This window comes from Kosakonia sp. MUSA4 (assembly GCF_013085925.1).
Taxonomy (GTDB): domain Bacteria; phylum Pseudomonadota; class Gammaproteobacteria; order Enterobacterales; family Enterobacteriaceae; genus Kosakonia; species Kosakonia sacchari_B.
Map to the genome: position 1 here is coordinate 1,964,397 of NZ_CP025697.1, position 461,373 is coordinate 2,425,769.

437 protein-coding genes, 2 tRNA genes, 1 other RNA gene, 17 pseudogenes, 1 riboswitch and 1 other annotated feature (1 of these 459 cut by a window edge) are annotated in these 461,373 nt (G+C 54.1%); of the genes and pseudogenes, 237 read left to right on the forward strand and 220 right to left on the reverse strand.

Annotation, left to right across the window (positions count from 1 at the left end; all coding sequences use genetic code 11):
• The 5 genes from C0557_RS09250 to C0557_RS09270 all read left to right on the forward strand — a co-directional run.
• Positions 1-1,368: transketolase (locus tag C0557_RS09250; RefSeq protein WP_208658237.1), on the forward strand; the 1,368-nt coding region annotated here is incomplete at its 5' end.
• A 139-nt stretch (positions 1,369-1,507) separates the two neighbouring features.
• A complete protein-coding gene (locus C0557_RS09255) occupies positions 1,508-2,266 on the forward strand; it encodes a MipA/OmpV family protein (protein WP_208658238.1) in 759 nt (252 codons plus the stop codon).
• Positions 2,266-2,949, forward strand: a complete 684-nt coding sequence (locus C0557_RS09260) for a response regulator transcription factor (RefSeq protein WP_208658239.1) — start codon at positions 2,266-2,268, stop codon at positions 2,947-2,949. The genes C0557_RS09255 and C0557_RS09260 overlap by 1 nt, the downstream gene beginning before the upstream one ends.
• Positions 2,921-4,282, forward strand: a complete 1,362-nt coding sequence (locus C0557_RS09265; RefSeq protein ID WP_208658240.1) for an ATP-binding protein — start codon at positions 2,921-2,923, stop codon at positions 4,280-4,282. The genes C0557_RS09260 and C0557_RS09265 overlap by 29 nt, the downstream gene beginning before the upstream one ends.
• A 250-nt stretch (positions 4,283-4,532) precedes the next feature.
• Positions 4,533-5,924: an NAD-dependent succinate-semialdehyde dehydrogenase gene (locus C0557_RS09270; protein WP_208658241.1), complete on the forward strand. Its 1,392-nt coding sequence runs from the start codon at positions 4,533-4,535 to the stop codon at positions 5,922-5,924.
• 80 nt (positions 5,925-6,004) lie between these two features.
• Here C0557_RS09270 and potD read toward each other — a convergent pair whose 3' ends face one another.
• The 4 genes from potD to potA all read right to left on the reverse strand — a co-directional run bounded on the left by potD (position 6,005) and on the right by potA (position 9,914).
• Positions 6,005-7,051, reverse strand: coding sequence for a spermidine/putrescine ABC transporter substrate-binding protein PotD (potD, locus tag C0557_RS09275; RefSeq protein ID WP_208658242.1), 1,047 nt, complete (start codon positions 7,049-7,051; stop codon positions 6,005-6,007).
• 82 nt (positions 7,052-7,133) lie between these two features.
• Positions 7,134-7,931: a spermidine/putrescine ABC transporter permease PotC gene (gene potC, locus C0557_RS09280; RefSeq protein ID WP_208658243.1), complete on the reverse strand. Its 798-nt coding sequence runs from the start codon at positions 7,929-7,931 to the stop codon at positions 7,134-7,136.
• Positions 7,928-8,785, reverse strand: coding sequence for a spermidine/putrescine ABC transporter permease PotB (gene potB / locus C0557_RS09285; RefSeq protein ID WP_208658244.1), 858 nt, complete (start codon positions 8,783-8,785; stop codon positions 7,928-7,930). The genes potC and potB overlap by 4 nt, the downstream gene beginning before the upstream one ends.
• Positions 8,769-9,914: a spermidine/putrescine ABC transporter ATP-binding protein PotA gene (gene potA / locus C0557_RS09290; protein WP_208662868.1), complete on the reverse strand. Its 1,146-nt coding sequence runs from the start codon at positions 9,912-9,914 to the stop codon at positions 8,769-8,771. The genes potB and potA overlap by 17 nt, the downstream gene beginning before the upstream one ends.
• Positions 9,915-10,170: 256 nt before the next feature.
• Between potA and pepT the strand changes: the two genes are divergently transcribed.
• Positions 10,171-11,397: a peptidase T gene (pepT, locus tag C0557_RS09295; protein ID WP_208658245.1), complete on the forward strand. Its 1,227-nt coding sequence runs from the start codon at positions 10,171-10,173 to the stop codon at positions 11,395-11,397.
• Positions 11,398-11,472: 75 nt separating this feature from the next.
• Here pepT and C0557_RS09300 read toward each other — a convergent pair whose 3' ends face one another.
• The 8 genes from C0557_RS09300 to rluE form a co-directional block, all read right to left on the reverse strand.
• On the reverse strand, positions 11,473-12,594 hold the full coding sequence (locus tag C0557_RS09300) for a cupin domain-containing protein (RefSeq protein WP_074777933.1): 1,122 nt from the start codon (positions 12,592-12,594) through the stop codon (positions 11,473-11,475).
• A 141-nt stretch (positions 12,595-12,735) separates the two neighbouring features.
• Positions 12,736-14,199, reverse strand: coding sequence for a two-component system sensor histidine kinase PhoQ (gene phoQ, locus C0557_RS09305; RefSeq protein ID WP_208658246.1), 1,464 nt, complete (start codon positions 14,197-14,199; stop codon positions 12,736-12,738).
• Positions 14,196-14,870, reverse strand: a complete 675-nt coding sequence (phoP, locus tag C0557_RS09310) for a two-component system response regulator PhoP (protein WP_043953843.1) — start codon at positions 14,868-14,870, stop codon at positions 14,196-14,198. Before phoP ends, phoQ begins: the two co-directional genes overlap by 4 nt.
• A 136-nt stretch (positions 14,871-15,006) precedes the next feature.
• A complete protein-coding gene (purB, locus tag C0557_RS09315; protein ID WP_208658247.1) occupies positions 15,007-16,377 on the reverse strand; it encodes an adenylosuccinate lyase in 1,371 nt (456 codons plus the stop codon).
• A 19-nt stretch (positions 16,378-16,396) separates the two neighbouring features.
• A complete protein-coding gene (gene hflD, locus C0557_RS09320) occupies positions 16,397-17,026 on the reverse strand; it encodes a high frequency lysogenization protein HflD (protein WP_208658248.1) in 630 nt (209 codons plus the stop codon).
• 72 nt (positions 17,027-17,098) lie between these two features.
• Positions 17,099-18,205, reverse strand: a complete 1,107-nt coding sequence (gene mnmA / locus C0557_RS09325; RefSeq protein ID WP_007374544.1) for a tRNA 2-thiouridine(34) synthase MnmA — start codon at positions 18,203-18,205, stop codon at positions 17,099-17,101.
• Positions 18,206-18,323: 118 nt separating this feature from the next.
• Entirely contained in the window at positions 18,324-18,776 is a 453-nt protein-coding gene (locus tag C0557_RS09330; protein ID WP_208658249.1) for an NUDIX hydrolase, read from the reverse strand.
• Complete coding sequence (gene rluE / locus C0557_RS09335; protein WP_072441017.1) at positions 18,769-19,437, reverse strand: 23S rRNA pseudouridine(2457) synthase RluE; 669 nt, start codon at positions 19,435-19,437, stop codon at positions 18,769-18,771. Before rluE ends, C0557_RS09330 begins: the two co-directional genes overlap by 8 nt.
• 186 nt (positions 19,438-19,623) lie before the next feature.
• Here rluE and icd point away from each other — a divergent pair, with 186 nt between their 5' ends.
• Positions 19,624-20,874, forward strand: a complete 1,251-nt coding sequence (gene icd, locus C0557_RS09340) for an NADP-dependent isocitrate dehydrogenase (RefSeq protein WP_043953837.1) — start codon at positions 19,624-19,626, stop codon at positions 20,872-20,874.
• A 100-nt stretch (positions 20,875-20,974) separates the two neighbouring features.
• Here icd and C0557_RS09345 read toward each other — a convergent pair.
• Positions 20,975-21,203: pseudogene (locus C0557_RS09345) on the reverse strand (integrase); the annotation flags it as partial.
• 85 nt (positions 21,204-21,288) lie between these two features.
• Here C0557_RS09345 and C0557_RS09350 point away from each other — a divergent pair.
• The 4 genes and pseudogenes from C0557_RS09350 (at position 21,289) to C0557_RS09365 (ending at position 23,336) form a co-directional block, all read left to right on the forward strand.
• The gene (locus tag C0557_RS09350; protein ID WP_074778049.1) at positions 21,289-21,489 is read left to right on the forward strand and encodes a tail fiber assembly protein; all 201 of its coding nucleotides are present in this window, start codon (positions 21,289-21,291) and stop codon (positions 21,487-21,489) included.
• 274 nt (positions 21,490-21,763) lie between these two features.
• Positions 21,764-22,621 (forward strand): acyltransferase family protein, encoded by an 858-nt coding sequence (locus C0557_RS09355; protein WP_208658250.1) that lies wholly within the window; start codon positions 21,764-21,766, stop codon positions 22,619-22,621.
• Between the two features lie 114 nt (positions 22,622-22,735).
• Positions 22,736-22,891, forward strand: a pseudogene (locus tag C0557_RS09360) (NADP-dependent isocitrate dehydrogenase); the annotation flags it as partial.
• 256 nt (positions 22,892-23,147) lie between these two features.
• The gene (locus C0557_RS09365) at positions 23,148-23,336 is read left to right on the forward strand and encodes a tail fiber assembly protein (RefSeq protein ID WP_208658252.1); all 189 of its coding nucleotides are present in this window, start codon (positions 23,148-23,150) and stop codon (positions 23,334-23,336) included.
• A gap of 109 nt (positions 23,337-23,445) precedes the next feature.
• Here the strand turns inward: C0557_RS09365 and C0557_RS09370 are convergent, their stop codons facing one another.
• The 5 genes from C0557_RS09370 to C0557_RS09390 all read right to left on the reverse strand — a co-directional run bounded on the left by C0557_RS09370 (position 23,446) and on the right by C0557_RS09390 (position 28,522).
• The gene (locus C0557_RS09370) at positions 23,446-24,549 is read right to left on the reverse strand and encodes an acyltransferase (protein WP_208658253.1); all 1,104 of its coding nucleotides are present in this window, start codon (positions 24,547-24,549) and stop codon (positions 23,446-23,448) included.
• Positions 24,550-25,304: 755 nt separating this feature from the next.
• Positions 25,305-25,688, reverse strand: coding sequence for a RidA family protein (locus tag C0557_RS09375; RefSeq protein ID WP_208658254.1), 384 nt, complete (start codon positions 25,686-25,688; stop codon positions 25,305-25,307).
• Between the two features lie 25 nt (positions 25,689-25,713).
• Positions 25,714-26,517 (reverse strand): pyrroline-5-carboxylate reductase, encoded by an 804-nt coding sequence (locus C0557_RS09380; protein WP_208658255.1) that lies wholly within the window; start codon positions 26,515-26,517, stop codon positions 25,714-25,716.
• Positions 26,514-27,698, reverse strand: a complete 1,185-nt coding sequence (locus C0557_RS09385; RefSeq protein ID WP_208658256.1) for a M20 aminoacylase family protein — start codon at positions 27,696-27,698, stop codon at positions 26,514-26,516. The genes C0557_RS09380 and C0557_RS09385 overlap by 4 nt, the downstream gene beginning before the upstream one ends.
• A gap of 122 nt (positions 27,699-27,820) precedes the next feature.
• Entirely contained in the window at positions 27,821-28,522 is a 702-nt protein-coding gene (locus C0557_RS09390; protein WP_064567124.1) for a GntR family transcriptional regulator, read from the reverse strand.
• A 543-nt stretch (positions 28,523-29,065) separates the two neighbouring features.
• Between C0557_RS09390 and C0557_RS09395 the strand changes: the two genes are divergently transcribed.
• The 6 genes from C0557_RS09395 to C0557_RS09420 are packed head-to-tail and all read left to right on the forward strand — an operon-like array spanning position 29,066 to position 34,383.
• The gene (locus C0557_RS09395; protein ID WP_074778067.1) at positions 29,066-30,193 is read left to right on the forward strand and encodes an ABC transporter substrate-binding protein; all 1,128 of its coding nucleotides are present in this window, start codon (positions 29,066-29,068) and stop codon (positions 30,191-30,193) included.
• 48 nt (positions 30,194-30,241) lie between these two features.
• Positions 30,242-31,135, forward strand: a complete 894-nt coding sequence (locus C0557_RS09400) for a branched-chain amino acid ABC transporter permease (protein ID WP_208658257.1) — start codon at positions 30,242-30,244, stop codon at positions 31,133-31,135.
• The gene (locus tag C0557_RS09405) at positions 31,128-32,015 is read left to right on the forward strand and encodes a branched-chain amino acid ABC transporter permease (protein ID WP_074778071.1); all 888 of its coding nucleotides are present in this window, start codon (positions 31,128-31,130) and stop codon (positions 32,013-32,015) included. The genes C0557_RS09400 and C0557_RS09405 overlap by 8 nt, the downstream gene beginning before the upstream one ends.
• On the forward strand, positions 32,012-32,791 hold the full coding sequence (locus C0557_RS09410) for an ABC transporter ATP-binding protein (protein WP_074778073.1): 780 nt from the start codon (positions 32,012-32,014) through the stop codon (positions 32,789-32,791). The genes C0557_RS09405 and C0557_RS09410 overlap by 4 nt, the downstream gene beginning before the upstream one ends.
• Positions 32,788-33,507 (forward strand): ABC transporter ATP-binding protein, encoded by a 720-nt coding sequence (locus C0557_RS09415; RefSeq protein WP_007374558.1) that lies wholly within the window; start codon positions 32,788-32,790, stop codon positions 33,505-33,507. Before C0557_RS09410 ends, C0557_RS09415 begins: the two co-directional genes overlap by 4 nt.
• A gap of 33 nt (positions 33,508-33,540) precedes the next feature.
• Positions 33,541-34,383 carry a VOC family protein gene (locus C0557_RS09420; RefSeq protein ID WP_208658258.1) on the forward strand — a complete coding sequence of 281 codons (843 nt, stop codon included), beginning with the start codon at positions 33,541-33,543 and terminating at the stop codon, positions 34,381-34,383.
• A gap of 153 nt (positions 34,384-34,536) precedes the next feature.
• Here the strand turns inward: C0557_RS09420 and C0557_RS09425 are convergent, their stop codons facing one another.
• Together C0557_RS09425 and C0557_RS27565 are read right to left on the reverse strand one after the other, a co-directional pair.
• Positions 34,537-34,776 (reverse strand): DinI family protein, encoded by a 240-nt coding sequence (locus C0557_RS09425; RefSeq protein ID WP_043953821.1) that lies wholly within the window; start codon positions 34,774-34,776, stop codon positions 34,537-34,539.
• Between the two features lie 672 nt (positions 34,777-35,448).
• Complete coding sequence (locus tag C0557_RS27565; protein WP_256371255.1) at positions 35,449-35,580, reverse strand: hypothetical protein; 132 nt, start codon at positions 35,578-35,580, stop codon at positions 35,449-35,451.
• A 22-nt stretch (positions 35,581-35,602) separates the two neighbouring features.
• Between C0557_RS27565 and dosP the strand changes: the two genes are divergently transcribed.
• Both dosP and leuE read left to right on the forward strand, forming a co-directional pair.
• Positions 35,603-38,038, forward strand: coding sequence for an oxygen-sensing cyclic-di-GMP phosphodiesterase DosP (gene dosP, locus C0557_RS09430; RefSeq protein ID WP_208662870.1), 2,436 nt, complete (start codon positions 35,603-35,605; stop codon positions 38,036-38,038).
• Positions 38,039-38,155: 117 nt separating this feature from the next.
• A complete protein-coding gene (gene leuE, locus C0557_RS09435) occupies positions 38,156-38,794 on the forward strand; it encodes a leucine efflux protein LeuE (protein ID WP_007374563.1) in 639 nt (212 codons plus the stop codon).
• A 46-nt stretch (positions 38,795-38,840) separates the two neighbouring features.
• On the opposite strand, the gene C0557_RS09440 is transcribed toward leuE, so the two are convergent.
• Positions 38,841-39,152 carry a PTS sugar transporter subunit IIB gene (locus C0557_RS09440; RefSeq protein WP_043953819.1) on the reverse strand — a complete coding sequence of 104 codons (312 nt, stop codon included), beginning with the start codon at positions 39,150-39,152 and terminating at the stop codon, positions 38,841-38,843.
• A gap of 88 nt (positions 39,153-39,240) precedes the next feature.
• A complete protein-coding gene (locus C0557_RS09445) occupies positions 39,241-40,785 on the reverse strand; it encodes a PAS domain-containing methyl-accepting chemotaxis protein (RefSeq protein WP_074778085.1) in 1,545 nt (514 codons plus the stop codon).
• Positions 40,786-41,221: 436 nt separating this feature from the next.
• Here C0557_RS09445 and C0557_RS09450 point away from each other — a divergent pair, with 436 nt between their 5' ends.
• Entirely contained in the window at positions 41,222-41,476 is a 255-nt protein-coding gene (locus tag C0557_RS09450) for a hypothetical protein (protein WP_007374566.1), read from the forward strand.
• 430 nt (positions 41,477-41,906) lie between these two features.
• Here the strand turns inward: C0557_RS09450 and C0557_RS09455 are convergent, their stop codons facing one another.
• Positions 41,907-43,736 carry a sensor domain-containing phosphodiesterase gene (locus C0557_RS09455; RefSeq protein WP_208658259.1) on the reverse strand — a complete coding sequence of 610 codons (1,830 nt, stop codon included), beginning with the start codon at positions 43,734-43,736 and terminating at the stop codon, positions 41,907-41,909.
• 604 nt (positions 43,737-44,340) lie between these two features.
• On the opposite strand from C0557_RS09455, the gene C0557_RS09460 reads away from it, so the two are divergent.
• Both C0557_RS09460 and C0557_RS09465 read left to right on the forward strand, forming a co-directional pair.
• Entirely contained in the window at positions 44,341-44,586 is a 246-nt protein-coding gene (locus C0557_RS09460) for a DUF333 domain-containing protein (RefSeq protein WP_208658260.1), read from the forward strand.
• A 75-nt stretch (positions 44,587-44,661) separates the two neighbouring features.
• A complete protein-coding gene (locus C0557_RS09465; protein ID WP_064567099.1) occupies positions 44,662-44,967 on the forward strand; it encodes a hypothetical protein in 306 nt (101 codons plus the stop codon).
• Here C0557_RS09465 and C0557_RS09470 read toward each other — a convergent pair.
• Positions 44,964-45,311, reverse strand: coding sequence for a DUF488 domain-containing protein (locus C0557_RS09470; RefSeq protein WP_208658261.1), 348 nt, complete (start codon positions 45,309-45,311; stop codon positions 44,964-44,966). The two genes, C0557_RS09465 and C0557_RS09470, sit on opposite strands and share 4 nt — an antisense overlap.
• A gap of 206 nt (positions 45,312-45,517) precedes the next feature.
• Between C0557_RS09470 and C0557_RS09475 the strand changes: the two genes are divergently transcribed.
• Positions 45,518-46,225, forward strand: coding sequence for a CTP synthase (locus C0557_RS09475; protein WP_074778091.1), 708 nt, complete (start codon positions 45,518-45,520; stop codon positions 46,223-46,225).
• A 50-nt stretch (positions 46,226-46,275) separates the two neighbouring features.
• Here C0557_RS09475 and C0557_RS09480 read toward each other — a convergent pair whose 3' ends face one another.
• Positions 46,276-47,463 carry a CynX/NimT family MFS transporter gene (locus C0557_RS09480; RefSeq protein WP_208658262.1) on the reverse strand — a complete coding sequence of 396 codons (1,188 nt, stop codon included), beginning with the start codon at positions 47,461-47,463 and terminating at the stop codon, positions 46,276-46,278.
• A 99-nt stretch (positions 47,464-47,562) separates the two neighbouring features.
• Between C0557_RS09480 and C0557_RS09485 the strand changes: the two genes are divergently transcribed.
• The 5 genes from C0557_RS09485 (at position 47,563) to C0557_RS09505 (ending at position 51,637) form a co-directional block, all read left to right on the forward strand.
• Positions 47,563-48,348 carry a helix-turn-helix domain-containing protein gene (locus C0557_RS09485; RefSeq protein WP_208658263.1) on the forward strand — a complete coding sequence of 262 codons (786 nt, stop codon included), beginning with the start codon at positions 47,563-47,565 and terminating at the stop codon, positions 48,346-48,348.
• Between the two features lie 204 nt (positions 48,349-48,552).
• Positions 48,553-49,374, forward strand: coding sequence for an ABC transporter substrate-binding protein (locus tag C0557_RS09490; RefSeq protein WP_208658264.1), 822 nt, complete (start codon positions 48,553-48,555; stop codon positions 49,372-49,374).
• A gap of 1 nt (position 49,375) precedes the next feature.
• Complete coding sequence (locus C0557_RS09495; protein WP_208658265.1) at positions 49,376-50,197, forward strand: amino acid ABC transporter ATP-binding protein; 822 nt, start codon at positions 49,376-49,378, stop codon at positions 50,195-50,197.
• Positions 50,197-50,955: an amino acid ABC transporter permease gene (locus C0557_RS09500; RefSeq protein WP_208658266.1), complete on the forward strand. Its 759-nt coding sequence runs from the start codon at positions 50,197-50,199 to the stop codon at positions 50,953-50,955. The genes C0557_RS09495 and C0557_RS09500 overlap by 1 nt, the downstream gene beginning before the upstream one ends.
• Positions 50,945-51,637 carry an amino acid ABC transporter permease gene (locus C0557_RS09505; protein ID WP_208658267.1) on the forward strand — a complete coding sequence of 231 codons (693 nt, stop codon included), beginning with the start codon at positions 50,945-50,947 and terminating at the stop codon, positions 51,635-51,637. The genes C0557_RS09500 and C0557_RS09505 overlap by 11 nt, the downstream gene beginning before the upstream one ends.
• Here C0557_RS09505 and C0557_RS09510 read toward each other — a convergent pair.
• The 9 genes from C0557_RS09510 to C0557_RS09550 form a co-directional block, all read right to left on the reverse strand.
• Positions 51,620-52,066, reverse strand: coding sequence for a DUF441 domain-containing protein (locus C0557_RS09510; RefSeq protein ID WP_007374583.1), 447 nt, complete (start codon positions 52,064-52,066; stop codon positions 51,620-51,622). The genes C0557_RS09505 and C0557_RS09510 overlap by 18 nt on opposite strands.
• 322 nt (positions 52,067-52,388) lie before the next feature.
• Positions 52,389-52,892, reverse strand: coding sequence for a YbaK/prolyl-tRNA synthetase associated domain-containing protein (locus C0557_RS09515; protein WP_208658268.1), 504 nt, complete (start codon positions 52,890-52,892; stop codon positions 52,389-52,391).
• A gap of 128 nt (positions 52,893-53,020) precedes the next feature.
• The gene (locus C0557_RS09520) at positions 53,021-53,695 is read right to left on the reverse strand and encodes a class I SAM-dependent methyltransferase (RefSeq protein WP_208658269.1); all 675 of its coding nucleotides are present in this window, start codon (positions 53,693-53,695) and stop codon (positions 53,021-53,023) included.
• Between the two features lie 224 nt (positions 53,696-53,919).
• Positions 53,920-55,203: a YeaH/YhbH family protein gene (locus C0557_RS09525; RefSeq protein WP_208658270.1), complete on the reverse strand. Its 1,284-nt coding sequence runs from the start codon at positions 55,201-55,203 to the stop codon at positions 53,920-53,922.
• Between the two features lie 65 nt (positions 55,204-55,268).
• Positions 55,269-57,203, reverse strand: coding sequence for a protein kinase YeaG (yeaG, locus tag C0557_RS09530; RefSeq protein ID WP_074778114.1), 1,935 nt, complete (start codon positions 57,201-57,203; stop codon positions 55,269-55,271).
• A gap of 493 nt (positions 57,204-57,696) precedes the next feature.
• A complete protein-coding gene (locus C0557_RS09535; protein ID WP_035886147.1) occupies positions 57,697-57,918 on the reverse strand; it encodes an acyl carrier protein in 222 nt (73 codons plus the stop codon).
• A gap of 17 nt (positions 57,919-57,935) precedes the next feature.
• On the reverse strand, positions 57,936-59,369 hold the full coding sequence (locus C0557_RS09540) for an AMP-binding protein (protein ID WP_208658271.1): 1,434 nt from the start codon (positions 59,367-59,369) through the stop codon (positions 57,936-57,938).
• Positions 59,366-60,484: an MBOAT family O-acyltransferase gene (locus C0557_RS09545; protein ID WP_208662872.1), complete on the reverse strand. Its 1,119-nt coding sequence runs from the start codon at positions 60,482-60,484 to the stop codon at positions 59,366-59,368. The genes C0557_RS09540 and C0557_RS09545 overlap by 4 nt, the downstream gene beginning before the upstream one ends.
• Positions 60,485-60,613: 129 nt before the next feature.
• Positions 60,614-61,750, reverse strand: coding sequence for a D-alanyl-lipoteichoic acid biosynthesis protein DltD (locus tag C0557_RS09550; protein WP_208658272.1), 1,137 nt, complete (start codon positions 61,748-61,750; stop codon positions 60,614-60,616).
• A gap of 352 nt (positions 61,751-62,102) precedes the next feature.
• On the opposite strand from C0557_RS09550, the gene C0557_RS09555 reads away from it, so the two are divergent.
• Together C0557_RS09555 and C0557_RS09560 are read left to right on the forward strand one after the other, a co-directional pair.
• The gene (locus tag C0557_RS09555; protein ID WP_035886141.1) at positions 62,103-62,849 is read left to right on the forward strand and encodes a MipA/OmpV family protein; all 747 of its coding nucleotides are present in this window, start codon (positions 62,103-62,105) and stop codon (positions 62,847-62,849) included.
• 91 nt (positions 62,850-62,940) lie between these two features.
• A complete protein-coding gene (locus tag C0557_RS09560; RefSeq protein WP_208658273.1) occupies positions 62,941-63,798 on the forward strand; it encodes an aldo/keto reductase in 858 nt (285 codons plus the stop codon).
• A 45-nt stretch (positions 63,799-63,843) separates the two neighbouring features.
• On the opposite strand, the gene C0557_RS09565 is transcribed toward C0557_RS09560, so the two are convergent.
• Both C0557_RS09565 and gapA read right to left on the reverse strand, forming a co-directional pair.
• A complete protein-coding gene (locus tag C0557_RS09565; protein ID WP_208658274.1) occupies positions 63,844-64,728 on the reverse strand; it encodes a D-hexose-6-phosphate mutarotase in 885 nt (294 codons plus the stop codon).
• Between the two features lie 76 nt (positions 64,729-64,804).
• Positions 64,805-65,800, reverse strand: a complete 996-nt coding sequence (gapA, locus tag C0557_RS09570) for a glyceraldehyde-3-phosphate dehydrogenase (RefSeq protein ID WP_074778128.1) — start codon at positions 65,798-65,800, stop codon at positions 64,805-64,807.
• A 343-nt stretch (positions 65,801-66,143) separates the two neighbouring features.
• On the opposite strand from gapA, the gene msrB reads away from it, so the two are divergent.
• Together msrB and C0557_RS09580 are read left to right on the forward strand one after the other, a co-directional pair.
• Positions 66,144-66,557: a peptide-methionine (R)-S-oxide reductase MsrB gene (msrB, locus tag C0557_RS09575; RefSeq protein ID WP_208658275.1), complete on the forward strand. Its 414-nt coding sequence runs from the start codon at positions 66,144-66,146 to the stop codon at positions 66,555-66,557.
• Positions 66,558-66,595: 38 nt separating this feature from the next.
• Positions 66,596-66,871: a YeaC family protein gene (locus C0557_RS09580; protein ID WP_208658276.1), complete on the forward strand. Its 276-nt coding sequence runs from the start codon at positions 66,596-66,598 to the stop codon at positions 66,869-66,871.
• An 88-nt stretch (positions 66,872-66,959) separates the two neighbouring features.
• Here the strand turns inward: C0557_RS09580 and pncA are convergent, their stop codons facing one another.
• From pncA to sppA, 3 genes are all read right to left on the reverse strand, one after another.
• Positions 66,960-67,601 carry a bifunctional nicotinamidase/pyrazinamidase gene (gene pncA / locus C0557_RS09585; RefSeq protein ID WP_208658277.1) on the reverse strand — a complete coding sequence of 214 codons (642 nt, stop codon included), beginning with the start codon at positions 67,599-67,601 and terminating at the stop codon, positions 66,960-66,962.
• A gap of 10 nt (positions 67,602-67,611) precedes the next feature.
• On the reverse strand, positions 67,612-68,628 hold the full coding sequence (gene ansA, locus C0557_RS09590; protein WP_074778134.1) for an asparaginase: 1,017 nt from the start codon (positions 68,626-68,628) through the stop codon (positions 67,612-67,614).
• Positions 68,629-68,689: 61 nt separating this feature from the next.
• Entirely contained in the window at positions 68,690-70,543 is a 1,854-nt protein-coding gene (sppA, locus tag C0557_RS09595; RefSeq protein ID WP_208658278.1) for a signal peptide peptidase SppA, read from the reverse strand.
• A gap of 162 nt (positions 70,544-70,705) precedes the next feature.
• Here sppA and C0557_RS09600 point away from each other — a divergent pair, with 162 nt between their 5' ends.
• Positions 70,706-71,257, forward strand: a complete 552-nt coding sequence (locus C0557_RS09600; RefSeq protein WP_074778138.1) for an NAD(P)H nitroreductase — start codon at positions 70,706-70,708, stop codon at positions 71,255-71,257.
• 116 nt (positions 71,258-71,373) lie between these two features.
• Here C0557_RS09600 and phoC read toward each other — a convergent pair whose 3' ends face one another.
• A complete protein-coding gene (gene phoC / locus C0557_RS09605; RefSeq protein ID WP_208658279.1) occupies positions 71,374-72,120 on the reverse strand; it encodes an acid phosphatase PhoC in 747 nt (248 codons plus the stop codon).
• A 279-nt stretch (positions 72,121-72,399) separates the two neighbouring features.
• Between phoC and selD the strand changes: the two genes are divergently transcribed.
• Positions 72,400-73,443, forward strand: coding sequence for a selenide, water dikinase SelD (gene selD / locus C0557_RS09610; protein WP_208658280.1), 1,044 nt, complete (start codon positions 72,400-72,402; stop codon positions 73,441-73,443).
• A gap of 3 nt (positions 73,444-73,446) precedes the next feature.
• Entirely contained in the window at positions 73,447-75,396 is a 1,950-nt protein-coding gene (locus tag C0557_RS09615; protein ID WP_208658281.1) for a DNA topoisomerase III, read from the forward strand.
• 68 nt (positions 75,397-75,464) lie between these two features.
• On the opposite strand, the gene gdhA is transcribed toward C0557_RS09615, so the two are convergent.
• The gene (gdhA, locus tag C0557_RS09620) at positions 75,465-76,808 is read right to left on the reverse strand and encodes an NADP-specific glutamate dehydrogenase (RefSeq protein ID WP_208658282.1); all 1,344 of its coding nucleotides are present in this window, start codon (positions 76,806-76,808) and stop codon (positions 75,465-75,467) included.
• A gap of 234 nt (positions 76,809-77,042) precedes the next feature.
• Between gdhA and C0557_RS09625 the strand changes: the two genes are divergently transcribed.
• Positions 77,043-77,330, forward strand: a complete 288-nt coding sequence (locus tag C0557_RS09625) for a DUF1496 domain-containing protein (protein WP_208658283.1) — start codon at positions 77,043-77,045, stop codon at positions 77,328-77,330.
• Here the strand turns inward: C0557_RS09625 and C0557_RS09630 are convergent.
• The 3 genes from C0557_RS09630 to xthA are packed head-to-tail and all read right to left on the reverse strand — an operon-like array spanning position 77,296 to position 79,370.
• Entirely contained in the window at positions 77,296-77,712 is a 417-nt protein-coding gene (locus C0557_RS09630; protein ID WP_305798051.1) for a pyrimidine (deoxy)nucleoside triphosphate diphosphatase, read from the reverse strand. The genes C0557_RS09625 and C0557_RS09630 overlap by 35 nt on opposite strands.
• A complete protein-coding gene (locus C0557_RS09635) occupies positions 77,690-78,559 on the reverse strand; it encodes a sulfurtransferase (RefSeq protein ID WP_208658284.1) in 870 nt (289 codons plus the stop codon). The genes C0557_RS09630 and C0557_RS09635 overlap by 23 nt, the downstream gene beginning before the upstream one ends.
• 4 nt (positions 78,560-78,563) lie before the next feature.
• Positions 78,564-79,370, reverse strand: a complete 807-nt coding sequence (gene xthA / locus C0557_RS09640) for an exodeoxyribonuclease III (RefSeq protein WP_208658285.1) — start codon at positions 79,368-79,370, stop codon at positions 78,564-78,566.
• Positions 79,371-79,803: 433 nt separating this feature from the next.
• Here xthA and C0557_RS09645 point away from each other — a divergent pair, with 433 nt between their 5' ends.
• From C0557_RS09645 to ves, 7 genes are all read left to right on the forward strand, one after another.
• Positions 79,804-81,024: an aspartate aminotransferase family protein gene (locus tag C0557_RS09645; protein WP_208658286.1), complete on the forward strand. Its 1,221-nt coding sequence runs from the start codon at positions 79,804-79,806 to the stop codon at positions 81,022-81,024.
• On the forward strand, positions 81,021-82,055 hold the full coding sequence (gene astA, locus C0557_RS09650; RefSeq protein ID WP_074780391.1) for an arginine N-succinyltransferase: 1,035 nt from the start codon (positions 81,021-81,023) through the stop codon (positions 82,053-82,055). Before C0557_RS09645 ends, astA begins: the two co-directional genes overlap by 4 nt.
• Entirely contained in the window at positions 82,052-83,530 is a 1,479-nt protein-coding gene (gene astD, locus C0557_RS09655) for a succinylglutamate-semialdehyde dehydrogenase (protein ID WP_208658287.1), read from the forward strand. The genes astA and astD overlap by 4 nt, the downstream gene beginning before the upstream one ends.
• Positions 83,527-84,852, forward strand: a complete 1,326-nt coding sequence (gene astB, locus C0557_RS09660) for an N-succinylarginine dihydrolase (protein ID WP_208658288.1) — start codon at positions 83,527-83,529, stop codon at positions 84,850-84,852. The genes astD and astB overlap by 4 nt, the downstream gene beginning before the upstream one ends.
• Positions 84,853-84,863: 11 nt before the next feature.
• Positions 84,864-85,829 (forward strand): succinylglutamate desuccinylase, encoded by a 966-nt coding sequence (astE, locus tag C0557_RS09665; protein ID WP_208658289.1) that lies wholly within the window; start codon positions 84,864-84,866, stop codon positions 85,827-85,829.
• Between the two features lie 314 nt (positions 85,830-86,143).
• On the forward strand, positions 86,144-86,623 hold the full coding sequence (gene spy / locus C0557_RS09670; RefSeq protein ID WP_208658290.1) for an ATP-independent periplasmic protein-refolding chaperone Spy: 480 nt from the start codon (positions 86,144-86,146) through the stop codon (positions 86,621-86,623).
• 300 nt (positions 86,624-86,923) lie between these two features.
• Positions 86,924-87,481: an environmental stress-induced protein Ves gene (ves, locus tag C0557_RS09675; RefSeq protein WP_208662876.1), complete on the forward strand. Its 558-nt coding sequence runs from the start codon at positions 86,924-86,926 to the stop codon at positions 87,479-87,481.
• Here ves and cho read toward each other — a convergent pair.
• Positions 87,478-88,341, reverse strand: a complete 864-nt coding sequence (cho, locus tag C0557_RS09680; protein WP_208658291.1) for an excinuclease Cho — start codon at positions 88,339-88,341, stop codon at positions 87,478-87,480. The two genes, ves and cho, sit on opposite strands and share 4 nt — an antisense overlap.
• Positions 88,342-88,525: 184 nt before the next feature.
• A complete protein-coding gene (nadE, locus tag C0557_RS09685) occupies positions 88,526-89,353 on the reverse strand; it encodes an ammonia-dependent NAD(+) synthetase (RefSeq protein ID WP_074780409.1) in 828 nt (275 codons plus the stop codon).
• A 255-nt stretch (positions 89,354-89,608) separates the two neighbouring features.
• Here nadE and osmE point away from each other — a divergent pair, with 255 nt between their 5' ends.
• On the forward strand, positions 89,609-89,947 hold the full coding sequence (gene osmE / locus C0557_RS09690; protein ID WP_074780411.1) for an osmotically-inducible lipoprotein OsmE: 339 nt from the start codon (positions 89,609-89,611) through the stop codon (positions 89,945-89,947).
• A gap of 55 nt (positions 89,948-90,002) precedes the next feature.
• Here osmE and katE read toward each other — a convergent pair whose 3' ends face one another.
• Positions 90,003-92,255 (reverse strand): catalase HPII, encoded by a 2,253-nt coding sequence (gene katE / locus C0557_RS09695; protein ID WP_208658292.1) that lies wholly within the window; start codon positions 92,253-92,255, stop codon positions 90,003-90,005.
• Between the two features lie 202 nt (positions 92,256-92,457).
• Here katE and cedA point away from each other — a divergent pair, with 202 nt between their 5' ends.
• On the forward strand, positions 92,458-92,715 hold the full coding sequence (cedA, locus tag C0557_RS09700; RefSeq protein ID WP_217273284.1) for a cell division activator CedA: 258 nt from the start codon (positions 92,458-92,460) through the stop codon (positions 92,713-92,715).
• An 8-nt stretch (positions 92,716-92,723) separates the two neighbouring features.
• Here the strand turns inward: cedA and C0557_RS09705 are convergent, their stop codons facing one another.
• Complete coding sequence (locus C0557_RS09705; RefSeq protein WP_208658294.1) at positions 92,724-93,641, reverse strand: LysR family transcriptional regulator; 918 nt, start codon at positions 93,639-93,641, stop codon at positions 92,724-92,726.
• Positions 93,642-93,740: 99 nt separating this feature from the next.
• Between C0557_RS09705 and C0557_RS09710 the strand changes: the two genes are divergently transcribed.
• The gene (locus C0557_RS09710; RefSeq protein WP_208658295.1) at positions 93,741-94,586 is read left to right on the forward strand and encodes a type 1 glutamine amidotransferase domain-containing protein; all 846 of its coding nucleotides are present in this window, start codon (positions 93,741-93,743) and stop codon (positions 94,584-94,586) included.
• 44 nt (positions 94,587-94,630) lie between these two features.
• On the opposite strand, the gene C0557_RS09715 is transcribed toward C0557_RS09710, so the two are convergent.
• From C0557_RS09715 to hxpB, 4 genes are all read right to left on the reverse strand, one after another.
• On the reverse strand, positions 94,631-96,022 hold the full coding sequence (locus tag C0557_RS09715) for an L-cystine transporter (RefSeq protein WP_208658296.1): 1,392 nt from the start codon (positions 96,020-96,022) through the stop codon (positions 94,631-94,633).
• Between the two features lie 130 nt (positions 96,023-96,152).
• On the reverse strand, positions 96,153-96,743 hold the full coding sequence (locus tag C0557_RS09720) for a metal-dependent hydrolase (RefSeq protein ID WP_208658297.1): 591 nt from the start codon (positions 96,741-96,743) through the stop codon (positions 96,153-96,155).
• Positions 96,744-96,840: 97 nt separating this feature from the next.
• Positions 96,841-97,602: a 2-dehydro-3-deoxy-D-gluconate 5-dehydrogenase KduD gene (gene kduD, locus C0557_RS09725; protein ID WP_208658298.1), complete on the reverse strand. Its 762-nt coding sequence runs from the start codon at positions 97,600-97,602 to the stop codon at positions 96,841-96,843.
• A 147-nt stretch (positions 97,603-97,749) separates the two neighbouring features.
• Positions 97,750-98,418, reverse strand: coding sequence for a hexitol phosphatase HxpB (hxpB, locus tag C0557_RS09730; RefSeq protein ID WP_208658299.1), 669 nt, complete (start codon positions 98,416-98,418; stop codon positions 97,750-97,752).
• 147 nt (positions 98,419-98,565) lie between these two features.
• Between hxpB and C0557_RS09735 the strand changes: the two genes are divergently transcribed.
• Positions 98,566-99,102 (forward strand): YniB family protein, encoded by a 537-nt coding sequence (locus tag C0557_RS09735; protein ID WP_208658300.1) that lies wholly within the window; start codon positions 98,566-98,568, stop codon positions 99,100-99,102.
• 45 nt (positions 99,103-99,147) lie between these two features.
• On the opposite strand, the gene C0557_RS09740 is transcribed toward C0557_RS09735, so the two are convergent.
• From C0557_RS09740 to pfkB, 3 genes are all read right to left on the reverse strand, one after another.
• Positions 99,148-100,008 carry a fructosamine kinase family protein gene (locus C0557_RS09740; RefSeq protein ID WP_208658301.1) on the reverse strand — a complete coding sequence of 287 codons (861 nt, stop codon included), beginning with the start codon at positions 100,006-100,008 and terminating at the stop codon, positions 99,148-99,150.
• Positions 100,009-100,113: 105 nt separating this feature from the next.
• On the reverse strand, positions 100,114-100,404 hold the full coding sequence (gene ghoS / locus C0557_RS09745) for a type V toxin-antitoxin system endoribonuclease antitoxin GhoS (RefSeq protein ID WP_208658302.1): 291 nt from the start codon (positions 100,402-100,404) through the stop codon (positions 100,114-100,116).
• 64 nt (positions 100,405-100,468) lie between these two features.
• Entirely contained in the window at positions 100,469-101,401 is a 933-nt protein-coding gene (gene pfkB, locus C0557_RS09750) for a 6-phosphofructokinase II (RefSeq protein WP_208658303.1), read from the reverse strand.
• 292 nt (positions 101,402-101,693) lie between these two features.
• Here pfkB and C0557_RS09755 point away from each other — a divergent pair, with 292 nt between their 5' ends.
• Together C0557_RS09755 and C0557_RS09760 are read left to right on the forward strand one after the other, a co-directional pair.
• Positions 101,694-102,449 (forward strand): YdiY family protein, encoded by a 756-nt coding sequence (locus C0557_RS09755; protein WP_208658304.1) that lies wholly within the window; start codon positions 101,694-101,696, stop codon positions 102,447-102,449.
• 259 nt (positions 102,450-102,708) lie between these two features.
• Positions 102,709-102,924 carry a hypothetical protein gene (locus C0557_RS09760; RefSeq protein ID WP_208662878.1) on the forward strand — a complete coding sequence of 72 codons (216 nt, stop codon included), beginning with the start codon at positions 102,709-102,711 and terminating at the stop codon, positions 102,922-102,924.
• Between the two features lie 162 nt (positions 102,925-103,086).
• Here the strand turns inward: C0557_RS09760 and C0557_RS09765 are convergent, their stop codons facing one another.
• On the reverse strand, positions 103,087-104,532 hold the full coding sequence (locus C0557_RS09765) for a flagellin (protein ID WP_208658305.1): 1,446 nt from the start codon (positions 104,530-104,532) through the stop codon (positions 103,087-103,089).
• 205 nt (positions 104,533-104,737) lie between these two features.
• On the opposite strand from C0557_RS09765, the gene fumD reads away from it, so the two are divergent.
• Positions 104,738-104,950, forward strand: a complete 213-nt coding sequence (gene fumD / locus C0557_RS09770; protein WP_208658306.1) for a fumarate hydratase FumD — start codon at positions 104,738-104,740, stop codon at positions 104,948-104,950.
• Positions 104,951-105,511: 561 nt separating this feature from the next.
• Here fumD and C0557_RS09775 read toward each other — a convergent pair.
• Positions 105,512-106,654 carry a glycosyltransferase family 9 protein gene (locus C0557_RS09775; protein ID WP_208658307.1) on the reverse strand — a complete coding sequence of 381 codons (1,143 nt, stop codon included), beginning with the start codon at positions 106,652-106,654 and terminating at the stop codon, positions 105,512-105,514.
• 531 nt (positions 106,655-107,185) lie between these two features.
• Between C0557_RS09775 and thrS the strand changes: the two genes are divergently transcribed.
• From thrS to selO, 14 genes are all read left to right on the forward strand, one after another.
• Complete coding sequence (thrS, locus tag C0557_RS09780; protein WP_007374644.1) at positions 107,186-109,114, forward strand: threonine--tRNA ligase; 1,929 nt, start codon at positions 107,186-107,188, stop codon at positions 109,112-109,114.
• Between the two features lie 3 nt (positions 109,115-109,117).
• Positions 109,118-109,660, forward strand: coding sequence for a translation initiation factor IF-3 (gene infC, locus C0557_RS09785; protein ID WP_074780452.1), 543 nt, complete (start codon positions 109,118-109,120; stop codon positions 109,658-109,660).
• Between the two features lie 92 nt (positions 109,661-109,752).
• Positions 109,753-109,950: a 50S ribosomal protein L35 gene (rpmI, locus tag C0557_RS09790; RefSeq protein WP_001124225.1), complete on the forward strand. Its 198-nt coding sequence runs from the start codon at positions 109,753-109,755 to the stop codon at positions 109,948-109,950.
• 50 nt (positions 109,951-110,000) lie between these two features.
• Entirely contained in the window at positions 110,001-110,357 is a 357-nt protein-coding gene (gene rplT / locus C0557_RS09795) for a 50S ribosomal protein L20 (protein ID WP_007374646.1), read from the forward strand.
• A gap of 119 nt (positions 110,358-110,476) precedes the next feature.
• Positions 110,477-110,601: a sequence feature (Phe leader region), on the forward strand.
• Positions 110,482-110,526 carry a pheST operon leader peptide PheM gene (gene pheM / locus C0557_RS09800; protein ID WP_001386830.1) on the forward strand — a complete coding sequence of 15 codons (45 nt, stop codon included), beginning with the start codon at positions 110,482-110,484 and terminating at the stop codon, positions 110,524-110,526. (Overlaps the previous feature by 45 nt.)
• A 40-nt stretch (positions 110,602-110,641) precedes the next feature.
• Positions 110,642-111,625: a phenylalanine--tRNA ligase subunit alpha gene (gene pheS / locus C0557_RS09805; protein WP_007374647.1), complete on the forward strand. Its 984-nt coding sequence runs from the start codon at positions 110,642-110,644 to the stop codon at positions 111,623-111,625.
• 14 nt (positions 111,626-111,639) lie between these two features.
• Positions 111,640-114,027 (forward strand): phenylalanine--tRNA ligase subunit beta, encoded by a 2,388-nt coding sequence (gene pheT, locus C0557_RS09810; RefSeq protein ID WP_208658308.1) that lies wholly within the window; start codon positions 111,640-111,642, stop codon positions 114,025-114,027.
• Positions 114,028-114,031: 4 nt separating this feature from the next.
• Positions 114,032-114,331 (forward strand): integration host factor subunit alpha, encoded by a 300-nt coding sequence (gene ihfA, locus C0557_RS09815; protein ID WP_006820203.1) that lies wholly within the window; start codon positions 114,032-114,034, stop codon positions 114,329-114,331.
• 99 nt (positions 114,332-114,430) lie between these two features.
• Positions 114,431-115,417 carry a vitamin B12 ABC transporter permease BtuC gene (gene btuC, locus C0557_RS09820; RefSeq protein WP_208658309.1) on the forward strand — a complete coding sequence of 329 codons (987 nt, stop codon included), beginning with the start codon at positions 114,431-114,433 and terminating at the stop codon, positions 115,415-115,417.
• A gap of 28 nt (positions 115,418-115,445) precedes the next feature.
• Positions 115,446-115,997, forward strand: coding sequence for a glutathione peroxidase (locus C0557_RS09825; protein WP_208658310.1), 552 nt, complete (start codon positions 115,446-115,448; stop codon positions 115,995-115,997).
• Positions 115,997-116,746, forward strand: coding sequence for a vitamin B12 ABC transporter ATP-binding protein BtuD (gene btuD / locus C0557_RS09830; protein WP_208658311.1), 750 nt, complete (start codon positions 115,997-115,999; stop codon positions 116,744-116,746). Before C0557_RS09825 ends, btuD begins: the two co-directional genes overlap by 1 nt.
• A 78-nt stretch (positions 116,747-116,824) precedes the next feature.
• Positions 116,825-117,289 carry a C40 family peptidase gene (locus C0557_RS09835; protein ID WP_074780464.1) on the forward strand — a complete coding sequence of 155 codons (465 nt, stop codon included), beginning with the start codon at positions 116,825-116,827 and terminating at the stop codon, positions 117,287-117,289.
• 245 nt (positions 117,290-117,534) lie between these two features.
• Positions 117,535-118,248 (forward strand): EAL domain-containing protein, encoded by a 714-nt coding sequence (locus C0557_RS09840; protein WP_208658312.1) that lies wholly within the window; start codon positions 117,535-117,537, stop codon positions 118,246-118,248.
• Positions 118,249-118,309: 61 nt separating this feature from the next.
• Complete coding sequence (gene selO, locus C0557_RS09845; protein WP_208658313.1) at positions 118,310-119,752, forward strand: protein adenylyltransferase SelO; 1,443 nt, start codon at positions 118,310-118,312, stop codon at positions 119,750-119,752.
• A gap of 6 nt (positions 119,753-119,758) precedes the next feature.
• On the opposite strand, the gene hemP is transcribed toward selO, so the two are convergent.
• Positions 119,759-119,950: a hemin uptake protein HemP gene (gene hemP / locus C0557_RS09850; RefSeq protein ID WP_208658314.1), complete on the reverse strand. Its 192-nt coding sequence runs from the start codon at positions 119,948-119,950 to the stop codon at positions 119,759-119,761.
• A gap of 146 nt (positions 119,951-120,096) precedes the next feature.
• Positions 120,097-121,143, reverse strand: a complete 1,047-nt coding sequence (gene aroH, locus C0557_RS09855; protein ID WP_208658315.1) for a 3-deoxy-7-phosphoheptulonate synthase — start codon at positions 121,141-121,143, stop codon at positions 120,097-120,099.
• Positions 121,144-121,756: 613 nt separating this feature from the next.
• On the opposite strand from aroH, the gene C0557_RS09860 reads away from it, so the two are divergent.
• Both C0557_RS09860 and C0557_RS09865 read left to right on the forward strand, forming a co-directional pair.
• Entirely contained in the window at positions 121,757-121,984 is a 228-nt protein-coding gene (locus tag C0557_RS09860) for a hypothetical protein (RefSeq protein WP_208658316.1), read from the forward strand.
• A gap of 302 nt (positions 121,985-122,286) precedes the next feature.
• Complete coding sequence (locus C0557_RS09865; RefSeq protein WP_208658317.1) at positions 122,287-122,574, forward strand: hypothetical protein; 288 nt, start codon at positions 122,287-122,289, stop codon at positions 122,572-122,574.
• Between the two features lie 160 nt (positions 122,575-122,734).
• Here the strand turns inward: C0557_RS09865 and C0557_RS09870 are convergent, their stop codons facing one another.
• On the reverse strand, positions 122,735-123,568 hold the full coding sequence (locus C0557_RS09870) for a pyruvate, water dikinase regulatory protein (protein WP_035886099.1): 834 nt from the start codon (positions 123,566-123,568) through the stop codon (positions 122,735-122,737).
• 330 nt (positions 123,569-123,898) lie between these two features.
• Between C0557_RS09870 and ppsA the strand changes: the two genes are divergently transcribed.
• Entirely contained in the window at positions 123,899-126,277 is a 2,379-nt protein-coding gene (ppsA, locus tag C0557_RS09875) for a phosphoenolpyruvate synthase (protein WP_208658318.1), read from the forward strand.
• A 157-nt stretch (positions 126,278-126,434) separates the two neighbouring features.
• Here the strand turns inward: ppsA and C0557_RS09880 are convergent, their stop codons facing one another.
• The 7 genes from C0557_RS09880 to C0557_RS27405 form a co-directional block, all read right to left on the reverse strand.
• Positions 126,435-126,689 (reverse strand): pyocin activator PrtN family protein, encoded by a 255-nt coding sequence (locus tag C0557_RS09880; RefSeq protein WP_007374662.1) that lies wholly within the window; start codon positions 126,687-126,689, stop codon positions 126,435-126,437.
• Positions 126,690-126,787: 98 nt separating this feature from the next.
• Positions 126,788-127,051, reverse strand: coding sequence for a DUF4060 family protein (locus tag C0557_RS09885; RefSeq protein ID WP_064566976.1), 264 nt, complete (start codon positions 127,049-127,051; stop codon positions 126,788-126,790).
• Complete coding sequence (locus C0557_RS09890; protein ID WP_208658319.1) at positions 127,038-127,217, reverse strand: hypothetical protein; 180 nt, start codon at positions 127,215-127,217, stop codon at positions 127,038-127,040. Before C0557_RS09890 ends, C0557_RS09885 begins: the two co-directional genes overlap by 14 nt.
• A 40-nt stretch (positions 127,218-127,257) precedes the next feature.
• On the reverse strand, positions 127,258-128,337 hold the full coding sequence (locus C0557_RS09895) for a RecT family recombinase (RefSeq protein ID WP_208658320.1): 1,080 nt from the start codon (positions 128,335-128,337) through the stop codon (positions 127,258-127,260).
• Positions 128,338-128,346: 9 nt separating this feature from the next.
• Entirely contained in the window at positions 128,347-131,271 is a 2,925-nt protein-coding gene (locus C0557_RS09900) for a RecE family exodeoxyribonuclease (protein ID WP_208658321.1), read from the reverse strand.
• A 132-nt stretch (positions 131,272-131,403) separates the two neighbouring features.
• Positions 131,404-131,691 carry a DNA breaking-rejoining protein gene (locus C0557_RS09905; RefSeq protein WP_208658322.1) on the reverse strand — a complete coding sequence of 96 codons (288 nt, stop codon included), beginning with the start codon at positions 131,689-131,691 and terminating at the stop codon, positions 131,404-131,406.
• Between the two features lie 29 nt (positions 131,692-131,720).
• On the reverse strand, positions 131,721-131,897 hold the full coding sequence (locus C0557_RS27405; RefSeq protein WP_035943613.1) for a YdaE family protein: 177 nt from the start codon (positions 131,895-131,897) through the stop codon (positions 131,721-131,723).
• 285 nt (positions 131,898-132,182) lie between these two features.
• Here C0557_RS27405 and C0557_RS09915 point away from each other — a divergent pair, with 285 nt between their 5' ends.
• Positions 132,183-132,476 (forward strand): hypothetical protein, encoded by a 294-nt coding sequence (locus C0557_RS09915; RefSeq protein ID WP_145954146.1) that lies wholly within the window; start codon positions 132,183-132,185, stop codon positions 132,474-132,476.
• Complete coding sequence (locus C0557_RS09920) at positions 132,460-132,930, forward strand: hypothetical protein (protein WP_208658323.1); 471 nt, start codon at positions 132,460-132,462, stop codon at positions 132,928-132,930. The genes C0557_RS09915 and C0557_RS09920 overlap by 17 nt, the downstream gene beginning before the upstream one ends.
• A 922-nt stretch (positions 132,931-133,852) precedes the next feature.
• Here C0557_RS09920 and C0557_RS27410 read toward each other — a convergent pair.
• Entirely contained in the window at positions 133,853-134,866 is a 1,014-nt protein-coding gene (locus tag C0557_RS27410; protein WP_253073802.1) for a hypothetical protein, read from the reverse strand.
• Between the two features lie 136 nt (positions 134,867-135,002).
• A complete protein-coding gene (locus C0557_RS09935) occupies positions 135,003-135,692 on the reverse strand; it encodes a helix-turn-helix transcriptional regulator (protein ID WP_208662882.1) in 690 nt (229 codons plus the stop codon).
• A gap of 104 nt (positions 135,693-135,796) precedes the next feature.
• On the opposite strand from C0557_RS09935, the gene C0557_RS09940 reads away from it, so the two are divergent.
• From C0557_RS09940 to C0557_RS10005, 14 genes and pseudogenes are all read left to right on the forward strand, one after another.
• A complete protein-coding gene (locus tag C0557_RS09940) occupies positions 135,797-136,018 on the forward strand; it encodes a helix-turn-helix domain-containing protein (RefSeq protein WP_085007440.1) in 222 nt (73 codons plus the stop codon).
• Positions 136,019-136,063: 45 nt separating this feature from the next.
• Positions 136,064-136,384 (forward strand): CII family transcriptional regulator, encoded by a 321-nt coding sequence (locus C0557_RS09945; RefSeq protein WP_035943368.1) that lies wholly within the window; start codon positions 136,064-136,066, stop codon positions 136,382-136,384.
• A gap of 186 nt (positions 136,385-136,570) precedes the next feature.
• Positions 136,571-137,545 (forward strand): replication protein, encoded by a 975-nt coding sequence (locus tag C0557_RS09950; protein ID WP_208662884.1) that lies wholly within the window; start codon positions 136,571-136,573, stop codon positions 137,543-137,545.
• Complete coding sequence (locus tag C0557_RS09955) at positions 137,542-138,276, forward strand: replication protein P (protein ID WP_208658324.1); 735 nt, start codon at positions 137,542-137,544, stop codon at positions 138,274-138,276. The genes C0557_RS09950 and C0557_RS09955 overlap by 4 nt, the downstream gene beginning before the upstream one ends.
• 2 nt (positions 138,277-138,278) lie before the next feature.
• Positions 138,279-138,728, forward strand: a complete 450-nt coding sequence (locus tag C0557_RS09960; protein WP_208658325.1) for a DUF977 family protein — start codon at positions 138,279-138,281, stop codon at positions 138,726-138,728.
• Between the two features lie 125 nt (positions 138,729-138,853).
• Positions 138,854-140,215 carry an ATP/GTP-binding protein gene (locus C0557_RS09965; protein ID WP_208658326.1) on the forward strand — a complete coding sequence of 454 codons (1,362 nt, stop codon included), beginning with the start codon at positions 138,854-138,856 and terminating at the stop codon, positions 140,213-140,215.
• 3 nt (positions 140,216-140,218) lie between these two features.
• A complete protein-coding gene (locus tag C0557_RS09970) occupies positions 140,219-140,848 on the forward strand; it encodes an RloB family protein (protein WP_208658327.1) in 630 nt (209 codons plus the stop codon).
• 332 nt (positions 140,849-141,180) lie between these two features.
• Positions 141,181-141,387, forward strand: a pseudogene (locus tag C0557_RS09975) (DUF1367 family protein); the annotation flags it as partial.
• A gap of 642 nt (positions 141,388-142,029) precedes the next feature.
• The gene (locus tag C0557_RS09980; RefSeq protein ID WP_208658328.1) at positions 142,030-142,566 is read left to right on the forward strand and encodes a hypothetical protein; all 537 of its coding nucleotides are present in this window, start codon (positions 142,030-142,032) and stop codon (positions 142,564-142,566) included.
• A 74-nt stretch (positions 142,567-142,640) separates the two neighbouring features.
• Positions 142,641-143,237 (forward strand): DUF1367 family protein, encoded by a 597-nt coding sequence (locus tag C0557_RS09985; protein ID WP_208662887.1) that lies wholly within the window; start codon positions 142,641-142,643, stop codon positions 143,235-143,237.
• Positions 143,238-143,239: 2 nt separating this feature from the next.
• Positions 143,240-143,446 (forward strand): hypothetical protein, encoded by a 207-nt coding sequence (locus tag C0557_RS09990; RefSeq protein WP_208662889.1) that lies wholly within the window; start codon positions 143,240-143,242, stop codon positions 143,444-143,446.
• A complete protein-coding gene (locus C0557_RS09995; RefSeq protein ID WP_208658329.1) occupies positions 143,439-143,732 on the forward strand; it encodes a DUF1364 domain-containing protein in 294 nt (97 codons plus the stop codon). The genes C0557_RS09990 and C0557_RS09995 overlap by 8 nt, the downstream gene beginning before the upstream one ends.
• 103 nt (positions 143,733-143,835) lie before the next feature.
• Entirely contained in the window at positions 143,836-144,666 is an 831-nt protein-coding gene (locus C0557_RS10000) for an antitermination protein (protein ID WP_208658330.1), read from the forward strand.
• A 133-nt stretch (positions 144,667-144,799) separates the two neighbouring features.
• Positions 144,800-145,828 carry a P63C domain-containing protein gene (locus C0557_RS10005; protein WP_208658331.1) on the forward strand — a complete coding sequence of 343 codons (1,029 nt, stop codon included), beginning with the start codon at positions 144,800-144,802 and terminating at the stop codon, positions 145,826-145,828.
• A gap of 216 nt (positions 145,829-146,044) precedes the next feature.
• On the opposite strand, the gene C0557_RS10010 is transcribed toward C0557_RS10005, so the two are convergent.
• A complete protein-coding gene (locus tag C0557_RS10010) occupies positions 146,045-146,455 on the reverse strand; it encodes a hypothetical protein (protein ID WP_208658332.1) in 411 nt (136 codons plus the stop codon).
• 237 nt (positions 146,456-146,692) lie between these two features.
• On the opposite strand from C0557_RS10010, the gene C0557_RS10015 reads away from it, so the two are divergent.
• From C0557_RS10015 to C0557_RS10025, 3 genes are read left to right on the forward strand one after another with little or no spacing between them, the layout of a single operon-like run.
• The gene (locus tag C0557_RS10015) at positions 146,693-146,908 is read left to right on the forward strand and encodes a class II holin family protein (protein WP_208658333.1); all 216 of its coding nucleotides are present in this window, start codon (positions 146,693-146,695) and stop codon (positions 146,906-146,908) included.
• Positions 146,908-147,420 (forward strand): lysozyme, encoded by a 513-nt coding sequence (locus C0557_RS10020; RefSeq protein WP_208658334.1) that lies wholly within the window; start codon positions 146,908-146,910, stop codon positions 147,418-147,420. The genes C0557_RS10015 and C0557_RS10020 overlap by 1 nt, the downstream gene beginning before the upstream one ends.
• On the forward strand, positions 147,420-147,881 hold the full coding sequence (locus tag C0557_RS10025) for a lysis protein (RefSeq protein WP_208658335.1): 462 nt from the start codon (positions 147,420-147,422) through the stop codon (positions 147,879-147,881). The genes C0557_RS10020 and C0557_RS10025 overlap by 1 nt, the downstream gene beginning before the upstream one ends.
• Positions 147,882-147,928: 47 nt before the next feature.
• Here the strand turns inward: C0557_RS10025 and C0557_RS10030 are convergent, their stop codons facing one another.
• Positions 147,929-148,216 (reverse strand): hypothetical protein, encoded by a 288-nt coding sequence (locus C0557_RS10030; RefSeq protein WP_208658336.1) that lies wholly within the window; start codon positions 148,214-148,216, stop codon positions 147,929-147,931.
• A 127-nt stretch (positions 148,217-148,343) separates the two neighbouring features.
• Here C0557_RS10030 and C0557_RS10035 point away from each other — a divergent pair, with 127 nt between their 5' ends.
• The 15 genes from C0557_RS10035 (at position 148,344) to C0557_RS10105 (ending at position 160,320) form a co-directional block, all read left to right on the forward strand.
• Positions 148,344-149,366 (forward strand): terminase small subunit, encoded by a 1,023-nt coding sequence (locus tag C0557_RS10035; RefSeq protein ID WP_208658337.1) that lies wholly within the window; start codon positions 148,344-148,346, stop codon positions 149,364-149,366.
• A 232-nt stretch (positions 149,367-149,598) separates the two neighbouring features.
• Complete coding sequence (gene terL, locus C0557_RS10040) at positions 149,599-151,239, forward strand: phage terminase large subunit (protein ID WP_161517885.1); 1,641 nt, start codon at positions 149,599-149,601, stop codon at positions 151,237-151,239.
• Positions 151,240-151,241: 2 nt separating this feature from the next.
• Entirely contained in the window at positions 151,242-152,633 is a 1,392-nt protein-coding gene (locus C0557_RS10045) for a DUF1073 domain-containing protein (protein ID WP_208658338.1), read from the forward strand.
• A complete protein-coding gene (locus tag C0557_RS10050; protein ID WP_253073803.1) occupies positions 152,563-153,432 on the forward strand; it encodes a phage minor head protein in 870 nt (289 codons plus the stop codon). Before C0557_RS10045 ends, C0557_RS10050 begins: the two co-directional genes overlap by 71 nt.
• A gap of 18 nt (positions 153,433-153,450) precedes the next feature.
• Positions 153,451-154,650: a DUF2213 domain-containing protein gene (locus C0557_RS10055; protein ID WP_208658339.1), complete on the forward strand. Its 1,200-nt coding sequence runs from the start codon at positions 153,451-153,453 to the stop codon at positions 154,648-154,650.
• Positions 154,650-155,177, forward strand: coding sequence for a hypothetical protein (locus tag C0557_RS10060; protein WP_208658340.1), 528 nt, complete (start codon positions 154,650-154,652; stop codon positions 155,175-155,177). The genes C0557_RS10055 and C0557_RS10060 overlap by 1 nt, the downstream gene beginning before the upstream one ends.
• Before the next feature lie 14 nt (positions 155,178-155,191).
• Entirely contained in the window at positions 155,192-156,142 is a 951-nt protein-coding gene (locus C0557_RS10065) for a DUF2184 domain-containing protein (protein ID WP_208658341.1), read from the forward strand.
• A gap of 2 nt (positions 156,143-156,144) precedes the next feature.
• A complete protein-coding gene (locus tag C0557_RS10070; RefSeq protein WP_208658342.1) occupies positions 156,145-156,498 on the forward strand; it encodes a hypothetical protein in 354 nt (117 codons plus the stop codon).
• A gap of 41 nt (positions 156,499-156,539) precedes the next feature.
• Positions 156,540-156,950 (forward strand): DUF4054 domain-containing protein, encoded by a 411-nt coding sequence (locus tag C0557_RS10075; RefSeq protein ID WP_253073804.1) that lies wholly within the window; start codon positions 156,540-156,542, stop codon positions 156,948-156,950.
• Positions 156,947-157,414 carry a hypothetical protein gene (locus C0557_RS10080; protein WP_208658344.1) on the forward strand — a complete coding sequence of 156 codons (468 nt, stop codon included), beginning with the start codon at positions 156,947-156,949 and terminating at the stop codon, positions 157,412-157,414. The genes C0557_RS10075 and C0557_RS10080 overlap by 4 nt, the downstream gene beginning before the upstream one ends.
• A 2-nt stretch (positions 157,415-157,416) precedes the next feature.
• Positions 157,417-157,836 carry a hypothetical protein gene (locus C0557_RS10085; RefSeq protein ID WP_208658345.1) on the forward strand — a complete coding sequence of 140 codons (420 nt, stop codon included), beginning with the start codon at positions 157,417-157,419 and terminating at the stop codon, positions 157,834-157,836.
• Positions 157,836-158,360: a hypothetical protein gene (locus tag C0557_RS10090; protein ID WP_208658346.1), complete on the forward strand. Its 525-nt coding sequence runs from the start codon at positions 157,836-157,838 to the stop codon at positions 158,358-158,360. Before C0557_RS10085 ends, C0557_RS10090 begins: the two co-directional genes overlap by 1 nt.
• Positions 158,361-158,368: 8 nt before the next feature.
• A complete protein-coding gene (locus tag C0557_RS10095; protein ID WP_208658347.1) occupies positions 158,369-159,523 on the forward strand; it encodes a DUF3383 family protein in 1,155 nt (384 codons plus the stop codon).
• A 6-nt stretch (positions 159,524-159,529) separates the two neighbouring features.
• Positions 159,530-159,934: a hypothetical protein gene (locus C0557_RS10100; RefSeq protein ID WP_007374705.1), complete on the forward strand. Its 405-nt coding sequence runs from the start codon at positions 159,530-159,532 to the stop codon at positions 159,932-159,934.
• Positions 159,934-160,320, forward strand: a complete 387-nt coding sequence (locus C0557_RS10105; protein WP_208658348.1) for a phage tail assembly chaperone — start codon at positions 159,934-159,936, stop codon at positions 160,318-160,320. The genes C0557_RS10100 and C0557_RS10105 overlap by 1 nt, the downstream gene beginning before the upstream one ends.
• A 197-nt stretch (positions 160,321-160,517) precedes the next feature.
• Here C0557_RS10105 and C0557_RS10110 read toward each other — a convergent pair whose 3' ends face one another.
• Positions 160,518-160,889 carry a helix-turn-helix domain-containing protein gene (locus C0557_RS10110; protein ID WP_035943390.1) on the reverse strand — a complete coding sequence of 124 codons (372 nt, stop codon included), beginning with the start codon at positions 160,887-160,889 and terminating at the stop codon, positions 160,518-160,520.
• A 72-nt stretch (positions 160,890-160,961) separates the two neighbouring features.
• On the reverse strand, positions 160,962-161,222 hold the full coding sequence (locus C0557_RS10115) for a type II toxin-antitoxin system RelE/ParE family toxin (RefSeq protein WP_161517874.1): 261 nt from the start codon (positions 161,220-161,222) through the stop codon (positions 160,962-160,964).
• A gap of 170 nt (positions 161,223-161,392) precedes the next feature.
• On the opposite strand from C0557_RS10115, the gene C0557_RS10120 reads away from it, so the two are divergent.
• The 13 genes from C0557_RS10120 to C0557_RS10180 all read left to right on the forward strand — a co-directional run bounded on the left by C0557_RS10120 (position 161,393) and on the right by C0557_RS10180 (position 174,253).
• A complete protein-coding gene (locus C0557_RS10120) occupies positions 161,393-163,090 on the forward strand; it encodes a glycoside hydrolase family protein (RefSeq protein WP_208658349.1) in 1,698 nt (565 codons plus the stop codon).
• A gap of 2 nt (positions 163,091-163,092) precedes the next feature.
• Positions 163,093-163,737: a phage baseplate protein gene (locus C0557_RS10125; RefSeq protein ID WP_208658350.1), complete on the forward strand. Its 645-nt coding sequence runs from the start codon at positions 163,093-163,095 to the stop codon at positions 163,735-163,737.
• Entirely contained in the window at positions 163,734-164,024 is a 291-nt protein-coding gene (locus C0557_RS10130; protein ID WP_007374712.1) for a hypothetical protein, read from the forward strand. The genes C0557_RS10125 and C0557_RS10130 overlap by 4 nt, the downstream gene beginning before the upstream one ends.
• Positions 164,017-164,907, forward strand: coding sequence for a hypothetical protein (locus tag C0557_RS10135; protein WP_208658351.1), 891 nt, complete (start codon positions 164,017-164,019; stop codon positions 164,905-164,907). Before C0557_RS10130 ends, C0557_RS10135 begins: the two co-directional genes overlap by 8 nt.
• The gene (locus tag C0557_RS10140) at positions 164,904-165,506 is read left to right on the forward strand and encodes a Gp138 family membrane-puncturing spike protein (RefSeq protein ID WP_208658352.1); all 603 of its coding nucleotides are present in this window, start codon (positions 164,904-164,906) and stop codon (positions 165,504-165,506) included. Before C0557_RS10135 ends, C0557_RS10140 begins: the two co-directional genes overlap by 4 nt.
• Positions 165,507-165,567: 61 nt before the next feature.
• Positions 165,568-165,918: a hypothetical protein gene (locus C0557_RS10145; RefSeq protein ID WP_208658353.1), complete on the forward strand. Its 351-nt coding sequence runs from the start codon at positions 165,568-165,570 to the stop codon at positions 165,916-165,918.
• Positions 165,918-167,132, forward strand: a complete 1,215-nt coding sequence (locus C0557_RS10150) for a baseplate J/gp47 family protein (protein WP_208658354.1) — start codon at positions 165,918-165,920, stop codon at positions 167,130-167,132. Before C0557_RS10145 ends, C0557_RS10150 begins: the two co-directional genes overlap by 1 nt.
• Complete coding sequence (locus C0557_RS10155) at positions 167,119-168,021, forward strand: DUF2612 domain-containing protein (RefSeq protein ID WP_208658355.1); 903 nt, start codon at positions 167,119-167,121, stop codon at positions 168,019-168,021. The genes C0557_RS10150 and C0557_RS10155 overlap by 14 nt, the downstream gene beginning before the upstream one ends.
• A gap of 1 nt (position 168,022) precedes the next feature.
• A complete protein-coding gene (locus C0557_RS10160) occupies positions 168,023-170,485 on the forward strand; it encodes a discoidin domain-containing protein (RefSeq protein WP_208658356.1) in 2,463 nt (820 codons plus the stop codon).
• A 72-nt stretch (positions 170,486-170,557) separates the two neighbouring features.
• Positions 170,558-172,621: a tail fiber protein gene (locus C0557_RS10165; protein WP_253073805.1), complete on the forward strand. Its 2,064-nt coding sequence runs from the start codon at positions 170,558-170,560 to the stop codon at positions 172,619-172,621.
• 3 nt (positions 172,622-172,624) lie between these two features.
• Positions 172,625-173,299: a hypothetical protein gene (locus C0557_RS10170; protein ID WP_208658357.1), complete on the forward strand. Its 675-nt coding sequence runs from the start codon at positions 172,625-172,627 to the stop codon at positions 173,297-173,299.
• Between the two features lie 169 nt (positions 173,300-173,468).
• Positions 173,469-173,927 (forward strand): STM2901 family protein, encoded by a 459-nt coding sequence (locus C0557_RS10175; protein ID WP_208658358.1) that lies wholly within the window; start codon positions 173,469-173,471, stop codon positions 173,925-173,927.
• The gene (locus C0557_RS10180) at positions 173,921-174,253 is read left to right on the forward strand and encodes a DUF1493 family protein (protein ID WP_208658359.1); all 333 of its coding nucleotides are present in this window, start codon (positions 173,921-173,923) and stop codon (positions 174,251-174,253) included. Before C0557_RS10175 ends, C0557_RS10180 begins: the two co-directional genes overlap by 7 nt.
• A gap of 200 nt (positions 174,254-174,453) precedes the next feature.
• Here C0557_RS10180 and C0557_RS10185 read toward each other — a convergent pair whose 3' ends face one another.
• Positions 174,454-175,545 (reverse strand): site-specific integrase, encoded by a 1,092-nt coding sequence (locus C0557_RS10185; protein WP_208658360.1) that lies wholly within the window; start codon positions 175,543-175,545, stop codon positions 174,454-174,456.
• Positions 175,546-175,913: 368 nt separating this feature from the next.
• Here C0557_RS10185 and C0557_RS10190 point away from each other — a divergent pair, with 368 nt between their 5' ends.
• The 4 genes from C0557_RS10190 to C0557_RS10205 all read left to right on the forward strand — a co-directional run bounded on the left by C0557_RS10190 (position 175,914) and on the right by C0557_RS10205 (position 180,472).
• The gene (locus C0557_RS10190; protein WP_208658361.1) at positions 175,914-177,323 is read left to right on the forward strand and encodes an MFS transporter; all 1,410 of its coding nucleotides are present in this window, start codon (positions 175,914-175,916) and stop codon (positions 177,321-177,323) included.
• Positions 177,320-179,692, forward strand: coding sequence for a glycoside hydrolase family 3 N-terminal domain-containing protein (locus C0557_RS10195; RefSeq protein WP_208658362.1), 2,373 nt, complete (start codon positions 177,320-177,322; stop codon positions 179,690-179,692). The genes C0557_RS10190 and C0557_RS10195 overlap by 4 nt, the downstream gene beginning before the upstream one ends.
• Positions 179,693-179,950: 258 nt before the next feature.
• The gene (locus tag C0557_RS10200) at positions 179,951-180,151 is read left to right on the forward strand and encodes a hypothetical protein (protein ID WP_208658363.1); all 201 of its coding nucleotides are present in this window, start codon (positions 179,951-179,953) and stop codon (positions 180,149-180,151) included.
• Between the two features lie 132 nt (positions 180,152-180,283).
• Entirely contained in the window at positions 180,284-180,472 is a 189-nt protein-coding gene (locus tag C0557_RS10205) for a hypothetical protein (protein WP_208658364.1), read from the forward strand.
• A gap of 10 nt (positions 180,473-180,482) precedes the next feature.
• Here C0557_RS10205 and rprA read toward each other — a convergent pair.
• Together rprA and ydiK are read right to left on the reverse strand one after the other, a co-directional pair.
• Positions 180,483-180,590, reverse strand: an RNA gene (gene rprA / locus C0557_RS10210) — antisense sRNA RprA.
• Between the two features lie 192 nt (positions 180,591-180,782).
• Positions 180,783-181,892 carry an AI-2E family transporter YdiK gene (ydiK, locus tag C0557_RS10215; protein WP_074779325.1) on the reverse strand — a complete coding sequence of 370 codons (1,110 nt, stop codon included), beginning with the start codon at positions 181,890-181,892 and terminating at the stop codon, positions 180,783-180,785.
• 208 nt (positions 181,893-182,100) lie between these two features.
• Between ydiK and C0557_RS10220 the strand changes: the two genes are divergently transcribed.
• From C0557_RS10220 to C0557_RS10235, 4 genes are all read left to right on the forward strand, one after another.
• On the forward strand, positions 182,101-185,157 hold the full coding sequence (locus C0557_RS10220) for an FAD-binding and (Fe-S)-binding domain-containing protein (RefSeq protein WP_208658365.1): 3,057 nt from the start codon (positions 182,101-182,103) through the stop codon (positions 185,155-185,157).
• The gene (menI, locus tag C0557_RS10225) at positions 185,154-185,564 is read left to right on the forward strand and encodes a 1,4-dihydroxy-2-naphthoyl-CoA hydrolase (protein ID WP_208658366.1); all 411 of its coding nucleotides are present in this window, start codon (positions 185,154-185,156) and stop codon (positions 185,562-185,564) included. Before C0557_RS10220 ends, menI begins: the two co-directional genes overlap by 4 nt.
• Positions 185,565-185,776: 212 nt before the next feature.
• Entirely contained in the window at positions 185,777-186,691 is a 915-nt protein-coding gene (gene lpxP / locus C0557_RS10230) for a kdo(2)-lipid IV(A) palmitoleoyltransferase (RefSeq protein WP_074779319.1), read from the forward strand.
• 70 nt (positions 186,692-186,761) lie between these two features.
• Positions 186,762-187,112 (forward strand): hypothetical protein, encoded by a 351-nt coding sequence (locus C0557_RS10235; protein WP_253073806.1) that lies wholly within the window; start codon positions 186,762-186,764, stop codon positions 187,110-187,112.
• Positions 187,113-187,114: 2 nt separating this feature from the next.
• Here C0557_RS10235 and C0557_RS10240 read toward each other — a convergent pair whose 3' ends face one another.
• Entirely contained in the window at positions 187,115-187,852 is a 738-nt protein-coding gene (locus C0557_RS10240) for an EAL domain-containing protein (RefSeq protein ID WP_074779315.1), read from the reverse strand.
• Positions 187,853-188,652: 800 nt separating this feature from the next.
• Positions 188,653-189,438, reverse strand: a complete 786-nt coding sequence (locus C0557_RS10245) for an alpha/beta fold hydrolase (protein WP_208658367.1) — start codon at positions 189,436-189,438, stop codon at positions 188,653-188,655.
• Between the two features lie 548 nt (positions 189,439-189,986).
• On the opposite strand from C0557_RS10245, the gene sufA reads away from it, so the two are divergent.
• From sufA to C0557_RS10280, 7 genes are all read left to right on the forward strand, one after another.
• Positions 189,987-190,343 (forward strand): Fe-S cluster assembly scaffold SufA, encoded by a 357-nt coding sequence (sufA, locus tag C0557_RS10250; RefSeq protein WP_007374739.1) that lies wholly within the window; start codon positions 189,987-189,989, stop codon positions 190,341-190,343.
• An 8-nt stretch (positions 190,344-190,351) separates the two neighbouring features.
• Positions 190,352-191,836, forward strand: a complete 1,485-nt coding sequence (gene sufB, locus C0557_RS10255; protein ID WP_043953738.1) for a Fe-S cluster assembly protein SufB — start codon at positions 190,352-190,354, stop codon at positions 191,834-191,836.
• Positions 191,837-191,853: 17 nt separating this feature from the next.
• The gene (gene sufC / locus C0557_RS10260; RefSeq protein WP_074779309.1) at positions 191,854-192,600 is read left to right on the forward strand and encodes a Fe-S cluster assembly ATPase SufC; all 747 of its coding nucleotides are present in this window, start codon (positions 191,854-191,856) and stop codon (positions 192,598-192,600) included.
• Positions 192,575-193,840 carry a Fe-S cluster assembly protein SufD gene (gene sufD, locus C0557_RS10265; protein WP_208658368.1) on the forward strand — a complete coding sequence of 422 codons (1,266 nt, stop codon included), beginning with the start codon at positions 192,575-192,577 and terminating at the stop codon, positions 193,838-193,840. Before sufC ends, sufD begins: the two co-directional genes overlap by 26 nt.
• Before the next feature lies 1 nt (position 193,841).
• Complete coding sequence (gene sufS, locus C0557_RS10270) at positions 193,842-195,062, forward strand: cysteine desulfurase SufS (protein WP_208658369.1); 1,221 nt, start codon at positions 193,842-193,844, stop codon at positions 195,060-195,062.
• 14 nt (positions 195,063-195,076) lie between these two features.
• The gene (sufE, locus tag C0557_RS10275; protein ID WP_043953735.1) at positions 195,077-195,493 is read left to right on the forward strand and encodes a cysteine desulfuration protein SufE; all 417 of its coding nucleotides are present in this window, start codon (positions 195,077-195,079) and stop codon (positions 195,491-195,493) included.
• 95 nt (positions 195,494-195,588) lie between these two features.
• Complete coding sequence (locus C0557_RS10280) at positions 195,589-196,599, forward strand: L,D-transpeptidase family protein (RefSeq protein ID WP_208658370.1); 1,011 nt, start codon at positions 195,589-195,591, stop codon at positions 196,597-196,599.
• Between the two features lie 76 nt (positions 196,600-196,675).
• Here C0557_RS10280 and C0557_RS10285 read toward each other — a convergent pair whose 3' ends face one another.
• The 4 genes and pseudogenes from C0557_RS10285 to C0557_RS10295 all read right to left on the reverse strand — a co-directional run bounded on the left by C0557_RS10285 (position 196,676) and on the right by C0557_RS10295 (position 199,933).
• Positions 196,676-196,912, reverse strand: coding sequence for a major outer membrane lipoprotein (locus C0557_RS10285; protein WP_007374746.1), 237 nt, complete (start codon positions 196,910-196,912; stop codon positions 196,676-196,678).
• A 309-nt stretch (positions 196,913-197,221) separates the two neighbouring features.
• Entirely contained in the window at positions 197,222-198,634 is a 1,413-nt protein-coding gene (gene pykF, locus C0557_RS10290) for a pyruvate kinase PykF (RefSeq protein WP_208658371.1), read from the reverse strand.
• Positions 198,635-198,717: 83 nt separating this feature from the next.
• Positions 198,718-198,846 (reverse strand): annotated as a pseudogene (locus C0557_RS27415) (hypothetical protein); the annotation flags it as partial.
• 295 nt (positions 198,847-199,141) lie between these two features.
• Positions 199,142-199,933 carry an inositol monophosphatase family protein gene (locus tag C0557_RS10295; protein ID WP_208658372.1) on the reverse strand — a complete coding sequence of 264 codons (792 nt, stop codon included), beginning with the start codon at positions 199,931-199,933 and terminating at the stop codon, positions 199,142-199,144.
• 172 nt (positions 199,934-200,105) lie between these two features.
• On the opposite strand from C0557_RS10295, the gene C0557_RS10300 reads away from it, so the two are divergent.
• The 4 genes from C0557_RS10300 to C0557_RS10315 all read left to right on the forward strand — a co-directional run bounded on the left by C0557_RS10300 (position 200,106) and on the right by C0557_RS10315 (position 203,653).
• Entirely contained in the window at positions 200,106-200,873 is a 768-nt protein-coding gene (locus C0557_RS10300) for a basic amino acid ABC transporter substrate-binding protein (RefSeq protein WP_074779299.1), read from the forward strand.
• Positions 200,874-200,942: 69 nt separating this feature from the next.
• Entirely contained in the window at positions 200,943-201,707 is a 765-nt protein-coding gene (locus C0557_RS10305) for an amino acid ABC transporter permease (protein ID WP_208658373.1), read from the forward strand.
• Positions 201,694-202,416, forward strand: a complete 723-nt coding sequence (locus C0557_RS10310) for an amino acid ABC transporter ATP-binding protein (protein ID WP_208662895.1) — start codon at positions 201,694-201,696, stop codon at positions 202,414-202,416. Before C0557_RS10305 ends, C0557_RS10310 begins: the two co-directional genes overlap by 14 nt.
• A 181-nt stretch (positions 202,417-202,597) precedes the next feature.
• Positions 202,598-203,653 (forward strand): NAD(P)-dependent alcohol dehydrogenase, encoded by a 1,056-nt coding sequence (locus tag C0557_RS10315; RefSeq protein WP_208658374.1) that lies wholly within the window; start codon positions 202,598-202,600, stop codon positions 203,651-203,653.
• Between the two features lie 82 nt (positions 203,654-203,735).
• On the opposite strand, the gene C0557_RS10320 is transcribed toward C0557_RS10315, so the two are convergent.
• The 3 genes from C0557_RS10320 to mdtK all read right to left on the reverse strand — a co-directional run bounded on the left by C0557_RS10320 (position 203,736) and on the right by mdtK (position 205,424).
• Positions 203,736-203,812, reverse strand: a tRNA-Val gene (locus C0557_RS10320).
• Positions 203,813-203,822: 10 nt separating this feature from the next.
• Positions 203,823-203,899, reverse strand: a tRNA-Val gene (locus C0557_RS10325).
• Positions 203,900-204,050: 151 nt separating this feature from the next.
• Entirely contained in the window at positions 204,051-205,424 is a 1,374-nt protein-coding gene (gene mdtK, locus C0557_RS10330; protein ID WP_074779295.1) for an MdtK family multidrug efflux MATE transporter, read from the reverse strand.
• A gap of 312 nt (positions 205,425-205,736) precedes the next feature.
• Between mdtK and C0557_RS10335 the strand changes: the two genes are divergently transcribed.
• Positions 205,737-206,372 (forward strand): riboflavin synthase subunit alpha, encoded by a 636-nt coding sequence (locus tag C0557_RS10335; RefSeq protein WP_074779293.1) that lies wholly within the window; start codon positions 205,737-205,739, stop codon positions 206,370-206,372.
• A gap of 30 nt (positions 206,373-206,402) precedes the next feature.
• Here the strand turns inward: C0557_RS10335 and cfa (C0557_RS10340) are convergent, their stop codons facing one another.
• Together cfa (C0557_RS10340) and punC are read right to left on the reverse strand one after the other, a co-directional pair.
• Positions 206,403-207,551, reverse strand: a complete 1,149-nt coding sequence (gene cfa / locus C0557_RS10340; protein ID WP_208658375.1) for a cyclopropane fatty acyl phospholipid synthase — start codon at positions 207,549-207,551, stop codon at positions 206,403-206,405.
• Between the two features lie 298 nt (positions 207,552-207,849).
• A complete protein-coding gene (gene punC, locus C0557_RS10345; RefSeq protein WP_208658376.1) occupies positions 207,850-209,049 on the reverse strand; it encodes a purine nucleoside transporter PunC in 1,200 nt (399 codons plus the stop codon).
• A gap of 110 nt (positions 209,050-209,159) precedes the next feature.
• On the opposite strand from punC, the gene punR reads away from it, so the two are divergent.
• Positions 209,160-210,071 (forward strand): DNA-binding transcriptional activator PunR, encoded by a 912-nt coding sequence (punR, locus tag C0557_RS10350; RefSeq protein WP_208658377.1) that lies wholly within the window; start codon positions 209,160-209,162, stop codon positions 210,069-210,071.
• Between the two features lie 19 nt (positions 210,072-210,090).
• Here the strand turns inward: punR and purR are convergent, their stop codons facing one another.
• Complete coding sequence (gene purR, locus C0557_RS10355) at positions 210,091-211,116, reverse strand: HTH-type transcriptional repressor PurR (protein ID WP_074779287.1); 1,026 nt, start codon at positions 211,114-211,116, stop codon at positions 210,091-210,093.
• A gap of 299 nt (positions 211,117-211,415) precedes the next feature.
• Between purR and C0557_RS10360 the strand changes: the two genes are divergently transcribed.
• Both C0557_RS10360 and C0557_RS10365 read left to right on the forward strand, forming a co-directional pair.
• Complete coding sequence (locus C0557_RS10360; RefSeq protein ID WP_090137008.1) at positions 211,416-211,505, forward strand: YnhF family membrane protein; 90 nt, start codon at positions 211,416-211,418, stop codon at positions 211,503-211,505.
• Positions 211,506-211,671: 166 nt separating this feature from the next.
• On the forward strand, positions 211,672-212,841 hold the full coding sequence (locus tag C0557_RS10365) for an MFS transporter (protein ID WP_208658378.1): 1,170 nt from the start codon (positions 211,672-211,674) through the stop codon (positions 212,839-212,841).
• A 47-nt stretch (positions 212,842-212,888) separates the two neighbouring features.
• Here the strand turns inward: C0557_RS10365 and sodB are convergent, their stop codons facing one another.
• Together sodB and C0557_RS10375 are read right to left on the reverse strand one after the other, a co-directional pair.
• On the reverse strand, positions 212,889-213,470 hold the full coding sequence (gene sodB, locus C0557_RS10370) for a superoxide dismutase [Fe] (protein WP_074779284.1): 582 nt from the start codon (positions 213,468-213,470) through the stop codon (positions 212,889-212,891).
• Between the two features lie 123 nt (positions 213,471-213,593).
• Positions 213,594-214,427 (reverse strand): C40 family peptidase, encoded by an 834-nt coding sequence (locus tag C0557_RS10375; protein WP_208662897.1) that lies wholly within the window; start codon positions 214,425-214,427, stop codon positions 213,594-213,596.
• A 330-nt stretch (positions 214,428-214,757) separates the two neighbouring features.
• On the opposite strand from C0557_RS10375, the gene C0557_RS10380 reads away from it, so the two are divergent.
• The gene (locus tag C0557_RS10380; protein WP_208658379.1) at positions 214,758-215,102 is read left to right on the forward strand and encodes a Grx4 family monothiol glutaredoxin; all 345 of its coding nucleotides are present in this window, start codon (positions 214,758-214,760) and stop codon (positions 215,100-215,102) included.
• Between the two features lie 40 nt (positions 215,103-215,142).
• Here C0557_RS10380 and rnt read toward each other — a convergent pair whose 3' ends face one another.
• The 4 genes from rnt to C0557_RS10400 all read right to left on the reverse strand — a co-directional run bounded on the left by rnt (position 215,143) and on the right by C0557_RS10400 (position 218,138).
• Entirely contained in the window at positions 215,143-215,796 is a 654-nt protein-coding gene (rnt, locus tag C0557_RS10385; RefSeq protein WP_208658380.1) for a ribonuclease T, read from the reverse strand.
• Positions 215,797-215,887: 91 nt separating this feature from the next.
• Positions 215,888-216,295, reverse strand: coding sequence for a lactoylglutathione lyase (gloA, locus tag C0557_RS10390; RefSeq protein ID WP_007374767.1), 408 nt, complete (start codon positions 216,293-216,295; stop codon positions 215,888-215,890).
• A 95-nt stretch (positions 216,296-216,390) separates the two neighbouring features.
• Positions 216,391-217,485, reverse strand: coding sequence for an alkene reductase (locus C0557_RS10395; protein WP_074779276.1), 1,095 nt, complete (start codon positions 217,483-217,485; stop codon positions 216,391-216,393).
• Between the two features lie 56 nt (positions 217,486-217,541).
• Entirely contained in the window at positions 217,542-218,138 is a 597-nt protein-coding gene (locus C0557_RS10400) for a TetR/AcrR family transcriptional regulator (RefSeq protein ID WP_208658381.1), read from the reverse strand.
• 119 nt (positions 218,139-218,257) lie between these two features.
• Here C0557_RS10400 and C0557_RS10405 point away from each other — a divergent pair, with 119 nt between their 5' ends.
• The 3 genes from C0557_RS10405 (at position 218,258) to sodC (ending at position 220,036) form a co-directional block, all read left to right on the forward strand.
• Positions 218,258-218,497 carry a DUF1289 domain-containing protein gene (locus tag C0557_RS10405; RefSeq protein ID WP_035889243.1) on the forward strand — a complete coding sequence of 80 codons (240 nt, stop codon included), beginning with the start codon at positions 218,258-218,260 and terminating at the stop codon, positions 218,495-218,497.
• 49 nt (positions 218,498-218,546) lie between these two features.
• Positions 218,547-219,443: an aldo/keto reductase family oxidoreductase gene (locus C0557_RS10410; RefSeq protein ID WP_074779272.1), complete on the forward strand. Its 897-nt coding sequence runs from the start codon at positions 218,547-218,549 to the stop codon at positions 219,441-219,443.
• 71 nt (positions 219,444-219,514) lie between these two features.
• Complete coding sequence (gene sodC, locus C0557_RS10415) at positions 219,515-220,036, forward strand: superoxide dismutase [Cu-Zn] SodC (RefSeq protein WP_208658382.1); 522 nt, start codon at positions 219,515-219,517, stop codon at positions 220,034-220,036.
• Here sodC and C0557_RS10420 read toward each other — a convergent pair.
• Genes C0557_RS10420 through C0557_RS10430 form a run of 3 tightly spaced genes read right to left on the reverse strand, consistent with a single transcriptional unit; the run spans position 220,029 to position 223,152 of the window.
• Positions 220,029-222,053, reverse strand: a complete 2,025-nt coding sequence (locus C0557_RS10420) for an FUSC family protein (RefSeq protein ID WP_208658383.1) — start codon at positions 222,051-222,053, stop codon at positions 220,029-220,031. The two genes, sodC and C0557_RS10420, sit on opposite strands and share 8 nt — an antisense overlap.
• Positions 222,050-222,913, reverse strand: coding sequence for an HlyD family secretion protein (locus C0557_RS10425; RefSeq protein ID WP_208658384.1), 864 nt, complete (start codon positions 222,911-222,913; stop codon positions 222,050-222,052). Before C0557_RS10425 ends, C0557_RS10420 begins: the two co-directional genes overlap by 4 nt.
• 2 nt (positions 222,914-222,915) lie before the next feature.
• Positions 222,916-223,152 carry a DUF1656 domain-containing protein gene (locus C0557_RS10430; protein WP_208658385.1) on the reverse strand — a complete coding sequence of 79 codons (237 nt, stop codon included), beginning with the start codon at positions 223,150-223,152 and terminating at the stop codon, positions 222,916-222,918.
• A gap of 196 nt (positions 223,153-223,348) precedes the next feature.
• Between C0557_RS10430 and slyA the strand changes: the two genes are divergently transcribed.
• Complete coding sequence (gene slyA, locus C0557_RS10435) at positions 223,349-223,789, forward strand: transcriptional regulator SlyA (RefSeq protein WP_043953713.1); 441 nt, start codon at positions 223,349-223,351, stop codon at positions 223,787-223,789.
• Between the two features lie 68 nt (positions 223,790-223,857).
• Here slyA and slyB read toward each other — a convergent pair whose 3' ends face one another.
• Positions 223,858-224,325, reverse strand: a complete 468-nt coding sequence (gene slyB / locus C0557_RS10440) for an outer membrane lipoprotein SlyB (RefSeq protein ID WP_043953712.1) — start codon at positions 224,323-224,325, stop codon at positions 223,858-223,860.
• Positions 224,326-224,609: 284 nt separating this feature from the next.
• Here slyB and anmK point away from each other — a divergent pair, with 284 nt between their 5' ends.
• From anmK to pdxY, 5 genes are all read left to right on the forward strand, one after another.
• On the forward strand, positions 224,610-225,734 hold the full coding sequence (gene anmK, locus C0557_RS10445; RefSeq protein ID WP_208658386.1) for an anhydro-N-acetylmuramic acid kinase: 1,125 nt from the start codon (positions 224,610-224,612) through the stop codon (positions 225,732-225,734).
• Between the two features lie 91 nt (positions 225,735-225,825).
• Complete coding sequence (mliC, locus tag C0557_RS10450) at positions 225,826-226,146, forward strand: C-type lysozyme inhibitor (protein WP_007374779.1); 321 nt, start codon at positions 225,826-225,828, stop codon at positions 226,144-226,146.
• A 57-nt stretch (positions 226,147-226,203) separates the two neighbouring features.
• The gene (pdxH, locus tag C0557_RS10455) at positions 226,204-226,860 is read left to right on the forward strand and encodes a pyridoxamine 5'-phosphate oxidase (RefSeq protein WP_074779260.1); all 657 of its coding nucleotides are present in this window, start codon (positions 226,204-226,206) and stop codon (positions 226,858-226,860) included.
• 142 nt (positions 226,861-227,002) lie between these two features.
• On the forward strand, positions 227,003-228,277 hold the full coding sequence (tyrS, locus tag C0557_RS10460) for a tyrosine--tRNA ligase (RefSeq protein WP_208658387.1): 1,275 nt from the start codon (positions 227,003-227,005) through the stop codon (positions 228,275-228,277).
• Between the two features lie 72 nt (positions 228,278-228,349).
• Positions 228,350-229,210: a pyridoxal kinase PdxY gene (gene pdxY, locus C0557_RS10465; RefSeq protein ID WP_208658388.1), complete on the forward strand. Its 861-nt coding sequence runs from the start codon at positions 228,350-228,352 to the stop codon at positions 229,208-229,210.
• 78 nt (positions 229,211-229,288) lie between these two features.
• Here pdxY and gstA read toward each other — a convergent pair whose 3' ends face one another.
• On the reverse strand, positions 229,289-229,894 hold the full coding sequence (gstA, locus tag C0557_RS10470) for a glutathione transferase GstA (protein ID WP_208658389.1): 606 nt from the start codon (positions 229,892-229,894) through the stop codon (positions 229,289-229,291).
• A gap of 108 nt (positions 229,895-230,002) precedes the next feature.
• A complete protein-coding gene (dtpA, locus tag C0557_RS10475; protein WP_208658390.1) occupies positions 230,003-231,505 on the reverse strand; it encodes a dipeptide/tripeptide permease DtpA in 1,503 nt (500 codons plus the stop codon).
• Between the two features lie 743 nt (positions 231,506-232,248).
• On the opposite strand from dtpA, the gene C0557_RS10480 reads away from it, so the two are divergent.
• Positions 232,249-232,674 (forward strand): CopD family protein, encoded by a 426-nt coding sequence (locus tag C0557_RS10480; protein WP_208658391.1) that lies wholly within the window; start codon positions 232,249-232,251, stop codon positions 232,672-232,674.
• Between the two features lie 6 nt (positions 232,675-232,680).
• Here the strand turns inward: C0557_RS10480 and nth are convergent, their stop codons facing one another.
• The 10 genes from nth to blr all read right to left on the reverse strand — a co-directional run bounded on the left by nth (position 232,681) and on the right by blr (position 240,226).
• Positions 232,681-233,316, reverse strand: a complete 636-nt coding sequence (nth, locus tag C0557_RS10485; protein ID WP_071920698.1) for an endonuclease III — start codon at positions 233,314-233,316, stop codon at positions 232,681-232,683.
• Complete coding sequence (locus C0557_RS10490; RefSeq protein WP_074779248.1) at positions 233,316-234,011, reverse strand: electron transport complex subunit E; 696 nt, start codon at positions 234,009-234,011, stop codon at positions 233,316-233,318. The genes nth and C0557_RS10490 overlap by 1 nt, the downstream gene beginning before the upstream one ends.
• A gap of 3 nt (positions 234,012-234,014) precedes the next feature.
• Complete coding sequence (gene rsxG / locus C0557_RS10495) at positions 234,015-234,635, reverse strand: electron transport complex subunit RsxG (protein ID WP_208658392.1); 621 nt, start codon at positions 234,633-234,635, stop codon at positions 234,015-234,017.
• A gap of 9 nt (positions 234,636-234,644) precedes the next feature.
• Positions 234,645-235,697, reverse strand: a complete 1,053-nt coding sequence (rsxD, locus tag C0557_RS10500) for an electron transport complex subunit RsxD (RefSeq protein ID WP_208658393.1) — start codon at positions 235,695-235,697, stop codon at positions 234,645-234,647.
• Positions 235,698-237,893, reverse strand: coding sequence for an electron transport complex subunit RsxC (gene rsxC / locus C0557_RS10505; RefSeq protein ID WP_208658394.1), 2,196 nt, complete (start codon positions 237,891-237,893; stop codon positions 235,698-235,700). It lies immediately after the preceding gene.
• Positions 237,886-238,464, reverse strand: a complete 579-nt coding sequence (gene rsxB / locus C0557_RS10510; protein ID WP_043953699.1) for an electron transport complex subunit RsxB — start codon at positions 238,462-238,464, stop codon at positions 237,886-237,888. The genes rsxC and rsxB overlap by 8 nt, the downstream gene beginning before the upstream one ends.
• Positions 238,464-239,045 carry an electron transport complex subunit RsxA gene (gene rsxA / locus C0557_RS10515; RefSeq protein WP_043953698.1) on the reverse strand — a complete coding sequence of 194 codons (582 nt, stop codon included), beginning with the start codon at positions 239,043-239,045 and terminating at the stop codon, positions 238,464-238,466. The genes rsxB and rsxA overlap by 1 nt, the downstream gene beginning before the upstream one ends.
• A gap of 77 nt (positions 239,046-239,122) precedes the next feature.
• The gene (locus C0557_RS10520; RefSeq protein ID WP_074779239.1) at positions 239,123-239,563 is read right to left on the reverse strand and encodes a DUF2569 domain-containing protein; all 441 of its coding nucleotides are present in this window, start codon (positions 239,561-239,563) and stop codon (positions 239,123-239,125) included.
• 87 nt (positions 239,564-239,650) lie between these two features.
• Positions 239,651-239,866: a transcription modulator YdgT gene (gene ydgT / locus C0557_RS10525; protein ID WP_007374794.1), complete on the reverse strand. Its 216-nt coding sequence runs from the start codon at positions 239,864-239,866 to the stop codon at positions 239,651-239,653.
• Positions 239,867-240,088: 222 nt separating this feature from the next.
• Positions 240,089-240,226 carry a division septum protein Blr gene (gene blr, locus C0557_RS10530; RefSeq protein WP_074779237.1) on the reverse strand — a complete coding sequence of 46 codons (138 nt, stop codon included), beginning with the start codon at positions 240,224-240,226 and terminating at the stop codon, positions 240,089-240,091.
• Between the two features lie 208 nt (positions 240,227-240,434).
• On the opposite strand from blr, the gene C0557_RS10535 reads away from it, so the two are divergent.
• Positions 240,435-241,475, forward strand: coding sequence for an oxidoreductase (locus C0557_RS10535; RefSeq protein ID WP_208658395.1), 1,041 nt, complete (start codon positions 240,435-240,437; stop codon positions 241,473-241,475).
• 36 nt (positions 241,476-241,511) lie between these two features.
• Here C0557_RS10535 and add read toward each other — a convergent pair whose 3' ends face one another.
• The 3 genes from add to malX form a co-directional block, all read right to left on the reverse strand.
• A complete protein-coding gene (add, locus tag C0557_RS10540) occupies positions 241,512-242,513 on the reverse strand; it encodes an adenosine deaminase (protein WP_208658396.1) in 1,002 nt (333 codons plus the stop codon).
• Between the two features lie 325 nt (positions 242,514-242,838).
• Positions 242,839-244,026: a MalY/PatB family protein gene (locus C0557_RS10545; RefSeq protein ID WP_208658397.1), complete on the reverse strand. Its 1,188-nt coding sequence runs from the start codon at positions 244,024-244,026 to the stop codon at positions 242,839-242,841.
• Position 244,027: 1 nt separating this feature from the next.
• A complete protein-coding gene (malX, locus tag C0557_RS10550; RefSeq protein WP_208658398.1) occupies positions 244,028-245,641 on the reverse strand; it encodes a maltose/glucose-specific PTS transporter subunit IIBC in 1,614 nt (537 codons plus the stop codon).
• 200 nt (positions 245,642-245,841) lie between these two features.
• Between malX and C0557_RS10555 the strand changes: the two are divergent.
• Positions 245,842-246,059: pseudogene (locus C0557_RS10555) on the forward strand (alpha-amylase family glycosyl hydrolase); the annotation flags it as partial.
• A 176-nt stretch (positions 246,060-246,235) separates the two neighbouring features.
• Positions 246,236-246,484, forward strand: a complete 249-nt coding sequence (locus tag C0557_RS10560) for a biofilm development regulator YmgB/AriR family protein (RefSeq protein WP_074779229.1) — start codon at positions 246,236-246,238, stop codon at positions 246,482-246,484.
• 41 nt (positions 246,485-246,525) lie between these two features.
• On the opposite strand, the gene C0557_RS10565 is transcribed toward C0557_RS10560, so the two are convergent.
• From C0557_RS10565 to manA, 3 genes are all read right to left on the reverse strand, one after another.
• Positions 246,526-246,792 carry a hypothetical protein gene (locus C0557_RS10565; protein ID WP_208658399.1) on the reverse strand — a complete coding sequence of 89 codons (267 nt, stop codon included), beginning with the start codon at positions 246,790-246,792 and terminating at the stop codon, positions 246,526-246,528.
• A 120-nt stretch (positions 246,793-246,912) separates the two neighbouring features.
• Positions 246,913-248,451 carry a YdgA family protein gene (locus C0557_RS10570; protein WP_208658400.1) on the reverse strand — a complete coding sequence of 513 codons (1,539 nt, stop codon included), beginning with the start codon at positions 248,449-248,451 and terminating at the stop codon, positions 246,913-246,915.
• Positions 248,452-248,552: 101 nt separating this feature from the next.
• Positions 248,553-249,731, reverse strand: coding sequence for a mannose-6-phosphate isomerase (gene manA, locus C0557_RS10575; RefSeq protein WP_208658401.1), 1,179 nt, complete (start codon positions 249,729-249,731; stop codon positions 248,553-248,555).
• A gap of 198 nt (positions 249,732-249,929) precedes the next feature.
• On the opposite strand from manA, the gene fumA reads away from it, so the two are divergent.
• Complete coding sequence (gene fumA, locus C0557_RS10580) at positions 249,930-251,576, forward strand: class I fumarate hydratase FumA (RefSeq protein ID WP_074779221.1); 1,647 nt, start codon at positions 249,930-249,932, stop codon at positions 251,574-251,576.
• Positions 251,577-251,740: 164 nt separating this feature from the next.
• Positions 251,741-253,141: a class II fumarate hydratase gene (fumC, locus tag C0557_RS10585; RefSeq protein WP_208658402.1), complete on the forward strand. Its 1,401-nt coding sequence runs from the start codon at positions 251,741-251,743 to the stop codon at positions 253,139-253,141.
• Here fumC and tus read toward each other — a convergent pair.
• The 3 genes from tus to rstA form a co-directional block, all read right to left on the reverse strand.
• Positions 253,138-254,067, reverse strand: coding sequence for a DNA replication terminus site-binding protein (gene tus, locus C0557_RS10590; protein WP_208658403.1), 930 nt, complete (start codon positions 254,065-254,067; stop codon positions 253,138-253,140). The two genes, fumC and tus, sit on opposite strands and share 4 nt — an antisense overlap.
• A gap of 79 nt (positions 254,068-254,146) precedes the next feature.
• Positions 254,147-255,442 carry a two-component system sensor histidine kinase RstB gene (rstB, locus tag C0557_RS10595; RefSeq protein ID WP_208658404.1) on the reverse strand — a complete coding sequence of 432 codons (1,296 nt, stop codon included), beginning with the start codon at positions 255,440-255,442 and terminating at the stop codon, positions 254,147-254,149.
• A gap of 21 nt (positions 255,443-255,463) precedes the next feature.
• Complete coding sequence (gene rstA / locus C0557_RS10600; RefSeq protein ID WP_074779213.1) at positions 255,464-256,177, reverse strand: two-component system response regulator RstA; 714 nt, start codon at positions 256,175-256,177, stop codon at positions 255,464-255,466.
• A 127-nt stretch (positions 256,178-256,304) separates the two neighbouring features.
• On the opposite strand from rstA, the gene C0557_RS10605 reads away from it, so the two are divergent.
• A complete protein-coding gene (locus C0557_RS10605) occupies positions 256,305-256,640 on the forward strand; it encodes a GlpM family protein (protein ID WP_074779211.1) in 336 nt (111 codons plus the stop codon).
• Here the strand turns inward: C0557_RS10605 and C0557_RS10610 are convergent.
• Both C0557_RS10610 and ydgH read right to left on the reverse strand, forming a co-directional pair.
• Complete coding sequence (locus tag C0557_RS10610) at positions 256,637-258,019, reverse strand: amino acid permease (protein ID WP_074779210.1); 1,383 nt, start codon at positions 258,017-258,019, stop codon at positions 256,637-256,639. The two genes, C0557_RS10605 and C0557_RS10610, sit on opposite strands and share 4 nt — an antisense overlap.
• A 196-nt stretch (positions 258,020-258,215) precedes the next feature.
• Complete coding sequence (gene ydgH, locus C0557_RS10615) at positions 258,216-259,160, reverse strand: DUF1471 family protein YdgH (protein ID WP_074779208.1); 945 nt, start codon at positions 259,158-259,160, stop codon at positions 258,216-258,218.
• Between the two features lie 510 nt (positions 259,161-259,670).
• Here ydgH and pntA point away from each other — a divergent pair.
• From pntA to C0557_RS10630, 3 genes are all read left to right on the forward strand, one after another.
• Complete coding sequence (gene pntA, locus C0557_RS10620; protein WP_208658405.1) at positions 259,671-261,200, forward strand: Re/Si-specific NAD(P)(+) transhydrogenase subunit alpha; 1,530 nt, start codon at positions 259,671-259,673, stop codon at positions 261,198-261,200.
• A gap of 10 nt (positions 261,201-261,210) precedes the next feature.
• Positions 261,211-262,599, forward strand: a complete 1,389-nt coding sequence (gene pntB / locus C0557_RS10625) for a Re/Si-specific NAD(P)(+) transhydrogenase subunit beta (protein WP_208658406.1) — start codon at positions 261,211-261,213, stop codon at positions 262,597-262,599.
• Between the two features lie 107 nt (positions 262,600-262,706).
• Positions 262,707-263,816 (forward strand): mechanosensitive ion channel family protein, encoded by a 1,110-nt coding sequence (locus C0557_RS10630; protein WP_208658407.1) that lies wholly within the window; start codon positions 262,707-262,709, stop codon positions 263,814-263,816.
• Between the two features lie 77 nt (positions 263,817-263,893).
• Here C0557_RS10630 and uspE read toward each other — a convergent pair whose 3' ends face one another.
• From uspE to ogt, 3 genes are all read right to left on the reverse strand, one after another.
• Positions 263,894-264,841 carry a universal stress protein UspE gene (gene uspE, locus C0557_RS10635; RefSeq protein WP_074779200.1) on the reverse strand — a complete coding sequence of 316 codons (948 nt, stop codon included), beginning with the start codon at positions 264,839-264,841 and terminating at the stop codon, positions 263,894-263,896.
• 146 nt (positions 264,842-264,987) lie between these two features.
• The gene (gene fnr / locus C0557_RS10640; protein ID WP_007374819.1) at positions 264,988-265,740 is read right to left on the reverse strand and encodes a fumarate/nitrate reduction transcriptional regulator Fnr; all 753 of its coding nucleotides are present in this window, start codon (positions 265,738-265,740) and stop codon (positions 264,988-264,990) included.
• Between the two features lie 208 nt (positions 265,741-265,948).
• Positions 265,949-266,464, reverse strand: coding sequence for a methylated-DNA--[protein]-cysteine S-methyltransferase (gene ogt, locus C0557_RS10645; RefSeq protein WP_208658408.1), 516 nt, complete (start codon positions 266,462-266,464; stop codon positions 265,949-265,951).
• Positions 266,465-266,974: 510 nt separating this feature from the next.
• Here ogt and smrA point away from each other — a divergent pair.
• Complete coding sequence (gene smrA / locus C0557_RS10650) at positions 266,975-267,538, forward strand: DNA endonuclease SmrA (RefSeq protein ID WP_208658409.1); 564 nt, start codon at positions 266,975-266,977, stop codon at positions 267,536-267,538.
• Between the two features lie 60 nt (positions 267,539-267,598).
• Here smrA and C0557_RS10655 read toward each other — a convergent pair whose 3' ends face one another.
• The 4 genes and pseudogenes from C0557_RS10655 to C0557_RS10670 form a co-directional block, all read right to left on the reverse strand.
• Entirely contained in the window at positions 267,599-268,144 is a 546-nt protein-coding gene (locus C0557_RS10655) for a hypothetical protein (RefSeq protein WP_208658410.1), read from the reverse strand.
• A 165-nt stretch (positions 268,145-268,309) separates the two neighbouring features.
• A pseudogene (locus C0557_RS10660) lies at positions 268,310-268,450 on the reverse strand (DUF4113 domain-containing protein); the annotation flags it as partial.
• A 254-nt stretch (positions 268,451-268,704) separates the two neighbouring features.
• Entirely contained in the window at positions 268,705-269,205 is a 501-nt protein-coding gene (locus C0557_RS10665) for a GrpB family protein (RefSeq protein ID WP_208658411.1), read from the reverse strand.
• Between the two features lie 203 nt (positions 269,206-269,408).
• Positions 269,409-269,948, reverse strand: a complete 540-nt coding sequence (locus tag C0557_RS10670; RefSeq protein ID WP_208658412.1) for a GNAT family N-acetyltransferase — start codon at positions 269,946-269,948, stop codon at positions 269,409-269,411.
• A 356-nt stretch (positions 269,949-270,304) separates the two neighbouring features.
• Here C0557_RS10670 and C0557_RS10675 point away from each other — a divergent pair, with 356 nt between their 5' ends.
• Genes C0557_RS10675 through C0557_RS10695 form a run of 5 tightly spaced genes read left to right on the forward strand, consistent with a single transcriptional unit; the run spans position 270,305 to position 274,784 of the window.
• Positions 270,305-271,312 carry an AraC family transcriptional regulator gene (locus C0557_RS10675; protein ID WP_208658413.1) on the forward strand — a complete coding sequence of 336 codons (1,008 nt, stop codon included), beginning with the start codon at positions 270,305-270,307 and terminating at the stop codon, positions 271,310-271,312.
• A gap of 11 nt (positions 271,313-271,323) precedes the next feature.
• Positions 271,324-271,998: an NAD(P)H-binding protein gene (locus C0557_RS10680; RefSeq protein WP_208658414.1), complete on the forward strand. Its 675-nt coding sequence runs from the start codon at positions 271,324-271,326 to the stop codon at positions 271,996-271,998.
• Between the two features lies 1 nt (position 271,999).
• Positions 272,000-273,034, forward strand: coding sequence for a patatin-like phospholipase family protein (locus C0557_RS10685; RefSeq protein WP_253073807.1), 1,035 nt, complete (start codon positions 272,000-272,002; stop codon positions 273,032-273,034).
• A gap of 25 nt (positions 273,035-273,059) precedes the next feature.
• Positions 273,060-273,890: an oxidoreductase gene (locus C0557_RS10690; RefSeq protein ID WP_208658415.1), complete on the forward strand. Its 831-nt coding sequence runs from the start codon at positions 273,060-273,062 to the stop codon at positions 273,888-273,890.
• 45 nt (positions 273,891-273,935) lie between these two features.
• Positions 273,936-274,784, forward strand: a complete 849-nt coding sequence (locus C0557_RS10695; RefSeq protein WP_208658416.1) for an SDR family oxidoreductase — start codon at positions 273,936-273,938, stop codon at positions 274,782-274,784.
• Positions 274,785-275,098: 314 nt separating this feature from the next.
• On the opposite strand, the gene C0557_RS10700 is transcribed toward C0557_RS10695, so the two are convergent.
• The 11 genes and pseudogenes from C0557_RS10700 to C0557_RS10750 form a co-directional block, all read right to left on the reverse strand.
• On the reverse strand, positions 275,099-275,776 hold the full coding sequence (locus tag C0557_RS10700) for an HAD family phosphatase (protein ID WP_208658417.1): 678 nt from the start codon (positions 275,774-275,776) through the stop codon (positions 275,099-275,101).
• A 12-nt stretch (positions 275,777-275,788) separates the two neighbouring features.
• Positions 275,789-276,628, reverse strand: coding sequence for a phosphodiesterase (locus C0557_RS10705; protein ID WP_208658418.1), 840 nt, complete (start codon positions 276,626-276,628; stop codon positions 275,789-275,791).
• A gap of 10 nt (positions 276,629-276,638) precedes the next feature.
• The gene (locus tag C0557_RS10710) at positions 276,639-277,919 is read right to left on the reverse strand and encodes an ABC transporter substrate-binding protein (protein ID WP_208658419.1); all 1,281 of its coding nucleotides are present in this window, start codon (positions 277,917-277,919) and stop codon (positions 276,639-276,641) included.
• Positions 277,920-277,967: 48 nt separating this feature from the next.
• On the reverse strand, positions 277,968-278,810 hold the full coding sequence (locus C0557_RS10715; protein WP_217273285.1) for a carbohydrate ABC transporter permease: 843 nt from the start codon (positions 278,808-278,810) through the stop codon (positions 277,968-277,970).
• A complete protein-coding gene (locus C0557_RS10720) occupies positions 278,810-279,706 on the reverse strand; it encodes a carbohydrate ABC transporter permease (protein ID WP_208662902.1) in 897 nt (298 codons plus the stop codon). Before C0557_RS10720 ends, C0557_RS10715 begins: the two co-directional genes overlap by 1 nt.
• 2 nt (positions 279,707-279,708) lie before the next feature.
• Entirely contained in the window at positions 279,709-280,917 is a 1,209-nt protein-coding gene (locus tag C0557_RS10725; RefSeq protein WP_208658420.1) for an ABC transporter ATP-binding protein, read from the reverse strand.
• Positions 280,918-281,078: 161 nt separating this feature from the next.
• Complete coding sequence (locus C0557_RS10730) at positions 281,079-281,864, reverse strand: MurR/RpiR family transcriptional regulator (protein ID WP_208658421.1); 786 nt, start codon at positions 281,862-281,864, stop codon at positions 281,079-281,081.
• Positions 281,865-281,877: 13 nt separating this feature from the next.
• A pseudogene (locus tag C0557_RS10735) lies at positions 281,878-282,889 on the reverse strand (IS630 family transposase).
• Between the two features lie 165 nt (positions 282,890-283,054).
• Positions 283,055-283,473 (reverse strand): annotated as a pseudogene (locus C0557_RS10740) (type II toxin-antitoxin system HigA family antitoxin).
• Positions 283,445-283,660: pseudogene (locus tag C0557_RS10745) on the reverse strand (type II toxin-antitoxin system HigB family toxin); the annotation flags it as partial. The pseudogenes C0557_RS10740 and C0557_RS10745, both read right to left, overlap by 29 nt.
• Before the next feature lie 59 nt (positions 283,661-283,719).
• Entirely contained in the window at positions 283,720-284,910 is a 1,191-nt protein-coding gene (locus C0557_RS10750) for a cytochrome P450 (protein ID WP_208658422.1), read from the reverse strand.
• 274 nt (positions 284,911-285,184) lie between these two features.
• Between C0557_RS10750 and C0557_RS10755 the strand changes: the two genes are divergently transcribed.
• On the forward strand, positions 285,185-285,640 hold the full coding sequence (locus C0557_RS10755; RefSeq protein WP_253073808.1) for a hypothetical protein: 456 nt from the start codon (positions 285,185-285,187) through the stop codon (positions 285,638-285,640).
• A gap of 589 nt (positions 285,641-286,229) precedes the next feature.
• A pseudogene (locus C0557_RS10760) lies at positions 286,230-286,451 on the forward strand (helix-turn-helix domain-containing protein); the annotation flags it as partial.
• A 34-nt stretch (positions 286,452-286,485) separates the two neighbouring features.
• On the opposite strand, the pseudogene C0557_RS10765 reads toward C0557_RS10760, so the two are convergent.
• Positions 286,486-286,957, reverse strand: a pseudogene (locus tag C0557_RS10765) (NAD(P)H-binding protein).
• 148 nt (positions 286,958-287,105) lie between these two features.
• On the opposite strand from C0557_RS10765, the gene C0557_RS10770 reads away from it, so the two are divergent.
• The gene (locus C0557_RS10770; RefSeq protein WP_208658423.1) at positions 287,106-287,999 is read left to right on the forward strand and encodes a LysR family transcriptional regulator; all 894 of its coding nucleotides are present in this window, start codon (positions 287,106-287,108) and stop codon (positions 287,997-287,999) included.
• 34 nt (positions 288,000-288,033) lie between these two features.
• Here C0557_RS10770 and C0557_RS10775 read toward each other — a convergent pair whose 3' ends face one another.
• The gene (locus C0557_RS10775; protein WP_208658424.1) at positions 288,034-289,023 is read right to left on the reverse strand and encodes an aldo/keto reductase; all 990 of its coding nucleotides are present in this window, start codon (positions 289,021-289,023) and stop codon (positions 288,034-288,036) included.
• A gap of 26 nt (positions 289,024-289,049) precedes the next feature.
• Positions 289,050-289,892: an aldo/keto reductase gene (locus tag C0557_RS10780; RefSeq protein WP_208658425.1), complete on the reverse strand. Its 843-nt coding sequence runs from the start codon at positions 289,890-289,892 to the stop codon at positions 289,050-289,052.
• Positions 289,893-290,173: 281 nt separating this feature from the next.
• Between C0557_RS10780 and C0557_RS10785 the strand changes: the two genes are divergently transcribed.
• Positions 290,174-290,452 carry a hypothetical protein gene (locus tag C0557_RS10785; RefSeq protein WP_208658426.1) on the forward strand — a complete coding sequence of 93 codons (279 nt, stop codon included), beginning with the start codon at positions 290,174-290,176 and terminating at the stop codon, positions 290,450-290,452.
• A 266-nt stretch (positions 290,453-290,718) separates the two neighbouring features.
• Here the strand turns inward: C0557_RS10785 and C0557_RS10790 are convergent, their stop codons facing one another.
• From C0557_RS10790 to C0557_RS10815, 7 genes and pseudogenes are all read right to left on the reverse strand, one after another.
• Positions 290,719-291,783, reverse strand: coding sequence for an alpha/beta fold hydrolase (locus C0557_RS10790; RefSeq protein WP_208658427.1), 1,065 nt, complete (start codon positions 291,781-291,783; stop codon positions 290,719-290,721).
• 107 nt (positions 291,784-291,890) lie between these two features.
• Positions 291,891-292,475 carry a flavodoxin gene (locus tag C0557_RS10795; RefSeq protein ID WP_208658428.1) on the reverse strand — a complete coding sequence of 195 codons (585 nt, stop codon included), beginning with the start codon at positions 292,473-292,475 and terminating at the stop codon, positions 291,891-291,893.
• A gap of 9 nt (positions 292,476-292,484) precedes the next feature.
• Positions 292,485-293,246 (reverse strand): carboxymuconolactone decarboxylase family protein, encoded by a 762-nt coding sequence (locus C0557_RS10800; protein ID WP_208658429.1) that lies wholly within the window; start codon positions 293,244-293,246, stop codon positions 292,485-292,487.
• Positions 293,224-293,703: a cupin domain-containing protein gene (locus C0557_RS10805; protein WP_208658430.1), complete on the reverse strand. Its 480-nt coding sequence runs from the start codon at positions 293,701-293,703 to the stop codon at positions 293,224-293,226. The genes C0557_RS10800 and C0557_RS10805 overlap by 23 nt, the downstream gene beginning before the upstream one ends.
• Before the next feature lie 65 nt (positions 293,704-293,768).
• Positions 293,769-294,026: pseudogene (locus C0557_RS27420) on the reverse strand (ATP-binding protein); the annotation flags it as partial.
• 82 nt (positions 294,027-294,108) lie between these two features.
• Positions 294,109-294,792: a heavy metal response regulator transcription factor gene (locus C0557_RS10810; protein ID WP_208658431.1), complete on the reverse strand. Its 684-nt coding sequence runs from the start codon at positions 294,790-294,792 to the stop codon at positions 294,109-294,111.
• 14 nt (positions 294,793-294,806) lie between these two features.
• Entirely contained in the window at positions 294,807-295,973 is a 1,167-nt protein-coding gene (locus tag C0557_RS10815; RefSeq protein WP_208658432.1) for an aldo/keto reductase, read from the reverse strand.
• Positions 295,974-296,225: 252 nt separating this feature from the next.
• On the opposite strand from C0557_RS10815, the gene C0557_RS10820 reads away from it, so the two are divergent.
• Positions 296,226-297,275, forward strand: coding sequence for an alpha/beta hydrolase (locus C0557_RS10820; RefSeq protein ID WP_208658433.1), 1,050 nt, complete (start codon positions 296,226-296,228; stop codon positions 297,273-297,275).
• A gap of 264 nt (positions 297,276-297,539) precedes the next feature.
• Positions 297,540-297,727: pseudogene (locus C0557_RS10825) on the forward strand (DDE-type integrase/transposase/recombinase); the annotation flags it as partial.
• A gap of 197 nt (positions 297,728-297,924) precedes the next feature.
• Here the strand turns inward: C0557_RS10825 and C0557_RS10830 are convergent.
• Complete coding sequence (locus C0557_RS10830; protein ID WP_208658434.1) at positions 297,925-298,359, reverse strand: hypothetical protein; 435 nt, start codon at positions 298,357-298,359, stop codon at positions 297,925-297,927.
• 396 nt (positions 298,360-298,755) lie between these two features.
• Here C0557_RS10830 and C0557_RS10835 point away from each other — a divergent pair, with 396 nt between their 5' ends.
• On the forward strand, positions 298,756-299,838 hold the full coding sequence (locus tag C0557_RS10835) for an AI-2E family transporter (protein WP_208658435.1): 1,083 nt from the start codon (positions 298,756-298,758) through the stop codon (positions 299,836-299,838).
• Here the strand turns inward: C0557_RS10835 and C0557_RS10840 are convergent.
• Positions 299,832-301,250, reverse strand: coding sequence for a trehalose-6-phosphate synthase (locus C0557_RS10840; protein WP_208658436.1), 1,419 nt, complete (start codon positions 301,248-301,250; stop codon positions 299,832-299,834). The genes C0557_RS10835 and C0557_RS10840 overlap by 7 nt on opposite strands.
• Before the next feature lie 441 nt (positions 301,251-301,691).
• Between C0557_RS10840 and mdtJ the strand changes: the two genes are divergently transcribed.
• The 3 genes from mdtJ to C0557_RS10855 all read left to right on the forward strand — a co-directional run bounded on the left by mdtJ (position 301,692) and on the right by C0557_RS10855 (position 304,630).
• The gene (gene mdtJ, locus C0557_RS10845; protein WP_208658437.1) at positions 301,692-302,045 is read left to right on the forward strand and encodes a multidrug/spermidine efflux SMR transporter subunit MdtJ; all 354 of its coding nucleotides are present in this window, start codon (positions 301,692-301,694) and stop codon (positions 302,043-302,045) included.
• Positions 302,032-302,361 (forward strand): multidrug/spermidine efflux SMR transporter subunit MdtI, encoded by a 330-nt coding sequence (gene mdtI, locus C0557_RS10850; RefSeq protein ID WP_208658438.1) that lies wholly within the window; start codon positions 302,032-302,034, stop codon positions 302,359-302,361. The genes mdtJ and mdtI overlap by 14 nt, the downstream gene beginning before the upstream one ends.
• 106 nt (positions 302,362-302,467) lie before the next feature.
• The gene (locus C0557_RS10855) at positions 302,468-304,630 is read left to right on the forward strand and encodes a bifunctional diguanylate cyclase/phosphodiesterase (protein WP_208658439.1); all 2,163 of its coding nucleotides are present in this window, start codon (positions 302,468-302,470) and stop codon (positions 304,628-304,630) included.
• A gap of 1 nt (position 304,631) precedes the next feature.
• On the opposite strand, the gene C0557_RS10860 is transcribed toward C0557_RS10855, so the two are convergent.
• The 3 genes from C0557_RS10860 to C0557_RS10870 all read right to left on the reverse strand — a co-directional run bounded on the left by C0557_RS10860 (position 304,632) and on the right by C0557_RS10870 (position 307,713).
• Positions 304,632-305,459 (reverse strand): serine protease, encoded by an 828-nt coding sequence (locus tag C0557_RS10860; protein ID WP_064566707.1) that lies wholly within the window; start codon positions 305,457-305,459, stop codon positions 304,632-304,634.
• A 272-nt stretch (positions 305,460-305,731) separates the two neighbouring features.
• On the reverse strand, positions 305,732-306,064 hold the full coding sequence (gene asr, locus C0557_RS10865) for an acid resistance repetitive basic protein Asr (RefSeq protein WP_043953664.1): 333 nt from the start codon (positions 306,062-306,064) through the stop codon (positions 305,732-305,734).
• Positions 306,065-306,228: 164 nt separating this feature from the next.
• Positions 306,229-307,713, reverse strand: a complete 1,485-nt coding sequence (locus C0557_RS10870) for a carboxypeptidase M32 (RefSeq protein WP_208658440.1) — start codon at positions 307,711-307,713, stop codon at positions 306,229-306,231.
• A gap of 123 nt (positions 307,714-307,836) precedes the next feature.
• Between C0557_RS10870 and C0557_RS27280 the strand changes: the two genes are divergently transcribed.
• Complete coding sequence (locus tag C0557_RS27280) at positions 307,837-307,938, forward strand: KPN_01571 family protein (protein WP_227135680.1); 102 nt, start codon at positions 307,837-307,839, stop codon at positions 307,936-307,938.
• A 63-nt stretch (positions 307,939-308,001) separates the two neighbouring features.
• On the opposite strand, the gene C0557_RS10875 is transcribed toward C0557_RS27280, so the two are convergent.
• On the reverse strand, positions 308,002-309,252 hold the full coding sequence (locus tag C0557_RS10875; RefSeq protein WP_208658441.1) for an MFS transporter: 1,251 nt from the start codon (positions 309,250-309,252) through the stop codon (positions 308,002-308,004).
• A gap of 119 nt (positions 309,253-309,371) precedes the next feature.
• Between C0557_RS10875 and C0557_RS10880 the strand changes: the two genes are divergently transcribed.
• The 3 genes from C0557_RS10880 (at position 309,372) to bioD (ending at position 312,439) form a co-directional block, all read left to right on the forward strand.
• Positions 309,372-310,268 carry a LysR family transcriptional regulator gene (locus tag C0557_RS10880; protein WP_074779175.1) on the forward strand — a complete coding sequence of 299 codons (897 nt, stop codon included), beginning with the start codon at positions 309,372-309,374 and terminating at the stop codon, positions 310,266-310,268.
• A gap of 129 nt (positions 310,269-310,397) precedes the next feature.
• The gene (gene mlc, locus C0557_RS10885) at positions 310,398-311,618 is read left to right on the forward strand and encodes a sugar metabolism global transcriptional regulator Mlc (protein ID WP_074779173.1); all 1,221 of its coding nucleotides are present in this window, start codon (positions 310,398-310,400) and stop codon (positions 311,616-311,618) included.
• A 125-nt stretch (positions 311,619-311,743) separates the two neighbouring features.
• Complete coding sequence (gene bioD, locus C0557_RS10890; protein WP_064566691.1) at positions 311,744-312,439, forward strand: dethiobiotin synthase; 696 nt, start codon at positions 311,744-311,746, stop codon at positions 312,437-312,439.
• A 28-nt stretch (positions 312,440-312,467) separates the two neighbouring features.
• Here bioD and osmV read toward each other — a convergent pair whose 3' ends face one another.
• The 9 genes from osmV to C0557_RS10935 form a co-directional block, all read right to left on the reverse strand.
• On the reverse strand, positions 312,468-313,616 hold the full coding sequence (gene osmV / locus C0557_RS10895; RefSeq protein ID WP_208658442.1) for a betaine/proline/choline family ABC transporter ATP-binding protein: 1,149 nt from the start codon (positions 313,614-313,616) through the stop codon (positions 312,468-312,470).
• A complete protein-coding gene (gene osmW / locus C0557_RS10900) occupies positions 313,616-314,263 on the reverse strand; it encodes an ABC transporter permease (protein ID WP_208658443.1) in 648 nt (215 codons plus the stop codon). The genes osmV and osmW overlap by 1 nt, the downstream gene beginning before the upstream one ends.
• Positions 314,264-314,272: 9 nt before the next feature.
• The gene (osmX, locus tag C0557_RS10905) at positions 314,273-315,175 is read right to left on the reverse strand and encodes a glycine betaine ABC transporter substrate-binding protein (RefSeq protein WP_208658444.1); all 903 of its coding nucleotides are present in this window, start codon (positions 315,173-315,175) and stop codon (positions 314,273-314,275) included.
• A 20-nt stretch (positions 315,176-315,195) separates the two neighbouring features.
• Positions 315,196-315,906: an ABC transporter permease gene (osmY, locus tag C0557_RS10910; protein ID WP_208658445.1), complete on the reverse strand. Its 711-nt coding sequence runs from the start codon at positions 315,904-315,906 to the stop codon at positions 315,196-315,198.
• A 285-nt stretch (positions 315,907-316,191) separates the two neighbouring features.
• Positions 316,192-316,803 (reverse strand): Tat proofreading chaperone DmsD, encoded by a 612-nt coding sequence (dmsD, locus tag C0557_RS10915; RefSeq protein WP_208658446.1) that lies wholly within the window; start codon positions 316,801-316,803, stop codon positions 316,192-316,194.
• 85 nt (positions 316,804-316,888) lie between these two features.
• Positions 316,889-317,746, reverse strand: coding sequence for a dimethyl sulfoxide reductase anchor subunit family protein (locus tag C0557_RS10920; RefSeq protein ID WP_074779163.1), 858 nt, complete (start codon positions 317,744-317,746; stop codon positions 316,889-316,891).
• Between the two features lies 1 nt (position 317,747).
• Positions 317,748-318,365: a DMSO/selenate family reductase complex B subunit gene (locus C0557_RS10925; protein WP_043953652.1), complete on the reverse strand. Its 618-nt coding sequence runs from the start codon at positions 318,363-318,365 to the stop codon at positions 317,748-317,750.
• Between the two features lie 10 nt (positions 318,366-318,375).
• Positions 318,376-320,814: a selenate/tellurate reductase subunit YnfE gene (gene ynfE / locus C0557_RS10930; RefSeq protein ID WP_208658447.1), complete on the reverse strand. Its 2,439-nt coding sequence runs from the start codon at positions 320,812-320,814 to the stop codon at positions 318,376-318,378.
• 153 nt (positions 320,815-320,967) lie between these two features.
• The gene (locus tag C0557_RS10935; protein WP_208658448.1) at positions 320,968-321,249 is read right to left on the reverse strand and encodes a DUF1161 domain-containing protein; all 282 of its coding nucleotides are present in this window, start codon (positions 321,247-321,249) and stop codon (positions 320,968-320,970) included.
• Positions 321,250-321,532: 283 nt separating this feature from the next.
• On the opposite strand from C0557_RS10935, the gene C0557_RS10940 reads away from it, so the two are divergent.
• Both C0557_RS10940 and C0557_RS10945 read left to right on the forward strand, forming a co-directional pair.
• Positions 321,533-322,243 (forward strand): YnfC family lipoprotein, encoded by a 711-nt coding sequence (locus tag C0557_RS10940; RefSeq protein ID WP_208662904.1) that lies wholly within the window; start codon positions 321,533-321,535, stop codon positions 322,241-322,243.
• 288 nt (positions 322,244-322,531) lie between these two features.
• A pseudogene (locus C0557_RS10945) lies at positions 322,532-323,342 on the forward strand (chromate transporter).
• A 109-nt stretch (positions 323,343-323,451) separates the two neighbouring features.
• Here C0557_RS10945 and C0557_RS10950 read toward each other — a convergent pair.
• Positions 323,452-323,790 (reverse strand): DUF1283 family protein, encoded by a 339-nt coding sequence (locus C0557_RS10950; protein WP_074779153.1) that lies wholly within the window; start codon positions 323,788-323,790, stop codon positions 323,452-323,454.
• A 148-nt stretch (positions 323,791-323,938) separates the two neighbouring features.
• Here C0557_RS10950 and C0557_RS10955 point away from each other — a divergent pair, with 148 nt between their 5' ends.
• The 5 genes from C0557_RS10955 (at position 323,939) to C0557_RS10975 (ending at position 329,702) form a co-directional block, all read left to right on the forward strand.
• Positions 323,939-324,265 (forward strand): YnfA family protein, encoded by a 327-nt coding sequence (locus tag C0557_RS10955; protein WP_043953648.1) that lies wholly within the window; start codon positions 323,939-323,941, stop codon positions 324,263-324,265.
• Positions 324,266-324,381: 116 nt separating this feature from the next.
• Positions 324,382-325,596, forward strand: a complete 1,215-nt coding sequence (gene manD / locus C0557_RS10960) for a D-mannonate dehydratase ManD (RefSeq protein ID WP_208658449.1) — start codon at positions 324,382-324,384, stop codon at positions 325,594-325,596.
• 14 nt (positions 325,597-325,610) lie between these two features.
• Positions 325,611-326,627 (forward strand): Zn-dependent oxidoreductase, encoded by a 1,017-nt coding sequence (locus C0557_RS10965; RefSeq protein WP_208658450.1) that lies wholly within the window; start codon positions 325,611-325,613, stop codon positions 326,625-326,627.
• Between the two features lie 57 nt (positions 326,628-326,684).
• A complete protein-coding gene (locus tag C0557_RS10970; protein ID WP_208658451.1) occupies positions 326,685-328,058 on the forward strand; it encodes an MFS transporter in 1,374 nt (457 codons plus the stop codon).
• A 180-nt stretch (positions 328,059-328,238) separates the two neighbouring features.
• The gene (locus C0557_RS10975; RefSeq protein WP_208658452.1) at positions 328,239-329,702 is read left to right on the forward strand and encodes a mannitol dehydrogenase family protein; all 1,464 of its coding nucleotides are present in this window, start codon (positions 328,239-328,241) and stop codon (positions 329,700-329,702) included.
• 62 nt (positions 329,703-329,764) lie between these two features.
• On the opposite strand, the gene ydfZ is transcribed toward C0557_RS10975, so the two are convergent.
• A complete protein-coding gene (gene ydfZ, locus C0557_RS10980; protein ID WP_007374899.1) occupies positions 329,765-329,968 on the reverse strand; it encodes a putative selenium delivery protein YdfZ in 204 nt (67 codons plus the stop codon).
• 711 nt (positions 329,969-330,679) lie between these two features.
• Here ydfZ and C0557_RS10985 point away from each other — a divergent pair.
• A complete protein-coding gene (locus C0557_RS10985; protein ID WP_208658453.1) occupies positions 330,680-331,516 on the forward strand; it encodes a DUF1796 family putative cysteine peptidase in 837 nt (278 codons plus the stop codon).
• Between the two features lie 81 nt (positions 331,517-331,597).
• Here the strand turns inward: C0557_RS10985 and C0557_RS10990 are convergent, their stop codons facing one another.
• Together C0557_RS10990 and ydfG are read right to left on the reverse strand one after the other, a co-directional pair.
• Positions 331,598-332,284, reverse strand: a complete 687-nt coding sequence (locus C0557_RS10990) for a GntR family transcriptional regulator (protein ID WP_208658454.1) — start codon at positions 332,282-332,284, stop codon at positions 331,598-331,600.
• A gap of 89 nt (positions 332,285-332,373) precedes the next feature.
• Complete coding sequence (gene ydfG, locus C0557_RS10995) at positions 332,374-333,123, reverse strand: bifunctional NADP-dependent 3-hydroxy acid dehydrogenase/3-hydroxypropionate dehydrogenase YdfG (protein WP_007374903.1); 750 nt, start codon at positions 333,121-333,123, stop codon at positions 332,374-332,376.
• A 178-nt stretch (positions 333,124-333,301) separates the two neighbouring features.
• On the opposite strand from ydfG, the gene dcp reads away from it, so the two are divergent.
• Both dcp and C0557_RS11005 read left to right on the forward strand, forming a co-directional pair.
• Positions 333,302-335,347 carry a peptidyl-dipeptidase Dcp gene (gene dcp, locus C0557_RS11000; protein ID WP_208658455.1) on the forward strand — a complete coding sequence of 682 codons (2,046 nt, stop codon included), beginning with the start codon at positions 333,302-333,304 and terminating at the stop codon, positions 335,345-335,347.
• 446 nt (positions 335,348-335,793) lie between these two features.
• Positions 335,794-336,012 carry a hypothetical protein gene (locus tag C0557_RS11005; protein WP_007374905.1) on the forward strand — a complete coding sequence of 73 codons (219 nt, stop codon included), beginning with the start codon at positions 335,794-335,796 and terminating at the stop codon, positions 336,010-336,012.
• 674 nt (positions 336,013-336,686) lie between these two features.
• Here the strand turns inward: C0557_RS11005 and mgtS are convergent.
• Entirely contained in the window at positions 336,687-336,782 is a 96-nt protein-coding gene (gene mgtS, locus C0557_RS11010) for a protein MgtS (protein WP_035885781.1), read from the reverse strand.
• Positions 336,783-336,889: 107 nt separating this feature from the next.
• Complete coding sequence (gene ftrA / locus C0557_RS11015; protein WP_208658456.1) at positions 336,890-337,894, reverse strand: transcriptional regulator FtrA; 1,005 nt, start codon at positions 337,892-337,894, stop codon at positions 336,890-336,892.
• 67 nt (positions 337,895-337,961) lie between these two features.
• On the opposite strand from ftrA, the gene C0557_RS11020 reads away from it, so the two are divergent.
• Positions 337,962-338,375 carry a rhodanese-like domain-containing protein gene (locus C0557_RS11020; RefSeq protein ID WP_208658457.1) on the forward strand — a complete coding sequence of 138 codons (414 nt, stop codon included), beginning with the start codon at positions 337,962-337,964 and terminating at the stop codon, positions 338,373-338,375.
• Positions 338,376-338,562: 187 nt separating this feature from the next.
• Positions 338,563-339,666 (forward strand): cobalamin-independent methionine synthase II family protein, encoded by a 1,104-nt coding sequence (locus C0557_RS11025; RefSeq protein ID WP_208658458.1) that lies wholly within the window; start codon positions 338,563-338,565, stop codon positions 339,664-339,666.
• A 55-nt stretch (positions 339,667-339,721) separates the two neighbouring features.
• Here the strand turns inward: C0557_RS11025 and ydeE are convergent, their stop codons facing one another.
• A complete protein-coding gene (ydeE, locus tag C0557_RS11030; RefSeq protein ID WP_208658459.1) occupies positions 339,722-340,909 on the reverse strand; it encodes an efflux MFS transporter YdeE in 1,188 nt (395 codons plus the stop codon).
• Between the two features lie 190 nt (positions 340,910-341,099).
• On the opposite strand from ydeE, the gene eamA reads away from it, so the two are divergent.
• A complete protein-coding gene (eamA, locus tag C0557_RS11035) occupies positions 341,100-341,996 on the forward strand; it encodes an O-acetylserine/cysteine exporter (RefSeq protein ID WP_074779131.1) in 897 nt (298 codons plus the stop codon).
• A 72-nt stretch (positions 341,997-342,068) separates the two neighbouring features.
• Here eamA and marB read toward each other — a convergent pair whose 3' ends face one another.
• From marB to marR, 3 genes are read right to left on the reverse strand one after another with little or no spacing between them, the layout of a single operon-like run.
• On the reverse strand, positions 342,069-342,284 hold the full coding sequence (gene marB / locus C0557_RS11040) for a multiple antibiotic resistance protein MarB (protein WP_074779129.1): 216 nt from the start codon (positions 342,282-342,284) through the stop codon (positions 342,069-342,071).
• Positions 342,285-342,318: 34 nt separating this feature from the next.
• Complete coding sequence (gene marA / locus C0557_RS11045) at positions 342,319-342,699, reverse strand: MDR efflux pump AcrAB transcriptional activator MarA (RefSeq protein WP_007374914.1); 381 nt, start codon at positions 342,697-342,699, stop codon at positions 342,319-342,321.
• Positions 342,700-342,718: 19 nt separating this feature from the next.
• On the reverse strand, positions 342,719-343,153 hold the full coding sequence (marR, locus tag C0557_RS11050) for a multiple antibiotic resistance transcriptional regulator MarR (RefSeq protein WP_007374915.1): 435 nt from the start codon (positions 343,151-343,153) through the stop codon (positions 342,719-342,721).
• A gap of 244 nt (positions 343,154-343,397) precedes the next feature.
• On the opposite strand from marR, the gene C0557_RS11055 reads away from it, so the two are divergent.
• Positions 343,398-344,072, forward strand: coding sequence for a MarC family NAAT transporter (locus tag C0557_RS11055; RefSeq protein ID WP_208658460.1), 675 nt, complete (start codon positions 343,398-343,400; stop codon positions 344,070-344,072).
• A complete protein-coding gene (locus C0557_RS11060) occupies positions 344,072-345,226 on the forward strand; it encodes a carboxylesterase (RefSeq protein WP_208658461.1) in 1,155 nt (384 codons plus the stop codon). Before C0557_RS11055 ends, C0557_RS11060 begins: the two co-directional genes overlap by 1 nt.
• Positions 345,227-345,239: 13 nt before the next feature.
• Here the strand turns inward: C0557_RS11060 and C0557_RS11065 are convergent, their stop codons facing one another.
• On the reverse strand, positions 345,240-346,442 hold the full coding sequence (locus C0557_RS11065; RefSeq protein WP_208658462.1) for a sugar transporter: 1,203 nt from the start codon (positions 346,440-346,442) through the stop codon (positions 345,240-345,242).
• Positions 346,443-346,614: 172 nt separating this feature from the next.
• Here C0557_RS11065 and C0557_RS11070 point away from each other — a divergent pair, with 172 nt between their 5' ends.
• A complete protein-coding gene (locus C0557_RS11070) occupies positions 346,615-347,406 on the forward strand; it encodes a PhzF family phenazine biosynthesis protein (protein ID WP_208658463.1) in 792 nt (263 codons plus the stop codon).
• Between the two features lie 660 nt (positions 347,407-348,066).
• Here the strand turns inward: C0557_RS11070 and C0557_RS11075 are convergent.
• From C0557_RS11075 to C0557_RS11100, 6 genes are all read right to left on the reverse strand, one after another.
• A complete protein-coding gene (locus C0557_RS11075; protein WP_208658464.1) occupies positions 348,067-348,744 on the reverse strand; it encodes an SDR family NAD(P)-dependent oxidoreductase in 678 nt (225 codons plus the stop codon).
• Between the two features lie 4 nt (positions 348,745-348,748).
• Positions 348,749-349,219: a YhcH/YjgK/YiaL family protein gene (locus C0557_RS11080; protein WP_208658465.1), complete on the reverse strand. Its 471-nt coding sequence runs from the start codon at positions 349,217-349,219 to the stop codon at positions 348,749-348,751.
• Positions 349,220-349,222: 3 nt separating this feature from the next.
• Positions 349,223-350,383 (reverse strand): exo-alpha-sialidase, encoded by a 1,161-nt coding sequence (locus C0557_RS11085; RefSeq protein ID WP_208658466.1) that lies wholly within the window; start codon positions 350,381-350,383, stop codon positions 349,223-349,225.
• A gap of 1 nt (position 350,384) precedes the next feature.
• Positions 350,385-351,809, reverse strand: coding sequence for a sodium:solute symporter family protein (locus tag C0557_RS11090; protein WP_208658467.1), 1,425 nt, complete (start codon positions 351,807-351,809; stop codon positions 350,385-350,387).
• Positions 351,810-351,884: 75 nt separating this feature from the next.
• The gene (locus tag C0557_RS11095) at positions 351,885-352,769 is read right to left on the reverse strand and encodes a dihydrodipicolinate synthase family protein (protein WP_208658468.1); all 885 of its coding nucleotides are present in this window, start codon (positions 352,767-352,769) and stop codon (positions 351,885-351,887) included.
• A 57-nt stretch (positions 352,770-352,826) separates the two neighbouring features.
• Positions 352,827-353,963, reverse strand: a complete 1,137-nt coding sequence (locus tag C0557_RS11100) for an iron-containing alcohol dehydrogenase (RefSeq protein ID WP_208658469.1) — start codon at positions 353,961-353,963, stop codon at positions 352,827-352,829.
• A gap of 174 nt (positions 353,964-354,137) precedes the next feature.
• Between C0557_RS11100 and C0557_RS11105 the strand changes: the two genes are divergently transcribed.
• Genes C0557_RS11105 through C0557_RS11115 form a run of 3 tightly spaced genes read left to right on the forward strand, consistent with a single transcriptional unit; the run spans position 354,138 to position 357,127 of the window.
• Positions 354,138-355,385, forward strand: coding sequence for a four-carbon acid sugar kinase family protein (locus tag C0557_RS11105; protein WP_208658470.1), 1,248 nt, complete (start codon positions 354,138-354,140; stop codon positions 355,383-355,385).
• On the forward strand, positions 355,378-356,364 hold the full coding sequence (locus tag C0557_RS11110; RefSeq protein ID WP_208658471.1) for a D-threonate 4-phosphate dehydrogenase: 987 nt from the start codon (positions 355,378-355,380) through the stop codon (positions 356,362-356,364). Before C0557_RS11105 ends, C0557_RS11110 begins: the two co-directional genes overlap by 8 nt.
• Before the next feature lies 1 nt (position 356,365).
• Complete coding sequence (locus C0557_RS11115; protein ID WP_208658472.1) at positions 356,366-357,127, forward strand: DeoR/GlpR family DNA-binding transcription regulator; 762 nt, start codon at positions 356,366-356,368, stop codon at positions 357,125-357,127.
• A gap of 11 nt (positions 357,128-357,138) precedes the next feature.
• Here the strand turns inward: C0557_RS11115 and C0557_RS11120 are convergent, their stop codons facing one another.
• Positions 357,139-358,083, reverse strand: coding sequence for an L-lactate dehydrogenase (locus C0557_RS11120; RefSeq protein ID WP_208658473.1), 945 nt, complete (start codon positions 358,081-358,083; stop codon positions 357,139-357,141).
• Between the two features lie 151 nt (positions 358,084-358,234).
• Here C0557_RS11120 and C0557_RS11125 point away from each other — a divergent pair, with 151 nt between their 5' ends.
• Positions 358,235-358,690 carry a GNAT family N-acetyltransferase gene (locus C0557_RS11125; protein ID WP_208658474.1) on the forward strand — a complete coding sequence of 152 codons (456 nt, stop codon included), beginning with the start codon at positions 358,235-358,237 and terminating at the stop codon, positions 358,688-358,690.
• 67 nt (positions 358,691-358,757) lie between these two features.
• Here C0557_RS11125 and C0557_RS11130 read toward each other — a convergent pair whose 3' ends face one another.
• Positions 358,758-359,555, reverse strand: a complete 798-nt coding sequence (locus tag C0557_RS11130; RefSeq protein ID WP_208658475.1) for an AraC family transcriptional regulator — start codon at positions 359,553-359,555, stop codon at positions 358,758-358,760.
• Positions 359,556-359,758: 203 nt separating this feature from the next.
• Between C0557_RS11130 and cfa (C0557_RS11135) the strand changes: the two genes are divergently transcribed.
• The 5 genes from cfa (C0557_RS11135) to C0557_RS11155 all read left to right on the forward strand — a co-directional run bounded on the left by cfa (C0557_RS11135) (position 359,759) and on the right by C0557_RS11155 (position 364,335).
• Entirely contained in the window at positions 359,759-360,907 is a 1,149-nt protein-coding gene (cfa, locus tag C0557_RS11135) for a cyclopropane fatty acyl phospholipid synthase (protein WP_208662906.1), read from the forward strand.
• 92 nt (positions 360,908-360,999) lie between these two features.
• Positions 361,000-361,719 (forward strand): (Fe-S)-binding protein, encoded by a 720-nt coding sequence (locus tag C0557_RS11140; RefSeq protein ID WP_208658476.1) that lies wholly within the window; start codon positions 361,000-361,002, stop codon positions 361,717-361,719.
• A gap of 9 nt (positions 361,720-361,728) precedes the next feature.
• Complete coding sequence (locus C0557_RS11145; protein ID WP_208658477.1) at positions 361,729-363,162, forward strand: LutB/LldF family L-lactate oxidation iron-sulfur protein; 1,434 nt, start codon at positions 361,729-361,731, stop codon at positions 363,160-363,162.
• Positions 363,162-363,857, forward strand: coding sequence for a lactate utilization protein C (locus C0557_RS11150; protein ID WP_208658478.1), 696 nt, complete (start codon positions 363,162-363,164; stop codon positions 363,855-363,857). The genes C0557_RS11145 and C0557_RS11150 overlap by 1 nt, the downstream gene beginning before the upstream one ends.
• Positions 363,858-363,963: 106 nt before the next feature.
• A complete protein-coding gene (locus tag C0557_RS11155) occupies positions 363,964-364,335 on the forward strand; it encodes a helix-turn-helix transcriptional regulator (protein ID WP_208658479.1) in 372 nt (123 codons plus the stop codon).
• 93 nt (positions 364,336-364,428) lie between these two features.
• Here the strand turns inward: C0557_RS11155 and C0557_RS11160 are convergent, their stop codons facing one another.
• Both C0557_RS11160 and C0557_RS11165 read right to left on the reverse strand, forming a co-directional pair.
• Positions 364,429-365,466, reverse strand: a complete 1,038-nt coding sequence (locus C0557_RS11160; protein ID WP_208658480.1) for a hypothetical protein — start codon at positions 365,464-365,466, stop codon at positions 364,429-364,431.
• A gap of 204 nt (positions 365,467-365,670) precedes the next feature.
• A complete protein-coding gene (locus C0557_RS11165) occupies positions 365,671-366,213 on the reverse strand; it encodes a GNAT family N-acetyltransferase (RefSeq protein ID WP_208658481.1) in 543 nt (180 codons plus the stop codon).
• A gap of 131 nt (positions 366,214-366,344) precedes the next feature.
• Here C0557_RS11165 and C0557_RS11170 point away from each other — a divergent pair.
• From C0557_RS11170 to crcB, 8 genes and pseudogenes are all read left to right on the forward strand, one after another.
• Positions 366,345-366,539, forward strand: a pseudogene (locus C0557_RS11170) (helix-turn-helix domain-containing protein); the annotation flags it as partial.
• Positions 366,540-366,787: 248 nt separating this feature from the next.
• Complete coding sequence (locus tag C0557_RS11175; protein ID WP_208658482.1) at positions 366,788-368,164, forward strand: peptidase S41; 1,377 nt, start codon at positions 366,788-366,790, stop codon at positions 368,162-368,164.
• A gap of 378 nt (positions 368,165-368,542) precedes the next feature.
• Positions 368,543-368,977 (forward strand): universal stress protein UspF, encoded by a 435-nt coding sequence (uspF, locus tag C0557_RS11180; protein WP_074779387.1) that lies wholly within the window; start codon positions 368,543-368,545, stop codon positions 368,975-368,977.
• 447 nt (positions 368,978-369,424) lie between these two features.
• Positions 369,425-371,056: an EAL domain-containing protein gene (locus tag C0557_RS11185; RefSeq protein ID WP_253073809.1), complete on the forward strand. Its 1,632-nt coding sequence runs from the start codon at positions 369,425-369,427 to the stop codon at positions 371,054-371,056.
• Positions 371,057-371,174: 118 nt separating this feature from the next.
• A riboswitch (Fluoride riboswitch) is annotated at positions 371,175-371,243 on the forward strand.
• Between the two features lie 77 nt (positions 371,244-371,320).
• On the forward strand, positions 371,321-372,229 hold the full coding sequence (locus tag C0557_RS11190) for a DHHA2 domain-containing protein (protein WP_208658483.1): 909 nt from the start codon (positions 371,321-371,323) through the stop codon (positions 372,227-372,229).
• On the forward strand, positions 372,226-372,651 hold the full coding sequence (locus C0557_RS11195; protein ID WP_074779391.1) for a universal stress protein: 426 nt from the start codon (positions 372,226-372,228) through the stop codon (positions 372,649-372,651). The genes C0557_RS11190 and C0557_RS11195 overlap by 4 nt, the downstream gene beginning before the upstream one ends.
• A gap of 16 nt (positions 372,652-372,667) precedes the next feature.
• On the forward strand, positions 372,668-373,957 hold the full coding sequence (gene eno / locus C0557_RS11200) for a phosphopyruvate hydratase (RefSeq protein ID WP_208658484.1): 1,290 nt from the start codon (positions 372,668-372,670) through the stop codon (positions 373,955-373,957).
• A gap of 5 nt (positions 373,958-373,962) precedes the next feature.
• Positions 373,963-374,259: pseudogene (gene crcB / locus C0557_RS11205) on the forward strand (fluoride efflux transporter CrcB); the annotation flags it as partial.
• Positions 374,260-374,352: 93 nt separating this feature from the next.
• Here the strand turns inward: crcB and C0557_RS11210 are convergent.
• From C0557_RS11210 to C0557_RS11220, 3 genes are all read right to left on the reverse strand, one after another.
• Positions 374,353-375,225 carry a LysR family transcriptional regulator gene (locus C0557_RS11210; protein ID WP_208658485.1) on the reverse strand — a complete coding sequence of 291 codons (873 nt, stop codon included), beginning with the start codon at positions 375,223-375,225 and terminating at the stop codon, positions 374,353-374,355.
• Between the two features lie 248 nt (positions 375,226-375,473).
• A complete protein-coding gene (locus C0557_RS11215; protein WP_208658486.1) occupies positions 375,474-376,127 on the reverse strand; it encodes a hydrolase in 654 nt (217 codons plus the stop codon).
• Between the two features lie 241 nt (positions 376,128-376,368).
• Positions 376,369-377,238: a LysR family transcriptional regulator gene (locus tag C0557_RS11220; protein WP_074779400.1), complete on the reverse strand. Its 870-nt coding sequence runs from the start codon at positions 377,236-377,238 to the stop codon at positions 376,369-376,371.
• Between the two features lie 104 nt (positions 377,239-377,342).
• Between C0557_RS11220 and sad the strand changes: the two genes are divergently transcribed.
• From sad to C0557_RS11265, 10 genes and pseudogenes are all read left to right on the forward strand, one after another.
• Positions 377,343-378,731 (forward strand): succinate-semialdehyde dehydrogenase, encoded by a 1,389-nt coding sequence (gene sad, locus C0557_RS11225; protein ID WP_208658487.1) that lies wholly within the window; start codon positions 377,343-377,345, stop codon positions 378,729-378,731.
• A 100-nt stretch (positions 378,732-378,831) separates the two neighbouring features.
• Positions 378,832-380,421, forward strand: a complete 1,590-nt coding sequence (locus tag C0557_RS11230; protein WP_208658488.1) for a methyl-accepting chemotaxis protein — start codon at positions 378,832-378,834, stop codon at positions 380,419-380,421.
• 73 nt (positions 380,422-380,494) lie between these two features.
• Positions 380,495-381,409: a glutaminase B gene (gene glsB / locus C0557_RS11235; protein WP_371813265.1), complete on the forward strand. Its 915-nt coding sequence runs from the start codon at positions 380,495-380,497 to the stop codon at positions 381,407-381,409.
• Complete coding sequence (locus C0557_RS11240; RefSeq protein WP_208658490.1) at positions 381,409-381,771, forward strand: DUF4186 domain-containing protein; 363 nt, start codon at positions 381,409-381,411, stop codon at positions 381,769-381,771. The genes glsB and C0557_RS11240 overlap by 1 nt, the downstream gene beginning before the upstream one ends.
• A 73-nt stretch (positions 381,772-381,844) precedes the next feature.
• The gene (locus C0557_RS11245) at positions 381,845-383,293 is read left to right on the forward strand and encodes a GGDEF domain-containing protein (RefSeq protein WP_208658491.1); all 1,449 of its coding nucleotides are present in this window, start codon (positions 381,845-381,847) and stop codon (positions 383,291-383,293) included.
• Between the two features lie 174 nt (positions 383,294-383,467).
• Complete coding sequence (locus C0557_RS11250; RefSeq protein WP_074779412.1) at positions 383,468-384,460, forward strand: sensor domain-containing diguanylate cyclase; 993 nt, start codon at positions 383,468-383,470, stop codon at positions 384,458-384,460.
• Between the two features lie 104 nt (positions 384,461-384,564).
• The gene (locus C0557_RS11255; RefSeq protein ID WP_208658492.1) at positions 384,565-385,533 is read left to right on the forward strand and encodes a sensor domain-containing diguanylate cyclase; all 969 of its coding nucleotides are present in this window, start codon (positions 384,565-384,567) and stop codon (positions 385,531-385,533) included.
• 153 nt (positions 385,534-385,686) lie between these two features.
• Positions 385,687-385,818: pseudogene (locus tag C0557_RS27430) on the forward strand (GNAT family N-acetyltransferase); the annotation flags it as partial.
• A 116-nt stretch (positions 385,819-385,934) separates the two neighbouring features.
• On the forward strand, positions 385,935-387,386 hold the full coding sequence (locus C0557_RS11260) for a tagaturonate reductase (protein WP_208658493.1): 1,452 nt from the start codon (positions 385,935-385,937) through the stop codon (positions 387,384-387,386).
• Between the two features lie 234 nt (positions 387,387-387,620).
• Positions 387,621-388,535: a bestrophin family protein gene (locus C0557_RS11265; RefSeq protein ID WP_208658494.1), complete on the forward strand. Its 915-nt coding sequence runs from the start codon at positions 387,621-387,623 to the stop codon at positions 388,533-388,535.
• A 186-nt stretch (positions 388,536-388,721) separates the two neighbouring features.
• Here the strand turns inward: C0557_RS11265 and C0557_RS11270 are convergent, their stop codons facing one another.
• Entirely contained in the window at positions 388,722-390,122 is a 1,401-nt protein-coding gene (locus C0557_RS11270) for a PLP-dependent aminotransferase family protein (protein ID WP_208658495.1), read from the reverse strand.
• A gap of 91 nt (positions 390,123-390,213) precedes the next feature.
• Here C0557_RS11270 and C0557_RS11275 point away from each other — a divergent pair, with 91 nt between their 5' ends.
• Positions 390,214-390,693 (forward strand): carboxymuconolactone decarboxylase family protein, encoded by a 480-nt coding sequence (locus tag C0557_RS11275; protein ID WP_208658496.1) that lies wholly within the window; start codon positions 390,214-390,216, stop codon positions 390,691-390,693.
• On the opposite strand, the gene C0557_RS11280 is transcribed toward C0557_RS11275, so the two are convergent.
• Positions 390,694-391,581, reverse strand: coding sequence for a LysR family transcriptional regulator (locus C0557_RS11280; RefSeq protein WP_208658497.1), 888 nt, complete (start codon positions 391,579-391,581; stop codon positions 390,694-390,696). It lies immediately after the preceding gene.
• A gap of 100 nt (positions 391,582-391,681) precedes the next feature.
• Here C0557_RS11280 and C0557_RS11285 point away from each other — a divergent pair, with 100 nt between their 5' ends.
• A complete protein-coding gene (locus C0557_RS11285; RefSeq protein ID WP_208658498.1) occupies positions 391,682-393,100 on the forward strand; it encodes an aldehyde dehydrogenase family protein in 1,419 nt (472 codons plus the stop codon).
• Between the two features lie 30 nt (positions 393,101-393,130).
• Here the strand turns inward: C0557_RS11285 and C0557_RS11290 are convergent, their stop codons facing one another.
• The 6 genes from C0557_RS11290 to nifL all read right to left on the reverse strand — a co-directional run bounded on the left by C0557_RS11290 (position 393,131) and on the right by nifL (position 401,532).
• On the reverse strand, positions 393,131-394,696 hold the full coding sequence (locus C0557_RS11290; protein ID WP_208658499.1) for a methyl-accepting chemotaxis protein: 1,566 nt from the start codon (positions 394,694-394,696) through the stop codon (positions 393,131-393,133).
• A gap of 258 nt (positions 394,697-394,954) precedes the next feature.
• A complete protein-coding gene (locus tag C0557_RS11295) occupies positions 394,955-396,193 on the reverse strand; it encodes an EAL and HDOD domain-containing protein (protein WP_208658500.1) in 1,239 nt (412 codons plus the stop codon).
• Positions 396,194-396,391: 198 nt separating this feature from the next.
• The gene (locus C0557_RS11300) at positions 396,392-396,904 is read right to left on the reverse strand and encodes a nitrogen fixation protein NifQ (protein WP_371813248.1); all 513 of its coding nucleotides are present in this window, start codon (positions 396,902-396,904) and stop codon (positions 396,392-396,394) included.
• On the reverse strand, positions 396,901-398,307 hold the full coding sequence (gene nifB / locus C0557_RS11305) for a nitrogenase cofactor biosynthesis protein NifB (protein ID WP_208658501.1): 1,407 nt from the start codon (positions 398,305-398,307) through the stop codon (positions 396,901-396,903). The genes C0557_RS11300 and nifB overlap by 4 nt, the downstream gene beginning before the upstream one ends.
• A 166-nt stretch (positions 398,308-398,473) precedes the next feature.
• Positions 398,474-400,048, reverse strand: coding sequence for a nif-specific transcriptional activator NifA (gene nifA, locus C0557_RS11310; RefSeq protein ID WP_074779432.1), 1,575 nt, complete (start codon positions 400,046-400,048; stop codon positions 398,474-398,476).
• Positions 400,045-401,532, reverse strand: a complete 1,488-nt coding sequence (nifL, locus tag C0557_RS11315; protein WP_208658502.1) for a nitrogen fixation negative regulator NifL — start codon at positions 401,530-401,532, stop codon at positions 400,045-400,047. The genes nifA and nifL overlap by 4 nt, the downstream gene beginning before the upstream one ends.
• A 357-nt stretch (positions 401,533-401,889) precedes the next feature.
• Here nifL and C0557_RS11320 point away from each other — a divergent pair, with 357 nt between their 5' ends.
• Positions 401,890-402,420, forward strand: coding sequence for a flavodoxin (locus C0557_RS11320; RefSeq protein ID WP_208658503.1), 531 nt, complete (start codon positions 401,890-401,892; stop codon positions 402,418-402,420).
• A gap of 243 nt (positions 402,421-402,663) precedes the next feature.
• Here C0557_RS11320 and nifM read toward each other — a convergent pair whose 3' ends face one another.
• The 14 genes from nifM to nifH all read right to left on the reverse strand — a co-directional run bounded on the left by nifM (position 402,664) and on the right by nifH (position 415,854).
• Positions 402,664-403,458 carry a nitrogen fixation protein NifM gene (gene nifM, locus C0557_RS11325; protein ID WP_074779439.1) on the reverse strand — a complete coding sequence of 265 codons (795 nt, stop codon included), beginning with the start codon at positions 403,456-403,458 and terminating at the stop codon, positions 402,664-402,666.
• On the reverse strand, positions 403,455-403,898 hold the full coding sequence (locus tag C0557_RS11330; protein WP_208658504.1) for a nitrogen fixation protein NifZ: 444 nt from the start codon (positions 403,896-403,898) through the stop codon (positions 403,455-403,457). Before C0557_RS11330 ends, nifM begins: the two co-directional genes overlap by 4 nt.
• Positions 403,895-404,152 carry a nitrogenase-stabilizing/protective protein NifW gene (locus tag C0557_RS11335; RefSeq protein ID WP_074779443.1) on the reverse strand — a complete coding sequence of 86 codons (258 nt, stop codon included), beginning with the start codon at positions 404,150-404,152 and terminating at the stop codon, positions 403,895-403,897. The genes C0557_RS11330 and C0557_RS11335 overlap by 4 nt, the downstream gene beginning before the upstream one ends.
• 2 nt (positions 404,153-404,154) lie before the next feature.
• On the reverse strand, positions 404,155-405,294 hold the full coding sequence (nifV, locus tag C0557_RS11340; RefSeq protein WP_208658505.1) for a homocitrate synthase: 1,140 nt from the start codon (positions 405,292-405,294) through the stop codon (positions 404,155-404,157).
• A 10-nt stretch (positions 405,295-405,304) separates the two neighbouring features.
• Entirely contained in the window at positions 405,305-406,507 is a 1,203-nt protein-coding gene (nifS, locus tag C0557_RS11345; protein ID WP_074779447.1) for a cysteine desulfurase NifS, read from the reverse strand.
• Between the two features lie 14 nt (positions 406,508-406,521).
• Positions 406,522-407,361, reverse strand: coding sequence for a Fe-S cluster assembly protein NifU (gene nifU / locus C0557_RS11350; RefSeq protein WP_074779449.1), 840 nt, complete (start codon positions 407,359-407,361; stop codon positions 406,522-406,524).
• Positions 407,362-407,568: 207 nt separating this feature from the next.
• Positions 407,569-408,033 carry a NifB/NifX family molybdenum-iron cluster-binding protein gene (locus tag C0557_RS11355; protein ID WP_074779453.1) on the reverse strand — a complete coding sequence of 155 codons (465 nt, stop codon included), beginning with the start codon at positions 408,031-408,033 and terminating at the stop codon, positions 407,569-407,571.
• Entirely contained in the window at positions 408,020-409,405 is a 1,386-nt protein-coding gene (nifN, locus tag C0557_RS11360) for a nitrogenase iron-molybdenum cofactor biosynthesis protein NifN (RefSeq protein WP_208658506.1), read from the reverse strand. The genes C0557_RS11355 and nifN overlap by 14 nt, the downstream gene beginning before the upstream one ends.
• A gap of 10 nt (positions 409,406-409,415) precedes the next feature.
• Complete coding sequence (nifE, locus tag C0557_RS11365) at positions 409,416-410,789, reverse strand: nitrogenase iron-molybdenum cofactor biosynthesis protein NifE (protein WP_208658507.1); 1,374 nt, start codon at positions 410,787-410,789, stop codon at positions 409,416-409,418.
• A gap of 156 nt (positions 410,790-410,945) precedes the next feature.
• Positions 410,946-411,608: a NifB/NifX family molybdenum-iron cluster-binding protein gene (locus C0557_RS11370; protein ID WP_208658508.1), complete on the reverse strand. Its 663-nt coding sequence runs from the start codon at positions 411,606-411,608 to the stop codon at positions 410,946-410,948.
• Positions 411,609-411,619: 11 nt separating this feature from the next.
• A complete protein-coding gene (gene nifT, locus C0557_RS11375) occupies positions 411,620-411,838 on the reverse strand; it encodes a putative nitrogen fixation protein NifT (RefSeq protein ID WP_043953580.1) in 219 nt (72 codons plus the stop codon).
• A 40-nt stretch (positions 411,839-411,878) separates the two neighbouring features.
• Complete coding sequence (nifK, locus tag C0557_RS11380; protein ID WP_134350318.1) at positions 411,879-413,441, reverse strand: nitrogenase molybdenum-iron protein subunit beta; 1,563 nt, start codon at positions 413,439-413,441, stop codon at positions 411,879-411,881.
• Between the two features lie 55 nt (positions 413,442-413,496).
• Entirely contained in the window at positions 413,497-414,945 is a 1,449-nt protein-coding gene (gene nifD, locus C0557_RS11385; RefSeq protein WP_074779463.1) for a nitrogenase molybdenum-iron protein alpha chain, read from the reverse strand.
• A 27-nt stretch (positions 414,946-414,972) separates the two neighbouring features.
• On the reverse strand, positions 414,973-415,854 hold the full coding sequence (gene nifH / locus C0557_RS11390) for a nitrogenase iron protein (RefSeq protein ID WP_208658509.1): 882 nt from the start codon (positions 415,852-415,854) through the stop codon (positions 414,973-414,975).
• A gap of 323 nt (positions 415,855-416,177) precedes the next feature.
• Between nifH and C0557_RS27655 the strand changes: the two genes are divergently transcribed.
• Together C0557_RS27655 and nifJ are read left to right on the forward strand one after the other, a co-directional pair.
• On the forward strand, positions 416,178-416,309 hold the full coding sequence (locus C0557_RS27655; RefSeq protein WP_371813250.1) for a hypothetical protein: 132 nt from the start codon (positions 416,178-416,180) through the stop codon (positions 416,307-416,309).
• Positions 416,254-419,754 (forward strand): pyruvate:ferredoxin (flavodoxin) oxidoreductase, encoded by a 3,501-nt coding sequence (gene nifJ / locus C0557_RS11395; RefSeq protein WP_371813251.1) that lies wholly within the window; start codon positions 416,254-416,256, stop codon positions 419,752-419,754. Before C0557_RS27655 ends, nifJ begins: the two co-directional genes overlap by 56 nt.
• An 80-nt stretch (positions 419,755-419,834) precedes the next feature.
• Here the strand turns inward: nifJ and C0557_RS11400 are convergent, their stop codons facing one another.
• Complete coding sequence (locus tag C0557_RS11400) at positions 419,835-420,182, reverse strand: hypothetical protein (protein ID WP_253073833.1); 348 nt, start codon at positions 420,180-420,182, stop codon at positions 419,835-419,837.
• 261 nt (positions 420,183-420,443) lie between these two features.
• Between C0557_RS11400 and C0557_RS11405 the strand changes: the two genes are divergently transcribed.
• Positions 420,444-421,286, forward strand: coding sequence for a haloacid dehalogenase-like hydrolase (locus C0557_RS11405; RefSeq protein ID WP_208658512.1), 843 nt, complete (start codon positions 420,444-420,446; stop codon positions 421,284-421,286).
• Between the two features lie 155 nt (positions 421,287-421,441).
• Here C0557_RS11405 and C0557_RS11410 read toward each other — a convergent pair whose 3' ends face one another.
• A complete protein-coding gene (locus tag C0557_RS11410; protein ID WP_208658513.1) occupies positions 421,442-422,914 on the reverse strand; it encodes an amidase in 1,473 nt (490 codons plus the stop codon).
• Positions 422,915-422,928: 14 nt separating this feature from the next.
• Positions 422,929-424,248, reverse strand: a complete 1,320-nt coding sequence (locus C0557_RS11415; protein ID WP_208658514.1) for an MFS transporter — start codon at positions 424,246-424,248, stop codon at positions 422,929-422,931.
• 499 nt (positions 424,249-424,747) lie between these two features.
• Here C0557_RS11415 and C0557_RS11420 point away from each other — a divergent pair, with 499 nt between their 5' ends.
• Positions 424,748-425,659, forward strand: a complete 912-nt coding sequence (locus C0557_RS11420) for a LysR family transcriptional regulator (protein WP_208658515.1) — start codon at positions 424,748-424,750, stop codon at positions 425,657-425,659.
• Between the two features lie 27 nt (positions 425,660-425,686).
• Positions 425,687-426,184, forward strand: a complete 498-nt coding sequence (locus tag C0557_RS11425; RefSeq protein WP_208658516.1) for a cupin domain-containing protein — start codon at positions 425,687-425,689, stop codon at positions 426,182-426,184.
• Positions 426,185-426,243: 59 nt separating this feature from the next.
• Here C0557_RS11425 and C0557_RS11430 read toward each other — a convergent pair whose 3' ends face one another.
• Both C0557_RS11430 and C0557_RS11435 read right to left on the reverse strand, forming a co-directional pair.
• Positions 426,244-427,185 (reverse strand): 3-oxoacyl-ACP synthase III family protein, encoded by a 942-nt coding sequence (locus C0557_RS11430; RefSeq protein WP_217273287.1) that lies wholly within the window; start codon positions 427,183-427,185, stop codon positions 426,244-426,246.
• A 500-nt stretch (positions 427,186-427,685) separates the two neighbouring features.
• A complete protein-coding gene (locus C0557_RS11435) occupies positions 427,686-428,414 on the reverse strand; it encodes a metallophosphoesterase (RefSeq protein WP_208658518.1) in 729 nt (242 codons plus the stop codon).
• 276 nt (positions 428,415-428,690) lie between these two features.
• Between C0557_RS11435 and C0557_RS11440 the strand changes: the two genes are divergently transcribed.
• A complete protein-coding gene (locus C0557_RS11440; RefSeq protein ID WP_208658519.1) occupies positions 428,691-429,227 on the forward strand; it encodes a hypothetical protein in 537 nt (178 codons plus the stop codon).
• Between the two features lie 13 nt (positions 429,228-429,240).
• Here C0557_RS11440 and C0557_RS11445 read toward each other — a convergent pair whose 3' ends face one another.
• On the reverse strand, positions 429,241-430,131 hold the full coding sequence (locus tag C0557_RS11445) for a LysR family transcriptional regulator (protein WP_208658520.1): 891 nt from the start codon (positions 430,129-430,131) through the stop codon (positions 429,241-429,243).
• Positions 430,132-430,228: 97 nt separating this feature from the next.
• Here C0557_RS11445 and C0557_RS11450 point away from each other — a divergent pair, with 97 nt between their 5' ends.
• Positions 430,229-431,053 carry an SDR family oxidoreductase gene (locus C0557_RS11450; RefSeq protein ID WP_208658521.1) on the forward strand — a complete coding sequence of 275 codons (825 nt, stop codon included), beginning with the start codon at positions 430,229-430,231 and terminating at the stop codon, positions 431,051-431,053.
• 1 nt (position 431,054) lies between these two features.
• On the opposite strand, the gene C0557_RS11455 is transcribed toward C0557_RS11450, so the two are convergent.
• Positions 431,055-431,999: a zinc-dependent alcohol dehydrogenase family protein gene (locus tag C0557_RS11455; protein ID WP_208658522.1), complete on the reverse strand. Its 945-nt coding sequence runs from the start codon at positions 431,997-431,999 to the stop codon at positions 431,055-431,057.
• A 44-nt stretch (positions 432,000-432,043) separates the two neighbouring features.
• Between C0557_RS11455 and bla the strand changes: the two genes are divergently transcribed.
• The 7 genes from bla to glgX all read left to right on the forward strand — a co-directional run bounded on the left by bla (position 432,044) and on the right by glgX (position 444,173).
• The gene (bla, locus tag C0557_RS11460) at positions 432,044-432,913 is read left to right on the forward strand and encodes a class A beta-lactamase (RefSeq protein WP_208658523.1); all 870 of its coding nucleotides are present in this window, start codon (positions 432,044-432,046) and stop codon (positions 432,911-432,913) included.
• Positions 432,914-433,075: 162 nt separating this feature from the next.
• Positions 433,076-436,126 carry a formate dehydrogenase-N subunit alpha gene (fdnG, locus tag C0557_RS11465; protein WP_208658524.1) on the forward strand — a complete coding sequence of 1,017 codons (3,051 nt, stop codon included), beginning with the start codon at positions 433,076-433,078 and terminating at the stop codon, positions 436,124-436,126.
• Between the two features lie 12 nt (positions 436,127-436,138).
• Positions 436,139-437,020: a formate dehydrogenase subunit beta gene (gene fdxH, locus C0557_RS11470; protein WP_208658525.1), complete on the forward strand. Its 882-nt coding sequence runs from the start codon at positions 436,139-436,141 to the stop codon at positions 437,018-437,020.
• Entirely contained in the window at positions 437,013-437,645 is a 633-nt protein-coding gene (fdnI, locus tag C0557_RS11475) for a formate dehydrogenase-N subunit gamma (protein WP_208662909.1), read from the forward strand. Before fdxH ends, fdnI begins: the two co-directional genes overlap by 8 nt.
• A gap of 118 nt (positions 437,646-437,763) precedes the next feature.
• Positions 437,764-439,545: a malto-oligosyltrehalose trehalohydrolase gene (gene treZ, locus C0557_RS11480; protein ID WP_208658526.1), complete on the forward strand. Its 1,782-nt coding sequence runs from the start codon at positions 437,764-437,766 to the stop codon at positions 439,543-439,545.
• Complete coding sequence (gene treY, locus C0557_RS11485) at positions 439,542-442,052, forward strand: malto-oligosyltrehalose synthase (protein ID WP_208658527.1); 2,511 nt, start codon at positions 439,542-439,544, stop codon at positions 442,050-442,052. Before treZ ends, treY begins: the two co-directional genes overlap by 4 nt.
• A 54-nt stretch (positions 442,053-442,106) precedes the next feature.
• A complete protein-coding gene (gene glgX / locus C0557_RS11490; RefSeq protein ID WP_208658528.1) occupies positions 442,107-444,173 on the forward strand; it encodes a glycogen debranching protein GlgX in 2,067 nt (688 codons plus the stop codon).
• A gap of 42 nt (positions 444,174-444,215) precedes the next feature.
• Here the strand turns inward: glgX and tehA are convergent, their stop codons facing one another.
• The 3 genes from tehA to C0557_RS11505 form a co-directional block, all read right to left on the reverse strand.
• On the reverse strand, positions 444,216-445,169 hold the full coding sequence (gene tehA, locus C0557_RS11495; protein ID WP_208658529.1) for a dicarboxylate transporter/tellurite-resistance protein TehA: 954 nt from the start codon (positions 445,167-445,169) through the stop codon (positions 444,216-444,218).
• A gap of 250 nt (positions 445,170-445,419) precedes the next feature.
• On the reverse strand, positions 445,420-458,424 hold the full coding sequence (locus tag C0557_RS11500; protein ID WP_208658530.1) for a LysM domain-containing protein: 13,005 nt from the start codon (positions 458,422-458,424) through the stop codon (positions 445,420-445,422).
• On the reverse strand, positions 458,424-461,373 hold the 3' portion of the coding sequence (locus tag C0557_RS11505; protein WP_208658531.1) for a hemagglutinin. It continues 623 nt past the right edge of the window; 2,950 of the gene's 3,573 nt are visible here — the last part of the coding sequence; the start codon falls outside the window, past its right edge — the gene reads right to left on this strand; its stop codon occupies positions 458,424-458,426. Before C0557_RS11505 ends, C0557_RS11500 begins: the two co-directional genes overlap by 1 nt.

Consider the following 461,373-nt stretch of genomic DNA (forward strand, 5'->3'; position numbering starts at 1 on the left):
GGCTGGCACGTGGTACGCGGCATTGACGGCCACGACGCGGACGCCATCAAACGTGCGGTGGAAGAAGCGCGTGCTGTTACTGATAAACCGTCGCTGCTGATGTGCAAAACCATCATCGGTTTCGGTTCGCCGAACAAAGCCGGTACCCACGATTCCCACGGCGCGCCGCTGGGCGATGCTGAAATCGCGCTGACCCGCGAAGCGCTCGGCTGGAAATACGCGCCGTTTGAAATCCCGTCTGAAATCTATGCGCAGTGGGATGCGAAAGAAGCCGGTCAGGCCAAAGAAGCGGCGTGGAACGACAAATTTGCCGCTTACGCCAAAGCCTTCCCGCAGGAGGCCGCGGAGTTCACCCGCCGTATGAAGGGCGAACTGCCGTCTGATTTCGATGCCAGAGCGCAGGCGTTCGTCGGGAAGCTTCAGGCTAACCCGGCGAAAATCGCCAGCCGTAAAGCGTCGCAGAATGCCATTGAAGCTTTCGGTCCGCTGTTGCCTGAATTCCTCGGCGGCTCCGCTGACCTGGCGCCATCCAACCTGACTCTCTGGTCCGGTTCGAAAGCGATTAACGAAGACCCTGCCGGTAACTACATTCACTACGGCGTGCGCGAGTTCGGTATGACGGCAATTGCCAACGGTATCTCGCTGCATGGCGGTTTCCTGCCGTACACATCAACCTTCCTGATGTTCGTTGAATATGCCCGTAATGCGGTGCGTATGGCGGCGCTGATGAAACAGCGTCAGGTGCTGGTTTACACCCACGACTCCATCGGTCTGGGCGAAGACGGCCCGACGCACCAGCCGGTCGAGCAGGTGGCTTCCCTGCGCCTGACCCCGAACGTCAGCACCTGGCGTCCGTGTGACCAGGTGGAATCTGCAGTGGCGTGGAAATATGGCGTTGAACGTGCAGATGGTCCGACGGCGCTGATCCTCTCCCGCCAGAATCTGGCGCAGCAGGAGCGTACGACACAGCAACTGGCCGATGTCGCCCGTGGCGCCTACGTGCTGAAAGAGAGTGCCGATCAGCCGGAACTGATCCTGATCGCTACCGGCTCCGAAGTGGAACTGGCCGTTGCTGCTTATGAAAAACTGACCGCCGAAGGCGTGAAGGCGCGCGTGGTTTCCATGCCATCGACCGACACCTTCGACAAACAGGATGCGGCATACCGTGAATCCGTGCTGCCGAAAGCGGTTTCTGCCCGCGTGGCTATCGAAGCCGGTATTGCGGACTTCTGGTACAAATACGTCGGCCTGAACGGCGCGGTGGTGGGCATGACCACCTTCGGTGAGTCGGCTCCGGCAGAGCTGCTGTTTGAAGAGTTTGGTTTCACCGTAGACAATGTGGTGGCAAAAGCGAAAGCGCTGCTGTAATCACTCCTGCCCGGCGGCGTTTTGCTTGCCGGGCGTTTCGTTTCTCCCCGACAAATAAGTTACAACTCGCTTTCCGGTAAGTTCCCCGTAAGTTATCACCGCTGATGATAGCGCTTCCATTGCCAACAGGAGCGCCATTATGGTTGTTGAGCCGCACCGCATTATTGCTGCCAGTTTGCTGTTTCTCTCCTTTTCCGCCCTTGCCGATGACGCCACCACCTGGGGGCTGGGCGTCGGCGTTGCCAGTACGCAAAAACCCTATACCGGGATTGACCGCGAATATACGCCTTTGCCGGTACTGCATATCGAAAACCGTTATTTCCGCTTTTTAGGCACCACCGCCGAAGTGAAATTACCCGCATGGCAGTGGAGTGAAACCCAACGGCTAAATGCCGGTCTAATAGCCCGCTATGATGGCGCAGGCTACGCTTCTGACGATGCCGACATTCTGCATGGGATGGATAAGCGCAAAGGCGGCGTGTGGGCTGGCGTCAAAGTGGAGTGGCAGAACCCGCTGGTGAATATTTTCACCGACTGGTCGCACGATATCTCCGGTGACAGCAACGGGCAACGCCTGCGTCTTGGCGCGGAGCGTCGCTGGCAATGGGGCGATGTGACCCTGACGCCGCGCGTTGTGGCGAGCCGTTACGACAGCAATTATGTGAATTATTACTATGGCGTGCGCAGCGATGAAGCCCGCGCCTGGCGACCTGCCTGGCAGGGGGACGCCGCGCTGAACACGGAAATTGGCCTCAATGGCCGCTGGCAGTTCAGCACTCACCAGATGTTAATGGTGGATGTGCAGACGACGCTGCTGGCCTCAGAGATTAAGGATAGCCCGCTGGTGGACAGGACCAACGAAAACCGATTTTTTGTGAGTTATCTCTACAACTTCTGATGAGCCGAATACTGTTAATAGAAGATCATGACCATCTGGCGCGCCTGATTGGTAAAGGGCTGGCCGCCGCCGGGATCGCCACGGATATTGTCGGTCGCGGCGATGCCGCCTGGCACGCCATACAGCAAGTGGCTTACCAGGGGCTGGTGCTCGATCGGGGATTGCCGGATGGCGACGGTTTGCAGTTATTGCAGCGCCTGCGCCAGGCGCAGGTTGTCACGCCATGCCTGATCCTGACCGCCCGCGATGCATTGCACGATCGTGTCGAAGGGCTGGAGGCCGGAGCCGATGACTATCTGGCCAAACCCTTTGTCATGGAGGAACTGGTAGCCCGCGTGCGGGCATTATTACGTCGTCCCGCCGAAAGCCAGACCCTGAAGCCGGAGTGGGGGGATATCACGTTATTGCCGGAATCAGCGGTAATGTGCTGCGGGCAGCAGAGTGTTCCGCTGGCTCCCGCCGAGCTACAGATCATGCTGGCATTGATCCGTAAGCAGGGCGGTATTGTGCGACGCAACCGTATGGAAGCGGCCGGGTGGGGGCTGAGCGATGCCGTCACGCCGAACGCCCTCGATGTTGTTTTGTATCGCCTGCGCCGCAAACTGCTGGCGATTGGCTCCCGTTTGCAGATTGTGAATATCAGGGGGCTGGGCTATGCCATCCGGGAAAACAAGCCGCTTTAACAGTCTGTCGTTCAAGATTTTACTGGCCTTTATCACCGGCGTGCTGCTCAGCATTGCGCTGTTGATCCTGCTCGGTATGGTGGTGAAAGAGCGTTTGCCGGGAATGGATCTGACCGATTACACCAGCGCGTTAGCCCGTCAGTTGCAATTTGATGCTCATGGTCAGCCGATCGGTTTTCGTGAAGGGGTTGATTATCCGCTGTGGATCTACAGCAGTCTCGAAGAGGAGCTGGCGTACCGGGTGCTGGATGCCGACGGGAAAGTGGTATTAATGTCGCCGGGCGCGCAGCGCTGGCCGCCGCTACCACAACTGACTGCGCCGGTTGCCGGCGACTTCAAGTTTCAGTTGCAGGGCGCGGATTATGACGGTACCAGCGATCTCTATCTCAGGGACGGGAAGCGCTGGTTTATCCAGGTGAGCGCCAGTTCGCGGATTATCGATTTCTTGCACCGTGGATTTGCCCTGCCGTTTATTCGTTTCGGTATTGAGCTGTTCAGTCTGGTGCTGTTGGTGGTGTTCGGCTTGTGTGCCTGGGTGACGCTGGCCTGGTCGCTGCGACCGCTGCGACAGGCATCCGCCGGAGCCGCCACCATCTCGCCGCGTTCGCTGGATGCCCGTTTGCCAACGGCGGGCGTTCCCACGGAGATTTTGCCGCTGATCGACAGTTTTAACCAGGCGCTGGCCCGGCTGGAGACGGGGTTTCGCAATCAGCAGGATTTTCTGGCGAAGGCTGCTCATGAGCTGAAGACGCCGCTGACGCTGATTCGCGCTGAAGTGGAGTTGATGAGCGACTGCGCCGAGGCCCGTGAACTGCTGTTGGCGCGCGTGGAACATCTTTCCCGCCAGGTACAGCAACTGCTGATCCTCGCGGAGGCCAGCGAGCCGCTCAGTTACCACTTCGCGCCGGTTGATGTGGCGGACGTCGCCCGCGATAGCGCGCGGTTTCTGCAACGCATTGCCGAAGAGGCGCGCGTCAACCTGACGCTGAGCTTCAGGAATGTTGCCGTGGTGTGGAATGCCGATCGCGGCGCGTTGTTCACCCTGCTGAAAAACCTGATGGAAAATGCGATCCAGCATGCACCTGCGGGGAGCGACGTGCATATAGAAATTCATGCGCAAGCCATCACGCTTCGCGATTGGGGGCCGGGCGTGGCCGGGGACGAACTGCCTTTATTGTTCACGCGCTTCTGGCGCGGCGCGCACCGGCGCGATAGCGGCGCCGGGCTGGGGCTGGCGATCTGCCAGGAAATTGCCGTGGCTCATGGCTGGTCGCTGACGGCGGAAAATGTGCAACCCGGTCTGCGGCTGAGGTTGTGTGTGACGGAGGAGTGAGTGTCACTTTCTGCATTGCGCATCCGGCGTGCATGATGTTCAGATATTCTGAGGGTTGCCAACAAATCTCCTGGCTTTCTCTGCTGGCGTGACAAACTTAGTATTTCTCTGTTGATACCCGTGATACACCGATCATGGCGAACAACCGGATCGGCCCGGATTTCGATCTGCGCAGTATCACCAGAGAAGAAAGGGCCGAGCTAAAACCGGGAGCCGTACGCGGATTCCCGGCCCATAAAGGAGATTTAGCATGGCATATGTCACAACAAACCCGTATACCGGCGAAGTCGTTAAGACGTTCCCGGATGCCACCGATACTGAAGTTAACGGCGCGATAGAACGATCCCACCGTGCTTTTGGCGAGTGGAGAAATGTTTCATTTGCACAGCGCGGCGCGATTTTACAGAACGCAGCCAACCTGTTACGCCAGCAAAAAGATGAATTTGCGCAGTTGCTTACGCTTGAAATGGGCAAGCTGATTTCAGAAGCGCGAGCGGAAGTCGAGTTGTCGGCACAAATTTTTGAATACTACGTGCATAATGCCGAAAAACTTCTGGCGCCGGAGATCCTGCCGGTGGCAAACCCGCAAGAAGCCACAGCGAAAATTGTGCATGAACCGCTGGGTGTGCTGCTGGCGATCGAGCCGTGGAATTTCCCGTACTATCAAATCGCCCGCATCATTGCTCCTCAACTCTCCGCCGGTAACACCATCCTGTTAAAACATGCATCGAATGTTCCGCAAAGTGCCGCGCGGTTTGAACGCCTGATGAAAGAGGCTGGTCTGCCGGATGGCGGATTTATTAACCTTTACGCAGCCCGTCACCATATCGAACTGATCCTTAATGACCCACGGGTACAGGGTGTGGCGTTAACCGGTTCTGAGGGCGCGGGCGCAACCGTTGCTCAGCAAGCGGCGAAAGCGCTGAAAAAATCCACGCTGGAACTTGGCGGGGCCGATGCGTTTATCGTGCTGGCCGATGCCGATATCGAAAAAGCGGCGAAGTGGGGCGTATTTGGTCGCCACTGGAATGGCGGGCAAGTTTGCGTCTCATCGAAACGCATGATCGTTGTTGATGAGGTGTATGACCAGTTTGTTGACCATTACATCAAAGGTGTTGCCGCGTTGCGGGCGGGCGATCCGCTGGATGAAAACACAACGCTGGCACCGCTCTCATCGCAACAGGCCGCTGACGAAGTGAAAGAGAAAATCAGCCAGGCCATTGCGCATGGTGCACAGGCGCTGGAAGTTGGACCGAAAGTCCCGGAACGCGGGGCATTTGTACAGCCGACGATCCTGACCAATGTGACGCCAGACAATCCGGCCTACCATATGGAGTTCTTCGGCCCCGTGTCGATGATCTTCAGAGCCAAAAACGAAGACGACGCGGTGCGGATTGCCAATGACTCGCCGTTTGGCCTTGGCGGTTCTGTCTTTACCCGCGACACCGCGCACGGTGAAGCGCTGGCCAGCCGCATCTCTACTGGCATGGTGTATATCAACCATCCAACGCGTGTTAAAGCCGATCTCCCGTTTGGCGGGGTCCGCCGTTCCGGCTATGGCCGCGAATTAACCGGGCTGGGGATTAAAGAGTTCGTCAACCATAAGCTGATTTCGGTTGTCGATATTGATGCCGATTTTTAACTGCGTGAGGAGCCGGACCCTGTCGGTTCGGCTCCCCCGGTAACGCGACGCGGCCCATATTCCGGGCCGCGGTTTGCGGCTTAACGTCCGGCTTTTAACTTCTGGTAATACTCTTCATAAAGGGTGCTGGCGCTGCCGACATCATTTTGCCATTCGCCTTTGCTGAGGGTTTCCGCATCCGGGTAAAGCGATTTGTCGTTCGCCACCTCCGGCTTCAGCAGCTTACGCGCGGCAAGGTTCGGCGTTGGGTAACCGATGGTTTCCGCCACCTGTCTGGCAATCTCCGGGCGCAGCAGGAAGTTGATCAGCTTCAGCGCGCCATCGACGTTTTTCGCATTGGCCGGAATCGACAGGCTGTCCATCCAGAAAATACCGCCTTCCTGCGGCCATACCACTTCCAGCGGCGTACCGGCCTGACGGGCAACATACGCCGAGCCGTTCCATACCATGCCGAGATTCACTTCCCCTTCCATATACGGGTTTGCCGGGTTGTCGGAGTTGAAGGCGGCCACATTCGGCATCAGTTTTTGTAGCTCTTTATACGCCGCTTCAATCTCTTTCGGATCGGTGGTGTTACCGGAATAGCCGAGCTTGCGCAGCGCCATCTGGAACACTTCGCGCGCATCGTCGGTCAGCAGCAGGCTGCCTTTGTATTCCGGTTTCCACAGATCGGCCCAGCGGGTAACGCTCTTCGGATCGATAGCGTCGCTGTTAACACCAATGGCGGTTGCGCCCCAGATATACGGGATCGAGTAATCATTGTTCGGATCGAACGGTTTGTTGAGCATTTGCGGATCGAGGTTATGGAAGTTGGTCAGCTTCGTTTTATCGATCTTCTGAATCATGCCCTCTTTGCGCATTTTATCGACGAAGTAAGTGGACGGCACCACCAGATCGTAGGCGCCGTCTTTATAGGTTTTGAGCTTGGCGTACATGGTTTCATTCGATTCATAAGTCGAATAAATAACCTTGATGCCGGTCTCTTTGGTGAACTGTTCCAGCAGGCCTGGCGGCACATACTCGGTCCAGTTGTAGAAGTAGAGCGTTTTGTTGTCGTCCGCGTGCGCAGCGCTCATGCCGAGGGCGAGAGCGCCCGCTGCGAGCAGGTGGCGTGACCATTTTTTCATATTACGTCCCCTGAGATTGAGCCTCTGTTTCAGGCTATTGTATTGGCCATTCTCCCTGTTGCATCCGGGATGGCGGTATTCGTTACGCCTGGCGCGGCAGGCTTCTGGCTTTGGTGGTATCGCGGGCAATCAACTGGCTGGCAATGACCAGCACCAGCGACAGAACCAGCAGAACCGTTGCCAGCGCGTTCACTTCCGGCGACACGCCGACTTTGATCATCGAGTAGATCTTCAGCGGCAGAATTTCATACCCCGGCCCGGTCACGAAGGAAGAGACCACCACATCATCCATCGACAGCGTGAAACTCAATAACCAGCCAGCGGCCACGGCGGGCATCGCCAGCGGCAGAATGATTTTGCGCAGAGTGGTGATTTCGCTGGCGCCGAGATCTTTGGCCGCTTCCAGCATCCGCACATCAAAACCCTTCAGGCGTGAAAACACCGTCACCACGACAAACGGCAGGCAGAAGGTGATATGCGAAAACAGCAGCGACCAGAAACCGAGCTGAATGCCCAGCAGCATAAACAGCACCAGCAGGGAGATAGCCATCACGATATCCGGCGACATCATCACCACGAACAGCATGCCGCTGACGAACGGCTTGCCGCGAAAACGGTAGCGATAAAGCGCGACAGCGGTCAGCGAACCGATAAGCGTGGCGAATGTTGCCGACAGCACCGCCATGGTCAGCGAGTGTTGCGCCGCCTGCAACAGACTGTCATTGTTTATCAGCAGGCTGTACCACTGCGAGGTGAAGCCCTGCCAGTTAATGCCGAAGCGCGAACTGTTAAAGGAATTGACGATCAAAATAATGATCGGGATATAGAGGTAAGCATAAATGGCGGTCATAAAGCCGCCGCGCAGCAGTCGACCGATCATTCGAGTTCCCCCTTTTTATTCAGCCATCGCGCGGCGCGCCAGTAAACCAGCAGCATCAACCCCATTACGATTGTCAGGGTGATACTGGTTGCCGCACCAAATGGCCAGTCGCGGATATTCAGGAACTGGCTCTTAATGACGTTGCCGACCAGCAGGTTTTTCGCGCCACCCATCAGATCCGCGACGTAGAACAGCCCCATTGCCGGCAGCATTACCAGCAAACATCCGGCGATAATCCCCGGCATGGTCAGCGGAATGATAATGCGCGTAAAGGTTTGTAGCTTACTGGCGCCCAGATCTTTCGCCGCTTCCAGCAAGGGTTTATCGAGCTTTTCGATGCTGGAGTAGAGCGGCATCACCATAAACGGCAGCAGAATATAGACCAGACCAATAATCACCGCGCCAGGGGTGAACATAATGCGTATCGGCGTATCGATAACGCCGAGCCACAGCAGGAACGCATTCAGATAGCCTTTGGTGCTGAGGAAAATCTTCAGCCCGTAGATGCGAATCAGCGAGTTGGTCCAGAAGGGGACAATCAGCAAGAACAGCAGCAGCGGACGCACGTTGGCAGGCAGCTTCGCCAGAAACCAGGCAAACGGATAGCCGAGCACCAGGCAAGCGAGCGTGGCGATCAGCGCCATATTCAACGAGTGCAGCAGTACCTCTAAATAGAGCGGATCGAACAGGCGCGTGTAGTTGTCCAGCGTAAAGACCAGCGCAACGAAATGGGCGTCATCGCGGGTTAAAAAGCTGGTGGCGATGATCATCAGATTGGGCAGGAAGACAAACAGTACAAGCCAACCGACAATGGTGATGATCGCCGCGTTCTGGAATTTACTGGTACTCTTCATCAGCCAGTACGACCTCCCAGCTTTCCACCCAGTTAATGGCCATTTTTTGGTCCAGCGAGTGGTCAAAATCGGGATCGTCTTCGTTGAAGAATTCGCTGACCATCACCATCTTGCCGTTCTCCAGCTCGACCATCGATTCCAGCGTCATGCCTTTGTAATTGCGTTCGCGCACATAGCCGATCAGACCTGCCACGTCGGCAACATCATGAACCTCTTCCACGCGCAGATCTTCCGGACGCAGCAGCACATTGAGCCGCTGACCTTTTTCGACGGCGAAATTGACATGAATATTACATTCGCGGCCTTCTACGCTTGCGCGTACGCGCGTCTCATCCAGACGTTCGAGCACCGTGGCGTTAAAAATATTGATCTCGCCAATAAAGCTGGCGACAAACAGATTTTTCGGCTCTTCGTAGATTTCGCGCGGCGTGCCGTCCTGCTCAATACGGCCATCGCGCATCACCACGATACGATCGGACATGGTCAGCGCTTCTTCCTGATCGTGGGTGACGAAAACAAAGGTAATACCGAGCTTGCGCTGCAGCGCTTTCAGTTCGTTCTGCATCTGCTTGCGCAGCTTGTAGTCGAGCGCAGAGAGGGATTCATCCAGCAGTAGCAGGCGCGGTTTGTTAACCACCGCCCGGGCGATTGCGACGCGCTGCTGCTGGCCACCGGAGAGCTGATGCGGTTTACGCTGGGCGAACTCATCAAGCTGCACCATGCGCAGCGCTTCGGTGACGCGCGGGGTGATTTCGCTGGCCGGGGTTTTTTGCATTCGCAGACCGAATGCCACGTTTTCGAAAACGGTCATGTGCGGGAAGAGGGCGTAGCTTTGAAAAACGGTATTCACATGGCGGTGTTCTGCCGGAACGTTCGTTATCTCCTGGTCATCGAGACGGATATAACCGACATCGACGTTTTCCAGCCCGGCAATCAGGCGCAAAACGGTGGTTTTACCGCAGCCGGAGGGGCCAAGCAGGGTGAGAAATTCGCCGTTATTGATGGTGAGATTAAAATCGGTAATGACATTTTTGCCATCAAAGCTTTTGCCAATACCGGCCAGTTGCACCAGCGGCGAACGCGATTGTGTGTTCAATTTTTTACTCTGTCCCGTGTTTGCGCATCGAATGGCGTATTGGATGCGGGGTTTGTGATTAACCGCCTTGAAGGTTGTGCACGATTTAAGGGCTGGCATTCTACGGCAAAGCCATGAAATCGCCAATCATTGTGAGTTTTTTGCTCATCAAGCAGGCGCTTTCTCAACGACATTTCCTGTGCGAGAGCAATTTTGAAAATATACTCGTTTACGGGGTAAAGGTGACTTGACGCAATATTTATCTTTTCATGCTTACTGATAATGTTGTGACATTTTGTTGGGGGGCTTCATGGACAAATTATTAGAGCGTTTTTTACAGTACGTTTCACTGGATACTCAATCTAAGCCCGGCGTCCGCCAGGTACCAAGTACGGACGGTCAGTGGAAGCTCCTGCGTTTACTTCAGGCCCAACTGGAAGAGCTGGGGCTGGAAAATGTGACGTTAAGCGACAAAGGCACGGTGATGGCGAAGCTGCCTGCGAACGTGCAGACGCCGGTTCCGGCGATCGGTTTTATTTCCCATGTCGATACGTCCCCGGATTGCAGCGGGAAAAACGTCAACCCGCAAATTCTTGAAAACTATCGCGGCGGCGATATCGCGCTCGGCATCGGCGATGAAATTCTCTCGCCGGTGATGTTCCCGGTGCTGCATCAGTTGCTGGGGCAGACGCTGATTACCACCGACGGCAAAACGCTGCTCGGCGCGGATGATAAAGCGGGCGTCGCGGAAATCATGACCGCACTGGCGGTGCTGAAAAAGGAAAATATTCCGCACGGCGACATCTGCGTGGCCTTCACCCCGGACGAGGAAGTCGGCAAAGGGGCGAAACATTTTGACGTTGAAGCGTTTGGCGCGAAATGGGCCTATACCGTCGATGGCGGCGGCGTAGGCGAGCTGGAGTATGAGAACTTCAACGCCGCGTCGGTGGATATCAAAATTGTCGGCAACAACGTGCATCCTGGCACGGCGAAAGGGGTGATGGTCAACGCCCTGACGCTCGCCAGCAAGATCCATGCGCTGGTGCCGGAAGAGGAGAGCCCGGAACAGACCGAAGGCTATGAGGGTTTCTATCATCTGACCAGCATCAAGGGCACGGTTGAACGCGCCGAGATGCACTACATCATCCGTGATTTTGATCGTAAAGCCTTCGAAGCGCGTAAACGTAAGATGATGGAAATCGCCAAAAAAGTGGGTAAAGGCCTGCATCCGGATTGCTATATCGAGCTGGCGATTGAAGACAGCTACTACAACATGCGCGATAAAGTGATGGAATTCCCGCATATTCTGGAAGTCGCCCAGCAGGCGATGCGCGACTGCGACATCGAACCGGACATGAAACCGATTCGCGGCGGTACCGACGGCGCGCAGCTCTCCTTTATGGGCTTGCTGTGTCCGAACCTGTTTACTGGCGGCTATAACTACCACGGCAAGCATGAATTTGTGACGCTGGAAGGGATGGAAAAAGCGGTGCGGGTGATTGTCCGTATCGCCGAGTTGACCGCAAAAGGGCAGTAACACAGTAACTGCCCGGTAGCGGGATATTGACGGATTTTCCAGGCCGGATAAGGCGCAACCGCCCTCCGGCTTTTATTAATCCTCGAAGAACCAGTAACCGCTGTTGACCAGCGCGGCGAGCATGGCGAGGAATGATGGGTCTTCCAGCGCATCGCCAAAGTTCTCTCCGGTTAATACGACATCGCCCGCCAGCGCATTCAGCGCCGGGCGGTGCGGCGTATCCACTTTCTCACCGTTAACGAAGACATCTTCGCCAATACGCAGCACGCGCAGGCCGCCCAGACGCACCAGCTTGTCGCCCTGTTGCAGCGCATCATAGATTTCATCCGGCTGATACGGCGGTTCCGGCGGCGCGACATCCAGCTCATGGCGCGACTGGGAGATAAACTCGCCCAGCCAGTCGTTGAACTGTGCGGGCTGGTTGATCAGGTTCAGCATCATCTCTCGCAGTTTATCCACTTCTTCCGGCAGAATATCCGCCGGATGCGCACGCTGCGGCACGTCCGGATCGCTGTAACGCTGGCTGCCTAATTCACGCTGTAAAACGTAATCGGCAAAACCGCTGATCAATTCGCGGCCGCTTGGCGCGCGAAAACCGACCGAATAGTTCAGCGAGTTTTCCAGCGAATAACCTTCATGCGGGAATCCCGGCGGAATGTAGAGAATATCGCCCGGCTCCAGCTCTTCATCGATAATCGCCTCGAATGGATCGACCTGAAGCAAATCCGGGTGCGGGCAGTGCTGCTTGAGCGACGTCTTTTCGCCCACGCGCCAGCGGCGACGGCCAGTGCCCTGAATAATAAACACATCATACTGGTCGAGGTGCGGGCCTACGCCGCCGCCCGGCACGGAGAAAGAGATCATCAGATCGTCGGTACGCCAGTCGGGCAGGGCGCGGAACGGACGCATCAATGCGGCGGCAGGCTGATGCCAGTGGTTAACCGCCTGCACCAGCAGCGACCAGTTGTTTTCGCTCAGATGATCATAGCTCTGGAACGGCCCATGTCCGACCTGCCATTTGCCATCAAGATGGCTGACCAGCCGGCTGTCCACTTCATTTTCCATTGCCAGCCCGGCCAGTTCATCAGGGCTGATGGGATCGACGAAATTTTTAATTCCACGTTTCAGCACTACCGGGCGTTTTTGCCAGTAGCGTTGAATAAAGTCTGGCCAGTTTATCTCTACGTGATATTCCATATGCGTTTCCGGCAAATAATCAGTGGCTGAATAAAGGATTATAGTAATGCTGATGCGCTATTTTGTCTGCGTAACAGGGTGAGATAACAAGAAAAAGGGGACGAATTCGTCCCCTTTTTACAAATCGGTAAGGGATGGCGATCAGTCACTGGTGGCGATGGTGTGTTGGCGGCCAAAAATCACTTCCATTCTGGCCCCGCCAAGCAGGCTCTCGCCAGTCAGAATTTGCCCTTCATACTGGTCAACGATCTCCCGCGCCACGGAAAGCCCGACGCCCTGACCAGGACGCAGCGTATCGGCGCGCTGCCCGCGATCGAAAACCACTTCGCGTTTAGCGATAGGGATCCCCGGGCCATCGTCTTCAACCACAATATGCAGCGTATCGTCGGTTTGCCGGGCGGAAACTTCAACAAATTCAAGGCAATATTTGCAGGCGTTATCCAGCAAATTACCCATCACTTCCATAAAATCATTCTGCTCGCCGACAAAGCTGATTTCCGGCGAGATGTCGAGCGTGATATTCACCCCTTTGCGTTGGTAAACCTTGTTCAGCGCCGAGGTGAGGTTATCAAGCAACGGTGCAATGGGATGCAGTTCGCGGCTCAACAAGCCGCTGCTGCCGCGCATTGTCGCCCGATGCAGATAGTAGCCAATTTGCTGCGAAATACGGCTGATCTGCTCCAGCATTAAGGGTTCTGCTTCACTAAGGCTCATCTTCTCGCCGCGCAGCGATCGTAATGTGCTCTGCAACACCGCCAGCGGTGTTTTCAGGCTGTGGGTGAGGTCGGTCAGCGTCGTGCGGTATTTGTCGTAGCGATCGCGCTCACTTTTCAATAGCCGGTTCAGGTTGCTCACCAGGCTGGTCAGCTCGCGGGTGGTTTCCGGGTTGAGTTGCTCGCGGTGATGCTCTTCCAGCTCGCGCACTTCCCGCGCCAGATCTTCAATCGGCCGCAGGCTCCACCATGCCGCCATCCACAGCAATGGCACCACCAGCAGCAGGTTGGCGGCCAGTACATAGATAAACCAGTTCCAGACCATATTGGAACGTTTAAGCTCGATAGGAATGGTATCGACAACCACAATGGTCAGTTGCGGCATGCGCGCCGTGGCGGGGTAAATATTCACTGCCACGGAGTGGGTCATTTCCGAGTTGCTGTCGTCGTTGCGGATCTCTTTCAGCTCTTCCGCGATGGAATGGTCGTCATCCACCAGCGAGCTGCTGGCATCGACATCGGCTTCAATTTCGTGGAAACCGTTGGCCGTTAGCCAGTCCGGCTCGATCATTTTCTGCAACCATGGCACATCTTTCTGCGACCAGATCAGGTTGTTGTTCTTATCATAGATAAGCGCCACTGTCGGGCTTTGCAGGTTAAGATTTTCCGGCAACTCAACCCTGAGCTGGTTATTTTCCCACTTCGCCAGGGTGTAAAAGAGGTTACTTTCGCCACGCAGCAGACGGAAGGTGGTTTTATCAAAACTGACGCTGTAACCCACCAGCGCCACCACGCCATACGCCAGCGAGAGCACCATCACTACCGCTGCTGTGGCGAGTAAAAAGCGAACCCGCAATGACAGCGGCATGATGTGTCGCAACAGGCGCCTCATTTCGGCAATTCAAATAAATAACCCTGACCGCGTACCGTGGTGATGACGTCACTGGGATACTGCGCCTGGATTTTTTTACGTAACCGGCCCATCAACACGTCGATGGTGTGGCTTTCGCGCAGTTCTGCATCGGGATAAAGCTGCAACATCAACGAATCTTTGCTGACCACTTTGCCGCTGTTGCGGATCAGCGTTTCCATAATGGTGTATTCAAAGGCGGTGAGTTTCACCACTTCATCATTCACGGATAATTCCCGGCGTGAAAGATCGACCTGGAAAGGCGGCATCGAGATCAGTTGCGAGGCCAGGCCGCTGTTACGGCGCATCAGCGCCTGAATGCGCGCGACCACTTCTTCAATATGGAAGGGTTTGGTGACGTAGTCGTCGGCGCCCGCGCTCAGCACTTCGACTTTATCCTGCCAGCCTTCGCGGGCGGTCAGAACCAACACCGGCAGCGAAACGTCATGGCTGCGCCAGCGGCGGATCAGTGACAGGCCATCTTCATCCGGTAGACCGAGATCGACAATGGCGATGTCCGGCAGATGTTCGTTCAGAAAGTAATCCGCTTCCTTTGCATCTTCCGCCGCGTCAACCTGATGTCCCAGTTCCTGTAACTGAACTTTTAAGTGGTGGCGCAGCAGAGCATTATCTTCCACAACGAGAACGCGCATCGTCAGAACTCTCCATATATTTTTGATACAAATAGTTTAACGCTGATTGTCAGGCGGTGGGGATAAACATTTATTAAACCAGGAGGGAAGAAACCCTCTTTTCAGGGAAAAGAGGGTTGGCAGGTAGAACAGCGGATTACTTTAATTCATCAACCATGGTGATGGCACGACCGATATAGTTGGCCGGCGTCATCGCTTTCAGACGCGCTTTTTCGTCGTCCGGCAGCGCCAGGCTATCGATAAACTGCTTCATCCCTTCGGCGTCAACGCGTTTGCCGCGGGTCAGTTCTTTTAACTTCTCGTACGGTTTTTCGATGCCGTAACGGCGCATCACGGTCTGGATCGGCTCGGCCAGCACTTCCCAGTTGTGATCGAGTTCGTCGAGCAGACGATCGCGGTTCACTTCCAGTTTACTCACGCCTTTCAGCGTTGACTGGTAAGCGATCAGCGCGTAGCCAACGCCAACGCCGAGATTACGCAGTACCGTTGAGTCGGTCAGATCGCGCTGCCAGCGGGAAACCGGCAGTTTGCTTGCCAGATGCTGCAACACCGCGTTTGACAGGCCGAGGTTACCTTCGGAGTTCTCAAAGTCGATCGGGTTAACTTTGTGCGGCATGGTGGAGGAACCAATTTCACCGGCAATGGTTTTCTGCTTGAAGTGGTTCAGCGCAACGTAGCCCCAGATATCACGGTCGAAGTCGATCAGGATGGTGTTGAAGCGCGCCATGCAGTCAAACAGCTCAGCGATATAATCATGCGGCTCAATCTGCGTGGTGTACGGGTTCCACTGGATCCCGAGCGAGGTCACGAACTCTTCGCTGAACTGATGCCAGTCCACTTCCGGATAGGCGGCGATGTGTGCGTTGTAGTTACCTACCGCGCCGTTGATTTTGCCGAGAATTTCCACCTGGTTCAGCTGGCGGAATTGACGCTCCATACGGTAAGCGACGTTGGCCATCTCTTTACCCATGGTGGACGGCGTTGCCGGCTGGCCGTGGGTGCGCGAGAGCAGCGGAATATCACGGTACTGCACCGCCAGATCTTTTACCGCGTCGATGATCTTGCGCCAGTAAGGCAGGATCACTTCGTCACGGGCGGTTTTCAGCATCAGCGCGTGGGAGAGGTTGTTGATATCTTCCGAGGTACAGGCAAAGTGGATAAATTCAGATACCGCGTGCAGTTCGGCGATATCGGCCACTTTCTCTTTCAGAAAATATTCGACCGCTTTGACATCGTGGTTGGTGGTGCGCTCGATAGTTTTAATGCGGGCAGCATCTTCTTCACTGAAGTCTTCGACGATTTTATCGAGGTAACCGTTTGCGTGGGCAGCAAAAGCAGGAACTTCCTTGATCGCCGCGTGCGCCGCCAGTTTTTGCAGCCAGCGTACTTCAACCTGAACACGAAATTTCAGCAAACCGAATTCGCTGAAGATCTCGCGCAGTGCGCTGACTTTATCGCCGTAGCGTCCATCGACAGGGGAAACGGCGGTCAGTGAGGATAATTCCATAAGTCACAACTCCGGGAGGTTAACAATGAGCGAGAATTTGTTTGGCCTGTGTCGACAGGCGATTTCGGGAAAACATCAATTGCAGGCGGCCCCCGCCGACCTGATGCCACAGCACGGCGGCGCGGATCCCGGCGAGCAGCGTGGCGCGTACTTTTGCCTGCACCTGCGGGCTTTGCAGCACGGCGGGCGAGCCGGTGACCTGAATGCGCGGCCCCAACGGGCTGATAACGTCAACATAAATACCGGCCATCGCGCTGAGCAGCGTCTCCGATTGCAGATCGAAGTGCTCAAGCTGGCGCTGTAACCCGGCGATGCGGTTACCGAGCGTCTCCATTGCCCCTTTGCTGCCAGCAAGTTTACGCTCCAGCACCATCATAGAAAGAGTGTAGCGGGTTAATTCACCATTCAGGCCCTGGCGACTGCTGGCGTTCAGCACGCCAAGCAGCGTTTCCAGCCCGGTACGCAGGTTGGTTTCACTGCCGCCGAACACGCTGAGCGTGGAGTCCGGGTTGAGATCGATAACGCTATTGAGCGAAACGTGCAGCGCGTCGGCGTCACAATGCCCCTGGTGCGCCAGTTGCTGCACCAGCCGTGCGGACTGGCAAATGCCTGCCAGCGCGAGGGTAATATCGTAATAGTTCTTCGCCACACTCACTCCTTCCACTGCCCGCATCGTTAACTGCTGCGCGGGCTTTCGCCAGTCCAGTATTTCGCTAATTCGTTAAAGGGGCAGCGGCAGGCGCTGCTCAATAATGCCGCCGCCGAGGCAGACTTCGCCGAGATAAAAGACAGCGGATTGCCCCGGTGTGACGGCCGCAACCGGCGCATCAAAACGCACTTCAATGCGCTCGTCGTCCAGCACGGTGACGGTGCAGGGAATATCTTCCTGACGGTAGCGGGTTTTCACCGTGCAGCGCAGCGTCCCTTGCAGCGGTTCGCGATTGACCCAGTGCAACTGCTGGGCAATCAGCCCAACGGACATCAGACGCGGATGTTCGTGACCCTGCGCGACGATGAGGATATTGTTTTCCACGTCTTTATCAACCACGTACCACGGCTCTTCGCTACCTTCTTTGGTGCCGCCGATCCCCAAGCCTTTGCGCTGGCCGAGGGTGTGGTACATCAGCCCCTGATGCTCGCCAATCTCTTCACCGTCAACGGTGAGGATTTTGCCCGGCTGGGCAGGCAGGTAACGGCCGAGGAATTCGCGGAATTTACGCTCGCCGATAAAGCAGATGCCGGTAGAGTCTTTTTTCTTCGCGGTGGCCAGACCGAGCTCTTCGGCGATTTTACGCACCTGCGGTTTTTCCAGCTCGCCGACCGGGAACAGACTCTGGGCGATTTGCTCATGGCCCAGCGTATACAGGAAGTAGCTCTGATCCTTGTTGCCATCAAGGCCGCGCAGCAGGCGACTTTTGCCGTCAACGTCGGCGCGGCGCACATAGTGGCCGGTGGCAATGTAGTCTGCACCCAGATCTTCGGCGGCAAACTCCAGGAAGGCTTTAAATTTGATCTCTTTATTGCAGAGAATATCCGGGTTCGGCGTGCGTCCGGCTTTGTATTCAGCCAGAAAATGTTCGAACACGTTGTCCCAGTATTCTGCGGCAAAGTTAACGGTGTGAAGCTCAATGCCGAGCTTGTCGCAAACGGCCTGCGCGTCGGCCAGATCCGCCGCCGCGGTGCAGTATTCCTCGCCGTCATCCTCTTCCCAGTTCTTCATGAACAGGCCTTCCACCTTATAACCTTGTTGCTGCAACAGGTAAGCGGAAACGGAAGAGTCGACACCGCCGGACATGCCGACGATCACTTTTTTTGGGCTATCAGACATAGAATACTCACGACTAAGAACTTCAGGGCGGCGTATTCTATCACGGGCTGACAGCGCAGGCATCCCTTTGTGCCCATTCATGTTGTGAATGTGTTGCGATAAGGCACACAACGGCCATTTACACGGTGAACGGCCAGTTAAATTCGCCGACTAACGCCAGCGGATAGCGCTCCCCGCGCTGCCAGCTACGAATGCTTTCCGCGACCAGCGGCGAGCGCAAATTGGGCGCCTGCAAAATCTCTTCGGCAGTCACCCACAGGCAGCGATCGATATCGTTGTCGTGCGGCTCGGTGGCGCACATTTCGTCAAGCTCTATGGCAAACAGAAAACGCAGAAACGGGGTTTTGTCCGGGGCGATCCAGTGGTGCATGCGGATAAACTGCTGCGGTTCGGCGCGGATCCCGGTCTCTTCCCACAGCTCGCGTTTTGCCGCCTGCACGAGGGTTTCATCGGCTTCAAGATGGCCAGCAGGCTGGTTCCATAATGCTTTGCCGTTGATGGTCTCTTCTACAACGAGGAATTTGCCGGAGGCGTGAACCACGCTGGCGACGGTAACATGCGGTTTAAACATGGCTGGCTCCCTGGTAAGCGTCACGCCACTCGCCGTTGGCGAGGTTATCCAGCGTGTAATTCCCCATAGCGTAGCGGATGAGACGCAGGGTGGGAAACCCAACATGGGCAGTCATGCGGCGTACCTGGCGATTGCGGCCTTCGTACAGCGTGATTTTTAGCCATGCGGTGGGGATCGATTTGCGCTCGCGGATCGGCGGATTGCGCGGCCATAACCAGTCTGGCTCATTGACCCGCTCAATACCTGCGGGCAGGGTTGGGCCGTCATTGAGAGTGACGCCGCTGCGCAGCGCGGTGATGGCTTCGTCAGTCGGTTCGCCTTCCACCTGCACGTAATAAATTTTGCCGGTACGTTTGCCGGGCTGGGTAAGGCTCGCCTGCAGCGCGCCATCGTTGGTCAGCACCAGCAGCCCTTCGCTGTCGCGGTCAAGACGACCGGCGGCATACACGCCCTGCACTGGAATAAAATCTTTCAGCGTGCTGCGTCCGGCTTCGTCGGTAAACTGTGGCAAAACATCGTAGGGTTTATTGAACAAAATGACGCGTTTTGGTTGGCTTTGCCCGGAAGGTTTAGACGCTTGTCGCGAGCTGAATCGCTCAACCCGGTGATTTCTAAAAGAAGTTTTCTTCATGGTATTTTCAGTAGTTATCAATTGCCGCATTATAGCGGAATAACGATTGCCTTTCATGGAGCCTGAGTATCGGTTAGTATTGATGGGCTCATTACAATTCATTAACAAAAAACGGTTTGCTCTGTGTGATTCAGATAACAGGTGAACGGACGAAGTCTGAGCGCCCCGGCATGAAGTCAGCGAGCAAACAACCAGAAGCGCTCGAAGGAGAGGTGAATGGAAAGCAAAGTAGTTGTTCCGGCGGAAGGTAAAAAGATCACCCTGCAAAATGGCAAGCTCAACGTTCCGAATAACCCGATTATCCCGTTCATTGAAGGTGACGGTATCGGTGTTGACGTGACCCCGCCGATGCTGAAAGTGGTGGATGCCGCCGTGGAGAAAGCCTACAAAGGCGAGCGTAAAATTTCCTGGATGGAAATTTATACCGGTGAGAAATCGACCCACATTTATGGCCAGGACGTCTGGCTGCCGCCTGAAACGCTTGATCTGATTCGTGAATACCGCGTTGCGATTAAAGGCCCTCTGACCACGCCAGTTGGCGGCGGCATCCGTTCCCTGAACGTTGCGCTGCGCCAGGAGCTGGATCTTTACATCTGCCTGCGCCCGGTTCGTTACTACCAGGGCACCCCAAGCCCGGTTAAACACCCGGAACTGACTGATATGGTCATCTTCCGCGAAAACTCTGAAGACATTTACGCCGGTATCGAATGGAAAGCGGACTCTGCTGATGCAGAAAAAGTGATCAAATTCCTGCGCGAAGAGATGGGCGTGAAGAAAATTCGCTTCCCGGAACATTGCGGTATTGGCATCAAGCCGTGCTCCGAAGAAGGCACCAAGCGTCTGGTGCGCGCTGCGATTGAATACGCGATCGCCAACGACCGAGATTCCGTGACGCTGGTTCACAAAGGTAACATCATGAAGTTCACCGAAGGCGCGTTCAAAGACTGGGGTTACCAGCTGGCTCGCGAAGAGTTCGGTGGCGAACTGATCGACGGCGGCCCGTGGCAGAAAATCAAGAACCCGAAAACCGGCAAAGAGATCATCGTGAAAGATGTGATCGCGGATGCGTTCCTGCAACAGATCCTGCTGCGTCCGGCTGAATATGACGTTATCGCCTGTATGAACCTGAACGGTGACTACATCTCTGACGCCCTGGCTGCTCAGGTTGGTGGTATCGGTATCGCGCCTGGCGCGAACATCGGTGACGAATGCGCACTGTTCGAAGCGACTCACGGCACGGCACCGAAATATGCCGGCCAGGACAAAGTGAACCCGGGTTCGGTGATCCTTTCCGCTGAGATGATGCTGCGCCACATGGGCTGGGTTGAAGCGGCTGACCTGATCGTGAAAGGCATGAGCGGCGCGATTAACGCCAAAACCGTGACCTATGATTTTGAACGTCTGATGGAAGGCGCTAAGCTGCTGAAATGTTCAGAGTTTGGCGACGCGATTATCGCGAACATGTAATCCAGTTTCTGGGTTAAATAAAAACGGGAGCCTGAGGGTTCCCGTTTTTTTCTGCCCGCAAAAATTCTTCCCCAAAACTTTCCCCAAAACCGGATGAAAATTAACCTGTTTTTGAGCTGACAATTGCCCAGTCTTTGCCGCGATCATCGTTATATTTATCGGTCATTTTCCTGGATTTATGTCCCAACAATTTCTGCGTATCCAGACCTTGGTCTCTATATAACCTTTCGGAAAGAGAACGCTACTCATGAAATGTTGGGGCTGACCCTTTATTCCATGCAGCCCGCACTTATCTCGTGCCTTTTAAAAGTTGTTGTCAATGAATTTGAATCGCCACAGGTTTAACAGACACCTCAGAGTCATTTATGGACTGACCCCACCCCGGTAGACGGCTCGGAAGTGTCTGGATTATCCGTGGCGATTCAAAAAAGTATCAAAATAAATACCGTGAACACCGATATAAGCGACAAGCAATGGTCATCAAAGCTAGCGCTTGGGAGACTTAGCGAAACTGATAAAGCGCGATTTATTGAGTGGCTGGATTATCTTGATGCTCTTGAGCGTGTCGATGCAACTGATATAAAAGGTATCAGTTGGCTGGAAATACCACGTTGAAAAATTAAGCATCTATAATTGTCAGACTACTTAGAATTAGTGACTTAACTGAAATTAAATAGTAGTTAACCAAACCAGAACAACGTATTGGTAGATAACCAGCACGATGGCGTGGTATTCTTTAATGATGCGAAAAGTTGGGCTTATTACTCATGAGAAATAATACATTAGATTTGGCAAGGTTGGTTGCTAGTTTTTTTATTATTGCTGTTCATTCAGGAAACTTTCCAGAAATGACTCTTGCGCATGCAGATATGTTTCAGGCGTCTTCACGATGGGCTGTTCCATTCTTTTTTTAGTGTCAGGCTATTTAATGGGACACGGAGGCGAATTAAATATATCACACAAGATAAACAGGTTGTTTGGGATTCTTTTTTATTCGTCCCTGATCTACATTCCAGTAATTTTTATTTCAAATGGATACAGTTTTTATAAATCAATTGCGCTCCTGGCCTCTTTCACAACTTTGAGATCTGGAACATTCTTCCATTTGTGGTTTTTGCCATCCCTCATGCTTGGTGTTTTAATAACTAATTATTTTGTTAAAAATACTAAAATGTCAACAGGGCTAACAATTTCTGTTGCTATCTTAATAGCGTACTGGATGAGTGACATAGGTCAGGCGTTTGGTTTGCTGAAGAACAAAAACGAAGCATTTTACTTTTTAAGGACGCTTCACGGTATTTCTCTTGTATATATCGGATACTTATTATCGATTAATAATCCGCTAAAAATTATCGGTAAAAAATATTCATGGATTGCGTTAATTATGGGGGTGTCTCTCATGGTTATAGAGGTTCCTGTTCTTAAGTTATTTTCTGAAGCTCAAACCCTACCGCGTCAGTTCCCATTTTTTAGTGTCTTCTCCGCAATTGCTCTCCTTTCAATCTGTATAAACACCAATAGCCATGAAGGGGTTCTTTCTAAATCAGGGAGAGATTATTCTCTTGGCATCTATCTTATACATCCATTTGTTCTTTTCTTTATGGTTCCGTATTTAAATAGGCATGGCATCAATATCTCATTGGTTAATCTGATATTTGCTTTCATAATTTCATTATTCGTTATGCATGCGATGAAGAAAACATTACCTATTGCATACAATAAACTTAATGGTATTGGTGTGAAGTAATAGTTAACGGGCAAAGCATGCGTTGTCATACTTTGCTTCCGTTGATCTATTTGACTTTACAATAAAGTCTCTCGTTTCGCTTGATCGAAGCTACCGTGTATCTAAATTATCTATGTACTGCTACACCATATGGGCTGGGTTGAAGTAGTTAATCTGTTCGTGAAAGTCATGAGCGGCGCGATCGACGCCAAAACCGTGACCTACGATTTCGAACGTCTGAATATGCTGAAATGCTCAGAGTTTGGCGACGCGATTATCGCGAACATGTAATCCGCGTTGTGGGTTAAGCAAGAACGGGAGCCAGTTGGTTTCCGTTTTTTATGGTAATTTCGCTACTGGTTATCAAAACTTGTATGCCTGTGTCTTACAGAGCGACTTGGTCATAATGGGAAAAAATGAAAATTTCCGGTTGTGTGCAGTATGCTATTGATGATGCGAATTCAGGAAAGCCCCTCTCAGCGTTAATGCATGTTTTGCTTTAGACTGACCCTATTTTCAGGGAAAAGAGCAGGAGGTTGCCTCCGCTGTGCTGCACGCCAGCAACTCATTGACCGGCAACGCGGTCCATCAGCTCATTCAGCGAAAATTGCAAGCTGGCAGAGCGCAGACAGAAGCGGAAGCGACAAAACTGAATGCCGTGCTGGATTCCATCGACGCAGTGAACACGGTTGATATGTCCAATGCGCCGGGCATTATCTGGCTTTTGGCTGAGTAAAATGCTAATACTGTGGTTTTTGTGTATCACCCTGCTCGGTAGCTCTATATTATTCTACCTTCCGGATAATACACCATTTTAAGCCGCCCCGCGCTTTATGGCGGGGGTGTCATGCAGTATATTCATTTTTTATATTTCTCCTACGAAGGTTGTTTTCAATTTTTTTACCAAAGGAAATGAATGGTTTTTCAATATAAAAATGTAGTATTGTTCCTGCTGAAATTGTTATTGTGAGCATCATGAATAATCTTGCCAGACCAATTTCATGTACATAAAAGCCAGGTTTATAGAAATTTAGTAAATTAATAAACATATAATGCGATATGTATATTGAAAATGAAATGTCACCTAGGAAGTTTAGTGTGTTGTTTTCTTTAAACCCAACGCTATTATCATAAATAATAAAGCCGAGAAGCAAAGCGAAAGAAATTAAACCTGCTCGCTTTAATCCAAAGCCAAAAAGGTGACCGCTGAAATAATATGTTATAAAAAAGCCACAGCACACGAAGAATATGAATTTTGCAACTTTTACGTCAATAGTAAATTTATCTTTATTGAATAATTCATAGAATAGCATACCCACGACAAATTCAGCGAGTATTGGTGATGACATAAATCGCAGTAGTGCGAATGCAGGGTTGTCAACCGGAACATTTGCAGATGCGACACCTGATAAAGAAATGTGTCCATTATAATGCAACTGAATTACAAACATCGGAACTAAAATTAACAATGAAGATATTAAGGTTCTATATTTTTGACTTACTGACATTGCTATTACGAATGTTGTATAAAAATAAATCTCGTACGTAAGTGTCCATGCCGGACCTAAAACGTTGTAACCAAATCCTGGCGCTACATTTGTGTAATCACGATGAAGAAAGAATAAAGCTCTGAGAAGGTTTTCGGACGGGTCGAATCTATAGACTAACAATGCACCAATGGTAAAGATAATAATAAAACAAGGATATATTCTGAAAAATCTCCTTATGGCAAATGCTATTTTAGATGTATTGTTCTTTGTGGAAAGGGCGATTATAAAGCCGCTTATCATGAAAAATAAATCAACACCAAATGCACCTGAGTTAAACAGTATTAACCCTAAATCTTTTTGTGAATAAACTCCATTTAAGTATCCCCTAAAGTGAAACAAAACAACTGCCAGGCCTGCTATACCGCGCAGGTAATGTATAGACATTATTTTGCCTTTCATAAACACCCTTACTCGTTCATAACCAATGAGTTCAAAAAAAGTGCAAATTGCGCAAAAAATAATCACGTTTCTTGATGGTCACAATAAGCTTTGCATGCTCCGCATAGCAGCCAATCACCACCAGAACGATAGGGCACACTATAAATGATTTCTTACCGGTCATTAAGCATATTGGTGCTTCTAACTGATCTTTATGCATAAAAAAAGAAAGTCACCGGTAACACTTGATTAACTTATGGATAAGCAATAATCGAAACTGGCCCCGACCTCAGCAAGGCTGCACGCTGCTGATTACATTCGCCGTATGCAGCCGATTTGCGAGGTTGCTGGGATCGGCTTTGATAACTGACGACGGTGAAGCGATCGAAGGTGAGGTACTGGACGAGGCGCATGTTCATGGTGTGCTGACATACAGCATTTTACGTGCTTACGAGGATGGCTGTGCGGTGTAAATTTTTCTAAATTGCAGGCATAAAAGGCAGCCATAAGTCGCTGGTTGCATTGGAAAATTTTTGGCTGTGTGAGAGGATTTGAACCTCCGCCCCCTGACACCCCATGTAAACACATTGTTTATTCAATAATATCATCTACCTTTGCTGGTGAGTATGTTGTTGCGGAGAGTGAGAAGAGTGGGGAGCGGGTGTTTTCATTGTATCTGAAGAGGTCAGGGCAGCATGGTGATTCGGGCAGACCACGTCAGTGAAAACAGACATGTCCACACAAGGCGAGCTGCCCTGAATCTTGCACTGATGTGATTAGCGGCGTACTGCCATGGCCTCAATTTCCACACCGGCATCTTTTGGCAGGCGTGCCACTTCCACACAGGAACGTGCCGGGAAAGCGGCGTGATGTTCGCGGAAAAAGGCTTCATACACCGCGTTCACCTGCGAAAAATGATTGAGGTCTTTGACAAAAATGGTGGTTTTAACAATATCCGCCACCTGCAGACCACTAGCCTCGATAATGGCCTGCACATTTTCCAGCGACTGCCGGGTTTGCTGCGCAATGTCCGTCGCCATCTCGCCCGTCACAGGGTTTAACGGGATCTGACCGGAAGTGAACACCAGGGAGCCTAAATCTACCCCCTGAACATAAGGCCCAATAGCGGCAGGCGCCTGGGACGTTGAAATTGCTGACATAGACCAACCTTATTGAAAAGTAGCGTTATTTTTGACCGGAAAGCTCCGTTGTACGACGTACCGCAGCCAGAACGCTGCTTTGCAGGCCAGCGGCGAAATCGCTTTTATTCAGCTCGTATAAACCATTAATGCCGACACCCGCCGGAGAGTTATTAATATCCATCAACTGGCGCGGATGGCGTCCGGATAACTTAAGCATTTCAACCGCGCCGACCAGGTTTTCCCATACCACCTGCGTGGACTGCGTGCGGGTTAATCCGGCTAGAACACCGGCGTCAGCCAGCGCTTCGACAAAGTAATAGACATAGTTGACGCCAGCGACAGCAAAACCGGTGAAGACGTCAATCAGCCGCTCCTCCAGTACCATCACCTTGCCGAAACTTTCGAGGAACGGCATGACGGACGCGCTGTTGACATAAGCATTAAACGCCACGCCGCTGTAGCCCAGCCCGGTATCCGTCAGCGTATTCGGAATGATCCGCGTAATCGGGCGCGACTCACCCAGCATCAAAGACAGCTGGGCCAGCGTTACGCCCGCAATAATAGAAATGACCGACGCCTGTGGCGCTGCGTACTGCTTAATCAGTTGTGCGACACCGACAATATCATCCTGCGGGCGAACCCCGATCACGATGTGATCCGCTGCGGCCAGCGCGTCGGGCAAATCTTGTGTATTGCTCAACTGATAGCGCGCTTTCAGCGTTTCAATTCGCGTGGGATCAATATCCGATAAGCTGACCTCGTCCGGGTTTAATGCGCCGCGTTTTAAGGCGGCGCGCAGAATCGCTTCGGTCATTTGACCGGCACCAATAAAGTGGATATGGCTCATAGTGAATCCTCGGAAGTAACAGAAACAGTGCCTAATGACCTCTCCACCAGCGATACCCAAAGACCGATGCCTGGCGCGATAAGTTGGTCATTAAAATCGTAATGCGGATTATGTAATGTTGCGCCCGGCGTTGGGCCATCGGCCCCCAGCCACAGATACGCGCCCGGACAGGCTTCCAGAAAATAGGCGAAATCTTCTGCCGCCATTGATGGCGATAACTGCGTGTGGACCTGCGTGATCCCGGGGACGTGGCGTGCGGCATCCGCCAGAATTTTTGCCTGTTGCGCATGGTTGACGGTTACCGGGTAACCGTATTCCCAACGAATGCTGCCCGTGACGCCAAACGGCCGGGCGAGCTGTTCGACATACTCCGCCATCAGGGTCTGGCAGCGCGCTCTGGCGGCCTGGCTCAGGCAACGCAGCGTGCCGGACAAATGCATGGTCTGCGGAACGACATTTATCGCTTCTCCGGCCTGCAGTTGCGTCACGCTGATCACGGCGCTGTCCAGCGGAGAGAGGCGGCGCGTGGTGATCGTTTGCAATGCGGTAATCAGGTGCGCACCGGCCAGCACCGGATCGGCCCCTTTTTCCGGCATCGCCGCATGGCATCCCACGCCGGTCAGCGTGATAAAAAAGTTATCCTGCGAAGCCATCATCGGGCCTGCGCTCACGGCCACTTCCCCCACCGGCAGCCCCGGCCAGTTGTGCAGCGCATAAACCGCAGAAACGGGGAAGCGCGTAAAGATCCCTTCTTCCACCATCAAACGCCCGCCGCCGGCATTCTCTTCCGCAGGCTGAAAAATAAAGTACACCGTACCGTTGAACGTTCTGCTCTGGCTGAGATAGCGCGCCGCACCCAGCAGAATGGCGGTATGCCCGTCGTGTCCACAGGCGTGCATCGTGCCTGGCGAGGTTGAGCACCAGTCAACAACGTTGTTTTCCTGGATGGGTAAGGCATCAATATCGGCGCGTAGGGCGATTGCCGGTCCCTCGCCATTGCGAAGAACGCCAACCACGCCAGTGCCTGCAATACCGGTATGCACTTCAAGATCATATTCGCGCAGCAGGCTGCTGATTTTCGCGGACGTATGAAATTCTTGTAAGCCAATCTCCGGGCGCGCGTGGATCTCACGTCGCCAGATAATCGCCTGTTGAATAATCTCTTCGGGAATGGAGCGCATATTTCCTCTGCATTTTCCCGGCGCAATGCCGCAGCATGATGCTGTGAATGGATTACCGGAACGCGTAATGCCCTCTGGTAGCTGATTCAATTATCGTTTTGACCCTAACGAAAAAGAGCGGCTCAGGGCTTGCCAAAATAGATCCGGGCAAGCCCTTCTTTTGTCACTTCAACCGCGTGCTCGGCGCTCAATGAAATATGTTGCTCAATCAGCACCACGCCTTTTTCTATATTCCGCTGACGTAATGCCGCGATAATTTCGACATGCTCGTCATAAGCATTGTTCCTGCGCACGGGCGTTTCGAGATCGATGCGCCGGAAAAAACGGCTTAGCGAATTCAGGCTATCGAGCATTTCATAGAGCCGACTGTTATGGGAAATACGGGCTATTTCCATGTGGAAACGCTCATCAATTTCCGCGATCTTCGCCCAGTCCTGTTCGGTTTGCGCCGGGCGATGCTGGCTCACTTCTTCCCAGATAGCTGTGGTCGCAGCGATCTCTTCATCGGTTGCCCGTAGGCAGGCAAAACGAAAGGTGGATTGCTCTATCACCATTCGCACTTCATACAGCTCGCGGACACCTTCCGGCGTCAGGTCGCGGGAGTAAAAACCCCGGTTGGGGACAAAGTTCATAAAGCCGTCTTTTGCCAGACGGTTCAGCGCTTCCCGCACCGGGGTGCGCGAGACGCCAAGCTGTGCCGCAAGCTCAACCTCATTCACCCGTTCGCCAGGACGAAAGTGGTAATCAATCGCCAGGCCTTTCACTTTCTCGTAGACCTTTTCCACACTGTCAGCGCTACGGGATTTCTTTTTAATAGCAACCACATTATCCCCTTAATTTACCGCACACTCAGCACGAAAATAAAAATGCTGTACAGGTTATTTCACGTAATATTTTTATAGATAGCACAGCGAAAAAAACAACTCAACACAAAAGTGAATACACTTTGTTTTTATTTAAAAGATGCTGATTTATAACTGTTTTTATCTTATTTATTGTCGTGAGTTTTTTCCGCACCATTTTACGACAGCACTGCACCAAAATGACTCAAAGTGTATTCACTTTTGCACGCAAATGTTTTTATAAACCAAGATAAAAAGAAAAATGAAAGTTTCATTGTGCGGTTTTAAATATTTTCGATTCCCTTGTATTTATTCACGAATTTGCATTTGTCTCGCCTGAAATAAGCACTTGCTGCCGGGAACGTCCTGCTCCCTGGCATCGTCTTTGCTTAATGCACAAGTGTATGCACTTATATATTCACTTCAGTGCGCACTTTTTGGCATTACCAGACAGGCTTGTGCACGTTTGCGCAGGCGACAAAACACCGGCCTCAGAAGCCGGCAACAGCAAACCGGAGAACCAATATGAAAAATCGTTTTGGGCAGGGCATGACGCTGTCAACACTGGCAGGTATGACGTTGTTAGGTCTGGCGCACACGGCGCAGGCCGATGTGAACATTGGCGCGATTTTGCCCTTAACCGGCACCAGCGCCAGCATTGGTGAAGATCAGCGTCGTGGTATGGAACTGGCGGTTGAACAGGTAAATGCCCAGGGCGGCGTTAATGGTCAGCCATTACATGTGATCGTGGAAGATTCCGCCGAAAGCCCGGTAACAGGCCTGAATGCCGTACGTAAGTTAACCCAGGTTAACCATGTCCCTTTAGTGATGGGCAGTTTCTCCTCCAGCGTCACCATTCCGGTTGGGCAATATCTGGTGAAGAACAATCTGCTGCACATCAATATTTCCGGCACCAGCACTGATATCCGCAAAATCGGCGCTACCTCCTGGAGCGTGATTGGCCTGGATTCCCTTTCCGCGAGCTTCTCGGCACAAGATGTGCGCCAGCTCGGTTACAGCAATGTGGCCTTTATCGCCCCGGATGGCGCTTATGGTCAGGGGATGGCGGAGCAGTTCACCAAAGCGTTTGAAAAAGCGGGGGGCAAAGTGGTCGCCAAAGTGCTCTACACCAGCGGTCAGCCTTCTTACCGCCGCGAGCTGGAGCAAATCTCCCGCGCCCATCCGCAAGCCTATGTCTACACCAGCTACGGCCAGGATGCGATTGTGCTGAACCGTGAGGCCTGGGAGCTGGGTCTGAATAAAACGCCCTGGTATGGCATGTATTTAACCATGGCCATTGAAGGTTCTCCGGCGCAGTACACCAACGGACAGGTTGGTATGGAAGTCGCGGGTATTGACCAGAAAGCGGCGAGCGGCAACGGCGCAAATTACGCTGAGCTGTACCAGAAAAAATACCATGAGAAGCCGCGCTCCGTGTACGGCAGCTATGCCTGGGATAGCGTAATGCTGGCGGCGGCAGCGATTGATAAAGCGCACAGTGCCGAACCGGCAGCCATGATCGCGGCAATGAAAACCGTTGCGCCTGGCTTTACGGGCATTACCGGCACATTAAATCTGGATGCCGATAACCAGCGTCAGTCCCAGCCATACCTGAAAGTGAAAGCGTTTAATGGTGTACCGGTTCCCCGGTAACGAGCCGCTTTATCTTGCCAGTTCACGCTACATCATCGGGGAAAAACCATGCTGCAGTTTTTGATTGATACATTGATTCGCACGGCGGATTTGTCGCTGGTCGCGCTGGGATTAAGCCTGGTTTACGGGCTGGTACGGTTCGCCAATATCGCCCATATGCAATATGCCATGGTCGGTTCATTTATTACCGCCGCCGGGCTTCATCTTGGCATGCCGTTGTCTCTGGCAATCGTGTTTTCGGCAATAGTCTGCGGCATGCTGTCCATGATGTTGCATCACTGGGTGTACCAGCCGCTGCTGAAAAGCGGCACCGCTAACGCCATGATTGGCTCGCTGGCGGTATCGATGGTGCTGATTGCACTGGTTCTCGGGGTTGAGGGAGCGGCCCCGGTGAATTATTCCCTGCCCGTGGGCGCGCTCTTGCAGGTGGGTGACACCCGCATCTCCTCCGACGAACTCTGGAGCCTTGGCGTCACGATTTCGCTGGTGGTGATGTTCAGCCTGTTGCTGTTCCGCACGCCACAAGGCCGCGCTATCCGTGCGCTGGCCAGTAACCGGGATCTGGCGGCAGCCTCCGGGTTAAATGCCAGCGCCATTATTCACACCGTCAATCTGGTGGCCGGAATGCTGGCCGCCGTGGGAGGCAGCATGCTGGCGATGAACGCCAGCGCATGGGTTAACCAGGGCAATGATCTGATGTTGCCGGTACTCGCTGCCGCCATTCTCGGCGGTCTGGGAAACCCGATGGGCGCCATTTTTGGCGCGCTCCTTATCGCGATAACCGAAACCCTCGTTACCAACATCGACTGGAGCTGGCTGTTCGGCGGCGACCTATTGTTTATCCCGGTGACCTGGGTGAATGCCTCATCGTTTGTGATCCTGCTGCTGGCGCTGTTGTTGCGCCCTTATGGCCTGTTTAACCGGGAGGTCCGCCGTGTCTGAGTTTTTACTGCATATCCTTTGCCTTGCCGGGATCTATGCCATCGTCGCGCTTGCCCTGAATTTACAGGCAGGTTACGCCGGTTTGCTGAATTTCGGTCATATCGTGTTTGTCGGCACCGGCGCTTATGCCATCGGTCTGGGAAGTAATTTTGGCTTGCCGTTGTGGCTGGTGATCCCGGCCGGGTTACTGTGCGCCATTGTGATCAGCGCGCTGATGACGTTGCTGGGCCGTCAGCTCACGGCGGATTACTGGGGCATTGCCACGCTGGCACTGGCTGAAATCATCCGCATTGCGGTCGTCAATGAAGACCATCTGACGGGTGGCGCGCAGGGGATTGGCGGGCTGTCCGCGCCCTGGTCAACCGGCGATACCGTCGCCGATACGCGTATCTTCGCGGTCATTATCCTGCTCAGCGTCATCGTCGCCACGCTCGCCAGCCTGCGGATCGGCGCCAGCCGGTTTGGCCGGGCGCTGCGGCTGATGCGCGAGCAACCTCAATTAGCGATCTGCATGGGCTATGCGCTGCCGTGGCTGAAATGCCGGGCGTTAATGAGCAGTGCGGTGATGTGCTGTCTGGCGGGCATGTTACTGGCCTGGTACACCGACTATGTCAGCCCGGATTATTTGCTCTCTTCGGAAACCTTTCTTATCTGGAGCATGGTGATGATCGGCGGTATTGGCAATGTGCGCGGCGTGCTGCTGGGCGTGTTGCTGGTGGAAGGGCTGTATAACTTTATCCCCTTTGCAAAAGACTATTTCCACATCAGCTCAGATCTGACTGGCGCTTTGCGCCTGGGATTGGTGGGGCTGGCTTTATTACTCTGTCTGCTCACCCGGCCGGGCGGCCTGTTACCGGAAAAATTAAGGACTTTATCATGAGCCGTTTGCTTGAAGTGGCTGATGTCAGCAAAGCCTTTGGCGGCAACCAGGTACTGACATCCGTATCATTTACGCTGGAGAAGGGCGAAATTCTTGGTCTGCTGGGGCCGAACGGTTCCGGTAAAAGCACGCTGCTTAACACCATTTCCGGGTTTACCCGGCCGGATGGCGGCAGCATCACATTTGATGGCCGTTCCATTGCTTGCCAGCCCAGCCACCGGATCATCCAGGCGGGCATTGCGCGCACCTTCCAGCTACCGGTTATGCCGGAAAAGATGAGCGTGATGGAAGTCGTGATGACGGCGGGCACCCGTCAGCACGGGTTATTCAACGGTCTGCTGGGGCTGGCTTCCGGGCGTAAAGCCGAACAGGAAGACAGAGCCCGCGCCCGCGAATTACTGGATATCTTGTTGTTAACCAAAGTGAAAGACCTGCCTGCTGCGGCGCTTTCCGGCGGACAGAAAAAATTACTGGGCATTGCCTGTGCGCTGATGGGCAAACCGACGCTTCTGATGCTGGATGAGCCTATGGCCGGTGTGCACCCGAAATTACGCCAGGAGCTGGTGGAAACGCTGGTCAACCTGAGCCGACAGGGCATTTCACTTTTGGTCATCGAGCACGACATGCACTTTATTAACACCTTGTGCCAGCGCTGCATTGTGCTGGATCGCGGGCAGATTGTCGCCAGTTGCCGCCCGGACGAACTGGCGCAGAACCAGCAGGTGCTGGAGGCCTATCTCGGGCACAGCACCGCGACATTGCAGGAGGCCGTATGATTACCCTCGAAAATGTGGTCGCCGGTTATACCCCGGGGATTGATATTCTGCATGGTATTTCGTTGCACGTTGAACAGGCGGAAATCGTGACGCTGCTGGGGCCAAATGGCTGCGGCAAATCCACCTTGCTGAAATCGATTGCCGGTTTTGTCTCGCCGCGCGAAGGCCGGGTTGAAATTGATGGCCGGGAAACGGCGAAAATTCCGGTGCACCGGAAAATCCGTGAATGCGCACTCGGGTTTGTCCCGCAACTGGACAACGTCTTCAACAATCTGACCGTGGCAGAAAACCTGCAAACCGGGGGGCAGTTTTTACCGCCTGGCCAGCGTAAGCAGCGGATGGCGCAACTGGCGGAACATTACCCGGTGTTGCATAAAAAGTGGCAATCGCCCGCGTCCGCGCTTTCCGGCGGCGAGCGACAAATCCTCGCGCTGGCCCGCGCACTGATGCCCGAACCTGCGGTACTGCTGCTTGATGAACCGTCTGCCGGGCTGTCACCGAAAATGCTGACGGAAGTGTTTAGCGCCATACAAACCATTCGCCGCCAGGAAAAAGTGACCATTTTGATGGTCGAGCAGAACGCCATGGAAGCCCTGCACATTTCCGACCGGGCTTACGTACTGGCGCTGGGGAAAGTGGCAATGGAGGGCAGCGCGCGGGATCTGCTGGACGACCCTCGTATGCGCGAGCTCTATTTTGGCGGTCGTGCTGCCTGACAGGATTAATAAAAAGAACAGAAGGAATACACCATGCCGATTACCCCGGTTATCGATCACGCGGTGATTAATGTCGATGAAGAGCTGGATCAGGCGCAATCCCTGTTCCAGCGGATGGGATTTCAGCTCAGTACGCGGGGACACCATTCGATGGGCTCCAGCAACCATCTGGCCATATTTGCCGATAACTATCTGGAACTTTTAGGTTATGAGCCTGCCAGGCAGACAGACTCGCGCGGTTTATGGAACGTTGCTCCAGGCCTTGCCGGGCTGGTCTGGAAAACCCGCGATGCGCATGCGGTATGGCGGCACCTTCAGCAATGCCAACTCGATGGCGAACCGCCGACCCATTTCTCCCGCCCGGTGATACTGCCGGACGGCAGCCAGACTGAGGCACGGTTCTGTATCTCGCGGATCCGCGCCAGCGCCCTGGCATACGGCTTCAGTTTTTTCTGCGAACATCAGACGCCGCAAGCCGTCTGGCAGCCCGCCTGGCAAGTACATCCTAATGGCGTGCAGGCGCTGTCCGCGTTCGTTATTGCCTCGCCGCAACCTGAACAGACGCTGGCGCTGTATCGCCAGTTGTTCAGTACGGAGGCCCGCGCGGAGGACAACGGTGGCTATGTGCTTGATTCAGGAACCTGCCGCCTGCGTATTATCACGCATCAACAGGCAAGTCTGGAGTTCGCGCTGCCGCCTGTTGCTGCGCAGGCACCGGCGAAAATGGTGGCGCTCTGTTTTCAGGTGGCCTCACTGGAGCAGCTCAGGCGCTGCCTTAGCCAGGGTGATATTCAGTGGCGTGAGCAGGGCCACCAGGTGCTGGTAATGCAGCAGCAGGCACAATGGCTGGCGATGCGTTTTGCGGAAAAAGCATAGAGGGGAGTGCTGAAAACGAAGGGGGAACAGGACGTGAAGTGAATACCCGCTGGCCGTTTCTTCAGGCATTACCGATTTCAGCCCGGCTGCACGTTCTGGCAGCCGGCAGATTTCGGCGCAAATTCAGAGGGCGTCATCCACGATGGCGCAGCCTTACTCCGCCACCAGCCACATATCCGCTTCTTCAAACATTTCCTCGAGCATCCGGTTCAGCTTTTCCCTGTCGTTTTTACTGGCATCGCTGTTCAGCCCGTTGGCCTGCATGGGTTTTACCCGGACATCGGCATCAGGAAACAGACGGTGAACGCGCCGGGTAAGTTCATCAAGGATGATTTCCCTGGCGCCGGAAAGCCCTTCAACATTGCGTTTGTCATAGACCAGTTCAACGAACATTAACCATTCCTGTGTGTGAATTCATAGCGCAGTATTTATACTGTATAAAAAACCAGTAATCAACAATGAAAGTGAGAGGGGAAGGGCGGAAGGTATTTTGTGGGATAGCGAGCGGTTATTCCGCGCTATTTCTGCGCGCAATGGGTGAAAAACAGACGCAGCGTTTGCTGTGCGTATTACCGTGAGCCCTTTTCAGGACTCACGGTTTTATTGCCGATTCTGAGCGGGAATTTTGGGTGGCGATCAGGTGGGCTGTACGGCTTTTTTCTTTTTAAAGTTTTCGTCATTAATCACAAACTGGAATGCGTCGAGAATCAGCCCCGATATTCTGAGAATATCTTCCATTTATCACCTGTAGCTTCAGGGAATGTAGATGCTCAAATAGGATCAATGCTATTAGCCAGTTTATGACGATTCAATCGATGCAGTTTTTTCAGCTATACGAAATTATCTAATTTCTTCAAATTATTACTGTTTTTGCGGATAAGGCCGCCGCGCAACATCCTTTCTCGCCGATCGCGAAAGCGCAGCCTTTACCAACCACATGATTAAAAAAAGAGAGTGCAATATCTGATTTTGCCCGTACCGGGCCACTATTGGCACGATCGAATGACATACACTGAACTGAGCAGTGAAAGTGAAGGCCCCTTTATGCTTGTTCACCAGGCAGGTTTACGCCAGTACCGTCTGGAAATATGTCGAAATAGCGTGGAAGCGCGGTAACCGTAGCGGGTTGATAATGCCGGTGCGTACATATCTCTCCTCATCGCAGGCGTAACGGTGTTGAACAGTGGGAAGCAGCATGCTTAATCATTTGAAAAAACGAATGCACCAGTACACGAAACCGACAGTGCCGTCATCTCGGGGGGAAGATATTCTCTTTGCTGCGCTCGAGCAGAATATGATGGCTGCTGTGCTGATTGATGAGCAAGACAGGGTGATGTTTTACAATCGCGCGGCAGAAAAACTCTGGGGCTACAGCCGTGACGATGTGCTCGGACAAAGTGTCTCCATTCTGATTCCGCATGACCTGAAGGCCGCGCATCCTGGCTTTATTCGCCATCATCGCGAGGGTGGAGATTCACGCGTTGAGGGGATGAGCCGGGAATTGCACCTGGAGCGAAAGGATGGCAAGAGGATCTGGACGCGCTTTTCTCTTTCCCGGGTCGTGAACGCAGGAAAAGTCTGTTACCTCGCGCTGGCGCGTGACGCCACTCTGGAGGTGGAACAGCGGGAACAGACGCGTCTGCTGCTGCTGGCTGTTGACCATATCAGCAAACCGGTGATCGTGCTGGATCCCGAACGGCGTATTGTTCAGACGAACCGGGCTTTTACGGAGGCGTTCGGCCTGAGCGTAAGCGAGGTGGCGGGGAAAAGCCTGGACAGCATACTCAACATTCCCGATGATCCGCCGGATAACCGGCAGCGTCTGCAAAACCTGCTGCGCAAAAACGAGCGCGACCAGAATGAGTTTCAGGCGCTTGCCAGCACTGGCGAGAACGTCTGGTTCAACGCCACCCTCAGCCCGGTACTTGCCAAAAATGGCCAGTTGCAGAATCTGGTGATGACCTTTTCTGACATCACTGAAGATCGCAAGATCCGTGAACTTGAACGGACTTTGCTTTCCGCAATGCGCAGCAACCTGCCGATCGGTGAAATGGGCGAAATCATCTGCCGTAATATTGTCGCCGTGCTGGGGCAGGCGCACGCTTCGCTGAAAATCCTGCAAAATAATGTTCCGCAACGCTGGGCGTCCAGCGCCGAAAAATTCGACAGCCCGGGAGCCATATCGCGCACCGTGACGATCCGCCGACGCGACGGCGTTGCCACAGGTATCCTGACGATCGACACCGTGGCAGGCAAGGAAAACCGGGCCTTTACCGAGCGTGTCGCCGATATCAGCCAGCACCTGGCCGCGCTGGTACTGGAGCAGGAAAACAGCCGCCAGCAGATTGAACATCTGATTAAGTTCGATCCGCTAACCGGGCTGCCTAACCGCAGCCACCTACAAGAGCATCTCGATCAACGGCTGACGACAGCGGAGGCGAAAGCGCCGGTGGTGCTGATGATGACGGTTGATCACTTCCAGGACGTGATTGATGCGCAGGGGTATGCCGCCGCTGAGCAGATCCTCTCCATTGTGGCTAACCGCCTGCACAATAGTCTCGGCGCGGGCCAGTATCTGAGCAAATTAGAGGGGCAACAGTTTGTGCTGGTGGATAGTGAAAATGACGTCAGCAGCATGACACGGGTTGCAGAAGCACTCGAAAACGACGTCAGTGAACCCATTAACTTTAATAACACGATGTTTTCATTGACGCTGAGTATCGGCATTAGCCATGAAGCGGGTAAAGATCGCGACTGGCTGCTCTCCACGGCGCACAGCGCCATGGATCATATTAGCCGCAGCGGCGGTAATGGCTGGCAGTTCTTCAATCAGGAGCTTAATCGCGCGGCGACGGAGCGTCTGCTTTTGGGTGCGGCCCTGAAGCGTGCCGTTGCGGAAAATCGCCTGCGGCTGGTGTATCAGCCGCAGATCAATATCGCCACGGGTGAATTGTATGGTTTTGAAGCGCTGGCCAGATGGTGGGATCCTGAACACGGTGATGTGCCGCCTACGCGGTTTATTCCGCTGGCGGAAGAGGTGGGGGAAATCGAGAATATCGGCGGCTGGGTGTTGCGCGAGGCGTGCCGCCAACTGGCACAGTGGCGCAAAAACTGGCCGGATTTTCCTGCGATTTCTGTTAATTTGTCGGCCATTCACTTTCACAATACCCAGCTTCCCGTGCAGGTACTGGAAGCCATCAACGAGTTTGCCATCCCCGGTGAAATGCTGACGCTGGAAATTACCGAAAGTATGGTCATGGCGCGGGATGATGAGCTTTCAACGCGTTTTCAGGCGCTGCGCGATATGGGCATTGGCCTGTCGGTAGATGACTTCGGGACGGGGTTTTCCGGGCTTTCCCGGCTGGTCACGCTGCCGGTGACTGAAATTAAAATCGATAAAAGCTTTGTCGATGGTTGTCTGACGGATAACCGGAGCCGTTCGCTGCTGGAGGCGATAACCGGCATTGGGCAGAGTTTTGGCATGATGGTGGTGGCGGAGGGCGTCGAAACCCGTGAACAGTTACAGCTCTTGCGGCATATCGGGTGCCCGGTGGTCCAGGGCTACTATTTTTCCCGACCGATGCCTCCTGAAGAGGTTCCCGAGTGGTATTTAACGACCTTCCCCAGGCTTATCGCGCAAGAGGCGCAGCCCTGAAACGCCGCGAGCCTCTTTTTGCTGAAATAGCCGCAACGCTTTTGTTTCTGCTGCTCCCCTTGTAGCATATGTCGCGAATTTTATTGTGGTTGTAGCGTTAGCTCTAAGGAAGTGAGTGTGTTTGCGGAATTTGGCGTTATCAGTTACTGGACCTATTTTATCGGCGCAATTTTTATCATTCTGGTGCCCGGTCCGAACACCTTTTTTGTGCTGAAAACCAGTATCGCCGGGGGATTACGCAACGGGTATACCGCTGCGGCAGGCGTGTTTATTGGTGATGCTGTGCTGATGTTTCTCGCGTACGCCGGTGTCGCCACGCTGATTAAAACAACACCGGTATTGTTCAATATCGTGCGTTATCTCGGCGCGATTTACTTGCTCTGGCTTGGCGGGAAAATGCTCTACAGTACCTTTGTGCAGCGGACGCAGCCGCAAAGCGATGATGATGCGCATAAAGGCGATATTTTAAAACGTTCACTGGTGTTGAGCCTGACCAACCCGAAAGCGATTCTGTTTTATGTTTCGTTCTTTGTGCAGTTTATTGATATCCATTATGCCCGGCCCGGCGTGTCATTTTTTATTCTCGCCAGCACGCTGGAGATCATCAGCTTCTGCTATTTCAGCTTCCTGATCGTGACAGGTTCGTATGTCACGCAATGGGTGAAGACAAAAAAACGCTTAACCCGTCTGGGAAATTCGCTGATTGGTTTAATCTTTGTCGGCTTCGCCGCCCGTCTGGCAACGTTGCAATCCTGAAGAGAGAAAAAGAAAAGCCACGCCAGCTGGCGTGGCTTTTTAGCGTTTATTCTGCCAGCACGGGCATTTTCGCCATCACAAACTCCAGCACTTTCTCACCATCCATTGACGCGAAAGGATAGCTTTCGATAATCGCGACAGGCGCATCACCCACGGCGGCCTTGATTTCGTCCAGTTTGTACTGGATGTGCGGCGCGACCAGAAAACAGTCAAACGCGGGAGCGACGCTGGCAAAATTCTCCAGACCGATCGCACTAATCAGCATTGGATAGCCATGTTCGTTGGCTGCCTTTTGCATCCGTTTCGCCAGTGCATTGGCGGTATTGCCGAAAAGACAACATATTAGTAACTTTTTCATGGTTTTGTCCTCCTGGGAGATATCCTTACACTATGCCCGCCAGTGGCGAGAAAATGAGCGCAATCTCCAGGTTTATTACGAAATATCGTTACTGGAACACCGAAATCGCTTCTGCTAAACGAATAGCCTGCTGATTCATGCGCCCGGAGGCTTCAGCGCCTTCCTGCACGCGCTCGGCATTCTGGTGGGTGATCCTGTCCAGATCTTCCACGGCCACACTGACTTCGCCAAGCGCAGTCGCCTGTTCGGCGGTGGCGGCGCTGATTTGTGCAATCAGCGCGGTGACGTTCTGTACCTGGCTGACAATCTCTTTCATCGTCTTTCCTGCGTTATCGGCCAGCGCACTACCGGAATCGACGTGCGTCACACTGGTTTCGATCAACGCTTTGATTTCGCTGGCCGCGCTGGCACTGCGGCTCGCCAGGCTTCTTACTTCGCCTGCCACCACTGCAAAACCTTTACCTTGTTCCCCTGCGCGTGCAGCCTCTACTGCGGCGTTCAGTGCCAGGATATTGGTCTGAAAGGCGATACTGTCGATGATGCTGGTGATGCTGGCAATTTGCCGCGAGCTATCCGCAATCGCCGACATCATTTCGATCATCTGATTCATGACCTGCCCGCCTTGCTGCGCCGCGCTCTGCGTACCTTGTGAAAGGCTGGTAACTTCCGCCGCCGTCTCGCGGTTACTCCTTACCGTCGCCGTCATTTCGTTCATAGTAGCGGCCGTTTGCTGCACATTTGACGCTGCCTGTTCAGTCTGACGGCTTAAGGAGTCATTTCCTGCCCGCAGCGCATCTGACGCTTTCAGCACGGTCACAGCCTGGCCGCTGACGTCGTTAACCAGCCAGCGAAACATCAGACCAAGCTGGTTGATGGCGCGTAGCGTGACGCCCACTTCATCTACGCGGTTGAGCTGCTCCACCTGATGTATTTCGCCGCTGGCAACCTGCAATGCCTGGCGCCGCAGATGTTCAATCGGGCGAACGATTTGCTGCTCAAGCCAGATATCGATTGCCAGCAGCAGTAGCGCCATAAAACCCGAGAAACTCGCCATTTGCCCCGGCGTCAGTGCATGCAGCCAGGCGGCAGCGAGGCTGAATAACAGCGCGATAATTAGCGCTGAGCGTAAGCGCCAGCGCAGGGGCAGGGTGACGAACAGCGAGCGCCACGCCATCAAACCGGTGCGAATGATCAACCCTTTATGAAAACGTCGGCCTTTGCTCTGGCCGCTGCGAAACTCACGGTACAGCGTCTCCGCCGCCGCGACTTCTTCCGCTGCGGGCCGTGTACGTACTGACATATAACCTTTGATTTTGCCCTCACGCACCACCGGAATAGCGTTAGCGCGTACCCAATAGTGATCGCCATTGCGACGGCGGTTTTTTACCAGCGCCGTCCACGGCTCCCCTTGTTTCAGCGTGCCCCACATGTCCGCGAACGCCTCTTTTGGCATATCGGGATGGCGAACCAGGTTATGCGGCTCACCTTTTAGTTCCTCCAGCGAAAAACCACTGACCTGAATAAACGCGTCGTTAGCATAATTAATATGGCTTTGTGGATCGGTTGTTGACATCAACGTGGCATCATTATCGAAAACATATTCTTGCTGTGTGACGGGTTCATTGTTACGCATAGTGAGCCTTCTCAGGAAAAGGGATACGAGGCTGAAACATGTTACATTTCTTATATCTATTTACGGCATGGAGTGCTGTGTGCTTTATATTTTTCTGTTGCGTACGTACTGGCAAAATAGTGCATAAAATAATTTCATTTAAGCCATCATCTTTTTTTCCAGAGATAAAAGGAAATTTTACTTAAGGAGCAAAAAACGTGCAGTAATAAGGTAAGTGTATATTTATATTCCAGCATAACCATACATAGTGTAGATGTTTTTATTATTGTTGAAGCTGCAGGGATAATGTTTTAGCTGAAACTATAAATACATGAATAAGAGTTGTGGTCGGGATCATAAACCTGCTGCTACGGTGCGCCAAATACGCGCCAGATCGTTTCCCGGCGGGCTGGATTCAGCTACGCTGAAACTCTCTTACTGCGAAAGGATTGTTCTTATGAAAGGTACTGTCGTTCACCACGAACACCGCATTGGCTTTCTTGTGATTCGCGACGATAAAGGCGAGTTCGCCATCGCAGAGCTGCTGGGAAATTATGATGTTGAGATGGGAGATATCGTTTCTGGAAACCTGCACACCAACGGTAATGAGACGCTGTTTAACCAGACGCAGAATGAAGCGATGGAGGTTTCTGTGAAAGGCTATGGATTATCTGAACAGGATGCCATTAGCATGCTTCTGCGTACGCACTGAATTAATTTACTGTTTCTTATGCGATATATCTTAGTTGCGGCGAATTAATTGTAGAGAAAAAGAGTACCTGTTTTCATTTGCTGGTTGAAGCAGGGGAAGGGCAATAAAATGCGGCAGTTTCGACACCAAAACTGCCAGCGAATGTTTTTTTGAGATTGTTAAAGCGTATATCCGTCACGTGCGCACTTTATAACCTGTAAGCCGATTGTGAGCCAACGCAAATTTTTCTGTGGAAAGATTAATGAATTTGATGATTACCGATGCTGCGTTTCGTTTGATAGCCACATGCTGCTGCGGAATGTGACGCCGTAGCAGCCAGATTCATTAAACCATCTTATTGTTTGCCCGGAGTTTGAAGATTTGCACCATCGCCAGCAGGTTTTTCGCCTGCTGGTGCTTACTACAACAGGCCGGATAAATAATGTGCGCGTTATATACCGTACTGATGGTGATTCTCGCTTGCGTTGATTTTCGCCAGCAAACGAAAGGGTTTACTGTCAGCCAGCCAGTCCGGGATCTCGTCGGGCGACAGCGGGCGTGAAAAGAGATATCCCTGCGCGACATCGCAGCCATACTCTTCCAGCGTGCGTGCGGTTTCGAGATCCTCAATCCCCTCAGCCAGCACCACGTACTGCAGCTCCTTGAGCATCATAATCACGTTACGGGCGATAATCCGGCTGCCGGTATCGGTCGTTACCTGGCTGACCAGCGAGCGGTCGAGCTTGATAATGTCGATCGGAATTCGACGTAAATAGCTGATATTGCTGTAACCGGCGCCAAAGTCATCAAGCAGAATGGTAAAGCCCAATAGCTTAAGTCTGTCCAGCTCCGCCAGCGCCGGTTCGCTTTCCAGCACTTTTTCCGTCTCCAGACATTCGATACGCAGAGCGGAGGTATAAAGCCCGGCCGCGAGCACGTTGCGTTCCAGCTCGTCGGCAAAGCCCGGACGCGAGAAATCGCTCACCGTAACGTTGATCGACACCGGCAGCAAAATACCCTGCTGTTTCCAGCTTTTTAACTGTGCGATCACCGTCTTAATCACCCACTGCGTAAGGCTGCTCATCAGGGTGGTTTTTTCCGCCAGCTCCACAATGACGGCCGGGGAGATATTTCCCAGTTGTGGGTGTTTCCAGCGCAGTAACGCTTCGACACCTTCGGTTTTACCGGAGCGCAGCGAAATCTTCGGCTGATAGACCATATAGAGCTGATCCGCGGATTTGATGGCTTCACTGAGATCGTGCAGCAGTTTGAAGTCTTTATTGCGTTTGTGGTCGAGGATCGGGTTGAACAGCAACGCCGGAATATCCTGGCGAATGGATTCATGCAGGGCGCTAATTGCCTGGCGCACCGCTTCCTGCACATTGTCTTCCTGCGGGGAAAATTTAACGTAGCCCGTATGCAGCGTCAGGTTGATGTCGATATCGCCAGCCACTTTTGCCTGCGTACAGGGTAAACGTTCCGCCCGTTTTGCCAGCGTCTGCGCATAATCGATATCCACCAGCACGGCATAACGCGCGGTGGTAAAGGCGTACAGCGTGACTTCTTCTTTCAGTTTCAGGCGCAAACGCAGCAGCGAACCGAAGCTGCGCAGCAGTTTCTCCAGCGCTTCCAGGCCGAGATAGCGAGAGAGTTCGTAAGCGCGCGGCATATCGATGCAATCAAAAATCACCAGCCCGTAAGAGGTGCTCACTTTTGCATGGGTTAGCCGTTCCATCTCTTTCATCAGAAACTGGCGGTTAGGCAGGCCGGTCAGCGCATCCACCAACCCGACGGTATAGAAGGATTCAAGATACGCAGCGGCGAGGGCGGCAACGCGTAAAAAGCTGGCAACCTGGCTGGATGTGGGCTCGTAGGTTTCGGGATGGCTCGCACACAGCGTGCCCATGATCACGCCATCTTTATTTATCATTGGCGCTGAAGCATAAAAAATAATATCGCCGCTTTTTACCAGCGGCTGATGATTAAATCGACCATCAAGGCGGGTATCTGAACTAATTACCGTTTGGCCGCTATGCAGAGAATATTGGCACATGGTCTGTTCAATACGTATTTTTACGTGCTCAATCGGTATGTTTTTAACATATTTGATATATTGAAAAACATCATCGAATGTAGTGATAAAGCAGCCTTCAACGCCCATAACTTCGCACGCCAGAAGAGCAAACTCGGCCAGGGCTGCATCGCGGGATTTATCCTCCTTGCTCAGCAGCTCCAGAGTGGCCAACCGTTTGCTTTCGCTTTTTTTCAGACCAGTGAACATAGCGAGCTCCTGCCCAAATAAATGAGACCGTAGAAATCTGTTCGACGCCATCATTCGTTTGGTTGAGTTCTGCGCTGAAATAGCAATGTGTCTGGAATTACCACCAGCCCAATTGCGTTCCGGCCACGGCGACAATTGCCACAATCAGCATAATGATGGTTGTCTTTCTCACGAAAACTCCTTCACCGGCGATATTCGCCAGAAATGAATTGTATAAGAGATAGAAGAAAATCAGATTTTTCTCAAGCTATCCATGGGGGTCAATAAGCTTAATCGAGACGGGGAAAGGGTTTTTTCTTTTTATTTTTTTCACCCGATACATTACCACTCTCGCAAACGCGCGACATTACATCATGAAAACAGAACATTTGATATATCGGGGGGCGGGGGCCACTAAAGCTGGCAGGGGAAAATAAAAAAAAAGCCCCGTTGATGAAGCGGGGCAAAAACTCATTGATTACGGAATGATGTTCTCTTGGTCATGGGTGAGAACGAGACTCACTATAATGACCAAAAGTGCAGTAAGAATGGAGAAATCATGGAGATACCCCCGGCTTGAGGCTATGCTGAAGAGCGATTTCGCCCGAACCTAAGGAAAAAAATCATGCGCTATGTTTTATGGGTTTTGCCGTTTTTAGTGACCGCTTGCTCCGCAACGAAACCCGATGCGCCGCTGCCGCCGCAGATCGGTAAAGCCAATCCGGCGGCGCTGTACTGCCAGCAGAAGGGCGGGCAGCGGGTGCCGGTGCAGAGCCCGCAGGGTGTGCGCACCGAGTGCAAATTGCCGAACGGTGAGGTGATCGATGAATGGTCTCTGTGGCGTCGCGATCATCCGCAATCCGGATCGTGACAGCAGCGGGCAGCCCAGGGTAAACTTCGCTTTCGGATTAATCTCATTTTACTGTTGCGAGAGTACCAGAGAAGTATGTTTCAGCTACGAGCGGGCAGCCAGGCCTTAGTGATTGGCGCCCAGACCGCCAATGGTCGCTGCAATATTGGTAAAGCCGTTGAACTGTTCGGCCTGTGCCAGCCGGGAGAACGTTTTTTAAACCCCGTTAACGGTGTCATCACTGAAATGCCGCGCAACGTCGGCAGGGCGCTGTGGCTGGTCACCGGAAATGTCACCGCTTTCGATGGTCAGCAGGGCTTTGCTTTTATCCGGGCTGAGCATCTGATGCCGCTGCAACCCGATAGCGAACCGCAGGATCTGCGCGAGCGGGTAATCGACTAAGTCAACGAGCGCAGCCATTCAGCCAGCACGATGGCATGATTCTGCGCCCCGTTTTTCGCCGCGTATAACAGCGTAACGGTGCCCTTTTTACCCCGCGCCGCGAGCTGTTCACCTGCCGTTTTTTGCCCATCCAGCTCTTTGCGATAGGCTTCGCTGAAGCTGGCGAAATCGAGCACCTCGCCGTGAAAGGCTTTGCGCAGCTCCGTTGATGGCGCCAGCGTTTTGTTCCATTCATCAAAACGCAGATCGGTTTTTTTTACGCCGCGCGGCCAGAGCCGGTCCACCAGCACCCGGTAACCATCGTCGTCGCTGGCGGCGTCATAAACACGTTTACATTGGATCATGGCTTCTCCCTCTCTTCAACCCAGGCAATCAGTGCCGGTCATTGTTGCGCGGGTGGCTCCTGATAATTTGTCCTTGCGCAAAAGATTATTTCATTTTTCCGCGTGATACATGATCTCAATTTTAAGGTGTTGTGATTCCAGTAAAAGACAGCTAGTGTGATGTTCCTTATGTTATTCGTTATTTGCCCCGGCATAAGGACACACTCATGCATCATATCCCTCCGAAAAAAACACTGCGTATCGCACTGGTCGGCGATTACAGCCATGACATTGTTGCTCATCAGGCGATTCCGCTGGCGATTGATGACGCCGCTGCCGTACTGGAAATTACCGCTGATTACGACTGGTTACCGACCAGCGAAATTAACAGCGCCGAAGATCTGGTCGGCTACGATGCCATCTGGGTGGTGCCGGGAAGCCCTTATAAAAATGCCCGTGGCGCGTTTATCGCCATTCAGTATGCGCGAGAAAATGCCGTGCCGTTCCTCGGCACCTGCGGCGGTTTCCAGCATGCGGTGATCGAATATGCCCGTAATGTGCTGGGCTGGAGCGACGCTGCACATGCTGAAACGGAAAACGAAGGGCGGATGGTGATCTCTGCGCTGACCTGCGCGCTGGTGGATCAAACCGGTACCATCGAGCTGCGACCGAATACGCTGATTGCCCGCGCGTATGGCCGTGATGTGGTGGAAGAGGCGTACCGTTGCAGCTTTGGCGTTTCGGCAGAGTTTGCCCGCGAACTGGAGAACGGCGATCTGCGCGTGACCGGTTGGGATGAAGAGGGCGAAATCCGCGCGGTGGAACTGGTGACGCACCCGTTCTTTGTCGCCACGTTGTTCCAGCATGAACGCGCTGCGCTGGCAGGGCGACCTTCACCGCTGGTGCAGGCGATGCTGCGCGCCGCCTGCGAATAAGCCATGGACCTCTTACGCACCATCCGGTATCCGGCCGGATGGCGCGCTGTTTAGCGGGAAATAATTTCCCGATCGCGGCCTGCAAACGCGCCGCACACCGCCATTACCACTGCCAGCACGGTACATGCCAGTAACGGAAGGTGCCAGTCGCCGCTGGCATCGTGAATTTTCCCCATTAACGGCGGGCCGCAGGCTGCCAGCAGGTAACCGACCGACTGCGCCATCCCGGAGAGGGCTGCCGCCTGATGTGCGGAACTGGCGCGCAGGCCGATAAAAGTAAGGCCGAGGATCATCGTCGCGCCGGAGCCAAAACCAAAAATAATCGTCCACAGCACGGCGTGTGCTGGCAGTAACCATAATCCCAGCGAACCCACCGCGCACAGAAGCGCCACCAGCGCCGCGATGCCGCGCTGATCTTTCAGCCGGTGCAGGAAAACCGGCACCAGTAAGCCCGGCGCGGCGGTCGCCAGTTGCAAAACACCGTGCAGGGAACCGGCCTGCGCTTCACTAAACCCCTGAGTCAGCAAAATCGACGGTAACCAGCCAATAATAATGTAATAAATCAGCGAGTTGATACCGAGGAACAGCGTGACCTGCCAGGCCAGCGCCGAGCGCCAGATCCCCCGACTGTGCAGCGCACCGGAAGCGCTGATCTGCGCCGGTGCACCTCGACGCAGTTGAGGCAGCCACAGCAGCAGCGCGAGCAGCGGAAACACCATCAGCATCAGCAATGCGCCGTGCCAGCCCGCGCCGCTCTGCGCCAGCGGAACCACCAGTGCAGAGCCGAGCGCCGCAGACGTGCCCATCGTCAGGGAGTAAGCGCCGGTTAGTTTCGCCACATGCCCGGCGAAGTCACGCTTCAGCATACCCGGCAACAGCACGTTGCCGAGTGCGATACCGCAACCAATCACCGCCGTGCCAACAAACAGCAGTGCGGAGGACGGCAGGGAACGGGTGGCGATGCCAAGACAAATCAGCACCATAGCAGCAAACAGGCTGCGCTCCATGCCGAAACGGCGGGCGACACCGGCAGCCAGCGGAGAGATCAGCGCAAACGCCAGCAGCGGCAGCGTGGTAAGCATGCCGGTTTGTGCGGTACTTAAACCATATTCTGCACGAATGGCGTCGAGCAACGGTGCCGCGCCGGTAAACGTGACGCGTAACGTGGTCGCAATCATCAGGATACCGGCAATCAGCAGTACCCCTTGTTGCCCACGGGAGGAAAGGCGAGTGGTCATTGTATTCTCTTGATAAACAACAGACCGCTACGATAGCGGTTTTTTCTTCGGTTTTAATCAAGCTAAAATGACAGTTTATCGCTAAATTCGGACAACTTAATGCACGGACTCGGACTGGGCGGCTACGATCCCGATAGCCAGCAGGAAGCGGCGGTGGCTTTTCGTATCACCGTTGCGGCAGAAGAGCAGCGCATTCCTGCGCATTATCACCGCAAGGGGCAACTGATTCTGGCGCTGAAAGGGGCCATCACCTGCGAAGTTGAACATGCCCGCTGGATGGTGCCGCCGCACCATGCCATGTGGCTGCCCGGTGGGGTGTCGCACAGTAATCACGCCACTCCCAACGCGCAGCTCTGCTTTTTATTTATCGAACCCTGGTCAGTGGTGATGCCGGAGCATTGCTGTACGTTGAAGATCTCGCCGCTGGTGCGCGAGTTGATTATGGCGCTTGCCGCACGAACGCCAACGCAGCGACGCCAGCCTGCCACGCAGCGGCTGGTACAAGTGCTGTTTGATGAATTGCCGGATCAACCGCAGATGCAGTTGCAGCTTCCCGTTTCCGCACACCCGAAGATCCGCCAGATGGTCGATCATATGGAGTCCAGCCCGGCTGAGCGACAAACGCTGGCGCAGTGGGCGCAGGTGTTCGCCATGAGCGAGCGTAACCTGGCGCGGCTGGTGGTTCGGGAGACAGGCTTAAGTTTTCGCCGCTGGCGACATCAGATGCAGTTGATCCTCGCCCTGCAACGGCTGATTAGCGGCCAGTCCGTACAGCAAGCCGCTCAGACGCTGGGGTACGACTCAACCACGGCATTTATTACCATGTTCAAAAAAGGGCTGGGTCAGACGCCGGGGCGTTATCTGGCTGCACTCGGCGCAGAGTAATATTTTCTGCTCTCTATTCCCTTGCGTTTATAAGGTCTTAGTGGGTTTGTTCTGTGGAGTGATGACGGATAAGAGATTTATATGGTGCATCTGTTTTTAATAATATTTTCAGATAATCAATGCACTTTTTGATATTTGTCTGATGAATGGGGTTATGTGACTTTAGCGCTGAAATCACCACAATAACAGGGCATAAGGATAAGCATGGCAACCTCATTACACACAAAAATCACCGCGCTTAGCGCGCTGACACTCCTTTCCGCACTCTCATTTTCTGCGCATGCCGACAAACTGGCGGATATCAAAGCCGCTGGCGTCGTCAAAGTGGCGACCTTCGATGCCAACCCGCCGTTTGGCGCGATTGACCCGAAATCGCACGATATTGTCGGTTATGACGTCGATTTTGCCAAAGCGCTGGCGAAAAGCCTCGGGGTAAAACTGGAGCTGGTCGCGACCAATCCGGCGAACCGCATTCCGCTGTTGCAATCCGGCAAGGTGGATCTGATTGTTGCGGATATCACCATCACCCCGGAACGTGCGCAGGTGATTGACTTCTCCACGCCGTACTTTGTTACCGGCCAGCAGTTCCTCGTACCGGCAACGGCTGCCGATAAACTGGAGGCCTACAGCAAAGCACGCATCGGCGCAGTGAAAGGCACCACCGGCGAACAGACGCTGCATCAGCGCTTCCCGCAATCCCGCGTGCTGGCCTATGACGATATCCCACTGGCGCTGACCGCGCTGCGTAATGGCAACGTGCAGGCGATTACGCAGGACAGCACCATTCTGGCCGGGTTACTGGCGGAAGCGCCGGACAAAGCCAAATTCAAAATCCTGCCGGATCTGCTGTCGAAAGAGGAGATTGGCGTCGGGGTGGGGAAAGGTGAAACCGCGCTGCTGAAAGCGGTGAATGATGAACTGGTGAACCTTGAGAAGAGCGGCGACGCGGCAAAAATCTACGATACCTGGTTCGGCCCGCAAACCAAAACTCCGGCTCCACGCAGCTTTAAAATAGAAGCGAAGTAATATGCTGTCAGGTCTGTTTTCCGCCTCTGTGGCTCCTGCCACGGAGGTGTTTCCCGTGCAAAAAGGAACGGTGACATTTCGCGGCGTCACGAAACGCTATGGCGATAATGTGGTGCTGAATGGCATTGATTTACAGGTCGCCGCTGGCGAAGTGCTGGCGGTGTGCGGTCCCTCTGGCTCCGGCAAATCCACCCTGATCCGCCTGATCAACCAGCTTGAAACCCTGAGCAGCGGCGAGATTGAGGTTGATGGCCAACCTACCAGCACATTCTCCGGGCGCGCGCTGCGTGAATTGCGTCGCCATGTCGGTTTCGTCTTTCAGCAATTCAACCTCTATGCACACCTCAACGCGCTGGACAATATCACGCTGGCGCTGCGGCACATTCACGGTAAAAGTGCCGGCGACGCGCAGGCTATCGCGCTGGCGCTACTGGCGCGAGTGGGGTTGCAGGATAAAGCGCATCACTTTCCCTCACAGCTTTCTGGCGGCCAGCAGCAGCGGGTGGCGATTGCCCGCACGCTGGCGGCCGATCCGCATATCATTCTGTTTGATGAACCGACCTCGGCGCTGGATCCGGAGATGATTGGCGAAGTGTTGCAGGTGATGAAATCGCTGGCGCACAGCGGCATCACGCTGATTGTCGTCACCCACGAGATGCAGTTTGCCCGTGAAATCGCCGATCGGGTGATCTTTATCGACGGCGGCGAGATCCTGGAACAGGCGGCGCCGGCGCAGTTCTTCTCCGCGCCGCAACACCCGCGCGCGCAGCGTTTCCTGCAAAAAGTGCTCAACCCACTGCACGCAGATAACAAGGAGTTGTGATGGCGCTGCATCTCGACTGGGCGGGCGTGCTGACCGGGCAGCCCGCGCAATGGATCGTCTCCGGTTTTCTCACCACCATTTGGGTCACCCTCGCCGGTATGCTGCTGGCGACGGCGCTGACGGTGCTGCTGCTGGCGCTGCGGTTGACCGGCGGCAAAGCAGGGCGCGCAGTGGTGGCGGTGTGGGTTTCGCTATTTCGCAACACGCCTTTGCTGGTGCAGTTGCTGTTCTGGTATTTCGCCGCCTGGAACCTGTTACCGCTGAGTTTTCGCCAGTACGTTAATGACGACCATGCATTCAGCATTCTGCCAGGAAATGTCTGGTGGTTTACCCCGGAATTTCTCTCCTCCGCCTGGGCGTTAGGGCTGTTTACCGCTGCATTTCTGGTGGAAGAGATTCAGGCCGGGCTGCACGCAGTACCGCGCGGGCAAATTGAAGCGGCCGAGTCGCAAGGGTTCAGCCCGCTGGCGCTGTTTCGCTGGGTACTGTTGCCGCAGGGCTTGCGCAATGCCTGGCAACCGGTGGTGGGGCAATATCTCAACCTGATGAAACTCTCCTCGCTGGCCACCGGGATTGGCCTTGGTGAGCTGACCTACCAGACGCGGCAGATCGAAAGTTACAACGCGCATGCGCTGGAAGCGTTTGCCATTGGTAGCGTGCTCTATCTACTGCTGGGGCTGGTGATGAGCGTGCTGTTTAATGTGTCGCAAAGCTGGCGGATTTTACGCCGCGCGGCGGGAGGTCAGCATGATCGCTAACGTTACTGTTATCACCGATAACCTCGATTATCTGTTGTGGGGACGAGCGGCCCAGGGCGAACCCGGCGGGGTAGTGCTCTCGCTGCTGATGACTTTTGGCGCGGCGGCGCTGGCCTTTCCCGGCGGCGTGCTGCTGGCCTGTTGCGCCTGGCACTTTCGCGGCTGGCCGCGCAGGGTGCTATTCCTATGGGCGGAGATTATCCGCGGCATTCCGCTGATCTTTGTGATTTTCTGGCTGTGGTTTTTACTGCCGTGGCTGACGGGAACCGATCTGCCCGGCGCGGTGACCGTGACGCTGGCGCTGGCGTGGTTTACCTCGGCATCGGTAATGTATTCGACGCTGGCGGCGTTGGGCGCGTTGCCGGACGGCCAGTACGAAGCGGCGCTGAGCAGCGGTTTTAGCAGCGTGCAAACCCTGCGGCTGGTGCTGCTGCCGCAGGCGTTACGCAACGCGCTGCCCTCATTCGTGGGGTTGCTGGTCGCGCTGCTGAAGGACACCTCGCTGGCATTTATCGTCAACGTGCCGGAGCTGACCACCGTGGCCGGGCAGGTGAATAACCGCGTGCAGGTCTACCCTGCGGCGCTGTTTATCTTTACCGGTCTGGTCTACTACCTGCTGTGCAGCGCGCTGGAGTTTGCCGTCAAACGCCACCAGCGTCGTTATTCACTGCCGGCCAATTAGCAGCGACACCAGCCCGGCAGCAATCAGTGGTCCGACCGGAACGCCCCGGAACAGGGCCACGCCCAGCACGGTGCCGACCAGCAGGCCTGCCACCAGCGATGGCTGCGTACTCATTAATGTCACGCCGCGCCCGCCGAGCCACGAGACGAAGATACCCACCGCAATGGCCACCAGCGACTTCCAGTTGACGAAGGAGTGCAGCAGGGTGGACGGCGGCAGCGAGCCGCTGGCAATCGGCGCCATCACGCCAATCGTCAGAATAATAATCCCTACCGTCAGTCCCTGTTTTTCTATCCACGGGAAGAAGGTGTTCAGCGGCGTAATGCGGACAATAATCAGCACCAGAATGGAGACGGCGACGGTGGTGTTGTGGCTGACAAATCCCAGCGCGGCGAGCGCGAGCAAAATAAACAGCGTGCTATCAAACATGCAGAGGTTCCTTGCCAAAAAAAGAAGCCTGTTCACTCTACGCATAAACGGATGATGAGGCAGGCTTTTTTCTTTCGCACGGCTAATTTCGGGCAGTTGCCAGAGCGCGTGGCGATTTTTTTACGTAAATCCTGTCAATCTGTCATGAATCAGTCATGTTCGGTGCTTATGAATAGCGCATCGACGGGTGAAATTTCAGGCAACTGCGAGCCGCCATCATGCCATCAGATATCTATATTCTTACCGCACTGTTTACGACGCTGGCCGTTGGGCTGGTGATTTGCGTGTTAATACTGGAACGCTCGGAGTGGTAACCGGCCCATTACGCGGACAGACGGCGGAAATCGACAATCTCCGGCTGCGCAATGCGCAGATAGTCCTGGGTATCCATAATCACTGATTTTTCCAGCAGACCGGCGTTGAAGGCGATATCGTCAAAGCGCTGAAACAGCACCGGGTCGGCCACCAGGTGCAGATCCGGATGAAAGCTAAACGGCGGAATCGCGCCGAAGACGCAGGCGGTGAGTTCCTCCACTTCCAGCGGACTGGCCAGCGAGGCTTTCAGCCCACCAAAATGGAGCGCCAGGCGGCTGAGATCGGCTTGCAGATCGGCGGCAAGGATCGCCAGCACATGCTTTTTCACGCCGTTCCCTTTAATTTTGCACACCAGCGCTTTGGCGCCCTGGCCCAGGGCGGTGCCACGAATTTCACTGACCGCTTCGCATTTACCGACGGCGTCGTGCTCGACGACCTGAAAACGCGCTTGTTGCTGTGCAAGCAGCGTCAACAGATGCTGGTGGACGTCGCGGCTGGCAATTTCAGACATGATCTCTCCCGATAACAAACAGTAAAAGTGAAAGCATAATCCACCCGCCGGACGATGAGAATAAAAAAGCCGCCCCGAAGGGCGGCGAAAAAATACAAGCACTACAAACAACGCTTTGTGTGTACTGTTTATTTTTTTTGCAAAAGGTAGCTGTTTTCAAAGCCCGGAACGCTACCAATAACGTCGAATCCGTTAAAGAAGCCGCCTGCGCGCAGCAGGTCAACTGCGGGTCCGACTTCCGGAGAGTAAATGAAGTCACGATAATCATCGAACACAATAAATCCACCGCTGACCACGGTTGGCGCATACAGCAGGAAATCGGTAAGAACATGCTCTTTCAGGTGGCCGCCGTCAATATGCAGCAGAATGGTTTTCGGCTCCAGCGCCATTACCCGTTCAATACAGTGTTGTGAATAACCGCGTATCAGCGTGACTTGCGGGAAAATATGCTCGTGGTAGAAACCCAGCTCCAGAGGCTGGTTCGTCAATTCCATCGGGTCGATACTGATAATGCGGCGATTACCCTGACAGAGGGCATTCATAAAGGCGCTGGATTTGCCCTTCCAGACGCCGATTTCAATAATGTCGCCAGCGGCATTGGCATTATTCACCAACCAGCAAAGATAACCGAGCAGCTTAACGTGATCGTGAAAAGAGAGTTCCCGGCGCGGCATCGCTTTTTCAGCGGGCAGGATGGCCTGCGCTTGCACGAAGGCTTCTCCCAGATCGTCCCAGACGGTATCAATAATCCCTTTAATTTCAGGGTTCTGTATAAATACTTTTAAGTCCTCAAGGTCGATCATACGCTCGGTTCCTGTCAATTTGTCTTTCGCGACGAAAGAGAACGCCACGATTTGTCGTGCGTAAAATGTGCCACATTTCTTTGCTTACAAGGGGGGAAATAGCCGCGCTTTTGTAGGGCAATTCGTGGATTAGCCCGGAGCGAGCAGAATAGATGGGATTGCGGGAAAGGAGCGCCTGAAGAAAATCAGCCAGCCGGGCGGCCCTGACTGGCTGATGTGTGTGGTTAATTACCTGATGCTGCCGTTTGCTTGTGAAACAGTTCGCGGAAGACCGGGTAGATATCTTCCTGATCGCGGATATGCTGGATGGCGAAGTTATCGAACATCGTTTGCAGATGTTCATACTCGCGCCACAGCGTCTGGTGCGCCCGGCGGGTGATCTCTATGTAGCTGTAGTAACGCACCACTGGCAGGATTTTCTTCGCCAGAATTTCGTGACACAGCGGTGAGTCGTCCGCCCAGTTATCGCCGTCCGACGCCTGCGCGGCATAGATATTCCACTGCGCCGGGTCGTAACGCTCTTTGACCACTTCATCCATCAGTTTCAGGGCGCTGGAAACGATAGTGCCGCCCGTTTCCTGCGAGTAGAAGAACTCATGCTCATCCACTTCTTTTGCCTGCGTATGATGGCGGATATAAACCACTTCCACGTTTTTATAGGTCCGGCTCAGGAACAGATAGAGCAGGATGTAAAAACGTTTGGCCATATCTTTGGTGGCCTGATCCATTGAACCGGAGACGTCCATCAGGCAAAACATCACCGCCTGACTGGAAGGTTCCGGGCGTTTTTCGTAGTTTTTGTAGCGTAAATCAAAGGTGTCGATAAAGGGCACACGCTCGATTTTTGCGCGCAGTTCCGCAATCTCTTTACGTAAACGCTCCTCTTCAAGTAACTGTGCCGGTTCGCTTTTCTCCACCGTTTCGAGACTGCTTTCCAGTTCGCGCAATTCACGGCGTTTCCCGGCCGTCATCGCCGTTCGACGGGCGAGTGAATTTTGCAGCGATCGCACGACGCTGATGTTCGCCGGTACACCGTTGGCGGTGTAGCCAGCGCGGTGCGTTTTAAATTCATTAAGCTGCCGTTGCTGGTTTTGTTTCAGGTTCGGCAGCGCCAGATCCTCAAACAGCAGATCGAGGTACTCATCTTTGGAAATCTGGAAGACGAATTCATCCTGGCCTTCGCCGTCAGGGCTGGCTTCACCCTGGCCGCTACCGGAACCGCCACCGCCGCCTTGCGGGCGTTCGATACGGTCGTTCTGCACAAAATGATCGTTTCCCGGATGCACGCGATGACGTAAGCCGCCGCGCCCCTGATGAAACATCGGTTCGCTGATATCTTCCGTTGGGATGGAGACAGACTCGCCGTTCTCCACGTCGGTCACCGAGCGTTTGTTAATGGCTTCGGAAATCGACTGTTTTATTTGTGCTTTATAACGGCGTAAAAATCGCTGGCGGTTAACCGTGCTTTTGTTTTTGCCGTTCAGACGTCGGTCAATGAACCAGGTCATTAGTGCCTCCCGCTGCGTATGCCAACTTTGCAACAGGCCGCGCGCAGGGCACGGCCTGATTGTCGTTATGATGATTTACGAACACGCAGATACCATTCGCAGAGCAGGCGAACCTGCTTGCGGGTGTAGCCTTTTTCCATCATACGATCGACAAAGTCGTCATGCTTTTTCTGCTCGTCGGTTGAGGTTTTGGCATTAAACGAAATGACCGGCAAAAGCTCTTCGGTATTCGAGAACATTTTCTTCTCGATGACCGTGCGCAGTTTTTCGTAACTGGTCCAGTTCGGGTTGCGGCCGTTGTTGTTGGCGCGGGCGCGCAGCACAAAATTGACGATTTCGTTACGGAAGTCTTTCGGGTTGCTGATCCCGGCCGGTTTCTCGATTTTTTCCAGTTCCGCGTTCAGGGATTCACGGTCAAACAACTGGCCGGTATCCGGGTCGCGATACTCCTGATCCTGGATCCAGAAATCCGCATAGGTGACATAACGGTCGAAAATGTTCTGCCCATATTCGGAGTAGGATTCCAGGTACGCGGTCTGGATCTCTTTGCCAATAAACTCGGCGTATTTCGGGATCAGATAGCCTTTCAGGAACTCCAGGTAACGCTCTGCCAGCTCTTGCGGGAACTGCTCGCGCTCAATTTGCTGCTCCAGTACGTAGAACAGATGCACCGGGTTGGCCGCCACTTCCACATGATCAAAGTTAAACACGCGGGAGAGGATCTTAAAGGCGAAACGCGTCGACAGGCCGTTCATCCCTTCATCGACACCGGCGTAATCGCGGTACTCCTGGTATGATTTGGCTTTCGGATCGGTGTCTTTCAGGCTTTCACCGTCGTAGACCCGCATTTTCGAGTAGATGCTCGAGTTTTCCGGCTCTTTCAGACGCGACAGGATCGAGAAACGCGCCAGTGTTTCCAGCGTGCCCGGCGCGCATGGCGCATGGGACAGCTCACTGTGATTGAGCAGTTTTTCGTAAATTTTCATCTCTTCCGAGATGCGCAGGCAATAAGGCACCTTGACGATGTAGACACGGTCAAGGAACGCTTCATTGTTTTTGTTGTTACGGAACTGCACCCATTCCGATTCGTTCGAGTGGGCGAGAATAATGCCGTTAAATGGCAGGGCGGAGATGCCTTCCGTACCGTTATAGTTCCCCTCCTGCGTGGCGGTCAGCAGTGGGTGCAGCACCTTGATCGGCGCTTTGAACATTTCGACGAATTCCATGACCCCCTGGTTTGCCCGGCACAGCGCGCCGGAATAACCGTAAGCATCCGGATCGTTTTGCGCGTGGTTTTCCAGCTTGCGGATATCCACTTTACCCACCAGCGCGGAGATGTCCTGGTTGTTTTCATCACCCGGTTCGGTTTTGGCGATGGCGATCTGTTCCAGAATCGACGGCCACACTTTGACCACGCGGAATTTGCTGATGTCACCGCCGAATTCGTGCAGACGTTTGGCTGCCCACGGCGACATAATGGTGCCGAGATAGCGACGCGGAACACTGTACTCTTTCTCGAGGATCTGCGCATCTTCCTGCGGGTTAAACAGGCACAGAGGATGGTCGTTTACCGGGCTGCGTTCGCCATTGGCGCTCAGCACGTAAATCGGCACCCGCTGCATTAAGGATTTCAGCCGTTCAGCCAGTGACGATTTCCCGCCGCCTACCGGACCGAGTAAATAGAGAATCTGTTTCTTCTCTTCCAGACCCTGAGCGGCATGTTTGAGGTACGAGACAATCTGTTCGATTGCCTCTTCCATGCCATAAAATTCTTCAAATGCCGGGTAGCGTCCAATGACCCGGTTAGAAAAGAGACGGGAAAGCCGTGGCTCCTGGGCGGTGTCTACCATCACAGGTTCACCTATAGCCATCAGCAGCCTTTCAGCGGCGTTAGCATAGGCGCTGCGATCTTGCTTACAGATAGCAAGAAACTCCTGCAGAGTGAACTCTTCGTCCTTGGCAGCTTCATAACGCTGGCGATAGTGATCGAATATATTCATGGCATGCCGTCCTTTCGTAATCTGTGGGAACATTACAGCTATCAGTTTTTCCACTTTTAGCGTCGCAAACCAACGGGATAAAAAATCTGCTCCGTCCTATCTGTTATGAGCGTGTATCCGTCTTTGATCAAGTTATCGCTGGCGAAGATTCTGATGGCTGAAGGGCGTTTTTTACCCATCATTTAGATTAAATATCTGTTTAATTTGATTTATACAGATTTTTTATGATTGATAGAGGATTTTTGCGTTGGAAAATGCCAACATTTCGCATCGGGGGAATGTTGGTAAATTTTTACAGGATGTGCGGAATCGCAAGTAAAGAAAAAGTGACGCCGTCATGGTCACTTCGTCGCAGTGCAAAGACAAGCGACAATATTAACTACGTGAACTGTGTTAAAGGGTGATGACAGAGGGCGGTTCTTTCGTTGTGAAGACGAAAAAAAGCTCCGGGCGATAACGCCAGGAGCCTTTGAATGCCATAACGCCCGTGTGATTAGCCGCGGTGCTCTTCAACGTAACGCGCTAAATCGGCGGGCGTTTTCAGCACGCTGGCGACTTCCGTCGGCGGGATCATGCAGCCGTAAACGTCCTGCACTTCCAGAACCATATCTACCGCGAGAATAGAGTCGAGAATATCGGACTCGATCAGCTCATCATGAAAGCCCACTTTGCGGGACAGAATCTTTTCAAACAGCGCGAGAATTTCTTGTTCCATTGTCTTTTCCTGTGTAATCAGTGGCTGCGGGCGTGGCTGTCCAGCAGTTTACGGTCGATTTTACCGTTAGGGTTCAACGGCAAAGCGTCCTGGATAATGATTTGCGACGGCACCATGTACGAGGGCACCACCTGTGAAAGCGAATGTTTGATGGCGTCAGGCGCCAGTTTCGTTACGCAGAACGCTGCGATACGCAGCACGCCGCCGCCCGTTTTCATCAACGGCAATACGACCGCCTCGCGAATGCCGGACATGGCCAGCAGGCGGTTTTCAATCTCGTTGATTTCAATACGGTAGCCGTTGAGTTTGATCTGGCTGTCGTTGCGTCCCTGGCAGTAAAGAAGCCCGTTTTCATAGCCGAGATCGCCCGTTTTATAACCGCGCCAGGTTTCGCCTTCCCGGCGCAGCAATTTTTCTGCATTCTCCTGCGGCAGGCCGAGATAGCCGCGCATCACGTTTTTGCCCCAGATTATCAGCTCACCCTCGGCTGTAATCTCCATTCTGGACTCCGGCATCATGGTGCCGATTGGCAGCATGTCGTTCTCGCTATTTACTATTTCATCGGTGATTTCAACCACGGTGGTGGCGATAGTCGCTTCGGTCGGGCCATAGGAGTTGAGGATTTTGGCGTGCGGAAAACGGCGGCGCAACTGTTTTACCAGCGCTTTGTTGAGCACCTCGCCGATGAATATAAACACGCCAAGCGTAGGCAAAAAGTCGCTATTGAACTGCGGCGAGAGCAATTTCTGGTAGGCGAAAGAGGGGGTGGAAACCCAGACCGAGACAGCATTATTTTTCAGCCGGGTGAGCCAGTCTTCTGCCGCAATATCCTCTTTGGCGTTCAGCACAATGTGGCCGCCTGTTGCCAGATTCGCCAGCAAGGGAATCAGCGAGAGATCGAAACTGAACAGGGCGTGGTTCATCAGCACCGGCACTTGCGGCAACGCGAAATCCTGGCTTACCCACTGCATAAAATGCCACACGCTTTCACGCCCGATCTGCACGCCCTTCGGTTTGCCGGTACTACCCGAAGTAAACATAATATAGGCAAGGTCTGGCTCCGCCAGCGGCTGGCCGGTTTCACCGGTTGGCACAAACTGACGGGTCGCTACGTCGTAGTAGTGCGGCGCGCTGGCGAGGTGGCAAATCTCCTTCAACCTTTCCTGAGGGTAGATGCAGTCCACCGGAATATAGGGAATGTTGTGGAGCAGGCAGCTATAGATTGCCACCGCGAATTCCGCCTGCTGGTGGCCATATAACACCACCGGCGTTCCTGCCGGGGGCTGGCAACGCTGATAGCGCTGTAACCACTCTGTTACCGCCACAGAGAGTTGCTGCCAGGTTAATGTTTCATCGCTGCCGCTGACCGCTAACTGATGCGGGCGGGCGGGATCGAGTAATGCTGCACGCAGGAAATCCTGGAGCGCCTGGAGATCAGAGTGAAGATTCATAGGGGAGACATTCCGCTAAAAATGTAAAGGGATACCGCAGCGCTTGCGAGCGTTAACAGGCGTCCCAAAAAGAGCATCACGGGGTATTGCAACCAACGGTTCAGTGCCGGGCTGCGCTTTGCTGACCATTGCAACATATTGTGTGCAACTGAAATGGCGCCAAACAGCGCGCCGCTAATGACATAGTGCCGTTCGAGCCCGTTCCATGCCCCCATACAAAACAGCGTGCAGAAAATACCGATATTCTGCGCCAGCGTCTTGTTCTGACGGAAAAAGTCGAGCTTCATTAAATTCATATAAATCGGCATAAAGACCACATCGCGTAACCATTCAGACAGGCTGATATGGAAACGGCGCCAGAAATCCTGTGGATTTTTCGCCAGAATGGGCATATTGAAATTTGCCGGAATATTAAGCCCAAACAAGCGCGCGGCGCCGATCGCCATATTGCTGTAACCGGCAAAATCAAAATAGAGATAGGCGCTATAGGCCAACGACATAACAATGCCAACGCTTAAGGTAAACGGGCGATGGTTCCACGTCTGAATGACCAGGTTATCGATCAGCATGGCAAATAAGAATTTCTGGATAATGCCGGTAAAAATGCGTTCTGCGGCAATGAGAAATTGCTCACGTGTTAACGTAAATACGGGTTTATTAATATCTGTGATCCATGTCCGCCAGCGGTACATCGGGCCGGCCAGAATAATAAACGGCATAAACAGGTAACAGAAGTAATGCAAAATATTATTGCCATCTTTTTTGCTGCGGTAGAGCAGAACATCAATGGCGCGGAAGGTCATAAAAGATAAGCCAATCATTCCCCAGTGATTATTTAAATGCAATTTCACCGCGAACAACGGCAGCAGGGTTAAACTTACCGCTTGCCAGGTTTTTAACCAGCCTTTCTCTTTTAAAGTCACGAGAATGTAGAAGCTGAGAAATACTGCAACGGGCACAATGTAATCGCCCTGAAATATATATCCCCAGCCGAATGCCGCCAGCACGGAAAAAGCGGATAAATACGTTAACCGGTAATGCAATACACGGTTAACCAGCGCAAACAGCAACGCCGAAGAAAAGAGAAAGAAAAAAAAGGTTCCGGAGCTGTACATCATTCATTCCTCAGAACTTTTGATATTCAAAGTGCACTTTTAAATTCATGCTTTCATCAACAGAGGACCACGCGATAATGGTGACCGCCAGTAAGAGGTAAAGGAAAAACAGGCGAATAGCGTATTTCATCATTTAAAACTCTCAACAATAAAGCGGTCCATCGGGACCCATGCGAGGTCGGTAGGATGCAGACGATCCCAGTTCCAGCCGTTCTGATAGGGCATGGAATACATATCAAGATACGGGATCTGATTTTCTTTCAGGATGGCTGTCGTCTGTGTTACCGCAGGCTGCACCAGTTCAGGGTTTTGCACCGCACGCCGGTTAATCGCATCGATAATGACCACCACCTGGACGTGGCGCTCTTTCAGCAACTGGATCATGGCGCGAAACGCTTTCATTTGTTCGGCTTCAACCGGTGAGTCGTCCCACACTTCCGGTTTTTCGCCCGGTTCATAGACAGTTTTATCCATCCATAAGGTGTCGGCGCTTTCCTGACGCGCCTCGTTCAGTTTGCGGGCATGAGCCAGTTCGCGATCCCAGTCCGGCGTGATGGCAACGGCAGGTTGCACCGGCCAGGGCCGCGCAGGTGAAGGGACAATGTGCAGCATCGCCAGCCAGTCGTTTTTTATCAGTGTGCAGAAGTTGGCAAACTCGTAACTGACTTCTTGCCAGATATTGTCCAGATCCCAGCCAGAGATTTTCATTTGTTCAAACGTTAAATGGCTGGTTTCCTTTTTATCTATTTTACGTAAGTAGTTGACCAAAAATGGGCGTGTCTGTTCATCCTGCATTAATGGATTAAATACGGGGGCCGGGAAATTATTCGCGAAAATAGTGGGAGGCACGCCAGTAGAATAAAAGCTGTCGGGGGCCAGAAGTAAAACCACTTTGCTGTTTGCGTTAAGGGAATTTTTAAAGCGTGACAGCAAAAGAAAATGGGTGATGCTGTCATCAAAACTGTCGCCAAATGCAACTACATTGCGATGTAAATCATTATTCAGATAATTATATACAGCGTAAGGTTCATCTTCAGAAGTGGCTACCTCCGATGCGCCAATGAAAAAAATCGCATTGCCCTGTAAGGCATGCGAAATAGTCGCTATTTTTTCCGCCTGTTCTTTTGTCGTTCCGTCCATCGATTCAATCAACGGCTGGAATTTAAGCGGCGGGGTATAGCTGTTCATCAGCGGATGAATACAAAGGAACAGGACGGCAAGAAGTGCCATCAGGAAATGTAGGCAAAAAGTATTTTTGATTTTCATTATAAACGTGAAGTTGCTTGATGTTCTTATGTTTCAAAATTGTTGTTTTTTAACGTCACAGACAAAGGAAACTTTGTTTCCGCGACACTATATACCAGCCACAGGGGAATGATGAGTATTGCCGTGTAACAGTATGTACAGTGCGTCATTTATCACCAGCCATTTCAAAAAAGGCACAGCGCAGTTTTGCTGAGCAGGGCGCGCCAGCTTTTTGCCGCACCAAATACGCGAGGTGAGGTGCTATGAACAATTAGCGTCTTTTTTGTAATGCTCAGGTAAAAAAATTTGGGTAGGATGTCGTGGGCGGTTAAACTTCTTGCGCCAATTATTTGACTACAGGAAAGAAAAGACTGTGACCAAACTAAAACTCCTGGCACTGGGTGTGCTGACTGCAGGTTCCGCTTTTGCGGCGAATGCAGAAAATACCTTTTCCCTGGGCGCTGGTGTCGGCGTCGTGGAAACGCCGTACAAACAGTATGACAGGGATGTACTGCCGATTCCGGTGATCACCTATGAAGGCGATGATTTCTGGTTTCGTGGTATCGGTGGCGGCTACTATCTGTGGAATGATGATGCGGATAAGCTGTCGATTACGGCCTATTACTCACCGTGGCAGTTTAAACCAAAAGACAGTGATAACAATCAGTTACGCCAGTTAGATCGCCGTAAGGCGACCATGATGGCAGGGCTGTCGTATATTCACAACACGCCGTATGGTTTCCTGCGCACCACGCTTGCTGGCGATGTGCTGGATAACAGCAACGGTATCACCTGGGATGCCGCGTGGTTGTACGCGTACCACAACGGCGGTCTGACGGTGACGCCGGGGATTGGCGTTGAGTGGAGTAGCGACAACCAGAACGAGTACTATTATGGCGTCTCGTCTTCTGAAGCACGTCGTAGCGGTTTAAACAGCTACGACCCAGGCAGCAGCTGGAACCCGTATCTTGAGCTGAGCGTCAGCTACCGCCTGACCGATAGCTGGAGCATCTACGGCACCGGCCGCTATACCCATCTGTCGGATGAAATTAAAGACAGCCCGATGGTGGATAAATCCTGGGCTGGCTTGTTATCTACAGGTGTGACCTACCGCTTCTGATTGTGCATTTGAATAGCGTAATCTGTGCATTAAAACAGGGCCTTTGGCCCTGTTTTGTTTTACGGTGGTGCATTTATCGCAGGGGGAGAAGATGGCAGAGAACAACATCGTTTTTACCGGTAATGCAACGCTGCCCGCGATCGGCCAGGGCACCTGGTATATGGGTGAAAATTCACGCGCGCGGCCAAGAGAAGTGGATGCGCTACGTGCGGGCATCGATCTGGGGCTGACGCTGATTGATACCGCCGAAATGTACGCGGAAGGTGGCGCGGAAGAGGTGGTCGGCGAAGCATTACAGGGCGGTTTGCGCGATAAGGTGTTTCTGGTCTCTAAAGTCTATCCGTGGAATGCGGCGGGTAAAAAAGCGATCGCCGCCTGTGAAGCGAGCTTACGTCGCCTGAAAACCGATGTGCTCGATCTCTATCTGCTGCACTGGCGCGGCAACTACTCGCTGGCTGAAACGGTCGAGGTGATGGACACGCTGATGCAACAGGGCAAAATCCGCCGCTGGGGCGTCTCTAACCTCGATTACAGCGACATGCAGGAACTTTCGCGCGTCAGCGGCGGTAAGGCCTGCGCTACCGATCAGGTGCTGTATCACCTCGGCTCCCGCGGGATTGAATTCGATTTACTGCCCTGGTGCCAGCAGCAGGCGATGCCTGTCATGGCGTATTGTCCGCTGGCGCAGGCCGGGCGTTTGCGGGACGGTTTACTGGAAAGCCGTGTCGTGCAGGATATCGCCCATGCGCACCGCGCCAGCGCGGCGCAAATTCTGCTGGCATGGGTCATCAGCCATCAGGGTGTGATGGCCATTCCTAAAGCGGCGAGCGTGGCGCACGTCGAGGAAAATGCGGCAGCGTTGAAAATCGTGCTCAGTGCGGATGATTTAGCGCGACTCAATAACGCGTTTCCGGCACCCAACCGTAAAACGCCGCTCGATGTGGTGTAAGGACGTGCTTTAACCCTCTCCCGGCGGGAGAGGGTAGGCAGCGGATCAGCGTTTAACTACGCGGATGCTCTGTGCCAGGCGGGACGGTTTTTCGGCAGTCGCTTTTTGCGCGACGGTTGCATTGACCGATTCCACGCAGACAAAGGTTTTATAACCGTCGTCCGGCATGTCGGCCATGCTGACGGAGAGCGCCGGACCCGGGTTCCAGGCCACCACGTTGGCGTTATGGCTATGGGTCACTTCAATCGTGCGGTTCAGCGCGGCATCATGAATCAGGCTGCAACCTTCAGCGTTCAGATAGACGCGATCGGTACGATCCGGGAAGGTCTGTACGCCATCGGCCAGCACATCTTCTTTTGCGTCATTCACTTTATCGATAAAGCGATCGCCCAGGCCGCTCACTTTCACCGCGGCGATATCGCCAACGTTGAAGTAGGTATGCAGGGCAGAGGTGGTTTCAAACTCACCGTGGGCTTCCAGTTCAATTTCACAGGTTGCGCCCAGTTTATAACGTGCATACAGAGTAAAGTCGTGCGGCCAGAATTTGCGCGAGGCATCGCTGCTTTGCAGTTCAAACGTCAGCACCACGCCGTTTGCATCTTCGTTATGCGCTTTCAGCGTCCACGGCAGATTGCGCGCAAAACCGTGTGCAGGCAGCCCTTGCTGTTTTGCCGGGCCAAACCACGGCCAGCACACCGGAATCCCGCCACGGATTGCGACGCCGTCTTTAAACGGGGTGTTGCCGCTCAGCCACAGGACTTCCTGTTCGCTTTGCGGTTTCCAGGAGAGCAGATGCGCGCCCTGTAAGGTAAAGGCAGCTTTAACCTGCGGATGTTCAACGACTAACACATCCAGTTCGTCCATTTTACGGCGGGTAAGCGTTGGGGTAATTTGTTCGAGTACCGGAAGTGCAAAAATTTTTGTAATCATTAACGCAATCCTCTGTCTTGAAAACAAAAAAAAGAGCGACCGAAGTCGCTCTTTCAGATCATGTTCTCATCTCAACTTATTTGGAGATGTGAGCGATCAGGTCCAGAACTTTGTTGGAGTAGCCGGTTTCGTTGTCGTACCAGGAAACCAGTTTCACGAAGTTGTCGTTCAGTGCGATACCAGCTTTAGCATCGAACACGGAAGTGCAAACTTCACCGTTGAAATCGGTAGATACAACGTCGTCTTCGGTGTAACCCAGAACGCCTTTCATCGGGCCTTCAGAAGCGGCTTTGATGGCTTTCTTGATTTCTTCGTAAGACGCTGCTTTTTCCAGACGAACGGTCAGGTCAACAACAGATACGTTCGGAGTTGGAACGCGGAACGCCATACCAGTCAGTTTGCCGTTCAGTTCCGGCAGTACTTTACCTACAGCTTTAGCAGCACCGGTAGAGGACGGGATGATGTTCTGGGATGCGCCGCGGCCGCCGCGCCAGTCTTTGTGAGACGGGCCGTCAACGGTTTTCTGAGTTGCGGTGGTTGCGTGAACAGTGGTCATCAGACCTTCGATGATGCCGAAGTTGTCGTTGATAACTTTAGCCAGCGGAGCCAGGCAGTTGGTGGTGCAGGATGCGTTGGAAACGATGTCCTGGCCAGCATATTTGTCGAAGTTCGCGCCACGAACAAACATCGGAGTGTTGTCTTTGGACGGACCAGTCAGAACCACTTTTTTCGCGCCAGCAGTGATGTGCTTACGAGCAGTTTCGTCGGTCAGGAAGATACCGGTAGCTTCAGCAACAACGTCAACGCCGATTTCGTTCCATTTCAGGTTAGCCGGATCTTTCTCAGCAGTAACACGGATGGTTTTACCGTTAACAACCAGATTGCCGTCTTTCACTTCTACGGTACCGTTGAAACGGCCGTGAGTGGAGTCATATTTCAGCATGTACGCCATGTATTCAGCGTCCAACAGATCGTTGATACCAACGATTTCGATGTCAGAACGTTCCTGAGCAGCACGGAAAACAATGCGACCGATGCGGCCAAAACCGTTGATACCTACTTTGATAGTCATATATTCCACCAGCTATTTGTTAGTGAATAAAAGGTTGGCTGTAAAATTACAAAAACCGTACGCAGCGTCAAGCGGAATCGTGTCAATCATTGCGACAAATCAATCCTCCGCATAACCTTTGTTCGACTGACTCGCCTCACTCTTCCTTTGAGCATCCTCCCCATGTGGAGGCGCCGCGTGGGATTTTAAAGGCCAGACAGGATAAAAATGTGAAACGTATCACAATTACCTGGCTGCTTTACCGCAACTGCTAAGTTTAGAACAAAAGTTAGCACCCTAGTGTTAATGTTTTGTTAGAATCGTTGGAAAAAATGGTCTTACTTTTACCGCGAGATGTGAGCATATGGCGAATAATTCCTCCGAAGACGACCTGAAAAAAGAACTGACTGAAATGCAGTTTTATGTGACGCAAAATCACGGCACAGAACCCCCTTTCACGGGCCATCTGCTGCATAACAAGCGCGATGGCGTTTACCACTGCCTGGTGTGCGATGCTGCGCTGTTCAACTCCCAAACCAAGTACGATTCCGGCTGCGGCTGGCCGAGTTTTTTCGAGCCGGTAAGTGAAGACGCGATCCGCTACATCAATGACTATTCCCACGGTATGCAGCGTATAGAAATTCGCTGCGGGAAATGTGATGCGCATCTGGGCCATGTCTTCCCGGACGGCCCGCAGCCGACGGGGGAGCGTTATTGCGTGAACTCCGCTTCGCTGAGTTTCACGGATGATGAAAACGGCACCCGGACTCGTGGTTGAAAAATCGATTCAGCTATTATTCCACGGAGATGAGTAATATGGATCTTGAACAAATTGTTAACAGTATGACGCCGGAGATCTACCAGAGACTGGCGACGGCCGTTGAATTAGGAAAATGGCCAGACGGCGTGGCGCTGACGCCGGAGCAAAAAGAGAACAGCCTGCAACTGGTGATGTTATGGCAGGCGCGCAACAACACGCAGGCGCAGCATATGACGATCGACACCAACGGGCAGATGGTGATGAAAAGTAAGCAGCAGTTGAAAGAGGATTTCGGCATTGCGCCGAAGTCGATAGCGACATTTAAGTCTTAAGTGTTGCGCAATGCCGGAGGGCGGCTTCGCCTTATCTGGCCTGAAAACTGTAAGCCGGACAGGCAACAGCCGCCATCCGGCTATGACCTCAGGCGTGTGTTTCCTGCCAGTCCGCCAGCGTATAGAGCGTGGCACCTTCTGACGCCATCTCCATAAATGCCTGCGTGCTGTCCTGCGGTTGAATATTGACGCCGCGGCAGCCGTCGGTGATGACGCTGACCTCGTAACCCAGCTTCAGCGCATCCAGCACGCTGAATTTGACGCAGTAGTCGGTGGCCAGCCCCAGCACGATTAACTCGCGAATCCCGTGCTGTTGCAGCCAGCCGTGCAGCGCCGTAGCTTTACGATGATCGTTATCGAAAAACGCGCTGTAACTGTCGATGTTCGGATCTTCACCTTTGCGGAACACCTCATCAATGGCCTGCTGATTCAGCAGCGGGTGCAGCGCCGCGCCATCACTGTTTTGCACACAGTGATCCGGCCAGAACGTCTGCGCTAAGCCGTCCAGCTCGCCGGTGCTGAACGGCGCAACACCGTGCTGGCTGGCAAAGCTGCCGTGATTGACGGGGTGCCAGTCCTGGCTTGCCAGTACCGCATCACCGCGTGATTTGCACCCGTCGATCAGGGTATTGGCGATATCCACGGTGCTGTCACCTTCGGCCACGGCCAGCGCGCCACCGGCGCAAAAATCATTCTGGATATCGACCAACAGCAAAGCACGTTGCGTCATACAAGCCTCCTCATTCATCCGGCGTCAGTTCACCGCGCAGATTTTGCATCATGGCGGTACGGATCGCGTCCGCATCAAGCTGCTGGCTCAGCAGGTAGTGCAGTTTGGTCAGCGTGGCTTCGACGGTCATATCCGCACCGCCAATCACCCCGGCGTGAGCGAGAGCGTTGCCGGTGGCGTAGCCGCCCATATTCACCTTGCCGGACATACATTGCGTCAGGTTAACCACCACGATGCCGCGCGCGCTGGCATCCTGCAAGGCTTTCAGGAACTCGCGGTTTTGCGGCGCATTTCCCACGCCATAGGAGCGCAGAATCAATGCTTTTACCGGCTGAAGCAGGAAGTTACGCACCACATCGGCGGAGATCCCTGGATAAATCGTCACCACGCCAATCGGCTGCGGGGTGATAGGATGCACGATCAATTCTCCCGTCGTGTGTGGTGCAGGTGGCGTATTGAGGCGGCGAATGTGAATACCGGCTTCCAGCAGCGGCGGCAGATTCGGCGAAGCGAAAGCATCAAAACCGTCCGCATGCGCTTTGGTGGTGCGGTTACCGCGGTAGAGGCGATTGTTGAAGAACAGCGTCACTTCGTTAATCGGGAAATTTGCCGCCACATACAGCGCATTCAGCAGATTAATTTGCCCGTCGGAGCGAAGCTCGGCGAGTGGGATTTGTGACCCTGTCACAATGACCGGCTTGCCAAGATTTTCCAGCATAAACGACAGGGCTGACGCGGTGTACGCCATGGTGTCGGTGCCGTGCAGAATGACAAAACCGTCGTACTCGTCGTAGTGCGCTTTCACATCATCAGCAATATGCTGCCAGTCTTCCGGCGTCATATCGGAAGAGTCCATCAGCGGGGCATATTCGTGAATGGTGAAATCCGGCATCTCCGGGCGATGGAACTCCGGCATCAGCGCCAGTTGACGTTGCAGGTGGCCGGAAACCGGCACATAACCGTGTTCTGAGCGTTGCATACCGATGGTACCGCCGGTGTAGGCAACGTAAATCGATTTCTTTTGCATGGTTTCGTTCTTGCCGCATCTAAAAAAATCCCCTCCGGTGGAGGGGACGTGTGAGGTGAGTTTAGCGGATATTGGCGCAGTTCAGACAGAGGGCGTAGCGATTTTGTGGATCGTTAAACACCGCCAGTTTGTCCGTTTCCGCTTTGACTTCCTGCGCAGCGCTGGCCAGCGGCGCAGGCAGGTAAGCCTGCAACGCCTGCGGCAGCATCGCGCGCACGGAGCCAGTCATGCTGTCCATTACCCGATCAAAGAAGCTCGGTTCTTCTTCGTAGTAATCCACATGCCACTGCTTGAGTTTCGCCAGTTCCGCGGCTTTCGCCAGCGCATCGTCGAAATCGCCCAGCGCATCAACCAGACCGTTGTTTTTCGCATCCTGGCCCGTCCAGACATGGCCCTGGGCAATCTTATCGACCTGCTCAGGCGTGCTGTTGCGTGACTGGGCGACCAGCGTAATAAAGCGTTTATAGCCGTTATCGATGCTCAGTTGCATCATTTGCTGTACTTCGTCAGGCAGCGCTTTGGTCATGCTGACATCCGCCAGCGGCGACGTGGCGACGCCATCGGTGTGCACGCCAATGGTATCGAGGCTGTTTTCCAGCGTATTGATCACGCCAAAAATACCAATCGAGCCGGTCAGGGTGCTGGCATTGGCGATGATGTAATTCGCCGGGGTCGAGATCCAGTAGCCGCCGGAGGCCGCCATGCCGCCCATCGACACCACCACCGGTTTACCGGCTGCTTTTGCCGCCGCCAGTTCAGAGCGGATGATTTCGGAGGCGCTGACGCTGCCGCCAGGGCTGTTCACCCGCAGGACGATCGCCTTCACTTTTGGATCAAGACGCGCGTCGCGGATCTGTGCGGCCGTGGTATCGCCGCCGACATTCCCCGGTGTTTCTTCGCCATCCATGATCGCCCCGTTAGCGAAGATCACGGCAACGGTGCCGCCGACATCGCTCGGTTTCTTCGTCTGATAGTCATACATGCTGACGGCGCGGAAGTCTTTATCTTCGCTGCTCCAGCCAAACTGTTTGACCATCGCTTTTTCAGCGTCGGCAGCGGAACCCAGCTCATCCACCAGCTTGTTGTCGAGTGCATATTTTGCCGTGTCGCCATCGGCCTTGCGCAGGCCGTCCAGCATCGCCTGCGCGCCAGGGAAGACCTGTTGCGCCGTGATCTGGCGGTTTGCAGCGACGGTATTAAGGTAGTTTTGCCACAGCTCGTTGATCCAGCGGCTGTCCGCTTCGCGCGCGGCAGGGGACATATTGTCACGAATAAATGGTTCAACGGCAGATTTATAGGTGCCAACGCGGAACACGTGCGTGGTGACTTTCAGCTTATCCAGCAGCGTTTTGTAGTAGAGGCCGTTGGTGGCGAAACCGTGCAGATCCACCACGCCCTGCGGCGACAGCCAGATCTTATTGGCGAAGCTGGCGAGGTAATACTGGCCCTGGCTGTAGCTATCACCGATGGCGTAAACCGGTTTACCGCTGTCGCGGAACGCGCGCAACGCTTTACCGATGTACTGCATTGAGGGTTGATCGGCACCGGCGAAGTTTTTCAGATCCATCACAATACCGGTGATATTGCGATCGTTCTGCGCCTGACGAATGGTCTCAACGATATCAAACAGCGAATTCTCTTGAAGGCGATCGGAACTGGCGCCAAAGAGCTGGCGGCCCAGTGCGCCAAGACGTCCGCTGGTTGAAGTTTTATCGACCACTACGCCGGTGATATCCAGCAGTAATGCGCCGCGATTGCTGTGCTCGGTTTTGCTGTCGCTTACCTGCATCCAGATCCCGACGCCCACCAGCACCAGCAGGATAAAGAACAAATTCAACACCAGATTGCGGATAAAGTTCAGCAATCGCCAGCTCCATCGAAAAAAAGCGGCAATAAAACGCCAAAGTGTTCGCATGTATTCTCCCTGGTTTGTTTAGGCCGCCGCTGCCCGGGCGGCGAAGTGTGGTTATCCTAATTATCCCGCCGCCTCTTGTCAGCAGGAATCGCCTGCGGCGCTGTAACAAATTCTACGTCCGTGTTAATTTTAAGAATAAATTTCAATACAGGAGTTTAACTAATGGATGCACTTGAACTGCTCGTCAACCGTCGTAGCGCGTCACGCCTGGCGGAACCGGCACCAGCAGGTGAACAACTGGATAACATTCTGCGTGCCGGTATGCGCGCACCCGATCACGGTACGCTGCAACCGTGGCACTTTTTCGTTATCGACGGCGAAGGGCGCGAACGCCTGGGTCAAGTGCTGGAGCAGGGCGCGATTGCGGCGGGCCAGGATGAGAAGGGCATTGAGAAAGCGCGCACTTCGCCGCTGCGCGCGCCGTTGATTATTACCGTGGTCGCCAAATGTGAAGTGGATCATAAAGTGCCGCAGTGGGAACAGCTACTTTCTGCCGGTTGTGCCGTGATGGCGATGCAGATGGCGGCGCTGGCGCAGGGGTTCAATGGTATCTGGCGTACCGGCCCGCTGACCGATAGCCCGCAGGTGCGCGAGGCGTTTGCCTGCCGCGAGCAGGACAAAATCGTCGGCTTCCTGTATCTCGGCACGCCACAACTGAAAGCCTCCACCACCGTTACGGTTCCTGACATCGCTCCGTTCGTCACGCGTTTTTAATCACCGCATCTATTTTCACCGGCCAGATAAAGCGAAAGCGCCACCCGGCAACTAGCCTCGCGACGCTTTGAAGGCCGGATGGCGCTAACGCCTGGCCGGCCTGCGTTATGGATTCGCTACTTATTCTTCGCGGCAAACTCCGCTTTGGCTTTCTGCAATTGCTGCTGGAATGCCGGGCTGGTGTGCAGCGTGGCAACAACGGCAGAACCGACGATCCGCGCGGCATCAACATCACTCTGCCAGTGGTAGCCGCAGATCACCCGGCTTTGCCCCAGATCGTAGCCGCGTTTGAGGATCTGATCCTGACGCTGCGGGTTAATTTCTGCGAGCACCAGCGCCGTTGCCCAGCCAATTGAGGTGTGTCCGGAAGGATAGGAGCCGTTTTTCGACAGTTCATCCTGCTCTTTGGTATTGCAGGTCGGCACACCATAGAAGGCAAACGGGCGGATGCGCATGTACTTCTGTTTAGCGCCGCGCGTCGCCAGATCGCCCGCATCCTCAATCATATTGGTCAGCAGCTTATGCAACTGTGGGGAATCTTTTTCGGTAATCGGTGAACCGAATGCCGTTGAGAAGGCATTGGCGACGCCGCCGCTGCTCAGATTTGCGTCTTCCGCAGCCTGTTTGCCACGCTCAGTGTTACGCAGCAGACGGCCTTGTTCATACATTGCCTGATCGTTGAGAAACGCAATGCTGCCCACTTCCGGTGGGGGCGGCAGCAGCGCCAGGCTGTCAATCGCCTGCGCATTTTTCAGGTAGTAGAGGTCTGGTTTGGTGGTGGCATCGTTGCCCGCAGGGACAAGCGCAAAGGTATTAACAGAGAACAAACTGGCAATGCAGAGGGTAACTAAACGTCTTTTCATTAGTGATTCCTTTAATTATCAATGACATCCTCAGGTGAAAAGATAAGTAATATTTCTGTCATATAACAGTAATAAATAAACTCACAGTTTAAAAAATTGCTCTGCATCGCAAAATGGCCGATGTATTGAGTTCAGTGATGTTATGTGGCGACATACTCAGCAGCGAAATGCTGTTATTCGTTCGCTTAATGAGCAACAGCGCGTGAATTCAGACACGCAGACTTACCACCATGCCGTTTGGGCGCTACCATAGCGGGATTGCAATGACAGGAGATGTCCATGAGCGAGCAAACCATTCGTTTAACGCAATACAGCCACGGAGCCGGTTGCGGTTGTAAAATTTCCCCCAAAGTGCTGGATACCATTCTGCACAGCGAGCAGGCGAAGTTTCTCGACCCGAATCTGCTGGTCGGTAATGAAACACGCGACGACGCCGCGGTTTACGATCTCGGTAACGGCACTTGCATTATCAGTACCACCGATTTTTTCATGCCTATCGTCGATAACCCGTTCGATTTTGGCCGCATTGCGGCAACCAACGCCATCAGCGATGTCTTCGCGATGGGGGGAAAACCGATCATGGCGATTGCCATCCTCGGCTGGCCGCTCGATAAACTGCCGCCGGAAATTGCCCGTGAAGTGATCGACGGCGGGCGTTTTGCCTGCCAGCAGGCGGGTATTGCGCTGGCGGGCGGTCACTCGATCGATGCGCCGGAGCCGATTTTTGGTCTCGCCGTTACCGGTGTCGTGCCGACAGAGCGCGTGAAGAAAAACAGCACCGCGCAGGCGGGCTGCAAACTGTTCCTCACTAAGCCGCTGGGCATTGGCGTACTCACCACCGCTGAGAAAAAATCCCTGCTTAAGCCGGAACATGTCGGCCTGGCGACGGAAGTGATGTGCCGGATGAATAGTGCTGGCGCCGCCTTTGCGAATATCGACGGGGTGAAAGCGATGACCGACGTCACCGGTTTTGGTCTGCTCGGTCATCTGAGCGAGATGTGCCAGGGCGCTGGCGTGCAGGCGCAGGTGAATTATCAGGCCGTGCCGAAACTGCCGGGCGTCGAAGCGTATATTGCCAAAGGCGCCGTGCCGGGCGGCACGCAGCGCAACTTCGCCAGCTATGGTCATCTGATGGGTGAAATGCCTGCGCCCGTGCGCGATCTGCTGTGCGATCCGCAAACCTCCGGCGGCCTGCTGCTGGCGGTGTTGCCGGAAGCGGAAAACGACGTGAAAGCCACGGCGGCAGAGTACGGCATTGAACTGAGCGCCATTGGCGAGCTGGTCAGCGCTCGCGGCGGTCGTCCGATGATTGAGATCCGTTAATTCATGCGGTTATTTATTGCCGAAAAGCCCAGTCTGGCCCGCGCCATTGCCGATGTGTTACCCAAACCGCATCGCAAAGGCGACGGCTATATTGAGTGCGGTAATGGCCAGGTGGTGACCTGGTGTATCGGTCACCTGCTGGAGCAGGCGCAGCCGGATGCCTACGACAGCCGCTACGCCCGCTGGAATCTGGCGGATTTGCCGATTGTGCCGGAAAAATGGCAGCTGCAACCGCGCCCGTCGGTGCTGAAACAGATCAATGTCATTAAACGCCTGCTCGCGGATGCCGAGCAGGTGGTACACGCCGGTGACCCGGATCGCGAAGGGCAGTTGCTGGTGGACGAGGTGATCGACTACCTGCAACTGGCGCCGGAAAAGCGCCAGCAGGTGCAACGCTGCCTGATTAACGATCTCAACCCGCAGGCGGTGGAGCGCGCGCTCGAACGCCTGCGCGCCAACAGCGAGTTTATTCCGCTGTGCGTTTCCGCGCTGGCTCGCGCCCGCGCCGACTGGCTGTACGGCATCAACATGACCCGCGCTTATACGTTGTTGGGGCGCAACGCCGGTTATCAGGGCGTGCTCTCGGTCGGCCGCGTACAGACGCCGGTGCTCGGGCTGGTGGTGCGCCGCGACGAAGAGATCGAAAACTTCGTGGCGAAAGATTTCTTTGAGGTGAAAGCACATATCGTCACGCCTGCCGGGGAGCGCTTTACCGCCCTGTGGCAGCCGAGCGATGCCTGCGAGCCGTATCAGGATGAGGAAGGGCGGCTGCTGCATCGTCCGCTGGCGGAACATGTGGTCAGCCGCATTACCGGCCAGCCGGCGCTGGTTACGGCGTATAACGATAAGCGCGAATCGGAACTGGCACCGCTGCCGTTTTCGCTGTCGGCGTTGCAGATTGAAGCGGCGAAACGCTACGGCCTCAGCGCGCAAAACGTGCTGGATATCTGCCAGAAGCTGTACGAAACCCACAAGCTGATTACCTATCCGCGTTCGGATTGCCGTTATCTGCCGGAAGAGCACTTTGCCGGGCGCCATGCGGTCATGAACGCGATTGGCGCACATGCGCCGGATCTGCTGCCGCAGCCGGTGGTCAACCCGGATACGCGCAACCGCTGCTGGGACGACAAAAAGGTCGATGCGCACCACGCCATTATTCCGACCGCGCGGGCGTCGAAAGTGAACCTCAGCGATAACGAAGCCAACGTTTATAACCTGATTGCCCGCCAGTATCTGATGCAGTTCTGCCCGGATGCGGTGTTCCGCAAATGCCAGATCGATCTGGATATCGCCAACGGCAAGTTTATCGCCAAAGCGCGTTTCCTGGCGGAAGCGGGCTGGCGAACGCTGCTGGGTTCGAAAGAGCGCGACGAGGAGAACGATGGCACGCCGCTGCCGGTGGTGGCGAAAGGCGACGAGCTGCTGTGCGAGAAGGGCGAAGTTGTAGCCCGTCAGACGCAGCCGCCGCGCCACTTTACCGACGCCACACTGTTGTCGGCGATGACCGGTATCGCCCGCTTTGTGCAGGATAAAGAGCTGAAAAAGATCCTGCGCGCCACCGACGGGCTGGGGACGGAAGCAACGCGCGCCGGGATTATCGAACTGCTGTTTAAACGCAGTTTTCTGGTTAAAAAAGGGCGCTATATTCACTCCACCGAGCCGGGGCGCGCGCTGATCCATTCATTGCCGGAAATGGCGGCCAGACCGGATATGACGGCGCACTGGGAGTCGGTGCTGACGCAAATCAGCGAAAAAGAGTGCCGCTATCAGGACTTCATGCAGCCGCTGGTCAGTACGCTGCATGAACTGATCCACCAGGCGCGTAATACGCCGGTGCGTCAATTCCGTGGCCTGGTTGCGCCGGGCGGCGAGAAGAAAAAAGCGTTTGCCAAAGGACGGAGTAAAAAACGCCCGCCATCAGCAGAGGCGGGCGGCGACGCAGTCGTTTCGTAGGCCTGATAAGCGAAGCGCCATCAGGCATTGCCGGACAGCGGCATAAATGCCTTGTCCGGCCTGGGAGGTTAAATCACACCCTGCGCCAGCATCGCGTCGGCGACTTTCACAAAACCGGCGATGTTGGCGCCGCGCACATAGTGCGTCTGTTTACCTTCACCGCCGTATTCGACGCAGGCCTGATGAATATCCAGCATGATGTGGTGCAGACGGGCGTCCACTTTTTCCGCCTTCCAGCTTAAACGCGCGGCATTCTGCGCCATCTCCAGCCCGGAAGTGGCTACGCCGCCCGCGTTGGCGGCTTTACCCGGCGCGAACAGCACGTTTGCTTCAAGGAACAGTTCGGTCGCCGCGATAGTGGTGGGCATATTCGCTCCTTCGGCCACCGCTTTCACGCCGTTGGCAATCAGCACTCGCGCGGCATCCACATCCAGCTCATTCTGCGTGGCGCACGGCAGCGCGATATCGACAGGCACGGACCACGGTTGCTGGCCCTGCAGATAGTTCAGGCCAAATTCCCGCGCATAATCGGCGATCCGGCCATCGCGGCTGGCTTTGATTTCACACAGCCGGGCCAGTTTTTCCGCCGTAAAACCGGCTTCATCAACGACAGTGCCGCTGGAATCAGAAGCGGTGATCACACGCGCGCCAAGGGACATCGCTTTTTCGATGGCGTACTGCGCCACATTGCCGGAACCGGAAACCGCCACGCGCATCCCTTCAAAACCGAGACCGTGGCGTTTCAGCATCGCTTCGGTGAAGTAAACCAGTCCGTAGCCGGTGGCTTCCGGGCGGATCAAACTGCCGCCGAACGACAACCCTTTGCCGGTGAAGACGCAGGCGGTGTTGTTGGAGAGTTTTTTCATCATCCCGGCCATAAAGCCGACTTCACGCGCGCCGACGCCGATATCGCCCGCCGGAACGTCGGTATCCGCGCCAAGATGGCGGTACAGTTCGCCGATCAACGCCTGGCAAAAACGCATCACTTCGCCGTCGCTTTTGCCTTTCGGATCGAAGTCGCTGCCGCCTTTGCCGCCGCCCATCGGTAGGGTGGTCAGCGCATTTTTAAAGGTCTGCTCGAAGCCGAGGAATTTCAAAATCGACAGATTCACCGACGGGTGAAAACGCATCCCGCCTTTGTAGGGACCAATGGCGGAGCTGAACTGCACGCGCCACGCGCGGTTGACCTGCACCTGGTTGCGGTCATCAACCCAGGCCACGCGAAACTGGATCACGCGTTCCGGTTCAACCAGCCGCTCCAGCAGCGACAACTGGCGATAGCGCGGGTTAGCTTCAAGAAACGGCCAGAGGGTAGTCATCACTTCGCGCACAGCCTGAGCGAACTCCGGCTGGTGCGGATCGCGCTGCTGAACATAACCGAGAAAGGATTCAAGAGAGAGTGTCTGATCCATAGATATAAGCGTCTCTTATTTTTAGGTGGATTTGTTGTGGTTGTGGTGCGCAAAAAACGGGCGCTTTCGGACTATAACATCCGTAATGGCGCATGCCGCAAGGGAAAATCCCCCACACCAGGCAAATTAATAATGTGCGCATCGTCATAACGAAAAACGATGACCGAGGAAACTAAAGCTGTGGGAAATAGATCCGTTATAGTAATACGTGGCGTCAATCAGAAAGGAACCGTTATGGCCCGTTTATCGTGGATAGCAGCAACATTACTGGTGGTAGCGGCGGGTAGCGCGCTGGCCGAACGTTTACCCTCAGCGGGAATTGAAGTGAATGTCCCTCCGGAAGTCTTTAGCTCCGGCGGGCAGACGCAAACCACGCAGCCGTGCATCCAGTGCTGCGTGTATGGCAATCAAAATTACAGTGAAGGCGCGGTGGTGAAAGCCGAAGGCGTGTTGTTACAGTGCCAGCGCGATGAACACGTGATTTCCACTAATCCGCTGGTCTGGCGGCGCGTGAAGCCATAAACGCTTCCAGTAGCGGGATATCCGCTGGCGCCAGCGCCTGTTTCAGGGCGTCCGCGGGTGCGCACCACAGCAAGGCGCTGTGATAGTGGCGGGTTGGCTCGCCGTGAAAGGCAACAACGTGCCACGCATGCAGATGGATCATTCGCCCGGACACTTCCCGCTGGTGGCTGGCGACATAACAAGCAGGCTGGGCATCAATGCCCAGTTCCTCACGCAGCTCACGCGTTAGCGCCTGCGGCTGCGTTTCCCCGGTTTCCACCTTGCCGCCAGCAAACTCCCATAGCCCGGCTTGATCCGCGTGCGGCGGGCGCTGCGCCAGCAAAATTTTGCCATCGCGTTCGATGATCGCCGCGACCACCTCAACTGTTTTCAGGGTTGTCATCCGTCTGTTCCATTTTCTGCTGCTGGCTCCACTCGAACCAGCCGCCATCATACACGGCGATCTTCGGCCAGCCGAGCGCGCGGGCAAGCAAAAATGCCAGCGATGCGCGCCAGCCGGTACCGCAGTAAAAAATCACCTGTTGATCGGCGGTAATGTGTTGCTGTTGCCACAGCGCGGCAATCTCCTGCGGGGAGCGTACCGTGCCGTCCGGATGATGGTAATCCGTAATAAACTGACTGTTGCCGCCAGCGTGGCCCCAGCGCGCCCCGGGAATGTCGCCAGCGCTGGAAATATAGTGATACCCGCTGGTGCCGCCGCTGAACTCAGCCCAACTGCGCACGCTGACCAGCACGGTTTCTGGCTGCGCCATTCGTTGCCGGGTTTGCGCCAGGTTAAGCAAAAAGTGTGGCCGGGAAGGGAGAGGCGCGCCGAAATCCTGCGCGGTGAGGGCGGGCGGCAGGTCGATGGTTTGTCGCAGCCCCGCGCGTTGCCAGCTCTGCCAGCCGCCATTCAGCAGACGGACGTCGTTAACGCCCGCGTACAGCAGAATATGCGCCATCCGCTCGGCAGCGTAGTTGCCGCGACCGTAGAGAATGACGGTCATGTCGCTGCGTAAACCGTAACGGGACAGCACCGCGCGCAGTATTTCGGGCGGCACCACATTCCACAGCGGCAGGCTTTCGACAAGTTGGGTGTCAATATAATACGCGCCGGGAATATGCCCGGCGCGATAGGTTGGCTCGGCGTTATAGCCGACTTCCAGCAGCCGCCATGTGTCGGCGGGCGGATTGTGTTGCAGTAAATCGTCCAGCCACTGCGCGGTAACCCACGGATTGCCAGACGTCATGGCATCAGACCTTAAATTTGGCCCATACCGGCGCGTGATCGGACGGTTTTTCCATGCTGCGAATGTCGTAATCAATCCCGGTTTCGATACAGCGTTCGGCCAGCGTCTGGCTCGCCAGCAGCAGATCGATGCGCAGGCCACGGTTGTCATCAAAGCCTTTGGAGCGGTAATCAAACCACGAGAAGCGATCGTTGGTTTCCGGGTTTGCTTCGCGGTAAGTATCCACCAGACCCCAGCCCTTCAGGCGCTCCATCCATTCACGCTCTTCGGGCAGGAACGAGCATTTACCGGTGCGCAGCCAGCGCTTGCGATTCTCTTCGCCAATGCCGATGTCCAGATCCGTCGGGCTGATATTCATATCACCCATGATCAGTACCGGGTTCTCTTTTTTCAGCTCGGTTTCGAGGAACGTTTGCAGATCCAGGTAGAACTTCTCTTTCGCCGGGAATTTCAGCGGATGGTCGCGGCTTTCGCCCTGCGGAAAATAGCCATTAATCACGGTGATATTGCCGAGAGGCGACGGGATTTCAGCCATGATAATGCGGCGCTGCGCTTCTTCGCCATCGTTAGGGAAGCCGCGACGTACCGAAACCGGCGTATCTTTGGTCAACAGCGCAACGCCGTAGTGACCTTTTTGTCCGTGATAAAAGACGTTGTAACCCAGGCGCGCCACTTCTTCGAGCGGAAACATATCGTCATGGACTTTTGTCTCCTGCAGACCGATCACGTCCGGCTGATGCTGCTCGACAAGCGCTTCCAGTTGATGAGGCCGGGCACGCAGGCCGTTGATATTAAAAGAGACAAATTTCATAGTCGCCGCCACTTAGCAGTAAAAAGATGCACAGATGTTAGCAGAATTTACATTTAACCACCGCCACTTATTGATATTGCTGTTACTGATGAGCAAAAAACGCGCCGGTCGCCCTGATTTGGTGCGCAATGCGCCGAAATGGGGCAGGGTGCGTAATTAATTTCGCTGATGATCACAGTTCTATAATTAAATATTCTTATTGCATAAACCCGCGCCTCCGATCGCCTATCACCTCGCCTGGATATACATTTATTCACTTTTTATGCATTTTATGTGAATAGCGATAGGTTGTAAGTTGCTGATATTTCGTTGCTCCAGGACGTTTATGCATTTTTATCGCTGGCTGGCACGAACTGTGCAATCTACATTTACAGCGAGAATGTTCATATTCATTAACATTTATTAAACTTTTTATTTACCGGATGAGGTCGCTATGTCTACGTCAATTACGCGTGAAAATTTTGATCAATGGATGTTGCCTGTCTACGCGCCAGCGCCTTTTATTCCGGTTCGCGGGGAAGGCTCGCGTTTATGGGATCAACAGGGCAACGAGTACATCGATTTTGCCGGGGGGATTGCGGTAAACGCGCTGGGCCACGCCCATCCTGCATTGTGCAAGGCACTGAGCGAGCAGGCGGCGAAGTTCTGGCATACCGGCAACGGCTACACCAATGAGCCGGTACTGAAGCTGGCGAAACGGTTGCTGGATGCCACGTTTGCCGATCGCGCTTTCTTCTGTAACTCCGGCGCGGAGGCGAATGAAGCGGCGCTGAAACTGGCGCGCAAATATGCCCACGACACTTTCGGCCCGCAGAAAAGCGGCATTGTGGCTTTCAAAAATGCTTTCCACGGTCGCACGCTGTTTACCGTCAGCGCCGGCGGGCAACCGGCCTACTCGCAGGATTTTGCGCCGCTGCCGCCGCAGATCCAGCATGCGGTTTACAACGATCTGGCGTCCGCCAGCGCACTGATCGATGACGACACCTGCGCGGTTATTGTTGAGCCAATGCAGGGTGAAGGCGGTGTGGTACCGGCCAGTCAGGCCTTTTTACAGGGCTTACGCGAGCTCTGTACCCGTCACAACGCGGTGCTGATTTTTGATGAAGTGCAGACCGGCGTCGGCCGCACCGGCGAACTGTATGCCTATATGCACTATGGTGTGACGCCGGATGTGCTGACCACCGCGAAAGCGCTGGGCGGCGGTTTCCCGATTGGCGCGATGCTCACCACCGAGACCTTCGGCAAAGTGATGAATGTGGGTACACACGGCACGACCTACGGCGGTAATCCGCTGGCGGGCGCAGTGGCGGGCGCGGTACTGGATATCATCAATACGCCGGAAACCCTGGCCGGTGTCAAACAGCGCCACCAGTGGTTTGTTGAGCAACTGACGGCGTTCAACGAACGCCATCCTCTGTTCAGTGACATTCGCGGCCTCGGGCTGCTGATTGGCTGCCAACTGGTGGCGGAACATGCCGGAAAAGCGAAACAGATTTCGCAACTGGCGGCAGCGGAAGGGGTGATGGTGCTGATTGCCGGTGGCAACGTGATGCGCTTTGCTCCGGCGCTGAATATCAGTGAAGAAGAGGTGCGCACCGGGCTTGCGCGCTTTACCCGCGCCTGTGAAAAATTCCTTGCGGAGAACGTATCATGATGGTGATCCGTCCGGTCGCGGCAAGCGATCTACCGGCGCTGATGAAGCTGGCCGGGAAAACCGGCGGTGGGCTGACATCGCTGCCCGCCGACGAAGCGACGCTGGGCGCGCGTATTGAACGTGCTCGCCGCACGTGGCAAGGGGAGTTGCCGAAGGGTGAGCAGGGCTATGTGTTTGTGCTGGAAGAGACGCAAAGCGGCGAAGTGGCCGGGATCTGCGCCATCGAAGTGGCGGTGGGGCTCAACGATCCCTGGTATAACTACCGCGTGGGGACACAGGTTCACGCTTCGAAAGAGTTGAATGTCTACAATGCGCTGCCGACCTTATTTCTCAGTAACGATCACACCGGCAGCAGCGAGCTGTGCACGCTGTTTCTCGATCCGGCCTGGCGCAAAGAGGGCAACGGCTATCTGCTGTCGAAGTCGCGCTTTCTGTTTATGGCGGCCTTTCGCGATCGCTTTAACGAAAAAGTGGTGGCGGAGATGCGCGGCGTCATCGACGAGCATGGCTACTCGCCGTTCTGGGAGAGCCTGGGAAAACGCTTCTTCTCGATGGAATTCAGCCGCGCTGATTATCTGTGCGGTACCGGGCAGAAAGCGTTTATCGCCGAATTGATGCCCAAGCATCCTATCTATACCCACTTCCTCTCCGACGAGGCGCAGGCAGTCATTGGCGAGGTGCATCCGCAGACCGCGCCTGCCCGCGCGGTGCTGGAGAAAGAGGGTTTTCGCTACCGCAATTATGTCGACATTTTTGATGGCGGGCCGACGCTGGAGTGCGATGTTGACCGGGTGCGGGCGATCCGCAAAAGCCGTCTGGTTACCGTGGCGCAAGGGCAGCGCGCGCCGGGAGAGTGGCCAGCCTGCATGGTGGCGAATGAGCAATACGCGCAATTTAGAGCCATGCTTATCAAAGCGGATCCCAACACGGAGCGGCTGCTGTTAAGCGCCGCAGAACTGGATGCGTTGAAATGTCAGCCGGGCGATACCGTGCGGCTGGTTCGCCTTTGTGCCGAGGAGAAATCACAATGAGTTTATGGATCAATGGCGACTGGGTAACCGGTGAAGGTGAGCGCCGGGTGAAAAGTAATCCGGTAAGTCATGAAGCGCTGTGGCACGGTTTTGATGCCAGCGCCACACAGGTCGAAGATGCGTATCGCGCTGCGCGTAATGCTTTTCCGGCATGGGCGCGCGAACCTTTCTCCGTGCGCCAGGCGGTGGTGGAAAAATTTGCCAGCCTGCTGGAAACCAATAAAGCCGCGCTGGCGGAAATTATTGCCCGTGAAACCGGGAAACCGCGCTGGGAAGCGGCGACCGAAGTGACGGCGATGATCAATAAAGCCACCATTTCGGTGAAGGCTTATCACACGCGAACCGGCGAACAGCACACGGAAATGGCCGACGGCGCGGCAACGCTGCGCCACCGTCCGCATGGCGTTCTCGCCGTTTTCGGGCCCTATAATTTCCCAGGCCACTTGCCGAACGGCCATATTATTCCGGCGCTGCTGGCGGGTAACACGCTGCTGTTCAAACCGAGCGAACTGACACCGTGGAGCGGCGAAGCGGTGGTGAAACTGTGGGAGCAGGCCGGTCTGCCCGTCGGGGTGCTCAATTTAGTGCAGGGCGGACGCGAAACCGGGCAGGCGCTGAGTGCGCTGCCGGGGCTGGACGGTTTGCTGTTCACCGGTAGCGCCAATACCGGTTATCACTTGCATCGCCAGTTGGCGGGTCAGCCGGAGAAGATCCTCGCGCTGGAAATGGGCGGCAATAACCCGCTGATCGTCGAAGATATTCAGGATATCGATGCAGCCGTGCATCTGGCGATCCAGTCCGCTTTTATTACCGCTGGACAGCGCTGCACCTGCGCGCGACGTTTGCTGGTGAAACGCTCACCGCAGGGCGATGCTTTCCTTGCGCGGCTGGTGGCGGTGAGCGCGCGTCTCACGCCGCAGGCATGGAACGCAGAACCGCAACCGTTCCTGGGCGGTTTGATCTCCGCGCAGGCCGCGCAGCACGTGCTGAATGCGTGGCAGGAACATGAAGCGCGCGGCGGCAAAACCTTGCTGGCGCCACGTCTGCTGGAAGAAGGTACTTCACTGCTGACGCCGGGCATCATAGAGATGACCGGCGTGGCCGACGTGCCGGATGAAGAGGTGTTTGGCCCGCTGCTGTGCGTCTGGCGCTACGACGATTTCGATGACGCGATCGCGCTGGCGAACAATACTCGCTATGGGCTCTCCTGCGGTCTTATCTCCCCGCAACGCGAGAAGTTTGATCGGCTGTTACTGGAAGCGCGCGCCGGGATTGTTAACTGGAACAAACCGCTGACGGGCGCGGCCAGTACCGCGCCATTCGGCGGTGTGGGCGCTTCTGGCAACCATCGCGCCAGCGCCTGGTATGCGGCGGATTACTGTGCGTGGCCAATGGCGAGCCTTGAATCCGCCGATCTGACCCTGCCGCAAACGCTCAGCCCGGGTCTTGATTTTTCCCGCGAGGAACAACCATGAAAGCGCGCGAGGTGAACTTTGATGGGCTGGTCGGCCTGACGCACCACTATGCCGGGTTGTCGTTCGGCAATGAAGCCTCGACCCGGCACCGTTTCCAGGTCTCCAATCCTAAGCTGGCAGCGAAGCAGGGGCTGCTGAAAATGAAGGCGCTGGCCGATGCCGGTTTCCCGCAGGCGGTGATCCCACCGCACGAACGCCCGAATGTGCCGGTGTTGCGCCAGTTGGGATTTAGCGGCAGCGATGAGCAGGTGGTCGAAAAAGCCGCGGCTCAGGCGCCGCAGATCCTCTCTTCCGCCAGTTCGGCATCGGCGATGTGGGTTGCCAATGCTGCCACGGTTTGCCCGTCGGCAGATTCCGTGGATGGCAAAGTCCACCTGACGGTGGCGAATCTCAACAATAAATTCCATCGCGCGATGGAGGCGCCGACCACTGAAGCGCTGCTGCGGGCGATTTTCCGCGATGAACAGACATTTAGCGTGCATTCGGCGCTACCGCAAGTGGCCATGCTGGGCGATGAAGGCGCCGCGAACCACAACCGCTTTGGCGGCGATTATGGCGATCCGGGCGTCCAGCTTTTTGTCTATGGGCGCGAAGAGGGCAGCACGCTCGCTCCGACACGCTATCCGGCTCGTCAGACGCTGGAAGCCAGCCAGGCGGTGGCGCGTCTCAACCAGGTTCGCCCTTCGCAGGTGGTGTACGCCAGGCAAAATTCCCAGGTCATCGATCAGGGCGTGTTCCATAATGATGTCATTGCCGTTTCTAATCGCCAGGTGCTGTTTTGCCACGAGCATGCCTTTGCCGATCAAGCGCAATTGCTGGCGGAATTACGCCGTTGCGTGCCGGGTTTTATGGCGATCGAAGTGCCACAGCAGGCGGTATCGGTTGCCGATGCGGTGGCGACGTATCTGTTCAACAGCCAGTTGCTGAGCCATGAAGATGGCCGCATGGTGCTGGTGTTGCCGCAGGAGTCGCAGGCGCATGAAGGTGTCTGGCGTTATCTGAACCAGTTGCTGGCGCAGGATAACCCGATCACAGAACTGAAGGTGTTCGATCTGCGCGAGAGTATGGCAAACGGCGGCGGCCCGGCATGCCTGCGCTTGCGCGTGGTGTTAACCGGGGCGGAACAGCAGGCGGTAAATCCGGCGGTGATGATGAACGATACGTTGTTCGCCACGCTCAATGACTGGGTTGATCGCCACTATCGTGACCGTCTGACGCAGGCAGATCTTGCCGATCCGCAGTTGTTGCGGGAAGGGCGGGAAGCGCTGGACAGGCTCACGCAGTTGCTGAATCTCGGTTCTGTTTATCCCTTCCAGCGTTAACCGGAGGTTGTATGGATAACTTTCTTGCCACCACATTATCGGGTGACATCCCGCGTAAAATGTCAGGGGAGTCGGGCGGTATTCACTGGTTGTGGCACGAGCAAGGGATCCTTGAACTGGTGCCGCCGCACCCGACCGGACGCTCGCTGGTGCTCTCCTGCGCCATTCACGGCAATGAAACCGCGCCGGTGGAGATGCTGGACATTCTGCTGAAAAATCTGTTTTCCGGCACGCAGCCACTTAGCTGGCGGCTGTTGGTGATCCTTGGCAACCCGCAGGCGCTGAGGGAAGGAAAGCGTTTTCTGCATAGCGATTTGAACCGCATGTTTGGTGGACGCTGGCAGCAACTCCCGCCCAGCGATGAAACGGTGCGTGCCGCGCAGCTTGAACGCGCGGTCACCCACTTTTTTGCCGGTGGTGATGAGGAGCGTTGGCACCTCGATCTACATACGGCGATTCGCGGATCGCATCATGTGCGTTTCGGCGTGCTGCCGCAGCGCGCGCAGCCGTGGGATGAACTGTTTCTGGAGTGGCTGGGCTCGGCAGGGCTGGAAGCGCTGGTGTTCCATCAGGCGCCGGGCGGCACGTTTACCCACTTCACGTGCGCGCAATTTGAGGCGCTGGCCTGTACGCTGGAGCTGGGCAAAGCGCTGCCGTTTGGCGAGAACGATCTCAGCCAGTTTCAGCGTACTGCCTGGGCACTGGCAGCGTTGCTGGCCGGTGAACCAGCGCCGGACACGCAGAGCGCGCCGGTGCGTTACCGGGTTGTGCAGCAACTGACGCGGCACAGCGAGGCGTTCAAACTGTATATGTCGCCAGAAACGCTGAATTTTACGCCTTTCAGCGCCGGGACCCTGCTGGCGGAAGACCGTGGTGAACGCTACGTTGTGCAGCGTGATGAAGAGTATGTGCTATTTCCGAATCCTGGTGTCGCTGTGGGTTTGCGCGCCGGATTAATGCTAGAAAAAATAAACTAATATTTTAGCCCTGTTACCACAGGGCTTATTTTTTTAGCGCCTTTTGAATAAATTACGGAAAAATCCTGGTTGTTGGGTTTATTATTAATCAGCGTTACTTTATACTCTTCATAATTCCTTATTAATCAATGTATTGATTATTTAACTTTCAACTCTCCACGGTTTATCCTTATTTCCCTCACATTTGACGTAAAAAGAGTATTTACACTTTCATTGTTTTACTGTCGCTCTGATTAATTGACGATAAAGACGGTAAAGTAAATAGCGTCAACACGGCAATCGCCGTAAGTAAAACCGAAGTAAGGAATAATATTATGCGTAAATTGACTGCCCTGTTTGTTGCCTCTACCCTGGCTTTTGGTGCGGCTGGCCTGGCGCACGCCGACGATACAACGGCTGCACCTGCGGACGGCAAACCGATGATGCACCACAAGGGTAAAGGTCCGCACGATATGATGTTCAGAGACCTGAATCTGACCGATGCACAGAAACAGCAGATCCACGAAATTATGAAAAGCCAGCGCGATGAGATGAAACGTCCGCGGGCTGAAGAGATGCGTGCAATGCATGACATCATCACCAGCGACAGCTTCGACAAAGCGAAAGCGGAAGCACAGATCGCGAAAATGGAAGAACAGCATAAAGCTGGCATGCTGAAACACATGGAAACGCAGAACAAAATTTACAACATTCTGACGCCGGAACAGAAAAAGCAGTTCAATGCGAATTTTGAGAAGCGTCTGACAGAACGTCCGGCACCGGAAGGTAAAATGCCTCCTGCACCTGCTGAGTAATTCAGCACCCCCTATCAAGACCGCCGGTTTTGCCTATTGCATGCAGTACGTGATGGGCAGAACCGGCGGTTTTTCTTTTCTTCCCTCTTGCCAGCCGCCCGTGGCGCGGTATTCTCGTGAAGCCCCTCTTCTGGGGTGCGTTACTTATCTGAAATTTATATTTTTTTACATGTCTGGTTACGCTGTGGCCTAAGGCAAATTGTTGCTGCTGCCGATAATCCGACAACGACAATAAACAATAACAAGCTGCCTGTTGAAGCAGCGGCGCGGATCGCATGACCGCGCCTTTCAGGAGTGATGATGGAATACTTTGATATTCGCAAAATGCCGGTAAACCTCTGGCGTAATGGTGCGGGCGAAACCCGGGAGATTTGCTGTTTTCCGCCTGCCACCCGCGATTTTAACTGGCGCGCCAGTATTGCTTCGCTGGCAAGTAACGGCGAATTTCCGCAGTTCCCCGGCGTCGATCGTGTGATAACCCTGCTGGAAGGTGGCGAAGTGACGCTGGACGGCGGTAGCGTTTTCCGCCACACCCTGAAACACCATCAGCCCTTTACCTTTGCCGGTGAACAGTCGGTGAAAGTGGAACTGTCGGAAGGGAAAATGTCGATGAATTTCAACATTCTGACGCGCCGTGACCGCTGTCAGGCAAAGGTGCGCATTGCCGATCGCACGTTTACCACCTTCGGTGCGCGCGGTGGCGTGGTGTTTATTCTTAGCGGTGCCTGGCAACTGGGGGATAAACTGTTAACCGCCGATCAGGGCGCTTGCTGGCAGGAAGGGCGGCACACGCTGCGGCTGTTGAAGCCAGAAGGGAAGTTGCTGTTCAGTGAAATCAGTTGGCTGCCCGGGCATTAATTCAGATTGATGATTTCATGCTCGCCGCTGAGCAGCGGCTTGCAGAGTATTTTGTAACCATCATGGTCGAACCCGGCTGGCGTACGCAGCAACGCGGTGGCCTCGCTCAGGGTGTTAACCGAACCCAGCCACAACCAGTTGTGAATGATGTGGTATTGCGTCATCGCGCCGAAACGCTCTTTCAATCCGACCGGCCCTTGCCAGGGCCAGCACACCAGCTTCATGCGCGCCATCGCCGCCGTGAAACGAGCATCGTGCGCTTCACGCGGTTCTTTGCCGCAGCATGCACCGGCGCAGCGTTGCAGCGCAGAGCGAAAGCAGGGACGACCGCGCGTGACCGACTCCAGCCCCAGCAGACCGTAGCAGAGCTTTTCGTCATCGGCGATGGATTGCAGCGCCTGTAACGCGGCGCGGCGGTTGGCGAACAACCCGTGGAGCTCCGGCGTGGCGGAAAAATCCACCTCGCGCGCATAGACCACCTGCGGTTTCTCGCCGCCGAGCAGTAGCGAGCAGAGCTGGCGATTGCGGCGCAGACGTTTATTAAACAGCGGCTGCTGTTCTTTGATCAGCCGGGCTTCCAGCAGCAACGCGCCCAGCTCTCCGGCGGTGCAGATCCAGCTGATGCGCCGGGACTGGCGCAGCATCGAGGCTTCATCCGGGGTACGCATATGCGACAGCACCCGGCTGCGGATATTGACGCTTTTACCGATGTACAGCGGCATCGCCTCGCTTTCGCCATGAAAAATATAGACGCCAGGGTGCTTTGGCATGGCCTCCAGCCACTGGCGCAAATGTTCGGGGTATTCATAAATTGCCGCTGCGTCAAACTCGAGACGCGGGGCGGATTGACGCCTTGCCACTCAGAAACTCCTGATGCTGTTTATCCATCCAGTATAACAACTAACAGCAGGCTAAAAAAGTGGCAAACAGGTGATGATGTGGGCAGGTCGTGACAACTTCAGAGCGCGGGGGATGAACGCAGAAGGTGAGACGCTTATCAGGCCCGACGGGCAGGCCTGATAAGATCATGATGAATTTCAGGAATTATTTTTTCCAGAAGTCATCGAAAACGGTAATCGGCGGGCGGCGTTTGTGTTCGGTTTTCAGGTACCAGCCTTCGATGATTTTGGCGATACCGGCATCCAGCGTTTTGCCTTCCAGATAATCATCAATGTTTTCGTAGGTGACACCCAGTGCCGCTTCATCAGGCAGCGACGGGCGATCGTCTTCCAGATCCGCCGTTGGCGCTTTCTTATAAAGATGTTCCGGGCAGCCCAGATACGCCAGCAGTTGTTTCCCCTGACGTTTATTCAGACGGAAAATCGGGTTGATGTCGGTGCCGCCATCGCCATATTTGGTGAAGAAGCCGGTTACCGCTTCAGCGGCGTGATCGGTGCCGACCACTACGCCTTTGGTCATGCCAGCGATGCTGTACTGCGCTTTCATACGTTCACGGGCTTTCTCGTTGCCGCGAACAAAATCGCTCAGCTCGATGCCAGCATCGCGCAGCGCCTGTTCACTCGCCAGCACTGCGCCTTTGATGTTCACGGTCAATACGCGATCCGGCTGGATAAAGCCGATGGCATCCTGGCAATCTTGCTCGTCTGCCTGCGCGCCGTAAGGCAGACGTACCGCGATGAACTGATACGCTTCATCGCCGGTTTCCGCGCGCAGTTCGCTGATAGCCAGCTGGCCGATTTTGCCGGTCAACGTGGAATCCTGGCCGCCGCTGATGCCGAGCACCAGCGATTTAATAAAGGGAAACGTCTTCAGATAGGTTTTCAGAAAATCCACGCTGCGGCGAACTTCTTCTTCGGCGTTGATGCTCGGCTTCACGCCCAGCGCCTGAATAATCTCTTGTTGCAGAGTCATTTATCCCTCCGTTATGTAATCCTGCCTGGCAGGTTGCAAATAGTTAATATAGAGCCAAATTAACCCTTTGGCGGTAAAACGACAAGGATCACAGATTTGAGTGGCGCAATTTGCTGCGTTTTAGCAGCTTATGTCACTTTCATTAGATTTTTCCGAAAGATATGCCATCGGCAACCCATAGTTGAAAAATGCACTTTTATATTCCAGGCTTAGATAACACGCTGATACACAAGCGGATACTAAAGAGGATGGAATATGAATAAAAACATCGCAGGAATTCTGGGTGCCGCCGCTGTACTGACCATGCTGGCAGGGTGTACTGCCTATGATCGCGCCAAAGATCAGGTCAGTCAGCCGGTTGTAAAAGATGTGAAAAAAGGCATGAGCCGCCAGCAGGTGATGCAGGTTGCAGGTCGTCCTTCTTCTGAAGTCACCATGATTCACGCGCGCGGTACCTGCCAGACCTACATTCTGGGTCAACGTAACGGTAAAACCGAAACCTACTTTGTGGCACTTGATGAAACTGGCCACGTGATGAATTCCGGTTATCAAACGTGCGCCGAGTACGATACCGACCCGCAGACTAAGCAGTAATTTATTTTTTGCCTGAGCATTAAAAAGAACCGGCCTGATGGCCGGTTTTTTTGTCTTACGCCGGTATGCTGTCAATCTTGCCGATTCGCGACCACACCCGGTGCGCGGCAAGGTGGGTGAGGAAATCATCCACCAGCATCGATGAGGCCGAGTCCGCTTCCACAATACCGTCTTCCCCCTGCGCATCGACGCCCAGCAGCGCTTTGAACTGACGCGCATCGCCCAGCAGCGCAATGGTTTTCAGGTGCTTATACGCTTCCAGCAGGTAGTATTTCGCATCGCCATTTTGTAAAAGTTCGCTCACGTCGCCGCCGGGGACGATCACGCCGTCCACTGTCAGCGAGGGCGATCCGGCAAACGTTGCCGCCACTGGCAGGCTGGAGCCGTCATCAGCGGTCACTTCACCCATGCGGGCATACAGTAGTTTGCTGTGCACGCCTTTTGCCTGAAGCCCTTGCAGCACGTTCAGTACATCGGCAGCGCTGACGTTATCATGCAGCAGGACAGCCACTACCCGGCCTTTGACGCTGCCGTCCGGAACCGCATACAGGCTTAGCGCCGGATCTTTTTTCAGGCCGTTAACGTCCGGCGGCGGAGCGATATTGCGCTGTTCATCGCTGAGCGTAATCCCGAGATTTTCGGCAACGCCCTGCGCCAGATGAACGTCGATATGCACCAGTTGATCAACAACACGTTCGCGAATATAGGCGCGCGCCACTTTACTGAGCTCAAAGCTGAACGCATCGATGATATGGCGCTGCTCAAAAGGCGTCTGGCTAAGCCAGAAAAGTCGCGGATGGGCGTAATACTCGGCAAAAGAGGCGCTGCGCTCGCGGATTTTATGGCCTTCAACACGCTCCTGATACGTTTCAAAACCGCCGCGTTTCGGGCCCGGCGGCGTTTCTCGCGGCCAGTTATCGTTGATCGAGTTCGGTTCATAGTTGGCCGGATTGGTGTCAATATCCATGCGGTGCATGCCGTCACGCTGGAAATTGTGATACGGGCAGGTAGGGCGATTAATCGGGATTTCATGGAAGTTTGGCCCGCCGAGACGGCTGATTTGTGTATCGGTGTAGGAGAACAGACGCCCCTGCAAGAGTGGGTCGTTGGTGAAATCCAGCCCCGGAACAATATGCCCCGGATGAAACGCGGCCTGCTCGTTTTCGGTGAAGAAATTATCCGGGTTCCGGTTGAGCACCATCTTGCCCACACGTTGCACCGGCACCAGTTCTTCCGGGATCAGTTTGGTCGGATCCAGCAGGTCAAAATCAAATTTGAACTCATCTTCTTCCGGGATCAGTTGCAGCCCCAGTTCGTATTCCGGGTAATCGCCCGCTTCAATGGCTTCCCACAACTCACGGCGATGGAAGTCTGGATCGCGCCCGGTCAGTTTTTGCGCCTCATCCCACACCAGCGACGCCTTGCCCGCCAGGGGTTTCCAGTGGAAGCGCACAAAGGTCGCTTTTCCTTCGGCGTTAATCAGCCGGAAGGTATGAATGCCGAACCCTTCCATGGTGCGATAGCTGCGCGGAATGCCGCGATCCGACATCGCCCACATCACGTTGTGCAGAGTTTCCGGTTGCAAAGAGACGTAATCCCAGAAGGTATCATGGGCGCTTTGTCCCTGCGGGATTGCCCAGTGTGGTTCCGGTTTCACGGCATGAACAAAATCCGGGAATTTATGCGCATCCTGAATAAAAAAGATCGGCGTGTTGTTACCCACCAGATCAAAAATGCCCTCTTCGGTATAAAACTTGGTGGCAAAACCACGGATATCACGCACGGTATCTGCCGAACCGGCACCGCCTTGCACCGTGGAGAAGCGGACAAAAACCGGCGTGATTTTCTCCGGATCGGAGAGAAAATCGGCTTTAGTGATATCGCTCAGGCTGCGATAGGGCTGAAAATAGCCGTGCGCCGCTGAACCTCTCGCGTGCACGATACGTTCCGGAATGCGTTCATGGTCAAAATGGGTAATTTTCTCCCGCAGAATGAAATCTTCCAGCAGTGTGGGGCCACGGGTGCCGGCGCGCAGGGAGTTTTGATCGTCGGCGATGCGCACCCCTTGATTGGTGGTAAGTGGAAAATTCTCACTGCCCTTACGGAAGGGCTCAAGCGCGTTCAGTTTGTCGTTGGACGTATCCGGCGCTTTCAGGCTACCCGGCGCGGTTGGCTGTTCGCCTGGCGCAGTAGGCTTCGGGGAAGGGCGGTGAGAATTGTCTTCTGGCGCGAGGGAATCCAGCCCGGGGCGGGATTCGTTAGCATCATGTACCGGGGCATGTTGGGGGTCTTTTTTCTGTTGCGACATTGAACTCGTCTCCTGTTTTCATTGCTGAAAAATGGTCGTTGTTATGGCAAAAACCCTCTAACTATAGAACATTGTCCTGCGGCTGCCCGCCAGCCCGGCAGATAGCGGTTCGATGAAAAAGATGAGAAAAGTGCGCCAGAGGCGACGGGCGGGGTAACAATCGGCTATGATAGGTCTTTCATGTCTGTAGATTTTGTCTTTAGTGAATGCATCGCTTATGAAACCTCTTCGCCAACAAAACCGAGTCGTTGTTAGCTATGTTCCCCGGGTTGAACCCGCTCCGCCCGATCATGCCGAAAAAGTTGACGGGTTTCGCGATGTCTGGCTGCTGCGCGGTAAATATGTCGCTTTTGTGCTGATGGGTGAAAATTTTCACCGTTCACCGGTTTTTAGCGTCCCGGAAGCGGCCCAGCGCTGGGCGGAACAGATGCGCCAGCAGGACGAACTCGAGGAAGAGTAATTCCGACGCTACGGCTGGCGGAGCGCGGCGACAAGATAATCAGCAAACGCCCTGACTCTGGCTGAAAGATGCCGGTTTTGCGGGTAAAGAAGATAAAACGGACGCGAACGGCCAGCCATTTCCTGCATCACTTCTTCCAGCCGTCCTTCAGCCACAGCCTGTGCCGCCACAAAATGGTAGATCTGAAATAGTCCACCGCCCGCTATCGCCCAGCCCACACCCGCCAGCACATCTTCGTGGACCCTGCGCTGGCTGGTGAAACTGAAATCCTGGTTTTCGCCCTGCGCGTTGCGGAAAATCCACGCCACCGGGCGGCCCGTGCTGGGTAAAATAAACTGGATTAAATCGTGCTGGCGCAGGGCATCCAGCGTCTGTGGGCGCGCACGGTTTGCCAGATACGCTGGCGATGCAAAGACACCGACGCTGGCATCCTCCAGCTTGCGCGCCACAACGCGGGAGTCTTTCGGTTCTCCCATCCGAATGGCCAGGTCGTAGCCGTCATCAATAAAATCTATATTGCGATTCGAAATGTTAAGTTCGACCTCGATATCCGGGTATGCCGCCATAAAAGCCGGTAGCAACGGTACGATGCGGTGATGCCCGTAAACCGTTCCGACGCTGACCCGCAGCACGCCTTGTGGGCGGCGCTGTTGTCCGGTTAGCGCACGTTCTGCTTCGGCTATCTGATCCAGCGCCTGCTGGCACTGAGCTCGGTACAATTCGCCATCGCTGGTCAATTTTACGCTGCGGGTTGTGCGATTAAACAACCTGACGCCAAGCCGTGTTTCCAGCCGACCAATCGTCCGGCTAACCGAGGCTGGCGTGATCCCCAGCGCTTCTGCCGCCGCAGTGAAACTGCCGCTCTCTGCTGCCTTGCAGAAAAGCTCAATACTGCCCAGTTGTACTGACTCGAATGATCGTGACATTTGTTCTCTTATGTAATCAATAAAGTTCTTTCAGGTTAATTTATTTACAGGAAGTGAACCAGTACATTTCTCGCACTGTTAACCGATTGGGAACCAACAATGAAAAAACTGCTACCGGGTTTGCTTGCTGTTATTGCGCTGGCAACCAGCGTGACCACTTATGCCGCATCGAAAGGCAATGTACTGGTGCTACTCTCCAGCGAGACCGCGCTGCCGTTGCAAGAGGGGAAAAGTTATGCCTCCGGCTTTTACCTTAATGAGTTTGGTGTGCCTGCCGATGCGTTGATCAAGGCCGGCTATTCACTGACGATTGTCACCCCCAAAGGCAATAAGCCGCTGCCGGATGAGCACTCGATCGACCCGATGTATTTCGCTAATAACCCGCTAGAGATGCAGCGCATTAAGAAGGTCGTGGACAAACTGACTGCCGAAGGCAACGTTAAGTCGCTTAACCAGGTTCTGGCGCAGGGAACAGAGGGTTATGCGGGGATTTTTATTCCTGGCGGGCACGCCCCATTGATCGATCTGCCGGGGAATGCGGATGTTGGTGCGCTACTGCGTCAATTCCACCGCAGCGGTAAACCGACGGCGGCTATCTGTCATGGGCCGATTGCGCTGCTGGCGGCGCAGGAGCAGCCACAGACGTTTGAGCAGGGGCTGATTGCGGGCGCGTCAGCGACGGCGAAAAACTGGATTTATGCGGGCTATAAGATGACGATTTTCTCCGATGCCGAAGAGCAGGCCTTTGAAACGTCGTTGAACGGCGAGAAGTTGCGTTACTACCCGGCGCAGGCGATGGCGCAAGCGGGAGGCAAGATGGCATTTGCCAACGCCTGGCAGGCCAATGTTGTGACGGACCGGGAGCTGATTACCGGGCAAAACCCTTTCTCTGATCATGCGCTGGCAAAAACGTTGATTGCTGCGCTGGATAGCAAAAAGCGATGAGATATAAAAAAGGCGGGGAGATTCCCCGCCTTGTCGTCTTTGGCTTAACGATGCGCCAGTTCGGCGTCGTCTTCGCTCTCCAGAACGGCTTTGTCGGTTTGCTTCAGCCACTGGCTGGTCAGCGTCCCGGCGGTCATGGAGCCGCTCACGTTCAGTGCGGTACGACCCATATCAATCAGCGGCTCAACGGAGATCAGTAGCGCAACCAGCGTGACCGGCAGGCCCATGGCTGGCAGCACAATCAGCGCGGCAAACGTTGCGCCGCCGCCGACACCCGCGACACCGGCGGAGCTGACGGTAACAATCCCGACCAGCGTGGCAATCCACACCGGATCCAGCGGGTTAATGCCGACGGTGGGTGCCACCATGACGGCCAGCATTGCCGGATAGAGGCCCGCACAACCATTCTGACCAATCGTTGCGCCGAAAGAGGCCGAGAAGCTGGCGATCGATTCCGGTACGCCCAGACGGCGGGTTTGCGCTTCCACGTTCAGCGGGATTGATGCGGCGCTGGAACGGCTGGTGAAGGCAAAGGTCAGCACCGGCCACACTTTGCGGAAGAATTTCAGCGGACTGACGCCGTTAATGCCCAGCAGCAGGCCGTGCACGACAAACATAATGCCGAGGCCGAGATAGGAGGCGATAACAAAGCTGCCCAGTTTGATGATGTCCTGAATGTTGGAGCCCGCCACGACTTTGGTCATCAGCGCCAGTACGCCATACGGCGTAAGCTGCATCACCAGACGTACCAGTTTCATCACCCAGCTTTGCAGCGTATCGATAGCTGTCAGCACACGCTGGCCTTTCGGTGCGTCATCTTTCAGCAATTTCAGTGCGGCGACGCCGAGGAAAGCAGCAAAAATCACGATGCTGATGATTGAGGTCGGGTTCGCGCCGGTCAGATCGGCAAACGGGTTTTTCGGCACGAAAGAGAGCAGCAGTTGCGGTACGGTCAGGTCGGCCACTTTACCGACATAATTGCTCTGGATGGCATTCAGACGCGCCGTTTCCGCTGTTCCCTGTACCAGACCTTCGGCGGTCAGGCCAAACAGATTAGTCACCAGCACCCCGACCAGCGCGGCAATCAGCGTAGTAAACAGCAGCGTGCCGATGGTTAAGAAGCTGATTTTACCCAACTGGGAGGCGTTATGCAGGCGCGCGACGGCGCTTAAAATGGAGGCGAATACCAGCGGCATCACGATCATTTGCAGCAGTTGTACATAGCCGTTTCCAACCACGTTAAACCACTGGATAGAGGTTTTCAGTACCGGGCTGTCAGCACCATAGATAGCCTGTAGCGCCAGGCCGAAGACCACACCAAGCCCTAAGCCGACCAGCACTTTTTTGGCCAGGCTCCACTGTTTGTGGCGCGCCTGCGCCAGCAAAAACAGCAATGCCACGAACACAACGACGTTCGCGATTAATGGAAGATTCATCCCCGTTCTCCTGATTTCATTATTCGGTCAACCTTGCCGGTTAATCCAGTGGCGCAAGGTTAGCAGAAGTGCCGGGGTGGCCTTATATCCAAATGGAATGTTTTATGCCAAATGCAGTGGAATTGCTGGTTTAATGGCCGGATTGTGGATGAATAAAGCGATTAAACTGATTTTGCAGCGAGTTTATCATCTGTGATGACCAGCGAATTGCACCGTTTTCGGGCAACGATTGCGGCATCCACACCGCCCAGGTAAACAGCGCCATACACAATACGCGCTCCAGCTGATTGCCTTTTTGCGGTGCGAGGATCGGCAGGCGAAAGCGCCAGCGACAAGGCCATAGCAGCGGCACACCCGCGGGCGTCAGCATATCTGCAAGAATATGGCTCAAATAGCCCACTACCATTCCCTGCAATGCATCCGCAGGGACAATCCAGCTTTCCGGGATTTTGAGCGTAAACAGCGCGAGCGAGAGAAAAACCGCCAGCAGGCTGTGCGTAAAGCCCCGATGGCCGAAGGCTCGCGCCACCGGTTTTGATATCCACTTCAGACGCTGGCCGAGGAAGGATTTCGGGTGATCGATGTCCGGTAACAGGCAGGTCAGAATGGCCGACGGAACAATATGCCACCAGTCACCCTGAGCAAGGACGGGGGTTAATTCGGCATTTTTGGCAAACACCGCGCAGGCAATGGAAAAAAGCAGGTGTCCTTCCGCCGTCATGATCAAACTCACTAAACTGTCGATGCATACAGTATAGGATGTTTATACAGTAGGCGGAAGAGGTGACGTTGTAACTCTTTGTCACAATCCTGTCAGATTAACGCGCCAGCCAGCCACCATCGACGGCGAGGGTGAAGCCATTGATGTAATCGGATGCCTGTGAAGCGAGAAACACCGCTGCGCCTTTCAAATCTTCGGGCTCGCCCCAGCGCCCGGCGGGAATGCGATCGAGGATCTCCTGGCTGCGTTCGGCGTCTTCCCGCAATTGTTGGGTGTTATTGGTCGCCATATAGCCTGGCGCGATAGCATTGACGTTAATTTTGTGCGGTGCCCACTCATTGGCCAGCAGACGGGTCAGCCCCATCACACCGCTTTTCGACGCGGTATAAGAGGGCACGCGGATGCCGCCCTGGAAAGAGAGCATTGAGGCAATATTAATAATTTTGCCGCCGTTGCCCTGCACGATAAATTGCCGGGCTACGGCCTGCGACAGAAAGAAGACCGTCTTCAGATTCAGGTTCATGACGTCATCCCAGTCCTGTTCGCTGAAATCGAGTGCGTCGCAGCGTCGAATGGCGCCAGCGTTATTCACCAGAATATCCACCCGGCCCAGCTGGTTCACCGTCTGATTAACAATGTCATCAAGCCCGTGCTGGTGGCGCAGATCCGCCTGCACAGAAACAAAACGACGCCCGAGAGCCTGAACGCGTTCGGCCGTGTCGTGTGGAATTTTTCGGCCCACGCCGACAATATCGCAGCCCGCCTCTGCAAGCCCTAACGTCATTCCCTGACCCAGACCGGTATCGCACCCGGTAACAATGGCCACTCTACCTGCAAGCTTAAAGGCATCCAGTATCATGTTCTCTCCGGCGTAATCATTATTGTTGTGACAGGGCGTCAGCGCCTGAGGATCAGAATAGAAGGTGGGTAAGGAAAATACAAATAAAATGAAATGATGTTTCAAAAATAAAATCAAGGGGCAGCAAAAGCGGCTGCCCCGGTGGAATTAGCCGATAAGATGGACATGCGTGAGCTGTTCGAGGCTGGTGAGCTTAACGTTCGCCAGCACATAACGAGGATCGGCGCGGTGTTCTTCATCCGGTACCACAATAGAGCGCATCCGCGCGGCTTTGCTGGCGATCATGCCATTGACGGAATCTTCCAGCGCCACGCAGGTCAGCGGATCAACGCCCAGTTTGGCGGCACAATCCAGATACACCTGCGGGTGCGGTTTGCTGTAGGGGAGTTTTTCTGCCGAGGCCAGCGCATCGAAGCTGTCGCGCAGTTCAAACATCGCCAGCACTTTTTCCAGCATATGCAGCGGCGACGCGGAGGCCAGCCCGACCAACAGGCCGTTGGCCTTACACAGCGCGATGGCATCATGCACGCCAGGCAGCAGCGGGCGTTTCTCTTCAACCAGCGAAATTGCGCGCTGAATAATGCGTTCGGTCACTTCTTTGCGATCCGGGCCGTTCCACGGTTGCTGCGCGTACCAGAGTTCCACCACCATATCGATGCGCAGGCCGAGCGTGTCGGGCAATTCATGACGCCGGTTAATGTCCACGCCCAGGCTTGCCACAACCTCCAGTTCGGCGCGATCCCAGAGTGGCTCGGAGTCGATAAGCAATCCATCCATATCAAAAATGGCAGCAAGAATTTGACGCGGAGCTGTCATAAAACCTCTCTTTTTTATGGCATGTCGCCGGGGAATTAACGGTAAGTATGGTTAAACGTTCATCATACCGACTTTAAAGATCAGGCGAAAATGATTATCAGCAGGTAGACTAAGGCGGAAACAGTGCGTCACTTACAAGGGGAATCCATGACGTATCAACAAGCTGGACGCATCGCTATTCTGAAACGCGTTCTGGGTTGGGTGATTTTTATTCCGACCGTAATTTCGACAGTCATTTCTGTACTGAAATTTATGTATGACCACAGTGAAAAACAGCCAGGTATTAACGCCGTAATGCTGGATTTTGCGCATGTAATGATTGAGATGATGCGTTTTAATACGCCTTTTCTTAATCTCTTCTGGTACAACTCGCCGACGCCCGACTTCCACCAGAGCCTGAACATTGTGTTCTGGCTTATCTATGTGCTGATTTTTGTTGGTCTGGCGTTGCAGGCCTCCGGGGCGCGCATGAGCCGCCAGGCGCGTTTTCTGCGTGAAGGGGTGGAAAACCAGATGATCCTTGAACAAGCCAAAGGGCCGGAAGGGTTGTCTCGCGAGCAGATCGAAGCGCGCATTGTCGTACCGCACCACACCATTCTGCTGCAAATTTTCCCACTGTATGTGCTACCGGTGATTGTGATTATCGCGGGCTACTTCTTCTTTTCACTGCTGGGCTTTCTGTAAGCAGTAACAGGCCCGAAAGCAATAACGCTGCCGGGCCTGTCTGTTCTACGCAGCCAGTACGCGATCGAGCGCTTTTTGCGCGTTCAGCAGATGTTCACCGCCAAAAAGAATGGCCCGGTTGAAGAGTGTATAAAGCTGGTAGATAGGCTGACGTTCGGGGAAATCGAGGGGCAACGGCGAGACTGACTGGTAACCGTCGTAAATCTGCGGCGGCTGGTCCGGATGCAGCGGCAGCATCGCCAGATCGCACTCACGATCGCCCCAGTAACAGGCCGGATCGTAAATATAAGGACCGTCTGGCCCGAGCGCGCAGTTATCGGACCACAGATCGCCATGCAGTAAGGACGGTTGCGGCTGGTGGGAGCTCAGGCGCTGCTGGACATGCTCGACAATGGCATCGATATTGCCGAACTCCATACCTTTTTCCGCCGCCAGCTCCAGTTGCCAGCCAATACGCTGTTCGGCAAAAAACGTTGACCAGCGCCGTTGCCAGGCATTGGGCTGCGGCGTGGTGGAAAGATCGTTATCAAAATCGAGGCCAAACTGTGGTTGCTCGCTCCACTGGTGGAGGCGCGCCAGTTGTTGACCGAGCAAAAACGCGTTGTGCGCATCCAGCGGGCGGGCAGGGAGATACTCCATGACCAGAAAGCTGTAGTCGCGATCGCTGCCCACCGCCCACACCGTCGGCACTTTTACCGTATTGCTGCGCGCCAACAGCGCGAGCTGATCGGCTTCGGCGGTAAAAATAGTCAGCAGTTCACGTTCATCGCATTTTACGAACAGATCGCGACCCGCGTAACGGACATGCCATGCAGCATGGATTTCGCCGCCTGGCAGCTCATCCCGCTGCTCAATCTCGCCACTTCCCAGTTGTTCGCGTAACAGACCACTTATCGCTTGCCACATGATGTCTCTCCCATGTAATCAGCCAGATCATAAGGTTAGCGCACTAAAGCTGTGAAAAAATACGACGTAACGCACACCTGCGGGACAGGTGATACGCCATGGCACTTAATGCTCTTTTTGCTGCCACACCTCCCAGGTGCTGATGGTGATGTCAGCCTCTTCAGCCACCGCAGCGGCGGCTAATCCACGGGCGAGTTCAAGCACTTCCTGTTCACTGAGCGCACTGATGAGCCCAAAGGTGTTGGTGCCCAGATCGTGAACATTGCCATCTTCATCGGTCATCGTGAGCAGAAAACCTGCACGTGTAAAGTGGTTATTCAGTTCGTTGATTTCGGCCAGGCTTTGCTCATGAAATTTCACCACTACCACGTAGCGCGTGATGCCGTCGCTGCTCATATTTCACCTCGTTGTAATCCTGAAGGTTTTTTTAGCATAGTCGTCAGGCGCTATTTGTCGATTCTCAGGCATTACGCAAATAGTCGTAGATCTTTTGCGTGTCGGCCAGCGCGCACAGGCGAGTACCATGATTAATCGTGGCGGCGCTCCCGGCGGCAACACCGTAACGAACCATATCGTCCAGCGACGCGTCGTGCGCCAGTTTTAGCGTCATCGCACCCACCATACTGTCGCCAGCGCCTACCGTACTCTGGCTTTTCATCGGCGGCGGCACGACCTGCACACACTGATTCTCATCGACGGCCAGCGCACCCTGAGGGCCCAGCGATACAACAACGCGCAGCGCTTTACCGCTATCAACAATCTCCTGCGCCGCTTTGCGCACATCATCCGGCTGGGTCAACTCCCGGCCCACCAACGCGCTTAGCTCTTTCTGATTCGGTTTGACCAGTTCAATGTTGCCAATAGCCAGCGCAGCGCTAAGGGCTTCGCCGGAACTGTCAACGATGCAGCGCAGCCCATGCTGCTGTGCGGTTTTAATGAGTTGCGTCAGTTTCCCGACGGTAATGCCTGGCGGCAGACTGCCGCTCACCACCAGTAACGCGCCTGGCTCAATGGTGAGCACTTTCTCTTCGAGCTGGCGAAACTCATCTTCACTGAGGCTGGCGCCCGGCATGACAAAGCGGTACTGCTCGCCGCTGGATTCAACGTGAACATGCAGGTTCTGCCGCGTCCAGTCTTTGGCATCGACACTGATGCTTGGTACGTTTTCATCTGCTAATAGCGCAGTCAGGTGTTCGCCGGTTGCGCCACCGGCCGGAAAAATCGCTGTGGCGTTACCACCAAGATGGGTAATGGCCCTTGCGACATTAATGCCGCCGCCGCCGGGCTCAAAAACAGGTGAAGTGCAGCGCAGTTTCCCTTCTGGATAAATCTGCGGCGTTAATGTTGCGCTGTCCAGTGAAGGTGCCAGCGTCAAAGTATAAATCGCGACCATGATGACCTCCTTTTTCTTCGGTTGCAGTAAGCCTGGCACTGAATCCAGCGCAGGGAAAGGAAATAACAGCCTGATTTAAATATGGTATCGATTGAACTGGTTTCGAGGATTAATAACCATTTTGTTGTTTTTGAGATCTCTCTTATTCAAAAATTCCAATAAGATTTCATTGATATGTTTAAGCGGCCTTTTTATAATTTGTTACCTTTCTTTGGAACGTTTGTCGTTGATCCTGATGAAAGTTTCCGGGACCGTGATGGTCTCTTTTTTATGCTGTTCGGACTCTAAAAAAATGAAGCTTTTGAAGACAGTACCCGCGTTTGCACTGATCGCGGGCGTATTTGTGGCAATGAATGCTGTCGCAGATGATACCGTTTTTACTGTCATGGATGACCCATCCACCGCGAAACACCCGTTTGAAGGTAGCGTAAACGGCGGCTACCTGGCGCAGTCCGGCAACACAAAGAGCTCCTCTTTGACTGCCGATTCCACCCTGACCTGGTACGGCAGTACCACAGCCTGGTCTTTGTGGGGCAACGCCAGCAATACCTCATCGAACGATGTTCGTTCGTCTGAGAAATACGCCGTTGGCGGCCGTGGCCGTTATAACCTGACGGATTATGACTATATTTTCAGCCAGGCCAGTTGGTTGACCGATCGCTATAACGGTTATCAGGATCGCGATGTACTTACCGCCGGTTATGGTCGTCAGTTCCTGAATGGCCCGGTTCATAGCCTGCGCTTTGAATTCGGTCCTGGTGTACGTTACGACAAGTACACTGATGACAACACCAAAACCACTGGGCTGGGTTATGCGTCCGGTACATATACCTGGCAAATGACCGACAACACCAAATTCACGCAGGGTGTGTCTGTGTTTGGCGCTGACGATACTACGGTGAACTCAGAAACAGCCCTGGAAGTGGCTATCAATGCCCATTTCGCGTTGAAATTAGGTTATTACCTGACCTGGAACTCTCAACCGCCTTCAACTGCGCCGGATCATACCGATCGCAGAACGACGGTAACGTTAGGTTATAAAATGTAATACGCCGGGCCGGAAATTCCGGCCCACTGTTTTTGTTTATTTGTGCTATTTCCCCGCGCTTTATATTTAATTTTATTTAAGTGAATTTCTCTCTCCATATTGTCTTCATAATTAATTACCTGGACACATATTCAGTTTATTTGACACGAATGGATAAATAAATTGACTGGGCAAAAGTGTGATCCAGATCTACACTAACATTACGGGCAGAAAAACGGCCCAGCAAATAATGTTCGTATTACAGAAAGAGAACTCAATGATGAAAACAATCAAAACTGCCGCAGCTGCCGTGGTGCTTTCTGCACTCTCTTTTGGCGTCTTCGCGGCTCAGCCTGCCACTTCAGCCAGCCAGAGCAACTCGAATATCACTAACATCGAAGCGGGCTCCAATATGGTGCCAGTTGCACAATCTACTCACGGAAGCAACGATCAGGCGTTTGATGCACATACGCTGGTTGCCGGTGAATGGAATTAAGTAGATTCTTAGTTAATTCATTAACTTTGAAAAACCGGAGAGTGTAGTACCGGTTTTTGTATTTATCCTCTAATGTAAAGTTAGTGCTCTGTATTGTATTAAACATTGACGAAAACTGACGGTGATATTTAAAAAGCCGCAGTTGTTAAATAGGTTGCCTGTTTAACTCCGCAATAAAGATAAAATATTTTCTGCCGACTGGTTTGCCACTTTAAGTACAGCATCCTGCCCTTGTTGTAATATTTGTGCTTTCACCATCTTGCTGGTCTCCAGTGCGTAATCCGCGTCTTCGATACGGCTTTTTGCCGCCTGTGTAGCCACATTTTGTTGCGCCAGCACTGATTTAGACGATTCAAAGCGATTGATAAACGCGCCGTATTGAGAGCGATAGCGACTGACTTTCTCCAGCGCACTATCGAGTGTCCCCATCGCATCGCCTGCGGTCGCCATCGAACGAAGATCGGTGTTCAGTAACCCCAGCGATTTCAGGTCGGCTGGCGTGGTCGGCATCGTGACGGCGCCAACCTCTTCACCAAAATTCGCACTGGTGAGTACCTCCCAGGGCAAACTTTGCTTTGGCGGTTCGGCGGGAGTGATTTTTGGCACGGGCAGGGTGCCCCAGTTCAGGTTACTGGTAAAAGAGCCGCTACCGACGATCATCACCACCAAATCTTCCGTAACATTATCTATTTTGATACGTTCCAGCCGGTTGGAACCATTACTGCCGTCGTTGTAGGCGTTGCCGGATTCGTAGCGATCGCCATCACCGCTGTAGCGGATGGTCATGCCGTCGTAATTAAGCGTTGCGCTGCCATCCAGCACCCAACTGGCACCTCCTTCTATCAATAATGAATCATCATAGGTTGCACCCGCCTCAAAGCCGTTGGCCTCGGTCAGTACGCGGCTGGTCGCTTTTGCCGCGTCGGTAATACCGCGACTTTTCCATGTGTAATCCGGATCGGTACCGGTGATCGGCGTACCGGCAAGGTGCTTGCCATCGCGTGTGAAGAGCTGAATGTCATCGTCAAGCCCCAATGAATCAATGGTGAGGGTGATATCCTTCGCCCCTGCGGGAATATACGCCAGTGAGACAATTCCCGAGCTGAATGTGTAATTCGTTCCCGCGACGGGAAATTTCGTGTCCAGCGGCGGAACATTACCGATTAACTCTGGCGGCAGATCCGGGGCGTCGGTGGCCAGCGGGTAGCGACCAAAAATCTCTGTGTTTTCTGAAATGTACTGAATATTGTCAAGAATTTCTTGATATTCAGCATGCAAACTTTCCCGGTCACTTACCGACAACGTACTGTTACCGGACTGGATGGCCAGGCTTTTCGCGCGGATCAACAATTCACCAACGGTACTCAGGCTGCTTTCGGCGGTTTGCGCCATACTCATGGCATCGTCAAGCCCGCGTGAAATCACGGTATCCGAATTAACATTGGCGCGCATGCGGTTAACAATCGACTGGCCTGCCACGTCGTCTTTCGCACCGTTGATGCGCAATCCAGACGATAATCGCGCAATAGATTCCTGTAATGCTGATGTCGTTTTCTGGCGGGTGGACAGATTGAGACCGACCATTTCATTGTAATTAATCGTCTGCATCACTGAGCTAATTCATTCGCGTTTCTAATGAATCATTCATCGGCAGTGAAGGCAGGTAACTTTAAGGTAAATTTATCAGTCGGCTTAATATGCATGCATCCGATTGAAAGTGAAGGAAGTTATCTGCAGGGGGTTACAAAGAGGGGGTTTATCCCTATCCTGATGCCGATTAAGCCAGGCAAAAACCACAACAACCGGAGGAGCGATGGGGAATTCCAAAGATGAGGCATTATACGAGGAGATGTGCCGGGTGGTAGGGAAGGTGGTGCTTGAGATGCGCGATCTGGGGCAGGAGCCAAAGCATATCGTCATTGCTGGCGTGGTCAGAACGATGCTGGCAAATAAGCGAGTCACGCGTACTGCATTAACGCAGGAAGCAATGGAAACAGTGATCCGCGCGCTGGGGTATCAATCCTGATAAACAATGAAGAAAGGCACGCTTGCGCGTGCCTTTTGTGAGTGCGAGTTTGTCCTGCAAAGCAGCCTGGCGCCGTCAGCGCCGCTTTTTATGACGACCCGGTAAACTTCTTGCTGACTTTATGCTGCGGTGTTTATAAAAAGAAAAAATAATGATCGCAAGGAGCGCGATAATGATAACGGGATAAACGATTGCCATGCTTTATCATTGAGTTAGATGTTAATGGGAAGCCAACTAGACTGCCAGTGGTACTGCTGTGTCAAGATGGCCACTAAAAATCAGATTAAACGCATGCTATACGATTAATTTTGAAACATTTTTTCACAATAACAATCATCACTGCCAATTATGAATATCCTGTTTTCAGGCGTGCAGAGCTTCCACGCTGGAGTGAATAAAGAGCACACACTTGCTGTTATATCCCGGAAATTCCATTTTGTACGTTTTTTTCTGCGGCATGCGGAAATCGTGGTGAACGGTTACCGCTGGTGTGATAGGTATCGGGAGCTAATTTGCTGAATTGTCAGTTGCTGTGAACTGACAATTCAGGAGGAAAATGCTTTAACTCAATCGGGCGGGATCAATTTCCGCCATGATTAAACTGGCAATATCCTGCTGTTGATGCACCTTTCCACATTTGATGATGATCTGCCTTGCGTTTTCATATCCCGGCGCCCAAAGCTGATTGTTGAGCCGTACATCTTTGTAGATAGCAACGAGCGGTTTCTGCCAGGCTGCCGCCATATGCACTATCGAGGTATCGGGCGAGATAATCAGATCGGCTTGCGCAATAAGAGCCATTGCATGATGCAGGGTTTTAAAGGGATTTATGACGACTCTGTCGGGGAGTGGCAGGCGGATCTCTTTGTGGTGATCGAGCAGAATAATATTGACCGCAGGATAAGCGATTTGTAACTGTTCAATAATTGCCGCGAGCTGCGCCTGGGATAAGCAACGATCCTCATTACCGGCAAAGATATTAATGATAATATTACGGCCTTCGATGGCTGTCAGGAATTGTTGCGTCTCAGCGTAAATATCCTGCGGGATATGCAGGTCATAAGTTTCCAGTTGTTTTTTATCTAACTGCATGCAGTCAGCGATGCAGGAAAAGGTTTTGCTGACATGCCAGTTTGCACAATCAAAATCAAAGGACTTCGTATAATGGTTAATAGAGGGCCATTTATTAAATCCTAACACCGCCTTGGCATTTATTTGTTTCAATAACAACAACCGATGCACAGGGATATCAAAAAGGGAGGGGTCGATAACAATATCGTATTTATTCTTGGCTAACTCAGTAATCACAGAACGGGGGACATTATGGGTGAATTTTTTGAGGTAGCAGGCAGAAGTGACATCCTCTGCTTCGTAGATGTGGCGAATACGGGGGTTATAGCGCATTACCTGGCTGTTTGATTTCGTCAGCAGAAAATCAACGATATATCCTGATTCGTGCAGACATTTAACCAATGCGGAATCGACGACGACATCGCCAATTGCCCCTTCGTTGCGCATCAACAGAACTTTTCTCGCGGAGATTAAATTCAGTTCGCTTCGGGCTGGACTGTCCCATAGCATTTTCGCGATATAGACGCGTAACAGAGTACGAATTTTTTTTATAAAGTAATTGCGGCGTCTATTGAGTGCTCTTATTTTTTTAAATTTGCCGACAGGCATTTCTATCGCTGTGTGTTGCATCATGATTACTCTTTTCCTTATTCACAATAAACACTCCCGTCATTTGTTCTAAAATGAGAGCGCAAGACGGTAAAAATGATTCAGTCAGGTTTTTTATTTATTCCAGTAAAACAATGGATATTCTTTCGCTTGATTTCATCATGTGAAATTGAGGACATGATGGATGAAATGTGAATTCGTTATATTTTTTGCGATAGCGCATATAAAACGGCTGAGTGGTATAATTTCCCGTATTACGTGAACGTCATTGAAGGTGAATTTATTGTTGTTATCGCGCCATGATGGCGTGGCTGGCATGAGACCTGCGATGTACGCCAGGAATATGATTCTGTTCACGCTTTTATGTCGTCGCGATGCCGTGTACTATTGTGGGGCGTTATCAGCAGGTGGGGATGGGCACAGTCAGGTTTTCTTCTGGTGTGCACAGTTTGCAGAGTGAAGCAAATAAACATTCTTAACGTGCTGATATAAATAAATTATTTAATTTTGTATGTGCTCTTTCGTGTGGGGCACCACTGCAAATAAGGAAATGAAATGCCTGTAATTACTCTTCCTGATGGCAGCCAACGCCATTACGACCACGCCGTAAGCCCTATGGATGTTGCACTGGATATCGGTCCAGGACTGGCGAAAGCCTGTATCGCTGGCCGCGTTAATGGCGAACTGGTTGATGCTTCTGATGTGATCAACAGTGACGCCAACCTCGCCATCATCACCGCTAAAGATGACGATGGTCTGGAAATTATCCGTCACTCCTGTGCGCACCTGTTAGGCCATGCAATCAAGCAATTGTGGCCGAATACCAAAATGGCGATTGGCCCGGTTATTGATAACGGCTTCTATTATGACGTTGATCTTGACCACACCCTGACCCAGGAAGACATCGACGCGCTCGAAAAGCGTATGCATGAGCTCGCCGAAACCAACTACGACGTCATCAAGAAAAAAGTGAGCTGGCAGGAAGCGCGCGAGACATTTGTCAAACGCGGCGAAAACTATAAAGTCTCCATCCTTGATGAAAATATTGCGCATGATGACAAGCCGGGCTTGTATCATCATCAAGAATACATCGACATGTGCCGTGGTCCGCACGTGCCGAATATGCGTTTCTGCCATCACTTCAAACTGATGAAAACAGCAGGGGCTTACTGGCGCGGCGACAGCAACAACAAGATGTTGCAGCGTATCTACGGTACCGCGTGGGCAGATAAAAAAGCGCTGAATGCCTATCTGCAACGCCTGGAAGAAGCGGCAAAACGCGATCACCGTAAAATCGGTAAGCAACTTGACCTGTATCATATGCAGGAAGAGGCGCCGGGTATGGTTTTCTGGCATAACGATGGCTGGACTATCTTCCGTGAACTGGAAACTTTTGTTCGCTCTAAGCTGAAAGAGTACCAATACCAGGAAGTGAAAGGCCCGTTCATGATGGACCGTGTGCTGTGGGAAAAAACTGGCCACTGGGACAACTACAAAGATGCGATGTTTACGACGTCTTCCGAGAACCGTGAATACTGCATCAAGCCGATGAACTGCCCGGGTCACGTACAGATTTTCAACCAGGGCTTAAAATCCTACCGCGATCTGCCGCTGCGTATGGCTGAGTTCGGTAGCTGCCATCGCAATGAGCCGTCAGGCGCGCTGCATGGGTTGATGCGCGTACGTGGCTTCACTCAGGATGACGCCCATATCTTCTGCACGGAAGAACAGGTGCGTGATGAAGTGAACGCATGTATTCGTTTAGTCTACGATATGTACAGCACCTTCGGTTTTGAGAAAATCGTCGTCAAACTCTCTACTCGCCCGGAAAAACGTATCGGTAGCGATGAGATGTGGGATCGTGCTGAGGCGGATCTGGCAGTTGCGCTGGAAGAGAACAATATCCCGTTTGAATTCCAACTGGGTGAAGGCGCATTCTACGGTCCGAAAATTGAATTTACCTTATATGACTGCCTCGATCGTGCATGGCAGTGCGGTACAGTACAGCTTGATTTCTCGCTGCCGGCTCGTCTGAACGCCTCTTATGTAGGCGAAAGCAACGAACGTCAGGTTCCGGTGATGATTCACCGCGCGATTCTCGGTTCTCTGGAGCGCTTTATCGGCATCCTGACTGAAGAGTTCGCTGGCTTCTTCCCGACCTGGCTGGCGCCGGTGCAGGTAGTGGTCATGAATATCACTGATTCACAGTCTGAATACGTTAACGAATTGACGCGTAAACTGCAAAATGCGGGCATTCGTGTAAAAGCAGACTTGAGAAACGAGAAGATAGGCTTTAAAATCCGCGAGCACACTTTACGTCGCGTCCCTTATATGCTGGTTTGCGGTGACAAAGAGGTTGAGGCCGGCAAAGTTGCCGTGCGTACCCGCCGTGGTAAAGACCTGGGGAGCCTGGACGTAAATGATGTTATCGAGCAGCTGCAGCAAGAGATCCGCAGCCGCAGTCTTCAACAATTGGAGGAATAAAGTATTAAAGGCGGAAAACGAGTTCAAACGGCGCGTCCCAATCGTATCAATGGCGAAATTCGCGCCCTGGAAGTTCGCTTAACAGGTCTGGAAGGCGAGCAGCTTGGTATTGTGAGTCTGAGAGAAGCTCTGGAAAAAGCTGAAGAAGCCGGGGCTGATTTAGTTGAAATTAGCCCTAACGCCGAGCCGCCCGTTTGCCGTATAATGGACTACGGCAAGTTCCTCTATGAAAAGAGCAAATCTTCTAAGGAACAGAAGAAGAAGCAAAAAGTTATTCAGGTTAAGGAAATTAAATTCCGACCTGGTACAGATGAAGGCGACTATCAGGTAAAACTCCGCAGCCTGATTCGCTTTCTCGAAGAGGGCGATAAGGCCAAGATCACACTGCGTTTCCGCGGTCGTGAAATGGCCCACCAACAGATCGGTATGGAAGTGCTTAATCGCGTGAAAGACGATCTGAATGAACTGGCAGTTGTCGAATCCTTCCCAACGAAGATCGAAGGCCGCCAGATGATTATGGTGCTTGCTCCGAAGAAGAAACAGTAAGGCCATCAAGTAATTAAACCTGTGGGCCACAGGCTCACGGGTTTAGTTCGCCTTTGTTTCGTTTATTAACAATGCGAAGTGGAAGTTAAAAAATGCCAAAAATTAAGACCGTACGCGGTGCTGCTAAGCGCTTCAAAAAAACCGGTAAAGGTGGTTTTAAGCACAAGCACGCTAACCTGCGTCATATTCTGACCAAAAAAGCTACTAAGCGTAAACGTCACCTGCGCCCGAAAGCCATGGTTTCCAAAGGCGATCTGGGTCTGGTAATCGCGTGCCTGCCGTACGCATAAGTCGTTAACCTTTTAACTTTTTTTAAGAATATAGATACAGGAGAGAGCATATGGCTCGCGTAAAACGTGGTGTGATTGCACGTGCACGTCATAAGAAAATTTTGAAACAAGCTAAAGGTTACTACGGCGCGCGTTCACGCGTTTACCGTGTTGCCTTCCAGGCTGTTATCAAAGCTGGTCAGTACGCTTATCGTGACCGTCGTCAGAAAAAGCGTCAGTTCCGTCAGCTGTGGATTGCACGTATCAACGCAGCAGCACGTCAGAACGGTATTTCTTACAGCAAATTCATCAATGGCCTGAAAAAAGCCTCTGTTGAAATCGACCGTAAGATCCTGGCTGACATCGCCGTATTCGACAAAGTGGCATTCTCTGCACTGGTTGAAAAAGCGAAAGCAGCTCTGGCATAAGCCAGTTTAAGAGAGGGAGCCTGGCTCCCTCTTTTGCTTTAACATTATCAATACATTGACATTTTGCAGTGATGCGTTTTCAATAGCCCATCGCCGCCACTTACCCTGTTAAGGTAACGCAAGCATGAATGCTGCTATTTTCCGCTTCTTTTTTTACTTTAGCACCTGAACCCGGGAGGCTAGCGCGTGAAAGAAGAAACGGAAAACAGCGCCAGAAAGCCTCCCTTGTGGAGGCTTTTTTTGTATCTGCCGTTTGTAAATATCGTCATATAACGAGGAAAACCATGTCACATCTCGCAGAGCTGGTTGCCAGTGCGAAGGCAGCCATTAACGATGCTTCAGATGTCGCCGCTCTGGACAACGTCCGCGTCGAATACCTGGGCAAAAAAGGGCACCTGACCCTTCAGATGACCACCCTGCGTGAGCTGCCGCCAGAAGAGCGCCCGGCCGCCGGGGCAGTGATCAACGAAGCAAAAGAACAGGTTCAGCAAGCGCTGAACGCCCGTAAATCGGATCTGGAAAATGCTGCGCTGAATGCGCGTCTGGCTGCTGAAACCATCGATGTCTCCCTGCCGGGGCGTCGCGTGGAGAATGGGGGATTACACCCGGTAACCCGCACGATCGATCGTATTGAGAGTTTCTTCGGTGAACTGGGCTTTACCGTCGCTACCGGCCCGGAAATCGAAGACGATTACCATAACTTCGACGCGCTGAATATTCCGGGTCATCACCCGGCACGTGCGGATCACGATACTTTCTGGTTCGACGCGACGCGTTTGCTGCGTACCCAGACCTCTGGTGTGCAGATTCGTACCATGGAAAATCAGCAGCCGCCAATCCGCATCATCGCCCCGGGACGCGTTTACCGTAACGACTACGACCAAACGCATACCCCAATGTTTCATCAGATGGAAGGGCTGATCGTGGATAAAAACATCAGCTTTACTAACCTGAAAGGCACACTGCATGACTTCCTGCGTAACTTCTTTGAAGAAGATCTGCAGATTCGTTTCCGCCCGTCTTACTTCCCGTTCACTGAACCGTCTGCAGAAGTCGATGTAATGGGCAAAAACGGCAAATGGCTGGAAGTGCTGGGCTGCGGCATGGTGCATCCAAACGTACTGCGTAACGTTGGAATCGATCCGGAAGTTTACTCCGGTTTCGCATTTGGCATGGGGATGGAACGTCTGACCATGCTGCGTTACGGCGTTACCGATTTGCGCGCATTCTTCGAAAACGATCTGCGTTTCCTCAAACAGTTTAAATAAAGGCAGGCAAAACAATGAAATTCAGTGAACTGTGGTTACGCGAATGGGTCAATCCTGCCATTGACAGTGAAGCACTGTCAGGGCAGATCACTATGGCCGGCCTGGAAGTGGACGGCGTAGAGCCGGTTGCCGGGGCGTTTCATGGTGTTGTGGTCGGTGAAGTAATGGAGTGCGCTCAGCACCCGAACGCTGACAAACTGCGCGTGACGAAAGTCAATGTTGGCGGCGATCGCCTGCTGGACATCGTCTGTGGCGCGCCGAACTGCCGTCTGGGCCTGAAAGTCGCCGTGGCGACAGTGGGTGCGGTACTGCCTGGTGACTTCAAAATCAAAGCGGCGAAACTGCGCGGCGAACCGTCGGAAGGTATGCTGTGCTCCTTCTCCGAGCTCGGTATTTCTGACGATCACAACGGCATTATCGAACTGCCGGCAGATGCGCCGATCGGCACCGATATCCGTGAATACCTGAAGCTTGATGATAATACTATTGAGATTAGCGTCACGCCGAACCGTGCGGATTGCTTAGGGATCATTGGTGTTGCACGCGATGTGGCGGTGCTGAACCAGTCTCCGCTGACTGCGCCGGAAATTTCGCCGGTCGCCGCGACAATTACCGACACGCTGCCGATCGCAGTGGAAGCCGCAGATGCCTGCCCGCGCTACCTCGGACGCGTAGTGAAGGGAATCAATGTTAAAGCGCCAACTCCGCTGTGGATGAAAGAGAAGCTGCGTCGATGCGGTATTCGTTCAATCGATGCGGTTGTGGACGTGACCAACTACGTTCTGCTGGAGCTGGGCCAGCCGATGCACGCGTTTGACCGCGATCGCCTGGAAGGCGGCATCGTGGTGCGCATGGCAAAAGAGGGCGAAACCCTGGTACTGCTGGACGGCAGCGAAGCGAAACTGAACGCGGACACGCTGGTGATTGCCGACCATAACAAAGCGCTGGCGATGGGCGGTATATTTGGCGGTGAACACTCTGGCGTGAACAGCGAAACTCAGAACGTACTGCTGGAATGCGCTTTCTTCAATCCGCTCTCTATTACCGGCCGTGCTCGTCGTCATGGTCTGCACACTGATGCTTCACACCGTTATGAGCGCGGTGTCGACCCACAGCTGCAATACAAAGCCATGGAGCGTGCAACTCGCCTGTTGCTGGATATCTGCGGCGGCGAAGCGGGTCCGATCATTGATGTCACGAACGACGCTACGTTGCCGAAACGTGCGACCATTCGTTTGCGCCGCAGTAAGCTGGATCGCCTGATTGGTCATCGTATTGCCGATGAGCAGGTCAGTGATATCCTCAAGCGCCTTGGTTGCGAAGTCACTGAAGGCCAGGATGAATGGCTGGCGGTCGCGCCGAGCTGGCGTTTCGATATGGAAATCGAAGAAGATCTGGTGGAAGAAGTGGCGCGTATTTACGGCTACAACAACATCCCAGATGCGCCGGTTCAGGCCGGTCTGGTCATGGGCGAACACCGTGAAGCGGCGCTGTCGCTGAAGCGCGTGAAAACCATGCTCAACGATAAAGGCTACCAGGAAGTTATCACCTACAGTTTCGTTGATCCGAAATTGCAGCAACTGATCCACCCGGGCGAAGAAGCGCTGATCCTGCCAAGCCCGATCTCCATCGAAATGTCGGCAATGCGTCTGTCACTGTGGACTGGTTTGTTGGGCACTATCGTTTATAACCAGAATCGCCAGCAGAGCCGCGTGCGTATTTTTGAAACGGGTCTGCGCTTTGTCCCTGATACCCAGGCAAATCTTGGTATTCGTCAGGATGTCATGCTGGCGGGCGCCATTTGCGGCAACCGTTATGAAGAACATTGGGATTTGGCGAAAGGCAGCGTGGATTTCTTCGACCTGAAAGGCGATCTGGAATCCATTCTGGAGCTGACGGGAAAATTATCCGCCATTGAATTTCGCGCAGAAACGAATCCGGCGCTCCATCCGGGACAATCTGCGGCGATTTATCTGAAAGATAAACGTATTGGTTTTATTGGTGTTGTGCATCCGGAACTGGAACGTAAGCTTGATCTGAACGGTCGCACTTTGGTGTTTGAACTGGAGTGGAATGCGCTTGCAGACCGCGTGGTTCCTCAGGCTCAGGAGATTTCACGCTTCCCGGCGAACCGTCGTGATATCGCGGTTGTTGTGGCTGAAAATGTGCCCGCAGCAGATGTTTTGGCCGAGTGTAAGAAAGTTGGCGTAAATCAGGTAGTTGGCGTAAACTTATTTGACGTGTACCGCGGTAAGGGCGTAGCGGAGGGGTATAAGAGCCTTGCCATTAGCCTGATCCTTCAGGATACCAGCCGTACACTCGAAGAAGAGGAGATTGCCGCTACCGTTGCCAGATGTGTAGAGGCATTAAAAGAGCGATTCCAGGCATCATTGAGGGATTGAACCTATGGCGCTTACAAAAGCTGAAATGTCAGAATATCTGTTTGATAAGCTCGGGCTTAGCAAGCGGGACGCAAAAGAGCTGGTAGAGCTGTTTTTCGAAGAGATCCGTCGTGCTCTGGAAAACGGTGAGCAGGTAAAACTCTCCGGCTTTGGCAATTTCGATTTGCGCGACAAAAATCAACGTCCGGGGCGTAACCCGAAAACGGGCGAAGATATTCCCATTACAGCCCGGCGCGTGGTGACCTTCAGACCCGGCCAGAAGTTGAAGAGCCGTGTTGAAAACGCTTCGCCCAAAGCTGAATGATATGAACTAACTAAAAAGGCCGCGCTGCGGCCTTTTTTCTTTTCAGCGCCCGGCATCAATCATAAAATCAGTCACCTGACTGACGGTAAAACGGTTAACATGCTGGCATACGCTCATCTTCAACAGCAACGAAATCGCCGCTGGCTTGGCGGATTATTGCTGCTTTTATTATTCTCTGTGTTTATTAGCCTCTGCGCGGGCGAGCAATGGATCGCTCCCGGTGGCTGGTTTACTCCTGATGGCCAGCTCTTTGTCTGGCAAATTCGTCTTCCCCGTACGCTGGCGGTGGTGCTGGTGGGTGCCGCGCTGGCGCTCTGCGGTGCAGTGATGCAGGCGCTTTTCGAAAATCCGCTGGCGGAGCCGGGATTGTTGGGTGTCTCAAGCGGCGCGGGCGTCGGGCTGATCGCGGCTGTACTGCTGGGCGGCGGTATGTTGCCAGGCTGGGCATTGGGCGTGTGCGCCATCGCCGGAGCGCTGATCGTGACGCTTATTCTGCTACGTTTTGCCCGGCGTCATCTCACCACCAGCCGCCTGCTGCTTGCTGGTGTGGCGCTTGGCATTATTTGTACAGCGTTAATGACGTGGGCGGTTTACTTTTCTACCTCATTCGATTTACGCCAGCTTATGTACTGGATGATGGGCGGTTTTGGCGGGGTAGACTGGCAACAAAGCTGGCTGATGGTGGCGTTGTTACCGGCGATGATCTGGGTCTGTTTTCAATCAAAACCGCTGAATGTTCTGGCGCTGGGTGAGATATCCGCGCGGCAGTTGGGGTTGCCGCTGTGGCTGTGGCGAAATTTGCTGGTGGTGGCAACGGGCTGGATGGTAGGCGTCAGCGTTGCGCTGGCAGGAGCGATTGGCTTTATTGGCCTGGTGATCCCGCATATGTTACGTCTCTGCGGGTTGACCGATCACCGGGTGCTGCTTCCTGGCTGCGCGCTGGCGGGTGCGGTGGCGTTGTTGTTCGCCGATATTGTTGCCCGGCTGACGCTCAGCGCCGCTGAGTTACCCATTGGCGTCGTCACGGCGACACTGGGTGCGCCGGTGTTTATCTGGTTATTATTAAAGGTCGGGCGTGAAGCCTGAAATCCATAACATCAACAAAGGATACGCTATGCAACAGGATATTCTGAATACTGAAGTCACGACCATTGATGGTGAACAGACCACGCTGGAAGCTTATCGCGGCAAGGTGTTACTGATCGTCAATGTGGCATCTAAATGCGGCCTGACGCCGCAGTATGAACAACTGGAAAACCTGCAAAAAACGCTCGACGGTGAGGGCTTCACGGTGCTGGGATTCCCCTGCAACCAGTTTCTTGGTCAGGAGCCGGGTTCGGAAGAGGAGATCAAAACTTTTTGCAGCACGACTTACGGCGTGACGTTCCCGATGTTCAGCAAAATTGAAGTGAATGGTGACGCGCGTCATCCGCTGTATAAAAAATTGATCGCTGCTGCGCCGTCCGCTGTTACACCAGAAGGCAGCGGTTTCTACGCGCGTATGGAGAGTAAAGGCCGCGCGCCGAAAGAGCCGGGCGATATTTTGTGGAATTTCGAAAAATTCCTCATTGGCCGCGACGGTGTTGTGATTCAGCGTTTCTCGCCGGATATGACCCCGGAAGATCCGGCTTTGCAACAGGCCGTTAAACAGGCGCTGGCGAAATAATGTCAGCGCTGTTGCAACTGCAAAATGTGGGCGCATCGGGCAGGCTGGGGCCGATTACGGCATCGGTCGACCGGGCGGCGATTCTGCATCTGGTCGGACCAAATGGCGCAGGGAAAAGCACGCTGCTTTCCCGGCTTGCGGGTTTATCTGGCGGGCAGGGCGAGGTGTTATTGAACAACCGCCCGCTGGAACAATGGTCCGCCCTGGCGCTGGCGCAACATCGCGCTTACCTTGCCCAGCAGCAGACACCGCCTTTTGCTATGCCAGTCTGGCACTATTTGCTGTTGCATCAGCGCGATACTGCGCAAACCCACTGCCTGGGGAAAATTGCCGCCCAGCTTGGGCTGGGTGACAAGCTTAGCCGAAGAGTCAATCAACTTTCCGGCGGCGAATGGCAGCGGGTGAGGTTGGCCGCAGTGATTTTACAGATCCACCCGGAGGTGAATCCCTCCGGGCAGTTGCTGTTGCTGGATGAGCCAATGAATAGCCTTGATGTGGCACAGCAGACTGCGCTGGACAAGCTTATAGCGGAGCTGGTAAGCGGTGGCGTGACCGTAGTGATGAGTAGCCACGACCTCAACCATACGCTGCGTCATGCGCAGCAGGTGTGGTTACTGAGCGGCGGTCGGCTACTGGGTAGCGGCAAACAAGAAGAGGTGCTGACGCCTGCTCATCTGGCGGAAGCTTACGGCATGGCTTTTCGTCGTTTCGACGTAGACGGGCATCGTGTGCTGATCCCGGCAACGTGACGAAAAGGTGACTTGCCACGCAACTGATTCACACGGTAGATTATTCCGATAAAAATAAAGTACGAGGCGAGATCCAGAATGCGTACCTGGTTTCTTCTGGCGGCGGCATTGTTCCTTGCAGGATGTAGTTCTCATCGCGCTCCGCCACCTAACCCAAGGTTGTCGGATTCGATCACAGTGATCGCGGGTCTGAACGATCAACTGAGCGAGTGGCGAGGTACACCGTATCGCTACGGGGGTATGACGCGTTCAGGCGTCGATTGTTCCGGGTTTGTGATGATGACTTTCCGTGACAAATTTGCGCTGCAGCTACCGCGCGAAACGCGCCAGCAGGCTGAGATCGGCACGAAAATCGATAAAGATGATTTATTGCCTGGCGATCTGGTGTTCTTCAAAACCGGTTCCGGCGAAAGCGGGCTGCATGTTGGAATTTATGATACTGACAATGAATTTATTCATGCCTCCACCAGTCGCGGCGTGATGCGTTCTTCACTGGATAACGTCTATTGGCGGAAAAATTTCTGGCAGGCGCGGCGCATTTAAGCGCAGCGCAGCCGTGGTAAAAATTTGTTAAACCAGGATGTTTCCACTAATTATCTTTTATAATATTAATTATCATAAGTGGACGTTGAATCTGGCAAAAGACTATTAGTGAGCAGCCTAATAAAGGAGAAGCCAAATATAAAATGGGATAAAAATGAAGTTAACCTCACTAAAATCATTAAGCCAGGAATTCATCTACTTGTGTTTAGCCATTCCGGATATCACCCTTAACGCGGGACGGCATAATGATCATTTTGCTTGATGATACCTATCGCCCGGAGTTTTTATTACAGCCAGCGAGAAAAAGTAACGGAATGCTTCAGGGGCTGGAAGTTATCGTTAACTTTGTGGGGAAAGACAGTAACGTCCGCGCCCCGGCAGAGCTGGTTTCCCCGCGCCTGAAGTCTGATGAAACCCTGCAACTCTTTACGGAGCAACTGGCGCTAATAGAGGCCTGCCAGCTCTTTTTATTACAACATCAATTAATCGCCTGGATTAATATTTCCCCGGTTGTTGTTGAAGCCTTACTTACCGACAAGGCACTGGCTGCCAGCGTAGCTAAATTTCCTTTTCTGGAATTTACCATAAATGAGAATTTCCCCAATTTAAATAAAGGAAAAGAGGATCCTTCTCTGTCTCTATTGGCGAAACAATATCCGCTGGTACTGGCTAATTTTGGTGTCGGAACAGCATCGACTAAAGCCATTTTTGACGGGTTATTTAAACGTGTCGCATTAGATAAAAATTTTGTTCAGCAACGATTAGCTTCTCCTTCGTTTGAACCTTTTATGCGGGCGATCGTTTCGCAGATAAGTCCCTATTGTCAGTCGATGATGATTGCGGGCATTGATGACGAATCTGCCCTGAAGCGAGCGGAACCTTTTCACTTCAGCGCAATGCAAGGTGCATTATGGTCGCCGGTTACCGCTGCGCAGATCACATCTCTGATCCACCCATAGCCCTGCTTTTCGCCGGTGTTTAAACCTGATGGTTGGCACTACACTAAAGGCAGGAGGAACCATGACCCTGTCTTTTACTACCCGCTGGCGTGATGAACTGCCAGAATTTTACACCGCATTATCTCCAACACCGCTGCACAATGCCCGTCTGATCTGGCACAACGCGCCACTGGCGCAGGAGCTGGGCGTGGAGGATGCGCTTTTTCATCCCGACTCGGGTGCCGGTGTCTGGGGCGGCGAAGCATTGCTGCCGGGCATGTCGCCGCTGGCGCAAGTCTACAGCGGACATCAATTTGGTGTCTGGGCCGGGCAACTGGGCGACGGTCGCGGGATCCTGCTTGGTGAACAACAATTGCCGGATGGCACTACCCGCGACTGGCATCTGAAAGGCGCGGGGCTGACGCCCTATTCGCGCATGGGTGACGGACGTGCAGTTCTGCGTTCAACTATCCGTGAAAGTCTGGCATCAGAGGCGATGCACTATCTTGGCATTCCAACGACCCGCGCGCTGAGCATCGTTACCAGCGATACACCGGTCATGCGTGAAAGCCGCGAGCAGGGCGCCATGTTGATGCGCATCGCTGAAAGCCATCTGCGTTTCGGGCATTTCGAGCATTTTTATTATCGTCGCGAACCGCAAAAAGTACGGCAACTGGCCGACTTTGCCATCCGCCACCACTGGCCGCATTTGCAGAATGAATCCGATAAATACGTGCTGTGGTTCCGCGATATCGTCCGACGCACTGCCACGCTGATTGCCCGCTGGCAGGCGGTCGGTTTTGCGCACGGTGTGATGAATACTGACAACATGTCGATCCTCGGGTTAACCATTGATTACGGTCCCTTTGGTTTCCTCGACGATTATCAGCCGTCATTTATCTGCAACCACTCGGATTACCAGGGGCGTTATAGCTTTGATAATCAACCCGCAGTGGCTTTGTGGAACCTGCAAAGGCTGGCGCAGTCGCTGTCACCATTCATTGACATTGAGGCGCTGAACAGCGCGCTGGATGATTATCAACATCTGCTGCTGACAGAATATGGTGTGTTGATGCGCGGCAAGCTTGGTTTCTTCACGCAGCAACAGGGCGATAACCCGCTTCTGACGGAACTGTTTGCGCTGATGGCGCGAGAGGGCAGTGATTATACGCGAACCTTCCGCTTGCTCAGCCAGACGGAGCAACTGAGCGCCTCTTCGCCGCTGCGCGATGAATTTATCGATCGCGCCGCGTTCGACAGTTGGTTTGCGCAGTACCGGGTACGACTGCAACAGGAGCAGGTTGACGATGCACAGCGGCAACAGCAGATGTCCGGCGTGAATCCGGCGCTGGTGTTGCGCAACTGGCTGGCACAGCGGGCGATTGATGCCGCTGAGAAAGGCGACGCCAGTGAACTGGTACGGTTACATGAAGCGCTGCGACAGCCGTTTGGCGATCGTAACGATGATTATGTCAGTCGCCCACCGGACTGGGGAAAGCGGCTGGAAGTCAGTTGTTCGAGTTAGACTGGCTCATTTCGTCAGAATCAACTTCCCGGCATGGGTCTGACGCAGCAGATATTGCTGGCCTTTATGCTCGATCACCACCCGGCCTTCTTCGCCCAGCAGTTGTTGACTGTTGATGCGGCGATCGGTCGGGCTGATATGGGTGGTTTTTTCCTGCGAAGTGATGAGTGGGGCCGTCGTGCTATCCGTATGCGACATAAAGGTTTAAATGTAGCTCATTATCAACAATGATAATCATTATCAATAATATGCCAGCCGGTAGCAAGGGTGTTCTGTAACATTTAGCGGTTATCCCCAGGATAAAGTAGGGGAAGAGGATCCCGCCGCCCGGCGGCGGGATGCGATCAGAGGCGGGTGGCGACCGCGGCTGCCAGTTTTTCCAGCAGCAATTCACTGTCGTCCCAGCCCAGGCAAGGATCGGTAATGGATTGCCCGTAAACCAGCGGCTGGCCGCTGACAATTTTCTGCGTGCCTTCCTGCAGGAAGCTTTCTACCATCACGCCGGCGATGGCGGTCGAACCGTTGCGGATCTGCGAACAAACATTGTCACAGACATCGAGTTGACGTCGATGTTGCTTCTGGCAGTTACCGTGGCTGAAATCCACCACCAGGTATTCCGGCAGATCAAACTCGCTCAGCGTATCGCACGCATTGGCGATATCTTCGGCGTAATAGTTCGGCGTTTTACCGCCACGCATAATGATATGCCCGTAAGGATTACCGCTGGTTTGATAGATGGTCATCTGCCCACTTTTATCCGGCGAGAGGAACATATGGCTGGCGCGGGAGGCGCGGATCGCATCGACCGCGATGCGGGTATTGCCATCGGTGCCGTTTTTAAAACCGACCGGGCAGGAGAGCGCTGACGCCATTTCACGGTGGATCTGGCTTTCCGTCGTGCGCGCGCCAATCGCGCCCCAGCTAATCAGATCGGCTATAAATTGCCCGGTCACCATGTCGAGAAATTCAGTCGCCGTCGGCACACCCAGTTCGTTGACCTGTAACAGCAGCTTGCGCGCCAGTTCGAGACCATGATTAACGCGATAGCTGCCATTCAGGTCCGGATCGGAGATCAGTCCTTTCCAGCCAACAACCGTGCGCGGTTTTTCAAAATAGGTACGCATTACGATCTCGAGCTGGGCGTGATGTTTCTCACGCAGCGTCTGCAAGCGACGCGCGTAATCTACCGCCGCATCAAGATCGTGGATGGAGCAGGGGCCAATAATCACCAGTAAGCGGCGATCTTCGCCATTGAGGATTTTTTCGATTCGTCGCCGGGATGCAATAACATGTTCGGCAATATCAGGTTTAACAGGACAGCGCTGCGCCAGTTCAGCCGGTGTCACCAGGCTGTCGATGCGCGCAGTGCGGAGTTCATCGGTTTTGTTCATCAAGCGTCTCAAAATTAGGTGCTTCAGCGGCAGGAATGCCGGAAGTGATGCGCACACCATAAACCAATCGCGGCTTATTTCAAGTATGGCCGTGAAGCGCATTACTTCAGTGGCAGGTATCATAGCGCAGTGCGAATCATCGTACTAGCTTGTTAGTACAATAATGCGTGCGACACTCTGTGAGTGCGCATATTTTGAGCACGCTTTGCTGTGATTTGTCTTCTACAGGGTGAGCGTCAGTCATGTCAGATATTAATTATTTTTAAACTGAACACGAACTATTATTTCTGTTTGTCGGGGTTATTATTATCGGAAATTTCTTTTACATACAATATATGTGATAAATGTGTTCGCTCTATGCTTGTGGTTATAAAATGATTACCGAATCACGAAGAAAAGGCAGGATATTAAATTTCTGTATAGTTTTTATTTTAAGTGTTTTTTTAGGAAAAATATCGTGCACTATTTCTGGACAATGCATTCATCGCTGGCAGATACTATTAAACATATCTTATAAAAGAATTTGGAGTTGTCATGTGATGGCTCCAGAAAAGCAGAAATCTATTTTTTCAGCTTTCTATTTAAATATTGTTTCTATATTAAGGGGAATTTGATGAAACAACTCAGCAATGATGAAATGCAGGCCGTCTCCGGTGCAGGTTTGATCTCTCTGGCCGCGGGTATGCTCGGCGAAGGCATTGGTATTGTAATTGATGCCGCCTTTGGTGGGAAAGGCTCTTTCGCCACTGATTTAGGTCGTAATATTGGTAAGGGCGTAGGCGTCGTGCTTGAAACCAGCCTGAACCTTTTCTCCAGCATTATGAAAATTTTCAGAAAATAAATCATTAATCGCCACGGATGGCGAGCTGCTGTTAATTTTGCTGGGGGGATTCCCCCCAGTAAAATAAAACAGCCGATTTCTGCATGTTTATCGGTTCGTTAATATTGCAAGGTGTCCAGATTTTTTCATTGGATGTCCGTGATGTAATACGTTCAAAAAATACGCCGGTTATTATCGGCAATTTGGATTGTGCACAGGCAATAAAGAATATCATTAGTCATTGAAAATAATTTCATTGATTTCAAAATGGTATTCTTATTTGTTTTATGTATACATGAACAATTAATATTAAGGATAAAGAAATGAAAGAACTTACAGCTCATGAAATGCAATATGCTTCAGGTGGAATTCTTTTCTCCGCCGCGGGTGCTCTGCTGGGCGGCGGTATCGGTGCGTTGATTGATTGGGTTCTGCCGGGCACGGATCATTTTTCGTTTGGCGACACCGGTCTGTCGATGGGGCTCTTAGGCGGCATCGCGGTTGATGCGATTGGCGTGGTGGGTACTCTCGGCGTTGTCGGGGCCGCAGGCGCTGCTGGCGTCGTCGGTGTCGGGCTCCTTTGCCTCTCTCCGCTTCTGCTGTTCATCTAATAGCAACCCATTAACTGCAATGATCTCGCATTGTTAATATGTATAAGTGACATTTCTTTCGATATGTCACTTATTTTGCAATACCCGCAAATACCGCTTCCAGTCGTTATGCCGCCTGTTCTCCGGGAAATCCGCAGCCAGAAAACTGGCGCAGCCACGCTTAGTACATGCGACGGTTCAGCCCCATGATGTCGAGCATTTTGGTCGCAATCTCTTCAACTGAGTAGTTGGTACTATTAAGACAGGGGATCTGATTTTTGCGGTAAAGCGCTTCCACTTCCGCCACTTCCATACGGCACTGTCGCAAAGAAGCGTACCGGCTGTTCTCCCGCCGCTCTTCACGAATCGCAGCAAGGCGCTCCGGATTAATGGTCAGACCAAATAATTTATGCTGCAATGGTTTTAACGCGGCCGGAAGTACCAGGTTATCCATATCATCGGCAATAAAAGGATAATTCGCTGCGCGAATTCCGAATTGCATCGCCAGATAGAGGCTGGTTGGGGTTTTTCCACAGCGCGATACGCCGAGTAAAATCACCTGAGCCTGATCGAGGTTGCGCAACGAAATACCGTCATCGTGTGCCAGTGTGTAATCAATTGCGGCAATACGCGCATCATATTTAGTTAAATTACCCGGATTAAGCCCATGTGTGCGATGCGCAATCGGGGTGGGATCGAGCTTTAATTCCTGCTGTAATGGGGCAACCAGCGCCTGAACAATGTCCTGACAAAATCCTTCGCTTTGCAAAATAATAGAGCGAATTTCGGGGATCACAATGGAATAAAAAACCAATGGACGGTTGCCCGTTTGCTGATAGATAGCATCAATCTGATCTTTGACGGCGCGGGCGCGGCTCTCGTTTTCCACGAAAGGCAAGGTAATGCTGCTGACGGCGACCGGAAATTGCGACATCACCGCATGGCCCAATACTTCAGCGGTGATAGCGGTTCCATCAGAAATATAAAACACGTGGCGATCAACAGAACTGTCCATTTAACCCATCCTGACTTTCATACGTAATTCTCTGAAAGCATAAATTAAAATCTTCACTGTGCGTATCTCCTTTTTCTCATTTTTAAAATGAAATGGTGTTTTTATTTTTTATGAACTATAGGGTTCACTTTTTTTGATGACGTATGAAAAATAAGGACATTCTAAAAAGAGATATTCTCGTCGCGTGATTAATTGATGGGAATCTGTCCGAAAAACCATAATCTGGAATTGCTTACACGATTCACCGTTTTTTCCGGCGAATTAATTATGCCAGGATTAATACGCAGTCTGAGATTTTACCCATTCATATATCACAAAAGGATTGTTTCGATGTCCAACAATGGCTCGTCTCCGCTGGTGCTTTGGTATGACCAACTCGGCATGAATGATGTAGACAGAGTTGGGGGCAAAAATGCCTCCCTTGGTGAAATGATTACTAACCTGTCAGGCGTGGGTGTTTCCGTGCCGAATGGGTTCGCGACCACCGCCGATGCGTTTAACCAGTTCCTTGAACAGAGCGGCTTAAATCAACGTATTTATGCGCTGCTGGATAACACGGATATTGACGATGTCTCTGAGCTGGCGAAAGCCGGCGCACAGATCCGCCAGTGGATTGTCGATACGCCTTTCCAGCCGGAGCTGGAAAAAGCGGTTCATGATGCGTATGCAAAACTGTCAGAAGATGACGCGCAGGCCTCGTTTGCCGTACGCTCCTCGGCGACGGCGGAGGATATGCCGGACGCTTCTTTCGCCGGTCAGCAAGAAACATTCCTCAATGTTCAGGGTTATGACGCCGTGCTGGTGGCCGTTAAACACGTGTTTGCTTCGCTGTTTAACGACCGCGCTATCTCTTACCGCGTGCATCAGGGTTATGACCACCGCGGCGTGGCGCTCTCTGCGGGCGTGCAGCGGATGGTGCGCTCGGACATCGGCGCTTCCGGCGTGATGTTCTCGATTGACACCGAATCCGGCTTCGACCAGGTGGTATTTATCACCTCGGCGTGGGGGCTGGGCGAGATGGTGGTGCAGGGCGCGGTCAACCCGGATGAGTTCTACGTGCATAAACCGACGCTGGCGGCTGGCCGTCCGGCGATTGTGCGCCGCACGATGGGCTCGAAAAAGATCCGCATGATTTATGCGCCAACGCAGGAACACGGCAAACAGGTACAGATTGAAGATGTGCCGCAGGCCGATCGCGATCGCTTCTCATTGACCGATACCGATGTGCAGGCGCTGGCCAAACAGGCGGTGCAAATCGAAAAACACTATGGTCGTCCGATGGATATTGAATGGGCGAAAGACGGCCATACCGGCAAATTGTTCATCGTGCAGGCGCGTCCGGAAACGGTACGCTCACGCGGACAGGTGATGGAGCGCTATACGCTGCATGCGCAAGGGCGAATCATCTCTGAAGGCCGCGCGATCGGTCATCGCATCGGTGCAGGTACGGTCAAAGTGATCCACGACATCAGCGAAATGAACCTGATTGAAGCGGGCGATGTGCTGGTCACCGATATGACCGACCCGGACTGGGAACCGATCATGAAGAAGGCGGCGGCGATTGTCACCAACCGTGGCGGTCGAACCTGCCATGCGGCGATTATCGCCCGTGAACTGGGGATCCCGGCGGTGGTCGGTTGCGGTGATGCCACTGAACGTATCAAAACCGGTGAAAAAGTGACCGTCTCCTGTGCTGAAGGCGACACGGGCTATGTGTATGCCGATCTGCTCGATTTCAGCGTGAAAAGCTCCAGCGTCGATACCATGCCGGATCTGCCACTGAAGATCATGATGAACGTCGGTAACCCGGATCGCGCCTTTGATTTCGCCTGTTTGCCGAATGAAGGCGTCGGGCTGGCGCGCCTGGAATTTATCATTAACCGCATGATTGGCGTTCACCCGCGCGCGCTGCTGGAGTTTGATGACCAGGACGCGAAGCTGCAAAACGAAATTCGCGAGATGATGAAAGGCTTTGACTCGCCGGTTGAGTTTTACGTCGGTCGCCTGACGGAAGGGATTGCCACCCTGGGCGCGGCGTTCTGGCCGAAACGCGTGATTGTACGTTTGTCGGATTTTAAATCGAACGAATACGCCAATCTGGTCGGCGGCGAGCGTTATGAACCGGAAGAAGAGAACCCGATGCTCGGTTTCCGTGGTGCGGGCCGTTATGTGGCTGACAGCTTCCGTGCCTGCTTTGCGCTCGAATGCGAGGCGGTAAAACGCGTGCGCAACGAGATGGGACTGACAAACGTTGAGATCATGATCCCGTTCGTTCGCACTGTGGAGCAGGCGAAAGCCGTGGTTGATGAGCTGGCGCGCCAGGGGCTGAAACGCGGTGAGAACGGGCTGAAGATCATTATGATGTGCGAAATCCCGTCCAACGCATTGCTGGCGGAGCAGTTCCTTGAGCACTTTGATGGCTTCTCGATTGGTTCCAACGATATGACGCAGCTTACACTGGGCCTCGACCGCGACTCCGGCGTCGTTTCCGAGCTGTTCGATGAACGCAATGAGGCGGTGAAAGCCCTGCTGTCGATGGCGATCCGCGCGGCGAAAAAACAAGGCAAATATGTCGGTATCTGCGGCCAGGGGCCATCGGATCACGAAGATTTCGCCGCCTGGTTGATGGATGAAGGCATCGACAGTCTGTCGCTGAATCCGGACACCGTGGTGCAGACGTGGCTCTCGCTTGCTGAACTGAAAAAATAACGCACTGAAGGAAATCCCCGGCACAATGTCGGGGTTTATTATATATTTATCATTGCCTTATGTTATAATGGGGTGCTTGTGGGGTGCCGGGCTGTGGTAAAATATAAAGGAATAGCATCAAACAATACGAAAAAGCCGGGCGAAGCCCGGCATGTCACTAGCTGTTCATTTGTTTAAAAAGTTCTCTTCCTGCCGCCCTTTGTTTCTCTATGTAATCGGCGAGATCCTGAATATGAATCATCCGCGGCGCTTTCTGGCTTTCGCCAGCCCGGAACGTTGGGATAGGCAATTGTCCCAAAGCAGCTTTTTTATCAGCGGTCGCTGACTTCATGCCAAAGTATTTTTCGCATACATCGGCAAGAGGTATTGATGCTGTTTCAAATTCAGCCAGTAATAAAAAAATCGTATTCATACCCACCTCACACCATACTCAGGCCACGTCAGTGGCTCCATGTTTCATATTAACCACTTCCCGGAAGTAGTGGCCCTCGTTGTCTTTTGTCCTGATTTTCATACTTCCTCGCGCTCTGAATTTATTCCACGGCTTACAAGTGAGCGTATACGGCGCCTTCCTGTCAGTGCCGTCGCAACATAGCTTGCCGGGCGGTTGACCACTTCAACGGTAATTTTCACGCCTTCAACCATAACCGTGTAAGTCGTCGTTTTGTCGTGGCGCCCGTATGGGCCAAATTTCTCAACATGCGATGCCAGAGCCGCGTCGCATGCCTGTCGCGCCAGCGGTGAATTTTTGCTGCTTCGGTTAATCAGCTTCATGCGCACGCTCCGGATCAAATTTGTCCCAGCAGTTAATTTCGATGTTGCGCTGTAGCCGCCGTGCCCGTACCTCTTCGATATCCCTCCCGGTCAACTCGGCCACCGACTGATTACCGTGCCTGGCGAGTAGCGCCAGATCTTCGACACTCCAGTTTTCTCGCTCCATAAATCCTCCAGAGCGGGAGAGTTGCCCCTCCCGGCGTCGATTAGCCAACGTATTCGGGTTTCATGTCGGTGAGCGTGATGCTGTATTTTTCGTACAAATCATCGCCCAGGTGGCGTTTTGCCGCGGAAAGAGTACGCTCCACGGCGGCAAACTGTTCCGCCGCGCCGGGTTCGCCGGGCGATGGCAGAGAATTAATCGCCGCCTCAACCTTGTTCCGGTTGTTGACCAGGTGATAACGACGCGTTGCCTTGTTTTTCAGTTCCGTGAAGAGGGCAGTGCCGAGAGCTGCTTTCGCCTCGTTAATCTGATTACCGATAGCAGTAGCAGCCTCCAGTGTTTCAGCGGCATCAATGCGCGCGCGGAATGCCTCTGCTTTGTTTTCCTGTCCATCAGTGTTATCGATCACCGTCTGATTTTGTGGCTCGCTCTCAGTAATCTCCTGGACGCTTACGCGTGGTGCCGGGTCTGGGTTGATGACTCTTTCCTGACGATCTTCAAGCTCATCCGGTGTGTATACGCCAAGGATTACATCCGGGCAGAAGAGTCGCGCCCAGCGCTTAACCGCAAGGTAAGCAAGCTGCTGGCGTGGATCATCCGCCCACAGGGTTGAGTTTCGAACCCGTGCCTGCGCCAGCAGTAAATCCAGTTCGCGGTATTGCTCCTCGCCTTTTAGCCGGGCGCGGATGATGATGCCGATCCCTTCTTCGTCCGCCATGCTCCAGCCAGGAACCCGATATTCGCCTTTCTCACCTTTCTTGATGTTGAATCTGCCGATCACCTTTTCCCACGGGCCGTACCATTCATATTCGAAACGAGAAGCCAGCACGCCACTACGGGAAATCACCGCGTTGACGAGCTGCGCCTCATAACCCAGCACGCCATTAATCAGGTGTGTTTTCTGCGCCACGGCGAACGGGTTCATTTGCCACTGCGCCGCCTGCATAGCTACAGCCATACAATCCGCCGCATTTCCCTGGAGGTGACGCGGGACAGTTGCAGCTCCTTGCGACATCATCTGCGCAAAAGCGCTAATAGCGTTCAGGTACTGCGAGTCGAAAAGCGCAATATTTGAGTTAACAATCGCGCTCTGGTCTGTTACTGCAAAATTTGTATTTTCCATGATCCCCCCTTATGCGTTTGCCAGTGCGCGCAGCGCTTCAAGGCGGCGCAGGTCGTAGTCGGTCAGTTCGTCGGCGTAATCTTCGGTAACCGGCGCAGGCCATTCGCCCGTGTCGAATGCGTTCGCGATAGCGCGCATGGTGGTCTGGTATTCCAGCGCGCCAAGTTCGATGAGTTCCGGGCTGGCTTCGACAATCGCGATCCAGTGGTAGCCCTCATCCTTGTTGACGAAAATCCAGAAGAACTGATCCAGTGCTGCGGTGTTCATGTACATGGCCGCGCTGAGGTGGTAATCGCGGTCGATAATTTCCCGGTGCAGTCTTGCCCGCAAAGCTGGCTGTTTGACGTTCCACATGCTGATCGTTTTCAGGTCTACGCCGACACGGATGCCGCCCATATCGATTTCAAGATCGGGACGTACACGGATTTCCAGCCCGGTTTCGTCGTCGAACCCGAAATAGCTCACTTCAACGGCGCGCCCCGGATGGGTGAGGAACTTCCCGGCGGTCGGGTGCGCCAGCAGCGCGGACTGAATCGCCTTAGCCGTTGCCATTTGCTGGCGGGTGACCAGAATTTTGTCTTCCGGGTTTTCGCGCCATGCATCCAGCAGCTCGTCGGCGAAGACCGCATCGGGATTGACGCTTTTAACCGCCTGAATCAAATCCGCTTTCGTGCCAGATACTTTCAGCGGCGCGGGTTTCTGCGCTTCCTGCGCCACCAGGTCGGGATGTATAAGCGCCAATTGCTCGAGCAGCGCATCACGGCTGCCGCTGGTTTTAACCGGGGCGGGCAGGGTGGCGTTGTACTCTTTTATGCAGGCCTTCATTGCCGTAGCAGTTTGCTTCTGGCCTTCCTCTATGCGCTGATATTCTGCCGGCAGCGCCATGTAGCTTTGCCCTGTTTCGTCAACAGATGTGCCTGGCGGCAGTTGCGCGGGCAGGGTGGCGTTGTGCGTTTCCAGCAGCGCTTTAATGTCATCTGTGCTTAACTGCGGCGGCAACCCGGCGTTGTATTCATCGATAAAGGCGCGGATTGTTGCTGTGGTGGTGAATGCGCCTTTCGGGATCTCAGGCTCAATGCTGAATTCAGCCAGAAGGTTTTCGGGCTGAAGCGCCAGCGCATGCACAAGATTCCCCATATCCAGTACCTTCGATTGCTCGCGGGCGATGGTTTTGGCAACATGGCGCGCGTTGAAGTACATCAGGCTGACGCGGGCATCTTTCACCTGCGTGCTGCTGATACCGTTTGCCGCGTGGTAAACGTTGTTCGGCAGACCTTCATAACGTCCCGGTTCGAAGAACGCCGGGTATTCCGGTTCTGGTGTTGCGTCTGCTACATGCTGTTGCTCTTCGTCCTGCAACGGTTGAGCGTTGTCCGGCCCGGCAACTGCGGCGGCCATCAGCGGGGCCGCAGTGGCCATAATGTCATGGGTGCTCAGGGTATCTGTTTGCGTACCAGTGAGATCCACGCTTTCGCCTCCCGGCAGCGCAGCAGTATCTTGCTCTTCGATCTGGAAAGCCTCTTCCATCTGCACATCTTCGGCATTCTCCTGCACGTTCGTTTGGGTTGTGTTGCCGATCAGGCCATCAATGGAAAACATCCCGCCGCCCAGCTTTTTCACTTCCGGCTGCCCGGTCGTTTCACTCACCGACGCGCGGGTAGATTCGGCTGCCGCTTTCCCCACGACAGCATATTCAGTGGCAAGTTTATCGAGGCTTTCAACCGGCTCGGTGCCCTGAATCACCCCGGCGACAACAGCTGCGCTGCTAATGTGGCCTGCGGCAGCGAGTGTTTCAGCAGTAGGATTGGCGTGATCTATCTCGGTCAGGTTTGAACTGACCCAGGAATGCAGGTGAGCAGAATTCATGTACAGGTGGTTTTCGGCGGAGCGAATTAAAGCAAAAATTGCTGCGCGCGAATAATCGAGAATGCCTGGTATTTTACGGAGCACCGCCGACCATTCTTTAAATGGACTATCTTTGGCTGAGATGATGTCTTTGCCGCGGCGATGAATGGAAACCGGTATGTTGTAGATATCGAAATCCATCGGTAGGGTGGCGCAGGCTATTTCAACATCCAACGTATCCAGCGTATGCTCGTAGTCAGGATTGCGATCGGTGGCATTCCCGCCTCCTGCATTAGTGCCAGTATCGGTGTGCTGAATGGCAGGAATACGTTTACCAGCGGCCCATTCTTTTACAAGCAGGCCACGGTCAATATGATGGGTATCAGACCACGCCAAGAGAAACTGAACCATGACAGCAAGCTCATGGTGTTTTTCTTCCGGGAACACTGACTTGATGGCGCTGGTTAATTTCCATAACTCATGCGTTGTCAGATTGTCGATGCCGGGAATATTTCGCGCAGCAAGTAGCAGGTTCTGGACATGGCTATTGTCGCTGTCCATCTCCATAGCACCAATCTCCACACGCTGAGACTGAGTTACGTGATGGCGCATTTTGTCACTCAGATACTGTGCAATAATCCGCTGAGGCAGACGCAGTTTCACCACCGGATACAACGTATTTTCGTCATCATCCGCCGTTATGTCTGAATGGGTATTCGTTTGCTGCGGGGATGTTTCTGCGGGGGACGAAACCGCTTCGTTTACAGCACCCTCTGTTGATTCGGTATCCTGAGTGTCTGTTGTGGCCTGGCTGGTAATTTTCAGCCAGGTACGTCCGTCATCAGTCAGCGCATAGCGATCGCACCAGGTGAAGTCGATAACTTCTTCTGCTGGCAAATCGTCAACCACAGGAAAATTAGTCAGTACAGGCAACTGATAATCGTGGCCGCGCCCGGTAGCGATTTCGTTATCTTCGAGAATTACCTGTACCTGCAATTTTGCACGAGCTTCGGTTTTCGCACTGAACCAGACAACTGCACTCGGCTTGCCTGATTTCTGAGTTGCTTTAATTAAATAAAAGAATTCCATACCAGATCCTTATTTTGGGGTGATAAAATCCCCGGCGCTGATTAAGCCGCCTGCGGTTTATTAGTGTTAAAAGTTCCGGTTTGCTTTGGTCGGTACACCGGAAGGGCTGGCCCACCTTGCGTGGGCTTTTGCTCAATGAACTTGCCGCAAAACCCCTTCAGTAAATTCACGCTTGTAGTTGCGATAACTGCCGAACTTGGCTTTATCTGCGTCTGAAATACTGAGCGCCAGCAGTGCGATGGCCTTCACTGCGCAATGGGCGCAATCAAACTTACCCAGCACATAACCGCCATCGAGAATAACAGTCACCTCTTTTGACGACGGGGTGTGAATAATGCCGCTTACTTTCTTTTCACAATTGAAAAGGGCGACATCTTGATTAATGATTTTAATTTCCGTTTGAGCTGTAATGATTTGCATAAATACTCCTTGGTTTTCTCGTCGGTTAATTAACCTTCGTGCGCCCACTGGTCATGGGTTGCACACTGTTTAGAGCAGTATTCATTTTCTTTACGGGCGAGCTGCGCGCCGTTCCGGAACAGAATGGTTTCTTTAACTGTGGTTTCAGCCGTGAGTGGCTTGCCGCAGTAAGCGCATTTCGCGCCTGTGGGTGTTTTTTCTTTGATCACTGGATCACCTTTCCCGTTTAACAGAACTTCTACCAGGCAATCGCTGATACGCGTTGCTTCACGCATGGTGCTCAGGTAGACGTGTTTGCCGCGAACGGCTGAGACATTCCAGGTGTGGCCCTTGTGCATGGCCAGCATGCCTGGCGCCACGCACTGACGAATGATGTGCATCGTGCCGTAGTGCTGGTTAATCATTGGTTTTCCCCCTGTTGATGCCTGTCTTTTAACCACATCAGGCCTGGTGGTATGCTGGAGTTCCTACACAACCATCAAGGACGGACTATGAAATCAGTAACCAAGCCGTGCCCGATCTGTGGTGAAGCAGCTACGTCGTTTAAGCATGTAAGTAAGGTTGTTAACATCAGCGGTAATCAACCCACTATCCGGGAGGTTCCATCCGTGGTTTATGTCTGTGATGAACACGGTTGGTTTATGCTCTCGGAACAAATTAATGACTTTGTCATTACAAGCACTGACCCATCTGTAAAAAAACGGCTGGCAGAGTTGGTTAAGGTTCGCTTCGTACCTGAGCAGGAACAGCCGCTATCTCTGAAAGCTATTGAGTCGCTCGATTAAGGTCTTTACGGGACCCACTTCTCCAGCCCAGGCGGTACATCTTTTTATTCATCCTGCCGCGAGGCACACCGCCTGTTCTGTTCACCTTCCGGCGAAGGTGGTGCATATGTTTTTCTTCCGGACTATTCATCCCTGTGCCGCCATCCTGCCGCGAGCTTTGAAGCTGCAAGGGTTTCTGTCGTGTCTCAAAAAGGCGCGCCCAGTAAGCGCCAAACCCGAACATCTCAGTCTTCTTTGTGTTGCCTTTCATATCTCCTCTTTGCCTTATCGCCGGCCCGCGGAACGTTGGAAAACCTTATGCGCGCATTTCTGTGCGGTGAGTGGCTTGTGGCCGCTCGTTTGGATGCGTCAATTAAAAACCATAGTTGTTTTAAAATCAACAACAATAGTTGTATTTTGGTTGTTTGATTACTATTTGGTTGTTTTTATGGTGTTTTTAGTTTTTATTACTTGACGATCTTGTGCACAAAAAACATCAGAGGTGGCGTTTGGACGAAGACAAAGCAGGGTTGATTTTGAATGCGATAGGAGTTTCGGTAGCCGAGTTGATAGGAGAAGGCATGGCGATACTTGGTCGATAGGAGCATAGATGAATAGAGGACGGAAGAGTTAGTCGGGAAAGGGCAGTAAACCCGGCGCGAGGGCAGGGTTAGTGTTTGATTTGCGCCAGTATCGCCCTGAATAAATCGATACCTTCCCTATATGTCATCCTGTGTATAGCCTCCCGGTCGGGAACGGTCTTAAGTTCGGCCCTAAACTGTTTGGGGAGAATATGCATATTTATCGTATTATCCTATCGACACTTGCTGCTCTGCGAGAGATTGCAGCTGGCGAGAGGCTGGAATAAGGGCAAAGGTACTATTTTCTCAGCTACGAGCAGCTTCTGTATTTTGCGCATAGGACCGAAGCCGGAGCGATAGCCTGTAAACTAACACTATCGAGTTTAACCTTCTCTGTTCACAACATCGAAAATGTCATTATTAAGTTTCTGTAACTCTATGAAATTAACAATAAAATAAATGGACGAATAAATCATTAGAAGACACAGAAAAATAGAAGCACTGAAATGTAGTGAAATGAAGTCTTTAAAATTAATAACACGCTCAAATTTTGCAACGTATTGATTTGTAATGTAATAAAGGGTGGTTAACCCAAAATGGATAAGAAATGAGTCTCGAACATCGGAAATGTTTCTTCGAATAGATTTTAGGTAGGCGGGGTTCTTTACGCCAGAAGGGTTGAAAGTAACAATCAGCCCTAAACCAATCGAAAACATGATGCCTGCAACAGTATAAACCGTAGACGCAAAGAAGCTGTCCGGGCGAATCGTCCAGACCGTGCTGGCGAACAGTGTCACCAGCATTATGATAAGTACGCTAACTATTTTTTTTATCATTACTTAACTCTACCAGAAACTTACTCATTTCTTGTAGCAATTGATGTTCAACAAGCTTTCCTGATTGGGTTGTCTCGATGTTAACTGACTTAGTGCGTAAAAGGTCTTTACCTTTAATTTCCGTTTTATTGTCTTTACGCTTAAAGGATACATTTTCAAGGTCGCTGACAGGTTTAAGATAAGCTCCAAGTGCTCTTTGATATTCCTCTTCAGTCATCTTTCTAGGTTTTTTAAATTTAATCAATAGCTCTGCGGAAATCATCTGACTGAGAGCTATGTCATTTAATTGTTCTGTATCTGACATTGAGCTCTTAATTATATCCAGTACCTTTTGAGTCAACTTTATAGATTTCTGTCCCTCTGTCATAGCGGGCAGGTTAGCCTTGTTTGGAGAAGAGTTACTTTCAGATGCCTCAGCCTGTTTTAACGGTTCAGGGTCTTTAACAATAATGGCTTTCAGATCGCTTAATTTGGTTTGTCCTTTCGCTGAAATCAAAGGTGTAAATTCGAGAAGATCGTCATTTATAAACCAACTTAGGTATGTTTGAAGTCTTGATATAGTTTTGTTAAGAGGAAGGTTTGTAACGACGTAGTCATCGCTAATAGAGAAGTAATAATAACTTTTACAAATTGCTGATGCGTCAATATGAGCGGTCTCTATATCGTCTATTGAGAACACATCTTTTTCGAACAAAGTATCTGTGATGTGCTGAACCTCTTTATCAGACGTAATGCGAAGCATCGTACAGAAGACGCTGCCGCTTTGTTGAGATTCTTTATAATAAGACAAAACATCTCTTTCCTGATTTTTATCGTCAGGATTTAGTACCATACATCTGTCTTTTGCCTGTTTGATCTGATTAAGCTTTGTCACAAGTGTTGATTTTGCTTCACTAGATGCCTTTGAAAGAGAAGAGTTTTTGATATCAAAGGCACGTAATGTAACGGATTTCGGTTTAGTTGCTGGGAGTGAATCTTCAGTAGTATCTGACATTATTAATCCTTGTTATTACTTTATTGCTGTTAAGTGGAAATTTTTATCCGATGCTAAATGTATCTAATAATCACTAGCGATTATTGTTTTTTTGAATTTGATTTAGTGCTCATGGATATGCCTATGAGCGTGATTATTAACCATGTTTCCGGTATGTCTGCGGCATGCTGCCGATCACCTTTCCGAAGATAAGCACTCGGTTCATCTCGTCTTTCTCGATCGGATCCCACGGTGAATAAATTTTATTATCTGATATAACCAGCAACTTATCTTTCATCTTCTGGAGACGCTTTACATGCGCGGTATCATCGTACAGAAACGCGTAGATGCCATCGCCATCGAAGTTCTTAACGCTGATATCCACGAAAAGCAGATCTCCCGGTTCAATCGTCCCGGACATGCTGTCGCCTCGTACATTGATGATCCGTATCTGATCGGCCTTTCTGCCGTCAAACATCATCCGCGCATCTTCCGGTGCGTACTCCATTGACCGTAGCACTTCAACGAACTCGCTGTTAACCACGCCTGGACCTGCGCTAACAGTAAGATTTAAAACCTCAAGGCGATAAATATCTTCATTTGGCGAATGTGGTAATGATGGAGGTTGTCCATCATCTTTCATTGCACCCAAACCAGAGCCAAGCCATTCGGGCCTGACTTTCAGCGCTCGAGCAATATCAATCAATTTTGTTGTTTGCCCCGCTTTACCGGTTTCTATTTTTTGGATTGCCGCTTGGCTCACGCCAATAAGTTCCCCTAAGGCCTTCTGGGTAAGACCTTGGGCATTTCTGGCTTCTTTAAGACGTTCTGCGAGTGTCGTTTTCATCATCTCAATTTACAACCTAGGTTGTTCATCATCAAACGAATATGGTTGTTGACTAAATACAACCAAGGTTTTATTCTTCGCTTGCTTTAACTACGGAGGTTGTTATGAACCAAGCCATAAAAACCGCCATTGCCATTGTTGGCTCTCAAAAAAAACTTGGAGATGCCTGCAACGTTTCTCAGCAGGCCGTTTTTAAGTGGCTACACGGCAAGGCAAAGGTTTCACCAGAACATGTGGACAGTATCGTCAGCGCTACGAAGGGAGAAATCCCGGCCCATGTAATCCGCCCGGACCTTCCCAAGTTGTTCCCGCAACCGGCTGAATAATCATGCCGCCTTGCCAGCGGCCTAACACTCAACGGAGTTTCAATCATGCACAACGCAATAGCACGAAAGTTGGAACCACCAATTCTCAAGCCACTTGAAATCGAAAGCATCTTGCTCAACCGGCTGGCGTCGGTGGGGCAGAAGAATTACGCCGAGCAGATCGGCATCAGTGAATCGACGGTGAGCAAGCGCAAAGCCGACAGTCATTTTTCAGAGATGGCTAGGGAGCTTTCGGCGCTGGGCTTGCAGGTGGTACCGCCAGAGGCGGTGGTGGTTTCACGCGATTACCTGACGTCTGTTGAGACGCTGGCAGATATCGGCCTTCGTGCCGAACGCGCGCGGCCCGGTCCGCTGGGATGGGACTGATGCAGAGGGACAAAAAGGTGAAAGCCGGACTGCGTCAACAGTGCCGGCCTTCGGGTGCAATGAGTGAGTCATTTGCGAGGCAATTATGACAAACAGAAATTCAAAACACCAGGCGCAGGAGGCATAGCTATGTCGAATGTCGCCTACGCCGATTTTTCGGCACGAAATGCCATCAGGAGCAACCGGATGGAGAACCAGAAAAGCGGATTCATCCTGTTGTACCGGAGCGTGCTTAAGCAACCCTGGGCGAAAGATGTTTTCCTGCGCACGTTATGGGAAAACCTGCTAATGCAGGCTGCCCGGCAGCCATACACGGCAAATTTCCGGGGGACGCAATGGCCGCTGCAAACCGGACAACTGGTAACCACAACAGTCGATCTTGGGCTGAATTTATGTGACAGAGAGGGTAAGCCAACGAGCCGTCATGCCGTGGACAGAATGCTGGATATTTTTGAGCGTGAGGGGATGATTTCCAGGGCCGGAGAGAAGCGAAAAGGCACTGTGATAACCATCACAAATTACGCTGAATATGCTCAAAAAACAGACGATTTACCCGCGCTTAAGCCCGCGCATATAGCCGAGCTTAAACCCGCGCATGACGAAGCCAGTAACGGCGCGGCTTCGGAGGGTGATGCCGCGCATTCAGGCGAGCATAAGCCCGCGCAATTACCCGCGCATCATGAACAACAAGGTAATAACAATAATAAAAACCTTAAAAGATCTTCGTCTCGGAATTCTCACGAATCCCGAAACGACGCGACTGAAAAATTCCTCTCCCGTCATCCCGAAGCCATCGGCGGGATCTACACACCGGCGGGTAAATCCTGGGGTACAGCGGAAGACCTCCGCGCCGCGAAGTGGATATTTGCGCAGTTGCTGGAAGTTAACGCGAGCCTGAGCGAACCAAAATGGGTCGAATGGGCCAATACCATCCGCCTGATGCGCCTGCAGGATTCACGCAGCCACAAAGACATTTGCAGCCTGCTCAAGTGGGCCAGCAAAGACGAATTCTGGAAAAACAACATCCTCAGTCCGTCTTCGCTGCGCAGACAGTGGGACACGCTCACCACCAGGCGACTCAATGGACAAAGTGCGGGTCAGCCTAAAACCGGAGCCAGCACGCTGGACAATACCGACTGGATCAACGGGGTATTCAAATGAAAAACATCGCTGAAAGCATGCATGATTTTGACCGTGAAAACTTCCGCCGTGTCGCTGCAGGCTTGCCGGAAATTCAGGAAGAACAGTCGCAAGGGGTGAAGCTCAAAGCGCTTGCCGGTTTGTTCAATGGTCTGTTCCGCGAACTGTGCGCGATTTTCCCGTACCTGTCGAACAAACCACAGGAAGACCTCGATGAAATGCGCCGCCAGTGGCTACAGTCATTCGCTGAGAATGGGATCTGGACGAGCGCGCAAATCGACGCAGGGTTACGTGTGGCGCGCCAGCAGGAAAAGCCCTTCGTCCCGTCGCCAGGCCAGTTCGTTGCGTGGTGCCGTGCGCAAGAGTGTGTTGCTGTCGGGCTGCCAGATCAGGCGGAGCTGATGGAGCTGTTTTATCGCTACTGCCGCACGCGCGGGAGCTATCCGGATGCAGAGTCATTTCCGTGGCCGGGGAAAATCGACGGTAAGAACACCAGTCAATCATCCGCGAATTACTGGATCGTGACCACGCTGTACCAGCAGATGCGCGCCAGTGGTCTGAGTGACGCTGAGGTCCGTCGCAAGGCCGGGGAAGAGCTTGCAGCGATGGCGCTGCGCATTCGTCGCGGCGAAGAGATCCCTGAACCGAAAAAACAGCTTCCGAAGCTTGGCGGCAAGCCGCTGACGCAGGCTCAACAGCTCGCGAAAATCCGTGAAATTCAGGCCAAGCACGGCTTTAAGGGGAGGGCGTAATCATGGCGAGACCTAACACCGCTGAAGAGCGCACGGCTTGCATCAACGTGATCATCGACGAAACCCGGTATCGCGGTCGGCTGACCTCCGGTGATGTGGTGAATATGTTCAAACTGCACCGGAATACCGCCGAGAAATACATTCGTGAGGCCGTTTGCGAAGGTAATCTCGTACGTCACGGGCGCTGCGGCATTTTCCGCGATCAGCGCGCGACCATCGATTTCGATTATGAGCGTTTCACAAGCAAAGCGCCTAAAACCGTACCGAATCCTGGAGCATTTACGATTATGACAAATCAGCAACTTATCACTGCGGCTGAGCATGCTGCGCGTTATGTACCGACCGCAACGGCGCAACTCATCACGGCATTAGTGCGGGCTATCCCGAGGGGTGAAGCGATATTACTACTGGGACTAACTGATATCATCGCTGAACGTCAGTGTCAGGAGTGAGTAGACTCGATAAGTGTGTTCCTTGTGTTCGTGACGTCCAACTCACACATAAGATGGAAAAAATTGCTTAACGGTGGAATGACTGTATACTCTGTATCGTTTAAGGCTGTTTATTCGTGAATTCCATGAAAAACAAGCCATGGGAGGGATATGAAATGTTTTTGTCATTAAGCGTTGATAACTTTAGGTCTTTTAAAAATCCGGTGAAAATGACCTTCACACCTACCGGTTCCAAAGAACATAATCAGAGTCATATTTATGAATCGGAGAATGGTTTTAAGGTACTAAAAACTATTGGTATTTATGGCGCAAATGCCTCTGGGAAATCAAATGTTCTATGGGCATTCCAAGCTTTGTGCTGGTTGATTCGAAATTCCGGGGAGCTTAAGGATGGTCAAAAAATACCATGCTATGAACCATATCGTTTAGCATCCGATACGAAAGATAAACCAATCACTCTGGAAGCTGAGTTTCTTCTCAAAGGGGATGTACGTTTCATCTATAATGTTTCTTATACGCAGAATGAAATTGTTCATGAGTCTTTGGATTTTTATCCATCCCGAGCCAAAGCGAATATTTTTACTCGATTGCAAGGTGAGTCTTGGGAGGATATCAAGTTTGGTAATTTATATAAAGGAGGCGTAAGGAAACTCCCCTTTTTTAAAAATAACTCGTATTTGTCTAAGGCTGGCAATAACGCGGCTACCCCTCAAATAATAAGGGATATTTTTAATTTTTTCGAAGCGAATATGTTTTTCCTTGGTTCTAATCACACTTTGAGTTTGTCGAGTGAAGGCTCTGAGGATTTCAATGAAGTCATGGAAAGTGTTTCTAAAATACTTTGCTACATAGACACTGGCATTAAAAGTGTTTCATATACTCAAAGAGATTTCAAACTGCCTGAATATCTTGAAAAAAATATGCCTTCAGATATTAAGGAAACCATTATAAAGGATAATAAAGATAAATATCTCTTTACACATGTTGGTGAGGGTGATATTGAAGAGATTTTTGAGGAGCAAGATGAATCTGATGGTACAAGAAAAATATTTGCTTTGATGCCAGTGCTCCTTGATGCATTTAAAGAGCGAACTGTGTTTCTTCTGGATGAGTTGGATAATGGACTTCACTCTCATATTGCAGATGTTCTTATAAGATTATTTAACGATAAGAGCATTAATGAAGTTGGTTCTCAACTTATTTTTACCACGCATAATATACATTTGATGACACCTGATAAAATGCGTAGGGATCAGATATGGTTTGTGGAGAAAAATGAAGGTAAATCGAAACTTTTTTCTTTAGATGATTTTGATAAGAAAAAAGTGACAACGAATACTCCTTATAATACGTGGTATGATGAAGGTCGTTTTGGAGGGGTTCCTAGTATTAGCTTCTCAAAAATTAAGTCGTTGATTTTAGAAATAAATGGTGCGAGTTCTATTGATGATGATTTATTTGGTTCCTTAGACGAGGATAAGGAATAGCTAATGGCAGAGAATCCAAAAAAAATCCCTAACAAAATGTATATTTTTTGCGAGGGAACGAAAACAGAGCCTCAGTATTTAGAGGCTTTTATTGAGGACCGTGTGAGGCAAAAATCAAAAATTATTAAAATACCTCCTACGCGTAAGAATACCCCGGTGCAATTAGTAGAGGAGGCTATAGCTAAAAAAAATAGTAAAGATACAATCGAGGATGATGTGTTTTGGGTGGTTTATGACAGAGAGTCAGTTTCTAAATATCCTAAGAAGTTACATGCGGAAGCGCTTGCGAAAGCAAAAAAAAATAACATAAAAGTTGCTTTATCAAATGTTTGTTTTGAGTTTTGGATTCTTCTTCACTTTGAATATACGACATCTCATTATTCATGTTATGATAATATGATGGCGGAATCTAAGCTGAAGTTTTTTTTGAAGAGGGTAGGTATTGATAAATATGAGAAAGGTAGTGACATTCTCTATTTTAAAATCAAGAGCGGAATTGACAAGGCAAAAGTAAGAGCTACTAGAGTGAATAAGTTTATAGCAGAGTCATCACCCGGAAAAGTCTTGGAGCCTTATGAGTATTTCCCATACACAAATATTCATGAGTTGCTTGAAGAAATAGAGGGTTTTTGATTGGATTATACAACATCATGAAAGGCCAGCTTACGTTGGTCTTTTCTAAAAAACAATTCTATTCTACGGCTTCAGAGGTATTCTTTGCTTACGTTATTAAAGCGTCATCAGTATATGTTTAGCACGCATGACTGAACCGTTATATTGAAATGGCTCACATCGACAAGAAAAAGTCAGTAGCATCTAGTGGAGCTTTTTATATCTTTTCGGGTTCGATTTTATCGAACCATTTGCCCAAATTGCTCAGTTTAGCTGGTTGATTTTTTGCTCGTTATATCAATTGAGCTTTTCACGTCATTTAAAATCAGATAGTTAACAGTAAAATATCTGTCATTGGGGCATTATGGCGCAGCTTCAAGCATTCATCAGGGATCCTGATTCCGTCGATGCCCGAGGCCAGCGGTTTTTTGCATTCAAAATGTAAGTTCGGCGCGGTGCTTTCTGCTGAGGTTAAGCTTGTACGCAACCCGGCATTTCATCGCCGATTCTTCGCTTTGCTCAACCTCGGTTTTGAATACTGGGAACCAATCGGTGATGCCTGATGCGCCAAGGGTTCCCCTGACTGGTAAATCATCGTTCGTGATTATACCGGCACGAAATATGCGAAGAATAGACAGCTAGCCCGCTGGGATACCGCCGTCCATCTGCCGTTCGCAGAGGCGCTGGTGAGGGCTAATGGGCCGGGTATGTTTAAGGAAGTGGAAAAAGCTGCTTAACCAAGTTATCGGATCTTAAGTAACTTGAATTAACCATATAAGATGTGGTTGATTGTTTTTTATTCTGAGGTTATTAATTGGGTATCCCCGCGTGAGATTCGAAAAGGAGGGCTATATTTTGTCCGAGTTTTTGTATTCCCCCGCATGCCGCTGTAGAGCACTACATCTGAGCGTCTGACCAGGGGATGAAACAAGATTGGATAGTGAGAAAAAAGTGATGCGAGAGGATGATCCGATCGCTATCGGCAAGCCCAGGGGGTATGCAGCTTTTGCCAAGGTCGTAGTGGGTTTTGGTTAATGCACGAAAAGCTGAGAGGTCAGACAACCAATTTGCCAGAGGAGCTACTCCTGCGTGATGCTTGAGAGCCAACCGAAAGCGATGCGAAACAGCATAAACTCAGCCTGCCAGTCGCCTACGAAAGCCGCCACTATGGCGGTTTTTACTTATGTTTCTTGGAGATCCATATGACAGAGGCATGGGCGGCGATCGCTGCTGGCGTAATAGCTGCTGCGGCAGGTGGAATTGGCTTGGTTATGACGAAGGAAAACAAGACATCTGAATTTCGTCAAGCTTGGATACAAGAGCTAAGAATTGCACTTACCACGTTTAGCTCGATTCTTCTAACCGTGAGAAATATATCTGCAGAAGGCGATCTTGTTCCTGAAAGTGACAATCAAAGGATAAGTCAACTTCACTCAGAAATAAACCTGCGCATAAATTACGGAGGCAAATCTCCTGAAGAAAAAAGATTATCGCAGGTTATGACCAAAATGCTTAGTGATGCATACGCTGGTAGTGGTCTTTTTACTTCTACTCAGGCTGAATTTACTGAAGCCTCATTCCGTGTTCTTAAGAAAGAGTGGAAAAGGGTTAAGCGGGGTGAGTTGATATACAGGCTGTGCATGTACCCATGCTTGGGAATCACAACAATTGCTATCGTTCTGTCTGGTATATACCTATTTAACCATGTCCAGAAATTATGGGATTTTTTGATTGGTTGATTATTCTTAATCACCTGCCCATAATGCCAGCTGTCAGCCTGAACAACTGACAACCTTATGCGCCAGATGGGGACATTATGGCGCAGCTACAACTTATCAATCATTCAGGAACCCTGATCCCGGCAACGCCTGAGACCAGCAATTTTCTGCATTCAAAATGTAAGCTCGGTGCGGTGCTGTCAGCCGACGTAAAGCTCGTCCGCAATCCGGCGTTTCACCGGCGTTTCTTCGCTCTGCTCAATCTCGGGTTTGAATACTGGGAGCCAAGCGGCGGTGCTATCTCGTCCAACGAACGACGACTGGTGACCGGGTATGCAAAATTCCTCGCTTCCTACGGCGGCAATGAAGCCGCGTTGATGGATGCCGCTGAGCAGTATCTGGCGCAGGTCGCAAATCGCCGCATCACCAACGGGATCAGCCTCTGCAAATCCTTCGATGCGTACCGCGCATGGGTGACTATAGAAGCAGGGCATTATGACGCCATCGAGCTGCCGGACGGCACGCTTCGAAAACATCCCCGCAGTATTGCTTTTGGCAACATGGACGAAACCGAATTCCAGCAGCTATACAAAGCCGCGCTGGATGTCCTCTGGCGCTGGATATTGTCCAGTTCATTTAGTTCGCAGCAAGAAGCAGAAAACACTGCGTCTCAACTGATGAGCTTCGCGTGATGATGGCGACCAGAAAGAGCTGGTTCCAGCACACCGAATGCACCACGCAACAGGCCGACGAGCTGGTGGCGCAATACAGGCGTCGCGGCGTTGAAGTTGAGCGCAGCCTGAATCCCGATTTTATTACCTGGACCGTCAGCGCCAGACTTCCCGAACACTGCAACAATAGCAGCAAACGCGGTCGCCCATGGGGAGGTCGCCTTGGCTGATTTACGTAAAGCGGCGCGCGGTCGCGAATGTACCGTCCGAATTCCAGGGATATGCAACGGCAACCCTGAAACCAGCGTGCTGGCGCATTACCGTCTGGCAGGAACCTGCGGCACGGGCATTAAGCCGGATGATACACAGGCGGCGATCGCCTGTAGCTGCTGCCATGATGTCGTCGACGGGCGCGTAAAAACCGAATACAGCCGCGACGAGTTGCGACTCATGCACGCTGAAGGCGTAATGCGCACGCTTGCCATCTGGAAGAAAGAGGGGCTGGTGAAAGCATGACTGCCGCCGAAAAACACCGCTACGAAAAAGAATCCATCCTCCGCGCGTTTGCACCGACGCGCCCGCACCATTCCCGCACGCAGCAGAAAACAGGAGCCGCCGCATGAAACTGGAAGCATCACTCAAACATTTCAGCCCACAGGGCATGCACATCAGCGATAGCGTGAAAGGAACATCACCGGATCGCCTGACAGGGACGGATGTAATGGCCGCTATTGGCGCCACCAGCAGCCGCGCGCGATTTGGTCTGGCGGCATTCTTCGGTAAGACCGGGATCAGTAAAACCGACGAGCAACTGGCCGTGCAAGCGCTGGCACGCCACGCGATGGGCGTTGCGCCAAAGAATGTGCGCAAAGCCGCTGGTAGTGAGTTTGGTTGGTGCATGCTGGTGCTGGCGCAGTTTGCCTTTGCTGAGTATTCCCGTTCGGCTGCCAGCACCGGAACGTGCCTCAATTGCAATGGCACCGGGAAGACTACCCGGACTCAGGTCACGCGCAAAGTGTCATACCCGTCGGGGAAAGCCCCGTACTGGGCCAGCCGTTCCCGCGCGGTTCGTCCGTCAGACTGGGAGAAATGGACAGAGGTAACAGAGATTGTTCCGGCCACGTGCGAAGCGTGCGACGGGAAAGGCGTATTAAGCGCCCGCTGCCGTTGCGGAGGAAAAGGCGAGGTGCTCGATCGCAAGGCCACAAGTGAGCGTGGTGCGCCGGTATTCAAAACCTGTGAACGTTGCGGTGGCAATGGTTTCACGGTAATGCCCTCTACGGCAGCGTATAAAGCTATATTGAAGTATGTTCCGGACCTACATGTCAGAACATGGACACGTAACTGGAAGCCGTTTCTTGAATCGCTGGTGGGTAAATGTTGGCAGGAAGAACGAATAGCAGATCGGGAATTCCAGAAAGCTACAGCTTTTAATCAGGATGAATGCTAAAAGCGACCGGAAGAGACGTTTTGGTGAAGAGAGGTCTCACAGATGCGGCCTTTTTCGTTCAATAATAATTATTGCACGTTGTAACGTACATATGATTATAATGTTCGTACATTCACAACACGAGCAAAGCAAGATGACAGATATCATTGAACACGAGGACGATAAAGAGCCAACAGGCAAGGCCAAGGGAGGCAAAGCCAGAGCAGCTAAAATGACACCTGAACAGAGGAAGGAATCGTCAAAAAAAGCGAGTGAAATGAAAAAACACTATGCATCACTACCCTCTGCAGAATACGGCAATAATGGCAGCGCTCTAAAAGTTGGCGACATTGAAATACCCTGCTATGTACTTGATGATGGACGAAGAGTCTTATCTCAAGGTGGATTGCAGTCAGGGATTGGCATGTCAAAAAGTGGTGGCGTAAAGGGCGAGCAGCGCATAGTTACTTTTTTGAGGGGTTTAGAGACAAAAGGTATTATAACCAATAACTTATCGGCACGCTGCGCAGCGCCGATTGAATTCAGAGTTGTGGGGGGCGGGAGGACCGCATATGGATTTGAGGCGGAGATTTTAGCTGATATCTGCGATGCTGTTCTTGAGGCAAATAGCCAGGGCCTGCTGGCCCCTCAACAGAAACACTTCGCTAAACAGTGCGAAATTTTAGTTCGTGGTTTTGCAAGGGTCGGTATTGTTGCATTAGTTGATGAAGCCACTGGTTATCAGCGTGATAGAGAAAGGGATGCCCTGGCTAAAATACTGGAGGCATTTGTTGCAAAGGAAATTCAACCTTATATAACTACATTCCCACCAGAGTATTATGAGGAGCTTTTTCGTCTGAGAGGACTTGAGTATCCGCCATCAAATCCCAAGTTTAGGCCGCAATATTTTGGCTTGCTAACCAACGACATTGTCTATAAACGTCTTGCTCCAAACATCCTTGAGGAACTGAAAAAGAAAACTAAAGCAGCCTCAAAAAGAACAAAGCTTTTTCAATCATTGACGCCTAATATCGGTCAACAAAAGCTTAGGGAACACCTTTCATCTGCTGTTACTATTATGAAGCTGTCAAACGATTACCCAGACTTCGTCACTAAGATGAATAAAATCCACCCTCGTTTTGATGATATTATTCCATTGGATCTTGAAGATTCAGATAAGTAAAGTCAGCAACCCGGCCACCGCGCCGGGTTTTATATCTCTTTCCGGACCAGTTCCGCTGTATTTTTTCTATGTGCTGAGCTTGATTTTGTCCGAAGTTGTCCGATATGATTCTAATCATGGATACTTATGTCCAAATGAATTTAGCTTGCAAAACCCTGCCGACCGGCGGGGTTTTTTCGTATCAGGATCATAAGCATGGTGAGTTGCTTAAAGGTCCTACCTGCTGAGTTCTGTTTTCAGGAACTGCATTTTTTCCAGCACTTCATTTGGATTGGTGAGAATGAAACTCGCCGGAAAAAAAATCGCCCCATCGGATGGGTTTTCATCATGCCAGTGCTTCGTAATTGCGATTGAATGCGCATCAAGGTAACTGGCGTATGCTTTATTGAGTGCTTTCCTCCTACGTCCCGGAGCATAAGGTAGTAACTGGTAAAAATCAGCATCGCTGATAAGCCTGAACGGGGATGAGCCTCCTTCGATAGCATCAATTTCGCTGAGCAACTTTTCCAGCAGAGGCGCAGATTGCTTCCTGAATTCCGCTTTACGTGACGAATGGTTACTGATTAGTGACGGAACAAACAGCCCTGCCAGTGTCAGCAGCATTCCGATTACCGAAATAATTTCCATGAGGTATTCCCATGCCTGATTTTGTTTATGCAATTTTACCCGTATTAGGATTCGGGTTTTCTTGTTTGGTCTTGATTACATCATTGTCTTCGTGCGTGGGCGGGACTGAACCAGAAGAATAAATCCGTCTGATATAGCGGTGAAGCCTGATATTTTTACAGTGTTATTTTATAGGTTGCCATCCGGCGGCCTTTTTTATCTCCCAAACTTAACACCCCGTCTAATCGGAGGTGGAGTATGTATCGAATGGACAAAATCACAACCGGTGTGAGCTACGGCTTTGCTGGAGCAAACGGAGGGTATTGGGTGCTCCAGCTACTGGATAAAGTGTCGCCCTCACAGTGGGCTGCGATAGGTGTTCTGGCGAGTATTCTGTTTGGTCTTTTGACGTATCTGACCAACCTGTATTTCAAAATTAAAGAAGATCGGCGTAAAGCTGCCAGGGGACAGTGATGAGCAAAGTAAAAATTGCTGGTGGAGCGGTCTGTTCTGCCGGAGCAATTATCGCAATTGTTCTGAACGCCGGTCACGTTCGCACTAATGAGCGCGGGCTTGAACTAATCGGCAACGCTGAGGCGTGCCGCCGCGACCCGTATGTCTGCCCGGCTGGCGTTCTTACTGACGGTATAGGCAATACCCACAACGTCAAAGCTGGTACGCGTAAAACCGATGCGCAGATCGCGGCAGACTGGGAGAAGAACATCCTCAGCGCTGAGAAATGCGTTAACAGCTATGCATCTGGCGCACGACTGAGTGACAACACGTTTTCTGCCGTCACGTCGATTACGTTCAATATGGGTTGCGGCGCCATGCAGAAATCGACGCTGTTCTGGATGCTGCGCCAGGGAGAAACCGCGCAGGCGTGCCAGCAGTTCACTCGCTGGGTTTATGCCAACGGCACAGTGATGAACGGTCTGGTAACGCGCCGCAGTAAAGAAAAAGCGCTTTGCCTGGATGGTGTGTGATGAGTCGCGTTACTGCAATTGTCTGTACCGTGATTGTCCTTCTGATTGTGTCACTGGGCTGGGCTGTGAACCACTACCGCGATAACGCGATCGTCTATAAAGAACAGCGCGATAAAGCCACCAGTGAACTGAATCTGGCGAAAGACACTATAACCGACATGATGGTGCGCCAGCGCGATGTTGCTGCGCTCGACGCGAAATACACCGGAGAACTGGCAGATGCACAGGCCACTATTGATCAGCTTGAACGCGATGTTGCTGCTGGCAAGCGTAGGTTGCGTCTCAACGCCACCTGTCCTCAGGACGGAAAGACCGGCACCACCGGCGTGGATGATGCAGCCAGCCCCCGACTTACTGACGCCGCTGAAAGGGATTATTTCACCCTCAGAGAGCGAATTGAAACCAGCGGGAAAATGATTGCGGGGTTGCAGGACTACATCTGGCAGCAGTGCTTGAAGTGACAAACATAAAGGGCCACAAAGAAGGCCCGTTCTCTTATGTCGATAAGTTAGATATCAAGCTTTTTTGTTGTTTCGATTCCTAGTTGTGAATAAATAACCTTAGCAAGGTCTGTAAACTTTAAAATCTTGATTAGCTCTTCCTTTGACTTATTTTCTATAACAATGCTTCGCAACAGCACATTTTCGTTATCTGATTCTGTATAAAACCAATTTCCTTTTGGGGTTTCATAAACGGCTCTTGAGACATCGCTGTCAGAATCATGAACATGCGCGACCAATTTTCCATCAAACGTGACATCTTCCTGACCATTTACTTTAAAAAATACACTTTCCATTTTAAATCCTTAAAGAGTGGAATAATTAATGGCACTTACCGACAAACAAGAAATGTTCTGTCGCGAGCACCCCGTGGATTTGAATAATTAATATCCATCAGTTGATAACTAAACACCAGAGGAAGTTATGGCAAAACCGGACTGGGGAGCGCTGCAAAACCAGTTCCTCGCCGACCATGCCAAAAACGGAATATCACCGAAAGAGTGGTGTGAAGCGCAGGGACTGAATTACGCATCAGCTCGTCGCTACATTAAAAAGCCCGCTGCGCAAAGTGCGCAAAAAACTGCGCAGAAAAAATTGCGCAGTGTGCATGCGCAAAACGGTGCAAAAACACCAGTTCCCCAAATTGAAAATCAAATTGATTCAAATTGCCTGCCAACTGAAAACACCGCCGATGAATGGACTTTAAACCCTGATGAATACGGACTTAACGACATGCAGGCCCGTTTCGTTAGCGAGTACCTCATCGATATGAACCGCGTGGCCGCTTATAAACGTGCCGGTGGAAAAGGTGAGGGGAACACTGCGTATGTTGCAGCCTCGCGAATGTACAGAAACGATAAGGTGAGCTGGGCGATTCGCGACGCTCTGGCAGCGAGAGAGCGGCGCACTCAAATCACGCAGGATGCCGTGTTGAAAATGTGGTGGGAACTGGCGACAGCAGATGCAACGCAAATCACCGAACATCGTCGTTTGTGCTGCCGCCATTGCTGGGGATTCGGCCACCAGTATCAATGGCGCGATGCGGTTGAATTTGAGGAAGCCGGTGCAGAGGCAAAGGAAAAGAAAAAAGCCGCTCCGCGCGATGACGGAGGCTACGGGTTCGATGCCACCCTTGATCCGAATCCCGAATGCCCTCGCTGTAACGGTATGGGGGTAAGCAGGGCATTTTTTCACGATACCCGTGATTTGCACGGCGCAGCTCGTCGGTTGTTCGCCGGGGTAAAAGAAGGGCGCTTCGGCCTGGAAGTGCAGATGCGCAATCAGGATGAAGCCCTGAAAATGGTGGCGCAACATCTTGGTATGCTGAAAAACCGCACCGAACTGACTGGTGCTGACGGCGGCCCCATCAACCAGGTTAATTACACGCCGGAAGATTACGCGAAGGCGCAGGCGGCATTAGAAAAACAACTCCCCGATCTGGATTAAGCAGAATAGAGAAAACAGGGTAAAAAGCGGGTTTCGTCTGTCATTTTAAGCGGACCGTAATAATGGTGATTTGTTATCAAAATGTTATTGCTAAAAGTGCCTGTTTATCACCGGGAAAACCTGTCCTTTTAACGCTTTCGTGGTGAATTTGGCATGAGTGCCAATCCCGCTGTTCGGGTAACGTCCATTATGTTAAATAGCCCCAAAAAAGGGTAAAAATCGGGATTGAAAAATGTCGCAGCTACTCGAGTGGGAAGACCTCGATTTTCCTGATCGTGTCGCCCTTAAGTCAAAAAGCGAAAAATCCTTCCTGAATTTCACCCGCCTCTGGTTTGAGTTGTTGCAGGGTGATCGCCTGCTGGTTAACTGGCATCACCGCATGATGGCCAGCAAAATTGATGATCTGGTATTCGGGCGGTTACAGCCCCGAAACCTCATTATCAACGTGCCGCCGGGTGGGACAAAAACAGAGTTCGTTTCGATCCACGCAGCGGCATACATCAACATGCTGGTGCAAACGGGTAAGTTACGTCGGTTTCGTAATCTGAACGTTTCGTTTGCTGATTCGCTGGTAAAACGCAACAGCCGGCGCACCCGCGACATTATCGCCAGTGCTGAATATCAGTCGCTGTGGCCGTGCAAGTTTGGCGTGAACCAGGCCGAAGAGTGGGAGGTTGTTAATCCCCGCGGGCGAACCGTTGGCCAGACGGTTTCCCGCTCCAGTGGCGGGCAAATCACAGGTGGGCGCGCGGGATATCCCGGGCCTGATTTTTCCGGCTTTGTGTGCCTGGATGACTACAACAAGCCAGAGGACATGTTCTCCGCGACGAAACGCGAGAACGCGAACCGTCTGCTGGTGAACACCATCCGCTCCCGCCGTGGCGATAAATCGAAAGATCATCCAACTCCATTTGTCAGTATCCAGCAGCGCCTGCACACCGACGATGCCACCGGCTTCATGCTGTCGGGCGGAATGGGCGTGGATTTCCACCACGTCACAATCCCGGCTCTGGTCAGCGAAGAATATATCGATGCACTGCCGGAACCGTGGCGCTCGCTGTGCTGGTTCTCTGTTAAAGACACGGAAAGCGTGGTCGTCGGTGGCGTTCGCTACTGGTCGTACTGGCCAGCTAACGAATACGTGGGCGATCTGCTGCGACTGTGGGAGCGTGACGAATACACGTTTCTGTCGCAGTACATGCAGCGTCCACGCGCTTTGACGGGTGGGTTGATCGATACCGACTGGTTTAAGCGGTACACGCATTTGCCACCGCTGACACACCGCGCCGTTTACGTGGACACCAACAGCGGCAAGGTCGAGGACTACAACGATTACACCGTTTTCACGCTGGCTGGTATGGGGACAGACAACAATCTTTACCTCATCGACAGTGTGCGTGGCAGGTGGGATCCGGAGGATTTGCTACAGCAGGCAACAGCGCTGTGGGAAAAATGGAAACCATACAATCCGAAACGCCCGGCACCGCTTCGGCATATGGGCATTGAGGATAAACAAGCCGGGCAGGGACTGATTACCACGCTGAAAAAACGTAAATCGATCCCTGTGCTGGAAATCCCCCGTGGCGCCGGGCAGAACAAGCTGGTTCGCTGCCTGAACAGCGTCCCTCAGATCAAAACCGGCAAAGTGTTCATTCCGGCATTGATGACCGACGATGGCCAGCCCGTCAATCAGGTTTTTTACTGGGATGGTACGCCAGCAGCACAAACCAGTTGGGTATTGCCTGCTCTGGCCGAGTGCGCCGATTTCTCCGCAGATGACAGCCACAAAAATGACGACATCCTCGACACGTTCATGGATGCAATCGAGATCGAATTAATTTCCGGTGGCGGCACCGGGTGGGGATGGGTTTAACGATGAGCAATAACCAGTACGGCGGAAAACCGCGTATTCGCGTGACTTCTGACGGGCTAATGAACGTCATGACCGGCATGGGTACAGATCGTGACCGCCGCATGTTTAACCGTTTCCAGTTCGGCATGATGCAGGATTTTGGCGAACTGGAAGCCGCGTATATCGAAAACTGGATCGCCCGCGACATCATTGATATTCCGGTTGACGACTCAACGCGCGAGTGGCGGGAATTTGCCGCTGACGACGCCACAGCCATCCGTGAGGCAGAAAAGGCGTTTAACGTTCAGGGGGCAACGCAGGAGGCATTCAAGTGGGCTGGTGTTTACGGTGGCGCGGGTGTGCTGATGATCACCGATCAATCGTTCGATGCCCCACTGGACGTGAAAAGAATTAAAAAGGGTTCACTGCGTCGTTTGCTGGTGCTCGACCGCATGTTTATCAACGGCCAGCAATTCAACGTCACGAATCCGCTGGAGGAAAATTATATGCTGCCGGACTACTACGTGGTTAACGGCGGTACTCAGCGCATTCATTACAGCCATTTTGTCAAAGCACCCGGCGCGCCGTTGCCTATGCGTTTGCGCATGATCAACGGTGGCTGGGACGACAGCCGTCTGCGGCGCTGCCTTGAGGACGTCAAAGATGCCGTCAGTGCAAAGGGCGGCATCGCGGCGCTGATTCAGGAAGCGAACATTGATGTTATCAATCGTGAGAATCTCGCCTCCGATCTGTCCTCAGGTGATATGGATGAGTCGATAGCCCGCCGCTACAACATTTTTGGCATGATGAAATCCCTTTACCGGCTGGCGCTGCTGGACAGTAAAGAAGTTTTTGAACGCAAGCAGATCTCGTTCGGCGGACTGGGTGAAATTCTTTCATCCCTTATGGAATGGACATCCGGTGCAGCGGGCATCCCGATGACACGATTATTTGGTGTTCAGTCCAAGGGGATTGGCGACTCCGGCCAGGGCGATATGAACAACTACTACAACACCATCAGGGGCGGACAGGAATCAAAGTACCGGCCATTTCTGAAACGCATTGATGAAGTCCTGATCCGCTCAACGCTGGGCACCATGCCGGACGGACTGGATTTTGAATTCTCTCCGCTGGCGCAGCCGACCGACACCGAACTGTCAGCGCAGCGACTTGCTGACGCACAGGCAGATGATATTCGTCTGCAACAGGGAGTGGTGAAACCGTCTCAGGTAGCGCGAAAACTCATGGAGCAGGGGATCTATGGTATCGACGAATCTGATATTGCCGACATTGAGGCAGACGAAAAAGCCGAGCGAGGCGGCGATTATCAGTTCCGGCTCGGCAATGCTGGCGGAAATCCTGAAGAAGACCCCACCACGCCGACGGGCACCGCTGAGACCGGCGAGGCAAACTGACGAAACTGAACGTTACTACAACGGGCAGTTGCGCGATATTGTCCGGCAAATGGCGCAGGCGATTGATGAAGCACTGATCCCGGTACTGCGCCGTGAGTACACCGCCGACAGCCGTTTAACCGATATCATCATGACCTCAATTCGGCAGGCGGCGGACCGGTTCTTCTCTGTTGCGTTTGGCGCAGCAACAGAAAAACTGGCTCAGCGCGTCGTCAGCCGGGCCGACTCCGAAAGTTCAGCGGTGTTTGTTGAGCAGATTAACCGCGCGCTGGGCGTTGACATGACCGGCCTGATGGTTAATGGCGGGCTGGTGGATTATTTCGACGCATCGGTCGAACAGAATGTCGCACTGATCAAATCGCTGTCATCAGACTACTTCGACGACATTCAGCGGCAGGTCATGGATGGCATTCTGCGGGGCGACTCGCTGACCACGATTACCCGCAATCTGCAAAACACCACCGGCGCGACGTACAACCGGGCAAAACTCATCGCCCGTGACCAGACCGCGAAAATCCGTAGCGACATCACACGCCAGCGCCAGCAGCAGGCAGGCATTGACCGGTTTCGCTGGTCAACGTCTCAGGATGTGCGCGTCAGCGGCAACCCGGCAGGGCGATATCCGAAAGCAAAAATCAAATGCTTTCACATCGCCAGGCAGGATGTAGGCTACGGACCCGGCGTTTATCTCTGGTCAAAAGGTGCAAGTTTTAACGGCGAAACCGGGCTGTTTCCCGGGCGTGCGCATATTAATTGCCGTTGCACTCCCACCCCACTGATACAGGGTCTCGATTACTAACCATCTGGAGTAACACGCATGCGGATCACAGTCCGTGACCGCGTGGCCTTCCCCGTCACATCCCAGCGCGAAATCACACCTGAGGGCTATCTCAAAGTCCCCGGGCGCGTTGCCCGTTCCGGTATTCAGCAGTATCTGGCCGCCGAGCTGGGGTTAACAGACAGGCCACCCGGTCAGATCGTTAATGTTTATCGTCCGCCAGAAGAGGTTTTTAAACCTCAGAGCCTGGCGAGCTACGACAACAAAGACGTCACCATTGATCACCCCGATGACCTCGTAGACTCCGGGACGTTTAAAGAGGTGACTGCCGGCCATGCGATTTCGCCGGGCCGCCAGGATGGCGATTTCGTCGTCGTAGATCTGCTGATCAAAGACCAGGCCGCGATCGATGCTATCGACCGCGGTAAAGCGGAACTGTCAGCCGGTTATACCTCCGAGTATGACCATACCCCCGGCACGGCGCCGGATGGCACCCCGTACGAGTTCATTCAACGGGACATCACTATCAACCACATCGCACTGTGTGACCAGGCCAGGGCCGGGCATCTGGCGCGATTGTTCGACCATAAACCAACGGGAGCAAAGCCCATGCCATTTAAAGTTGTTCTGGATTCAGGCGTTCGGGTGGAGGTGGCTGATGAGGCAACTCAGCAGTTGATCCAGACCACCATCGACAACCTGAAAAAACGCGTGAAAGACGCGGAGGAAGAAAAAGAGAAGGCCGAAGCTGAGAAGGATTCAGCAGAGGAAGAGCTGGAAAAAGAAAAGGCCCAGTCAGACGCCAAAGACGAAGAGATCGAGGAACTGAAAGAGAAAACTTCCGAAGATTCGATTTCGAAACGCGTGGCGGATTTGCTGGCGGTGCGTGACTCAGCCGTGAAGGTGGCGGGTGCCGGTTTTACCTGCGATGCAACTGATCCTCTGAAAATCAAACGTGCTGCGCTGGATGCCGCGGGTATCAAGTGCCGCAAATACGAATCGTGGGACAAAGCGCCTGATGCGTATGTCACGGCTTATTTCGATGCGGAAGAAGAGCGCAAAGAAAATGATGACGACGATGAAGAGGACGATCCGGACAGCAAACAGCGCTCCGATGACTCGCTCTTTAATTTCAGCCGCGATATGCGGGGCGCGAAAACCACCGGGGCACAGGCGACCCGCGACAGCGTCCGTCAGTCCTGGCTCGATAAACGCTACGGCAAACAGGAGGCCAAATAATGGCTATTGCTCAGAACAATTTCACGCTTTATCGCGGCAAGGCGTACGAGGGGCAGATTTCCACCACTGACGTGGTTGAAGTGGTATCGCGGGTTGTTGAATCTGCGCTGGTTCCGTTTGGCCGTGCGGTGATCCGCGGTACCGCTGCCCGCTCCTGCGCGCCGGTGACCGCCGCCACAACGGCTGAGGACATTATCGGGTTTTCCGTTCGTTCACTGGCTGAATTCAGCAACAGCTCACCAACAAATCCGGATGCCTATGCAACGGGTTATCCGGTGAGCCATGTCGCTTCCATTTTGCATCGCGGTCCCATGTTCGCGCTTTGCGTGGATGGGGCTAACGCGGGTGATGCGGTGATCGTTATCACTGCGGACGGTGACAACCTGGGGCGTTTATCCGCCGGGTCTGCTGCGGGCGTAACGCTCAATTTTGTCCGTTGGGTTGATGATGTGGTTGCCGGTGAAGTTGGTGAAATCCGCGTTGATGGCGTCCTTGCTACTCCTGCTGCTCCTTCCGCTGGCAATTAATAAAGAGGTTAATAATGAAGCGAAAATTTTCTGACGCTGCTGTTTTCGACGTTTCACCGGTCGCGGCGCTGTCGTTCCTGATCCAGCAGGCCGCGTATGTCGAAGCGGAGATCTACCGGCTGGAGTATCCCCAGTTCAAATATGGCACGTTGCTGCCGTTGGATAACAGCGCGCCGGACTGGGCAAAAATGGTGGTGTTCCGCGCGATTGATGCCCGCGGTGAATTGCAGGTGCTTGGCCCGAACAGCACCGATGTGCCGACCGTTGATATTGCGATGTCGCAGGGTTTCAAAGAAATCACGACCGCAGCACTGGGTTACACCTATTCTCTGGAAGAGATCGGCTTTGCCATGCTGAACAACGTTAACCTGGACGCCGAACGCGGGCAGGCAGTACGTGATGTCGTTGAGCAGGGGCTGAACAAAATCTATCTTCTGGGCGATAAGGGTGTGGGAGAGGGGCTTTATAAAAGCCCTAATGTTGGCGTGGAGTCGGCATCGTCCACCCTGGCCTCATTGGTTGCCGCAATTCCAACCTATGGCGCGCAGCCGATTATCGATTTCTTCGGTAATGCTTATAACCAGGTCTATCTGGAAAATACGCTGACCGTTCATCGACCAAACGGATTTGTGATCCCGTCAGAGCAGTTCCAGTTGCTCCAGCGAACCCTGCTTTCAACCGCAAACGCCAGTAACGTTACCCTGCTCGAATTCTTGCGCCAGAATTTCCGCGATATGGAATTTGAAGACGACATTCTGCTGAAAGGTGCGGGCGCAGGTGGAACCGATCGCATGATGGTCTATAAGAAAGACCTCCGAGTAGTCAAAGGACACGATGTGATGCCGCTGCGTTTCCTGGCTCCGGCCACGGCGGATAACATCAACTTCAAGGTACCGGCTCTGCTGCGTACCGGCGGGACGGAATGGCGTATTCCGAAAGCGGCTCATTACGTGGATGGGGTGTAACGATGGCTGAACTGTTTAATCTTCATACTGCACCGTTGACCGTCACTGATGGGGTGACTGGCAAGCGCATCACCATCCAGCGCGGTCATTCTGCTCTGGTGGCGGGTGATTTCCGCGATCACCTGTTTGTTAAGGCTAAATTGTTGCGTGCGGAGCATGACGAGAGCGACGAGGCGCTGACGCAGCAGAATGCCAGTGAAACGGCAGTGGATATCGCCGCGTTGCGCACCCGGTACGAAGAGGTGCTGGGCAAAAAGGCACCATCGGCGGCTAAAGCAGAGACACTGCAAAAGGCCATCGACGAGGCGCTGGCGCAACAGCCGGATACCTCCGGCAGTACTGCTGAAACCGAATAAACCCCGTCCTGGTGACGGGGTTTTGCTTTATGGGGGTAACGATGGAGATCACTACGCAAATTGTGACTGATTTCCGGGCGTATTACCCCGAATTCGGCGACGTGGCGTTGTGGCCGGATTCTGGGGTGATTACCGCACTGGCAGAAGGAGATGCAGAAACCGGCAAGCGCTGGGGCATTTATCCGGATGGCCGGGTGGTCAGCATCAAAAAGCGCGGCATGTTCGCGTTTGCGGCCCACAGACTGGTGATGCGTAAACGTTCTGCCGCGGGAGACGTTGGTGCCGCTTATGCCATTTCTGGCAAGTCTGTAGGTGATGAATCCACGTCGTTCGCTGTGCCGTCGGTGACGATGGATGATTTGACCATCAACGGCGATTTGCCGCTGACAGCGTACGGCGTGGAATTTATGCGCCTGCGCCGTCGTGCAGGCACCGGGGGACTGATGATATGAAAATCAATGCAGAAGTGCATGGCGGCAACAAAATCGCCCAGAAGCTGAAGCAGATTCAGGACCGACTGACGGCAAAACGCCGGGTGCTGGTGGGATTACCCGCTGGCTCCGGTAACTACGAAGACGGCGCGCCGTTGGTGGTCATTGGTGCGGTGCAGGAATTCGGCTCCGCAAATGGCCTCATCCCAGAACGCTCTTTCCTGCGTGTCCCTTTGCGCCAGAATCAGGACAACATCAAAAAGGGCTTCCGTGCCCTCTCAGGAAAGGTTGCCCGCGGAGAAATTACGGCATTCCAGATGCTCGACCAGATTGGTGCCCGGGCGGCGGGGTATTGCCAGGACGCAATCAGTGCCGGTATTGAGCCAGCAAACGCACCGTCAACTATCGCCCGCAAGGGATCTGCTACGCCACTCATTGACACCGGCACATTGCGGCAGGCTATCACCCATGTCGTGGAGGATTAACGATGTTTGGAAATGGTCTGGATATGAACGGCCATATCGATTCGACATTCAATTCTCCCGTTCCCGGTGGCGTACGAATAATCCGCGCCGGTGCAGGGGGTTACACCGGACCCGGCGGGCGATGGGCGGATTCGCCGGGTGAAACCGTCGAACTGACGCGCGTTAACATTCAGCCTGCGAAGTGGAAAGACATGCAGATGCTGATTGGCATGGGCGGCACGGCGAATCCACAGGATGCCCGGGTCATTCATATCAACGACGGCGTGAATTATCTCTGGCCGGACGATAACGGAAAATTTGCCGATTTGCTCGAGTTCAGCGACGGGCTGGTGATGCGCCAGTGGCGTGTGATGTCCTGTGACAATCGCCCGTGGCGAAATTTCTGCCGTGCGGTGGTGGAACGATACCGGGGGACGGGCTGATGGAGCGCATCGACGAGCTGTATACCGTATTTCAGGAACTGGTGGCGCTCGCGTCGGGTGTGGATACCGTCATTCTGGCTGACCAGGGCCGCGATGCGCCAGCCGGGCTTTATGCCACCTACAAACCCATCCCGATCCGTGCATACGGCTGGTCGCAGCGGCGACGAGATCTCATTCCGGCAACGGAGGAAGCCGATACATCGCTGGGGCAGTGGCAGGATCTGCGCGAAACGATAGTCACTTCAATGGAATTTATGTTGTCGGTGAACATCCTCAATGAGGGCGCGGATACAGCCATTCTGCAACTGCATAACGCCAATTTTCGCCAGCCGGTGAGTGAATTCCTGTACCGCAATGATATTGCGTGGCGTTACGTCAGTGCGTGCAGGAATCTCACCGGAATATTACAGGCGGGGATCCAGCCGCGCTGGCAGGCAGATATCCATCTGTTTATCGAACACACCCTTTCTTACGAGCTGCTGCGCGCAGCAGGGTTCAATATTCAATTTATCAATGAGGGGTAAACTTCCCTATGGCTTATTCAGTCGATAATATTATCCCCATCAACCTGCTGTTAAGTCCTGCTGGCCTGGGGTATGCGGATTTTTCGAGCGCACTCGTTTTTGCTGATGCTGCCGATCTGGTTCAAGGGGCGGTGTTTGCGGCTGATACTTTTCGCGATTACGGTTCTGTAACGGACGTGGCGGCGGATTTCAAAACCGACAGCGACATTTACCGCATTGCCACCCGCTATTTTGCCAACGTGCCTAAACCGCCGACCATTACGGTATGGATGAAAAACGAAACCGACACGCTGCTGGAAATCGTTAACAGTGCGAACGATCGACTCTGGCGCTACCACTACTTTTTCAAATACGCAGACGTGACGGCGGCCATGTTACCGGATTTGTCCGACTGGTCTGATGCCGCCAGCCATCCGTTATGGTTCACGTTCAGCGATGACAACATCATCGATCAGAGCACCACGGATGATGTGCTTTCCACCCTGAAAGCCAAAGGCAACCGCCATGTGTTTGCCGGGTACAAATCAGCATCCTCAGTGACCGCTGACGCCTCTCAGGCGTACGCGATGGTGCAACTGGCCGCGGCGTTCCATAAGTTCCGTCCGACGGGCGACAATACTGCCATCACTGGTGAGTATCAGGTATTGCCTGGTATCAGCGGTGACGATCTCACGACCAGTGCCTATAACGCGCTGAAAGCGAAAAATGCAGTGTTTTTTACACAGATCGAACTGGCGGGGGAAACCGACAACAGCCGCGTAATTAACAGCAAATCGATGTCGTCTTATGGCGAGTTTATCGACGATGTGATCAATCTGGATGTGCTGAAAAATCATATTCAGGTGGATGGCTATAACTACATCGCCAACGCTGGTTCAAAACGTGCGCTAACGCCGCGTGACTATGCCGGATTGCTGTCTGCCATCACTGCCACCTGCAAACGTTTTTATGATAACGGTGTGCTGGGTGCGGGGTCATACGTCGATCCCGACGATGGTCAGACGAAAACAGCGCAGTTTGGTTTTGTGCTGCGGTCCTCCCCTGAAGATGTCCTCAGCCTGACATCCAGCCAGCGCAAGCAGCGCGTCTATCCGCCCACTTCCCTGATGGTCATTCTGTCGCGCGCCGGGCACGTGGCTGAAATCAATATCACCGTGGAGTAATACATTATGACAATGAAACGGTATGGCGCTGACGGCGCCAATTTAACCGTGTTCGGTATTCCGATTGACGATTTCGGCGACACAGATCCACCGATCACGATTGAGGATCTTGAGCCGCGCGCCACCCTGAAACGCGGTATCGGTAAAACGTCGGTTCGCCTGGACAGTCAGACGCGCCCGAAGCGCCTCACCATTAACCTGATCCCCGGTTGCGATCAGGTGCGCCAGATTCTGGCAGTGGCAAAAACGGGCGTGGATGCCTCCTTTACATTTTTCCAGACGGGCACGGCAGAAACTGTCATGGGCTTTGATGGCGTTCTGGTGAACCGTGGCTCAATGGGGCGCGGTGGTAAAACCAGTGTCAGTGACGAGCAGTTTATTTTTGAATTTGCAGACAGTGAGGAAACCTGATGGGACGCAAAATTGAAATTGAAATCGATGGCGCGACGTACAGTGGTGTGACCGCATCGGCAAAAGACCAGGTGGAAATGTTGCAGATTTCCGCGCAGGCTGGCCTGCTGCCGCTGTTGGGAGAGGGGGTGACTCCGATGGGCATTACCGTTGCTATGGCTTCGCTGGATGGCGTGAAAACAGCCCGGCTGAAAGAACTGTGTATCGTGAAAGGCAAAATTGTTCGCGATTCTGATGGTGTGCCGGTGGCTGAAAATCTCTTTCAGGATGCCGCGCATAACTTCCTGCTGCTGCTTGGCCGGGTGCTGAAGGAGAATGTCGGCCCTTTCTGGCAGCTCAGCGAACAGAGCGAAAACGGCGCAGGGGCAACGCCGATCATTCAGTAACCGTCAAGGACTGGTTTCTGTGGCGTCCATGTGTGGGGGCGGGTGATGCCTGCCCGCCACTGGCGAAATGGTCGGATATGCTCGACGGAACGTATACGGTTGATGATGTCCAGGCGATGCACGATGTGCTTGATGATCTGATTGAACAGTTTGAGAGAGCAAGAGAGACGAGATAGCCCGGCGCTCCGGGCTATGTGTTACAGAATCAACTGTTCCGGTTTGCAACCATACAGTTCGGCCAGTTTATTTCTGGTGCGTTTCTGTGGTCTGGTGTCCGGTGATTCGAGTTGTGAAACCGCTGCCTGAGTGATGCCGAGGGAATCAGCAACTTCTCGTTGGGACAGCCCACGGAAGATTCTCCACGCCGCCTGAATACTCACGTCCTGATCGATATGGATGCTAACCACTTCATGAGGAATGGTGACGTCATCATCGTCAGCCGCGCTGTACGGGATGCTCTCATAAAGGGAGTCATCCTCAGAGTTTTTAATCAGGCGTTGATAGAGTTCGTATGGGATCACGGCGTACTCGGGGTTACCGTTTCTGTCGTGTATAACCTGTATGCTCATATGTCACTCCAACATTTAATTTCGGTTGGCGAAATCTCTTTAACTCAGGGATTCAGGCGGGATAACCCCGCCTCAGTATGTTGTTGATGTTCTGCGTTTGACTTCGAGTATCTCGCAAACTCGTGGTGTGCCGTCGATTAACTCAAAGATAATGCGGTAATCGCCAACCCTTAACCTGTACTGCTTGCCAGATGATTCGAGTTTTTTCAGATCCAGTGTCACATCGGGAAAGTCGGTCAGTTCGCCCACTTTGTCCTTGATGCGTTTACGGTATCTGATGTCAATCGCTGCGAGTTGTTTTAGCGCCCGTTTTGACCAACTAACCTGAACCATAATCCCTCAGTTTTTTAAAGAACCATACCGTCTTGGTATAAGAAAATAATAAGGGAATAAGTCTTTACTGTCAAAGTGAAAACTTATTCCCTTATTATTTTCTTATGTGAATCCCATTTTTAATTCGTACTCGCTTCTTTTTGCGGGTTTTTTGTACCCGGAGAACAGTAATGGCGGAAAACGCTGGAACCATTGATTCCCTGTTAGTCTCGCTTGGCCTTGAAACCGATGCAAAATCATTCGAGAAAGGCGCTACCGCCATAAAAAGCGTCACCGATGGCATGCTTCAGCTTGCCGCCATTGCTGGTGTTGGGATGGGCATGAAAGCGCTCACCAGTGGTGTTGCTAATTCTGCCCTGGAAATGCAGCGCCTCAGCAATAATACCGGTTTTACGATCCGCCAGATTCAGGGGCTGGAGATGGCCATGCGACGGCTTAATCTTTCTCCTGATGCTGCGCACGATATCGCTAAAATGATCCCCGATTTACAGCGCAAAGCCCGGTTCGGGGAACTGAATGATAAGGCGTACTGGAACGGTGCGTTTAACCCTGGCGAATTCGCGAATATGGCTCCGGATCAGGGGCTACAGTATCTGTCCGATGCTTATCAGAAGATGAATCGCGACCAACGAGCATTCCTTCAGGAAGGTGCAGGGCTGGGGCGTGACTCACCGATCACTCGTCTGCTGGAGACGGGGCCAAAATTCCTCAGTGATTCTCAGGCAAAATCAGACGCAAATCCGTATAAAATTGATGCTCAGTTATTAAAAAACTCTCAAATATTTAACGACGAAATGGCGGATTTAAGCCGCAATTTTGAGGTGCTCGCTTACTCAATGGGCAGTAAATTGTTGCCGATCGTTAATTCAGTTCTTGATGTCATCAATAGTTTTATCAAAGAAAACCCTGGTGTTTCACAGGCTCTCCTTACGGCAGGTGGTGTCGCAGGCACCGCTGGCGCTTTGAAAATCGGCGGGCGCCTGCTTGGCTTTGGCGGTGGCTCATCTTCTGGATCGGGAGGCGGGTGGTTATCCCGATTTCTTCTCAATCCATTTACCGTTGGCGCCGCAGCGGCGATCACCCCCGGAAACGCCTTTGTTGATGAGAAAGATGCCCGCGCCATGAGTAACCCTGCACTTAACCGTGGGCGCTCTGATGGTGGAGGCGTCACGCCTTATGAGGCGTATTTAAGACAGAAAAAAGGCGGTGATCTTCATGGCGCGATCGATAACCCAAACGCCCGCGCCTATCTGGATGCCATTTCACGCGCTGAGGGAACCGCCGCCCTTCCTGGTGGTGGCTATAACACGATGTTTGGTGGTGAACAGTTCGGCGATCTGTCTGACCATCCACGGGTATTGAAACCATTCCGGCAGACAGACGGAACAATGAATCAGACATCGGCAGCCGGGCGTTATCAGTTCACGCAAACATCATGGGATGAGGCGGCGCAGGCGCTGGGTCTCACCGACTTTTCACCACGCAGCCAGGATATGGCGGCCCTGTGGCTTATCCAGCGGGCGGGGCAACTGGATAATGTCCTCAGTGGTGACTTTATGACGGCGACAAACCATCTCGGTGGTGTCTGGGCGTCGCTGCCGTCATCGCCCTATGCTCAGCCCAAACGCAGCCAGGAGGAAATGGAAAATTACTATATGCCGGATTATGTCCAGCGCCGCAGTCAGGCACCCTATAACCCGTCAGTCAGCCGCTCTGAGTCGTCGCAGCCCACGCAGGTTACCCAGAGAAACGAGTTTAATATTTCTGGTCTGGGGCTGGATGAAAAACAGGTAAGGCATGTTGCTGAAGAGGTGGTTGTTGAAGCTGCGAACACGCTGGAGCGTTCATTCAATAAAAACAGAGGGTGATCATGTCAATCGTCGGAGTGTTCACTAAATCCCGCCCGGAAATAGGCGGGATTTTTTTTGACGCAATACTGGAGGAGACCAGCGAACTACGGACTGACGTTAGTGAGTATCCGCTGGAAAATGGCCAGACGGCAAATGACAACGCCGTAACGCGACCGATGACGGTCACGATGACGGTGGCGATCTCCGATAACCCGGTTAAGGCATTGATGGATCAGGCTGGTGATCTGTCCGGCCTGGCCGGGATTGGGGCGGGCGTGGCGACTGGCGCCGTCAGCTCGCTGTTGGGTGGTGGCGCGGCTGCACTGGCCGGGATTGCAGCCTCCGCAGGGCTGGCTTTTGCCGTTTCCGGACGTCAGCGCTCAGAAGAGGCTTTGGTTAATCTTCGACGCTTGCAGCGCTACAACAGCATATTAACGATTGTCGGCGTCAGTTCATCTTACGATGACATGATCATCACCAACACCCGCGTGCAGAAAAGCAAGGAAAACGAGGGCGGGCAGGAAATCGTCGTCGAATTGCGCGCGCTGTTGATAAAAAACCGTAACGACAGCCCGGCGACGATAAACAGCAGGCTGCCTGCGGGTGACACAGCGGCCACCCAGGGGCAGGCGAACGTGCATTTGGGCGAGGTGACACCGCAATGAAAACCATCCCCCTGACGGCAGGCCTGGCCGATTTTTCTTTTACCTCAACGCTCAACGATACGTTGCTTCAGTTCAATATCCGCTGGCTGACGCGGTACGGTTATTTCGTTGTGGATATCCGGAATGCCAGCAATGAGCCGATTGCTCTGGGGCGTGGTCTGCATGTCGGAGTGAACCTGCTGGCAGGTCTGAACAGCACTATCGGCAAGATCGTGCTTGAGGGTGAAACGCCAACGATCGCCAATCTGGGCGTAACAAATAACCTGAACTGGTACCCCAATGACTGAATTATTTGGACGCGCATATCATCTGGAAATTACGTCAGCGGAAGGTAATAAGCTGATTTGCGACCCGCCCACGCAGGTTCGGTTCCTCATTACCAACATGCCACAGGACAGTGTGGCGACAGCCATGATCATGATTTATGGCGTCTCCAGTGAATACCGGCAGCTTATACAGCGCTGGGATAAAAAGCGCCTCCGTTATGGAACTGTGCGCCTGTCTGCCGGGTACGATGAATCTTCAGGTGAAATTTATACCGGGCAAATAAACAGCGTCGAAGTAGGGCGGGACGGCGTTAGCGTCTATTTACGGCTCAACTGCTGGTCAGTGATGTGGACTGAAGCGTCCACAGGTAAAACCTGGGGGGAGAAAGCGCGCGCCATCGAGATTCTTCAGGATGTGGCGCGTTCATTCGGGAAGCCGGTGCAGACGATAGGCGATTTTTCCGATTTGCCGGTTTTCAACCACGGTTACACAATGGCCTACACCTCCAGCCGCGCGTTCCTCGACAGAATGAAATCGGCGTGGCGCTATGACTGGTTATTATCTGAAAACCGGACGGTGATCATCCGCGATGGAGCTACGCGTCAGACGACGTATGAAATCAATGTCGATAACGGCATGGAGGGCGCGCCGCGCTGGTATCAAAAAGAACTGGAAGTGGATGTTCGGATGAATCACATCATACAGCCCGGGGACCTGATCAAAATTCGCTCTGATTTCTGGACCATTAACTACAGCGGCATGTACAACACGGGTCTGAATGACATGGCGAATATTCAGCGCCGCACGGGCTCGTTTCGCGTACTGTCCACCACGCATCAGGGGGATCTCTGGGGTGATGACTGGCGAACGACATTACGATGCTTATGGAGCACCGCCCAGTGAAAAATACCAATCCGCTATTCAGCGCTGTCCAGTCTGCCGGGATGAGTATTATCAGCGACCTTATGATCGGTATGCCCGGTCATGTCATTGCCTTTAACGCTGACACGCAACGTGCGCAGGTTGAGTGCGGCATTCAGCGCCAGATGCCCGATGGAACGCTCGAAACCCTGCCACTGCTGGTTAACGTACCTGTCAGATTCTCCGGATCACCAGATTGGGCTGTTTTCCATGAACTGCCCGCTGGCACAGAAGGGTATATCCATTTCAGTCAGCGGTCGGTTGATGCGTGGCTGGATATGGGTGGACCGGCACAACCTGTCGGGCCTGAGATGTTCAGCGCCAGTGACGCGTTTTTCTCGCCCGGCTACCGCTCAGCAAAAACGGCCATTCCTGGATTGCCGTCCAGCGGGATCGGCATAAGCAATCGCGATGGTTCGGTTCGCCTCCATCTGACCGACGGCGGCATTGTGCTGACGTGTGGCGGGCAAACGCTGGAACTCACCGCGAGTGGGCTTACACACAACGGTATCAACATCGGAAGCGACCACATTCATGGCGGTGTTGAGAAAGGCGGAAGTAACACCAATGGCCCACAGTGAACCCATCTCATTACAACTTCACGCCCTGGCATTTGCCGGGGTTTTTTATGGAGTCTGATCCGTGATCCGAAATTTTGTGGATGGCGATATTGTCACACATGGCGACCACTTCGCGGTCGGGAAAGAGGCAACGCGGCAGGGCATTATCCGCCGTCTGTGTTTGTTCCTCAGGGAGTATTTTCTTGATTCAACGGAGGGTACCCCATGGTTTCAGAACATCCTCGGCAAAACACAGGCTGATATCGCTGCTGCCAGTATCAAACAACGTATCCTGACCGCGCCAGGCGTTATCGGCATCTCTCAGTTTGAATTCGATATCGATCAGAAAACCAGAAAAATAACCGTTTTCGCCTCACTGGTGGACGTCAATAACGAGCAATTCGAATTGTTCTTCAACGAGGAGATCATCTGATGGCGGAGATCACCAAAGACGGCGCGGTGGCTCAGACGCTGAATGCGTATCTCACCGTAATGCGTCAGCGCTATCTGGATATTGATGATGGCTGGAATATCAACCCGGAATCACCTGATGGACTGATTATTGCGGCATGGTGCGAAACGCTGGCAAATCTTGATGAAGCTGTTATTAACGCCTATCACTCTGCTGACCCGAATTCAGCGGTTGGTCAGCAACTCGATCGCATTGCGGCATTCGCGGGTATTACGCGGCAGGACGCCACGTTCTCCACGGCTACGGTGGTGTTCACTGGCACGCCGCTTGTGGAGATCCCCGCAGGTACGCTGGTCCGTAACCGCATAACGGGGACGCTGTGGGCCACCGATACGACGATCCCGACCAGTAACGCCGGAATTGCGACGGTAAGCGTGACGTGTACCACTGCCGGTGCGGTGGGGGCCAACAGTGACAATCTGTCGATCATTGCCACGCCAGTTGGCGGAATCACATCCGTCACTAATCCGGATTCCGCATCGCTGGGCGCGGACGAGGAAACAGATGATACGTTCCGGATCCGGCGCAATGAGTCCGTGGCGCTGCCCGGTAATAACCAGATTGACAATATTTATGCCGCACTGGTCAATCTCGATGGCGTAAAAAAGGTGAGAATTTATGAAAACGTCGATGATGCCCCGGATGAAAACGGCGTGCTGGGCCATTCGATGGCGATTTTCATTGATGGTGGCGCTGTGGATGAGATTGTGTCCACGCTGGCGGTGCGAAAAAGCCCCGGTTGCGGGCTGAATCGCTATAACACGGGGATTCCGAACCGGATCAGCATCGATACAACAACGCCAGGCGGAAACCCCTTCAATGCGACGTTCTTCAGGCCGGAATATGTATCCGCTCATGTCCGTGTGGAAATCGTCTCTGATTCGCTGTCCGGCGCCAACGATGATGAAATCAAACAGGCAATCATCGATTACTCGCTGCAAGGCTTTCCTGAAACAAACGGATTCGCAAAGCAGGGGTTTCGTATCGGCGAAACCATCGGTGCGGGCCGCCTGTACACGCCAGTAAATAAAATTGTTGGCAGTGATGATTACGTTGCTGCGATCACCGTCGGGAGCAGCGCTGGCGATGTAACTCACGGCATCATTCCGATCGCCTTTAACCAGTTGGCCGTGTTCTCGATGGACGCGATTGAGGTGTCTTATGCAACACCGTAATAAGGCGCTGACGCGGGCTTACTGGCAGTACAAAAACGCGCCGAAACTGATTGCGCTGCTGCTGGCGCTGCCGGATATCGCGCAGGCCGGCATTGAGGATCAGCTGGCGAAAATACAGGTCATGCTGGATATCGACAGCGCGGAAGGTGAGCAACTCGATATTTGCGGCCGCATTGCGGGGTACACCAAACGGCCGGTCGGGTCATTTTACCCGGTATGCTCCCCTGCGGCGGTGAGTGATGACCTTTTCCGCCGGATGATCAAAGCAAAAATATTCAAAAACAACAGCATCGCGACGATTGATGAAATCAAACGCGCCACTGATTACATCCTGAATACGGCGGCGCGAATACTGGATGGCCAGGACATGACCATGCGTCCGGTATTTTTCGAATATCTGGATGTTGGTTCGCAAAAACTCGTCGCTGATTACGATCTGATACCCCGCCCGCAGGGCGTCGGGATGAGACAGGCCCGCACCCTGACTTACAGGCCTTTCGGTTTCGGCCAGCACTACAGCAATTTCCACGCGCCGTTCTGGCACGGTGATGGCGTTAAATTTTATGCCGGGCTGCAACTGGTGCTTATCTGGTCCGGTGATGTGGTATCCGGCAAGCTGACGGCAAATCCCGGTATCACCGTTTCAGATATCGATGTGACGCTGATTTACACCGCATCCGGTATCAGCACTTTCCAGAGTGCGATCACGGATACAGAAGGGCGGTTTACCGTCACGCCGCCAGTCGCTGAGCCGTTCAGCGTCATCGCCCGCGCGCAGGTCTGGACGCCGCTCTGCGAATGGGAAGGCGTTGAGAGTGCAGAAGTAACAACGAACATTTTTCACAACGGGGCCGTGACACATAACGGCCTGCACACCCACAGAGGTTGACATGCCGAGTATCACCGAACTGAATGAATTCACCGCCGACATCCCGCTGCTGGAGCTGGATACGCCCGCGCGCGGATACGATGGTGTGGATATCGGCCCGGATAACGAGCAGGCGCAGCGGCTGGCGAACCGCACGAAATGGCTGAAACAGCGCGTTGATAACCTGCTGACGGCGCAGGTGCGTTCCGTCAACGGTAAATCCGGTACCATCACGCTGACTGTGAACGATGTCGGCGCGGACCCGGCGGGAACGGCGGACAGCCTGCTGACGGCGCACGTTAACGATGCTGACCCGCATCCGCAGTATGTCAGTGAGGCGCGCGGTGATGTGCGCTATGTTCAGGTGTCGCTCGCGAACACCGCCAACGGCTGGCTGCAACTGGACGCCTCCGGAAAAATCCCGGCGGCGCAGCTCTCCGCCATTGCATCGCGTTATGTCGTTGCTGCTGACCAGACCGCACGTCTGGCGCTGGCGTCGTCGGCCAACCTCACTATCTGTGCGCAGGCGGACATCGACACGCTGTTTTACCTCAATGGCGGCGCTAACCCGGCAGTGGCGGCCAACTGGGTGCAGGGACAGTCCGCCACGGTGTCCGGCGTGTCATCTGTGTTCGGGCGTACCGGCGCGGTAACTGCACAGGCGGGGGATTACAGCGCTGATCAGATTAACGAGACGGCTGACCGGAAATTTGTCACCCCGGCAGAAAAATCGGCGTGGAGCGCAAAGCAGGATGTGCTGGTGTCCGGGAGCAACATCCGCTCGCTGTTCGGTCTGTCATTGACCGGTTCCGGTAACCTGGCGCCGACGCCTGCGCAGATGGGTGCTGCCGCCACACAGCACACGCACGCCATCGCCGACATTGCTGATTTCACGCAGCAGACGCAGGCACTTATTGTTAGCTCACTGGAAGCCGGTCCCGGCGTCACGCTGGGGCAAAGTCCGGTCAGCGGGAAAACCATCATCAGCGCCTCCGGCGGCGGTGCCGGTGGTGGTGGCGGTTATATCGTTGTTGACCGCTCAGGTGCCACGGCAGGCCAGGTGCATTCCTTCAGTTTTGCCCCACAGTCCGGTTTTAATTTATGTGCCTACGCACTGAAGTCCGAGCAGGGGCAGCAGAATAAGTCATACACCCAGGACGCTTTCCCCTCAGGCAGTGAGGCCAGTTTTAATACCACGGCGGATATCGTCTTTAACGCTAAGCTGGGGCTGATCACACAGCTAAATTACGTCACCGCTGCGGAGGGCGGCCTGTTCAGTGCGGAGGTGCTTAAAAAGGGAAAATCCGTCGTCCTTTCCACCAATGCGGATAACAGCATCGTCCCCAAAATGACAGCCAACAACACACCTGCCGGATATACGGTCAGTGCAAGCAGCGTCTATGATTCAGGCTCTCCGGCTTATTCTGCGTTTGACCGGGTAGCTACTACTGCATGGGTGACATTATCCGGCCCGACGCAATGGATTCAGATCAAATTACCTGAAGCCAAAAAAGTGAACCGCTTCAGGATCACAAACCGGACTGTGTCACAGCCCTTCCAGAATAACCCCAAAACATTTGCCCTGTACGGAAGCAATGACGGCACAAACTTTACCTTGCTGGCCAACGGGACAAGTACCAGTAACGTCGGTGATGCCCAGACAACAGTCACTATTCCGGCCCCGGCCGCCTGGCTTTATTACCGGTTAACGGTGACCGCCGTATTCCAGTCCGGGTCTGTGACACTGGGTGAACTCGAGTTGCTGGGCGATCCCTCCACCCGGTTCCTGTTAAACAGCAGTAACGGCAAATATTACACCGTGGTCAGTGGCGCGCTGTCAGAGGTTACAGGCGCGATTGACAGTACCGTCATTGCGAATCAGGGCGTGGCCAGTGTCACACTGACGGAGGCTATGCAGCAGCAACTGGGGGATTCATACAAACTGGTTACCGGCGAAAGCGTGGAGATTAGCGGGGTGTTAACTCCCGACGATCAGATTGCGTTACCGCTGGAACTGACGGGCGCGTCAGCATGGAGCACGATCAACAGCGCGACCATCACAGCCAGCCTGACCGGCGCTGGCGCAGCACGGGTGGCCGTGACCCGGGATTTAATCGACTACGTTGTTTTTGACGGTACTGCATGGATCAGTATCGGGGCACTGACTGCCGATACGGCGGGGGCTGAAAAATTAATCGCTCAGGGAATGACCGCGGCAGCAGTGTCAGCCCTCACTGCCGCCCAGTGGAGTCTGCTGTGGCCTGCGGGTGTGCCTGACCGGCTGGCTTTTGCGTATGCGCTGCATATTGCCGATGCGGCAGCCGATAAAGCGGAAATCACCGGAAACGTGCTCAGTGTGAACGAAGTTTCCGCCTGGAAGTTACAGACACCCGCGGAAGTGGAAATCCGCTGGTATGCGGACAGCGTCAGTTTCAAAACCCTCACTGCCGGTGATTACAAACTGGCGTATCAAATTCCGGATTAACCGCCGCTAACAACCCACTCAATGCATCTTCAGGCCGCATATCGCGGCCTTTTTTATTTTCTGGAGTACTGAATGGATCAGAAATTTTTCCGTGTGCCGTTCGCATCGGTCGGTGACCGACAGACCATCCCGGATGTGGCGCCCACTAATGGCTCCGTGAGTTATCCCTCCGGCTGGGGGCCTGACTACGCAAAAGATCCGGGGGCGGATGCGAGCGCAAAACCCGTTGAGCGCGAGGCCATGAATGCGGTGCTGAACGCTATTACCGGCGCGATTCGTCAGTACCAGACGAACGGCTATCCCGAGTGGATTACTACAGCGAACAATAACGGGGCCGCTTTCGGTTACGATGCGGGCGTGGTGGTGGATTATAACGGCGTAATGTACCTTTCGCTTGTCAGCAACAACACCGCAACGCCGGGTGCTGATGCGACGAAATGGCAATTGTATATTCAGCGTGAGGCAACCGAACAGGAAGCCCTCGCCGGTGATGGCAGCGCGCAGGTAATGACGCCACGCCGGGTAAAACAACTGGCCGACTATCTGGATGACCAGTTACATCAAACCATTACCACAGCAATGGCTCCGTACATTTTGCCGGTCGGGGCAATCATCCTGTGGGGAAACACCACGCCGCCGGAAGGCTGGCTTGAACTGAACGGCCAGACGTTCGATACCGCAGAGAACCCGGAACTGGCCGCACTGTACCCGTCCGGGCGTGTGCCGGACTGGCGCGGTAATTTTGTGCGTGCATGGGCGCACGGGTCATCCGTTGATCCGGATTCAAACCGTGCGATTCTGTCATTTCAGAGCGACGCGTTTCGTGAGCACTATCATTATTCCCGCTGGCTTGGCTTTGATAACGTGGGCAGCCTGAATGGTCTGGGAGATGCCGGCGGACCAGGAGGGTTTCGCTACGCCGGTGGTGATGACCCCAATTGGCATAACTCTCCAAATGCCGATCTGCTGACTGGCGGCGACGAAACCCGCCCGAAAAACGTTGCGGCGATGTACATCATCAAGACTGACAAGGCTGAATCGGAAGCCGGTGCGGAAACTCCCTCTGCCATTGTTATCAGCCCCGCTTCGGTGACGATGAATGCGGGAACCACGCGGCAGTTTACCGGCACGATTTTGCCGTCGGCGCTGGCGGCAGGTTATCCAGTGTCATGGTCGGTATCCGATCCATCACTGGGCAGTATCAACAGCAGCGGGCTGTATACCGCGACGGCGGGCAAATCCGGTACGCAGACCCTCATCGCCAGTATCTCCACCGGCCTGACGGCAACAGCCACAGTCACGCAGCAGCTTTACCTGACATCGATCGATATTGGCCCGGTACCGGCAGGCCTGCTGGCTGGTAACAGTTATCCCCTGACCATCAACTATTCTCCGGCGAATTACGCAGAGACGGTTAACTCCGCGTCTACGGATGCGTCTGTGGCGACATTATCTGCCGATGGTACGCTGACGGTCAGCGGTGCGGGTACCGCCACACTGTCACTGACCGGTGCCAGTTCCGGCGTCACGGATTCGATCACGATCACGGCAACGGAAGAAGTTATCCAGGAAACCCGTCTTCTGATCGCCAACAACCTGTCCGAAATTGCGGCCAGCGGCGGGGAGGCGCAGTCGGACGCGCGCGAAAATCTGGGGCTGGGGGCGCTGGCAACAAAAGACGCCCTGACGGCGGCTGATACTGGTGCCGTTCCTCAGGATACGCAATCGCTCGGCACGGCGGATCTGAACGCCGTGGTTTCTCCGGGGCGTAAGTTCCAGTCCCTGACGGGCAATGCCACCACGGAACGGCATTACCCCGTTTCGCTGGCGGGCATGCTGGACGTTATACGGACCACGGAAACCGGCATCCGGCAGATTTACTACCCGTACAACACCACGGACGTTCATCACCGCTACTGCGAGGACACCGCGGTGGCCACGCCGGTATTCAGTAACTGGTCATTAAATGGCGCGGGGGATTATCTGGAAGCTGAAAACAATCTCTCTGACGTGGCCGATGTTGCAACGGCTCGGCAAAACATCGGGGTGAGTTACACCCTGTCTACTGATGCGGCCCCCGCAGACGCGAGCGGATACGCTGCCGGCCATATCTGGTACCAGGTTGAGGAAAGCTGAACCATGCCCATCTACCGTAAAACTGCAGGGGGCGATTTCGCCCCTGTCAGCGCGCTGAATATCATGGATGGCGGGGCGTTTAAAACCGTGGTCGCAGCATGGGTTCACGATGGCGGGACATTCAGGAAAGTGTTTCCTTCTGTCGTTTATGCGGATCCGGCTGCGGATTATGACATGGCCGGTGCCACCATTCCGACGCTGACCCTTTCCCGAACATCCGAAACCGCCACGCAGAACGCCTGGAAAATAAACAAACTGGTCATTCCCCTCAAGGTAAACCTCGCCTCCAGTAATTCGGATGTGGACTGGTCAGCGCTGGATATCATCGCCACCGATACGCAGGAGGTGCTGCCCTTCGGTGTCTGGTCCACGGGGACTGTTGATGAGATGTGGACTAAGGTTGAGCTTAAAGACGGGGTGATGACCAATACCCGGATGAATGGTGTGACCGTTGCGGTTAACCCGTCCAACCACTGTCCGCCGCCGCGCGACTGGATAAGCCAGTTATCATCCAGCAGTACCGGCACAGAGATGTACATCAAATACGGGTGGTATGATTATTCGGCCTTTTATGGCAGGCAGATCGGCATCCGCTGGCGCTGGCGCAGCCAGCAGAACGGGAAGTATTACGTGTATATTTTCACGAACGGAAATATGGTCCTGAACGCACTGAGCTAATTACTGGGGACCACTCCGACATTTCAATGGGGGAGGCTCCCGAAGGAGGGACTTCTGATTCGTAACTGATGCTGGGCGTAACATTCCTAATTGCCCTCGTCATGGCTGGACTAAGCGTTAATTATCGGTCAGTATTTTCAAATGCAAAATTTACACAGGATAAATACTGATGGATACAGTTGAAGAGCTTAACGGGACATATTTCTATGCAGGCTATTCGAACCTAACAGCAACGGAATTGTTTTTTATGGTCTTTATTTTTAATACGGCTGATCAGTTCGGTATTAAAGATATAGCATCAATCTATGTCCTTTATGCTGGAATGAATGATCAACCTACGCGAACCAAGCCAGGTGATGCGTTACCTGGTACCTCGAGGCTTTCAAAAGGAATGAGACGCGTCTTTGGAGACAGAAAGTTCCCGTTTGGGTTAAAAATGCCCACATGGATTGGTGGTTATACGCCCTGGACTGTAAAACGCAGAATGGTAAGGAAGATCGGAACATGGGTAGGCCGCACTCTTCCTGTGGTGGGTGAGATTATTCTTGCTGCTGATGTTTCGCAGATTATTTATAATTCAGTTAGGGAATACAACATGATAGCGCGGGGCAACGATAAGATATGGTAAGTGATGATATTGAAAAACGCGTAATAGAAATGTTCACTGTTCACAGTGGTGCCTATATGTTCAGAAAAAAGAAATATGATACCTACACAAAGGAATCGAGCATCTATTTCGACGTAAGGTTAGATCAGGATGATGTCGAGGAACTCATTGAAGAGTATTCTGCTGAATTTAATGTGGATATGAGTAATTTCCATATTGAAAAGTATTATCCACAAGTCAATTATTCATGGAACCCATTTAAAAAACCTGAACCTGTTGATGTTCCGGATTTCACTATTGATATGTTTATTCAATCAGCCAGAGCCGGGAGTTGGCTTTTTGACTAAGGCTGTAGTTACTCGCCCATTATTAACAATATATAGAAGTTAACGGGCGAGATTTTGGTTTGCAGGTTGTTCATGCCAGGCACGCCCCACCGAATACCACGTTGGCGCTATTTTGATAAATTTCAACACCTTCATCTCAGGCACCGAGGCGTTTCGTTTTTTCCTGCGTTAATGCACTAACGGAGCCTTTCAGCCTGGATTTAATCCTGTGCGTGCCTTTCTTTTTTCAGTTGCTCCAGTCTCACATGTAGCGATTTAGGGAAAAGTTCGGTATAAACCTGCCAAAGGATATTCAGTGACTTATGTCCTGTGACCTGTGCTACTTCTTCAATCGTAAAACCTGATTCGAATAGCCTGCTGGCACCCTCCCGGCGTAAATCGTGATAGCGTAAATCTTCTATGCCCAGCTTATCTCGTACCTGGCGGTATGTTTGTGTAACGCTTCGACTGTGAAAGGGGAATACTCTCTCGGAGATTTTGGGTTGCCTCTGCAATATATCCCAGGATTCTCCAAGTAAGGGTACCAGCATGTGGTTTCCGGCTTTCTTTCTCGGATCTTTTCTGTCTCTGACCAAAACAGCCTTTTGCTGCATATCGACATCTTCCCATTGAATTCTGCAAACTTCCCCAATACGCATGCAGGTGAGTATGGAAAATAAAAAAATGTCAGAGAAAGGGACTTTTTTATAAGAGGTCATTTCTCTGTTTCTTAAGCCAGCAATAATCTGTTCCGATTCCTCGCGCGTGGGGCGCCGACTTCTCTTCTGTGTTGGCCCTATGACTTTCATTTGCGTAAGGTTTTGCCTGGCTAGGCTATATGCCTGCAAGTCTGCTTCAATATTAAAAATCGGTTTAGCCGCTTTAAGGACAGAACCAATATAAGCCAGATCCTGTGCTACCGTTGCAGCACCTGCACCACTGGCACGGCGCTGCTCACAGTGTTCTATGAGGGCTGCTGGTGACAAATCAGAAACAGGAGTGCTCGCTATGTGGGATCTGGATATGAGTTTTAGTACGTCCGCTTTTGAACGTCCGTACTTTATGTTTGGGTGGCTTGTGTATTTTTGTATAAGTTCACCCAGTGTCACTTTTGGTGACTGGTCATCGAAAGGGATTCCATTGATTTCTATATGCGAAACCCTGCTTATTCCCCAGGCTTTTGCGAGAGACAATTTTCCAAATGTCCTGTTCTCACGATAGATATATTTCCCAGCCTTTTTCACCCCAACAGTGCAACGGTAGCGCAGGGTGCCGTCTGATTTGATTCTTTTCTCTACCGTGTAAAAAGCCATATGTCGTTCCTTACTGGTGTCCTGTGGGGTGCTGTGTGGGGGACTGGGACGACAAAATTAGCCTGAATTGAGAAAAAATGCACTAAATAAATACTGGCTGCATGATCAGTATTGTTTGCATGTGATTGATTGCTATCTTCTTTATTTTATTGGCTGGTATGCGGATGCCAACACAATGTCGGGGGTTTTTTTATTTTCGCCGCGAACTCGTCGGCGATCACAATTACTAAAAAACGTAAAAAGCCTGGTAATTATCACAATTGTCCGGGTGAGTGCTTCTTCTAATACTTTAGCCTGTAGTAAGCGGCGCGAAGCCCTGTTCGCGTCAGGTTGAAATATCCATTTTCACCTCACAAGGCTGATAAAAAATGACCCTCACCTCTGTTCTCAGTACCAAAGATAAAATAGGTTATGGCCTCGGCGATATGGCCAGCGCGCTGGTCTGGCAAACGGCCACACTGTTTCTCGCTTATTTCTATACCGATGTTTTTGGTTTACCCGCCGCTATTATGGGCACCATGTTTTTGGTGGTGCGTGTGATTGATGCATTTGCCGATCCCTGTATCGGTGCACTGGTCGATCGCACGCAAACTCGTCACGGACGTTTCCGTCCCTGGCTGCTGTGGTTTGCGATTCCGTTTGGCGTCAGTTGTATTATCACTTTCTATGTGCCGGATGCGGGCCCAACGGCAAAAATCATCTATGCCTGCGTGACCTACGCGATCCTGAGTTTTATCTACTCCGCAATAAATGTACCGTACTGCGCCATGCCCGGCGCGCTGACCATGGACCCTAAGGAACGCCATTCCCTGCAATCGTGGCGTTTTTGCCTGTCGTTTATCGGCGGTTTGATCGTGACGGTGATTGCGTTACCGCTGGTGGCGCAGCTCGGTAACGGTAACGATCAGACGGGCTATTTTTACGCGATGAGTATGATGGGCGTACTGGGTATTTTACTGTTCTTCGGCTGCTTCTTTATGACCCGTGAGCGTTATACGCCGCATAATGACAGCTCAGGATCAATATTCGGTGATCTCAAATTACTGGCGAAAAATAGCCAGTGGCGGATTGTTTTTCTGTTTAATATTTTACTGCTTACCGCCGTGGTTACGCGTGGTTCGGCAACCATGTATTACGTCAAATATGTATTACAGCGCCCGGAAATGGTCTTTACCTTTATTGTTTCCGGCATGATTGCAGCGCTGCTTGGCGCATTATTCTCCGCACGTTTGTTAGGAAAATTTGATCGCGTTCGTGCTTATCAGTGGACCATCATTACCTTTGTGGTGTTTGCCGCGCTGATATTTATCATTCCGCCAACGCAAGTGTGGCTTATATTCGGCCTCAATATTGTTTTCAGCTTTATTCAGAATCTCACCACGCCGCTACAGTGGACCATGTTTTCCGATGTAGTGGATTACGAAGAGCACCGCAGCGGACGACGCCTTGATGGTCTGGTGTTCTCGACGGCGCTGTTTGCCATCAAGTTCGGTCTTGCGCTGGGCGGCGCCGTTGTCGGCTGGGTGCTGGGCGCGGTGGATTATGTACCGAACCAGGCGCAGCAAACGGCCAGCGTACTGACCACCATCAATGCGCTGTTTACGCTGATCCCGTGTCTGCTGTTTATTAGCATGGCGCTGTTACTTACCCGCTACAAACTGAATAGCCGGCTGACCGACACCATTGCCCGCGAGCTGATCCGCAAACGCGACGCCAGCAATTCAGTGACAACCCCGCAAACTTCCCCGGATTTCAGTAACACAGGAGTGACCCGATGAGCGCAATTTACCAGGACCCTGGCCGCCCGGTTTCCGAACGCGTGGCCGATCTGCTTGCCCGGATGACACCGGAAGAGAAATTCGCCCAAATGCATGCGTTGTGGCTGGTGCTGTCAGAAGATGGCGAGCACCGCGAACGCAGCGATCTGAGCGACGAGTTTGCTGGCGTCAGTGCCCAGGCGGCGCTGGCTGAACGCTTAACGCGCGGTATCGGGCAGATAACCCGTCCGCTCGGTACGCATATTGTTGATGCACAAAGCGGGGTAAGGGCCGCTAACCGGCTGCAAAAAACCGTAGTCGAAGAGACGCGGTTGGGGATCCCGGCGCTGTTTCACGAAGAGTGTCTGGTGGGCTTGTTGTGCAAAGACGCCACACTATTTCCTTCATCACTTAACTATGGTTCGACCTGGGATCCGGCGCTGATCAAACGCGCCGCACAGCAAATCGGCGAGGAAGCGCGCAGCACCGGTTGTAAGCAGGGGCTGGCGCCGGTGCTGGATGTTTCGCGCGATGTGCGCTGGGGCCGCACCGAGGAGACGTTTGGCGAAGATCCCTGGCTGGTGGGCGTGATGGCCTGCGCTTATGTTGAGGGGTTGCAGGGCGAGCGGGGCGATATGCTGGCGACGCTTAAACACTATGTTGGCCACTCTTTCAGCGAAGGCGCGCGCAACCATGCGCCGGTGCATCTGGGTTTTTGCGAACTTAACGACACCTTTTTGTTGCCCTTTGAAATGGCAGTCAAACTGGCGAAAGCCGGTTCGGTGATGCCCGCCTATCACGACATCGATAATCAACCCGGGCACAGCGATCATTTTCTGCTGACCACGCTGCTGCGCGAAAAGTGGGGCTTTGATGGCATTATCGTTGCCGATTATGGCGGCGTCAGTCTGCTCCATCAGCATCACGGTGTCAGTCATGATGCGGCAGAATCGGCGGCGTTAGCCTTTAACGCCGGGCTGGATATTGAATTGCCGAAAGATGACTGTGCCCGTCATCTGGCGGAGGCGGTTGAGCGCGGGCTGATTTCGATGGCGAAGATCGATGAAATCGTCGCCCGCGTGCTGGCGGTTAAATTCCGCCTTGGATTGTTCGAACAGCCCTATACGGATGAGCGTCGCATCGTGTTGCAGTCTGATGCGGCGCGGCAAGCTGCGCGCGATGTGGCAACCCGTTCGCTGACCTTGCTGGAGAACAACGGCATTCTGCCGCTGCGAGGAGCAGCAAAAGTGGCGGTGGTTGGCCCGACAGCGGACGATCCGCTGGCCCTTCTCAGCGGTTACAGCTTCCCGGTACATTTGATTATCAGCGATATGCTGGAAGAGACCTCGCAGGTCACCACACCGCTGGCGGCTTTGCGCCAGGCGCTGGGCGAGGGCAATGTTCGCTATGCGAAAGGTTGCCACATCATTGAAAAACGCATGGCGGGGGCGCCAGTCTTCCCGGGCGATAGCTCCGGCAAACCGATGCAGCAATCGCCGGTTTCCATGGATCAAAGCCTGATCCCGCAGGCGGTGCGGGCGGCACAGGAGAGCGATGTGGTGATTGCCTGTGTGGGCGATCTCGCCGGGCTATTCCAGAGTGGCACGGTGGGTGAAGGTTCCGATACGGACAGTCTGTCGCTGCCCGGCGTGCAGCAGCAATTGCTCGAGGCGCTGGTCGAGACCGGTAAACCCGTGGTGGTGGTGATGACCGGCGGGCGTCCTTACAACCTGCAAGGGCTGGAAACGCGTGTCGCCGCCTGGTTAATGGCATGGGCGCCGGGTCAGGAGGGCGGCTACGCCATTGCCGATGTGCTGACTGGCCGTGCGGAACCGCAGGGACGGCTGGTGGTGAGCGTGCCGAAAAGCGCGGGCGCAATGCCCTATTATTACAACCATAAACTGAAAAGCGGCGGGACGCCGTTCGCCTTCCATTTTGGCTCCCACTACCCGTTCGGCTACGGGTTGAGCTGGACGCAGTTCGATTACGCGCCTCTGGTGTTGTTAACGCCGGAAGTGGCTATTGATGGCGAAATCACATTGCAGGTTCGGGTCACCAATGTTGGCGAACGCAGCGGCAGCGAGGTTGTGCAGATTTACGTGCGCGACAAAGTGGCTTCGATGGTGCGGCCGGTGCAGGAGCTGAAAGCGTTCCAGCGCGTGGATCTTTCGCCAGGAGAATCGGCCACGCTGACCTTTACGCTGCCCGTGGATATGCTCAATTTCACGCGGCGCGACGGTAAGCGCATCGTCGAACCGGGGGAGTTTGAGTTGCGGGCTGGCGCGTCATCGGGCGATATACGCACGACAGCAACGGTGAATGTTATCGGTGAAACGCGGGTGCTGCCAGCCGCATGGAGGATGATGAGCCGCTGCGAAATCAACCGCTAGCTAACCGCAGCCCATCGTCAGATGGGCTGTTTTTGCGCTTAGCATGCAGATAACAAATGCATTATAGAAATAACAACCCCACCTTATTTCTCACATAATCGTAAGCTATGCGTGTGATCGTAAGCTATTTGTGCCGCGACCCTGAATATATTCATTGTATTGATAATTACCCTGCATATAATCCCTTCTGTTCACTGCTATTTATCCCGCATAGTATTTCATGCTTTATTTAAGCGATGCATTTCGAGGCAATATAATATGAAAAAAAAACATGAGCGACATTACGTTCATTTTATTTGTAATGGGCTAACAGGCTTTGTGGAAGTGGAGCCTGAAGGCACCATGTGGGTAAATTACGCGGGCGATCGCCGGGTATATGTGGCGTTGCAGGGAAGGTTACGCAATGTGGTTGATCATATTCTGGCGCAGCACAGCCTGCTTGCTGGCAGAGTGGGATAAGGATTTACGTAATCTCTGCTATTTATTTTCACTTCTCCAACTCTCTTTGTTCGTTAATTTTTTTTGTTTTGCATCCGCGTGCGTTTTTTTAAATGCAATGTTGACTCACCTGTATTATCTGGAATTATTTGCATGAAAAATTTATTGATGATTATTGCCGTACAGGCCTGTACGGTGCTCAACGGCTGCGCCTCGTATAATGATCATATACGTGCCTGTGATGGTCAGGACGTCAGCGCAGTACATTTAGCGTTAGATTATCTGCCTGTTGGCGCTGCACTTGATAATGGTACGTGCGCGGTGACCGGTAATGCGAAGTAACGTTTTTGAGGCGAAAAAAAGCCCATCGTGGGAGATGGGCAAAGACTACACACAGCAATTCGTTGTTTCACTCAGGGGATTTCCATGCTTATAAACCAAGGTGTTGATTTATAACCGTGGCCTTATAGTAGGCATGCGGCATTTTTGAGTCGATCAGATTCGTCTCATTAGTTTAATGGTCTTGAAGAATATATGCGGAAGATGCCGCATTCTGCGGGCTACAGAGGGGTCTGACCAGATTTTATTATATTAAATGATAAGCATGGCTTAATGATTATTTAAGGCGGGCTACCCCGCCTTAAGATTATTTTCAGGAAGAGGCTTGCGAATTTTGCTCGTCATTCAATACATCTTCTGAGCGCGTGGTGGGTTCGGGTACTTCATTCACCCACGCGGAGAAAAGACGCCATGAGACGGCCAGCAGTACCGGGCCAATAAACAGACCGATCATACCAAATGCGATCAGCCCGCCGATGACGCCGGAGAGGATCAAAATCAGCGGTAAATCTGCGCCCATGCGAATAAGCACCGGGCGGATAAAGTTATCCAGCGTGGCGACCACGCAACTCCAGACCAGCAACACGGTGCCCCAGGTGGAATCGCCGCTCCAGTAAAGCCAGATGATAGCCGGAACCAGCACCAGCAATGGCCCAATCTGGATAAGACAGGTCATCAGCATTACGACGGTGAGCAGCGTAGCGTAAGGGACGCCAGAGATGGCTAAGCCGATTCCGCCCAGAACCGCCTGCACCAGCGCGGTCACGACCACGCCCAGCGCTACCGCGCGGATAGCCTGACCGGCGAGCAACACCGCCGCATCGCCGCGCTTTGCCGCCAGACGAACGGCGAAATGGCGAATCCCCTGCGCAACTTGTTCACCTCGCCAGTAGAGCAAGGCGCTGAATAACAGCATCAGGCCGCAGTGCAGCATAAAACGTCCAATATGCGCAGCCTGGCCGACAAACCACGTGGTGGTTGCGCCAACGTAAGGCCGCAGTTTCGCCATGATCGCGGTGCCGCCCATATCCAGCAGGTTATGCCAGCCGCTATAGAGCTTTTCACCGATCAGCGGAATGCTGTGCAGCCATGCCAGATCGGGCGGTGTCATCGAACCGGTGGTAATGGCGTGGATAACCGGGCCGCTGGAGTCCACCAGGCTGTTCACCAGCAGGGCAACGGGAACAATAAACAGCAGGATTAATAGCAACATCATCACCAGCACCGCCAGCGAGCGTCGGCCAAACAGCAGGCGTTGCAGACGTAACAGCAACGGCCAGGTGGCTATCACTACGGTTCCCGCCCAGGCAAAACCGAGGATAAAGGGCTGAACAATCCACAAACAGGCGATAATCATGATTGCTAAAAACAGTACCGACAGCATCACTTGCGGCACATCCCTGGACTGACGTAGATCAACCATATGATTTACACACCTTTATTAAGTTGCTGAAGAGTGGGCGTTGCAGGAAGACGCCCGTGATAATGATTAATGATTTCAGCGCGTTTGCCCAGCCCGATTGTGCCTGCAATTCTCTGGGCGTATAAGAAAAAAATGTGATACAACGATGCATGCTTAAAGCAAACGATTAACTATTCACAACACTTACCATCAGGCAGGGTCAAGCATAATGATCCCACAGATTTCCCAGGCACCCGGCGTTGTTCAGCTGGTGCTGAATTTTTTGCAAGCACTGGAGCAGCAAGGTTTTACAGGTGATACCGCCACGAATTATGCCGACAGGCTGACGATGGCGACAGACAACAGTATTTACCAGTTATTACCCGATGCAGTCGTTTTCCCTCGTTCAACATCCGATGTTGCACTGATTACCCGTCTGGCGGCGGAAGAACGCTTCCGCACGCTGGTGTTTACGCCGCGCGGCGGCGGCACCGGCACCAATGGCCAGGCGCTGAACCAGGGCATCATTGTCGATATGTCCCGCTATATGAACCGCATCATGGAGATCAACCCGGAAGAGGGCTGGGTGCGCGTTGAAGCGGGCGTCATTAAGGATCAGCTTAACCAGTTCCTGAAACCTTATGGTTTCTTTTTCGCGCCGGAGCTCTCCACCAGTAACCGCGCAACGCTTGGCGGCATGATCAACACTGATGCTTCCGGTCAGGGTTCGCTGGTGTACGGTAAAACCTCCGATCACGTTTTGGGCGTGCGCGCGGTGCTGCTGGGCGGCGATATTCTCGACACGCAGGCGATGCCGGTAGCGCTGGCGGAAACGCTGGGCAAGGCCAACACGGCGATCGGTCGCGTCTACAAAACCGTACTTGAGCGCTGTCGCGACAACCGCCAGTTGATCCTCGATAAATTTCCGGAACTGAACCGTTTCCTGACCGGCTACGACCTGCGTCACGTCTTTAATGATGAGATGACGGAGTTCGATCTTACCCGCGTGTTAACCGGGTCGGAAGGGACACTGGCGTTTATCACCGAAGCGCGGCTCGACATCACCCGGCTACCGAAAGTGCGTCGGCTGGTGAACGTCAAATATGACTCGTTTGATTCCGCCTTGCGTAATGCGCCGTTTATGGTGGAAGCGCGCGCGCTGTCGGTGGAGACCGTGGATTCGAAAGTACTGAACCTGGCGCGGGAAGATATCGTCTGGCATTCAGTAAAAGAACTGATTACCGATGTGCCGGACAAAACGCTGCTCGGCCTGAATATCGTTGAGTTCGCCGGTGACGATCGGGAATTGATTGACGGTCAGGTCGCGGCGCTGTGCCAGCGGCTGGATACGCTGATGGCTAACGGTGAAGGCGGGGTCATTGGCTGGCAGCTTTGCGAGGATCTGGCCGGGATTGAACGCATTTATGCGATGCGTAAAAAAGCGGTCGGCCTGTTAGGCAACGCGAAAGGGGCAGCCAAACCGATCCCGTTTGCTGAAGATACCTGCGTACCGCCGGAACATCTGGCGGATTATATCGTTGAGTTTCGCGCGCTGCTGGACAGCCACGGTCTGAGCTATGGCATGTTTGGTCACGTGGATGCCGGGGTACTGCACGTGCGTCCGGCGCTGGACATGTGCGATCCGCAGCAGGAAATATTGATGAAATCCATCTCTGATGAGGTGGTGGCGCTGACGGCGAAATATGGCGGTCTGCTGTGGGGAGAGCACGGGAAAGGGTTCCGCGCCGAGTACAGCCCGGCCTTTTTCGGCGCTCAGCTTTATGGCGAGCTGCGAAAAATCAAAGCGGCTTTCGATCCTGAGAACCGTCTGAATCCCGGTAAAATTTGCCCGCCGGAAGGCGTGGATGCGCCGATGAAACAGGTGGATGACGTGAAACGCGGCACCCTGGATCGGCAAATTCCCATCGCGGTGCGCACCTCATGGCGCGGGGCGATGGAGTGTAACGGCAACGGTCTGTGCTTTAACTTTGATGTGAAAAGCCCGATGTGCCCGTCGATGAAGATTTCCGCCAACCGAATCCACTCACCGAAAGGGCGCGCGACGCTGGTGCGCGAGTGGCTGCGCTTGCTGGCGGATCGCGGCGTTGATCCGCTGAAGCTGGAAAAAGAGCTGCCGGAGAAACGCGCCAGCCTGCGGACATTGATTGAGCGTACCCGCAACAGCTGGCATGCACGGCGCGGGGAGTATGACTTCTCGCACGAGGTGAAAGAGGCGATGTCCGGCTGTCTGGCCTGCAAAGCTTGCTCCACGCAGTGCCCGATTAAAATCGATGTGCCGGAATTCCGTTCGCGCTTCCTGCAACTCTATCACAGCCGTTATCTGCGCCCGGTGCGCGATCATCTGGTCGCCACGGTGGAAAGCTATGCGCCGCTGATGGCGCGTGCGCCGAAGACATTTAACTTCTTTATGAGCCAGCCGTGGGTGCGTTCGCTGTCGGCCAAACATATCGGCATGGTCGATTTACCGCTGCTGTCGGTGCCCTCCCTGCAGCGTCAGATGGTAGGTCACCGCACGGCGAATATGACGCTGGAGCAGCTTGAACAGCTCAATGCGGCGCAGAAAGCGAAAACGGTGCTGGTGGTACAGGATCCGTTTACCAGCTATTACGATGCGCAGGTGGTGGCTGACTTTGTGCGGCTGGTGGAGAAACTTGGCTTTGAGCCGGTGGTACTGCCTTTCTCGCCGAACGGCAAGGCGCAACACATTAAAGGGTTCCTCAACCGTTTTGCCAAAACCGCGCAGAAGACCGCCGATTTCCTCAATCGCGTGGCGCAACTGGGGATGCCGATGGTGGGCGTCGATCCGGCGTTGGTGCTGTGCTATCGCGATGAGTACAAACTGGCGCTGGGCGATAAGCGCGGTGATTTCCATGTTCAGTTGGTGCATGAGTGGCTGCCTGCGGCGCTGGAGCATGTTGAGGCCCGCGCGGTGAGCGGCGAACCGTGGTATCTGTTTGGCCACTGTACGGAAGTGACGGCATTGCCGGGCGCGACGGGGCAGTGGGCGACAATCTTCGCTCGTTTCGGCGCGAAGCTGGAAAATGTCAGCGTGGGTTGCTGCGGTATGGCCGGTACTTACGGCCACGAAGTGAAGAACCACGCCAGTTCGCTGGGCATTTATGAACTATCCTGGCACCAGGCGATAGAGCGTTTGCCGCGTAGCCGCTGTCTGGCGACCGGCTACTCCTGCCGTAGCCAGGTGAAGCGCGTTGAGGGTAACGGCGTGCGCCATCCATTACAGGCTTTGCTGGAGATACTGGGATGATCTGGAAACGCGCGGTCACGCTGGAAGCGCTCAATGCCATGGGCGACGGCAATATGGTTGGCCTGCTGGATATTCGTTTTGAACGCATCACGGATGATGCGCTGGAAGCCTCCATGCCGGTGGATGAACGCACGCACCAGCCGTTTGGCCTGCTGCACGGCGGCGCGTCGGTCGTGCTGGCGGAGACGCTTGGCTCGGTGGCGGGCTATTTATGCACCGAAGGGGATCAAAAAGTGGTCGGGCTGGAGGTCAATGCTAACCACTTGCGTTCGGTGCGCAGCGGTCGGGTGCGCGGGGTTTGCCGGGCGCTGCATACGGGCGGGCGGCATCAGGTCTGGCAAATCGATCTGTTTGATGATCAGTCGCGGCTTTGCTGCTCATCTCGTTTGACTACTGCAATTGTCTGACCCGTTTCGGCGGAGGTAATCCGCCGAAAATATTCATCTTTTATTCATTATTCTCATCATCTCTCTTTAACGCTTCGTGCTATAGTGCGCAGCACTGGATGTATCGTTTCGGCACCTTCTGCCGCGACGAATAGCTGTAACGCGTAATGACCTGATGAAGCGATTCATTGTCTCCTTAAGCGCTACTGAATTTAGGCTTCAAGGTAACAGTGATGGCATCGTTTAAACTTGCATTCTTACACCCGCGCCATTGGGTGACCTGGGTTGGTCTGGCTCTGCTCTGGCTGCTCGTTCAACTTCCTTATCCCGTTTTGGCCCGCCTTGGCGCAGGGCTTGGACATCACTCCCGCCGTTTTCTGAAGCGCCGCGAACGCATTGCGCGTCGTAACCTCGAACTCTGTTTTCCGGTTATGAGCGAAGCGCTGCGTGATGCGCTGATCGCCAAAAACTTTATGTCGCTTGGCATGGGGTTAATCGAAACCGGCATGGCATGGTTCTGGTCAGATAAGCGCGTGCGCCGCTGGTTTGATGTTGAAGGTTACCAGCATTTGCAGGCCGCACAGGCCAGCGAGCGCGGCGTGATGGTTGTCGGCGTGCATTTCATGTCGCTGGAACTGGGCGGCCGCGTGATGGGATTGTGCCAGCCGATGATGGCCACCTATCGTCCGCATAACAACCCGCTAATGGAGTGGGTACAGACGCGCGGGCGTATGCGTTCAAATAAAAATATGATCGACCGCCGCAACCTGAAAGGGCTGGTGAACGCGTTAAAACAGGGTGAAGCCGTCTGGTTCGCACCGGACCAGGATTATGGCCGCAAGGGCAGCACCTTCGCGCCGTTCTTCTCGGTGAAAAATGCCGCCACCACCAACGGTACGTATGTGCTTTCGCGCCTGTCGGGCGCTAAAATGCTGACGGTGACGATGGTGCGCAAAACCGATGGCTCAGGTTATTCATTGCATATTGGTCCTGCGTTAAATGATTATCCTGGCGAGGATGAGTTTGCAGCGGCCAGCTATATGAATAAAGTGATTGAGCGCGAAATTTTGCGCGCGCCGGAACAGTATCTGTGGATCCATCGCCGCTTCAAAACCCGTCCGCTCGGCGAGCCTTCGCTCTATAACTGATCTCTTTTTCTCAGCGCCCCGGTTTCGGGGCGTTGTATTATCATTGCGTTAAAATTGACACGGGATGCTTATGGTCAGGTTTATTGTGGTCAGCTGTTTTACTCTCTTTTCCGCATGTTCGTTCGCCGCCGGTATCAACCTCTCCTGCGATGAATATAGCGCTGTTGTTGAGCCTGAGGGGCTTACCGTTAACGGTCATCGCTATACCAACCCGCAAGAGAAGCCGTTCGATATCTCTGACGGTTACACCGGGCGCTCGCTGATTTATACCGACAGCCAGGATCAGAACAACCAGACCAACTGGGTCGCCATCAACATCATCACGCAGATCTCCAGCGGTAAAAAAGCGTTCTTCTTTTCGGACAGCAAACATACGGATGATAAAGCCATCATCTGTACGCGTAAGGATGCAGGGCAGTAAGGTTAAAAGTCTTCCAGCAGTTGCAACTGACTGAAGGTTAATGGGTGGGAGAACATGTACCCCTCAATGCCTATGTGGCTGTAGCGGCTGAGCAGCGCAAGGTCGGATGAACGTTCCACGCCCTCGCAAATGACATGTGTGCCAGCCGGGATCACCTTGTCGATCAAATTGTGAAGTGTTGATAATTTTGCCGGGCTGGCGGCAATTCCGTAGACCAGCGTTCGTGCGAGTTTAATGGTGTCAAAGCGAAACAATTGCAGGCTGTCGGCGGATTCATTCCGGGCGCCAAAATCATCTAACGAGAGCATAAAACCATAGGTTCTCGCCTGCTGTAAAAACGCCTGACGATGCATCTGGGGTGTATCAGCCAGCCACTCGCCAATCTCAATCTCAATGCGTTGCGGCGATACGAGATAATGTCCGCACTGCTGGTAAAGGCTGGCGAGGTACGCCATATCATTCATTAACTGTGCGGGGAGTTTGAATGCAACCGTGATACCTTCTTTCATTTTCAGCAGTTCGCAGACGGTCTCAAACAAAAAATCGCTAATGGCTTTAATGGTTTCTCTCTCAAGAATATCGAAGGATTGTTCTACTGAAAGCCAACGATCGCTGGCATTATAAATTTTGGCAAGAACTTCGTAGCGGAAAATAGTTTTTCCAGAAAGGTGCATGACGGGTTTGAACTCTGCGGTAACGCTAAGTTTTTTGTCCGCAATTTCCAGTGTTTTTATATTCATTATCCCTTATTCAGCTCCCCACTCATAAGAACAGGTCTAACCACTATATAATTTTTCAATTTTACACAACTAATCATAATCTTTGAAAATTGTTTTGAATGATCGATCCTCTCTTTTTGATAGCCTGTATCTATTGCTATTATTAAAATGATCGCTTAAATCTATAAATAAAGGTGGCCTTTTGTTTTAGGTATTTATATTGTGTCAGGTTTATCAACTAATAATTTGTGTTTTGTATTGCTTATCACCTTGTTTTTCTCCGGGAAAGTGTACTCAACGCAAATTAATACGCTCTTAACGCCTGTGGCAATATTTGCTAAAAGTGTAAAATTTGGCGTACATCACATCTTTTCAGCCTGAAGATGGCTGGCTACGGCTTCACACGGCACGACCCGTTGTTCATTTTTTTTGATCTTTTTTCTGTTATGGATGATGTCTTTAAACATGTATTTCTAATATGTATATTGGCGCAGAAACGTGGGAAGTAAAAAATAAAATGCTAGTTTATGGCAATATCACTCCCGCTTTCGCGTACCCATGAGAAGCAAATCTTTTAAAGAGATATGCTCAGAAAGCGTAATAAACCTTTTCAAATTTGCGATTAATGAATTCCACATGCGAAGAACAGGTGTGAGGAGTCCCGGAAATAACACAATGTGTCGCGGTATTTTATATGCTATTGCCGTATGTCAAAAAAAACGTGTGTGAGCAATGCGAGTCGCGAAAGAGACGTTGAAGCCTGGCGGTGAGACTGTGCGATCTCCACTCTCCGTCGGTGGGGAGTGGAGTATCACGGAGAGTTATAAATGTCTGGAGAGGAAATTCTCAATCAAGCGCAGCACCTCCCCGGGATTTTCGCGGTTGCTGATATGCGCAGCATCCGGGATCAGCGTGAAATCGCAGCCCAGCTTTTCTGCCATCAGACGGCCTTCGACTGGCGGTCTCGGCAGATCCAGTTCACCGGTGGCAACGTGTGCCGGGCAGCGAATGGAATCCAGTACTGCAAGCCTGTCCGGGCGACCAAAAATTTGTTTACCGAGCGGAACAATACTGCCGCGCAGTTGTTCCGCCGTGAGTGAAGAGAGATACGCGGTGAGCTGCTGGGTATCCGCCGGTGCGGCATGCTGCGAATAAAATTGCCCGACGATGTAATCCAGCATGGCAGGCGGGATGAAGCCGGCGGTGTCAATGGCGTTGAGCATGCCAAAGTAGCGCTCGCGCGCTTCGCTGGTTTCATCACCGATAAAGGTATCAAACAGCATTAACGCTTTTACCCGCTGCGGCGCTGCGGCGGCCAGTTCGGCTCCCCACATGCCGCCAACGGACAACCCCACCACCGCGAACTCCTCAATCTGCAACGTATCCATCAGCGCCAGATGATCGGCGGCCAGATCCGTCAGCGACGTTGTTGATGCGGGCAGGGCAGGAGACTCACCGTGGCCCCATAAATCCGGCGCTATCACGCGAAACTGTTTAGCCAGAGCCTCAATCTGCGGTGACCACATCGATTTATCGAACAGATAACTGTGGCCGAGTAAAACGGGAAATCCTGAACCGGTATCTAAATATGACATCGTTGCCTTCATTAACTCTCTCCATGTTTGCAGGGCGCAGCCCGGATTTAAACCAGGCGATATCTTACAGGAGATATTTTCGCCGCGTCGGCTGAGAAAATCCTAATTGCAGAGAAACGTCTTAAGCCGTGACCAATACGTTGTCGGAAATGGCGCCGTTTTTTCCATGGTGATTTCGATTTTATCACCCTGGATTTTATGGCGATTATTGAAGATGAAGTGGCCGTGTGCATCTGTTTTCTGCTGCCGGTAATTTTTTGATAATCCGCTACGTTTTTAAGCCGACTTTTTTTTCGATCCTATCTCAAAAATAGGTATTGCCTATGCATCTTTTCTTTTTCGCCGAACGGTCTGTGGTGGGCTGTTTAAATCCATTATTTATCAATTTATTAAACAATTTTTCACTTATCTGTAATGCCTTTCAGCAACGTCTATGCTTATAGCAACAGCCAAAAAAGGGGCTACCGGGGGAATAACCCTGCGGGAAAGAGGTTGAAGTGAGAATTATTATCACTAACATAGGATTATGCCCTTCGAATCTGGTGATGTGAGGTAATGCGATGGAATCATTTAATCCGGAAGATTTTGCGTGGCGCGGGCTGACCATGACGCCTGCCGCTGCTGAACATATTCGTACGCTGGCCAGCAAACAGGCTGGCGTGCTGGGCGTGCGGCTCGGCATTAAGCAGACCGGTTGCGCGGGCTTTGGTTATGTGCTGGATACCGTGACGGAACCGAATGCCGACGATTTGCTGTACGAATCTGAAGGCGCGCGCCTTTACGTTCCGCTTCAGGCGATGCCGTTTATTGACGGCACGGAAGTGGATTATGTGCGTGAAGGATTAAATCAGATCTTCAAATTTCATAACCCGAAAGCTCAGCACGAATGCGGCTGCGGCGAAAGCTTTGGGGTATAGGCGGTACTATGTCTCGTAATACTGAAGCAACTGACGATGTCAAAATCTGGACCGGTAACCTCAATTATAAAGAGGGGTTCTTCACGCAATTAACCACCGATGAGCTGGCGAAAGGCATCAATGAAGATGTCGTGCGGGCGATCTCGGCGAAACGTAACGAGCCGGAGTGGATGCTGGAGTTCCGCCTGAGTGCCTTTCGTGCGTGGCTTGAAATGGAAGAGCCGCACTGGCTGAAAGCGCACTACGACAAGCTGAACTATCAGGACTACAGCTACTATTCGGCGCCGTCCTGCGGTAATTGCGATGACACCTGCGCCTCGCAGCCGGGTGCTGTGCAACAGACGGGCGCGAACGCGTATCTGACCGATGAAGTGGAAGCCGCGTTTAACCAGCTGGGTGTCCCGGTGCGTGAAGGCAAAGAAGTGGCGGTGGACGCCATTTTCGACTCGGTTTCCGTTGCTACCACTTACCGCGAGAAACTGTCGGAGCAGGGCATTATTTTCTGCTCGTTCGGTGAGGCTATCCACGATCATCCGGAACTGGTGAAAAAATACCTCGGCACGGTTGTCCCGTCGAACGACAACTTCTTTGCCGCGCTGAATGCGGCTGTCGCCTCTGACGGTACGTTCATTTATATCCCGAAAGGCGTGCGTTGCCCGATGGAGCTGTCTACCTATTTCCGTATCAATGCGGAGAAAACCGGCCAGTTTGAACGCACTATCCTGGTGGCCGATGAAGGCAGTTACGTCAGCTATATCGAAGGTTGCTCCGCGCCGGTGCGCGACAGCTACCAGCTCCACGCGGCGGTGGTGGAAGTGATCATCCACAAAGATGCGGAAGTGAAATACTCCACCGTGCAGAACTGGTTCCCCGGCGACAACAACACCGGCGGCATTCTTAACTTCGTCACCAAGCGTGCGCTGTGCGAAGGCGAAAACAGCAAGATGTCGTGGACGCAATCAGAAACCGGTTCGGCGATTACGTGGAAATATCCGAGCTGCATTCTGCGCGGCGACAACTCGATTGGCGAGTTCTTCTCTGTGGCGCTGACCAGCGGGCATCAGCAGGCCGACACCGGCACCAAGATGATCCACATCGGCAAGAACACCAAATCGACCATTATTTCGAAAGGGATCTCGGCCGGACATAGCCAGAACAGCTATCGCGGGCTGGTGAAAATCATGCCGACAGCGACGAATGCCCGCAACTTTACCCAGTGCGACTCGATGCTGATCGGCCCGGACTGCGGCGCGCATACCTTCCCGTATGTTGAATGCCGCAATAACAGCGCCCAGCTTGAACACGAAGCCACCACCTCGCGCATTGGTGAAGATCAACTGTTCTATTGCCTGCAACGCGGTATCAGCGAGGATGATGCTATCTCGATGATTGTTAACGGTTTCTGTAAAGACGTCTTCTCCGAGTTGCCGCTGGAATTTGCCGTTGAAGCGCAAAAACTGCTGGCTATCAGCCTTGAACACAGCGTCGGTTAAGAATTAAAGGATAATAAATGTTAAGTATCAAAGATTTGCAGGTAAGCGTTGAAGACAAAGCCATCCTGCGCGGTTTGAGTCTGGACGTTCGTCCTGGCGAAGTGCATGCCATTATGGGGCCGAACGGTTCCGGGAAAAGTACGCTCTCTGCCACTCTCGCCGGGCGTGAAGATTATGAAGTCGTCGGCGGCAGCGTGGAATTTAAAGGCAAAGATCTCCTGGAGCTGTCACCGGAAGATCGCGCCGGGGAAGGCGTCTTTATGGCCTTCCAGTATCCGGTAGAAATTCCCGGCGTCAGCAACCAGTTCTTTTTACAGACAGCGCTGAATGCGGTGCGGAAATATCGCGGCAAAGACGAGCTTGATCGCTTCGATTTCCAGGATCTGATGGAAGATAAAATCAAGCTGCTGAAGATGCCGGAAGATCTGTTGACCCGTTCGGTGAATGTCGGTTTTTCTGGCGGTGAAAAGAAGCGTAACGACATTCTGCAAATGGCGGTGCTGGAACCGGATCTCTGCATTCTTGATGAAACCGACTCCGGGCTGGATATTGATGCGCTGAAAATCGTTGCTGAAGGGGTGAACGCCCTGCGCGATGAGAAACGGGCTTTTATTATTGTCACGCACTACCAGCGAATTCTTGATTACATCAAACCCGACTTTGTGCATGTGTTGTATCAGGGGCGCATCGTGAAATCCGGCGATTTCACGCTGGTTAAGCAACTGGAGGAGCAGGGCTATGGCTGGCTTACCGAACAGCAGTAACGCGCTGCAACAGTGGCATCACCTGTTCGAAACCCAGGGCGGCGCGCGCTCGGAAGTGGCGCAACAACATTTGCAACAAATGTTGCGCTTAGGCCTGCCGACGCGCAAACAGGAGAACTGGAAATACACCCCGCTCGACGGCTTACTGAAGAGCCAGTTTGTCAGCGCGAGCGCCACGGTAAACGCCGCGCAGCGTGATGCGCTGGCGCTGCCGGTGGATGCTGTTCGCCTGGTGTTTATCGACGGGCAATTCAACGCGGCGTTAAGCGATGAGACGGCCGGTTCCGGTTTTGATGTGACGTTCAGCGATGCACGCCATTCTCTGCCCGCGCCGGTGCAGCCGGAGATGTTCCTGCATCTCACCGAAAGCCTGGCGCAGAACGTCACCTGGATTCAGGTCGCGCGCAATCAACGCCCGGCGAAACCTTTGCTGCTGATGCATATCACGCAGGGCCTGGAAGGTGCGGAGATGAACACCGCGCACTATCGCCATCATCTCGAACTGGCGCAGGGCGCCGAAGCGACACTCTATGAGCACTATGTCAGCCTCAGCGAACAGCCGCACTTTACCGGTTCGCGTCTGACGATGAATGTGGCGGCAAATGCGCATTTGCACCATGTGAAACTGGCGTTTGAAAACCCGCAAAGTTATCACTTTGCGCATAACGATATTCTGCTGGGAGCCGATGCGGCGGCTGACAGTCATAGCTTCCTGCTCGGCGGCCTGGTGTTGCGCCATAACACCAGTACGCAACTGAATGGTGAAAACACGCAGCTTAATATCAACAGCCTGGCGATGCCGGTGAAATCGGAAGTGTGCGACACCCGCACCTGGCTTGAGCACAACAAAGGTTACTGCAACAGCCGCCAGTTACATAAAACCATTGTCAGCGACAAAGGACGGGCGGTATTCAACGGCTTAATCAACGTTGCGCAACACGCGATTAAAACCGACGGTCAGATGACCAATAACAATCTGTTGTTAGGACGTCTGGCGGAAGTGGATACCAAACCGCAACTGGAAATTTACGCTGACGATGTGAAGTGCAGCCACGGCGCAACGGTTGGCCGTATTGATGATGAACAGATGTTTTATCTGCGCTCGCGCGGCATTAACCAGCAGGCGGCGCAGAAAATGATCATCCATGCTTTTGCCGCTGAACTGACGGAAGTGATTGGCGACGAAGCGTTGAAACAACAGGTTCTGGCGCGTATCAGTCAGCGCCTGCAGGGGGCGTAGCATGAGTTTTCCCGTGAACGCGGTACGCGCCGATTTTCCGGTGCTGCTGCGTGAAGTGAACGGATTGCCGCTGGCTTACCTCGACAGCGCTGCCAGCGCGCAAAAACCGAATCAGGTCATTGATGCCGAAGCGGAGTTTTATCGCCACGGTTACGCTGCCGTGCATCGGGGGATCCATACCCTCAGCGCGGAAGCGACGCAGCGCATGGAACAGGTGCGTGAGAAGGCGGCGGCGTTTCTTAATGCGCGTTTGCCGGAAGAGCTGGTATTTGTGCGCGGTACGACGGAAGGGATCAACCTGGTTGCCAATAGCTGGGGCAACAGCCAGGTGCGTGCCGGTGACAATATCATCATCAGTGCGATGGAGCACCATGCGAACATCGTGCCGTGGCAGATGCTGTGTGAACGTGTGGGCGCGCAGTTGCGCGTGATCCCGCTTAATCAGGATGGCACCCTGCAAGTAGACGTGCTGCCGACACTGCTGGACGCACGTACACGGTTGCTGGCGATCACCCAGGTTTCTAACGTGCTGGGGACGGAAAACCCGGTGGCGGAGATGATCGCGCTGGCGCATCAGCACGGCGCGAAAGTGCTGGTGGACGGCGCGCAGGCGGTGATGCATCACCCGGTGGATGTGCAGGCGCTGGATTGCGATTTCTATGTCTTCTCCGGGCATAAACTGTATGGCCCAACCGGCATTGGCGTGCTGTACGCCAAAGAGGATATTTTGCAGGCTATGCCACCGTGGGAAGGCGGGGGTTCAATGATTGCCAGCGTCAGCCTGACGGAAGGCACGACCTACGCGAAAGCGCCGTGGCGGTTTGAAGCCGGGACGCCGAACACGGGCGGAATTATCGGGCTGGGCGCGGCGATCGATTATGTGAGCGCATTAGGCCTGCAGGCGATTGGCGAGTACGAGCAGACGTTGATGCGTTATGCGCTGGCGGCGCTGGCGGAGGTGCCGGATTTAACGCTCTATGGCCCGGCACAGCGCCAGGGGGTGATTGCCTTCAACCTGGGTAAACATCACGCTTATGATGTCGGCAGTTTCCTCGATAATTACGGTATTGCCGTGCGTACCGGGCATCATTGCGCGATGCCGCTGATGGCGTTTTACAACGTGCCTGCCATGTGTCGTGCTTCGCTGGTCATGTACAATACGCAAGAAGAGGTGGATCGTCTGGTGGCTGGCCTGAAACGTATTCATCAGTTACTGGGCTAACGAAAGAGGCGAGAATGGCCGCATTACCCGATAAAGAGAAATTGCTGCGCAATTTTGCCCGCTGTGCCAACTGGGAAGAGAAGTACCTTTATATTATCGAACTGGGACAGCGGTTGCCGGCGCTGAGCGCCGAGGATCATAACCCGCAAAACATTATCCAGGGCTGTCAAAGCCAGGTCTGGATTGTGATGCAGCGTAATGACGATGGCGTGATTGAGCTGGCGGGCGACAGCGATGCCGCGATTGTTAAAGGGCTTATTGCCATCGTTTTTGCGCTGTACCAGCAGATGACGCCGCAAGACATCGTCGCGTTCGATGTTCGTCCGTGGTTTGAAAAACTCTCTTTGACACAACATCTCACGCCTTCACGTTCGCAGGGTCTGGAAGCAATGATCCGCGCAATCCGCTCCAAAGCTGCCAACATTAGCTAAACTCAAAGAAAAGCTTTCATTCTGTTATGCGAGGCGTTTTTCGCCTCGCTGGTTTTCAGCTTTCTGGCGTTTTGCCAGTGAATACAGGAACGACAATGAAACGCGTGTCTTTGATAACTCTCTGTCTTTTTGGCGCGATTAGCGCTCTTTCGGTGGCTCATGCGGCGGAATATACCCTGCCGGGAAACGGGAGCCGTATCATCGGTCAAAACCAGACTTACACCGTGCAGGCGGGGGATAAAAACCTGCAAACTATCGCCCGTCATTTTGATACCGCCGCCATGCTGATCATTGAAGCTAATGACACTATTGCCCCGGTGCCGAAGCCCGGAACGGTGGTCACTATTCCTTCGCAAATGTTGCTCCCCGATACGCCGCGGGAGGGAATTGTAGTCAATCTTGCGGAGCTACGGCTTTATTACTTCCCACCTGGTAAAAACAGCGTTCAAGTTTATCCCCTTGGTATTGGTCAGCAGGGGCTGGAAACGCCGGTGTCTGTGACGAAGGTCAGCCAGAAAATACCTAACCCAACCTGGACGCCGACAGCGGGCATCCGCGCACGCTCGCTGGCGAACGGTATTGAATTGCCGCCGGTTATCCCTGCCGGGCCCAATAACCCGCTGGGGCGCTTTGCGCTGCGTCTGGGGATAGGTCATGGTGAATATCTTATTCATGGCACCAATGCGCAGGACAGCGTCGGGCTGCGCGTCAGTTCCGGCTGTATGCGTATGAACGCGGCGGACATCGCTGCGCTGTTTGCCCAGGTTTCGGCGGGAACAAAGGTGACTATCATCAACGAACCGGTGAAGTATGCGGTTGAGCCGGACGGCAGGCACTATATTGAGGTGCATCGGCCGTTGTCTCAGACGGTGGAAGAGAATACCCAGACGCTGCCGATAACCTTCTCCCCAACGCTGGCGTCGTTTATTACCCAGGCGGGCGGCGACAAAGTCGCGATTGATAAAGCGCTGTACCGTCGTGCGGGTTATCCGGTGATAATTCCTGCGGCAAAGCAGGCAGCAAGCCCTGAAAGCGTACTATCGGTACAAAACAGCACGAAAGCGGCAGCCATGAATGCGGAAACGGCAGAAACGGTAACGCAGTAGGGGAAGGGAAAGAAAGGGGTAAATCGCAGGCAAAAAAAAATGGCGCACAATGTGCGCCATTTCATTACAGGAACTCTTACTTACGGTAAGAGTGAGCCTGGTTGTCCAGACGCTGGTTAGCGCGAGCTGCGTCATCTTTAGCAGCCTGAACGTCGGAACGGATTGCGTTCACGTCGTTGCTCAGCTGGTCAACTTTAGCGTTCAGAGTCTGAACGTCAGAAGACAGCTGATCGATTTTAGCATTGCTGGAGCAACCAGCCAGCAGAGTAGAACCCAGGATTACCGCGCCCAGTACCAGTTTAGTACGATTCATTATTAATACCCTCTAGATTGAGTTAATCTCCATGTAGCGTTACAAGTATTACACAAAGTTTTTTAGGTTGAGAATATTTTTTTGATGGGAATACCCTTAAATTTGATCGTTCGCTCAAAGAAGCACCGACTTTGAATAAATGGTTAAAAAACGTGTGTTAAAACATCGGGCTTCCATCGGATTCATCTTAGATAATGTGCTGCTTAAATAGTGAAATCCGATTTGATTTTTTATTTAAGGTGGAGACGGAAATATAAAAAAAGCGCCGCGAGGGCGCTTTTTTAATCAGTCTAAATTGTCTGGTTATTATTACAGAACGTGGACAGAAGCGGTGTTTGTGGTGCCGCTTGGAACCAGCGCGCCGGAAACCATCACTACGACGTCGCCTTTGCTGGCCAGGCCGCTTTGCAGCGCCACTTCTTTACCCAGACGGTAGAAATCGTCCGTAGAGGAGATCTCTTTCACCAGCTGTGGGACAACGCCTTTGCTCAGCACCAGTTGACGTGCAGTGATTTCGTTAGTCGTCAGCGCCAGGATGGTCGCATCCGGGAAGTATTTACGCACAGCGCGTGCAGATTTACCGCCCTGAGTCGCTACCACAATCAGCGGTGCTTCCAGTTTTTCTGCGGTTTCAACGGCGCCACGGCAAACGGCTTCGGTAATGCGCAGCTTACGGCTGTCGTTGTTGTAGTCCAGACGGCTGGTCATTACGCGATCGGTACGTTCACAGATGGTCGCCATGATACCAACGGCTTCCAGCGGGTATTTACCTTTTGCAGATTCACCGGACAGCATAACTGCATCGGTACCGTCGAGGATGGCGTTCGCTACGTCGCCGGCTTCCGCACGGGTCGGACGCGGGTTTTTGATCATCGAGTCGAGCATCTGGGTCGCGGTGATAACGACTTTACGCGCGCGAATACATTTCTCAATCATCATCTTCTGCGCGAAGATCACTTCTTCAACCGGGATTTCAACGCCCAGGTCGCCACGAGCAACCATGATGCCGTCAGAGGCTTCGAGAATTTCGTCGAAGTTGTTCAGGCCTTCCTGGTTTTCGATTTTGGAGATGATCTGGATGTTTTCGCCGCCGTGCGCTTTCAGATGTTCACGAATTTCAACCACGTCGGAACGTTTACGGATGAAGGATGCCGCAACGAAATCAACGCCTTGCTCGCAGCCAAAGATCAGGTCTTGCTTATCTTTTTCAGCCAACGCCGGCAGTGCGATGGAAACGCCTGGCAGGTTAACGCCTTTGTTTTCACCCAGGTCGCCGTTGTTCAGAACCTTACAGATAACGTTGTTACCTTCGATTGCGGTAACTTCCATGCCGATCAGGCCATCGTCCACCAGAACGGTGTTGCCGACGCTCAGATCATTGGTGAAACCTTCATAGGTCACAGCAACAGTGTCGGCATTGCCGACTACGGATTTGTCAGTGGTGAAGGTGAAGGTCTGACCCGCTTTCAGGGAAACGTCGTTGCCGCCTTCCAGCTTGATGGTGCGGATTTCCGGACCTTTGGTGTCCAGCAGAATTGCCGCTTTTTTACCGGTTTTGCTCAATACGTTGCGCAGGTTTTTGATGCGCTGGCCGTGTTCAGCATAGTCACCGTGAGAGAAGTTTAAACGCATGACGTTCATGCCCGCGTCCAGCATTTTCGCCAGCATCTCTTCGGATTCGGTTTTCGGACCGATGGTGCAAACAATTTTGGTCTTTTTCATGACAGTTCTGGTCTTTAAGTTTGAGTTGAGAAGGATTGGGAATTCACGCTCCGGCTGGCGCACAGCGGCCCCGGAGTCAAATCTGTGTTACGAAAAGAGCGATGCCACTGCCTAAGGATAGGTGACATCAAAAAAGCGTGCAGAGTAATGTGTGCCTGAGTTTCAGCCCAACAGGGAAAAGTATGATTTAAGTTTGGTATTTTACAGTTCAATCAGCTGAAACCATTCAAGAGTGAATAGGCGGCCATTATACGCCAATTTTCAGCGAAAAGGAAAATGAAAACGGTGTTTCAAAAATCATCTGTGCAGTTTCACAACGAAGTGTTATCAACGTGTTAAGTTAGCACAAAAATAAAATCCGCAGATTTACCGCTAAAACTGCGCTTTTACCGCCAAATCGATAAAAGCAGGGCTAATCTGCGCCCCGGATTCACAAATTTGAGCGTATAAAATCTCAACAAGTGAAACATGTTAAGTATGCACGCTGTAACGTTTTAGCGATGTTATTTACTGATTCAGGATACGTAATGCCTGCTCGTGCAAAAACGGGCAGCCGGCAGCAAGGATATGACCGCCCGATTCCGGTCTCCCGCCGTCTAATGTGGTCACCACGCCGCCTGCCTGCTCGATAATGGGTATCAGCGCCACAATGTCATACGGTTGCAACGCATATTCCAGACACAGATCAATCTGCCCGGCGGCGAGCATCGCCATGGCGTAGCATTCGCCGCCGTAGCGGATCATCAGCGTACTCGCTTCCAGCGCGGCAAAATTGATCGCCGGGAAACGCGACACAGGTTCAGGTGAGGTGGTGTGGAAAATGGCCTGCTCAAGCGCGATTCCCCGGCGCGTCTGTAGCCGCGTTGTGCCCTGCGGCCCCTGATGCCATGCCTGCTCGCCATCGGCCCAGAAACGCTCGCGGGTAAAGGGCTGATCCATCATGCCGATACGCGCACGGCCTTCAACTGTCAGACCGATCAACGTTCCCCACACCGGCAAACCGCAGAGAAAAGGGCGCGTACCATCAACCGGATCCAGCACCCACTGTAGCGGGCCGGAGCCGGTCACACCGAACTCTTCGCCCATAATGGCGTGTTCCGGGTAGCGGGCGGTGATGATGTCGCGCATTACGCGCTCCGCCTCGCGATCGGCGTCGGTCACTGGGTCAAAGCGAAACCCTTCTTTGGGTTTGCTGCCGACATGCAGATTGGTTTGCGCGCGAAAACGCGGCAGTGTCTGTTGATCTGCCGCATCGGCCAGTTCATGCAAAAAAGCGCTATCAGGCACAATATGATTCATTGCGTAACTCTCCGGTGTCTTATTTGAACGCTGAAACAGGTCTTTCCGAACGTTGCATCTCTGGTTGTAGCATAACCCAATGACAGATTATTGATTGTATACAATAAAGATTGCATACATAGCGGCTTATATGTATTTTTATGCACATAATTTGCATAAAAAGGTGGTGTGTATGTTCAGGAAGTGGATGCAGGCAGGTTGTCTTTTTGCTGTTCTGGCGAGCAGCGCGTTTGCTGCCCAGCAAACTTACGTGGTGGGCGCAGGGGGAACTTATCGTCCGTTCGAGTTTGAAAACAGCCAGAAGCAGTTAGAAGGCTTTGATATCGACATCATTAAAGCCATCGCCAAAGCCGAGGATTTTAATATCAAGCTGATCAACACGCCGTGGGAAGGGATCTTCGCCACGCTGGGCTCCGGCGATCGCGACATCATTATTTCCGGCATTACCATTACGGACAAACGTAAACAGATGGTTGATTTTTCTGCGCCTTATTTCCCGGCGGAGCAGTCGATCGTGGTGCCGGCCAGCTCAAAAGTAACCTCTCTGGCATCGTTGAAAGATGAAAAAGTCGGCGTAGTGAACTCCAGCACCGGCGATATCGTGGTGTCAGACGTTTTGGGGAAAAACAGCACGGCGATTAAACGCTTTGATAACACGCCGCTGATGCTGCAAGAGTTGTTCGAAGATGGTGTCAGCGCGGCCGTGGGCGATGTGGGCGTAGTGAAGTACTACATCAAACAGCACCCGGAAAAACAGTTCAAACTGGTGCCGGACGCGAAGTTTGAACGTCAATATTTTGGTATTGCGGTGGCGAAAGGGAATACCGAATTACAGGCGAAAATTAACAGCGGCCTGAAGAAAATTGTGGCTGATGGTACCTACGCCAAAATTTATAAAACCTGGTTTGACGACCACGTGCCTGAATTGCCCGCGCAATAACACTTCGCTTCTTTTTTATTCCGGCTACCGTGAACATTCCGGTAGCCGTCATTTTTTCAGGAATGACTTATGTCGGGATTCCGTTGGGAAATAATCCAGGAGTACGCGCCGTTATTTATGGAAGGCGCCTGGATGACCATCAAATGCACCATTATCTGCGTTATTTTAGGCACGCTCTGGGGCCTCACGCTCGGCCTTGGCCGCATGGCGCAGGCTGAGCATGGGCCATGGAAATATGTATTGCGCTATCTGGTGCAATTTCCGGTGCGTTTTTATGTCAGCGCCATTCGGGGTACGCCGCTGTTTGTGCAGATTATGGTCGTACACTTTGCGCTGGTGCCGCTGTTCATCAACCCGCGTGACGGCATTCTGGTGACCAGTGGGATCATGAGCAGCGATCTGGCGCGAGGGTTGCGCTCCGACTACGGCGCGTTTCTCTCCTGTATCGTCGCCATCACGCTCAATGCCGGTGCCTATGTGTCGGAGATCTTCCGCGCGGGTATTCAGTCTGTCGATCGCGGGCAGATGGAAGCCTCACGTGCGCTGGGTATGCCGTGGTGGAAGACGATGCGCAAAGTGATCTTGCCGCAGGCGTTTCGCCGCATTCTGCCGCCGTTGGGTAATAACGCCATTGCTATTGTTAAAGATTCATCACTGGCTTCAGCGATTGGCCTTGCGGATCTGGCCTATGCCGCGCGCACCGTTTCTGGTGCGTATGCCACCTACTGGGAACCCTATCTGACCATTTCGTTGGTCTACTGGGTGATCACCTTCCTGCTTGCGCAACTGGTTAACCAACTGGAAAAGAGGTTTGGCAAAAGTGATTCACGTTAAAAACCTGCATAAACATTTTGGCGAAAGCCATGTGCTGCGCGGCATCAGTTGCGATATCAAGCCGAAAGAAGTGGTGTGCGTGATTGGACCGTCTGGCTCGGGGAAAAGTACCTTTCTGCGTTGTATGAACGGTCTGGAGTCGGTGAGCGAAGGTGCCGTTGAGGTGAACGGCTTTGCGATCCACAATCCGAAAACCGATATCAATAAAGTGCGCGAAAGCGTCGGCATGGTTTTCCAGCGCTTCAACTTGTTCCCGCATATGACCGTGCTGGAGAACCTGACAATGGCGCCTGTGAACCTGAAAGGCATGAAACGCGCAGAGGCCGTTGCCCTGGCGGAGAACCTGCTGGCGAAAGTCGGGCTGAGCGAGAAACGTGATGCCTGGCCGGCGAGTCTTTCCGGCGGGCAACAGCAGCGCGTGGCAATTGCTCGCGCGCTGGCGATGAATCCGTCGATTATGCTGTTTGATGAACCGACATCGGCGCTCGATCCGGAGCTGGTGGGTGATGTATTGCAAGTGATGAAAACGCTGGCGACGGAAGGGATGACGATGGTGATCGTCACTCATGAAATGGGCTTTGCTCGCGAAGTGGCAGATCGGGTGATATTCATCGATCAGGGCGTGATCCAGGAAGAGGGCCCGCCGCAGCAGATTTTTACCGCCCCCACCAATCCCCGAACCGCCTCGTTCCTCAGTAAAGTTCTTTAACATCAAGCTCTCTGCGGAGGGCTTTTTTGTTTTCCGATGACAGAAAGTGCAAAGCGTGCGATCGGACGGCGGTGGATACTGCAACGCGCCATACTTGAACGACGGTGTGGGAGCAACAACAGGATCACACTCGGGTGTTATCACCTTTGTATCAAGCCTGAAAAATAAACGGAGAACAGTTATGACGATGAAAGTCCTCGGCTATGCCGCACAGTCAAATAAAGCCCCGCTGGCGCCTTTCCACTTTGAGCGTCGCGACCCACGGGCAGATGATGTGGTAATTGATATTCTTTATTGTGGCGTTTGCCATTCCGATCTTCACCAGGCCCGTAACGACTGGGGTTTCAGCCAGTATCCCATCGTGCCGGGTCACGAAATCATTGGTCGCGTTGTGTCTGCGGGAGCGGGTGTCAGCAAATTCAAACCCGGCGATTTAGTCGGCATCGGCTGTATGGTCGATTCCTGTCGTGAATGTAATCCCTGCAAACAGGGGCTGGAACAGTATTGCGAAGAGGGGAACGTTCAGACCTATAACGGCATTGACCGGCATGATCACCGCCCTACATTCGGTGGCTATTCACAATCGATCGTCTGTTCGCAAGATTTTGTGTTGCGCATCCCGGAGAACCTCGATGCGCAAGCAGTCGCACCGCTGCTGTGCGCCGGGATCACCACCTGGTCACCGCTGCGCCGTTGGGGAGTGAAAAAAGGCAGTAAAGTGGCGGTGATCGGCCTTGGCGGGTTGGGGCATATGGCGCTGAAACTGGCCCATGCGCTGGGCGCGGAAGTGACGCTGTTTACCCGTTCACCGGGCAAAGAGGCGGATGCCCGTCGTCTGGGCGCGCACCACGTGGTGCTCTCTACGGACGCAAAACAGATGGAAGCGGTACACGGGGAGTTTGAGCTGATCATCGATACCGTGCCTTACACCCACGATATCAATGCTTATCTGTCAACGCTGACGCTGGATGGCACGCTGGTGTTTGTTGGGCTGCTGGGCCCGCTCGAACCGACCATTAACACCATCCCGCTGCTGATTGGGCGCCGTTCGGTTTCCGGCTCCGCGATTGGCGGTATTGCCGAAACGCAGGAAATGCTTGATTTCTGCGGCGAGCACAACATTACTGCGGATTCTGAGCTGATTCGCATGGATGAGATCAACGACGCCTTTGAACGCCTGCTGAAAAGCGACGTGAAGTACCGTTTTGTTATCGATATGAAAACGCTGAGTGCGTAAACGTAAAACACCGGCAGGCCGCGTTGGCGGTCTGCTGCGTAACGCAGCGATAAAACAAGGGAAGAAAAAGGGAACTTAAGAATGGTGCGTCCGAATGGACTCGAACCATCGACCCCCACCATGTCAAGGTGGTGCTCTAACCAACTGAGCTACGGACGCACTGAGAGAATGGTGCGTTCAATTGGACTCGAACCAACGACCCCCACCATGTCAAGGTGGTGCTCTAACCAACTGAGCTATGAACGCAGTGTTGTGGTTGACAACGGGGACGAATATTAGCGGCAGCCCGGAGATGTGGCAAGGGGAAAATGGCAAATTTCTTCCTGAATTCACGCGATTGCGGAACAACTAACCAAAACGCCGGGAAAGTAGCCGCCATCCGGCGGCTACTGGCCTGTTAATGCGCAGCGCGCTGCAAAATCCGGGCGGAAGGCTGGCGTTGCAGGAAGCGCATCCGCAGCATCATCAAAATTGCCGCAGACGTCAGGCCGATGATAAAGCCCATCCAGAAACCGGCTGGCCCCATTCTCGGCACCACTAAATCGGTCAGCGCCAGGATGTAGCCGGCAGGAAGCCCCAGCACCCAGTAGGCGGTAAAGGTGATAAAGAAGATGGAACGCGTATCCTTATAGCCGCGCAGCACGCCGCTGCCAATGACCTGAATTGAATCGGAAATCTGATAAATCGCCGCCAGCAACATCAGGTGCGACGCCAGCGCCACGACTTGCGGGTTATCGTTATAGAGCAGGGCAATCTGCTCGCGCAGCAGCACGGTGAAAATCGCCGTGACCACCGCCATGCAGACGCCGACCATCAACCCGGTGCGCGCCGCGATTTGGGCATCAATGGTTGATCCCTGACCCAGACGGAAACCGACGCGGATGGTCACTGCCGCGCCAAGCGACATCGGCAGCACGAACATCAGCGAACTAAAGTTGAGGGCGATCTGGTGCCCGGCGACATCGACAATCCCCAGCGGCGACACCAGCAGTGCGACCACCGCAAACAGCGTGACTTCAAAAAACAGCGCCAGCGCAATCGGCAGGCCGAGTTGCGTCAGACGTTTTAGTACGTCCATATCCGGTTTCGCAAAACGCTGGTTCTGCTGAATATCGCGCATGACGCGGGCGCGTTTCACCCAGATGCGCATACAGATAAACATCACCCAGTACACCGAGGCGGTAGCTACGCCGCAACCGACGCCGCCCAGTTCCGGCATACCAAAATGGCCGTAGATAAAGATGTAATTCACCGGGATATTGACCAGCAGGCCGAGAAAACCCATCACCATGCCGGGTTTGGTGCGGGCAAGGCCTTCGCACTGGTTACGCAGCACCTGGAAGAAGAGATAACCGGGCACGCCCCACAGCAGCGCGCGCAGGTAACCCACGGCTTTGTTGGCTAACTGCGGGTCGATGTTGTGCATCGCGCGAATGATATGACCGGCATTCCACAGCACCACCATCACCAGAATGGAGACGGTGCCAGCCAGCCAGAACCCCTGACCGATTTGATGTGCGATGCGATCGCGGCGTCCTGAACCGTTAAGTTGCGCAATCACCGGCGTCAGCGCCAGCAGCAGGCCATGTCCAAACAGGATCGCCGGCAGCCAGATTGAGGTACCAATGGCGACGGCAGCCATGTCCGTGGCACTGTAGCCACCCGCCATCACCGTATCAACGAAGCCCATAGAGGTCTGGGCCACCTGCGCGAAAATAACCGGCACGGCAAGTGCCAGTAACTGACGCGCTTCTGCTACATACTTCTGCACGTGAACACCTTTATATTGTTGTTATTAGAAAGAATGGAACGGCTTATCAGGAAGGAGTTTTCCTTGTGCTAACAAGAATGCCGCAGTGTGAAAGATGCGGCATCTGTATAAATCTTACCTGCTATGGCCCCTTTTTTCCATGTTGACCATACAGCAAAATTATTACCGCGCCGGGAGCGGGGCGCTTATCTTATCACCGGCCTGGCGGGAAAAGCAGCGGCGGGGTGAATGAGACTGGCACGGGCTATTTTCACCTGTTATTGTGCGTAAAGAACACGGCTGAGCCGTAAGAATGGAACAGGAGTGGTAAGTATGTTTACGGGTATTGTACAGGGTACGGCAAAACTGGTTTCGATTGAGGATAAACCGAATTTCCGCACCCACGTTGTTGAGCTTCCTGAAACGATGCTGGAGGGAATTGAGACCGGTGCTTCCATTGCCAACAATGGTTGTTGTCTGACCGTGACGGCCATTAATGGCAGCCATATTAGTTTCGATCTGATGAAAGAGACGCTGCGTATTACCAATCTCGGTGAGCTCAATATTGGTGATAGGGTAAACGTTGAGCGCGCGGCAAAATTCAGCGATGAAATTGGCGGCCATTTAATGTCCGGCCATATTATGACGACCGCTGAAATCGTTAAAATTCTCACCTCCGAGAATAACCGCCAGATCTGGTTTAAAGTCCAGGATCCGGCCTTAATGAAATATATCCTCTATAAAGGATTTATCGGTATTGACGGTATTAGCCTGACAGTCGGCGAAGTGACAAGCAGCCGTTTCTGCGTGCATCTGATCCCGGAAACGCTGCAACGCACCACCCTTGGCGAGAAAAAACTGGGTCACCGCGTCAATATTGAGATTGACCCGCAAACGCAGGCCGTGGTCGATACCGTTGAGCGCGTGCTGGCGGCAAAAGAAGCCGCTGTCATCAGCAGCGAAGAGTAAAGAAAACCCCGGCTTGCCGGGGTTTTTGTTTTAGCGCGGAACGCGCAGGCCGTGTTCGATACCGCGGCTGAAGACCACCTGCCACAGTTGAATATCACGCGCGCGGAAAGCGCCTGCACAGGCATTCAGATAGTAGCTGAACATCCGTTTAAAGCGTTCAGAGTAGTTGTCGGCAATTTCCGGCCAGGCGGCAAGAAAACGTTCATACCAGGCCATCAGCGTGCGATCGTAATCGGCGCCGAAGTTGTGCCAGTCTTCCATCACGAAATGCGATTCACTGGCGTTGGCAATCTGGCGGACGGAAGGCAGGCAACCGTTCGGGAAGATATAGCGGTTGATCCAGGGATCAACGCTGAGATCGGTGCGTTTTGAACCGATAGTGTGCAGCAGGAAAATTCCGTCTGGTTTAAGGTTGCGATCCACCACGCTGAAATAGGTCGCGTAATTTTTCGGCCCCACATGTTCAAACATCCCGACGGAGACAATGCGGTCAAATTGCTCATTCAGATCGCGATAATCCTGCAGGCGAATATCGACATCCAGCCCTTCACAACGCTGTTGCGCCATTTTTTGCTGTTCCGCCGAGATCGTTACGCCGACCACGCTGACGCCGTAATTCTGCGCCATAAATTGTGCCAGCCCGCCCCAGCCGCAGCCGATATCCAGCACGCGCATCCCGGATTTCAGCTTCAGTTTTTCACTGATAAGCTTTAATTTCGCCCGTTGTGCGTCGTCGAGATTTTCTGCGTCTTTCCAGTAGGCGCAAGAGTATTGCATCTGCGGATCCAGCATGCGGGTAAACAGATCATTACCAAGGTCGTAATGCTCTTTACCGACAATCCAGGCCCGTTTTTTACTTTGCAGATTAAATAATCTTGCTCCGGCAATGCGGAGTGTGTCTTTGAAATTGTGCGGAAGCTGTTTTTCCAGTCCGGCGCGCAACACTTTGGTGAAGAAAATATCCAGACGATCGCATTCCCACCAACCGTCCATATAACTTTCACCTAGCCCGAGCGAACCTTCCTGTAAAACACGTTTAAAAAAATCCGGGTTTTTCACCTGGATATCTGAAGCGGCGGGACCGTTGACGCGGATACCTGCGCGGCTCAGTAATTCGTTTGCTATACGGAACCAATTATCATCCCGTACGCCAACTTCTTCTATACACGATGAACTCATAACTTCTCCATCACTCGCAGTGATCTGAACCTTCAAACAGCGTAGTCGCTTTTTCGGGCTTGTGAGAAATCTCACGGTTTTCGCCGTGAGGCTGATATCCGACGTAGAACAGAGGAAGGGAGATGACCCTTGCCGAAAGGCCTTCCCTGGAATGACGGGCACAATCCGGTGCCCGTTACTACATAATATTTATCGTATTTATTAAAAACCGAAAATCAGTATAGGCCTCAATATCAGGTGATTCAACTTAAAGCTGTTAGCAAGCTAATCACTTCACTATCGATAGTCGTTAACACAATCATCCGTGCGAAGAGGAGGGGACAGCCTCATCTTCTACCATTTCGGTATTACGCTGGTGTTGCTGGCGATAGCCAAACGCCGCCAGCAGCACCATCGCCACCATCACGCTAGTGGTGGTGAACAGCGGCGTGGCAATCAGCCCTGAAACCACCAGGCTTGCCAGGAAACACAACCCGAGTTGCAACGTATTTTGCAGCGCGGCTGCGCGACCAGTCGCCTGGGGAAACGGGCGTAACGCCTGTGCCACCACAACAGGATAGATGGCGCCGTTGGCCATAGCCATAAAACAGAACGGGATCAGCAGTGCGGTCAATGATGCCTGTGGCAGCAAACCCACGATCCAGGTGGTAATCACGCTTAGCCCAAAGGCGCTCAGCAGCCACGGAAGCAGGCGGGAACCCTGCCATTTTTGCAATGCGGCGCGGCAACCATAACCGCCAATCAGGAAGGCAATGGTCTGCGGTACGTAACTCAGACCAATCACTGACGGACCATAACCCATCTCGTGCAAAATAAACGGCGAACCGGTCAACCAGGCAAAAAAACTGGCCGAGCAGGCGGCGTAGATGATGACATTGCCGCGATACGCTTTATTGCGCAACAGATCGAAAAAGGTCAGCGGCTGTTCATGCAGCGCAGCGGGCTGTGCAGGCGTTTTCAACCGCCAGGCGGGCACCATCAGCACCAGGGTTATTGCCAGCAGCGTGGCAAAAATCGCCTGCCAGGAGAAGTGCTCCAGCATCCACGCACCCAGCAGAGGGGCAAGTGCAGGCGTCAGGCCCACCAGCGGCATAATGGTCGCGAAGATACGATTAACGCGGTGTGCCGGATAGTTGTCAGTGACCAGCGCCTGCCAGCTGACGGTAGCGGCACAAACGCCGATCGCCTGTACGAAACGCAGCGCCAGTAACAGGCTGGCGTCCCGTACCCACAATGTTCCCAGACAGCCAAGTGCGAAAATGGTCAGCCCGCTCAACAGAATAGGTCTGCGGCCATAGCGATCCGACAATGGCCCCCACACCAGTTGTGCGACAGCAAAGCCTGCCAGGAACAAACTGAGCGTGGCGCTAACGATGGCCGGAGAGGTTTGCAAATCTTGTTGTATCGCGCTAAACGCGGGCAGGTACATGTCGGTGGCTAAAAAGCCCAGCACGCTTAATCCCGCGAGCCAGACTAAAAATCCTTTGCCAGGTTGCATTCGAGTTCTCACCTTGTTGCTTCTTCAGGGCTGTCGAGTGTAAGGAGTGCTTTCCTGCTTGTGAAACGCTAATATTTGCGCAGTGATTTCAAAATTTTTGCAGGCAGATTATGTGGTCAGAATATTCACTGGAAGTGGTAGATGCTGTTGCGCGCAACGGTAGTTTCAGCGGTGCCGCCCAGGAGCTGCACCGTGTACCTTCAGCAGTGAGCTATACCGTGCGCCAACTCGAAGAGTGGCTGGCGGTTCCGTTATTCGAACGCCGTCATCGCGATGTGGAGCTAACACCCGCCGGAAGCTGGTTTTTAAAAGAGGGGCGATCTGTTATCAAAAAAATGCAGATCACCCGCCAACAGTGTCAACAGATCGCTAACGGCTGGCGCGGCCAGCTGGCGATTGCCGTGGATAACATTGTGAAACCGGCGCGAACACGGCAACTGATCGTCGATTTCTACCGACATTTTAACGATGTCGAGTTACAGGTTTACCAGGAGGTGTTCAACGGTGTCTGGGATGCGCTGGCAGATGGACGCGTTGAGGTGGCGATTGGCGCGACCCAGGCGATCCCGGTCGGTGGACGCTACGCGTTTCGTGATATGGGCATGCTGAGCTGGAAATGCGTGGTTTCCAGCCGCCATCCACTGGCATCAATGCCCGGCCCGCTAAGCGATGAAACGTTGCGCAACTGGCCTTCGTTGATTCAGGAAGATACGTCGCGCTCGTTGCCTAAACGCATTACCTGGCTGCTGGATAACCAGAAGCGGGTCATCGTGCCGGACTGGTCCGCTTCCGAAGCCTGCCTTTCTGCCGGGCTGTGCGTGGGGATGGTGCCCGCGCATTTCGCCCGTCCACGGCTGGACAGCGGCGACTGGGTGGCGCTGGAACTGGAGAACCCTTTTCCGGATGCGGCCTGCTGCCTGACATGGCAACAAAACGACGCATCACCGGCGTTGAGCTGGCTGCTGGAGTATCTGGGGGACAGTGAGACGCTGAACAGCGAATGGTTGCGGGAGCCGGAGTAACGGCCCCCGCGGGATGTGATTAACGGCGGTAGTCGCGGAACGGGCCATCCGCCACCGAGCGGCGTTCGATCAGGCGCGGATGAACTTCAATGGATTGCGACTCTTCGCGTTTGTTGACGATACGATCGAGCAACATGGTAAACGCTGTTTCACCCAGCGAATCTTTCGGCTGATGGATGGTGGTCAGCGCGGGCGTAAAGTAGCGGGAATTGCGCACATTGTCATAGCCGATCAGCGAAATGTCCTGGGGAACGCGCAGCCCCATCTCATCTGCCGCGCAGAGCGCGCCCATCGCCATAATATCGCCGCCGCAGAACACGGCAGTGGGGCGGTGTGACTGGTTGAGGATCTGCTGCATCGCCCGGTAACCCGATTCCGGTTCAAAGTCGCCCTGTACGATCCAGTTTTCCGGTACGGTGATGATCGCTTCTTCCATCGCCTTCATAAAACCAGCGAGGCGGCCAGCGCCGGTGTTGCGCTCCAGCGGGCCTGGAATGACGCCGATATCGCGATGCCCGCGCTCAATCAGATAGCGGCCGGCCATATAGCCGCCTTCAAAAGCGTTATCAATGACCGAGTCGGTAAAATCGGCTTTCGCCTCGCCCCAGTCCATCACCACCATCGGGATATTACGGTACTCTTCCAGCATGCTCAGCAGCGATTCCGGGTATTCGGAGCACATCACCAGCAGGCCATCGACACGTTTTTGCGCCATCATCGACAGGTAGGCGCGCTGTTTCTCAAGGTTGTTCCAGGCGTTGCCAAGGATCAAGGTGTAGCCTTTCTGGAAGCATTTTTTCTCTACAGCTTCGATGATCTCGGCAAAATAGGCGGCTTCGCTGCTGGTGGCCAGCAAACCGATCGATTTAGTGTGATTGACTTTCAGGCTACGCGCCACGGCGCTGGGGGAGTAATGCAACTCTTTGATCGCTGCCCATACGGCGTTGCGGGTCTCTTCAGCGACGAAGCGCGTTTTGTTGATTACATGTGATACGGTTGTAGTGGAAACGTTTGCTCGTTTCGCGACGTCTTTAATCGTTGCCATCAGAAATCACTCCAGACCATATCATAAGCTCCTGATAATACTTAAGGTAAACGTTTGCCTTCAATCACCCTGAACCCCAGCAAAGTGAGTGCGGTACGCCGGGAAAAAGACACTAAACGTCAGGAGGGGAGTCAATGGCCGGTACGCTAATAAATTTAGCGTCGAATTTTGTCTTATCTTGAGCAAAAGGGGAAGCGCTAAAACATATCTCCCGCTAATTCCTGCAAGATTTTTATGATTATCTGTGCAAAAATGCGCAAACTCACTTTTTGTGGGGAAATGAAAATGGAGAAAAATTGATGAGCACCGATCTGAAGTATTCTTTGGTCACTACTGTCATTGTTCTGAGCCTGATTGTTTTCGGTGGGCTGACCGCCGCGCTGCATTGATCTGACACGAGGGAGAGCCTTCTCCCTCGGCTTTTCCCCCGCCATTGTTATCACTTCTGCAATAATCTTTTGTCATCCTGCTAACTTCTGTTTTTTGTGATTCATGTCATACTTTTGACTTCTGCGACAGTGTCCCCAACCGACACGGCTTTTTCGGAGTCAAACGATGAAAATTAATTTCCCTCTGCTTGCCCTGGCGATTGGCGCCTTTGGGATAGGTACAACGGAGTTCTCCCCGATGGGGTTGCTGCCCGTTATTGCCCGTGGCGTCGATGTTTCCATTCCGGCGGCGGGAATGCTGATTAGCGCTTATGCGATTGGCGTGATGGTGGGGGCGCCGCTAATGACGCTGCTGCTGTCACACCGTGGCAGACGTAACGCGCTGATCTTCCTGATGGCGATCTTTACACTGGGCAACGTGCTGTCGGCAATCGCGCCGGACTACACCACCTTAATGCTGGCGCGCATCGTCACCAGCCTCAACCACGGCGCCTTCTTTGGCCTGGGGTCGGTTGTTGCGGCAAGCGTGGTGGCAAAAGAGAAACAAGCCAGCGCCGTCGCGACCATGTTTATGGGGCTGACCATCGCCAATATTGGCGGCGTGCCTGCTGCAACCTGGCTGGGTGAAACCATCGGCTGGCGTATGTCATTTATGGCGACCGCCGGGCTGGGACTGGTTGCCATGCTGAGCCTCTACTTTTCACTGCCTGGCGGCGGAGCGGGCGAACGCCCGGATGTACGCAAAGAGTTGTCTGTGCTGGTTCGTCCACAGGTGCTGTCAGCACTGCTGACGACGGTGCTCGGCGCAGGCGCGATGTTCACACTTTATACCTATATTTCGCCGGTGCTGCGTACCATTACTGATGCTACGCCGGTATTTGTTACCGGGATGTTGGTGCTGATTGGCGTCGGTTTCTCGATTGGTAACTACCTTGGCGGCAAGCTGGCGGATCGTTCGGTAACCGGTACGCTGAAAGGCTTTCTTATCCTGTTGATTGCCATCATGCTGGCCATTCCGTTCCTGGCCCGTAGCGAAGTGGGCGCGGCTATCAGTATGGTGGTCTGGGGCGCTGCGACCTTTGCCGTGGTTCCGCCGCTGCAAATGCGTGTAATGCGCGTCGCACATGAAGCGCCGGGGCTCTCTTCTTCAGTGAACATTGGTGCCTTTAACCTCGGCAACGCACTCGGTGCGGCTGCGGGCGGCGCGGTAATTTCCGGTGGTCTGGGTTATGATTTTGTCCCGGTGATGGGGGCGATTATTGCAGGGCTTGGGCTGATGGTGGTGCTGTTTTCCGGGCGATCACAGCCGGAACGAGCCTGTGCGGCGGTTGAGTAAAAAAGAGGAGGGGCAATGCCCCTCCTTTGTTTTATGCAGCGAATGTTTTATGCGGCGAAATTCTTCGCCACGAAGGTCCAGTTGACCAGCGCCCAGAAGTGCTCAAGGTAGTTCGGACGGGCGTTGCGGTAGTCAATGTAATAAGCATGTTCCCAGACATCGACAGTCAGCAGCGGTGTCGCATCCGTCGTCAGCGGTGTTCCCGCATTGGACGTTGAGACAATCGCCAACCCGCCATCCGCTTTTTTCACCAGCCATGTCCAGCCTGAACCAAAGTTTTTCACTGCGGCATCGGTAAACTGCGCTTTGAACTCCGCAAAGCTGCCAAATGCTTTAGCAATCGCAGCGGCCAGTTCGCCACTCGGCTCACCGCCAGCGTGCGGCGCGAGGCAATTCCAGTAGAAGGTGTGGTTCCAGACCTGCGCGGCGTTATTGAATACGCCGCCTTCGCTGTGCTTAACGATCTCTTCCAGCGTTTTGCCTTCGAAGGCGGTGCCTTTGATCAGATTGTTGAGGTTAGTGACATAAGTCTGATGGTGCTTACCATAGTGATACTCCAGCGTTTCGGCTGAGATATGCGGCATCAGGGCGTCTTTTGCATACGGTAATGCAGGTAATTCGAACGACATTGCTACTCTCCTTCATTATTTTAATACACCCAATAACCCTACTGAGTGTGCGGCTTAGAGTAACAAATCGCGGGGATGGGAAAAAGAGAACATCGCCTGTCGCAGTGACGACAGGCGATGGGATCAACGAATGGTTTTCGGCGTAACGACGCGGCGAGCGCCGACGTAATGGCGCTGCCAGTAGTCTTCGCTAAGGGAAGTAACCTGAATATCCTGGCCGCTGCGCGGAGACTGGATAAACTTGCCGTTGCCAACGTACACGCCAACGTGATCGGCGGTACCGCGACCCTGCGTGCGGAAGAATACCAGGTCGCCGCTTTCCAGCTCCGCCACATTCACCGGCGAAGCATCACGCAGGTGATACATTTCGTTGGCGGTGCGCGGAATGCGGAATTTCACCAAATCCTTATAGGCGTAATAGACCAGACCACTACAATCAAAACCGGTGCTCGGCGAGGTGCCGCCCCAGCGGTAAGGTTTACCAATCTGGTTCATCAGTTTTGACATCGCCGTTTTCTGGGCTTTCTGAATACGCACTTTATGTGCCTCAGCAATGGTCGTGGTTTTTTTGACTTTGACACAATGAGGCTTGCGGCCTTTGCGCGGCGTACTGCATTTTTCCGTCCAGGCGACTTCTGTAGTTTTTAACTGGCTGGTTTTGTTACGACGCGAGGTAATCTGACTGGCTTTGCTGCTGGTGGAAACTTTTTTCTTAGCCGGTGACTTCTTGTTTTCTGTTGTTTTTTTACTGGTGGTTTTTTCTGCCGTACTGCGACTGCTTTTCTTTGATGTTTTTTGTGATGTGGTTTTTTTCTTACGTTCGGATGCTTTCGCCAGATGCGATTTTTGCACGGCCGATGCTCGCGCCTGTTCAGAGGCGTTAGCCAATGGCGTGAAAGAAAGCGTGGTGAACAACAAAGCACAGAGCGTGATCGAAGCTTTTGGTATCCGCGCCACTGAGCAATCCCCTGTTATGGCAAGCATATAATATGCCTGCGTATGGTTTTTCAAAACCCGTCGATTCTAATCCATAAAAAGCACAAAAGTTAATACTGTTTTTGCATCTATAACTTCGTTTCGTTAGCAAGCGCAAAAAAAAGCAGCAAAACGTTTCTATGACGGTTAAGAGTTGAGCAGGGCGAGTGGGGTTAAGTTATATTTTTAAGGCAACTTTACGTGACAGACGATAAAATAATGAGCGGTGAATAAAATGTTATTTTCCGTTGCTTGTCTGAACCGTTACAATGTCAGATCTCAGCCGTAGAAGAAGTTGAAGGAAGTAAGACAATGAGCACAACCCTTGAGAAAATCCAGCGTCAAATCGCTGAAAACCCGATTCTGCTGTATATGAAAGGCTCCCCGAAGCTGCCGAGCTGCGGCTTCTCCGCCCAGGCTGTGCAGGCGCTCTCTGCTTGTGGCGAACGTTTCGCGTATGTGGATATCCTGCAAAACCCGGACATCCGCGCAGAACTGCCGAAATACGCTAACTGGCCGACCTTCCCGCAACTGTGGGTGGAAGGCGAACTGGTCGGCGGCTGCGATATCATCATTGAGATGTATCAGCGCGGCGAACTGCAATCGCTGATTAAAGAAGCGGCGGCAAAACATAAAGACGTGCCGGCTGCGGAATAAGTTTCCGCCAATAAAAAAAAGCGACCTGGGGTCGCTTTTTTTACGCCTGTGAATCCTCGGCGATCGGCAATGGCCATCCGCCCAGACGCTTCCAGCGGTTCACGATTTCGCAAAACAGCAGGGCGGTTTGCTCCGTATCGTACAGCGCCGAATGCGCCTGCGAGGCGTCAAAGGCAATACCTGCGGCGGCACAGGCTTTTGACAGCACGGTTTGCCCCAGCGCCAGCCCGCTCAGCGATGCGGTATCAAAGGTGACAAACGGGTGGAAAGGGTTGCGTTTCAGCGACGCGCGTTCGGCGGCCGCCATCATAAAGCTATGATCGAAGGTGGCATTATGCGCCACCATAATCGCGCGGTTGCAGTTTTGATCTTTAATGCCTTTGCGCACCATTTTGAAAATGGCGTGCAGCGCATCATGTTCGCTTACCGCGCCGCGCAGTGGATTCGAGGGATCAATACCGTTAAAGGCCAGCGCTTCCGGTTGCAGGTTCGCGCCTTCGAAGGGCTCAACGTGGAAATGCAGGGTGCTGTCAGGCATCAGCCAGCCTTGTTCATCCATTTTCAGCGTAATGGCGGCGACTTCCAGCAGTGCGTCGGTTTTGGCGTTAAAGCCGGCAGTTTCAACATCAATCACCACAGGATAGAAACCGCGAAAACGGTCGCACAGACCAGTAAGTTGAGCGTTATCGGACATCAGGATCTCTTGATACGGGAAAATGGCAGCGCATTATGGCAAATTTTGCGAAGGGATGTAAAACAGCGGGCGCAAAGTGCGCCCGAAGGGATCAATTACCCAGGCCGTGACCGGCATGCTTCTCTTCGATCAGTTCGATTTTGTAACCGTCCGGATCTTCAACAAAGGCGATGACGGTGGTACCGCCTTTAACCGGACCCGCTTCGCGGGTTACGTTACCGCCGTTTTTGCGGATTGCTTCGCAGGACTCTGCGGCATTTTCCACGCTCAGCGCGATGTGACCGTAGGCGGTGCCGAGCTCATAGCTCTCGACGCCCCAGTTGTAAGTCAGCTCGATGACTGCTTCTTCGGTTTCCGGGCCGTAACCCACAAAGGCCAGCGAGTATTTATATTCCGGATTTTCGCTGGTACGCAGCAGCTTCATGCCCAGCACTTTGGTATAGAAGTCGATGGAGCGTTGCAGGTTGCCAACACGAAGCATGGTGTGAAGTAAGCGCATGATGTCCTCTTTTATAAATGAATTAACGTTCCAGTTAGATGCATCATTTTAGTATAGCGGCGGAAACCCGCCGCTATCAATGAACAATCAGAGGATCACAGAGACGGGTAGTCGGTATAGCCTTCTGCGCCGCCGCCGTAGAAACTTTCCGGGCGCTGCGGGTTCAGTTCCGCTTTCAGTTGCAGACGTTTCACCAGATCCGGGTTAGCGATATAGGCGCGACCAAAGGCCACAGCATCGATCAAACCTTTCTCGATCAGCGCTTCCGCTTTCTCAACGGTGTAAGCGCCAGCGCCGATGATCGGGCCGTGGAAGCGCGCACGCACTTTTTCACGGAACGCATCGGTGTACGGCTCGCCGCCCGCCCAGTCCGGTTCGGACATATGCAGGTAAGCAATGCCACGTTTACCCAGTTCTTCAATCAGATACAGCGCATCCGCTTCTTCGTTCGGGCCATTATCTACATTCTGGAATGTGCCAATTGGCGAAACGCGAATCCCGATGCGATCGGCTCCCCACTCTTTGCTCACGGCATCGACTACTTCCAGTACCAGGCGAGCGCGGTTTTCCACGCTACCGCCATACTGATCGGTACGATGGTTGGATGATGGCGACAGGAACTGATGCAGCAGGTAGCCGTGGGCAGAGTGCAGTTCGACCAGGTCAAAGCCCGCTTCACGCGCATTAGCAACGGCCTGGCGGAAATCGTTAACGATGCCCGGGATTTCGCTGGTCTCCAGTGCGCGCGGCATAGAAGTATCTTCACGGGTGGCGTTGCCATTGGCATCACGCAGCGAAGTCCGGGTGCCCGCGCTGATAGCCGAAGGCGCGACAGGCGCTGCGCCGCCTGGTTGCAGGCTGCTGTGTGAGATGCGACCGGTGTGCCACAGTTGAACCGCAATACGGCCGTTTTCACGGTGTACTGCATCGGTAATTTTCTGCCATGCAGCGACCTGTTCGGCGCTGTGCAGGCCCGGCGCGCCCGCGTAACCTTTCGCCTGCGCGGAGATTTGTGTGGCTTCGCTGATGATCAGGCCAGAGCTGGCGCGTTGACGGTAATATTCCGCCATCAGCGGCGTCGGAATATCGCCCGGCTCAATGCTGCGCAGACGCGTCAGCGGAGCCATAAAAACACGGTTTGGAACGGTAATTGCGCCCACTTTCAGCGGCGTGAATAACTTACTGGACATAACAACTCCTGAATAGACCGGTCGACTAGTAAAATGTGAAATAAAAAAGCCTGAGATTACAAAGGTATAGCGATAATGGTTTTCGCATGCGCCAAAGCGCTTTCCAGCGGCAGGGCACTGCGAGAAATCTTGGCCTGCAAATTGGCACCCAGCCATAAAGCATACAGCACCTGCGCTTGCGTCAGCGCATCGCCGGAAAGAGTAAGGCTACGATCTTCACGCCCTTTTTCCAGCGCTTGCGCAAGCAGGGCGATAACGCCGCTTGCGCCTTTGTCCATCGCGGCGCGCATATCCTCCGACAGATCGCACACTTCCGCAGAGAGTTTCACCGTCAGGCACCCACTGATAATGCCCTGCTGGCAAAACTGGTTCAGCGTCTCCTGATAGTACGCCAGCAGCCGGTCACGATAATTTCCCGGCCCGCTGGCGAAATGGGTAGCCAGCCGCTGGTGGTAACCCGCATAGTGACGCTCAAGTAACGCCACGCCAAACGCCTCTTTTGAGCGAAAATAGTGGTAGAACGAGCCTTTCGGCACTTCTGCTGTTTTCAATAATTCGCTCAGGCCCATACCGGTGAACCCGCGATGCATGCAAAGTTGCTCGCCGGTCGCCAGTAAGTGTTCGCGCGTGTCGTGTTCGGTATTTCTGCTCATCGCGCCACTCTACTAGACCGTTCGGTCTACTGCAAGTGGCAATCAATGCGCTTTAGGGCTTGCACGTTATCAATGAGCAGTCTTCAATAGAGGGAGTGCATGCATTAACGGAGACGACAGTGCCTGAACAACTGGAGTTTTTTCCTGTCCAGAGTCCGTGTCGCGGCATCTGCCAGTCAGATGAGCGGGGCTTTTGCCGTGGCTGCATGCGTAGCCGCGATGAGCGTTTCAACTGGCAAAATATGAGCGACGGGCAAAAACAAGAGGTGCTCCGCTTGTGCCGTCAGCGCTGGCTGCGCAAAATGCGTGCAAACAAATCCCTTCCCCCGGAAGAACCTCAGCAACCTTCACTTTTTTGACCCTGAAAATGCGTATACTCACAGGAAAATGACCTTTGAGGATACAACTATGGTTCAACGTATTGCTCTTGCGCCGCAAGGCCCGGAGTTCTCTCGTTTTGTGATGGGTTACTGGCGTTTGATGGAGTGGAACATGTCCTCGCGCCAGTTGGTGAGTTTTATTGAGGCGCATCTCGATCTGGGCATCACGACTGTCGATCATGCTGATATTTATGGCGGCTACCAGTGTGAAGCCGCCTTTGGCGAGGCGCTGAAACTGGCTCCGCATCTGCGTGAACGGATGGAAGTCGTCAGTAAATGCGGTATTGCGACCACCGCGAAAGCGGAAAACGTGCTTGGTCATTACATCACCGATCGTGACCACATCATCAAAAGCGCTGAACAGTCGCTGAGCAATCTGGCTATCGATCATCTCGATCTGCTGCTGATTCACCGTCCCGATCCGCTGATGGATGCCGATGAAGTAGCAGAGGCATTCCTGCATCTGCACCAGAGCGGTAAAGTGCGCAACTTTGGCGTTTCCAACTTCACCCCGGCGCAGTTCTCACTGTTGCAATCGCGGCTGCCGTTTACGCTGGCGACTAACCAGGTGGAGATCTCCCCGGTACATCAGCCGCTGCTGCTTGATGGCACGCTGGATCAACTGCAACAACTGCGCATTCGCCCGATGGCGTGGTCGTGCCTGGGCGGCGGTCGCCTGTTTAATGATCCGGCTTTTCAACCGTTGCGCGATGAGCTGGCGAATGTTGCACGCGAGCTGAACGCGGAAACGATCGAACAGGTGGTTTACGCGTGGGTCATGCGTCTGCCATCGTCGCCGCTGCCGATTATCGGTTCCGGCAAAATTGAACGCGTTAAATCGGCGCTTGGCGCGCTGGAGCTGCAGATGACTCGCCAGCAATGGTTCCGCATCCGCAAAGCGGCGTTGGGCTACGACGTTCCATAAGCAGGGCCTCCCGGTGAAATCGTTCATCCTGGTTTAAACTGACAGGGTAAACGTATATCAAAGGAGGTCATATGAAGCGTTTTAGTCTGGCAATGCTGGCGCTGTTGGTCTGTGCGGGTGCGCAGGCCGCCAGTGAAGACGTCGAGATGCATCTCGTCACTGCCCAGGGCATTGGGCAGTCGATCGGCAGCGTGAAAATCAGTGAAACGGACAAAGGGCTGGAATTTGCGCCGGATCTGAAAGCCCTGCCGCCCGGCGAGCACGGCTTTCACGTCCACGCCAAAGGCAGTTGCGAGCCCGCGATGAAGGAGGGCAAAGCCTCCGCCGCTGAGGCTGCAGGCGGTCATCTTGATCCGCAACATACGGGTAAACATGAAGGACCGGAGGGCGTCGGACATTTAGGCGATCTGCCGGTGTTGGTAGTCAATAACGACGGTAAAGCTACCGATCCGGTGATTGCGCCGCGGCTGAAAAAGCTGGATGACGTGAAAGACAAAGCGCTGATGATTCATGTCGGCGGCGATAATATGTCCGATCAACCAAAACCGCTGGGCGGTGGTGGAGCGCGTTATGCCTGTGGCGTCATCAAGTGATTCGCTCGATAAGCGTGCCTTCTGGCGGCGCTTGCTCCAGTTGGGAAAGCGAACAGTAAAGACGCCAGATAACCGACGCCAGTTCGCGCGCCGCAGGCTGATGGTGTTTTCCCAGCGTGACACAAATATGTTGTAACTCCGCCTGCGTGGTGGACAGCGTTCGTTGCTGAACGCCACGCTCACTCATCACATCGCGCAGTAACGCAATGCAGATATCACGCACGTTTGCCAGCGCATCGGAACGAATCTCCCACTCGCGAAGTTGCCACACCACATGCGAGCAATTCAGCAGCACCACTCCCCAGCGCAATAACCAGCGCCGCGCCAGTACGTCCGTACTGCTGCTCAACTGACTGATGTGGTGATAGACCACGGATTCGAACTCATCCTCGCTCAGTTGCGGTACGCGGCTGAGTTGATCGACAAAATTACGCCGCAAGGTACGGATATGGCGGCGGCTTTTGCGCGCATCGGAACCGGGACGCAGCACGGCAAATGACAGCCAGGCCAGCGCAACGCCGAGAATTTCCGCAAGGCTATTATTTAAAAAATCGGCGAAATCATAAGTAGGCGGATTGGTCACTGCGATAAACGAGCCCATAAAGACGATCAACTGTCCCAATAGCCCGGCCTGTTTGGGGATCTGCAATTTCAGCAGTTGCATAGTAGTCAGCAACGGAAACAGAAACAGCAAAAATGAACCCAGCTCGCTTATCTGCACCATCAGACCAAATTTCACCACAAAACTGGACAGCGACAACAGCAGCAATGTGCGCAACAGCAGCGTTAGGGAGTCAAAAGGCGCTGGCGACACCGAATAGAGCACGCAACTGACTGACGCCAGCGTCAGCGCCGCCGCGCCATATTCCCACTGCGTATTAATGCTCCAGGCGCCGATCAGCGCCAGCGTGCAGAAAGTCCGAATACCGCTCCACAGCGCCTCGGCATTATCGGTATAGCGCATCAGCGCCGTGCTACGCGGCGGCGTATAGACGCTGATCGGCGTTGCGTTCTCAATACGCGCCAGCCAGCGGCTGCTGGCCAGATAGAGGCGGCAAAAATAGCGTAAGCGCTGCCAGAATGCGTGGTGGCGGAAATCATCCTGCTCGCCAGGCGCAAGAGGCGCAATTATCCGGGCGATGGTCAGCGCGTCCGCGTTCGGCCTTGCCAGCGCGGCCAATAATTCTTCTATTATCGGGCGCAAATTGGCTGGCGCGTCCGGCCAGTTAAGCAGCATCCGGCGCAGGCTGGAGATCACGCTGGTCATACGTAGTTGCTGATGCAGCAGCCAGGTGAGCAGGGCGTTTTGTTGACGGAAACGGTAATGGCTCCAGAAAGCCTGGATGCGCAGCAAATTGGTGGTGAGGATCTGGCCGATGACGCTTTCATGGGCGGCGCGAATGGCATCGGTCGTGTCCGGTTGCCATAGCAGGCTGGCGTGCTCCAGCAGACGGGCATGCATCTTTTTTAAGGTTGTCAGTAAGGTAACGCCGTCCGCCGTGCCGGGGATCACCATCATCATCATGCCGCCGCACAGGATCCCCAGCGTGATTTCACAGACGCGCGCCTGGGCGGTATCCCACAGCTCGGTGGTATCGGTAATGTTGACCGCCGAGAACGCGATAATCGCCGCGGTGTAGCCAGCAAGCTGGAAGGCGTAAGCGACATTATTGGTGAATTGCGCGCAAGCCCAGGTACAAAAGGCAATCCAGCCGGACATGGCAAACAAAAAAAGCCACGGATCATTCAACGTTTGCCCGGCGATAATCAGCGCAGCGCTGGCTCCGAGCAGACTCCCGGCAATACGGCCAAGACTCTTACTGATCACGCCGCCGACAGTGGGAAAACTGACCACCGCGGCGGATGTCATCGCCCAGTAGGGCTCATCCAGATCGAGATAATAAGCCACCGTTAGCGCCAGACACATGGCGATGCCGTTGCGCAGCGCGTAACGCCACTGGTCGGTCGTGGCTTTTACCCACGGCAGGTTTTGCCACAGCCAGGCGGGTGATTTCATGGTTGTTCGCCAATTGCCACGGTACAGGTAGTGCCGGAAACCAGCGTCAGATTGTCGGGCAATTTATCAAACTGAATACGTACCGGCACGCGCTGCGCCAGCCGCACCCAGGGCACATTTGGCTTGATGTCCGGGACCAGGCCGCTGTCCGTTTCAACGCTCTGATCGTAGATCGCGCGGCCAATACTGGATACGTGACCCTGTAACGTAACATTGCCGCTGTACAGTACAATTTTCGCGGTAGCGCCTTCATGAATATGGCGCAGTTTGGTCTCTTCAAAATAACCCATGACATAAAACGAATTGCTATCGACAAGGGCGAAAACTGGCTGTCCGGCGGTGGCGTAGTTGCCCGTGCGCGCCGAGAGATTAGTGACCCAGCCATCCACCGGTGCGCTGACGGTGGTCTGCGCCAACTGCCATTTTGCCTGCGCCAACTGCGCTTCGGCGATCGCAACGCCCGCCTGCGCAGCCTTAACGCCAATATTGGCAGTATCGAGATCTTCTGCGGAGATGTAATTTTGTGACAGACGGCGGCGGCGGTGGGCTTCGTCACTGGCTTTTGCCAGATCGGTTTGCGCTTTTGCCAGTTGCGCTTCGGCGTTCAGAACGGCGATGTGGTATGGCGTATCATCAATGCGAAACAGCAACTGCCCGGCTTTGACGAACTGGTTATCTTTCACCGCCAGCGCGGTAATCGTGCCGGAAACCTGCGGCGTAATACTGACCTGTTCGGCGCGAACTTTTCCATCCCGCGTCCAGGGGGCTTGCATGTAGTAGTTCCACATCCACCATGCAGCGACAACTGCCACGGCCAGTACCAGCAAAGTGGAAAAATATTTAAGGGATTTCAGACGCATAATTACCACACGATGAGCAAGCCGAGCGCGAGACTCAGCGCAATAACAAACAGGGAAAGATCCATCAGAATGGGGTGCCAGATCTCGCCAGCGTAGATCCACTCGCGCAACAAACGGTGGGCGACAAGCCACAGCAGAAAGCCAAGCATCACGACTTTAAAAATAGGTGGGAAATAGACTGATGCGCCGAAAATCAGGTCTTGCAGGGGTAAATCCAGATAATTCGAACTCCACTTCACGTTTATATGTCCTGTGCAGTCAAACGGATCGCCGGGCAGGGCTTAACGGTAAGAAACCGATAAAGGTGCGACGTCAGAGCTGGGAGCGACTTCGCAAACCACTTGACCGGGACAGCAATACATTTGTTTTACCAATATAAATACTGCAAACTATTTTAAAATGAGTATAATAAGTTAGCAAGCTAATTATAAGGAGATGAAATTGGAATCGCCATTAGGTTCTGATCTGGCACGCTTAGTGCGCGTATGGCGCGCTTTGATTGACCATCGCCTAAAACCTCTGGAATTAACGCAGACTCACTGGGTAACGCTGCACAATATTCATCAGTTGCCGCCCGAGCAGTCGCAAATTCAACTGGCTAAAGCGATTGGCATTGAGCAGCCTTCGCTGGTGCGTACGCTTGACCAACTGGAGGAGAAAGGTCTTATTTCTCGCCAGACATGCGCCAACGATCGCCGGGCAAAACGGATCAAATTGACGGAAAAAGCAGCACCGATTATCGATGAGATGGAGACAGTGATTCGCAAAACCCGGGGGGAAATTCTTTCCGGGATCTCGGCGGAAGAACTGGATCTCTTAATCAAGATGATTGCCCGGCTGGAACAAAATATCCTTGAGCTACAGTCGCGGGATTGAATTGAAAAAGCCTTGCAATCGCAAGGCTTTTTTTATGTCTGAAGGGGGTCGCAACAGCAACCTGGCGCTTAGCGCGGAGAAACAGTGACCTGGCGGCCGTTGCTGGCCATCACGACGCGCTGGCCCGCAGCGAAACGGGTATTGCCCTGTTTCTGCACCACCATGATGGTGTTACCGTCGTCTTTACGAATTTCCAGCTCAACGCCCTGAGTTTTGTTCAGCGAACCCTGAACGGACTGACCCGCTACGCCGCCTGCAACCGCGCCTGCTGCGGTAGCCAGAGAACGACCAGTACCGCCGCCCACGGTATTACCGAGGAAACCACCCAGCACCGCGCCGCCAATCGCGCCGATAACGTTGTTGTCATCGCCGCCCTGAATCTGTACCTGACGGACATTAACAATGGTGCCGTAAGTGACATTTTGCACTTGTTTGGCTTCGGAGGCAGAGTAAACATCACCGGAAAGCGTATCGTTGTTGACACAACCAGCCAACGTTAAACCAATCAGCGAAACTGCCAGTGCACGTAACATCATTTATGAATCTCCTGTTCACCATGAAATGCTCTTATGAGCATCCGTCATGGTTAAATTATATGGCATTTTTACAATGCCAGGTCGTATCTTCTGCCTAATCCTGGCAAAAATAATACCCGGTGTCTGTTTAACCAGATTTAAACGAAGCGATTATAAACGTAGCCTGATGGGATTTCACTGAGTGAAAAACAGCACGATTGTTAAAAAGTATTTGTAGTCGATAGCGTTAATGGTTGCTTTATGGTGGAGTGTTGCTCCTGAGTTACGCAAATTAAGGAAGGCGCATGAAATCGGGTCGCTACATTGGGGTGATGTCGGGAACGAGTCTGGACGGTGTGGACGTGGTGCTGGCGGCCATCGATGAGAACATGGTCGCGCAGCAGGCAAGCCTGACGTTTCCTATTCCACTGCCGCTGAAAGAGGCGATCCTCGCGATTTGCCAGGGGCAGCCGCTCACGCTTTCGCAACTGGGACGGCTGGATACGCAACTGGGAAAACTGTTCGCTGATGCCGTTCTGGCGTTGATGGATCGCGAGCATCTGCACCCGGAAGATATCGTGGCGATTGGCTGCCATGGGCAAACGGTCTGGCACGAGCCAACGGGAATTGCACCGCATACGCTGCAAATAGGCGATAACAATCAGATTGCCGCCCGTACTGGCGTAACGGTGGTCGGCGATTTTCGTCGGCGCGATATGGCGCTGGGCGGACAAGGCGCGCCGCTGGTTCCGGCTTTTCACCACGCGCTGCTGGCGCATCCGGTTGAACGACGGATGGTGCTCAATATTGGCGGTATTGCCAACCTGTCGCTGTTAATCCCCGGTCAGCCGGTCAGAGGCTATGACACCGGGCCGGGTAATATGCTGATGGATGCCTGGATCTGGCGGCAAAAAGGCAAGCCGTATGACAAAGACGCTCAGTGGGCAAGCGAAGGGAAAGTGGTGCTGCCGCTGCTGCAAAATATGCTCAGCGATCCTTACTTCGCGGCGATACCGCCGAAAAGCACCGGGCGCGAATATTTCAACTATGGCTGGCTTGAGCGCCATCTGGTTCATTTCCCGGGTATTAGCGCCAGTGATGTCCAGGCAACGCTGACGGAGCTGACGGCGGTGACCATTTCCGAGCAGGTATTGCTGAGTGGCGGTTGTGAACGTCTACTGGTGTGCGGCGGCGGCAGCCGCAACCCGCTGGTGATGGCGCGCCTGGCGGCGCTGCTGCCGGGTATTGAAGTTTCCACGACGGATGACGCAGGGATCAGCGGTGATGATATGGAAGCGCTGGCTTTTGCCTGGCTGGCATGGCGAACGCTCGCCGGGTTACCAGGCAATCTGCCGTCGGTGACCGGCGCTTCTGCGCCGACGATACTTGGCGCCATCTATCCGGCGAACCCACGTCAGAATCAGAGTTAACCGGATTTTACTTTGGTGTTACATCGCTAGACTGACCGCATTTAAGGAGGGCGCTTCGCCCTCCGTGACCAGGACTGTCCAGGGATACCCAATGAAAAAACTGCTTATTGCCTGCCTGCCCGCACTGCTTGCCGGGTGTAGTTATTACAACCAGTTCGTTGAACGGATGCATACCGACACGCTGGTTTACCAGTGCGATGAAAAGCCCCTGACCGTGAAAATTAACCGTACCCGCCAGCAGGCCAGTTTCGTCTGGGATGACAAACTACTGACGCTGCAACAAGGGTTATCGGCATCCGGCGCGCGCTATACCGATGGCGTTTATGTTTTCTGGTCGAAAGGTAACGGCGCGACGGTCTATAAACGCGATCGCATCGTGCTGAATAACTGTCAGTTAATTCCAGAGCGTTGAGATTTTCACAGGGGGGCGCATAATAGCCCTCCCTGATGATTATTTTTTGCTAATGCCATGTCTGATAACGATCAATTGCAGCAAATCGCGCATCTGCGCCGTGAATACACTAAAGGCGGTCTGCGCCGTAACGACCTGCCAGCAGAGCCGCTGAAACTCTTTGAACGCTGGTTAGGGCAAGCCTGCGAGGCCCAGCTCGCCGATCCGACTGCCATGGTGGTAGCAACGGTGGATGAAAACGGTCAGCCTTATCAGCGTATCGTGTTGCTTAAGCACTATGATGAAAAAGGGCTGGTGTTTTATACCAACCTTGGCAGCCGTAAAGCGCACCATATTGAGCATAATCCGGCGGTCAGCCTGCTGTTCCCATGGCACATGCTGGAACGCCAGGTGATGGTCATCGGTAAAGCGGAACGCTTATCGACGCTGGAAGTGGTGAAGTACTTTCACAGCCGCCCGCGCGACAGCCAAATCGGCGCCTGGGTTTCTAAACAATCCAGCCGTATCTCCGCACGCGGTATCCTCGAAAGTAAATTTCTTGAACTGAAGCAAAAGTTCCAGCAGGGCGAAATTCCTCTGCCCAGTTTCTGGGGCGGTTTCCGCGTCAGTATTGAGCAAATGGAGTTCTGGCAGGGCGGTGCCAACCGTCTGCACGATCGTTTTTTATACCAGCGTGAAAATAACGCATGGAAAATTGATCGTCTCGCCCCGTAATCCCTGAAAAATGTTGCGTTAAGCGCTGGTACTCCGTGTTCCGGCGCTTTATGCTATCTGCCCCCCTGAAGTATCCTTTCGCATCTGGCGAAAAGTCGTGTACCGGCAAAGGTGCAGTTCCGTTTTATACATGGAGAATTTGATGGCAAGCAGTAACTTGATTAAACAATTGCAAGAGCGGGGCCTGGTGGCTCAGGTAACGGATGAGGAAGCGTTAGCAGAACGACTGGCGCAGGGGCCAATCGCGCTTTATTGCGGCTTCGATCCCACCGCAGACAGCTTGCATTTGGGGCATCTCGTTCCATTGTTATGCCTGAAACGCTTCCAGCAGGCGGGTCACAAACCGGTTGCGCTGGTAGGCGGCGCGACCGGGCTGATTGGCGATCCGAGCTTTAAAGCAACCGAGCGCAAACTGAATACCGAAGACACCGTGCAGGAGTGGGTGGATAAAATCCGCAGGCAGGTGGCGCCGTTCCTCGATTTCGACTGCGGTGACAACTCCGCAATTGCGGCGAACAACTACGACTGGTTCGGCAATATGAACGTGCTGACCTTCCTGCGCGATATCGGCAAGCACTTCTCTGTTAACCAGATGATTAACAAAGAAGCGGTGAAACAGCGTCTGAACCGTGATGATGTCGGTATCTCTTTTACCGAGTTCTCCTACAACCTGTTACAGGGTTACGACTTCGCCTGCCTGAACAAGCTGCACGGCGTGGCGTTGCAGATCGGTGGTTCCGATCAATGGGGCAACATCACTTCCGGTATCGACCTGACCCGTCGTCTGCACCAGAATCAGGTATTTGGCCTGACGGTTCCGTTGATCACCAAAGCTGACGGCACAAAATTCGGTAAAACCGAAGGCGGCGCGGTCTGGCTGGATCCGAAGAAAACCAGTCCGTACAAGTTCTACCAGTTCTGGATCAACACCGCCGATGCGGATGTTTATCGCTTCCTGAAATTCTTCACCTTTATGGACATCGCCGAAATTAACGCGCTGGAAGAAGAAGACAAGAACAGCGGTAAAGCACCGCGCGCGCAGTATGTGCTGGCCGAGCAGGTCACGCGTCTGGTGCATGGTGAAGAGGGGCTGGTTGCCGCAAAACGCATCACCGAAAGCCTGTTTAACGGCACGCTGAGCGATCTGAGCGAAGCGGATTTCGAACAGCTGGCGCAGGATGGCGTGCCGATGGTCGAGATGGAAAAAGGCGCGGATCTGATGCAGGCGCTGGTCGACTCCGAACTGCAACCGTCCCGCGGCCAGGCGCGTAAAACCATCGCCTCCAATGCGGTCACCATCAACGGTGAAAAACAGTCCGATCCGGAATACACCTTCGCCGACAGCGATCGCCTGTTTGGTCGCTACACGCTGCTGCGTCGCGGTAAGAAAAATTACTGCCTGATCTGCTGGAAATAATTCACGTCATATCCCGGGGGAGTGAGAAATCACTCCCTTCTTTTTTTGTCCCGTCATTGCAAGGCTACAAAAATGAAGAACATCCTCGCCATTCAATCGCATGTGGTCTTTGGGCATGCGGGGAACAGTGCGGCTGAATTTCCGATGCGCCGTCTTGGCGCCAATGTCTGGCCGCTGAATACGGTGCAATTTTCTAACCACACCCAGTACGGAAAATGGACCGGCAGCGTTATGTCGCCCGCGCATCTGACGGAGATTGTGCAGGGTATCGCCGCTATTGATCAGCTACAGCGCTGCGACGCGATACTGAGCGGCTACCTCGGTTCGGCGGAACAGGGGGAACATATTCTCGGTATCGTGCGTCAGGTAAAAGCCGCCAATCCGCAGGCGAAATACTTCTGCGATCCGGTGATGGGACATCCCGAAAAAGGGTGCATCGTTGCGCCAGGCGTTGCCGAATTTCATCTGCGCCACGCGTTACCGGCCAGCGATATCATTGCGCCTAATCTGATTGAGCTGGAGATCCTTTGCGAACATGCAGTGAATAGCGTGCAGGAGGCGGTCGCTGCCGCGCGTGAACTGATTGCGAAGGGGCCGCAAATTGTGCTGGTGAAACATCTGGCGCGCGCCGGTCTGAGCGCGGATCGTTTTGAGATGCTGCTGGTGACGCCGCAGGAAGCCTGGCATATCAGCCGTCCGCTGGTCGATTTCGGCGCGCGCCAGCCGGTTGGCGTCGGCGATGTCACCAGCGGGCTGTTGCTGGTGAAGCTGCTGCAGGGCGCGCCGGTACGTGAGGCGCTGGAGCATGTAACGGCTGCGGTGTATGAAATTATGTTGACCACTCACGGCATGCAGGAGTACGAGCTGCAAGTGGTGGCAGCGCAGGACAGGATCGCGAAACCGGAACATCTGTTCAGCGCAACCTTGCTGTAATAAAAAAGGCGGGATTTTCCCGCCTTTCTCTTACTGGCATCAATGCCGCCCGCAAACGCACTGTGGGGCCATCAATACTTACTGAATACCTTCCGCTGCCATCGCTGCCGCAACCGCCGGACGAGCAGCAACGCGCGCCATGTAAGCGTCAATATGGCTCAGGCCTTCCATGTTCAGTTTCACCGCGCGCGCCCAGCGCAGCACCGTAAACAGGTAGCCATCAGCAATGGTGAAGCGCGCGCCGCTGATCCACTCGCTGTTCGCCAGCGATTCGTTTACGTATTGCAGCTTTTTCTCCAGCAGAGCGCGAACCGTCGGTTTGTACTCTTCCGGCGTATCCGGGCGAAAAAGCGGCGTGAAGCCTTTATGCAGCTCGGTGGCGACAAAGTTCAGCCACTCCAGCGTTTTGTAGCGCGGCAACGTACCAACGGGCGCCAGAAGCTGGCTGTCCGGCGCGCTGTCGGCGGCATACTGCATGATTGCCACGCCTTCCGTCACCAGCGTGGTGTCATCAAGCTGAAGCGCAGGGATCTGGCCTTTCGGGTTAATGGCAAAAAAGTCTTCGCCATTTTCCAGGCGCTTTTTCATCAGGTCGACGCTAACCAGCGTCACGTCTTTACCGGTTTCACGCAGGGCAATGTGCGATGCAAGCGAGCAGGCGCCTGGCTTGTAAAACAGTTTCATTATGCTTTCCTTATCGTTAATTTCGTGCATTAGGTTATTACGCCGCGGAATAAAAAAAAAGCCGCTAACCTGGGTTAGCGGCTGAATATTTCGTGTTCCCCGCAGCGATTACGCTGTTGCGGTTTCCGACGTTTCGCGCACGTTGTCGTCGCTCTGCGTCATGCGGTTCAGCTTCGGTGCAGCCAGGATCATCAGCACAGCAATCACGGCTGTGGCGATACCAATCTGCAGGAAGACAGTACCGTAGATATCCAGTGACATCAGCGGGTCGGTCACGTTTTCCGGGATCGCCATCCGGTTAGCGACGTAACCGGCGATGATGTTCGCCCCGGCAGTAGTCAGGAACCAGCTACCCATGATGAAGCCCATCAGACGTTGTGGTACCAGCTGCGCAACCATCGCCAGGCCCAGGCCGGAGATCATCAGTTCGCCGATACTTTGCAGGGCGTAGCTTGCAATCAGCCAGTTCACGGAGACGATACCGGCATCGGACGCGAATTTGGTGCCCAGCGGCAGAACCAGGAACGCGCCTGAGCACAGCACCATACCGATCGCAAATTTATGCGGCATCGGCAGCGTATCGCCCATTTTGTTGTAGATCGCGGCCAGAATCGGGCTACCAATAATGATCCAGAACGGGTTCAGCGCCTGATACTGTTCCGGCTCAAACGCGATGCCGAACAGCGTGTGTTCAACGTTGCGAATGGCAAAGAAGTTCAGGGACGTCGGCATCTGGCTGTACAGGACGAAGAAAACGATCGCCTGAAGCATCAGAATGAAGGCCACAATCATTTTGCGACGCGCAGCGCCTTGCAGGGCGAACGTCTCTTTCGCGAAGATGCAGATAATGCCCAGCGCAACAACGCCCAGTACCATACGGGCGATCCCCTGGTTGTGCAGCAGCCAGGTGGCGATGGCAACCAGCACGACGACACCGACGATGGTCGCCAGCAGGTAACCCATGCGCACCGGTGCGAAATCCGGTTTTGAACCGTAGTTTTTCACCCAGCGTTTGCAGAAGGCGAAGTTAACGATGGTGATCAGCAGACCGACAACGCTCAGACCAAATGCCGTGCTCCAGCCGAACTTCGCGGCAAGCCACGGCGTTGCCAGCATAGAGAAGAAGGAGCCAACGTTAACGGACATGTAGTACATGGTAAATGCACCGTCCAGACGCGGATCATCTTTGGCATAGCAGGTAGAGAGCAGGGAAGACGGGTTGGCTTTGAACAGCCCGTTACCGACGGCGATAGCCGCCATACCCATATAGACGATACCGGCGTCATGACCAGACCATGCTACCAGCGCATAGCCGATCGCCAGCACAATCGCGCCCAGCATAATCACACGTTTGGTGCCGAGGACTTTATCGCCCAGCCAGCCGCCGATAGCGACCAGGCCGTAGACCAGCGCGCTAAAGGAAGAGAACAGCGTAATCGAGTCCGCTTCGGACATACCCAGCTGTTTTACCAGGTAAACGGCCATGATCCCTTGCAGGCCGTAGTAACCAAAACGTTCCCATAACTCGATGGAGAAAATCAGATAAAACGCTTTCGGTTGTTTAAACGCGTTCAGGCTAACGCTTTCGGTTGGTTTGTTTGCAGTTGACACATATACCTCTTTTTTTACATCCCATATTAACGGGGGTGTTCAGCGCGTAATAACCAGAGTTCATCACGCTTATAGTTATATTGGGAGGGGAAACGGCGGGTAATGTTCACTATCCTGGGCTTTCAGGCAATACCTTCGAAATATTCTGTTACATAGATCTCCGTCATTACATTACTCGGTAATTGTATTTGTTATTCAGAGTTAAATTTTATCAATGTAATAAAGACGGATTTTTCCACTGAGATGAGCGGGTGGGTTTGCTTTATTAGCCATATGTTCTACTGTTTTGCTTGTAATGTAGTGTATTGGACTGGTTTATCAAACATTGATGGTTATATGTCTTGAAAATAAGTGATTAAACTTTGCGCTGCGCCATGGAATTTTCAGCGGTAAACTTCTTTTTTAACATCACATTAGCAATGTCAGTATAATCACACTGTGGTTGTATTTTTTTCTTCTAAAAAAATGATAAGACTTAATGAATACGCATAAGTGAACGATTATTTGCTCAATTCACCTTTTTTCGCACATTAATGCGTCTTAATGGGCAATGTGCAGAGATGTGAGTAATATCACATCAGTTATCGGCTGAAAATCAGCAAGTTCCGCCAATTTTCATGACTTCCGCATACGGTAAAAAGGCAATAACCCTGGCTTTTTTAACGTTATGCCGCGCATTGCCCATGACATCCCGCCGCGCTACTGGCAGACTGCTGCCTGTCCCTTTCTACTGGAGTCAAATAATGAACTTTCACCCGTGGCTCAATGCGTTACATATTGTCTCCGCCATCGTCTGGATTGGCGGCATGTTGGTAATGGCTGTGGTTGCCGGCTGGAGCGCGCTGCAAAGTGATAAAACCTCTACGGCGGGGTTGTTGCTGACGGTACGCCGCTGGAGCCGCAAAGTCGTTACCCCCGCGATGCTGCTGCTGTGGATTGCCGGAGCGATCATGGTTATCGCTCACGGACAGTTTCCGCATCTCTGGCTGGTCGTGAAGATTGTGGCCGTGATTGCGCTTTCCGGGCTGCACGGTTTTCTTTCGGCAACGATACGCCGGATGGCGGCAGGCGAGGCGGTGAAGGGCGCAGGCGCTGTGCGTAATGCCACCACGCTGATTATCGTCGTGGTGGCGGTGATTATTCTGCTGGCGGTATTCCGGCCGTTCTGACGGCGGTCAGAGTTCGACTTTGTCGTCGTATTCGCAGAGATCTTCGATAATGCAGGAGCCGCAGCGCGGCTTACGGGCGATGCAGGTGTATCGCCCGTGCAGGATCAACCAGTGGTGGCAATCGACTTTAAACTCAGCTGGCACCACTTTCAGCAGTTTCTCTTCCACTTCCTCAACGTTCTTACCGGGCGCAAAACGCGTGCGGTTAGAGACGCGGAAGATATGTGTGTCGACGGCAATAGTTGGCCAGCCAAAGGCGGTATTGAGCACCACATTGGCGGTTTTACGCCCGACGCCCGGCAGCGCTTCCAGCGCGGCGCGATCTTCCGGTACTTCGCCACCATGTTTTTCCAGCAAAATGCGGCAGGTTTTAATCACGTTTTCCGCTTTGCTGTTAAACAGGCCAATGGTTTTGATGTATTGCTTTACGCCCTCAACGCCCAGCGCCAGCATCGCGGCTGGCGTATTGGCAACCGGGTAGAGCAGCGCGGTGGCTTTATTGACGCTGACGTCGGTCGCCTGGGCGGAAAGCAGCACGGCGATCAACAGTTCAAACGGCGAACTGAAATTGAGTTCGGTGGTCGGGTGAGGGTTGTTTTCCCGTAAACGGGTTAATATTTCCAGCCGTTTTGCTTTATTCATTATGCCTTCCCGGGCGACGAGTGCGCAGCGTCACTAACAGTGGCAGCGGCTTCCCGGCGCTTTTTCATTTTTTGATCGATCAGATACTTCACTGCCAGCATCATGCCCAGACCGATAAATGCACCCGGCGGCAACATTGCCAGCAAAAACGGTGAATCGGTGTGAAACACTTCAATACGCAGCACTTTAGCCCAGTTGCCGAGCAGACCATCTGCGCCGTCAAACAGGGTGCCATTGCCAAGGATTTCACGCAGCGAGCCGAGAACAAACATCGCACAGGTTGCCCCCATGCCGATGGAAAAACCATCCAGCGCCGATAACGCCGGACCTTTTTTCGCGGCAAACGCTTCAGCGCGCCCAACCACGATACAGTTGGTGACAATCAGCGGAATAAAAATCCCCAATGACTGGTACAGACCAAAAGCGTAAGCGTTAATCAGCATCTGCACCGCGCTGACTACGGATGCGATAATCATCACGTAAATAGGTATACGGATCTCTGCGGGCGTCCAGCGGCGCAACAACGAAATAAACAAGTTGGTCAGCGTCAGAACCAGCGTGGTAGCCAGCCCCAGACCCAGCGCGTTAGTCGCCGTGGAGGTTACCGCCAGTAGCGGGCACATCCCGAGCAGTTGCACCAGCGCGGAGTTGTTCTTCCACAGCCCCTGGACGATAACGTCTTTTACTTCGCTCATCGTTTACTCTCCACAACCCGGTAAACGGGAAAGCTGCTCAGGCAGCGTCGTTGCATACAGACCCGTGCGTTTAACCGCATTGACCACCGCGCGCGGGGTAATGGTGGCTCCCGTGAACTGATCGAAATCGCCACCATCTTTTTTCACCGCGAAATGCGGATCGGTGGCACTTTCAATTTTCTTCCCGGAAAAATGCGTGATCCAGTCAGAAATACGCAGTTCGATTTTATCACCCAGCCCCGGCGTTTCATGATGCTCTGTCACGCGCACGCCCAGCACGTTGCCGGAGAAGTCGGCACCGACCAGCAACTGAATCGCCCCAGAGTAGCCGTCGGGTGCCGTGGCTTCAATCACCGCCGCCACCGGCTGCTCATCTTTTTTGGCAATCCACAGATGATGCTGGCCTTTACCTAACGCCGGATCGCTCACCAAATAACAGCTCTGTTGCAGCGCATTATTATAGCTGTCGCCGGGGATCACCTGATCAAACAGCGCTTTCTGTTGCTGCGCGGCCTGTTCGGCAATCGTGGTTTTGGTCATTTGATCAATGGCCGCCGTCAGGCCGGTAGAAGCCGCGGCAAACAACGCCAGCGTCACGCCATGTTTACGCATTGTCTTCAGCATGGCGACTCCTTAACGATGCCCGTACACGCGAGGACGCGTGTAGTAGTCAATCAGCGGTACGGTGATATTAGCCAGCAGTACGGCAAAGGCGACGCCGTCCGGATAGCCGCCAAAACTGCGGATCAGCCACACCAGCAAACCCGCCAACGCGCCAAAAATCAGCCGCCCCTTATTGGTGGTGGAGGCGGTTACCGGATCGGTCAGAATAAAGAAAGCGCCCAGCATGGTTGCGCCGGAGAGCAAATGCAGATGCGGCGCAGCCAGCGCTTGCGGGGAAAAGATCCAGCCAAGCGTGGAGCACACGGCCAGTGAGAGCAGGAAGCTCAGCGGAATATGCCAGCGAATGGTCTTCTGCCACAGCAGGAACAGCCCGCCGACCAGATAGCCGAGGTTAACCCACTGCCAGCCTGCGCCCGCCAGCACACCGCTGTAGATCGGGTATTGCAGGATCTGCTCGACGCTGCGACCCGCATGCAGTGATGTTTTAAAGGTATCCAGCGGCGTGGCCTGGCTGACGCCATCAATGCCGATACGCAGGGTTTCCATGGTGGCGCCCGTTGCGGTATGTCCGCTGAAGATCACCTGTACTGCATCCATAAATCCCGGCACGGTATGGGCGATTTCGTATGGCGGCAGCCAGCTGGTCATTTGCACCGGGAAGGAGATCAGCAGTACCACGTAACCGATCATCGCCGGGTTAAATGGGTTGTGACCAAGCCCGCCATATAACTGTTTGGCGATAATGATGGCGAACGCCGTACCCAGCACCACCATCCACCACGGCGCGAAAGGGGGGATACTGATAGCCAGCAGCAGGCCGGTTAACAGTGCCGAGTTATCCGCCAGAATCGCGCCCACGTTTTGTTTACGCAGCGACAACACCAGCGCTTCCGCTCCCAGAGCAGTGACAATGGCGAGAATAATCTGTATCAGGGTTCCCCAACCGAAAAACCACAGTTGAGCGGCAATGCCTGGCACGGTGGCGAGCGTCACCAGCAGCATGATGCGTGAAGTCTGACGCTGGTTATGGGTATAGGGGGAACTTGCAATTCGAAAAACCATTTAATCCTCGTTAACAGCTTGCTGCGCGGCTTTTTTCGCCTGAACACGGGCGATGGCGGCGGCGACTGCCGCTTTGCGCGGATCATCATTGGCGGCCTGCGGAACCGGCGATGCCTCATTTGCCGCTGCCTGCGCCTGCGTTTGTTCTGCTTTGCGCGCTTTCGCGCGGGCAATTGCCGCCTCTACAGCCGCTTTGCGCGGATCGACAGACGTCTGTTCCGGTAGTTGTTCGGCAACCGGAGATTCAGGCTGCGCCGCTTTACGTGCTTTCGCACGGGCAATTGCCGCTTCGACGGCGGCTTTGCGCGGATCGACAGACGTCTGTTCCGGTAGTTGTTCGGCAACCGGAGATTCAGGCTGCGCCGCTTTGCGCGCTTTCGCGCGGGCAATTGCCGCTTCGACGGCGGCTTTGCGCGGATCGACAGACGTCTGTTCCGGCGGTTGTTCAGCAACCGGAGATTCGACCTGCGCCGCTTTGCGTGCTTTCGCGCGGGCGATGGCGGCTTCTACAGCAGCTTTGCGCGGATCGGCCGTTTCACCGCTCGTCGCGTTTGCCTCAGCGTGCTGTGCTTTCTCTGCCTGGCGGGCGCGCACCTGCGCTTTGCGCGCTTCGCGGGCGGCGATGGCATCGCGGTTATCCGGCTCAGCGCCAGCCTGAATCACCACCGGTTGCGTGGCGGTAGCTTGTTTTTCTCTTACGCGAGCCAGCGCTGCGTCGATGGCCTGCTGATCCTGAGCGCCAGGCTGCACTGCGGCCTGTTTGTGGCGCTGCTGGCGGGCAATTTTATCGCGCTCAAGACGAGCCTGACGCGCCTCAAAGCGTGATTTGGCTTCGATCGTGCGTTTCTCTTCCTGCTCAATGGCATAAATTTCCGCTTTCTCCTGGCGGAAATACTGCACCAGCGGAATATTGCTGGGGCACACCCAGGCGCAGGCACCGCATTCGATACAGTCGGAAAGATTATGCGCGGTGGCCTTATCGTGCTGCTGGCCTTTGCTGAACCAGTAAAGCTGCTGCGGCAGTAAATCTGCCGGGCAGGCATCGGCACAGGCGCTACAGCGAATGCAGCCTTTCTCTTCCTGCGGTTCACCCATTTCACTGGCAGACGGCGCCAGCAGACAGTTGGTGATTTTGACCACCGGAACATCCAGCCACGGCAGGGTAAAGCCCATCAGCGGGCCGCCCATAATGACCAGTTGTTCGCTGGAGGGGCAGAAACCGGCATGCTCAAGCAGATGACGCACTGGCGTCCCCAGACGCGCCCAGACGTTGCCGGGACGGGTGACGGCTTCGCCGGTCAGCGTGACGACACGTTCGGTCAGAGGCTCACCGTCAATCACCGCGCGTTTCACCGCATAGGCGGTACCGACGTTTTGCATCAGGATGCCGATATCGGAAGAACGACCGCCGTGCGGCACCTGTTTGCCGGTCAGGATCTGCGTCAACTGTTTTGCGCCGCCGGACGGGTATTTGGTTGGAATAACGCGTAACTGGATATCATGGCTATCGGCCAGCACCGCACGCATCATCGAAATGGCCTGCGGTTTATTATCTTCAATTCCGATGAGGATCTGACGCGGTTTAAGAATGTGCGCCAGAATACGCACGCCTTCGATAATCTGCGCGGCACAATCCTGCATCAGCCGATCGTCAGCGGTAATGTACGGCTCGCATTCGGCGGCGTTGATGATCAGCGTTTCAATTTTATTGCCGCCGCCATACAGTTTGGCGGCAGTCGGGAAGCCCGCGCCGCCTAACCCCGCGACGCCATACTGATGAATGCGCTCGAGCAACGCATCAATGCTGTGCGAGCGGTAGTCATGCCAGCCATCGCGTTCGATCCAGCGATCTTCGCCATCCGCTGCAATAATGACGCTCATTTCCGGTAACGCAGAAGGGTGAGCGGTGGAGTGGGGGGCGATAGCCACAACGGTACCCGACGTCGGGGCATGCACCGGCAGCATCCGGCCGCGACCGCGCGTCAGCGGCTGGCCGCGCAGCACCGTATCACCGACGCTGACGCACAGTTCGCCTTCAGCACCAATATGCTGTTTCAGCGGAATGACAAAGCGCTGCGCCAGCGGTAACTGGCGCAGCGGCGTGCCGTTAGACTGCGTTTTCATCTCCGGCGGATGAATGCCACCGTGAAAATCCCACAGTTTCTCTTTTCGGAAAGCGGAAAATAACTTAAGCATGGTGTTCCACAGGAATAATACGTACCGGGATGGTTTCTAAATCCCATTTCCAGCTCGCGGTGGTCGTTTCCACAGGACGCAATTCAATGCACTGCGTCGGGCACGGATCCACACAAAGATTACAACCGGTACACAGATCGCTCATCACCGTATGCATGGCGCGCGTGGCACCAAGGATGGCGTCGACCGGACAGGCCTGGATGCATTTGGTGCAACCAATGCAGTTGTTTTCATCAATAACCGCCAGCATCCGTACCGGCTCCTGCGCGCTGGCATCGCCGTCAAGCGGTTGCGGATCGACATTCAGCAGCGTGGCGATTTTCAGCATTACCGCCTCGCCGCCCGGCGCGCAGCGGTTAATTTTTTCGCCGTTGATGCCCACGGCTTCCGCATAAGGGCGGCAGCCAGGATAGCCACACTGACCGCACTGACTTTGCGGCAGCAGTTCATCAATACGTTCAACGACCGGATCGTCCTCAACCGCAAAGCGGCGGGATGCATAACCGAGAATGAGGCCGAACAGCAGCCCAAGCACGCTCAGGGCGGCAACGGCAATTGAAATTGCACTCATTACAGTTTTACCAGACCACTAAAGCCCATAAAGGCCAGAGACATTAAGCCCGCAGTGATTAACGCAATCGCATTGCCGCGGAAGGGGGCGGGCACATCGGCAACCACCAGACGCTCGCGGATCGCAGCGAACAGCACCATCACCAAAGAGAAGCCAACGGCGGCGGCAAAGCCATATAACGCCGATTGCATGAAATTATGACCAAGGTTGATATTCAGCAGCGCAACGCCCAGCACCGCGCAGTTGGTGGTAATCAACGGCAGGAAGATCCCCAGCAGGCGATAGAGCGCCGGGCTGGTTTTGCGCACCACCATTTCGGTGAACTGCACGACAACCGCGATAATCAGGATAAACGCCAGCGTGCGCAGATAGACTAAATCCAGCGGAATCAGAACCCAGGTATCGATAATCCAGGCGCACACCGATGCCAGTGTCATCACAAAGGTGGTCGCCAGACCCATGCCCATGGCGCTTTCCAGTTTTTTGGAAACGCCCATAAACGGACACAAGCCAAGAAACTTCACCAGTACGAAGTTATTGACCAGCACCGTTCCGATAAATAGCAGCAGATAATCTGTCATTATTTGGCCTGAAAATAAAAAAGCCGCCTATTATCGGTCAAACAGCACCGGGCGACAACAGGATAACTGTAAGGTTATTACGGATTAACAAAGGTCTTTTTCACGCGTTGAGAACGCTTGAAGTAAGGCACCATCAGCGCAGCGGCAAGCAGTGGGAAGAGAAGCTGTCGCACCGCCAGATCGTCGGAAACGGGGGAGAAAGCGAACGCTTTCAGCGACAGCAGGACGCAAATTAACGACCAGATTATATAGTGTTTGGGTACGCTGCGGCGGCGCTTAAAAAAGGCGACCACCAACCAGAACGTGTAATACCAGATGGCGATAGCGAAGGCGAATGAAACGAACCACAGAACGTTTTCTTTCAGTGTTTGCGCGCCGAGCGCCGCGACCGTCTGTGGCGTTAATAGCGCGGTGGCATAGAGCATTAATGCCAGAGAAGTACTTAATAACGTGAGCAGCAACCAGGCCAGAGGGCCAAGTAACCAGCCTCCGATTCGTTCTGCAGGCGTTGTCGTCATGTGTATTCCTCTGTTAAGGCTTTAATGTAATGCATTTATTTCGCCGGGCGAGGAGTATAAAGCATTACGCGCCAAATACCAGAGGTGTTACTGCACGTAGCGCCAGACAGAGCGGGGAACGCACCCAATGTCAAACAAGCGGCCGCCAGAGACCAGCTCAGCGCGGCGGTGATCGGCGGCGCGGTACATGTTGATGATTTCGGCAGTGTCGGTAAGCGTGTAGTTGAGGTGGTCAAACAATTTTTCCAGACTTTCGAGCGAACTGATTTTGCGGAATTTTAATAAATAGTCCTGAACGGTCATGTCGTGGGTTATCCATATATTGAAAGAGGCGTAAATAAAATAGGGCTAATTCGTTCGAATAATAAACATTATTATTATCGCAACGTAAATAGCTCTACTATTAAATTAAGAGTTTTCTTTTCGAATGAAAACAAGCGCCAGAACGGCGGCGGAGAAGAAGATTAACGATCTTCGCCACCGCTGGCAATAAGCATTTACTCTCTTTACCAGGAGTTTTCGTTATTATTTTTTTTGCGCGGCAATAGTCTGTTCCGGGGGCTGATAATTATCGATATGGCTGGCGAAAACCAAAAGAACGGTCGATACGCCGAGCACCACCCACCCCATTAGTTCAATGATCCGATTGATTATTCCGGCCATACTTCTACGACTCCCTGATGTTAATCCACGTATAAAAAAACGCCGCCCTGTCTCGGAAAGGCGCTGATTGCAGATTTAAGCAGATTTTTCAACCGGAAACCAGGGCGTAATGGTATTAAATCATTCATGAAATTTATGAATAGAGGAAGCGGTTGTCGCCATCCGACAGATGGTGTCAAATAAGTGCTCTAAAAGGAGGGGCCACAATATGAGTGATAAGATCCGTGTTGGCTTAGTCGGTTATGGCTATGCCAGTAAAACGTTCCACGCGCCGCTGATTGCCGGAACGCCGGGAATGGAACTGGCGGCCATTTCCAGCAGTGATGAATCAAAAGTCAAAGTCGACTGGCCCATCGTGCCGGTTGTCTCTGAGCCGAAACATCTGTTCAACGACCCGCAAATCGATTTGATTGTGATCCCCACGCCCAACGATACCCACTTTCCGCTGGCCAAAGCGGCGCTGGAAGCCGGTAAACATGTGGTGGTGGATAAACCCTTCACAGTGACACTGTCACAAGCGCGCGAGCTGGATGCGCTGGCGCGTAGTCTGGGGCGTGTATTGTCTGTTTTCCACAACCGGCGCTGGGACAGTGATTTTCTGACGTTAAAAGCGCTACTGGCGGACGGCACGCTGGGCGAGGTGGCCTATTTTGAATCCCATTTTGACCGTTTTCGTCCACAGGTTCGCAACCGCTGGCGCGAACAGGGCGGCCCGGGCAGCGGCATTTGGTACGATTTAGGTCCGCATCTGCTCGATCAGGCGGTTAATTTATTCGGTCTGCCGGTATCGCTGATGGTCGATTTGGCGCAGTTGCGTCCGGGCGCACAATCAACGGACTACTTCCATGCCGTACTAACTTACCCGCAACGTCGCGTTGTGCTGCATGGCACGCTGCTGGCGGCGGCAGAATCGGCGCGCTACATTGTGCACGGCAGCCGTGGCAGCTATGTGAAATATGGTCTGGATCCGCAGGAAGAGTGCCTGAAAAATGGCGCGCGTTTGCCGCAGGCTGACTGGGGCTACGATATGCGCGACGGCGTGTTGACGCGCGTGGAAGGCGAAGAACGCAGGGAAGAGAGCTGGCTGACCGTGCCGGGCAACTACCCGGCCTATTATGCTGCGATTCGCGATACGCTTAATGGCGTCGGTGAAAACCCGGTTCCGGCCAGCCAGGCGATCCAGATTATGGAGTTAATCGAACTGGGGATTGAGTCCGCAAAACATCGCGCCACCCTCAGCCTGACCTGACAACTGACCGCTCACGCCGCTGCGTGAGCGGTTTTTTCAGGCGTTTGCCACTCTCTCCCGTAATGCCTGTTTCTCTTGCTCGCTGAGAAACGCCATCTCCAGCCCGTTGATTTGCGCCTGGCGAATCTGTTCGCGGCTCAGCCCTGCTGCGGGTGCCGCAACCTGATATTCATGACCAATCTCCACACCCTGCACGGCCGGATCGTCAGTGTTAATGCTGGCAAGAATGCCATGTTCGAGGAAGGTCTTGAGTGGATGGCGCTCGAGCGAAGGCACGGTACTGGTCTGAATATTCGACGTCAGGCAGGATTCGATGCCGATACGCTGCTCAGCAAGGAAATCCATGAGTGCCGCATCGTCGATCGCTTTGACACCGTGGCCGATACGCACGGCTCCCAGTTCGCGAATCGCCTGCCAGATGCTCTCCGGCCCGGCCGCTTCGCCTGCATGTACGGTAATGCGCCAGCCCGCATCCCGCGCGCGGTTAAAGTGCGGCAGAAACAGGCTGCCAGGGAAGCCGAGCTCATCGCCCGCCAGATCCAGCGCGGTGATGCCGTCGCGATGTGCCAGTAAGGCTTCCAGCTCCTGCAAACAGGCAGCTTCACCAAAGGTGCGGCTCATAATACCGATTAACCGCGCCTGGACGTTGAAGTCGCGGCTGCCTTCACGCACGCCGGCAATCACCGCTTCTACCACGCCAGCAACCGGCAGGTTGTGAGTCATGGCCATATAGCCTGGCGAGAAACGCAGCTCGACATAATGCAGGCCGTTAAGGGCCGCATCCTGCATATTCTCGTACGCCACGCGGCGGCAGGCATCCAGCGAAGCCAGTACTTTCACGCCCCAGTCGAGTTTCGCCAGAAAACTGACCAGATCGGGTTCGTTCGAGGTGACCTGCACATGCGGACGCAGCGCGTCGAGCGTTTGCGCGGGCAGGGGCAAATTATACTGGTGGCCAAGATCCAGAATAGTTTGGGCGCGGATATTACCGTCGAGATGGCGATGGATGTCAGTTAGTGGCAGGTTTGGATCTATCATGGTCGCACTCTTATTTTTGCTAAAGTGCATACCATTATACCACAGCTCAATAAGCTATTAAAAATACAGCTAAATTTATGAATCCCTGAATGAAAAGGCTATTGCAGAGAATAACAAACCGATTTTATGTTTACGCCCCTATCATTTCTGTCAGTTGCCTGACCGGGCTCGATCGGAAACATGGAGCAATATGCCGCGCTTATTAGCGATAAAACAGAGTCGCCCGTGGGCGACTCTGTTTTGAGCAATGACCGATATTATCGATGACCGGTGAACATAATCTCTTCAACTGCCAAAAAAATATTGGCACTCACAAACGTAAACATCACATTAGCGATGTTAATGCGGCAATCAATCCTTCGACGCCACGCTCGAGTTTTACTCGTGGGCAACCGGCATTTAAACGAATAAATCCCTGGCCTTCCGCGCCGTAAACATCGCCGCGCATAATGGCGACTTTTTGCTCCTCAATCAGCGCTTTTTGCAGAGCATCATCATTCACCCCGAGGCGACGTAAATCGATCCACGCCAGATAGGTTGATTCCGGGATCTGCCAGTCAAGCGACGGGAAGGCCTGATTTAACCGGCTGGCGACATACTCCAGATTGGCGCGCAGATACGTTCGCAGAGCGTCCAGCCAGGGCGCACCCTGGCGGTAAGCGGCAATATGCGCAACCACGGATAACACCGCCGGTGAGGAGAGACCATTGCTGTTTTTCAGCGCCTCCAGCCAGTTCTCACGCGACGTCGCATCGCCGATCATTCCCCATGCGCCGGTCAGCGCCGGGATATTGAAGCTTTTTGACGCCGAGGTAAACAGCGCCCACGGGCCGCGCGCCACGGCATGCCACGGGATATGCGGACGCTGGCTCCAGACCATATCCATATGGATCTCATCGCTGATCACCCTGACGTTATGGCGCTCGCACAGCGCGGCCATGGTTTCCAGTTCTTCCCGTGTCCAGAGCTTGCCGGTTGGGTTGTGCGGGCTGCACAGGAGAAGAATTTTGCTTTCCGGGCGCCTTAATACTGTTTCCAGACGCGCCATATCGCAGTACCAGCCTGCGTCGTTACGCTCCAGCGGGACGGAAAACATCTGGCGCTGATTCCCGGCGATAGCTTTGTAGAACGCATCATAGGCGGGCGTATGCACTACCACGCCATCGCCAGGCTGCGACCATTGCCGAATTTGCTCGGCGATCATCCAGATCACCGATGGGCCATAAACAATGGTTTCCCGATCTGACGGACAGTTAAAACGGCTGGCCAGCCAGTGTTCAATCGCACCGAGAAAATCGTCGTTTTTCCAGCGGCTGTAGCCGAGCACACCGTGCGCCAGCCGTTGCTGCATGGCGGTAATGACACAGGGCGCCGTGGCGAAATCCATATCGGAGATGGTAAAGGGCAGCAAGTCGGCGTGGCCGAAACGATCGGCAACATAGTCCCACTGCGTACACCATGTTCCGTGGCGATCGATTGGGGTGGCAAAGTCGAAAGAAGTGGTGTCTGTCATCTTATACGGCCTCCATCTGGGATACCGCCTGCGGTGCGCGCATTAACTGCACCATCTCATCTTTCACCGACTGAACCTGCGTACCAATCACCACTTGCAGGTTATGTTGATTGACTTTAATCACGCCGATTGCCCGGTTTGCTTTCAGGGCGGCCTCATCCACGCGTGACATATCCTTCACCACCAGACGTAAACGGGTGATGCAGTTGTCCAGCGAATCGATATTCTCCGCGCCGCCGAGCGCGTTCAGCAGAGCCGGGACATTGTAGCCCGATTGCCCAGGCGCACTTGTCGTTGTGCTGCTCGCCTCGCTGGCTGTGTCGATATCGCGTCCCGGTGTTTTCAGGTTGAAGCGGGTGATAGCAAAACGGAACAGCGCGTAATAGGTCACAAACCATACGGCGGCAACGACCGGCACCAGATACCATTTAGTCGCCATGCCATGCAGAATGCCGAAAACGATAAAGTCGATGATATTGCCGTCGGTATTGCCGATGGTTACGCCGAGCACCGCCATCACGGTAAAACCAAGACCGGTTAACAGGGCATGAAGCACGTAGAGCGCCGGGGCGACAAACAGGAACAGGAACTCCAGCGGCTCGGTGGTACCGCCGACCACACAGGCAATCACGCCGGAGATAATTAAGCCTTTAATCTTATGGCGATTTTCCGGTCTGGCACAGTGATACATCGCCAGCGCTGCGCCTGGCAAGCCGCCGAGGAAAGCGGGCATTTTACCCTGCGACAGAAAACGCGTGGCGCTCTCGGCAAAACCGTGGGTTTCCGGGCAGCCAAGCTGCGCCTGGAAAATGGTTAACGCGCCGCTGACCGTCTGGCCACACACATCCATGGTGCCGCCCGCTTCGGTAAAACGAATCAGCGCGACCAGAATGTGTTGCAGACCGAAGGGGAGCAACAGCCGCTCGCCGGTGCCGAAGATCATTGGGCCGAACTCGCCAGCGCGATCGATAATATACCCAAGGCCGCTAATCCCCATCGCAAACCACGGCCAGACCAGCGGGATCACCAGACCAATCATGCCCATGACAATGCTGGTGACAATCGGTACCGAACGCGTACCGCCAAAGAAGGCCAGCGCATCCGGCAGGCGCAGCGTATGAAAGCGCTCATGCAGCCGCCAGATGATCACCCCGGCAATCACCGCGCCGAGAATGCCGGTATCAATAGACGGAATGCCCAGCACATTCTGCACGTTATGGGCTTTGAGAAGCGCCGCATCGCTGGTGGGCAAAATCCCTTTTGCCGTTAGCCAGAAATTGACCGCCAGGTTCATTACCGCATAACCGACAAACCCGGAGAAAGCCGCAACGCCTTTATCTTCACGGGCCAGCCCCAGCGGGATGGCGATACAGAACATCACCGGCAGGAAGGTAAAGGCAAATGCGCCGATTTTGCTCATCCAGATAAACAGCGCCTGCAACAGCGGGTGGCCGAGCCATGGCAGGAGCGTAATCACATCGCGGCTGCTCAGTGAACTGCCGATGCCAAGCATGATCCCACAAAACGAGAGCAAGGCGACCGGCAACATGAATGTCTTACCTAATTGCTGAAAAAATTCCCACAACGTTATTTTTTGGGCGGTTTTTACCGTCATCACTAATCCTTAGTTCGCAAAGGCCAAAGCCGAAAGCGCACAGGGTAAAGATTTCTCCGATTTTTGGTGGGATGTGGCGCACGTAACGCAGATTGCCGGCTTTTTTCAGAATCCATGAATTCCGCGCTGTTGCGGCCTGTCGGGCGAGAAAAGCATCTATCCTTCACACTGTAAACGAACAGCAGCAAGAGGCGCGTCGGATGCGAAGTGACTGGTATAAAAATGCTGTCATCTACCAAATTGATACCCTTTTTTTCTCGACGGGAACGGCGATGGCTGCGGTGATTTGCAGGGGATTCGCCGTCGCCTGGATTACATTCGCGGCCTGGGCGCGACGGTAAAGCCATTTTATCTCCCCCCGTTTCTTGATGGCGGTTACGACGTGCAGGATCACTTGCAAAGCCCTAAGCGAAACGGCTTGCAAATTCTGGTGGGGAAATTTGTGCCGGTAAAAAATTGTCGCCTGAGAAATAGATAAAAAATTGTTATGTAATAAGTTGCACAGGCGAAAAAGCGTGACTATTTTTTATTGTCGAATCAGAACCCTCCCGCCATACCGTGGAGGCCGGGCTCTCTTTTTTATTCAGGATTACTATGCAGACGACAACCACAGAAGAGCAACTTAATGCGTATTTCGGAGCAGATGCGCGCACTTATGAAGCGGAAAAGGAAATAATCCACGATATCATGCATAACCTGCGGTTAAAGAATGTAGAGGTCAGTAATAAACATCTGATTCTGGCGCTGATCGGGCTGCTGGAAACAGAAGATGATGTGGTCAGACAGGATATCTATCGCAATGCATTAGAGTTGGTCGTGCAGAAAACGCCCGACGATCTGTAATCAAATTCGCCTGCTGCGAAGGCGTTTTTTTGCCCTCAGGGTTAATGTCTGGGCAGATTATTTTGTGATGAAATTCCGCTTAAGGAAAACGGATTGGTGCGGCGCGTAGTGTTGTTCTGATAGTGGGAGACGGCACAGATGGCCGCCTGAAGCGCGTTGCGTCGTTCATCAGCACCCGCCTCCTGCAGTTGCTGCCGGAGCTGCTGCACAAGCGCGGGGAAAGAGAGGCGACTCTCTGACTCCAGTAATGCCATAACGGCGTCTTTCAACACCGTATCGACAAGATCTTCATACGCCTTTTTACGCATTCAGCCTCACAAAATCAGCGGCATGGCAGGAACCTGAGATATATATCACCGCACTGTATGAGTTGTACATGCGGTGTTGCTGTCTGGCAAAAATTAACCCCTCCGCAGAGGGGTTAGAGATTACTGCTGCGGCGCTGGCGGTACTTCCGGCACCGGGGGAACGGCGTTGTCCGGCTGCGCGGGCTGAAGCGACGGCAGACCAAACATGCCGACAAACTCTTCGAGCGGCATTTTTTCGCCATTCAGCGTCACCTGACCGTTCGTGTATTGCAGGCTGGTGAGAATATTGTTGTTCTCAAGCGTGGTGATACGGAACATCTGGCCCATCGCCGCCAGCCCTTTAACTTGCTGGTTAGCCAGTTTCGCTGCTTCGTCCTGCTGATAACCTTCCAGTTTCGCGACCTGGGTCATCAGTTCGGTGGACATGTCCACCGGGATCACCAGTTTGCCATCCAGCGATTTCACCGTGCGATCCACTTCGTCGGCCAGCGTTTGCGGCGCGCCGGTGGCGGTGGAAGGATCTTTCAGGAACAGTGACAGATTGAAGGTGGCTTCGCCTTTGGCATTTTTCCAGCTTAACGGCGCAACGGTAATCACCGGTTCACCCTTCAGCAGCAGCGGTACGGCATTGAGGAAGGCTTCCGTCGCTTTTTGCTGGTAGAGTTCCGGGTTCTGCACCACATCCGGCTGCGCCATCAGCGCGCGCGTCTGCGCATTGTACTGCTCGCTGAACTGATGCCACGCCTGGCCGTCGATGTGGCCCACTTTTAGCGTCAGATTGCCGCTGCCCAGATCCTGGCCCTGAACTTTCAGGCTATTGATGGTGTAATCAAGTTGGCTGTTGATGTTTTTCTTGTCATCCGCCACGTCGGATTTGGCCGTTAAGTTCATGCCTTCCAGCACGGCCAGCTCTTTGTTTTCCACCGAAATAGAGAGTTTATCGAGCGAAAGTTTCTGGCTACCGGTTCGCTCATTAAAAGCCGCGATTTCGCTTTTGCCGTCGGTTTTCAGTTGGTTAAACGACAGTTGCACGCGCTGCCCGTATTCATTCACCGCATCGACCAGCCCGCTCTGCGCCTCTCCGCTCAGGGTGAGCGCGTTGCCCTCTTTATCCGCGCTGAAACGGAACTGGCCGCCGCTGAAGGCGACTTTCTCGCCCTCTTTCTCAGAGCTGAGCGGGAGCAGGGTGATATCGCTGCGCGTATCGCCGTCGTAACCAATGCGGGTTTCGGCATAGAACGGCGATTCCCCTTTGGCGATGTCGAACAGCGCTTTAGTGACATCGTTATTAACCAGCTGCGTATGTACGGAGGCCATTGCCGGGGCCAGGCTGAACGACTTAAGCTGCGCCAGCGGGAAAGGGCCGTGATCGACGGTTTCTTGCAGGACAATGTTCTGGCCCGGTTTCAGCCAGGTATTGGTGGCGCCATCAACGGGCTTGATATGCAGCGTAAAATGGCTGGAGAAGAGGCCGCGCTGATAATCCTGCGCGGAAAGCTCCACGTTGGCCTCCGGCGCGTTGTGCTTAATCTGCGCATTGGCGTTGTTCACTATCTCCGCCAGACGGCTTTCAAGCTGTTTTCCCGTGTACCAGGCACCGCCGGTCCAGACGACACCCAGTGCAACAATGATCCCTGCGGCAACCAACGTTTTTTTCATAGTGTTTATCCATAAAAAATGAAGCCAGGCGGTGGTGGCCGCCTGGACTGTCGAAATAGGTTACAGCAAGCTTAGCAATCCTTATTAAAAAGTTCAGTAACTTAGTTGCTTTTATTGAACACGCGCGCCACTCTCCCGGTGCCGCTGACGGCCACTGGCGACTCATCAGCAGCAATGAATGCCGACTCGCCGGATTTCAGTACCAGGCGGTCACTGCCTTTGCTGAGCACCGCTTCGCCTTCGACGCAAAAGACAATCGCCGCACTCTGCTGCGCCAGCGCGGTTTCAGCGGCGGAGAGATCGTGAAGCGAGAACGCAAAATCATCAACCGGGATCGGGAAATCCAGCTCCGCGCCCTGACGCACCGGTTCGGTGAGCAGCGTGGCGGCGGGTTTCGGTGTGAATTTGACGTTCGCCACCAGTTCCGGAATATCGATGTATTTCGGCGTTAATCCGGCGCGCAGCACGTTATCAGAGTTCGCCATCACTTCCAGCGCCACGCCTTGCAGATAGGCATGCGGCGTTTCGGCGAACAGAAACATCGCTTCGCCTGGATTCAGTTTCACTACGTTGAGCAGCAGTGGAGAGAAGAGGCCGCTGTCATCGGGGTAGAATTCAGCAATCGTGCGGATCGTCTGCCACGGCTCGCCCTGTTTTTCTTCCAGCACGGATTTCAGCACCGCCAGCGCGCGGGATTTTTCGTCACCCTGCATGTTGAGCAGCGCGGCAAACAGCTCGCTCAATCTCTCCGCGCCAGGCGCCTGCAAAAAGTGGGCGATAGCCGGATGCGCGCCCGCGACCGGTTGCAGCAGCGAGACAATGTCGGAGAACTCGCGGAAGGCATTCATGGCCAGGAACGGCGTCAGGGCGAACACCAGCTCCGGCTTATGGTTCGGATCTTTGTAGTTACGTTCTGCGGCGTCCAGCGGAATGCCTGCGGCATTCTCTTTGGCAAAGCCGATTTCTGAGTTTTTCTTGTTGGGGTGAACCTGAATCGACAGCGGCTGGTCGGCGCACAGCACTTTAAATAAAAACGGCAATTCGCCGAAACGCTCTGCCACCGCCTGGCCGAGCAGGCGGTTTTTGTCCTGCTCGATCACCTCACGCAACGCGCGGGTCTGACCGCTGGCGTCCTGCACTTTTGAGCTGCTCTTCGGGTGCGCGCCCATCCACAACTCTGCCATCGGCAGGTTTTGCGGATTCGCCACGCCGTAGAGATCCGTTAACGCAGTTTTACTTCCCCAGGCGTAGTTCTGCACTGAGTTGATGAGTTTTTGCATTATCAAGCCCTTTCTAAGTAATGAAATACTGGCGTCATTAAAGCAACAAACCCGGCAGAAGTAACCTGCGGGGATAAAAAGTCGTATTAGTCTCAGTTTTTGTTAAAAAATTGTGTAGGATATGGTAACTCGCTTTAACACAGGCAGAAGGAATGACTGCCTGAACAATAACCAGATCGCGCCGTAAGTGAGAGAACAATGTCGAATAAACCCTTTTACTATCAGGATCCTTTCCCGCTCGGAAAGGACGAGACCGAATACTATCTGCTAAGCCGTGACTATGTTTCTGTTGCCGAGTTTGACGGCCAGCAAATCCTCAAAGTTGACCCGCAGGCGCTGACGTTACTGGCGCAACATGCCTTCCACGACGCTGCATTTTTACTGCGCCCGGCGCATCAGCAGCAAGTTGCCGATATCCTCGACGATCCCGAAGCCAGCGAAAACGACAAATATGTCGCGCTGCAGTTCCTGCGTAACTCCGAGATCGCCTCGCGCGGCGTTCTGCCGACCTGCCAGGATACCGGCACGGCGATCATCATGGGTAAAAAAGGGCAGCGCGTATGGACCGGCGGCGGCGATGAAGCGGCGCTGGCCCGTGGCGTCTATAACACCTTTATCAGCGATAACCTGCGCTACTCGCAGAATGCGCCGCTGGATATGTACAAAGAGGTCAACACCGGCACTAACCTGCCAGCGCAGATCGATCTCTACAGCGTGGATGGCGATGAATATAAGTTCCTGTGTATTGCCAAGGGCGGCGGTTCGGCCAACAAAACTTATCTCTACCAGGAAACCAAAGCGCTGATCACCCCGGCGAAGCTGAAAAATTACCTTGTCGAGAAGATGCGCACCCTGGGTACGGCAGCGTGTCCGCCTTATCACATTGCGTTCGTGATTGGTGGTACATCGGCGGAAGCGACGCTGAAAACGGTCAAGCTGGCATCAACCAAATATTACGACGCGCTGCCGACGGAAGGTAATGAGCACGGCCAGGCATTCCGCGATGTGCAACTGGAGCAGGAACTGCTGGTGGAAGCGCAGAATCTCGGTCTGGGCGCGCAGTTTGGCGGCAAGTACTTTGCCCATGATATTCGCGTGATCCGTCTGCCGCGCCACGGCGCATCCTGTCCGGTGGGGATGGGCGTTTCCTGTTCGGCCGACCGTAACATCAAAGGCAAGATCAACCGTGAAGGGATCTGGCTGGAGCGGCTGGAGCAGAATCCTGGCAAATACATTCCCGAAGCGCTGCGCCAGGCGGGCGAGGGCGAGGCGGTGAAAGTGGATCTCAACCGTCCGATGAAAGAGATTCTGGCCCAGCTGTCGCAGTACCCGGTCTCCACGCGCCTGTCGCTCAGCGGCACGATCATTGTCGCTCGCGATATTGCGCATGCGAAACTGAAAGAGCTGATGGACAGCGGCGAGCATCTGCCGGAGTACGTGAAAAATCACCCGATTTATTACGCTGGCCCGGCGAAAACGCCGGAAGGTTACGCCTCTGGTTCCCTCGGCCCAACCACCGCAGGGCGAATGGATTCCTACGTCGATCAGTTGCAGTCGCAGGGCGGCAGCATGATCATGCTGGCGAAAGGCAACCGCAGCCAGCAGGTGACGGATGCCTGCCATAAACATGGCGGTTTTTACCTTGGCAGCATCGGCGGCCCGGCGGCGATCCTCGCGCAAAACAGCATCAAGCACCTGGAGTGCGTGGCGTATCCGGAGCTGGGAATGGAAGCCATCTGGAAGATTGAAGTGGAAGATTTCCCGGCCTTTATCCTTGTCGATGACAAAGGTAACGACTTCTTCCAGCAGATCCAGTCCGGCCAGTGCGCCCGCTGTGTGAAATGATGCAGACCGCCCCGTGGGGCGGTTTTTTTTGCTTGCAGGATCATTCGGTAGACCTGTTTCAGCACAAAGCAGTAAACAACATCATAAATAGCATCAATACTTTTACTTGTTTGCAGGTGAGCAATGTCAGCACTCAACACCACTTTGTAGCCAAGGAGAAAGTAATGACAACGCATCGCAGTGAGAAAGATTCGATGGGCGCCATCGATGTTCCGGCCGATAAACTGTGGGGAGCGCAAACCCAGCGGTCGCTGGAGCATTTCCGCATTTCCACCGAGAAGATGCCGGTCTCGCTGATCCACGCGCTGGCGCTGACCAAGCGTGCAGCGGCGAAGGTGAACCAGGATCTGGGGCTGTTGCCTGAAGAGAAGGCCCGCGCGATTATCGCGGCGGCAGATGAAGTGCTGGCGGGGAAACATCCCGATGAGTTTCCGCTCGCCATCTGGCAGACCGGCTCCGGCACGCAGAGCAACATGAACATGAACGAGGTGCTGGCGAATCGCGGCAGCGAGATCCTCGGCGGCGTGCGCGGTATGGATCGCAAAATTCATCCCAACGACGACGTAAACAAAAGCCAGAGTTCCAACGACGTTTTTCCTACCGCGATGCATGTCGCGGCGGTGATTGGCGTGCGCGAACACCTGCTACCGCAATTGCAGGTGCTGAAAAACACGCTTGCAGAGAAGTCCCGCGCTTTCGCTGACATCGTGAAAATCGGCCGCACCCATTTACAGGATGCCACGCCGCTGACGCTTGGCCAGGAGATCTCCGGTTGGGTCGCGATGCTGGAACACAACCTGAAGCATATCGAATTAAGTTTGCCGCACTTAAGCGAGCTGGCGCTGGGCGGCACTGCGGTGGGTACGGGGCTGAATACGCACCCGGAATATGCAGAGCGTGTGGCGAAAGAGCTGGCGAGTTTCACGCAACAACCATTTGTCACTGCGCCGAATAAATTCGAGGCGCTGGCCACCTGTGACGCGCTGGTGCATGCTCACGGCGCGTTAAAAGGGCTGGCAGCATCGCTGATGAAAATCGCCAACGATGTGCGCTGGCTGGCTTCCGGCCCGCGCTGCGGCATCGGCGAAATCGCCATTCCGGAAAACGAACCGGGTAGCTCGATCATGCCGGGCAAAGTTAACCCGACGCAGTGCGAAGCGATGACCATGTTGTGCAGCCAGGTGCTGGGCAATGACGTGGCGGTCAACATTGGCGGCGCATCCGGCAACTTCGAGCTGAATGTGTTCCGCCCGCTGGTTATCCATAATTTCCTGCAATCGGTGCGTTTGCTGGCGGACGGAATGAAGAGCTTCAACGAGCATTGTGCGGTGGGCATTGAGCCCAATCGTTCGCGTATCGACCAGTTGCTGAATGAGTCGTTAATGCTGGTGACGGCGCTGAATACGCATATCGGTTACGACAAGGCGGCGGAAATTGCCAAAAAAGCCCATAAAGAGGGGCTGACGCTGAAAGCCTCGGCGCTGGCGCTCGGCTATCTGACAGAGGCCGAGTTTGACAGTTGGGTACGCCCGGAGTCGATGGTCGGCAGCATGAAACAGGCCTAACCCGCCAGATAGAGGTGCAGCCGCGGGATCAACGGCGTCAGCGGCTGCGCCTGCGGTTTGAAACGGTGCTGTATATTGTCGGCGTTGTAATCCAGCAGTTCGCCAATATCCGGCACCGTCCCGCCATTTTCCTCTGAAATCAGCGCAATCATTGGTGTCGGGCAAGCGTACTGCACCTGCTTTTGCGAACCGGAATACCAGATACGCGCAATCGGCTGTACCTTCACCGGCCGTTTAATTTTCAGCCGCGCCTGTTTGGGCAGTGCGGCAATATCGTTGTACTCCTGTTCGATTTTCGCCAGCCACTGCTCCCGCGTGAAGGCGGAAACCGCGCGCGGCGATTTCAGGCTTTTCTCCAGTTGCGCCAGCACCTCATCGCGCGTGAGGTTTTTGATGATGTGTTTATTGGCCCAGCCGAAACGGATGGTGGCGGGAGAATGAATCAACGTCAGCGTGCGGTAGGCATTGAGGGTGATCAGACCCGGTAAATGACGATGCACCCACTCAAAACGGGCGGCGGGCGCCAGCCCGGATTCCACCGTGACAATCCGTTCAAAGGTCAGTTTCAGCGCATTGATCGCGCTGATGCGCTGTTCCAGCGCCTGACGAGTCGCCTCATTGGTTTGATAACACAGTACACCCGGCAGTCGCACCGCGGCTTTGCTGCTGCGGTTTTCCGACTGCTGCTGAATGAACAGATGGGTGTAGTGGTTGAGCGCCAGCTCTGCCGCGCGGCGGCCAATATGTTGTTTGACGTGAATAGCGGGCAAGGGATCGTGCTCCGCGCCTTTGGCAATTTCCGGCAAGGTGAAGACGCGCCCGGCCATCAGACGGCACTCCGCCAGCGCTGCTTTCAATGCGCCGAGTTCATGTTCAAGCTGACGAAAAGTGGTGTTCAGATGTTCGATAAGATCCAGCGCCGCCATCTTGTCTTCTCCATTAGTTACAACATACTTTTTAATTTATAGCACAGGTGCCCGCATCCGGCTACTGTGCCGCTGCAGTTCAGGAGGGCAGTGAAATGTGGTGGTAGATGGGCCAGCTAAAGGTAAATTGCGCGCCGCCCAACTCGCTTTGCGAGCAGTTGACTTCGCCGCCGAACGCCAGGGCTATCGAATGCACAATGGCCAGCCCCAGGCCGCAGCCGCCGGTGGCGCGATCGCGGCTGGGATCGAGGCGGACAAAAGGCTCGAACACGCGCTGACGCTCTTCGGGCGCAATACCGGGACCATCATCTTCCACGGTCATGCTGGCCTGCGAGCCCTGGCGCTGTAAGGTAACCCTCACGGTTTGCTGGCTGTAACGCAGCGCATTGTTTACCAGGTTATCCAGCACGCGCTCCATCAGGCGCATATCGAGCGCGCCATACTCTTCGCCCGGCGTGGCGGTCAGCAACAATGTGTGTTGCGGGTTCATGCTGCGGGCATCATCCATATAGCTGTGAAACCAGGCGGGCAGATCCGGGGAAGTGAGTTTCAGCTCGGTTTGCGGGCGATCGAGCCGGGCATAAGTCAGTAGTTCTTCAATTAATGCTTCCAGTTGCCCGATATCACGGTTCAGCGCCGCGCGCTCGGTTTCACTCAGATTATCGCTCATCTCCAGCCGGTAACGCAGCCTGACCAGCGGCGTGCGCAGCTCGTGGGCGATACCATCAATCAACTGTTTTTTACTGGCGATCAGCGCATTGATGTTATCGGCCATCTGGTTAAAGGCAATGCCGAGCCGCTCAAAGCTGGAATTACTGTCGAAATGAATACGTTCCTCAAGATGGCCCTCACCAAAACGCTGCGCGGCAGATTCCAGCCGCAGCATCTCCTGCCAGTGCGGGCGCATCCAGATAAACACCGGAAAGGCGAGAGAGATGGCAATCAGCGCCATCAGCGACATATCCAGCAGCCGCGTCTCGTGCAGGAAAAAGAGATAGGGTACCGGTCCGACAGCCAGCACGTAATGGCTACGCGGAATGCGCTGGATAAAGGTGTATTCAGAATCCAGCGCCACAATATCGCCTTCGCGCAGCCGTTGCGCGGCGGGTTCCTCAAGGGTGAATTTATTCATCGGTTCAATGCGCAGATTGAACGACAAATTCAGATCCAGCTCTTTCAGCGTCTTGGCCCATTGATGCGGCGGGATCTCGCGCAGTTCGCTGCGCATTAAATAGAGGGAGCTTTTCATCAGGTCGTCCAGCGACTGACGTCCCGCGCGCTCGGCGGTAAATTTATAAACCAGACCCACCAGCATCGTCATGACCAGAAAACAGACGAACAGCAAAAGGTAAAACTGGACGAACAGTTTTTTCATCGTGACACCTGGTTAAGGGCTTCAGTTGTCCCACGCGTGTGGCGCGAACAGGTAGCCTTTGTTACGGACGGTTTTGATGCGATAAGGTTCGGTGGCGCTGTCGAGCAGCTTTTTCCGCAGGCGGGAGATCGCCACATCGACGCTGCGATCCATGCCGTCATAGCTGACGCCGCGCAGGTTTTTCAACAGCGCATCGCGGTCCATGATCTGTCCGGCGTGGGTTGCCAGTTCCCACAGCAGCTCGAAATCCGCCGTCGAGAGCGAAACCTGCTCGCCGGCCAGCAGCACCTGGCGGTTAACCGGATCGATCGACAACGTACCGAAGCTGATGGCTTTATGCTGCTTCAGCGACGGGGCGGGTTCCGCCGCGACGCCAGTGCGCTGTCGCAAATGCAACCGCAGACGGGCCAGCAGCACCGCCGGTGGCGTGGTTTTGAGGATGTAGTCGTTCGCGCCCATCTCCAGCGACAGAATATGGTTCATATCACTGTCGAGCGAGGTGAGCAGCACAATCGGGCCGTTCCACTGGCTTCGCAGGTCGCGGCACAGCGTCATACCGTCTTTACCCGGCAGCATAATATCCAGCAGCACCAACTCCGGTTTTTCACGGGCGATCACCTCTTCGGCGCGATCGCCGCGGGGCTCGACAATGACATCCATATCGTGTTTGCCCAGATAAGCCGCAATCAGTGCGCCGACTTCCGGGTCGTCTTCCACAAAAACGATCTTATTCATATGCCAGTGTTATCGATAAAAACGTAAACATACACCGCCTTGCGGTAAGCTGCCATTACTCTTTTCTGCAAGCTATGCGCTCAGCTATGCTGTAGGTCGTTGTTGTTAAAGTATTAAAGGGAAAATTATGGGGTTGTTTTTTAAAGCCGCGCTTGGCGCGTTGGTGGTGCTGTTGATCGGCGTATTAGCAAAAACAAAAAATTACTATATTGCCGGGTTGATCCCACTGTTCCCGACCTTTGCGTTGATCGCCCACTATATCGTCGCGACCGAACGCGGCGTGGAAGCGTTGCGCACCACCATCGTGTTCGGTATGTGGGCGATCATTCCCTATTTTGTCTATCTGCTGTCGCTGTGGTATTTCACCGGGATGATGCGCGTCTGGCCGGCGCTGGGCTGCGCAGTATTGTGCTGGTGCCTCAGCGCCTGGCTGTTAATTTTTATCTGGAGCCGCACCCATTAACGCACCAGCATCCAGGTTGCCGGAACAGCGGCAAGCAGCAGCAGGCCGATCAGCGCTTTTTCCCGCTGTTTCAGCGCGTCGGTCATTTCGTGCGTGCGACGGGCATACATAAAGACCAGCAGGCCCGGCGCGTAAAGCACCACAGAGAGCAGCAGGTGCATCGGCCCGGAGGCGTACAGCAACCACAGCCCGTACAGGCAGGCGCCAATGGCGACCGCCTGATGCAGCGGGCGGCGGGCCATTTTCAGCAGGAAGGCGCCGACGAGGAAGTAGGGCACCAGAATCATCTCTGAGGCGATGGTCAGCAGCGTGTTGTAATCCGAGCCGGTAAGCCAGATCAGCACCAGGCAGACCTGCACGCTGCTGTTGGTCAGCCACAGCGAGGCGGCTGGCGCGCTGTTTTTATTCTGGTGCGCAAAAATGCGCGGGAAGGCTTTGTGTGTCGCCGCCAGCAGCGGAACTTCGGCGGCCATAATGGTCCAGCTCAGATACGCGCCGCACACGGAGATAATCAATCCGGCGGCAATCACCACTTCACCCCAGCTACCGAGCAGCTTGACCATCAGCCCGGCCATTGACGGGTTGCGCATTGCTGCCAGTTCCGGACGTGGAACCACACCGAGCGAAAGCAGGGTGACCAGCAGATAGACCGTAAGCGCCGCCAGCACCGCCAGCAGAGTGGCGCGACCGACATCCTGTTTATTCCGCGCTCTGGCTGACACGACCACGGCGCCTTCCACACCGATAAACACCCACAGCGTGATCAGCATGGTGTTTTTCACCTGTTCCCAGACGGGAACACCGAGCGCGATGCCGCTGAAGTCCAGACGGAATTTGTCGAGGTTAAATGCCAGCGCCGCCAGCACGACAAACAATCCAAGCGGCACCAGTTTCGCCAGCGTGGCAGCGAGATTAATGCTTGCCGCCGTCTGCACGCCACGCAGGACCAGCGCGTGAACAATCCACAGCAATGCTGATGCACCGACGATCGATTGCCAGGTATTGCCATCGCCAAACAGACGCAACGCGGGAGTATCGGTAAAGAAACTCAGCGCGGAAAAGACAATCACCAGATAAGAGACGTTAGCAATAACCGCACACAGCCAGTATCCCCAGGCCGAGCAGAAGCCGATCAGCTCGCCGAACCCTTCACGGGCGTAAGTAAAAATACCGCCATCCAGATCCGGGCGGATACGGGTCAAAATCAGCATCGCAAAGGCGAGCAGCAGTATTCCCGCGCCGGTGATCACCCAGCCGATGATCAACGCCGCCGGACTGGCAACTTCCGCCATATTCTGCGGCAGGCTAAATACGCCAGCGCCGAGCATGGAGCTCAAAACCAGCGCAGTTAAAGCGCTAAGGCCTAGTTTTTTTTCCATCGTTATCCTGTCAACAAATACGGCTAATCCAGAATAATTATTTTGCCGTGGCGCATAAATATGGTGGATATCACTGAGGCGCGGGATTTTACGGAGTGTCGTGAGGGCATGCAATGCTGTCGATGACAATTTTGCGAAAAAGCGGGAAAAAAAGCGAAAAAAAAGGCGGCCGTAGCCGCCTGATTCAGGAATACGCTTACTTGTAGAGATCGGCGCTGATGGTCATGTTGTTGCCGCTTTCTGACCACTGGCGCGTGATGTGGTAATACTTCGCGCCTTTCTGCGCGGCGCGTTTAGCAACCTGATAGGAGATTTCCGTCATGTTGCCGTAGTTGCCGGTAAACTTGACGCTGTCGAACGGTACCATCTGCGCAGCCGTGATTTTGTTCAGCTCTTCGACTTTGGTACCGTCTGGCAGCGTGACGCTGTAACGCCCGCCGGATGTGGATTGCGTTTCGAAGAAACGGCCAACACCCACGCCTGGAGTTGCATCGCTGGCAACGCCCGGGATTTCCACTTTCTTCGCTTCTTCACCGCCTTTGGCCAGCGCAGCGCGGCCCGCCTCGGAATTACGTGGAATAGCATCGGCGCTCTGGATAACACGTTTTTTGGCGTCAGCTTTATAGATGAAAGCGGTGATCATCTGGTTGCCGCCCTGGTTCGCATCGACCTGGCGAACAATATAGAAAGACGCGGCGCCTTTTGCGCTGGCGGCTTTGGTGATGGCGTCGTTAACTTCAGGCTGCGTGCGGTAGAAGCCCTGAACGGTGACGGTATCGTACGGCTCAAGCGCGATGGCGACATCTTTCGGTAATTCTGTTACGCCGTTGATTACGCGGAAGGCCGGACGTTCTGCTTTTGGTGCGTCGGCTTTATAGAGATCGGCGGTGACGCGTTGGTTGCCGCTGTTGCCCGCATCAGAGGTATCTACAACATAAAATGCCGCTGCGCCTTCTTTATCTGCGCGTTTGGATGCCGCATCGACGGCATCGCCAATGGCATTAAAGCGACCGGTAATGACGACGCGATCGTAAGGTTTTACTGCTGCTGCCTGCTCCGGTGTTAACTCCGTGGCCGCGTTCGCTGTCATCACTGTGGCAGATAAAAGAGCTGACGCCAGGAGGGTGTACTTAAGCTTCATAAAAATAGTCCTTCGCCTTGCGCAAACCATAAACTGGTGTTGTTGTTGGGAAAACGTCGGTGATTATTGCATTTAAACAGCGCTACTGTCTGCGTCATTTTTCACTGACTGTGCGGTGAGGAGGCAAATAACGATAACCTTTAGTGATATGTTGAAAAAACAGACGCTTGACCAGCAAAAGCGATATAGCATACAACTTTTAACGTTAATACATTGTTAAATGGCGACTCTTCGCTGGAGATTAATCGTGTTTTGCCGCTTCGCTTGAGCGGAATATCGGCCTGTTATAGCGAATTTAAGGAAAATAACCCTGCCAGAATCCCTCTACCATTCATATTCGCGGATAAATGCACAATTTCTTTTTTTCGGCTGTGGATCACAGGCGTTATTTTCAGTAGGTTATAGAAAGTTTGTTACTGTTTTATTTTCCGGGGCTGTTGTGAAAACAGAGGTAAAACGCCTTCGGGACGACTGACAAACCATCATCTAAATCCGATGGAAGGGAAAACTATGCGTATTGGTGTACCTAAAGAACGGTTGGCCAATGAAACCCGCGTTGCGGCGACACCGAAAACGGTCGAGCAATTGCTTAAATTGGGTTTCAGCGTTGCGGTTGAAAGCGGCGCGGGCAAGCTGGCAAGTTTTGATGACGATGCGTTTACTCTGGCAGGGGCAACGATAGTCGATAGCAGCAACGTCTGGCATTCCGACGTGATCCTGAAAGTGAACGCGCCGGACGACGAAGAGATCGCGCTGCTCAATCCTGGCACGACGCTGGTCAGCTTTATCTGGCCTGCGCAGAACCCTGCGCTGATGGAGAAGCTGGCGGCGCGTAACGTGACCGTAATGGCGATGGATTCCGTGCCGCGTATTTCGCGCGCGCAGTCGCTGGATGCGCTCAGCTCAATGGCGAATATTGCGGGTTACCGTGCCATTGTTGAAGCTGCGCATGAGTTTGGGCGCTTCTTTACCGGGCAGATCACTGCGGCAGGGAAAGTTCCGCCGGCAAAAGTGATGGTTATCGGCGCGGGCGTGGCCGGTCTGGCCGCCATCGGCGCTGCCAACAGCCTTGGTGCGATTGTCCGTGCGTTCGACACCCGACCGGAAGTGAAGGAGCAGGTGCAAAGTATGGGCGCCGAATTCCTTGAGCTCGATTTCGAAGAGGAAGCGGGCAGCGGCGACGGCTACGCAAAAGTGATGTCCGAAGCCTTTATCAAGGCGGAGATGGCACTGTTTGCCGCGCAGGCGAAAGACGTCGATATCATCGTCACTACCGCGCTTATCCCCGGTAAACCGGCACCGAAGCTGATCACCCGCGAAATGGTCGATTCCATGAAGCCGGGCAGCGTGATTGTCGATCTGGCGGCGCAAAACGGCGGTAACTGCGAATACACCGTGCCGAATGAAATCAGCACCACGGCCAACGGCGTAAAAGTGATTGGTTATACCGATCTGCCTGGGCGCTTGCCGACGCAGTCCTCCCAGCTTTACGGCACCAACCTGGTGAACCTGCTGAAACTGCTGTGCGTGGAAAAAGACGGCAACGTCGTGGTCAACTTTGATGATGTCGTGGTGCGCGGTGTCACCGTAGTTCGCGACGGCGAAATCACCTGGCCGGCCCCGCCGATTCAGGTTTCCGTGCAGCCGCAGGCTGCTCCGAAAGCGGCCCCAGCGGCGAAAGAAGAAGCCAAACCGGTCTCGCCGTGGCGTAAATATGCGCTGATGGCGCTGGCGATCATTCTGTTTGGCTGGCTGGCGGATGTCGCGCCGAAAGAGTTCCTCGGCCACTTTACCGTCTTCGCGCTCTCGTGCGTGGTGGGTTACTACGTGGTGTGGAACGTGTCGCACGCGCTGCATACGCCGCTTATGTCGGTAACCAACGCGATTTCCGGCATTATCGTCGTCGGCGCGCTGTTGCAGATCGGCCATGGCGGCTGGGTCAGCTTCTTAAGCTTTATTGCGGTACTGATTGCCAGCATTAATATTTTTGGTGGTTTCACCGTCACTCAGCGCATGCTGAAAATGTTCCGGAAGAACTAAGGGGTAACAAATGTCTGGAGGATTAGTTACTGCTGCATACATTGTTGCCGCGATCCTGTTTATTTTCAGCCTGGCGGGGCTTTCTAAGCATGAAACCTCCCAGCAGGGCAATAATTTCGGTATCGCCGGGATGGCAATTGCACTGATCGCCACCATCTTTGGCCCGGATACCGGCAACGTTGCCTGGATTCTGGTGGCCATGATCATCGGCGGCGCGATCGGTATTCGCCTGGCGAAGAAAGTTGAAATGACCGAGATGCCGGAGCTGGTCGCGGTGCTGCACAGCTTCGTTGGTCTGGCGGCGGTGCTGGTCGGCTTTAACAGCTACCTGTACCACGATACGGGCCTGGAGCCGGTGCTGGTGAATATTCACCTGACCGAAGTGTTCCTCGGCATCTTTATTGGTGCGGTGACGTTTACTGGCTCCATCGTGGCGTTCGGCAAGCTGCGCGGCAAGATCTCTTCTAAACCGCTGATGCTGCCGCATCGTCACAAAATGAACCTTGCGGCGCTGGTTGTCTCTTTTGTTCTGCTGCTGGTGTTTGTGCGTGCCGACAGCGTCGGCCTGCAAGTTCTGGCACTGCTGCTGATGACTATCATCGCGCTGGTGTTCGGCTGGCATCTGGTGGCGTCCATCGGCGGCGCGGATATGCCGGTGGTGGTTTCCATGCTGAACTCCTACTCCGGTTGGGCGGCGGCGGCGGCGGGCTTTATGCTCAGCAACGATTTGCTGATCGTAACCGGCGCGCTGGTCGGTTCGTCGGGTGCGATCCTCTCTTACATTATGTGTAAAGCGATGAACCGCTCCTTTATCAGCGTGATTGCCGGTGGTTTTGGTACCGACGGTTCTTCATCCGGCGGCGATGAAGAAGTGGGCGAGCACCGCGAAATCAACGCGGAAGAGACGGCCGAGCTGCTGAAAAATTCACACTCGGTGATCATTACCCCGGGCTATGGTATGGCGGTGGCGCAGGCGCAGTATCCGGTGGCAGAAATCACCGAAAAACTGCGTGCGCGCGGCGTGAAAGTGCGCTTTGGTATTCACCCGGTCGCCGGGCGTCTGCCGGGCCATATGAACGTGCTGCTGGCGGAAGCGAAAGTGCCATACGACATTGTGCTGGAAATGGATGAGATCAACGATGATTTCGCCGATACCGACACGGTGCTGGTGATTGGCGCGAACGATACCGTTAACCCGGCGGCGCAGGACGATCCGAAGAGCCCCATCGCCGGAATGCCGGTGCTGGAAGTGTGGAAAGCGCAGAACGTGATTGTCTTCAAACGTTCGATGAACACCGGCTATGCTGGCGTACAGAACCCACTGTTCTTTAAAGAGAATACGCAGATGCTGTTTGGCGATGCCAAAGCCAGCGTCGATGCTATCCTCAAAGCGCTGTAAGTTACACCGCATATATATACCGCTCTTCGGAGCGGTATTTTTTTGCCCGTAACCGGCATGAGCAGAGCGACTATACTTCTTTCTTCATGTTCTTATGTGGAGGAAGGATGACGTTTTTGCCTCATTTTGACTTTATATCCTTATTGATGTCGCCCGCATTCTGGGCGGGCCTGGCGACAGTGGTGGTGGTCACGCTGGTGGTCTACTGGCTGTTTACGCGCTTACTGAAGATGGTGATGAAAGGGGCGCATAACTGGAGCGAAAAACAGCGCGGCGTCGGCAAAATGCAGCATGTGCTGATCGACATGCTCAGCCGTACCAGCCAATTTCTGCTCTTTATTGCTGCATTACTCTTCAGCCTGCGTTTTATCGATCTTCCCGACCGTCTGTTTAACACCCTCGGACACGCCTGGTTTTTAGTGCTGGCGATTCAGATGGCCATCTGGCTTGATCAGGGCGTGGTGTCGTGGATGCGCCATTTGATGTATACGCCTGGTGCAAGCCGAAATCCGGTAACGATGGTGATTGCCGGTCTGTTGCTGCGCATGATGCTGTGGACCATCATGCTGTTGTCGATTCTGGCGAACGCGGGCGTCAATATCACCGCGCTGGTTGCCAGCCTCGGTGTTGGCGGTATTGCGATTGCGCTTGCTGTGCAGACCATCCTCAGCGATGTCTTTGCCTCGCTCTCCATTGGCTTCGATAAACCCTTCGAAATTGGCGATTTCGTGGTGTTTAACGATGTTGCCGGCACCATTGAGCATATTGGTCTTAAAACCACGCGTATTCGCAGCCTGAGCGGCGAGCAAATCGTCTGCGGCAATGCGATTCTGCTGCAACAAACGCTGCATAATTATAAGCGCATGCAGACGCGGCGTATCGTTTTCACCTTCGGTCTGGCCGTCAGTACGCCGCCGGACAAACTGCGGAAAGTGAGTGAAATGGTGCGGGCCATCATTACCGATGTGGGTGAAACGAAGTTTGACCGCGCGCATTTTCAGGGATTCGCTGCCGATCGGCTGAATGTTGAAGTCGTGCATATCGTCAACACGGCGGATTACAACAAATACATGGATATTCAGCAGGAAATCAATATCCGCATTATGGAAAAGCTGGCAGAAGAGGGGATCGCGCTGGCGCTGCCGTGCGTGGTGGTCAAAGGTGGGCTGGCGGTAGAAAACACGGCGGCTGAGCAGCGCGGTGAACCGGCAGTATAAAAAAGCCGCCTTGCTGAAGTGAACCCCGAACGTTGGATACATCAACAAATGGGGTTCACTTCATTGCGGGTTTTTATTTAATCGTCTTCTTCGTCCAGTTCGATCGGGCTTTGGTATTCATCCGGTTTGATAACCAACAGATCGCAGCGCAGATGATCGATTACCTGTTCGGCCGTATTACCGAGGAATGCCGCAGAAATCCCGGTGCGCCCGACGGTACCCAGCACCACAATCCCGGCCTGTAAGTGCTCTGCCAGATCCGGGATCACCTCTTCCGGTAACCCTTTCTCTACATGGGTCAGTTTCTCATCAATGCCGAATTTCTGCCGCAGCGCTTTCATTGCCAGCAGATGCTGACCACGAATAGCGTCGTTGTACACGCTGGGATCAAATTCCGGCAGTTCGATAGCGATATTGATTGGCGTAACAGGATAAGCGCCGACAAGATGCACTTCGGTATGGTTGACCTGTTCGGCCAACTGCAACGTCTCCTTGACCAGCTTTTCGTTCAGCGAATTGTGGTATAGCTCTTCACTGGCGAGATTGACCGCCACCACGGCGCGACCGCCTTCCGGCCAGGGCTGATCTTTGACCATCCATACCGGGCAAGGGCATTTGCGCAACAGATGCCAGTCAGTTGGGGTGAAAATCACCGATTCCAGTCGATCGTGCTGGTGGGTCATTTTCAGCAATAAATCATGACCGCCGGAAATCACTTCCTGGATGATGGCTTCGAAGGGGCGATTATGCCAGACCACTTTGATCTCAATCGGCACGCCCGCATCGATGTAGAATTTCGCCTGCTCGCGGATCCACGCGGTACGCTGGCTGATAACGCCTTGCCGCATAGCGGTGCGTTCATCGGGGGACAGAAGGGTGGTCATTTCGTAAGAGAAATCATAGATTGGCAAAAAGGCTTTAATGCGGCCACCAATCCGTTGATGCAAATACACAGCACGCCGTAATGCTGGCTGATCGTCCTGGTTAGGGTCAATGGCGACCAACATGTTTTGATACTTAGCCATACAGGGTCTCCTTACATCTGTCACCACAGTCTGTAAATAAAAGATAACCTATAAGTACTGAATGAAACAGGGAAAACCTTTTGCCAGATCAATAAATCACGAAAATTACACAGTCCGGCAAAAGGTCTGAAGGCAGGAGAAAAAACTCAGGCGACGTTGCGCGTGTGGCCAGCCAGTTGCGCCAGCATATCGCTGTTTTCAATGGTGATATATTTACCTTTCACCGCCAGCATTCCGCTCTTCTGGAAACGACCGAGCAGACGGCTAATGGTTTCTACCGTCAGCCCGAGATAGTTACCAATATCGCCACGGGTCATGGTCAGACGGAATTCGCGCGGTGAGAAGCCACGCTGGGCAAAACGACGCGAGAGATTGTAGATAAACGCCGCCAGACGCTCTTCGGCATTTTTCTTCGACAGCAGCAGGATCATATCCTGATCGCCTTTGATCTCGCCGCTCATCAGACGCATCATCTGCTGACGCAGGTTCGGCATTTTGCCGGAGAGATCGTCCAGCGTCTCAAACGGGATTTCACAGACCATCGAGGTTTCCAGCGCCTGTGCAAAGCTGGGATGATGAGCGGTACCAATCGCGTCGAAGCCGACCAGATCGCCCGCCAGATGGAACCCGGTGATCTGCTCGTCGCCCTGTTCGGTAATGGTGTAGCTCTTAATCGTACCGGAACGAATAGCGTACAGCGATTTCAGTTCATCCCCTGCTTTAAACAGCGTCTGACCTTTCTGGATGGGCTTTTTACGCTCAATAATGTTGTCGAGCTGATCCAGCTCGTGCTCATTGAGAGTAAAAGGGATACAAAGCTGGCTAATGCTGCAATCCTGGCAATGGATTGCACATCCGCCTGACTGAATGCGTCGTATAATTCGCTTTTCCGGGATCATAGGTCTGCTCAAGCCGTAATTGATATTTGTCAATTTTAACATCTTTTTCTTGGGCACGTAAGTCTGGTAAAACGTCAATTCACGATTATTAAAACAGGCGGGCGAGCAGCAATGAGATGAATCTACATCATCTCGTTGAAATTCCTTCACTTCGCTAAGGTTTTTATCGCAACACTTTCTGATAAGAAGCCTTTTTAGACGCTTTTTCTCACAATAGCAGGTAGCCTTCATGGCGTAACAGCCACTCTTTGCGCTGTACGCCGCCCACATAGCCGGTCAGGGTGCCATTGCTGCCGATGACGCGGTGACAGGGTACGACAATACTGACCGGGTTTGAACCATTGGCGGCTCCCACCGCCCGCGCCGCCGTTGCGCGCCCCAGCGTTTTTGCCAACTGGCCATAATGTACCACCTGGCCGCACGGGATGGTGCGCAGCGCTTGCCATACCTCACGCTGAAAGGGGGTACCGGCGGTCGCTGTGGGGAGGGTGTCGATAACAGCCAGATCGCCGTCAAAGTAGTCCTGAAGTTTCTGGCTCAACCCGCCAGGATCCGTGGCGGCAATGCGTTGATAACCTTCACTGCGATAATGAATATCCAGTAGCTTATTCATGCGATCGCTGTGCTCTTCCCACTCCACGGCGCGCAGATGAAAATTTTCGTCGCACACTATCCATAGCGGGCCAAGCGGGGTGGATATTTTGTCCTCAAGTAACGTTAACATCTGGCGTCCTTATCCGCGGCAAAGTTTGCCAATCCTAGCAGACGACTTGCAGTGCCACCATACCCCGAAAGTACGTTTATTCCACTATGTCAAGGCGAGAATCAGAATAATAAAGAGACAATATTTTGTTATCTAATAGATCATATATTATCTATTTTCGATGATAAAAAAATAGAGCCTGCCGACATCCGTCAGGCTCTACAGTACACACAATGACGCTTCCTTTCGTTATTTCCTGCAGTATCCTCCGTGTGCGGTAAATATAGTTATAGCGATGCTTATAAATATTTCCAGTATGAAATGGTGATTGGTTTCACGTTAATTTAACTAAAATTCAGGTCGCCAGCCTGATAATAATTTGCGTTAAGTTCAATTTATACACTCGAATTTATTATGGTTATTTGCTGCAATTAGCTATTTGTCAGACTTAAGGTAAATCCTCGCGGGCCATTGTGAGGGCGCTGCACGCCCGTTATAGTACATAAGCAGAAGTTGATGGAGGACTGCCTGATGAACCCTGACGACAAATCGCTTTTTCTTGACGCCATGGAGGACGTTCAGCCCCTGAAGCGCTGTGCAGATGTACACTGGCAGCGAACACTTAATCCTCGCGCGCCGCAGCGTATCGACACCCTGCAGCTCGATAATTTTCTCACCACCGGTTTTCTTGACATTATCCCTCTCGGTACGCCACTGGAGTTTAAACGCGAAGGGTTGCAGAACGGCGTGCTGGATAAGCTGCGGCAGGGGAAATACAGCCAGCAGGCAAGCCTTAATCTGCTACGCCAGCCGGTTGAGCAATGCCGTCAGATGCTGTTCCGTTTTATGCACCAGGCGCGGCTTGGTGGTTTGCGTAATGTGCTCATTATTCATGGCAAAGGGCGGGAAGAGGGCTCGCATCCGAATATTGTGCGCAGTTATCTGGCGCGCTGGCTGACCGAGTTTGATGACGTTCAGGCCTTTTGCGCGGCGCTGCCGCATCACGGTGGCAACGGCGCCTGCTATGTGGCGTTGCGTAAGTCGGAGCAGGCAAAACAGGATAACTGGGAGCGCCACGCCAAACGTAGCCGCTGAGGGTCTGGCGTGCTTTTCGTGTTGCCTTTCGCTGGCGGGTTTCTGCATGGAACCCGCTGTTTAATATAAGTGACTAATATCCGTCATTTTTGCCTGCGCTGGCGAATACTCCGACGGTCTGAGTTTTATCCGCTGTCTGGCGATATTCTCGGCCTGCTGATGACCGCCCATAAAATCTCTGGCATTTCGACCTTCAGTGATCCCGTAACGCCGTTTGTAGTAAAAGTTAAATGTTTGGAGAATAACGCCAGAATAATACTGGGCTGAATATTCAGCGGTGCCGCCCCGGGCTTTTATAAAATTAACGATAGCATTGCCAATATCGCTACTGGGTGAAGAACAGCGCAGGTAGCTCTGCTTTCCGTCGCCGCCAAAAATCACACCGTGCAGGCTTTTCATCCCGATCCCTTTCCGCTCCAGCGCGCACTGAATATTTTCCAGGTTCTGTTGCAGCGCCAGATCCGTATCAAAATGCGCACATAGCAGGTAATCATGCTGATCGGATAAGGCATACAATCCCAGACAACTTTGTACCGCCGGCATGGAAAGGTCTAAACCTTCGCGTTTAAAAATACCATATTGTCCTTGAAATACGACGACTCTCATCTCAGTAGCTCCATTACGTAGTGAATATTATTTTTCAGATCGGGAAATCTGTTTAATAATACAAAGAGAATGATTTTTGTCGCTTAATAAGAATAATATTTATGTCTTTTTACTCTTAAATAAATAGAGTGAAAGAACGCCGTATAAATATATCAGCAGCGTTTTTTATTTGGCGATCGGTAAATCAACGTAGCGTGTTGTATAACCTGGCGATAGCATTTCCCGCTTCATGACCCAACTTTTTTGAATGCCTTGCCCGGCAAACCAGACAGTGCCGCGCCCCGAATGATTAAGCCGATCGATGGTCTACATCAGCGCCTTGACCTGCTCCCGGTTGATTATCAGATGCCAATGTTAGTCCTGGATCCCGGTTGTTATGACAATCGCGAATTTCCGCTGTGCGCTCTAAGCTGTCGGTCGATGTCTGATGTAAAGTCACAGCGTAGCAGGCAGCTTCGTGCCAAGGGCGGACGTGGCCAACATCATCCTTTGTTAAATAAAGGGGAGTAGGTCAGTAAGACGTTAGTGCTATTTGAAGGTTTTTATTTTAATGAAAATGCTCACTTGTCCTTATTGAGGATCGCCTCAATAAATGGTTCTTTAAGCGCTAAATATTCTTTGATACCAACCGTATTTTCCAACTCAAGTTTGAATTTTAATGCCTGATAAAGCGCCCTTATCTTTGCATCTTGTCGGAGAATGTTACGAAAAGCCAACATCCTGGCAATGTCTTTATGTCCAGTTTCGCAAACATGTACTTTATGTGTCCTTATGCCGTTAACATCTTTACGATAAAAATGATGTCCTTCAGAAAGATCGGTACCTCGAACATAACCGCATGCACACATCAAAGCATTGACATCTGTATCACTCGCATGGGTAGATACTTCCACCAATAAATCAATTTCCGGTTTTGCAGCCAGTTCGGGCACAGCGGTGCTACCGACATGATGAATGGCAATAAGCTGATTACCAAAAATAAAGGCAATTTTATCTCGTTCAGCGGCAAACATCACAGGCCAGTTAGAACTATATGTGGCGATTTTACTAGTCAGAGCCAATGAATACTCTCCTTAATTACCCCCTGAGTAATGAACAAACGGGGAGGCGATTCGCACCAAAAAGAAACAGGTCAAAATTTGTTTACACATTTCAGGTCTAATCAGAAGCTATTAGTAACAGACCCGGTAAGGATGGTTTTTTTGAAACATCCTGGTTATTAGTTAACGTTATATATTTATAGAGAACGTTAACTAATAAGCTCTTATGGTAGAACAAGTGAATTGAGGACATGATCCTGCCATACCCCGTTTATTTTGAGATAGGATTGTGCATACCCCTCTTTAACAAACCCCAAGCTTCCAAGAGTCTTACTACTGCGAATGTTACCAGGAAGATGATTGGCCATAATCCTATGCATTCCATATTGTTCACGCACATAGCTGATTGATTTATCGAGGGCTTCATGCATTAGCCCTTTACCTTGATAAGCATGATCGAGAGAAAATCCTAGATAGCATGCCTCGAACACACCAAATACGAAGTTGGTGAAATTTATACTTCCAATTATTGTGTTTTCATTTTTTAAAGTAAAAACCAGGTTCAAACACTTTCTATTCTCGTAATCATTTAGTGAATTCATTATTCTGTCTATTATATTATCTGGTTGAAAATAGTCTTCATTACGCAATGGTTCAAAGGGTGCTAAGTGAGATCTGTTATTAAGTAGATAATCCTGAAAAGATTCAGCAAGGTCGGTTGCAAGCAAGTACACATCAGTACGTTCTGTAGAAAACAGCATCATAACTTATCCTTATGTCAAAATATAAGTCGGTTATTTTAATAAAATTCTCTCTATAAAACGACCTATAAATGTTGGGGGCTAATAATATATTGCTTGTTTAATATTATCAATTTTTGCCGCATCGTTGGGAGTTTTAGCTGCAATTTTCGCGCGTACTGACTTGATTATCGGGCCGCTTGTCAGCAGTGTGCCAGAAGCGGACATTTATCACATTACCCTAATCTCTCTTCCCACATACAGTACAGATGATGGCGCGATTTGCCACAACCATGGCGTATTTTGAATGCTTATTTGAGGTTTAAAAGAATATGATACCCGTTCTTTCCCGGTAGATAATTTACGTCAGGAACCAGAAAATGGCACGTAACCGTACTTTTTCTCTCAACATCGGCTGGAGAGCATTACTCAAAGACGCCGGGCTTACACCACCAGACATATTGCGAAAAGCACACCTGCCAGACGACACATTCTCCAGGGCCGAAAGCGGCCTTGATACAGATGAATACATGCGTTTGTGGCATGCGATCGAGACAGGAATGAATAGTCCTGCTTTCCCCCTGCCTCTTGTTGAAAAGGTTTCAGCTGAAGTTTTCGATCCACCGCTTTTCGCCGCATTGTGCAGCACTAATATGATGCAGGCCGTACAGCGACTGGCAAGATATAAACAGCTCATTGCTCCAATGGTACTGGAGACGGCAGTTGATCATAACGGTATTCTGACCGTTTCACCGCGCTGGTTGTCAGCCACAGACATCCCTGTATCTTTGCAGGTCGCAGAGCTGGCTTTCTTACTGAAACTGGCACGACTTGCAACACGCGAACCGATCAGGGCATTAAACGTCCTGCTCCCGCAGCTTCCCTCCGGTGCACAGGCTGGTCACTTTACCCGGTTCTTTGGTACCGGCATCTCGCATGGAGAAAAGCCTGCTATCAGCTTTTCCGCCACTGATGCCCTGAGGCCTTTTTTAACGGTAAATGAAGGGATGTGGCAGGTATTTGAGCCTGAGCTGCGTCGTCGTCTCAGTGAGCTGGATGTCACGGCTTCAACCTCTGAACGCGTGCGTGCGGTACTTCTGGAGTTGCTGCCGGGCAACGAAGCCACTATCGAGAAAACTGCAGAGCGTCTGGGTATGAGTAAGCGAACATTGCAGCGCAGACTTGAGGATGAGGGAGAGAATTTTCGCGCTCTCATCAATACCTGCCGCGAAAATCTGGCCCGCCACTATCTGCGCAATACCAGCCTGCCCGGCTACGAAATTGCATTCCTGCTGGGCTTTGAAGATCCGAATTCATTCTACCGTGCTTTTATGGCCTGGACAGGCCAGACGCCTGAAACAGTCAGAGAAGCCATGCGTTTTAATTAAAAGAGATCATCATGACAAACCCCGAAAATAATCGCGTTGTATTGCTGGCAGGCGCCTCAGGACTGACAGGTGGACAATTACTGCAGCTACTGCTGAATGATCCGGGAGTAATCCGCATTCATGCCCTGAGTCGCAAGCCACTCAAAGTCAGCCATCCAAAGTTACAGGTCCATCTGGTTGATTTCACATCACTGCCACAGCTTCCTCATGCGGATGAAGCCTACCTTGCACTGGGGACAACAATCAAAGTGGCAGGCAGTAAAGAGGCGTTCCGGGCAGTGGATTTTGACGCTAATCTGGCCGTTGCACAGGCCGCTATACGGGCCGGGGTCAGACGTATAGGACTGGTAAGCGCTGGCGGAGCGAACGTGAAGTCGTCTATGTTTTACACCCGCGTTAAAGGTGAACTGGAAGAGGCGCTCAGAGCACTGCCGTTAACCACGCTGGTCATTGCGCGACCTTCTTTGTTGCTTGACTACCGTTCAGGGCTGGGGCAGCCAGTGCGCCTGGGTGAAATAATTTCCATACCGATAGCCAGGCTGTTATCTCCCGTTCTTCCGGGTCCCTATAAGCCCGTTAGGGCTTTGGCTGTCGCACGGGCGCTGACACAGACGGTCCCTATCAAGAAGGGGATGATGATCCTGTCCTCTGACCAGTTGATAGAGCTGGGAACCGGTGCCGGGTGAAATGACAACACGAAAACCCTGTCGATGTTTGTCGCTGCTGTTGATGGTCTGCTCGCTCTTCGGCTGCGGTACTGCTGATCATTCCGCCAGTAAAAGCATTTCAGGCAGTCTGCTGACCGACGGTCATCTTCAGGATCCTGGTGTGGCCCCCCTTGCTGCAGTATCCACCCGTCCCAGAATATCGCTGGTTCTCGGAGGAGGTGGTCTCAGAGGTTATGCACATATCGGTGTGCTGCAGGCTCTGGAAGACGCGGGTATAAAACCAGATATGGTTGTCGGGACATCAATAGGGAGCATAATCGGCGCTGCTTATGCTGCGGGCAATACACCCGAACAGATCTGGCAGATGGCCACCACACTGCGGGTATTGTCTCTGGCGGATTTGAATATCCATGGACCTGCTTTTGTCAGGGGTGACGCCCTTGCAAACTGGGCAGATAAGCTGGTCGGGGGAAAAGCGATTGAACGCTTCCCGGTGCGTTTCGCAGCAGTGGCAACCGAGTTAGATCTTTCGTTGCCGTACATTATCACCGCTGGAGATGCCGGACAGGGACTCAGGGCCTCGGCAGCGATACCGGGTGTTTTCCTCCCGGTTAAGAGCCATGGTCTGACTCTGGTGGATGGAGGAGTCAGCGCCCTGGTCCCGGTACGGGCTGCCCGCGCACTCGGCGCTGATGTGGTGATTGCCGTCGATATTTACTGCCATGGACAGCGGTATCCGGTTACCTCAGCGTTTTCAGTTCTGTTACGCGTGTCGCAGGCGCAAACTTGTCTGCTCGCCAGACCAGAAGCTGACTCTGCAGATGTTCTCATCACCCCGGCAGTCAAACCCGCAGGAATCTACGACGCTGAAGGGCGCGAAACCGCACGGCAGTTGGGCTATCAGGCCACTGTCGAAAAACTGCCGCTCATCAGGTCGGTGTTAGAGCATTCCCGTTTATCTGAAAGAGGCTCGCTTTCTGTACCGAATGGCACCTTCAGCAAGCACTCTGGCGCACAGCGCAAGATATTCCCGGCACTGATTCAGGCAAACTGAACACTGTTCATTCATTGAGGTGCCTATGTTTACTCAGGAAAAGAAAACCGCGCTGGTCACCGGCGCATCGTCCGGGATGGGCAAGTCCATTGCCCGCCGTCTGATTCAGGATGGTTACCAGGTTTACGTTGCCGCCCGCAATGTTGAAAAAATGGCTGACCTGGTCAGTCTTGGTGCCCAGGCGCTGCGGATGGATATTTCTGTCGATGAGCAGATTGTCTCCGGCGTAAATACCATTCTGGCTGAGACTGGCGGTGTCGATGTCCTGGTCAACAATGCCGGTTTTGGCCTCTACGGCCCGGTAGAAGAGATCGGGATTGACGAAGCCCGCTATCAGTTTGAGGTCAATCTGTTTGGTGCCGCGCGGCTGACGCAGTTGCTGCTCCCAGCGATGAGGGCCAGACGCTCCGGCCATATTGTCAATATCACCTCCATGGGCGGAAAGATGTACAGCATTCTGGGAGCCTGGTACCACGCAACCAAACATGCACTGGAAGGCTGGTCAGACTGCCTCAGGCTGGAAGTCGCCGGGTTCGGGATTAAAGTGGTGATCGTTGAACCGGGCGTGATAGAGACAGGCTTCGGCGACGCCGCCAGTGACACCATTGTCAAACGTTCGGCCAGTGGTCCGTATGGTCATCTGGTGAAAATGGTGGCCATGTCGATAAAAAAAACGTACGGGCAGGGCACAGGCAGCTCACCGGAGGTCATTGCGGAAGTGGTATCCCGTGCAGTGAACAGCAGTAACCCGCGTACACGGTATGCGGCCGGTAAGTTTGCAAAGATGCTCATCCGCATGCGCGTCTGGCTGGGCGATCGTATATTCGACCGTATTATTCTCAGCCAGACCCGCTGACAGGCATATAGCTCAGTTACATTTTAAACACATGAGGTAAAGGTCATGACAGCGAAAATCTGGTTCATCACTGGTGCAGCAAGAGGGTTTGGTCATATCTGGGCAGAAGCGGCACTGGCCAGGGGGGATAAGGTTGCGGCAACCGCACGTAATACAGACTCCCTGGAAACACTTGTTGAGCGGTATGGTGACAGGGTGCTTCCTTTACAGATGGATGTTACCGATTCCAGACAGGTATCGGATGCGGTCACCAAAGCACACAGCCATTTTGGACAGCTTGATGTGGTGCTGAACAATGCCGGCTATGCACTTGCCGGGGCGATTGAAGAAGCCAGTCTGGATGAGGTTAAAACCGAGTTTGATACCAATTTCTTCGGTATGCTGCGCGTTATCCAGGCCGTTCTTCCTGTTCTGCGTAATCAGAAACATGGTCATATCCTGGGGGTCTCCAGTGTGGCGGGTCTCGTGGCCGGTCCGGTGACGGGTTTCTATAATGCCTCAAAATGGGCGGTAGAGGCGCTGCATGAAAGTCTGGCAACGGAAGTTTCCGGGTTCGGGATTAATATCACCCTCATCGAACCCGGCGCCTACGCTACCGATTTCTCTGGTCCGACATCACTGAAAATTGCCGACAGTATGGAAGCGTATGCCACACTACGACAGCAGGTTTTCGCGCAGGGTTCACAACTGGAATTTGGTGATCCGCAGGCTACCGCACAGGCAATACTTCACATTGTCGATGCGGAACAACCACCATTGCGAATTTTCTTGGGCACAGAGGGTATGCCTTTGCTCCGCAAAGCCTATGCGGCCAGACTGGCTGAATGGGAAAAATGGGAGTGGCTGTCAAACTCAGCTCAGGGAACATCCGTTAAATTAAATATTACACCCTGAGGCATTCTATGGCTGATCGCTTATACGCGACCAGCCATTTTACTGACCTGTATTTCAACTGTCGAATCTATGATTCATGGCAGGTTCTGAACTTCACATACTTCTGCTTTTCGCTCATAAGAGGCAACCATACTCAAATCTCCCATATTGTAGGAGATTTGAGTATGAACAAGTCACCGTGGAACAAATGACCTGCCCCCAGTATTAAACACAATAATCAGTTAGTAATGTCGGCTGATTTACTCCCGTATTTGTGTTCAGGGTATAATCAACTGCTGCAATGGTTTCCCTTGAACTCGCCTGGATGAGTAATGTCAGGCTTTTTCAAGAGACAGCCGTTCGATGGCCTGAGGTACTTCTGACCAGTGATGAACAACAGTAGCCGCACCATGGTCATGCAGGCGTGCTGCATGACCCTCACCGCAGTGTCCGCCGCCCGTAAATCCAATAACCTGCATACCGGCTGCACGTGCCGCAATCACGCCTGGCACGCTGTCCTCAATGACGCAGCATTGTTCAGGCCGAACATTATGTTTTTCTGCAGCATACAGAAAGATATCCGGAGCAGGTTTCCCGTTTTCGACCAGTTCAGTACTGTAGATATGGGGCGCAAAAATTTCCTCAAGACGAGTGATGTTTAACGATAATGAGAGCTTTTCCGGAGCACTGCTGGACGCCACACATTTTGTAATCTCTAAAACGCTCAGAATTTCCTTTGCCATAGGCAGAGCCTTTAGGTGAAGGTGTATAGCACCCATGACACGTGCGGAAACTATCGCATCATAGTCTTCTCCAACCGCCCGCCCGGTTTCATTTTCAATGATCGCCACCATATCTGCCATTTTCACGCCAGCGAAACGCTTGAGTATCACATCCAGGTCATATTCAGGAAAACCCCGGTCGGCGAGCTCTTCAGCATCTGCCATGCATGCCAGTAATTCACTGTCGACCAGCACGCCATCACAGTCACATATCAGTAATCCAAACTTCATCAGAATCTTCCCTCAGACTTCGCGGTAAATTTCGGTTTCGCCTTGTGAACCATCGGTTTCAGCCACTTCACGTGCTACATATTGTTCACCAGCACACACCTGAACGTGATGCACAGTTACCGTATTTTCCTCAAACAGGATCACTTCATAGGAGGGCAGCCGATCAATGTAATAGGCTTCCAGTTGCGTTTGTCTGAACTGTATGGGATGTGCCGTGCCTCTCGCTGCCGTGAATGATCGGCCGCACTTAATGCCAGAAACAGACAGGTGGACATGCCCGAAGGTTAAATGGACAACCTGAGGATGCCTGTTAAGCACATCATTCAATTCATCCCCATTTGTAAGCAGCATATATTCGAAATATTCGATGCCAATATCAAAAGGAGGATGGTGAAGCGCCACAATTGTTGGTGTTTCTGGAGCCTCGCCCAGCGTGGCATCCAGCCAGACTAAACGCTGGGGGCAAAGAAAACCTGAACCCGGACACTCTTCGTCCAGACTGTCCAGAACGACGACACGATGCCCCCCGAGATCCAGTGCATACTGTATAAAGCCGGAGCTATCTACCTGTGTGGCAGGAAATACATCTAAAAATGGCTGGCGCCTGTCATGATTGCCCATCATCAGGCAAAGCTGAACCGGAAACCCCTCAAGCCTGTTCCGGAGTAGCTCATATGACGTTCTGTCTCCTTTATCAGTCAGATCGCCGGTTATGATGCAGAGATCTGCGTCAGAATGTTTTTCGCGGATATCCTTAAGCACCGCCTGCATACGGGGTAGCGGGTCGAATCCAAATACCCGTTCACCCTCAGGAACAATGTGCAGATCGCTTAACTGAATTATTTTTTTCAATTTGAGCACCTTACTTTGCCGGCAGGGCAAGCTTCTGCGTGATGTTCACCAGCTGCTTCAGGCCACTGTCGGGTGCGATTTCACCCCGTATGATTCCGGAGAGAATATTTTTTTGTTCGGCCCAGATGCGTGGCCCTGAACCTGCCGGGTAGCCTACCCAGGCTTGTGCTAACGGCCACTGACTAATACTGGTCATCCAGTTCGGGTTTTTATTATAAAAATCGGCGAGGTATTGTGGACCCGTAGTTTTAATGTTGGTCGGCATATAACCCGATTTGAGGGCGATGATCTTCTGGCCTTCCGGGCCGGTCACGAATTTAATAAATTCCCAGGCGGCTTTTCGTTTCGCTGAATCGCTGGCCAGAATAACCGCAGCGCTGCCGCCTACTGGAAGCCCGCCATGATTTTCGGCCACCTGCGGATAGGGTGCCGTGGCAAAATGGAATTTACCGCCAATGTTTTGATCCATCGACCGGACCTCTGAAGATGAGCCAATATAAATACCGAGTTTGCCGGCAACAAATTGCTGCACAACCTGGTCTTCATTAAGTGCCGGCATATGGGCTTCTTCAACCAGTCGCGGCAGGATTGCCACAGCTTCTGCTCCCTTCTGATCGCCGAAGGCTACCTGCATCCTTGCAGGATTCATAATATGGCCACCGTAACTCATGACCAGAGCCTGCCACAGCCAGTCGTCTTCCGCTTCACTGACGGGATAGCCCAGCCCGTCGGCTTTTCCTTCCTTGTATATTTTGGCGGCAACCTGAATTACACCGTCCCAGGTCTTCAATGCGCTTCCGTCTGCACCAACTGATGCCAGCATTTCTTTGTTGTAATACACAATCGCGGTTGAGGCGGTAAACGGCATGGCCCACTGAGCCCCATCGATTTGACCAAGAGCAATCATGGCTGCTGAATAGTTATCTGAACTCCAGGATGGGCCTTCTTTTTCAATGAGATCGGTTAATGGCATGATGGCATGACGCGCTTTTAACGTCTGAACCAGTTCCGGAAGATAGTTGTAGCCGGAGTACCAGATATCGGGCAGGTTACCTGTCACTGCACCGCGCAAAATACGTTGCTGGCCATCGGTATAACTTGCCGCGGGGGACAGGTAATTGATCTTAATGTCTGGGTGTTCTTTCATGAAGGCTTCTGCCAGCGGCTCATGAAAGCTTTTTTGAGAAGGCCACGCATACTGAATATTTAATGTGGTGACAGCTGAAATCGCGGGTACGGCTCCTGACAAAAACAGGGAAGCTGCCGCAACTGAATGAGCTAATTTACGCATGTTTCTTTCCTGGTTTTATTTAAATCAGTTAATGAGATTCGGGTGTTTTTATTTATGTCCGGATACAGAAAGTCCTTTAATAAAATTTCGCTGTGCAAAAAGAAAAAGAATCATCACGGGCAGAACGGTGATGATTGCTCCAGCCATTAGCGCGCCATAATTGGTTCCCATATCGCCATCTCTGAAATAGAGCATACCCAGTGGAGGAGTCGCCATGGTCTGTGAAGAAACGGTAATTAACGGCCAGTACAAATCATTCCAGTGTGCTGTCACTGAAAATACCGAGAATGCCGCAATGATCGGTCGCACTTCAGGCAGGATGAGCCGGAGGATGATGGCTGACTCACTGAATCCATCAAGTCGCGCAGCCTGGATAATCTCGTCGGGAAATGATTTGATTTGCTGGCGCAACATAAATATGGCGAACGGTGAAATAATAAATGGAAATATCAGTGAGAAATAGGAATCAAGCATTCCGCTGTATGCCAGACCAATATAGACAGGAAGCATAGGAATTTGAATCGGTATACACAGACTGGCGACAACGACCATCATGAACATCCGTCGCCCGATGAACTCAAATTTTGCAAGCGCATAGGCTGCAGGAATCGCTACAGTCAGCTGTAATATCAGCAGTATGCTTACTACCAGGGCTCCGTTCATCAGGAACCGGGTCATGGGAACAGCGGTGAAAGCAGTGTGGATATTATCCTTTATAGAGCCCAGACTGGTCGGTAACCCAAAAGGGTTACTGAAGATTTGGTCCGGTGACTTCAGGACAACCAGGACCATCCAGATAAAAGGTGTCAGGAAAATCAGTCCCATAAAAAGTAACGTTAAATGGGAAACTGAACGGCTCACTACTTTTGACAGGGCAAATGTCGATTTCATCAGTAATGCACCTTCTTTTCAGCAGTGACAATCTGCAGAACGGACAACGCAGCTATCAGACACAAAAAAACAACAGAGAGTGCACAGGCATAACCCATATTTGTAAACTGATAAGCTTCCAGATAAATACGGTACAGCAAGGTTTCAGTGGCACCACCGGGGCCGCCCTTTGTCAGTGCAGCCACAGAGTCAAACACCTGAAAAGCAGTGACTGTGGTGGTAACCAGCACAAACAGGCTGGTAGGCCCCAGCATCGGGAAGGTTATTTTGCAAAACCGATCTATTCCCGATTCAGCGCCATCAAGCGATGCCGCCTGATAAATTTCGTCAGGTAAAGAAGCAAGACCAGCAAGAAACAGCACTGTGGTTTGTCCTGTCAGTTGCCATGTACCGATAACAGCCAGCGTCGGGAGTGCATAAGCCGGATCAGTTAAGAAGTCGATGCGCTGAAAGCCCAGCTGCACAAGAAGTTCGTTCACCGGACCAATTCTGCCGTGGAGCAGGTACTGCCAGACCAGTGCCATGGAAACAAAAGTACTGGTTGTGGGTAAAAAGAAGATAATTTCATAAAACCGTCGCAGGTGGCATACGGCTTGAATTCTGATGGCCAAAAATAGTCCAGTAATAAACGCAGCAGGCACGACGATCAGAACATAAATAAACGTGTTCAGCAGCGCATGAGTGGCATGAGAATCGTCCAGCAACTGCTGATAGTTGTTAAGGCCAATAAAACCAAAGTTTACCGAGCCGAGGTTATAATCCGTCAGACTCATGGCCAGCACGATAATAACTGGCGCTATCAAAAGGCAGCCAAGCAGAAAAATCGCCGGTCCCGCCAGCATTAAGCCACGAAGATCCGGTTGTGGACGAACGCTGAGGCGTCTGTTGTTAATCATACTCACGGAAGCGCACTCCTCGGTTCTGGAATAGCTACTTCATGCAACAGACAATTGTGGTAAATACGCTCGCCGGACTCCGTAAATAGCCAGATGCTGCTCACGTCAAAGCTCATGCTTATTAACCCAGATTTCGGGGCGATGAAGTTTTTAAGAGCATCGCTGTTCAGACGACCTGTCAGGCGAGAACCCTGCATCGTGGCGACATGCACCAGCGCTTCATGCCCTGTCCGTTCAATGCGCAAAATTCTGACCGACCAGGTGAGTCTCGTCGATGTTATTGGCTCACTGAGCGTAAGGCGAATGTCCTCCGGCCTGATAGCCAGCTGTATTTTCTCCGTTATATTCCCTGAGAGAGAAAGAGGAATATGTTGCTCCATAACATATATACCGTGCCTGCCAGCCTCAGCCGGTAAGACATTCACGGGCGGGGAGCTAATAAATTTTGCTACGTCCAGGTGTGAAGGGGAGTTAAATATCTCCTCTGGCGTTCCGGCCTGAAGCACCTTACCGTTCATCAGAATCACGATCCGGTCAGCCATGGTCATTGCTTCCGTCTGGTCATGCGTGACATAGAGGGTTGTGATCCCAAGGGAGCGCTGCAGTTCGGCTATCTCAGTCCGCATCTCATTACGTAATGCCGCGTCGAGGCTCGAGAGAGGTTCGTCCATTAAAAACAGGCTGGGTTTTCGAATCAGGGCGCGACCAATTGCCACACGCTGCTTCTGACCACCAGACAACTGTGATGGTTTACGATCCAGCAGATGAGCAATTTTAAGCATCCCGGCAATGTCGTTCACTTCCTGCATAATGCCGGCATAGCACAGGCGGGTTCCGGGTAATAACTTGCCAATAAAGGGCAGGCGTTGTTGCCAGGTCAGCCTGCGCATAATCAACGGCATGGCGATGTTGTCACGCACCGACATATGCGGATAGAGCGCGAAATTCTGGAACACCATCGCAATATCACGTTTTGCGGACGATAAGCTGAGTAAATCCTCTCCCGAGTCGGTGCTGATTTCACCCGTCGTCGGATTGTCAAAACCAGCAATAATCTTCAGTAATGTTGATTTCCCGCATCCTGACGGGCCTAGCAGGCACAGAAATTCACCGGCCTGCACCTCCAGACTCATTTTTTCCAGTACGTCACCGGCACCGAAGTTTTTTCTCACATCTTTAATGATTAATCCTCTGGCAGAGGAGGCAGACATGTAAGAAATCATTGGAAATAAACTCCACACAATAATCATTGTTATGGATTTTTACTCCACATTGAAGCGAGAAAAATCCATAGAGTTGCGTCAGTGAGGTGAGAGTAAGGAAGAAAGATTACATCTAAATGACAGCATTCAGGGGACTGATCACATTCTGGCTAGACAAGCGATGCCAGTGTTTCTGCAACCAGTACAGCGCGCGGCACGCCGTTAATGTATCCGCCGTAGGATGAAATGTTCAGTCTGGCCATCAGAATTACATCTTCGGCTTCGCGTGCCAGGGGGCTGCGCTCATTACAGGTTACGGCCAGGCAATAGCATCCTGTCAGTCTGGCCATCCGCAGGAAGTCTACGGTATTCAGACTGGTACCCGATTCAGAAATTGCGATGGCGACGCAGTCTGGTCCCAGGATGTTTGAAACTTCCTTGGCAAGTGTGATGTCTCTGACTGCCGTGGCATTAAGACCGGATCTCAGGAAACGATAAGCAAAAAGGTCGGCTGTGATACCGGAAACGCCGGACCCAAACAGATTGATGCGCCTGGCATTGCTTAATTTTGAAGCAATCTGACAGAGTTGAGTCATTGATAGTTGCTCCATGGTCTCAAGGACAGAAGATGAAAGCTCCCGGGCAAGCGCCTGATACTGCTCTTCATTTTTAGGATAAGCTGCTGAACCGACATTTCGCCTTACAGCCAGTTCAGAAGCAAGTGCCAGCTTAAAAGCCGCAAAACCATTGCTGCCAGCGATTTTGCAAAGCCTCATAATACTGGCCTCACCCACGCTACACTGAAGGCTCAACTCCTTTAGAGAAAACGCAACTACCTTCTCAGGATTTTCAAGTATATAGACAGCGGCTCGCGCCAGGGCATCGGGCATTGTGGCAAGCTGCTTTTCCAGACTGAGCAGCGGCTTAACAGTGTGTAAATTGCTTCTGAAATGCATTTCTTCCCCTTAATTACGAAGATGCAGGTTTGATTTTCTGAAAATTATCGTTAATGCAACAGCCTAACTGACCCGCTATTACTGGCATTGTATCCCTGAAAAATCCGTTTATTGCCTCCCGGAAGGCTTTCGCTGTAGCAAAATACCGGTTATTCCGCACATGTTCATTCATTACCTTCCACAACCGCTCAATTGGGTTGAGATTCGGGCTGTAGGGCGGCAGATAGTGGAGTTCAATATTCATCACCACTGCCCAGTCCTGAACCAGTGACGCGCGGTGATATGACGCTCCGTCCAGTATGAGATGAAGTTTTTGTCTTACCGGGTATGTCTGCCGTACTGCGATGAAAAATTCACAAATCGTTCTGGCATTAATACTGGCATAGTCACGGGCCACTGTACGCGCGATATCACTGAGGCTGAGCGCCCCGATAATATTCATGCGGGCACGGCTCCCGGTGGTTTCAATTGTTTTTCTCCCGCCTTTGCGTATCCAGCCACAACTCAGTTTTGCTGACTGCGTGGGATGCACCACATCCATAAACAGGATGGGTTCTTTGTCACTGGCGGTGAGCTTCAGCGCTTCATATTTATCAATGAACTGCTGTTGTTTTTCCGCACTGAACTTATGCGGGACACTTATAAGTAAAACCATTGCGGTGAAGCCACCTGTTCATCCCCGGAACACTGTAAAACACCCCGAATAGTTCCCTGACAAGCGCAACGATACTTGCGGTAGTGACATGGACGTTATCGGTCAGAAGACGGGTGAGTGCAGCGGACTGCACGGAACTGAGATGCTCCTGTGAGCCACCATTTTCAGAAGCCAGCTTACCGTCATCAAGGTAATCGGCGATGTGGCAGAGGACGATAGTTTCATGAATGAGCTGGGACTGCGCAATCATTGTTGTTGTCCAGCCCTGAGCAGACAACAGCACGCAGCGAATTCTGTCGCAGACACGACGGTCACGACTCTGTCGGTGCAGAGCTTTAAGAGCCTTTATCTGTGAGAGTTCAACATTCATGGCCTGAGCATGATCCCCAAACTGCTCGAAATCAAGCAGTTTCAATGATCACGGGTATATTTGCACTTTCCACACTCATGGCCCTGTATATACTCAGTTTATATTAATCCATTAACGAATAGCGCCGCTGCAAACAACCGGTGCTATTCAACATAATTTAATTTGTTATAAAAACCATTCTGGTTTCACACCAAAACGAGCCGACAGTGCCTTAATGTGAGTGATGGTCAAAGAGCGCTGGCCAGACAGAATCTGGCTAACCAGTGATTTAGAGCCGATCTCCTCTTTGAGATCAGAGTAAGACAACTTGTGCTGGTCAATCAGGGTACGCAGCAGTGCAACGCCGACCGGCATTTCAGCGATAGCTTTGTTGAATTCAGCGAAACGAGGGCTGTTATCTTCATAGTCGGCAATCTTACTCGCCAGGAAGTCAATAAGTGGGTTCTCGTCGTCGTTCTCGATCAGGTAGTCCACCAGCTCCATCGCTTCGCGGTAATCGCTCTCGGACGAACTGCCCCCAGGAAGGGGACAGCAGCTACGAGTTGTTTGGTTGCTTCAATGGCTTTTGCAGTGTCGGTAATCATTCTTTGTTCTCCCGTAATAGCGGGTCAACTTGTCGTAATCAGCGTGGGTTGCGATGTGCTTCACATAGAAGCGCTTATTCACGAAATTGATATAGGCGATAACCATCAAGTTGTTGCCTCCTACATCCAAAACCCACCACTTATTCCGGTACTTAAAATTATCCAGGCTCGGTATCAGAGTTCGCATCATAGCCAGTCACAACGTATACAGAATGCTCTTCGCCATAATGTTCAGGCATCACTAGTCTACCAGGTGACAGGCAGCTCGCTAACGCCACGCAGGTTTGCCCTATGGTTACGCTTGACGCCGGATATCAGCGGCTTCATTGTCGGCAGGCGGGTCAGAAGGATATGCAGTGCAACCTCCATTTCCGCAAGTGCAAGTCGATATCCCAGGCAGTGATGTATGCCGCCCCCGAAAGACAGACAGCGTCCTTCCTTGCGCCGGATATCAAGATTCTCCGGTGAGGAAAACACAGCTGGATCGTGGTTGGCCGCACCCAGAATAAGAAAAAGGTTGGTTCCATGCTTGATGTGATGCCCCTGCACGTCAATGTCCTCCAGCGCCGTGCGATATAACATCTGAACGGAGCTGTCATACCTGAGACACTCTGAAATGGCTCCGGGGATCAGCGTGTCATCCTGCCTCAGCAGCTCCAGCTCTACAGGATTGTTGTACAGAGCCAACACGGCATTGCATATCATGTTTGATGTGGTTTCGTGCCCGGCGATAAACAGCAGTACGACGTTGGCGATAATTTCATCGTGCTGCAACCTGTCACTATCGTTCTCACTTCCGAGGAAAAGTGACACCAGATCAAGGCCTGTATTTTCCTGACGGGAAATGATTAAGGCGCTGAAATAGTCGTGGAGCGTGGAGAAAGCTTCCCCGGCCTTCAGAAGGTCAGGTTCTGTGATCTGTGGGTCGAAAATTTTCACCAGTGCCGATGCGGCATCGCCAAGTACCGGGGCATCGGACTCGGGTAAATCTAACATTCGACAGATGATCCGGACCGGTAAAGGGAACGCAAACTCCTTTGCCAGATCGCATGAGCCACGGTCAATAAAGGCGTCAACCAGAGCATTACCCAGAGTAAGAGTCATCTCTCTGAGCGGCTGAATTTCTTTTGTGCTGAAGGACTTCATGATCAGCCCCCTCAACCGGCCATGTTCAGGAGGATTCATGACGAGAAACATTTTGTTGATCCCCTGGAATACCGGCAGTTCTGCAAGCTCATCGCCAAAACGCAACCGGACGCTCTCAATGTAGTTTTTACCAGCACGGCGGTCATTCAGCAGAGCTTCCACAATGGCGTGGCTGCCACTAATCATGACATTCTCACTGGCCCGGATAAGTGGCCCCTGTTCATGGAGCTTCCGGTAGAGAAGAAAGGGATTTTCAGAATACTGCGGATCCATCAGTTCATGAAGCTGCATACATTATCCTTCTGAAATTCATGATTAAAAGTGTGCGTACAAGTAATAACGAGCCAGGCATATTGCTTTTTGTTGCTTCCTGAGGGCCAATCAAAGTGGTTCAGATACTTTTCATTCAAAATAATACCGCAATGTTACAAATTGACTTCCTGAATTCCTAAAATGAAGAATTTGCTGGTCATTCACTATCTGAAGTGGAGCCAGCGGGTGGGCGTTCTTTTTTTATGGAAAGAAAGATATATCGGGAGGACAACGCAGCAGCATGTGTTATCACATGGATCTTGATGGCTATATCTCGTCAGAAAATCTATTACTCCGACGTTATGTCGATATCACACCGACAAAGCTTGCCGGGGCGTTATCTAAAGCTGGATATTTTGAAAGAAATCGACGTATGGTTTCAGTTCTGATCGACCAGGATACAATTGCTGCTGGGCTGGTGCAGGAAGGAAAGCCTTGGCGCTATTATGATCTAGGGCATGGTCTTTGCAGCTATGATTTTTTTGAGCAGTGTCCGCATCGTATGGCCTGTGCAAAGTGCTCGTTTTACCTGCCAAAATCTTCATCCGAAGTACAGTATCTTGAAAGTCGTCAGAACTTACTCAGAATGATGCAGGAGATTCCTTTAACGGAGGATGAGCAGTCTGCAGTGGAAAATGGCATTGATGCTATGGATAAACTGTTAAAGAAATTGAAAAATGTTGAAACACCTGGCAAACGGGGAAAATAATAACCATGATTTTAAAGTTTTGCAGTTATTCACATCTATAGGATAGGAACATAAATAATGCTTTAGTGGTTTTTTTTTACTTTTAATAATATTTGTCACATCTGTCATATCCGCTTCGTGTATTTACATTGCCCAGGCAGTTTTAACCACTTTCCTGATTTTGGTGACAGACGTTGTTACCGTTAAACTCTGCAATAAATGCCTGAGAAAAAATTAACCATTTTAAACACTGGCACTGGAGTTCTGGACTGACAACACAGCTTTGATAAATAAGTGGTTGATAGCACCTCCGTTCGTACTTGTTATTGGAAAAGTGAAATATCACGAATACCAATCAGGACCTCATTATTATCTTAAGAGTATACTGAGATAAATAGCACGAAAAAAATAAAAATACCCGCCAATATGGGGCCGCCTGGAAAACGGAAAATATCCTGCGCTAAAGCTTTTTTGTACAGCCTGCTATTCACTGAGCGTAATGTGCGGTATTTGTCCTGTTCCAGCTTGAGGCTTGTTCGCCAGTTGTAATCCCCGCTCCAACACCATCGTGAGGTGAAATACTTTTGTCAGGAGGAAACCCTGGCTCCCGCAGTTTGAACGGGACCTGCTGCTTGAACGCACACATTCAGGTATTGCGCGGGCAAAAGCGGCAGGAAAACGTTTTGGCCGTCCTTCTGCCCTGAGCGAAGAACAAAAACAGGTCGTTATTGAGCGTATTAAATTAAGCTTAAGCATCAGCGCCGTTGCCCGAAAATTTAGTACTTCCCGGCAAACCATACTTCGAGTAAAGGCAGGATCCAAACTCTCATAAGACTGACCTCTATTTGACCAAATTGTCAAAGGCGTTAGATTGATTTTACGTATTTTGAAAACAGATTTAGCTCGTTAATAATGCACTCAGGTTCTTCACTGAAAGGCATGTTGTTCAAATCTAAAATCCCGTCATTTTTTTTGGGGTTATCTGCCTGCAAGTTCGCAAAGAGAGATGTTAAATCCAATTGTGCTTCCCCTTGCTCAACGACCAGCTCAACCGTTTTATTTGTTGCTGCCGTTACTCAACGCACTGACCAGCACTTGGGCGATTTGTTTTCTGGATATCACTCCATCCTCCGGTGTTCCCGCATGGCGTCGATCGCCCTGGAGCATAACGATTCTGTGCTCATCATCATTGTTGTAATCAAACCAGTCGGGCCTGACGATGGTATAGGGATGACCACTCGCCCTGACCAGAACCACGGGGCGATGGCCCATTTCAATAGCGGTATTCACGACATGAAGACCAATACTTTCTGTCGCCCCTGCAACGAGTATTTTCATGATAAACTTTATGATAATTCAGACTTATTTTCGATACTGTCAGAATATCAATTATAATTATTGTCAGTAATGGGACTAAAATGATTGCGTCTATGAACAGCCTTCATGAGTGCGCGTTGAAGGGAATGCTTCCATAAGGAAATCGCCAATGCTCAAAGAAAACTTCAACGAACTGCAAATCTTTCTTGTGGTGGCAAGGGAGCGAAGTTTTACCAAAGCAGCGGGCAAACTGGGTGTTTCTCAGTCTGCACTCAGCCATGCGATGAAGGCACTGGAGGAAAGGCTAAATATCCGCCTTCTTACCCGCACTACCCGAAGCGTTGCCCCTACGGAAGCAGGCGAGAGAATTATTGCCTGCCTTGAACCCCGTATCGCCGATCTTGAACAGGAACTGGAATCGCTTGTTCAACTCAACGGCACAGCCTCAGGTAATATCCGTTTATCTGCCGGGGAGCATGCCGCGCGAAGTCTTGTATGGCCGAAGCTAAAACCCTTCCTCAGGGAATATCCGGAAATTAATGTTGAATTGGTAGTTGATAACGGCTTTGTCGATATTGTTAAGGGGCGTTTTGACGCCGGGATCCGCCTGGGCGAAAGTGTGGATAAGGATATGATCGCCGTGAGGATTGGACCGGACATGCGGATGGCTGTGGTCGGTGCACCATCATATTTTGCCGCTAAATCTGTGCCTGAAACCCCACACGAGCTACAAAATCATCGGTGTATCAATATGCGCCTGCCGACTGCCGGTGGTCTTTACCACTGGGAGTTTGAGAAGGAAGGGAAACCGTTGCGGGTCAGAGTGGAAGGGCAGGTAACGTTTAATCTGCAGGCGGAAAGGATTGATGCGGCGTTATCCGGTTTTGGCATCGCCTGTATACCTGAAGACAGGGTGCAGGATTATATAAAGTCAGGAGAGCTTATTCAGGTTCTGCAGGACTGGTGTCCGTCTTTTCCCGGATATTATCTTTACTACCCGAGCCGTAAGCAGCATCCGCCCGCTTTTGCGCTGATGATCGATGCACTTCGCTATGTGGAATAACGGGTCCTCCATTCGCTGCGGACCCGTCCGGGTATTAACGGCCTACGCGGGCCTGATGCTCAGGAGAGTAACGTTCGCCGACGATTTTAATCGTTTCAAGTGCCTGGGTTATCTGACGTGAGTCATCCTGCGAAAGGATAATGTCGGCAGCCCCCAGGTTTTCTTCCAGCCGATGCAGTTTGGTGGTACCAGGGATAGGAGCAATCCACGGCTTTTGTGCCAGCAGCCATGCCAGCGCGATTTGTGCAGACGTCACACCTTTCTCTGCCGCCAGTTCACCCAGCAATGAGACCAGCTTTTCATTGGCTTCAATCGCCTGCTCGGCGAAACGAGGCACTGTGCTGCGGTAATCATCCTTCCCAAAAGTGGTTCCTGGCTTAATCGATCCCGTCAGGAAGCCTTTGCCTAATGGGCTGAAGGGAACGAAACCAATGCCCAGTTCCTCCAGTAACGGCAGGATCTCCTGCTCAGGTTCGCGCCACCACATTGAGTATTCGCTTTGCAGGGCAGTAACAGGTTGTACGGCATGCGCACGACGAATGGTTTGCGCACCCGCTTCGGACAGACCGAAATGTTTAACTTTGCCTTCAGCTATCAGGTCTTTTACAGTACCCGCAACATCTTCAATCGGGACATCCGGATCGACACGGTGTTGATATAGCAGGTCAATGACATCAGTCTTAAGACGGCGTAATGATCCTTCCACAGCTTCACGGATATGCTCCGGACGGCTGTTTAAAATCTGCTGCTTGTTGTCGTTGCCAAAAGTAAAACCAAACTTAGTGGCGATGACCACGCGGTCACGAAATGGTTTTAAGGCTTCACCGACAACCTCTTCATTAAGAAAGGGTCCATACACTTCAGCGGTATCGAAGAAGGTGACGCCACGTTCAACCGCTGCGCGAATGAGCTCGATAGCCTGACGAGTATCGGTCGCTGGGCCATAGCCGTGGCTTAATCCCATGCAACCGAGCCCAAGCGCGGAGACTTCGAGTCGGGATTTACCCAGATAACGTTTTTGCATTGAATGAATACCTCTTTTATCGCGATTTAAACATCAAGTTTGCGGCCAGTCAGCCATTCCACCATCGCCGGGTCGCGGTGAGAGAAGAAGGCGCTGGTTGCGGTGTCGAGGGCGGCAATCTGCAGCATATCTTCAGAGCTGAGTTCAAAATCGAGAATGTTGATGTTCTCTTCCATGCGTTCTTTGCGTACCGATTTCGCCAGTGAAATGATGCCTCGCTGGAAGATCCAACGCAGCACAACCTGACCCACGCTTTTGCCGTACTTCTGACCAATTGCCGTTAACACGGGATGCTGGAACAGGCCATTTTTACCCTCAGCAAACGGTGCCCAGGCTTCCGGCTGAATGCCATGGCTTTGATTCCATGGAACGGCATGCAGCTGCTGGTTGAAGGGGTTAACTTCAATCTGGTTCACCGCAGGGGCTACTTTGTTGAATGCGATAAGATCGGCCAGTCGGTCAGGATGGAAGTTGCTGACGCCAATAGCGCGTATTCTGCCTGCCTGCTGCAGTTCTTCCATAGCACGCCAGGCCCCATGGACATCACCGTAAGGCTGGTGAATCAGGTACAGGTCAACGTAATCAAGTTGTAGCCGATTCAGGGAGCGTTCGAACTGTGCTTTAGCGCCTTCGTAATTGGTATCCTGAAGCCACAGCTTGGTCGTTACAAAGAGTTCGTTACGGGCGATACCTGTTTGTTTCAGTGCGTTCCCGACCTGGGTTTCATTCTGGTAAGACTCGATCAGGCGGTATCCCGTATCGATGGCATCAATAACGGCTCGTTCGCATTCAGCGGCATCAGACATCTGAAACACACCAAAGCCCAGCAGGGGCATTTCAATACCGTTGTTCAGTTTTACAGTTTGCATGACGTTATCCTTCAGCTGTTGTGTAGGAAAAGCATAACGCAAACTGATCTATTCGATTAAGTGGGGTAATTAGCTAGGGTTTATTAGATGTGTTCATTAATTTAGAGGGTGCTGATGGTCGGCTTTGTGTCAGGAGCGGGCGTGGTAATCCTCTGTTCGGATACCCAAATTCAGTAAACCACTTAATTTTCGAGAACATCCCAGAGTGTGTTGGACAGAAAATAACCCCTCATGATATATGGTTAAACGTTAGTCACCAAAAAAGTTAACGGAGGGAAGTGATGCCGATGGGTGTTAAAAAAGAACATAATGGACTGCCTGACAGCTACTGCCATCGCGGCGATGAAGTGAAATCAGCCATAGTTAGAGATTATATTATTCAACCAGTGGCCCATCTGAAATTAATCCCGGGGCAGGTGAAGACAAGTTATTCCAAATACCCGCTAACGGACCAGTACTATTGTTTTGCTTTCCAGGGACGAATATACAAAGAACACTCAGGTGCTTTTTTCTGTGGAAAAGACGTCGCCAAAGATTTTATTCAACTACTGACGGAATAGATAAACGCCCAGAGTTTAAGCATGTACTTAGCGTTAACACAATGCTGGGAAATACAAATAATACCCTGACAGGTTTACTCGCCGAGGCGAGAATTAAGCTTCCACATATTGATCTGCCGGAAGAGCAATGAGCAAGTACATCAGTGTTCGCTCAAGGTCTAAAATCACGTTAAATGGTTTTTTGTCAACATTAGGCCATTTTATTTTTTGATAAAATTGATGTTTGTATTGAGCCTTCATTGATGAAGGCTCAATACTGGCTCTTCCTATTGCAGATCTTTTTCTTTCAAGAACTTGCTCACCAAGTCAGCAATCTGCACATTATTTAAATCAGAGAACGGGAAGTGGGTATTCCCTTTGATTCCCACTTCTGGCAGATGCGTTACCGTCACATCCCCGCCATGCTTGTTCACCACGTCACGCCACTCGCGAGCCATCGCCAGACGTACTCGCCAGCTGTCCTGTGCGGGCATGGCGACAGGCTTTTCCGGTATGTTATCGCCGTAAATAATCAGAATCGGGATTTTGGTCAGTGCCATAAACTGCTCCATTGGCACAGGCTCACCCTTCAGCGTGTCAAAAGCGCTTGGCATAGGGGCAGGGAGTTCTTTCTCCGGGAAGACAAAGCTGCTGCCAGGCTCGAAGGCGACAATGGCTTTGACTTTGTCGTTTTTCATCGCCGTGTACCAGCCTGGTCCGCCACCCTGAGAGTGGGTGAAGAGGATAGCCGGGCCGGATTTATCCACGACGGCGGACATCGCATCAGAGATAACATTGATATCAAACGGCCCGGTATTCGGGGTCATCTGACGGAAATACTGATTCAGCGCTTCTTTGTCGTGAGAGAACTGAACACCTTTAAAATACGCTGGCCACACGCCAACGCGGAACTGGTTGAACCACATTTGTTCATCCGGTTTAGGCGTAACAGTACCTTCTACGGTAGTGCGCCCGGCGCTGCCCCGACGCGGCTGATCGACAAGCCAGGTTGAGAACCCGCGACGCAGGAATATGTTCTGGAACCCTTCGCGACCATCCGGGGTGGTTTCCCAGGTACGGGAAAACTGACCTGCGCCGTGCAGCATGACAATAGGATATTTATGCGGATTCTCCGGGATTTGGTAGAACACCGACGCATGATCGCCATGGTAAGTTTGACCAGCGGAGTCCAGCGGCTTTTTCGCGTCAAATGTTCCTGGTGCGGTGATGATTGTGCCACCAGCAGAAAAGCTTCCCTGTTCCTGAATGACCAGCGGCCCGGCGTATACCGACTGAGCCACCAGGCCACCCGCCATCACGCAGATGGCCAGCGTTTTTAAGATGGTTTTCAAGATGACATCCTCTGTTATGTTTGCCGTTCAATCATATCTGAGTTGCCAGCGTTAATTATTTAGCAGCCCTGATTGCCCTTATTTGGCAGACTCATAAATGCGGACAATTAGCTGCGTATGGTTTCTAACCAACTGTTGACCGTTTCAGTGGTTCTCCGCTCCTGATCGCATTCAATGACCAGCGGTTTTTCCCGGCGGGCATTTGGTGCCAGACTTGCAAGGATATCGTCGCTGTCGCCTTTACCGTAGCCGCCGTGAGTAATGAAGGGGATGAGTAATTTGCCCGCAAGGCTATGGCTGCTCAGAAACGTTTGCACTATGGGCGGCACGCTGGTTCCCCAGACGGGAAAGCCTAAATACACGGTCTCATAACGTGAGATATCTGTGACGCTATTTTTTAATGCGGGTTTCACTCCCCGCTCACGCTCATTTTTTGCCTGTTCAACGGTCTGAAAATAGTCTTCCGGATAAGGTGCGACCGGTTCGATTTCAAACAGATCGGTGTTCAGGCTGCGGTGAATGACGCCCGCAATGACTCGTGTATTTCCGCTGCGGGAAAAGTACGCCACCAGAATACGGCTTTTGCCCTGCACGTTTGCGTTTCCAGTCGCAGCTGATGCCAGGGAAGCGTTCGCCAGCGTGAGCCCGGCAAGCGCTGTAATCAACATTCTGCGGGTGGGATCATGCTCCATAACTAACTCCTAATTATTTGCGAGGGCCTGTTGCAGTGCCTTTTCAGCTCGCGTAGCCGCGTCATTTTCGCCATGTTCACGCAGAACCTGTACCAGCTGGCGCAACTGCGCTGCCGTCAGGCCGACCCGCATGCTTGCTCGTGTATGCGATAACAGCTGGGCTTCAACACCTGGTGTGGCCGCTAATGCACCAACCGTTGCCAGCTCCCGGCTTTGCCAGTCGAGGTTATCGCGGGCGAAAATGTCGCCGAAAAGATGCGTTTGCAGGAACTGGTTAATGAGCGGGGCAAAATCAAACAGCGGGCCCTGGACGGGAGCGCCTGAGATTTTCGTCTGGTTTGCGGTACCGACACGGCGAAGTTCATCCCCGACAGGGATCGGGGCAACCGGTTCTTTACCCTCAACGTCTTTGATGCCGCGTTGTTTACGTACTTCGACGACCTTCATCAGTTCGCTAAGCCCATTCAGGCTACGAGGGAAGCCCGTGTAGGCATAGAGCTGGACGAGAATTTCTTTGGTTTCGTTTATCGTGAGCCCTGCGTCAAGCCCCTGATTAAGGGCAGCATTCAGCTTATCCATCTGGCTGCTGGCCATTGATGCCGCAATCAACGGGATGGCCTGCTGGCGGGCTGAAAGCGTATCTGAAACCGTTTGTTCGTGGTTCATTTCGGAAGCTCCTTTATTGATGGGCGCAGCATTTGCCGTGAGACCAAAACCAATGGCCAGCAGTACTGCTGCCGTTAGTGCCTTAATGGGCGTGGTATTGTTCATCTGTCACCAACTCCTGCCAGTTAACGCTTTTGCCATCCACAACCCCGGTTATCGCCAGGTGCGTCATTGCACTGCCAGGCGTAGCCCCGTGCCAGTGTTTGACGCCTGCCGGGCAAGAGACCACGTCGCCAGCGCGGATCACCTGCACCGGCTGGCCTTCTTGTTGGGTGAGCCCGACACCAGAGATCACAATAAGCCGCTGACCTGCCGGATGCGTATGCCAGGCGGACCGAGCACCAGGTTCAAAGGTGACATAAGCCCCGGAAACACTGATGTCGTTATCAGGTTTGAAGAGAGGATCAACCCGGACGCGACCGGTAAAGTTCTCAGCTGACCCATACACCGTGGTCTGGCTTCCTGCGGGGATGATATGGACAGAGGCATCTTGCTCCGCAGCCCATGATGAAAACGTAAATAGAGGTAGTAACATCCCGATGTAATGCAAATGTCTGATCATGCGAAACGTCCTTATCAAGGATGAAGGAGGGAACCTGCGATGATTTTAATGGGGGGGAAATGTCGTCAGGCTGACGATCCACTGACACTTCTGTCAGTTAACCCAGGGGCAGGCTCACTCTCTGAGCGAGTATTGCTGACCACTTTATTTGGTTGCATCGCAAAGGTGAGGCCAAATGTATTGATGCTACCTTCACTGCGCGCAAGGACATTTCCCCTGTGCATGATGGCGACGGCACGTACGATGGATAAACCCAGTCCGTGATGGGTATCACTCCTGGCTCTGGAGGTGTCGATGCGATTGAAGCGCTCAAAAAGCCGATTATGGAAACAATCAGCAGTGCGGATAGGGCAAACATCAGCGCCAGATGGACTGAGATGGAACGCTTAAGCATGCTTATCCCCTTCATTTATTAGCCCGGACTTCGAGGACGTACCCCATGCCACGAACGGTATGAAGTAACTTGATGTCGAACGGGGCATCAACTTTGGCTCGCAGACGTTTAATGGCGACTTCAACCACGTTGGCATCGCTGTCAAAATTCATGTCCCATACCTGCTCAGCAATCATCATCTTTGGAAGGATCTCACCCTGATGTCGGACCAGAAGGCTCAACAGTAAAAACTCTTTTGCGGTTAGATCCAGTCTCGTTCCGGCGCGAAATACCCAGCGAGACAGTAAGTCGAGATGCAGATCGTGAATTTGTAACTGGGTGATGTCTGCGCCATCCGTAGAGCGGCGACGCACCAGCGCCTGAATACGCGCCACCAGCTCAATAAGCGAAAAGGGCTTGGGAAGATAATCATCAGCGCCAAGACGAAGCCCTTTGACGCGCTCCTCGACCGATCCCCGTGCAGAAAGCATCAACACCGGAGTCTGTTTGACTGCTCGCACACCCTCAAGTACCCGGTAGCCATCCATTCCCGGCAACATCACATCAAGGATTATCGCGTCGTAGTCGAACTCCAGCGCGTAATGAAGACCTTCAGCGCCATCTGCAGAGACATCTACCATAAATCCAGACTCACCCAGCGCGCGGCAGAGATAGGTTGACGTTTTTTCTTCATCTTCGACTAACAACAGACGCATAACCGGACTTCCTCTTAACTTTTCAACGGTGCTTCAACATCTGAATAAACCTGCACGGCATCTGGCAGACGTTGACCCTGGAGAGTTATGGCATCCAGTGAGCGGGTGAGCCCGGTCATCTCTGCGGCAGTCAGCACCACGCCAGTGGCCGCTGTGTTTTGCAGCATATGTTCTTTATTTGTGGTGCCAGGGATTGGGACTATCCAGGGTTTACGGGCCAGCAGCCATGCCAGTGCAATCTGGCCCGGTGTGGCATTTTTTCTTATTGCCCAGGATTTCAGTAACTCAACCAGCTGTAAGTTGTGTGGAAGGTTGTCGGGTGAGAAGCGCGTTTCTGTCACGCGGAAATCACCGGGAGCAAAACGGGTATTCTCATCAATCCAGCCCGTTAAAAATTGCACGCCGAGTGGGCTCCATGGCACAAACCCAATTCCCAGCTCTTCACATACCGGAAGCACATGCTTTTCAGGGCCACGCCAGAGCATGGAGTATTCACTTTGTACGGCAGTAACGGGTAATGTCGCATGGGCTCGTCTCAGCGTGTTGATGCCCATTTCGGACAGACCCCAGTGCAGAACTTTCCCTTGATCCATTAAATCCTTAACCACTCCGGCGACATCTTCGATCGGAATCTGGGGATCGACCCGGTGTTGATACAGTAAATCGATACGATCGGTACGCAGGCGTTTGAGCATGTTTTCGACGACCTGTCTGATATGCTCCGGCCTGCTATTAAGTCCCGGTAGGCGCTTACCTGTCTGCTGATCGATATTCCAGCCAAACTTAGTGGCGATAACGATTTTGTCCCGGAAAGGCGCGACGCCTTCCCCGAGAATTTTTTCTACTTCAAAGGGGCCGTAGGCTTCAGCAGCGTCGAAAAATGTCACCCCTTCATCGAAGGCCCGGCGGATAACGCTCACCATCTCGGGGCGCCTGGGAACAGACGTATCGTATTTGCGGCTCATGTTCTGAACGCCCAGACCGACAGCTGAGACTTCCAGCTTCCCGAGTTTACGCTTGCCCGGAGCTGCTGGGTGTTGGCTGGTTTGTCTGGATAAATTGACCTGAGAGGATTGGCTTACCGCCGATACGTGGGGAATCAGCGAGGCGGCAGCAATACCCGCCCCGGCGACGAATAGCTTACGTCGCTCTGGCATTGTTGGGTCGTTTGGGCTTTTCATTGATGGTTCCTTTTCTCAGAAAATTGAACATGAATGTCATTTAACCAGGACAATTCTGCTCATTGATTGCCAACATAAAGCTGACGTTTACCTGACCAGGTTGTCAGAAACATTTACCCATTCCCCAGTCCGCTTCCTGACAAAAAAGTTATTTCTTTGTCACGATGCTGACAGTCCGGTCTTCCTAACCTGAGTCTGCAAATTTAATGACACGAGCCTGCATTGCCAGGCTGACACTCAACGGAAGACACCATGAAATTCAATCTCTTAAGTGCGATACTACTCACGGCAATGGCCGGAATTAGCTCAGCCAATGCGGCTGATTACAAAAAGAATCCCTTCACACTCGTCTATGACGGTGCCATCACGGAGAACGTCAAAGGTAAGGTCAATATTCATCCGGTGAAATACGATCTGCATGGCATCCAGATTGCAGCGAATGTCTATACCCCTGCTAACTACGATCCCACCAAAAAATACCCTGCGGTGGTGGTCGCACATCCTAATGGCGGCGTAAAAGAGCAGGTTGCCGGGTTGTATGCGCAGCGCCTTGCCGAGCATGGTTACATCACTATTACCGCAGATGCCGCCTGGCAGGGGGGCAGCGGTGGCATGCCTCGCAGTGTGGATAAACCCGCTAACCGCATTGAGGATGTTCACGGTATGGCTGACTACATTAGCCAGTACCCGGGAGTTGATACTTCCCGCCTCGGTCTGCTTGGTATCTGCGGAGGCGGCGGGTATTCACTTGTTGCTGCCGAGACGGACAAACGATTTAAATCGATTGCAACAATCAGCATGTTTAATTCAGGCCTTGTGCGCCGCAATGGTTTGCAGAATTCACAGCTGGATACTATCCAGCAGCGGCTCCAGCAGGCTTCTGACGCACGTGCTCAGGAGGCTGCCGGAGGCGAAATTCTGTACTCCGGCGATGCAAATCTGACAGATGAACAGATCGCCAAATTACCTTTTGCTTTATATCGACAAGGCTATGAGTACTACTGGAAAACCCATGCACACCCAAATTCCACGTTTAAATACACCACAAGCAGCCTGCTGGATTTGATGAGCTTTGATGTGACGGACCATATCAATCTCATCAATAAACCACTGCTGATGATTGCCGGTACAAAAGCAGATACGCTCTATATGACTGAAGATGCGTTCGCCAAAGCCTCCGGTACAAAGGACAAAGAACTCTTCCTGATCAATGGCGCTACCCATATCGAGACGTATTGGGTTCCTAAATACGTTGACCAGGCAATGCAAAAGTTAGACGTCTTTTTTGATAAGAATATTTAGTCAGACTCCGATGACACCCCAGCCTCGCAGGCTGGGGGATGTCCATCAGCTGTAGCTACTTTCTGCTGCATTTCACATTGCCTATTCACGCGATAGACCCAGATTAACGAAGTTGCGGTTAAAGATAATTACGCTACTTAAATAGGCGCTATGAATGGAATTCATAGACCTAATCTGGAGCAGGGAATGAAAGCGATGAGCCGGATGTGACAGTGTAGTGCACACTAAATTTGGCCACCTGAATAGAGGTGATATCATCGGCTCCAGGTGTGGTGTGGCGATGTGACTTATATCTGGACGGGTAAACGCTGGGCTTATTTAGCCGTTGTCCTTGATCTGTTTTCCCGTAAACCGGTTGGCTGGCGATGTCGTTTTTCCCGGACTCTGCATTGACAGGTAAAGCACTGTCTATAGCCTGGGAAGCACGAGGAAAACCCGCTAATTATTTTTTTGGGGTTTATAAGTATAAAGAGTGACCATCATGACTCTTCTTATTTTTACTGTTTTTATATACAGCATTATAGATTTGGTGAAGAGATCAAGGCGCTTGTGGCAGGGAAGGATGAAGCTACTGAAGTCACACGAAATTTATGCGGCGGGGATGCCAGACCGTGTCAACCACAGCCTGGCATCATGCGTCGGCGATAGCTTAAAAAATCCGCGTCCAGCGGATATCGTTGGCGGGCGGTACCGGGCCGGAAACCGGATCGCTATGACCAAAAATACGTGTGTTGTGCCAGATCTGATTATTCTGCGCCGCTATCCGTACATTCGCGGCAAACTCTGCGATGCCCGGACCGCAAGAGGAAATATAAACTCTTGCCGGAGCGGCGTTGTTCGCCATATTTCCCTGAACCAGCGCAAGAAAGGTTTCGGCATTAACATCGACAACGCCCGGAGCCGCGTTGCCAATTTCCGTACCATTACCATGGGCAATAACCACAATGGTCGCGCCGTTGATAATATTTAAATTCATGGGATTGACCTGTGCCCACGTATAGCGATTCGTGATGGGGTTCCAGGCGGCATTCAGTTGCGTGTTAACAATATCGGCATCGGTAGACATGAGCATTACAATGGTCATACTGTATCTCCTCTTTGTGAAATATAACCTTTTGATTTAAAGGCGCTTCTATGCTTATCACGACAATAGACAGATAACGGATAAAACAGCCCGACAATGCGTTACTGCGTCGCCAATATTAACCAACTGATTTTTCCCCACCAGTTAGCCAGATAGCCGATGTACTATTCCTGGTGTTGTCTGGCGCAATTCGGTGGCGTCATCATAAGCGGCAATATGGCATCGATTTATCGTCTCATTCTTAAATACGCGTTGAGTACGAAAATTCTGTCGGCGTTCAGTTGATAAAAAAGAAAAGATTATTACCGGCGAGCAGCCATCAGCGCTGGGGATTGTTTTTACAATCAATGAGTAACGCACTACACTTAATGGCTGTTTCTCCATTGGACGGCCCGGATGTCAACACTTAAAAGTAATCAGTTCTTTTTTATTATTTTATTATTGCTGGTCAGCGTGGCGTTTTTCGGCCTGATCCAGCCCTATTATTCCGCGATTATCTGGGCTGTTATCCTGGCGCTGATTTTCTATCCGCTGCGCATGCGGCTCTCGGTATGGCTGCGCGGGCGTAACGGCATCGCCTCGTTGATCACCGTGCTGCTGATTTGCGTGATTGTATTTATCCCGATGATGATGGTGCTCTCTTCACTGGCCGTGGAGATCAACAGCCTGTACCAGCGTCTGCAAGATAACGCGACCGATCTGCCGCAGCTATTAAGTAATGGCATTGCACATCTGCCGGACTGGGCGAAGGGCTATCTGCGCGACAATGATTTTGATTCGGTGAATGCGATCCGGGAAAAACTCTCCGGCGTGGCGCTGAGCGTCGGGCGTTACCTGGCTGGCAGCGCGGTGATCATTGGCAAAGGTACGCTGGGCATTACCGTTAGCTTCTGTTTGATGGTCTATCTGCTGTTCTTCCTGCTGAAAGATGGCGCCACGCTGGTGCGCCGGATCTACGAGGTTATGCCGCTGACGGCGACCATTAAGCGTCGCCTGTTTTTGAAATTCGCCGGTGTGGCGCGCGCCACGGTAAAAGGGACGCTGGTGGTTGCCATCGTCCAGGGCGCGCTGGGCGGCATCGGTTTCTGGTTTGCCGGTTTCAACGGCAGCCTGCTGTGGGCGGCGCTGATGGCATTCCTGTCGTTAATTCCGGCGGTGGGAACGGCGATTGTCTGGATCCCGGCGGTGATTTTTCTCTATTCAACCGACGAGTTTGTCACGGCAACGGTGCTGACGCTCTACTTCGTGGTCGTCGTTGGCCTCGCCGACAATCTTCTGCGCCCGCTGCTGGTAGGGAAAGATACCCGCATGCCGGATTATTTGATCCTGCTGACCACGCTGGGCGGCCTGCAATTCTTCGGCATTAATGGTTTTGTCCTTGGGCCAATGATTGCCGCGCTGTTTATTACCTCGTGGAATTTGCTGGCGGAAGCGCGGGCGAGCGTTGCAAAAAACAGCCCGCCAACGCCGCCTCAATAGAGGCGCTGCGCGGTAAAGATGCCGTAATGGGTGCAGACAAACCGTGGCGGGGCGACCACCGCAGTGGCTGCCAGCGCCCGGATAAAGGCGTCTCCCCACCAGTGACAGTCATAACGCAGCACCTTTTCCAGCAGCCGGCTGTGCCGCCTTTTACGTTCCGCCAGCGGCATGGTCAGCGCGGAATGTAATGCCTCGCTGATAGCGCTGGCATCGTAAGGATTGACCAGCAGCGCATCGCTTAATTGCTCTGCCGCGCCGGTGAATTGTGAAAGGATAAGTACGCCGGGATCGGCCGGGTCTTGCGCGAGGATAAACGCTTTTGCGCCCAGGTGCATGCCGTCAGAAAGCGGAGTAAACAGCGCCACCTGCGCATGGCGGTAGAGGGCATTAATCATCTGCCGCGAGCAGAGATTATTGTGGATGTAGTTCACCGGATACCATGAAAAATCGCCGTATTGTCCGTTGATTTCCCCGCAAAAACGCTCCAGTTTACTGCATAGCTCCGGCGTAGCCTGCGGGTATTCCTGCAAGGGATCAGCCAGTTGCACTAAGCTGACGTTACGCCGGAATGCCGGGTATTGCGTAAGAAACGTACGCAGCGCATCAAGGCGATAATCGATACCGCTTACATCACTAATAACGTCGTGGCTGATAAGGGTGCTGCGCAGGTTATCCGTAAGCGCAGCGTCGGTTTGCGGTGGTGCGGCTTGCCCATCACGCGCCCCATCCGTCGCAATGCCACAGGGGAAAATACCCACGGTCAGGATGTGGCCGTTGACTTTGAGCGTCTCTTCCGTCAGGCGCTCCGCGCGGTAGTGGCGCAGCAGGTAGGCAATAAAGTTGTTCACATCGTTGCTGGACTGAAAACCCAGCAGGTCATAGTGCAGAAAGCAGTTAAGTAGCCAGTCGTGTTCGGGGAGCGTGCGAAAAACATCGCCGGGCGGGAAGGGCTGGTGCAAAAAGAAGCCGCAGCGGTGGGTTGCGCCGGTTTCTCTCATCACGCGGCCGACGGGCAGCAGGTGATAATCCTGCACCCAAATCACATCGTCCGGGCGGGTTTCCGCCATCACCCGTTCTGCCACCGTTCGCGTATAGGTTTTGTAGGTAATAAACCAGGCTTTCTGGTAGCGGGCTAAGTCGGGACGGTTATGGAAAACCGGCCATAAAACGCGATGCACGTAGCCGTGGTAAACATTGTCATATTCGTTGGGCGTCATCTCCCAGCTATGTTGCGTGAAGTTGTCGTACCGCTGCTGCGTTTGAATGCGCTGCTTTTGGTTTCTGGCGACAGCGCCATTCCAGCCAAACCACAAACCGGGGTGTTTATCCATTACGCCGCGCAGAGCATCTGTTAAGAGATCGCGGGTCTCTGCGGTGGCCGCGCGATTGGCAACAATCACTAACCGTGACATAGATTTCCTCATCGTGAGTTATTATCGGCTGATGAGGATTATTTACCGGCTAATATAAAGGCGGTATAAAAAGAAAACGACGCGCTGTAAAAATAATATAAATCCAGCGGCAGAGTAAAGAATTGAAAAACTTTTGAGTAAAGTCCTGGGCTGTGATAGAAATAAGCGGTGTTTAACGACTGAGGACAATTTTCATCCGCATGATGAGAAGCAATTCGCGGATAATTGTAATAATATGGACATTCTGTTCAGCATTTTAAATTCTGTTTTTTCCCGTCACTCCTCCTGCTGCCCGCTTACGGGTGAACAATACTGGCGCTCGGCGCTGTAGTCTCCTCCTGCCTGAGCTGGCGCGCTGCGTCCGGCTGATATTGCTGTTTTTCCGGTTTTCCGCGCTGCGGTAAGCCGCACAAGGATATTTATTCTCAAGCAGGAGAAAAAATGATTTATTGGATGTTACTGGCCTTCGCCATTGTTGCTGAAATAACCGGCACATTGTCAATGAAATGGGCCAGCGTCAATGATAACCAGGCCGGGTTTATTTTTATGCTGGCGATGATTACGCTGTCGTATATTTTCCTGTCGTTTGCGGTGAAAAAAATTGCCCTCGGTGTAGCGTATGCATTGTGGGAAGGCGTTGGCATATTATTCATTACCCTGTTCAGCGTATTTCTTTTTGATGAACCACTCCCGGTATTAAAAGTGACCGGGCTGGCAACGCTGGTGTTGGGCATTGTGCTGATCAAATCCGGGACGCGTAAACCGCGTCAGGAGCGAGATCATGCCGCAGTTTGAGTGGATCCACGCTCTCTGGCTGGCAATGGCTATTGGGCTGGAGATCGTGGCGAATATCTTTCTGAAATTCTCTGACGGTTTTCGTCGCAAACGGTATGGTTGCGGATCGCTGTTGGCGGTGCTGGCGGCGTTTAGCGCGCTGTCACAGGCGGTGAAAGGGATCGATCTTTCCGTGGCCTATGCGCTGTGGGGCGGATTGGGTATTGTCGCGACGCTGGCGGCAGGCTGGATCCTCTTCGGCCAGCGCCTGAACCGTAAAGGTTGGTTTGGTCTGCTGATGTTAATTATGGGTATGCTGCTGATTAAACTCGCATAATGTGACGCTGCCCGTGTTTACGGGCAGCGAATTTTGCAGTCTGTATTACGCTTTACTCAATAACTAACGAAACGCGACTTTTCAGGCCACCTGCAGGGGGCGGTGAATGTTCAATCCGTTTAGCTGGCGCAATATTCCCAGCGCAAGGACATTATTTGTAATGACCTTTATGGCGGGGATTGGCTTAATCGTCTCCGTTGTTGCACTGCTTTACCTCTCGTTGAATTTAATCAGCAGCAAGGCCAATGAAATTGATGAACACCGCACTGCGCTGTCGGTGCAGGGCGCGATTCAGACGTCGGTTAACCGAACCCGCTCGTTGGTGATTGATAATGGCGTCTGGGACGATGCGGTGCGGGAAGTTTATCGACCGCAACTGGATACTCAGTGGTTGTACAACACTTGGGGTGCTGGTTATAAAATCAACAACCTGTATGACGGCACCTTTGTGCTGGATGAGCAATTCAATGTGCTGTGGGGCGCGTTTCGCAGCCAACTTTTCACGGAGCGCGATCTCGCTTTTTTTGGCAGCGGATTGCGGGCGCTGATCCGCGGTCATACCCAGCAACTCCAGTCCGGGAAAGAGGTCTACGCCGGGATTACGCAGACCCGGGACGGTGTGGCGTTTATCGGTATTGGGCTGGTGCGCCCGATGGTGGGCCGTCTTGAGGTTTACGACGGCACTCGCCGCTATCTGGTGATCACCCGCCATCTGGATGGGCAGATCCTCAGCGACCTTGGCAAAACCTTCCAGATTACAGAGTTACGCCTGTCGCCGCAGAAAGCCGCCGACAGCAGCGTTCCGCTGCGCGACTCGGCGGGCGAGTCTCTCGGCTATCTGAACTGGACGCCGCGGCTGCCGGGCGCAGAAGCCGCGCGGGCGGCGGCGGCGAATATCCGCCAGATTGTGCTGCTGGCGTCCGGGTTGATCCTGCTGTTTATCGTGCTGAGCAGCGCCGGGCTGTACAAGCTGGCGCGCGGGGAAAGGCTGGCGCGCAAAATCGCCCTGACGGATTGGCTCAGCCGGTTACCCAACCGCCGGGCGCTGATCGAAAACATCGAAAAACTGGGCGCGATGGGCGATCCGGACACGATAAGCGTGGTGTTTATCGACCTGGATGGTTTTAAAGATGTGAATGATATCTACGGGCACGATGTTGGCGACCGGCTCATTGTCACCATTGCCCAAACCCTGCGCGAGAAAGTCCCGACTGACGGCATGCTGGCGCGGATGGGTGGCGACGAATTTGCCATGACCCTGAGTGGGCCGTGGTCGGTGGAAAAGGCCACCGAGTTTGCCAATAACGTTCTGCAATACCTGAGTCATCCCGTGCGCATTGGTAAACGCACCATCCATATTGGCGCCAGCATCGGCATCGCCAGCGGCACACTGCTGGAGTGCACCAGTTCCGAGTTGTTTCGCCGCGCAGATATTGCAATGTACCACTCGAAAATTACCGGCAAAGACAGGCTGACGCACTATGACGCGGCGCTGAACAGCGCCCGCGAGCGGCAACTGTTGATTGAAAGTGATATCCGCGACGGGCTGGAGCGCGAGGAGTTTGATGTCTGGTATCAACCCATTGTCGATGCCCGTAGCCAGATGATGGTGGGGATCGAAGCACTGGCGCGCTGGCCGCGCCGTCCTGCCGGAGAGTTAAAACCGGACGAATTTATTCCGATTGCGGAGACCAGCGGGCTGATTTACTCGCTGGGACAGTTTGTCTTGCGCCGCGCTTGCAGCGATTTCCAGCCGTTAGAGGATCTGAAATTATCGGTGAATATCTCGCCAGCGCAGTTTCGCGATCCGGAGTTCGAAAACAAAGTCTCCAGCGTGCTGGAGACCTGTCGCTTTCCGGCGCACCGCCTGCAACTGGAAGTGACGGAAACCTACGTGCTGGAAAATCCCGAGCGCGCCCGTTCGGCCATTGCTAACTTAAAAGCGCTGGGCACGGCGGTAGCGCTGGATGATTTTGGTACTGGCTACTCCAGCATTGGCTATCTGCGACGTTTTAATTTCGACACCATCAAAATTGATAAATCCCTGGCCGGGCTGGTGGATGATGATGAGCAGGCGTCGGCGCTGGTGAGCGGGACTATCCGTATCGCCAGCGCGCTGGGCATGCAGGTGGTGGCGGAAGGGGTGGAGAATGAAAAGCAGATGAAACTGTTAACGCTGGCCGGTTGCGACCAGCTACAGGGATATTACTTCAGTGAACCGATGCCGCTGCACGATATCCTGCAACTCCGTTTGCAGCGGCTGGGCTGAATTACTCGCTCTCTTTGGCCAGCGCTTCCAGCTTGTCACGAAAACCGGTTACCGAGATGGCGCGGTTATCGGCACGCCAGCGATCTTTTGCCGCCGGCGCCGAGCTTTGTACGGCAATCAACTGCCAGCCGGCGTCGGTTTTCAGCATCAGCGGTGAGCCGCTGTCGCCGGGCAGGGTATCGCACTGGTGCGACAGCACGCTACTTTGCGCCCAGCCAGTGACCGTACAATCCTGGTGGCTGTAGAGCGTATCCAGATGATCTTCCGGGTAACCTGCCTGCGTCACTTTCCGGTTGGCCGTTTTCAGCGCTGCCGTCAGTTCGTCTTTATCGCCAACAAAGATCGGTAGCGGTGTAATGCCGGACGGCGGATAACGCAGGACGATCAGGCCGAAATCCCACGATGCGGCGGCAGAGGGAACGATCCAGCCATCGCCATCGGGTTTCAGACGATGGCCGAGCGAGGCGTCAACACGCCCTTCGATACCGTGAATTTCATAGCGCCAGGTTCCTTTTTGCGAAACAAAACGCAGCGCGACGGCTTTGTCTGCTTTGCCGTTCGGCGGCGTCAGCAGGCAGTGTCCGGCGGTCAGCGCCAGGTGCGGAGAGATAAGGGTGGCAGTACACAGATTACCGCTGGCGGTTTCCAGCTGGCCGATAGCATCCCACGGCGCTTTGGTCGGCGTGGGAACCGGGACGCGATCGTCATGACCAAAAAAAAGCGTTTTTACATCACGGGCGTTAACCGCGTCATCCTCGCCATCGTCAGCATGACCAGCAGCGGAAAACAGAAACAGCGATCCCAGCATCAGCACAACAGTTTTTCGCATATCACACTCTGGTGGGTAATTATGATTATTAACGTAAGCCCAGATAAATATAGACGGGACGCGAGGAAAGTGGGAGTAAAATCAGCGTACTACATCAATAAAGATAAAAGCGGATGGCAATAAGCGCGCAAATAATCAGCATTAACAAAATCAGTTCAAAACGATAACGTCGCAGCATATGCCCTCCAGAGAAAAACGGCGCTTCACCCGAAGGGCTCAGCGCCGACTTGTCACAGCGTACCGTTAAGGACGCCGGAATCAGACACGTTTACTTATGCAGCCGGTTGTGCAGCTGGTTTAGTTGCAGTGTGTTTAACGTGTTTTTTGTGTTTTTTAGCAGCCTGTGCTTTCTGTTCTACTGCCGGTTTAGCTGCTTTTTTGTGATGTTTTTTCACTTTTGCAGCCTGAGCTTTCTGCTCTGCAGCTTTTTTGTGTTTTTTGTGCACTTTTTTAGCCGGAGCTTTAGTTGCGGTAGCAGCCGGTGCAGCGGTGGTAGCAGTCGGAGCAGCAGCCGGAGCCTGAGTGGTGGCAGCAGTGTCAGCAGCGAATGCAACGGAAGACAGACCCATAGCAGCGGCAACAACCAGAGCTAATACTTTTTTCATTCCGATATCCTCGAATTGGTTTCATCATTCAACCCCACTGCGGGGCCGTTGAAAGAACTATATCCCTGTAAATGCGAGGTTTCCGTGAGTGATTGGTATCGGCGTGTAACGGAATGTACAAACGTGATGTACTGCGCCGAAACGGGGGTTCCGGCGCGACGCCATCAGAGATAACGGCGGATCAAATGCTGGCGGAAATAATCGGCGTTCAACGCTTCGCCTGTTGCATTTTCAATGAGTTGCGAAGTGCTGAAGCGGCTACCGTGCTGCCAGATATTCTGCCGCAGCCAGTCGAACAGGGCGCTAAAATCACCTTGCGCAATGGCCTCATCAAGCGTTGGCAGGGCCACGCGTGCCGCATGGAAGAGCTGCGCGGCGTACATGGCGCCCAGCGTGTAGGAGGGGAAGTAACCGAATCCGCCGTCGGTCCAGTGAATATCCTGCATGCAGCCATTGCGGTAATTGCCTTCGGTAGAAAGCCCCAGCCAGGCCTGCATTTTTTCATTCCACAGTGCCGGAATATCCTCCACTTCAATATCGCCGTCGATCAGCGCGCGTTCGATTTCGTAACGCAGGATCACGTGCGCCGGATAGCTGACTTCATCGGCCTCAACACGGATATAGCCCGGTTTCACCCGCTGATTCCAGGCAATGAAATTGCCCTCTTCAAAGGCCGGTTGCATACCAAAGCGCTCGACAATCGACGGTTGCAGGCGGCGCAGGAACGCGTCGCTGCGCCCGAGTTGCATTTCAAAGAACAGACTTTGCGATTCATGAATCGCCGTGGATCGCGCCAGCGCGATCGGCTGGCCCGCCCAGGCTCGCGGCAGATTTTGTTCGTAACGGGCGTGACCGGTTTCATGCACCACGCCGAACAGCGCACTCAGCAGTTCATTTTCGTCGTAGCGCGTGGTAATGCGCACATCTTCCGGTACGCCGCCGCAGAAGGGATGCGCACTGACATCAAGACGCCCACCGTTGAAATCGAAGCCCAGCACCTGCATCGCCTGCAATCCCAGCTCGCGCTGCACAGCCTGCGGGAACGGCCCTTGCGGCGCAATCAGCGTGTGCTGCGCCTGTTTCGCCACCGCGCGGTTCAGCAGATCCGGCAGCCAGCTTTTCACCTCGCCAAACAGTTCATCCAGGCGGGCGCTGGTCATGTCCGGTTCAAATTTATCGAGCAGCGCATCATATGGTGAACAGCCTTTGGCCGCCGCGCGTAAGCCGGCCTCTTCGCGGGTAAGCTTGACCACCTCCTTCAGGTTGGCGCTGAAACCTGCCCAGTCATTCGCCGGACGCTGCGTGCGCCAGGCGTGCTCGCATTTGCTGCCTGCCAGCGACTGTGCTTCGACCAGCGCTTCCGGGAGCAGCGCCGCCTGCTGGTAGTGACGCGTCATTTCGCGCAGGTTTGCCTGTTCAATATCGTCCAGCGTCTCCTGCTTTGCCGCCTGTAACCACTGGCCGACACGCTTATCCGTCAGGATCTGGTGTCGCAGTACGCTGAGTTCAGCCAGCGCTTCGCCGCGTGCGGCGCTACCGGCTGGCGGCATCATGGTGAACATGTCCCAACTGGCGATGGCGGAGAGGTGGGAGAAGCGCGACAGGCGCTGGAAAGTGCGGGTGAGTTGCTGGTAGTTCTGCTTGTCCATAATGCCTCGGTTTTCGTTAGCGTTTTTTCTCTAACTACCTGAAACAGTAGTCCGGCTTTCATTTTGCCAGTTTGTACCATAATAGAAGTATAAGGTTTTTACACCCACAGAAGAGACAGCAGAGTGACAACCATAAATCCTTTTGTCTGGATCATTTTTGCCCTGATGGCACTGGATGCCGTGCGTGAACTGGTTGGCGCAACCTCGATTTTGAGCCTCTTTTAACGCTCATCCACCCATACGGAGCAAAAAAAGCCCCGCATACGCGAGGCTCTCTTTCGTCGTTCATTAACGCAAACGAGAGTGGAGCCTGCTACCCACCAGAATGGCAATCAGCAGCATCAACGCAATAAAGCCGCCGACGCCATTCCAGCCATAGCTGTGCCAGAAAACCCCGCCCAGCGTCCCGGCCACGCTGGAACCCAGATAGTAGCTGAATAAATAGAGCGACGAGGCCTGGCCTTTGGCGCGCCGCGCGCGCGGGCCGATCCAGCTACTGGCGACGGAGTGCGCGGCAAAAAAACCGGCGGTGAACAACAGCATGCCCGGAAAAATCAGCCACAGCGAAGAGAAGAGGGTCAGCAGCAGCCCGAACAGCATGATGGCGGAGGAGCCGATCATCACCGGGCCGCGACCATATTTGCTGGTCATCGCCCCCGCGCGTGGCGAACTCCAGGTGCCGGTTAAATAGGCCACTGACAGCAGGCCGACGACCGTCTGGCTCAGCGACCACGGTGACAGCATCAGTCGGTAACCGATGTAGTTAAACAGCGTAACGAACGATCCCATCAGCAAAAAGCCTTCAAGGAACAGCAGCGGCAGCCCTTTATCGCGCAAGTGCAGATGGAGGTTGATCAGCAAGGTTTTTGGGCGCAGCGAAGTGGGGCGAAAATGGCGCGATTCCGGCAGGATTTTCCAGAACATCAGCGCCGATGCCAGCGCGCAGCAGCCAATTACTGCTACCGCAATTCGCCAGTTAAAGAAGTCGGTAAACACGCCGCTAATCAGACGGCCGCTCATGCCGCCAATCGAGTTGCCGCTAATGTACAACCCCATTGAGAAGGCGACAAAGCTCGGATGGATCTCCTCGCTTAAATAGGTCATCCCGACTGCCGCTACACCGCTCAGCGACAGGCCAACCAGCGCGCGCATCACCAGAATACCGTGCCAGCTTGTCATCATTGTTGACAGCAGGGTACAGCAGGAAGCGAGCAGCAGGGCGGTAACCATCACTTTTTTGCGCCCGATGGCGTCCGACAGCGGGCCGGTAAACAGCAGGCCAATCGCCAGCATGGCGGTGGAAATCGACAGCGAAATACTGCTGCTGGCAGGAGAGACGCCAAATTCATGGGACAACACCGGCAAAATCGGCTGCACGCAATAGAGCAGGGCAAAGGTTGCCAGCCCGGCGGAGAAGAGCGCCAGCGTGACGCGCATGAATTGGGGAGTACCACGTTTAATAAATTGTCCCGGCAATGCGACAGGAATTTCGTTGACAACACTTGCCGGTTCGGTGTCAACGGTTGTTGTACGACTCACTAGAGATCCTTACATTTCATACCCGTGATTCTGGCGACGGGCTTACCACAGACATAAGGGTATGAAAGGCGTAATATTCTGTCTAATATATTAATAATCTCAAATAATACTTTTAAAATATGAATATCGAACTGCGCCATCTGCGTTACTTTATCGCCGTTGCCGAGGAGCTGCATTTTGGGCACGCAGCGGCGCGGCTCAATATCTCCCAACCGCCGCTGAGCCAGCAGATCCAGTTGCTCGAACAGCAAGTCGGCGCGCGTCTTCTGGCACGCACCAACCGCAGCGTTGCGCTGACGCCCGCTGGCAAACAGTTTCTTGCCGACAGCCGGCAGATTTTAAGCCTGGTCGATGAAGCCGCCGCCCGAGCCGCCCGACTGCATCAAGGGGAAACCGGTGAATTGCGCATCGGCTTTACCTCTTCGGCGCCGTTTATTAAGGCGGTTTCCGATACGCTCTCATCGTTTCGCCAGCGCTACCCGGATGTGCATATTCAGACGCGGGAGATCAACACCCGCGAGCAAATTTCTCCCCTGAATGAAGGCTCGCTGGATTTGGGGCTGATGCGCAATACACCGCTGCCGGAAACGCTGGCATGGGAGGTGATTTTGCGTGAACCGCTGCTGGCGATGATCCACCGTGACCACCCGCTGGCGGCACGCAAGGCGGTGTCGCTGAAGGAACTGGCGCAGGAGCCGTTTGTTTTTTTCGATCCGCACGTCGGCACTGGCCTGTATGACGAGATCCTCGGACTGATGCGGCGTTATCAGTTAATCCCCACCATAACCCAGGAAGTGGGCGAAGCGATGACGATCATCGGCCTGGTGGCGGCCGGGCTGGGCGTCTCGATCCTCCCGGCGTCGTTTCACCGGGTGCAGCTCAATGAAATGCGCTGGGTGCCGATTATTGAAGCGGATGCGGTTTCAGAAATGTGGCTGGTGTGGGCAAAACATCATGAGCAGGGGACAGCAGCGGCGCGTTTCAAGCAGCAACTTCTGCGTGCCGCAATCGGCTGATTTTTACACATAAGTCATTGCAAAATGTGCTGTAACTCACAAGCCGGGGTAAAAATTTGACGGCGCCTGGTGAAGTGCTTCACCATAGCTGAACGTTTATTTCGAAGCGCGAAAATAAGGGAGTCAGAGGTGGTTGCTGATAGTCAGCCTGGGCATATTGATCAGATTAAGCAGACCAACGCAGGGGCGGTTTATCGCCTGATTGATCAGCTTGGCCCGGTTTCGCGCATCGATTTATCGCGTCTGGCGCAGCTCGCGCCGGCGAGCATTACCAAAATTGTGCGTGAAATGCTGGAAGCGCATCTGGTGCAGGAGACGGAGATCCAGGAACCGGGCAGCCGCGGGCGTCCGGCTGTCGGTCTGGTGGTAGAGACTGAAGCCTGGCACTATCTCTCGCTGCGTATTAGCCGCGGGGAGATATTTCTCTCGCTGCGCGATCTCAGCAGCAAGCTGGTGGTGGAAGACCGGCTGGAACTGCCGCTGGTCGATGATATGTCGCTGCTGGAGCGCATTATTCTCCTTATCGACAGCTTTTTTACCCGCCACCAGAACCGTCTGGAACGCCTGACCTCGATTGCCATCACGCTGCCGGGAATCATTGATACCGAGAATGGTATCGTTCACCGCATGCCGTTTTACACCGAAGTGAAAGATATGCCGCTGGGTGAAACGCTGGAGAAGCACACCGGCGTGCCGGTATACGTGCAGCACGACATCAGCGCGTGGACCATGGCCGAAGCGCTATTCGGCGCTTCACGCGGCGCGCGGGATGTGATTCAGGTGGTGATCGACCACAACGTTGGCGCCGGGGTGATCACCGACGGACGCTTGCTGCACGCGGGCAGCAGCAGCCTGGTGGAGATTGGACACACGCAGGTGGACCCTTACGGTAAGCGCTGCTATTGCGGCAACCACGGCTGCCTTGAAACCATTGCCAGCGTTGAAAGCGTGCTGGAACTGGCGCAGTTACGTATGAGCCAGTCGATGAGCTCAATGCTGCATCAGAAGCCGTTAACGGTGGAGTGGTTATGTCAGGCGGCACAGCAGGGCGATCTGCTGGCGAAAGATATCATCAGCGGCGTCGGGGCCAATATTGGTCGTATCCTTGCCATTATGGTGAATTTGTTCAACCCGCAAAAAATACTGATTGGCTCGCCGCTGAGCAAAGCGGCAGACATTCTCTTTCCCGCGATTGCCGATTGCATCCGCCAGCAGGCGTTACCGGCATACAGCAAGCATATTTCCGTTGAGAGTACCCAGTTCACCAATCAGGGCACGATGGCCGGTGCCGCGCTGGTAAAAGACGCGATGTATAACGGATCTTTGCTTATCCGTTTGTTGCAGGGGTAACATTTTTACACTGTTGTCGCAAAAATTGCGCTACCTCAAGCTGGGCCGATGATACTTATCTTAGACTTTCCCCACTGAATTATTCTCCTGGTTTATATTTTCGTAGAACAACGGTGGAAATCGAGATGCTTAAGCGTTTCTTTGTAACGGGTACAGACACTTCTGTCGGGAAGACAGTGGCATCCCGCGCGCTTCTCCAGGCGCTGGCTGCCAGCGGCAAAACAGTGGCAGGTTACAAACCTGTTGCGAAAGGAAGCAAAGAGACGCCGGAAGGATTGCGCAACAAAGACGCGCTGGTACTGCAAAGCGTTTCCTCGCTGGATTTACCTTATCAGGCGATAAACCCCATTGCTCTGAGCGAAGAGGAAAGTAGCGTTGCGCACAGTTGCCCCATCAATTACAGCCTGCTTTCTAACGGGCTGCTCAACCTGTGCGAAAAGGTCGATCACGTGGTGGTCGAGGGAACCGGCGGCTGGCGCAGCCTGATGAATGATTTACGCCCGCTCTCCGAGTGGGTGGTACAGGAGCAGATGGCGGTGGTGATGGTGGTGGGTATCCAGGAAGGCTGCATTAACCACGCTTTGCTGACTGCGCAGGCGATTGCCAGCGACGGTCTGCCGCTGATTGGCTGGGTGGCGAACCGTATCAACCCGGGGCTGGCGCATTACGCCGAAATTATCAATGTGCTGAGCAAAAAACTGCCTGCGCCGCTGGTGGGCGAGTTACCTTATCTGCCGCGCGCCGAGCAGCGCGATCTGGCGCAATATATCAATTTGCAGATGGCGACCGGCATGTTAGTCGCCGATCGCATCCTCGCCTGAAACAAGCCCCTCATCTGAGGGGTTTTTGTTACGCATTGCTGTGAATATTCAGTACCCGGCGCGTTCTGCCCGAACTTAAATACTCTGCAATATAGTCCTGCGAAATTTCACCGTTATAACGGCCGTCCTCATCGACAATCGGCATCCAGCTAGTGTTGCTTTCGTACAGCCGTGACAGCACCACGCGCAGGTTATCCTCCGCTTTCCCGGTAATGCGGAACGGATGCAGCAACTCGGAACAGCTGCCCGGCGCGTTTCGCGCTTCGCGACGTTTAACAAAGCCCAGCGGTTTACCCGCCGAATCCACGACGGTAATGGCGCGAATATCGTGGTCATCCATGGTGGCAAAGGCTTCCACCGCCGGAGTGGATTCCCGCACCGTAATCGTCGGCTGTTGATCGGTGACGTCGCCTGCGGAAACCAGCAGCAGCCGCTTCAGCGTGCGATCCTGGCCGACAAATGAACCGACAAATTCATTGGCCGGTTTGGCCAGCAGCTCATCCGGGCTGGCGCACTGAACTATGCGTCCCTGGCGGAACACCGCAATACGATCGCCAAGCTTCAGCGCTTCATCGATATCGTGGCTGACCAGCATGACGGTTTTTTTCAGCTTGCGCTGCATTTCAAGGAACTGGTTCTGGATCACTTCACGGTTGATGGGATCGACGGCGCCGAATGGCTCATCCATCAGCAGTACTGGCGGATCGGACGCCAGCGCGCGGATCACGCCAATGCGCTGCTGTTGGCCGCCGGACATTTCGCGCGGGTAGCGATGAAGGAATTTTTTCGCATCCAGCGCCACCATCTCCATTAACTCTTCGGCACGGCTTTTACAGCGTGCTTTGTCCCAGCCCAACATGCGCGGCACCACGGTAATGTTCTCTTCGATGGTCATGTTGGGAAACAGACCAATCTGCTGAATCACGTAGCCAATGTTGCGCCGCAGGGTGACGGTATCCATGGCGCTGGTGTCTTCGCCGTTGATGAAAATCGAGCCGCTGCTCGGTGCAATCAGGCGGTTGATCATCTTCAGCGTGGTGGTTTTACCGCAGCCGGAAGGGCCGAGCAGTACGCACATTTCACCTTCTGGTACATTCAGATTGACGTTATCGACAGCCTTAACGGTCTGGCTGTTTTTCTGCGTAAATTGTTTGGTCAGATTTTCCAGTTTAATCATTAGCGAATCCCCTTCGGCGTCAGCACCATTTGTAAGCGGTGCAATAACCAGTCGAGCACAATCGCGAGCACGCAAATCATCAGCGCACCGGCAATTAACATACGAATGTCGCTGCTGCCAATTCCGTTCAGCAACAACAATCCCAGGCCGCCTGCGCCAATGACGGCGGCAATGGCCATCACGCCGATATTCATTACCACAGCCGTACGGATACCGCCGAAAATCACCGGCAGCGCCATCGGAATGTCGACCCAGCGCAGGCGTTGCCAGAAGGTCATGCCGATGCCGCGTCCGGCTTCGCGCAGCTCCGGCGGCAGGCTATTCAGCGCCGTGTGCGTGTTACGCACAATCGGTAGCAGTGAATAGAGAAAGACGGCGGTGATGGCGGGAAGGGCGCCAATCCCCTGACCGATCAGCGAAAACAGCGGGATCATCAACCCGAACAGGGCAATTGACGGAATGGTCAGCACCAGCGTTGCCAGCCCGAGAACCGGTGTCGCCAGCCACTTATGGCGCACAATCAGAATGCCGAGCGGAACGCCGATGACAATCGCCAGGCCAACGGCCAGCAGTACCAGCCACAAATGCTGGAAGGTAAGGCTTGCCAGATAGCCTGCGTTGTCCATCATGTAATGAATCGTCTCCATAGGCTCTCCTTACAACAACCCTTTTTCATGCAGGAAATCGTGGGCGACTTGCTGCGGTGTCTGGTGGTCAATATCCACTTTGGCGTTAAGCGTCATAATGACGTCGTTATTTAACAGCCCCGAAAGGGTGTTCAGCGCCTCTTCCAGCCCCGGATTGGCTTGCAGCGTATCTTCACGCACCACAGGCGTGACCGCATAACTCGGGAAGAAACCTTTGTCATCTTCCAGCACTTTGAGATCGAAGCCTTTCACGCGCCCGTCGGTGGTGTAGACCAGCCCGGCATCGACAAAGCCATCGCGGATGGCGTTATAGACCAGCCCCGGATCCATCTGGCGGATTTGCGGGCGATCCAGCTCCATTGCATAAGCCTGTTGCAGGGGTTTCATGCCGTCGCTGCGCCCGGCGAACTCCAGATCCAGCCCCAGCAGCCAGTTGTGTTTGGGATCGGTTTTACGGATCTGTTCAATCTTCGCCACCATCTGCGACAGGGTGGTGATGTGTTCGGCATCCGCCCGCTTACGCTGCATAGCAAAGGCGTAGGTGTTATTCATGTTGGCCGGTTTCAGCCACACCAGGCCGTGTTTAGCGTCGAGGCGTTTTACCGTCTCGTAAGACTCCTGCGGCGACATGCGCTGGTTAATGTGGTTGAAGATAATCAGCGAGGTGCCGGTGTACTCCCATGTCATATCGATTTGCTTGTTGATCATCGCATTACGTGAGATCACCGTGGCGATATTGGTCTGCGGCTGCACCTGGAAACCGCGTTTTTGCAGATACTGCACGGTCATCGCCGACAAGATGTGCTGCTCGGTAAAACTTTTGGTCGCCAGAATCAGCGGCGCGGCGTGCGCGCTGGCGGAAAATAAGGCCGCAGCGGCAAGCGCGCCGAGCAAGCGGGTCAATCGTTTCATCAGGTTCCCTCTTGTTGTTATCAGGCCGTGTGCGGGCTAAGGAAGCGGCCCAGCGCCGCCAGCAGGGTGTCGAGGATCAGGGCGAACAGCGCGGTGGCCGCCGCGCCTAAAATCAGCGTGGGAAAGTCGTTCAGGTAGATTCCCGGAAAGATCAGCTCGCCGTAGCTGTTGGCGCCAATCAGAAATGCCAGCGGAGCCGTCCCAACATTGATGGCGGTGGCAATACGCACCCCGGAGAGGATCACCGGCATGGCAGTGGGGATCTCCACCTGGCGCAGGCGCTGCCATTTGGTCATACCGATGCCGTTCGCCGCTTCAATTAACGACGCGGGCACCGAGCACAGACCGGCGTAGGTGTTACGCACAATCGGCAGCAGCGACGCGAGGAACAGCGCAATGATCGCAGGCGTATCGCCAATGCCGATCACCACCATTGCCAGCGCCAGAACGGCGAGCGGCGGCAGCGTATTACCGACATTAAAGATTTGCATCACGTGTTCCGCCACGCCGCGCGCGGCCGGACGGCTGAGCGCGATACCGCTCGGAATACCGACCAGCAGGGCGAAGAACATTGAGCTGAACACCAGAATCAGGTGCTGCTGCCCGAGATAAAGCAGATCGACCTGGCGGGCTTTGAGGGTGTCCAGACCAATTCCCCAGGTCAGCAGGGTCAGAACAATGGCGATCCCGACGATAAACAGCAGGGTGCGGTTAAGTACGGATAATTGCATGGCATGTATCTCCCTGATTGCATGCGTTATGGCAACGGGCGTTGCGTGTTGTTATGCCATGTTCGGCAGGGTGAACTGACCTATAGCAAGCACCAGGGAAGGATTCCAGTGAAGGGCGCATTTCCTTTCCGCCCGGCTGGCGAGGAGGCGTGACGCCAGACCTGATGAGGTCACGGTTGCGAACCGTAAGTAATGAATTGTCTTAAAAACGCAGTATCAAAGTGACATTGTCACATGCGGGTTAAAGGGAAGTGTGAAAATCCCGGCGGTTACACCGGGAAAGGATTAACGAAACAGCGGTTTTTGCGCGACCGGGATCAGTAAGCGAGATTGCCACTGCGCGAGCGTCAATTGCGCCAGTTTTCCGGCAGCGCGCCAGAACGGATGCTGCGCTTCGTCGGTAAACACCGTCAAAAAACGCCCGGCCCACGGCAGCAGATGCCAGGCCAGTAGCCGATCGCAGGCGGAGGTATTTCCTTCTTCAGCCAGCCATGCCGCCAGTAATAGCAGTGCGCCAAAGTGATCCTCCGGCTCATTTTGCTGGCTGTCGAAGGCGATATTGTTTTCCCGCATCCACTGGCGCAGCGCCAGCGTGGAATCGCCAAACAGCACAGATTCTTTATCCAGCCATACGGAACCCCACGGCGGCGCGGGCAGCGCCCACGGGCCAATAAACAGGCGCTGCCAGGCTTCAAACAGCGGTTCGTCACACGGAGCGGCGAACTCAGCCACCAGCGGAGTAAGGTCGCTTTGCGGGAGCGGCCACTGTTCTGCCCAGTCGCCCCGCGTGAACGCGGCAATCAGCGGCTGGCACTGCTCGCTCTGCGGCGGGTAGTAAAACAGCGCGCCCAGCACGCGGGCGGTCACGATAAAATTTTCAGCGGTTAGGTCAGTCATGTTTGATCCTGAAAAATGGCCGGATGGCGCGGTGTTTATCCGGCCTGCGCATCATGCGGCACACGCAGGCCGGGTGCGAACATCATCAACCGGCAACGGCGACGCCTACGGTCATATGCAGCCCATAGAAAAGGCCGCGCCCGATCACTTCCCCGGCGGCGACCAGCACGATGCCAAGCAGCAGACTAAGCGCCTGCGGCTGTTTACGCATCACCAGCGGGCAGATCCAGCAGCCCAGACCGAGCGCAACCAGCAGTAGCCGCACCACTTGCAGCATAGCGTAATCCGGTACCAGCGCGACCGCCTGCTGGACGGAACTGTGGATCTCACCCAGTTGCTGGCTTTGCAGCATCACGACGGCAATGCTGGCAATAAACGCCGCAACGCTTAACGCGGCGAAGCGCGAGGCGCGAAAACGGATACCCGCCAGACGCAGCAGCAGCGCGGCCAGCAGCGGGCCGCCCACCAGCATAGTCAGGAAAAATGCCGCCGTGGTGTAGCCGTTATGCCAGGTTGGCACGGTGTCGATTTGGTAGACCCGCGTCATGGCCCAGACAAACAGCACGCCAAGCAACATGCTGATCGCCAGCCAGATGCGGCTTAAGCTGGCGGGCATTTTCCCCAGCCAGCTTACCAGCCACCAGAAACCACCGACGGCGAAGAAGAGAGAACCGGCAGCGATTTCATTACTGAGCGCCGATGCACCGACGCGGTTCAGCGAGTTAAAGGCGCGCAGAGGCGAGCCCAGGTGCATCATGGAGGCGATAAAACCAATGCCCATCAGCACCCACAGGAGAACCTGGCTGCGTACAATGCGCACTTGTCCGATGCGATCGTCGTTGGCGTTCATCCAGACGATACCGCTTACAATCAGGCCGCCAGCCACACACTGACCCAGTACCGTAAACAGTACCAGCGGCCATTCATGCCATCCGTTTCCCATCTCATACCTCCTGCGGATTGGCCAGATAGCCGGTGGTATCACCCGTCGGGCGGCTATTGGCGTTAGGTTTGATCACGATATTCGGCCGGGTAAAGTGCGCTGCCGGGAATGGCGCGACCGCGGCGAGCGAACCGTGCTGCTTGCGCAGTTCCTCGATTGGGCCGAAATCCAACGCGCGCAGCGGGCAGGATTCGACGCAGATGGGTTTTTTCCCCTCTGCAACACGATCGTGGCAGCCGTCGCACTTGGTCATGTGTCCCTTCGCGGCATTGTATTGCGGCGCGCCGTAGGGGCAGGCCATATGGCAGTAGCGGCAGCCGATGCAGACATCTTCGTCCACCACCACAAAACCATCTTCACGCTTATGCATCGCGCCGCTTGGGCACACTTTGGTACAGGCCGGATCTTCACAATGGTTGCAGGAGATAGAAAGGTAGTAAGCAAAGACGTTCTGATGCCAGATACCGTTATCTTCCTGCCAGTTGCCGCCAGCGTATTCATACACGCGGCGAAAGCTGACATCCGGGGTTAAGTCTTTGTAATCTTTACAGGCCAGCTCGCAGGTTTTGCAACCGGTGCAACGGCTGGAGTCAATAAAAAATCCATACTGAGTTGTCATCGGTTACTCCTCAAACCTTCTGAATATCGACCAGATTGGTATGCTGTGGGTTGCCTTTCGCCAGCGGCGACGGGCGGTGGGTGGTCAGCGTATTCATGCAGCCGCCGTGATCGACACGGTCACCGTCCATGTTGGCCTGGTGCCAGGCGCCCTGGCCCAGGGCACTGACGCCCGGCATGATGCGCGGTGTTACTTTCGCCGCAATGCGCACTTCGCCGCGCTCGTTAAAGACGCGCACCATATCGCCATGCTTGATACCGCGACGCTCGGCATCAATGGGGTTGATCCACACTTCCTGGCGGCAGGCCTCTTTCAGCACATCAATGTTGCCGTAGCTGGAGTGCGTACGGGCTTTGTAGTGGAACCCGAACAGTTGCAACGGGAATTTCTCGCGCGCCGGATCGTCCCAGCCTTCAAAGGTTGAGGCGTAAACCGGCAGCGGACTGATGACTTCGTCTTTCTCCAGCTCCCAGCTGTTGGCGATTTTCGCCAGTTGGCTGGAGTAGATTTCAATTTTGCCAGAGGGCGTTTTCAGCGGGTTAGCGACCGGATCATCGCGGAATTTTTTGTAGGCGACAAAGTGTCCGTTCGGATCTTTACGCTTATAAATCCCCATCGCTTTGAGCGCTTCATAGGAGGGCAACTGCGGATCTTTGGCGACCATTTTGGCGTACAGATACTTCAGCCACTCTTGCTGGGTGCGGCCTTCGGTGAACTTCTGGTAGATATCCGGCCCCAGACGACGGGCGATTTCGCTGGTAATCCAGTAGATCGGTTTGCGCTCGAATTTCGGCGCGGTGACCGGCTGCAGGAAGATCAGATAACCCATATTTCCTGCGTAGTCGTTCGGAATAATGTCTTCCTGTTCAACGGTCATCAGATCCGGCAGCAGAATGTCGGCATACATCGCCGAAGAGGTCATAAAGTTCTCAATGACCACAATCATTTCGCATTTGCTGTCGTCCTGCAGGATGTCATGGGTTCGGTTGATATCGCCGTGCTGATTGGTGATGGTGTTACCGGCGTAGTTCCAGATGAATTTGATCGGCACATCGAGTTTATCTTTGCCGCGCACACCGTCGCGTTTGGCGGTCATTTCCGGGCCGCGGGCAATGGCATCCGTCCAGGTAAAGCAGGAGATCGACGTTTTCACCGGGTTTTGCGGCATCGGCATACGTTCGATGGTAATGGTGTAAGTGGATTCACGCGCGCCGCTGTTGCCGCCGTTAATGCCCACGTTACCGGTGAGGATCGGCAGCATGGCGATGGCACGCGAAGTCAACTCGCCGTTGGCCTGACGCTGCGGCCCCCAGCCCTGACAAATATAGGCCGGTTTGGCGCTGCCAATTTCCCGCGCCAGCTTAATAATTTTATCGGCCGGAATACCGGTAATGCGCGACGCCCACTGCGGCGTTTTGGCGATACCATCATCGCCCTGACCGAGGATATACGCTTTGTAGTGGCTGTTGGCAGGCGCATCGGCTGGCAGGGTTTTCTCATCGTAACCGACGCAATATTTGTCGAGGAACGGCTGGTCAACGAGGTTTTCGCTGATCAATACCCAGGCCATGCCCGCGACCAGTGCGGCATCGGTACCCGGACGAATCGGTACCCACTCATCTTCGCGTCCGGCAGCCGTATCGGTATAGCGCGGATCGATAACAATCATCCGCGCATTCGAGCGTTCACGCGCCTGTTCAAGAAAGTAAGTGATGCCGCCGCCGCTCATGCGGGTTTCCGCCGGGTTGTTGCCGAACATCACCACCAGTTTGGTGTTTTCGATATCCGAGGTGCTGTTACCGTCGTTGGAGCCGTAGGTATAAGGCATCGCACAGGAGATTTGCGCGGTGCTGTAAGTACCGTACTGGTTAAGAAAACCGCCGTATAGCGCCATCAGACGGGCAACGACCGAAGCGGAGGGCGAAGAGCGGGTAATATTGCCGCCGACGATGCCGGAAGAGTAGTTAATGTAAACCGCTTCGTTACCGTATTTCTGCACCACGCTTTTCAGGCTGTTGGCAATCGTATCGAGGGCTTCGTCCCAGCTAATGCGCACGAACTTGCCTTCACCGCGTTTGCCCACGCGCTTCATCGGGTAGTTAAGACGATCCGGATGGTTGATGCGGCGGCGAATCGAACGCCCGCGCAGGCAGGCGCGGACCTGGTGGTTACCGTAAACATCATCGCCGGTATTATCGGTTTCCACCCAGTACACTTCGTCATCGCGCACATGCAAACGCAGGGCGCAGCGGCTACCACAGTTTACTGAGCAGGCGCCCCAGACGACTTTATCGGGCGCAGGTTGCATGGCTTGTTGTACGGCGGCTGCGGCGGAGCGCATGCCGAAAGGAAGGGAAATTGCACCCGCTGCGAGCGCAAGCGATCCCAACGCAGTAGATTTCACCAACGTTCGTCGGCTGATCCCCCCCTGGTGTTCAGTGTCGGACATAGCTCACTCCATTATTATTTATAATAAAAAGAAATTACCCGCTCATATTAGAAGCAGGCTAATGAAGTGCTTATGGTAATCCTTTGGGGGTACGTAGTTTTTAACCACGATCAACTGCAGGGGAGTCCCCCTGATATTCAGGGGGATTATGTTTTATTGTGTGCCGGCGCCCTGATCGTTCTGTGGGGCAGCGCCGCTGTTGCGGGTGTAGAGAATTTTGTAGGTGTCATTCGCACAGTGGCCCACCACCTGCGAACCGGCCTGGTCTGCCTGGTCATTCGGCACAATTGTCAGGCTGAATCCCGATTTCGGGACGCCATTATTAATGATGCGCTGCTGAATATCCGCCTTGACCCGCTCGCATGAATCGGGCGCAGCAAAGGCAGGAACCGCGCCCGCCAGCAGTAATGCACATAACCAACGTGAATATTGCATTCTCATCTCCTTCAGTTTTGCCCGCAGTAAGCTTAGCAGTTTCCGCACCAGGTCCGGGTAAATCTCTGAATTATCTGACGATGCGATCGCGGATGCGGCAGTAACGTTATCTGCGCTGGCACACATAGCCGCCGTGGTTTTACGGCCGCTCCGGCTACTAAATGTGGTGGGCAGCCGGTATTCGCTGGCCGGTTTTAGGCCGTAAGACAAATAAGTGTTTGCCCGACTATGTAAAGATTTTGCTAAGATAGGCGCAATCCAGAAGAAAAATGTGGTGAACCCATTGAAAAAACAGCTATTGCTCATCGCTGTGGTGACATTGCTCGCCGGATGTGATGACGCGAAGGAACCGGTATCGTTTACGCCAGAGATGGCGAGCTTCTCCAATGAATTCGATTTTGATCCGCTGCGTGGCCCGGTGAAAGAGTTCAGCCAGACGCTGTTAAATGAGAAGGGCGAAGTCACCAAACGCGTCAGCGGAACAATGTCGAAAGAGGGCTGTTTCGATACGCTGGAGCTGCACGATCTGGAGAACAACAGCGGCGTCGCGCTGGTGCTGGATGCCAATTATTATCTCGATGCGGAAACGAAAGAGAAGCGGCTGCGCTTGCAGGGTAAATGCCAGTTAGCTGAGTTTCCGGCGGCGGGCGTGACGTGGGACACCGATGACAACGGTTTTGTCGTGCTGGCGACCGGGAAAGAGATGGAAGTGAAATACCGTTACGATGAGGAAGGTTATCCGCTGGGCAAATCCACGACCTCAAAGGACGAGCATCTGACGGTGGCCTCGACGCCTTCCAAAGACAAACGGAAAAAACTCGATTACACATCGCTCAGCACGCTGAATGACAAGCCGCTCGGCAGCGTGAAACAGACCTGCGACTACGACAACCACGACAATCCGTTGAGCTGCTCGCTGGAAGTTGTCGATCTGAGCGCTTCTCCGCAGGTTACCCACAAATACAGCATCAAAAATACCATCGCCTATTATTGATGCAGACCACCGCCGCGCTGGCTGCGCGGTAGTGGCAGGCGGTTCATGGCCGTCATAGCAATGAGTTCCTGAGACGGTTGTTTTAGGGGCGCGTAATCATCACGGGTTTTATTGCAAAATAATCTGTAGAGAATTAACTGGATACTGGCAGAGTTCAGCCACCAGAGGCGGCTGGCGTGGCCGTATTCTGACAGAGTCAGAACATCACGGACGATAACAAGCTGCTGGAGACAGCATCTACGCTGTCTGACGGCCTGTTAATGACTTACCAAATGAGATCCGCGCACCATGAGTAAAAGCCCGTCGCTCGCTATGGTCGATCCAGAAAGTCCTCATCACGTCAGCTTCCGGGAAGCATTTTTATTCTGGCTGAAGCTGGGATTTATCAGTTTTGGCGGCCCGGCAGGGCAAATATCCATCATGCATCAGGAACTGGTGGAAAACCGGCGCTGGATCTCAGAACAACGTTTTCTGCACGCATTGAACTACTGCATGGTATTACCAGGGCCTGAAGCGCAGCAGCTGGCAACGTATATCGGCTGGCTGATGCATCGTACCTGGGGCTTACGCCGTACTGCCTTACATTTATCAGGGGGCAGTCGTTAATTATCAGTGGCTAACCCCTACGCAGATGATTGACGGTCTGGCGTTGGGCGAAACCACTCCCGGTCCTTTAATTATGGTTGTCGCCTTTGTCGGATTCGTCGGCGGATATGCCAATACCGTGTTTGGGCCGGATCATCTTTTCCTCGGGGGAGCGGTTGCCGCAATACTGGTTACCTGGTTCACCTTCCTGCCTTCTTTTTTATTTATTTTTGCCGGTGGACCTTTTATTGAAACAACGCACAACGATATCAAATTCACCGCGCCACTCACGGCGATAACAGCCGCTGTCGTCGGCGTCATTCTCAATCTGGCGCTGTTCTTTGGTTATCACGTGCTGTGGCCGCAAGAGTTTGCTGGCAACGTCGACTGGACGGCCGCCCTGATTGTTCTGGCTGCGGCAATTGCTCTGTTTCGCTTTAAAGCAAAAGTGACGCATGTCATTGCCGGTTGCGCGGTTGTGGGACTGACTCTTCACCTGCTGTTTCTTTCATAATATGGGTGCCGGCAAAGTTTTTACCTGATATCCGGCGCTGGGCGACGCGAGAGTTTTATGTTCAAGAGGATGAAGGCGGGAAGACGGGCGCGGTGCGCGCCCGGTGAAATTATTGAATTTGACGACCGGTACGACGATCGAGGCAGCGCTGAGTATTGGGTTCCCAGTACGCGTTAAAGTTGCTGCTTTTCTGGCAGTTGTCCTGCGCGTCAAATGCCACATCGGTTTTGTCCCACTCTTTTTCGACGCGTTTATTCACTTTATGACGCAGCGTACGGGTGTCATTCCATTGCTCTTTTTCCATCGCCGCAGATTGACGGGTTTGTGCGTTGTCGCCCGATTCGATAATCAGACGGTTGGTTTCTGCCATTGCGGAGGTGGTGTACACGATGGCACCCAGCGTCAGCATTGCGGTCAGGCACAGGCGTTTGCTAAGTGTAGTTGTCATTGCGATATCCTTAAATTGAGGGAGAAACGGGTAGCCCACATCTCTCTATTCTATGCGATCTCAGCCTGCCAGCATACCGGGGCGGCGCCCACTCTCAGAACATTATCGGGTATGATGGTTCAACCAATCATGAATAATAGTGCCAGAAATGCTCAAAACGACGCTGCTTTTTTTTGCTACCGCGCTGTGTGAAATCCTGGGTTGCTTCCTGCCCTGGCTGTGGTTAAAACGCGGCGCGACGCCGCTTCTGCTGGTGCCTGCGGCGCTGGCGTTGGCGCTGTTTGTCTGGCTGTTAACGCTGCATCCGGCGGCCAGCGGGCGAGTTTATGCGGCTTACGGCGGCGTGTATGTCTGCACGGCGCTTATCTGGCTGCGCGTAGTGGATGGCGTGAAGCTGAGTCTTTATGACTGGCTGGGCGCTGTTGTGGCGATGTGCGGTATGTTAATCATTGTCGCCGGATGGGGGCGTGCTTAACTAATTCGTTAATATTTTGTGATCATTCGCGTGTTTTTTGATCGTTATACTTGTATGGTAGTTATCTGATTGCGTAAGTTTTCTGCATCACATTACGTTGATGTAAGGAAACCCGCATGAAAATCACTGGCGCTGAGGTTTTTGTTACCTGCCCGGGGCGCAACTTTGTCACATTAAAAATCACCACTGAAGCGGGGATCATCGGCCTTGGCGACGCCACGCTGAATGGCCGCGAACTCTCCGTTGCTTCCTACCTGAAAGATCATTTGTGCCCGCAACTTATTGGCCGCGACGCGCAGCGCATTGAAGATATCTGGCAATTTTTCTACAAAGGCGCTTACTGGCGGCGCGGTCCGGTGACCATGTCGGCTATCTCCGCCATTGATATGGCGCTGTGGGATATTAAAGCCAAAGCCGCCAACATGCCGCTCTACCAGTTGCTTGGCGGCGCTTCCCGTGAAGGGGTGATGGTTTATTGCCATACCACCGGCCACACCATTAACGAGGTGCTGGAAGATTACGCGCGGCACAAAGAGATGGGGTTTAAAGCCATCCGCGTGCAGTGTGGCGTGCCGGGAATGAAAACCACCTACGGCATGGCAAAAGGCAAAGGCCAGGCGTATGAACCGGCCACCAAAGGCCAGTGGCCGGAAGAGCAGCTCTGGTCGACGGAAAAATACCTCGATTTCACGCCGAAACTGTTTGACGCCGTGCGCAGTAAATTCGGGTTCGACGAACATCTGCTGCATGACATGCACCACCGTCTGACGCCCATTGAAGCCGCGCGTTTCGGCAAAAGCATCGAACCTTTTCGCCTGTTCTGGATGGAAGATCCCACTCCGGCTGAAAACCAGGCTTGCTTCCGGTTAATCCGCCAACACACCGTCACCCCTATTGCCGTCGGCGAAGTGTTCAACAGTATCTGGGATTGCAAGCAGCTGATTGAAGAGCAACTGATCGACTATATCCGCACCACGATCACCCATGCCGGTGGCATTACGGGTATGCGGCGCATTGCGGATTTCGCCTCGCTCTATCAGGTACGTACCGGCTCGCACGGCCCGTCAGATCTTTCGCCGATTTGCCATGCGGCAGCCCTCCATTTTGATTTGTGGGTGCCCAACTTTGGTGTGCAGGAATATATGGGTTACTCCGAACAGATGCTGGAGGTGTTCCCGCACAGTTGGCGCTTTGATCAAGGCTATATGCACCCCGGCGATCAACCCGGTCTGGGCATCGTTTTTGACGAAAAACTGGCGGCGAAATACCCCTACGATCCCGCGTATCTGCCGGTCGCGCGGCTGGAAGATGGCACGTTGTGGAACTGGTAACAGAGGAAAGCAAAATGAAAAGTGTGGTGATTGAACAACCCAACCAATTAACGCTCGCTGAACGCCCTTTGCCGCAACCCGCCGCCGGTGAGGTGCGCGTGAAGGTCAAACTCGCCGGGATCTGCGGCTCCGACAGCCACATTTATCGCGGACACAACCCGTTCGCCAAATATCCGCGCGTCATTGGCCACGAATTCTACGGTCTGATCGATGCCGTCGGTGAAGGCGTGTCGGCGGAAAGGATAGGCGAACGCGTGGTGGTTGACCCGGTGATCAGCTGCGGTCATTGCTATCCGTGCTCCGTTGGCAAACCGAATGTCTGCAACGAACTAGTGGTGTTGGGTGTGCATCGCGACGGCGGTTTTAGCGAATACGCCACCGTGCCGGCGCGCAACGCCTGGGCCGTTCCGGCGGCAATCCCGGATGAGAATGCGGTAATGATCGAGCCGTTTACCATCGCGGCTAACGTCACAGGCCAGGTGAACCCAACAGAGAAAGACATTGCGCTGATCTATGGCGCAGGGCCGATGGGATTAACCACGCTGCAAGCGCTGAAAAATGTCTACAACGTGCAGCAGGTGATTGTTGCCGATCGTATCGAAGAACGTCTGGCAATGGCGCAGCGCAATGGCGCGGACTGGGTGATTAACAACAGCCAGCAGCCGTTGGCGGAAGCGCTGGCAGAGAAGGGCATTAAACCGACGCTGATTGTTGATGCGGCGTGTCATCCATCCATTCTACAGGAGGCGATTGCGCTGGCGTCTCCCGCTGCGCGCATTGTGATCATGGGATTTTCCAGCGAACCCAGCCAGATAATCCAGCAGGGCATCACGGGTAAAGAACTTTCTATTTTCTCTTCGCGTCTTAACGCGGGCAAATTCCCGGTGGTGATCGACTGGCTGGCTCGCGCCTTGATCGACCCGACGAAGTTAGTGACGCATAAATTTGACTATCAACATGTCACCGATGCGATTGAACTGTTTGAAAAAGATCAGCGGCACTGCTGTAAAGTCTTATTAACGTTCAATTAATTACAACGAAAAATGCGGTTGAGCGGTACGCATACTTCTTTTTTCGAGATAGCCATTATGACGCAAGTTAACGCTGAAAGAACGACCTCTGATCTGGTGAAAGCCGCCGTTTCCGGCTGGCTGGGTACTGCGCTTGAATTCATGGATTTCCAGCTTTACTCGCTGGGCGCGGCGCTGGTTTTTCATGAGATCTTCTTCCCGGAGCAATCGGCGGCAATGGCGCTGATCCTCGCGATGGGAACCTACGGAGCGGGTTATGTGGCGCGCATTATCGGCGCGTTTATCTTTGGTAAAATGGGCGATCGCATAGGCCGCAAAAAAGTGTTGTTCATCACCATCACGATGATGGGCATTTGTACCACCTTGATTGGCGTGTTACCGACCTATGCGCAGATCGGCATTTTTGCGCCGGTACTGCTGGTAGCGCTGCGCATTATTCAGGGCCTTGGCGCAGGGGCGGAGATATCCGGAGCCGGAACCATGCTGGCGGAATATGCACCGAAAGGGAAACGCGGCATTATCTCTTCGCTGGTCGCGATGGGTACCAACTGCGGCACGCTGAGCGCAACGGCGATCTGGGCGGTGATGTTTTTCGCGCTGGATCGCGAAGCGCTGCTCGACTGGGGCTGGCGGGTGCCGTTTATCGCCAGCGTGGTGGTGATGATTTTCGCCATCTGGTTGCGTTTGAACCTGAAAGAGAGCCCGGTCTTCGAGAAGGTGCACGAAGGCGCGCATGCGCCGGAAAGCCAACGTGCGGAAATGGGGCTGGGCGCGATGTTCAGCAGCAAAACTTTCTGGCTGGCGACCGGTTTGCGCTTTGGTCAGGCCGGTAACTCCGGGTTAATTCAAACCTTCCTCGCGGGTTATCTGGTACAAACCCTGCTGTTCGAAAAACGCATTCCGACCGATGCCCTGATGATCAGTTCGATTATTGGCTTCCTTACCATTCCGTTTCTGGGCTGGCTGTCCGACAAAGTGGGGCGTCGTTTACCCTATATCTGCCTGTGTATCTCGGCGATCATTCTCGCGTACCCAATGATGGCGATCATCGTCGATAAGAGCTACAACCCCGGCGTGATTATGCTGTCGATCATCGTCATTCATAACGTTGCCGTGCTCGGGTTATTCGCGCTGGAAAACATCACCATGGCGGAAATGTTCGGCTCCCGTAATCGCTTCACGCGGATGGCCATTTCGAAAGAAGCGGGCGGGCTGGTGGCCGTCGGATTCGGGCCGGTACTGGCGGGGATCTTCTGCAATATGACCGGCTCCTGGTGGCCAATAGTCGTTATGCTGGTGGCCTACTCGCTGATTGGTTTGCTCTGTGCCGTGCTGATGCCGGAAGTGCGCGACCGCGATTTGAATATTCTGCAAGACGCGGCTGAACCGCGTGCTGCGGCCCAGCCGGTAGGAAACCGGAACTATATCTGAAACCCCTTATTAATTACCGGAAGTGAACGTTGAGCCAGAGGTTAAGTTAACGGGATTTTGACATATTTGGTTACCATTCTAGTTAGTGTAGTCCGCAAATGCTGTCGTAAATCATAGTCTGATTTGCGACAGCCCGTAATCTATTGAACCACTGTTTCACTTAATAAGATGAGTCCCACCATGGAAAACAGGCTATTAAAGGCGAAAGCCACGTTACCTACTTACGATGGTAACAAACTGGTTCCACGCATTGTGCATTTGGGGTTTGGCGCTTTTCATCGCGCCCACCAGTCGGTGTATGCGGATATTCTGGCCGCAGAGCATGGCAGCGACTGGGGTTACTGCGAAGTCAATCTGATCGGCGGTGAGCAGCAGATTGCCGACCTGAAACAGCAGGATAATCTGTACACCGTGGCGGAAATGTCCGCCGACGCGTGGACAGCGCGAGTGGTTGGCGTGGTGAAACGCGCACTGCACGCGCAGGTTGATGGCCTGGAAACCGTGCTGGCCGCCATGTGCGAGCCGCAGGTGGCGATTGTCTCGCTGACCATCACCGAAAAAGGGTATTGCCACTCGCCGGCGACCGGCAAACTGATGCTCGATCATCCGTTAATCGTTGGCGACCTGCAAAACCCGCGGCAGCCGAAATCCGCAGTTGGCGTGGTGGTGGAAGCGCTGGCGCGTCGTAAAGCGGCAGGGCTGGCGGCATTCAGCGTGATGTCCTGCGATAACATGCCGGAAAACGGCCATGTTACCCGCAATGTGGTATGCGCTTATGCCCGTGCGGTGAATGCGGAACTGGCCGACTGGATTGACGCCAACGTGACGTTCCCGTCGACCATGGTGGACCGTATTGTTCCGGCAGTAACGGCGGAAACGCTGGATAAAATCGAACAGCTTACCGGCGTGCGCGATCCGGCGGGCGTGGCCTGCGAGCCGTTCCGCCAGTGGGTGATTGAAGATAACTTTGTTGCGGGTCGTCCGGCGTGGGAAAAAGCGGGCGCCGAACTGGTTGCCGACGTCGTGCCGTTCGAAGAGATGAAACTGCGTATGCTGAACGGCAGCCACTCCTTCCTCGCTTATCTGGGTTACCTGGCCGGTTACCAGCACATCAACGAATGTATGGACGACGACAACTATCGCCGCGCGGCGCACGCGCTGATGCTGAAAGAGCAGGCGCCAACGCTGAAAGTGAAGGGCGTTGACCTTGCGCGTTACGCCGATCTGCTGATTGCGCGTTACAGCAACACTGCGCTGCGTCACCGTACCTGGCAGATCGCGATGGACGGCAGCCAGAAATTACCGCAGCGTATGCTCGATTCTGTACGCTGGCACTTAGCGCATCAGGATTCCTTTGCGTTGCTGGCGCTGGGCGTGGCGGGCTGGATGCGCTACGTCGGCGGTGTTGATGAGCAAGGTCAGGCGATCGAAGTGTGCGATCCGCTGTTGACGGTGATTCAGGGCGCGGTTAACGCAAGCGCGGAAGGTGAAGCGCGCGTGCAGGCTCTGTTGGGCATCGAAGCGATTTTTGGCAACGAACTGCCGAAAGAAGCGGCCTTTGTGGCGCAGGTACAGAAAGCGTATCGTTCTCTGCTGGAGAAAGGGGCGAAAGCGACGGTGGCAGAATACGCCGCAGCGCTGTAAATCGTCGAAAGAATGCCGCCCAGGCGGCATTCTTTTTGCCTTTATGTGGGCATTTTCACCATTTAGTGCAGACCAAGCCGAATCAGTTCAACCGGTTCGAATTTACCTTCACAACCTTCCACTTCTACCGTTTTACTGCGACGCAGTTGCGCGGCGTCCAGCCCGGCTGCGTGAATCGCAATGATTTTGCCAGTACGGCCCGTACCATTAATCATTACGCGGCTGCCGGTGGTAATTGCATTACGGTTACGATCATAAGTCACCATGGTGGTTTCTCCTTGTTGATATCCAAAAAACGAAACGGGGCAGAAGATGTCCCCGCTACGGACGCTTTATAAATACGCTCCTGAGATAACGAGTTTTTGTTTTTGATCAACATCACACTTTTTTGCTGAAAAAATTTTTGGCATCACGCGATGACAAACGCCTTAAATCAAACTGATATAGGTAAAAAACCTCGCGTTTATTTCCCCGATCCCATTTTTATTCATCAATGATAAAAAGCTTTTAAGATTTTCCTGATTACTACCTGCCGCGCGATAACGCGTACACTCTGTAACGATATGTTAGTGACTGTTTCGGGGTTTTTATTCTTTTTAGCGCGGTAAAATCCTGCGTCGGGTTTCTTTTGAATAAAAAAGAGGGCGATTGTTTTAAATAAAACCGAAGCGAAAGAGGCGTGCAGGAAGCCTGGTTTTGTCGGCAAGTGATAAAGGCTGACAGATTAATTTTCGGCTGGCTATTCTGTACTGAATTTTCCGCCAGCAACAACAAAATAAAGATATTCGGAATTATCACGAGTTGAAATTATTCCATTAATGTCGCCTTGTTATTAACAAACAGGCGAGGAATATGAACGCCTTTTATAATGTTGTTTTATTTTAATTCATTGATATTAATAACAATTTAAATGGAGATGAGATGTCTTATCGCTCCATTTTAATGGTGTTATAACGATACGGAATGGGGATGGTTTAATGAAAAGTGAAGTCATCAAGCAACAGGTGAGAAATCATCTTAAGTCGCTTAAACGTACAATTACGCATCTGCGGAAGAAATGGAAATATCGTCATAGCGGTGATGCGGACGTGTACTGGATTTCCCTGGGGGAAAACTGCCTGCCGGATGATATTCTTCGTCGGCACAACAGAAAATCGTTCAGTTCTATTTTTTCCTCCGGGCGTTCTAATATAGAATATATTCTTCAGATGGAAAAAGATAATTACCAGAATTTACTGGACAAAACATATTTGCAACATTTCCCGGATGGCGACCATTCTGTTGTGCGCTCCACCTATTATAAGGATTGCGTGGCTCAGTACAGCGAAAGACATATGCTGGGATTTGAATTTACGCATCACGATCCCCTCGGCATTTCCGCCGATAAGCAGACATTCAAACGGCGCATTGAGCGTCAACTCGCCTGGCGAGGAAATAAAAATTTCGTCTTCCTTTACCATCACCGCGTCACGGCGAATTCCGATCTTGCTCTGTTAAGAGAACATCTGAATGAGCTGTTGTCGTTGTACAACGCGAAAGGCTGCGAGTGTGAAGTTGTGCTTTTCTATCAGAATATCGTCCCGCAGGAGACACAGAAGCGTATCGATTTCACGCCGCATCACTCCGGCTTACTGGAGTTCGCCTGTCATACTCATGAGATTTGGGGCGGCGAGGATCAGGATACGTTCTGGGCGCGAAAGGATGACGCGCTTTTTACCGAGATGTTTGACACCGTTGATCGGTACAACCTGAGCAAAGGCGAATCCCGCCGTGAGCCGGTGCCGGTCGCTACAGACACTGGAATGCCGGTTTAGCCGTTGACGCGAGACGTATTTCAAGGGCGGCGAGCTGCTGTGATGGCGGCTCACCGCCAATGTCTGTGGCCGGCGAGGACGTTAATCCTCGCTGAACCAGTCGCGATTTTCCTGGCGAATGGTTTTTACGGATTCACTGATCTCCTGCAAGTGCAGGCTCATGGCGTGGTCGACGGCGTCAGGGTCACGTTTTTCCAGCGCGGAAAAGATATCCATATGCTGGCGCAGCAGCATTTCCGGCGGCGAAACGTGGTCAAGACTCATATAGCGTACGCGGTCGATGGTGGCTTTGATGTTTTCGATGGTGTCCCACGCCAGCTGGCAATCGGCGATCTGCGCCAGCTTCTGGTGGAAATTGTCATCCAGCTCGAAGAAATCATTCAGTTGCTTGCGCTCGATGGCGATGCGCTGTTGGTTGAGGTTTTGCTCAAGCAGGTAGCAGGCGCTGTCATCAATCAGCGTGGCGGCGCGGCGGGCGACGGCGCATTCGATCGCCTGGCGCACGAAGCAGCCATTACGCACCTGCGTCATGGAGATTTTGTTAACGTAACTGCCGCGCTGCGGGCGGATCTGGATCAGGCCGTTTTCCGCCAGCTTAATAAAGGCTTCACGCACCGGCTGGCGCGAAACGTCGAAACGCACCGACACCTCTTTTTCCGACAACGGCGTACCCGGTGGGATCAGGCAATGCACAATATCCCGCCGTAGAATGCGGTAAATTTGTTGATTTACGGGCTGTGTAGGGTTGAGTTGCGTTTCAGCGGCCATTCGCTCTTACTTTTTAAAGGGTTAACCCGGCTACCATACCATTTATTTACTGTACATCCCATACCCGGCCCGCAGGCCGGGTGGGAAAGTTAACCCTGACGGTGAACGCTTAAGCCCGCATACGTCTGGCTTACCGGCATCATCTCAAGGGTGTTGATATTGACATGCTTCGGCAGCGTCGCCACCCACCAGACCGCTTCGGTGACATCTTCCGGCGTCAGCGCAGTGGTATTCTCGTAGGTTTTTCCCGCTTTGGCATCATCGCCTTTAAAGCGCACGTTCGAAAACTCCGTACCGCCGACCAGACCAGGCTCAATATTGGTCACGCGCACCGCCGTACCGCTCAGATCGGTACGCAGGTTAAGGCTGAACTGGCGTACAAACGCTTTGCTCGCGCCGTAGACGTTGCCACCCGCATACGGCCAGCTCCCCGCCGTTGAACCGATATTGATGATATGGCCGCGATTACGTTCCACCATGCCCGGCAGTACCGCGCGCGTCATGTAAACCAGACCTTTGTTGTTGGTGTCGATCATCGTTTCCCAGTCATCGACGCTGGCTTTATGCGCAGGCTCAAGCCCCAGCGCCAGACCGGCATTGTTGACCAGCACATCAATATCGCGCCACTGTGCTGGCAAGGAAGCCATCAACTCGTCAATTGCCGCACGGTTGCGAACATCCAGCTGCGCGATGTAGAGGTTATCCCCCAGCTCGTCTTTCAGCTCCTGTAAACGTTCCTGACGACGGCCAGTGGCGATCACTTTGTGGCCGTTCTGAATAAAACGGCGTGTGATGCCTTCGCCAAAACCTGCCGTTGCCCCGGTAACCAGAATAATCATCTCACTGTTCCTCAACGCTTTTTGTGGTGTTGAACGTTAGCATGACCGCATGTTTGCGGTAACACAAGTTACAGTGTGGCAAAAAACGCACGCTTGTGCGGCCGCAGAGAGAGAAATGATTGCGATGCGCGCAGCGGATGCCTACTCTGAAAAGATTCACCCTGTTCAGGAGCGAAACATGTCGGTTACTAACCCCTTTTTCTCTGCAAGCCCGCTGCCGTATCAGGCGCCGCCGTTTGATGTGATTACTGATGAACACTATCGCCCGGCATTTGACGAAGGCGTGCGGCAAAAGCGCGCGGAGATCGCCGCCATTACGGCGAACTCTGCTGCCGCCGATTTTGACAATACATTGCTGGCGCTGGAGCAGAGCGGTCATCTGCTGAATCAGGTGACCAGCGTCTTCTTCGCCATGACCTCCGCGCATACCAATGATTTTTTACAGCAGCTCGATGAGGCGTTTTCCACGGAACTGGCGGAACTGGCGAACGATATTTACCTTGATGATACGTTGTTCGCTCGCGTGGAAAGCGTATGGCGTCAGCGTGAAGCGTTGGGGCTGGATGCAGAATCGCTGCGCCTTGTCGAAACGACGTATCAGAAGTTTGTCCTCGCAGGCGCAATGCTGAGCGCAGAAGATAAAACGACGCTGAAAGCGCTGAATACCGAAGCGGCGGCGCTGACCAGCCAGTTTAACCAGCGGTTGCTGGCTGCGGATAAAGCGGGCGGGCTGGTGGTGGATTATGTCCATCAACTCGACGGCTTAAGTGCCGAAGAGATCGCCTCGGCCGCCGAAGCGGCGAAGGCGAAAGGGCTGGAAAACCGCTGGCTGCTCTCTCTGCTCAATACCACCCAGCAACCGGCGCTGGCCGCGCTGCGCGATCGCCAGACCCGTGAAAATCTGTTTACCGCCGGCTGGCTGCGCACGCAGCGCGGGGATGCCAATGATACCCGCGCGATTGTACTGCGTCTGGTGCAGCTTCGCGCGCAGCAGGCAAAACTGCTTGGCTTTAATGATTTCGCCAGCTGGAAAATCGCCGATCAGATGGCCGGTACGCCGCAGGCCGCGCTGACATTTATGCGCGATATCGCTCCTGCCGCGCGCGCGCGCGCCGAGCGGGAACTGGCTGATATTCAGCAGACGATTGACACCCAGCAGGGCGGCTTTACCGCGCAGGCCTGGGACTGGGCGTTCTATGCCGAGCAGGTTCGTCTGGCGAAATATGCGCTGGATGAATCACAAATCAAACCCTATTTCGCGCTGAACTCTGTGCTCACGGACGGCGTGTTCTGGGCGGCGAGCGAGCTGTTTGGCATTCGGTTCACCGAGCGTTTTGATATTCCGGTCTATCATCCCGACGTGCGCGTGTGGGAGATTTTCGATGCTGACGGCCGCGGTCTGGCGCTGTTTTACGGCGATTACTACGCTCGCGACTCAAAAAGCGGCGGCGCGTGGATGGGCAATTTTGTTGAACAATCGACGCTGAACGGTACGCAGCCGGTGATCTATAACGTCTGTAACTACCAGAAACCAGCCGCCGGGCAGGCGGCGCTGCTGTCGTGGGATGAAGTGATCACGCTGTTCCACGAGTTTGGCCACACGCTGCATGGGCTATTTGCCAGCCAGCGTTACGCCACGCTTTCCGGTACCAATACGCCGCGCGATTTCGTTGAATTCCCCTCGCAAATCAATGAGCACTGGGCCAGCCAGCCGCAGGTTTTCGCGCACTACGCCCGTCATCATCAGAGCGGCGAGCCGATGCCGGAGGCGCTGCGCGAGAAAATGCTGCAAGCCACCCAGTTCAATAAAGGCTACGACATGACGGAACTGCTGAGCGCGGCACTGCTCGACATGAACTGGCATGCGCTGGCCGATGGCGCCGGGGTAAATGATGTCGATGCGTTTGAGCGTGAAGCTATTCGCAAGGAGCAGCTCGATCTGGCGGCAGTACCACCGCGCTATCGCAGCAGCTATTTCGCGCATATTTTTGGTGGCGGTTATGCTGCTGGCTATTACGCCTATTTATGGACGCAGATGCTGGCCGATGACGGTTATCAGTGGTTTGTGGAGCAGGGCGGTTTAAGCCGTGAAAATGGGCAACGATTCCGCGAAGCCATTTTGTCGCGCGGCAACAGCACCGATCTCGGTGAGCTTTATCGGCAATGGCGCGGCCACGATCCGCAGATCGAGCCGATGCTGAAAAATCGCGGGTTAAGTGATTAATTACGGGCGGAAATGCTTTAAAAAGTTACATAACTCGCAGGGTTATTGACCTGTTTCCGCGTGAGAAATACCGTAACAGATGGTGATGAATCCCCCTGCGCGGAGGGGCAACCAGTCAAACCTTTTTGGGGTATCGCGGGTTTCGTGGTCTGGCGCGAACTCACCGGGAGGCACCCGGCATCACCGTAAACTCCTCAGCCAGAGGCCTGCATCACCGGGCCTCTGGCTTTTTAATTTCCGCTCCCTTTACCGCGTTAATTGCCGCTTTTAGCCCACTCAGTTGTTAAAGTGTGGGCTATCTCACATTTACGACCGTGGCGTTATGTCGTTCATTAAGCCAAATTAAAGGACCTGATTTGAACGTTAACATTCTGTGGCATAACCCGGGCATTCAGACAATGACTGTGCTAATGTCGAATCAAATTTGAGCAACTGAGGTAACCGACATGACCAAAAATGTAGTGGTAATACGCGCCGGTGGTAAGGTTGAAAACGTGACCGTGGAAGACAATGCAAAATCGGTCACGTTCAAAAATGAGCAGAGCTCGTTTCTCGAAATCCCGATTGAACCCTGGGAACTGGATGGCGAAACCTTCCTGGTTGCCCGTTTCTCCGATCTGGTGAGCCAACAGGAAACCGAACAGGCCATCCGGAAATTTTATTAATTAACGACCGCCTGAGGGCGGTTTTTTTACGCCATGTCGCAGCCAGAATTGAACGTTAGCGTTTCGTGCAAATAGCGAAAAATAAAATGCGGGCAGTTTGTGCAGTTACCTGAATTATCACGCATCAGGCAAAATATAAAAATCAAAAGGGCCTCAGCGAGGCCCATTTACATTACAGGTTTTGGCCAGCGTCTGCGACGCGGCGTGGATATACAGGTTCTGGCCGTCAGTCTTGTTCCACATACTGAGCAAATTGCGCCATGTGGCTGTTGCCGTTCCTGGCAGAATGTGGTGAATAAAAACTTTCGGCTGCTGCAAACCGGGCACTGAAATTTGAGATTGGGAATAATCCCTCCGGTCTGTGAAGTGGTGATTTGACGTTAACATATTCTCATTGCGCTGAAAGATATATCTTCAATAATTTCAATAGCAAAACGTTTCGCTGGCGTTTTTTTTATCGCCAGCTCAGCTTTGTTTAACCTTTATTGAGGCAGTAACTGCTAACGTAGTCAGCACGGCGTTTACCTATCCCGTTGAGTGAACGTACAGAACAATACAAAACCATCCATGCAAGCATTGACCGCCAATACGGCGGTTTTTTTTTGGCATAATGAAAAAAGGCCCCTCACGCATTTACGCAAGGGGCCTTCCCGGTGGGGGATTATCGCTGTTCATCAGTCGTCCCATTTGTGGCTAAAATAAGCAGCAAGGAATCCGGAAAAAAGAATCACTCCCAGTACTGCCATAAAGACATGCATATTTGCCATCATTTTAAACCTCCATCTAATTAACCAACTTGCCTCTCTTACCTTAATTATTTAGCCGCGATGGAGAGATAATAACCTGGTGAACCTCAATAAAGCCTGAATGGCGCGCGTTATTTCGCCATTTCGGCAAACTTCTTGCGGTACATCGCCGGGGAGATGCCGTACCGCTGATGAAAATGGTGGCGCAGCAACGCGGCATTACCAAATCCTGCCTGCCCGGCGACCAGATCAATAGGTATGCGTGTTTGTTCGAGCAGCGTTTGAGCGCGCTGTAACCGCGCCTGTAAAATCCAGCGCGCTGGTGTGGTGCCTGTCGATTCCTGAAAGCGGCGTAAAAAGGTGCGCGGGCTCATGCCCACCCGCTGCGCCAGTGACGCCACGGTATGGCTTTCCGCAAGTTGCTGGTGGAGGAAATCAAACAACTGCCCCAACTGGCGGCTCTCGCGCGTGCGGGCAACCGGGCGGATAAGCTGCTGCGTCTGCGAACCATCGCGGTGTGGCTGAACCACCAGCCGCCGGGCGACCATGTTCGCCGCATCAAGGCCAAAATCCTCACGGACCACGTGCAGACAGAGATCGATCCCTGCCGCGCTGCCAGCGGACGTCATCACATTCCCTTCGTCGTAATAGAGCGCATCCTCCAGCACCACAATGGCCGGATAGCGCTCGCGCAGCCCGTCGGTATAACGCCAGTGGGTGGTGGCTTTGCGCCCGTTTAACAGGCCCGCCGCCGCCAGCACAAACACCCCGGAACAGATGGAGATAATGCGGCAACCTCGCTGGCAGGCTTGCTGGAGCGCAGCGCACAAATCAGCCGGAACGGGCGACTCTGCGCCGCGCCAGCCGGGCACGACAATGGTCTGCGCGTCGGCCAGCAGTTCCAGCCCGCCTTCGGCCGTTATGCGAATACCGCCGGTCGCCCGCAGTGCTCCGGCATCCACTGCCGCCACGGCGAAGTGGTACCAGTTATCGCCCATTTCCGGGCGCGGCAGACCGAAGATCTCCACCGCGACGCCAAACTCAAAGGTGCAAAGCCCATCATAGGCGAGGGCAACAACACGGTGCGCTGCGGGGGAATGTCGTAAAGTTGTCATTATCCTGGTGTTATCTGGCATAGAACGGTGCAGCGAAGTTGTCCTGTTTTGGTTAGATTACTGTTAACACAAATAAGGAGAAAGCACGATGAGCTACGTTACTGATTTTCCCGTCGCATCCCCTGAACAAGCCACCAGCCATTTTCTGCGCCGCCTGAGCGTTGAAACAGATTGCGCCGATGTGCATGACGCAATCACCCATAACGACAGAGATTTTGTCCTGTTGCATGTGGTTGGCAGCCCGGATGCATTTGCTCGTCGTCACGTTCCCGGCGCATTGCATCTGCCGCACCGCATGATGACGGCCGAACGCATGGCGGCCTGGCCGTCGGATACATTGTTTGTGGTGTACTGCGCCGGACCGCACTGCAACGGCGCCGATCGCGCGGCGCTGAAACTGGCGCGGCTGGGGTTGCCGGTCAAAATCATGATCGGTGGCATCACTGGCTGGGAAGATGAAGGTTATGCCTTCGCCAGCGGCCAGATCGAAGCGGATTTCTAGCCCTCTGTTTTCATCTTTATGACGTCATCATGAAACTTTCTCATGCATGGTGAAATTTTCTCTGTTGCTGCACTCTGCCCGGTGTGACATTTTGTTTGGACATTTAGCCATCCAGAAGGCTAAAACATTCAAATTATGAATTATCACGCCGGGTAATCATCTGCTCCGGCGTTCGAGGAGAATAACCATGCAGCGACATCAGGCCCCTTTCCGCGCAGACGTAGTCGGCAGTTTCTTACGACCGGATGCCATCAAAAATGCCCGCCAGCAGTTTGCGCAGGGCGAGATCACTGCACAGCAGCTGCGCAGTGTCGAAGATGAGGCCATCCGTCATGTCGTTGAACAGCAGTGCGCTTGCGGTCTGCATGTGGTGACGGACGGGGAGTTTCGTCGCGCCTGGTGGCACTTTGATTTCTTCGACGGCCTGGAAGGGGTTGAGCGTTACGATTCGGAGAAAGGCATTCAGTTTAACGGCGTGCAAACCAAAGCCCACGGCGTACGCGTCACCGGCAAACTGCGTTTTGGCGATCACCCAATGCTCAACGATTTCCGCTATCTGAAAAGCATCAGCGGCAGCGCGCAGCCGAAGATGACCATCCCCAGCCCGAGCGTGCTGCACTTCCGCGGCGGACGCAAAGATATTGATGCGACCGTCTATCCGCAACTGGATGCCTATTTTGACGATCTGGCAACCACCTGGCGCGATGCCATCCACGCCTTCTATGCCGCCGGCTGCCGTTATCTGCAACTGGATGACACCGTCTGGGCCTATCTCTGCTCTGACGATCAGCGTCGTCAAATCCGCGAGCGCGGTGACGATCCGGATGAACTGGCGCGCATTTATGCCCGCGTACTTAATAAAGCGCTGGAAGGGAAGCCGGAGGATCTGACCATCGGGTTACATGTCTGCCGCGGCAATTTCCGGTCGACCTGGATTTCCGAAGGCGGCTATGAGCCGGTGGCAGAAGTGCTGTTCGGCAGCGTCAATGTCGATGCCTTTTTCCTTGAATATGACAATGATCGTTCCGGTGATTTTGCACCGCTGCGCTTTGTTCGTCCGGGTAAACAGCAGGTAGTGCTGGGGCTTATTACCACCAAAAACGGCGAGCTGGAAAACCCGGAAGGGGTGAAAGCGCGTCTCGCGGAAGCGGCAAAATATGTGGATATCAATCAGATTTGCCTCAGCCCGCAGTGCGGTTTTGCTTCCACCGAAGAGGGCAACTCGCTAACGCCGGAGCAGCAGTGGGACAAAGTGCGTCTGGTGACAAATATCGCCGCACAAGTGTGGTAACCAGGTAAACCGTTGTGAGTGCCTGATGGCGTGGCCGCCATCAGGCACCTACTATTTATTGCGCTGGCACCACGCCCCATTGCCGTACCTGCATCCCTTTCACCAGCATCAGCCATGCGATGCCAATGGTGACAATCAGGATCACAAACAGCGACCAGGCTGGCAGGGTGGTGAGAATAATCCCGGTCAACAGCGGGTTCATTGCCGCACCCAGCCAGCCCAATGCCTGGGCGGAAAAATAGGTGGCTTTCATCCCCGGCGGCGCGATGTTATCGATCAGCAAATATTCACCTGGCGCATAAATCACTTCGCCCAGCGTAAATACGGCGGCGGAAAGCCCCCACAGCCATAAGTTGTTGCCGGAGAGCATAAATCCCACCAGCCCCACCACGAAACAAACTGTGCCGAACGCCATTAACGGACGCAGGTTGGTGGCGGTCAGTTTGCGCCCGACAGCGTATTGCAGCGAAACGACGATAGCGGCGTTGACCGGCAGCACGACGGCCACCACTTTTTCAGCAAAATCGCTGTCCGCTACGGCCATTACGTACTGGGAAAGGCAGGAGGCGAAAGAGCCGCAAACAAAGGAAGCAAGCAGGTTCGAGAGGGTAAACCAGCCTAGCGCTTTGTCTTTCAGCAGGACCGATGGCGACCAGGGAACCGCAGGCTCCATGCCGCTGCCCACCGCCACGCGGCGAACAAAAAACTGGATAAAAACCAGCGGGAATGCTGCGCAGACAGCCGCCAGCCAGAACGGCAGATTGATGCTTTGCATCACCAGCAGCGTGCCCAGCGGCGGGCCGACGGTCCAGCCGATGTTGAGAAAGGTGTAGTTAAGCGAAAAGACCTTCGCTTTCGCCGTCGGGGTGAGCGTATCGGCAAAATAGGCTTTCAGCACCGTGGAGAAGACCGAATAAGCGCAGTTGATCAGGGCGAAAAAGAGCACCACCAGCCCGGCGTGATGCGTCAGCGGGATAGCGGCAAAACCGGTGATAAAGGCGACGATCGCCAGCAACATATAGCGTTTTTTGTCGAACTTATCCGCCAGCATGCCAAAACCAAGGCTGAAGACAACACCGATAGTCAGCGCGACGGACATGGCATAACCGACCTGATCGACGGCCATGCCGTACTGGCGATTAAGATAGATGGTCATAAACGGCAGCGTTGCGCCGCGACCAATGGTTAATAACAGAGAGGACGCCAGTAGTGCGACGGTGGATCGTGTTTGTGGTGTGGTCATGTTTTGCCCGACATGCTGGTTGTTATAGTTTTTTGTGATGTATACAGCAATAACATGCATAAACCGCTATGTTCAACGGTTGATTTAGCGACAAATGCCCAAACTGACCTACCGAATTTAATGATCTGTCGCTGTACTATTTTTTGCGTTAACGTAAATTTTACAAAAATTGAAACGACAGGGGCGGAGAATGACGCGTAAAGATGTACTGCTGGCAATGCTGGTGGTGGTGGCGTGGGGGCTGAATTTTGTGGTGATCAAAGTTGGCCTGCACAGTATGCCGCCGTTGATGCTGGCAGGTTTACGCTTTGTGTTAGTGGCGTTCCCGGCCATTTTGTTCGTTGCGCGGCCCAACATCCCGCTGCGTTTGTTGCTGGGTTACGGGCTGACGATCAGTTTCGGTCAGTTCGCCTTTCTGTTTTGCGCGATCAAATTCGGCATGCCTGCCGGGCTGGCATCGCTGGTATTACAGGCGCAGGCCTTTTTCACCATTATTCTCGGCGCAGGTGTTTTCGGCGAGCGGCTGCACTCAAAACAGCTGGTCGGCATTTCGCTGGCGGTGCTGGGTGTGCTGGTGTTAATCGAATCGAGTCTTAACGGCCAGCACGTTCCGCTGGTGGGTTTCGTGCTGACACTGGCGGCGGCGTTCAGTTGGGCCTGTGGCAATATCTTCAACAAAAAAATCATGCAGCACAGCTCGCGTCCGGCGGTGATGTCGTTGGTAGTGTGGAGCGCCTTAATTCCGATTGTGCCGTTTATGATCGCTTCGCTGGTGTTCGACGGCCCGGCGCTGATGCTACGAAGCCTGGTGATTATTGATACCACCACGCTGCTGTCGCTGGCCTATCTGGCGTTTGTCGCGACCATTATCGGCTACGGCATCTGGGGTTCGCTGCTGGGGCGCTATGAAACATGGCGCGTTGCGCCGCTGTCGCTGCTGGTGCCTGTCGTCGGCATGGCGAGCGCGGCGATCCTGCTGGGCGAAACCTTATCGGCGCTGCAACTGGCAGGTGCGGTGCTGGTGATGGGCGGTCTGTATATCAACGTGTTTGGTTTTCGTCTGCGCCGTGCGGTGCAGGCCGGATAACACGCAGATTTGTCGGGAAAGGGCCAATCAGGCAGGAAATAAAAAAAGCCCCGCTCATGCGGGGCAAAACGATTAACCGTGCTGATTGTAATAAGGCACGCCTAATGCGTCGGATTTGTCACTGCCCACACCCATATGGTTAAAATCATACGGCGATGTTTGTTGGGGGGCGGGTAAAATCATCGCGTCGCGGGAATCCTGCGGTGCCGGATGATTGAATTGTTCCGCATAACTCTGGCCGGAAAACAGGACCATCAGCGTGATGGCGGCGCAGGTAATACGTTTCATACATTCCTCGATACGTCTTTAAAACAGGCGATAATTAACAAGCATGGTTTAGCGGGTAGAGATACCTTGATTCAGCAGGCATATCTGTCACGCGGAATTTATGCGGCGGCACGTCAAAATAGTTTTTGAACGTGCGGGTCAGGGTTTGTTGCGATTCAAACCCATAACGTTCCGCCAGATACAGGATCGGTTCGTTGCTCTCCTTGAGCTTTTGCGCAATTTCCGTCAGCTTGCGGCTGCGAATGTATTGGCCCAGCGAATGACCGGTCTCTTTTTTAAACATCCGTTGCAGGTGCCACTTGGAGTAACCTGAACGTTCTGACACTTTTTCCAGTGACAGCGGTGATTCCAGGTTATCCTCGATCCAGTCCAAAATGCTATGAATGGTGATAGCGTCAGTATTGCGTCTGGACATCGTCATACCTCTTTGTTTTTTACGGCAATATTTTCCTGAGCAAAGACTCAAGGGTTGCCACTTCTTCTGCCGTTAAGTTTTTTGTTAATTCCTGGTGCAGATCTTTCCCTACCAATTGATGACATTGCTCACAAAGCGCCGCGCCGTCGGGCGTTAATTGCACCAACACGCCGCGTTTGTCATTCGGATTCGGGTTACGCACGATCCAGCCTTTGCATACCAGTCTGTCCAGCATGCGGGTCAGGGCGCCGAGATCGACGGAAAGAATTTTTTTTAGTTCTACCGGGGTGATACAGGTTTGGCAGCGGATGGAACACAGCACCTTAAACTGGGTGGCGGTGATATCCAGCGGCGATAAATAGTCGTTGAGTAAACGATCTTTTTTCTGGTTAACCATATGGATTAAGCGGCCTAAAGGAATGATATCGTTAAACAGATCATTCGTGCTTTTCACAATGGTTGCCCCGGCAAGTAGATTAATCACGGCAGATATTATTGCTCAGGCAAATATAAGTCAACAGAATGGATTCCCGGATGCCACTATTTGCTAAAACGTTTCATATCGGTAAAATTTTACACCACGTAAACAACTGAATCGGTTTGCGTTAAGGTGCTGTTGCCAACCTACAAACATCCCATTGCCGCTGTGTTAACGCTATACTGCCCGGGCTTTGACCACACAAGGAGCGTCGCGCATCATGCTTGAATTGTTTAAAGCTATCGGCCTGGGGCTGGTGGTAATACTGCCGCTGGCGAACCCGTTAACCACCGTAGCGCTGTTTTTAGGGCTGGCGGGCAACATGAATAGCGCCCAGCGTAATCAACAAGCGCTGATGGCGTCGGTGTATGTCTTCATCATTATGATGGTGGCGTATTATGCCGGGCAGTTGGTGATGAACACGTTCGGCATCTCGATCCCGGGTTTGCGCATTGCCGGTGGCTTGATTGTCGCCTTTATTGGTTTCCGCATGCTGTTCCCGCAGCAAAAACCGCACGAATCGCCGGAAGCAAAAACCAAATCTGAAGAACTGGAGGATGAGCCCGGTACCAATATTGCCTTCGTTCCGCTGGCGATGCCCAGCACTGCCGGGCCGGGAACTATCGCCATGATCATCAGTTCGGCGTCCACCATCCGCCACAGCTCGGCGTTTCCCGACTGGGTGATTTTCCTTGCGCCGCCGCTCGTCTTTGCCGCCGTGTCGGTGATTTTATGGGGCAGTCTGCGCAGTTCCGGCGCGATCATGCGGCTGGTCGGCAAGGGCGGAATAGAAGCGATCTCCCGCTTGATGGGCTTTTTGCTGGTCTGCATGGGCGTGCAATTTATCATCAATGGTGTGCTGGAAATTATTACCACTTTCCACGGAGCCGCCTGATGGGCAGAGGGGTTGTGCTGCTGATCATGATGTTGATGCTGGCAGGCTGTCAGCATCAGCAAACCGCGCAGCCGCCGCTGGGGCAGGCAAGTTTTGCCGATTATCAGTTACAAACCCGCGACTATGTGCGTGCGCATCGTGCCTTTCAGACGCTGGATAAAACGGCGGAGCTGGCGCTCAACACGCCGCAGGAGTGGCGACCGGCGCAGCCTGCCCATAAAGGGATTTTACTGATTCACGGCCTTGGCGACGGGCCCGCCTCGTTTGTTGATATTGCGCCTGCGCTGGCGAAACAGGGTTTTTTGGTGCGTACCGTCCTTCTGCCGGGGCACGGCACGCGGCCCTCTGACCTGCTGACCGTCAGCGTCGAACAGTGGCGGCAGGTGGTGCGTGAACAGGCTGATATTCTGGCAAAAGAGGTGGATACGCTGTGGCTCGGCGGCTTCTCTACCGGCGGCAATCTGGCGCTGGAGTATGCCATGACGCACCACGATCGGGTGCAGGGCTTGCTGTTGTTCTCTCCGGCCTTTAAATCCAACACCGCCTACGATTTTCTCGCCCCGACGGTGGCGCTGTTTCGCGACTGGTTGCGCCCACCGAGCACGGTATTCCCGCAGCAGATCGCCACCCGGTATTTACGCGTACCGACGAATGGGTTTGCCCAGTTCTGGCGTACCAGCGCCAGCGCGCAGCAGTGGCTGGCGCGTAAAAGTTGGGACAAACCGGCGCTGATTGTGCTGACCGAGCATGATTCCGTGCTCAATACCCGTTGGATCCTCGACCATTTTGATCGCAGCTTTCCCCATCCCGCCAGCCGGGTGATCTGGTACGGCGCGCCGCGTCCGGAAGTGGCGAACGTCTCGCGCATTCTGGTGAAAACGGATTTTCTGCCACAGGATCGCATCAGCCAGTTTTCGCATATGTCGGTGCTGTTTTCGCCGCAAAACCCGCTGTATGGCCGCAAAGGCAGCGTGCTGCTCTGCGCCAACGGTCAGCCTGACAACGCGGCGCAGCGCTGTCTGAAGGGGGACGAGGTGTGGTATTCCGACTGGGGGCTGGTCGAAGCGGGTAAAATTCACGCCCGCCTGACCTGGAATCCGTGGTTTGACTGGCAAACCGCGGTGATGGATAAAATGGTGTCCGAAACGCTGTGATCCCGCGGGCCGTTTACATATGGCTGTGGCTTACCTGTTCTTCCAGTTTTACCGGCCAGCGGCGGAAAATCACCACCGCCCATACCAGCGCGGCAATCGCCGGGATCGCACCCGCATAGCCGATCATATCCATCGACCAGTGCAGGCTGATCTGGTTGCCTACCAACGCACCGGCGCCAATGCCGATATTAAAAATGCCGGAAAACAGCGACATCGCCACGTCGGTAGCATCGAGTGCCAGTGCCAGGACTTTCACCTGCATGCCGAGGCCGATAATCATGATCGCAATGCCCCAGAAAACGCTCAGCACCGCCAGATGCATTTCACTGCCGGAAGCAGGCAGCATTAACACCAGCGACAGCACCAGCAGGCCAATCGCGCTGCACACCAGACCGGACGCGTGCTGGTTGCCCAACTTACCGAACAAGATACTGCCGATAATGCCCGCGCCGCCGAGGATCAGCAGCAGTACGGTGGCGAAACCGGCGCTAAAGCCAGCCACATTCTGCACAAACGGCTCAATGTAGCTGTAGGCGGTGTAATGGGCGGTTACCACCACCACCGTCAGCAGGTAGATGCACATCAGCGCCGGACGACGGAACAGCAGCGGCAGGCTTTTCAGCGAGCCGGAGTGTTCGCTCGGCAGCGATGGCAGCAGTTTTACCAGACAAACCAGCGTGATGAGTGCGCCGAGACCGATGGCAAAGAAGGTGGTGCGCCAGCCAAAATATTGCCCGACAATGCGGCCAATCGGCAGACCCAGCACCATCGCCAGCGCAGTACCGGTGGCGAGCAGGCTCAGCGCCTGCGCGCGTTTACCGGCGGGCGCCAGGCGGATTGCCAGCGAGGCGGTGATCGACCAGAAAATCGCATGGGCGAAAGCAATGCCGATGCGGCTTATCACCACCACCTTAAAGTTCCACGCCAGAAACGACAGCACATGGCTGGCAATAAACAACACAAACAAACCAATCAACAGTTTACGACGCTCGATCTGGCTGGTCAGCAGCATAAAGGGCAGCGACATCAGCGCCACAACCCAGGCGTAGATGGTCAGCATAATCCCCACCTGCGCGGTCTCCATGTCGAAACTCTGAGCGATATCCGACAGTAACCCCACAGGCACGAACTCGGTGGTATTAAAAATGAAAGCAGCGACGGCAAGCGTCACGACCCGAAGCCACGCGACTTTTCGTGAAACGGTATTCGTAGTCATAAAGTGTTCTGGCTTGGTTAGAAAAAAGAAGAGGAGAAGATCTTAAAGCTTTTGTTGGCGAAAATACAAACATTTTGTGATGCAGATCTCACTTTACATTCAGCAAATAAATACCGATTGCATCGCCTGGCAATAGCGTTCAGAAACAGAGAACGATAAAGAGGAAACGGCTATGCAAACAATTGACTTTTATATGGTGGACGCCTTTAGCGACCAAACCTTTGGCGGCAATGCCGTTGCCGTGTGCCCGCTTACCGAATGGCTGCCTGACGATCTGCTGCTGAAAATGGCGCAGCAGCATAATCAATCCGAGACGGCGTTTTTTATCCGTAATGACACCGGGTTTGAACTGCGCTGGTTTACCACGCAGGCGGAAATTAACCTCTGCGGGCATGCTACTCTTGCCGCCGCGCACGTGATTTTTGAGTATCTGGATTACCCGGCGACGGAAATTCTCTTCGCTACCCGTTTTGTCGGCCCGCTGACGGTCACCCGTAAAGGTGACTGGCTGACGCTCGATTTTCCGGCCTGGGCAACACAAGAGGTCAGCACGCCGCCGGAACTGTTGCTGCAAACGCTGGGCATCAGCACGGCGAAAGAGGTACGCGTGGCGCGGGATTATCTGGTGGTGCTGGAGAACCAGGCGCAGGTGGAAGCGTTGCAACCGGATATCGCCGCCATGAAGCCGCTGGGAAAAATGGTCTGCGTGACCGCGCCGGGGGATGAATACGATTTTGTCAGCCGCTTTTTCTGTCCGGGCGAATCGGTGGCGGAAGATCCGGTGACCGGCTCGGCGCACAGCATGTTGATCCCGTACTGGGGCGAGAAGCTGAATAAAACGGTGATGCAGGCGCGGCAGGTCTCCGCTCGCGGCGGCGATTTACGCTGTGAATGGCGCGGCGACCGCGTGCTCATCGGTGGCCAGGCGACGCTCTATCTGCTGGGAAAAGTGTTCCTGCGCTAATGCCATCGCCGGATGGCGGCTTCGCCTTATCCGGCCTGCGGGAATTGCTTTAAGGTATCAACCACGCTTCCAGATCCGGTAAGCACAGCGCCAGCGGGTACTCCGTTGCCCAGGCCTGATAAGCGGAGCGCCATCAGGCATTATGCTGCGCGAGTGTCGGTATTGATTGCCGGATGGCGGCGTTGCCTTATCCGGCCTACGGGAATTGCTTTGGTTGGAAATAAAGGTATCCATCGCGCTTCCAGGCCCGGTAAGCACAGCGCCAGCGGGTACTCCGTTGCGTAGGCCTGATAAGCGGAGCGCCATCAGGCATTATGCTGCGCGAGTGTCGGTATTGATTGCCGGATGGCGGCTTCGCCTTATCCGGCCTACGGGAATTGCTTTGGTTGGGAATAAAGATATCCACTGCGCTTCCAGATCCGGTAAGCGCAGCGCCAGCGGGTACTCCGTTGCGTAGGCCTGATAAGCGGAGCGCCATCAGGCATTATTTGCGCGAGTGTCGGTATTGATTGCCGGATGGCGGCTTTGCCTTATCCGGCCTACGGAATTGCTTTGGTTGGGAATAAAGATATCCACCGCGCTTCCAGGTCCGGTAAGCACAGCGCCAGCGGATGCTCCGTTGCAGGCCTGATAAGCTCAGTGCCATCCGGCATTTCATTGCTATGTTAATGATGCGCCGCCGCAGATCACCAGTTCCTGGCCGGTAATGGCTGCGGCATCTGGTGAGAGCACAAACCCCACCAGCGCCGCGACTTCCTGCGGCGCGATCAGCCGACCAATCGGCGGTATATTCGGCGGCGAGCCTTCCCGTCCTGGCGCGCTGAGCATCGGCGTTTGCGTGGCCCCTGGCGCGACCACATTGGCGGTGATCCCGCGCGGCGCCAGCTCTGCCGCCCAGCTTCTGACCATCCCGACCAGCGCCGCTTTGGTGGCGACATACTGCGAACGCCCGGCGGCACCGCGCGAAGTACGGCTGCCAATCACCACAATTCGTCCGCCGGGCTGTAGCTGCGGCGCAAAGTGGTTAACCAGCGTTTCGGCGGCCTGCACATGCAGCCGCCACAGGCGCAGGCTGGTTGTCGCATCCAGCTCGCCAAGCGGCGCGGCAGCCATCATTCCGGCGGCGTGAATTACCGCCTGCGGCGTTTGTATCTCGGCGAGCACCTGGCGCAACGCCAGTTCATCGCTTAAATCCACTTGCAGGCTGCAAAACGCAGAAGTAGCCCGTTCAACCCGCGAGCGTGAAAGCCCGGTGACCTGCCAGCCGTGTTCCAGCAGCCAGCTAACAATCGCTTCGCCAATCCCGGAACTGGCGCCAGTAACCACAGCATGCGGCATGGTGTTAACCCTCCAGCAGCGCGCGCGGCACTTTGAATACCGCTTTACGCACCGTCATCGGCTCGTTCACCGCGCACAGCGCCTGATGCGGCTCGCCGGGAAGAAACACGGCGAAATCCCCGGTGTGCAGCGTCACGCTCACCGGCAATGCGGCGGTGGTGGTGATATACAAATCCGGCTTACGCTGTTCATCGCTCTCCTGCGGCAGGTATTGTGTTCCGGCATTGATCATTTCCTCGCCGGTCAGCACCACCTGAATATCTGCCCATAACCGGTGATATTCGGTGTGGCGTTGCGCCTGCGGTTGGGTATTCGCCGGGCCGATATTGCAAAACCACGCAGCCTGTTCTGGCTGCAAACGTCCGTCGTCGTGCGCCTGCAGCGCTGCCAGCGAGCACTGCGGTAGCGCAAGGATGTCGCGCAGCGCGGCGGGAAGCCCGGCCTGCGGCAGGGCGTTCAGATTGCCTAAAATCATCGGTTACTCCTTCACCCACGCTGGAGAGATACGTACATATTTGATGGCCTGACGGAACCAGGTATAAGCAATGTGCAGATCGCCGTCCGCGCCCTGTTTGATGCTGGGATAAGAGAACTCGCGGTTGAGTTTTTCCTGCGAGTTGTTGGTCATGCAGTAGCCATCGCCTTCATCCAGATTGCGCTGCCACGGCCAGCTTTTACCGCCATCCGGCGAGATTGCCACCGTCATCGGCGCGCGCGGTGCGCCCCAGAAGGCGCTGCGCCCGCGGGTGACCGTCGGTTCTTTACGCCCGTCGCCATCGTCGATCTCATCATAAAGCGAGGCGCGGCGTTCGGTGGCTCCGGCGGCGCTCATGTGGTTAAACACCAGCGCCAGCGCGCCATCGGTCAGCGTGGTTACCTGAATCGACGAGTTGTTGTTCGGCAGCACGGTCGGTTCCGGCACCGACCAGCTTTCGCCGCCATCGGTCGAGTGGCTGTAATAAATATTGTCCGCCCAGCGGCTGCGGAACAGCGCCACCAGCGTACCGCCGGGCAGAGCGGTGATATTCATATGCACGCAGCCAAGGCTTTGCGGTACGTCGACATCGCGCCAGCTTTTCCCCCGATCGGCAGAGATTTTTACTGCGCTGATATCGTCATTGCCGACCCATTTTTCCCCCGGCTGCGTGCGGCAATAGAACACCGGCAGCAGCCAGTTGCCATTCTCCAGCACGGTAATCGGCTGGCGAATAAAGGTACCGGGTTTGTCCAGCAGCGTGCCGATTTCCCCCCAGCTTGCACCAAAGTCAGCCGACTGGCGGTAGCGCACAATGGCGGTGTCCTGATTGCCGGAGATTTGGGCCGTCCACAGCAGCCACAGTGTGTTATCCGGCGCGAGGAACAGTACCGGGTTCTGCTCGGAGCGCGTCGGATCGTCCGAGAGTTTCACTGCGTCGCTCCAGCGCTGCGCGCCCGGCGCAAGGCGCGAACCGTAGACGGAAATATCCGCGACGCCTTCCTGCGAGCCGCCGAACCAGACGCAGAGTAAGGTGCCATCCGGCAGCGGCAGAATATTCGCCGCATGGTTTTGCGGGCAGGGCGACGGCAGCATCGCTGTGATAACGCGCGCGTCGTGCGGCTGCGGGCGTAAAACACCATCGCGATTAACAGTAGCGGACATATCAGGCTCCATTATGTTGAACGGGTTGAGACGCGTGAGAAGCGGCTTTTTGCTGTGCTTTATTGGGGATCAGGCGGTCCAGCACCATGATCACTGCCGGGGTAATCAGCGCGATATACATATTATTGATGCCAAACGGATCGCCGAGCAGATACCAGACCGAGGTCACCACACAGGCACCAATCAGCCCGGCGTTCGCGCCGCGGGTGCTCTTAAAGAACGGCGCATAGAAAGCAATGACGGCAACCACGGAAATCGACAGGCGAATAGCGCGGGTGAAGAAGGAGAGCTTCAGCACTTCCGGGACAAACAGCACGAAAATCAGCGGCAGAAAACCAATCAGCAGCGACAGCCAGCGCGTGGCTTTAAATTCCTGTTCCGGCGTCGGGTTGCGGTAGGGAACGTAAAAATCTTTTACCACCAGCGAGGCGATAGCCAGCGCAACGGTACTGACGCTGACAAAGATGGAAGCAACAAGTGACGTTGTCACCAAACCGGCAACCCACGGATTCATATCCTGCAGGAAAATCGGCATCGCATACAGGCTGTTGATTTCCGGGTGCAGGTATTTCGCCGCCACGCCAATCACCGCGATCGCCAGCGCAATCGGCAGGCAGAAGAAGAATGCCACCCAGGTGGAACGCTTCGCCGATTTCACATCTTTGGTCGAGCAAATCGCCTGGATCACGAACTGGGTGCAGAAGATGGAACCGATAGTGCCGATCAGCCAGGCAAAGATAGTGCTGGCGCCGAAGTTACCGTCCCAGGTCCAGTAATATTTCGGCATGTGTTCGATCATTGGCGTGAAACCGCCGGTTTTCGACAGGGCAAAACCCATGATCGCCAGAACACCGAAATATTTCAGCGTGCTGTGCAGCAGCGTCACCCAGGCGACGCCTTTCATGCCGCCGAACGCGAAGTAAAAAGTACTGACAATGGCAGTGATAAACGCCGCCACCGGCAGATTCACTTTCAACACCGTCGAAATCGCCGCCGCGCCACTGACGTAGTTGCCGACGTTCACCAGCAGCAGGGCGTAGATCATGATGATGGAGATGATGTTTTTGGTGCTGTTGCCGTACTTCTCGGCAATCGCGCCGGAGATGGTGATCTTGCCGGTGTTATAGATGCGTTTTACCAGCAGAAAGCCAAACAGCGGGAAGCCAATCGCCGCGCCGATCACCGACCAGGAGGCGGCAAAACCATCCTCAAACGCCGCCTGCGCGGTGCCGATCGTGGATTTTGCGCCGATGTATTCAGACATCAACAGAATGCCGACGATAAAGGCGGGCATCGCACGCGAGCCTTCCATAAAATCGCCGGTGTTCTTACTGCGTAAACGGAATGTCAGCCAGGTGGTGAACAGAATGTAGGCCACCACAATGCCGACGATGATGAGGGTATCTTGAGATGTAAAGGTGTTCATCTTTGCCTCTCTTCAGGGCGAGTGAATCCGGGGCGCCTGTCGCGCCCGGTTTTCTTATGACGAATGACTCCGCAATCAGTGAAGGTATTGCGTCACTATCTGGCGGATCTGTTGTAATTGTTGCTCGCTAAACGTGACGGCGTAACGGCTGTCGCCAACGTCATATCCCATGATTTGTAATGCTTTTTTGACTGCGGCGGGGGAAAACGCCACCTTGTACAAGTCGGTACGCAGCCCGGTGACGCGCTCCTGCGCCGCGCGGGAACCGGCGATATCTCCGGCGGTAAAACGTGACCAGATGGCATTGATAGCCTGCGGCGCAACGTTCGCCAGCCCGGAAATACAGGCTGGGCAGCCATCGACGAACCCCTGATGGATCAGGGAGTCCGGGCCGTTTAACACATCGAAACCGTGAATATCGCTAACCGCATGCAAAAAACCGCTCAGGCTCTCATAGCTGCCCGCGCTGTCTTTGATGCCGATGATATTCGGATGCGCCGCCAGCGTGCGCGCGGTCTGCGGTTCGATAGTGTTGCCGGTACGCGCCGGGATGTTGTAAAGAAAAACCGGCACGCTTAACGCGTCCGCCACGGCGCTGTAATGGGCAATAAGTTCATCCTGCTTCAGCGGTACGAACCAGGGGGTGATCACCGAAACGGCATCGACGCCGAGCTTTTCAATCTCTTTGCCCAGACGAACGGTTTCCCGCGTCGAGATCTCGCCAATATGCGCCACCACCGGCGCGCGACCGGCCACTTCATCGACGCAGGTGGCGGTGACGGCCACTTTTTCCTGTGCGTTCAGCACGAAGAATTCGCCATTGGTGCCGCCGCAAAAGATGCCGTTTCCGGCGTCGAGCTGGCGATTAATCTGCTGTTTCAGCGCCTGCGGGTTGAAAGCGCCCGCGGCGTCAAAAGGCGTGACAATGGCGGTCAGTACGCCTTTTATCGGTTTGTTCATCACAATTCCTCTGTTTGCGCCGAATGGCGGCTGGCCATCCGGCAACCACGTTATGCATTAAAACAAGGTTTGATAAATCGCCTGTACATCCTCGTGAGTGACGATGCAGGGCGCGTTATTCATCAACCGCTTAACATTGAGCGCTGCATCGCTTAGCGCCGGGATATCGGCACGCGGTACGCCGAGCGCTTCGAGGTTGTCCGGCAGATTCAGGCGCTTCACCAGCGCAGCAAACCACGCCACCAGCGCATGGGATTTCTCCTCTGCGCTCAGCGAGGTGTCTGCATCCGGCAGCAGATCCCACACCTGCGCGAATTTCTCCACCGCGTGCGGGCGCACCACTTTCATGCAGGGCGCGAGCAGAATGGCGTTCGCCACGCCGTGCGGCAGGTGATATTTGCCGCCCAGCGGATAAGAGAGCGCATGCACCAGATGGGTTCCGGCATGCGTGATCGCCGCGCCGCCGTAATAAGAGGCCCACAGCATTTCCAGCCGCGCATTGAGGTTGTGCGGCTCATTGACTGCGGTTTCGATATTGCGCAGCAGCTTGTGCAGGCCGATCAGCGCGACGTTATCGCTCACCGGATTGGCGATCGTGGCGGTAAAGCACTCAATCAGATGGCACAGCGCGTCGATGCCGGTCGAAGAGGCAATGTGCGCGGGCATGCTGGTGGTTAGCTCCGGGATCAGTGCCACGTAATCCGGCAACATGACCGGCGAAATGATGCCGATTTTGGTGTCCTGCTCAGGAATGGCGAGAATCGCATTCGGCGTGGCTTCCGAGCCGGTACCGGCAGTGGCCGGGATCAACAGCGAGCCGATGCGCGCCGTCGGCTTCTCGCCTTTCAACAGCGCAGCAAGACCCGGTGACGCCGGGTGGCACAGCACGGAGAGAAGCTTCGCCACATCCAGCACGCTGCCGCCGCCAATGCCAACCACCAGATCAAATGCGGTGATGTGTAAGGCACCGACAATTTTCGCGACGTCATGCTGGCTCGGCTCCGGCGGCACAGTGTCAATCAATTGCACGTGTCTGCCATCGCTCTCCAGCAGGGCGCGAATCTGTTGTGTCGCTGCGAGCTTAATAATGTTGCCGTCGCTGACCAGCAGGACGTTCTTTTTACCGGTCAGCAGCGGAGCAATGGCCGGAATCGCCCCCGCGCCGCTAATCAGTGTGCTGTTAATGGTTACCACGACCTTCTCCTGTCTCTGTTATGGTGATTAATCTCAATCATCAGATAGCAATCACCGTCACTACATGGCCTAAATTTATAATTTATTCGCAAACTGATTAAGTTGATCTTGCTCACATATAATCAATCATGATTGAATATAATCATATCCAGAGCATAATGACCCGGAGAAGGGATGAACGAACAACTGGTGGTGAAAGAGGTGGTGATCCTCGCGGATGATTTCACCGGCGCGAACGACGCCGGTGTCAGCCTGGCGCAGAGGGGCATGCACGTTGAAGTGGCGCTGACGGCCGGTTACGTAAGCCAGGCGCAGGCGCTGATCTACAACAGCGACAGCCGGGCGCTGACGGCTGTGGATGCCGCCCGGCGCATTCACACGCTGACGACGGAGATCAACAGCCATTACGCGCCGCGCTGGTTAGTGAAAAAAATCGACTCCACCCTGCGCGGCAATGTTGGCGCGGAAGTAGCCGCCATGATGCAGGCGCGGCAGGCAACGGCGGCCGTTATCGCCCCGGCGTTTCCACAAGCTGGGCGCGCCACCCACAACGGGCAGTGTTATGTGCAGGGCGTGCTGCTGACTGAAACCGAATTTGCCAGCGACCCGAAAACACCGGTGCAAAGCGCAGATATCGGCAGCCTGCTGGCGGCGCACAGCACGGCGGAATGTCGCTATCTGCAACCGGTGCAACTGGCGGAAGCACTGGCGCAGGCAACCCTGGATGCGCCGCTGTTACTGGTGGTGGATGCGCAGACCGATGCCGATCTCGACCTGATTATTGCCCAGACGACACGCGCTGCCACGCCGCCGCTGCTGGTGGGTTCCGCCGGGCTGTGCGATGCGCTGGCGCGCCATCTGGCACCGCAAAAACCGGCTGCGCTACTGGCGATAATTGGCTCTATGAGCGAAATCGCTCAACAACAACTGGAGCAGGCCGCAACGCATCCGCGCGTGACGCGTCTGCTGATTGATGTTGATGCGGCACTGGACGCGAAGAGCGCCGCATACCGGCAGGCGATTATTACCGCGCTGCGCGATGGCAATCACTGCCTGGTGCATACCTGCCCGGATGTGCAGGCGCGTCATCAAATTGCTGCGCTGTGCGCCCGTCGTGGCCTGAGCCGCAGTGAACTGGGTGAGCAAATTTGCGCATTTCTGGCGCAATTAACGCGCGAGGTGCTGAGTGAAGTGACGCCTGCGGCGCTGTATCTTTCCGGCGGCGATGTCGCGGTGGCGGTGGCGCAGGCGCTGGGCGCGAGGGGTTTTCATATTCAGGGGCGAGCCGCAGGTTGCGTGCCCTGGGGCTATTTTACAGGTTGCGAGTGGCAACGACCGGTGATGACCAGGGCGGGTGGCTTTGGCGACAAAACGACCTTGCTTAAGGTTCTGCATTTTATCGAGGAGAAATCGAGTGACTAATATCATTGCTGTAACGATGGGCGACCCGGCGGGTATTGGCCCGGAGATCATTATTAAATCGCTGGTCGAAGGAGAGTTATCCGGTGCGCCGGTGGTGGTGGTGGGATGTGCGCGTACCTTCCAGCGCATTCTGGCGATGAATATTACGCCGCGTGCGGAACTGAAGGTGATTGAACAGGTTGCCGACGCCCGTTTTGCGCCGGGCGTGATCAACGTCATCGATGAGCCGCTGGAGGATGCCGATGCGCTGCAACCGGGCGTGGTGCAGGCGCAAGCGGGCGATCTGGCGTATCGCTGTATCAAACGCGCAACTGCGCTGGCGATGAACGGTGAGGTAAAAGCGATAGCGACCGCGCCGCTGAATAAAGAGGCGCTGCACCTTGCCGGGCATCATTATCCGGGGCATACCGAACTGCTGGCGCACCTGACCGGCAGCAAAGATTACGCGATGGTGCTTTACACCGATAAATTGAAAGTGATCCACATCACCACGCATATTGCGCTGCGGAAGTTCCTCGATACCCTCAATCAGGATCGCGTAAAAACCGTGATTCGCGTGGCGGATACGTTCCTCAAACGCGTTGGTTACGAGAACCCGCGCATTGCCGTAGCTGGGGTTAACCCGCACGCCGGCGAAAACGGTCTGTTTGGCGATGAAGAGATCAACATTGTCGGCCCGGCGGTGGAAGCCATGAAAGCAGAGGGGCTGAATGTTACCGGGCCGTGCCCGCCGGATACGGTGTTTATGCAGTGCCACGAAGGGATGTATGACATGGTGGTGGCGATGTACCACGATCAGGGACATATTCCGTTAAAATTGCTGGGATTTTACGATGGCGTTAATATCACCGCGGGTCTGCCTTTTATCCGTACCTCGGCGGATCATGGCACCGCATTTGATATCGCCTGGCGCGGCAAAGCGAAAGCAGAGAGTATGGCGGTATCCATCCAGTTAGCTATGCAAATTACACGGGAATAATATGAAGGGATATAACCGGTTAGAGCAGATAATGGATTACCTGAAAGGTCACAATCTGGTGACGGTGGATCAACTGGTCGCGGCAACCGATGCCTCGCCAGCCACCATTCGCCGCGATTTGATTAAACTCGATCAGGAAGGCGTCATCAGCCGCACTCACGGTGGTGTGACGCTGAACCGGTTTATCCCCTCGCAGCCTACTACCAGCGAGAAAATGCAGCGTAACCTGGCGGAGAAACACGCCATTGCCTGCGCGGCGGCGGCGCTGGTGAAAGCGGGCGATGCCATTGTGCTGGATGCCGGAACGACGATGATTGAACTGGCGCGCCAGTTAACCCATCTGCCGCTGCGGGTGATCACCAGTGACCTGCATATCGCGCTGTTTCTCTCGGAATTTAAGCAGATTGAAGTGACCATTATCGGCGGACGCATTGATGATTCCAGCCAGTCGTGCATTGGCGAGCATGGACGCAAACTGCTGCAAAATATCTGGCCGGACTGGGCGTTTGTCAGCTGCAACGGCTGGGATTTTGAACGCGGCATTACCGCGCCGACCGAGGAAAAAGCGGCGCTGAAGCATGATCTGATCGTCAATGCGAAGCGGCGGGTTCTACTGGCCGACAGCAGCAAATATGGCGCGTGGTCGCTGTTTAACGTGGCGAATCTCGATTCGCTGACGGATATCATCACTGATGCGCAACTCAGCCCGGAGATCCGCCAGCAGCTTGACGCGTTGCCGGGGCGGCTAACCATTGCCGGTTAACCGCACGGGCTTCAGGGCAGGCGGGCGATATTTGCTTTAATCACCGCGACGGAGTGGTTGAATTTCACCACTTCGTCATCTTCCAGTTGTAACTCAATAATCTGCTGAACGCCGCTTTGCGTCAGGACAGCAGGAACGCCAATCGCCACATCTTTTACGCCGTATTCGCCATCGAGAATGCAGGAGATCGCCAGCGCGCGGTGGCTGCCGGTAAAGATATTGCGGCAGATCTCGGCGATAGTTCCGGCAATGCCGTACTCGGTGCAGCCTTTGCGGTTGTAGATCTCAAAGCCGTGGCGGCGCACTTTGTCTGCCAGCGCGTCGAAATCTAAGGATTGCCCGGTTTTGCGCAGGTAGACATCGGCAATCGGCGAACCGTACACCGACGAGTGCGACCACACCGGAAATTGCGTATCGCCATGTTCGCCGAGAATAAACGCATCAATACTCTGCGCGCCAATATCCAGCGCTTGCGCCAGCGTGCGACGCAGGCGTGTGGTATCCAGCCAGACGCCGGTGCCGATCACCTGGCTGCGCGGCAGGCCGGAGAGTTGCCAAACCTGCCAGGTAATGATGTCGCACGGGTTGGTGGCGACGAGGAAAATACCGTTAAAACCGTTGGCCATCATTGCCGGGACGATGTTTTTGACGATCCTCGCCGTGTTGGTCAGCTCATCCAGCCGCGTCTGGCCCGGTTGTAATGGGCCGCCCGAGACCGTAATGACCGCAATGTCGATATCGGCGCACTCTTCCACCGGGCGCGTGGAGATGGTCATCATGCCGGGCATATACGCGGCGGCATCCGCCAGATCCTGAACGTGGCCTTCCACGCGCTGCTGATTGAGATCGACGAGGATCAACTCCTCGCAAATGTTCTGGTTCAGCAGGGCATACGCGGCGGACGCGCCCACATTCCCTGTGCCGATAATCATCACCTTACGGGCTTTGGTATTCATGCAAGTTCCATTATCAGATTAGATATGGGCGTAAATTACCGTTACTTCTCCCTGTGATGCAACGTTGCGCCGGAGATATAAATGATTCCTATGACAGCATCCGGGCTTTGCGCGGTTATTTTTACAAGGTGATAACAACAAGGAGCACACGATGTACCGTATTGTTGATGCCTCTGCTACACAACCCGATGTCATAGCGCTGATTGCCGAGCTTGATCGCTACCAGGCGGCGCTCTATCCGGCGGAAAGTAACCATCTGCTCGATCTGGCCTCACTGCCTGACGGGACGCTGATTCTGCGCAAGATCCTCCATCTGGAGCAGGCCGTTGGCTGTGGCGCAGTGGTACTGAACCACGACGGTAGCGGCGAGATGAAGCGGGTATTTATCGATCCCACGCACCGTGGGCAACAACTGGGAGAAAAACTGATTGCCGCGCTGGAGCAGGCAGCGGCGGGGCGCGCATGTCATACGCTGCGGCTGGAAACCGGCATCGAGCAGCATGCGGCGGTAAAACTGTATCAGCGCTGCGGCTACCAGATCCGCGATGCGTTTGCGCCGTATCAGCCGGATCCGCTGAGCATTTTTATGGAGAAAGCGCTGCGCTGAATGCCTTGCCGCGCATGCGGTTACGCGTCAGAAAGCCCGGTTTGTGGCGTGGCTGCCATCAACGCCATTAATAGCGCGTGGGCGGTACGCCGAACATGGCGCGAAAAGCAAAGGTAAATGCGGCCGGGCTTGAATAGCCAAGATCCAGCGCGACCTGCGTGACGCTACGGTTGTTTTTTAACATCACCACGGATTCAAGCAAGCGCACGCGTTTTTTCCATTCGCTGAACGCCACGCCGGTCTCCTTTTTGAAACGCCGCGAAAAAGTGCGCACCGACATCCCGCTACAGGAGGCCCACTGCTCAATGCTGTGCGCTTCACCCGGCGTTTTTTGGATCTGGCTGCATACCTTCATCAGCAACGGCGAGCCTGGCCACGATATCGACAGACCGGCATCCGGCAACTGCCGAAGTAACGAAATCAGTACCTGCACAAGCTGCGCATCTTCGCCTTCATACTCGTACTGTTCCGGCACATTCTGCGTCGCGTAGTGGATAAATTCCCGCACGAAATCGCTGACCACCACCACTTTGCTGCCGCTGAAGGCGATGGTCGCGAAATCGGCTTCCACATAGAGGCTTTCCAGCAACACGTCGCTACCGGCAAGAATACGGTGCGGCACATGGGCCGGTATCCAGACGCCATAAAGAACGGGAACCACCAGCGTCTTGCCTTCAATTTCCACGCGCATATTGCCTTTCCGCGCATAGAGAAATTCCGCGAACGGGTGCTCATGTCTGTCCACACCCGTATCGCCCGACAAAGGGTAGCTGCGAAAGTAAACCGGGCGAGGCAGGGTCAACAGTACCGGCGCGGGCTGGCCGCAAATGGGCTGAGGCGGTGGTAACACTAGCTTAGAGCACATAACAACCTGACCTCTATTCGATGAAGTTTGTCTTGATAGCACAGCGCAGGCAGGGCGGGTTTACTGAATAATGACGGGGTCATAAAAATGTTTCGCCTGTCATGAATAATTTACCAGCCATCTGCCTGAGCGCTAAGCCTTTTCGCGCGTATTGACTGGAGTGATGGGTTACGGCTGGCACACGCTATGTTGAAGGAAAGATGATGGCTAACGAATGTACCGTCGAGGCGATCGGCAAACCAGACCACTGGCAGCGGATCGTGCAGGAACTGCTATCGCAGGCTGGTATTGTGATTAATGGACCAGACCCCTGGGATATCCGGGTACACGATACGCGCTTTTTTAAACGCGTGTTACAGCAGGGGTCTCTCGGCCTGGGCGAAAGTTATATGGAGGGCTGGTGGGATTGCAAACAGCTTGATGTGTTTTTTGACAAGCTGCTCCGCGCCCAATTGGACGAACAGCGCCCCGCCAGTTTTGCCGATCTGCTTCGCATCGCCTTTGCGCGGATCACGAATCCTCAGTCGCGCCGACGCGCCTGGCAAGTTGGCGAAGCGCACTACGATCTGGGCAATGATCTGTTTGGCTGCATGCTCGATCCCCATATGCAATATTCCTGCGGCTACTGGAAAGACGCCGATGAGCTGTATGCGGCCCAGGAGAATAAACTGGCGCTGATCTGTGAAAAACTGCAACTCAAGCCAGGCATGACGCTGCTGGATATTGGTTGCGGCTGGGGTGGTCTGGCTGAATATGCAGCGCGTCATTATGGGGTGAGCGTTGAAGGGATTACGATTTCGGCAGAACAAAAAGCCTATGCTGAAAGCCGCAGTGCCGGGCTGGATATTCGCATCTTGCTCGAGGATTACCGCGATCTGGACAGGCAATATGATCGTATCGTCTCAGTCGGCATGTTTGAGCATGTCGGCCCGAAAAACTACGCCACCTATTTTAACGTTGCGGATCGCTGCCTGAAACCTGACGGCCTTTTTTTACTGCACTCCATTGGTTCAAATAAAACCCAACATAACGTTGATGCCTGGATCAATAAATATATATTTCCTAACGGCTGTCTGCCCTCGGTAAAACAAATTGCTGAGGCCAGCGAGCCTTATTTTGTTATCGAAGATTTACATAATTTCGGCGCTGATTACGATAAAACCCTGATGGCCTGGCATCGCCGCTTTAATCAGGCCTGGCCGCAATTATCCGGCAATTACTCAACGAAATTTCACCGCATGTTCAACTACTATCTCACCGCTTGTGCGGGGGCATTTCGCGCCAGAAATATTCAGCTCTGGCAACTGGTGTTAAGCCGTGGCGTAACCGGCGGGCTGCGCGTGGCTCGCTAAATACAATATTTATAAGGCGAGCAAAAACGCCATCACCGTCTTCTGAATTAAAAAAGAGGCTCTGCCGTTATATTCACTGGAAGCGAAATAATATGAACGTTAATTTCTTTGTTACCTGCATCGGCGATGCGCTTAAATCGCGCATGGCCCGCAACAGTGTATTGCTGCTCGAACAGTTGGGTTGTCATGTCCAGTTTCCGGAAAAGCAGGGGTGTTGTGGTCAACCGGCCATTAATAGCGGCTACATTGCCGATGCGTTGCCGGGCATGAAAGCGCAGATTGCTGCGCTGGAAATCAACGACGATCCCATTATTTCCCCCGCCGGATCCTGTATGAACGCGATTCACCATTATCAGAACTGGCTGAGCGATGAACCTGAATGGGCAGCGCGCGCGGCGAAGATTGCTAACCGGATGGTCGATCTGACCTCCTTTATTGTTAACCAGCTTGGTGTGACGGATGTCGGCGCGCGCCTGCCGGGACGGGCTGTTTACCATCCGTCATGCAGCCTGTTTCGTAAGCTGGGCGTACGCGATGAACCGCTGGCATTGTTACGTGAAGTGCGTGAACTGGAAATCGTCCCGTTTGGCGCCCAGGAAACCTGTTGCGGTTTTGGCGGCACATTTTCGGTCAAAATGGCCGAGATTTCCGGTGAGATGGTGAAGGAAAAGGTCGCGCATCTTATGGAAGCGAAACCGGATTATGTGATCGGCGCGGATGCCAGTTGCCTTATCAATATTGGCGGACGCTTGCAGCGCGAAGGCCACAACGTTCGTGTGCTCCACATTGCTGACGTGCTGATGAGCCGCTAAGGAAGCAACATGTTTCTCAAAACCAGTAACCTCCCTTTTTATGATCGGGTTCAGCAGCAAATTGACGATCCGGTGATGCGCCATGCCGTTGCCAACGCGCAGGATCGCATTGGCACCAATCGCCAGAAAATGATCGATGAACTTGAAAACTGGCCTGACTGGCGTTCACGCGCCGCAGAAATCCGCGCCCATGTTCTCGAGAATCTGGATGCTTATCTCTATCAATTGAGTGAAAAGGTCAGCGCGAATGGCGGCCACGTCTTTTTTGCCGACACCCGTGAAGATGCCACCCGTTATATTTTGCAGATTGCGCAGCAGAAGCAGGCCCGCAAAATCGTCAAATCAAAGTCGATGGTGACCGAAGAGATCGGGATGAATGCCGCGCTGGAAGGGGCAGGTATGGAGGTCGTGGAAACCGATCTGGGCGAGTATATTCTGCAACTCGCCAAAGATGCACCTTCGCATGTGGTTGTCCCTGCCATCCATAAAGACCGTCAGCAAATTCAGCGCATTTTGCGCGAGAAACTGGGCTACGAGGGCACCGATACCCCGGAAGCGATGACGCGCTTTATTCGCCAGAAGATCCGTGCTGATTTCCTTAACGCCGATATCGGCATCACCGGATGCAACTTTGCAGTAGCGGAAACCGGGACACTCAGCCTGGTGAGCAACGAGGGCAATGCCCGGCTCTGCACCACCGTGCCACGAACGCATATTGCCGTGATGGGTATGGAGCGCGTGGTTCCCACCTTTACTGAGCTGGACATCATCCTGACCATGCTGGCCCGCAACGCGGTGGGCGCCCGGCTTACGGGTTACAACACTTGGCTTACAGGACCGAAAAAAAGCGCGGAAAGCGACGGGCCTGAAGAGTTCCATCTGGTGATTGTCGACAATGGTCGCTCACAGGTACTGGGGTCTCCTTTTCAGGATATCCTGCGCTGCATACGCTGCGGTGCCTGCATGAATACCTGCCCGGCCTACCGCCATATCGGCGGGCACGGCTACGGCTCGATTTATCCTGGCCCGGTTGGCGCGGTGCTTTCGCCGTTGCTCGGTGGCTATGACGATTTCAAAAACCTGCCTTATGCCTGCTCGTTATGCACGGCCTGCGATGACGTCTGCCCGGTTCGTATTCCCTTGTCTTCACTGATCCTGCAGCACCGCCGCACGCTGGCGGAAAGCGGAATGACACCCGCAATGGAGAGGCATACCGTCCATCTGTTCAATTACGCTAACCGCCATCACTCGCTGTGGAAGGTCGGGATGGTCGCGGGCGCACGCGCCGCGCAACTGATGATTCACAACGGGAAGATGCCTTTTAGCATCGCGGCTATCCGCAAATGGACGGAGGCCCGCGATCTGCCCGCAGCGGATGGCGAAAGTTTCCGCAGCTGGTTTAAAACGCATCAAAAGCAGCGTAAAAACGGGGAGGAAGCATAATGGAAAACCGCGATGCCTTCATGCAAAAGCTTGCCCGGCAGCTCGGCCGCGAGCCGCGTCAAATCCCGCAATCACTGCCTGTGACGCACTCTGCGCCGCTGAAAAGCCGCTATGCCGGGCAGATTCAGCAGCAGCCTTGCGACAGTTTCATGGAATATGCAACACAGGTGATGCAGGCTCACTGCGAACGGGCTCCGCAGGCCACGCTTCCCCAGGTTGTCGAACGGATCTGTCAACAATACGGCGGCGGCCCGGTAGTGATGAGCGGCGACGCCAGGCTGGCAGAAGCGGGCGTTACGGCGCATTTGCAGAACGCTTTCCCGACAACGTGCTGGGCCTCGCCTGAGAGCGAAGAAAATCTGCGCAACGCCGCCGCTGCCAATATCGGCGTGGTCTTCGCCGAATACGGGCTTTGTGAAACCGGCGGCGTAGTGCTGTTTTCTTCTCCGTTGCAAGGACGCGCCATCAGCCTGCTTCCTCCAACCACGTTATTTATTCTCTATAAGAGCCGCTTACTGGCTGGCGTTACACAGCTGGCTCAGGTTCTGCAGCAACGGGTGCAGTCCGGTGAATCTCTCCCTTCCTGTATCAATCTTATCGCCGGGCCAAGTTCGACGGCGGATATTGAGCTTATTAAAGTGGTGGGCGTTCATGGGCCATTGAATGCGGTTTATTTGATTGTTGAAGACTGTTAAGGCAATTAGCAGGCCAGGCTGAGATTTACGGTCACAATGATTTTTTAGTCAGGGATATCTATTGCGTGACGGATTTCCCTGACTCTGCCAATAAAAAGGTGTGGAAATGGGAAAAGAGAGCTCATTATCCCTGATGAGTTTAACCATTCAGGATATTCTGCAATGGATAGAGTGCAATATTGCAGAGCCGTTGCCGCTGGGCGTGTTAGCGCAAAAATCGGGATATTCTGCGTGGCATTTTCAGCGAGGTTTTAAAAAAATAGCCGGTATGTCGCCAGGCATGTATATACGGTATCGAAAAATGGTTATCGCCCGCGAATTACTGACCGAAACCAATCGCTCAATTACTGAAATTGCCCTGCATCTCGGTTACCAGCAGCAGTCAACATTCTGTCGGGCGTTTCGGGAACATTATCAGCGGACGCCAAGACAATATCGTCTTCAGGTTCAGATCGGGAGCGTTAAGGGTAATAACTGAGAATATAACGTGCGCTGGGTTTTAATGGTTTATTAATAATACATCATAACATCATGTATTATTTTTATAGTAATGCGCGAAATATGCCGCCTTTTAGGTATTATTCGGAGACATTATTGCCTTCAGGTCATTGGTAAGCACCGCTACCCGATTTTCCAAAGTAGCCAGCACGAGGCCTTTTTTATCCTCTACACTAACCAGTGAATAGAATGGTTCACTATTCGTGCAGGTTAAACGTGATATTGTAAAATCATCATGATGTGGTATTAATGCGCGATAATTCCCTTCAGAAATAAACATAAAACGGGCATCAGGATGCTTGTTAAGCAACATATATTTATTCTTGCAAAAGAAAGTGTCTCGTGTGTCATATTTCAGAGCAAATTCAAAACCGAATTTGATGATGGAAAGCGTCTGTACATTAAATGCAATATATGAAATGTAGCCAATAATAAAAAGTGGGGCGAAGATTGATATTGAATAATTAAAGTCAACAGGAGACTTTTTCTTTACCTTTTTTGTTTGCAGTGTGATAAACGACAAAAAGGAAATGAAAATAAAGTAAATGATGTAATAGAAGATGAAAATAAAAAGTAACGCAGTGACTACCGTTACGAGTTTATTAAATGTAGTGTCAAAAGGAATATCCCATGAATTAGATGTTAGTGAACGTGCGAGATAATATGAAATCAATGACACGATTATCCATGAATATTTAATTGCAAATTTTACTCTTCGAGCTATGATTTTTTCTTTGTTGTCGATTGATTTTATATGAGATGCGATAGTGTAGATAATTGATATTGCGGTTATGAAAATCAATGAATTCGGAATGACGATACCGGTATAATTAGAAACTTTAAAGGAAATACAGGTCAGAAAAAACAGGAATGCTGAAAGCAATGCCGCTCTTGGTGTTTTCTTATGATGTTTCCGAAAGCGTGTGATAGGTTTATTAAATGATTTCTCATTCGAGTAATATTGCACGATTAGCCCGCTGAAAATAATCATACCCAACCAAATAATGATCGGGTATAGCGGCGTTTTCTTCGGTGTAACTAAAAATATTGCCATGTAGAACAGTAAAAAATGCGCGACACCAAAGTTTAATGAGTTCCATGTTTTTTTCATCGAAAAACCTTTTTTATAATGAGTTATTCCACTGAGTGTTATATCTAATCCAGGGTGCAGGTTACTGCTGCTGGCCCAGGACAGACAAGTCTATCTCGCTAAAAGTCTGCTTAGAGCGAAAAAGAGAGGTTCTGCCGCTTGTGCAGAGGGGCCGCAACAGAACGTCGCCAGTTAAGGACCATCCCAAAATGGGCTGGTCGATAATTACAACGCCGGATTGAGCGCTTTCTGGCGTACAAGCAGTCGTACCTGCTTACCACGATAGTTAATATAATTTTGAAACTGAAAACCAAAGCGCTCAGCTAAATAATTTGAACGTTTGTTCTCTTCATCAATAATACAGCACACTGGAGAGGAAAATGTTTTATCGGCCCACCGTAAAATTGCGGCCAGCGCTTCAGTCGCATAACCTTTGCCATGTACTTCTGGCATTAACGTCCATCCCGCTTCAGGGTATTCCAGAGCAGGCGTGATATCACGATGAGCATCCTGAAAGCCAAACGAACCAGCATAACGGTTTGTTGATTTTTCAAATACTGCCCAATAACCATAACCCAACATCTGCCAGTGCCCGATATCGCGTAATAAACGGGTCCAGACCATTTCCGGCGTTGGACTCTCTCCGCCATTAATCTTAATCATTTCTGGTGTCGCCCAGCATTCCATGAGCGCCTGGAAATCTTCGAGTGTAAATTGCTTTAAAATCAGGCGTTCTGTTTCAAGCTGCGGCGCTTGCTGTGTCATCATTGTCCCCCTTATTCCTTGCTTTAAGATTTGTCTAATTTACCATCGGGAGCGGATTCTTTGCGAAAAAATCAATAAAAGAGGGCAAGGTCTGCTTCTGGCTCTCTGGCAGCTATACCGGCTCCTTCATGCGCAGTGCGCGCAATCTGGGACGTGTCTACCGCCGTGTTTTTCGTCTGACGCTGGCGGAGGCCATTCATCGCCAGCGCGTACTGATGGCGGAGAAGTTGCTGCTCAGTAATTCGCTGTCGCTAACCGAAGTCGCTCGTCAGTGCGGATTTAATGACACCAGTTACTTTCGGCAGATCTTCCGAAAACTGACCGGGTGACGCCCACAGGATTTATTGCCAGGCGTAAGAGGGTTTCACTTAGGGTAGGGAGAGGGAGACGTTTGGCGATGTAAGGTTCGCGAGGAGTGAACAGCAGACGTTCACAACCATCTTCGCGCGTGGCATTGTATCAGGTGGGATGCATCGACAAGTCCACCAAATCGCAAGAATGAAGAATCAGGATTTTTTCTCTTCTGCGGTTTCAGGTTAGGTATCAGAGGATTAAGACGGGCGCGGAACTAAACTTTATGCACATGAATCGTAGAAAATTTATCCTCGGTAGTGCGGTTTTATTAGCCAGTCCGGCTTTGGCCTGGGAGTTGCCCAGGCCAGGCACAACGCTGCCAAACCTGACACTTGCACAGATTCAGGAAGATCTTTTATTCCTCAGAGCACAATGGGCGCCTCTGGAAAAGAGCTTTAATCCATCACAGCGCGTAACCTTTAATAAGTTTATAGATAATGCTGTGGCAAGAGCTGCGACAGCATCGCCAGCAGACCTGGTTCTGGATGTCATGCAGGCTGTTGCTATTCCACGTAATGGGCACACAGCTCCCATGGTAGGACACCTTCTGGACTCTCTGCCAATAAAGTTATGGTGGTTTTCTGACGGGCTTTACATACTGAGTGTCGCTCCTGGTTATGAATCCATTCTTGGTTCACGTGTTGAAAAATTTGGGCAACTGACAACTATTGAGAGCCTTGAGCGTGTAGCACCTTATATTTCGGGCACAGATCAGCGGATCCGTTATCTAAGTGCGAGCTATCTGACGAGCAAAATGGTTCTGGACCGCATAGGTGTTTTGTCGTCACAAAGCCGCATTTCCCTGACACTACGTCTGAGGAATGGAGAAACAAAAACAGTTAGCTTAAGTGTCAGTAAGCCAGATTATTATGACGCCCGCGAACCCATACTTTTCGGATGGTCCTCACTCATTCCAGATGAAAAAGGCAAAGAAAACCGTTGGACACATGTGCTGGATGAGGCCGAAAAACGCTCACCTGGATATGGAAAACCAGAACCCCTGTCTGTGCAGTGGATGGGTGACGGAGAAAAAATACTCTATATCCGTAGTAATTTTATTCATAGCATGGGGAAAGATTCACTTGCCGATGCATTATTGTTTGGAGTCATACAAAAACAGGTTGTGCCTAAAAAACCCAGGTTCATTGTTGTGGATTTACGGCTGAATAATGGAGGAAATTTCTTCGAAACAATGCTGTTCTCGCAAACATTACCGAAGCTTCTTCCACGTGACGGACAAATATTTGTGCTTGTGAGTCGTGCTACTTTTTCAGCTGCACTGGTCACCGTTGCCACGCTAAAACGTGCTAATCCTGCCAAAGTAATTCTGATAGGTGAAACAATGGGTGACAACGGTCATTTTTGGGCTGAACCAGAAACCATAACACTGCCGAACTCCAGAATTCAGGTTTTCTATAGCACTAAGTTCGAGGATTTTGAACAGGGCTGTGCCGGTAACATCGATTGTTACTGGCCTGCAGCCGTCTTTGCTCAAAGCTCCATCAGTCTTGCGCCGGAAGTAAAAATAGCGGTGCCATTTATCGATTATGCTATGGGTCATGATCCTGTGTTGGACGCAGTTATTGACCGGACAAAATGATTACCTGGTATTCTGACCTGCTCACCGTTGATTAACACACTCTGATGTCAGCAATGTCCGCCTCTGGCACGAAGCGGACCCCCTAAAGAGATGCCGTCCGCTCGCGCTAAGCAAAAAACGGACATCCAGCCGCTCCGCCACCGGATCGGCAATCCTCTCCGTCAGGTCAAGTTCGACGCTCAGTTCAGGATACTGGCGGGCGAGTTGCCCCATCACCGGCAATACATAGCCCCCCGAGCGTTCATTACTCACAACGTTGTGCATGAATCAATAGGGAGCAGGTCGACTGAAACAGAATCCAATTTTGGCAGCAGGTACACATTTTTTAATTGTACAGAGACTATTCTCAGCTAAACAAAATAAAACAGGAGGTCTAACGTGTACAATTCTATTCTGGTTCCTATCGATATTTCTGAAACAGACCTGACTCGCCAGGTCATACCCTTTGTTCAGGCGCACGCTGTGATGAATACCGCCAGGGTGCATTTTCTCACGGTTATCCCCTCGTTACCGTATTATTCAACGTTGGGTTTGGCCTATTCGGTTGAAATGCCGAAAATGAAAGAAATCCAGCAGGCGGCGTTAGCAAAACTGGATGAGCTTGCTCAGCTATTTAAACTGCCAGCCGAAAAGATCCAGACCCATGTTGTAACCGGATCACCAAAGGATCAAATCCTCAAGCTCGCCGATTCGATTAATGCGGATTTAATCATCATTGCCTCCCATCGGCCTGATATATCTACCTATCTGTTAGGTTCAAACGCGGCAGCAGTGGTGAGACACGCCAAATGTCCTGTTCTGGTCGTCCGGTAACATGTTCCGGACGGGCCAGAAAAAGGGAACCCGGAGAAGACAGGCGTTTCCTGCCTTCTCCTGAGGTGCGACAAGCTCAAAGGAACCTGGCACAGTTAACGGAAAGCCCCCCGCTGGAACAGGTGATATTTTCTATTTTCCACACAGACAGGCTTTATAACCCCCGGTCATTTCGAATTGCCGAAGCTTTGCAACGTTGCAATGCTGGGTAATATCGACGCCTGCGCAGGGCAGGATGACCCCGTCAGAATTTACTGAGAAGTCTGCCGGTTGCCAGAATATGTAGCCAGACTGAAGCCGGTTATTCCTGATTATGAGTGGATTATATTCGCGGTAAGGATCATTGGTATCGCCGCAAGAGGGAGAGAATAGACATTACTGATAAAGTCTCGAAACGTACGGCCGATAAATACGAAAACTGCTGTTTACCTCTCATGTCACAATACGATGGCTGGAGTATGGTCGATACTCTACAAAGCGTTCGCGCCGAATAACCATAATGACAGGGGGATGCTGTCAACAATGCCACTGAAAATACTGAAAATTATCCACCACAGGATCAGTATCTACACGCTTTCAATAGTGTTAACATTCGGCGTCCTGTACGGGGCAGGGCTAGGGGTATATTATTACTATATTCATGAAAAAATTGAAGATTATGCTGATTTAATTCTGGCGCGCGCCGACAGTCTGATCGCGCAGGTAAAACTGATTGACGGGCTTCGGCAGGAGTTCGCAGTCTATGAGCCATGCAGTAGCCAGTACCTGAATGTGCTGCGAAAACGGCTCTGGCCTTACCCCTTGATTAAGGATATCGCCTATGTCGATGATGAGAAAATTATCTGCTCGGCCCTTTGGGGAAAACTGAATTCACCGCTTTCTTTAAATTTATTCAGAAATAAGGTTAATCGGGGAAGCTATACCTGGGTATTTGATGCTTTTATAGAGGAGAATATTACCGCAAATGTTCTTTATACTGATAACTTCGCCATAACGGTCTCTCCTTTTGCCTTCCAGCGTTTCTGGGAGGAAGCCAATAAAATGGGTTTTGATGCCGTCATAGGTGATTTTAAACATGAAAATCATTTTTTCATGATCGGGAAAAATACGGAATTACTGGAATCGATAGAGCATAATAAAACGCATTCTTTGTTGTACTTTACTGAGCATTCCTGTAATAGTGTGAATGATGTTTGTGTTATTGCCGGAACCTCACTCTCGCTCTTTTTCAAAAATAATACTTATATTCTGGTGTTTTTATTTGGTTTATCCTTTATTATCGGTTTTTTGATTGGCACTCTATATGTTAATAACTTATCACATAAACAGTCATTACTTACGCGACTGGAAAATGCAATTCTACATCGGGAGTTACATTTCGTTTATCAACCCATCTACAAAGTTAAAGACCGGAATATAACAGGCGTGGAGGCGCTTTTACGCTGGACGGATCCTCAAATAGGATATATTGGCCCTGATATATTTATTCCGCTCGCGGAAAGAAATGGCTTAATAAACAAGATTGGCCAGTATGTGGTTGAGCATGCCATCAGGGAGTGTGCGCCCATATTGCTGAACAACGATATCACTTTAAGTATCAACGTGAGTTGTGCTGATATCTGTTCTGCGGAATTCCGTGAAAAACTGCTGAGCACGCTAAAAAAAGAAAACGTCGCAGGTGAGTCTATTATCCTTGAAATCACGGAAAGACAAAGTTTCGGAACAGATGATATCAAGCAAGCTATGGGTTTTTTTAAGGGTACCGGTATCATGTTTGCACTTGACGATTTCGGAACCGGTTATTCAAATCTGAACTGGCTTTCGTTGCTTGACGTGGATGAAATTAAAATTGATAAATCATTAACTGACTCGATAGGGACTGAATCTATCAATAAACATATTCTTCCTGGCTTAATCGAGATGTTTAAAAACATTCCTAAAATAGTGGTCTTCGAAGGAGTGGAAACTGAAATGCAGTATCAGTTCCTTAAAGAAAATGTACCTGAGTGCTGTGTACAGGGATGGTATTTCGCAAAAGCCGTTCCTTTAAGCGAACTCCGTGCTGTCCTTCCGGGTTAAAGGGCGATCATCCCTGGTGCCCTGGGAGATGGTTGTTGAACCCGTGGCGATTGACTGCCGGGAATAAATATTAACCAGCCAAAATGGCGACTGACAGCTTTCTTTTTCTGACTTATACTGCTTGCAAGGTGATGGCGTTCCACCTTTCCCAACCGCCCCGTCCGGGGCTGATGACGCCTGATATGACTCTTGATTTTCAGGAGGTATGTCAGGCCGTCGATAAATCCTTCCGGCCTGTGTACTTCCCTTAACGGGGATACATCTTTGATCAATGTTTTTGGCCATCTTAACCCTGACAGCGACGCTATCTGCACCGCAGCCGTGACGGCGGGCTGGCTCAACCGGTGTAACCGTCCCGCCCGTGCCTGGCGGCCCGGTGAAGCGAACCCTGAGACACGCTATATTTTTGAATCTGCAGGGCTAACCCTGCCGCCCTTGCTTGATATTCCACTGAAAGGTCAACAGGTATGGCTGGTCGATTTTACCGAACCGGCACAGGGGCCTGCTGACCTTCTTCAGAGCAATATCATCGGGATTATCGACCATCACCGGCTGGGCGGTCTGGTCACGCAACTGCCACCGGAGGTCTGGATTAAACCGGCAGGCAGCAGCGCGACAGTACTCTGGCTGTTGATGGATGCAGAAATGCGCCGCACGATGCCTCCAACTCACGCCATTCTGCTTCTTGGCGCGCTGCTCAGCGACACCGTTAATCTGCGCTCCCCCACCACGACGGAAGACGATATCCGTACAGCCACTGAACTCTGCGTCCTGTCGGGGGTAAAACGCAGGGCGTTTGCCCGTGGGCTCCTGACAGCCAAAACCGACATCACCGGACAGTCAGCAGAGCAGCTTCTGAAGAAAGACCTGAAGGCCTTTTCGCTCGCCGGTACGGATGTGCGTATCGCACAACTGGAGATCAGTTCACCTGACCAGGTCACTCCCGTACAGGATGCACTGCAAAATGCGATGGCGCAGATGGCGGTGACAACGGGAGCCGGACTTATCGTGTTGATGGTGACCGATATCTATGAATGCTGCTCCTCACTCTATTTTGCCGGGCCAGAGGGTATCAACACAGCCCCATGCTGCGTACCGGGCATGGTCAGCCGGAAGAAACAGCTTCTGCCCTGGCTGGAACACTTCCTCAGTCAAAACCGGAGACAGCCATGAAAATCTACACACATGCACTTGTTCTTGTTCAGGGGAAAGAGGATGGCGTACCCCTTCTCGCACTGGCGGCAACGCTCTCCCGTCTGCTGCAAATGAAAATCACACTTGCTCATATCTGCAATGACTATCGGGAAATGAACTACGTATCGGACGGACTGATGGACGATGCCGTATCAAAAGATGTTGTTCAGGCGAAGGCGCTGTTCAGTGAGCTGACGTCCTCTGTGGCTGAACATGTTGACGCTCGTGAGCTGGTCACCATGCGGCGTTTTGAAGATGTACAGAAATGCATCACCGACACCGGTGTGGACCTGGTGATTGCAGGCCACCGGAACCGTTTTATGGGAGCACTGACGTCCCGTTCGGCTGAATACGTTAACCACCTGAACGTAGACGTTCTGATTAAACACATTCACGACTGAGCTACAGGAGAACTGTATGAATTTTCTACTTGAAAAAGTCACCGCCCGCGAAATTCTTGACTCTCGCGGTAATCCCACTGTTGAGGTGGATGCTTTTACTTCTGACGGGCAGATGGCGCGTGCGTCGGTACCGTCCGGTGCCAGTACCGGTTCAAGAGAGGCAACGGAGCGCCGCGATGGCGATACAAAGCGCTTCGGTGGGAAAGGGGTACGTGATGCCGTTAAGGCAGTGGAGACAGAAATCTGCGACGCCGTCAGGGGAACCGATGTGCGGGAGCAGTGGCGACTGGATAATCTGATACGGGAGCTGGACGGCACGGAGAACAAAAGCCGGCTCGGCGCTAATGCCATTCTGGGTGTTTCGCTGGCGGTGGCCAGACTGGCTGCTCAGGTCACCCGTCAGCCACTTTACCGCTATCTCGGCGGACTCAACGCCAGCCTTCTGCCGGTTCCGTGCATGAATATTATTAACGGTGGCGTTCATGCCCGTGGCCAGGGCGCCGATTTTCAGGAATTCATGATAGCGCCGCACGGTGCGTCATCGCTGGCTGAGGCCGTTCGTCAGGGCAGTGAGGTCTATCAGGCTCTGCGCCAGATCCTTCTGTCCCGACACCTCTCCGCTGCGGTGGGTGATGAAGGGGGATTTGCCCCGGCTGTCTCCTCGAACCGTGATCCTCTGGAATTCATTGTTCAGGCTATTGAGAAAGCCGGCTACCGGCCGGGGGAAGATATCAGTATCTGTATGGACCCGGCGTCCAGCGAATTTTACCGTGACAGGAAATATCATCTTCGCACCGAAAACAGCGCCCTGAGCGCTGAAGAGATGACGGATTATTATGGTGAACTGATGAGCCAGTTCCCCATTGTCCTGCTTGAAGATGGGCTTGCTGAGGATGACTGGGCAGGCTGGAAACATCTGTATGAGAAACTTGGCGAGCGCGCCGAACTGGTCGGTGACGACCTTTTCGTCACGAATGTGAAGTATATCCGCCGGGGTATTGAAGAAAACCTGGCCAGTGCGGCGCTCATCAAACTCAACCAGATTGGTACGCTGAGCGAGACGTTCGACGCAGTTTCGCTGTGTCATGAAAACGGCTGGGGCGCTTTTATTTCGCACCGCAGCGGTGAAACCATGGACACGTTTATCGCCGACATGACGGTGGCGCTGCGGGCGGGGCATCTGAAAACCGGCGCGCCCTGTCGCGGTGAACGCATTGAAAAATACAATCAGCTTATGCGCATTGAGCAGGAACTGGGCAGTGAAGCCCGCTATGCGGGTATTAAGGCATTTGTTCGCCGTGGTTGACCGAAAGTTTCTTTCCATCGCTTCCGCCCGGAACACTGGTGGTTAACCTGTTGGGGGCTTTTATTATCGGTGCCGCAATGGCCTATTTTATGCGCCACCCTCAGCTGGATCCTGCCTGGAAACTGCTGATTGTTACCGGTCTGTGTGGCGGGCTGACCACCTTTTCAACCTTCTCGGTGGAAGTCTTCACATTACTGCAGGTGGGAAATTACTTATGGGCCTTCACTTCCGTACTGATGCACGTGGTGGGGTCGCTGCTGATGACTGCGGCGGGTTTTTACCTGATAACATTACTTGTATGAAAGTTACAGCGCAGCGCTGGTCAAATCATCGCAACGGTTTCTGGTGGCTACAGGCGAAAAGTACAGGTTATACCGGCAAAAACGGCCGACCGATTACTGATGATCCTTAAAACATGCGATCAGCATGTCAGTTAGAATTCTGACTTTCTGTGCCGGATGCTGGCCTGGCGGGCGAACAACATAGATGCCCGCCGGCGGCGGTGGATAGCGTGTCATTATTGGCACCAGTGCGCCCGAGGCAACGTAGGGGCGGGTCACGCCATCAGGGAGCCAGGCGATGCCGAGCCCTTCGATTGCAGCAGCAGCCAGGGCCGTCGCGTTGTCGGCTTTGAAACGCCCCTGAGGGTTCACCGTCACAATCTTCTTTCCATCCATAAATTGCCAGGCTTCCGTTCCCTGCATCAGAGCATGATGATTGACCAGCTCTTTGGGATTATCAGGCGCGCCGTGCATTTTAATGTACTGCGGGCTCGCCACGAGTTTTCCGTAAATGGGTCCGACGCGTCTTGCCATCAGGCTGGAATCCGGCAGATAACCCACCCGGATGGCACAATCAAAACCTTCAGCAATGAGATCAACGAACCGGTCACTAAAGGAAAGATGAATATGGAGCCGCGGGTGGTTTAGCGCCATTCTCGCCAGGACCGGGGCGAAGTCTGCGGGGCCGAAAGAGAGCGATACGGCCACCCGCAAACGGCCACGAAGATCGCCGGTGGGCAGGAGGGTTTCCCTTGCTGCCTCAATCTCGGCACAGGCCCTGGCGGCATATTCCCGAAACGTGCTACCCGCTTCCGTTAGCGCGGCGCCACGCGTTGTCCGGGCAAGAAGCTGGGTACTAAGCTCCGTTTCAAGCCGGGCGAGCCGTCGGCTGACAATGGATTTGGATACGCCGAGCCTGCGTGCGGCAGGCGAAATACCTCCCGTATCAGCGACTTCCACGAAGGTGAGCAGATCATCAATGTCCATGAAGCGTTCCCCCTGTTGCGTCTTGCCGTGCCTGGAAAAGCCGTGTTCCATTATTGTCAGCCAGCACTGATGTGTCCATTTTTTGAGCGTCTTAGCCTCACGGCGATCATCCTTGCAGGAAATGGGCGCTCTTGTGATGCCGCCAAATTCAGGGAGGAGGCTGATGTTGAAGCCACTGGGAACCCATACAGGTCGTTGCCATCGATCGGCAGGGCGCAGCCGGAGTAATCCCGGCTTCGCCCCACGTTTTAACCTGCGCTGCCCGGAACCGGGGTGCTAAGCAGTTGCTGCTCCCACAAGTAGGCAATACCGCTGCCCGCTGAGTGCTGAATGATCACCTTATTCAGCTCTGCGGCACTCTCCGTCCTGGCCCAGTCCCGCTGCCACTCTGCCGCCAGCGCCAGCCAGGTCATCATATTTACCCCGGCGGCGGTCATGCGGAGTATGGCCACCTGATGCGCCTCGACGGACACCGCACCCGATGCGTCAGTAATGACTGTCACATCCCAGCCCTCGCCAGCCGCCTGGATTGCGGGCATCGCGACACAAATGTCGGTCCACAGGCCCGCGATGATGAGCTGCTTGCGACCCGTTGCCTTAACGGCATCCACCACCTTTGGATCTTCCCAGGTATTAATGAAAGTCCGATCGATCACCTCCTGGTCGGGGAATACGTCAGTGATTTGGGGAAAAATAAGGCCGCCACGTTCGGCAATCACGCTGGTCAGGATTGTCGGAACCCCAAAAACCCTGGCGGCTTTCGCCAGCGCGGCGGAATTGTTGACCACCGCGTGTGGATCGTGGCTGTTCAGATTGGTGAGTTGGTAAGGTTGGTGATCAATCAAAACCAGTACAGAATCTTCAGGGCGAAGAAGCGAAGTAAGGCCATTGCGAAAGGTCATGCATGCTCCTCTGATACCGTTATAAGGTTAATGTGGTTTTTAAGGTGGGCACTCTGGCACCACCTGATTCGGATACTGGCACTTCTCCCCAGCCTGCGGTAGGGCTCTTTCCCGACTTACTCTGTTGCATAAAATGGAACGCCACGCCCGTGACCAGCAGTGCTCCGCCAGTTTTATCGACCATGAAAATGCTGATGAACTTGATGCCGGGATCGTTTTGCGGGGCCGCGATCTGCTTTTCTTATCGATCCTGTGAATCGGTGTTAAGCAATGCAATAAACGCGTCGAGATGGCGGGTTTTCGCACCGCGCCGCCACACCAGCCAGGTGGTGAGCCAGCGCCAGTTCTCCGCCAGCGGCCAGGCTTCTACCTGGTGATGGCCAGGCATGCTTTCCAGCATGCTGCGCGGTATCAACGCCAGCCCGGCACCGGCAATCACGCAGGCCAGCATGCCGTGGTAAGACTCCATCTCATGGATTTTGCCGGGTGTTGCGCGATCGGCCTGGAACCAGCTTTCAAAATGGCGGCGGTAGGAGCAGTTGGCGCGAAAGGCATAAATGCTGGCGCCGTTGACCTGCGAGGCGCGGGTAATGGTTTCATGGCCGACCGGGGCGACGATCATCATCTCTTCGCGGTAGACCGGAATACCTTCCAGCCCCGGATGCATAATCGGCCCGTCAACAAACGCGGCGCTGAGTTGCCCCTCCAGCACGCCTTCGATCATCGTACCGGAAGGGCCGGTGGCGAGATCAAACTGAATGCGCGGGTAGCGCTGGTTATACTGCGCCAGCGTCGCCGGAATCCGCACGGCGGCGGTGCTTTCCAGCGCGCCGAGTGAGAACAGCCCTTGCGGTTCGTCGCCTGCTACCACCATGCGCGCTTCATCGACCAGCGCCAGAATTTGCTGGCTGTAACGCAAAAAACTGTGTCCGGCGGGCGAAAGCCGCAGGCGCTGGTTCTCACGGATGAACAGATCGACGCCAAGATCGGACTCCAACTGGCGAATGCGCGTGGTGAGGTTGGACGGCACGCGATGCACCTTTTGCGCCGCCTGGGTAATGCTGCCGGTCTGCGCCACCGCGTTAAACATCTCAAGCTGTGTTAAGTCCATACCATTCTCTCATTGTGAATACTGGAGTTAATATTATTCAGTTTTCAGAAATAGCAAACTCGGCCACTATTGCGCAAGTCCTGAACACTTTTATGGGAGACGTTATGTCAATTTCCGCGACAACACATGCGATTTCAGTCAATCCGGCCACCGGGGAAACCCTGCGCGCAACGCCGTGGGCGAGCAGTGAAGAGGTGGATGCCGCGCTTGAACTGGCAGCCAGCGGTTATCGTCAGTGGCGGCAGGTCGCCGTTGCTGAGCGTGCGCAAACACTACGCGATCTCGGCGCAGCGCTCAGAGCGCGGGGTGAAGAGATGGCGCAGATGATGAGCCAGGAGATGGGCAAACCCATTTTGCAGGCACGCGGCGAAGTGAATAAATCCGCCGCGCTGTGCGACTGGTATGCCGATCATGGCCCGGCGATGCTCGGCAGCGAAGCGACGCTGGTGGAAGAGAATCGCGCCACGATTGAGTATCGTCCGCTGGGGCCGATTCTGGCGGTTATGCCGTGGAACTTCCCGCTGTGGCAAGTGTTGCGCGGTGCGGTGCCGATTTTGCTGGCAGGCAACAGCTACCTGCTGAAACATGCGCCGAACGTGCTGGGATGCGCGCAATTGATAGCGGAGATTTTCGTGCAGGTCGGGCTCCCGCAAGGGGTGTTTGGCTGGGTGAATGCCACCAATGAGGGCGTAAGCCAGGCAATTAACGATCCGCGCATCGCTGCCGTCACCGTGACCGGCAGCGTTCGCGCCGGAGCGGCAATTGGTGCCCAGGCCGGTGCGGCGCTGAAAAAATGTGTGCTGGAACTCGGCGGCTCCGATCCCTTTATTGTGCTCAACGATGCCGATGTGGATCTGGCGGTGAAAGCGGCGGTGGCCGGGCGTTATCAGAACACCGGACAGGTTTGTGCGGCGGCCAAACGCTTTATCGTTGAAGAGGGCATTGCGCAGACGTTCACCGAGAAATTCGTTGCCGCGGCTGCGGCGCTGAAACAGGGCGCGCCGGATGTCGAAGAGAACTACCTTGGCCCGATGGCGCGTTTTGATCTGCGCGATGAACTGCATGCGCAGGTACAGGCCAGTATAAAAGAGGGCGCGAAGCTGGTGCTCGGTGGGGAAAAAGTGCCGGGCAGCGGCAATTATTACCCGGCCACGGTACTGACGCAGGTGACGCCAGAGATGACGGCTTTCCGCCAGGAGCTGTTTGGCCCGGTCGCCGCCATCAGTATTGCCCGCGATGCGGAGCATGCGCTGCAACTGGCGAATGACAGTGATTTCGGTTTGTCGGCCACGGTCTTTACCGCGGATTCTGCGCAGGCGCAGCAGTTTGCTGAACGTCTGGAGTGCGGCGGCGTGTTTATCAATGGCTTCAGCGCCAGCGATGCCCGCGTGGCCTTTGGCGGCGTGAAGAAGAGCGGTTTTGGTCGCGAGCTGTCACACTTCGGTCTGCATGAATTTTGCAACATCCAGACCGTGTGGAAAGACCGGCTGTAAGGTAAACGCGCCCCGGCGGGGCGCGTCACCTCTGGCTGTCATGGGAGTGTCATGATCCTTTTGTAGACTCACAGCAACCTTGTGGTTATAGAAGAATATCATGAACTTAACGCAAATTTTTCGCCGTATTTTTCGGCGTATTGCTCCACGACAGTTTGGTTTGTTGGCCGGAATTTTTTGTATCATCGGTCTCTTTTCCGCGCTACAAATCACCTCATCCATCGTCCTTTCCGCGTCGTTACGCGACACACAAACCAGCGAACAACGGAACCAGCAGGCGCATCTGCAACAGGTACGGGTCGATGAAGCCCGCATCGCATTGCTGACCGCCAGCGATCTGCTGAACCGCGCGGGCGTCTATTTTATGCAGGATAAAGAGACCGGCTCGGATGGCAGCTGGCACAGCCTGATGGATGAAACCAAAAAAGCGCTCGACGATTCGCAAAAAGCCTGGCAGGCCTGGCTGGCGCTCAATCCACCGAAAGACGAAGGGCTGATTAACAGCTACCAGATGTTTTATGGCGCGCTGAAAGAGCAGGCGGACGGGCTGGTAAAAACCCAGTCGATCGACGCGTTTTTCGCCGTACCGGCGCAGGCGTTTCAGGCCGATTTTAACGACAATTACGCCCGCTTCCAGCAGGCCAGCGAAACGCGCGCGGAGCAGGGCAGACAGGCGCTGATGTCAACGCTTGCGCAGTTGCAACATGTCTTCATGCTGGTTCCCGCATTGCTGCTGGTGATTGCCGTGCTGGTGTGGTTTGCCATGTCGCGTTGGGTTATTACGCCGCTGCGCAGGCTGATTGCGCATATCAATGTGCTTGCCGCCGGGGATTTGGGGACGCCGTTGCCATCGGTCCAGCGTTTTAACCGCGAAATCGATCAACTGGGCATGAGCATCGGCACGATGCAGCAGGGGCTGCAACAGCTGGTGATGCAGGTCAGTGATGCCACCTCTTCAATGGTTGAGACCATTGGCAGCCTGGCGGAAGGCAACCAGTCGCTGTATCAACAGTCGGCGAAACAGGCGCAAGAGCTGACCGATGTGACGGAACATATCGCCACGCTGGAGTCGCATGTTGAGGGCAACAGCGGTTTTGCCGAGCAGGCCCGTCAGCAGGCGGATGAAGCGCGCAAAGTGGCGGAAGGCGGCGATCGGATGATGGATACAGTGACACAGTCGATGCGCGAAATCGTCGAACGCTCGGCAGAGATGCGCAATATTGTGTCGCTGATCGATGGTGTCGCTTTCCAGACCAATATTCTGGCGCTGAATGCCGCGATTGAAGCGGCGCACGCCGGTAATCACGGCCGCGGTTTTGCGGTAGTGGCGAAAGAAGTCGGGCTGCTGGCGCGCAAAAGCAGCCACTCCACGCAAACCATTCAGCAACTGATCAACCACTCATTGCAGGGCATTAACGACGGCACCGCTGCCGTCAGCCGGCTGGAAGATAACCTGCAAAAGGTGACCGGGCTGGTGGCGCATTTAAGCGCGGTGCTGAGCGAAATATCGGCCGCCACGCTGAGCCAGGGCGAAAGCATTCACAAGATGACACGCCGCCTGCACTCACTGAACAGCGTGTCCCGCCGCACCGATGAACTGGTTTCGACCGCCACCCAGGCTTCTGAGCAGTTGCATCATGACTCTCACCAGCTACTGCAAGCGGTTGCGCGTTTTCGTCTTCCGGCCTGACGCCGCCGGGTAGCTCTGCTATACTCGCAGGCCATTTTTGGCCTGTGGGCAAGGGGTTAACGTGGCAACGGTGATGGGAAATGAGGTTCTGGAAGCGGTGCTTGCGCAGGTTCGTCCGCTGCTGGGACAAGGTAAGGTCGCCGATTATATTCCGGCGCTGGCCTCGATCAGCGGCAACAAGCTGGGCGTGGCGGTCAGCACCGTTAACGGCGAACATTTCCGCGCGGGGGATGCCGACGAGCGTTTCTCCATTCAGTCGATCTCTAAAGTGCTGAGTCTGGTGGTGGCGATGAACCACTACGCGGAAGAGGAGATCTGGCAGCGGGTGGGTAAAGATCCCTCCGGCCAGCCGTTTAATTCGCTGGTGCAACTGGAGATGGAGCAGGGCAAACCGCGCAACCCGTTTATCAACGCCGGGGCGCTGGTGGTCTGCGACATGCTGCAAAGCCGTCTCAGCGCGCCGCGCCAGCGGATGCTGGAAGTGGTGCGCAAACTCTCCGGCGTGCCGGATATCGCCTACGACAGCGCGGTGGCCCGCTCCGAGCTGGAACACTCGGCGCGCAATAACGCCATCGCCTGGCTGATGAAATCCTTCGGCAACTTCCATAACGATGTCCCGACGGTTTTACAGAACTATTTCCACTACTGCGCACTCAAAATGAGCTGTGCGGAGCTGGCACAAACCTTCCTGTTTCTCGCCAATGGCGGCCATGCCGCGCACATCGCATCCCCGGTGGTTTCCGCGCGTCAGGCGCGTCAGGTGAATGCGCTGATGGCGACCAGCGGCATGTATCAGAATGCCGGGGAATTTGCCTGGCGCGTCGGCTTACCGGCGAAGTCAGGCGTGGGCGGCGGGATCGTGGCAGTTGTGCCGCAAGAGATGGTGATTGCCGTCTGGAGCCCGGAGCTGGATGCCACGGGAAACTCGCTGGCCGGTGTCGCCGTGCTGGAGGCGTTAACGCAACAACTGGGGAGATCCGTGTACTGATGGCTGATTTAGCACCGCTGTTTGCGCGTCTGGAGCGTTCCACTTTTCGCTCCCGGTTTCGCCTGGGTGTGAAAGAGCGACAATATTGTGTGGATAAAGGCGCGGAGGTGATTGCCCGCCATGCGGCAGATTTCGTCGCGCAGCGGCTGTCACCCGCTGAACCGCAAAACGATGGCAAACAGACACCCATGCGTGGCCATCCGGTGTTTATTGCCCAGCACGCAACGGCTACCTGCTGTCGCGGTTGTCTGGAGAAGTGGCACCATATCGCGCGCGGTTACCCATTAACAGAAACGCAACAACAGTATATTGTTGACGTCATTTACCAGTGGCTGGTTATCCAGATGAATTCGCCGCGCTAAGTACGGCGCCTCCCGCAGGGGATTAAACGATTTATCGAACGTGGCTTCTGCCAGTGATATGGATTGAGATTTGATGCGTGCATTTTTTTCAACCCCTTTCCGCCCGTTGCGGGAGGAGGCTCCGCTCACTAACGCGGTCGTTATTTTTATCCTGACCACACTGTTCTATTTTCTCGGCGCGATGATGCGCCTGGTCGAAGAGCTGTCGCTGTTCTGGCCGCTCAATGCGGTGATGGCCGGGGTGTTTGCCCGCTACGCTTTTCTCCACCGCTGGCATTACTATCTTATTAGCTACGCCGCGATGCTGGTTTACGATGCGATCACCACCAGTTGGGGCATAGCGTCGCTTGTCATCAACTTCTCAAACATGGTGTTTATCATCACCATGGCGCAGCTTATTGGCGCAAAACGACGCCAGATGATTAAGACGCCGGAGCCGGGCAGTGCCCTGATGCTGTTTGGTTATTGCCTGCTGGCCGCGCTGCTGTGCGGTTTCTTCGGCGCGATAGGGTCGGTCGGCATTAACGGCCAGGGTTTCTGGCCGTTGCTGGCCGACTGGTTTGGCGAACAGTTTTCCACCGGCGTGCTGATCCTGCCGGGGGTGCTGACCATGAGCTGGCCGCGCAAGCCGCTGCACTTCTCCCTGCGACGGGGCATGCCGGTTGTCGCCGTTGTCGTCTCGGTGATTGCGTCGGTGGCGATCGGCGGGGCGGGCAGCCTGGCGTTTCCCCTACCGGCGTTGATCTGGTGCGCGGTACGCTATTCCCTGCCGTTTACCTCGTTGATCACGCTGTTGACCGGCGGCGTGGAAATTATCCTCGTCTCCAGCAGTGTGATTGATATCTCGATCGCCTCGCCGATGGAGATCCCGCATATGCTCTCTGCGCGCCTGGGGATTGCCACCATGGCGATCTGCCCGGTGATTGTCTCCGTCAGCGTCGAAGCGATTAATCGCCTGATGCGCCAGGTCTCTCTGCGCGCGGATTTCGATTTTCTCACCTGCGTTTATTCACGTTCGGGGTTGTATGAAGCGCTGAACCACGATGACAAACGCTTTGCCGATAAGCATTTATCGGTGATGCTGCTGGATATCGACTATTTTAAAAGCGTGAATGACAGCTACGGACATGAGTGCGGCGACCAGGTTCTGGCCTCCTTTGCGCAGCAGATCCAGCGGGTGTTGGGCGATCGCGGGGTGGTGGCGCGCATGGGCGGCGAAGAATTTGTGGTGGTGGCAACCACCCTTGATCCGCAAGAGGGTGTGCAACTGGCTGAAACGCTGCGCCTTTCGGTGGCGAATCATCCCTTCCAGTGGCGGCAGCAGACACTGCATTTGACGGTCAGTATTGGCATCAGCAGCGGCAAAACCGATGCCTGGCAGTTAACGGAGAGGTTTAATGCGCTGCTGGCGACCGCTGATGAAAACCTCTACCGGTCGAAAAAACAGGGTCGAAATCGCACGACCCGGAGCGATGTGGCGGCGAAACCTTCCGCGACCGCGCCAGTGCAGCTTGATAATTAACTCCGCAATTGATGCCAGAAGCAATTAATATCCTTAACTTATTAAATTGCTTGCTACTCATTTTTAAGGTTAATACTATTGACTCCTGTACGTAGCGGAATGTAACGCGACATAATCGGGTCAGACAATTTGAATAAAAATGAGCGTGTTGCTGGCAGTGGTTTTGTCAGGCGAATGTATCTGATGCGTATTCTGGGAACACTGCTGTGCTTTTTCCCTATTCTTTCCGTTCTGCTCGAATTACAGCGCCCGCTGTGGTGTATTCTTCTCCTCGCTGCGAATGCCTTTCTCTGGCCGACAATTGCTTTCCTGCGCGCGCGTAAAGCGCAACTGCCGCTGCAAATTGAGCACCAGAACCTGGTGATCGATGCGGGCGCGGGCGGTTTGTGGATCGCGCTGATGGCGGTGAATCCGCTGCCGTCAGTGGTGATTGCCACCATTCTGCTTACCGATCGTTTATCAGCGGGCGGTTTTGTTCTGATGCGCAAAGCGGCGCTGGCGCTGCTGGCGGTATTTATGCTGAGCTGGATTGCGCTTGGTACCCCGTTCGATGTGCTGGTCACCCAGCGCACGATGTTCGCCACATTGCCGCTGATTGGCATTTATATGCTGGCGCTCAGCGTACTGACCGACAGCATGGCGGTGAAACTGCGAATGAAAAGCCGCGAACTGGAGCGCATCGCGATGATGGATCCGCTGCTCGATATCGCGAACCGCCGCCTGCTGGAAAAGCGTATCCAGTATGAGCTGGACAAATTGCGCACCGCGCCGGGCCACTCGTCATTGATGTTTATCGATATTGACAACTTCAAAGAGGTCAATGACCGGTTTGGTCACAAGGTCGGCGATGCCCTGCTGGTGGCGGTGTCGAAGATTTTGCATATCGCCACCCGCAAAACAGATACGCCCGCGCGGCTGGGCGGCGATGAGTTTGTGATCCTCTTGCCGGACACTCCACAGGAGGAGGCGCATGCCGTCGCAACGCGTATTATGGATGCGGCGGCCGTGATGACAGTCGTGCAGGAATATGCCTTTAAATGCACTTTAAGCATTGGTATTGCCAGCGCGCTTCCGGGCATGAATGACGTAACTGACTGGTTAAAAGCGGCGGATGATGCGCTGTACCAGGCAAAAAGACTGGGTAAAAACCAGATCTACTCCCACTGACAAACGTGCTGAATAGGCTAAGCTTAATGCTGTATCCCGCGATTGAACGATCGTTTTTTCATGCCTTTGCGGAAACAGCCTGTAAATGATGAGATCGGCATCCTATGAAAATACCTGCTATCCCCGCTGATGAAGATAAACGTCTGGCGTCTCTGCGTGATTCCGGACTGCTGGACAGCGGCGTCACCGAGCGCCTTGACCGCCTGACCCGGCTGGCAAAGCGAATGTTCGGCGTGCGGGCGGCACTGATTACGCTGATTGACGAAGAGACTATGCACTTCAAATCCAGTGACGGTTTCCCGAAAGATACGCTGCCGCGCAAAATCTCCTTCTGCGGCCACGCGATCCTCTGCGCTGAGCCGATGATTATTCCTGATGCTACCCTCGACGAGCGTTTTTCCGGCAACCCGTTGGTCACCGGTGAGGCGCATATCCGTTTCTATGCCGGGCATCCTTTGCACCTGCCGGATGGCGCGGTGGTGGGATCGTTTTGTCTTATTGACAAAGAGCCGCGCGAATTAAGCAATGTGGATCTGGATAGCCTGAAAGATTTCGCCTCCATCGTCGAAGATGAATTTGCGGTGATGAGTGCGGCCACCACCGATGAGCTAACCGGGTTGTTTAACCGCCGTGGTTTCGACAGCCTGGCGAAGTTTGCCATTTACGGTGCGCGCCGCCGGGCAGAGCCGCTAACGCTGGCGTGGATCGATCTGGATAACTTCAAAGAGATTAATGATACCTGGGGACATGCCGAGGGCGATGAAGCGCTGAAAGCGATGTCTTCGGTGATGACCGCCAGCCTGCGTGAAGCCGATCTGCGGGTGCGTTATGGCGGTGACGAATTCGCCATTGTCTTTTCCGATACCGACGAGCAGGGGGCGTGGATCGCTATGCAGCATCTGGTCGAACAGGTGGAGGCGTGGAACCAGACTTCCGGAAAAGCATGGAAGCTGCACTTCTCATGGGGCGTGAGCGAGTTTGATCACAACGGCAATGGCGGGCTGCACCCGTGGATTAAAGACGCGGATCAGAAAATGTACGCCATGAAAACGCATAACAACCGCGCCCGCTAAGCCATCACAAAAACCTGGTGCTGCGGCACGTATGCTGCAGACAGGCAAATAAGAGAGTGGTTGTTTTACAAGGAATTAAAATAACCACTTATCCTTGTCCGAGCGAGACGCTCACTCCCCTGGTGATTCCCTTTGCGAGGTGCTGGAAAACGGACCTTCATCGGCAGCGGCACAGAACCTTTCTACCAATAATCTGACTGGCAGCGCGCCGGTGAAATCCCGCGCTATGCGCTGATGCCGGACGGAAATGTGACGGGTACGACAATTTTTTACAAGTTTATCTAATTCGGTCTAATAAGACGGCCCATTTTGATCAAAACAGGGTTTCATGGTCTAAAAGTCTGATAAGTTATTACACCAATCTCCCAAGGTTGTATGACTAATCAAAAAAGGAACCCACTGTGAACACATTAAACCGTCGCAACTTTCCCGGCGCGGAATACCCTGAACGCATTATTCAGTTCGGCGAAGGGAATTTCTTGCGCGCTTTTGTTGACTGGCAAATCGATCTGCTGAACGAGCACACCGACCTTGACGCCGGTGTGGTGGTCGTTCGCCCGATCCAGAGTGATTTCCCGCCGTCTCTGAGCACGCAGGATGGCCTTTATACCACGATTATTCGCGGCCTGAACGAGCAGGGCGAAGCGGTGAGTGATGCGCGTCTTATCCGCTCTGTTAACCGCGAAATCAGTGTTTATGGTCAGTACGATGAGTTCCTGAAACTGGCACACAACCCGAATATCCGTTTTGTGTTCTCCAACACCACGGAAGCCGGTATCAGCTATCATGCGGGTGATAAATTCGACGATGCGCCGGCCGTCAGCTATCCGGCAAAACTGACCCGTCTGCTGTTCGAACGTTTCAGCCACTTCTCTGGCGCGGCCGATAAAGGCTGGGTGATCATTCCGTGTGAACTGATTGATTACAACGGCGACGCGCTGCGTGAACTGGTACTGCGTTATGCGCAGGAGTGGGCGCTGGGCGCAGAATTCATCCAGTGGCTGGATGCGGCGAACGATTTCTGCTCCACGCTGGTAGACCGTATCGTAACCGGTTATCCACGTGACGAAGTGGCGAAACTGGAAGCCGAGCTGGGCTATCGCGACAGTTTCCTCGACACCGCAGAGCACTTCTATCTGTTCGTGATCCAGGGGCCGAAATCACTGGCCTCCGAACTGCGTCTCGACAAACTGCCACTTAACGTCCTGATTGTTGACGACATTAAGCCGTACAAAGAGCGTAAAGTGGCGATCCTCAACGGCGCGCATACCGCGCTGGTACCGGTGGCATTCCAGGCCGGTCTGGATACCGTTGGCGAAGCGATGAACGACAGCGAAATCTGCGCGTTTGTTGAAAAAGCGATTTATGACGAGATCATTCCGGTGCTCGATCTGCCGCGCGATGAGCTGGAGTCGTTCGCCAGCGCCGTGACCGGGCGTTTCCGCAACCCGTACATCAAGCATCAGTTGCTGTCGATTGCGCTGAACGGTATGACCAAATTCCGGACCCGTATTCTGCCGCAGCTGCTGGCAGGGCAGAAAGCAACGGGCAAACTGCCTGCGCGTCTGACTTTCGCCCTTGCTGCGCTGATTGCATTCTACCGCGGTGAGCGTAACGGCCAGCCGTATCCGGTACAGGATGATGCGCACTGGATCGAACTCTACCAGCAACTGTGGAGCCAGCATGGCGATCGCCAGATCAGCACCAGCGAACTGGTGAAAGCCGTGTTGTCCGTCAGCGAACACTGGGAACAGGATCTGAGCAAAATCACAGGTCTGGTGGAACAGGTGTCGCTGGATCTGGATGCGATTCTGCTGCGTGGCATGCGTGAAGCGGTAAAACCGCTGTGCTAAGCGGCAAACGCTGAACAGGAAAACCCGGCTGCGGCCGGGTTTTTTTATGCCGCATGTTCCATACTCATTTTAGTTACAACATACTTATTTAGAGTTGTATAACAGGTTTCAGTAACTTCTGTGCCAGTTATCGTCGGTCAGATTGATTCTTCGTCACAATTCCTTAGCAAACTTGCAACTGTGATTGCGATCACGTTTAATAGCGCAGCGCTCTCCTTTACCTGCAACCAAATAATGATCGTTCGACCACAACAACACTGGCTTCCCCGTCTTTTCGTCTGGCACGGTTCGGTTCTGCCGAAAATCAGTTCACGTCTCTTCATGAACTTCCTGCTCTCCATCTTTGTGGTGTTGATGCTTCCCTGGTATACCTCACTAGGCATCAAACTGACCGTCGCACCATTCAGCATTCTCGGCGTTGCTATCGCTATCTTCCTCGGTTTTCGTAATAACGCCTGTTATTCGCGCTACAGCGAAGCGCGTTTACTGTGGGGACAATTGATGATTGCCTCGCGCTCACTGCTGCGGGAAGTGAAAACCACGCTACCGAATGAAAGCGGTATTACGCACTTTATTCGTCTTCAGGTGGCCTTTGCCCACAGTCTGCGCATGACGCTGCGGCGTAAACCGCAGGCGGAAACGCTGGCGAAATATTTAACCGCTCAAGAGTTGCAGGTGGTGCTGGAGGCGCATTCGCCCGCGAACCGCATCCTGCTGATCATGGCGGAGTGGCTGGGCGAGCGTCGTGTGCAGGGGGCGCTTTCCGACATCTTATTCCAGAGCATTATGCAGCGGCTGCATGATATGTCCGTGGTACTTTCCGGCTGCGAGCGTATTTTTACCACGCCGCTGCCTTTTGCTTATTCACTGATTCTGCACCGCACGGTCTATCTGTTCTGCATTATGCTGCCGTTTGCGCTGGTGGTGGATTTGCACTACATGACACCGTTTGTTTCTGTGCTTATCTCTTACACCTTTATCTCGCTGGATACGCTGGCGGAAGAGCTGGAAGAGCCGTTTGGCGTCGAAGATAACGATCTGCCGCTGGATGCGATTTGCAACGCTATCGAGATCGATCTGCTACAGATGCAGGGCGAAAAAACGCTACCGCACAAAATGACCGCAGACAAAAATTATCAGCTGACCTAAACTTTCAGATGTCAGAGTAAGACACATTACGCATTTTTCGCTTTAATGACATTACTCAGCATAAAGAGGGACGCGCGATGGAAAACTCAGACAGAACGATATCGCTGGCCGTAATGTTGGTTGTCAGCTTATCTCTTCTCGCTACGGCGTGGGATCTCTCCTTCGTGAGTAGTTTGCCCTGAACTTCTACTGCCCGCCAAGCAGCGCCCGTGTTTCTATAGCCGGGCGCTGCAATAACGCTTCTGCTTCCGCATACGAACGCACATTGGTATAGCCAATAATCAGGCCGTAGCGCTTGCTGGTCTGGTTATACCAGCGCGACAGCGGGCTGACCTGCAATTCATGCCGCTGCCAGATCTCCGCCAGCGCCACATCCTGCGTGCTGGTGCGTAAAAACGCGATAATATGCATGCCGCCATCGCTGACTTCCACGCTGAACAGGTGCGGATAAATGTTCTCCAGCGCGGTCAGCACGTTCTTTCTGCGCTGCGAGTAGAGCGTACGCATTTTTTTCAGATGTTGATAAAAGTGGCCTTCGCCAAGAAAGGCGGCGAGAATTTTTTGTGTCAGTACCGGCTGGCCACTTTCGGTCAGCGCTGCGGTTTCATGGAAACGGGCGAGCGCGGCGCGGGGTAACACAAGGTAGCTAATGCGCAGAGCGGGCATCACTGTCTTGCTGAATGTCCCCATATAGATGACCCGATCATCACTATCGAGGCTCTTCATCGCCGGAAGGACTTTCCGGGTATAGTGAAACTCGCCGTCATAATCATCCTCGACGATCCAACTCCCATTCTGGCTGGCCCACTTCAGCAACTGATGTTTGCGCGGCAGCGACAACGTGACCGCAAGCGGGCTTTGATGTGACGGTGTCACAAATAGCAGGCGAGCATCATGGTGATAACGCAGTAAATAATCGACATTGATACCTTGATCATCAACCGGCACAAAGTGCAGGTTGGCGGCGGCGCGTTTCAGCGCCTGCTGACCAAAAAAGTAACCAGGATCTTCGAACAGCACTTTGTCACGGTCTGTCGCCAGCGTATTGAGGATCAAGCGCAGGTTATTGCTGTAACCGCTGGTAATAAACACTTGCTCTGCGGTGCAGGATAACCCGCGCGAGACATTCACATAATGGGCGATGGCTTCACGCAGCGGCGCATAGCCCGCCAGCGGGGGATTAGTCATCTCCAGCGGCTGCATGGAGCGCACCGCTTTGCCGCACAGCAGCAGCCATTTCTTGTAGGGAAAGGCATCCAGCGACGGAATGCCGAGGCGCAAAAATCCTTGCTGGTCGCGCAACACGTCCGTCATGGCGGGCGGTTTTTCTTCGCCAACCGGTTGCTTTGAAGCCGGTTTCTGCGCCGGAAGAATCAGATCCGGGTTCACCCGCGTACCGCGCGCGCCCTGGCTTATCAGGTAACCTTCGCCGACCAGAATCGCCCATGCAGTTTCGACGGTTTTACGCGCCACGCCTAATTCGCTGGCCAGCACGCGCACGGAGGGAACTTTGTCGCCAGGCTTTAATAACCCGCTGACAATGCTGTGCCGATACTGCTCATAAATGCTCTTATAGCCCGGCTTCATGTCCTACCTTTATTTTCGATTTTTGCATCTTTTTACTACGGCATAAGGCAGTAATATAACCCCGGTCGAACAACTCTACGAGGCAAAAAATATGAGCACCCGCATCAATCTTTTCCAGACCGTTCCGGCGTTGATCAAAACCCTGTCCGATGCCAGCCAGGCGTCGCACAGCAGCAGCCTGGATATCACTCTCAAAAATCTGGTCGATATTCGGGCATCACAGCTCAACGGCTGCGCGTTTTGTCTGGATATGCATGTGAAACAGGCCAAACTGCACGGTGAGCGCGAACTGCGTCTTTACCATGTGGCTATCTGGCGCGAGTCGCCGCTGTTCACCGCAAAAGAGAAAGCCGCGCTGGCGCTGAGCGAAGCGTTAACTCAGCCTGGTGTCGATGGCATACCGGATGCGTTGTACCGCGAAGCACGCGAGCATTTCAGCGAAGTGGAGTTGTCTGAACTGACATTTGCCATCGCCATTATCAATGCCTGGAATCGCCTGATGATCGCATCACGCACGCTGCCGGGCGCGCTGGATAAGGCCTATGGACTGGATCGTGCGCATCTGGAGTGATCAACCCGCCCGGACAAAGTCGATAAACGCCCGCAATCCCTTCGGGATATGGCGATGTCCGGGATAGTAAAGACACAGCCCCTGAAACGGCTGTGTCCATTCATCCAGCACGCTCACCAGCCGTCCGGCACGTAAATCCTCTGCAATATAAAATCCCGGCAGAAAGCCGACACCCAGCCCGGCGCGAACGGCCGTAAGCGAAGTAAAAAAATCGGAAGTGGCAAGCCTGGGCGGGATCGCGAGGGCGTAATGCTGCCCGTTGCGTGACAGCTCCCAGCGATAAATCCCGCCGTTTGCCATGCGCATGCAAATGCCCTGATGTTGATAAAGATCATCCGGCGTCTGCGGCGTACCGTGCGTGGCAAACCACTCTGGCGTCGCCACCACCTGCATGCGGATATCTGGCGTTAGCGGAACGGCAATCATATCCTGCGGGACGGATTCGCCAAGGCGAATGCCGGCATCGTAACCCTCCGCCACAATATCAATCGTCCGCGCTTCGCTGGTGATTTCGAGGCGCATCAGCGGATAGCGGGCCAGAAAACGCACCACAATATCATCGAGGAAAAGCTGACCAACGGCCTGCGGTATATTGATGCGCAGCGTGCCGGAGGGTTCCGCCGGAAGGCTGTGGATCTCATCCGCCGCCTGCTGAATTTCACGCAGCGCCGGGCCAACCCGCGTCACAAAGCGCTCTCCGGCTTCGGTCAACGCCACACTGCGGGTGGTGCGATGAAAAAGCCGCACATTAAGGCGGCTTTCCAGACCGGCAATAGCGTTACTTACCGCCGTTGGCGACATACTCAGCGCCTGTGCCGCCGCGCGAAAACTGCCGAGGCGCATCACCGCCATCACCACTTCCAGCTCAATCAACCCTGAACGATGCATAGATTATCCCGAATTTCGAAACAACCCATGCAGGATAACGTGGATTATCTGCGCGATAAAGCTGTGCCACACTTAGCCCACTGTCCTGAAGGAGGTTTCGATGCAACGGGTAGAACAGATTTCGATTAACGGCGAATGGGTCACACCGCAGGGTACTGAGCTATTCGACCTTTTTAACCCGGCGACGGGCGACGTGATTGGTCAGGTGCGTCTGGCCAATGAAGAGGATACGCGGCGGGCAATAGCGGCGGCAAAAGCGGCGTTTGCTGGCTGGTCCGCCACGACCGTGGATGAGCGTGTGGCGGCGCTGACGCGAATGCGCGATGCGCTGGCCGCCAGCGAGCAGGCGCTGTTGCAGGCGATCGTCATGGAATATGGCGCGCCGGAAACTCGCGCCGTCTGGATGGCCCGCTTTCCGGTCGCCGTGGTTGATGAGGCGATTTCCGCATTAAAGGCCTTCACGTTTCGCTCGCAGATTGGCCTGGCGCAGGTGGAGATGACGCCGCTGGGCGTGGCCGGGCTTATCACGCCGTGGAACAGCAACGCCGGATTTATCTGTGGCAAACTGGCCGCCGCGCTGGCTGCGGGCTGTACGGCGGTTGTCAAACCCAGTGAGATGAGTGCGCTGCAAACGCAGGTGGTGATAAATGCGCTGCATCAGGCCGCGCTGCCGCCGGGCGTATTTAATATTGTCACCGGGCGGGGCGATGTGGTCGGCGAGGCGATTAGCCGTCATCCGGATGTGGCGAAAATCTCGTTTACGGGCTCTACCGCCACCGGAAAAGCGATTCTGCGCAACGCCGCAGAGAGTTTTAAACGCGTAACGCTGGAGTTAGGCGGCAAATCGCCGACGATTATTCTCGATGACGCCAACCTGGCGACAGCCGTACCGCTGGCGATCCAGGCCGGTTTGATGAACAGCGGCCAGGCCTGTATTGCCGGAACGCGAATTCTGGTTCCGCACTCGCGCAAAGCCGAATGTGAAGCCGCGCTGGCGAAGGCGATGGCGGCGGTAAAGGTGGGTGATCCGCGCGATCCGGCAACCACCGTCGGGCCGATGGTCAGCGAAAAGCAGTGGCAGCGCGTGCAATCTTATATTCGTCTCGGCGTGCAGGAGGGCGCACGGTTGCTGGCGGGTGGTGAAGGGCGGCCGGAAAACGGCGGGCAAGGGTGGTTCGTGCGGCCAACGTTGTTTGGCGATGTGCGAAACGAGATGCGCATCGCGCGGGAAGAGATTTTCGGGCCGGTGCTGACGGTGATGAGCTACCTGGATGAGGCTGATGCGGTGGCTATCGCTAATGATACGGAATACGGGTTAAGTGCGCTGGTACTGGGAGAAGACCGTGAACGGGCGCAGCGCGTGGCGGCAAAAATCCATGCGGGCCGTGTGCAGGTCAATACGCTGGCACATGAACCGCGCGCGCCGTTTGGCGGCTTTAAACATTCAGGCATCGGGCGGGAGATGGGGGCGTGGGGGCTGTCAGCGTTTATGGAGCCTAAAGCGATCATCAGCGAATAGCAGGCCCGGCGGGCGGGCCTGCAAGCGGTTTTAGCGTGCCAACTGGAAATAACGCACGGAATCGCGCAGGCCTTCGCTCTGCTCGGTCATCGACTGCGCGGCAACGGCGGCCTGTTCCACCAGCGTGGCGTTCTGCTGAGTCACCTGATCCATCTGGTCGATGGCGACGCTGATCTCTTTAATGCCCTGATGCTGTTCGGTAGAGGCGGCGGAAATCTCCGCAACGATATCCGTCACCTTGTTCACCGAGGTGACAATCTCTTCCATCGCCCGGCTGGCGGTGTCGGCGTAGCGCGAGCCGTCGGTGATTTTCTCCACCGTTCCTTCGATCAGTTGTTTGATCTCTTTTGCGGCCTCGGCGCTTTTCTGCGCCAGGTTGCGTACTTCACCGGCGACCACGGCAAAGCCTTTACCCTGTTCTCCGGCGCGGGCGGCTTCAACGGCGGCGTTCAGCGCCAGAATGTTGGTCTGGAAAGCGATACCTTCAATCACGGAAATAATGTCGACAATTTTCTGCGAGCTGGCTGAAATTTCATGCATACGTTTCAGCATGTCATCCACTTCTTTACCGCCTTTAACTGCGGTCTGCGACGTCTGACGCGCCAGGTCGCTCGCTTTACGGGCGTTTTCCGCGTTACTCTTCACGTTCTCCGTGATTTGCTGCATGTTCGACGACGTTTGCACCAGCGAAGCGGCCTGTTCTTCGGTACGCTGCGACAGATCGTTATTGCCTTCGGAGATTTCGCTGGCGGCGTGGGAAATGGATTCACTGCCGTCGATAATGCCGTTAATGATCCCGGCCAGTCGGGCATTCATAAAGTTGATGGTCGCCAGCAGGCTCTGAGTATCGTTGTCGCGCAGTTTGACCTGCGCACCCAGATTCCCTGCGGCAATTTCTTTCATGATCGACACCGCATACGCCGGTTCGCCGCCAAGCTGGCGCGCCAGGTTACGCGAGATAAACAGGGCAATCACGCCGGTGGCAATCAGCGCCAGCAGCAGTAAACCGCTCAGCATATAGATCGCCTGTTTATAAGCCGTCTGCGAGGCTTCTCCGGCGTCATTGCCCAGCGCAACTTCCATATCCACCAGCGTGGCGAGGTCTTTCATCAACTGCGTGCGGTATTTCGCCGACACCGCGCCGCTGATTTTGGCGGCTTCTGCGGCGTTGCCGTTTTTCATCTGTTCGATAACTTTGGCGTTCACATCGATAAAGTTTTTAAAGTTATCGACCACCGTGGTGAAGAGGGCGCGCATCTCTTGTGGATCGTGCGCGGAGATATTGGCATACGCCTGCTGCGCGCGCAGGAATGTCTCCTGGTTTTGCAGCAATTCGCCACGATGCTGCTCCAGTGATTCCGGCGTTGTCGAGGCGATGTACTGCACCTGCTGTAAGCGCATTTCAGCTAAGACGCCGCGCATTTCAAGGGTATAGCGCACGCCCGGCATGCGGTTTTTACGGAACTGATCAATGTGATCTTTGCTCATATTGAGCTGATAAATGGACACAATGCCCAGCAGTAACATCATGACAATGAGGATGGAGAAACCGAGAAGCAATTTAGTCAATACGGTAGCTTGTGCAAATTTTTTCATAATTCAACGCTGCGTGAAGGGAGATAGTATTAATAACGGCAGCTTTTGGGATTTTATTGATTTATTTATCTGATCAATATCACATTTTACTGAGGTAATTGTGCAAAAGCCCACATCGTAACGCGTAATTTGGGATAAAGCCATTTTGCCTGTTAATAATGTAAATGATTTGTATTTGTGTGGATTGAAATAATGTTTCATGCAGTGGGTGTGTGCAGAAAGAGATTATTTTCCGCACACTGAAAAATAGGGGGGGAATTAATGCGACAGGCTTAAAGGCAGTTCATCTGCCCATTTTGTCGCCAGGTTCATTAACTCTGCGACGGCGGAATTGGGCAGGCCGATTTCGTGGCTAATGTCGCTGGCTTCTTCCCATCTTCTTAGCTCGAAAAGACGCGCGAGTTGCACAAACGGATAGAGCTTACCGCTCTCTTTTTCCAGCGCGGTTGCGACCTCCCGCGATACGGCGATTTGCCCCATTAACTCTGCGAGCGGCAAGCCGAGGATCACATCCAGCAACGAAAACAGACCGACCATAAAGGCATCATTGCTGAGACTGGCGGCGGAAGTTCGTTCTGCAACCAGCTCGCAGAATTTAGCGCGGATCAGACTCAGATAATAAATTTCCGTATTGGTCACGTTGTCGAAAGAGGTCAGACAGGCCATCAACACAAAGCGCCGCATTTCATTAATGCCAAGATAAACAACAATATCGCGCAGCGACTGGCTACGGAAACCGCTCACGCCACGGGTGTTATAAAGAATATTTTGCGCATAGCGCATAATTTTAAACGACAACGTGACATCGCGTTTTAACAGTTCTTCAATTTTATTAAGATTTGGCGATTCAACGTTCACTTCCTGCATTAATTTCAGGGCAAATGCCTGGTTCTGTACCAGTTTATTCCGTTTGGTAACCACCGGCTTGCTGAAAAAATAACCCTGAAAAAGATGAAAGCCCAATTTTTTATAGGATTCAAATTCATCATAGGTTTCCACTTTCTCTGCCAGTAATACAGCATGACGTAACGACTCGCGGTGAGTGCGAATATAGTGGCCGATTTCCTCGCGCGGGCTTCTCCTTATATCAAATTTAATTACGTCGATATACGGAATAAAGGCATCCCATTCGTTACCGGGGCTGAAATCGTCCAGCGCGATGCGAAAACCCTGGGTATGCATACGTTTTACCGCTTCCAGCAATGAGCGATCCGGGCTGGCATCTTCGAGTATTTCAATTACCACGCGGTTCTTTGGCAGGGTCTCCGCCAGCCCCTGAACCAGCAACTGGTAGGGGAAATTGACATATACGGTGCTGTTGTCGTTTTTACGCCCCAGCGGAGCGCTAAGAAATTGCTCTTCAATCAACTGCGTAGTGGCCTGCTCGGCGGAAACATCCGGGAACCGGTTATCCATACTGTCCCTGAAGAGCAGTTCGTAACCGACGGTATTCAATTGGTTATCAAAAATCGCCTGTCTGGCCACAAAAGAGTACATTTGCCACCTCGCGTGCCTGCGTACTTCTTATCTTCGTGATGCAACTATATAAGTAACAGTAACATCACGGCTACATGATCCCTGTGATTGTTGCGGGATATTTCGCTTTCAATGTTAAAAAATATAGGGCAGAAAATAAGAAATGCACGGCAGAAGTGGCCCGTTTCACTTAAGGTTAGCGGGCCGCGTGGAATATTTTCAGGAAGGGGCAAAACAGAACGCGCGCTCGCAGCAGGCATCGCAACTTGGGGAGCGGCAAATAAGCTCGCCAGCAGAATGCAGGCAGCGCTGACGATAAAAAAACTTTTTCCAGCGCATATTTTCGCTGTTCATTTCCACCAGCAGAGGAAAACAGTCGCTCATTAACTCGCGCAACTCCTGGCGCGAGCTTAGCCCCAGATCCTGCCACAGGTGATTAAAGGCCAGTGAAACACTGGCGATAATGTTGTGCATCGGCGCCGCGCCTGGCGCCATATAGCCCGCCAGCCACTGCGCCAGTTGTTGCTGTTCGTCGCTGCGGGTGGCATTCAGCTCGGTCATTAGTTTTTGCCGCAGCAAACAGTCGGCGGGCATCGGCTGCGTAGGGGGATCGAACTGCGCCTGCAGGGCATCCCATTCGGTCGCCCGCAGGCCCATCATCAGCGGATAACAGCCTTCTCCGTGTGCATAGAGCCACAGCAAACGCCGCAGCCAGTCGTGAACAGGCATCATGCCACCCCCCGTGACGCGGGATCGGACTGCGCATTTTTCCGCCACTGCTGCCACCAGCCGGTCAGCGCCTCGTTAACCGGCTGCCAGGCGTGATCGACGCAGGGTTGAATGCCGCGCGCTTCCAGCTTTTGCCACGGCGCGTAGCCGATACGGGCGCAAAACACCGCTTTCACATCGGCCAGCAGATCGAGAACTGCGGCTATCCGCGCCTCGCTGTCCTGCGGTTCGCAGTTGTCGCTTCCCTGACAAAATTTCGGCGTAAAGCGCTCATTGACCAGCACCGCGCCCGCCGCCGACAGGCTGTAAATGCGAAAGCGATCGGCATGACCAAAGTGGCAATCAATCGCATCGCCGCGCGTGGAAGCGACGGCCACGAGGCAGGCATCCGGCTCTTCCGATTCGCCGCGCGTGGCAATGCTGGCGTGCAACTGCGCCCGGCGGTAAAGCGTTGGCAACCACGGCTGCGGCGACTCTTCAACCGGCGTCAGGGCAAACTGCTGGCTGCGATCTTCACCGAGCATGCCAATCGCATCAGCGCGGCACTGCTGGCAGTGCGTCATCTGCGGCATCAGCTCGCCGCAACGCTCGCGCACCTGGGCTACCATCTGCGCATCCGGCTCCGGCTGCCCGTTCAGGCCGAACACCGTACCGTGCTCCGGGCGGGCGATCAGCGGCATAATATTGTGAATAAAGGCTCCGCTGGCGCGCAGTTCGCGGCTGACATCGCTGAGGACGCCATCGTTGATGCCAGGGATCAATACCGAGTTGATCTTCACCAGCACGCCTTTCGCCGTCAGGCGACGCACGCCTTCAAGCTGGCGGGCAATCAGGATCTCACCGGCTTCACGTCCGCTGTAGCGTTCACCGTCGAGCCACAGCCAGGCGTAGATTTGCGCCGCGATATCGGCATCCAGCGTATTGATCGTCACCGTGACATGGTCAACGCCAACATTCACCAGTCTCTCTACCGCATCCGGTAGCATCAGCCCGTTGGTTGAGAGGCAAAGTTTCAGGTCAGGGAGCTGTTCGCGCACCATTTCCAGGGTGGTGAATGTGCGTTGAATATTGGCCAGCGGGTCGCCAGGCCCGGCGATGCCAACCACGGACAATTGCGGGATCGCCGCAGCCACATGGCGCACTTTGGCTACCGCCTGTTCCGGCGTCAGCAGAGATGACGAGACGCCGGGGCGCGATTCATTACTGCAATCAAATTTGCGGTTGCAGTAGTTACATTGCAGGTTACAGGCGGGCGCGACCGGCAGATGCATACGGGCATAGCGGTGATGACCGTTTTGCGAGTAGCAGGGGTGCGACGCCACCTTACCGGCAACGACATCAGATAAAGGTTCGCGCTGCCCGGTGTGACAGCGTGAACCGCCAGCGGCGGATAAGCAGGAAGTCATGGGCGTACCTTGGTTGTGTGGTCATAACCTCCTGCTGCAAAACCTGTACCGCTTGTAAGTTATGTAACTTACTGAAAATGAATGCTTTAAATTCACCGTGTCGTCGTCGGTTTGTCGAGTTTGTGGCGTTTGGCTGACAATGTGCCGAATGTCACAAAAGCCCGCGCTACATTCTCGGCATGGTGATGTCCATTGTCTGAATACGGTAAGCCACCTGGCGCGGAGTCATTCCCAGCAGCCGCGCGGCTTTTGCCTGTACCCAACCGGCTTTCTCCAGCGCGGCGATCAATCTTTGTCGCTCGTCGAGATTCTGATCGAGCCAGCTCTCTTCGCGCGGTGCGCTGGGCTGCGGCGGTTTTGGCAGATTTTCCCGATGGTGAAACAAAATCACGTCGCGATCGATCAGCCCGCTTTCCGACATCACCGCCGAGCGTTCAAGGCAGTTTTCCAGTTCTCGCACGTTTCCGGGCCAGCTATAGCTCATCAACAAACGGATCGCGCCATCGCTGATGCGCAGCGTGCGGTTCTGGTTTTGCGCGATTTTGCGCACCAGAAAGTGCGCCAGCTCGGCAATGTCCTCCTGGCGCTCGCGCAGCGGGGGCAGGGAGATGGGCATCACATTGAGGCGGTAGTAGAGATCTTCGCGAAAATTCCCCAGCCGCACTTCCTCTTCCAGATTGCGGTTGGTGGCGGCAATGATCCGTACATTCACCCGCAGCGTTTCGTCGCCGCCGACGCGTTCCATTTCGCCTTCCTGCAAGATACGCAGCAATTTCGCCTGAAACGAGGCGCTACTTTCGCCGATCTCATCAAGAAACAGCGTGCCGCCATCCGCCAGTTCGAAGCGGCCTTTGCGCTGGCGTACCGCGCCGGTAAACGCGCCTTTTTCATGGCCGAAGAGTTCACTCTCCAGCAGCGTATCGGGCAGCGCCGCGCAGTTGAATTTGACGAACGGCGCAGCGGCGCGCGGTGAATTGTGGTGGATAGCGTTGGCTATCAGCTCTTTACCGGTCCCGCTTTCGCCACGCACCAGCACGGTGGTGTCCCAGCGCGAGACCTGGCGAATAATTTCCAGCGTCTGGCGCATGGCCGCGCTTTTACCGACCATGTTTTCAAAACCAAACGGTCGCGATGGTGTACACCCGCGCTGGCTGGCGATCTGTGCGGCGGCTGCACGGGGTGAGGGCGCGACGCTGGGCGGCGTCATCAAACGGACAGTTTGCGCCACCAGATTGGCGACGGTTTCGAGAAAACGCGTGCAGGCGGGCAAGCGCTCCTCGTAGCGGGCCATCGGCTGGGCGGCCAGTACGCCGATAGGCTGCGAGTTGGGTCCCATCAGCGGCACGGCGATAAACGGCAGGCTGTAATCATACAAGCCAAGGCGATCGAGAAAACGCTGATCGTCGGAGACACAGGGCAGCACCAGCGATTGTCCCTGCGACAGCACCGTGCCCACCAGCCCTTCACCCGGACGATAGCGAATCTGCGAACTGCCGGGAATAAGCTGCTGATCGGCCTCCTGCAAGGCTTCAATGTTAAGGATCGCTTGCTGGCTGTCGTACAGACAGATCATCCCGTGCTGCATAAAGGCATCGTTGTGCAGCACGCACAGCACTTCCTGTAGCGTCTGCCCGACCTCCGTCGCCCGGCTTAACACCACGCTGATACGCTGCATGGCGGTAAACTGCTGGGAGAGGTCAAAGCGCCAGACGGTTGTACCCGACTCGGTTCGCTGAGTCATAGTGAGCCTCCGGTCAGTGAATGAAATAACGGGAAACGCAGGGTCAGGCAGGTGCCTCCCTGAGGGCGGGAGGTCAGTTCTATTGCGCCGCGATGGTGGGCGACCAGCGTCTGGATCAGCCGCAGCTCCATGCCTTTACCGGGCGCATTGAGCGCATCGGGAGAATGGGTGTAGCGCACCTGAGTCAGCGGCACATTGTCGTTTAAATAGAACGACAGCCAGCCGCTCTCTTCGCGGGCGTAAAGCTGCGTCTGCACCGTGAAATCACGTAGCTCAGCGGCAATATCCAGCGTTCTGTCGAGCCACAGGCTCAGGCAGGCAAGCAGTTGTGTTCGCTGGCCAAAGCCCACCAGATCGGGGGATTCCAGCTCAATTTGCAGGTTTTCGCCCTGGTTATAGCGGGTGTGATACAGGGCGCGCAGATCGTCAAGGAACGGCTGGAGCGGCCAGACTCCCGGGCTTTCCAGCTCCAGCGACGGACGGCAACGTTGCAGCCGCGCCATCGCTTCTTCGCCTTCACGCCAGGCGGCATCCAGCGCCAGATTGCTGTGATCGTCGCCATTTAAACGACGTGCGGCGGCCAGCATATTGATCGGGCAATTGAGTTGCACCAGCGCGGCGTCCAGCGATTCGCGGATCGCCGCCAGCAATTTACCGCTGGTTATCTGCTGTTTCAGACGATCGAGACGCCCCTGTTCCTGTTGCTGCTGCTGCTGGGTATTGTCGGTGATCACCACCAGCGTGCGCGGTACAGCGCTATCAATAAAGTAGCGGCCTGCTTCCTCACTGACGCCCGGCAGCGCCCAGCAGGTGACGGACAACCAGCGCACGGTGCCGCGCAGCGCTACCGGCAGCACCAGGCCCTGCGCCAGCTCCGCCTTACGGGCGGAAAAATTGAGTTCGGTGAGCAGCTCTTTACCGCCGCAATCGGCGCAAAAAGTTTTGTAGGCGAGGTTATCCATCACCACCTGATCGCGTTCATCCACCACCACCACCGCCGCCGGAATGTTATTCAACACGGCTTCAGTCAGCGTCATATGATTGCGCAGCCGTTGTTCCAGCGCGTAGCTGGTGCTGATGTCGCGCTGCATCGCCAGGTAATGTTCGAGTTTGCCGAACGCATTGAACAGTGGGGTGATGTCGATCTCCACCAGAAACAGGCTGCCGTCGCGGCGACGGTTGATCAGTTGCCCGCGCCACGGACGGTGCTGCAGCAGGGTGTGCCACATATCCTGGTAGATTTCACGCGGCGTCTGTTTACTGGCAAGCAGGCGCGGGTTTTGCTGCAACAACTCTTCCAGCTCATACCCCGACTGGCGGCAAAATGCGGGGTTGGCATACAGAATGTGGGCATCGGCATCGGTCAGTGAAATCGCGACGGGAGCCTGTTCAACCATGGTGAAAAACAACCCGGGATGCTGTTGTGAGAGCGCTCCGGCGATCTCGGCGGGCGCTGCGGCGTCCATCATCATATTCAGGGTCATCACAAACTCCTGTGGTCAACATGGGAATGTCGCAGTTATGACAATTTGTGCCACCTGTCGACTTTCGTCCGAACATAAGCGGACATTCATTAACCATGCAAAGGGTGCGCCTTTGGCCCTTGTTACTCGCTGTAAGATTGATCCAGATCCCTGTTTGCCGCCGATTTTTACCCTTTTGCTCTCTGGCTGTGCGCCGCAGCGGCCAAACGGGTGGATAAAAAAGCGCCGCTCTGGTGCATAACTGGCCAATACAGTGCAGCCATTGCCCGGCAAAAAAACTGGCACAGCCTTCGCAATATCTCCGGTGATAGCCGCCTGTTCAGGGCGGATTTACACTTTTTCTCACAGGAGCACGCGATGGCTAACATTGGAATTTTTTTCGGTACCGATACGGGCAAAACCCGCAAGATTGCCAAAATGATCCACCAAAAACTGGGTGCGGCGGCCGATGCGCCGGTGAATATCAACCGTACCGATCTCGACACCTTTCTTTCTTATCCGGTACTGCTGCTGGGGACGCCGACGCTCGGCGACGGGCAACTGCCGGGGCTGGATGCTGGCTGTGAGGATGCGTCATGGGGAGAGTTTGTCGCCCAGCTTGAGAGCAACAGCCTGAGCGGCAAAACCGTGGCGCTGTTCGGTCTTGGCGACCAGGTAGGTTACCCGGATAACTTTGTCAGCGGCCTGCGCCCGCTGTATGAGGCGCTGAAAAACAGCGGCGCACAGATTGTTGGCCACTGGCCGAATGAAGGCTATGAATTCAACGCCTCATCGGCGCTGGAAGCGGATAAATTTGTCGGCTTAGTGATCGATCAGGACAATCAGTATGACCTGACCGACGAACGCCTGGATGCCTGGCTGGAAACGCTTAAACCGGTATTTTTGTAAGTGATATGGCCGGGTAACGCGGTTTACCCGGCAGCAACCTGACCGGTTCGACAGCCAGGCCTGATAAGCGTTAGCCATGTAGGCCTGATAAGCGTTAGCGCCATCAGGCAATGATAACGATGCTGAACGGTGAGCGCCGGATGGCGGCTGCGCCTTATCCGGCCTACGCGGGACCAACGGGTTCCAGCCATGTAGGCCTGATAAGCGTTAGCGCCATCAGGCATTGTTGTTCTGAAGGTGAAATTAATCTGCCACCACGCTGCGGGTTAACGCCGCCAGCCACTGGCGCTGGTACTGCTGCTGATTTTGCCGAATCAAATAGCCTCTGGCTTTTTCCAGCGCTTCCTCCTGCGGCATCGGCGCGGCGTCACGGATCGCTTCGCACCATAACAGATGCCAGCCGAGACGGGTTTCGATGGGCGCGCTGAGGCCATTTTCCGCCAGCGCAAACAGCGCGGCGTCGAGTTCGGGATAGAGCAACCCCTGGCTTATCCAGCCCAGACGTCCGCCCTCCAGCGCGCTGGGGCAGTGGGAGTAACGCTGCGCCAGCCGGGCAAAAGCCTGGCGCGAGGCGTTAATGTCCTGATGAAAACGGCGGATCTGGCGCTGTACTGCGGCATCGTCGTTATCGACGGTCAGCAGAATATGAGATGTCAGCCGCTGCGGCGGGCGCATAAACTGCGCCTGATGTTGTTGATACCAGGCCAGCACCTGCAAATCGTCCGGCAGCGGGGCGCGTCCGGCAACCTCGGTGAACTGTAACTCCATGCGGGCATGATGGCGGATCACCGTCTGCCGCTCGTCAGCAGAAAAATGCCCGTCATCCAGCCAGCTTGCCAGCGAGGTCGCGACACTCTGCAACACGCTATCCGGCAGGGGGTCACCGGCAGCAACTTCCACCACCGCCTGTTCCAGCTGGCACTGGCGGGTGAAGGCATCGTCAAACGCGGTTTGCTGATCGGCAGGAATGTGCTCCGGTTCGCACTGCCAGCGCGTCATTGCCAGCCGCCGCCGGGCGAAGCGTTGCCACGGCGTCATGCGTCGGCCTCCAGCAGGATCATGGCGCTGGCGGGCACCCGGAACCAGCGCCCGGAAAACGTGACAGTGTAACTCTCGCCGCTTTCGCCCTGGTCTGTTCCTTCAATACGGCCATGCTCTCCGGCGGCGATCACCACTTCGCCATTCACCGACAGCGGGTGGCGGCAGGCAACCCGATCGCCATACTGAAACTGCCCGGCGTGCCACGGCACAGAAAGCGGCAGTAGCTCCTGCTCGCGACAGCCAACCACCAAATCGTCATCGAGAAAATGCACCTGATAAATAATCTGATCCATCAAAAACGTGCCCCATTCGCGGACAAAACCGGTACTGCCGCGACGAACCAGCAGGTCGCCGCGCGCAAAGCCGCGCATGGTGCCGTCATTGCGAATGGCGCGGGTAACGCGCACCTCTTCGCCAAAATCGAATTTTTGTCTCATGAGGTATGCTCCGGAAGGTAGTGCTGATAGCTCTCCGTCAGCAACCGGCGCGCCAGCAGCCACGGGGCGCGGGGCGCCTCTTCAAGCAGATTGCGCAGCGGTACGTTTTGCCGCAGCCGCTGGTGAAACTCCCGCAGCACCGGAAGACAGCAGTGGCGCAGCACCAGCGGGTCATACGGCACGCTGAAGAATTCAAAAAAGGACTCGGCGGTATCAAGTTCATCCACGCCGGGGATTTGATAAAACCACTCCATCGTCAGCCCCTCGCAAAGTGTGCGGATTCCCCACACAGCGCATCGTAAAGTGCCACCAGCTCATCCTCTTTCGGTGTGCGTTTCCAGCACTCGGCAAAGCGGCGGATCGCCGGCAGCAGCAGATCGATTTGCAGGGTATCGAGGTGATACCCCATGCGGGCGAAGACACCATCCACCGCCTGGCGACCGGAGTGTTTGCCCAGCACCAGCCGGTACTCGCGCCCCATCAGCGCCGGATCAATCGCCTGATAACTTTCGCGATCGCGCAGCAGTGCGGCGACATGAACGCCGGATTCATGGGTGAACACCTGCGCACCGACCAGCGGCTGCTGCGGGTCAATCGCCCGCTGTGTCGCGTCGGCCACGGTCTGGCACAGGGACGGCAGGCGCGTAAAATCAACGCCGCAATCCCGTTGCAGGCAACGGCTCAGGCTCAGCGCAACGGTTTCCAGCGCGGCATTGCCTGCGCGTTCGCCAAGCCCCAGCACCGTAGTGTTGACGCTGGTGGCTCCGGCGCGTACCGCCGCCAGCGTATTGGCGGTCGCCAGCCCCAGATCGTTGTGCGCGTGCATTTCGATTTCGCCCGGCCAGTATTCGCCAAGCGCCTGGATGCGGGTGGTGGTGGTAAAGGGATCGAGCAGGCCGAGCGTGTCGGCGAAACGCAGCCGTTTCGCGCCCGCTTCGTGGGCGATATCGGCAATCTGGTTCAGCGTCTGATCGCTGGCGCGTGAGGCATCTTCACAGCCGACACAGACCTGCATTCCCAGCGTTCGCGCGTGTGCAATCAGCGTGCCCAGTTTATCGAGCAACTGCGGCAGAGGCTCGCGAAGCTTGTACTGGCGCAGCTTGTCTGAAGCGGGCAGGGAGATATCCACCCAGTCCATTCCGAGATCCGCGCTCTGGCGGATCTCGTCGCGGTTCATCCGGCACCAGGACATCAGCGTGGCGGCGGGCAAATGCTGGCGCACCTGCAAAATGCGCTGGCGCTCCTCGTCGCCCATCGCGGGGGTGCCGACTTCGAGCGCGGTAATGCCCGCCGCAAACAGCGCCTCGGCGATGGCGATTTTCTCGCTGGCGAGGAAAGCAACGCCAGGGCTTTGTTCGCCGTCGCGCAGGGTGGTGTCGTTGATAAGCACATTCATGCTCGCCGCCTTAGCCGTATAACGGCGCAAATGCCGATTCAGCCGCCCCGGGTTTTCCCTCCTGCCAGTAGGGCGAGAGCATCCGCAGACGGGCAATAATCGTTGGCAGGGTGTCGATCACGTAGTCGATCTCTTTTTCACGCGTGTAGCGCGACAGCGAGAAACGAATGCTGCCGTGCGCGGCGGTGTAAGGAATGTTCATCGCCCGCATGACATGCGAAGGTTCCAGCGAACCGGAGGTACAGGCGCTGCCGCTCGATGCCGCAATGCCCGCCTGGTTCAGCAGCAATAAGATGGCTTCCCCTTCGATAAACTCAAACGCCAGATTGGTGGTGCCGGGTACGCGCGGCTGGTTGCCGCCCATCACCATCACCGAAGGCACCTGCGCGATGAGTCCTTCCTGCAGCCGATCGCGCAGGTGCGCCAGCGAGGCGGCGCCCGGCAGATGGATCTGCGCCAGTTCGCAGGCCGTACCCATGCCGACAATCCCGGCAATGTTTTCCGTCCCTGCGCGACGTCCGCGCTCCTGATGGCCGCCGCGCAGCAGCGGACGAAAACGCGTTCCGCGCCGCAGATAGAGGCAGCCGACGCCTTTCGGCCCGTGCAGTTTGTGCGCCGAGCAGGAGAGCATATCGATCTGCGTGCGGCCAATATCCAGCGGAATTTTGCCAACCACCTGCACCGCATCGCAGTGGAACAGCGCGCCGTATTCCTGCGCCATGGCCGCCATTTCAATCACCGGAAACAGCACGCCGGTTTCGTTGTTCGCCCACATCACGCTCACCACCGCCACCCGCGGGCTGAGCGCCTGGCGGTACTGCTCCATATCCAGCGCGCCGTCGCTATTCACGCCAATGCGGTGGATCAGGTAACCCTGGCGCTCCAGGTGTTCGCAAACGGCGAGCGTGGCCGGGTGCTCCACCGCGGTGGTGATGATTTCCCGGCGCTCCGGCATCAGTTCAACGCAGGCGTGCAGCGCGGTTGACGTGGCTTCGGTAGCGCAGGAGGTGAAAATAATCTCGCTGGCATGATCGGCGCCAAGCAGGGCGGCAACCTGCTGGTGTGCGCGCTCAAGGGCCGCGCGGGAAGGCGTGCCGAAATCATGAATCGAAGACGGGTTACCATAATGCTCGGTCAGAAAGGGCATCATCGCTTCCAGTACCATCGGATCGATGCGCGTGGTGGCGTTGTTATCCAGATAAACCTGTTTCATCTTCTTCCCCTCGGTTAATACGCTGCGGCTTCAGCGGCCACGACTTCCATATAACAGCCGGTGCGTTCCATCAGTTTTTGCTGTAACCAGGCGAGCGTCATGTCGGTCATCATGCAGCCGCTACAACTGCCGGAGAGGCTGACCGTGACTTTATGATTTGCCACGCTGAGCAGCGCCATATCGCCGCCATCGGCCTGAATATGCGGACGCAGTTCGGTGATGGCATCAACCACTTCCTGCCAGTGCGGATCTTTGGTCGTCGCAACCGGCACGGCGACCTGCGGGTGCTGCGCCAGAATATCGGCCAGCGCCAGTTCGATTTTTTCATGGCATGAAGTACAGCCGCCGCCCGCTTTGGTGTAGTTGATCACCTCTTCCAGCGTGGTCAGCCCGTTGCTGAGCACCGCACGGCGAATCTGTCCTTCATCCACGCCAAAGCACTTACAAATCAGTGCGCCTTCTTCGTGGTCATCTTCCAGCGTTTCACCGCGGTAGTTGGCGATGGCCGCGCGCAGCGCTTCCTGGCCCATGACCGAGCAGTGCATTTTTTGCGGCGGTAAACCGTCAAGATAATCGGCAATCTGTTGGTTAGTGACCTGTTCGGCCTGCGCCAGCGTGCGGCCGATAATCAGTTCCGTTAAGGCGGAAGAAGAGGCAATTGCGCTGCCGCAGCCAAAGGTCTGAAACCCGGCCTCAAGAATGGTTTCATCTTGCGGATCCACTCGCAGCATCAGCCGTAACGCATCGCCACAGCTTAACGATCCCACATCACCCACGGCGTTGGCGTTTTCCACCACCCGGGCGTTACGGGGATTAAAAAAATGATCTTTCACTTTCTCGGAGTAATTCCACATGCTTTTGGCTCCCAGTATGTATGACGGAACGCGCCGGAGCGCATTACACCGCGTCAATCAACAGCGGGTAATATCGTTCAAGCAAAAGCAGTACCAGAAGATGAAATCGTTATATTTCAATGGGATGATTTTGATGCCTGACATAAAACCGCGAACTATGTCGCAGTTTTATGTTGGCTTTGTCACAGAGCTGACACAGAAAAGGAATTAGCGCTCATCCTCTTCCTGCCACTCATCCTCCTCCAGCAGCCCGGCGAAGCGATCGGGATTGCGGCTGCGCGCACTTCTTCGCTGCTCTTTGTCGTACCAGTAGTGTTGGATTTCCTGCAACAGCCCGACAATCGTCGTCTCTGCCGGAACGCGCACCGCGCGCACGCCGACCTGCAAAAGCTGGCGAAAAACCGCCTCGCCGATCGCCACGCAGTAGAGCGTTACGCAATCTTCCAGCGCGTTAATCCGGCTGGTTAGTTTCTCTTGCTGATGGCCGGGCAGTACCGAGAAATCCACCACCCGCAGCAGGGTGACGTCATCCTCTTTGACGCCGTACACCACCAGCCGCGGCGTGGCGCCAAAATGCTGATCAACATGGTGGTAATCGGAACTGGCAAAGGCCACTCTCATCGACCATTCGCTGTCGCAGATGGTGCTGAATTGTCGGTTAACATGTTGCATAGTCACCTCCCGAAGATGCGGGTTCGTAAAAACGCTGGCGCAGCGGCGAGTGATAAGCGGCAAGATGATGGTGGCGATCGCGCAGCGCATTCGCCAGCTCAAACAAGGTGTCGCGCATTCCGGCGTAACCCTGGCGCACGCGGCGAAATTCGCCCAGACGGTCGAACAGGGGGAAACCGGCGCGCACCAGCGGAATGTCGAACTGCCCGGCCAAATCAGCGGCGTGAGAATTAGAGACGAGCAGCGATGCAGGCGTATCGCACAACAGATCCTGCATATCCTCCAGATCGCCGATGATGACTTTTTCGACCGGCAGATCCTGCAACCCTTTCTGGCTCACCGGCGCGACCACCGGGCCGGGAACCATGCCCATATCGCGGGCGAAATCGCACCAGGCAGCGAGCAAATCGCCCTCGGCGGCCAGCGCGACGGGCGCGCCCTGCAACCACATATGACAATCGATCATCGCATCCTGCAACTGCCCGCGCTGGCGCTCGATCCACGCCGGAACATCGCGCCCGGAAAGGCGCTTCAGTTGATGAATAAACGTATCGCACTGGCTCATGGTCATCAGGTGAGGCAGCGTGACGACCTCCGCATGGCTGCGCTGCGCCAGCAACTGCGCGGCGCGGGAGAGGGAAACGCCAATGGCGAAAGTGCCGAGGCTCTGTCCCATCTGTTCAATCAGCCGCAAGCTGCTGCCGCCCTGGGTAATCGGCGAGAAATCCCCGCTGGCGAGATGGCCGTCCAGCGACTGGGAGAGATCCGGCACCATCACCGGTTGCAGGCCAAATGCCTCGACATAGCTGCGCAGCAGTTCGACATCGCCCGGCGTCAGCAAATGGCTGAGCAGCAGGTTCACGCGGCGATTGCGCACGCCCGGCTGCGGTTTTTCCGGCACCCACTGTTCAACCATGCTTTCCAGCACCGCGCTGTAGCCGTTTTCCAGGCTGCCGTAAAAATCCGGCGTGTTGACGGTCAGCAGCGCCACCCCTTTATGGCGCGGGAATTCATCGCGGAACTGGCGCACCACGCGCGAAATATCGCTGCCCTGCGCCTCGGAAAGGCCGGTGCTCAGCAGAACAATTGCTTTCGGATTATTGCGTGAGCACAGCACATTCAGCGCGGTAAAGATGTTCTCATCGGCGCCCATAATGGTCGATGTCGGGTCCATTGCCGTTGATTGCAGCGGGATCGGATCGTGAAAATGCTGGATAAAAAAGACCTTCGCGAAGGCGCTGCACCCCTGAGCGCCATGAACCAGCGGAATGCTCTGTTCAAAACCCATGCTCGCCAGAATCGCGCCCAGCGGCTGGCCACTTTTTACCGGGCTGACGGCCAGCGGCTTTTTACTACGGATAATTTCTGCCATTGCGGGCTCCTTATTGCCACGGTGCGCGGGAATGGGTTTGCGGCCAGACCGGGCTTTCCATGGTCAGGCAGAGCTGTTCGGCCAGCGTGACAATGCCGCGGTAACCGGCAAAGGCGTGCTCGCGCTCCTGATTGATATCGAGGAACGGCAGCCGCGCTTTGTAGGCGGTGTACATATTGCGTCCCCCGGCGATCATCATGTCCGCCTGATAGCGGTAAACCACATCCAGCAGCGAGCGGGCGTTGCCTTCATCCAGCATCAGCGCGTCGGCACCCATCAGTTCGCGGATACGCTGTTTATCCTCTTCGGTGGATTTGCGTGTGCCGGTCGCCACCACTTCCATGCCCAGATCCTGGAGCGCCGAGACCACCGACCAGGATTTCACGCCGCCGGTATAGAGCAACGCTTTGCGCCCGCGCAGGCGCTCGCGCAGCGGGGCCAGCGCCTGCTCTGTTTGCTGCTCTTCGCGGGCGATGATCTGTTCGGTGCGCTGCATCAGATCGCGGTCTCCGGTCAGCGCCGCCAGTTGACGCAGGGCGTCAGAGGTGGCGCGAACACCATAAAAACTGCCTTCAAACCACGGCGTGCCGTAGCGCTGCTCCAGCGAGCGGGCGACGTTGATCAGCGCCCTGGAACAGACCAGCATATTGACCTGCGCCCGGTGCAGCGTCTGGATTTCACTGAAGCGCCCGTCGCCGGAGAGGCTGCCGAGCACGCGAATGCCCAGCTCATCGAGCAGCGGCTGAATGTGCCAGAACTCCCCGGCAATATTGAACTCGCCAATCAGCCCAATATCGTGGCGGTGCGCCGGGGTAAACGGCGTATCTTCCGGCCACGGCGCGGGTTCACGCCCGCCAATCACCTTTTTCACCATCACTTCCCCGGCCAGCCGGTTGCCGAGATTTTTGCTGCCGTAGAACCCGGCGACATCAACGGCAATCACCGGTACGCCGGTGGCGGTTTCTGCCGCCTGACAGACGGCGTCGATATCGTCGCCCTCCATCGCCGGGACGCAGGTGTTATAGATAAAGACGGCGGCCGGATGGTAGCGGTTGACGATGTGGCGCACGGCATGGAACAGGCGGCGCTCGCCGCGCCCCATAATCACATCCTGTTCGCTCAGATCGGTGGTAAAACCCAGCCGGTTGATCGCCGGGCCGGAGCTGAAGCTGCCGCGGTTATCCCATGAGCTACCGGTACAACCAATGGGGCCGTGCACCAGGTGGGCAACATCGGAGAGCGGCAGCAGAGTGATCTGCGCACCGTCAAAGGCGCAGCCGCCCGCCGTCGCGCCGGGTTTCGGCGCGCTGCAGCCGGATTTCTGTTTATGGTTGTGCTCGCAGGCAGGTTCATCGAGCAAAGCCAGGATCTCGTTCCCCTTCATCTTCACCTCATCATCTGGTTGGGTTGTAGCAGAAGGTGCAATTCGCGAGCCAGCAATGAGTGATTGATTTTTAAGAGAAAAAAAGTGTCGGTTTTGCAACAAAGCAGACAATTGGCGCAATGTTCACGCAAAAAAAATCCCCCGAAGGGGATGAATTCAGAACACCCGTTCTTCCAGCGGGTTGGCACGCTCCAGGCGTTTTGCCAGCCACGGCGGCAGCTGCCCGTTGAGCAGCGTTTTGATGGCGTCGCACTGCGAGCTAATGGTCTGGCCGGGGGCGACTTTCATCGGATGGATATTGTGGCGGATCAGGCGGGCAGCGGCGGGGCCGCCAATCGCTTCGCAAAACAGCAGATGGCAATCGCCGAGCAGTTGCGCGCGGCTTTCGTTGGGCTCTTTGTCCTGCGGGCTGGCGGCGTAACGGCGTAAGTCATACAGCCAGCCGCCCTGGTCATCAAAGGCATAAATAAAAAACAGCCGCCCCTGGCCGAAATGGCCGTTGATTGCCAGCCCATCCTGCGAACAGAAGGCGACAATCAACTGCGGGCGACGCGCGGCGTGATCGATCACGCGCAAATGGGCAGGCAGATCGCCTTTCAGGCAGGCTTTTACCCGCGCCCAGCGCCCGGCGGACATTAATGCTTCCTCATGCGGAAAGCGCTGCTCCAGCTGGCGTTGATCCAGCGAGGCCAGCAGCTCCGGCGTCAGCGCCTCATCGCAGTCGCCAGTCAGCCACGCCATGATTTGCGCGGGTTGCAGTTCCGGCAGCGCCTGAAACAGCGCCAGCATCCGCCAGAAAAGGGTATCGTTGTCGGACATGACTCATCTCCTTATACCAGGGCGTCGCGGGTGGCGCGCAGGCTGATGGGAAATGAGGGCCGTCCGGGTTGCAGATTGACGTAATAGCGGCGACCGCCCTCAAGAGAAATTGCTCCGCCCCAGCGTTCCGGGGAGTCGTGCTCAATGTCCAGGATTTTCGCTTCCAGATCCTGTTTAGCGATATAACAGTAGAGATCCGCGCCGCGCTGGCGAATAGTAACGACCGGCATAGTGCCTCCCTGAGCCCCGCGCAGGGCGGGGCTGTAATGGTTAACGGATAAGATCGAAGCTGTAGTCGGTTTTGCCGAGCTTGATGGTCTCTCTGTCGACTTTCTCCAGCACCGCATTGACCAGCGTGGTGAGGATACTCATGGCCCCTTCGTAACCCCAGGTGGTCTGGCGGTGCAGATGGTGGCGATCGAACAGCGGGAACCCAAGGCGGATCAGCGGCACTTCAAACTGCTCACCCTTCGCCAGCGTATCGCGCTGGATAAACTTGGCGTAGGAGTTGCCGATCATAAAGTCCGGCTGACGGGTAAACATCAGCGAGCGGAAATGCCACAGATCGCAGTTGATAAAGACTTCGCTCTCTTTACCGTACGGCGAGGCTTCAAGCATTTTCTTCATCGCTTTCTGCCAGCGTTTGCTGCCGTTATGGCACAGAATCACCGTCGGTTCGCAGCCCAGTTCCAGCAGGAAGCGGGTCAGCCCCATGACAAAATCCGGGTCGCCGAACAGGCCGAATTTCTTGCCGTGCAGCCAGGTGTGGGAGTCGAGCATCATGTCCACCAGCCGACCGCGTTCCAGCGCTAAGCTATCCGGAATGGCTTTGCCGGTTAACTGGCTTACCGTCATCAGCAGCTCGTCGGTGCCGGCCAGCCCCATCGGGATTTGCACTTCGGTCGCGGGCTGGTTCCAGCTTTCCTGCACCACTTTTTTGGTTTTCACCAGTTGCCAGGGTTGCAGCAGCAGGGTGTCGATAGCGTCAGGCGCTTCGCGCATCTCCTGCTGGGTCGTACCGCCCGCATACATGTGGTAATGCCCGTCAGCCGGGGTATCCAGCACTTCGGAAGGATCGGAAAGCAGGCTGCACGGCACGTCCATTTGCTCCATCATGCGTTTCAGCACGCGGAAATTGCCGAGATAGGTTTCAAATCCGCTGACCAGATTGATACGCGGTAACTTACCCGGTTGCCCGCTGTAATCGGCGGTAAAGGTGCGGGCGAAGCCCTCAAACATATTGTCCCAGCCGGTGATATGGCTGCCGATAAAGCTTGGCGTGTGCGCGTAAGGCACCGGGATCGCCGCGTCGATAAAGCCGTCTTTTTTGGCGTTAGCAATAAACGCCTGCAGGTCGTCGCCGATGACCTCCGCCATACAGGTGGTGGAGACGGCAATGATTTCCGGCTTGTAGAGGGCGCTGGCGTTCTGCAACCCGGTGTTCAGGTTGTTGTTACCGCCGAAAACCGCCGCATCTTCCGTCATCGAGTCAGAAACACAGGCAATCGGCTCTTTAAAGTGACGGTTAAAATAGGTGCGGAAATAGGCCACGCACCCCTGGGAGCCGTGAACATACGGCAGGGTATTGGCAAAGCCCAGCGAGCACAGTACCGCACCCAGCGGCTGGCAGGCTTTGGCCGGATCGATAGTCAGCGCTTCGCGTTGAAAGTTAAGCGCTTCATACTCGGCGGTAGTGGTCCATTGAAAGACCTCCTGCACGCGCGCCGGATCGTGGGCCTCTTCCAGTTGCCGCTTATCTTTAAACAGCATCTGGTACGCATCCTGTTCAAACAGCGGATGACAGTTTTGAATTTTCTCAGCACTTTGGCTCATGGTGTTCTCCTCCCGCGCCACAAATCGGTGAACAGACGGGATAGCAGGATTAAAATCAGGCGGATTTCAGCCACGGCGCGGTCAACTGGCCCCACGCGGGGTTGTTGATCGTCATATCCATATCGCGGGCGAAGATGGCAAAGCCGTCATAACCGTGATAGGGGCCGGAGTAATCCCAGGAGTGCATCTGGCGAAACGGCACGCCCATTTTCTGGAAGATGTACTTCTCTTTGATGCCGGAGCCGATCAGATCCGGCTTCAGCGCTTTGACAAAGGCTTCCAGTTCATAACTGCTGGCATCGTCGAACAGCAAGGTGCCTTCTTTCAGGTCCGGCAGGGTGCGGTCGTAGTCATCGTTGTGGGCGAATTCATAACCCGCAGCGATAATTTCCATCCCCAGATCTTCATAAGCGCCAATCACATGGCGGGGACGTAAACCGCCCATATACAGCAGCACTTTGCGGCCTTCCAGACGCGGGCGGTATTTGGCGATGATGGCGTCGTTCTGCGCCTGATATTTGGCGATCACCGCTTCGGCGTTGGCGCGAATGGTGTCATCGAACATATCGGCGATTTTGCGCAACGACTCGGCGACTTTGGTCGGGCCGAAGAAGTTGTACTCCATCCACGGAATACCGTGTTTTTCTTCCATATGGCGGGAGATGTAGTTCATTGAGCGGTAGCAGTGCACAAGGTTGAGTTTGACGAACGGCGTGTTCTCCATCTCAACCAGCGTGCCGTCGCCTGACCACTGCGCCACCACGCGCAGGCCCATCTCTTCGAGCAAAATGCGCGACGCCCAGGCATCGCCGCCGATGTTGTAATCGCCGATAATCGCCACGTCATAAGGACCGGCTTCAAACGGCTTGCCTTCGCGGTTATCCAGCACCCAGTCGCGGATCACGTCGTTGGCAATGTGGTGACCGAGTGACTGGGAAACGCCGCGAAAACCTTCGCAGCGCACCGGAATAACCGGTTTATTGATGGCTTTGCGGCTGGCGTTGGCAACGGCTTCAATGTCGTCGCCAATCAGGCCGACCGGGCATTCGGACTGAATGGAGATCCCTTTAGTTAGCGGGAACAACGTCTCCATCTCTTCAATCAGTTTGGTCAGCTTTTTATCGCCGCCAAACACGATATCGCGCTCCTGAAAATCGGAGGTAAAGTTGAGCGTACCGAAGCTATCCACACCGCTGACGCCGGTGTAGTAGTTACGCCGCCCGGCGCGGGAGTACTGACCGCAGCCGACCGGGCCGTGGGAGATATGGGCCATATCTTTGATCGGCCCGAATACCACCCCTTTAGAACCGGCGTAAGAGCAACCGCGCACGGTCATTACGCCGGGCTGCGACTTACGGTTGGAGATGATGCATTTCCCGACGCTTTCCATCTCCGGGTCGCTCACCATCATGTGCTTTCTGCGTTCTTTGCGCGTTTTCTCCGGAAAGATCTCCAGCACTTCCTGGATGATCTCCAGATTACGTTCGCCTGTTGCATTGCTCATAGTCGTCTTCCTGTAGGCGGGCGTGCATCAAACCGCGTTTTCTTCTGCGGCGGTTTTACCGATAATGCTGGTGTCTTCCACATCCATAATGCCGAATTCCATCAACAGCTCTTCCAGTTCGTCCATGGTGATGGGCGTTGGCACGACCATTTTGGTGTTGTTGACGATCTTGTTCGCCAGCGTGCGGTATTCGTTGGCCTGGTTGCACTTCGGATCGTACTCAATCACCGTCATACGGCGGATTTCAGCGCGCTGCACGATGTTGTCGCGCGGCACGAAGTGGATCATCTGGGTGCCGAGTTTTTCTGCCAGCGCCATGATCAACTCATCTTCGCGGTCGGTCTGACGGGAGTTACAGATCAGCCCGCCAAGGCGCACTTTGCCGGATTTGGCGTATTTCACGATGCCTTTAGAGATGTTGTTGGCGGCGTACATCGCCATCATTTCGCCGGAGCAGACGATGTAGATCTCCTGCGCTTTGTTTTCGCGAATCGGCATGGCGAAACCCCCACACACCACGTCGCCCAGCACGTCATAAAAGACGAAATCGAGGTCGGGAACATAGGCGCCTTCTTCTTCCAGGAAGTTGATGGCGGTAATCACCCCGCGACCGGCACAGCCAACGCCTGGTTCCGGGCCGCCGGATTCTGCGCAGCGCACATCGCCGTAACCGATTTGCAGCACATCTTCCAGCTCCAGATCTTCCACGGAACCGACTTCAGCCGCCATCTCCATAATGGTGTTCTGCGCTTTCGCATGCAGGATCAGACGGGTGGAGTCTGCTTTCGGGTCGCAGCCGACGATCATTACTTTCTTGCCCATCTCCGCCAGCGCGGCGACCAGGTTTTGCGTGGTGGTGGATTTACCGATACCACCTTTGCCGTAAATGGCACATTGACGCATGGTCATGGTGTTTCTCCTGTTGGTTGTGTGAGTGGCAATTGCCTCACTCTGTTGTGCAGGGAACATACCAGCCGTGCCATTTCATTTAATTTGTTGATTTTAAAGGTATTGGTGTTTTCGCTGTCGCAAAAAGAGGGACAAAGAGTAAACAATCGCCTTACCAATTGTTCGAAACAGAACAATTCCGCACATCGTTTCTGTACGTCGGGGTACCACCCACGCCGGTGCGACACTTTGTCGGCAGTTCAACAGGATGTCGCGTCCACTGTCTTGTTTCATGCAACCGTTTTGGCATGGTTGCCGGTAATGCTTTGTTTATAAAGGGATAAATGAGCTGGCACAGGCTGTGCAACGGCTGTAGGGAGATGACCTCTTACAGTCGAGGAATGAGCAATGTCCGGAAAGATGAAAACAATGGATGGCAACGCGGCAGCGGCATGGATTTCGTATGCCTTTACTGATGTCGCCGCGATTTACCCCATTACCCCCTCAACGCCGATGGCGGAAAACGTCGATCAGTGGGCGGCTGACGGCAAGAAAAACCTGTTTGGCCAGCCGGTGCGTTTAATGGAGATGCAGTCGGAAGCGGGCGCCGCTGGTGCCGTACACGGCGCGTTGCAGGCCGGGGCGCTGACCACCACCTATACCGCTTCGCAGGGGCTGCTGTTAATGATCCCCAATCTGTACAAAATCGCCGGTGAGCTGCTGCCCGGCGTGTTTCACGTCAGCGCCCGCGCGCTGGCAACTAACTCGCTGAACATTTTCGGCGATCATCAGGATGTGATGGCGGTTCGCCAGAGCGGCTGCGCGATGCTGGCGGAGAGCAACGTTCAGCAGGTGATGGATCTCTCGGCGGTGGCGCACCTTTCTGCCATTAAAGGCCGCGTACCTTTTATTAACTTCTTTGACGGTTTTCGTACTTCTCACGAGATCCAGAAAATCGAAGTGCTGGAGTATGACGATCTGGCGCCGTTGCTGGATACCGACGCGCTGAACCGCTTTCGCCGCAACGCCCTGAACCCGGATCATCCGGTGATTCGTGGTACCGCGCAAAACCCCGATATCTATTTCCAGGAGCGGGAAGCGGCCAACCGCTACTACGATGCGCTGCCGGAGATCGTCGAAAACTACATGGCGGACATCTATCGCCTGACGGGGCGCGAATACCACCTGTTTGATTACTACGGCGCTGAAGATGCCGATCAGATTATTGTGGCGATGGGTTCGGTATGCGACACCATTTCCGAAGTGGTGGACGCGCTGATCGACAGCGGTGAAAAAGTCGGCCTGGTGACGGTGCATCTGTTCCGGCCTTTTTCGCTGTCGCACTTCTTCGCCAAAATCCCGAAAAGCGTTAAACGTATTGCGGTGCTCGATCGCACCAAAGAGCCGGGCGCGCAGGCGGAACCGCTGTGTCTGGATGTGAAAAACGCCTTTTATCACCAGCATGACGCGCCGCTGATTGTTGGCGGGCGCTATGCGCTGGGCGGTAAAGATGTGCTGCCGGGGCATATTGTCTCGGTGTTTGAGAACCTGAAAAAACCGCTGCCGAAAGATGGCTTTACGGTGGGGATTTTCGACGATGTGACGCACACATCGCTGCCGGTGCCTTCGCATGAGGTCCACGTTTCCCGCGAGGGGATCACCGCCTGTAAATTCTGGGGGCTGGGTTCCGACGGTACGGTCAGCGCCAACAAGAGCGCCATCAAGATCATCGGTGATAAAACGCCGATGTATGCGCAGGCCTACTTTGCCTACGATTCGAAAAAATCCGGCGGCATTACCGTTTCGCATCTGCGTTTTGGCGAACGGCCGATTACCTCGCCGTATCTGATCCACCGCGCGGATTTTATCGCCTGCTCGCAGCAATCCTACGTCGATAAGTACGATCTGCTGGAAGGGCTGAACTCTGGCGGTACCTTCCTGCTGAACTGCACCTGGTTTGGTGAAGAGCTGGAAGCGCGGCTGCCAAACAGTATGAAGCGCTATATCGCCCGCGAAGGGATCCGTTTTTACACCCTCAATGCGGTGGATATCGCCCGCAAGCTGGGGCTGGGCGGGCGCTTTAATATGCTGATGCAGTCGGCATTCTTCAAACTGGCGGGGATTATTGATCCGCAAGCGGCGTCTGATTATCTGAAACAGGCGGTCGAGAAATCCTACGGCAGCAAAGGGCAAAAAGTGGTGGATATGAACAATGCCGCCATTGATCTGGGGATGGAAGCCATTCAGGAAGTGATGGTGCCGGAACGCTGGGCGACGCTGGAAGATGACGTAGTGGAAGAGACGCGGATGATGCCGGATTTTATCCGCGACATCCTCGAACCGATGAACCGGCAGAACGGCGACAAACTGCCGGTCAGCGCCTTTGTCGGTATGGAGGACGGAACATTCCCGACGGGAACTGCGGCGTGGGAGAAACGCGGCATTGCGTTGCAGGTGCCGGTGTGGAACCCCGAAGGCTGTACCCAGTGCAATCAGTGCGCCTTTATCTGCCCGCATGCCGCCGTTCGCCCGGCGCTGCTGCATCAGGAAGAGCGCGAGGCTGCGCCGGTCGCGTTGTTGAGTAAAGCGGCGCAGGGGGCGAAAGAGTACGACTATCATCTGGCCATTTCGCCGCTCGATTGTTCCGGCTGCGGCAACTGCGCTGATATCTGCCCGGCGAAGGGCAAAGCCCTTACGATGCAGCCGCTGGAGAGCCAGTTAGCGATGCAACCGGTGTGGGATTATGCGCTGGCGCTGTCGCCCAAAAGCAATCCGTTCAACAAAACCACGGTCAAAGGCAGCCAGTTTGAAACCCCGCTGCTGGAGTTTTCCGGTGCCTGCGCGGGCTGCGGCGAAACTCCGTATGCGCGGCTGGTGACGCAGTTGTTTGGCGATCGCATGATGATCGCGAATGCTACGGGTTGTTCGTCGATTTGGGGGGCCAGCGCGCCGTCAATTCCCTGGACCACCAACCATAAAGGGCAAGGCCCGGCGTGGGCTAACTCGTTGTTTGAAGATAACGCCGAGTTTGGTCTGGGGATGATGCTCGGCGGTCGCGCGGTGCGCGAACAACTCGCCAGTGATGCGATGGACGCGCTGGCTGCGCCGCACAGCGAAGCATTACAGCAGGCGTTGCGCCAGTGGCTGGAGAGCAAAGATCGCGGTGAAGGTACGCGCGAGCGCGGCGAGCAACTGAGCGCGCTGCTGGCGCAGGAGAAGGGCGACGATCCGCTGCTGAACCGCATGTACCAGAACCGCGACTATTTCGCTAAACGTTCGCAGTGGATTTTTGGCGGCGACGGCTGGGCGTATGACATCGGTTTTGGCGGCCTCGATCATGTGCTGGCTTCCGGCGAGGATGTGAATATCCTGGTGTTTGATACCGAGGTGTACTCCAACACTGGCGGGCAGTCGTCGAAATCGACGCCGGTGGCGGCGATTGCCAAGTTTGCCGCCGAAGGCAAACGGACGCGCAAAAAGGATCTCGGCATGATGGCGGTGAGCTACGGCAATGTGTATGTCGCGCAGGTGGCGATGGGCGCGGATAAAGCCCAGACGCTGCGGGCTATTGCCGAAGCGGAGGCGTGGCCTGGCCCGTCGCTGGTGATCGCTTATGCGGCCTGTATCAACCACGGTCTGAAAGCCGGGATGGGTTGCAGTATGCGCGAAGCAAAACGCGCGGTGGATTCCGGTTACTGGCATCTGTGGCGCTATAACCCACAGCTGATGGCGAAGGGCAAGAATCCGTTTATTCTCGACTCCGACGAACCGGAGGAGAGCTTCCGCGACTTCCTGATGGGCGAGGTGCGTTACGCCTCGCTGGGCCGCACTGCGCCGGAGCTGGCGGATCAACTCTTCGAGCAAACCGAACAGGACGCAAAGCAGCGTTTCGCGCAGTATCAGCGAATGGCGGGGGAGTAAACGATAAATTCTCCCCGGTAATGTTGCGCTTACCGGGGATTGGGATAACGAAGAAACGCCATGCAGTAATACGCATGGCGTTATTTTTTGGTATTCCGGTATATCTGCACCACGACGTTATTGGGGGATCTGGTGTTGTAGAGCGTGACCACATCTTTCGATTGCCCGCTTCGCCAGCATTCCGCTTTTGTTTCACATTGTGTTTGCGGTTCGTAACCCGCAGCGGCCAAATACTCACGAATTTTCTGCATATCGGTCGTATCTTCAAACCGAATGCCATACACAAAAGCCTGAGGGCCGCTGATATTCATATACTGAAACGTGTAGCTGTCGGAGATGCGGGGCATTCGCTTCAGCAGATCTGGCGTGTAGAACGCATACTCTTTTTCGTCGTTCTGCGTGTAATAAGCACTGCCTGCGAATTCCATTTTCACGTAAGGCCAGGAAAAAGCGGCGATGATAATGGTAATGATCGTCCTGATAACCATCCCTGTAACTCCATATATTAAATCAAATAATTCGCTGCTATTCTCTGGTCCACAATTATGCTTTGTTCTATGGTTATCAGATATTCTTTTGTGTCCTGAATTGCCTTAAGCCCCACCCATCTTTCCTCCGGAGTTTAAAGACCACCAGGATGAGACGAAAATAGATAAACTGTACTTTCATTGGGTTATAAGGAACATATTATGAAGTGTGCATTGGTTTATGACTTTGATGGCACTTTGGCTGACGGAGATTGTGCGCAACACGGCCTTATGCCTGCTTTGGGGATCAAGAATGTTGGCGCATTCTGGCAGGAGGTCAAACAACGCGCAGCAGAAAATGATGGCGATGAAATTCTTTCTTATCTTGGGTTGTTGGTTGAAAAGGCAGCTCAGACAAATCCAGATGAACTGAGCGTCAATAATCTCAAAAAGCATGGTAAATCCATTCCGCTCTATCCTGGGGTCGCGGGTTGGTTTGACCGGATTAACAAATATGCGGATGACAACGGGCTGCAACTCTCGCATTACATTATCTCCAGCGGGCTGGATGCGATGATTCGCGGAACGGCAATTGGTGACAAGTTTCGCATGATTTTCGCCTGTAAATATCACTATTCCGCAGAGGGCACTTCAGCTATCTGGCCCGCCCAGGCGATTAATTACACGACAAAAACACAGTTTCTTTTTCGCATAAATAAAGGGATTGATAATTCCTGGGATAATGAAGCGGTAAACAGATTTATCGAGCCTGAACTGCGAGAGATACCGTTTCAGCGAATGATTTATTTCGGCGATGGCGATACGGATATTCCGTCAATGAAAATGGTCCGCTATCAGGGCGGTGTCTCACTTGCCGTTTTTGATCAGGAGAAATGGAAGACAGCAAAAACGCAGGGAAAAGTTGAAAAATTAATAGCAGAGGAACGCGCCAATTATGTCGTACCTGCCATTTATGAAGAGGGCAGCCAGTTAGATGTCACGGTAAAAGGGCTACTGCAGTTGTTTAAGCGTAAGTACGCCAAGAAAGAGCTGTTGAGTAAATAATCCATCTAATGCTTGCTGCGCCGTCAGGGTGTTCTGATCCATGCCTGATGGCGCTACGCTTATCAGGCCTACTTAGACCGCGGTATCTGTAGGCCCGGTAAGCGTAGCGCCACCGGGCATGTTGCTGAATGAATACCCAATCAACCAGACTGCATTCACCGGCTCACATGCACCTGCGGCAGGTTGTTACGGATAAAGCTGCCGCCGAGCGCGCGTTCAAGCTGGGCGGCGAGCTGTAGCAACTGGCCGTCGTTGGCCTGGCGGGTTTGAAAATGCATGCCCAGTGGAATGCCGGACTGCTGCCAGGCGAGCGGGATTGAGATCCCGGCGGTGCCGGTCAGGCTGGCGAGCGGGGTGTAAGAAAAGATATCCCACAGGGTGTAGAACCAATCCATCACGTCCGGGTTATCGCTCAGCGTCAGGTATTTTTTCTCGCCCAGCATCGGCGTCGGTTTGGAGAACGTCGGCGTCAGGATCATGTCCCACTGCTGGAAAAAACGCCCCAAATCGCGCGATACGGTGTTAAAAGCGTCCTGCATTTTCCAGCGTTCGCTGTAGGACATATCAATGCCTTTCTGCCAGAGACGAATGTTGATCGGTTCCACCAGCGCCTCCGGCGGTGAACTGAGCCCTTTTTTCTCCAGCAGACGCTGAATAAACTGCGCAAAATTACTGATATAGCAGGTGGTTTGCGCCTCAAATGCCTGCGCGAAATCAACCTGCGGTGTCACCCATTCAACGTGGTGGCCCAGCTCTTCCAGCAAACGCACGGTGCGCTCCAGCTCGCTGACAAAATGCGCATCGGAACGGTAGTTGCCCCACTCGTGGGAGACGGCAATACGCAGCGGGGCAGGATCGTGCTTAATCATCTCGCTGTAGGGCTGTTTGCTTTCCCAGAAGGGCATAAACTCGCCCGGCGCGCCGCCCCGGCAACTGTCGATAAACCGCGCGGTGTCGCGAACGCTGCGGCTGACGCAACCCTGCGTGGAAACAAACCCGGTGATATCGGAGAGCGCCGGGGCGATGGATAACACGCCGCGCGAACTTTTTAGCCCAATCAGCCCGTGGGAACCCGCCGGGATGCGAATCGAGCCGCCGCCGTCCGTGGCATGCGCCAGCGGTACAATTCCTGCCGCCACCGAGGCGCAAGAACCGGCCGACGATCCGAAAGTGGTATAGGCCGGGTTCCAGGGATTACGGGTCACATAAACTTCCGGGTTTTCCACCGAGCCGCAAACACCAAACTCCGGCGTAGTGGTGCGGCCAATAATGTTCAGCCCGGCGGCGCGGATTTGCGTGGTGAGAAACGCATCTTCCGCCGGGCGGTTGCCCTGCATAAATTTCGAGCCTTGCTCCTGCAGACGGTTTTTCACGCCGGGGCCGAGATCTTTCATCAAAAATGGCACCCCGCGAAACGGGCCGTCGAGCCGCGTGCCATCGGTCTGCGGCGCGGCGATCGCATCATCAAACAGTTCCACCACGGAACCGATTTGCGGGTTGATCAGGCTGACGGCGGCCTGCGCCTGCTGCGCCAGTTCGGCGGCGCTGATCTCACCTTGTTGCACCCGTTCTGCCAGCGCAGTGGCATCGTGCGATGCCCATTCTTGCCAGTTCATGACGGTTTTCATTGTTTCCTCCTTGATTACTGAACGGTGGTGCGACGACGCGCCAGCAAAGGCTGCGAAGCTTTACGCTCTTTCAGCATGACGGTGGCGGCCAGACAGAGAATATTGGCGGCAATCAGGTAGTAACCGGGAGAAACCGGGTTGCCGGTGACCTTGATCAGCCATGAAAAGACAATCTGCGCGGTGCCGCCAAACAGCGTAATGCCAAAGGCGAAGGCGATAGAAAAGCCAGTAGAGCGCACATATTTTGGGAAGTTTTCGCACAGCACGACGAGCACGCCGGAACCGCTGATGCATTGCAGGGCGGCAAAGACGGTGATCACGCTGTAAAACACCATTTCGCTGCGCCAGGTGTTGATGATCTCAAGCCCCGGCAGTAACAACAGCAGCAGGATCAGACGCGGGGCGATGATGGTCATCTTTCTGCCAACGCGATCCGCCATCCAGCCGCCGACCAGCGAAAAGACCACCACGCAGACGCCAATCAGAATCGTCGACGCCATGGCGCTGCCCGGCGTAAACGCCAGTTCGTTGAGCGCGTAAGTGGTCATATAGTTGAGGAAATATTGGGTAATGGTGCTGCCGGAGAGGATAAAAATCCCGGTCAGTACCAGCCCGCGATAGTTCTTCACCACTTCGCCGAGCAGGCTGCCGGTGGAGTGGCTGGCCTCGCTGTTGTCAGACTGATACGTCTCGCGCAGATTGCGGCGCAGGTAGAGGGCAATAGGCAGGATCAGCAGTCCGAAAGCGAACGGCACGCGCCAGCCCCAGGCGGCGAGATCGTGCGGTGACAGCAATACCGTGAGCGTATAGCCAATCACGCCCGCGCTGATGCCTGCCAGACCCTGGGCGACAATCTGCCAGCTGGTGTAGAAGGCACGTTTGCCCGCGGGCGCGGCTTCCATAATAAACGTGGTTGCCGGGCCCGCTTCGCCGCCCCAGGCCAGCCCCTGCAACATGCGCACCAGTACCAGTAAAACCGGCGCGGCCATGCCAATGGTTTCATATCCCGGCAGGAAGACTAAGCCGCCGGTGCCGATGGTCATAAATACCATGGTTAATAACATTGCCGGTTTGCGCCCAACGCGGTCGGCGTAGCTGCCAATAAAAATGGCGCCCAGCGGGCGGACAATAAAGCCGATGCCAAATACCGAAACGGATAATAACAAACTGGTAAACGGATTATCCGAGGGAAAGAAAGCATGGCCGATCATCACGGCAAAGGTGGCGTAAGCGCTGAAATCAAAAAACTCGACGGCGGCACCCAGTACAACGGCGATCACTTCTTTACGCGTCGCTTTTGGCGGCGTAGCTGCGGGATTTATTTCGTTTGCCATAAACAGTCTTCCTCAGGGGTTGAGACGAATTAACAACATGGCTGAGATATAACAAGCACAGATAATGTTCACTATCACAATTGTGCAGGAGCAGTGCGTAAAAAATGTGCTCACTGAAGGGCGGGCAATATAAATAAGAAAATAGTATTACTTTCTCTAATTTCTTGAATTTTCTTAGTTTATTGTTTTTATCTGACGATCTGTATTGATCGCGAGAAAATAACCATCCCGGCTCTGCACTTAAACTGTGCTTTCATTTCGTTAGCAGTGCGCGAAATATTTTTCGCAAAATATATATCATCCTGATGATTATTAAACTGTTTTTTCTCCCTGCAAGATAAAAACCAATCCTGTTTTTGCACGATTATTGTTCGTCGTGCCTGTTTACAGTGCAGAGGCGAAGAAAAAATAAATGATTGCCCGGCTGATTTGTCAATCTGAACACCGGCGTAATAAGGTGGCAAAGGGTGTAATAACGGCAATACAGGGAGGGGAAAATATGCAATTACGCGCGCTGCGCTATTTTAGCCAGGTGGCGAAATCCAGTTCGTTGCGTGATGCCGCCGATAAATTGTTTGTCGCGCCGGGCGCTGTCACGCGGCAAATCGATATTCTGGAACACCACTATGGCGCGCCGCTGATCGAGCGCACGCCGCGCGGTATCAAACTGACGCGGGAAGGGGAGTTTCTCGCCCAGGCCGTGGATGCCACCTTACGCGAACTGGATGCGGTGAAAGAGCGCATCTCCAGTACGCAAAGCGTGGTGTCCGGCACGGTGCGTATCTGCGCGGCTGAGAGCCTGATCGCCGCGTTTATCGCGCCGGTTATCTGCACCTTCCGCCAGCGTTATCCTGCGGTTTCGTTTGACATTGATATTGGCAGTGCGCCGCATGTCGCCGAGCAATTAATAAGCGGTAAGGCCGATGTGGCGCTGGCGTTTTATATGCCGGTCAGCGCGGAATTGCAGGTGACGCACTACTGTGCGTTGCAGCATAAGGTGTTGATGGCGGCGCACCATCCGCTGGCGACGAAAAGCCTGCTGAGGCTCACCGATCTTGCGCGTCATCCGCTGGCTATTCCGCCTGCCAGCTATGCGGTGCGGCAACTGCTCGAATCCGCCGCCCGGCGGGAGAATTTGCATTTTGATTTGTGTTATATCGCCAGTTCGCTGGAAGTGCAGAAAGCGCTGGCGCGGCAAGGGCTGGCGCTGTTAATTCTGCCGCAACTGAACGTTAACGACACCACCGGGCACGAGGATTTTGTCGCCGTGCCGCTGGCGGATCCGCTGATGGGCACGGTGAAAGTGGATCTTTGCCTGCCGCGCCAGCGCACGCTGTCGATGGCGACGCGTATCTTCCATCAAATGCTGGCTGAACAAATTGACAGGCAGAATGGGTCGTTCCAATACTGAGGTGTCACCTTATTTCAGGAACCGCTTATGAGTGCGAATACCGCCATACCGTTTGTTATCCGCAACTTTAATACCATTGAGATGGAACATTTTGTTCGCCCGCCGCTGTATGAATCGCTGGGCGGCTCGCTGACCAAAGGCACTGCCGCCAGCAAGCTCGGCGCGTCAATCGATACGTTGCCGCCGGGTAAACGCGGCTGCCCGTTTCATCTGCATCATGCGCAGGAGGAGATGTTTATTGTGCTGAACGGGCGCGGAACACTACGCATTGGCGATGAGGAACGGGCGATTGAAGAGGGGGATGTGATCTGTATTCCACCGGGAAAGACATGGCCGCATCAGATTATTAACACTTCCGAACAGCCGTTGCGCTATCTCTCGATCAGCACCATGGAAAGCCCGGAAATTTGTGAATACCCCGATGCCGATAAATTCCTCGCCAGAGCGCGCATCAACGGCAAGGAAGATTTTCGCCGGGTTGATTTTCGCGGCGAGGGCGTCGATTACTGGGAAGGGGAAAAGTGAGGTGAACGCCGGAGGTTTTGCCCCCGGCGCACAATTGAAAGGCACTTGCGCGTATTCGTTTATCCCCAGATTAGCCCCATATGGCTGCCAACAATGCCGCTGCCGCCACCGACGAGAACCAGTTTGTCACCCGGTTTAAGCTGCTGGCGCTCTGCCAGTAAGTGCAGCCCAACGGTTGCATTGCCGCTGATCAGGTTGCCCATGGTGCTGATGGTTTCCACAAACAGGGCCGGGTCCACATCCATATAACCGGCCATTCTCTGGATTTGCGAGGTCGAGGCCTGGTGTGAAACGCAGGCTTTAATCTCGCTGCGGCTCCAGCCGAGATTATCCATAAACGCCGGAAACATCGCTTCGCCCATGCTGATGGCTTCGTCCACCAGCGGCGTCATCCACACCTTTAATAAATGATCGGAACAGGCCGGGCCGCTGGTGCTGTAGTGATAATAGTGCGAGCGGGATTCTTTCATAAATCCCATAAAGCCGACATGCGGATCTTTTTTCGCCCCGACGATCATTGCCGCGCCGCAATCTCCGACATTTAACCCCGCGCAAAGCTCCATAAAAAGTTCGCGGTCCGTGGTTTGTTGCAATCTGTTTATCGCTTCATGGCGCATGCGATAGCTGGTTTCTCCGGTGACAATTAATCCGTATTTAACCTGGCCCGCCGCAATGAGCGCATCCATAATATGCAGGGCATCTTCAAAACTGTGACAGGCATTACTGACATCAAACGCGGTGGGAATATTTGCGCCCAGTTTATGCGCCACAATATGTGCGGTTGCCGGTTCATGGAAATCGCGGAATACACCGGCAAAAATCAACGCGTCAATATCGTCTAATTTGATTTCGGCACGCGTCAGCGCATCACGCGCGGCTCGCACGGCCAAATCGGACGGTTGCAGATGATCAGCGGCGACGCAGCGCTCCCGCACGCCGGTCAACCGCGCCAGCCAGTTGCGATTCAGGCCGAAGCGCTGCGATGAATCGAGTTGCTCCATCAGCTCCCGGGAACTTATCCGGCCTTCCGGGAGATAAACCCCGGTACTAATAAGACGCGTGTGACCGGGTGAGCAGGTATATTTGGGATGGTTGCTCATTAAATTATTCCTCCATAGGGTAAAGATGAACAGGATATTTATTCCTTTATCCCGCCAGTAATTAAAATAGCCGTACAGTGGCGTTTTTCTTTTTATAATATTCCAGTGGTAATGCAATATTTTATTTCCTGAAAAATTCCTAAAAAAATTATTGGCACGGTGAGTGGAGGAATGAAAAAGGCCTATGCGTTAGCAAATAATGACGCTATCTCATCAGTATTTTCGCAACGGTAATATTTAGCGCTACGAAAACTGAGAGATGTGTGCGGCGGCGGGAAAGCGTAAGCAGTCGAACATAAAACGCTATCAGCCCGGAAACCTTCTTTTCCTCACCGGCAGGCGATTTGCAGGGATGGCAGGCCTGAACCGCAGCGCCGTCTGTTTGCTGAGACGGCGGTTAGCTAAACGCTAACAAAGTGACTTACCAGCCGGCGATCGCGAATCTGATGGATCATCAGTGCAGCCGGATCGCTCACCGGCGGCAGGCGTTGCGCATCCAGCATCAGCGGGTTCGCCGGGCAGATGGAGCCGCAAATATAAGCCGGAATCCCGGCAAAGGTAGCGCTCATCGGCCGGTGAACGTGCCCGCTGCACAGCGCCAGCGGCGGGAACGGCAGGGTGTTAAGCAACTGGCGCAGCTCCTCTGCGCCATCGCACATCGCGCTATCAAGCGGCGCGATGCCGCTGGGGAACAGGTGCTGATGCAAAAACAGCAGCGCCGGTTGCGGGCTGGCGGCGAGCGCGCTTTTCAGCCACGGCAGATGCGGGCGGATATCGCCCCGGCTTTCGCCCGCGACGGTCACATCCAGGCCAATGACCGCCACACCGTCAAGCTGCTGGCAAAAGTGCATTGCGTCAGCGGCGCTATGATGGGCAAAGGCGGGCAGGCTGGCGCACATTACCGCTTTATCATCGGCATTGCCGGGAATAATGTGCGTGCGGCAAGCCAGCCGTTGCAGTTCCCCGGCAATCGCCAGATAGCCTTCGTGCCAGCCATCGTCGGTTAAATCCCCGCTCACTATCAGCAAATCAGGTTGCAGGGCGAGCAGCCAGTCAATGGCGTTATGCAGCCGCGCGAGGTTGTCGTTGTCGGGCGCGGCGTGAATATCACTGAGCTGAGCAATCAGCATCTCTCCTCCGGTATGATTCTGTGTAGCCCGAAGTATGGCAGGCGGGCGCGGGAAAACGCACGAAATTTGCGAATACAGGCGTATCAGATGTCCCGGAGAGTGATGCTTAGCAATCTTTTTTATTTTAATAAGAGAGGTAACGCATCTTCCGGCGTCTTAATATTATTAACGCCTTGCCCGATTTTGCCCCCCATTGCTAGTATTTGCTCAGAATATCCTTAATGGTTGCAGATCTCTATTGCAACGCTTTTAACAATGGAATGTACCGAGGTTTACATGTATTTGATTGAATTAAATAATGACGATCTGGAGAGCATTATTTCAGATTCGGAGTACTTTACCGCCAGTGAAGACGAGTATTTTACTGCCGATGAAAACGATGCTGAATCAGTAGGGAGTTTTTCACATTCTGCGTATACAGCGCCGTCATCTTCGCGGCACTCCTCACTATCTGGTTCTGTTAAACATTACCGAAAGCATATAAGTAAATTAGCCACGGTCAGTGAAAGTAAAAAATGGATAATTGATGAAACGGAGCCAAGGAGCAAATACCGGCTCAACAAACATATCCACGTTGAGCCGCTGTACATGAAAAACTATTATATGTGGCGACGGCTTATTCGTGCCGGAAACCACCCGCGAGATGCCGCTAAATTGATGGGCAGTAAATTTTGTTATAAACAGGTCAAACAGAAAAAAAGTATCCAGCTCTTCAGCATCCGCTTAAGTGACGAGAACCGTGTTTTTTTTATGATTCAGGAAAAAGAGCAGATTGTGAAAATACTCAATATTGGCGGTCACTCTTTCGGTTAATGCAAAAAAACGGTTACGCCACGGCACGTATTGCGGCAATAAACGCCTTGAGCGTCGCCGGAACGTGCCGGTGGCTGGCGTAGTAAAGACACAATCCCGCAATCGGCGGGCACCACGTTTCAAGAACCTGCACCGCCAGCCCGTCGTTGAGCGCCTGGCGGGCATACGGTTCCGGTACATAGGCGATGCCCAGCCCCAGCACGACCGCTTCCACCATCAACGCACTGTTATCCAGACACAGCGTGCCGGGCACATTCAGCGTTAGCGGCTTATTGTCGCGCATAAATTCCCAGCGATAGCGCTTGCCGCCCGGCAGACGCTGCGCGATGCAACGGTGTTGCAGTAAATCTTCCGGCGTTTGCGGTGTTCCTGCCTGTTCAAGGTAACCGGGCGCCGCAAGGGTGATAAAGCGGATATCGCCGCCAAACGGCACGGCAATCATGTCGCGCGGCACCGCTTCCGCCAGCCGGACTCCGGCGTCGAAACCGGCAGCCACGATATCCACCAGACGTCCATCGGTGACCAGATCCAGCTCCACCTGCGGATGTGCGCGTAAAAAATTCACCACCACATGCTGTAACAGCCAGCGCGCGCCGCCTTCATTGGCGTTGATGCGCAGCGTACCGTGCAACTCTTGCGGCTGGAAACGGGTGCTGTCGAGCACATCGTCCAGCGTATTCAGCAGCGGATCGAGCCGTTGCAGAAAAGCCGCGCCTTGCTGGGTAAGCGACACGCTGCGGGTCGTGCGGTGCAACAACCGGACGCCCAGCCGGGTTTCCAGCGCGCGCATGGCGTGGCTGAGCGCCGAGCGGGAAACACCCAGTTCTCCCGCTGCCTGCTGAAAACTCTGCAAACGGGCCACAAGGAGAAACGCTTTCAGATCGCTAAGGCTGACATTTTTCATTGTTGAATTTTTTGCACCACTTCATGTCGATTGGTGAGTCTTATTCTAGCACCGGCGGCGGTGTAGGCTACAGATCCACTCACTTCAGGAGGTCACTATGTTGACATGGCTGATTACCGGCGCGTCTTCCGGGCTGGGTTTATCGATGACGCAAAAATTACTGGCGCGCGGCGACCGCGTTGCGGCCTGCGTTCGTCGTGCTGATGCGCTGAGCGATCTTCAGGCGCAGTATGGCGGGCAGTTACATCTCTGCCGTTTTGACATGACAGATACCACGGCGATGCGTGGGGAAATCGACCGCGCCTTCAGCACGCTCGGCAGAATTGACCGGGTGGTGAGCAATGCCGGTTACGGGCTGTTTGGCGCGGCGGAAGAGGTCAGCGATGCGCAGATCGAACGGCAAATCGCCACCAATCTGACCGGCTCAATTCAACTGGTGCGCGCGGTGCTACCGTGGCTGCGGGCGCAGGGCGGCGGGCGAATTGTGCAGGTTTCATCAGAAGGCGGGCAGGTGGCCTATCCCAATTTCAGCCTCTATCACGCCAGTAAATGGGGGATCGAAGGTTTTCTTGAGTCGCTGGCGCAGGAAGTTAAACCCTTTGCGATTGATGTGGTGATTGCCGAGCCCGGCCCGACGCAGACCGGTTTTGGCGGCGGCCTCGATCATGCCCAGCCGATGGAGATTTATGATGCCACGCCCGCAGGTGATGTGCGGCGCGGCATTGCCAGCGGTGATTTTGCCATTACCGGTGATGCGGATCGTACGGTCGAGGCGATTATCGCCGTTGCTGACAGGCAAAACCCGCCGCTGCGGGTGCCGCTTGGCAGTATTGCTTACGATCATTTAGTGGCGACGCTGGGCGCGCGGCTGCGTGAAATTGAAGGCCAGCGTGAGCTGGCGTACTCCGCAGACCGCGCGTGAATCAGCGCATCGACAAAAGCGGTTTCGTTACCCGGCCCGGCTGGCGGTAAAACGCGATGGCCTGCTGCCAGTCGGCAAACGGGAACAGCGTGACGTCAGCGGGCGGGTTTTTGCGCAGCCGCGTCCAGATGTCGCTAAACGTTTGCTGCCAAGCGCTGGCGGAAAGCGAGTCGAGATGGTTGCGGATGTGGAACCAGTGCACCACCGGCAGGCGGCGCTGGATGCCGAACGGCTGCCCGGAGAGCAGGCCGTAGCTGATAAACTGCGCGCGGGTCGGCAACGCCTGCAATAACTGCTCGGCCAGCTCGCCGCCGGTGGCGTCATACACGACGCCCGCTTTCGCCGCCGCCTGGCGAATGGCGGCGCTGTCCGTTTCAGGCAGTGGGATCACGCCGCTCGCGGCCAGCCTGCTGGCATGCACGGCGGAGCGATAAATTCCGGTCACGCTTTTCGCACCGCTCTGTCTGGCCCACTGCGCGAGGTAGCCTGCGCATTCGGAACCGGCGGCGGTCACTATCACATGCTGGCCTTGCGGCGGATAGTGCGTCAGCATCATCTGCGCGGCCAGCGGATTAATATACGCGCGGGCGGCAAGGGCATCGTCGATATCCTCGGGAACCGGCACGGCCAGCTCCGCCGGGCAGTCAACATACTGCTGCCAGGTGCCCTGGCCGCGTAATGGCAGCACGCGCTGGCCCAGTAAATGCGCGGTTTCTGGCGTGGTTTCGCAGACCACGCCGACGCCTTCATATCCGGCAATCGCGGGCAGGGTAATGCGATGGCTGTAGGCGCCGGTAATCGGGATTAAGTCCGAGGCATTGACCGGTGCCAGTAACATTCTGACGCGAAGCATGCCCGGCGCGCAGGGCTGCAGCGGGGCGGTTTCGGCGTACAGCGTGGTTAACGGTTCTCCGAACGCGCGGTAGCGTAATGCTGTATTATTCATCTCTTCATTCAATGTATCGCTTCGCATAGTCAGGGATTATATCTATGTTTTTCTCACCGAAATCAATTTGTTCTCTGCTGTTGATTTGTTTGCCGTCGGTGCATGCCGCTGCCATGGACTCTGCCCAACTGGCCGATGCTGTACGTTTGCAGGAGCAGCAGCTTGGGGCGCGCATCGGCGTGGCCGTGATGGATACCGCCAGCGGCAAAACGGCGAGCTACCGTGGGGATGAGCGTTTTCCGCTCAACAGCACCTACAAAGCGCTGCTGTGCGGTGCCTTACTCGGCCAGGTGGATAAAGGCGAGCTGGCGCTGACGGACACCACGCAGTTCCCGCGTTCGGCGCTGGTGGCGTACTCGCCGGTGACGGAGAAGTTTGTCGCCCCGGCGCGCATCAACTGGCAGCAACTGTGCAGCGCGGCGGTCAGCTACAGCGACAATACCGCTGGCAATCTGCTGGCGCATAAGCTTGGTGGCCCGGCGGCTATCACCCATTATCTGCAAACATTAGGTGACAGCGTCACGCGCGTGGATCGTTTTGAACCCGAACTGAATAGCGCAATTCCCGGTGATGTGCGGGATACCACCACGCCGCTGGCCGTCAGCCGTACGCTGCAAAAACTGACGCTGGGAACGGCGTTGAAGCCCGGTTCACGCGCGCAGCTAATCCAGTGGATGCGAGAGGATAAGGTCGCCGATACGTTATTGCGTTCAACGTTGCCCGCCGGGTGGGCTATTGCCGATAAAACCGGTGCCGGGGATTTTGGTTCGCGTTCAATTATCAGTGTGGTGTGGCCGGAAAATCACTCTCCTCGTATCGTAGTTATTTATATAACGAACACGAAGGCGACGTTAAAACAGAGTAATGCGGCCATTGCCAGCCTCGGGAAAACGATATTTTCCGCGATCAAATAATCCGTCGACAGCGGAATAAATAGCCGCTGTCCTTTTTAAGTTAAATTTCCACGTGCCCCGAAAAAACCGCAAAAATAACCATAAATGGATAATGGTTATGTAGTGAGAATATCCTTATAATCTCCGTCCCTTTTCATGTCTTAAGTTTAAGCTGGAGGACACATGGAGCTCAACCGGAGGCAGTTCTTTCGGATCTGCGCGGGCGGTATGGCAGGCACGACTGTCGCATCTCTCGGATTTTTATCATCTTTTTCCGTTCATGCGGAAACACGTCAATATAAACTCTTAAAAGCAAAAGAGACGCGAAATAACTGCACCTACTGCTCAGTCGGTTGTGGAATGCTGATGTACAGCCTCGGCGATAATGCGAAAAACGTTCACGAGAGTATTTATCATATTGAAGGCGATCCGGATCACCCGGTCAGCCGTGGCTCACTGTGCCCAAAAGGTGCGGGGGTGCTGGACTATATTCACAGCGAAACGCGTCTACGTTACCCGGAATATCGCGCGCCGGGATCAGATAAATGGCAGCGCATTTCCTGGGACGAGGCCATCGATCGTATTGCGCGATTAATGAAAAAAGATCGCGACGCCAATTTTATTGAGAAAAACGCGCAGGGGCTGACGGTCAATCGCTGGACCACCACCGCCATGCTGTGCTCTTCGGCGGCCAGCAATGAAACCGGCATTCTGGACGGTAAATTCACCCGTTCGCTGGGGATGGTGGCGATTGATTGCCAGGCACGCCTGTGCCACGGCCCGACCGTCTCGGCGCTGGCACCGACTTTTGGTCGCGGCGCGATGACCAACAACTGGGTGGACATTAAAAACGCCAACGTGGTGCTGATCATGGGCGGGAATGCCGCCGAAGCGCACCCGGTCGGGTTTAAATGGGTGGTGGAAGCGCAAACCAAAAATGATGCCACCGTTTTGGTGGTCGATCCGCGCTTTAACCGCAGCGCGGCAGTGGCGGACTTTTATGCGCCGATCCGCGCCGGTTCCGATACCGCGTTTCTGCTTGGCGTCATCCGCTACTTGCTTGAACACGACCAGGTTCAGCACGAGTATGTGCGCCACTACACCAACGCCGGGCTGATCATTCGTGAGGATTACGCCTTTAACGACGGTCTGTTCAGCGGCTATGACGCCAGCAAACGTCAGTACGACAAAGCAAGCTGGTTCTATCAGCTCGATGCCCAGGGCAATGCGCTGCGTGATGATACCTTCAGCCACCCGCGCTGCGTGTGGAATCTGCTGAAAGCCCACGTTGCTCGTTACACGCCGGAAATGGTCAGCCGTCTGTGCGGCACCACGGTGGAGGATTTCACCCATATCTGCGGCGTGCTGGCCAGCACCAGTAAACCGGATCGCACGGCTACCATTCTCTATGCGCTGGGCTGGACGCACCATTCCGCCGGGGCGCAGATTATTCGCGCCGCCGCGATGCTGCAACTGCTGCTCGGCAATATCGGTATGGCGGGCGGCGGGGTGAATGCTTTGCGCGGTCACTCCAACATTCAGGGCTATACCGATCTTGGCCTGCTGTCGACTAATCTGCCGGGATATATGCCGCTGCCGTCGGAAAAACAGCCGGATTACCAGACCTATATTTCGCAAATCACGCCGCCGTCGCTGGGTGTGAATGAAGTCAACTACTGGCAGAACACACCGAAGTTTTTCGTCAGCATGATGAAAAGTTTCTGGGGCGAGCATGCCACGGCGGAGAACAACTGGGGCTACGACTGGCTGCCGAAATGGGACCGTCTGTACGATGTGATGACTCAGGCCGAGATGATGCAGGAAGGCAAAATCAATGGCTACATTGTGCAGGGGTTCAACCCGCTGGCCGCCTTCCCGGATAAAAACAAATCCTCCCGCGCGCTGGCAAAACTGAAATACATGGTGGTTATCGATCCGCTGGCGACTGAATCCTCCACCTTCTGGCAGAACCACGGCGAGATGAACGACGTTAACCCGGCTGATATTCAGACCGAAGTGTTCCGCCTGCCATCCTCCTGCTTTGCCGAAGAAGATGGTTCGATTGCCAACTCCGGCCGCTGGTTGCAGTGGCACTGGGCCGCAGCCGAGCCGCCAGGTGAAGCGCTGCACGATGCCAAAATTCTTGGACGGCTGTTTATGCGCCTGCGCGAGTTGTACCAGCAGGAGGGCGGTGCCAACCCCGCGCCGCTGCTGAATGTCAGCTGGGATTATGCCGACCCGTACGATCCGCAACCGGAAGAGATTGCCCGTGAAGCCAACGGCAAAGCGCTGCGCGATCTGTACGACGACAACGGCGTGTTGATCGCCAAAAAAGGGGAACAGTTAAGCAGCTTTGCCCAGTTACGCGCGGACGGCTCCACCAGCAGCTACTGCTGGGTCTACTGTGGTAGCTGGACGCAGAAAGGCAACCAGATGGCGAACCGCGATAACAGCGATCCGTACGGGCTGGGTTGTACACCAGGCTGGGCGTGGTCATGGCCTGCCAACCGCCGAATTCTCTATAACCGCGCTTCCGCCGATCCGTCCGGGAAACCGTGGGATGCGAAACGCGCGCTGCTGCACTGGGACGGCCAGCGCTGGGCGGGAATGGACGTGGCCGACTACAGCCAGGCCGCGCCGGACAGCAATGTCGGGCCCTTTATCATGAACCCGGAAGGCGTCGGGCGTCTCTTCTCGCTCGATAAGATGAACGACGGCCCGTTCCCGGAACACTACGAGCCGATTGAGTCGCCAATTGGCACCAACCCGCTGCACCCGGCGGTGGTCTCCAGCCCGGTGGTACGCATCTTTGAAGCCGATAAAGCCAATATGGGCAAAGCCGATGCCTTCCCGTATGTCGCCACGACATATTCGATCACCGAGCTGTTCCGTCACTGGACAAAACATGCGCGGCTGAACGCTATTGCCCAGCCGGATCAGTTTATTGAGATCGGCGAAGCGCTGGCGCAGGAGAAGGGGATTGTGGCTGGCGATGTGGTGAAAGTCAGTTCCCGACGCGGCTACATCAAAGCCAAAGCGGTGGTCACCAAACGCTTGCAGACGCTGACCATCGACGGCAAGCGCATCAATACCGTGGGCATTCCATGTCACTGGGGTTTTGAAGGGGCAACGCGCAAAGGCTTTCTCGCCAATACGCTGACGCCGTCGGTCGGCGATGCCAACTCGCAAACGCCGGAATACAAGGCGTTTTTAGTGAACATTGAGAAGGCGTAAGGAAGCGAAGCGATGTCCATGCAATCACAAGACATTATCAAACGTTCAGCCACTAACGGCTTTACACCACCGCCGCAGGCGCGGGATTTCCGCGCGGAAGTGGCAAAACTGATCGACGTCTCCACCTGTATCGGCTGCAAAGGCTGCCAGGTGGCCTGCTCGGAGTGGAACGATATTCGCGACGACGTGGGTTACTGCGCCGGGGTTTACGACAACCCGCTTGATTTAAGCGCGAAATCCTGGACGGTGATGCGGTTCAGCGAAACCACGCAGAACGGCAAACTGGAGTGGCTGATCCGCAAGGATGGCTGCATGCACTGCGCCGAACCAGGCTGCCTGAAAGCCTGCCCGTCGGCAGGGGCGATTATTCAGTACGCTAACGGTATCGTCGATTTTCAGTCTGAGCACTGTATCGGCTGCGGTTACTGCATTGCCGGTTGTCCGTTCAATGTGCCGCGCCTTAATCCGCAGGATAACCGGGTTTATAAATGTACGCTCTGCGTCGATCGCGTCAGCGTCGGCCAGGAGCCTGCCTGCGTGAAAACCTGTCCGACCGGGGCGATTCACTTTGGCACCAAAGCCGAAATGCTGGAGCTGGGCGAGGCGCGCGTGGCGCAACTGCAAAAACGCGGCTACCCGCAGGCGGGCGTCTACAATCCGCAGGGCGTTGGCGGTACGCACGTGATGTATGTGCTGCACCATGCCGACCAGCCGGAGCTGTATCACCATTTGCCCAACGAACCGAAGATCGATGTGCCGGTCAATTTATGGAAGGGCATCCTCAAGCCGCTCTCCGCCGCCGGATTTATCGCCACCTTTGCCGGTCTGCTGTTCCATTACATTGGCATTGGGCCGAACAAAGAGACGGACGACGAGGAGAACGATGATGAGTAAGATCCTGCGCACCAAATTTATCGATCGCGCGTGTCACTGGACGGTGGTTATCTGCTTTTTCTTCGTGGCGGTTTCCGGCGTTGCGCTGTTCTTTCCGTCGCTGCAATGGCTGACGCAAACCTTCGGCACGCCGCAGATGGGGCGCATTCTGCATCCGTTTTTTGGCGTGTTTATCTTCCTGATGCTGATGGTGATGTTTGTGCGTTTTGTGCATCACAACATTCCCGATAAACAGGATCTGCCGTGGATCAAAGGGATCGTTGAGGTACTGAAAGGCAACGAGCATAAAGTGGCGGATGTCGGCAAATACAACGCCGGGCAGAAGATGATGTTCTGGACCATCATGAGCATGATTTCGCTCCTGCTGGCGACCGGCATCGTTATCTGGCGGCCGTGGTTTGCCCACTATTTTCCGATCCCGCTGATCCGCTGGTGTTTGCTGATCCACGCCACCTCGGCCGTGGTGCTGATCCTTGCCATCCTGGTGCATATTTATATGGCGTTCTGGGTGAAAGGGTCGATTACCGGCATGATTGAAGGCAAAGTGAGCCGTCGCTGGGCGAAGAAACATCATCCGCGCTGGTATCGCGAAGTGGAGGCCGCTGAGAAGAAACAGCAGCCGTAATCCCGCCTGGCCGGAGGGCAATCTGTTCTCCGGCCGCACTCTCTCTGACCGCCGCTCCGCTGGCTTTTCCGAATATCGTCTATGATTGTTTCTCGTGACATCGTGGAGAGGAGAAGGCATGGAGTCGAAATCTTTTGCGAAAAGCTGGGGTGCCGACGACATCGGCGAAGGCACGGTGCGCTTCCGTTTGTGGGCAACAGGCCAGCAGAGTATCACCCTGCGGCTTCCTGCTAACGATATCGCGATGCAACCGGTCGGCAAAGGCTGGTTTGAAACCACAGTTCCCGGTCTTACGCCCGGAACACCTTATCAATATGTGCTGGAAGACGGCAGAACCATCCCCGATCCCGCCTCGCGCGCGCAACAGCGGGATGTTAATGGCCCGTCGCTGGTTGTCGATCCCGCCCGCTACCGCTGGCAACATGCGCACTGGCAGGGCCGCCGCTGGGAAGAGGCGGTTTACTACGAACTGCATATCGGCACCTTTACCCCGCAGGGCACTTTTCAGGCGGCCATCGAAAAACTGCCGTATCTGGCGGAACTGGGCATTACGGTGATTGAAGTGATGCCGGTTGCGCAGTTTGGTGGCGATCGCGGCTGGGGTTATGACGGCGTCTTGCTCTACGCGCCGCATGCGGCCTACGGTTCGCCGGATGATTTCAAAGCGTTTGTCGATGCTGCGCACGGTTACGGCCTTGCGGTGGTGCTCGATATTGTGCTCAACCACTTCGGCCCGGAAGGCAACTATCTGCCGCTGCTGTCGCCGGATTTTTTCCACCCGGAACGCGAAACGCCGTGGGGCGCGGGCATTGCCTATGAAGTGGACGCCGTACGGCGCTATATCGCAGAAGCGCCGCTTTACTGGCTGACAGAGTTTCACCTCGATGGCCTGCGGTTTGATGCCATTGATCAAATCGAGGACCGCGCAGAGCAGCATCTGCTGGTGGAGATCGCCGAACGTGTTCGCGCAGCGATCCCGGATCGCGCCGTGCATCTCACCACCGAAGATTGCCGCAACATTATTGCCCTGCATCCGCGCGGCAGCGCAGGCGAGGTTCCGCTGTTTAGCGGCGAGTGGAACGACGATGTGCATAACGTTGCCCATGTATTAGCCACCGGCGAAACGCACGCTTACTATCAGGATTTTGCCGATCGCCCCGAACAACTGTTGGCGCGGGCGCTGACGGAAGGGTTCGCTTATCAGGGCGAAGTCTCACCGCAGAGCGGTGAGCCGCGCGGCGTTGACAGCCGCGGGCAGCCGCCTACGGCGTTTGTCGATTTTATTCAGAACCACGATCAGGTCGGCAACCGGGCGCAGGGCGAAAGGCTGCTGAGCCTGGCGGGGGCGGATCGCACCCGCGCGCTGCTGGCGATGCTGCTGCTGTCGCCGCATATTCCGCTGCTGTTTATGGGCGAAGAGTATGGCGAAACGCAGCCGTTTCTCTTTTTTACCGATTTCCACGGCGATCTGGCGCAGGCCGTGCGCGAAGGCCGGGCGAAGGAGTTCGCGGGCCATGCCGGGCACGGCGAAACGGTGCCCGATCCAAATGACCCGGCCACGTTTGCACGCTCGAAGCTGAACTGGCAAACACCGCTCAGCGCAGAGGGCAAAGCGTGGCTGGCGCTGACAAAGCAACTGCTGGCGCTGCGTCAGCAACATATTGTGCCGCTGCTGGCGAAGGCGGGCGGCCATCAGGGCGAGGTGCTGGCTACCGCGCCCGGTTTTCTTGCCGTCTGCTGGCGCTTCCCGCAGGGGACGCTCTCGCTGGCGCTGAATCTGGGCGACACGCCGCAGCCGCTGCCAGCGATGCCCGGCAACACGCTGTTTGCCTTGCCGCAGGCGCAACCTGAATTGGCGCCCAATGCCATTATCGTTCGTCTTGCAGGGAGAGAAGCATGAGCACGCCCACTGCAACGTACCGGATTCAGTTTCGTAATGGCATGACCTTTGATCGGGCGATTGCCCGCATTCCTTATCTCAAACGGCTGGGGATCAGCCATCTTTACGCTTCGCCGATTTTTACCGCCACCCGCGGTTCGACGCACGGTTACGACGTGACGGACGCCAATGAGATCGATCCGGCGCTGGGCGGTCGCGATGCGTTTATGCGCATGGCGGCGGCGCTGAAGGGCGCCGGGATGGGGTTAATTCTCGATATCGTGCCCAATCATATGGCCGCCTCGCTGGAAAACCCGTGGTGGCGCGATGTCATCGCGCAGGGGCAGAACAGCCCGTACGCGCGCCATTTCGATATTGACTGGTCGCGACCGCTGACGCTGCCTTTCCTCGGCGACGATTTCGCCACGGTGGTGGAAAAGGGCGAACTGAGCGTTCAGGCCGATCCGCAAACCGGCCATCCCGTTTTTGTCTATTTCGACAATATTTACCCGCTGGTGGCGGAAAGCTGGCAGGGGCGCGAAACCGAAGTGCTGGCGCTGCGCGAGAGCCGCGATCTGATTGCGCTGCATGAGCTTCAGCCGTGGCGCTTAACCTGCTGGCGCACGGCGGCAAGCGATCTGTCGTACCGGCGCTTTTTTGAGATAACCGGGCTGGTTGGCGTGCGGGTTGAAGATGAAGCGGTATTTGACGACAGCCATCGCCTGATTCTCGAACTGGTGAACAGCGGCGTCGTTGACGGTCTGCGCGTCGATCACGTTGACGGGCTGGCCGATCCACTGGGATATCTGCGCCGTTTGCGCCAGAAGACCGGGCCGCAGTGCTATATCACGGTGGAAAAAATTCTCGGTAAAGGGGAGCAACTGCCCGCCGACTGGCCGGTTTCCGGCACCACCGGCTATGAGTTTATCGCCGCGCTGTCGGATGTGCTGGTGGACGATGAGCAGCTCGACTCCCTGCGTAAAGCCTGGCACCAGGTGACGGGCAGAGCTGTCGATATGCCTGCGGAGTTACGGGCCGCAAAGCGGCTAATGGTCGATCGCAATTTTGCCGGGGAGTTCAACACGCTGGTGCGGCTGGCGGTAGAGATTGGTCACGCTGAAATTCCGGTGCCGCAGGCCAAAGCGGTGCGCCAGGCGCTGCGGGAATTACTGATTGCCTTTCCGGTTTATCGCACCTATGGCACCGCGCAAGGTTTGACGCCAACCGACGCTGAGCGGCTGGCGAAAGTGGTCGCCTGGGTCAGGGGGAGCGAACATGCGCCGGACCCGGCTGCGCTGGATTTTATCATCCGCATCCTGCAGGGCGATGTGGCAAAAAGCATGCTGCACCAGGCGGCGCATTTTCGTACCCGTTTCCAGCAACTGACCGGGCCGCTGATGGCGAAAGCGGTGGAGGATACGCTGTTCTTTCGCCAGAACATGGATCTGGCGCTCAATGAAGTGGGGGCAGAGCCGTTGCCGCGCACCTTCTCATTACAGCGTTTTCACCGCGAGATGCAGACGCGGCTTGAACAGCAGCCGGATGCGCTGTCGGCGACCTCCACGCACGATACCAAACGTGGAGAAGATGCTCGCGCCCGGCTCTATACGCTGACCGAAGCGCCGCAGCAGTGGGCGGATTGCGTGACGCGCTGGCGGCATCTCAACCGCGAAAAAGTGGTGCTGCTCGACGATGGCCCGGCACCAAGACCGGCAGTGGCCTGGATGATCTATCAGGCGCTGGCGGGCGTCTGGCCTGCCACATTACAGGCGGATGACGCGCAAGGGTTACAGGCGCTGGAGTCGCGGTTTATTGAGTTTCTGGAAAAGGCGCTGCGCGAAGCGAAGCAGCGCACCGACTGGATCGAAACCAACGACGCCTACGAAAACGCAGTACTCGATTATGCCCGCCATCTGCTTTCCCCGGAGAATCAGGCGTTTTTGCAGGATTTCACCGCCGCCTTACAACCGTTTATTCGCGCCGGGCTGGTCAACAGCCTGACACAGACCTTAATTAAACTGGCCGCGCCGGGCGTGCCGGATATCTACCAGGGCAGCGAAGCGCTGAACTTCAGCCTGGTCGACCCGGATAACCGACTGGAGCCGGACTATGCGGAGCTGGAACGGCTGCTGAGCGATGAAGAGCAAGCCGATCCGCATTCGCAGGCGAGCTGGAACAGTGGGCAACTGAAACAGTTTTTTATCGCCCGGCTGTTGCAGTTGCGCCAGCAGAAACCCCGGCTTTTTCAGCGCGGCGACTATCTGCCGCTGACCACTTCCGGCCCGCAGGCGGACAACATCATTGCTTTTGCCCGCCAGGATAACGACGCGGCGTTAATTGTGCTGGCGCCGCGTCTGCTGTTCGGCGCGCTGGATGGCAGCCTGGCCGGTGCAGTGGTGTCGCTGCCTGCGGGGCTGGCGAACCGTCGCTGGCGCGATCTTCTCAGCGGAGAAGAGTTTGCCCTGAGCGACAGCGTCCATCTGCGTTCTATTGGCGGCTACACCTTCGCGGCGCTGGTGAGTGCGTAAAGCGGTATTCAGCATTGTGATATCAGGTAACACTGTTAAAACAGAGAGGGAACCATGTCTGATTTTTACATTACGGCAGGGCACGGCCAGCAACTGGGAGCAAATTTCGATGGCGAGGGAGTGAACTTCGCGCTTTTTTCGGCGCACGCCGAACGCGTAGAACTCTGTTTGTATGATGCCTCTGGCAAGACGGAGATCGCCCGGCTGACGCTACCGGAAAACACGCATGAGATCTGGCACGGCTATGTGCCCGGTCTGCAACCCGGCGCGCTGTATGGTTATCGCGTATATGGCCCGTTCGATCCGGAAAATGGCCACCGTTTTAACCCGAATAAACTGCTGATTGATCCTTACGCGCGAGAGCTTGCTGGCGATATCGAATGGAATGCGGCGCACTTTGCCTATGATCTCAACCATGAAGATAAAGACCTGACCTTTGACGAACAGGACAGCGCGCCCTTTACGCCAAAATGCCGGGTTGTCGATACGCAGGAATTTGACTGGCAGGATCAGAACCGCCCGAATATTGCCTGGCCGCGTACGGTGATCTACGAAACCCATGTCAAAGGCTTTACCCAGCTTAACCCGGCGCTGCCTGCGGAACTGCGCGGCACCTTTGAAGGCATGGGGCACAAGGCGACGGTTGACTATATCCGCAGCCTTGGCATTACCAGCGTTGAACTGTTGCCGGTGCACTGGTTCCCGGACGATCAACATTTGCTGGATAAAGGGCTGCGCAATTTCTGGGGCTACAACACGCTCGGCTTCTTTGCGCCAGCCTCGCGCTACTACGGCCCGCGCGGTATTCAGGGTTTTCGTGAAATGGTGCGGGCGTTTCACGACGCCGGGATCGAAGTGATCCTTGATGTGGTTTATAACCATACGGCGGAAGGCAACGAGCTTGGCCCGACGCTCTCTTTCAAAGGTATTGATAACTTCTCTTACTACCGCACGTTGCCCGATCAACACCGTTACTACATCAACGATACCGGTACCGGCAATACGGTAAATACCTCGCACCCGCGCGTGTTGCAGATGGTGATGGATTCCCTGCGTTACTGGGCGGAATCGATGCATATCGACGGTTTTCGTTTCGATCTTGGCACTATTCTCGGTCGCGAACCGGAAGGGTTCGATCAGCGCGGCGGATTTTTCGATGCCATGACGCAAGACCCGGTATTGTCGAAGCTGAAACTGATCGGCGAGCCGTGGGATATCGGTCCTGGCGGTTATCAGGTCGGCGGTTTCCCGCCGGGATGGGCTGAGTGGAACGACAAATACCGCGATACGCTGCGCGAATACTGGAAGGGCGATAATGTCTCGACGGATTTCGCCGCGCGTCTGCTCGGCTCCGGCGATTTGTACGATCAGCGCGGTCGTCGCCCATGGGCAAGCGTCAACTTTATTACGGCGCATGATGGCTTCACGCTGCGCGATTTGGTGTCGTATAACGACAAACACAATGAGGCCAATGGCGAAGACAATAACGACGGGCATAACGACAACCGGTCATACAATTATGGCGCGGAAGGGCCAACGGACGATGAAGGCATTCTCGCGGTGCGCGCCCGCCAGCAGCGGAACTTCCTCACCACGTTGCTGTTCTCGCACGGCACGCCAATGATCCTCGCGGGCGATGAGTTTGGCCGTACCCAGCAGGGCAATAACAATGGCTATTGCCAGGATAGCGAAATTTCCTGGATCCACTGGGATGAGATTCAGGGCGAGGGTGAGGCGCTGCGTGAATTTACCCGCCAACTGATTGCGCTGCGCGCGTCACAGCCGCTGCTGCGGCGGGAAAACTGGCGCGACGGGATGGAGATCGCCTGGTTTAATGCCGGTGGCGGTTTCCAGAAACCGGAGCAGTGGGAAGAGGGAACAACGCTGGGCGTGCATATAGGACGCGCCGATTTGCAGGGTCAGGAAGGGATCTGGCACGACGTGCTGATGCTGTTCAACCCGTTCGAAGGAACGGTGCCGTTTCGTATTCCACAGTTTGGCGAAGGCGGCTGGGTGCTGGAGTTGTCAACCTCTGAGAAGGTCAAACCCGGCGTGGTGATCACACGTGAGAAGGATTTTGAACTCGATGGCCGCAGCATTGTGCTGTTCCGGCGGCCTTAAACCTCAGGGCGTCAGCGGCTTAACCGGCTGACGCCCAACGGTTTAGCTTCGAACGAGCAGTTTTCCTTGCAGCAGCAGGGAAAACGTTTTGACCATCAGCAGGCCAATCACCAGATTGGCGGCAATAAACAGCGGGAATGACATCCAGTAGAGTGCGCCGCCAGGCGCGGCATGCCCCAGCCGGATGGAGGTGGTGGCGAGCGACGCCACGCCGAAGGAGAAACTCCAGAACGAGGGGTTAAACGGCTGGGCGCTGTACCACGGGATCAGGCGGATCATAAACAGCATTTGCAGCAGCCCGTAACCAAACAGCAGTTTCGCGAATACATCAACCTGGCCGCCGTTGACGCTGAGCCATGCGCTACAGGCGACAAACGCGGGCGCCATCTGAATGCCGAGCGACGTACGCACCGCAGGGGACATCTCATCGAGGTTGCGCAGGCGGCTGAGGATCGCCGGTTCAAGGCTCAGCCAGGAGAAGATCCCGGCACCGAGAAACAGCATCCCGACATCGTCAAAACCCAGCGCGCCGCAGGCCATGGCGCTGATAAAGTTATTGGCGACGGTCGGCAGATAAAGCCCCGGCGTGGTGGCTTCTTTCGGATGAGTGCCGCGCCATAATCCGGCAGTCTGCCAGGCGGCGTAGATGAGCTGGCAGGTGACGGCGGGCAGAAAAAGCGCCAGTGCCAGCGGGTAGCACCAGGGCGTCAGACCGATCGCCACCAGCATGGAGGTGGCGGGCAGCAGGCTGACAAAACTGCTTTTTAGTGGATGGGTAATCTCTTCGAGCAGCGTGCCGGTGTGGCGCAACAGGCGGGTGAAAAACGCCAGCGTCAGCAGCAGCCAGATAACAATGGCCAGAATAATCAGCGTATCCGCAGGCCACAGCGTGACCGGCCAGAACGTGGCGGCAAAGCGCCAGGAAAAGCCCAGCCCGATAATACCGAGCACAATGCCAAAGTAACCGGCGGGAAGGTTGAGGTGTGAATTTTTCATCACCAGACTCCTGAAAATACCACGGAATAAATTGCGGGATATTGTATATGATATTTGAGATGCATGTTTTCTTTATTTACCTGGCTCGGTGGTTTAAATATGTACATTGAGTGGTCACAATCGCATCACTATATTTTGCTGAAATAATGTTTAAATAGCGATGGTGTATTTCTTTACCGTTGGCAAAACATCGCACAATAATAAGTCAATGCCGTTAATTTAATTAACGGCATTTCTCTTTGGCTATATTTCAGCTTGCCTGGTAGGTTTTATTCCTGATATCCAACAATGCGGTGAGCGCTTTCGCGTTTTGATTTTCCTGGTAACTGTAGATCAGAATATCGACAACCCAGCGCCCTGGTGCGCGCGGTGTCACCCCCAGCGCCGTGGCCTGTTTTTGCATTTGTTGCGCCAGGCGGGAAATGTAGTGCCCCGTTTTCCAGTCGGAGGCCACGTCAAATGCATACAGCGGCGAGAGCGTTAACGGCGTGCTCACCCGCAGTGGTGTGGTCAATGGGTCCTGTGATGGATCGGCGCCTGACCACCAGCAGGCCGCGATGCGCATTGCGCGATGCGATGCGCCGAGAATGGCCGCCTGGCCTGCGGTGAGCGTCTGAAACAGCGTAGCCAGCGCCTCTTCCAGCGTTTCTCCCGCCAGCGTTGTCACCGTGGTATCCGCCAGCAGCGGGGAGATGCGCGTCGGGAACATGGCCAGCGGCGTCTGGTAGATAAAGTCCGGGTTGATGCGCTTACCGGCCAGCAAGTTAGCATTGCGCGCAATCGACGTACCTCCCCACGCATCCTGTAGCCCCATGATATTCAGACGATAGAAAACCATCGGCAGGGTAAGCAGATCGCTGATCGGCAGCCCTTCTTGCGGCAGATCGTAAATCAGTCGATTCCCCATCTGATGGCTGACAAAACGCTGCCCTGCACCGGTATCGATTGCAGGCCACAGGATCTGTCGCGAAAGCAGAATCGTCTCTTCGTCGGCTTTTCGCTGTAAGCGGAAGGTCTGCGGGGCCGTCACGGTTTTGCCTCCGGCATAACGCTGGGTGGCTTGCGGGGCGTAGATCATCCAGTCTGAACCCGGTGTTCCGACGGTGACATAGCTCTCCGCGCCTGGGGGGAATCCGCACTCGGCCATGCGCGTCTCCAGCGCCGCTGGGATGATTCGCTTATCCAGATCCGCCGCAAAAGCCGCTGAACAGGTGAAGAGGAAATCATCCGGTTCGCTGCCGAAATCGCTGCGTTGTTCAAGACGTTCGAGGCTGATTGATGAGATCTCCGTTGGCGTATTGGGGGTCAGAATCGACAACAGATAAAGATAACGGCGCGTCGGCAATCCTTTGAGATCGGGCGCAACGCTGCGCAGATTGGCCCATGCGTCGCCAATTTTCTGCGCGAAACTGGCTAATCCGTTCAGCGCATTGATTGCCGGAAGCGGAATGGCTTGCTGGGTTGCGTCCTTCAACTGCGCGAGGTCGGAAGCGATGGCGTCCCACACGGTAGAAAAAGCGGCCAGCAGGGTAATGATCGGCTCATACCGTGAATCGCGCACCAGCGGCGAACTCACCCCATCATCGGGCTGGTTAAACAGGATCTCGAAGGTGGCCTGATCCTGGGCGGCAAACTGGCGGGTCGCCGTGAAGGCATAATCCCACTGCGCCAGCGTCGCGACGGCATTCTCAGCAGGAGTGGCAGCCGACGCGGTTTGTCTGGAAACCACGGCAGGCTGCGGATAACTGCTTAACGGCACCGGGATTTGCAACTGCCCAATCTGGCCATCAGTGTGGGCGACATTTTCCAGCGGAATAATAAATGATAACCAGCTTGAATCCTGGTAGCCGTGCACCCCCGCAATACCATGACGGTCAAACTCAAGCTGGTTAACCTGATACGCCAGTTGCAGGGTGACGTTACGCTGAACCATCGGATCTTTAACGCCAAACGCGGTGGTTAACCGCGTAATGCCCTGCGCGAGCGCGACTTTCGCAGTCGACAGCGAGATTTGCGGAACCAGCGTCAGGCCACGCGGCGGCGCGCTGTCATTGAGCTGATAATGCCCGCTCAGACTGCCAGCATCCACGCTGCCCAGTTGCGTGGCGAAAGTCTCAACATCGCCAAAGAACAGCGCGATCTTTTCCAGGGTATCGCCGGGCGAGGGGGTAAATGACCTGTAGCCCAGCGTGAGGGTTGAACCGGCACTAAAAAAGTCTGTGCGTTGCTGGTTTGCCACAATCACCTCCGCGAGGGTGGTATTTGCCCAACTGGCCACGCTGGTCAGGGTGGTCAGCGTTTGTGGCGCGGTCGTCGGGGTGACGTTAATCGCCGTGTCATGCAAAAACAGAGGCTGCGGAGTGCCGAGGATTTTGCTGTTTCCGGCCAGTTCATAAAGTGGCAGCTCCAGAGCCTGCGCGATACTGCTGAGCGTATCGCTGGCGCTTGTCACACAGATTTTGTCGGGCTGATCTTTGCGGGCAATCGTCAAATCAGGCCGGATGATGTTGCGCGTCGTCGCGAGGAGGGTCGCCAGATAGCGCGGTGATACCCCGGTCATTTCGGCAAGCGGCACCAGCGGAGCATCGTTATCGGCGGCGATCTGCTGCGTGTTGACGATGTGGGTGGTTAATTTGCCGGAAAGCTGGGGCGCAGTGGCAATATCGGCCGTCGGCGGCGCGCCGTCGCCAGTGACATTGAGATCAAGTTGAATCAGCGACTGCACCGTTGATGCGCTGCTCAGGGCCACAAGTAATTGCTGCTCCATGGCGTTAATGGCTTCCGTCTGCCCCTGATTATCACCGCTGATAATGGGCTGTACCCGCTGCGCCACGCCGTTGGCGATCTGCTGTTTCGCCGTGATGACCTGTTGGATAGCGGCGCGCGTTTTCGGGTGATTGGCACCGGCAACCGCATACTCTGGCGACAACACCAAATCAATGGCAGAGAACAGCTGTTGTTGCCACTGCTCCGGGTCTGCCGCGCGGAATGCGGTGGTGCCGGAACCCCATTCCAGCCCCTGTTGCGGGCTGTAGCTTACCTGTTGAGCATTGCCGTTCCACGCAAGAGTGGTCAGCGGCGGCAGGGCGAAATAGCGGGCGCTTTGGGCATCAACCGCATAATTAACATAACTGCCGCGATCGGAAAAATTCGCCACCCACAAACTCTTCTCTTTACTCTGCGTCGCGCCGCCATTGACCGCAGCCCGCATCGATGCCTGTTTCAGTAGCGTATTTCCCTGCGTCTGTTGCGGGCCGGTCGCCAGCTTCAGGCCGCTGAAGGCGTTTTCAAAATCAATGGCAAACTGCGTAAGAGATTGCAGATTGTCACTGGCGGAGAAAGGTGCGGCGGTAATGGATGTGGTGGACGAAACCATCAGCGGCGCTGAATCGAACCCGGCGGCCATCATCGTCGGATCGCGTGAAATCGCGAGGCTGACGCCCAGATTCTGGATCGCTCGCTCAGCATAAGGCCGTACCTGCGCCGACAGTTGCAGGATCACCACGGGCGTAATGATCGCGCGCGCAGAGAGCGACAAATCCTGTGCAACAGCGGCGAATTCCACGGTGGAGAGCGGAGGCTGGCGGCTGGAGAGGCGAGCCTCATTAATACGGGCGAGGAGTAACGCCAGAGTGTCATTATCCCTGACGAGATACGGCGCGCCATCAACCGTGATGCTTTGGCCCGCGGTTATCCAGCCGGGCAGGCAAGCATTGGCGGCAATGAGCGCTTCAGCCGTGCAGTTCAGACGCAGCGCTACGGCCTTGATAGTCTCGCTTTCCCGTGATTGTACGGCAGGGGTGACGAGCAGCGCGCCGCTACGCAGCGCCGCGGCGTCATCAGCAATCCTGTCGGCCAGTTCCCCAACGGTGATAGCAAGACCTCGGGCGAGATCCTGCGGGGTATCGCTGAGCGCTGGCGTGATGCTGCCAATCGGGCTGCCGGAGAAGAGCGCTGGCAGCGTCTCGTTAAGCGTGAGCAAATCACGGCTACTCATCGCCAGCGCGCTGGCAAGTGCGGAGAGCGGCTGGCCGCTGGCAATCAACAGACTGCCTGCCATCATCTCCTGATTGTCGCCGCTGAAGGGGATCAGCATGCTGGTGGCGCGGTTAAACGGCAGATGCAGATTGTTGGCAATGAGGCTTCCTGCCGATATTGCTGCCTGTTGCGCCAGTGCTTCCAGCGTCTGGCCCTCCTCAATGATCAGCGCGGTATCCTCAATGTACAGGGCAGTGCTGATCGGCCAGACATTGGGCACATTCGCATTGGCGGCCATAAAGTCTGCGAGCGGATCGTTCTGCTTGCCCTGCGGCGCGCCAAAATCGGCCAGCAGGCTGGCGATGGTATCGCCGGAATGGGCGATGACAGAGGCGATGGACAGCGTTTGCCCGCGGGCAAAAATGCCGTTCACAAACTGATTCTCAACGGCGACATCATCCACCGTAATGCTGACGTTTTCGCGCCGCTGGCTGGCTTTAATCTGCTGCGCGAACCACGCGGCAGCAGCAGCCAGTGAACGGTTTTCTCCGGCGTCGGGGCCATACTGCCAGCTATTGCCGCTGACCGGATCCGACCAGCTAAGCACCACATCGTTACCCAGCGCCAGCAACTGGCAGGTCGCGGCCATACCGGGGACATTCCCCGCCGAGGTGGCGATCGCACAACCGAAACTGAGCGCCAGCGCATTGAGCGATTGACCCGCCACATCCAGAACCACGCTGCGGGTGGCGGTGCTGAACACCGTATCCACGGCAACCGCGAGCTGCATGTTATTACGCCCGAGAGTGGTTAAATCGATGGCATCTTCGAGGTGATCGATCACCGCCTGCGGGGTGTCGCCCGCTTTGGTCAGGACATTATGCGGAACGATAAGCGGCGTCGCCGCGCCAAACAGCAGATCCGCACGCAGGTACTGATTGATTTTCGCCACCATTTCCCCGCTTGCCGGGTAGTGGCTGAGCACATCAGCAAAATTTTTCAGCGCTGTTTCCGGCCCGAGCGTAATCCGGGTTGGCTCTATCCCGGCGGCAATGCCGGTAAAGATCCAGGCTGAGTTCGCCAGGCCCAGCAGATCGTAGCGAAGCGCCAGACTTAACGCCGCGTTATCGTCCAGTTCGCCAAGCGTTGTCGATAAGCGGGCGGTGATATCGGGCTGCTGGAGTTGCCAACTGGCCGTCTGGTATTGCAGACGCGCCTGCTGCGCTCTGCTGGCGGCCGCCGTCACCAGTTTCCCGGACGGAAGCCCGCCCCGCACAGGCACGGCGGAAGCATCCGGCAGGAAGGGCGTTGCAGAGAGTTGCGCGGTCACGGCCAGCGCGCCGCCGCCATCTCGTGGCTGGAACCGGTAAGTGGTATTCACGGATGGCCAGGCGCCAGGGCCGAGCAGTTCGTCGGTGTACCCCGTCGGGGAATGGGCGGTCGGGAGCGATGAGCCGACCGTACGGTTGCCGAGAATATCCTGTAAACAGAGCGTGATATCCGCCTGACCGCCCGCACTGACAGCGCGGTAGGGGCTTTGCGCGGCAGACGGCAGGGCGACATTTCCCTCGCTACTTTTGTTCCGGGCGAAAGCGATAAGCGACAGAATCTGGCGGTATTGCCAGAGACTCTCGTCAGTGTCATTGGTTGGCCCTGCCGGTAACCCTTCATTTGAGGCATTGAGCGTTGCATTCGCGGCCAGCTGGAAGCCGGCCAGGTTATAGAGCGTCCCCAGTGCCGATGCCGTTGTTTCCGCCGCGCTCTCAACTTGCGGATTGTTGCGTTGCAGCATAAAACCCGCATGGCCTGGCGGCAGGCTGGCGCACAATTTGAGCGTATTGGCCGCGACGGTAATGACGGTGTCAGCGAGCAGGATCGGGGCGGTGGCATTCAGATCGCCGAGCAGCGACAGATCCTGTTGTTTGGCCTGCGCAATGGAGAAAAAGGTATCTCCGGCCTGGAGGATATAGCGTTCCCCGCCGGGGAGATTAAAGCTGGCGCCTTCCGCCAGCAGCGGCGTTCGATGCGCATTCAGGGCAACCAACGCCGCAGGATCGAGAAAATCATACTCGCTGGCGATGGTCGCCAGCGTATCGCCGTCTTTCACTGGCTGCACGGGTTTTCCCGCCAGCATCAAGCGGGCACCGGTGCGTAATATCGCTGGCCTATCGGCCAGCGCGGCAACAATCTCCGCGACCGTTTTTCCCGCGCGCAGGGCAATCGCGCTGATGCTGTCGGAGGGCAAGACAATCTGGCCTGCCACCTCGCTTCCCGTGCGTAATACGCCCATGATGAGCTGATTGATTTCACCGAGCGACTGCCCGGAAAGCGCCAGGATGGGCGGCGCATTCGCCGCAATGCGATTCAGCGTGTCACCCTCGACAACGGTGTGTGTCGCGGCTTCAAAGAAGATACTGTTCGCGCTTTGGTCAACGTTATCGCCAACAATCAAAATATTGTTAAACGACCGGGCAATGCCGGCGTCCGCCGTCTGAGTGCTCAGTAGCACAATCAGTTGCAGCGAGGCCTGTTTGCCATCGCTAAACAGTGAGCCAGGCAGCCCTGGCGTGCCGTCTTCCTTCTGGTAGTAAAGGTAGTAACCGCCGTTTTTGACCACCGAGCATTCCCAGAGTAGCTGTAAAAAATTCCGGCTCTCTTCATCGGTCAGGTTGGCCAGCGACGCATCAATCAGACCGTCGTTCAGCATCACCGTAGAGTTTGCGCGCAGCAGTGTCTGGAACTCGCCGTGGCTCTCTGTCGAAAGGTTGGTCTTCAGCAGGAAGCTGTTTGCCCGATCAAGCCGATCGCTGGTTTGCGTTCCATTACTGTTGCTGGCCTGCTGTTCGCGATAGGCCAGATACAGCGTGGCGCCCACGGCGTCGTTATTTTTCAGGTAACTCCACAGGTTTAATACCCGCTGCAATCCGGCTTGATCGGTACCGGAGAGCAGATACATTCCGGGGCGGGAGGCATCGGGTTTCTCGATGGTGAAATCAATCGCTGTCGCGTATCGCGCCGCCTGAAGCGCGGTGGTGTCGATGTTGCCATCGGGCAATGGGGTGCCGAAGCAGCCCCGATAAGGCAGCCTGCGATCCGGGCTTTCAGCGATGGCGCGAATCAATGCGTCAGGCATGCTCCAGATCCGCGGCGTGTTCACCCGCTGCGACGGTAGCGTAATGCCTTCCGGCACCTCTTCGGTTGCCCATATTGCCGTGGCGGAGACGGTCTGCCGATCGGGCAGCCAGCTATACAGCGGAATCGCCTGGCTGACGATATTTGCGGTATCCAGCTCGGCCGTCGCCAGTTCGGCAATGCGTGCAATCTCTTCAGCGAGCAGGGGGATTACCAGTTTCCCGTCGGGAATATTGATCCACCCGGCATCGCTGCCGGTCAGCGTCAGGGTATATCCTTTTTGCGCATCTGGCGGTGCCAGCGGGTACTCCTGCCCAACCAGCGCATACAGCGGGTATGCCGCCGGGGTGTTTATCGCCAGGCTGCCTTGTTGCGGGAAGTCGGGGTCCGGCAGGCGTAAGCCATTGAGCATAAACCGCGTCGACATGTTAAGGGCATTGGTGTAGCTGCCGGTTTGCGCCAGCACGCGGGCGAGCAGTGAGCGGCGGAACCCCGGAATCGCCTTGACGGCGAGGGTTTTCGCTTCATCGGCAAACAGGCCGCCGAGGGTGGCGATCCGCCCGGTGAGTTGTTCCAGCGATAAATTGTAGTTTTGCGCAATCTCTGCGAGCGTCTCGTTCGCGACAACCCGGTGCGTGACCTGCGCAGCCAGCAGGGAGACATTTGCTGCCAGCAGGTTGCTGTCGCTTAACAGCGTGCTGCGGCGACAAAGCTCCGCCAGGGTGATGCCAAACTGGCGGCAAATGTTGCCCGGCGTGGTGAAGTACGGGATCACCACGAGGCTACCGGTGGCGAAGGGGCTTTCCGCCGCAATATTCCCGTTCCACTGCCGGATGCTGAGCAGCGCGGCAGCCTGGGCGGCTGGCGAGGGTTCAAAGAACCGTTGCGCCAGCAGCAACGGGGTCTCACCGCTGCCTGCCGTGTACTGAAGCAGGAAACTATTGCTGGCGACAACGACGATGTTTTTCAATTGCAGCGTCTGGCCCGTCGCCAGCGTAATCGCGTTGTTGCTGGCGATCAGCACGTCAAGGGTGGTGCTATTCGCCAACAGAAAATCCTGCACGCGCTCCTCATGCTCCAGAGTTACCCGCTTGTCGTTTTCGTTTAGCTGCGGAATGTTCAGAGTTTGCTGCGCGGCAAGCCGCAATGTGGGGTTGTCAGCCAGCAAATTTTGGGCGTTGAAATCGGTGTTACGCGCATACCAGTAGGCGATGACGCCATTCAGGCTGTCGCCGTCTCTGCTGGTCCAGGTGAAATCGCCAAGCGGCAATTTTTGTGCGGCGCGCAGTAGCCCCTGCACATTCTGGTTGCTGGCAACCAGTGCAACATCGTTTGCGCCAAACCGCGCCGCGAGGCTGGCAAAGGTGTCGCCATTTTGTGTCAGAAAGGGAATATCGCCCAGCGGCAGCAGCGTGCCCGCCCGCAGTTTGCCTGCTTTCTGTTGATTGCTTTCCGCAATAGCATACGGGCTGACGGTGAGGGGAATTAATAACAGGGTGCCGGGTTTGAGCGGGTTGAAATTCACCTGCGGATTGGCGGCGCGCAACGCCTGAAGCGAAAGACCAAACTCGGCGGCAATGGTCGCGGCCACTTCGCCGTCGAGCACTTTATGCAGAATGCGCATCGCCGGAATGGCAAGCTGAGTTCCGCCTGCCAGCGGGTGGAAATTCACCTGCGGGTTGGCCTGCTGGAGTTCGTCCGGCTCCAGCGCAAAACAGGCCGCCAGACTTTCCAGTGTGTCCCCCGGCTGCGCAATGTAGCTGACGGCGGGCGCAGGAATGAACAGCGTATCGCCTGCGGCGGGCGCGGCGCCCTCAAATTGCGGGTTGGCGGCTTCCAGCGCCTGCGGGGTTACGCTGAACCGGGCGGCGATAGCGGGAAAATCTTCCCCTGCGCGAACGGTATAATTGTTGTTGAAACGGTTGGCCAGCGTCTGGAGTGAGGCATGAGCGGCCTCTTTCTCCGATAACGGCCACTCGGCTTCGGCCATAAAACTTTTTGTTTGCTGCAGCAGACTGCGCGCCACCATCAGGAAGTAGTAGCGGAAGATCAGCCGCGCCATGCTGTCTGGTTGACTGGCGTCCTGGGTTTTATTGCTGTTCCAGCCCTGGCGTTCGGCAAACTGCGCGGCCAGCTCGGCAAAATAGTCCTGAATCCGCTGCTCGTAACCCGCGGCAGGGATGCGATCGGTGAGGAAGTTAATCGTGTAGTCCGGTGTCTCCAGCGACAACTCCGGGATCATCGCCATCAGCGCCATCGGCAGTTCGCTGCCGTCGGCCTGCGCCTGCTGCGGGCGCGGTTGCAGCGTGAACTGAATATGATGGTTGTCAAAAAGGTGTACCAGGTTGGTATAGCTAAAAATATCCGTTATGGCGTCCGGCGCTTTCAGGGCATCAAGGATCTCATCGACGACAGCGGCGGAGAGCGTGGCATGTTCATCGCCAATCAGCGATGAAAGCCAGTCGGACATAAAGCTCAGCAACTGGTTTGTGCCGCTGGCCGCATCCGTAGAGGTTTCAATTCCCAGCAGGAGGGCCAGTACCGGGTTTTTCCCGGCAAAGGGAACCGTCGGCGCGCCGGAAAAGGCAAAATCATCGGCAATCGCCTGGGAGAACAAGGGAATCGCCGTCACATTAACGCACAGAGGTGCGCCTGCGTTATGCCGATAGCGGGACAAGATATGGCGGGCCATCATCGTTCTCGCCGGTCGCAGGCGGAGTTGACCATACTGCGGCTGGCGAATGAACGGGCTTTTCGCGCGATAGAGGCTGCGTTGTACTCCGGTATTGCTGGTGGGCGCGGAAAGTATCCACGGTGTCTGGCGGTTTGAACCAATCGGGAAAGTTTCCGTGATCGTCGCCGAGAAGCTGAAATTGATACGGATAAAGATAATTTTGATACTGACTTTAACGCGAACCCCGGCGCTGACGCTCAGCAGGATCGCCCGATAACTTTCGACATCAATCGCCGCCGAGACGTAAATGGTGAGCGACACACTGGCCTGAATAATGCCGAAGTCAACGGTGGCATACACCTGGCCGATAACCGCCAGCGCACCGCGCAGGTGGAAATAGTTTTCAGGCACTAAAGCCTGATCGATGGGATTGAACCATGAGAGCGTGCCTTGCAGCATACCGCCGACGGTGATGCTGATACCGCCGGAGAGAATACCCAGCGACAGCGTTTTCCCGACGCCGACCTGCAAGGCAAAACCAAATTCGATAACCGGGGTGAAATTGCCGTTAGAAATGCGCGGTATGGTTGTGGATGTTTCGCCATTGAGAACGCCAAAGTAGAAACCGCCGTAGCCGATAAACGGAAAGACCTGTACCGAAAAACTGCGGGAAAAGTCGGTGAGCGACGGAGGGAATCCGGCGTCGATACGAAAATTGCCGTTGGTAAAGATATCAACAGTGACAATTGGCAGGGTAATGGAAACCTCGCCAAACTCCAGATGGCGCATGGTGTCGGGTAATGTCAGCTCGATATGGTATACGCCGACATTGTCGCTGATTTTGCGATAGAGGATCTCAAAACGCAGACCCGCCAGCGGGCCAGCGCGTGAACCGGCTAGCTGGATCAGCAGGCCGTAAACGCGCGGATCGTTGAACACCATACTTAATGACACGGTCGACATGGCCGTAAAACGCGTGCCGATCATCCACTCTGAACCGGCGTCATAGCTCAGGCCTGGAAGCTGATTCGCCGGGTTCCGGGTTGGATTCCCCACCGGGATCAGCGCGTTTTCCAGTCGTTTGATCACCCCATCCATGGTGGTGGGCATCTCGCCGCGCAGGGTCATGCGCTGGCCGATGCCCAGATATTCGAGGTCGAAAACCTGCGTACCCGCGCCGGGCACCACTGGCGGTGCCTGATTAAGCGGATCCCAGCTTAGCGGTTTATTATCGCCTCCGTAGCGCTGGCCCAGAAATTCACAGCTCAGCTCAAGATTGAACTTGGGTTTGCCGTACTGTTTCACATAGGTGAGGGTGAATTGCGTAATCTTGATAAACCCGAGGTCGACATTGAGCCCGATGCTGACGTTAATTTTGCGGGTTTTGAGATGCACATTGACCGTCAGATTGGGAAGCGAAATTTTCTCCAGCGCATTCCAGGGTTCACCCAGCGCAATATTCCGCCCCGGCTGGGCAAAGGAGAGAAGAAATGCAAACAGATCGCCCACGTTACTCTTTTCCAGACTCACCGCCACGTAGGGATCGGTGTCGTCCTTGTGGTAAACCACTTTCAGGTTGCGGTAGGCAAAAATAATATCTGTCGTCGTCGGGCTAAAGATATAAGAGCAGGTGAGGATCATGTTGTTGATATCAACAATGCCGGTTAACTGCCCGGAATAGCTTGCCGGATCGCTGGCTTTCTCGCGGTCCGACCTGATCAACAGATCGGCCGTAATACTGATCGGCAGGAAGTCGAGCGTCCATTGCAGGGTGGTCTGTACCATGAAGGTGTTGGCGGCGGTATTAAACTTCACCTGCAGCGCATTCAGCGTAATGTCCGTCGGCAGGGATTGCGGAATGAAGGGCAGCAGCTGGCTGGCAACACTGATCAGGCTCACCGGCTTGCTTGCGATCATGCGCCCCTCAAAAATCCAGGCTTTGGATTGCGTCGAGGTCTGTGCGCTGACGATAAACGGGATCCCCAAAAATTCCGTATGCGCCTGAATGGTGGCGGTTAAGTTGGTCGGCGTCCGCTCCAGATCGAGGCGCAAACTTTTCAGCGACACGGCTTTGATGCCGCGACCAAACTCCAGTGTCCAGGCCCCCGATTTGGGCGCAATGGTTCCGCTGAACAGCCAGGCGCCGGTAGCGGGCTGGATCTGCGCAGATAATCCCCCCGCCGGGGTGATAATTCCTGACTCTGGCAGTGTCGGCAAACCGGGGACGATATTCAGTAATTGCAGGATGTCGATCTCGGCGTCGTTGTATGCCATGAGCGTGACACTGTCACTACCGCCGGGTACAGAGAAACTTAACCCACCGTAAAATCTCAGTTGTTCCTGGCCATTGAGTTTGAACAGGCCATTGATAGCGATCCATGCCGAGAGATCGACGCCCACGCTGAAGGTGAAAATGACACTCTCCAGCACTGCCAGATTGAGCGGCAGCAAATGGATTTCCGTGTGGGCTTTGACCGTCGCCGACACCTGTAACGTTCTGGACGCCGTAATGTCGAGGGTGAACGCCAGTTCTTGCAGCAGCAGATCTGTTCCCAGAGGAAACCGGTTCGGCAGCAGAGCATCAGCGACTTCGCCCATCAGCAGGCTGGCGATATCGGCGATCGAACTCAGGGAGACCGCTAGCGAATCGTTGCTCAGCGCAAGGGGATCGCCGTCATCGAGGAGAGGGAAATGCAACTCAATCCCCGACAGCGCCAGCGTTCCGGCATCAAAGGTGGCGATACCGTGGCTGGTATCATTGTCCTCTTGCGATGAAACAAACAGTAACCCCGCTTTTAGCGGTAGCAATCCGGCAGCCGGAACGGCGTCAACAGGCTCCGAACGCAACACAAAGGCAGGCGACTGCGCGCGGTCCTTTGTCGGCCACTGGGTGATGTTCCCCTGCATCGCGGCGGGATGGGTTTTCCACATTCCCTGATAGCTGGAACCGGCGACCGGCTGCCCGCTGAACGTGACGCCAGTGCCAGCATCGGAGGACGAGGCGGTAAACACGGCATTGCGGAACAGGGTTATAGCCGCGGCAGAAACGGTGTGTTTTTTATCGTGAGGCTTCAGTCCCGGAAACGCGGTGCCTAAGACAGCGCTGTTATCGGGAAGGTGAGTGCTGACGCTGAGTTGCGCGACGCCGTTCGCCGTTACGCTAAAGGTGGCGCTGGCTGCCGGTTGGGAAACATTGAAGGAATTACCGTCAATTTGCCCCGTCAGAACAATCGTATTACCGTCGCCCGGTGGTTGCACCCCGCTAAGGGTCATCACCAGTGAGGCGGCGGGAAAGAGATCCGCATCATTCAGCAGCGCGCTGACAGGCGCTGAGTGCAGTGCATTGGCGGCCGGCAGGTTGAATTTTTTCTGATCGGCTGACAGGTAACCTGCCGACAGCAGGGTATTCCACAGATTCTGAATCGGCGTATCGATGCTGGATGGCGCGTTGCGCGTTTTTTTGCCGGGCATTATTGGCTCCTCTGTGCCGCCAGAAGTCGCTGCTGGAGTTGGGAAAGTGCGGATTCTGAGTGCAGCTGTGTCAGGCGCTGCGCCGGTTTTTCCCCCGCGCCGCCCGCGCCGTTTTTCACCCAGGCGGCGTACCAGCCCAGTGCGCCGCTGGTCTGCGCATCCGGGTTACCAAACATCAAAAGATCAATTTGCCCGTTTGGCGGAAAGCTCAGGGCAAGGAGTTTGAGGGCGATATCGCCCAGCTTGAGAATGTAGGTTGGCGGATCCACCAGAAAGGTGACATCGGCGAAAACCAGTTTGAGTACGCCTTCAATCGGAATGGCGCGCTCTCCGCCTTTCACTCCCGGCAGGTGCAGGCCAATGTAGATCCCGGATTGACGCGTCTGGCTCGCCGGAGACCAGGCGAGGAGCAGGCCGGCGGTGAAATCGATTTTGGCGGCCAGCGCGCCCGCCGAGCCGAGATCCAGTTCATATTGCAACCCAAACCACGGCGCGGTCATCGCTATGCCGTTGAGCGGTGAATCCACCGGCATATACGCCATTTTGTCGGGGGTAACGTCGCCAGTCCCCTGAATCAGGGCCGTGAGTTTCATGGGGAAATGTGCCGCCAGGCTTTGTGCGCGGACCTGGCTGGCGTTGGCATCCGGCAACAGCGGCTGGGCATTAAACGTAAACTGCCGGTACTGCGGCGTCGCAGGATCAAAGGTCATATCAATTGTCAGGCCGGAATAGGCCAACCCTTCCACATTGCCATTCCCCTGATTTGGCGTGGCGGCGCCATAGGAAAGCAGGTCAAACTGCGGCTGTTGTAAGAAACCGATTGTGCCATTGAGCGCAAACGTTGTGCGCGTTGTGCTGTTCTCTGCGTCGGCTTTACCGCCGCTGGCCGTAACAAAACTTGCTGCCCGGATACCGACGGCATCAAGGATCTGGCTGGTTATGCCGTAGGTGGTGTGATCCGCGGTCGTAAACAGATAACTTCCGCTGTTGCCGGATTTTTGATAAATGCCGTACAGCAAAAGATTGTTGCCGCTTGACGATGAGTACTGTGTGGCGGGTTCTTCAAAGAGCTGGTTGATGAGCAGTTCGATTTTGCTGGAAAACGAAACAATTCCTGAGTTGGCTATCGCCACCTTCAGCGACAGGACTTTGAAGTCGTAAGGCGTGTTTCCTGACAGGTGTTCATTGTCTTCATAATCAATCAGGCCAAAGGCTGAGCTGGGGTGGCTGGTCCAGGTGTTCTGGCCTGCAGCGATCGGCGTGACGGAAATACCGATGTGGTGCGCCTGAAAACGCGAGACATCAATTCCGGCGGCCAGCCCCTCAAGTTGTGGAGGAAGCCCGGTCAGCGGGACCTGGGCGTTCAGAGCGAGAACGCCATTCCAGTTTTCGCTCTCCATCACCGTATTAACGAAGTAAGACAAATCACCATCACCGGCCGCAACGCGTTCGGTGGCCGCCGCAAAAATCGCCTGAATCCGTTGCCTCGTGCCATCCGCGGAGCTGTTGAAACGATCGGCGTCCGCCCATTGCGCCGTATCGTCAACCAGTTGCGACAGCTTTTTATTACAGAATTTGAACAGCAACAGGGTGTTGTAATTGACCCAGCGCCACGGGGAGAGATCGAATTCCCAGTCTGCAACAAACAGGCTGAAATCACCCAGAGCATTGCGCACGGTGTCGAATACGTTTGCCAGTTGTTCCGGCGTAAATCGGGCCGCCAGATCGGCGTGCAGGGCTGCCAAATCGGGCCACTGCGTGGGCACCATTGCGGCAAGTTTCGCGTTGACGTCCGGATCCGTTATCTGCAAAGCGAGCTGCCGCTGCCGCACGGCGGTGAGGGAATAGGGAATCGACGCGCACTGGCTCATGATCTCGGCGCCGGTGATAACCAGAAAAAGCTGGTTCGTCTGTAATGCGGATTTCAGTTCGCCGTTTACGTGGCTCAATAGTAGCCTGTCGGCGCGATGGGGCGGCGTGTTTGCCGCGCTGGATTGCCCCAGCGTCAGTTGTTGCCAGGTTAACCCTGTCGCGTCCTCACCCAGCGCCAGCAGTAATCCCTGCGGTGTCGTTGAGAAAGGCGGCGAAGGCAGCGACGCGCGTAAACGCTCGGCTCTTTCTCCTGTCTGAATCAGCGTCTGGACAACGGTGCGACGTTTCGGTGACAGCACCTGAGTCTCCATATTTTTGATATCAGAGCCGGAGATATTGGTGGCTTTAACCGAACGGTAGGGCGCCAGCGGGAAGGCGACGGGTGGCGAATCGCCGTTATCAGCGCGGGCGAGGCGGGTTTGCTGGTCCTCAACGTTGCCGACGGATACGGGCAGGTAGGTCAGAAAATCGCCGTCGGCGGCAGAGTCAGGGGCCTGGTGTAAGACCGAGCTGTCGGGCTGGGCAAAGTATTCGCTGCTTTGCGCGGCTTGCAGTGTCACCCATGATGTTTTTCCGGCGCCTGTCAGAGCACCGAACACCCGATCGCGCCCGGGGGCGGCATTTTGCAACGTGCGGGCAAATGCCTCCTGATGGGGTGTGAACGCCAGTATTGGGTTACCGGTATATTTGAAATACTCGACAGAGGATAATCCGCCCATCAGCGCGTTTTGCAGCGAGGCGGCCGTGGCGTCGGCTTGCCCCTGCGACGAGAGCAGAAATTCGAATTCGCCAGCGGGCGTCAGATACAGCGACTGGTTACCGCGCAGAATGACGGGCTGGCCGCTGGCATCGACCGCCGCCAGCCGTTCGGTAAAGACCAGCCCGGCGCTGGCGAGCGGTTTTACTGCCACCGCCGCGCCTGCCGCAGATTGATAGTACGTGGGCAGCGAAAGCGCACCGTTGGACAGTTGCAGGAAGGAGCGCGTGGTGTCGCAGGGGGCGAGGGGATCAATGGTCCCCTGCAGCGTCAACTGCGAAGTCGCATCCTGCAAATTAAAGATTCGGTACAGTGCGGTT

Bases quoted from the DNA above. Each gene is read 5' to 3' on its own strand.
- C0557_RS09255 (WP_208658238.1), top strand. From the start codon at position 1,508: ATGGTTGTTGAGCCGCACCGCATTATTGCTGCCAGTTTGCTGTTTCTC.
- C0557_RS09260 (WP_208658239.1), top strand. From the start codon at position 2,266: ATGAGCCGAATACTGTTAATAGAAGATCATGACCATCTGGCGCGCCTG.
- C0557_RS09265 (WP_208658240.1), top strand. From the start codon at position 2,921: ATGCCATCCGGGAAAACAAGCCGCTTTAACAGTCTGTCGTTCAAGATT.
- C0557_RS09270 (WP_208658241.1), top strand. From the start codon at position 4,533: ATGGCATATGTCACAACAAACCCGTATACCGGCGAAGTCGTTAAGACG.
- potD (WP_208658242.1), bottom strand. From the start codon at position 7,051: ATGAAAAAATGGTCACGCCACCTGCTCGCAGCGGGCGCTCTCGCCCTC.
- potC (WP_208658243.1), bottom strand. From the start codon at position 7,931: ATGATCGGTCGACTGCTGCGCGGCGGCTTTATGACCGCCATTTATGCT.
- potB (WP_208658244.1), bottom strand. From the start codon at position 8,785: ATGAAGAGTACCAGTAAATTCCAGAACGCGGCGATCATCACCATTGTC.
- pepT (WP_208658245.1), top strand. From the start codon at position 10,171: ATGGACAAATTATTAGAGCGTTTTTTACAGTACGTTTCACTGGATACT.
- C0557_RS09300 (WP_074777933.1), bottom strand. From the start codon at position 12,594: ATGGAATATCACGTAGAGATAAACTGGCCAGACTTTATTCAACGCTAC.
- phoQ (WP_208658246.1), bottom strand. From the start codon at position 14,199: ATGAGGCGCCTGTTGCGACACATCATGCCGCTGTCATTGCGGGTTCGC.
- phoP (WP_043953843.1), bottom strand. From the start codon at position 14,870: ATGCGCGTTCTCGTTGTGGAAGATAATGCTCTGCTGCGCCACCACTTA.
- purB (WP_208658247.1), bottom strand. From the start codon at position 16,377: ATGGAATTATCCTCACTGACCGCCGTTTCCCCTGTCGATGGACGCTAC.
- mnmA (WP_007374544.1), bottom strand. From the start codon at position 18,205: ATGTCTGATAGCCCAAAAAAAGTGATCGTCGGCATGTCCGGCGGTGTC.
- C0557_RS09330 (WP_208658249.1), bottom strand. From the start codon at position 18,776: ATGTTTAAACCGCATGTTACCGTCGCCAGCGTGGTTCACGCCTCCGGC.
- rluE (WP_072441017.1), bottom strand. From the start codon at position 19,437: ATGCGGCAATTGATAACTACTGAAAATACCATGAAGAAAACTTCTTTT.
- icd (WP_043953837.1), top strand. From the start codon at position 19,624: ATGGAAAGCAAAGTAGTTGTTCCGGCGGAAGGTAAAAAGATCACCCTG.
- C0557_RS09355 (WP_208658250.1), top strand. From the start codon at position 21,764: ATGGGCTGTTCCATTCTTTTTTTAGTGTCAGGCTATTTAATGGGACAC.
- C0557_RS09370 (WP_208658253.1), bottom strand. From the start codon at position 24,549: ATGAAAGGCAAAATAATGTCTATACATTACCTGCGCGGTATAGCAGGC.
- C0557_RS09375 (WP_208658254.1), bottom strand. From the start codon at position 25,688: ATGTCAGCAATTTCAACGTCCCAGGCGCCTGCCGCTATTGGGCCTTAT.
- C0557_RS09380 (WP_208658255.1), bottom strand. From the start codon at position 26,517: ATGAGCCATATCCACTTTATTGGTGCCGGTCAAATGACCGAAGCGATT.
- C0557_RS09385 (WP_208658256.1), bottom strand. From the start codon at position 27,698: ATGCGCTCCATTCCCGAAGAGATTATTCAACAGGCGATTATCTGGCGA.
- C0557_RS09395 (WP_074778067.1), top strand. From the start codon at position 29,066: ATGAAAAATCGTTTTGGGCAGGGCATGACGCTGTCAACACTGGCAGGT.
- C0557_RS09400 (WP_208658257.1), top strand. From the start codon at position 30,242: ATGCTGCAGTTTTTGATTGATACATTGATTCGCACGGCGGATTTGTCG.
- C0557_RS09410 (WP_074778073.1), top strand. From the start codon at position 32,012: ATGAGCCGTTTGCTTGAAGTGGCTGATGTCAGCAAAGCCTTTGGCGGC.
- C0557_RS09415 (WP_007374558.1), top strand. From the start codon at position 32,788: ATGATTACCCTCGAAAATGTGGTCGCCGGTTATACCCCGGGGATTGAT.
- C0557_RS09420 (WP_208658258.1), top strand. From the start codon at position 33,541: ATGCCGATTACCCCGGTTATCGATCACGCGGTGATTAATGTCGATGAA.
- C0557_RS09425 (WP_043953821.1), bottom strand. From the start codon at position 34,776: ATGTTCGTTGAACTGGTCTATGACAAACGCAATGTTGAAGGGCTTTCC.
- C0557_RS27565 (WP_256371255.1), bottom strand. From the start codon at position 35,580: ATGCTGCTTCCCACTGTTCAACACCGTTACGCCTGCGATGAGGAGAGA.
- dosP (WP_208662870.1), top strand. From the start codon at position 35,603: ATGCACCAGTACACGAAACCGACAGTGCCGTCATCTCGGGGGGAAGAT.
- C0557_RS09440 (WP_043953819.1), bottom strand. From the start codon at position 39,152: ATGAAAAAGTTACTAATATGTTGTCTTTTCGGCAATACCGCCAATGCA.
- C0557_RS09445 (WP_074778085.1), bottom strand. From the start codon at position 40,785: ATGCGTAACAATGAACCCGTCACACAGCAAGAATATGTTTTCGATAAT.
- C0557_RS09450 (WP_007374566.1), top strand. From the start codon at position 41,222: ATGAAAGGTACTGTCGTTCACCACGAACACCGCATTGGCTTTCTTGTG.
- C0557_RS09455 (WP_208658259.1), bottom strand. From the start codon at position 43,736: ATGTTCACTGGTCTGAAAAAAAGCGAAAGCAAACGGTTGGCCACTCTG.
- C0557_RS09460 (WP_208658260.1), top strand. From the start codon at position 44,341: ATGCGCTATGTTTTATGGGTTTTGCCGTTTTTAGTGACCGCTTGCTCC.
- C0557_RS09465 (WP_064567099.1), top strand. From the start codon at position 44,662: ATGTTTCAGCTACGAGCGGGCAGCCAGGCCTTAGTGATTGGCGCCCAG.
- C0557_RS09470 (WP_208658261.1), bottom strand. From the start codon at position 45,311: ATGATCCAATGTAAACGTGTTTATGACGCCGCCAGCGACGACGATGGT.
- C0557_RS09475 (WP_074778091.1), top strand. From the start codon at position 45,518: ATGCATCATATCCCTCCGAAAAAAACACTGCGTATCGCACTGGTCGGC.
- C0557_RS09480 (WP_208658262.1), bottom strand. From the start codon at position 47,463: ATGACCACTCGCCTTTCCTCCCGTGGGCAACAAGGGGTACTGCTGATT.
- C0557_RS09485 (WP_208658263.1), top strand. From the start codon at position 47,563: ATGCACGGACTCGGACTGGGCGGCTACGATCCCGATAGCCAGCAGGAA.
- C0557_RS09490 (WP_208658264.1), top strand. From the start codon at position 48,553: ATGGCAACCTCATTACACACAAAAATCACCGCGCTTAGCGCGCTGACA.
- C0557_RS09495 (WP_208658265.1), top strand. From the start codon at position 49,376: ATGCTGTCAGGTCTGTTTTCCGCCTCTGTGGCTCCTGCCACGGAGGTG.
- C0557_RS09500 (WP_208658266.1), top strand. From the start codon at position 50,197: ATGGCGCTGCATCTCGACTGGGCGGGCGTGCTGACCGGGCAGCCCGCG.
- C0557_RS09505 (WP_208658267.1), top strand. From the start codon at position 50,945: ATGATCGCTAACGTTACTGTTATCACCGATAACCTCGATTATCTGTTG.
- C0557_RS09510 (WP_007374583.1), bottom strand. From the start codon at position 52,066: ATGTTTGATAGCACGCTGTTTATTTTGCTCGCGCTCGCCGCGCTGGGA.
- C0557_RS09515 (WP_208658268.1), bottom strand. From the start codon at position 52,892: ATGTCTGAAATTGCCAGCCGCGACGTCCACCAGCATCTGTTGACGCTG.
- C0557_RS09520 (WP_208658269.1), bottom strand. From the start codon at position 53,695: ATGATCGACCTTGAGGACTTAAAAGTATTTATACAGAACCCTGAAATT.
- C0557_RS09525 (WP_208658270.1), bottom strand. From the start codon at position 55,203: ATGACCTGGTTCATTGACCGACGTCTGAACGGCAAAAACAAAAGCACG.
- yeaG (WP_074778114.1), bottom strand. From the start codon at position 57,203: ATGAATATATTCGATCACTATCGCCAGCGTTATGAAGCTGCCAAGGAC.
- C0557_RS09535 (WP_035886147.1), bottom strand. From the start codon at position 57,918: ATGGAACAAGAAATTCTCGCGCTGTTTGAAAAGATTCTGTCCCGCAAA.
- C0557_RS09540 (WP_208658271.1), bottom strand. From the start codon at position 59,369: ATGAATCTTCACTCTGATCTCCAGGCGCTCCAGGATTTCCTGCGTGCA.
- C0557_RS09545 (WP_208662872.1), bottom strand. From the start codon at position 60,484: ATGTACAGCTCCGGAACCTTTTTTTTCTTTCTCTTTTCTTCGGCGTTG.
- C0557_RS09550 (WP_208658272.1), bottom strand. From the start codon at position 61,750: ATGAAAATCAAAAATACTTTTTGCCTACATTTCCTGATGGCACTTCTT.
- C0557_RS09560 (WP_208658273.1), top strand. From the start codon at position 62,941: ATGGCAGAGAACAACATCGTTTTTACCGGTAATGCAACGCTGCCCGCG.
- C0557_RS09565 (WP_208658274.1), bottom strand. From the start codon at position 64,728: ATGATTACAAAAATTTTTGCACTTCCGGTACTCGAACAAATTACCCCA.
- gapA (WP_074778128.1), bottom strand. From the start codon at position 65,800: ATGACTATCAAAGTAGGTATCAACGGTTTTGGCCGCATCGGTCGCATT.
- msrB (WP_208658275.1), top strand. From the start codon at position 66,144: ATGGCGAATAATTCCTCCGAAGACGACCTGAAAAAAGAACTGACTGAA.
- C0557_RS09580 (WP_208658276.1), top strand. From the start codon at position 66,596: ATGGATCTTGAACAAATTGTTAACAGTATGACGCCGGAGATCTACCAG.
- pncA (WP_208658277.1), bottom strand. From the start codon at position 67,601: ATGACGCAACGTGCTTTGCTGTTGGTCGATATCCAGAATGATTTTTGC.
- ansA (WP_074778134.1), bottom strand. From the start codon at position 68,628: ATGCAAAAGAAATCGATTTACGTTGCCTACACCGGCGGTACCATCGGT.
- sppA (WP_208658278.1), bottom strand. From the start codon at position 70,543: ATGCGAACACTTTGGCGTTTTATTGCCGCTTTTTTTCGATGGAGCTGG.
- C0557_RS09600 (WP_074778138.1), top strand. From the start codon at position 70,706: ATGGATGCACTTGAACTGCTCGTCAACCGTCGTAGCGCGTCACGCCTG.
- phoC (WP_208658279.1), bottom strand. From the start codon at position 72,120: ATGAAAAGACGTTTAGTTACCCTCTGCATTGCCAGTTTGTTCTCTGTT.
- selD (WP_208658280.1), top strand. From the start codon at position 72,400: ATGAGCGAGCAAACCATTCGTTTAACGCAATACAGCCACGGAGCCGGT.
- C0557_RS09615 (WP_208658281.1), top strand. From the start codon at position 73,447: ATGCGGTTATTTATTGCCGAAAAGCCCAGTCTGGCCCGCGCCATTGCC.
- gdhA (WP_208658282.1), bottom strand. From the start codon at position 76,808: ATGGATCAGACACTCTCTCTTGAATCCTTTCTCGGTTATGTTCAGCAG.
- C0557_RS09625 (WP_208658283.1), top strand. From the start codon at position 77,043: ATGGCCCGTTTATCGTGGATAGCAGCAACATTACTGGTGGTAGCGGCG.
- C0557_RS09630 (WP_305798051.1), bottom strand. From the start codon at position 77,712: ATGACAACCCTGAAAACAGTTGAGGTGGTCGCGGCGATCATCGAACGC.
- C0557_RS09635 (WP_208658284.1), bottom strand. From the start codon at position 78,559: ATGACGTCTGGCAATCCGTGGGTTACCGCGCAGTGGCTGGACGATTTA.
- xthA (WP_208658285.1), bottom strand. From the start codon at position 79,370: ATGAAATTTGTCTCTTTTAATATCAACGGCCTGCGTGCCCGGCCTCAT.
- C0557_RS09645 (WP_208658286.1), top strand. From the start codon at position 79,804: ATGTCTACGTCAATTACGCGTGAAAATTTTGATCAATGGATGTTGCCT.
- astA (WP_074780391.1), top strand. From the start codon at position 81,021: ATGATGGTGATCCGTCCGGTCGCGGCAAGCGATCTACCGGCGCTGATG.
- astD (WP_208658287.1), top strand. From the start codon at position 82,052: ATGAGTTTATGGATCAATGGCGACTGGGTAACCGGTGAAGGTGAGCGC.
- astB (WP_208658288.1), top strand. From the start codon at position 83,527: ATGAAAGCGCGCGAGGTGAACTTTGATGGGCTGGTCGGCCTGACGCAC.
- astE (WP_208658289.1), top strand. From the start codon at position 84,864: ATGGATAACTTTCTTGCCACCACATTATCGGGTGACATCCCGCGTAAA.
- spy (WP_208658290.1), top strand. From the start codon at position 86,144: ATGCGTAAATTGACTGCCCTGTTTGTTGCCTCTACCCTGGCTTTTGGT.
- ves (WP_208662876.1), top strand. From the start codon at position 86,924: ATGGAATACTTTGATATTCGCAAAATGCCGGTAAACCTCTGGCGTAAT.
- nadE (WP_074780409.1), bottom strand. From the start codon at position 89,353: ATGACTCTGCAACAAGAGATTATTCAGGCGCTGGGCGTGAAGCCGAGC.
- osmE (WP_074780411.1), top strand. From the start codon at position 89,609: ATGAATAAAAACATCGCAGGAATTCTGGGTGCCGCCGCTGTACTGACC.
- katE (WP_208658292.1), bottom strand. From the start codon at position 92,255: ATGTCGCAACAGAAAAAAGACCCCCAACATGCCCCGGTACATGATGCT.
- C0557_RS09705 (WP_208658294.1), bottom strand. From the start codon at position 93,641: ATGTCACGATCATTCGAGTCAGTACAACTGGGCAGTATTGAGCTTTTC.
- C0557_RS09710 (WP_208658295.1), top strand. From the start codon at position 93,741: ATGAAAAAACTGCTACCGGGTTTGCTTGCTGTTATTGCGCTGGCAACC.
- C0557_RS09715 (WP_208658296.1), bottom strand. From the start codon at position 96,022: ATGAATCTTCCATTAATCGCGAACGTCGTTGTGTTCGTGGCATTGCTG.
- C0557_RS09720 (WP_208658297.1), bottom strand. From the start codon at position 96,743: ATGACGGCGGAAGGACACCTGCTTTTTTCCATTGCCTGCGCGGTGTTT.
- kduD (WP_208658298.1), bottom strand. From the start codon at position 97,602: ATGATACTGGATGCCTTTAAGCTTGCAGGTAGAGTGGCCATTGTTACC.
- hxpB (WP_208658299.1), bottom strand. From the start codon at position 98,418: ATGACAGCTCCGCGTCAAATTCTTGCTGCCATTTTTGATATGGATGGA.
- C0557_RS09735 (WP_208658300.1), top strand. From the start codon at position 98,566: ATGACGTATCAACAAGCTGGACGCATCGCTATTCTGAAACGCGTTCTG.
- C0557_RS09740 (WP_208658301.1), bottom strand. From the start codon at position 100,008: ATGTGGCAAGCGATAAGTGGTCTGTTACGCGAACAACTGGGAAGTGGC.
- ghoS (WP_208658302.1), bottom strand. From the start codon at position 100,404: ATGAGCAGCGACGGCATCACGCGCTACGTGGTAGTGGTGAAATTTCAT.
- pfkB (WP_208658303.1), bottom strand. From the start codon at position 101,401: ATGGTCGCGATTTATACTTTGACGCTGGCACCTTCACTGGACAGCGCA.
- C0557_RS09755 (WP_208658304.1), top strand. From the start codon at position 101,694: ATGAAGCTTTTGAAGACAGTACCCGCGTTTGCACTGATCGCGGGCGTA.
- C0557_RS09760 (WP_208662878.1), top strand. From the start codon at position 102,709: ATGAAAACAATCAAAACTGCCGCAGCTGCCGTGGTGCTTTCTGCACTC.
- C0557_RS09765 (WP_208658305.1), bottom strand. From the start codon at position 104,532: ATGCAGACGATTAATTACAATGAAATGGTCGGTCTCAATCTGTCCACC.
- fumD (WP_208658306.1), top strand. From the start codon at position 104,738: ATGGGGAATTCCAAAGATGAGGCATTATACGAGGAGATGTGCCGGGTG.
- C0557_RS09775 (WP_208658307.1), bottom strand. From the start codon at position 106,654: ATGATGCAACACACAGCGATAGAAATGCCTGTCGGCAAATTTAAAAAA.
- thrS (WP_007374644.1), top strand. From the start codon at position 107,186: ATGCCTGTAATTACTCTTCCTGATGGCAGCCAACGCCATTACGACCAC.
- rpmI (WP_001124225.1), top strand. From the start codon at position 109,753: ATGCCAAAAATTAAGACCGTACGCGGTGCTGCTAAGCGCTTCAAAAAA.
- rplT (WP_007374646.1), top strand. From the start codon at position 110,001: ATGGCTCGCGTAAAACGTGGTGTGATTGCACGTGCACGTCATAAGAAA.
- pheS (WP_007374647.1), top strand. From the start codon at position 110,642: ATGTCACATCTCGCAGAGCTGGTTGCCAGTGCGAAGGCAGCCATTAAC.
- pheT (WP_208658308.1), top strand. From the start codon at position 111,640: ATGAAATTCAGTGAACTGTGGTTACGCGAATGGGTCAATCCTGCCATT.
- ihfA (WP_006820203.1), top strand. From the start codon at position 114,032: ATGGCGCTTACAAAAGCTGAAATGTCAGAATATCTGTTTGATAAGCTC.
- btuC (WP_208658309.1), top strand. From the start codon at position 114,431: ATGCTGGCATACGCTCATCTTCAACAGCAACGAAATCGCCGCTGGCTT.
- C0557_RS09825 (WP_208658310.1), top strand. From the start codon at position 115,446: ATGCAACAGGATATTCTGAATACTGAAGTCACGACCATTGATGGTGAA.
- btuD (WP_208658311.1), top strand. From the start codon at position 115,997: ATGTCAGCGCTGTTGCAACTGCAAAATGTGGGCGCATCGGGCAGGCTG.
- C0557_RS09835 (WP_074780464.1), top strand. From the start codon at position 116,825: ATGCGTACCTGGTTTCTTCTGGCGGCGGCATTGTTCCTTGCAGGATGT.
- C0557_RS09840 (WP_208658312.1), top strand. From the start codon at position 117,535: ATGATCATTTTGCTTGATGATACCTATCGCCCGGAGTTTTTATTACAG.
- selO (WP_208658313.1), top strand. From the start codon at position 118,310: ATGACCCTGTCTTTTACTACCCGCTGGCGTGATGAACTGCCAGAATTT.
- hemP (WP_208658314.1), bottom strand. From the start codon at position 119,950: ATGTCGCATACGGATAGCACGACGGCCCCACTCATCACTTCGCAGGAA.
- aroH (WP_208658315.1), bottom strand. From the start codon at position 121,143: ATGAACAAAACCGATGAACTCCGCACTGCGCGCATCGACAGCCTGGTG.
- C0557_RS09860 (WP_208658316.1), top strand. From the start codon at position 121,757: ATGAAACAACTCAGCAATGATGAAATGCAGGCCGTCTCCGGTGCAGGT.
- C0557_RS09865 (WP_208658317.1), top strand. From the start codon at position 122,287: ATGAAAGAACTTACAGCTCATGAAATGCAATATGCTTCAGGTGGAATT.
- C0557_RS09870 (WP_035886099.1), bottom strand. From the start codon at position 123,568: ATGGACAGTTCTGTTGATCGCCACGTGTTTTATATTTCTGATGGAACC.
- ppsA (WP_208658318.1), top strand. From the start codon at position 123,899: ATGTCCAACAATGGCTCGTCTCCGCTGGTGCTTTGGTATGACCAACTC.
- C0557_RS09880 (WP_007374662.1), bottom strand. From the start codon at position 126,689: ATGAATACGATTTTTTTATTACTGGCTGAATTTGAAACAGCATCAATA.
- C0557_RS09885 (WP_064566976.1), bottom strand. From the start codon at position 127,051: ATGAAGCTGATTAACCGAAGCAGCAAAAATTCACCGCTGGCGCGACAG.
- C0557_RS09890 (WP_208658319.1), bottom strand. From the start codon at position 127,217: ATGGAGCGAGAAAACTGGAGTGTCGAAGATCTGGCGCTACTCGCCAGG.
- C0557_RS09895 (WP_208658320.1), bottom strand. From the start codon at position 128,337: ATGGAAAATACAAATTTTGCAGTAACAGACCAGAGCGCGATTGTTAAC.
- C0557_RS09900 (WP_208658321.1), bottom strand. From the start codon at position 131,271: ATGGAATTCTTTTATTTAATTAAAGCAACTCAGAAATCAGGCAAGCCG.
- C0557_RS09905 (WP_208658322.1), bottom strand. From the start codon at position 131,691: ATGCAAATCATTACAGCTCAAACGGAAATTAAAATCATTAATCAAGAT.
- C0557_RS09915 (WP_145954146.1), top strand. From the start codon at position 132,183: ATGAAATCAGTAACCAAGCCGTGCCCGATCTGTGGTGAAGCAGCTACG.
- C0557_RS27410 (WP_253073802.1), bottom strand. From the start codon at position 134,866: ATGTCAGATACTACTGAAGATTCACTCCCAGCAACTAAACCGAAATCC.
- C0557_RS09935 (WP_208662882.1), bottom strand. From the start codon at position 135,692: ATGAAAACGACACTCGCAGAACGTCTTAAAGAAGCCAGAAATGCCCAA.
- C0557_RS09940 (WP_085007440.1), top strand. From the start codon at position 135,797: ATGAACCAAGCCATAAAAACCGCCATTGCCATTGTTGGCTCTCAAAAA.
- C0557_RS09945 (WP_035943368.1), top strand. From the start codon at position 136,064: ATGCACAACGCAATAGCACGAAAGTTGGAACCACCAATTCTCAAGCCA.
- C0557_RS09950 (WP_208662884.1), top strand. From the start codon at position 136,571: ATGGAGAACCAGAAAAGCGGATTCATCCTGTTGTACCGGAGCGTGCTT.
- C0557_RS09955 (WP_208658324.1), top strand. From the start codon at position 137,542: ATGAAAAACATCGCTGAAAGCATGCATGATTTTGACCGTGAAAACTTC.
- C0557_RS09960 (WP_208658325.1), top strand. From the start codon at position 138,279: ATGGCGAGACCTAACACCGCTGAAGAGCGCACGGCTTGCATCAACGTG.
- C0557_RS09965 (WP_208658326.1), top strand. From the start codon at position 138,854: ATGAAAAACAAGCCATGGGAGGGATATGAAATGTTTTTGTCATTAAGC.
- C0557_RS09970 (WP_208658327.1), top strand. From the start codon at position 140,219: ATGGCAGAGAATCCAAAAAAAATCCCTAACAAAATGTATATTTTTTGC.
- C0557_RS09980 (WP_208658328.1), top strand. From the start codon at position 142,030: ATGACAGAGGCATGGGCGGCGATCGCTGCTGGCGTAATAGCTGCTGCG.
- C0557_RS09990 (WP_208662889.1), top strand. From the start codon at position 143,240: ATGGCGACCAGAAAGAGCTGGTTCCAGCACACCGAATGCACCACGCAA.
- C0557_RS10000 (WP_208658330.1), top strand. From the start codon at position 143,836: ATGAAACTGGAAGCATCACTCAAACATTTCAGCCCACAGGGCATGCAC.
- C0557_RS10005 (WP_208658331.1), top strand. From the start codon at position 144,800: ATGACAGATATCATTGAACACGAGGACGATAAAGAGCCAACAGGCAAG.
- C0557_RS10010 (WP_208658332.1), bottom strand. From the start codon at position 146,455: ATGGAAATTATTTCGGTAATCGGAATGCTGCTGACACTGGCAGGGCTG.
- C0557_RS10015 (WP_208658333.1), top strand. From the start codon at position 146,693: ATGTATCGAATGGACAAAATCACAACCGGTGTGAGCTACGGCTTTGCT.
- C0557_RS10020 (WP_208658334.1), top strand. From the start codon at position 146,908: ATGAGCAAAGTAAAAATTGCTGGTGGAGCGGTCTGTTCTGCCGGAGCA.
- C0557_RS10025 (WP_208658335.1), top strand. From the start codon at position 147,420: ATGAGTCGCGTTACTGCAATTGTCTGTACCGTGATTGTCCTTCTGATT.
- C0557_RS10030 (WP_208658336.1), bottom strand. From the start codon at position 148,216: ATGGAAAGTGTATTTTTTAAAGTAAATGGTCAGGAAGATGTCACGTTT.
- C0557_RS10035 (WP_208658337.1), top strand. From the start codon at position 148,344: ATGGCAAAACCGGACTGGGGAGCGCTGCAAAACCAGTTCCTCGCCGAC.
- terL (WP_161517885.1), top strand. From the start codon at position 149,599: ATGTCGCAGCTACTCGAGTGGGAAGACCTCGATTTTCCTGATCGTGTC.
- C0557_RS10045 (WP_208658338.1), top strand. From the start codon at position 151,242: ATGAGCAATAACCAGTACGGCGGAAAACCGCGTATTCGCGTGACTTCT.
- C0557_RS10050 (WP_253073803.1), top strand. From the start codon at position 152,563: ATGCTGGCGGAAATCCTGAAGAAGACCCCACCACGCCGACGGGCACCG.
- C0557_RS10055 (WP_208658339.1), top strand. From the start codon at position 153,451: ATGCGGATCACAGTCCGTGACCGCGTGGCCTTCCCCGTCACATCCCAG.
- C0557_RS10060 (WP_208658340.1), top strand. From the start codon at position 154,650: ATGGCTATTGCTCAGAACAATTTCACGCTTTATCGCGGCAAGGCGTAC.
- C0557_RS10065 (WP_208658341.1), top strand. From the start codon at position 155,192: ATGAAGCGAAAATTTTCTGACGCTGCTGTTTTCGACGTTTCACCGGTC.
- C0557_RS10070 (WP_208658342.1), top strand. From the start codon at position 156,145: ATGGCTGAACTGTTTAATCTTCATACTGCACCGTTGACCGTCACTGAT.
- C0557_RS10075 (WP_253073804.1), top strand. From the start codon at position 156,540: ATGGAGATCACTACGCAAATTGTGACTGATTTCCGGGCGTATTACCCC.
- C0557_RS10080 (WP_208658344.1), top strand. From the start codon at position 156,947: ATGAAAATCAATGCAGAAGTGCATGGCGGCAACAAAATCGCCCAGAAG.
- C0557_RS10085 (WP_208658345.1), top strand. From the start codon at position 157,417: ATGTTTGGAAATGGTCTGGATATGAACGGCCATATCGATTCGACATTC.
- C0557_RS10090 (WP_208658346.1), top strand. From the start codon at position 157,836: ATGGAGCGCATCGACGAGCTGTATACCGTATTTCAGGAACTGGTGGCG.
- C0557_RS10095 (WP_208658347.1), top strand. From the start codon at position 158,369: ATGGCTTATTCAGTCGATAATATTATCCCCATCAACCTGCTGTTAAGT.
- C0557_RS10100 (WP_007374705.1), top strand. From the start codon at position 159,530: ATGACAATGAAACGGTATGGCGCTGACGGCGCCAATTTAACCGTGTTC.
- C0557_RS10105 (WP_208658348.1), top strand. From the start codon at position 159,934: ATGGGACGCAAAATTGAAATTGAAATCGATGGCGCGACGTACAGTGGT.
- C0557_RS10110 (WP_035943390.1), bottom strand. From the start codon at position 160,889: ATGAGCATACAGGTTATACACGACAGAAACGGTAACCCCGAGTACGCC.
- C0557_RS10115 (WP_161517874.1), bottom strand. From the start codon at position 161,222: ATGGTTCAGGTTAGTTGGTCAAAACGGGCGCTAAAACAACTCGCAGCG.
- C0557_RS10120 (WP_208658349.1), top strand. From the start codon at position 161,393: ATGGCGGAAAACGCTGGAACCATTGATTCCCTGTTAGTCTCGCTTGGC.
- C0557_RS10125 (WP_208658350.1), top strand. From the start codon at position 163,093: ATGTCAATCGTCGGAGTGTTCACTAAATCCCGCCCGGAAATAGGCGGG.
- C0557_RS10130 (WP_007374712.1), top strand. From the start codon at position 163,734: ATGAAAACCATCCCCCTGACGGCAGGCCTGGCCGATTTTTCTTTTACC.
- C0557_RS10135 (WP_208658351.1), top strand. From the start codon at position 164,017: ATGACTGAATTATTTGGACGCGCATATCATCTGGAAATTACGTCAGCG.
- C0557_RS10150 (WP_208658354.1), top strand. From the start codon at position 165,918: ATGGCGGAGATCACCAAAGACGGCGCGGTGGCTCAGACGCTGAATGCG.
- C0557_RS10155 (WP_208658355.1), top strand. From the start codon at position 167,119: ATGCAACACCGTAATAAGGCGCTGACGCGGGCTTACTGGCAGTACAAA.
- C0557_RS10160 (WP_208658356.1), top strand. From the start codon at position 168,023: ATGCCGAGTATCACCGAACTGAATGAATTCACCGCCGACATCCCGCTG.
- C0557_RS10165 (WP_253073805.1), top strand. From the start codon at position 170,558: ATGGATCAGAAATTTTTCCGTGTGCCGTTCGCATCGGTCGGTGACCGA.
- C0557_RS10170 (WP_208658357.1), top strand. From the start codon at position 172,625: ATGCCCATCTACCGTAAAACTGCAGGGGGCGATTTCGCCCCTGTCAGC.
- C0557_RS10175 (WP_208658358.1), top strand. From the start codon at position 173,469: ATGGATACAGTTGAAGAGCTTAACGGGACATATTTCTATGCAGGCTAT.
- C0557_RS10180 (WP_208658359.1), top strand. From the start codon at position 173,921: ATGGTAAGTGATGATATTGAAAAACGCGTAATAGAAATGTTCACTGTT.
- C0557_RS10185 (WP_208658360.1), bottom strand. From the start codon at position 175,545: ATGGCTTTTTACACGGTAGAGAAAAGAATCAAATCAGACGGCACCCTG.
- C0557_RS10190 (WP_208658361.1), top strand. From the start codon at position 175,914: ATGACCCTCACCTCTGTTCTCAGTACCAAAGATAAAATAGGTTATGGC.
- C0557_RS10195 (WP_208658362.1), top strand. From the start codon at position 177,320: ATGAGCGCAATTTACCAGGACCCTGGCCGCCCGGTTTCCGAACGCGTG.
- C0557_RS10200 (WP_208658363.1), top strand. From the start codon at position 179,951: ATGAAAAAAAAACATGAGCGACATTACGTTCATTTTATTTGTAATGGG.
- C0557_RS10205 (WP_208658364.1), top strand. From the start codon at position 180,284: ATGAAAAATTTATTGATGATTATTGCCGTACAGGCCTGTACGGTGCTC.
- ydiK (WP_074779325.1), bottom strand. From the start codon at position 181,892: ATGGTTGATCTACGTCAGTCCAGGGATGTGCCGCAAGTGATGCTGTCG.
- C0557_RS10220 (WP_208658365.1), top strand. From the start codon at position 182,101: ATGATCCCACAGATTTCCCAGGCACCCGGCGTTGTTCAGCTGGTGCTG.
- menI (WP_208658366.1), top strand. From the start codon at position 185,154: ATGATCTGGAAACGCGCGGTCACGCTGGAAGCGCTCAATGCCATGGGC.
- lpxP (WP_074779319.1), top strand. From the start codon at position 185,777: ATGGCATCGTTTAAACTTGCATTCTTACACCCGCGCCATTGGGTGACC.
- C0557_RS10235 (WP_253073806.1), top strand. From the start codon at position 186,762: ATGGTCAGGTTTATTGTGGTCAGCTGTTTTACTCTCTTTTCCGCATGT.
- C0557_RS10240 (WP_074779315.1), bottom strand. From the start codon at position 187,852: ATGAATATAAAAACACTGGAAATTGCGGACAAAAAACTTAGCGTTACC.
- C0557_RS10245 (WP_208658367.1), bottom strand. From the start codon at position 189,438: ATGAAGGCAACGATGTCATATTTAGATACCGGTTCAGGATTTCCCGTT.
- sufA (WP_007374739.1), top strand. From the start codon at position 189,987: ATGGAATCATTTAATCCGGAAGATTTTGCGTGGCGCGGGCTGACCATG.
- sufB (WP_043953738.1), top strand. From the start codon at position 190,352: ATGTCTCGTAATACTGAAGCAACTGACGATGTCAAAATCTGGACCGGT.
- sufC (WP_074779309.1), top strand. From the start codon at position 191,854: ATGTTAAGTATCAAAGATTTGCAGGTAAGCGTTGAAGACAAAGCCATC.
- sufD (WP_208658368.1), top strand. From the start codon at position 192,575: ATGGCTGGCTTACCGAACAGCAGTAACGCGCTGCAACAGTGGCATCAC.
- sufS (WP_208658369.1), top strand. From the start codon at position 193,842: ATGAGTTTTCCCGTGAACGCGGTACGCGCCGATTTTCCGGTGCTGCTG.
- sufE (WP_043953735.1), top strand. From the start codon at position 195,077: ATGGCCGCATTACCCGATAAAGAGAAATTGCTGCGCAATTTTGCCCGC.
- C0557_RS10280 (WP_208658370.1), top strand. From the start codon at position 195,589: ATGAAACGCGTGTCTTTGATAACTCTCTGTCTTTTTGGCGCGATTAGC.
- C0557_RS10285 (WP_007374746.1), bottom strand. From the start codon at position 196,912: ATGAATCGTACTAAACTGGTACTGGGCGCGGTAATCCTGGGTTCTACT.
- pykF (WP_208658371.1), bottom strand. From the start codon at position 198,634: ATGAAAAAGACCAAAATTGTTTGCACCATCGGTCCGAAAACCGAATCC.
- C0557_RS10295 (WP_208658372.1), bottom strand. From the start codon at position 199,933: ATGAATCATATTGTGCCTGATAGCGCTTTTTTGCATGAACTGGCCGAT.
- C0557_RS10300 (WP_074779299.1), top strand. From the start codon at position 200,106: ATGTTCAGGAAGTGGATGCAGGCAGGTTGTCTTTTTGCTGTTCTGGCG.
- C0557_RS10305 (WP_208658373.1), top strand. From the start codon at position 200,943: ATGTCGGGATTCCGTTGGGAAATAATCCAGGAGTACGCGCCGTTATTT.
- C0557_RS10315 (WP_208658374.1), top strand. From the start codon at position 202,598: ATGACGATGAAAGTCCTCGGCTATGCCGCACAGTCAAATAAAGCCCCG.
- C0557_RS10335 (WP_074779293.1), top strand. From the start codon at position 205,737: ATGTTTACGGGTATTGTACAGGGTACGGCAAAACTGGTTTCGATTGAG.
- cfa (WP_208658375.1), bottom strand. From the start codon at position 207,551: ATGAGTTCATCGTGTATAGAAGAAGTTGGCGTACGGGATGATAATTGG.
- punC (WP_208658376.1), bottom strand. From the start codon at position 209,049: ATGCAACCTGGCAAAGGATTTTTAGTCTGGCTCGCGGGATTAAGCGTG.
- punR (WP_208658377.1), top strand. From the start codon at position 209,160: ATGTGGTCAGAATATTCACTGGAAGTGGTAGATGCTGTTGCGCGCAAC.
- purR (WP_074779287.1), bottom strand. From the start codon at position 211,116: ATGGCAACGATTAAAGACGTCGCGAAACGAGCAAACGTTTCCACTACA.
- C0557_RS10360 (WP_090137008.1), top strand. From the start codon at position 211,416: ATGAGCACCGATCTGAAGTATTCTTTGGTCACTACTGTCATTGTTCTG.
- C0557_RS10365 (WP_208658378.1), top strand. From the start codon at position 211,672: ATGAAAATTAATTTCCCTCTGCTTGCCCTGGCGATTGGCGCCTTTGGG.
- sodB (WP_074779284.1), bottom strand. From the start codon at position 213,470: ATGTCGTTCGAATTACCTGCATTACCGTATGCAAAAGACGCCCTGATG.
- C0557_RS10380 (WP_208658379.1), top strand. From the start codon at position 214,758: ATGAGCACAACCCTTGAGAAAATCCAGCGTCAAATCGCTGAAAACCCG.
- rnt (WP_208658380.1), bottom strand. From the start codon at position 215,796: ATGTCCGATAACGCTCAACTTACTGGTCTGTGCGACCGTTTTCGCGGT.
- gloA (WP_007374767.1), bottom strand. From the start codon at position 216,295: ATGCGCTTACTTCACACCATGCTTCGTGTTGGCAACCTGCAACGCTCC.
- C0557_RS10395 (WP_074779276.1), bottom strand. From the start codon at position 217,485: ATGTCCAGTAAGTTATTCACGCCGCTGAAAGTGGGCGCAATTACCGTT.
- C0557_RS10400 (WP_208658381.1), bottom strand. From the start codon at position 218,138: ATGAGCAGAAATACCGAACACGACACGCGCGAACACTTACTGGCGACC.
- C0557_RS10410 (WP_074779272.1), top strand. From the start codon at position 218,547: ATGGTTCAACGTATTGCTCTTGCGCCGCAAGGCCCGGAGTTCTCTCGT.
- sodC (WP_208658382.1), top strand. From the start codon at position 219,515: ATGAAGCGTTTTAGTCTGGCAATGCTGGCGCTGTTGGTCTGTGCGGGT.
- C0557_RS10420 (WP_208658383.1), bottom strand. From the start codon at position 222,053: ATGAAATCACCCGCCTGGCTGTGGCAAAACCTGCCGTGGGTAAAAGCC.
- C0557_RS10425 (WP_208658384.1), bottom strand. From the start codon at position 222,913: ATGCGTCTGAAATCCCTTAAATATTTTTCCACTTTGCTGGTACTGGCC.
- slyA (WP_043953713.1), top strand. From the start codon at position 223,349: ATGAAATTGGAATCGCCATTAGGTTCTGATCTGGCACGCTTAGTGCGC.
- slyB (WP_043953712.1), bottom strand. From the start codon at position 224,325: ATGATGTTACGTGCACTGGCAGTTTCGCTGATTGGTTTAACGTTGGCT.
- anmK (WP_208658386.1), top strand. From the start codon at position 224,610: ATGAAATCGGGTCGCTACATTGGGGTGATGTCGGGAACGAGTCTGGAC.
- mliC (WP_007374779.1), top strand. From the start codon at position 225,826: ATGAAAAAACTGCTTATTGCCTGCCTGCCCGCACTGCTTGCCGGGTGT.
- pdxH (WP_074779260.1), top strand. From the start codon at position 226,204: ATGTCTGATAACGATCAATTGCAGCAAATCGCGCATCTGCGCCGTGAA.
- tyrS (WP_208658387.1), top strand. From the start codon at position 227,003: ATGGCAAGCAGTAACTTGATTAAACAATTGCAAGAGCGGGGCCTGGTG.
- pdxY (WP_208658388.1), top strand. From the start codon at position 228,350: ATGAAGAACATCCTCGCCATTCAATCGCATGTGGTCTTTGGGCATGCG.
- gstA (WP_208658389.1), bottom strand. From the start codon at position 229,894: ATGAAACTGTTTTACAAGCCAGGCGCCTGCTCGCTTGCATCGCACATT.
- C0557_RS10480 (WP_208658391.1), top strand. From the start codon at position 232,249: ATGAACTTTCACCCGTGGCTCAATGCGTTACATATTGTCTCCGCCATC.
- nth (WP_071920698.1), bottom strand. From the start codon at position 233,316: ATGAATAAAGCAAAACGGCTGGAAATATTAACCCGTTTACGGGAAAAC.
- C0557_RS10490 (WP_074779248.1), bottom strand. From the start codon at position 234,011: ATGAGCGAAGTAAAAGACGTTATCGTCCAGGGGCTGTGGAAGAACAAC.
- rsxG (WP_208658392.1), bottom strand. From the start codon at position 234,635: ATGCTGAAGACAATGCGTAAACATGGCGTGACGCTGGCGTTGTTTGCC.
- rsxD (WP_208658393.1), bottom strand. From the start codon at position 235,697: ATGGTTTTTCGAATTGCAAGTTCCCCCTATACCCATAACCAGCGTCAG.
- rsxC (WP_208658394.1), bottom strand. From the start codon at position 237,893: ATGCTTAAGTTATTTTCCGCTTTCCGAAAAGAGAAACTGTGGGATTTT.
- rsxB (WP_043953699.1), bottom strand. From the start codon at position 238,464: ATGAGTGCAATTTCAATTGCCGTTGCCGCCCTGAGCGTGCTTGGGCTG.
- rsxA (WP_043953698.1), bottom strand. From the start codon at position 239,045: ATGACAGATTATCTGCTGCTATTTATCGGAACGGTGCTGGTCAATAAC.
- C0557_RS10520 (WP_074779239.1), bottom strand. From the start codon at position 239,563: ATGACGACAACGCCTGCAGAACGAATCGGAGGCTGGTTACTTGGCCCT.
- ydgT (WP_007374794.1), bottom strand. From the start codon at position 239,866: ATGACCGTTCAGGACTATTTATTAAAATTCCGCAAAATCAGTTCGCTC.
- blr (WP_074779237.1), bottom strand. From the start codon at position 240,226: ATGGCCGGAATAATCAATCGGATCATTGAACTAATGGGGTGGGTGGTG.
- C0557_RS10535 (WP_208658395.1), top strand. From the start codon at position 240,435: ATGAGTGATAAGATCCGTGTTGGCTTAGTCGGTTATGGCTATGCCAGT.
- add (WP_208658396.1), bottom strand. From the start codon at position 242,513: ATGATAGATCCAAACCTGCCACTAACTGACATCCATCGCCATCTCGAC.
- C0557_RS10545 (WP_208658397.1), bottom strand. From the start codon at position 244,026: ATGACAGACACCACTTCTTTCGACTTTGCCACCCCAATCGATCGCCAC.
- malX (WP_208658398.1), bottom strand. From the start codon at position 245,641: ATGACGGTAAAAACCGCCCAAAAAATAACGTTGTGGGAATTTTTTCAG.
- C0557_RS10560 (WP_074779229.1), top strand. From the start codon at position 246,236: ATGCAGACGACAACCACAGAAGAGCAACTTAATGCGTATTTCGGAGCA.
- C0557_RS10565 (WP_208658399.1), bottom strand. From the start codon at position 246,792: ATGCGTAAAAAGGCGTATGAAGATCTTGTCGATACGGTGTTGAAAGAC.
- C0557_RS10570 (WP_208658400.1), bottom strand. From the start codon at position 248,451: ATGAAAAAAACGTTGGTTGCCGCAGGGATCATTGTTGCACTGGGTGTC.
- manA (WP_208658401.1), bottom strand. From the start codon at position 249,731: ATGCAAAAACTCATCAACTCAGTGCAGAACTACGCCTGGGGAAGTAAA.
- fumA (WP_074779221.1), top strand. From the start codon at position 249,930: ATGTCGAATAAACCCTTTTACTATCAGGATCCTTTCCCGCTCGGAAAG.
- fumC (WP_208658402.1), top strand. From the start codon at position 251,741: ATGACAACGCATCGCAGTGAGAAAGATTCGATGGGCGCCATCGATGTT.
- tus (WP_208658403.1), bottom strand. From the start codon at position 254,067: ATGGCGGCGCTGGATCTTATCGAACATCTGAACACCACTTTTCGTCAG.
- rstB (WP_208658404.1), bottom strand. From the start codon at position 255,442: ATGAAAAAACTGTTCGTCCAGTTTTACCTTTTGCTGTTCGTCTGTTTT.
- rstA (WP_074779213.1), bottom strand. From the start codon at position 256,177: ATGAATAAGATCGTTTTTGTGGAAGACGACCCGGAAGTCGGCGCACTG.
- C0557_RS10605 (WP_074779211.1), top strand. From the start codon at position 256,305: ATGGGGTTGTTTTTTAAAGCCGCGCTTGGCGCGTTGGTGGTGCTGTTG.
- C0557_RS10610 (WP_074779210.1), bottom strand. From the start codon at position 258,019: ATGGAAAAAAAACTAGGCCTTAGCGCTTTAACTGCGCTGGTTTTGAGC.
- ydgH (WP_074779208.1), bottom strand. From the start codon at position 259,160: ATGAAGCTTAAGTACACCCTCCTGGCGTCAGCTCTTTTATCTGCCACA.
- pntA (WP_208658405.1), top strand. From the start codon at position 259,671: ATGCGTATTGGTGTACCTAAAGAACGGTTGGCCAATGAAACCCGCGTT.
- pntB (WP_208658406.1), top strand. From the start codon at position 261,211: ATGTCTGGAGGATTAGTTACTGCTGCATACATTGTTGCCGCGATCCTG.
- C0557_RS10630 (WP_208658407.1), top strand. From the start codon at position 262,707: ATGACGTTTTTGCCTCATTTTGACTTTATATCCTTATTGATGTCGCCC.
- uspE (WP_074779200.1), bottom strand. From the start codon at position 264,841: ATGGCTAAGTATCAAAACATGTTGGTCGCCATTGACCCTAACCAGGAC.
- fnr (WP_007374819.1), bottom strand. From the start codon at position 265,740: ATGATCCCGGAAAAGCGAATTATACGACGCATTCAGTCAGGCGGATGT.
- ogt (WP_208658408.1), bottom strand. From the start codon at position 266,464: ATGTTAACGTTACTTGAGGACAAAATATCCACCCCGCTTGGCCCGCTA.
- smrA (WP_208658409.1), top strand. From the start codon at position 266,975: ATGAACCCTGACGACAAATCGCTTTTTCTTGACGCCATGGAGGACGTT.
- C0557_RS10655 (WP_208658410.1), bottom strand. From the start codon at position 268,144: ATGAGAGTCGTCGTATTTCAAGGACAATATGGTATTTTTAAACGCGAA.
- C0557_RS10670 (WP_208658412.1), bottom strand. From the start codon at position 269,948: ATGATGCTGTTTTCTACAGAACGTACTGATGTGTACTTGCTTGCAACC.
- C0557_RS10675 (WP_208658413.1), top strand. From the start codon at position 270,305: ATGGCACGTAACCGTACTTTTTCTCTCAACATCGGCTGGAGAGCATTA.
- C0557_RS10680 (WP_208658414.1), top strand. From the start codon at position 271,324: ATGACAAACCCCGAAAATAATCGCGTTGTATTGCTGGCAGGCGCCTCA.
- C0557_RS10685 (WP_253073807.1), top strand. From the start codon at position 272,000: ATGACAACACGAAAACCCTGTCGATGTTTGTCGCTGCTGTTGATGGTC.
- C0557_RS10690 (WP_208658415.1), top strand. From the start codon at position 273,060: ATGTTTACTCAGGAAAAGAAAACCGCGCTGGTCACCGGCGCATCGTCC.
- C0557_RS10695 (WP_208658416.1), top strand. From the start codon at position 273,936: ATGACAGCGAAAATCTGGTTCATCACTGGTGCAGCAAGAGGGTTTGGT.
- C0557_RS10700 (WP_208658417.1), bottom strand. From the start codon at position 275,776: ATGAAGTTTGGATTACTGATATGTGACTGTGATGGCGTGCTGGTCGAC.
- C0557_RS10710 (WP_208658419.1), bottom strand. From the start codon at position 277,919: ATGCGTAAATTAGCTCATTCAGTTGCGGCAGCTTCCCTGTTTTTGTCA.
- C0557_RS10715 (WP_217273285.1), bottom strand. From the start codon at position 278,810: ATGAAATCGACATTTGCCCTGTCAAAAGTAGTGAGCCGTTCAGTTTCC.
- C0557_RS10720 (WP_208662902.1), bottom strand. From the start codon at position 279,706: ATGATTAACAACAGACGCCTCAGCGTTCGTCCACAACCGGATCTTCGT.
- C0557_RS10725 (WP_208658420.1), bottom strand. From the start codon at position 280,917: ATGTCTGCCTCCTCTGCCAGAGGATTAATCATTAAAGATGTGAGAAAA.
- C0557_RS10730 (WP_208658421.1), bottom strand. From the start codon at position 281,864: ATGCATTTCAGAAGCAATTTACACACTGTTAAGCCGCTGCTCAGTCTG.
- C0557_RS10750 (WP_208658422.1), bottom strand. From the start codon at position 284,910: ATGCAGCTTCATGAACTGATGGATCCGCAGTATTCTGAAAATCCCTTT.
- C0557_RS10755 (WP_253073808.1), top strand. From the start codon at position 285,185: ATGGATCTTGATGGCTATATCTCGTCAGAAAATCTATTACTCCGACGT.
- C0557_RS10770 (WP_208658423.1), top strand. From the start codon at position 287,106: ATGCTCAAAGAAAACTTCAACGAACTGCAAATCTTTCTTGTGGTGGCA.
- C0557_RS10775 (WP_208658424.1), bottom strand. From the start codon at position 289,023: ATGCAAAAACGTTATCTGGGTAAATCCCGACTCGAAGTCTCCGCGCTT.
- C0557_RS10780 (WP_208658425.1), bottom strand. From the start codon at position 289,892: ATGCAAACTGTAAAACTGAACAACGGTATTGAAATGCCCCTGCTGGGC.
- C0557_RS10785 (WP_208658426.1), top strand. From the start codon at position 290,174: ATGCCGATGGGTGTTAAAAAAGAACATAATGGACTGCCTGACAGCTAC.
- C0557_RS10795 (WP_208658428.1), bottom strand. From the start codon at position 292,475: ATGGAGCATGATCCCACCCGCAGAATGTTGATTACAGCGCTTGCCGGG.
- C0557_RS10800 (WP_208658429.1), bottom strand. From the start codon at position 293,246: ATGAACAATACCACGCCCATTAAGGCACTAACGGCAGCAGTACTGCTG.
- C0557_RS10805 (WP_208658430.1), bottom strand. From the start codon at position 293,703: ATGATCAGACATTTGCATTACATCGGGATGTTACTACCTCTATTTACG.
- C0557_RS10810 (WP_208658431.1), bottom strand. From the start codon at position 294,792: ATGCGTCTGTTGTTAGTCGAAGATGAAGAAAAAACGTCAACCTATCTC.
- C0557_RS10815 (WP_208658432.1), bottom strand. From the start codon at position 295,973: ATGAAAAGCCCAAACGACCCAACAATGCCAGAGCGACGTAAGCTATTC.
- C0557_RS10820 (WP_208658433.1), top strand. From the start codon at position 296,226: ATGAAATTCAATCTCTTAAGTGCGATACTACTCACGGCAATGGCCGGA.
- C0557_RS10830 (WP_208658434.1), bottom strand. From the start codon at position 298,359: ATGACCATTGTAATGCTCATGTCTACCGATGCCGATATTGTTAACACG.
- C0557_RS10835 (WP_208658435.1), top strand. From the start codon at position 298,756: ATGTCAACACTTAAAAGTAATCAGTTCTTTTTTATTATTTTATTATTG.
- C0557_RS10840 (WP_208658436.1), bottom strand. From the start codon at position 301,250: ATGTCACGGTTAGTGATTGTTGCCAATCGCGCGGCCACCGCAGAGACC.
- mdtJ (WP_208658437.1), top strand. From the start codon at position 301,692: ATGATTTATTGGATGTTACTGGCCTTCGCCATTGTTGCTGAAATAACC.
- mdtI (WP_208658438.1), top strand. From the start codon at position 302,032: ATGCCGCAGTTTGAGTGGATCCACGCTCTCTGGCTGGCAATGGCTATT.
- C0557_RS10855 (WP_208658439.1), top strand. From the start codon at position 302,468: ATGTTCAATCCGTTTAGCTGGCGCAATATTCCCAGCGCAAGGACATTA.
- C0557_RS10860 (WP_064566707.1), bottom strand. From the start codon at position 305,459: ATGCGAAAAACTGTTGTGCTGATGCTGGGATCGCTGTTTCTGTTTTCC.
- asr (WP_043953664.1), bottom strand. From the start codon at position 306,064: ATGAAAAAAGTATTAGCTCTGGTTGTTGCCGCTGCTATGGGTCTGTCT.
- C0557_RS10870 (WP_208658440.1), bottom strand. From the start codon at position 307,713: ATGGACAAGCAGAACTACCAGCAACTCACCCGCACTTTCCAGCGCCTG.
- C0557_RS10880 (WP_074779175.1), top strand. From the start codon at position 309,372: ATGAATATCGAACTGCGCCATCTGCGTTACTTTATCGCCGTTGCCGAG.
- bioD (WP_064566691.1), top strand. From the start codon at position 311,744: ATGCTTAAGCGTTTCTTTGTAACGGGTACAGACACTTCTGTCGGGAAG.
- osmV (WP_208658442.1), bottom strand. From the start codon at position 313,616: ATGATTAAACTGGAAAATCTGACCAAACAATTTACGCAGAAAAACAGC.
- osmW (WP_208658443.1), bottom strand. From the start codon at position 314,263: ATGGAGACGATTCATTACATGATGGACAACGCAGGCTATCTGGCAAGC.
- osmX (WP_208658444.1), bottom strand. From the start codon at position 315,175: ATGAAACGATTGACCCGCTTGCTCGGCGCGCTTGCCGCTGCGGCCTTA.
- osmY (WP_208658445.1), bottom strand. From the start codon at position 315,906: ATGCAATTATCCGTACTTAACCGCACCCTGCTGTTTATCGTCGGGATC.
- dmsD (WP_208658446.1), bottom strand. From the start codon at position 316,803: ATGACTGACCTAACCGCTGAAAATTTTATCGTGACCGCCCGCGTGCTG.
- C0557_RS10920 (WP_074779163.1), bottom strand. From the start codon at position 317,746: ATGGGAAACGGATGGCATGAATGGCCGCTGGTACTGTTTACGGTACTG.
- C0557_RS10925 (WP_043953652.1), bottom strand. From the start codon at position 318,365: ATGACAACTCAGTATGGATTTTTTATTGACTCCAGCCGTTGCACCGGT.
- ynfE (WP_208658447.1), bottom strand. From the start codon at position 320,814: ATGTCCGACACTGAACACCAGGGGGGGATCAGCCGACGAACGTTGGTG.
- C0557_RS10935 (WP_208658448.1), bottom strand. From the start codon at position 321,249: ATGCAATATTCACGTTGGTTATGTGCATTACTGCTGGCGGGCGCGGTT.
- C0557_RS10950 (WP_074779153.1), bottom strand. From the start codon at position 323,790: ATGACAACTACACTTAGCAAACGCCTGTGCCTGACCGCAATGCTGACG.
- C0557_RS10955 (WP_043953648.1), top strand. From the start codon at position 323,939: ATGCTCAAAACGACGCTGCTTTTTTTTGCTACCGCGCTGTGTGAAATC.
- manD (WP_208658449.1), top strand. From the start codon at position 324,382: ATGAAAATCACTGGCGCTGAGGTTTTTGTTACCTGCCCGGGGCGCAAC.
- C0557_RS10965 (WP_208658450.1), top strand. From the start codon at position 325,611: ATGAAAAGTGTGGTGATTGAACAACCCAACCAATTAACGCTCGCTGAA.
- C0557_RS10970 (WP_208658451.1), top strand. From the start codon at position 326,685: ATGACGCAAGTTAACGCTGAAAGAACGACCTCTGATCTGGTGAAAGCC.
- C0557_RS10975 (WP_208658452.1), top strand. From the start codon at position 328,239: ATGGAAAACAGGCTATTAAAGGCGAAAGCCACGTTACCTACTTACGAT.
- ydfZ (WP_007374899.1), bottom strand. From the start codon at position 329,968: ATGGTGACTTATGATCGTAACCGTAATGCAATTACCACCGGCAGCCGC.
- C0557_RS10985 (WP_208658453.1), top strand. From the start codon at position 330,680: ATGAAAAGTGAAGTCATCAAGCAACAGGTGAGAAATCATCTTAAGTCG.
- C0557_RS10990 (WP_208658454.1), bottom strand. From the start codon at position 332,284: ATGGCCGCTGAAACGCAACTCAACCCTACACAGCCCGTAAATCAACAA.
- ydfG (WP_007374903.1), bottom strand. From the start codon at position 333,123: ATGATTATTCTGGTTACCGGGGCAACGGCAGGTTTTGGCGAAGGCATC.
- dcp (WP_208658455.1), top strand. From the start codon at position 333,302: ATGTCGGTTACTAACCCCTTTTTCTCTGCAAGCCCGCTGCCGTATCAG.
- C0557_RS11005 (WP_007374905.1), top strand. From the start codon at position 335,794: ATGACCAAAAATGTAGTGGTAATACGCGCCGGTGGTAAGGTTGAAAAC.
- mgtS (WP_035885781.1), bottom strand. From the start codon at position 336,782: ATGATGGCAAATATGCATGTCTTTATGGCAGTACTGGGAGTGATTCTT.
- ftrA (WP_208658456.1), bottom strand. From the start codon at position 337,894: ATGCCAGATAACACCAGGATAATGACAACTTTACGACATTCCCCCGCA.
- C0557_RS11020 (WP_208658457.1), top strand. From the start codon at position 337,962: ATGAGCTACGTTACTGATTTTCCCGTCGCATCCCCTGAACAAGCCACC.
- C0557_RS11025 (WP_208658458.1), top strand. From the start codon at position 338,563: ATGCAGCGACATCAGGCCCCTTTCCGCGCAGACGTAGTCGGCAGTTTC.
- ydeE (WP_208658459.1), bottom strand. From the start codon at position 340,909: ATGACCACACCACAAACACGATCCACCGTCGCACTACTGGCGTCCTCT.
- eamA (WP_074779131.1), top strand. From the start codon at position 341,100: ATGACGCGTAAAGATGTACTGCTGGCAATGCTGGTGGTGGTGGCGTGG.
- marB (WP_074779129.1), bottom strand. From the start codon at position 342,284: ATGAAACGTATTACCTGCGCCGCCATCACGCTGATGGTCCTGTTTTCC.
- marA (WP_007374914.1), bottom strand. From the start codon at position 342,699: ATGTCCAGACGCAATACTGACGCTATCACCATTCATAGCATTTTGGAC.
- C0557_RS11055 (WP_208658460.1), top strand. From the start codon at position 343,398: ATGCTTGAATTGTTTAAAGCTATCGGCCTGGGGCTGGTGGTAATACTG.
- C0557_RS11060 (WP_208658461.1), top strand. From the start codon at position 344,072: ATGGGCAGAGGGGTTGTGCTGCTGATCATGATGTTGATGCTGGCAGGC.
- C0557_RS11065 (WP_208658462.1), bottom strand. From the start codon at position 346,442: ATGACTACGAATACCGTTTCACGAAAAGTCGCGTGGCTTCGGGTCGTG.
- C0557_RS11070 (WP_208658463.1), top strand. From the start codon at position 346,615: ATGCAAACAATTGACTTTTATATGGTGGACGCCTTTAGCGACCAAACC.
- C0557_RS11075 (WP_208658464.1), bottom strand. From the start codon at position 348,744: ATGCCGCATGCTGTGGTTACTGGCGCCAGTTCCGGGATTGGCGAAGCG.
- C0557_RS11080 (WP_208658465.1), bottom strand. From the start codon at position 349,219: ATGATTTTAGGCAATCTGAACGCCCTGCCGCAGGCCGGGCTTCCCGCC.
- C0557_RS11085 (WP_208658466.1), bottom strand. From the start codon at position 350,383: ATGTCCGCTACTGTTAATCGCGATGGTGTTTTACGCCCGCAGCCGCAC.
- C0557_RS11090 (WP_208658467.1), bottom strand. From the start codon at position 351,809: ATGAACACCTTTACATCTCAAGATACCCTCATCATCGTCGGCATTGTG.
- C0557_RS11095 (WP_208658468.1), bottom strand. From the start codon at position 352,769: ATGAACAAACCGATAAAAGGCGTACTGACCGCCATTGTCACGCCTTTT.
- C0557_RS11105 (WP_208658470.1), top strand. From the start codon at position 354,138: ATGAACGAACAACTGGTGGTGAAAGAGGTGGTGATCCTCGCGGATGAT.
- C0557_RS11115 (WP_208658472.1), top strand. From the start codon at position 356,366: ATGAAGGGATATAACCGGTTAGAGCAGATAATGGATTACCTGAAAGGT.
- C0557_RS11120 (WP_208658473.1), bottom strand. From the start codon at position 358,083: ATGAATACCAAAGCCCGTAAGGTGATGATTATCGGCACAGGGAATGTG.
- C0557_RS11125 (WP_208658474.1), top strand. From the start codon at position 358,235: ATGTACCGTATTGTTGATGCCTCTGCTACACAACCCGATGTCATAGCG.
- C0557_RS11130 (WP_208658475.1), bottom strand. From the start codon at position 359,555: ATGTGCTCTAAGCTAGTGTTACCACCGCCTCAGCCCATTTGCGGCCAG.
- cfa (WP_208662906.1), top strand. From the start codon at position 359,759: ATGGCTAACGAATGTACCGTCGAGGCGATCGGCAAACCAGACCACTGG.
- C0557_RS11140 (WP_208658476.1), top strand. From the start codon at position 361,000: ATGAACGTTAATTTCTTTGTTACCTGCATCGGCGATGCGCTTAAATCG.
- C0557_RS11145 (WP_208658477.1), top strand. From the start codon at position 361,729: ATGTTTCTCAAAACCAGTAACCTCCCTTTTTATGATCGGGTTCAGCAG.
- C0557_RS11150 (WP_208658478.1), top strand. From the start codon at position 363,162: ATGGAAAACCGCGATGCCTTCATGCAAAAGCTTGCCCGGCAGCTCGGC.
- C0557_RS11155 (WP_208658479.1), top strand. From the start codon at position 363,964: ATGGGAAAAGAGAGCTCATTATCCCTGATGAGTTTAACCATTCAGGAT.
- C0557_RS11160 (WP_208658480.1), bottom strand. From the start codon at position 365,466: ATGAAAAAAACATGGAACTCATTAAACTTTGGTGTCGCGCATTTTTTA.
- C0557_RS11165 (WP_208658481.1), bottom strand. From the start codon at position 366,213: ATGATGACACAGCAAGCGCCGCAGCTTGAAACAGAACGCCTGATTTTA.
- C0557_RS11175 (WP_208658482.1), top strand. From the start codon at position 366,788: ATGCACATGAATCGTAGAAAATTTATCCTCGGTAGTGCGGTTTTATTA.
- C0557_RS11185 (WP_253073809.1), top strand. From the start codon at position 369,425: ATGGCTGGAGTATGGTCGATACTCTACAAAGCGTTCGCGCCGAATAAC.
- C0557_RS11195 (WP_074779391.1), top strand. From the start codon at position 372,226: ATGAAAATCTACACACATGCACTTGTTCTTGTTCAGGGGAAAGAGGAT.
- eno (WP_208658484.1), top strand. From the start codon at position 372,668: ATGAATTTTCTACTTGAAAAAGTCACCGCCCGCGAAATTCTTGACTCT.
- C0557_RS11210 (WP_208658485.1), bottom strand. From the start codon at position 375,225: ATGGACATTGATGATCTGCTCACCTTCGTGGAAGTCGCTGATACGGGA.
- C0557_RS11215 (WP_208658486.1), bottom strand. From the start codon at position 376,127: ATGACCTTTCGCAATGGCCTTACTTCGCTTCTTCGCCCTGAAGATTCT.
- C0557_RS11220 (WP_074779400.1), bottom strand. From the start codon at position 377,238: ATGGACTTAACACAGCTTGAGATGTTTAACGCGGTGGCGCAGACCGGC.
- sad (WP_208658487.1), top strand. From the start codon at position 377,343: ATGTCAATTTCCGCGACAACACATGCGATTTCAGTCAATCCGGCCACC.
- C0557_RS11230 (WP_208658488.1), top strand. From the start codon at position 378,832: ATGAACTTAACGCAAATTTTTCGCCGTATTTTTCGGCGTATTGCTCCA.
- glsB (WP_371813265.1), top strand. From the start codon at position 380,495: ATGGGAAATGAGGTTCTGGAAGCGGTGCTTGCGCAGGTTCGTCCGCTG.
- C0557_RS11240 (WP_208658490.1), top strand. From the start codon at position 381,409: ATGGCTGATTTAGCACCGCTGTTTGCGCGTCTGGAGCGTTCCACTTTT.
- C0557_RS11245 (WP_208658491.1), top strand. From the start codon at position 381,845: ATGCGTGCATTTTTTTCAACCCCTTTCCGCCCGTTGCGGGAGGAGGCT.
- C0557_RS11250 (WP_074779412.1), top strand. From the start codon at position 383,468: ATGTATCTGATGCGTATTCTGGGAACACTGCTGTGCTTTTTCCCTATT.
- C0557_RS11255 (WP_208658492.1), top strand. From the start codon at position 384,565: ATGAAAATACCTGCTATCCCCGCTGATGAAGATAAACGTCTGGCGTCT.
- C0557_RS11265 (WP_208658494.1), top strand. From the start codon at position 387,621: ATGATCGTTCGACCACAACAACACTGGCTTCCCCGTCTTTTCGTCTGG.
- C0557_RS11270 (WP_208658495.1), bottom strand. From the start codon at position 390,122: ATGAAGCCGGGCTATAAGAGCATTTATGAGCAGTATCGGCACAGCATT.
- C0557_RS11275 (WP_208658496.1), top strand. From the start codon at position 390,214: ATGAGCACCCGCATCAATCTTTTCCAGACCGTTCCGGCGTTGATCAAA.
- C0557_RS11280 (WP_208658497.1), bottom strand. From the start codon at position 391,581: ATGCATCGTTCAGGGTTGATTGAGCTGGAAGTGGTGATGGCGGTGATG.
- C0557_RS11285 (WP_208658498.1), top strand. From the start codon at position 391,682: ATGCAACGGGTAGAACAGATTTCGATTAACGGCGAATGGGTCACACCG.
- C0557_RS11290 (WP_208658499.1), bottom strand. From the start codon at position 394,696: ATGAAAAAATTTGCACAAGCTACCGTATTGACTAAATTGCTTCTCGGT.
- C0557_RS11295 (WP_208658500.1), bottom strand. From the start codon at position 396,193: ATGTACTCTTTTGTGGCCAGACAGGCGATTTTTGATAACCAATTGAAT.
- C0557_RS11300 (WP_371813248.1), bottom strand. From the start codon at position 396,904: ATGATGCCTGTTCACGACTGGCTGCGGCGTTTGCTGTGGCTCTATGCA.
- nifB (WP_208658501.1), bottom strand. From the start codon at position 398,307: ATGACTTCCTGCTTATCCGCCGCTGGCGGTTCACGCTGTCACACCGGG.
- nifA (WP_074779432.1), bottom strand. From the start codon at position 400,048: ATGACTCAGCGAACCGAGTCGGGTACAACCGTCTGGCGCTTTGACCTC.
- nifL (WP_208658502.1), bottom strand. From the start codon at position 401,532: ATGACCCTGAATATGATGATGGACGCCGCAGCGCCCGCCGAGATCGCC.
- C0557_RS11320 (WP_208658503.1), top strand. From the start codon at position 401,890: ATGGCTAACATTGGAATTTTTTTCGGTACCGATACGGGCAAAACCCGC.
- nifM (WP_074779439.1), bottom strand. From the start codon at position 403,458: ATGACGCCGTGGCAACGCTTCGCCCGGCGGCGGCTGGCAATGACGCGC.
- C0557_RS11330 (WP_208658504.1), bottom strand. From the start codon at position 403,898: ATGAGACAAAAATTCGATTTTGGCGAAGAGGTGCGCGTTACCCGCGCC.
- C0557_RS11335 (WP_074779443.1), bottom strand. From the start codon at position 404,152: ATGGAGTGGTTTTATCAAATCCCCGGCGTGGATGAACTTGATACCGCC.
- nifV (WP_208658505.1), bottom strand. From the start codon at position 405,294: ATGAATGTGCTTATCAACGACACCACCCTGCGCGACGGCGAACAAAGC.
- nifS (WP_074779447.1), bottom strand. From the start codon at position 406,507: ATGAAACAGGTTTATCTGGATAACAACGCCACCACGCGCATCGATCCG.
- nifU (WP_074779449.1), bottom strand. From the start codon at position 407,361: ATGTGGAATTACTCCGAGAAAGTGAAAGATCATTTTTTTAATCCCCGT.
- C0557_RS11355 (WP_074779453.1), bottom strand. From the start codon at position 408,033: ATGCAACATGTTAACCGACAATTCAGCACCATCTGCGACAGCGAATGG.
- nifN (WP_208658506.1), bottom strand. From the start codon at position 409,405: ATGGCAGAAATTATCCGTAGTAAAAAGCCGCTGGCCGTCAGCCCGGTA.
- nifE (WP_208658507.1), bottom strand. From the start codon at position 410,789: ATGAAGGGGAACGAGATCCTGGCTTTGCTCGATGAACCTGCCTGCGAG.
- C0557_RS11370 (WP_208658508.1), bottom strand. From the start codon at position 411,608: ATGTCCGACAACGATACCCTTTTCTGGCGGATGCTGGCGCTGTTTCAG.
- nifT (WP_043953580.1), bottom strand. From the start codon at position 411,838: ATGCCGGTCGTTACTATTCGCCAGCGCGGCGCGGATCTCTACTGTTAT.
- nifK (WP_134350318.1), bottom strand. From the start codon at position 413,441: ATGAGCCAAAGTGCTGAGAAAATTCAAAACTGTCATCCGCTGTTTGAA.
- nifD (WP_074779463.1), bottom strand. From the start codon at position 414,945: ATGAGCAATGCAACAGGCGAACGTAATCTGGAGATCATCCAGGAAGTG.
- nifH (WP_208658509.1), bottom strand. From the start codon at position 415,854: ATGACCATGCGTCAATGTGCCATTTACGGCAAAGGTGGTATCGGTAAA.
- C0557_RS27655 (WP_371813250.1), top strand. From the start codon at position 416,178: ATGAGCTGGCACAGGCTGTGCAACGGCTGTAGGGAGATGACCTCTTAC.
- nifJ (WP_371813251.1), top strand. From the start codon at position 416,254: ATGAAAACAATGGATGGCAACGCGGCAGCGGCATGGATTTCGTATGCC.
- C0557_RS11400 (WP_253073833.1), bottom strand. From the start codon at position 420,182: ATGGAATTCGCAGGCAGTGCTTATTACACGCAGAACGACGAAAAAGAG.
- C0557_RS11405 (WP_208658512.1), top strand. From the start codon at position 420,444: ATGAAGTGTGCATTGGTTTATGACTTTGATGGCACTTTGGCTGACGGA.
- C0557_RS11410 (WP_208658513.1), bottom strand. From the start codon at position 422,914: ATGAAAACCGTCATGAACTGGCAAGAATGGGCATCGCACGATGCCACT.
- C0557_RS11415 (WP_208658514.1), bottom strand. From the start codon at position 424,248: ATGGCAAACGAAATAAATCCCGCAGCTACGCCGCCAAAAGCGACGCGT.
- C0557_RS11420 (WP_208658515.1), top strand. From the start codon at position 424,748: ATGCAATTACGCGCGCTGCGCTATTTTAGCCAGGTGGCGAAATCCAGT.
- C0557_RS11425 (WP_208658516.1), top strand. From the start codon at position 425,687: ATGAGTGCGAATACCGCCATACCGTTTGTTATCCGCAACTTTAATACC.
- C0557_RS11430 (WP_217273287.1), bottom strand. From the start codon at position 427,185: ATGGAGCAACTCGATTCATCGCAGCGCTTCGGCCTGAATCGCAACTGG.
- C0557_RS11435 (WP_208658518.1), bottom strand. From the start codon at position 428,414: ATGCTGATTGCTCAGCTCAGTGATATTCACGCCGCGCCCGACAACGAC.
- C0557_RS11440 (WP_208658519.1), top strand. From the start codon at position 428,691: ATGTATTTGATTGAATTAAATAATGACGATCTGGAGAGCATTATTTCA.
- C0557_RS11445 (WP_208658520.1), bottom strand. From the start codon at position 430,131: ATGAAAAATGTCAGCCTTAGCGATCTGAAAGCGTTTCTCCTTGTGGCC.
- C0557_RS11450 (WP_208658521.1), top strand. From the start codon at position 430,229: ATGTTGACATGGCTGATTACCGGCGCGTCTTCCGGGCTGGGTTTATCG.
- C0557_RS11455 (WP_208658522.1), bottom strand. From the start codon at position 431,999: ATGAATAATACAGCATTACGCTACCGCGCGTTCGGAGAACCGTTAACC.
- bla (WP_208658523.1), top strand. From the start codon at position 432,044: ATGTTTTTCTCACCGAAATCAATTTGTTCTCTGCTGTTGATTTGTTTG.
- fdnG (WP_208658524.1), top strand. From the start codon at position 433,076: ATGGAGCTCAACCGGAGGCAGTTCTTTCGGATCTGCGCGGGCGGTATG.
- fdxH (WP_208658525.1), top strand. From the start codon at position 436,139: ATGTCCATGCAATCACAAGACATTATCAAACGTTCAGCCACTAACGGC.
- fdnI (WP_208662909.1), top strand. From the start codon at position 437,013: ATGAGTAAGATCCTGCGCACCAAATTTATCGATCGCGCGTGTCACTGG.
- treZ (WP_208658526.1), top strand. From the start codon at position 437,764: ATGGAGTCGAAATCTTTTGCGAAAAGCTGGGGTGCCGACGACATCGGC.
- treY (WP_208658527.1), top strand. From the start codon at position 439,542: ATGAGCACGCCCACTGCAACGTACCGGATTCAGTTTCGTAATGGCATG.
- glgX (WP_208658528.1), top strand. From the start codon at position 442,107: ATGTCTGATTTTTACATTACGGCAGGGCACGGCCAGCAACTGGGAGCA.
- tehA (WP_208658529.1), bottom strand. From the start codon at position 445,169: ATGAAAAATTCACACCTCAACCTTCCCGCCGGTTACTTTGGCATTGTG.
- C0557_RS11500 (WP_208658530.1), bottom strand. From the start codon at position 458,424: ATGCCCGGCAAAAAAACGCGCAACGCGCCATCCAGCATCGATACGCCG.